This is a genomic window from Bradyrhizobium sp. CCGUVB14, from assembly GCF_024199935.1.
In the GTDB taxonomy this organism is placed as follows: Bacteria; Pseudomonadota; Alphaproteobacteria; order Rhizobiales; family Xanthobacteraceae; genus Bradyrhizobium.
In genome coordinates, this window is record NZ_JANADS010000001.1 from 5160181 (window position 1) to 5608623 (window position 448443).

Consider the following 448443-nt stretch of genomic DNA (forward strand, 5'->3'; position numbering starts at 1 on the left):
CGGCAACTGCTCTCTACGGGATATTTCCATCACTGTAAAACTTCCAGGCTACCACCCGTTCGCCCAGATTAGCTGCTCAAGTGACAGTGAAGCCCTCGCATCAGAAGTCCGAGTTACTGCGTTGCCGACCAACGGCACCTCGCCAGAGTTCGCGGCGACACTACCGTTCTTCAATCCAAACGAGCGGTTCAGCTTTAAGATACTTTACGATGGCCCTTCATCCGTTTGTGAGATCTCTTGCCGATTGCCCGATACCGCAGTCAGCGTACTCACTGTATCGGACCTTATTCGTCTAAATTCGAGAAGAGATCGTTGGAAAACGCTGACATCGATGCTGCTTGCAGCTGCACTCGCATGCGGAGGAGCGCTTCTCGGTGCGCACTCTTACGACGTCGTGAAGAAGCGCGGGGCCGACCTGTCGGCACCTGCACAGTGATTTGTCTCCGTCGGAATTCAAGCGCTACGAAGACAAATTGCGGCGACAGTGCGCTCAAATCATCGGCAGCCACGGACTTCAGCGTCGCTTGGCTACGCTCGACCCTTGGCTGGTTGTGGACGCGCGAGTTATTAGAAGCAAAGTTCTTTTTGTGGGGCTGAGGAAGGGGAAGGGATGACAAAAGCAGAAGCATGGGGCCTGTTGCTGCAGGCATTGACATATTTGGGCGGAGGCGCGGTGCTTACCATTGCTCTTGCCGGCTTCTTTTCAAAGTTCATGGCCGATCGATCGATCGAGAGTCATAAAGCGGCATTGGGACAGGAGACCGAGCGTCTTAAGGGCGAACTTGCGAAAGAGACGGAGACGCACAAGCTGGCTCTAAAGAAGAGGGAGATGCTCTATCAAAAAGAGTTGGAAGCTGCGTCGGCTTTCATAGCATTACATCGCTTCATTGAGCCAAAATACGCATATCCCGACATGGACTGGGATGATGCAATGGATAACGTCGTGGACGATTTTACCGACACGTCGGTTCGGTTGCGAAAATACATCTCCACCTATGGCGCGGCGCTCAGTCCGGAAAATCGAGTGCAAATTGATGCTTGCTACATGCTCGCCGAGAATCATCAATACGCCAAGCACGAGGGATCGCAACAAACAGACGATGCTAAGAAGAAGGCTGACGAATTTCTAAAGCAGCTTAAAGAGATTGAAGCGCGGTTTTTGGCGGAGATTCGAGCTTGAACAAAAGCCCGGCTGATTAATGGCTATTCTGGCGCCAAGGGCGGAGAGAGCGCCGAGGTGATTTGCTCTCTCTCGTGTAGGTAGCGCGAATTACGCTGCTTTGATTGAGTTGTCCCCGAAGAGCAGTGCACAGCAGCGACGCCGTGAACTGACTGCACTGTCGCAACAATCCAGAGCGCTAACGCCTGCTGAAAGACGTTGTATGAGCAAACAGAAACCGCGCTGCCGGGCAAGCAGCGCCGTTGGGTGTTCGCCGTGGAGAGGTCGGCTTACTTCGACATTTCGTCCTTCTTCATGCGGTCCTTTGACAGGCCCTACTTGGACATGCCGTCGTTGCTCATGGCGGTGGGGCGCGACCCGACTAGCCCGTCCGCTCATCGATGCCAAGGCTCTTCCGAATCCTCCTAAGGACTTCATCGATGTCCATTCCATCCTCAATTTGAACGTTTTCACCTTTCACTTTGATTGTGACGGTTCGGCCTCTTCTCAACTTCTCCCAATCGGATATTGATCCGAGAACATTCCGAAGAAAAACTGCGACGCCCGCCGCTGCACCTCCAGCATAGGCCAAGTATGGCCCCGCAATGTTGATGGTTTCGACGGTAACCAGGGTCGAGAGGCTGCTCATACCCCCGCGTGGGAAATCGCGTCTGGCTTCTTCGAGAGTTAGTCCTGTATTGGAAGCAGCTTTTTTTAATCCAGCCAGTATCTCGGCATCGCGCGTGGGATCGGAGCTGGGAGGCGGGCTGTCGAAAAGCACATCCGGAATGTTTTGTCGTAGCTTGTCATCATGCTGTTCAAAAGTCGCTTCTGAACGCGCGGTCAGCTCGATCGAAATCAAGTCATCCATGATTTGGCCCGCCATGCAAAAGCCCGAATGATCACGGGCCTGGTGTAGCGCCGAGAGGTGGAGGAAAGGCGCTGAATCTCGAAGCTAGCACGCCGTAGGCGGATGAGGGAGCGGCGCGAAACGCCCAGGCAGAATGTTTGTCGCTCTTCCTCTACTTCTCCTCCGCCGCGGTCGCGGTCGCCGGGCCTTCGCCCATGATCAGCCGCACAGCGTCTTCGTCCTTGGCGCCGTCCCAGTGCACCTGCTTGCCGGTGTGGGTGACGAAGCTGCCTGCGGGCATCGGCACGGTGCCGTTTTCAGGATCGAATTTCGGGCCTGAGCCGACCCACCGGGTGCCTTGCACGACCACGATGTAGCGGTCGTTCGGATGGAAGTGCGGGCGGCTGAAATGGTTGCCCTTGGTCCACTTGCTGTAGACCATGTAGAAGCCGGGCTTGTCGGGATTGCCGACCACCACGGCCGATTGCGCGCCGCGCGCGTCAACCGGGCCCCAGGGGATTCGGTCCGGCAGTTTGTATGACCGCGGCGGGATTGAGCTCTGCGGCGGAGCTGATGCTCAGCGTGCTGGCGAAAGCGAGCGGCGGCAGTAATACGGTGACAGTGCACCAAGTCGCCGGCCGGCCAACCGCGGGGGCCCAAGCTGCAGGATCAGCAGGAGGACGTTAGCGAATAGAGTAAGTGCGCTATCACCATAATCCGGCTCTCATGACAGGACGCTCCGGGAGAACAAGTGCGATGGGTTTCGCAAGTGCTCAACCCATCCTATGTGCCCATGATCTCCGTTTTGGGCGCACCGGGCCGAGCCAAAAAACCCGGCAGTGTGTATTATGGTCGACGGCAACGTGGAGGAGCAGCGGAGTATGCTATCTTTTCTTGCGTTCATCGGGACGTCGATCATCGTCATCGTCACGCCGGGGCCTGACACGGCCACGACTATTCGCAACACCCTTTTGGCGGGGCGGACTGGCGGGATTTGCACAGCGGCTGGCATCGCGGTTGGGCAGACGATCTGGGCCCTGGCGACCAGCGTCGGCCTTGCTGCTCTGTTGGTGGCCTCGGCGTCACTGTTTCTTGCGATCAAGTATTTGGGAGCCGCTTATCTCATCTATCTCGGCATCATTGCGTTGTACGAAGCCCTTTGGCCGTCGGAGCAAGGTTCTGACATCGCGGTGGAGAACCGCTCGCACGGCCGCGTAAGCCCCTGGATCGCTTTCAGACAGGGGCTCATCAGCGATCTCGGCAATCCCAAGATGGCTGTTTTCTTCACAAGCCTGCTTCCGCAGTTCGCGCCGACAGGCGGTTCGACCTTTGCGACGCTGCTCGCTCTTGGAATTGTGTTTGCAGGGATGACCTTCGTCTGGCTCGCAGTCTATGCCGCAGCAATCCACAGAGTGCGGAATGCGCTGCAACGGCCGACCGTACGTCGCCTCGTGGAGGGCGTGACGGGAGTCGTCCTGATTGCTCTGGGTTTGCGTATCGCCACCGAGCAGCGGTGAAGAGCCCTCCATCTGCCTACTTGCACTCAAAACTCTCCGCGCGCTCCGGATCGCCTTGCCCCTTGTACTGCGCGTGTTGCGGATAGGCGCAAAGCGGCCGACTGCGGCCGGGGAAGGCTGGTCCCGTCGCGACCACCGCGTCGGGCGCCTTGCCGTCTTCCACCCAGTTCACGACCGCGCTGAGGAGATCGAAACGATCGAGCGTTGCGCCGCTCGAGCAGTGACCCATGCCGGGCACCAGGAAGGCTCGGCTCGATGTCTCCCGCACCATCTCCATGCCGCCGGAGTCCGCCGCCATGCGCTCGTAGTAATTCACGGTGTCTTCAGCCGAGAACCAGGGATCGCTCACACCGTGGTAAAACAGCAGCTTGCCGCCATGGCCGAAGTAGCTCGACAGGTTGGTCCAGTAGGCGGTGTTGCCGAGGCGATCGAGCCCGCTCGCGTTGACCCGGTCTTCGAGTTGATCGACGTCGATGCTGGCCCAAACAGGCGGTCCGACCGGACTGAGCGCGCCAGATGTCAGGATGCCGGGAATGGCAACGCCTTCGGCTGCGACGCCGCTGTCCCACGGGAACGGCGGGTAGACTTGCGCGCCGCGTGAATTCTTCGGTCCGGCAAAAGCTTTCCGGAGGGCATCGACCTGCGGCGGCGCCAGGCAAGAATCTGTCTTGCCATCCGTCTTGTCGCCCGTGCAGGTGAGGACCGCGGGATCGAATTGACAGGCCTTGCGGTCGAAGATCAGGCCATCCTTGGCGCCGTCTCTGGCGTCGCAGGCCTCGAGGATCGCGTTCGTGATCAGCTTTCGCTCGCCCGCGGAAAAAGTCCTGGCGGGCTCCGGCTTGCCGGACGCATCTTTCGGCGCGACCTGGCTGAAGGCAGCGTTGGCCCAGGCGAGACCGATATTGGAGTTACCGGTGCGCATCGCAGGCGCGCCGGCGACGATGCCGTCGAAGTGTTCGGGATAGCGCGCCGATGCCAGCATGCCCTCGCGGCCCCCGGTCGAGCACCCCGTAAAATAGGAACGTTTGGCGGGCTGGCCATAGTAATGCGCGACGATCGCCTTGGCGGCAATCGTCACCTTGCCGACGGATGAATTGGCGAAGTTGAGCGCGGCTTCCTGGTCCTTCAGGAACGAGGCATCGAACACCGCGCCCTGATGACCGCTATCGGTCGAGACCACGGCAAAGCCGCGCGCCAGCGCCGGCACCTCGCCGGCCGCCTGGTAACCCAGCGGCGGCCGGATCGAGCCGTTCAAACCGCCGCCGCCCTGAAACAAGAACCGGCCGTTCCAGCGATCGGGCAGGGCGACGGCAAAGCCGATCGCGTAGGACTTGCCCTCGACGCCCACGCGCTGATCGATCACGCCATCCGCGCGGCAGTTCGGCGGCAGCGCCACCGATACGGTGGCCGGCGAGGGCGGCGACGGCTGCACGGTCCCCGGCGGCGCCTCCGGCACCATTTCGGCCTTGGTGATCAACGTCGTCGATCCCGGCATCTTCCAGCCGGTCAGGTCGGCGCATTTGAGCGTAGGTGATATGTTGGCTGAATCGTCGGCGCTTGCCGGCGAGATCGCAACGACCATGATGGCCGCGACCAGAGCCAGGCAAGCCATCGCACCATCAAGCGCCACATTGCTTTTTCGCTGCATTGTTCTTCCCTGCCGTTTTCTGATTTTTATTGCGGTGCATTGAACTTACGCCGACCGCCGGACGATGTGGTGCACCGACACTGAACTATCTTGTGTCATTCGGCAGGTGCAGTCCAGCGGCGCAGGCTTTCAACCGCGCTCGCTGTTCGCCCCTTGCGGCGGCATGAGTGAGTGCATTGTCGCCGAAACGCTTGGAGCTAAGCGCACGGTCGGCGTAATCTAGGGTCCAAGCCTGGATTGCTTCGCTTCCGCCGTCGCTCTTCGAGCTATGGGGGACAAGCCGCTCGCAATGACGTGTTGAGAGTGTGCGCCGATCTATCACCGTCATTGCCGAGGGGCCCGGCCTAAGCTGGCGCCCGCAAAGGACCGGCCTGCCTCAGATCGCCTTCGCTTTCTTCAGCGCGTCGAGATCGCGCCGCACGCCGGTCAGGCCGTCGTGGTTGTAGCGGATCAGAATCCGCTCGGCGCTGAGATACGACAGCGCCGGGTTGCGGAAGCCGTTGTTGAACTTCGCCGCATCCGCGGGGTCGAAGCCGTAGTCGGGCGCGAGCTTGGTGAGGATCGCCACTGACGCCGTCACCGCCGGGCCTGTGAAGATGTAGTCCGCATCCGACAGATTGTGGATCACGGTCTCGGCCGAGAGGTTGCCGATTTTGGCGGCGAGGAAGTCGATGTTGTCGGTGGTGCGTGCCGGCGGCAGGCGGAAATGGCCGTCAGCATCCTTCACCAGATAGCCGCGTGCGATCGGGTCGACATGGGCAATGATCGCCGCAGCGCGCAGCCAGTTCACCGCCATGTATTCCTTGCCGAGCGTCGGCGCGGTGTGGGCTGAGGCCTGGATCACGATGAACGGCGCGGGCAGGTCGCGCGCCATGGATTCAGCGACGCCGAGAATGTGATGGGCGCCGGTGCGGCTGTCGCCCTTGGCGCCATCCGCGTCGGTCTCGCCATTGCCGCCGAAGTTGAACTCGGCGAACTCGCTGCCGTCGGCATTCCACTGGAACACGATCGGCTTGGCCCAGTCGTGCAACATCGGGGCGGCGATGATGGCGTCGTTGTTCATGACGAGATCGGAGCGGTTGACCGCGTCGCGCGAACTCGGCAGCGGCGCCACCCGCGGCAGACCGTCCTCGCCGGTCAGGCCAACGGTGAGGCGATAGTTCTCGCTGAGGCTGATGGCACTCGCCAGGTTGAACGATTCATGCACCGGCAGGCCGCCGGGATAGGAGTGGTGGCCGGCGAATGCGCCGCCGGGTGCAGCTCCCCAGGCCATCGGCAGATGCGGGCAGGCGGTGCCATCGTCGCGCAGCGGCGGAAACACGCCGGTCACCGCGCCGCCCGGGAATGCCTTGCCGTTGGCCTCGTTGATCAGCCCTTGGCTGGTCAGCTCGGCGATAATCTTTTCCTTGTCGGAGGCAGTGAGGTTAGCGCGATGGGCGACACAGGTGTTCGGGTTGAACAGGGCGTCGCGGGTGGCGGCCTTCAGCTTGGCGTCGTCGATGGTGGCGATGACCTGCTCGATGCGCGCCAGAGCTGATGTCACCAGCGGCGATCGGGCGGCGAGCTCTCCTGCCGCCGCGTTGCCGGCTCCAAGCACGGTCTGGTCAACGGCCAAAGCCGGGGCGGAGGTTGCCAGCACGGCAGCGGCGACGACGGGAAGCATGAGGCGCATCAGCTGGTTCCTTCTGAAAAGACGCGCAGCGCTAGCATCGGACAATGACAGTCCGGTAACAGAAGGTGCCACCGTCGTTTCCGGAAATTGCGGTGACAGTGCGCTTGACTCCGATGGCAGCACGAGTGTGAGTTGAGCGCACAGTCACCGTAAATCTATGGATGGCAACGTCAAATAGATTCAATGCGCATACCAACGAACCTGTGGTGGGCTACGACATGTTCGGGAACAATTTGACGGCAGGGGTGGCGACCTTGATGGCAGCGAGCATGATGGCGGCAGGCTCGGTTTGTGCGGCGCCGTTGAAAACGCGCGACGTCATCGAGATATGGCCAGGCGGCGTGGGGCCGGGGTCGGAGAAGTCGCCGGCGCAGCTCACGGTCACCGAGCGCAGCAAGGTGGCCTACTGGCCCGATCGTATCGTCACCGGGATCACCAGGCCCAATCTCACCGCCTTCGTGCCTGACAAGCCCAACGGCACCGCGGTCATCGTGGCTCCCGGAGGTGCCTATTCGCGCATCGTGCTCGACAAGGAAGCCGCGGAGATGGCGCGCTGGCTCAATCCCTACGGCGTGACGGTGCTGCTGATGCAATACCGGCTGCCGGCGGAAGGCCATGTCGACGCCAAGGACGTTCCGCTGCAGGACGCGCAGCGTGCGATCCGTGTGGTGCGGCAGAATGCCGGGGAGTGGGGCCTTCAGCCCGACAGGATCGGCTTCCTCGGCGCTTCCGCAGCGGGCCACATGGCGGCAAGCCTCGGCGCCCAGTTCGCCAAGAAGGTGTACGACCCCCTGGATGCGGCCGACTCGCTGTCCGCTCGTCCGGATTTCCTGCTGCTGCTGTATCCTGTCGTGTCGATGGACGACAAGCTGACCCATCTGGAATCGCGCACCAATTTGCTGGGCAAGGATCCGTCGCCAGAGCTGATCAGGGACTATTCGGCGGATCTGCACGTCACCAAAGAGGCGCCTCCGACATTCATCGTGGTCGCGAAGGACGATCCCGTCGTGCCGCCTGAGAACAGCATGCGCTATCACGACGCGCTGCAGAAGGCGGGCGTATCCAGCGAGCTCCACACCTTCGCGGAAGGCGGCCACGGCTTCGGCATCCGCGACGCGCGCCAACTGCCGGTCTCCGACTGGCCCAATTTGGCCGCCGCCTGGATGAAGGCCAAGGGCTATATCAAGCAATAGGCTTGAAATTATCGGATGTCCTCTCCGTGTGCGTGATGAAGCACGTCGGGATCTACTTCTCCTCCGCCGCGGTCGCTGTCGCCGGGCCTTCGCCCATGATGAGCAGCACAGCGTCCTCGTCCTTGGCGCCGTCCCAATGCACCTGCTTGCCGGTATGGGTGACGAAGCTGCCTGCGGGCATCGGCACGGTGCCGTTGTCGGGGTCGAATTTCGGGCCTGAGCCGACCCACCAGGTGCCTTGCAACACCACGATGTAGCGGTCGTTCGGATGGAAGTGCGGGCGGCTGAAATGGTTGCCCTTGGTCCACTTGTTGTAGACCATGTAGAAACCGGGCTTGTCGGGATTGCCGACCACCACGGCCGATTGCGCGCCGCGCGCGTCGACCGGGCCCCAGGGGATCTGGTCCGGCAATTTGTAGGTGACCGCGGCGGGATTGAGCTCGGCGGCGGAGCCGACGCTTAGCGTGCCGGCGAAAGCGAGCGGCAGCAGCAGAAAGCGCAGGGCGCGGCTGGTTGTCATGATGACCTCCCTTTTTTCAGTGCCGGTGGCTATGGCACCCCTGGGTTGCAGGGGATGCTAGCCCGTCTCGTCGCCCCGGCAAAGCCACGGCGAGATAAGGCCACGCATGCGTGGTCTGCTGCAAGAACCGGCCGGCGAGGGGGCCGACAGTCGGCCTGATGAACCGGGATGGCGCTCAGGGCGACGAATGCCTGGAAACGAGGGCATTTCACCGTGACATGGTTCAAACGATATCTGATCAGCTTCCTGATCGCGGTGGTCTTTTTCGCCGGCTTCGATGCCTACAAGCGTCCGGGCGAGGACGCGCGTTTGGCGACGATCCTGGTCGCGTCTGCAGGCTGGCCTCTCTTCGCTGCGCTGGTCGTGGGCGGCGCCGTCGGCGACGCGGTGCACGCCATGAAGTACGGCAAGACGGGATAAGCGGCCATGCTCGACGCCTTGCTCGGCTTGATCTTCGACATCGTCCTGAGCGCGATCGGGACCGTCATCGCCAAATTGTTCGGCGTGGCTGATGCCGCCGAGTTCGCGCCTGTCATCATCGGTCTCGGCTTTATCGGCATCGCCGTCGCTGCTGCCGTGTGGGGGCATTGAAAGTGGGGACGCCGTGAAGACGATCACGCTGCTCGCGGCTCAATCAGCTCCGCTGAGCGGCGCGGCAGTCGTCGTGCTCTCGCGGCCGTCAGCTGTAAGCCTGGGACAGGACGATCCAGATCCCGTACGAGGCGCCAAGCAGGCCGAGCAGCCCGCTTACCATCACATAGAGATCGATCCCGAAGGTGCGGCGCATGATGGCCCTGTGCGCTGACCTATGGTTTGTCCACTCTCTCCTGGCGCGATGTGATCTGGCTGACATGCTCGAGCACTCCGGACTCCCCTCGTGATGCAGCCTGAGCCTAACGCAAATTACCCGTTCCGCGTGTGAAGCGCCTCACGCATGTTCGTGGCATCTGGTTGCCCCACAAGCGTGACGCCGGTTACGGAGCGGGCGCGTCGATATCGGCACTCTCCGACGAAAGGAGTGTGTCATGCGATATGCCACGATCATCTTGTTTGTTCTCGCCGGCCTTCAGGCTGCGCGCGGCGGGTATCTCAGCGCCCCGCTTTTCATTATCCTGGCCTTGGGCGGCTGCGTTGGGGCGATCATGCTGAGGAAGGCGTGATGGATTTTTACGTCACCGCCATGTTCGAGCTCGCCGTCGAGTTGTTCTTCCACTTGCGGGCCAGGCTCAGGAAAAAGCCTGCCGTGGTGGGGCGGCCGAGTGTGCCGCAGGTCACGCCGCGCTAGTTGCGCGAAAGCCGCCCATGGCATCGCCATGGACGGCTTGGCCTTGCCTTCAACGCTCATGACGATCTCCTGGTCTGGAGATAGGTCAATCCGCGCGACAGCCGAGCGTTCCTAAGCTGCGATCCGTTGCGCGACCGGGGTCGGCATCGTCAGCAGTTTCAGCACTTCGGCGTGCTCGAGATCGGGAACCGCGATGGCCGTGTGGCTGTAGGTCGCGTGCGCGCGCGATTTGGCGATTTTGTCCAGGATCTCTTTGCCCTTGATGACGTGGAGACCCATGCCGTCTCCGGACGGGAAGATCGCCAGCACCACGTCGTAGGCCCTGATAACGGTTCTGAGCGCCTCGGCCTTGTCTTCGGCGACATCGACAAAGACGCGAACATCGGCTGCGAGTTCACGCAGCTCGTCAAAATTCAGCACTGTGGGGGTACTCCAACGCAACAAGACTGATTTGGAGAGTGGCGGCGTTGGGTTACCAGAGTCTGAACAACACCCATCGAGATGAAAGTTTCACGATGAGGTGACGCCTCGTGTGGAAAACTCCGCGACGGGAACGCGGAGCCTTCTTGCGCGGCTTCAATCGCGCCAGCGCATCGGGAGCACGCCTTCATCTCGAAAACTGCCAAGGAAGCGGAAGCGATCGGCGTGCGGATTGCGGCGGGCTTCGATAGTGTTGCCGAGGATCTGCACGACATCGCCCGCGTCGTAGGCCGGCCAGGAGGACAGGCCGGGCCCGTTGGGATCGCCTGATGTCGCGAAGTTCACCCAATAGTCCATCATCGTCTCCGAGAGTGCGCGGTCGGCTTCCGCCGGCGGCGCGGTGCTGCCGATCACCCGCTGCGGCGTCAGCGTGCCGAACACGAAGGGGATTTCGGTGACGTGCGAGGCGATCGGCGTGTAGGGCGAGGCGTAGTTGAAGTGATAGCCATAGACGGGCGCGCGGGTGATTGCCCGATGTAGCCGCAGCCACTGCCAGCATTGCTCGCCGACCACCATGTCGCCCGTGAGCGCGGCGGCGGATGCTTTTGCGCGTGCGTTGGTGTCGGCAGGATAGAGTGTCAGGAAATCCGCCAGTCGGTCCGTGCCGAACATGTCTTCGGCGGCGGCACGAAAGACTTGCGCGGAATGATGGGGCAGGGATTGCGACATGAAGGGGAATTCCTCCGCGCTGTTCCAGCCGCCCAGCAAGGGGATGTGCATCTGTTCGCCGCGCAGGAAGCGTCGCGCGGGCACATCAGGCACGACGTAACGATCGATACTCGCCGAGAACGCCTGGCTGACGTGGTCGCGTTCAAAGTTCCAGGGCGCGGCTGCAATCAACTGTTCGGCCGGCATTGCGCGCAACGCCGCGATTGAGGCATCGCCTTGCCTGCGCGCGAAGGCGAGGCCGCGGGCGCGAGCCTCATTGAACGTTTGCAGCGGCCCGCGCCGGCCATCCCAGAAGGCGCCGCTCTCGCCGATGGCCTTGTGGAACAGCCCGCGTGCCAGCGGCGACGCCATCAGAATCCCGACGGCCATGGCGCCGGCGGATTCGCCGAACAGGGTGACGTTGCCGGGGTCACCGCCGAACGCGGCGATGTTGGCTTTAACCCAGCGCAATGCGGCGAGTTGATCCTGCAGGCCGTAATTGCCTGACGGCGCCTGGGTATCGAGATCGGGATGGGCGAGAAAGCCGAAGACGCCGAGGCGATAGTTGAAGCTGACGACGACGGCGCCCTTGGCCGCCAGGCGGCTTCCGTCGGTGGCGGGATTGGCCGAGGAGCCGAACTGAAAGCCACCGCCGTGGATCCACACCATCACGGGGCGCTTCTCGTCAACCTCTTGCGCGGCGGTCCAGACATTGAGGGTGAGGCAATCTTCATCGCGCGGTCCTGGGCGCGGATCATTCTCGAGCGACGAGAGCGATGCCGGGCCAAAGGCCAGCGCATCGCGCACGCCACTCCACGGCGCCGGCGGCTGCGGCGCGCGCCAGCGCAACGGCCCGACCGGAGGTGCTGCGTAGGGGATGCCTTTGAACGCGAGTACGCCTTCGGCGTCGTGTGGCTCTCCGCGCACGAGGCCCGCTTGCGTGCGAATGGTCCGGCCCGACTGGGCTGCCTTGGAGATCATCGAGCCATGCACGGTCGCAACTCCTTGATGGGGGGCGAGGCGAGATCTAGCGGCTTTCCCGATGGATGAATTTGTGTATAATTCCAATTGATCGCTAAAAATCGTCAATGATCCGACAGAAGCTCCAATACCCGCTCCAGTATCCCTGGCTCGACCTGGATGTGGACGACCGTGCCGCGCCGGTCATTGCCGTGCGCGTCGATGCCGGCGGGACCAAAGGCGAGGTGCCCGACCACAGCCATCGCAAGGGACAGCTCGTGGTGTCGCTCGGCGGCGGCGTGACCTGCCGCGTTCCGAGCGGGCTGTGGATGGTGCCGCCGCATTGCGCGGTCTGGATTCCCGGCGACATGCCGCATCTGTGGACGCCCCGCTGGATGCAAGAAGAATCTTTCGATCAGGTGTTGCGCGTAGTCGGGTGCTGACATCTGTCCGGCCTTTATTGCGACCGTCAGATGTCGCGGGCCCGTATGGGAGTTCGCGGATCAGATCCAAATCACAGCAGCGTGCTTGGAAGCACCTGGGCATGTACTGGTTTTCCTGACCCCGTCTCATCGACTGTTGCGCCGTACCTTCCGTTTGACCTTCCTACCTCCTCGACGACCTCTGGCCGGGCGGACTAAGCGATTAAGCCGCTGCGACCGGAGCTTTGTAGACCCCACCGTTGACCATCAAAGCCCAAACGGTGCGAGCCATCTTGTTGGCAAGAGCGACCGCGACAAGCATGGGCGGCTTACGAGCGAGCATGCGCTCCAGCCATGTCCCTTGCGATGCACCGCGTCGGCGAGCCAGCTTCACCACCGCACTCGCCCCGATGATGAGGAGACGCCGCAGCGTTCGCTCACCCATTTTCGATATTTGGCCGAGCTTCTGTTTTCCACCAGTGGAACGTTGCAGCGGCGTCAAACCCAACCACGCAGCGAAATCCCGGCCACGTTTGAAGTTTTCAGGCTCAGGCGCTAGCGCCATCAGAGCCGTCGCCGTGATTGGGCCGATGCCAGGAACCGTCATAAGCCGTCGAGCAACCTCCTCTTCTCGGGCTCGTCGCGCGATCTCAATATCGAGTTGCTTGATTTGCTCTTCCAGCACCCCCAGCATCTTGACCAGGATGTCGAGCGCCGGGTGCGCCGCCGTTGGCACGCCGCTCCCGGAAGCTTGCGCGTGCTCAACCAGCCCGGCGACATTGGACGCCCCCTTTGCAACGACCAGGCCGTATTCGGCGAGGTGACCTCGCAGCGCGTTTATGATCTGAGTACGTTGCCGGACCAAAAGATCACGAGCGCGAAACACGACCGCGCTCGCCTGCTGGTCCTCACTCTTCGCGGCGGCAAAGCGCATGGTGGGGCGTTGGGCTGCTTCGCAAATCGCTTCTGCATCGGCCATATCGTTTTTCTGGCGCTTAACAAAGGGCTTTACATAGGACGGTGGAATCAGACGCACTGTGTGACCTAGCTTGCCAATTTCACGAGCCCAGTAATGGGCGCTGGCGCAGGCTTCCATCGCTACCAGGCACGCAGGCTGCCGGGCAAAGAAAGCCAGCACTTTGTCACGACGCAGCTGTTTGCGGAAAACAACATCGCCGCCAGCGTCTGCGCCATGTGCCTGAAAAACATGTTTCGCCAAGTCTAGTCCAATCGTGCTAACCTCGTTCACGGACGCCTCCTCTTTTGTGACGGTTCAACACCCCTCACTTTGGCATATCGATGCCGTCGAGGGGCGTCCACCCCATCACAGCAATCGCGCGACGGCGAATGCGCGTCTGTTCTTCGTCTATATCGAGGCGGAGCTGGTCGGTCTGCCCGATCGCTGCTGCACCATTTCGATCTCGCCATTGCTGCGCGAGTTGATCGTCGCGCTGTCCGACGGCGCGCAGCATGACGAGGCGAGGCGGGAGCGCCTGATCGGCGTGCTGCTCGGCGAGTTGCCGCGCATGCCCGTGCAGCAATTGCATCTGCCGCTCTCGCGCGAGCCGCGGTTGAAACGCATCGGGACTGCCTTGGCGGACAATCCGGCGGACCGTCGCACGCTTTCGGAATGGGCCGATCATGTCGCGCTCAGCGAGAGCAGTCTTGCGCGGCTCGTCGCCAAGGAGACGGGGCTGACGTTTGGACGCTGGCGTCAGCAACTGCATCTGATCGTCGCGATCAGGGAGCTTGCTGCAGGCGCGAGCGTGCAGCAGGTCTCCGCCGATCTCGGCTATGAATCGGTCACGGCGTTCATCACGATGTTCAGGAAGGCGCTCGGCAAGCCGCCGGCCAAATATCTCAGCAGTGTGTCTTAGGAGACCTAGTCGCGCGCGAGCGAGGATGCATCCGCAGGGTTCGCGAAAAGCTTGGCGAACTCTCTAGGGATGCTGCGGAATTCGATTTGTCGTCGCCGCACGCGGGGAATGTCCCGGCCGAAACATTACGGAACTCGGTCTGAACTGCGGCTTGCGTTTTCGGCCTCAATGGGTTCTAAGCCCGGCTGCTTCGTGGCCGACAGGCATGAACAGACGCGTGGCCCGCGTGGTTTTACCGCTTCCCGGATAAAGCCACGACGCAGCTCGTGCGCACCCAATTCAGAGGAAGTCCAGACATGGCAAAGATGACCAAGACCCAATTGATCGATGCAATTGCGGAAGGCACGCAGCTTGCGAAGAACGACGTGAAGTCGGTCATCGAGTACATGGCGACCGTCGGCTACAAGGAGCTCAACGAGTCCGGTGAGTTCGTTATTCCCGGTTTCGTGAAGATGTCGGTCGTCAACAAGCCTGCGACCGAAGCCCGCATGGGCGTCAATCCCTTCACCAAGGAGCCGATGCAGTTCGCTGCGAAGCCGGCGAGCAAGTCGGTCAAGGCTTCGCCGCTGAAGGTGGCCAAGGACTCGGTCTGATCCGGCGCCAGCGCGTCGTCTGCGTGCCAGCGGGCGACGTGATGTCGACCAAAAAGGGGAAAACCCCGCCTGGGGGAAGCGGGGTTTTCTGATGGGGGGTGAAGCTTGGGGGAAGCTTCATTGATTAGACGCGCCAGCGCTGAAAAAGTTCATCGCGCAAAGACGTGATCGTGCGCGTCGATCCCTCCAACTTCCCCGCAGGTCACCACGCGATTTTCAAAAGAAAAACCCCGCGCTTGCGCACGGGGCTCTCTTGCTGACGGCGTTGGGATTTCAGCGCCTGGCCGTCAGCAGTGTGTCTAACTTAAGGTTGAAAATCCAAAAAGCAACAGCGCCGCGGTGACGGAGTATGATCGTCCATCGCGGCGCCGGCATCTGACTGGGCGCTGAAATCCCCAGCATCCATAGGTCCGTGGCGCGCCGAAAAGGTTCAACGCGACATCACAGGAAATTTCGCGCGAGGACTGGACTTTTTGTTCTCATTTTGTTCTAGTGAGTCACCTGCTTTGGAGGTGACTCATGACCGTCGAGAAACAGCGCGAAGTGATCCGGCTCTGGAACCAGCTCAGGAAGGTCGAGGGCCCGGCCGCGGAAGAACTCCGCATCCAGATCCTGGAATGTTTCTCGGAGAAGGGCAGTTCGGAGAGGGGCGAGGCGAAGCGCGCGGCCTGAGTGGTCTCGGCGTGAAGCGACGACCTGATGTGATTGTGCGCCCGATGTGAATTCGCGTCTGATCGCGCGTCCGTCGTGATGTCGAGCTCGTTTGCATACAAACGGATTGTTAAGAGTTGGCCGGCGGCGATTTCGTCGATTCCGATTCGTTCTTCGAGAACGAAATGGCGGCGAAGCCGGAACAAAGCCGGTCGACGCCTCCCATGCGCCGCGCTATCGTCCGGTGGACGGAGGGCGCATCGATGAAGAACGGGCTCTACTCCATCCACATCCACATGCTCGATGGCGTGAAGGGCCGCGACAGCGGCGTGTTGATCTTGCGCGATGGCGTGCTGCTCGGCGGCGGACCTTACTTCTGGTCGCGCGGCTCCTACACCGTCGGCAACGGTACCTGGAAGGGCGAGCTCGCCACCAACCAGCATTCGCCGTTCGCCGATCCGCTGGTGAGGCCGCTCTTCGCCGGTGCGGAGGCAACCAGCGGTTTTTCGGGAACGTTCACCGAGGAGGGGGCCGAGGTATACGGCACCGTGCTGATCGCCGGCCATCGCAGCCTCGGTTTTCGCGCTTCGCTGAAGTGGCTGGCGGAAGCGTGAGGCGCTGGGCGATCTCCTAACGAAAGCTTGCAGCGATCGCGATAACCCTATTCGGTTAGGTTAAAAGCCCAATCGCGTTGCGCTTGCCGCGCGTTGGGATAGGTGTCTGGCAACGACAACAAGAAAACCGATTTTGCCAAGAACCAATTCATGACACCGTTTTTAGAACCGTCATTTTATCAGGGCGACCGCCAGACCTATCGCCGCGTCGCTGTCGTCGGCACGCTGTTCTGTCTCGCCTTCGTGGTGATCAGCTTTTCGCTGCGGCCGCAGAACGAGGACATTCGCGTCGCGGTCAAGGCCGATCGGCTGGTGCGCACCGCGGGCCAGGCGCCGCAGGCACATTAAGCGCCGCAGGCATATTAGGCGCCGCACGCGAACTAACGCTTGCCGTTATAGACCTCACCGTCGGCGGAATCGCGCGGGCATGCGGCGCCGCGTGTCGCAAGCGCCACGAAGCCGGCATAGCCGGACAGGTTGAGCAGGACTTCGAGCCAGGCAGGCATGACGAGCCTCTTCTTCTCTTGCGGGAATACTACCTCAACGTGTGCGGGACGTCATTGTTCCCGATTGGCCCAGAGACTTGCTTCAAGGAAATCAGAGCGGCGAGGTCGGATCGAGCCGCCGCCCGAGCGCCGCAACCGATTCCGCCGAGGGCGATGCCTTGAGGAACTCGGCAATGGCGCGCGCGAGCTCGCCGTCGCTCATCGGCGTCGGCGGCGGACGCAGCGCGCCGACGCCGAAGTTGCGGACGATCTCGTCGTAATGCTGCGCGTTGGATTTGGGAACAAGCCTGCGGATGCGGGCCAGCAAAGCGGATATCGGCAATCTCTCCTCCTCGACCTCCGCCCCGCCGGCAGCGCTTGATCTCTGCTGCCATTTTTGTCGTTCGAAACGGAAAACCCCGCCAGCACCGCGGAGATGCTGACGGGGTCTTTCGTGCTGTCGCCTCAACCCGGATGGCGGAGGCTTCCGCACTTGCATGTCCAATCCGCAACTCCCGATATCGTTCCTTCGGTGGCCAACTTTTTTTCGTGGCGCGCGGTTCCACGAAGGCCGAACCATCGCGTCTGGTCCGCGTTGTCCCTGCGAGATGCGAAGGAGGAGATCATGAAGAAGACACTCGCAGTCCTTGCCACCGTCGCGGCCGTCGGCGCGACCGCGGTTGCAGCACCTGCGCAGGCGCGCGGCATCGGCCCGGGTCTGGCGTTCGGCCTGGCGGCCGGTGCGATCACCGCCGGCGCGATCGCGGCGTCCCATCCGTATGGCTACTATGGCCCGGGCTACGGCTATTATGGCGGCCCGGCCTATTATAGCCCCGGTCCGTACGGCTACTACGGCGATGGGCCGTACTATCGGCACCGCCATTATTACCGTCACTGGTAACGGCTGAGGAATCGAAAAAGCCCGGAGCGATGCTCCGGGCTTTTTTCGTGTGCGCAGGTCTCGCGCGAAATTGCGCGATATTACGGCCAGAGCGAGGGCCGTTCCACCTTGCGGGCGTTCTCGAGCGTCGAGACAAAATACTCCTCGCGCTCGCGTTTGAATTTTTCCTGGGTGGCACGGAACGCGGCGACACGAGCGGCAATTTCTTCGCGTTCGCGGATCTTGCGTTGTTCGTCTTCGGTCATGTCAAATCCCCACGACTTGAGTATGTGCATTTCTGAACTCAAGCACTGCCGCCGCAATCACATTGAGTCGCGTCAACACATGCATTGGCGCTTCTGATTGGGGCGTCAATGGGGAGGAGGCATTGCAGGATTGTGATATGCGATGGTCGGAAAAAATTGCCGCCCTATCGCTGTTCACGGCTTGCGCGGCGGTGGATAACAGCGTCAACAATCTTGTCGCTTGCAGATGTTGCAGCTAGCGCGACGGCAAATCAGGAGGCGGCGAGTGATTGCATCGGACCTTCAGAGCGGTGTCGAACGACTCGGCGACATGATCGCAAGCGCCAAGATCATCGTGCCGTTCACCGGCGCCGGCATCTCGACCGAATGCGGCATCCCCGACTTCCGGTCGCCGGGTGGAATTTGGACCCGCAACCGTCCGATCCAGTTCGATGAGTTCGTTTTGAGCCAAGAGGCGCGCGATGAATCCTGGCGGCGGCGTTTTGCGATGGAGGAGGTGTTCGCCGCGGCGAAACCCGGCCGCGGCCATCGCGCGCTCGCCTCGCTGCATCGCGCCGGCAAGATCCCCGCGGTCATCACCCAGAACATCGACAATCTGCACCAGGCCTCGGGCTTCGCCGCTGATCGCGTGATTGAACTGCACGGCAATACCACTTACGCGCGCTGCATCGGATGTGGGCAGGACTATTCGCTCGACTGGGTGAAGCGCCGCTTCGACGAGGACGGCGGCGCACCCAACTGCACCGCATGCGACGAGCCGGTGAAAACCGCAACGATCTCATTCGGTCAGGCGATGCCCGAGGATGAAATGCAGCGCGCGACCGAGTTGTCGCAGGCCTGCGATCTCTTCATCGCGATCGGTTCCTCGCTCGTGGTGTGGCCGGCGGCGGGCTTTCCGATGATGGCGAAGAACGCCGGTGCACGTTTGGTGATCATCAATCGCGAGCCGACCGAGCAGGACGACATCGCCGACCTCGTCATCCGTCACGACATCGGCGAAGCACTCGGGCCCTTTGTCGCAAATTGAGGCATCAATTTGATTCGCGGCTGTGCAAGCTGTTCATAGGTTCCGGCGAATCTCTTTTTTATCTATGCCTCGCAACCGGGAGTGTTATCTTTTGATTCGAAAGATTCGCGTCGCGTCGATTGAGAAGATTCTCTGAAGGTTCTCTAAAGACGCGTGATTCGACGCCGCCATTGAGGCGGGTTGCATGGCATGTGTGGGGTCCGGGGTTATGGGGTCGTCGGACGGATTTGAGTCCAAGAAGCTGGGAGTTCCAGCGCCGGGCGAGCACGGCGCTGGTCGCGATAGCGCGCTCAGTCCCTTCACCGGGCTAGGTGAGGGCAGCGCCAACCTCGTCGAGGTTCATGGCGTCATCAAATGGTTCGACGCCTCAAAGGGCTACGGCTTCATCGTTCCCGACAATGGATGGCCCGACGTGCTGCTGCACGTCACCGTGCTCAGGCGCGACGGCTTCCAGACCGCGTACGAGGGGGCCCGGATCGTCGTCGAGTGCATCCAGCGCGCCAAGGGCTATCAGGCCTTCCGCGTCGTCTCGATGGACGAGTCGACCGCGATCCATCCGGCGCAGATGCTACCGCCGCGCACCCACGTCACGGTGACCGCGACCAGCGGGCTCGAGCGGGCCCAGGTCAAATGGTTCAACCGGCTGCGCGGGTTCGGCTTCCTGACCTGCGGTGAGGGCACCCCCGACATCTTCGTCCACATGGAGACGCTGCGCCGCTTCGGCATGACCGAGCTGCGGCCGGGCCAGTATGTGCTGGTCCGCTTTGGGCCGGGCTCCAAGGGCATGATGGCCGCCGAGATCCATCCGGAGACCGGCTCGCCGGGGCTCCAGTCGCACTAGCGGCTTCCCGTTTTCGTATTCGTGAGCAGAAGCGCGCGGCCCCGGGGTCGCGCGCTTCTGGCTTTTGTCACGATCGCCGCGTAAGGATGTCGCAGTCCCACGCCCCAGCGCCCGTCCCGAGTGCCATCCCATGAAGCTTGATCGAACCACTGTCTGGTCCCTCGCCAGGGGCTGGCTTGCCGCCGTTCTCGTCGTTGCCGGCTTTGCCGTCGCAAGCGCGCCCGCCGGCGCCGCCAGCTTCCAGCCGCTCGAGATCGTCACCAAGAACGGCGTGCAGGTGTTCTCGGTGGAGATGGCGACCACCGACGAGGAGAAGCAGACCGGTCTGATGTACCGCAAGGAGTTGGCCGACGGCAAAGGCATGCTGTTCGACTTCAATCCCGAGCAGGAAGTCTCGATGTGGATGAAGAACACCTATGTCTCGCTCGACATGATCTTCATTCGTGCCGACGGGCGCATCCTGCGCATCGCCGAGAATACCGAGCCGCTCTCGACCAAGATCATTTCGTCGAAAGGTCCCGCCCGGGCCGTCCTCGAGGTGGTGGCGGGAACAGCGCAGAAATACGGCATCCGTCCCGGCGATCGCGTCGGCCATCCCCTGTTCGGCAGCAAATAGGTCCAATTAGTCCGGCGATGGCCGTCTTGGGGGCAGGTTGGACGCTTGGTGCGGCTGAGCGAGCTTGCTGGCATTAGTAAGCTTGCTGGCGCTTGGGGAAGCGTGTATCGACGGGGCTCGCTAGACATTCGGGGTATAGCGCAGCCTGGTAGCGCGGCAGTTTTGGGTACTGCAGGTCGTTGGTTCGAATCCAGCTGCCCCGACCAGCGATTTCAATGACTTAGACGTGACTTCCTGGCCTCTATCTTCCCAGAAAATCGAATTGGGAAGACCATGGGAAGAGCCGGACAGGGGGTGAGTCAATTTGACTCAGGTTCAGCGCGCAAAACTTCTGGTCGAATGCGATGCCGGCCGCGTCGCTGGAGACCTGTCGCGGATGCAGGCCGCGCTGCAAGGCCTTACCAATCTCTACCGAGCGATGTACGGGCATCGCCCAAGATCGATCGGCCGCCACAATGCCGAATGAAACTCCCGTCTTTTATGCCTTCGCAGTTGATCCAGCCACCGGCGCCTGGAAAATCTGGATGGGTACCGGCACCCGTGAAGCAATTGCAGCTGCGGGTTATCGCACGCCGCCGAAACCGTTTGGATACTGCTCGAAGAGCTCGCTGAAGGACGGCTGGGGATTCCGCTTTTTGCACATCCACGACGCGCAGTAGTAGATCTAGCGCGCGCATCGTACGATCAACGTCATACCCAACTCACGCTCGGCTGCATTGCTACCGCAATCGGCACGGTGCTATGCTCATCGCAGAACGGGGAGTTTCTCGATGCACAAAATCGCCGTCACCGTCTTGCTTGCCCTGATGATCGCCCCCGCGCTGGCGGAGGAGCATGTTCTAGGGCCTGGCGAAGAGCCCAAGGCGAAGACGGCGACGCAGAAGGAAGATGATGCTCGGGCTGTGCGCGCCTATCAACGCTCCCTCAACAGTGTTCCGGACCAGAAGCCGGTCGACCCGTGGGGAACTGCCCGTGGCGATGATGCGTCGAAGAAGTCGGCAGCGACGGCCAAGCCGGCTGTGAAGCAGTCGTCCAAGGCTGCCAAGAGCGGCGCCAATTAGCAAAGATGCGGGCGCTAAATCGGCATTACGTCCCGCCGCTCACCCCGAAAGGCAAAGAGCAGCACTGGGGTCGGCGCAGGCTGAAGAAAGATCATCAACCGTCTTCGTCGGCGTGAGCCGGGGGGGCGTCATTGGCCGCTGCCGGTCGCGCTTCCTGTGCAGTTCTGCGCCGGCGCTTCATTGATCGCGCTCCGCCAAGATGCTGTAGATCTCAGCCGTCGCGATCGCCTGGTGTTAGGGCGTGAGTTGCGTAGTTGATCCGGCTTAATTGCCGCGACAACTTGTCCGCGACACAACCTCCGCGTCAGCCTCACGTGCTTTACCTCTGCGCGTGCAATTGGGATGACGGGACATGTTTAGAACTCTCTGCGGTGCGGTGCTTCTCGCTCTGTCTGCGACGACGGCATCCGCGGCTGACTATGCGTCGCAAGCGCCTGCACTGGCGGCGCTCACCTTCAACTGGACCGGTTGCTATATCGGCGGTCATCTCGGCGGCGGTGCGAGCGAGGATCGCACGATCAACAGCGCCGGTGGGACGGTGGATTTCGGCGCGGGTGGTTTTGTCGGCGGCGGGCAGGCTGGCTGCGACCATCAATTCGCATCCAACTGGGTTGTCGGCGCAGAAGGCCGGGCCGCATGGTCGAGCCTGTCGAGCCAGCACGCCAGCAATGTCAGATTTCCTGCGCTTGGAAACCTCGTCGCGCCGTCGCAGTTCGGTCTCAAGAACGATTTTCTCGCCTCGATCACTGCACGGTTCGGCTACGCTTATGGCTCAGGCTGGCTGTTCTACGGGCGCGGCGGCGTCGCCTGGACTCACGAGAAGATCGATGATGCCTATGTCAGTCCGGCCACCGGTCTTGCAGTCGATCCGAGCGCGTCCGTCATGCGGACTGGCTGGACATTGGGTGCGGGCGTGGAATGGGCGTTTGCGCCGTGCTGGTCCGCCAATGTCGAATACAACTACCACGACTTCGGCACGAAGGGCCCCATCCAGCTCATGAGTCCGACCGAAGGCATCACCGTGGCCCATCTCAAGGACACGATCCATGCCGCGACCATCGGCGTGAATTATCACTACTGACGGAATGGGGAGAGGGCGGCCGCCGCGATCGCGGTGGTCTGTCCGGGCCTAGGACAGGAGCCAGTCGGCCAGGCGCCAGGCCAGCCAGCCCAGCGTGCAGATCCAGCCCACCATCACGATCCCAGCGATCCCGAGCCCGCACAACGCAAACAGCGATGCCCGGGGCTCTTCTACCTCGGGCAGTTTTTCGGTCGTATCAATCTGGCTCACAGCATCCCCTTGGCCGACGGCCTGCTGTTTATTGGTCTCCGTTTGCTCGCGAAAATTCACCAGCCGCGCTCCAACTCACACGGACGTGAGACGGGATGACTGTCCATTCATGGCGAGCGGGAGCCGACAGCGGGCTGGTCGCGAGCCATCCGGACAGGAGGGAAGCACCTGCAACTCGTGGCGCGGCGATTGGTTGCTGTCTGAGGCGCGGAGATGCAGAAGCGTCGGCGCTTTTTTCGCGCTTGGTGCGCCTGCTTCGCGCCTTCCCCGCGTTGAAGGGGAGAACAGGGCCCGCAATCGATGCTGCGCCCGCAGGTCCCTTCAGGCGAGGTCTTCATGTCGATCAGTGCAATCGCTTCTTCCGCCGCCGCAGTGACGGCAACCCCCTCGAGCGCCGCAACGTCGTCCTCGTCGTCCTCGTCGAAATCGTCAACGTCGTCCACCTCGGCAACATCATCCACGTCGTCGACGTCGTCGACGTCAGCGACTTCGTCGACCTCGTCCTCGCAATCGGCCGGCGGCAGCTCCGGATCGGGCGGCAGCGGCAGCTCGTCCAAGACGGTCGTCAGCGAGGTCTCGACCACCGCGAACGGGATGACGACGACGACGATCACTTATTCCGATGGCACGACCGAGGTGGAGACAACGCCCGCCAGCTCGCAGGCCGGCCAAGGCAACCAGCCGGGACAGACCTACAATTCGCAGGGTGCGCTGAGCTCCGGCGCCAACACCGCCGCGGCTGCGAGCAGCGGGGTGTGAGTCGCGATCGACCGCGGGCCAAAAGCACGGTCACGCGCGACGTTGAACGCTTGGCGTTCGTTGTTTGCGGCCCGCCATCTCTGCGTGATTTTTTCTGGAATCAAAACGGCTTAACCGGCGCAAAATTACCAAAGCTTCGTCGAACCTTTGGCCGTCGCCACAGACATATCAGTGTTGGGGATTTCAGCGCCCAATGCCTAAACGGACGCCGCCAAGCGATAATATTCCGCTTGCGCGGCGTTGCGCTTTTTGGGCTCAGCCCGAGGCGTACCAGCCCGCCGGAAACGGGATCAGCGGCCAGACCGGATAATTGTCGTTGGCAGCTCTCGTCGGTCTGTCGTGGGGTGGCCGGGCAACCGGTGTCGGGGGCGATGAAACCATCGCCAGAAGCAAATGCGCAAATTGCAAATTCATGATCATCGACCTGCTGTCAGTCGTTTGAAAAATTCAGTCCGAGTCTTGAAATCAACCAGATGAGCGTTTCGGAAACGGCGCACTCATTCTCAAATCGCGCATGTATCTTAGGAAAGATAGGCACCTGTTTCAACCGGCAACGCGGGCTGTCCCCGGCAAGTAAGGGTTAATCGGTTAGGTTAAGCACGGGCCGTCGTTGCGGCCGTTGTGACGACTGGTATCAAACGCGTCCCGGCACGCGACGGCGCCGCCATCAGCGGCTCACACGAGGTCACATTCGTCGCGGCGTTTCGTTTCGCACGAGTTGTCCGCCATGGCTTTCGATCTCACCTCCAAAACACCCCGCCAACGGTCGAACTGGACCGAGATCTGGCACCTCTGGACCGTGATCGTGCCACGCCGCTCGATCAACGGGCAGCTCGTCTACGGCAAGGTCTGGCGTCGTCACGACGGGCGCGACTGGATCTACAAGAAGTTCACCGAATATGATAGCGAGGCGGCTGCCTGAGCTTCCGCCGCCAAAGCTTCAACAGCCAAACCTTCAACAGCCAAGCGTCTCAGGCGGCCTTTGCGGTCGGGGTGGCCGCGGGCTTCGCCGGCGGCGGCTTCAGCGGCTTGTCCTGCCGTTTCGACCACGAGATGTAATAGGCGACCGTCGTCATGATCGCGATGCCCGCGATGGAGACGAAGAGCTGCGCGAACAGCGAACCCGAGCTCATCGACAGCTCGAAATGGCCGACGAAGGACAGGAACACGCCGACGCAGAACACGGCGAGCGATTGCTGGCCGCAGACGATCACCGGATCGAAGATCTTCCACTCCAGCCCCGGCCAGTCCTTGGGCACGAAGCGGATCACCAGGATCACGATCACGGCGAAGTGGATGAAGCGGTAGGGCGCGAGGTTGGTCTTGTCGTTCGGATTGAACGTCGAGAACAGCCATTCCGGGAACATGCCGCCGAAGGTGGGGAAGCGGCCCGCCATGGTCATGACCAGCGCAAACGCGAGATAGCCGAGACAGAGCCACAGCGTGATCGGCGAGTTGATCAGCCAGCCCGAGCGGCGCGCGCCGCCCATCGCACACCAGGCGCCGAACACGAACAGCACCTGCCAGCAATAAGGGTTGAAGTACCACTGGCCGGCCGGATAGGCGCTCAGGTTCAGGCTGAAGTGACGCGCGGTCAGCCACAAGACGATGGAGAGCACCATCGTCAGGTCGGGCTTGCGCAGCATGAACCACAGCACCGGCGGAAACAGGCCCATCAGCACGATGTAGAGCGGCAGCACGTCGAGATTGAGCGGCTTGAAGCGCAGGAACAGGCCCTGGCGCAGCGTCTCGGTGGCATTGTCGACGAGGCCGGCGACGTTGAACTCGTTGATCATCTCGGAATCGCCAAAGCGCAGCGCCAGATAGCTGATCGAGGCGATGTAGATCACGAACAGGATGATGTGGGCGACGTAGAGCTGCCAGACCCGCTTGGTGAGGCGGGTGGCGCCGACGATGAAGCCGCGCTCCAGCATCATGCGGGCATAGACGAACGAGGCCGTATAGCCGGAGATGAAGACGAACAGGTCGGCCGCGTCCGAAAAGCCGTAATTGCGCGTCGTGATCCAGTTCACGACGTTGTCAGGGATGTGGTCGAGGAAGATCGCCCAGTTGGCGATGCCGCGAAACAGGTCGAGCCTGAGGTCGCGGCCCTTCTCGGGCAGCGTGGCGTTGATGTTCAGAAAGGCCATGCGACGGGAGCTTTCGAAGGGGACGGATACGCTGATGTCGGCGCGGCAGATGTTGTCAAGGCTTGGCCGCCGGGCGGGATTCCCGGGCGGTCGGCGGGTACGCAATTGTCACAGTGCAGCATAATGACTATACCCGTCGGTGAGGGACCCGGGGGCCCGGAATCACCGATCAGTTCCCGAAAGGTGTCTCTATACTATGCCCGCGGTTTCCACCAATCGCTACCGTGACGCATTAAAATCGAACGAAAAGACGAAGAGGCCGGACCGCCAATGACCGCACGCATTTTCAAGCCCGCCAAGAACGCGATGCAATCCGGCCGGTCCAAGACCAAGGAATGGCAGCTCGATTACGAGCCGGAGCAGCCGCGCGCGGTCGAGCCGCTGATGGGTTGGACCTCGTCCGGCGACATGAAACAGCAGATCACGCTGCGCTTCCACACCAAGGACGAGGCGGTCGCCTATTGCGAGCGCAAAGGCATCGCCTACCAGGTGATCGAACCGAAGGAATCGCTGCACCGCCAGGTCGCCTACGCCGACAATTTCTCCTTCCGCCGCGGCGAGCCCTGGACGCACTGAGGGGCGGCGGCTTCGGCCGCCTCCGCGGGGAGCCCTTGGCACCCATTCCGCCGCGTGCTTCGCTGGTCCGCATGACGGGACCATGACGGGGTGGGGGATGGCGGGGCGTGACCAGCTCGACGGCGTCGATCTGAAGATCTTATCCGAGCTGCAGCAGGACGGGCGGGTTCGCAACAACGAGCTCGCGCTGCGCGTCGGCGTGTCCGCGCCGAACTGCCTGCGGCGGCTCAAATCGCTGTTCAGCCGCGGCGTGATCCGCGCGGTGCGCGCGGTCATCGACGAGCGACTACTCGGCTATGAGGTGGTGTCGTTCGTCTCGATCCAGCTCGGCAGCCAGGCCCAGCCGGTGCTGGAGGCGTTCGAGGGATCGATATCAGCGATCCCGCGCATCCAGCAGTGCTGGCGCATTTCGGGTGACACCGACTATCTCCTCAAATGCGTCGCGCCGAGCGTCGAGAGCATGCGCCAGCAGCTGCTGCATTTCGCCGCCATGCCGAACGTGAAGAACGTGCGCAGCTTTCCCGTGCTGGGCGTCGCCAAGGACGTGCCGCTGCCGGTGGAGGAGATCGCGGCTGCGGCGCCGGCAGGATAGCTGCCGCGTTTCAGCGATACCGGCCGCGAAACTCGCGCGGGCTGGCACCGGTCCAGGTGCGGAAAGCCCGCGAAAAGCTCTTTTCGTTGCGGAAGCCGGCGATCTCCGCGATCCGCTTGATCGGGGTGCGGCCGCGCATCAGCTCCTGCTTGGCGAGTTCGAGCTTTGCTTCCTCCTTGAGGTCGCGCAGCGAGGTGGCTTCTTCGCGCAGGCGACGGTGCATGGTGCGGGTGGAGAGCGCGAGCTCGCTTGCGACATCTTCCGCGCCCAGAATGCGGCCGCGCGCCTCGCGCAGCACGCGCCGGACACGCTCGACCAGGAGCCGGTCGCGGCGATAGGGCCGATAGGGCAGCACAGTCAGCCGCAACGCACCCTTGAGCATGCTGTCGAGATCGGCCGCATTGCGGGTCAGCGGCAGCGAGAGATAGTGCCTGTCGAAGACGATGCTGGCGCGGTCCGCGCCGAAGCGGATGGTCTTGCAGAAGATGGTTGGATAGACCGAGACATGGTCGGGCTCGACATAGGGGAATTCCGCCGCGCGCAGCGCGATCGTGGAATCGATCGCCCAGCAGGAGAAGCCGAGCACGTAGCGGAGCAGGGTGACGAGGCAGAACTCACGCAATGCGCCGAGCTCGTGCTGCTCGCGGATCGAGATGGTCGCCGTCTCTTCGGCGACCGAGAGCTCGAACAGCACATCCTCGGTCAGCAGGCGATGATGCCGGCACCAGCGCTTGAGCGCGACCTCGAGATTGGGCGCGGTGATCGAGGCGCGGCACAGCATGCCGTAAGTGCCGAAAGGGAGCCGGCGCGAGAACCAGCCGAGCGCCTCGTCATCGAGCTCACGCATGGCATGGCCAGCCAGCGCCTCGAACTGGGCGGCCGTCACCCGCCCATCCCCGGATTTGACGAGGTCGGGGAGAACCTGCCCCTTGCTCAACGCCTCGGCCGGGTCCCGCCCATAGCGGCCATAGGCCGCAACCACGCCGCGCACGAAGGCGGCGGGGGTCATGGCGCGGCGGGGCGTGGCGGTTGCGGCCTGAAAGGGCATGGACGATCCTTTGGAAAATCCTCGCCAAACTTGGCGGAAAATGCAACCTTTTCGACCGCCACGGCGCCCGGGCGGGGGTAGGTTCGGGGCCGATAAGAATCTTGGAGGACTCGCCTTGAACATCCCGAGCATCGACTTCGATCTGGGCGAAGACATCAGCATGCTGCGCGACACCGTGCGCGCCTTTGTGGAAGCAGAGGTGGCACCGCGCGCGGCTGAGGTCGAGAAAGCAAACCTGTTCCCGGCCGACCTCTGGAAGCGGTTTGGCGACCTCGGGCTGCTCGGCATGACCGCGCCGGAGCAATATGGCGGCTCCAACATGGGCTATCTCGCTCATGTCGTCGCCATGGAGGAGATTTCGCGCGGTTCGGCGGCCGTTGGCCTGTCCTACGGCGCGCACTCCAATCTCTGCGTCAACCAGATCCGCCGCAACGGCAATGATGCGCAGCGCGAGCGCTATCTGCCGAAACTGATCTCCGGCGAGTTCGTCGGCGCGCTCGCGATGTCCGAGCCCGGCGCCGGCTCCGACGTCGTCTCGATGAAGCTGCGCGCCGACAAGCGCGGCGACCGCTATGTGCTCAACGGCTCGAAGATGTGGATCACCAATGGCGGCGATGCCGACGTGCTGGTGGTCTACGCCAAGACCGATCCGGAGGCCGGCCCGCGCGGCATGACCGCCTTCCTGATCGAGAAAGGCTTCAAGGGTTTCACCCACGGCCAGCATCTCGACAAGCTCGGCATGCGCGGCTCCAACACCTATCCGCTGTTCTTCGACGATTGCGAGGTGCCGGCGGAGAACGTGCTGGGCAATGTGGGCGAGGGCGTCAAGGTGCTGATGTCCGGCCTCGATTACGAGCGCGCGGTGCTCTCCGGCGGCCCGCTCGGGATCATGGCGGCCTGCATGGACGCGGTGGTGCCCTACATGCACGAACGAAAGCAGTTCGGCCAGCCGATCGGCGATTTCCAGTTGATGCAGGGCAAGCTCGCCGACATGTATTCGACCTGGCAGGCGACGCGCGCTTATGTCTATGCCGTGGGCAAGGCCTGCGACCGTGCCAACCACGCGCGTACGCTGCGCAAGGACGCTGCGGCCGCGATCCTGTATTCGGCCGAGAAGGCGACGTGGATGGCGGGCGAAGCGATCCAGGCGCTCGGCGGCGTCGGCTATACGTCCGAGTTTCCGGTCGGCCGGCTCTGGCGCGACGCCAAGCTCTACGAGATTGGCGCGGGCACCTCCGAAGTGCGCCGCATGCTGATCGGCCGTGAGCTGATGGCGGAAACCAACTAAACCCTTCGTAATTACGCCACCAGAAACGCGGGACCTCATGCCGCTCCATTCCAGCATCGATCCATCCTCATCCGATTTTGCGCGCAATGCGGAGGCCATGCGCGGCCTCGTCGCGGACTTGCGCGAAAAACTCAGCCAGGTCGCCGGTGGCGGCGGCGAGGCCTCGCGCAACCGCCACACGTCGCGCGGCAAGATGCTGGCGCGCGAGCGCGTCGATCTGCTGGTCGATCCCGGGACCTCGTTCCTGGAGCTGTCGCCGCTCGCGGCCCACGGCCTCTATGGCGGCGACGTGCATTCGGCGAGCATCGTCACCGGCGTGGGGCGTATCTCGGGGCGCGAATGCGTGATCGTCGCCAACGACGCCACCATCAAGGGCGGCACCTATTATCCGATGACCGTGAAGAAGCATCTGCGCGCGCAGGACATCGCGCGGCAGAACAACCTGCCCTGCGTCTACATGGTCGATTCCGGCGGCGCCTTCCTGCCGCTGCAGGACGAGATCTTTCCGGACGAGCGCCACTTTGGCCGCATCTTCTACAACCAGGCGCAGATGTCGTCCCAGGGTATTCCGCAGATCGCGATCGTGATGGGCTCCTGCACGGCCGGCGGCGCCTATGTCCCGGCGATGTCGGACGAGAGCATCATCGTGCGCAACCAAGGCACCATCTTCCTCGGCGGCCCGCCGCTGGTGAAGGCCGCGACCGGCGAGGTCGTGAGCGCCGAGGAACTCGGCGGCGCCGACGTGCATTCGCGGCAGTCCGGCGTGACCGATCATTACGCCCAGAACGATGCACATGCGATCGGCATCGCCCGACGCATCGTCGGCACGCTGAAGCCATCCGCGCGGCCGAACCTGAACATGCATCCGCCGCGCGATCCGCTGTTCGCGGCCGAGGAGATCTACGGCGTGGTGCCCGTGGACGGCCGGAAGCCGTTCGACGTGCGCGACATCATTGCGCGCGTGGTCGACGGTTCCGAGTTCGACGAGTTCAAGAAGCTCTACGGCACCACGCTGGTGTGCGGCTTCGCCCACATCTGGGGCTATCCGGTCGGCATCATCGCCAACAACGGCATTCTCTTCAGCGAGAGCTCGCTGAAGGGTGCCCATTTCATCGAGCTGTGCTGCCAGCGCGGCATTCCCCTGGTGTTCTTGCAGAACATCACCGGCTTCATGGTCGGCAAGAAATACGAGGCCGGCGGCATCGCGCGCGACGGCGCCAAGCTCGTCACGGCGGTTGCGACCGCCTCGGTGCCGAAATTCACCGTGGTGATCGGCGGCTCCTACGGCGCCGGCAATTACGGCATGTGCGGCCGCGCCTATGCGCCGCGTTTCCTCTGGATGTGGCCGAACGCGCGCATCTCGGTGATGGGTGGCGAGCAGGCCTCGATGGTGCTGAGCCAGGTCCGCCGCGACAACATCGAGGCCAAGGGCGATAGCTGGTCGAAGCAGGAGGAAGACAAGTTCCGCGAGCCGATCCGCGCGCAATATGAGAGCCAGGGGCATCCTTATTATGCGACTGCGCGTCTGTGGGACGACGGCGTGATTGATCCAGCCGACACGCGGCTCGTGCTCGGCCTCGGCCTCTCGGCGGCGTCGAACGCGCCGATCGAACCGACGAAATTCGGCCTGTTCAGGATGTGATGCGATGGACCGCTCAAAGCTCTACCGCCGTTTTCGCACGCTCCTGATCGCCAACCGCGGCGAGATCGCCTGCCGCGTCATCCGCACCGCGCGTGCCATGGGCCTGCGCACGGTCGCGGTCTATTCCGAGGCCGACCGCGACGCGATGCATGTCGCGCTCGCTGACGAAGCCGTGCTGCTTGGTCCCTCGCGGGCCCGCGACAGCTATCTCAATGTCGAGCGGCTGATCGAGGCCGCGCGCAAGACCGGCGCCGAGGCCGTGCACCCCGGCTACGGCTTCCTGTCGGAGAATGCCGAATTTGCGCAAGCCTGCCTCGATGCAGGGCTCGTTTTCGTCGGGCCCACGGCCGAGATGATGACGGCGATGGGCTCGAAGTCCGGCTCAAAGGCGCTGATGGAGAAGGCCGGCGTGCCGCTGGTGCCCGGCTATCACGGCGACGCACAGGACGATGCGACGCTGGCGAAGGCGGCCGAGAAGGTCGGTTTCCCGATCCTGGTGAAGGCTTCGGCCGGCGGCGGCGGCCGCGGCATGCGCATCGTGCGCTCGGCGGCGGAGCTTGGACCTGCGATCGTCAGCGCCAAGCGCGAGGCCAAGGCCGCGTTCGGCGACGACCGCATGCTGATCGAGAAATATGTCGACAATCCCAGGCATATCGAGGTGCAGATCATCGGCGACAGCCACGGCAATCTGCTGTCGCTGTTCGAGCGCGAATGCACCTTGCAGCGCCGGCACCAGAAGGTGATCGAGGAAGCGCCGTCGCCGACGCTCAATCCTGCGCAGCGCGAAACGGTCTGTGCCGCCGCGCGAAAGGCCGCGGGCGCGGTGAACTACGTGGGCGCCGGGACCATCGAGTTCGTCTCCGACGGCAAGGACGTGTTCTTCATCGAGATGAACACGCGTCTCCAGGTCGAGCACCCCGTGACCGAGCTGATATCAGGGGTCGACCTCGTCGAATGGCAGCTGCGCGTCGCTTTCGGCGAGGCGCTGCCGCTGAAGCAGGACGAGATCAAGCTCAACGGCCACGCCGTCGAAGCGCGTGTTTATGCAGAGAACCCGACCAAGAACTTCATGCCGTCGGTCGGCAAGATCTCGACCTGGCGGTTGCCCGCGGAGACCGGCGGCTTGCGCATCGACGCCGGCTATCGCGAGGGCGATACGGTCTCGCCGTATTACGATGCCATGCTCGCCAAGATGATCGCGTGGGCGCCGACGCGCGATGTTGCGATCGACCGGCTCAACCGTGGTCTGGAAGAGTCGGACGTTCGCGGGATCGTCACCAACATCCCGTTCCTGTCGGCGCTGATCACGCATCCGAAGGTGCGGGCCAATGCGATCGACACCGGATTCATCGAGCGCGAGCTGGCGGCCCTGACCTCGGCTGCGCCGGCGCCCGGCGAGCTCGAGCTGTGTGCCGCAGTTGCCGCGATCGTCAATGACGAGCGGCAGGCGACGCAAGGTGAAGCTAATTCGCCTTTGAATTCTCCTTGGCAGACCTTCGGCTGGATGCCGGTCGGCCGGCGCCAGCGCAGCTTTGCCTTCCGTGTCGGCCATGGGACCGAGCAGAAGATCAGTCTGAACTACGGCAGCGGACCATCGACGCTGGTGATCGGCGAGCGCGAGCTCGCGTTCACGGTTGCGCCGAAGGATGGCGGATTCGACCTGACGCTCGACGGCGTGAAATCCTCCGTCGCAGCCGTTATCGACGGCCATGAGCTGTACCTGCGTACGCGCAACGGCCGCTTCGACCTGCATTGGGTCGACCCGTTCGGCGGCGAGAGCGAGGAGCAGACCGGCGCGGACAAGATCGCAGCCCCGTTGCCTGGCACGGTCGTCGCGGTGCTGGCCGAGGAGGGCGCGAAGCTCGAGAAGGGCGCGCCGATCCTGACACTGGAAGTCATGAAAATGGAGCAGACGCTGCGCGCGCCCTATGCCGGCGTGCTGAAGTCGATCAAGTGCAAGGTCGGCGATATCGTTCAGGAAGGCGTCGAGCTCGCCGTGGTCGAGGCCTCCGAGGAGTGACATGAGCGATCCTGTCCGCATCATCGAAATGGGGCCGCGCGACGGCCTCCAGAACGAGAAGACGCCCGTCAGTGTCGAGGCTCGCATCGCCTTCATCGAGGCGTTGGTCGCGGCCGGGCTCGATACGGTCGAGGTCGGCGCCTTCGTCTCGCCCAAGGCGATCCCGCAGATGGCGAGTTCCGACGCCGTGCTGCGCGGCGTTGCCCACGTCAAGGACGCCGAATTCCACGTGCTGGTGCCGAACGAGAAGGGCTATGACGCGGCGCGCGCCGCCGGCGCGAAGGTGGTCTCCGTGTTCGCCGCAGCCTCCGAAGGTTTTTCGCGCGCCAACATCAACTGCTCGGTTGCGGAGTCCATCGAGCGGTTCAGACCGGTGCTGGTCCGCGCCAAGGCGGACGGCATCCCGGTGCGCGGCTATATTTCCTGCGTGCTTGGCTGTCCCTTCGACGGCGAGATCAAGCCGAAGGCAGTTGCCGATCTCGCCAGCACGCTCTGGGATCTCGGCTGCTACGAGATCTCGCTCGGCGACACCATCGGCGTCGGCACGCCTGACAAGGCCAGGGAGATGCTGCGCGCGGTCGGCGCCAACATACCCGCGTCAAAACTCGCGATGCATTTCCACGACACCTACGGCCAGGCGCTCGCCAATCTCTACGCCGGCCTGGAGGAGGGGGTCCGCGTCATCGACGCGGCCGCTGGAGGGCTGGGCGGCTGTCCCTATGCGCCGGGCGCCACGGGCAATGTCGCGACCGAGGATGTCGTCTACATGCTTGAGGGCATGGGCGTGAAGACCGGGATTGATATGGAGAAGCTGCTGGCGGCGACCAACGCGATGAGCGTGGTGCTGGACAAGCCGCCGGTGAGCCGGGTGGCGACGGCGCTGAATGCGAAGAAGAAGCGGGCCAGTTCGTAGGTGCCGTAGGGTGGGCAAAGCGTAGCGTGCCCACGAAATCTATCCGATCATCGAGAGGTGGTGGGCACGGCGCTGGTGCGCCTTTGCCCACCCTACGACAGCGGTGTTTGTGTTGCTACCTGCTCCCGTCCGGCCCCATCACCAGGTCCGGCAGCCAGGTCGAGATCTCCGGCACGAGGCACAACAGCAGCACGGCGCCCATCATCAGCAGCACGAAGGGCAGCGTGCCCCAGATCACCTCGCTGAGTGAAATGTCCGGCGCGACGTTACGAATAACGAAGATGTTGAGGCCGACGGGAGGATGGATCAGCCCCATCTCCATCACGATGGTCATGACCACGCCGAACCAGATGATGTCGAAATTCGCGGCGCGCAACGGCGGCAGGATGATCGGCGCGGTCATCAGAATGATCGAGACCGGCGGCAGGAAGAAGCCGAGGACGACGACCATGACGAGGATCGCAAACAGCAGCCCCCAGCGCGGCAGATGCATCGCGACGACGGATTCGGCGACCGATTGCGAGATGTGCAGATAGCTCATCACGTAAGAATAAAGCAGCGACATGCCGATGATCATCATCAGCATGGTCGATTCTCGGATGGTCGATTTCATGATCGGGCCGAGGTCGTCCGGCCGCCACACGCCATAGATCGCCGCGATCAGGCCCAGCGCCAGAAGGCCGCCGAGGCCTGCCGTCTCCGACGGCGTGGCAAAGCCGCCGTAAAGCGCCGCCATGACGCCGGTCAGCAGCAGCACGAACGGGATCACCCGCGGCAGCACGCTGAAGCGTTCGGCGAGCGTGTATTCGTCGCGGGCGAGGATCGCAGCTTCTGGGCCGCCATTCTTGTAGGCCGCTTCGGCCGCCGCATATTCCTGACGGAAGCGGATCACGGCATAGGCGCCGAACAGCGAAACCAGCAGCAACCCGGGGCCAATGCCGGCGAGGAACAGCCGACCCAGCGATTTTTCCGCGGCGACCGCAAACAGGATCATGGTGATCGAGGGCGGCAGCAGGATGCCGAGCGTGCCGCCGGCGGCGATGATGCCGGCGGCAAAACCGCCGGAATAACCACGCTTGCGCATCTCGGGGATGCCGGCTGAGCCGATCGCAGAGCAGGTCGCTGGGCTCGAGCCCGCCATTGCCGCGAACAGCGCGCAGGCGAAGACGTTGGCAACGCCGAGGCCGCCGGGCACGCGATGCAGCCAGGCATGCAGTGCGGAATAGAGATCCTGGCCGGCGCGCGATTTGCCGATCGCCGCACCCTTCAGGATGAAAAGTGGGATCGACAGCAGCGTGATCGAGGCCATCTCCTCGTAGACATTCTGTGTCACGGTATCCAGCGACGCGGCAGGCATGTAGATGCCCATGAACACGACCGCGACCGCGCCGAGCGCGAACGCGATCGGCATGCCCGAAAACATCACGAGCAGCGTCGCGATCCCGTAAGCGATACCGATACCGAAAACGCTCATGGACGCTTGGCTCCCGCGAACGGCAGCGCCAGCTGCACGAGGATCTGAATGCACAGCAGGCTCATGCCGAGCGCCATCAGTGAATAGGGAATGGCGAGCGGCGGCGACCACATCGAGTTCGAGACCTGGCCATCGACGTAGGCCTCATGGGCCAGCGTCCACGACTTCCAGGTGAAGAAACCACAGAACAGCAGCGTGGCGACATCGACCAGCCAGAGCCTGACTCGGTTGGCCAGCGGCGACAGCAGGCCAACGAAGGCCTCGATGCCGATATGGCCGCGGTTCTGCTGCACATAGGCTGCCGTCATGAAGGTGGCGCCGACCAGCAGGAATACGGCGGCCTCGTCCTGCCAGTAGTTGGCGGCCTTGAACAGCGCGCGGCTCAGCACGCTGTAGCTCAGGATGGCGCACGCGGCGATCAGCGCGACCGCGGCGAACGCGACGATGATGCGGTTGAGGATGGCGAGGCCGCGATCGAGCGCCGCCGCAAGGCCGGTCCTTGCGGCAGCGTTCGCCGTGTCGTCACGATCCGTCAGCGGACCGTGGCTCATGCAGCGACGTCGGAGGCGAGCTTGAGCAGGTTCGCAGCGGTCGCGGTCTTGGCGCCGTAATCCTTCCACGCGGTGTCGCGGGCGATGTCGCGCCACTTGCCGACCGTCGCGGCATCGAGCGCCGAGACCTTGGCGCCGGCCTTTTCGTAGACCTTGGCGACCTCGACGTCGTCATCCTGCGCGCCCTTGCGGCCGAAGGTTTCGAGCTCTGCGCCCACAGTGACCAGAATGTCCTGCTGGTTCTTCGGCAGCTTGTCGAAGATCGCCTTCGACATCATCAGCGGCTCGAGCATGAACCAGTAGGATGCGCCCGCACCCGAGGTCAGCGACTTCGCGACCTCTTCGAGACGGAACGAGATCAGGCTGGTGGAGGAGGTGATACCGGCGTCGCAGGCGCCGGTCTGCATCGCGGCGTAGATTTCGTTCGAGGGCACCGACAGCACCGAGGCGCCGGCGGTCTGAAGCACCATGTCCATCTCGCGCGAACCGCCGCGCACCTTCATGCCCTTGGCATCCTCAGGCGCCACGATCGGCTTGGAGCGGCTGGCGACGCCGCCGGCCTGCCACACCCAGCTCAGGAGGATGATGCCCTTGTCGGCGAGGAAGTCGGTCAGCGCCTTGCCGACCGGCTCCTTCTTCCAGCGCATGCCCTGGTCGTAGGTGGTGACGAGGCCGGGCATCAGGCCGATATTTGTCTCCGGCAATTCACCGCCGGCGTAGGGCATCGGATACAGCGAGATGTCGAGCGCGCCCTTGCGCATCGCGGAGAACTGCGCGTTGGTCTTGATCAGCGAGGAGTTCGGATAGATCTCGGCCGCGATGTCGCCGTTGCTGCGCTTACTGACTTCGGCGGCGAACATGCGGCAGAGCCGGTCGCGGAAATCGCCCTTGTCGATGGTGCCACCGGGGAATTGATGCGAGATCTTCAGCGTGGTCGCGGCATGCGCGGTGCCGATGCCGAAGCGGAGAATGGCGGGTGCTGCGACAGCGGTCGCGAGCAGGTGACGACGCGTGAACATGGAGTATCCCCTTGACGGTTCTTTGAACGGCTCTTGTTTGACGTGATTTGGGCGGTCATGAGACCGGCGCGAAGGCCCATCTTAGCCGGTCTTTGCCCTGAACTTCTCTCATCTGATAGTTCGAGACCGAATGCCGCGGCAAGTGTTGGCCTTGCTGCGCTGCACACGCCGGATCCCGCTATTCCCGTTGTTGACAGACGACGTTCGCGCAGGTCGGCCGGACAATGTGAGAAAAAATCGCAACGTCGCGTAACAAGCAGGCGTGTCGAACCGTCGAGATTGTGTCGCGGCACAAGTCGCTGACGAACACCATCTCGAAGGGATTGTTTCTCATGACCATTCGCACCCGCATCGCGCTCGGCGTCTCGGCTGCCGTTCTCTCGCTGGGCCTCGCGCTGTCGCCCGCCGCTTTCGCCCAGGACAAGATGGGCAAGGACGACGGCATGATGAAAAAGGACACGATGTCCAAGAACGGCATGAAGAAGGACACCATGTCCAAGGACGACGGCATGAAGAAGGATACGATGTCGAAGGATGGGATGAAGAAAGACGACGGGATGATGAAGAAGAACTGATCTCATGCCGTCATGCCGGGCACCCTCGCGAGGCGAGCCCGGCATGCGCTGATCCAGGCTCGGTCGATGGCCTGCCATCGTGCGCACGCGTTCGCGCGGACGGAGCTGGTCGCGCCGTCAGGATTCGACCTGAAGCACATCCGCTTCAGGTCAAATCTTGTTGAGAGTTACTTCCGCTTGGCCTTACGGGCCGCGTAACGGGCGTCGCGCTTGGCCTTTTGCTCGGCTTCGAGCTCGGCCTGTCTGGCGACCGCCTCTTCGGCTTCGCGGGCGATCCGCGCCGCTTCAGCGGCGGCAGCCTCTTCCGCGACGCGCTTCTGCTCGGCCTTTTCAGCCTCGCGAGCGGCCTTCACCTCGGCGCGCTTGGCTGCGAGTGCCTCGCGCTCGGCACGCTTCGCCGCGACCGCGGGATCGTCGTGCCCCGGCTGCGACTTGAATTTGTTTAAAAGATTTTTGCGTGCGTCCTGCGCCGCCTTTTGCCGGTCTGCAAACCCGGGTTCCCTGAATCCACTCATCGACGAGCCTTGTCTTCCTCGCTTTCGATCCTACATCACTGCCTGTTGGTACGTCGGCTGGGCACAAGCAGGCACCACACGACGCAGAAGCGTGTACATCGCCGCGCGCCGTGAAGCCACCCATAATCGCAGCCGATCAGGTCAACGAAAATCGCTTACCCAGCCGATCCTTCGTAGCCCGGAAAAACTGCCGAATTGTGATGCCCTTCATAAGGGCACCCAGCGGCGGCGCCTAGCGTCCGCCCCAATACGAGACGGAGCACGGGCATGATCTATTTCCGGCTAAGCCTGAAAGCCCTTGCAGTCACGGTCGCCACAGCGGCAGTTGTGGGTGCGGTGCTGTTGCTTGCCCGCCCGCAACCCATCGAGAGCACCGTTCTGGGGGGCGCATGGGAGTGCACCCAGACCGCGTTCATCCTGACGAGCTGTGCGCCGCGCGCGCAGCAGGCCATCCCGGCGGTCGAGACCTTGCGCAAGGAGGCGCGGAGGGCAACGCGGGGCTGAGTGGCGATGCGGAGCGCAGGATGTGACGCGACGTCGCAGAGGTGATAAAGGGCCTCACCGAGCGCGATAGGTCCCCATGTCCGAGCCTGACTCCAAGCCTCACACCACCAAGAAGCCCAGTGCGCCGGCAAATCCCCAATCCGGTGACAACCGTCGTGGTGCCATCGCCGGGCTGATCATCGCCGCTGTGATCCTCGGTGTCGGGCTGTGGCTTGCCCGCGACCTCACGGCTGCCAGCAAGCTGCAGGATTGCCTGATGTCGGGGCGGAGCAATTGCAATGTGATCGAGCCGGCCCGCTAGGCCGGTCTTGCTGGACGCGTCCGGACGAAAAATTGCCGTGATCTTAAACATTTGTAACGGGACATAGCCGGCCTGTCAGGTCAGTTTGACAGGTCAGTCATGTCCGTTGGCATCACCCAGGCGCGACCCGAATCGTCTATCGCGCGTGGACAACGGCAATTGCGAAAGTTGAGGGGTAAGCACGCATGAGTGCGTCCAGCCGCATGAAGATCATCATTCCCATGGTTTCGGCCATGTCGTTGCTGGCACTGTCCGCGCAAGCGCAGGACGCCGCGCCGAGGGGCCCCGGCCAGCCGCCAGGGCAGGGCGCAGGTGGTCCACCCCCGGCCAATCAGAACATGCGCAAGGGTCCTCCGCCGCAGCAGGCCGTGCACCCCGGGCCTCAGCCGGGCGGTCAGGCCCACATGGCGCCGGCCCCAGGAGCAGGGCCAGCAGCCGCTCCCGGCCCGCATGGTCCCGGACCGCGCAATGCCGGTGGCCCGCCGCCGGGATCCGGCCGCTACATGGCACGCGGCCCCGCGCCGGCGCGTGATTGGGGCGGACATGCCTATCGCGGCAACCTTGCCTGGGACGGTGGACGTTGGCGCCACGAGGTCCACAACGGCCGCTCCGGCTGGTGGTGGGATGTCGGCGGCGTCTGGTACTATTATCCCCAGCGGATGGACGGCCCGCCCGCCTACATTTCCGAGGACTATATCGACGATGTGCCGGTGGCCTACGCGCCGCCCGGTCCGCCGGTCGCCTATGAACCGCCGCCTCCACCGCCGCCGGCAGATCCCGGCGCGAGCGCGCTCGGCGGAGCAATCGTCGGCGGCGTGCTTGGCGGCCTGATTTCCGGCAACGCCACGGGTGCGGCCGCAGGCGCCGTGATCGGCGGCGCAACCGGGGCAATCGCCGGCGCCACCGCCGCATCGCGTCCCGGCTACTATCTCGCTCAGGGCAATTGCTATTACCGCTATCCGAGCGGCCAGTATGTGCAGGCCGATCCGCGCGCCTGCTACTGAACCTCTCAAAGCGCAATCCAACACGAATGAGGCGGGCCTGGTGCCCGCCTCATTTGCGTTTGCTTCCACGGGGAGACGAGGTCTGACAACGTTGCGGGGGGCGCACAACCAAGGCGTGCGACCGCGTTGCGCTCAGGAGACCAGCCAGGTCAGGAACGCCATCGCGGCCCAGACCAGGCCGCCGATCCAGATTGTCATCACCAGGACGATGGCGGCGAGGAGGGAGAGACCGAACAGGTCGGTCTTGCGCGATGATGCGTGAGCCCGTGCTGCGGCTTCGGCCTTGTGTGTCATGAGGCGAACAGCCATCCTTCCTGTGTCGCGTTCTTGCGGCGCGTAAGGCGCTGTTTAGCGAACGCGCCGGAACTCGGCTGTGATGCACTTCACAGATCGCCGGAATGAAAGCCGGCCTCACCGGCTTGTGCGCGCGGCGCCCTGAAGCAACACACTGTTGCCGAGCGGACAAAATCCGTCGCAACCGGCTCCGAACGCGAACCCGTCGACGGGGCCGGCTGTTTGCAGAATGAGGAAAATGCGAAGACCGGCGCGATCGGGTTCGCGCTGTCTTCGCGCTTTTGACGTGACGTCGTCTGCGAGAAGCGAGCCCGCGCAGCTCCCGGTCGCAACGACAGATTCGTCGCGGTACCATCGTGCGGAAACGCGCACGCCGGTGCGACTTTCGTCCTCCGCAATCATACGGACGAAATTGCCACGCACTTGTCCATATCGGCTGGTTAAACTTGGCCGCATGTGTACCAAGTACGACCCCCAGCATGAAGCCGAGGCGGCGATGAAGCGCGCCGCGGCGTCCGAAGGGCCCGATCGGCAACGACTGATCGAACTGGCCCTGGCCTGGCATCAGCTCGCTCGCGATCGGCGCGACGACGAGCGACAAAGCTGATTTTCGTCTAACGGACAGCTGCGCCCGATTCGGGATATTGGCATTCGAGTCTTGCCGATCGAGTCTCTTGGCACAAGTCATGAGAAAGCCCCGTGCTCGGGGGGACAAGCACGGGGCCCTTCAAAGCCGACCGGGGCTGGCAGGTCGGCACCACTCTGTTTCGTCGCATCAACGTGCCGATCGCGATCTCGTTCCCGCGCAGCGGTTGCATTTTATCGAAAGAACGACCCGATTAATGCGTGTTGGTCGTGGCTTGCGAAACGTGTCGTTAAGACATGCGTCGTGCCGCATTCTGCGGTGATGATTCGCATTTTGGGAACGGAGCGGAGTCGAACCGTGAACAATCGGAGCGCTCGACCGTGCGGAGCCGAGTTCAGGCCGAAGCCGGAATCACTCCACCGCCGACGGCTCTTTCTGGTGGCCTCGACGCGTCCAGGCGTGAACTGCGGAGGCGAGCTGATGCTGGCTCATGGCGGCATCCGCAATGGACGCCTGCGCCATCTCGATCCGCTTTGCGATCGCGCCGGAGTTGACGTCCACGACTGCGTCGAGCACGAGAAACGACATCGCGACGATCGCCACAGCACAGGCAATCCCCATTCTCGTCAATTCGGCTCGCGGCATCGATCGTCCTAACCGGGCGCAGGTCGCCCGCCGCGCATAGATAGGGCGCACCTGCGCGGTTCAAAGGCCGAGGCGAGGGTGCCCACGCGTTCGTGAAAGATGACGGATGTGTAATGGCGCGTCGACGCGCGCGTTAATGATGAACGCCGGCGCGCGCCAGCAAAACTGAGGCTGGCGATCCCAGCAGGACTCGAACCTGCAACCCGCGGAGTAGAAATCCGCTACTCTATCCAGTTGAGCTATGGGACCGTCCTGGGCCACCCGGTCTAGGGGGGCTGGCTGTCATATAGCATGCCAATATGAAAAATCTGGTGTTTCGCCAAGCCTGAACCGAACCGTTTTCCTCGATGGCGCGACAAAGCGGAACGGCGGAGTGTCAGGGTGCCGGGTTGAGCGGCAGCGTACTGGACGATGGATCACATCGCCGGGGGCGCTGATGAGCTTCCGGGACACGGCTGCCGGACGACTGGTCCGATATGGCTGCGCCACAGGACGGCGTGCGCGGCGATAGCGCGATCGGTCTCCTTTGGGCGTGCCTTGCCATGGCGAATGCGACGTTTTGCACCTCTGGTTCCATCGCCATGAGTCTGTCACCTTTCCGCGCACTTCATGCGCCCGCGGCGTTCGTCCGCGATTTCCGGGAGTCCCTACATGATCGGTCTGGTTCGCGCCGTCACAATCTGCGCCGCGCTGGCGCTTGGCCTGAGCGCCGCACACGCGGCGGATAAGGCGTTTAAGCGCGACGATCTCGCTGATTCCGCCATCAAGCTGGAGGCGCAGATCAAGAGCGAGGCAGGGCCGATCGCCAAGACCGGGGCGACCTTGCGCACCGACGCGGATGCCGCCTTCAAGCGCAACGACTACCGCACCGGGCTCTCGGTCCTCGGCCAGATCGCCGCGGTCACGCCTGACGACGCCGGCAACTGGCTGCGGCTCGCAAAGGTGATCTTCCAGATCACGCCGAAGAGCTCGAGCGAGCAGACCTTCCTGCTGGAGCGCGCCTCGACCGCCGCCTACATCGCCTACCAGCGCGCCGGCAATCCGGGCGAGGAGGCCGATGCGCTCGCCGTGCTCGGCAAATCGCTGTCCGAGCGAAAGCTGTGGCGGCCGGCACTGGATGCCCTGCGGCTGTCTCTGGACATGCGCGAGGTCGCCGACGTTCGCGGGAGCTACGAGAAACTGCGCGACGAGCACGGCTTCCGGCTGCTCGACTATACCGTGGACTCGGATTCGGCGAGCCCGCGCGCCTGCTTCCAGTTCTCGGAAGAGCTGGCCAAGCGCACCGATTTCGCGCCGTTCCTGGCGCTTGCCGGCCAGGACAAGCCGGCGCTGTCGGCCGAAGGCAAGCAGCTCTGCGTCGATGGGCTCAAGCACGGCGAGCGCTACAACATCAATCTGCGCGCCGGCCTGCCGTCGACCGTGAAGGAGGGCCTGCCGAAATCGGCCGAGTTCAACATCTATGTGCGCGACCGCAAGCCGTTCGTTCGCTTCACCAGCCGCGCCTACGTGTTGCCGCGCACCGGCCAGCGCGGCATTCCCGTGGTCAGCGTCAATACGCCCGCGGTGAACGTCAACGTGTTCCGGATCGGCGATCGCAACCTGATCAACACCGTGGTCGACAGCGACTTCCAGAAGACGCTGTCGAAGTACCAGCTTGGCGATCTCGGCGACGAGCGCGGCGTAAAGGTCTGGTCCGGCGAGCTTGCGACCGCGATGACTCTGAACCAGGACGTCATCACCGCGTTTCCGGTCGACCAGGCGCTGGGTGAGCTCCAGCCCGGCGTCTATGTGATGACGGCGGCGGCGAAGGGCCCGGGCAGCGACGACGACAACCAGCTCGCCACCCAATGGTTCATCGTTTCGGATCTCGGCGTCACGGCCTATTCCGGCAATGACGGCATCCACGTGTTCGTCAATTCGCTGGCCTCGACCGACCCGGTCGGCAAAGCCGAGGTGCGACTGGTCGCGCGCAATAACGAGATTTTGGCGACGCGCAAGACCGATGAGTCCGGCCACGTGTTGTTCGAGGCGGGGCTCGCGCGCGGCGAGGGCGGCCTGTCGCCGGCGATGCTGACCGTCACCGGCGAGAAGGCCGATTACGCGTTCCTCAGCCTCAAGACCTCGGCCTTTGATCTGTCCGACCGCGGCGTCGCGGGTCGCGTGGTGCCATCGGGCGCCGACGCCTTCGTCTATGCCGAGCGCGGCGTCTACCGCTCCAGTGAGACGGTCTATCTGACTGCGCTGCTGCGCGACGGGCAGGGCAATGCCGTCAATGGCGGGCCGCTGACCCTGGTGATCGAGCGTCCCGACGGTGTCGAATACCGTCGCGCCGTGCTGGCTGACCAAGGTGCCGGCGGCCGGACGCTATCCGTGCCGCTGAACTCGGCCGTTCCGACCGGCACCTGGCGGGTCCGCGCCTTCACCGATCCGAAGGGAACTTCGGTCGGTGAGACCACCTTCATGGTCGAGGACTACGTCCCCGATCGGATCGAATTTGATTTGTCTGCCAAGGACAAGCTGATCAAAGCTAACGCTCCTGTGGAGCTCAAGGCGGACGGTCATTTCCTCTACGGCGCGCCGGCGTCGGGCCTTCAGCTCGAAGGCGACATGCTGATCGCGCCCGCGAGCGAACGCCCGGGCTTTGCCGGCTATCAGTTCGGCGTCGACGACGAGCAGACCACCTCGAACGAGCGCACGCCGCTGGAGAACCTGCCCGAGGCCGACGCCAATGGCGTGGCGACCTTCCCGGTGACGCTGGAGAAGCAGCCGGCTTCGACCCGTCCGCAGGAGGCGCAGATCTTCGTCCGCATGGTCGAGACGGGCGGGCGCGCCGTCGAACGCAAGCTGGTGCTGCCGGTCGCACCCGCGACCGCGCTGATCGGCATCAAGTCGCTGTTCGGCGACAAGAACGTCGCGGAGGGCGACAAGGCCGAGTTCGACATCGTGTTCGTTTCGCCCGAGGGCAAGACGCTTCCGCGCGACGGGCTGCGCTACGAGCTCCTGAGGATGGAGTCGCGCTACCAATGGTACCGTCAGAACAATTATTGGGAGTACGAGCCGGTCAAATCGACCTCGCGCGTGGCCGATGGTGACGTCATCATCGCCGCCGACAAGCCGTCCCGGATTTCGCTCGCGCCCCAGCCCGGCCGCTACCGGCTCGATGTGAAGTCGAACGATGCCGACGGCCCGGTCACCTCGGTGCAGTTCGACGTCGGCTGGTATTCCGACGGCAGCGCCGATACGCCGGATCTGCTGGAGACCTCGATCGACAAGCCGCAATATGCGTCCGGCGACACCATGACCGTGTCGGTCAATGTCCGTTCCGCCGGCAAGCTCACCGTCAACGTGCTCGGCGATCGCCTGCTGACGACGCAGACCATCGACGTCAAGGAAGGCACCGCGCAGGTCAAACTCCCGGTCGGCAAGGACTGGGGCACCGGCGCTTACGTGGTGGCGACGCTGCGCCGTCCGCTCGACGCGGCCGCCCAGCGCATGCCGGGCCGCGCGATCGGCCTGAAATGGTTCGGCATCGACAAGCAGAGCCGCACGCTCCAGGTCAAGCTGACGCCGCCGGCGCTGATCCGGCCGAACGCGACGCTGAAGATCCCGGTCAAGCTCGACGGCCTCAATCCCGGCGAAGACGCGAAAATCGTGATCGCTGCGGTCGATGTCGGCATCCTCAACCTGACCAACTACAAGCCGCCGGCGCCGGATGATTATTATCTCGGCCAGCGCCGCCTGAGCGCGGAGATCCGCGATCTCTATGGGCAGCTGATCGACGGCATGTCGGGCACGCGCGGCCAGATCAAGTCCGGCGGCGACGCCGGCGCAGCCGAACTGCAGGGCTCGCCGCCCGCGCAAAAGCCGCTCGCGCTCTATTCGGGTATCGTCACCGTCGGCGCCGACGGCAGCGCGGAAGTCAGCTTCGACATTCCGGAGTTCGCCGGCACCGCGCGCGTGATGGCGGTGGCGTGGACGGCTACAAAACTCGGCCGCGCCAACACCGACGTCGTGATCCGCGATCCGGTGGTGCTGACCACGACCTTGCCGCGCTTCCTGCTCAATGGCGACCACGGCACGGTCAATCTCGAGATCGACAATGTCGAGGGCCAGGCCGGCGACTACGTCATCAGCGTCAAGACGGGCGGTCCGGTGAAGATGACCGGCAATCCCGCCACCACCGTCAAGCTCGCCGCCAAGCAGCGCAATTCGTTCGCACTCGCGATCGACGCGACCGCGGCGGGACCGGCGACGCTCGACGTCGACATCAAGGGACCGAATGGCCTGACGCTGGCGCGCCACTATGCGCTCGACGTCAAGGCGGCAACCCAGGTGCTGGCACGGCGCTCGATCCGGACGCTGGCGAAGGGCGAGAGCCTGACGCTGACCTCGGACATGTTCTCCGACCTCGTGCCGGGCACCGGCAGCGTTTCGGTTTCGGCGAGCCTGTCGACGGCACTCGATGCGGCGACGATCCTCAAGGCGCTCGATCGCTATCCCTATGGCTGTTCGGAGCAGATCACGAGCCGTGCCATGCCGCTGCTCTACGTCAACGATCTCGCGGCCGGCGCGCATCTGGCCATGGACACCGAGGTCGACCAGCGCATCCGCGACGCCATCGAGCGGTTATTGGCCCGTCAGGGATCCAATGGCTCGTTCGGCCTGTGGTCAGCCGGAGGTGACGACGCGTGGCTCGATGCGTACGTGACGGACTTCCTCACCCGCGCCCGCGAAAAGGGCTTTGTGGTGCCGGACGTGCTGTTCAAGAACGCGCTGGATCGTATCCGCAACTCCGTCGTCAACGGCAATGAGCCGGAGAAGGATGGCGGCCGCGATCTCGCCTACGGCCTCTATGTGCTGGCCCGCAACGGCGCTGCTCCCATCGGCGATCTCCGTTATCTCGCCGACACCAAGCTGAACAACCTCGCAACCCCGATTGCGAAGTCTCAGCTCGCGGCAGCGCTGGCGCTGGTCGGCGATCGCAACCGCGCGGAGCGGGTCTATGGCGCAGCCCTCGACAGCCTTGCGCCAAAGCCGGTGCTGGAATTCGGCCGCACCGATTACGGCTCGCAGCTGCGCGATGCTGCGGCTCTCGTCTCGCTCGCGAGCGAAGGCAACGCGCCCAAGGCGACGCTGACGCAGGCGGTCGCACGGGTCGAGACCGCACGCGGGCTCACGCCCTACACCTCGACGCAGGAGAATGCGTGGCTGGTGCTGGCGGCCCGCGCCTTGGCCAAGGAGAACCTCGCGCTCGAGGTCGACGGCCAGAGCGTCAAGACCGCGCTCTACCGCAGCTACAAGGCGGATACGCTGACCGGCAAGCCGCTGAAGATCACCAACACCGGTGATGCGCCCGTGCAGGCGGTGATCTCGGTGTCGGGCTCGCCGGTCACGCCGGAGCCGGCCGCGTCGAACGGCTTCAAGATCGAGCGCAACTACTTCACGCTCGACGGCAAGCCCGCCGATATCAGCAAGGTCAAGCAGAACGATCGCTTCGCCGTGGTGTTGAAGATTACGGAAGCGAAGCCCGAGTACGGTCACATCATGGTGTCGGACTATCTGCCGGCAGGCCTGGAGATCGACAATCCAAAACTGGTGTCGTCGGGTGACAGCGGCACGCTGGACTGGATCGAGGACGGCCAGGAGCCGGAGGATACCGAGTTCCGCGATGACCGCTTCACGGCGGCCGTGGATCGCGCCTCGGACTCCAAGGCGGTCTTCACCGTCGCCTACGTCGTGCGCGTCGTTTCGCCCGGCAAATACGTGCTGCCGCAGGCCTATGTCGAGGATATGTACAATCCCTCGCGCTATGGCCGCACGGGTACCGGCACCGTCGAGGTGCGGGCGGCGAAGTGAGGCGTGAGATGAGCGAGGCGCTGAGCAAGAACGTGGATGGCCGGGACAAGCCCGGCCATGACGGCGTGCGGGGCAGGGGACATCGTGTCCTCTCTATCGCCGCGCTCGCGTTCATCCTCGCCATCATCGGCTTCGTCGGCTGGGTCTATTCCCTCGGTCCTCTCCCGTTCGACGAAGCGCGCCGTGTCTCCACCACCGTCGTCGACCGCAACGGCAAACTGCTGCGCGCCTATGCCATGGCCGACGGGCGATGGCGGCTGCCGGTCGATGCCAAAGCCAATGTCGATCCGACCTATCTGAAGCTGCTGTTCGCCTATGAGGACCAGCGGTTCTACAGCCATGACGGGATCGATCCGCTGGCGCTGGGCCGCGCCGCGCTGCAGCTCTCGACGCGCGGGCACATCGTGTCCGGCGGCTCGACCATCTCGATGCAGCTGGCGCGGCTGATGGAGCCAAGGCGGCAGCGTTCGCTCTACGCCAAACTGCACCAGATCGTGCGCGCGATCGAACTGGAGCGGACACTGAGCAAGGACGAGATCCTCAACCTCTATCTCGCGCTGGCGCCCTATGGCGGCAATCTCGAGGGCATTCGCGCTGCGTCCATTGCCTATCTCGGCAAGGAGCCGAAGCGGCTGTCGCTGGCGGAAGCAGCGCTGCTGGTCGCGCTGCCCCAATCGCCGGAGACGCGGCGGCTCGACCGCTATCCCGAAGCGGCGCGCATCGCCCGCGATCGCGTGCTCGACCGCATGGTCGAGGAGCATGTGGTCAGTGTGGACGATGCAAAGCAGGCCAAGTCCGTGCCGGTGCCGAAGCTGCGCAAGCCAATGCCGATCCTGGCGCCGCATGCCTCCGACAGCGCGCTCGCAACGGTCAAGGACGCGCCGGTCATCAAGCTGACGCTGGATTCCAATCTCCAGAGGGTGCTGGAGCCCTTGGCGCGCGATCGTGCCATTGCGCTGGGACCGAACATCTCGGTCGGCATCATCGTGGTCGACAATGAGAGCGGCGACGTGCTCGCGCGCGTCGGCTCGGCCGATTATTTCGATGAGAGCCGGGCAGGGCAGGTCGACATGACCCGCGCCATTCGCTCACCTGGCTCGACGCTGAAACCGTTCATCTATGGGCTCGCCTTCGAGGACGGTTTTGTTCACCCCGACAGTCTGATCGACGACCGCCCGGTCCGCTTCGGCTCCTACGCACCGGAAAATTTCGACATGACGTTCCAGGGCACGGTGCCGGTGAAGAAGGCGCTGCAGCTGTCGCTGAACGTGCCGGCGATCGTGCTGCTGGACCGCGTCGGCTCGAGCCGACTGGCCTCGCGGCTGCGCCAGGCCGGCGGCAATCTCGTGCTGCCCAAGGACGAGGCACCGGGGCTCGCCATGGGGCTCGGTGGCGTCGGCGTGACGCTGCAGGATCTTGTCCAGCTCTATGCGGGCTTCGCCCGGCTCGGCACCACCTGGCCGTTGCGCGAGGTCATGACGGCCGCGGATGACCGCGAGCCGCTGCGGCTGCTGGACCCCGTCGCGGCCTGGCAGGTCGGCAACGTGCTCCTGGGAACCCCACCGCCGGAGAACGCCGCCCACAACCGTATCGCCTTCAAGACCGGAACCTCCTACGGCTATCGCGACGCCTGGTCGGTCGGGTTCGACGGCCGCATGACCATCGGCGTCTGGGTGGGCCGGCCCGATGGCGCCCCGGTTCCCGGTCTGATTGGTCGCATCGCGGCGGCACCCATCCTGTTCGACGCCTTCGCCCGGACCGGCAAGACGCTGACCCCGCTGCCCAAGCCGCCCAAGGGAACCCTGGTCGCCAGCAACGCGAAGTTGCCGTTGCCACTGAAGCGGTTCCGCCCCGTCGGGGAACTCGTGCGGTCCGGGGGCGAGCAGGCGCTCCATATCCAGTTCCCGCTCAATGGCTCCCGGATCGACGTGGATCGCTCGGCCGGAGCCGAGGCTGCCGCCATGCCCGTGAAGGTCGCCGGCGGGGTATTGCCGATGACTGTCATGGTCAACGGTACGGCGCTCGGCGAGATCGACGGGCGCCGCCAGCGCCTGATTGATCCACCCGGCCCGGGCTTTGCACGGCTGACCGTGATCGACGCCACTGGCGCCGCGGACACAGTTGTCATTCGAATTCAATGACCTTGCCTTAAGCGGTTGTGGCGATGGCGGTTTCAGCGTAAGCGGAACCAATGGCCGAGACCTATCCCACGCCCCGTTTTGGAGCGCCCCGAGAGCCGAAAACGCCCGTAAATCCGGGCAGCCGGCTCGTGCTGATGCTCGACTTTGTCACCGCCAGCCACGCCCGCGCTGTGGCCTTCCTCGCGGTGTGCGCGCTGCTGCTGTTCCTGCCCGGCTTCTTCACCATTCCGCCGGTCGATCGCGACGAGGCACGCTTTGCCCAGGCCACCAAGCAGATGGTCGAGAGCGGCGACTATGTCGACATCCGCTTCCAGGAGGACGTGCGCTACAAGAAACCCGTCGGCATCTACTGGTTGCAATCCGCCGCTGTCGAAGTCGCCACCGCGTTGAAGCTGCCGAAGGCCGAACTCCGGATCTGGGTCTATCGGCTGCCGTCGCTGCTGGGGGCGATCGGCGCCGTGCTGATGACCTATTGGGCGGCGCTTGGCTTCGTCACGCGGCGCGCCGCGGTCCTTGCCGGCCTTCTGGTGTGCTCCTCCGTGCTGCTCGGCGTCGAGGCGCGGCTCGCCAAGACCGACGCGATGCTGCTGTTCTGCGTAGTTGCCGCAATGGGCGCGATGTCGCGCGCCTATCTGTCCTGGCAGCGCGCCGAGGACGAAACCCATCCGCCCTGGAGCTGGCCCGCGATCTTCTGGACCGCGCTGGCCGTGGGTATCCTGATCAAGGGGCCGCTGATCCTGATGTTCGCGGGCCTGACGATCATCGCGCTCGCGATCCAGGACCGCGATTCCTCCTGGCTGTGGAAGCTGCGCCCGGTCTGGGGCCTGATGTGGATGCTGGTGCTGGTGCTGCCCTGGTTCGTCGCGATCTTCTGGCGCGCCGGCGATGCCTTCTTCGCCGATTCCGTCGGTGGCGACATGCTGAGCAAGATCGGCGCGCAGGAATCCCATGGCGCGCCGCCCGGACTGTACCTGGCGCTGTTCTGGATCACCTTCTGGCCGGGCGCGCCGCTGGCGGCGATGGCGGCGCCTGCGGTGTGGCGGGCGCGGCGCGAGCCCGGCGCGCAGTTCCTGCTGGCCTGGCTGATCCCGTCCTGGATCGTGTTCGAGGCGGTGCTGACCAAGTTGCCGCATTACGTGCTGCCGCTCTATCCCGCGATTGCGATCCTGACCGTCGGTGCGCTGGAGCGGAATGTGCTGGCGCGCTCCTGGCTGGCGCGCGGCTCGGCCTGGTGGTTCGCGATCCCCGCGGGCGGCTCGATCATCGCGGTGGTCGGTGCTGTCATGCTGACGCGACAGCCGGCCTTCGTGGCCTGGCCGTTCATCGCGGCCTCGCTGATCTTCGGCCTGTTCGCCTGGTGGCTCTACGACAACAACCGTGCCGAACGCTCGGTGCTCAACGCGCTGGTCGCGGCACTGATGCTGGCGGTCGTGGTCTACGGCATCGTGCTGCCGTCGCTCACGCCGCTGTTTCCGAGCATCGAGGTCGCGCGGGCGCTGCGCAACGTCACCTGCGTCGGGCCGAAGGCGGCGTCGGCCGGCTATCACGAGCCCAGCCTCGTATTCCTGACGGGCACCCAGACGCTGCTGACCGACGGATCGGGAGCCGCCGATTTCCTCAGGCAGGGAAGCTGCCGGTTTGCATTGATCGAGCAGAAGTCAGAGCGCAGCTTCGTGCAACGCGCCGAGGCGATCGGGCTGCGCTACAAGGTCGGTACGCGCATCGACGGCTATAATTTCTCGCAGGGACGCGCGATCTCGATCTCGATCTTCCGCTCCGAGGGCACCGAATAAGATGCCTGTAACGACCACCGTCGCGCCGCGCGCAAGCTACCCTGTGCAGCTGTTCGGGGTGGCGGGACACGCGCTGGCGCAGCTCGTGCGCACGCCGTCGCATTCGCGCCGCGCCGCGGCTGCACGAAAACTGGCGCGGCATTCGCTGTGGCTCAGTGCGGCGGGGGCCGCCTTGATCGTCGTGCTGATGGTCGCGTTCGATCGGACCGAGATCCAGCTGATGCCGGCGCGCGGTACGCCGGCGCTCTGGCCGATCCGCATCCTCACCGATTTCGGCAAGGACGAGAATGTGCTCTCCGTGCTGGGGGTCGTGCTCATCGTATTGGCGCTCGTTGCCGCCGCGATGCACGGCACACGCCGCGCGCTGCTGCTCGGATTCGGCACCCGGCTGCAATATCTGTTTCTGTCCGTTGCCCTGTCGACGTTCGTCACCGATGGCCTGAAATATCTCATTGGCCGCGGCCGTCCGTTCGTCGGCGGCAAGGCCGATCCGTTCAACTTCATCCCGCTCGAGGGGACGGGGGCCTATGCCAGCCTGCCGTCGGGGCATGCGGCGACGGCGTTCGCACTGGCCTTTGCGGTTTCGGCACTCTGGCCGCGCCTGCGCGTGTTCATGTTCACTTACGCAATCGTGATCATACTGACGCGCTTGGTTCTGCTGGCGCATCACCCGAGTGACGTCACGGCCGGTGCGCTGGTCGGCATGGTCAGCGCCATGGCCGTCCGCTACTGGTTTGCGGCGCGCCGGCTCGCTTTTGCCATCCGCGCCGACGGCACCATCGTGCCGCTTCCGGGACCGCTTCCCAGGCGCCTCAAAAGGGTTGCCCGCGGGGCATCTGCCCCATAAAAGCGGCTGCTTGCCGGGGCTGCCGGTTCCCCAGGTCGCAGGCCAATTCCAACCACGAGCTTCGATTTGTCGTCGTCCCAGCCTTCGGTTTCCATCGTCGTCCCCGTGCGCAACGAAGTCGACAACATTGTGCCCCTGATCGAGGAGATCACAGCCGCGCTCGATGGCCGCTGGGCCTATGAGATCATCTATGTCAACGACGGCTCGACCGATGCGACCGGCGAGCGGCTCGCGTCGATCATGGCGCAGCGGGACAATCTGCGGCAGTTGCGTCATGCCAGGTCGGGCGGCCAGTCGGCGGCGGTGCGCAGCGGCGTGCGCGCGGCCCGTGGCGCGATCGTGGCGACGCTCGATGGCGATGGCCAGAACAATCCCGCCTTCCTGCCGGACCTGATCGCGGCGGTCGAGAGGAGCGCGAATGTCGGGCTTGCCGCGGGACAACGCGTTGGCCGCAAGGACACCGGTTTCAAGAAATTCCAATCGCGCGTAGCAAACGGCATCCGCAATAGCATCCTGAAGGACGGCACGCGCGACACCGGTTGCGGGTTGAAGGCATTCCGGCGCGACGTCTTCCTGACCATGCCCTATTTCGACGGGCTGCATCGTTTCCTCCCGGCATTGGTTCGCCGTGAAGGTTTTGACATCGCCTATGTCGACGTGATCGACCGGCCGCGCCATTCAGGCGTGTCCAATTACGGCTTCTTCGACCGGCTGTGGATCGGGATCATGGATCTCGCCGGCGTGTGGTGGCTGATCCGCCGCAAGAAGCCGACGCCAGAGGTGACTGAGGTGAACGCATGATCATCCAATACGGCCAGGCGCTGAGCAACTATCTCTACGACGTCTTCGTCGCCAAGTTCGATTTCTGGCTGGCCTTCGGCCTGGTCGCGCAATTGTTCTTCACCGCCCGCTTCCTGGTGCAATGGATCGCGAGCGAGCGCGCCGGCAACAGCGTGGTGCCGATGGCGTTCTGGTTCTGCTCGATGGGCGGCGGGTTGATGACGCTGGTGTACGGCGTCGTGAAGCGCGAGCCCGTCATCATCCTCGGGCAGGCGCTGGCGACGATCATCTACATCCGCAACATCATGCTGATCATCAAGAACCGCGGCCGCACGTCGAAGACGCTGGAGCGCTGATCCAGGAAACCGTCGAGAATGACCTGAAACGGACGTTGCAGCCCCAATCCGGGGCGCCTCCTGCGGTACGCGCAGCGGCTTCCAGGATCGTGTCTATTCGACGAACTCCAGCAAGGTATTCAGCGCTAGCCGCGCCGGCACGACCAGCCGGCCCGGGTTTCGAACGAACTCGATGTTCTCAGTTTGCAGGGCCTGCGCTACCTTGGCCAGCGATACCGTGCGGAAGGTGAGCCCCGCCATATAGGTGCCGCGTCCTTCTCCATCCGGCGCCGACGGACCAAACTGATCCTTCAGCACTGCCTCGGTGATGATCTCGATGTGCGCGCTGCCCGCCACCACGTTCTTACCCCCCTTCCATGTCGCGCACCGCCTCTCGTCCAAACATATCTGCATAGAGCTTTGCGCCGGCCGACGGATCAGGATCGACGATCAGCGCGCGGATGATCGCGACGACGCCATTGGCGTGATGGCGCCATTCGTCGCGCCAAAGCAGGTTGCGCGTGAAGTGATGAATGTAAAACACGCGGCCATAAGGCACCGCGCCCGCCTTCATGCGCACCGCTCGGAAGCGAGCTTCGCGCGCCGCGCCGTCAACATTCACCGGACGTGTGAATTCGAGTGGTGGCTCGACCGGCACGCCCACCTTGGAAAGTGTGTCGTAGGTGATTGTGGAATCTTCGGAACCGAAGGCGAGTCCATTGAGTCCGACGGGGTAGTTGAGGAGGTCCCGGCGAATGGTCGCGCCTTTGGGTATGCCGATTAGTTCCAGAAAGTCAGAGCCGAACATTGCTAGGTGGTTCATCGAGCCCAAAGAATGGTATCCACGGTCGGTGAGAGTGAAGCCGAGCCGTCGATAGATGTCTGCAGCGTGGTCCAGGTCGTCGCGCGCGTTGATGACCACGTGATCGAGCGTCGCCACTGGTAATGCCATATTGTGCACTCCCATCAATGTCGATCGGGGCTGGCACCACAGACTGAATTGATCGATCAATAACCGGGCAAGGCCTTAGTGGGTACAGGGACTACCGAACGTCGTAGCCTCGCACCCGCGGCAAACGGATTTGGATAGACGTTCCGCGAGTCACAGAGCTGACAACCGTTTGGCCCCCATGGCTGCGTGGCCGCCGCGCCGCACAGCGGCAGCGCCATGCGTGCCGCAACAGCTGGCGGAACTGCCTGTTGACCGCCTTCGCAATAGTACGCAACCGAAGTCTTGCTCACTGACAGCGTAAGCAACAATGCAACGAGGAGAGCTCTCATGTTTGCCTCCCAGCTGGATGGCCTTGGCAAGTAAACGCTAGCTGAGATTAGCTGGAGCGAACAGGTCTTTCGGCCGGTTGTCAATTTGCGCTAGCCGACGCCAGGTTAGATTGATTGCTGCGAGGTATCTTGTTGGCCCATTGCGACATTTGCTGCTGTCGCACAAAGGCCGTCGGTATCGGAGCACAGCAGGCGTCGCTGACGATTTATGAGTACATGTGCTAGCGTGGCAAGGCCGACGCCGCGCCTGAGGCGGGCAGGGCGGCTGTCTCCGCCTCGGTCCGGCGATAGGGCTGGCCCGCGGCATCCAGCACGGGATAGGCGACCGAGCAGATATGCGAATGGATGCGGCGCAGATCGCGCAGCACGTCCAGGTGCAGCGACGTGGTCTCGATGGTCTCGGGACGGCCCTCGCGCAGGCGATCGAGATGGCGCTCCACGGCCGCGAGCTCGGTGTTCTTCAGCGCGGTCTTTTCCACCAACAGCTTGCGGGCCTCATTCGCGTCGCCCGACATGAACACGCCGAAGGCGATCCGCAGCGAATCCATCGTACGCTTGTGGAACGCGGCGAGTTCCTCGGCGCCTTCAGCCGAGAACTGGAAGCGCCGCTTGATCTTCTTGGTGGCGAGCTCGCTCAAATTCTTGTCGATGATGTCGCCGATATGCTCGAGGTTGATGGCGAAGGAGATGATCTCCATCGCACGCCGGCCTTCGCTCTCATCGAGGCTGCCGCGGGTCAGCTTGGTGACGTAGAGCTTGATGGCCTCGTCGAGACTGTCGACGACATTGTCGGTCTTCGAGACCTGGTCGACCAGCGAGCGGTCGCCGGTCATCATCGCGGCCATGACCTTGCGCAGCATGGTTTCGACCAGATCGCCCATGCGCAACGTCTCGCGGGCGGCGTCCGCAAGCGCGAGCGAGGGGCTCTCGAGTGCGGTCTCGTCGAGATAGCGCGGCCGCGCGGGATCGGTTTCCTGCACGCGATCCGGCAGGAGCCGGGTCAGCAGGCGCGACATTGGGTCGAGCAGGCCGATGAAGATGACGGCCGTGCCGACGTTGAAGGCGATGTGGAACGCCGCGATCATCTTGGCGAGATCGGGCTGCCAGGCATGCATGTGACCCGCGATCGTGCCCAGGAACGGCAGCACCAGCGCAATGCCGATGACGCGGTTGACGAGATTGCCGACCGGCAGGCGATAGCTCGCGGGATCGTCGCGCCTTGCGCCTTCGAACACGGGGTTGACGGCGCTGCCGAGATTGGCCCCGAGCACCAGCGCCAGCGCCGCATCGGGCGTGATGAATTGCGAGTAGGCCAGCGACATGATCAGCAGCACGCTGGCGACGCTCGAATGCACGGCCCAGGTCAGAAGCCCGGCGACGATGATGCACAGAACGGGGTCGCCTGTGATCGCCGACATCACGACGCGCACACCGGGTGCGTTCTCCGCCGGCGCCAGCGTGTCGAGCAGGATGTGCAGCGACAGCAACATCAATCCGAGGCCGATTGCGATACGGCCGATGTCCTTGATCCGCGAGCGCGGGCCGGAGCGGAAGGCGACGAGGCCGAGCACGAACAGCACGGGCGCGACCGCTGCAATGTTGAACGACAATGCCTGCACGATCAGCGTCGTGCCGACATTGGCCCCCAGCATGATGGCGAGCGCGGCGACGAGGCTGAGCAGGCCCTCCGCGGCAAAGGAGCTGGTGAGGAGCGCGGTCGCCGTGCTGCTCTGAAGCAGTGCGGTGAGTCCCAGCCCGGCTGCAAACGCACTGAAGCGACTGCCGAGCGCCTTGCCGAGCAGGCGTCGCAGATCGGGGCCAAAGGCGCGCAAGATGCCGCTCTGGACCATGTGCAGGCCCCACAGCAGCAACGCCACGCCGCCCATCAGATCGAGCAGAACCAACGTTCCCATGCTCCGTGTCCGGATGAGAGTCGAAGGGATCAGGCTAGCGCCAAACGCCAGCGGATCAAACCCATTGTTGGCGCGTCGGCGTTAACGCCTGCGGTCCTTGCTCGTTCCCGCCGCGGCGCGCTCTGGCGCGTCCGCAGGCGAGATGCCTCGTGAGCAGGCTCACATTGCCGCTTTGAGGGCAGCGAAGCCGCGATCGAGATCGGCCTTGAGATCGTCGGTGCTCTCCAGCCCGATATGCAGGCGCAGCGTCGGGCCACCGGGCGCCCATTTCGTCGCCGTACGATAGTCGTTGCAGTCGAAGGGAATCGCGAGGCTTTCGAAGCCGCCCCAGGAAAAGCCCATGCCGAACAGTTTGAGCGTGTTGAGCATGGTGTCGACGGCCGTCTGCGGCGCCGGCTTCAGCACGATGCTGAACAGGCCTGAGGCGCCGGTGAAGTCGCGCTTCCAGATGGCATGGCCCGGGTCGGTCTCGAGCCCCGGATGCAGGACGCGAGCGACCTCAGGGCGGCCAGCGAGCCAGCGCGCCATGTCGAGGCCCGAGCGATGATGCTGCGCGAGCCGCACCGACAGCGTGCGCAGGCCGCGCAGCGCCAGGAAGACGTCGTCGGGACCGGCGCAGACGCCGAGCAGGCGGATGCCTTCGGTAATCTGCGGCCAGGTCCTGGCGTTGGCCGAGATCGTGCCGAACATGATGTCGGAATGGCCGCCGATGTATTTGGTGGCGGCCTGCATGCTGATGTCGACGCCCTGCTCGAGCGACCGGTGATAGAGCGGCGTGGCCCAGGTGTTGTCGTCGATGACGAGCGCATCGCGCGCATGGGCGACGTGGGCGATGGCGCGGATATCCGGCATCTCGAACGATTGCGAGCCGGGCGCCTCGACCAGCACAGCGCGGGTGTTGGGCTTGAACAGCTTCTCGATGCCGGCGCCGATCAGCGAATCGAAATAGGTGGTCTCGATGCCGAGGCGGGCCAGCATCCCGTTGCAGAAATTGCGCGTGGGACGATAGACATTGTCGCAGACCAGGATGTGGTCGCCGGTCTTCAAGACCGCGAGCAGGGTGGTCGAGATCGCCGACAGCCCTGACGGGACGATGCCGACGCCGGCGCATTGCGGCCCCTCCAGCGCCATCAGCGTGTCCTGGAACGCCCGGGTGGTCGGGCTGCCGTGCCGGCCATAAGTAAACTCGCCGCGATGGGCGTGCAGGTCCTCGGCGGTCGGATAGAGCACGGTCGAGCCGTGGAACACAGGTGGATTGACGAACCCCTTCTGCGCCTTGGTGTCGCGGCCGGAGGTGACCAGCCGGGTTTCGGCGTGCTGCTGTGCGGGGTGCGAGGAATCCATGCGACTGCTTTCAAAAAAGCGTTTCCGCCGGCGCGGATCGCGCGGTCGGGGCGGCCTGGAGGCCGCTGACGTTAATAACAGAACACAGAAGAGTCCCGTCAACCCCTTGACCCGGCTCGCCAGTCGTTCTGTGATGCGCAGGTGCTATTCAGTCGCCGCATGTTGAGGGGCCTGCCGCGACCTTCGATCCATCGTCTGACCGGACCTTGCGCCACAGCCACAACGGCGGGCGCCCGCGGCGAGGATTTAAGGTATGGCCTCCCAGCATCGGCGAGTGTTCGGCAAGGTATTCCAGCATGACTCTTGCAAGGCTGCCCTTTGTGCAGGGAAAGTCTTGGCAGAGACACCGTTCCTGACGTTGAGATGACTTTGAAAGGCTTGAAGCCCATGAAACGCGTAACCCTGGCTCTCTCTCTTGCTCTCGCCGCCGGCCTCTCTGCCCAGGCCGCCGACGCGCAAACGCTCAAGACCGTCAAGGATCGGGGCACACTGTCCTGCGGCGTCAGCCAGGGCCTGCCCGGCTTCTCCTCGCCCGACGACAAGGGCAACTGGACCGGCCTCGACGTCGATGTCTGCCGCGCCATTGCGGCTGCGATCTTCAACGATCCGACTAAAGTCAAATACGTGCCGACCTCGGCCAAGGACCGCTTTACCGCGCTGCAGTCCGGCGAGATCGACGTGCTCTCGCGCAACACCACCTGGACCATCTCGCGCGACACCTCGCTCGGCGCCAACTTCACCGGCGTGACCTATTATGACGGGCAGGGCTTCATGGTGAAGAAGTCGCTCAAGGTGAATTCCGCACTGGAACTGAACAGTGCCTCGGTCTGCGTGCAGACCGGCACCACCACCGAGCAGAACCTCGCCGACTACTTCAAGGCCAACAACATGAAGTACGAGGTGATCGCGTTCGGCACCAACGACGAGACCGTCAAGGCCTACGAGGCCGGCCGCTGCGACGTCTTCACCACCGACCAGTCGGGCCTCTACGCCAACCGTCTGAAGCTCGCCAATCCCAACGACCATATGGTTCTGCCGGAGATCATCTCGAAGGAGCCGCTCGGACCGATGGTGCGCCATGGCGATGACCAGTGGTTCGACATCGTGAAATGGACGCTGTTCGCCATGATCACCGCCGAAGAGCTCGGCGTGACCTCGAAGAACGTCGACGAGAAAGCCAAGATGGAGAATCCGGAGCTGAAGCGCGTGCTCGGCACCGACGGCAATTTCGGCGAACAGCTCGGCCTGACCAAGGACTGGGTGATCCGCATCGTCAAGGCCGTCGGCAATTACGGCGAAGTGTTCGATCGCAACGTCGGCGCCGGCTCGCCGCTCGCCATCAACCGCGGTCTCAACAATCTCTGGAACAAGGGTGGTCTTCAGTACGCGCCGCCGATCCGCTGATTCCGCCCGATCGGTCGGCACACGGCAATGAGCACCGAGGCTCGTAAACCGCCGCTCCAGATCGCCCTGAAGATCAGGCGCCTTCTGGGTGGCAAGGCAGGCTGGAACGGCGTCGCCGTCCAGTTTGCCTTCGCGGCAGTGCTGGGCTGGATCGCCTACGAGATCATCTCGAACGCGCGCACCAACGTCGAGAACCAGCACATTGCCACCGGCTTCGGTTTCCTTTCGAACAACGCCGGCTTCGACGTCAACCAGACCCTGATCTCCTATACCGGCTCCGACACGTTCCTGCGGGTGTTCGTGGTCGGCCTATTAAACACGTTCGTCGTCTCTGTGGTCGGCATCGTGTTCTCCACGGTGATCGGCTTCATCGTGGCGCTGTGCCGGCTGTCGCCGAACTGGCTGGTGTCGCGCGTCGGCGAGATCTATGTCGAGATCATCCGCAACCTGCCGCTGCTGTTCCAGATCCTGTTCTGGTACCTGGCGGTGTTGGCGGCGCTGCCCAATCCGCGACAGAGCATCTCGTTTCTCGGCATCGCCTTCATCAGCAATCGCGGTCTCGTCATTCCGCAGCCGATCGGCCAGGCCGGTCTGGAGCCGTTCCTGGCGGCGCTGGCCTTGGGCATCTTGGCGGCGCTGGCCTTGCGCGTCCACGCGCGACGAGCGCTGTTCCAGCGCGGGCAGATGATCCGCATCTGGCCTTACGCGCTGGGCCTCGTCATTGGGCTGCCGCTTGTGACGATGCTGGTGTTCGGTCTGCCGTTTACGGTCGAGCTGCCGCAACTCAAGGGATTCAATTTCGCCGGCGGCGCGCGCATCATCCCGGAATTCGTAGCGCTGACTCTGGCGCTGTCGACTTACACTGCGGCTTTTATCGCCGAGATCGTGCGCGCCGGTATCCTGTCCGTCCACGCCGGCCAGATGGAGGCGGGGGCCTCGCTCGGCCTCAGCCGTGGCACCACACTGCGGCTGATCGTGGTGCCACAGGCGATGCGCGTGATCGTGCCGCCGCTGACCAACCAGTACCTCAACCTCACCAAGAATTCCTCGCTGGCGGTCGCGATCGGCTATCCGGATCTCTTCTCGGTGTGGGCCGGCACGTCGCTCAGCCAGACCGGCCAAGCGATCGAGATCATCACCACGACGATGGGCGTCTACCTCCTGATCTCGCTCGTCACCAGCGCCGTCATGAGCGTCTACAGTTGGCGCCTGAGCCGGAGTCTCGGCGCATGACCGATATCACCGCGTCATCCTTCGTCCGCGATGACCTGGTCGCCGAGCGGCCCGCGCCGGTGAAGACCACCGGTTTTGTCGGCCTGCTGCGCACCCGCCTGTTCAATTCGCCGACCAACATTCTCCTGACGATCCTGGGCGCGCTGCTGCTCTGGTTCACCATCATTCCATCCGTCAGGTTCCTGATCGTCGATGCGGTCTGGAGCGGCCAGGATCGGACGGCTTGCCTCGCTGAGAACGCCGGATTCGCCGTCGGCGCCTGCTGGCCCTACATCCAGGCCAAGCTGCCGCAGCTGATCTACGGCTTCTATCCCGAGGCCGAGCGCTGGCGGGTCAATCTCGCGCTGATCCTGGCGGCCGCGCTGCTGCTGCCGCTGCTGATCCCGCGCCTGCCGGCCAAAGGCCTCAACGCCAGCCTGTTCTTCTTCGCCTTTCCGGTCGTCGCGTTCTTCCTGTTGCATGGCGGCGGCATCAGCGGCTTCGGCCTGAGCTGGACTGCCGGCCTGCTGGAACTGTTCGACGACAGCATCGTCAGCGCCGGGCAGGTGCTGCTCAGCCTGAGCAAGACATCGGCGATCGCGCCGCTGCTGTGGGTTGTCGGCAATCTCATCGTGCTGGTTGGCACCGCGATTCATTGGCTGATCTTCCCGTTGACCTGGCTGCGCGACCAGATCCAGGCGTCAGGGCAGTCGGTCTGGCTCGATTTTGCCATCACGACGGCGTTCGTCTCGTTGATCGCCTTTGTCCTCAGTGGCGGCATGCGCACGGGATGGCGCGCGCTCGCCTCGAGCATCGCCACCTTCGTCGCCATCGCAATCGTTATCAAGCTGATGGGGCTCGACCGCGGCGGTCTGCCGATCGTCGCGACCAATCTCTGGGGCGGCCTCCTGGTGACGCTGGTGGTCTCCGTGACCGGCATCGTCACCTCGCTGCCGATCGGCATCGCGCTGGCCCTCGGTCGGCGCGCCTCCATCCCGCTGATCCGGATCTTCTCGATCGCGTTCATCGAGTTCTGGCGTGGCGTGCCACTGGTCACGGTGCTGTTCTTCGCCACCTACATGCTGCCGCTGTTCCTGCCGGGCAATTTCACCGTCGACGGCCTGGTGCGCGCGCTGATCGGCATCGCGCTGTTCACGGGCGCCTACCAGGCCGAGAACGTCCGCGGCGGCCTTGCTGCGATCCCGCGCGGGCAGGGGGAGGCAGCGGCGGCGCTCGGGCTGTCCTGGTGGAAGACCACGTCGCTGATCGTGCTGCCGCAGGCGCTGCGGCACGTCATCCCGAACCTCGTCAACAGCTTCATCTCGCTGTTCAAGGATACCTCGCTGGTGTCGATCGTCGCGCTGTTCGATCTGCTGGGTTCGCTGCGTGCCTCGTTCGCCGACCCCAAGTGGTCGACGCCCTCGACCTTGTTCACCGGCTTTGCCTTCGCCGGGATCATCTACTTCATCTTCTGCTTTGGAATGTCCCGCTACTCGCTCTTCGTCGAGCGCCGCCTCAACGCCCACCGCCGCAACTGATCGAGCTCACCATGACCGCAGATCCCATCGTCAACATTTCCGGCCTCAACAAATGGTACGGCGAATTTCACGTGCTGCGCGACATCGACCTCGAGGTCAACAAGGGCGAGCGCATCGTGATCTGCGGCCCCTCGGGGTCCGGCAAATCGACACTGATCCGCTGCATCAATGCGCTCGAGGAATTCCAGGAGGGCGAGATCGTCGTCGACGGCATCGAACTCGGGCCGAACCTCAAGCATGTCGATGCGGTGCGCCGCGAAGTCGGCATGGTGTTCCAGAGCTTCAATCTGTTCCCGCACCTCACCGTGCTGGACAATTGCACGCTGGCGCCGATCTGGGTGCGCAACATCCCCAAGAAGGACGCCGAGGAGACCGCGATGAAATTCCTGGAGCGGGTCAAGATCCCGCACCAGGCCAACAAGTTTCCGGGGCAGATGTCCGGCGGGCAGCAGCAGCGCGTCGCGATCGCGCGCGCGCTCACCATGAACCCGAAGGTGATGCTGTTCGACGAGCCGACCTCGGCGCTCGACCCCGAGATGGTCAAGGAGGTCCTCGACACCATGGTCGACCTGGCCGATGAGGGCATGACCATGCTGGTCGTCACCCACGAGATGGGCTTTGCCAAGGAGGTAGCCAACCGCGTGGTGTTTATGGATGCCGGCCAGATCATCGAGGCCAACACGCCGAACGAATTCTTCGCCACGCCCCAGCACGCGCGGACGAAGCTTTTCCTGAGCCAGATCCTGCGCTGATCTCGTAGGATGGGCAAAGGCGCCCTTGCGCCATGCCCACCCTCCGTCCTCAACCTTGGCAAACCTGGGCTCGACCTCGTCGGAGCTTCGTAATCTCTCCTCAACCATAACCACGGTTGCGCGTCCGCCGCTTCACGCGTCCGAAAGTTCTTTCTGCACCTATGGCCTGAAAACGGAGGCGCTCGTGCTGGACCTCGTATTCGGCCTCAATACCCGCCTGGGGCGTTTGCAGTTCTTCCTCGCCACGCTCGTGCTCGCGGTGGTGATGACTGCGATCTGCTTCGTGGTCGCGATGTCGGTGCTGCGCAACGTCAATTCGGCCAACATCCGCCCCGATGATCTCCTAAAGAACGGGGGAATCATCGCAGCGATGGCGTTCTTCGCAATTGCGACGATCGAACTGTACTCGATGCGCTTCCGCGACATCGGCTGGGACCCGGCCTGCGTCGTCCCGGCCTGGATCGCGTTGATGATCGTCGACTACGTCGTTGCGATGAAGTTTCCGGCCTATGCGCTTGGCCAGGAGCACACCGGCACGGTCGTCGGCAGCATTGCCAATCTCGTGCTGACGCTGGCGCTGTTGTTCTGGCCGGGCCGCGAGCGCTACACCTAGCGCCAGTGGCCGCGACCATCGCGATCTAGACGAACGGCAGCTTGATGTTGCTGCGCTTCTCCAGCCATTCCGGCACCGGCAGGTTCTTGGCCCGCATAAAGTCGGCGTTGAACAGCTTCGACTGATAGCGGCTGCCGGAATCGCAGAGAATGGTGACGATGGTTTTGCCGGGCCCAAGCTGCTTGGCGAGCCGCATTGCGCCGACGATGTTGATGCCGGTGGACCCGCCGAGGCAAAGGCCTTCGTGCTGCAGCAGCTCGTAGATCACCGTGACGGCTTCCGCATCGGGAATGAGATAGGCGTCATCGACCTTGGCGCTCTCGACGATCGCGGTTTTCCGACCGAGCCCGATGCCTTCCGTGATGGAGTCGCCGGGCGTTGCCTTGGCTTCGCCGGTCCTGAAGTATTCAAACATGCCGGCGCCGTGCGGGTCGGCGCAGGCGATCCGGATATCCTTGTTCTTCTCTTTCAGAAAACGGCTGGTGCCGGCAAGCGTGCCGCCGCTGCCGACCGAGCAGACGAAGCCGTCGATCTTGCCGCCGGTCTGCTGCCAGATCTCGGGACCGGTCGAGTCGTAATGCGCCTTGGCGTTGTCGAGGTTGTTCCACTGGTCGGCGAACAGCACGCCGTTCGGCTCGGTCTTGCGCAGCTCGTCGGCAAGACGGCGGCCGACATGCTGGTAGTTGTTCGGATTGGAGTAGGGCAGAGCCGGCGATTCCAGAAGCTCGGCGCCGCACAGCTTCAGAAAATCCTTCTTCTCCTGGCTCTGCGTCTCCGGGATCACGATCAGCGTGCGATAGCCGCGCGCGCTCGCCACCACCGCAAGACCGATGCCGGTGTTGCCGGCGGTCGCTTCCACCACGAGACCGCCCGGCTTCAGCTCGCCGCGCTTCTCGGCTTCCTGGATCATCCATTTGCCGGCGCGGTCCTTGACCGACTGGCCGGGATTCATGAACTCGGCCTTGCCGAGAATGGTGCAGCCGGTCAGTTCGGACGCGCGCTTGAGCTTGATGAGCGGGGTGTTGCCGATGGCGTCGACAACGTCGTTTTTGATGGTCATGTCAGGCAATTACCGGCTGGATGCGAGAAGTCACCAGACCCTAAAGTAGGGTCGCCGGGCTTACAAGCGACCCCTTGCAAGGCGGGGGCGCAAACTCTTATTGCTGCTTTGCGAAGATGACCTGCCGGACGTCGATATTGCCTGACAGGAATCCGGCCTCGCAATAGGCGAGATAGTACTCCCACAGCCGCCGGAACCGGTCGTCGAAGCCCAGCGGGACCAAGCCCGGCCAAGCCGCGCGAAAGTTATTTCGCCAGGTGGCAAGCGTCTTGGCATAATCTTGCCCGAAGATGCGCTCGCCGATGACGGGGACGTTGAACCGGTCCCCGAGCGACTTCAGTACCGCAGGCGAGGGCAGCATGCCGCCGGGAAACACGTAGCGCTGGATGAAGTCGACCTCGCGCCGGTAGCCCTGGAAAAGCTTGTCCTGGATCGTGATGGCCTGGATGCCGGCCAGCCCGCCCGGCAGCAGCCGGTCGCGCAGCTGGGCGAAATAGCGTGGCCAGAACTGCTCGCCGACCGCCTCGATCATCTCAATCGACGCGATCCGATCGTAGCGATCCCGCTCGTCGCGATAATCCTGCAGCCGGATCTCGACCTTCTCCGCGAGGCCCGCTTCGTGGATGCGCTTGCGCGCGAAATCGCGCTGCTCGGTCGAGATCGTGAGGCCGACAACGCGCGCGCCAAACGTCTTGGCGGCGAACTCGGCGAAGCCGCCCCAGCCGCAGCCGATCTCGAGCAGCTTCTGGCCGGGCTTCAGGTCGAGCGCTTCGGCGAGGCGGCGATATTTGTTGGTCTGCGCGGCCGTGAGGTCCGTGGTGGTCTCGTCGTATAGGGCCGAGGAATAGGTCATGCTCGGATCGAGCCAGGCCGAGTAGAACGCATTGCCGATGTCGTAATGGGCGTGGATGTTGCGCCTCGCCTGGCGGCGGGTGTTGCGGTTGAACCAGTGCTGCACCATCTGGACGAACCGCATCAGCGGCTTGTCACGCAGCATCGCCTGGATCAGATCGTGGTTGACGCAGAACAGGTAGAGAAACTGTGTCAGGTCCGGCGTATCCCAATCGCCGGCCAGATAGGCTTCCGCGATGCCGATATCGCCGCCATTGATCAGCCGCGCCGCGACGCTGTAATTGTGGAGGCGCATCGCAGCCTTCGGGCCCGGCTCGTTTCCGCCCAACCTGATCAGGCGCCCGTCGGGCAGCGTGACGTCGAGCGTACCGCGCCGCAGTCGCGCCCCGAAGGCGAGCGCAAGGCGGACGATGCGCGGCAGGTCGGCAAACACTGTTTCGACGTCGTCGGGCGTCACCGAGATGGCATTCGACATCGGAAAATCCATCAACTGAACGGATACTGTCCGACCGCGAGCCGAGCGCGCCTATCCCGCTTCTATCGCTGGACCCGTGCGCGCCCCGCAACCGGTCAGCTATCAGCAATATAGGGATGCACTTTGTCGTGCGCCAAGGTGGTTTCGCCGTTACGCTGCTCTGCGGCATTCGGCCGTGGCACCAGCCGGACACCCTTCAGCCAAAGCCGTAGCGCCTCCCAATGGATCGCCGCCATCACCTTGAGGCTGACGAGCGGCAACGCAACGAACGACCGCAGCAGGGCAGCGGAAGTCAGGGCGCGGCGGCGGCCGCTGAAGGTCGCCGCGAGCAGCGGGCCGTCGCGGTCGGTCTCCAGAATGCGCAGCCTGACCGTGTCAGACGGTGGTAACACGCGAAAACGGTAGCGCATTGCCATCGGCATGAAGGGTGAGACGTAGAACAGTTTGTCCTGCTGCTGCCGCAGGCCCGCATCGGTCCATTCACCCGGCTGCACCGGCAGGATGTATGGATGAATCTCACCAAAAGTGTTGCGCACCTCGTAGATCATCAGCGCCAGTTGGCCATCTGCGCGATAGCAGAAGTAGACCGAGAGCGGGCTGAAGCCGTAGCCGAGCAGGCGGGGATAACAGAGCAGCTCGACCCGGCCGCCACCGAGATCGATGCCGTGTGCGGCAGCGCGGCCCTCCGCATAGGCGCGCAGCGAGGAGCCGTCGCGCGGGCCGTGGTCTTTCTCGTGAAAACTGTAGAGCGCAGCGCGGTTGATGCCGAACAGCGCCGTCTGCCGGTCGGCCTCGCCAAGCCGGTCGAGATCGATCAGCAGGCTCATGACGCGGTAGCTGAAGCGATGGCCCGTCGGCTTCAGCCGCGCATGCATGACGTCGCCGAAATAGAGCGAAGCGGCGTCGGTCGCGGGAAGGGCTCTCGTCTCCATCGCGCTACTCCGCGGCCTCCGCGAGCTCGACTGGTGCCGCGCGCCATGGCGCAGTCGCCCCGAGCGCCTCGGCGACGCCAAGGCCCGAGCGCAGGCCATCCTCGTGAAAGCCATAGCCGGTCCAGGCGCCGCAGAACCAGGTGTGCTGCGTCCCCTGGATTTCGCCAAGCCGCTTCTGCGCGGCGAAGGCCGCCGCATTGTACTGCGGATGCTCGCAGAGGTAATGGCCGAAGGTGAGCTCGGGCGCAGGCTTGAACGGCGGGTTGAGGCTGACGAACAGCGGCATGTCGGGATCGATGCCCTGGAGGTTGTTCATCCAGTAGGTCACCGCGACGTCGTTCGTCGCATCTCCCTCGCGCTGCCAGCGCAGGAAATTCCACGACGCCCAGGCATGCCGGCGCTTCGGCATGAGCCTGACGTCACGATGGAGATAGACCCTGTTCGGGGAATAGCGGATGGCACCGAGGATGTCCCGCTCGCGCGGGTCTGCGTCGGACAGCATCGCGAGCGCCTGGTCGCTGTGGGTGGCGATCACCACGTGATCGAATGTCTCGCACCCACCATGGCTGTCATGGACGACGACGCCATGAGGGCTTCGCTCGACCGACGTGACCGCGCAGCCGAGCCGGACGCGATCCTTGAACCCGGCTTGCAGCCGCTCGACATAGCGCCGGCTGCCGCCCTTGACCGTACGCCAGACCGGGCGGTCGTAGTGCAGCAGGCGATGATTGTCGAAAAAGGTGACAAAGTTCTCGGCCGGAAAGTCGAGCATCTCGTTCGCAGGCGCCGACCAGATCGCGGCGCCCATCGGCGCGAGATAGTCGGTCAGCAGCCGTTTGGAGAAACGCCGTTGCTGGAAGTAGTCGCCGAGTGTCAGCCCGCTCAGGCGGCCGTTGCGCAAATCGTCGACACTTTGCCGACCGAATGTCGGGATCTCCGTGAGCATCCGCAGGTAGGACGGAGAGAGCAGGTTGCCAGCCTGCGCAAACAGGCCTGCCGCCGTCTCCCGCCAGTCATTGCCGCCGCCGCGCCATTCGAACCGGCCGCGATCGGCTGAGACGGCAAAGCTCATGCAGCTCGCCACCGTCTCGACGCCGAGATGGGCGAACATTGCGGTCAGGTCGGGATAGTTGAGCTCGTTGTAGACGATGAAGCCGATATCGACCGCGACCGGCGTGCCCTTGTAGTCGATGGTGACGGTGTGGCTGTGGCCGCCGGGGCGCAGCTCGCGGTCATAGACCGTCACCGGATAGCGCTGCGAAAGCGTCCAGGCCGCCGCGTTGCCGGCGATGCCCGTTCCGATGACCGCGATGCGCATGTGTGAAAGTGTCCCTGCCTCGTGTGAAGCAAGCTACGGTGCGTTGCGGTGCAGGTTTCAGTGGAGCAAAGGCGGCGTTCGCTGGTCTCGCGGCCAGTGTGGCCGCAATATCACATGAAATCTTGGTAAGCTTGAACGCGCTTCGGAGTGGCACGGCAAATCAAAAAGTCCCTGCGAGACAGTAGCTTTTTGTATTTTCGTTGTCTCGAACCGGCTGTGATCGGGCGTGCTTTTCGCAGGTGCGGGACTGTCCCGCAGTTCCGCACCCGGCTAGGATGAAATTCAGGTTCCGCAGAAAGCATCACGCTGTGATCGAGCTACAGAAAGGCCTCCAGCCGCCCGCCCGCGAATCGGCTAATCCGGCCGCGCGGTGGCGGCGTGATCTGCCTGGCAGGGGGTGGATGTGACACAGCGGGTTCCGGCCGTCGCGAAGCGGCAATTCCTCGGGTCTGCGTCGCGAACGCTGCGTGCGGTCGCCGTGGTGTGCCTGGCTTCGAGCTCGGGCGCCTGCGTCCTGACCCAGGACCTTCCCGATCCCGCGCTCGATGTCCCCACGCAGTACAAATACGCCGGGAAGGCGGATGCGCCGCCGACGCTGGATTGGTGGCGCGGCTTTCGCTCGACCGAACTGACGCAACTGATGGAGGAAGCGCAGACCGTCAACCTTGACATCGCAGCCGCGGTCTCGCGGATCGTGGAGGCCGATGCCCAGGCGCGCCAGGCGGGCGCGGCACTGCTGCCCAGCCTGTCGGGAAGCGGTTCGGAGACGTATTCGCGCACGTCCGGCTCAAGCGCGTCGGGCCTGACCAATGGCGGCCGTGAAGTCGTCAACTATTCCGCGTCGCTGAGTGCCAGCTATCAGCTCGATTTCTGGGGCCAGAACCGCGACGCCTTGCAGACGGCGGAGGAGACCGCCAATGCCAGCCGGTTCGACCGCGACACGGTCGCGCTGACGACGCTCGCAGCCGTCGCCAATGCCTATTTCCAGGTACTGTCCTCGCAGGACCGCCTGCGCACCGCCCAGCGCAACATCGCCAGCGCCCAGCGCATCCTCGACGCCATCCGGGAGCGCCGCAAGGCCGGCACCGGCACCGATCTCGACGTCGCCCAGCAGGAGAGCGTGCTGGCCAACCAGAAGGCGCTGGTGCCACCGCTGCGCCAGACCCTCGACCAGAACACCAATGCGCTGGCGGTGCTGGTGTCGCGTCCGCCGGAGAGCGTGCGCCTCGCGGGAGGCTCGCTGGACCGGATCGCGATCCCGCGGGTCACGCCCGGCCTGCCGTCCGAGCTCCTGACCCAGCGGCCGGACATCCGCCGGCAGGAGGCGCAGCTCGCCTCGGCCACCGCCAATATCGGCAATGCGCGTGCGCAGTTCTTCCCGACCATCCAGCTCACCGGCAATGGCGGCTATCAGAGCTCGGCGCTGGTCTCGCTGTTCCAGCCGCACGCGGCGTTCTTCCAGCTGGTCGGCAGCGCGACCCAGCCGATCTTCGACGGCGGCAAGATCCTCGGCAATTTCGAGTACGCGAAGGCGCGGCAGGAGGAGCTGCTGCAGACTTACCGCAAGACCATCGTCCAGGCCTTCACCGACGTCGACAATGCGCTGTTCTCGATCAAGCAGACCACGATCAAGCTGCAATTGCAGCGCGATGTCGTCAACGCCTCGCGGCGCGCCTTCGACCTCGCGGAGCAGCAGCTGCGCGCCGGCACGGCCGATATCGTCACCGTGCTCAACACCCAACTGACGCTGTTCCAGGCCGAAGACACCCTGGCGCAGGCGCAGCTCGCACGCCTTCTTGCCATTGTCAGCCTGTATCAGGCGCTTGGCGGCGGCTGGGAGCCGCGAATGGAGAAACCGGTCAATGCTCTTTAAGCCGGAAACGAAGGACAACGCGAAACAGGGGACGGCGAAAAAGTCGCGCGGCCGCGGCTTCGTCATGACCCTGATCACGCTCGCGATCCTCGGCGGCCTCGGCTATCTCGGCTGGACCGTGATGCAGCAGAAGCCGCAACAGGCGGCCGGCGGTCGAGGCCAGCAGCGGCCCGATCTGCCGGTGCCGGTGCTGGCGGCGACACCCAAGGTCCAGGACGTGCCGGTCTATCTCGACGGGGTCGGCGCGATCCGCGCGCTCAACACCGTCACCGTTCGCTCGCAGGTCGACGGCAAGCTGATCGCCGTGAAGTTCACCGAGGGCCAGGACGTCAAGAAGGGTGACGTGCTCGGCGAGATCGACCCGGCGCTCTACCAGGCGACCTATGACCAGGCCGTCGCCAAGAAGGCGCAGGACGAAGCCCAGCTCGCCAACCAGCGCATCGACCTGACGCGCTACGAGCAGCTCGCGGCCTCCAATGCCGGCTCGAAGCAGCAGGCCGACACCCAGCGCGCCGCGGTCGCCCAGACCGAGGCGCTGGTCAAGGCCGACCAGGCCGCGATCGACAACGCGGCGGCGACGCTGAGCTACACCAAGATCGTGGCGCCGCTGTCGGGTCGGGCCGGCCTGCGCCAGGTCGACCAGGGCAACATCATCCACGCCGCGGACACCACCGGCCTCGTCGTCATCACGCAATTGCAGCCGATCGCGGTGTGGTTCAGCCTGCCGCAGCAGCAGATCATGCGCGTCAATGCAGCCGCAGCGAAGGGCTCGCTTGAGGTGGACGTGTTCGGCAATGACGGCGTCACCGTGATCGACACCGGCAAGCTCACCGGCATCGACAACCAGGTCGACCAGACCACCGGCACGCTCAAGCTCAAGGCGGAATTCCCCAACGCCAATTACCAGCTCTGGCCCGGCCAGTTCGTCAATGTCCGCCTCAAGGTCGAGACATTGTCGCAGGCGCTGGTGGTGCCGACATCGGCGGTGCAGCGCGGACCGATCGGCACGTTCAGCTATGTCATCGGCGAGGGCGACATCGTCTCGGCCAAGCCGGTGACGGTGACGCAGCAGAATGAGCATGACGCGGTCATTGCGAGCGGCCTTTCGCCGAACGACCGGGTCGTGACCACGGGCTTTGCCAATCTGTCCGACGGCTCCAAGGTGATCGTCGGCCGCGATGAGCAGACGCCCTCGGCCGATCTCGCCCCGCGCAAGCGCACGCGCGCGCCTCAGGGAGACGGGAAGGGCGGTCAGGCCAAGGACGGGCAGAAGGACGGATCGGGCAAGGACGGCGAATTCCGCGCCAAGCGGAAAAGTAGCGAAGGCGACCAGAAGGGGCAGACCGGACCGGCACCGGGGCCAGGAGCAGGTCCGAGTGCAAGTCCAAGTGCAAGTCCGAGTCCGAGTGCATCGGGGGCTGGAGCAAAGCAGCCATGACCCGGACAAAGTCGGACTGACGACGAGGCGCATCTCATGGGTGTCTCAGAACCCTTCATCCGCCGGCCGATCGCAACCTCGTTGCTCGGTATTGCGCTGCTGATTGGCGGCGCGCTCGGCTATTTCGCGCTGCCGGTCTCCGCGTTGCCGCAGGTCGATTTCCCGACCGTGCAGGTGTCGACGCAGCTGCCGGGCGCGAGTCCCGACGTGATCGCTTCGCTGATCACAGCGCCGCTGGAGCGGCAGCTCGGGCAGATCCCGTCGCTGACGGCGATGAATTCGACGAGTTCGTTCGGCGTCAGCCAGATCTCGCTGCAGTTCGATCTCAACCGCGACATCGACGGCGCGACGCAGGACGTGCAGGCCGCGATCAACGCGGCCGCGGGCGTCTTGCCCAAGACGCTGCCTTACCCGCCGACCTACGCCAAGGTGAACCCGGCGGATGCGCCTGTCATGACGCTGGCGCTGCGCTCGGACACGATCTCGCTGCGCGCGATGAGCGATATCGCCGACACGCTGCTGGCGCAGCGGCTGAGCCAGATTTCCGGCGTGGGTCGTGTTTCCGTGCTCGGCGGGCTGAAGCCGGCCGTGCGCATCCAGGCGGATCTGGCGCGGCTGGCTGCCTACGGCATCGCCATGGAGGATCTGCGCAACGCGATCGCCAACGCCAACGTCTCCGGGCCGAAGGGCTCCCTCGACGGCGCCCAGCAATCCTACATCATCGCGGCCAACGACCAGATCGCCGCCGCCGACGCCTACAGGCCGATCATCATCGCCTATCGCAACGGCTCGCCGGTCACGATCGGCGACGTTGCGCAGATCGTCGACGGGCTCGAGAACGACCGCACCGGCGGCTGGTACCAGGGCACGCCGGCCGTCATCATCGACATCCAGCGCCAGCCCGGCGCCAATGTCATCGACGTCGTCAGCCAGATCCGCGCCGAGATCCCGAAGGTCCAGCGCGCCATACCGGCCGGCGTGCACCTGACCATCGTCTCCGACCGCACCGTCACCATTCGCGCCTCCGTCCACGACGTGCAGTTCACGCTGATCCTCAGCGTGGTGCTGGTGACGCTGGTGGTGCTGTTGTTCCTGCGCTCGCTGCGCGCCACGCTGATCGCCGGCGTGGCGCTGCCGCTGTCGCTGATCACGAGCTTCGGCATCATGTATTTTGCCGGCTTCAGCCTCGACAATCTGTCGCTGATGGCGCTCACGATCGGCACCGGCTTCGTGGTCGACGACGCCATCGTCATGATCGAGAACATCGTGCGCCATATGGAAAATGGCGACAGCGCGATGACCGCCTCGCTCAAGGGCGCGAGCGAGATCGGCTTCACCGTGATCTCGCTGACGGTGTCGCTGATCGCGGTGTTCATCCCGCTGCTGTTCATGTCGGGCCTGGTCGGCCGCATGTTCCGCGAATTCGCGCTGACCTTGACGATCGCGGTCGTGACCTCGGCGGTGGTGTCGCTGACGCTGACGCCGATGATGTGCTCGCGCCTGCTCAAGCACGCCCATGAGGAGCTGGCGGTGCCGGGGCTGGCTGCCATCAGTCGCTTCATCGACCGCACCGTCGACTTCTACCACCGCACGCTGCTCGTGGTGTTGCGGCACCAGCGCACCACGCTGGTCGTGACCTTTGCCACGCTGGTCGCAACGCTGGTGCTCTATGTCGTCGCGCCGAAGGGCTTTTTGCCGCTCCAGGACACCGCCTCGATCACGGCTGTGACGGAGGCGGGGCCCGATGTCTCGTTTGGGGAGATGCAGAAGCGGCAGGCCGAGATCGCCGACGCCATCAAGGCCGACCCCGACGTGACCGGCGTGGTCTCGGTGATCGGCGCGGGCTCGGTCAACCCGACCACCAATGTCGGCCGCCTGGTCATGAGCCTGACGCCGCGCGGCGAGCGTCGTGACGATGTCAGCGTCGTCATTGCCCGGCTGAAGGAGAAGGTCGCCGGCATCCCCGGCATGACCGTCTACTTCCAGCCTGTGCAGGACGTGCAGATCTCGACCCAGTCGAGCCGGTCGCAATACCAGTACACGCTGACCGGTACCGATGCGACGCTGGTGTCGGAATGGGCGAAGAAGCTCGTCGACGAGATGCGGCACGATCCCCTGTTCCGTGACGTCTCCTCGGAGGCCCAGGAAGGCGGCCTGCGCGCGCAGCTCGACGTCGATCGCACCCGCGCCGGGCAGCTCGGCGTCAGCCTGCAGGCCATCACCGACACGCTCAACGATGCCTTTGCGCAGCGGCAGATATCGACCATCTACGGCCAGGCAAACCAGTACCGCGTGGTGCTGGAAGCGCTGCCGATGTACCAGCGCGATCCTTCGATCCTGTCGAAGCTCTATTTGCCGGGCGGGGCCAGCAGCTCGGTGGTCGGCGCGCCCAACGCGCAGGTCCCACTCGACGCGGTGGCGACGCTGAAGCGTACCACGGCGCCGCTGGCAATCTCGCACCAGGCGCAATTCCCGGCGATCTCGCTCTCCTTCAACCTCGCGCCGGGCGCCGCGCTCGGCGATGCCGTCGAGGCGGTGAAGGCGATCGAGACCCGGATCGAGATGCCCAACAGCATCGTCGGCGTCTATGCCGGCGACGCCGCCGAATTCGCCAAGGCGCTCGCCGGCCAGCCCTGGCTGCTGCTCGCTGCCGTGATCACGATCTATATCGTGCTCGGCGTGCTCTACGAGAGCTACATCCACCCGATCACGATTCTCTCGACGCTGCCCTCGGCCGGCGTCGGCGCCATCCTGGCGCTGATCCTGTGCGGGCAGGATCTCTCGGTCATCGGCCTGATCGGCATCATCCTGCTGATGGGCATCGTCAAGAAGAACGCGATCATGATGATCGACTTCGCGCTGGAGGCCGAGCGCGGGCAGGGCATGCCGGCGCATGAGGCGATCGTGCAGGCGTGTCTGTTGCGCTTCCGCCCGATCATGATGACGACGCTGGCCGCGCTGTTCGGCGCGCTGCCGCTGGCGATCGAGAGCGGCACCGGTGCAGAGCTGCGCTTCCCGCTCGGCATCTCCATCATCGGCGGCCTGCTGCTGAGCCAGCTGCTGACGCTCTACACCACGCCGGTCATCTATCTCGCGCTCGACCGCATCAACCGCCGCCTCGAACAGGCGCTGCCGCCACCGGAGCCCGACGCGCCGCCGACGGCGGGCGCGACCGAGGGGATGCAGTGATGGCATCGATCTCGGAGCCATTCATCCGCCGCCCCGTCGCGACCACGCTGCTGTCGATCGGGCTGTTTCTGCTGGGGGGCGTCGCCTACGAGTTCCTGCCGGTTGCTTCGGTCCCGAATGTCGACTTCCCCGCCATCTTCGTCTCGGCGAGCCGTCCCGGTGCCGACCCTTCCGTGATGGCCGCGACTGTGGCTGCGCCGCTAGAACGGCGGCTCGGCGAAATCGCAGGCATCAACCAGATCACGTCGACGAGCTCTCTCGGCACGGCCAACATCCAGCTCCAGTTCGATATCGGCCGCAACATCGACAAGGCGGCGCGTGACGTGCAGGCCGCCATCAACGCCGCGCTGGTCGACCTTCCCAGCGACCTGCCGGCGCTGCCGCGCTTCCGCAAGGCGAATACGGCAGGCGCGCCGGTCTTCGTGCTGGCGCTGACCTCCAAGACGCTGTCCGCCAGCGCCATCTACGACGTCGCCGATACCGTACTGGCGCAGCGCATCTCGCAGGTGCCGGGCGTGGGCGATGTGACCGTGTCGGGCGCGGACCAGCCGGCGGTGCGGATCCAGCTCAACCCGGTGGCGCTGTCGAATGCGGGGATCGCGACCGACGACGTCCGGACCGCCATCATCAACGCCAACCCGCTCGGTCCGGTCGGCATCTTCAACGGCGAGCGCCAGAGCGAGACGCTGTCGCTGAACAGGCAGATGCGCACGGCCAAGGAATTCCGCGACATCGTCATCAAGAGCTCGAACGGCAATTTCGTCCGGCTCTCCGACGTCGCCGACATCGAGGACAGCGTCCGCAACGCGCGCTCGATCGCCTGGTTCAACAAGCAGCCGGCGGTGCTGATCCAGATCACCAAGCAGGGCGACGCCAACGTCATCGACACCGTCGACCGGGTGAAGGCGCTGGTCCCCGAGTTGAAGCAATGGATCCCGGCCGGCGTCGACGTGTCCACGCTGGTCGACCGCACCACCACGATCCGCGCCAGCGTGATGGACATGCAGTGGACGCTGCTCGCGACCGCGGTCCTGGTGATGGTCGTCGTGTTCGTGTTCCTCCGCCGGGTGACGCCGACGGTCGCGGCCGGCATTTCGGTGCCGCTGGCGCTGGCCGGTACCTGTGCCGGGATGTGGGTCGCGGGCTTCTCGATCGACAATCTGTCGCTGATGGCGCTCGCGATCTCGGTCGGTTTCGTGGTCGACGACGCCATCGTCATGATCGAGAACATGTTCCGCAATCTCGAGCACGGCATGCGGCCGATGCAGGCGGCGCTGGAGGGTGCCAAGCAGATCGGCTTCACGGTCGTTTCGATCAGCCTGTCGCTGATCGCGGCGTTCACGCCGCTGATCTTCATGGACGGCATCGTCGGCCGCCTCCTGCGCGAATTTTCGCTGACGCTGACCTTTGCGATCGTGGTCTCGACCCTGGTGTCGCTGACTGTCACGCCGATGATCTGCGCCCATTACATCCGGCAGACGACGTCGGGTTCCGCCACGCTGTTCGACCGCCTGATCGAAGGCTCGCTGTCGCGCATCGTCTCGTTCTACGCCCGCACCCTGCGCGCCGTGCTGGAGTTTCCGTTGCTGACGCTGCTGGTGTTCTTCGCCACCATCGGCTTGACGGTGATGCTCTACATCAAGGTGCCCAAGGGCTATTTCCCGACGGACGATTCCGGCTTCGTCATCGGCGCGACGCGCGCCTCGGCCGACATCTCGTTCCAGTCGATGCTGACCCTGCAGCAGCGCCTCGCCGACATCGTGATGCAGGATCCGGCGGTGGCCGGCATCGGCTCGACCGTCGGCAGCGGAGGCGGGGGCCCGGGGGCTGCGACCTCGAACCGCGGCACCATGTTCATCAGCCTGAAGCCACCGGAGGAGCGCGACCACGTCTCGACGCAGGTGGTGATCGACCGGCTGCGGAAAGCACTGTTTCCTGTGCCCGGCATCCGCCTCTTCATGTTCGCCGCGCAGGACGTCCGCGCCGGCGGCCGGCAGAGCGATTCCGACTATCAGTACACGCTCGCCTCGACGGATCTCGATCTGCTGCAGAAATGGGCGCCGATCGTGGCCAAGCGCATGGAGACGGTCGAGGGCATCACCGACATTTCCAGCGACCGCGATCCCGGCGGACTTCAGCTGACACTGAACATCGACCGCCAGAAGGCGGCCGCGCTCGGCGTCAAGGTCCAGGACATCGACAACGCCCTGAACAACGCGTTCTCGCAGCGCCAGATCGCGATCATCTACACCCAGCGCAACCAGTACATGACCGTGCTGGAGATCGACCCGAAATTCCAGGTCGATCCGTCCAATCTCGAGCGCATCTATGTCGCCGGCGCCAATGACGTGCAGGTGCCGCTGTCCGCCGTGGTGCACGCGACGCGCGGGCTGGCTGCGCTTGCGGTCTATCATTCGCAATCGGTGCCTTCGACGACGGTGTCATTCAATCTGCTGCCCGACGTGCCGCTTCAAGCCGCGACGCAAAACATCCAGCGCGCGGTCGACGAGTTGCACATGCCTGAGGGCATCCGCGGCAGCTTTGACGGCAATGCCGGCGATTTCGCCAAGACCAGTGGCCGGCAACCACCGCTGATCCTCGGCGCGCTGGTGGCAATGTATATCGTGCTCGGCGTGCTCTATGAGAGCTTGGCCCATCCACTCACGATCATCTCGACGCTGCCCTCGGCCGGCCTCGGCGCGCTGCTCGCGCTGCAGATCACAAACACGCCGCTGACGGTGATCGCCTTCGTCGGCATCATCCTGTTGATCGGCATCGTCAAGAAGAACGGCATCATGATGGTCGACTTCGCGCTCGATGCCGAACGCCAGCGTGGCCTGTCGTCAGCCGAAGCGATCTTCGAGGCCTGCCAGGCACGCTTCCGCCCGATCCTGATGACGACCATGGCGGCGCTGTTCGCCGGCATTCCGCTGGTCGTCGCGACCGGGCCGGGCACGGAGCTGCGCCGCCCGCTCGGCATCACCATCATCGGCGGACTGTTCGTCTCGCAGATCCTGACGCTCTACACCACGCCCGTGATTTACCTCCTGATCGACCGTCTGCGCCGGCGGTCCGAGCCGCAACCGCTCGCGGCGCCGGCGGAATAGGTTGTTGCAGCGCGGCTTCGAGCGTATAGCGGCGGCATGTCGAACCCAGCTGAAACCACGGCCGCAGCGCCGGAGCCGATTCCCGAATGCCCGCACTGCCAGAAGCCGATGCCGCTCTGCATCTGCGACAGTGTCACGCCGATCGAGAATGGCCTCGAGCTCCTGATCCTCCAGCATCCGCAGGAGCAGGACAGGGCGCTTGGCACGGCGCGGCTGCTGGCCCGGCATTTTGCCGATGCGACGGTCCGCGTCGGCCTGTCCTGGCCGAGCCTGTCCAAGGCGCTCGGGCACCCCATTGAAAACGCCTCGCACTGGGCCGTGCTCTATCTCGGCTCGGCCCGCGCAGCCGACCTCGACGTGGCGAGCGAGATCGTCGCGCTCAACCGCAAGGGCGAGGTCGCGGACAACCAGCGCGCCATTCTCGGCAAGCTCGAAGGCGTGGTGCTGCTCGACGGCACCTGGAGCCAGGCCAAGGCGCTGTGGTGGCGCAATCCCTGGATGCTGAAATGCCAGCGCGTGATCCTCAACCCGGCGCACCCGTCGCGCTACGGGCGGTTGCGCAAGGAGCCGCGCAAGGACGGACTGTCGACCATCGAGGCAGCCGCAACGCTGCTGGCGGGCCTCGAGCGGCGTCCCGACATCGCCGAGACGCTGAACGCCAGTTTTGAACGGCTGTTGACGCGCTACCGCGAAGTTCAGGCCGAGATGCCGGAACTGGCGCCAAAGCCGGCGCCAAAAGGCCGGCGACGCGATTTCCGGCGCGGCAAACGGTCCTGATGTGAGCCGATCTCGTCCGTACGGTTGATTGCCCTGTCAGGAGCGGGCAGATACAGACCGTCCGAGCCGGAGCAGAAGGGGCAGCCGAATTCAGAGCGCAGCGAAGGAGATCCTGGCCCAGGCAGCGCAGTTCGATCGCTGGGGCACGCTCGCCCTGATGGACATTTCGCTGCGCTACCGGCGTACCGTGATCGGGCCGCTCTGGATCACGCTGACGCTTGCAGCGACGATCGTCAGTGTCGGCACGGTCTACGCCGCGCTGTTCAAGCAGGATATCACCGCCTTCCTGCCGTCCTTCGCGGTTGGCCTGATCGTCTGGACGCTGATCGCCACGACGCTGCAGGAAGGTTCCAACATCTTCGTGGCCTCCGGCCATCTGATCAAGGCGGTGCCGGCACCGCTGATCGTGCACGTGCTGCAGATGATCGCGCGCAACGTGCTGATCTTCGCCCATCATCTCCTCATCGTCGTCCTGCTCTACGTCGTGATGCCCTGGCCGCTGCACGCGAGCATGCTGCTCGTCGTGCCGGGCTTTGCGATCCTGCTCATCGTGCTGCTCGGCGGCTCGGTCGCGCTTGGCATGCTCTGCGCGCGCTTTCGCGACATCGGATCCGCGATCGTGAGCGGCCTGCAATTCATCTTCTTCCTCACGCCCGTGATCTGGACCGAGGACAGCGTGCGCGGCACCGCGTTCCATTGGCTGACGCGAGTCAATCCGTTCGCGACGCTGCTCGATCTCGTGCGCAGGCCGCTGTTGTCGCAGCCGATGGATGCGGAGCAATGGCTGCTCGGCCTGGCTTACGCAATCGCCGTCGCCGCCGTCGGGCTGGGGTGCTACGCAAAATTCCGCCACCGCGTGGCATATTGGCTGTGAGGGGCGGGATGAGCACCACGGCCCATATCGTGCTGCGCAACGTCTCGGTCACGTTTCCGGTGCTGTCGTTCCGCGACCGTTCGCTGCGCAGCCGCTTCGTTCGCGCCGTGACCTTGCGCCGCGAGGCGGCCCGTCCGCACATCGTCACTGCGCTGGATGGCATCGACCTCGACATCCGTGCCGGGGACCGCGTCGCAATCGTCGGCGCCAACGGCGCCGGCAAGACCACGCTGCTGCGGGTCCTTGCCGGCATCTACCATCCGACCTCAGGCAGCATCGACGTGCTCGGCCGCTGCCTATCGCTGTTCGACCTGTCGGCCGGCTTCGACGAAGAGGCGACCGGCTACGAGAACATCATGCGCCGCGGCCTGGTGATCGGTGCCCGGCGGACCGAGATCGATGCGCGGCGCGCGGAGATCGCTGAATTCACCGAGCTCGGCGACCGGCTCGACCTGCCGCTGCGGACCTATTCCAGCGGCATGATGCTGCGCCTGATTTTTGCGGTCGCCACCGCCGTCGAGGGCGAGATCGTGCTGCTCGACGAATGGATCGGCGTCGGCGACCAGCAATTCCGGAAAAAGGCGCGGCAGCGCCTCGACGAGATCGTGGCCCGCGCCGGCATCCTGGTGCTGGCCTCGCACGACGTCGACCTGATCAAGAGCACCTGCAATCGCGCGATCCTGCTGGAGGAGGGGCGGATCACCGCGGCGGGCACGACTGAGGAGATTCTTGCCAGATACCTCGGGGCCGCCAAGGTGTAACTGGCCGGTCGGGGTTGCCTAAGCCGTTGATCCCCTATATTGCTCCGCCCTTACGGGGCCACGTGGCGGAGTGGTTACGCAACGGTCTGCAAAACCGTGTACACCAGTTCAATTCTGGTCGTGGCCTCCATCACAAGCTTCTGATATTTCAGCGCAAATTGTGGTTTGTCCGAGTTCCGCCGATCGTGCGGGCGGAGCCGGCCGAGCCATGCCCACCGGGTTTGCCCGGGGCTTGCTGGAAACCCTCGATTCAGGCCGGATGGCACAACCTTCGCATCTGCGAAGGGATGCAGTCCCGACAATCGAGCGCTGGAGAGCACGTGGGCGAGATCGTCCGATTTATCCCGAAATCCGAGTTGGAGCGGGCTCGCCTCATTGCCGAGGCGCGCGCGATCTATGACAGCATCTTCCCGCCGGCTGAACCCGACCGGGCGCAGCGGGACGACGAGGATGGCGTCAAGAATTGATCGCAGCAGGCCCCGAGGCCCGCAATCAGGTCGGGCCGGAAGGTCTTAGCAGGCGGCGTACCAGCCGTCCGGAAAGGGCACGAGGGGCCAGGCACCCTCATTGTCATTCGCGGCCTTGGGCGTCGCGAAAAAGCTCCACGAGCGGGGCACGAATTCCTCCTCCGGCGCGGGCGCGAAATCTTCATTGATCATGGCGTCGCGGACGGCTTCCAGCATCAAGTTGAATTCGGCTTCGCTCATCACACCCTCCGGAACGCGGATGGCGCACTGTCGCAAAGCCGGTTTGTTTCCCGATTGACCCGATCGTTCGCATTTTAACGATCGGCCGATCGAGATCCGTTTGGTTAGCGATTCCTGAAAAATCCCCAGAGATCCCCGGATGGAACTTTAGGCGTCTCCAGGCAGCGGCCAGTGTGAAAGAGATCACATCCGGCGCGATTTATTCCTCCTACCCATACCCCCACGCCGGCCAACGCAGGCCGGGCGAGCAGGGCAGACAGGAGACTGGTCATGAAGGCGAGGTTCTTACGGTTTGCGGGTGTGACCAGCCGGGCGCGTCGCGCCTCGACGGTCGGGCTGTTCCTGACGCTGTTCGCCACCGCCGCGAGTGCGCAGCAGGGCACGCCGGAGCAGCGCCGGGCCTGCACCCCCGACGTCTACCGGCTCTGCGCCGGTGAAATCCCGAACGTCCGCGCCATCACGGCCTGCCTGCGCCGTAACCGCTCAAGCTTGAGCGAGGCTTGCCGCACCGTGTTCGACCAGGCAGGTGGCTGACGGACCCCTGTGGATTTGTGCGCAGCAAGTACTTTGCGCGGTCAGCGCAAATCCGTCAGGCCCGGCCTGTTGATATGCTGCGGAGAAGCTGTTGAACGGCGGATATCCGGCGCAATTCCGAAAGGTCGTCGAATCATATCTGTCAGATTTATGAAGCAGTTTTGTCTGGCAGCAAAATCATCTGATTTGTCGGAGCCTCGTGGCCCGCACGACTGCATCTCGTTTCGGCAGGCCGATCTAGCGCTTGCCGAACCATTCCTCATAGATCCTCTGGTACCTGTCGCTCTCGCGTAGCCCCAACAGGGCTTCGTTGACCTGCTTGCGCAACGGGCTGCCTGTCGGAAAGACGATGCCGTAATCTTCCTTGTGGAACACCTCGCCGACGGTCCGCGCCGATCCCCGGCCATCGTGGGTCGTGTAGTAGAGCAGCGCGGGTGAATCGAACACGACCGCGTCGATCTCGTGGTTCAACAGGGCATTGTAGAGGTCGTCGACTTTCTCAAACTCGACCATCTGAGCCTTGACCTCGTTCAGATAGGCGGTCGCGGTGCTTCCTCGCGTCGTGCCGACGGTCTTGCCGACGAGATCCTGCGGGCCGTTAATCGGTCCCTTGATCTGTTGCACGGTCAGTGAAGCCGTCAGCTGCGCCGTGTAGAAGGCAACGAACACGACGCCCGTGAACATCCACAGCACGGCGACGATCCGCGCCATCCAGTGCCGTGGCATTTGATCCGCCTGGGTGGCCAGCGTGCCTGCCGCCCAGAACATCGCATGGAAGATTCCCGGGAAATAGTTCTTGGTTGGAATGATCCCGCTGTGATGCGTGCGCTCGACCAGGAACATCAGGTGCGCCGGCACGAGGATCAGGAGAAGCGCGATGCCGAGCCAGACCAGCAGGGTGCGCGAGAAGAACAGTTGCGCCAGCTCGCGCAGCGGATTGGCCTCGACATTGACGGCCGTGCCGCGAACGAGAATTTGCAGGCCCGAGTTCATGATCGGCTGAGAGAAATCGAATCTGTCTTCCCGCTCCGACGTGATCGAGATGGCTGCGATGGCGAGATCGGCCTGTCCATGTCCCACGGCGTCGAGCAATTCGCGCACATCGGGCAACACGACGTATTCGGTCTCGCGGTTCAGTTGTTTGCCAATGCTGTTCCAGAGCTCGATACTGAAGCCGGTCAGCGTGCCGTTCTTCTCGACGACCATGGGCGGCACGATGCGGGTTGCCACCCGGAGCTTGGCGCTCTCGGCCTGAGCCGCCGACCAGGTCATGCAGACGAGCAGGGCCAATACCAGCCCGCGCACGACATTGGCTACAACCGACCAGGGCAGCCGATCGCTTCGAGCGCGAGAACTGGTCGCCGGTTGCGGACGAGGCATCGATGGGTTTCCCGGTCTCGAACCGCGCTGTCGGCGGACGCTTGAGGACAGTCCCGTTCCGGATTGATGGCCCAGTCCCGTACAAAACACCATCCCTCGTGTTGGCCGTCGGGCAAAGCACACCGCGCCCCCGTCAATCCACGCCCGGCAACATATTCGCCTTTACGGAAATTCTGATTTGACGCATTCCTCCTCCACCTCACCCCCGGTCAGAGAGGGCGTGACGGTTGGGAGACGGTCGCGCCCACACCGCATCCTGTTCCGGGTCCGCACGGACTTTCCGTAAAATTGCAACCCGCGCGTGCAAGAAGTCTTGATCCGCGGTGATTTAGAGGTGATGGCGCGTCTTGAACGCAGCCCCGGGCGACAGCGACTAACCCTCCGAGTGCATCAGGATCAGTGGAACGTGATTGAGCTTCCCCCTTGTAAAGCACCAAAATGGTGCTTTAGTGCTTTCCATGAGCCCGTCGCCCCGACATGCGCCATCGGCGCTGCGTTACAGGCTAGCCCCTGACCCGGCCGCCAAGGCCGCGATGGAGGCGACGTTTGGGGCTTATGACCGCATGATGGAGATCCTCGACGAGGTCGCGCGGACCCATAATGTGGGCTCCAACGTCGTGCTGCTGCATGCCCATGCCTATGAGCCGATCCGCAAGGAGACCTCGCTGCCGTCGCGGCTGGTGACGCTGGGCCTGCGCGACCGCGCCGACTATCGCGCGGCACAAGGCCGCCGCCTGCCGCTCGACGACAAGCTCGCCAAGATCAAAGGCCCGGCCACGATTTCGATATCGACCGTACAGGGACGCTTCAGCGTGCCCTTCGACTACGCCGGCTACGCGGAGGGTTGGGGCCAGAGCGTGCCCGCGCACCTGATCCGCACCGACGACGGTTTCGAGGTTCACTACGGCGTCACGCCGAACAGTCTGCCAGAGGAGGAGAACGCTATGGATACCATCGCTGCCGCTCCCGAAAATTTCCTGTCCCGGGTCGGACGTCTGATCGCCGGCATCGCCTATGACGCGATCGAGCAGGCGGAAGGCAACAACAAGCTGAAAGTGGTCGGCCAGGCCATCCGCGAGATCGAGCGTGCCGAAAGCGAGGCGCGCGATGCGCTCGCGGCCGCGCGCGCCGAGGAATATCGCCTCAATGCGCGCCGCACCGAGATCGAACGCGAGATGACCGATCTCGCCGCCAAGATCGAGGGTGCGATCGCAGATGGCCGCGACGATCTTGCCCGCGCCGGCATCGCGCGGCAGATGGACCTGGAAGCGCAATTCGAGGTGCTCTCGCGCGCCATCGACGAGAACAACGAGAAGATCGAGCAATGCGTGACGTCGCTGCGTGCGGTGCTCTCGGCGCTCCAGGATGCCGAGCAGCGGCGCGTCGATTTGGAGAAGAGCGAGGCGGTGGCCAGCCACCAGGCCTCGACCTCGCCCCGCAAACGTGGCGGCACGTCCGCGGCGGGCAAGGCGCTGCGCGCGGGCAGGGCAGTGGCCCGCGTCACCGGCGTGCCGCCGGGCATTCCTTATTCCAGCGACATCGACGAGCTCAGCGCGTTGCATCGCAACAAGGAGATTGCGGCGAGGCTCGCGCGGTTGAAGTCGCGCTCCTGAGGTTCGTGTCATGAGCGCATTGCTCGAACACGTCATGTCGCCCGAGGTCAGGCCGTTCGCGATCGCCGCGGCCATGATCCTCATCGTCGGCACGCTCGAAGTGGTCACGATGCTGGTTGGAGCCTCGCTCAGCGAGATGCTCGGCACCAGCGTCGATTTCAGCCATCCCAGCGACAACGGCGTGATCAACGCCATCTCCTGGATCAATGTCGGCGGCGTGCCGCTGCTGATCTTCCTGCTGCTGGCGCTCGGCGCCTTCTCCATCACCGGCTTCCTGATCCAGGATGTCGCGCGGATGGTGGCCGGTCCCTTGCCGGCCTCGATCGCTTCACTCGCGGCGGTCGTCGTCTCGGTCCCGCTGGTGCGGGGGGCGAGCCGCGGCATCGCCCGGATCATTCCCAAGGACGAGAGCTATGTCGTCGGCCTCGGCGATCTCGTCGGCCGCGTCGGTGAGGTCGTGGTTGGTCCCCTCGACCAGGGACCGCCCGGCCGCGTCAGCGTCGCCGACGTGCACGGCAACAGGCATTTTGTACTGGCGGTCGCCGCACCCGACTCGGCGCCATTGCCGCAGGGGACCCTCGTCCTCCTGGTTGATCGCGTCGACACCCGTTTCGTCGCGGTGAAGGCCGACGATGAACTCAAACCGACCAAACCCACTCTAAGCCAGCAAGTCCATTAGCGGAGAAAGTCATGTTCGACATCGCAGTCCCGGCCATGATCGGCGTCGCGCTGATCGTTGTCCTCGGGATCATCTTCACCATCCTCTATAAACGCGCCACGCGCGACGAGGCGTTCGTGCGCACCGGCCTCGGCGGCAAGAAGGTCGTGCTCGACGGCGGCGCCATGATCCTGCCGATCTTTCACTCCTATGGCAGCATCAACCTGAAGACGCTGCGGCTGACCGTCGAGCGCAAGGAGCGGGAATCGCTCATCACCAAGGACCGTTTGCGCGTCGACATCGTCGCTGAGTTCTACGTCCGCGTCCGGCCCGACGAGGAGAGCATCGCGCTGGCGAGCCAGACGCTGGGGGCGCTGACCAACGATGCCGAAGCGCTGCGCAACCAGGTCGAGGCCAAATTCGTCGACGGCCTGCGCTCGGTCGCCGCGACCATGACCATTCTGGAGCTCCAGGAAAAGCGTTCGGACTTCGTCAAGCACGTACAATCGACCGTGGAGTCCGACGTCAAGTCGAACGGCCTCGAACTGGAGTCGGTGTCCCTGACCAAGCTGGACCAGACCGACGTCAAGTTCTTCAACCCGGAAAACTTCTTCGACGCCGAAGGTTTGACCCAACTGAAGACCATTACCGAAACCCGACGGCGCGACCGTAACGCCATCGTGCGCGACAACGAGGTGGCGATCGCCCAGAAAGACCTCGAGGCACGGCAGCAGACCCTGACCATCGAGCGGACCAAGAAGGAGGCCGAGCTGTCGCAGGAGCGCGACATCGCCAACAAGACCGCGAGCACCCGCGCAGAAGTCGCGACCGCCACGCAGACCGCACGCCTGACCGAGGAGAATGCCCGCATCGACACCGATCGGGCCGTCGCGGAAAAGGAGGCGGGAGCCAAGCAGGTCAAGGAAACCGCGGTCATCGAGTCGGACCTCGCCATCAACAAGCGCAAGACCGACGCCCAGCGCGAGATCCAGATCGCCACCCAGGAGAACGAGATCCAGATCGCGTCCAAGAGCAAGCAGACCTCGGAGGCCGTGGCCGAAGCCAAGACTGCGGAAGCGCTGGCCGTCTCCGCGGAGGAAAAGGTCGTTACCGCACGCGCGGTCGAGGTCGCCGATCGCGCCCGCCTGACCCAGGTGCTCGCCGCGCGCACGGAAGCCGAGCGCAAATCGACCGAGCTGATCGTCGCCGCCGAAGCCGAGAAGAAGGCATCGCTCGACCGCGCCGAGGCCGTCAAGACGCTGGCCACGGCCGAAGCCGAGTCCAACAAGATCAAGGCGGTCGGCGTCCGCAATATCGGTGAGGCCGAGGCTGCCGTCATCACCATGAAGAACGAGGCGCAGAACAAGCTCGGCGCCAACGTCATCGATTTCGAGATCGCCAAGAAGCGGATCGAGACGATGCCGTCGGCGCTGGCCGAGATGGTCAGACCGATCGCCAACCTCAAGGACGTCCGCATCCTGCACACCGGCGGCGCTTTTGGCGGCAATGGTAATGGCGCTGCGGGCGGCGGCGTCGGCTTCGGTGAGGGGCTCGCCGGCGAGCTTCTCAAGGTTCACGCGCTGCGTCCGATGATCGACGAGATCCTGCGCCAGAGCGGTTTTGCACCGGGCGATGATCCGGTGAAGGCGCTGGTCGGCGCCGTGACCGGCAAGGCCAATGGTGCTGCGGTCGCGCCTGCGACCGTGTCCGTGCCGGAGAAAGCAAACACCGCCGATCTATGAATGCCGGTTCATTGCTGCTGAGAATTCGAATCGATAAGAACTGGCTCGTTGCGCGTCTCGCGTCGTGCAACGAGCCGGAGCGTGGATTGAGGGCGTATCGAACCTCTCGATCTCGCTCCGGACGAACCCTCCCAGGCAACGCCATCGGTTGCCGCGGCGCCTGCGCCGATCGACGTCAGGCGCTGGAGCCTGTTTCGATCCGGAGAATTTCACATGAAGTTTTTTCTGTCTGGACTGGTCGCGATCGGACTTGCGATCGTAACTACTCCGTCGTCGTTCGCCGCCGACGCTCGCAACGTCACCGTCGTCAACGAGACCGGCTATGCCATCAAATTCCTCGGCTTCAACGCGCCGGACGATGGCTTGGACGAATGGGACAACGAGCTGGACAAGGTTTTGCAGAACCAGGCCTCGACCTATGTCGAGTTCGAGGAGGACGATGAGGGCTGCGTTTGGAACATCCGCGTCGACTGGCAGAACTATGACGAGTCGGTGCTCTGGAAGAACGTCAACCTCTGCAAGATGACCGCGCTTCGGCTGCGCTACGACCCTGGCACCAAGACCACGTCCTTCATCGCCGAGTAATATCGGCCCGGATGGCCCGAGGAGGGGCCGGAGAGGCCCTTCCTCGATGCTTTGCGAGGGATGGCGAATTCGTCCTTTGCAAGCGCAAGCGGCTTTGTTATACGCAGCCGCGCGCGAACGACTGGTTCGCCTTTTCCTCGGTAGCTCAGCGGTAGAGCATCCGACTGTTAATCGGATGGTCGCTGGTTCGAATCCAGCCCGGGGAGCCAAATTCCGCTTCATTTTCAATTGCTTGCCGACGCTCGCTGATGCGACGCACGATGCTGCTCGCTCAATTTCTTAGTGGCGTTCCGTCCGGGCCCCGCAGAATCGCGATCAAGTGGATGTGTATGGCGGCGGCACCGCAGCCACGCCGACGGCGCCAAATCGACTTAATTCAAATCGAGCGTGATCGGGCCGGACTCTTACGGAGCTGATTCCCATGCCCGACATCCAGATCGACCGCGCCCGCCTGGCCCCCTCGATTCTGCCGGCCGACATTCCCGAATTGAGCGACGATGAGTGCCTGGCCTGTCTCGCCCGTGCGGTCGAGACCCCCGATTCGGCGCGGCTGGACGAAGTCGCGGCCCTGATCGGCCGACTCGCCGTGGCGATCGAATAGGGCATCTCGCCTCCGATACCTGCGTTGCATCGCCGTTGCTTCACCGGCCAACGGACGTGTTGCGTTTTCGCGGAGCCTGCTCCAAATATGCCGCCAACTTTCGTCCGCGGCATCGTCCGCCTTGCAGGGTCCGCAAATGTCCGGTTTCTCGACCGCGCGCCAAAAAATGGTCGATGGCCAGGTGCGCACCAATGACGTCACCGATCGCCGCATTCTCGACGCCATGCTCACGGTTCCCCGCGAGGCCTTCGTGCCGGCGAGCCGGCAGGCGCTGGCCTATCTCGACCTCGATCTCGATGTGAGCGAGGGCGGCGCCAAGCGCTTCCTGATCAAGCCGCAGCTGATCGGCAAGCTGCTCCAGGCGGCCGAGATCGGCGAAGGCGACAACGTGCTGGTCGTTGGCTGCGCCACCGGCTACCTCGCCGCGCTTGCCGCGAAGCTTGCGCACCAGGTCACGGCCACGGAGAGCGATTCGGCTTTGGCCGCGAAGGCCAAGGACGCTTTCGCCGCAATCGGGCTCAGCAATGTCACCTGCAAGGCCGCCGCCAGCGCCGAGGGCGACCCGGCTACCGCACCCTATGACGTGATCATCCTCAACGGCGCGACCGAAGTGACGCCGGACGGGCTGTTCGGCCAGCTCCGGGAAGGGGGGCGCCTGGTGGGCGTCTCGGCCGAATCCCGGCCGTCGCGGGCCATGATCGTGACCCGTACCCACGGCGAATTCGGCCATCGGCCGCTGTTCGACGCCGCCGCCCCGGTGCTTCCGGGCCTGGAACGGGCCGCCGCCTTCGTCTTCTGACCGCCGAAACCCCGTTAAAATCCCGTTCTGAATCAGAAGTGTGGCCGGGATGCTGCACGTGAAGAGTTTCCGCTGAGAACTCCCCTCAGGTAGTTCCGTTGCGCGCGGCCGCGTCCTATGTTGCTACGGGGCAACGACTCCACTTGGATACGGTAACCAGGCTCGCGGGCACGAGCCTGACGTGAGAATGAACGGATTTTCAAGGATGCATGGGGTGAAGTTCTTCACCGGAGCAGCGGTTTCGGTTCTCCTGGCGGCGATTGCCGGGCCGGCGCCTGCATTGGCGGATACGATCGAGGCCGCGCTGGTTCGCGCCTATCAGAACAATCCGCAGCTCAACGCACAGCGCGCCCAGGTGCGCTCAACCGACGAGAACGTGCCGCAGGCGCTGTCGGGCTATCGCCCCAAGGTCAATGTGACTCTCGGCACCGGGTATCAGTATCAGGATATCCAGGCGGTACAGAAGGGTCTGTCGATCCATAACCCCGACCCACTTCAGTCCAACAGCGCCGCCCTGACCGTCAACCAGACGCTCTATAACGGCAATCAGACCGCCAACAAGACGCGCGCTGCGGAAAGCCAGGTGTCAGGCGCGCGCGAAGCGTTGCGCGTGCTAGAGCAGACGGTCCTGCTGCAGGCTGCCACGAGCTACATGGACTACCTGCGGGACGCGGCCACCCTCGAAGTCCAGCGCAGCAACGTGCGCGTGCTCGAACAGACCCTCAAGCAAACGCGCGACCGCTTCAATGTCGGCGAGGTCACGCGCACGGACGTGGCGCAATCCGAGGCCCAGCTGGCTGCCGGCAAGACCCAAGCGCTCACTGCCGAATCGAATCTGACGACGACGCGCGCGAACTTCCGCCGGATCATCGGCAACGAGCCGACGAATCTTGCCCCCGGCTCGCCGGTCGATCGTTTCCTGCCCGGGACGATCGCCACCGCCGTCAGCCTGAGCCTGGTGGAAAACCCCAGCGTTACGGCCGCGATGTACGGCATCGACGTCAACTTTCTTCAGGTCAAGATCAGTGAAGGCGCGCTGCTGCCGACAGTCACGGTTCAGGCTGGTGTCAGTACGGGCTATCAGCAGACCCTGCAGGTTTTCCGAACGAATACGGCGTCCGCTATCGCGACGGCTTCCATCCCGATCTTTCAAGGCGGCGCAGAATACTCGCTGATCCGCCAATCGAAAGAGAACCTGGCGCAGCAGCGCCTGAACCTCGAAACGACGCGCGACCAGACCCGCGCCAACGTCGTGCAGGCCTGGGGCCAGCTCGAAGCCGGCAAGGCGCAGGTGCAATCGGCGCAGGCTCAGGTCACGGCGTCCGAGATTGCGCTGAACGGCGTGCGCGAAGAGGCCAAGGCCGGTCAGCGCACCACGCTCGACGTCCTCAACGCCCAGCAGGCTTTGGTGAACGCGCGCGTCGCGCTCGTCACCGCGCAGCACGACCGCGTGGTCGCGTCCTACTCCGTGCTCAGCGCGGTCGGCCGCCTTGCACCGCAGGTGCTTGGCCTCAGCACCACCGTCTACGATCCGAGCGTGCATTACCAGCAAGTCCGCGACAGCTGGGTCGGCGTGCGCACGCCTGACGGACGCTAAGTCCCGTAGTCCTCCGGTCGGCCTCGCAAACAGACGAGTCCGACCGGTGCTTTGCTTGCAATCATCAAAAGCCCTGACATAGCCTTGCCAAGAAGCTGCGGGTCGATTCGTCCCGCATCCAATGTTGCATGCGTAATGCTTGAGTGACGGGGCAGGGGCGCGCCGCCTCACGTTGAGCCGTGATCTGGGGACAAGTCTGGCTGTCGCGACGAAAATGTCGGGGCACACATCCGGAACCGGCCAATCCTGTCGTGCTTGGTGTAAAACAACGCATGCGAGGGCGTTGATGATGTGGAGTCGGAGATGACGCAGCCTGCAAAGGTCACAGAACCCTCCATGGAGGAGATTCTGGCCTCGATCCGGCGCATCATTGCCGACGATGAGGCGAAGCCGCCGCCAGCAGAGGCTGCCAAGCCCGCGCCGGCGCCCGCCGCTCCCGCACCGAAGCCGCAGGCGATGGCCGACATTCCGCCGTCCAAGGTCGCGCCTGCAAAACCGGCTGCCGAGAAGCCCGTACCACCTCCGGCTGCGAAGCCTGCTCCGGCGCCGCCACCGCCTCCCGCGCCCGCAGCGGATGCTGGCCCCAATAGCCAGGACGACATCGACGCGCTGCTGGCAGGGCTCGATACGGCCACGGCTGCGCCCGAGATTCGTGCTCCGGAACCTGAACCCGAGCCCGAACCCGACGTGCTCGAATTGACCGACGAGATGGCGATGGATCCGGAGCCGACACCGGCGCCGCCGCCGCCGAACTTCCGCAGGGTCGAGCCGCGCGACGATCTCGAATTCGCCGAAGCGCCGCCGCCTCGTTCGACACCCGCGCCGTCCTATGCGCCGGTGGATTTCGACGCGCCGCCGCTGCCGCCGCAGCAGCCGATTCTCGCCCAGTCGACCGTCTCGGCAGTCGAATCCGCTTTCAACTCACTGGCCCACACGGTGCTCAGCAGCAATGCGCGGACGCTGGAGGATCTGGTCAAGGAGATGCTGCGGCCGATGCTGAAATCCTGGCTCGACGACAACCTGCCGGGCCTTGTCGAACGCATCGTGAAGGCCGAAATCGAGCGGGTCTCCCGCGGCGGCCGTTAAACGGGGGCCGCCCGGCCCCGATAAAGCCCTGCTCCTGCGTCATAGTCGACCTGCCGGTCGGGCCGGAAAGCCCTTTTGCCGCTGAGCTTTCCGTTGACTTGAACCCCGCCCACGGCTTTCTAGCGCCCCATGATCGAGAAAAACTACCAGCCCGCCGATATCGAAGCCCGCATGTCCGTCGTGTGGGAGGACAGCCTCGCGTTCAAGGCCGGTCGTCCCGACCGCCGCGACGCCGTGCCCTTTACCATCGTGATCCCGCCGCCGAACGTGACGGGCTCGCTGCACATGGGCCACGCCCTCAACAACACGCTCCAGGACATCCTGTGCCGCTTTGAGCGCATGCGGGGTCGCGACGTGCTGTGGCAGCCCGGGACCGACCATGCCGGTATCGCCACCCAGATGGTGGTCGAGCGGCAACTGATGGAGCGCCAGCAGCCCGGCCGACGCGAGATGGGCCGCGAGAAGTTTCTCGAGCGGGTCTGGCAGTGGAAGGCCGAGAGCGGCGACACCATCATCAACCAGCTCAAGCGCCTCGGTGCGTCCTGCGACTGGTCGCGCGAGCGCTTCACCATGGACGAGGGCCTGTCCAAGGCCGTCATCAAGGTGTTCGTCGAGTTGCACCGCGACGGCCTGATCTACAAGGACAAGCGGCTGGTGAACTGGGACACCAAGCTCTTGACCGCGATCTCCGATCTCGAAGTGCAGCAGACCGAGGTGAAGGGCCACCTCTGGTATCTGCGCTATCCGATCGAAGGCAAGACGTTCAATCCCGAGGATCCCACGACCTTCATCGTGGTCGCAACGACGCGGCCCGAGACCATGCTCGGCGATACCGGCGTCGCCGTGCATCCGGAGGATGAGCGCTACCAGAAGCTGGTCGGCAAGAACGTCGTCCTGCCGCTGGTCGGCCGCAAGATCAAGATCGTCGCCGACGACTATTCCGATCCGGAAAAGGGCTCGGGCGCGGTGAAGGTGACGCCGGCGCACGACTTCAACGATTTCGAGGTCGGCAATCGCCACGGCCTGCGCCGCATCAGCGTGCTCGACAAGGAAGGCTGCCTCGATCTCGTCGACAACGAGGACTATCTGAAGGGCCTGCCGGAAGGCGCCTCGCAGTTCGCCGAGGAGTTCAACAAGGTCGACCGCTTTGCTGCGCGCAAGCGCATCGTCGAGCGGCTGGAGAGCTTCGGCTTCGTCGAGCGCATCGAGCCGCACACCCACATGGTGCCGCATGGCGACCGCTCCAACAGCGTGATCGAACCGTACCTGACCGATCAGTGGTACGTCGACGCCAAGACGCTCGCGAAGCCCGCGATCGCGGCGGTGCGTTCGGGCGAGACCTCGTTCGTCCCGAAGAACTGGGAAAAGACCTATTTCGAGTGGATGGAGAACATCCAGCCCTGGTGCATCTCGCGCCAGCTCTGGTGGGGCCATCAGATCCCGGCCTGGTACGGTCCCGACGGCAAGGTGTTCGTCGCCGAGACCGAGGAGGAGGCGATCAGCCACGCGCTTGGCTATTATGTCGAGCAGGAAGTCATCACGGCCGAGCAGGGCCGCGAGATGGCGCTCGACCGCAACAAGCGTGAAGGCTTCATCACCCGGGACGAGGACGTGCTCGACACCTGGTTCTCCTCGGCGCTGTGGCCGTTCTCGACGCTCGGCTGGCCCGAAGACGCGCCCGAGGTGAAGCGCTACTATCCGACCAACGCGCTGGTGACCGGCTTCGACATCATCTTCTTCTGGGTTGCCCGGATGATGATGATGGGCCTGCACTTCATGAAGGAGGTGCCGTTCTCGACCATCTACATCCACGCGCTCGTCCGTGACGAGAAGGGCGCCAAGATGTCGAAGTCGAAGGGCAACGTCATCGATCCGCTCAACCTGATCGACGAATACGGCGCGGACGCGCTGCGCTTCACGCTGGCTGCGATGGCGGCACAGGGCCGCGACATCAAGCTCGCCACCAGCCGCGTCGAGGGCTATCGCAATTTCGCAACCAAGCTCTGGAACGCGTCCCGCTTCGCCGAGATGAACCATTGCGCCGTGCCCGAAGGTTTCGAGCCGGCGAAGGCCAAGGAGACGCTGAACCGCTGGATCGCGCATGAGAGCGCGCACACCACGCGCGAGGTGACCGAGGCGATCGAAGCCTATCGCTTCAACGATGCCGCCGGCGCGATCTACCGCTTCGTCTGGAATGTCTATTGTGACTGGTATGTCGAGCTCGCCAAGCCCGTGCTGCTCGGGCCGGACAGCCCTGCCAAGGACGAAACCCGGGCCATGGTCGCCTGGGCGCGCGACGAGATCCTCAAGCTGTTGCATCCCTTCATGCCCTTCATCACCGAAGAGCTGTGGGAGGTGACGGCCAAGCGCGACGGCCTGCTCGCGCTGGCGCCATGGCCGCTGAAGCCGTCCGGTCCGACGCCGGAGCAGCTTGCGATGCTCGCGGCTGCGGCCGGACCGACCGATCCGCTGATCTCGCCTGCCTTTGTCATGCCGATCTTCGACCATGCCGACTTCAGCGATCCCAAGGCGGAAGCCGAGATCGGCTGGGTGATCGACCTCATCACGCAGATCCGCTCGGTGCGTGCCGAGATGAACATTGCGCCAGCGACCTTGACGGCGCTTGTGCTCGCCGGCGCCTCGGCCGAGACCAGGGAGCGTGCGCCGCGCTGGACCGACGTCATCAAGCGCATGGCGCGGCTGTCGGACATCTCCTTCGCCGATCGAGCCCCTGACGGTGCCGTGCAGCTCCTAGTGCGTGGCGAGGTGGCAGCGCTGCCGTTGAAGGGCGTGGTCGATTTCGCCGCCGAGCGCACGCGTCTCGACAAGGAGATCGCGAAGGCCGACGCCGACATCAAGCGCGCCGAGTCGAAGCTGGCGAATGAGAAATTCGTCGCCAACGCGGCCGAAGAGGTCGTCGAGGAGGAGCGCGAAAAGCGCGAGGCGGCGCTGGCCCGCAAGGCCAAGCTGCTCGAGGCGCTGGAGCGGCTGAAGCAGGCGTCCTAAACCGATTTCGGGAACGGCTTGCTGAGGAATTTCGAGCCCTTGACGCCATAGCGCCAGGGCAGCTCGACGGCCTTGGTGATGCCGATCCGGATGCCGGTTGCGACCGCGACATCCTCTGTCCGCGCATGCAGCGCGATCGGCGGACGGTCCAGCGGCAGGGTGTTGTGCGCGATGGTGATCCCGAGCGCCTCGGTCAGCTTACCCGGGCCCGAGCACAGCGCGTGCACATCGACCGCGTGGCGGCGGCGGCGCATTGCGGCGAGGCCATGCGTCGGCTCCAGCGCACGGATCAGCACGGCGGCGGCCGAGCCTTCCTCCTCGCAGACGAAGTTGACGCACCAATGGATGCCGTAGGAGCGGTAGACATAGGCAAAGCCGGGCGGGCCGAACATGATCTGGTTCCGAGGCGTCGGGCCGTTGTAGGAGTGCGCCGCAGGCTCGGTATGATGATAGGCCTCGACCTCGACGATGATCCCGCCGACGCCGTCGACCAGCATGGTGGCCCCGATCAGATCGGGGGCGACCTCACGGACGCTGCGCGCGAAAAAGGCACGCTTCAGCGCCTTGCCAAGCCGCGGTGTGGAAGTCTTCGAGGTTGGAGCCATTCGAGGTGAGAATCGCCTGAGAACAGAGCAGGATATTGCCCATATCTGCCATGTTCCCTGAAGCGGCGCGAGCCGGGTTGCGGCAGGCAACCAGACCGACTAGGTAGGACCTGAACAGACCGGACAGATCATGGTCGTTATTGTCGATACCATCACGAACCCGTTGCGCCCGCGCCACCCCGAAAAGGTGAACCGCCCCGATTCCGCTTCGCCGCCGAAGCCGGACTGGATTCGCGTGCGTGCCCCCAATACCCGCGGCTATGCCGACACCCGCAACATCGTGCGCGCCAACGGCCTGCACACGGTATGCGAGGAGGCGGGCTGCCCGAATATCGGCGAGTGCTGGGACAAGAAGCACGCGACCTTCATGATCATGGGGGACACCTGCACCCGGGCCTGCGCCTTCTGCAACGTCAAGACCGGCTTGCCCAACGCGCTCGATGCGGCTGAGCCGCAGAACGTCGCCGAGGCCGTCGCCAAGCTGGGCCTCGCCCACGTCGTCATCACCTCGGTCGACCGCGACGATCTCGCCGACGGCGGCGCCGAGCATTTTGCCCAGACGATCCGCGCGATCCGCGTGGCCTGTCCCTCGACCACGATCGAGATCCTGACGCCGGACTTCCTGCGCAAGGAAGGCGCGCTGGAGGTCGTCGTGGCCGCGCGGCCCGACGTCTTCAACCACAATCTCGAGACCGTGCCGTCGCGGTACCTGACGGTGCGACCGGGCGCGCGCTACTTCCACTCGATCCGGTTGTTGCAGCGGGTCAAGGAGCTCGATCCCACCATCTTCACCAAGTCCGGCATCATGGTCGGCCTCGGCGAGGAGCGCCACGAGGTGCAGCAGGTGATGGACGATCTGCGCTCGGCCGACGTCGACTTCCTGACCATCGGGCAATATCTCCAGCCGACCCGCAAGCATCATGCCGTGATGCGCTACGTGCCGCCGGACGAGTTCTCGTCCTACGAGAAAGTTGCCTACACCAAGGGCTTCCTGATGGTGTCGGCGAGCCCGCTCACCCGTTCGTCGCATCATGCCGGTGAGGACTTTGCGAGACTGAAAGCCGCGCGGGCAGCTCACGCCCGCTGAACCGCTATGCCAAAATTTTCGAGCAAGCGCCGTGTCAATCACAGCGCGCCCAAGATGTTTGATCTGGTCGCCGACGTCGAGCGCTACCCGGAATTCGTGCCGCTGTGCAGCGCGTTGAAGATCCGTCAGCGCATGGCAAAACCCGACGGCACCGAAGTGCTCGTCGCCGACATGACGGTGTCGTTCAAGCTGGTCAAGGAATCCTTCACGAGCCGCGTGACGCTCGATCGCGCCAATCTGAAAATCCTGGTCGAATATCTGCAAGGTCCGTTCAGCAATCTCGAAAACCGCTGGACGTTCGAGCCCAAAGGCGACGATGTCTGCGACGTCGGCTTCTTCCTCGCCTATGAATTCAAGAGCCGCATGCTGGCGATGCTGATGGGCTCGATGTTCGATGCCGCGTTTGCGCGCTTCTCCACCGCGTTCGAAAAGCGGGCCGATGCGGTCTACGGCCGGCCGAAGCTGGCGTCGTCCTGATCAATCCACCGCCTTCACCACATCCGGCGGCTGCGAGGCGTAATACGCCGCGGCCGCTTCGATCTCCTGCGGCGTCATCGCGCGGGCGATGTTGCGCATCTGCTGGCTGATGTCGTTACGACGCTCGCCTGAGGCAAACGCCTGGAGCTGCGCTTTCAAATAGGCCTCGGATTGTCCCTCCAGCCAGGGGCTGCCGGTCTTGTTGTCGAGGCTGCCATGGCAGGCGCCGCAGGGCGCGATGCCCCGCAGCGGTGCGCCGTAGATGACGATGTTGGGCTTGGGCAATTGCGGCGTCGGGTGATAGGCCGGAAGCCGCGGCAGATAGGCGTAATAGTTTGAAAGGTCGGCGATTTCATCGTCCGTCAGATTAACGGCGAAGGGTGACATCACGGCATTGCTGCGCGCGCCGGCGCGGAAATCGTGCAGCTCCTTGTAGATCACGGCGGCATATTGGCCGGCGAGGTTCGGCGAATCCGCGCGGCTGATGCCGGTCGGGCCGTGACAGATCGCGCAACGCTGCGCCAGCGTGGCGCCGCGGCCGATCGCCTCCTGGCTGGGGCGTGACAGCGTGTGCGAGGTCAGCACGACTTCCGACAGGCGTTTTGCCTGCTCCGGGGCCGTGACGCTCGCCGCGCGCTGTGGCACCCCGGCGGCACTGCAGATCGCGTCCCAGACGTTTGCAAACTCAACCCAGGGCTGGGCGAGGGGCAGCACGATGAAGCCCGCGATCGCGGTCACGATCAGGATCGCGACGGTGATGCCGACGCCCCGCGTGAAATGAGGATTGTTGAAGGTGAAGAGATCGCGGGTGCTCATCACTGCGCTCCCACATAGACGGCCGGCACAGAGGTGCCCGCCGTGGTCGCGAGGTTGAGGATCGGATAGCCGTAATTGGTGATGGTGAGCGCGATCATCAGCGCCACCCACAGCGCGTGCGTGTTGAGAGCGACCGGCACGGTCGTCGGTTGGTGCACCGCGACCGCAAAGCGATAGGCGCCCGCGTCAGCCTGCGGGGCACGCATGCCGCGGGCGAGGATCACGATGAACATGATGCCGGAGGTCAGGAGGATGAAGCCGCCGATCGCCGAGAAGGTCACCGAGAGCGCTTGCGGCGCGATGGCAGGATCGCCGAAGTCGAAATAGGCCATGCGGCGCGGCATGCCGAGAATGCCGACCCAGTGCCACGGGAAGGTCGTGACGATCATGCCGACGAACCAAAGCCAGAGCTGGGTGCGGATCAGGCGGAGGTCGATCAGCTCGCGGCCGGTCAGATGCGGCCACAGATCATAGGCGATCGCAAAATACATGATCACGATGGCGCCGCCGAAGATCAGGTGGAAATGGCCGGTGATCCACTGCGTGTTGTGGATCGATGCATCGAGCTGATAGCTCATGTTGATGAGCCCGCCGGCGCCGCCGAAGCCGAGCATGACGAACGAGAACGCCAGCGCCAGCATCATCGGATTGTCCCAGGGCAGGGCCCTGATCCAGCCGAACATGCCGCGGCCGCCGCGCAAGCGTGCTGCGATCTCGACCGAGGCGCAGATCGTGAACACGGTCAGCAGCGTGGGCAGCGCCACCAGCGCCGTGAAGGCCGAATGGATGAACTTGAAGCCGGCGCCGACCTGCGGATCGGCGAAGGTATGGTGTATGCCGATCGGCATCGCCACCACCAGGAACAGGATGAATGCGATCCGCGCCATGGTGTCGGAATAGACCCGGCCCCCGATCGCGCGCGGCACGATGGTGTAATAGGCGATGTAGGTCGGCATCAGCCAGAAATAGACGATGGCGTGCAGCGTCCAGGAGAAGAAGATACGGGCGAGGCCGGCATCGATCGTGTTCTTCAGCCCCGCCGCGACGGGGATGATCTGGAGCAGCAATTCAAGCGCGGCGCCGACGGCGGTCCAGGCCCACAGATATGAGCCCGCGACGTTCGCATACATCGCGAGCGGTACCGTCGCCCCGGGATGGGCCTTGCGCCAGACGCGCAGGTTGATCGACATCAGTGCGACCCAGATCCATGAGCCGACGACGACCAGCACGACGCCGAGATAGTAGAAGAGATTGCCGATCAGCGGCGGATAAAACGTGTAGAGCACGGAGGCGCGCCCCAACGCGATCGGGATCACCGCCATCACGCTGCCGAGGACGATCAGCCAGAAACCGGCCCAGGCCCAGCGCACGCCGACCAGCCGCTGCTCCAGCGCGGACTCGCTGATGGCATAGCCAAAGCCCATCGCGACCAGGGTCGGGAACACATAGCCCATCACCGTGCCATGCGCGGTCAGCGAGCGGTAATAGAGCTCGGGGTTGGAGAGCCAGGTGCCGATCGGGCTGCGGATGAACATCTGCCAGGCGCCGAGCGTCAGCGCCACGCCGAACACGGCGAAAGCAAACCAGAAATGGGCGAGAATGAGCTTCCTATTGACCAACACAGCTCAGCCTCCCGCCGGCCTTCGCGCGGGTTGCGAAGTCGGTCTTGTCGATCACCTTGACCTTGCCCCACATGCCCTCATGGCCGAAGGAGCAGAACTCCTGGCAGGGCATCAGATAGTCGCCGGTCCTCGTAAAGCGCATCAGCTGCTCGGAGACGTAGCCCGGCACCAGCATGGTGTTGACGTTGGTGCCCTGGATCAGGATGCCGTGCACGACGTCGGCGCTGGTGGCGCGCAGCGTGATCGGCGTATCCACGGGCACCACGATGCAGGCCGGCGTGAAGGAATATTGCTGGCCGATCGCGCGCACGGTGACATTGCCGTTGGTCTCCAGCACACTGCCGAGATTGCTCTCGACGAACTCGCCGGACAGATGAATCCGCGACGGATCGGTGGTCTCGACGCGCGGCTGCGGCATCGTCGCCTGATGGATGCCGGCGAACGCCGCCAGCAGCGCCATGCCCACGATGATGATCACGGCAATGGCGGCCCAGCGCCGCTCGACGCGGGCCGCGACCTCGACGCTGCGATGCGTGTCCTCCGCGCTCATTGCAGCGGTCCCCGCGGCAGGAAGACGAACAGGTAAAAGGCAAGCCACATCGCGACCACGCAGGCCGTGGCGATACCGGCCAGCACGATTGCGCCTGACGGGCCTTGCGCGACCACTTCCTCGACGGCCTGGTCGGCGGCGGCTGGGCTGGTCGGCGGATCGGAGTTGAACATGACGCCTCTCAGTTCAGCGGTGCGGAGCGCAGCTCGTTGGCCTCGCGCGCCGAGACCGGCGTGCCGCGATTGCCCCAGGCGGTGCGGATGTAGGAGACGACGGCGGCGACCTCGTTGTCGGAGAGGAGGCCCGCGAAGGGCGGCATGCCGTAGGGCATCGGATTGCCCTTGGTGCCCGGCGGATAGCCGCCATTGAGCACCATGCGGATCGGATTGACCGCCGACTGCATCTCGATCGACTGGTTGTTGGCAAGCGGCGGCCAGTGCGGCGGCTTGCCTTCGCCCTGCGCGCCGTGACAGCTCGCGCAGTTCTTGTCGTACACGGTCTTGCCGAGGCTGATCAGCAGGCTGCTCTCGGTATTCGGCAAGGCCGTGCTTGTCGGCGGCGGCGACGAGCCTTCCGCGATGCCCTTAAGATACACCGCCATCGCCTTGGTGTCGGCGTCGTTGAGGTATTGCAGGCTGTTGTGCACGACCTCGGCCATCGGGCCGTAGACCACGCCGCGCGCGGAGACGCCGGTCTGGAGCAGATCGGTGATGTCCTTGATGCTCCAGTCGCCGAGGCCGGCCTCGCGGTTCGAGGTGAGCGAGGGCGCGTACCAGTTCTGCATCGGGATCAGGCCGCCCTTGAAGGCGTCCGACTGCGAGGTGCCGCCCAGCGCGTTGATCGGCGAATGGCACATGCCGCAATGGCCGAGGCCTTCGACCAGATAGGCACCGCGATTCCATTCGGCCGATTTGGTCGGATCGGGCTTGAACTCGCCTTCGCTGAAGAACAGCGTGCGCCATCCCAAGATGAGCTGGCGGTTGTCATAGGGGAAGCGCAGCTCGTGCGGCTTGTTCTTCTGGTTCACCGGCGCAATCGAGCGCAGATAGGCGAAGATCGCGTCGCTGTCGGCGCGTGTCACCTTTGTGTAGGAGGCGAACGGCATCGCCGGATAGATCAGCCCGCCATCCGGGAAGCGGCCGCTGTGCATGGTCCGATAAAAATCGTCCGCACTCCATTTGCCGATCCCGGCCTCCGGGTCCGGCGTGATGTTGGAGGTGTAGATCGTGCCGAACGGGGTCGGCATGGCGCGACCGCCGGCGAACAGGCGGCCTTCGGGGGCGGTGTGGCAGGCGGTGCAATCACCGGCGCGCGCGAGATATTCGCCGCGCGCGATGATGTCGCTTGTTTTATCCTGGGCCGGCGCCGGCGTGGTGAACGCGGCGAGAGCGAGGATTGCGATCGACAGTTTCGAGCCCATCATCCGCCTCGTCAGTTGGGCTGGCTGCCGCAGCCGAACGGCAACGCGTAGGTGCCTTTCGCAACGGGTGCAGGATTTGCGGGGGCAGGGCGCGTCGCAAGCCAGGCCGCGACCGCGGTAACGTCGGCCTCGGTCAGATGGCCGGCAACGAGCTGCATGCAGTCGGGCGATTTCGCCGTGCGGGTGCCGTAGCGCCATGCGCCGAGCTGGGCGCTGACATAGGCGGCGCGCAAGCCGAGCAGGCCGGGGATGCCGGGCTGCATGCCCGTGAGTCCCGGCCCGTGGCAGCTCACGCACGCCGGTATGTTACGACCGGCATCGCCGCTGGTCGCGAGCAATTCGCCCTGCGCGAGGACTTCCTTGCTGACCTCGCTCGGCACCGGCTGCGGCAGTGGCGGGTGCTCGCCGGCAAAATACTCCGCCATCGCCTCCAGATAGGGATCGGGCAGAAACTCCAGCAGATAGTTCATCGGCGGGTATTTGCGCCGGCCACTGCGGAAGGCGAGGAGCTGGTTGTAGAGATAGCCGGCCGGCTTGCCGCCAAGTCGCGGGAAATAGACGTCGCTGGTGCCTTCGCCCTTGTTGCCATGACAGGGCGTGCAGGCCTCCACCCGCGCCGCCATGGTATCAGGAGGCTGGTTGGCCGTTTGCGCGGCCGCACCATCAAAGACGGCCAAAGTGAAAAGTGCAGCGGCCAGAGCCGCGTCGCGAGCGAACACGGTGTCGCCCTCCAGTGTGCTGGACCGGTTGATTCCGGATCGCAACGTAGAGCGGCATTATTGCGCCAATATTTTTCAACGCAAGATCACTTAGGGACGACGACGTTTGGTCGCGCCGCTGCATCGCACATGATGATCGATTTGGACAAATTTGCGTGCAATTTGAAAAGCAAACATGATGCTGCAGCCTCGCAGCCGCTCGTGCCCGAGCTTAGCCTCGTTGTGTCACCCTCTTTGTCAGAGGGCGCAGGGAAGACCGGGTGCGGTCGTGCGCGCGACGCTCTCGCTCACGATTATCCGCCCTGCGATGCCCTTCGCGCCGATGCGACCTGCGTCCACCACGGCTCACCCCAAATTCGTGACGATCGCGGTCCGCCCCTCTGACCGGGATGAGGTGGCGGACGCCTACTGCAAATCGGAAATTCGGTAAGGCGGAATCTTTTCGCGTGCGCGGATTGACCCGTTTGTGGGGTGTTTTGCCGACGGGCAACGCGAGGGCTGTGAAGTGCCCGCTAGCTGGCACCCAACCGTCGATTCACGCCTCGATGAGGATCGGTGACAAGTGCAGTTTGTGCCAAAATGCAGAGGAGTGACGGAACACCCCTTGTCGTGGATGGCACATCAGGACGGGCTGCATTTCGCGAGGGGGACAATTAGACTCCGAGTCGGGCGCAGGGCTTGTGTAGCGGAACCAGGAGACATGGCGCGCTGGAAGCAGTCGTGGAGCGACGACGACCTCAATCGACTCAGGAAGCTTGCAGGGACCAAGCCAATCACGATGATCGCGAAGGAGCTCGGCCGGACCACCGGAACTGTGCTCGCGAAGGCGATCGAGCAGAAGCTTCCCGTCATCCATCGGATCGCGCGAACCTCGCAAGGATCGGACCTGACCTAGACGCGGAAGTCCTGCCGATCGATTCCCGGGATTCAGAGGCAAAGATGCGCAGGGGCGCACCAGCTGCAGGAGTAATCCGACCAGATCCTGCAGGAGCTGCGCGATGACCCGCGCGTCAGCGAGCAATTGACCGTGAGTGCAAAGGTGAAGCCGTCGGATGCCGATGCGGTCAAGCAACGCGTGCTCGACCACGCGAGCGCTTTGCTTGCGGCTGCGTAGGGCGCGTCACCCCCGCGGCGACCGCGGCGTCCTGCGCTTCACGACGTGCCGGCGCGGTGAGCGGGTCACGCGCGGACGAAGTCTCGTCGCGGCGGTGGCGCGGCGGGGCTTGGCAGCGGTTTGCGGGCCGCGGGCGAGCTCCATCAGCATGCGCAGCGCCTCGACCACCGAGCGCTGGCGCACGGCGGTGCGACCGATCGCGCCAAAGCGCTGCTCGCGATGGATGATGCGGCCGTCGCGCGCGGCGGCGGCAAAATGGACGAGGCCGACCGGCTTGCCTGGGGTGGCGCCGCCGGGGCCCGCAATGCCGGTGATGGCAACCGCAAGATCGACGCCGGCACGCTCCAGCGCGCCGACTGCCATCGCAGTTGCGGTCTCCTTGCTGACGGCGCCGAAATTGGTGAGCGTGCCGGCCTCGACGCCGAGCATCGCGCGCTTGGCGTCGTTGGAATAGGTGACGAAGCCGCGGTCGATGACGTCAGAGGAGCCGGGGATGTCGGTCAGCGCGCCGGCAACGAGGCCGCCGGTACAGGACTCGGCGGTCGCGATGGTCAGCTTGCGCATCCGGCAGAGGTCGAGCAGCGAGCGGGAGAGGGCGCGTGCGTCGCTGCCGGCCATGACCTAGACGCTCCAAGTCTTTTCGTTAAATGGCAGGCGGATGGTGGCGCTCGCGGTGGCCGCGATGCCTTCCTCGCGGCCGGTGAAGCCGAGCCGCTCGCTGGTCGTCGCCTTCACCGCGACGCGGGAGACATCGACGCCGGAGATCTCGGCGATGCGCGCGCGCATGACGTCACGCAACGGGCCGATCTTCGGCCGCTCGCAGATCATGGTGACCTCAAGATTGGCGATGCGGCCGCCGCGCGCCGTGACGCGCTCGATGGCGTATTTCAAGAACTGGTCGGAGGAGGCGCCCTTCCACTTCGCATCGCTCGGCGGGAAGTGCGAGCCGATGTCGCCGTCGGCGAGCGCACCGAGGATCGCGTCGACCAGCGCATGCAGGCCGACGTCACCGTCGGAATGGGCCAGGAAGCCCTTCGTGTGCGGCACGCGCACGCCGCAGAGCATGAGGTGGTCGCCTTCGCCGAAGGCATGCACGTCATAGCCCGTGCCGGTCCTGATGTCGCCGAGCAGGCTGGCCAGGCGCGCTTCCTCGCGCACGAAATCTTCGGGAGTGGTGAGCTTCATATTGGCAACATCGCCTTCAAAGGTCGCAACCGTCAATCCCGCCCATTCGGCGATCGCGGCATCATCGGTGAAATCGCTTCGTCCGTCCTTTGCCGCGCGACGATGCGCTTCGAGGATGACATCGAAACGAAAGGATTGCGGCGTCTGCGCGATTCGCAACGAAGCCCGATCGGGCGTGTCCGCGACATTGCCGTCCGCGCTCGTGACCTTGATCGTGTCGGTGACGGGGACGACGGGGATCGCCGCACCCGTGCGGCTTGCCGCCTCGATCGCCCGCGAGATCACGCCGGCCGAGACGAAGGGGCGCGCGGCGTCGTGAATCAGGACGATGTCGGGCTTGTGCTTTGCCAGCGCTTCGAGGCCGGCGAGCACCGAGGCCTGGCGCGTCGCGCCGCCATTGGTGGGTGCCTCGTGCTTCAGACCTGCGACCGCTGCCGTGAACATGGCGCTGTCATCCGGGTTCACCACCGGCTGCACGGCGAATACGTCAGCGTGGGTGCTGAAGGCTTCCATGGCGCGGTAGATCACAGGCACGCCGCCGATCTCACGATATTGCTTCGGCCCGCCGGCGCCTGCGCGCAGGCCACGACCGGCCGCGACAAGAACAACTGCAGTGCGCTGTGATTTCGCCATAGGACTCAAATATTCAGCTGTTAGGGGATGCGTCGGGCGTGGGGTGATTGCCGGCATGCCTCTAGCACGGCAGGCCCGCAAAAAAAGGGGGTTTCCCCGGATTGTGGGATTCAGCATTTTGCTGCACTGCACTTGAAAGATTTGCAGAACTGTCTAAACTGTAGGCATGACGCTTGACTGCACAAGAATTGTGCGCAAGATAGGCCATGGCAGGCGCGATGAGGCCCTGTCCACTCAACGAGACCCCTGTGACCGGCTCGGCAAGATCAGGCTCTAAGCCGTTGAAAATAGGCGATATTGAAATCGCCACCCCGGTCTTCCTGGCACCGATGTCGGGAGTGACGGACTCACCCGTCCGGCGGTTGGCCGCTGAGCTTGGGGCGGGTCTGGTCGTCTCCGAAATGACCGCCAGCGATGAGCTCGCCAATGGGCACCGGATGTCGCGGTTGCGCTGCGAAGCAACCGGGGTCGGGCCGCATGTGGTCCAGCTCGCCGGTTGCGAGGCGCATTGGATGGCGGAGGGCGCCCGGATCGCCGAAGCCGAGGGCGCCGACATCATCGATATCAACATGGGCTGCCCGGCCCGCCACGTCACCGGCGGCCAGTCCGGCTCGGCCCTGATGCGCGATCTCGATCACGCCGTCAGCCTGATCGAGGCGACGATATCAGCCGTGAAAGTCCCCGTGACGCTGAAGATGCGGCTCGGCTGGGACGACCGCACCCGCAACGCGCCGGAGCTCGCCCGTCGCGCGGAGGCTGCCGGCATCAAGCTCGTCACCGTGCATGGCCGCACGCGCTGCCAGTTCTACAAGGGCGAGGCCGATTGGGATGCGATCCGCGCGGTGCGCGAGGCCATCTCCATTCCGCTCGTCGTCAACGGCGACATCACCACTTACGAGAAGGCGCTCGCGGCGCTTCAGGCCTCCGGCGCCGATGCCGTGATGATCGGCCGCGGCGCGCAGGGCCAGCCCTGGCTGCCCGGCGAGATCGGCCGGCGCCTGAACGGCGGGTCAGCTGAAGCGACGCCGTCGCTCGCAACGCAGCTGCATTATGTCCGCACGCTCTATGAGGGCGTCTGCGCGCTCTATGGCCTGCGTGTTGGCCTCAAGCATGCGCGCAAGCATCTCGGCTGGGCGCTCGACGTCGCGGCAGACGCGAGCGGCGCGCCGATCGAGACGCTGAAGGCCTGGCGCCAGAAGATCCTCACATCCGAAGATCCGGGCCTCGTCCACCAGTCGCTGCAGGATGCCTTCGACGATTTCGCATGGAGCGCCGCTGCATGAGCTCAGCCGCTGACTATCGCCGGCCGCTTCCGTCCGAGAGCGACGCGATCCTGGACGCCTTGCCCAATCCCGTGCTGATGATCGGGCCGGACGGCAAGATCGTCGCCGCCAATATCGCGACCGAAGCCTTTTTCGATATCTCGACGCAGTTCCTGAAGCGGCAGGCTCTGAAAGAGCTGGTGCCGTTCGGCAGCCCCTTGCTCGCGCTGATCGATCAGGTGCGCTCGTCGAATTCGCCGGTCAACGAATACAAGGTCGATCTCGGCACGCCGCGCATGGGCGGCGACCGCCAGGTCGATCTGCATGTCGCGCCGCTGACCGAGCGGCCCGGCCACATCGTGGTGATGCTCCAGGAGCGCTCTATCGCCGACAAGATGGACCGGCAGCTCACGCATCGCAGCGCCGCCCGTTCAGTGATCGCGCTGGCCGCGATGCTGGCGCACGAGATCAAAAATCCGCTCTCCGGCATCCGCGGCGCGGCGCAATTGCTGGAGCAGCAGGCGTCCTCCGAAGACCGCATGCTGACGCGCCTGATCTGCGACGAGGCCGACCGCATCGTGACGCTGGTCGACCGCATGGAGGTGTTCGGCGACGAGCGGCCGGTGGTGCGCGGTCCCGTCAACATCCATTCGGTGCTCGACCACGTGAAGCGGCTGGCGCAGTCGGGCTTTGCCCGCAACATCCGCTTCATCGAGGACTACGATCCCTCGCTGCCGCCCGTGCTTGCGAACCAGGACCAGCTGATCCAGGTGTTCCTCAATCTGGTGAAGAATGCCGCCGAAGCGCTGATCGACGTCCCCGACGCCGAGATCCAGCTCACCACCGCGTTCCGCCCCGGCGTGCGCCTGTCAGTCCCCGGTCAAAAATCCCGGGTATCCCTGCCGCTGGAATTCTGCGTGAGGGACAATGGACCAGGCGTGCCGGACGACCTTCTGCCCAATCTGTTCGACCCCTTCGTGACCACCAAGCAGACCGGCTCTGGCCTCGGTCTCGCGCTGGTCGCGAAGATCGTGGGCGATCACGGGGGCATCATCGAATGCGAGTCTCAGCCGCGCAAGACCACCTTCCGCGTGCTGATGCCGATGTATTCCACATCGGTCAAACACGCTGATCACAGCAGTCGCGACGGCTCTGCCGGGAAGTCGTCGTCTGCATCACAGGGGGCAAAATGAGGATTAACGATGCCCGCAGGTAGCATTCTCGTAGCTGATGACGACACCGCCATCCGCACGGTTCTCAACCAGGCACTTTCCCGGGCCGGGTATGAAGTCAGGCTGACCGGCAATGCCGCGACGCTGTGGCGCTGGGTCAGCCAGGGGGAGGGCGATCTCGTCATCACCGACGTGGTGATGCCGGACGAAAACGCCTTCGACCTGTTGCCGCGGATCAAGAAGATGCGGCCGAATTTGCCGGTCATCGTCATGAGCGCGCAAAACACCTTCATGACGGCGATCCGCGCCTCCGAGCGCGGCGCCTATGAGTATCTGCCGAAGCCCTTCGACCTGAAGGAGCTGATCGCCATCGTCGGCCGCGCACTCGCCGAGCCCAAGGAGCGGGTCGCGACGCCGGACGAGGACGCCGAGATGGAGGCGATCCCGCTGGTCGGCCGTTCGCCGGCGATGCAGGAAATCTACCGCGTGCTCGCGCGGCTGATGCAGACCGACCTCACCGTCATGATCACGGGCGAGTCCGGCACCGGCAAGGAGTTGGTGGCGCGCGCGCTGCACGATTACGGCAAGCGCCGCAACGGCCCGTTCGTCGCGGTCAACATGGCGGCGATCCCGCGCGACCTGATTGAATCCGAGCTGTTCGGCCATGAGCGCGGCGCCTTCACCGGCGCCAACACGCGTGCATCAGGCCGGTTCGAGCAGGCCGAGGGCGGCACGCTGTTCCTCGACGAAATCGGCGACATGCCGATGGAGGCGCAGACCCGCCTGCTGCGCGTGCTGCAGCAGGGCGAATACACCACGGTCGGCGGCCGCACGCCGATCAAGACCGACGTGCGCATCGTCGCGGCCTCCAACAAGGATCTGCGCGTGCTGATCCAGCAGGGGCTGTTCCGCGAGGATCTGTTCTTCCGCCTCAACGTCGTGCCGCTGCGCCTGCCGCCACTGCGCGAGCGCATCGAGGATCTGCCGGATCTCGTGCGTCACTTCTTCTCGCTCGCCGAGAAGGACGGATTGCCGCCAAAGAAGCTCGACGCGCTGGCGCTGGAGCGGATGAAGCAGCACCGCTGGCCCGGCAACGTACGCGAGCTCGAGAACCTCGCCCGGCGCCTTGCCGCGCTCTATCCGCAGGACGTGATCACCGGCTCCGTCATCGACGGCGAGCTGGCGCCGCCCACGGTCAGCCCGGGTGCGGCGGTCCAGCAGGGCGTCGACAATCTCGGTGGCGCGGTGGAGGCCTATCTGTCGTCGCACTTCCAGGGCTTCCCGAACGGCGTGCCGCCGCCGGGCCTCTATCACCGCATTCTCAAGGAGATCGAGGTGCCGCTGCTGACGGCCGCGCTTGCCGCCACCCGCGGCAATCAGATCCGGGCCGCCGACCTGCTCGGTCTGAACCGCAACACGCTGCGGAAGAAGATCCGGGATCTCGATATCCAGGTGTATCGGAGCGGGGGTTAGTCCTCGCGACCAACGCTCAACGCATTCGCGCGGAGTGGCTCAGCTCCCCCTACCAAAGGTGAGCTGAGCCTGTCCGGATCGCGCTGGCCTGTGTGGCTGACGCGGTGAGCAGAAGTCCGAATCGGGCCGAAATGTTCCGCTGGAACGTTTGAATTTGTCGTTCGGCCGCAGGGCGCGGCGTCGCACCTATCGGATCAGGCGCGCGACGACCGGCTGCATGTTGGCCATCTCCGCCGTCTGGTCCTGCCTGCTGGGGCCATTGACCAGCAGGTCCGACGCCACGATCAGCAGCAGCACGGCCGACACCATTATCGCGAGAAATATCCTGTCCATGCCGGGTCAAGCCGGAACGGCCCGATTCTGTTCCGGGGGAATTGACCAGCATCCGCCTGTGGATGCGCCCGTCCGCCGCGGGTGAGACGCCGCGGAATTGTCGCAATTCGGCAACTATTACGGGTTTAGAGCAATTTCAACGGCTTACCAGAGGCCGGTTTTACCAGTTTCGCTGTCCGTTCCCAAGATTTACCGAGCCGCCCTCCACAACTGTTCTCCGTTTGCCTACTTCACGCGCTTGATCTTGGCACGGCGCTCGGCAATCCGTTCGTCAGCGTACCGGATGCGCTCTCTGCCGCGACCTTCGAGATAGGTCTCCAGCTTCGCCGTCGCGGTCTCACTGAGCTGCACCTTGCTGGCCTGCTTCACGTAGAACATCGCCATCTTCGGGCTCTTATGGCCGAGCACGGCCATGATCTCGGACACGGAGCAACCGGCCAGCGCCAGCTCCATGCCAGCGTTCTTGCGCAGGCCGTGCATTGAGTAGTCCGGTAACTTGAGCTTCTTCTGTACGAGGTGGCGAATCGCTGTCCCGAGCGTCCCCGCGTGCTTGTAGGGGCGCTTCCAGCAATTGGTGAAGATGTAGACCGGATCATGCCGGGGCATCGTGTCGAGCATCTGCTTGAAGGGGGCGGGGCAGGTAAGCCAGATGCGTTCGCCGGTCTTCTGTTGGACGACATTGATGCGCTTGCCGTCATAGTCGTCCCACTGCATGTCGACGAGATCACTGCCGCGCTGACCGGTATAGCGGAGCCCGCTGATGATCTCGACGAGATGGCGCTTGGCCTTGGCGATGGCCGCGTCATAGACGTTCTCGGGCCATGCCAAGATACCGACGCCGTCGTGCTCATAGTGATGGATCGCGCCAAGCGTCGGACACAGCTTGTCACCCGGCTTGAACTCGGCGAAGCGCTTGGCGAAGCGCCAGAGATTGGTGATCAGGCTGCGCTGCTGGTCTGCGGCGGCGCCGCCATGTTGGTCGGCAATCTCGCTGGTGTAGATATCGACGCTGCGCTGGTTGAAGTCATGCAGCATGCCGGTGCCCAGCTTCTTCTTCATCACATCCAGGGCGAAGCCGTAGTTGTATTGCGTCCCGGATGAGAGCTTGAGCAGGCCGAACTCGGACGTCTTGTATTTATCGATGAACCAGCCGACCGAGCCGGGCCGGAACACGACCTTGGCGTCGATCGTGTAGTCGCGCGGGTTCTTCCAGCGGCCGAGCTGATCCTTGGAGCGCGGCGCAGGGCGCGGCTGTTTCGCAGCTCGCAGGAGCGGGTCATAAGCGTCGGCGAACTCTTGCGACGCTTCGTCATCCGGCAAGCGCGTCAGCTTGCCGGTGCGAGGCATGCGGAAGTAGACATAGACCGTGCCGTTCGCCTGCGGCTGGCGGTACAGATACTGCCGCTTCCCGTCCTTAGCCTTCTTCGCCATCGGTGATCCCCAGTAGTTCGTCGATCGTGTTGCGCGGCTTGATCGGCTGGCCGCCGCGTTTCAGTTCCTCAAACGCATCGTCAAGGTCTTGCCGATCCCAGATCGTCATGCCCTTGACCTTCGTCGGCGCCGGCATCGCGCGCTCCTCGACGAGCCGCAGGAAGCTGCTCCGCCCCATGCCGACGTACAGCGCGGCCTGTTCGAGCCGCATCCCGCGCGGCGGATAGGAAGTCTCGATTTTCTTGGTGCCCATGCTCCTGATGGGGTCTAGCAGCGCGGCTTGGCCGCAGGATTGGTGACGTCATGGTTCGGCCTTCGGCTTGATGCCAAGGCGCTGCAAAGTCAGTTCAACGGCCTGCGTCGCGGCGCTAGTGGCGATGCCTTCCAGCCTCGTGGTGGGTTGATCGGGCGACTGGAGCCGGTGAACCATTTCGGCATTGAGGGAGCGCCCGTTTCGGCGCGCTTCGGCCCCCAGCTTGCGATGCAAGCCCTTAGGGATGCGGAGGTTGACCTGCACAACGTCTCCGGCTTTTTCGGTCACCAGCGCCTCCAGACTCCATTCAGTACCATATTGGTACCATTGGTTTGACTGGTACCAAAATGATTTTTGGAGTTATCGACCGGGAACCGCACCCTTTGCATCGTTTCTCGCGGACTCGCAACTTCGCAGATGATATCTTGAGTGTGTCGTTCACACCTTGAGGGAAAGGGTTTCGTCATGACTACCGACGCCCGCGTTTGCGTCCAGACGCGCTTCGACGATCAGATGATTGCGCAGATTGAGCGATATCGGCGAAGTCTGCCGCGCATCCCGCCGATGACGGCGGCGATCCGCGCTCTGGTATCGGAGGGCTTGAAAGCCATCGAGAACGAGGCTGGAAAATGACGACAAAGCCCCCGGCGCTTCCATCGCCGAGGGCTCCGGTCGAAGATAATCGCAGCAGGAATAGTGATCATCTAATTGATCGGCGTGCCTCGACGCAAGTCAGCATTCCAACCGAAATTGCCCACATCGGCGCGATCTGGCGTTCGCCGCGCGACAAGAGCACCTGCATCCAGGGCGCGCTCAAGACCTACAATTCGAATCCCTATTTCGACTTGCGCCTGTTCGAGCTGGATCATGCCGGCCGGATGCGGCCGACCTCGAAAGGCATCACGGTCTCGCCGCAGCGGCTGATGCAGCTCGCCAAGCTCGTCGGCGATGCGGCGCGGACAGCCGCGCGGCTCGGACTGATCCCGGGGTCGTCGGCATGAGCACCAGGTCAATCAGCGCAACGGACGCAACGGGACAGCGTCGATGGGTTGAGGCATTTGCAAAGGTGGCGTTGCCAGAGAAGTACCCCGCGCGCGCCATTGCGCTGGCAATGGTACTGATCGAGCTGCACTTCAATCGGAAGACAGGTCTGTGCAATCCCGGGTACCCGCTACTCGCTGCCGAGCTGGGCTGTACTGAGCGCACCGTGATGCGCGCCGTCAACGATTTGGAGACGGCTGGATGGATCAAATGTCGTGCTCCCGGTCAGCACGAGAATGTCGAGTTCACCTTTACGATCCCAGCGCAGTCAGAGGTGACAACTGCTGTCACCTCTGACCGGGCTCCAGAGGTGACACAAAACGGCACCAGAGGTGACAACTGTTGTCCTCCCTTTAATGATGAACACTTGAACACTGGGAATCGACGTCCCCAATTCCATCCGAGGCCGGGGTTGCACATGCTCTCTCAAAACGAGGCGAGGAGCCGGGCGGCAAATGAGCTGAGGCGGAAATGGCAGCGTCCATCCGAGAGCCTCACTGCGGCAAGCAGCTAGCTCGGTGCAGCGGCGTGATGGTAGCCCGGCGCCTCAAGGCGTCCGGGCGGACGTCACGAGACGTGTGTCATTGGCGCGCTTCATGTGCGCGCACATCAAGCTTGCCATCGTCAACGTCATGGCAACTGACTGACAGGCGCCAACGAACAAGATGATAGCCGCAAATGTAAAGGGCGCGGCCTTGAGCCGCGTGGTAATTTCCTCGGCGCGAAGCAACGTGAGGAACAATGATGGCCGATGATCAGCGCACAGCGAAACTCAAGCAGCGCATCAAAGCGCTGGAGCTGGAAATCGAGGAAGCGAAGCAGGTCTATGATGAGCTAGAATGCGAATACGGCGAACTTCTCGACCGACACAAGCGACTTGCCGCAGTCTGCAATGTCGGCTTCGGCTATCTGCTCAGCGGCGATGTCACGCTAACCCAAGGAACCATGGATGGCGACGGACAAGGAACGCATTGCAGAGCTTGAGAAGCGGCTCGCCGACGTCGAGCGCACGCTTGGCGAGGGCAACACTCTACCGAAGGGTATGTACGACACGTCGTTTATCCAGGCCCTCTGCAATGGGCACCTCAATGATGTCGGTGTCGAACGCTCGGTCTTGCTGTCGCTTGAGCCGGGGCGAAGCATCGAGATCAGGCGATACAAACAGCCGGCGCAGGAACAATGCCCGCACTGAAAAACACCAAGCATGAATTCTTCTGCCATCAGATCATCGAGGCAGCGAGATTTGGCCGGACGCAGGGCCAGGCTTACAGCCGCGCTGGCTTCAAGGCGGACGGTGCCGCTGCCGAGGCCAATGCCTCGCGCCTGCTAAGAAACGCTAATATCCAGGCCCGGCTCGCCGAGCTTGGCGCGCCAGCAGCGCGCCGAGTGCGCGCCACGGTGGACACGCTCGCCGATCAGCTCGACGAGGTCTTTGCCGGCGCCTCCGGAGACCGGCAATGGGGCGCGGCCGGTTCGGCTGCCGCGCTCAAGGCAAAGCTTCTCGGTCTCATGAGAGACCGGCTTGAGGTCGGCACGCCTGGTTCCTTCGATGACTGTAAGACGCCCGGCGAAGTCGTGGATCGCATCATCGAGGACGCAGGCAGCGCGCAAGCTGCGCTAGCTCAGCTCGACGACATGCGCGTTCTGATCGAAGCGCGCGCGGCTGGAGCCGCGCTCGACGTGACGTCACTGGTGGAATGGCCATCGATGCCGGAGCGTCGGCGAGGCTTGGACTGATCTCTGTGTAACACCCTCAAATATGGCTTGACCTGTAACACGTAACACGTCAACGTTCGTCGGCATGTTGCAAAATCGGGGTCAGCGCCATGAAGACGGCCGTCGCGTACATCCGGGTCAGCACTCAGAGGCAGGGCAAGTCAGGCCTCGGCTTGGAAGCGCAACAAAGCGCGCTTGCCAGGTTTGGCGAGGCCGAGGGCTATCAATTCACTGCCACCTATCAGGAAGTCGAGACCGCCAAGGGTGACGACGCCTTGGAGCGACGCCCGCAGCTCGCTGCCGCGATCAAGGCCGCGCGCAAGTTGAAGGCGCCGGTTGTCGTCGCCAAGCTGTGTCGTCTTAGCCGTGATGTCCACTTCGTCAGCGGCCTGATGGCTCACAAGGTACCGTTTATCGTCACAGAGCTGGGCGCCGATGCTGATCCCTTCATGCTGCACATCTACGCCGCCCTCGCGGAGAAAGAGCGCAGGCTGATCTCCCAGCGGACGCGAGACGCATTGGCAGAGGCGAAGAAGAACGGCGCCAAGTTGGGCGGCACGAGAGCCCAGAGCATTGCTAACCGCGATGAGGCCATTCAACGCGCGGAGACGCTCGCCCCGATCCTCAAGGAGCTGGAGGGCGAGTCCGCTCGCGCAATCGCGCGCGCGCTCAATGAGCGCAAGATCAGCACGCCGAGGGGCAAGCCCTGGTCAGCGGTGACCGTGCTGCGGGTGCTGGCGCGGCTGAAATAACCGCTCTCCGCCCAAAAGGGGGCGACCCCACTGGCCCACCTTCCACCGACCATCCTCTGTTTAAATTCAACCCCGCACCTCGACGCCTTCGCGCTATTTTTTGCTAGAATTTTTCGGGCAACCTCGCCGGATCGCACCTTGAGGCGACCGCGCAAACTGACAGTGGAATGACAGCGATGAATGCACATGAGGAGAGTATGGCGGTCGCGGCGAAGCCATGGCCGTGAGCCTTTTAGATTCGGCGGCGTTGCAGGCCGTGTTTATGCTCGTTCCGCCAGAGCATCACGAAAGAATGCTTTCCGCTTAAATGCATTTGCTGACGACGCTCTAAATCGCACCGGCCCAGCCAAAGGGGACGCGCACGATGAGCCCAATACTCTGATGCGCGAGACGGCCCGGTTTCTGGCGATGCAGCAACTGGATGCAATAGCAGCGAGGTTCAAGGGTCCGCCGACAGGAAGCTGACGACCCGCCAGATCGCGCTGGATGCCCTTGTCGTCGATTACGCTCAGACGCGCAGCTGATGGGCATAGAGATACATCTGGAAAATGTACTCGCGTGTGTTGGGACCGTGCGGCGGTGTGTTGACGAAGCTTGGCAAATCACATCCCATAGTTGAATTACGGGCGATTAACTCAACTGATTGGGGTGCGGATTGTGCTCATACGAAAACTGTCCATTGAGAACGTCCGGAGCTTCCTTGACCGCCGAGAGATCAACTTCGACGGCAACATTTCGATTTTGATTGGTCCGAATGGAGGAGGAAAGACTAACCTACTCGATACGTTGGTCGGCATGCTTCGGCGGCATGTTTTCAACGCACCATACTATGCACCTGCTGGTACCATCGAAGAACCAGATCGCTGGGAGATCCGATACAACGATAACCTAAACCAACTGAATTTCGAGAAACATAGCTTAGCGCGAGACAGGAGCCAGACGGTTGAGATTGTGCTGGAGGTTAGCGCGCAAGATATCGACAATATGCGAGCTATTCAGCACGACGCGGCGAGCATCCGTGCTGGCGTGAGGGGAAAATTCTATCCCGATCCTTGGGATGGCGTCACGAATTGGGACCTCTCCAAGATCAGGGTCGGCCAGCTTGTCACTGTTGTGTGGCAAAACGGATCAGTGCAGCCACTGGCTGGCAAAGCGGAGCAAGACTTCGTTGCTTATCTGCATGTCTTTGAAGGAGACAATACGTTAAGAGCCCAGGTGGGTAAGGCGTCACTGCAACTCCCGATGATCTATCTGCCAGTTAATAGAGCAGCGAGTGGCTTCGCCTCGTCCGTTGGCCTTTCCGGTTACAATGATTACGACCAGAAGCGCCAGGCCGATGCGACGACTTCCCGTAGCGGAGTCAACATTGTGACGCTCGCCGTTAGCAGGATGGCTCAGCGATTCCGTCTCATGCAGGAAGACTCAAATGTTGATGCTGTCACAAGATTTCGGCAAGACGAGAATCTCAAAGAACTCTCATCGGAGCTGACTGCTCTCGGCTACACTTGGGACCTCATTACGACCAACCCGCTCAACAACACATATGACGTGCGCCTGACCAAACAGGGCTCGTCCTTCCTCGTAAGTGAGGCCTCGTCGGGGGAACGCGAGCTCTTAACTTACCTGTTCGCGATCTTTGCCCTGAACGTTCGGAACGCCTTAATTATCGTTGATGAACCTGAGCTCCACCTTCATCCGAGGTGGCAAACAGCCCTATTTGCCCTTTTCGAGAAACTGTCAAAGTCCACCGGAAATCAATTCGTCCTAGCGACGCATTCGCCAACGTTCATATCTCCGGCATCGATTCAGTACGTTTCAAGGGTATATAGCGAGAACCAGCGCAGCAGCATTGTCCGTTTAAGCGCCGCAGGTCTTCCGAACGCCAAGCACCTGTTCAACATTGTAAACAGCGAAAATAACGAGCGCGTGTTCTTCACCGATACTGTGGTTCTGGTCGAGGGTCTTCACGACAGGATTGTGTTCGAGCGTGTGCTCGATATCGTGGCGAAGAAGCACAAATTGAACGCCCCCTCGGTAGAAGTCGTGGCCATCGGCGGCAAAGGTCTGTTCGCGGCTTACCAACAACTCCTGGATACTTGTAAGGTCGACTGGTTTGCCGTCGCCGACCGCGACTACGTTGAGCAAATCGGAGATGGCGACGTAAAAGCGCTCTTCGCGATCGACGCGGGAGAGATTAAGGGAGACGTTATCGACAACGTGAAGAGCCTCGATGGCGCCGCATTGGTTGAGCGCATCGATACGGCGATGAGTTCTGGGAACTGGGCCGATGCCAAGGATGTCTGGGCCTATATCAAATCTCGTCGCATCCGGTTAAAGGACACGCTGGATGAAGAACAACAGAGTGTCCTCGCCGCGTTCATCGAACAAAAAAGGACTGATGGTATCTACCTGTTGCCTCGCGGCGACCTAGAGGCCTATCTGCCGGCTGGCTATCGGGCGAAGGACACTCAAAAATTGATTGAGTTGGTATCATCCGACGATTTTTGGGACCGTCTCGGGCCTGATATCTGCGCCGAACTCGAAAGCATGGCCATGGATTTTCTGGGCCTCACAAGGAATAAGTCTGCTATCACCTTGCCCTCCTAGTCCGCCCTAGAACCAGCGGCCGGGCCGCAGCCCGCCGCCTAGCTCACATTGCGGGGGTCCGGAGAACTCGCGGTAATCTCGTCGAGGCACTCCTCCAGTTCGCCTGTCACATCGCCAGAGTTAGAGGCCACCATACAGCGCTGGCACAGATGGCCGCTCTGCCGCCTCCGTAGGCCCGGGAAAGGGCGAGACAACCGTAGACATGGATTAGCGTGCCGAACGGCCGAAACGCGTTGATTACGAGAGCTGCGGCGGCCACCGCGGCTCTTCGGGCTCATCAGATTTTGGCTTGCGTTTCACGAGACGACGCACGCCGAGCACAATTCCAGTGATGCCAAAGATGATGACGACTGGAATCACTAGAATCATCAGCAACGCAAGAGCCTTGTCGAGCATATCGCGTCCGACGCCGAACAATGCGTAGCCGACGCCGAGGACAAGCGCGGCGATCCCGACCAAGAGGATCGGACCAAAGGGATTGGTTTGCTGAGGCGGGCGGTTCACGGCGGGAGGGTAGCACGCCCGGATCAAAAGGGGCCTCAGGTATCTTTGTTGTCGCCCTCAGATCACCCCCGATCCGAGAGGCAGTGGCGCGGCAGAGTGCGTTGCGGCCGGCTCACATCGATCTAGCCTTTTGGGCGCACGAGTCGTTCGTGCTCTGACGGAGAAAGACCATGTCACCAAGCAAGTATGAAGTTACCAAAGCCAACATCGAGAAGCGCTGCGATGCCGCCCGCAAGGCCGGCGATATCGCCGAGCTGCAACGGTGTGCGGCCGACCTGACTGCGTTGAACCACGCCTACTACGGCAGACCAGAGAAGTCTTGAGACCGACTTAATCACGCCGGTCCGCGTAATTGCGCGGGTCGGTCTGGAGCTGGAGCTGGAGCAGCGCGCGGTTCGGCGCATTGAAGTCACGCGCCGGGCTTCCGCTGGAGGGAGCGGATTACGCTGCATGGGTCGAAACCAATGGCGGCGGCCACATCGAGGTATTCTAACACGTCCAGCCGGCGGTCTCCCCCCTCGTATTTCGCGACATAGGAGGGCGGCTTACCAAGCCGCTCCGCGACCACAGTTTGCGTCAGCCCAGCCGCCGTGCGTCGCGCTTTGAGCAGCTCGCGAAGGCGTTTGTGACGCTCTGTATGAATGGTTTTGGACAACTCGGGCAGGCCCGTGCGAGATTCGGGCTTGCCATAAGAGTTGAGCCAATGGATTCTCCCAAAATAGGAGAATTAGCCATGGCGCTTTCCGGCAGGCTGGACGAAATCAGAGAGCGGTTAGTAGACCGCCAGCGCGAGTTGGCCGAATTAGAAGCTGAGGCAGGCATAGCCGATGCAGCAGAAAAGCTACGTAGTGAGCCGGAATCGTATGAACGGATTTACGAAATCTCCCATGAGGAGAATATCAATCACAACCTGCGTAAGCTCTACTTTTCGGTGCGCGACGTTGGGCTTCGTCGGGACCTAATCAGAGCAGATCAGGAAGCGGCAGATACCCTTCGCCAGTTTTGGCAGCAACATTTGGATGACGCAGCTGATCGCCAGAAGGCTGCGCAGTCAGCCAATGAATTCTGGTGGGTTTGGGCCAGCATATGCGGCGCAATCCTAATCGGGTTGGGATTCCATTTTTTTGGATTGGCTGGAGCCCTCGCCGGGTTGCTCGCAGGCTATCTATCGTCTCGACAAATGGAGCAAAGCGCGCTGAGAGCACGACAGAGTGCAATTGCGGACGCCGACAGTCGGTTTCGATACGCGGCGGAAACCTGGAAAGAAGCGAGAAACGAGAAACGGAAGTTTTCGGAGCGAGAAGCAAAGACGGGCGAGCCTGATTTAGGTGGCCGGCTCCCTCCTCGGCGCGGTTTCTAACTGGCCACAAAGCGGCTGGTCCCGGCCGTCCAAAGGGGGGCACCTTGGCCACCGACGGGCACGGGCCTCTCTGCGGCTTCTCTGGGGATTCCGTCAGTTCGTGTATGGCGGCGAAGCAGCATGCGGGCATGATGTGACGGAAACAAGCGCAGGAGACTTTCCGGATGAGGGCCGTAAAGAAGAGACCGTTGAAGCAACAGCAGGTCCACACCGTCAGCGACTGGTTTTTGAACGACAAGCCGGCCGGTAGGTATGACCACGCGATCGACGAAATTCGCAAGCAGCGAGATCGTGGCGCCGCGATCATTGCGACGTCCATTCTAGAGGAGCATCTGTTGGACGCCATCCAGGCTCGACTCAATCGCCACGACGCGACAGAGAAGAAAGTCTTCAACGGCTACGGCCCGCTAGCCACTTTCTCAGCCCGGATCGATTTGGGTCTTCTTCTTGGACTGTACCCTGAGGAGGGCCACACAAAACTCCATCTGATCCGGCGCATCAGAAACAACTTCGCGCACAGCATGCACCCAATTTCGTTCAAGTCGCAAAGGGGCGACTGCAACAAGCTCCGTAAGGCGCGCGGCTCATATCGCGAGATGAACAAGTGGGTCGATGCGACGCTCAACAAGGTCCAAGCCATCCCAATCCGACTCGGCATGTACCGGAGCAGCACAAATCCCAGAACCCAATTCATTCGAGCCATTCAGGAAATGTGTTTTCATCTGACGGTGCAAACGCTCGTCGGGAACAGTTGGCGTGATTGGACCAAGGAGAACAATTGCTCTGCTCAGCCAGCGACCAAATCCGCAGATTGAACTGGACTTGGGGCGCCGAGCGTCACGCTCATACGCCCGTCTCGCCGTTGATCACGCCGATCCGTGTCTGCAATGGATCGGTCTGGAGCTAGAGCAGCGCTTGGTTCAACGCGTTCATATCGGCGAAGAGCGCGACATCGGCTTGCAACAGAGCGGTCATCGGTCGCTGCTCGCCATTGGGGCCGTTTGTGACCCAAAGCAAACTAAGGAGCGATCTGGACCGTCCTACTCTAGCGCGAGTGCTGGTATAAGGGAGGATTGATAGCGACCCTGAGCCGACCTGCTGAGGCGACAGTTCGCGGAGGGCAATTGTAATGTCCTACCATCCCGACCCACGAGCCAAAGAGCCCACCCAAGCCGTACAATACCTCCGAATGTCGTCGGAAAATCAGCGTTACTCGACCGAAAATCAAGAGAATGCGATTGCCGAGTACGCACAGCAGCACGGGTACAAAATAGTTGCCTCCTACATTGACGCGGGGAAGAGCGGGCTGTCCTTGAAAGGAAGGGATGCCCTCAGGGAACTCCTCAGCGACGCTCTAAGCTCAAAAAGAGTGTTCGACACCATCCTTGTTCTTGACGTGAGTAGATGGGGACGCTTTCAAAACCCTGATCAGGCTGCGCACTATGAATTTTTGTGCCGCCAAGCAGGGGTCAGAGTGGTCTACTGCGCAGAGCCTTTCGGCGATGATGTCGCCCCTGTAACGACCATCGTGAAGCATCTAAAGCGCGTGATGGCCGGCGAATATAGCCGTGAACTCTCAGGCAAATTGGCGCGCGCAAAGCGCCAGCAAGCTGCGTTGGGTTTTCGCCAGGGCGCTCGCGTGCTCTACGGCTTTCGACGGGTGCTCGTCGATGCGGGACGCAATCCCAAGCAGATACTGAAAGACGGGGAACGAAAGGCCTTGAGTAACGATAAGATCATTGTCGTTCCTGGCCCGCCTGAAGAACTGGAAGTAATAAGGCGCATTTTCCGAATGTATGTACAGAAAGATTTAACAATCGCGGGGATCGCACGAGTTCTTGCTGGCGAAGGTATAAGAGGACTCGCGAATAACCTTCTCACGCCGGCAATTGTTCGCAGAATCCTTTCGAGCGAGCTGTGCATCGGTCGAATGACGTACAATCGGACGGTTCATAGGCTGCAGACCCCGGTAATAAATAATCCCGAAAATGCATGGACCCGGTTTGCTGCTTTTGAACCTATCGTTCCACTTGCTTTGTACAACGGTGCACAGGAGCGCCTAGCGCAGAAGAGATTTTGGGACAGGGAAGCAATCAAGGCCGCCTTGCAGAAGCTGCTGGCCCGAGAAGGGTATCTGAAGCAAAAGCTAATCGAGAATGCCAAAGACACCCCATCGGCGGACACAGTAGCCGCTCACTTCGGTTCGCTCTATGCCGCATACGAAGCGGTCGGATATTTTCCACCCCCCGTATCTCCATTTGGCAATAATGGAAGGCATTGGAGTAAGAAGGAAATATTGACAGGATTGAAAAAGCTGCACGCTGCCCGGGGGTACATCACGAACAGGCTGATTAACAGATGCGACTGCCTTCCATCGAACAACTTCATACGGCGACACTTCGGTTCTTTAGCCAACGCACTCCAGGAAGCTGGGCTGCCGGTCGTCCCTCACAGCGAAGTGCAAAAGCGGAGCTGGGAGCGGCGGAAGAAGGCTGGTTGTGATGAATACTACCACGGCGTTCGCTGGACCGATGCGCGTCTTCTCCGTACTCTACGCCAACTAGAGAGGCAATTTGGGTATACATCGGCTAACCTGATTGACCGGAACGGAAGCACACCGAAAAGTGGATACTATGCCAAACGCTTCGGTTCGCTTGCGAAGGCGAGGAAATTAGCGAAGCTCCCAAGCCGCAGCCACTCAGAACTCACGCTGGCGGGCTGCAAGCGAAGGAAAGAAGGCAGTCTTATCAGGCGACAGTGGCAGGACTCCAAGCGGACATCTGTCCTACGCTATCGATCCGAAGATGTACTCCGAGGCTTGAGAGCACTAGCGCGACGAGCGGGAAAGATAACAATCGCCCTCATCGATGATGACCCCAATCTGCCCGCAGCGACGACGGTGATCCATCATTTCGGCTCGATTTCGCGCGCGTACCGTTTGGCCGGACTGGTTCGGCTAGATGGCTGGCCAATGCGACATGGCTTGCCAGGAGCCTAATAAGTTAGGGTCGGCTAATGGCCCAGAGCGCCCGTATTGGCAGGTCGCCTTCGCGTCCGCTCCTCGGCAGCAAGCAGACCTAGGCTAAGTCCGAGCACATGGCCGGGCGCACGGCGAGGGCGGATGGGCCGCGACGCAGGCGAAGCGGCTGCTTGGCCGGCTTCTCTGCGGATACCGTCAGCTCCTGTAGACTGCCACTTTGCGGCTGAATTGATCAGCCATCCAACTCGCTATCGTCGCGGCGGCGCGCGGATGATCATATAGAGAGTGAGAAAGGGTCGAGTCCTTCCTGAGGCTGAGCGTTATGATTGCAGCCTGATCAGAATCTGGAACTGAATCGAAGAAAGCATCACAGCTCATCGAGCCTACGGCGAGTTCTCTGCCGAATACCGTTCGCGTCAGCGGAACCAGAAAAATTGCGACCACGGGCACAACAAACATGGCTGCGTATAAGATCATCGCCGCGACGGGGCCAAACAGCAATAGGGAGCCAGCTACAACAAAACTTATGGGAGCACTGACCATAACCGGCAAGAAAAGTACCCAGTACCATTTGTCCGATTTCGGGATGAATGCTGCGCCCCATACCTTTACGACAGAACCATAAATGACGCGCAAAAGCCTATTGGCTAACGCGCCCGCTGCAAGACTGAGCGCCGCCTCGTCGTCGATTCCTCTCAAAATTAGAAGACGATCTTTCAGCGATCTTGCATCGGACACGGTCGCTTCGCACAATAGGCGCGACCTCAATTGCCACGCCGTGGGGGTCCTCGTTTTAGGAAGCGGGTTGATCAAAAGTTTAAAAAGCAGATCTCCGCCGCGCCACCCAAGTATGAAGCAGACGAGGCAAATTCCAGCCACTACGAACCGCCCCCCATGGAACGTCACACCCAAAAACCCGCCGCCGAACATACAGAACGCGACGCTGACGAGCGTTAAGATCATCCGCGCGCCGGCGAACCGCCGCTCCGACTCGAAAAGACGGAGAAACGGTGTTGCGAGCGTACAAACGTACATATTCGCGGTATGCGGAAGACCGGAGGTCGCTTGCAGCACCACATTTCCACCGTGGCTGTGCCCAATAATGAGAATTGGTTCTCCCGGTGCTGTCGTTTCTAGTTCGGCTTTCAGTTCGCCCGCAGCTTGGGCTCGACGGAAGATCGAGTTGCTTCCGCACCACGCAAACGACCTGACGCTGACCGCCACATCTGGGATGCACTCCTCAAATTCTCCCAATAGTTGGTCGACAAACTGTGAATCAGGGCGGCACCAGGATGCGGTAGGTGTCTTATAAAAGACGCCGCGACCCCATGTCCCGTGGACGAGCACGACTGATAAATGTGTTCTAGGTTGCGGCGGTGAAGGTTGCATGCTCCATCTCCAAGGAAAACACTAGGATGCCGTCGCATCCTAACATAGCAAGGACAACGCGCATCAGCTTCTGATAGGCCGAGGTCGAAGGGCCTTTTGAGCCCGCCTTGGCCGCGCGCCCCTGTGACGATCGGGTCGCTGTCACTCATCCGCCAATCCCGGTTTGCATCGAGATTCCGGGGGCCATCGTGGAGCGCTTCACGCTCGGCGCAGAAGGCGCGCCGGTGCCGGTCACCGAGGGGGCAACCCGACCCGTGGCGCTGGTGCAGCGTCATGCGGGCATCGTGCAGGCGCGGCGCTATTCCTTCGCCTTGTCCTGATCGCCCGTCTGACATCTGCCAAGCGAGGAAAGCCATTCCCCAGGCCAAGTCCATGGGGGCCTTCGGTTCCGGCGCTTGCCGCTCAGGGGCAGCCCGCTTCGCGGACATTCATAAGCGCGCGCACAACGGGATAGACTTGGTCTCGCAGCGTCTGGATTGCCGTGATCGTTCGATCGACGGGCGGCAAGACAATCGGAGCTGTGTTTTTCTGGAATCGTCGCTGGTTATCACGGCTGCCATCGCAGAGATCGACAATGATCTCGCGTGCTGCTTCATCAAAGCTCAGTCCTGCTTGAGCTGCGGCGTTGAGGAGAGGCGCGAGATGGTGCTTGTTCCAACCCGGACAACTTGTGATTCCCTTGGCTAATAGAAAGCTTTTCATGAAAAGCTCCGCAGATTGTGCGAAGCAAAAGAACATTGGCAGCGGAGCCCGGGTGCCTTTGAGCGGCTGTGGAGACGGCAACCCGGTCCAAACCCTCATGACGATGCCGGTTGGAGCGGCAGGCGGGGCTTCATACAGAGCGAGCGCCGCTTCGAGATATTCTTCGGCCAGCGAATAGAAATTGGCGGGGACCGTCATCGCGCGCGCGGTTGCCGAGTATCCGGGCTTGATGTCGATAGGGCGTGACATCCTATGTTACTCGCCAATCGATGTTTGCCTTCTCGCATGCCTCCCGGATGTATGGGAGCGCTTCCAGAATGTCTTTTCGCGGCGCCCAGTGGTCCCGACCGAACGAGTCAGTGAATCCAATCCGCTGGTAGTCGCCCTTGGCCAGCCTTTCGTGGGCAGGGACAAGATACGCGCTGAAGGATTCACCAACAGCCAACTTGACGGGAAAGCCAGCGCCAAGCCGGCCGAGCGTCAAGTCCATGTGAGTGGGGTAGTCCCATAGCGTTGAGAGTAGCAAGTAGCGCGTGGTTTGGCCGAAATAACCAATGAAGTTTCCCAACGCCTTGTCCAAGATGACTTCACCCGGTCCCATGTTGGTGGCGCCTAATCGCAATACCTCAGGGACGTCGTCCGAGTTCTCGCTGATGAATTGAACCATCTTGAACGAAACACGGACCCCCGGCTTCGGATAGATGAACTTCGACCAGACGTTCCAGACGAAGCTGGCGGCCGAGACGACCAGCGAGAAGAGACTGATCACCAGAGCCCAGTCAGCGGTCTTCATTTGGATGGCGTCCTTCTCGTCGCGGCGCGTTGCTCAACTATTAGAGCAGGCGGCAGGTGCCTTCCTTGGCGCCCACCACCAGCTCGACTTGTTGCTTGAAGAGCTTCTCGATGTCCGAATCCCGGTCAATTCCCACTGCTTCGAGTATTCCCATCCCGCCCAGCATATTCGTTGTCACAGTAACGAAGAGACCTTTGCTGGCTATTTCAAGTTGGAACGTGAGTCGTTGAGCCATGCCCATTCTCGCTTGCCCCTCTGCTTGCGCTGGGGTGACGTCAAATCTGATCCCGTAGGGAATGTCGTTGAAGACGATCGAGATGCCGAGCGCGTTGCCATAGATGTCCGCATTTCTGCGCAACGCCTCTTTAGCGGCAGTTCGCTCAGCGGGGTCAACCTGCGGAGGCAGCGGGCAGAGATAGAGAACCTTGCCCCATTTCGAAAGCGGCGCCCCCGGCAAGTCAAGCGGAGGCATGTCTGACGGCTCCGTAAGCAGCGGCGGCTCTGAGAAGGTTATAGGCCAGCGGAAAGCGACGTTGCGGTAGTTCTTGTGGAAGTCCAGCCATATCGGCTTCCACGACAGCCCGACAAATAGCGTGATCAGAACGACGGCAGCCGCGCTTCGCCATAGAGGGCGGGCGCCGTGTCTCCACGCGGCGTAGGCGATCAGCAGCGACGCCGCCAGGACCAGCAGACCACGACCGACCCAACCCGGGTCGAACGCCGTTCCGCCGAGACCGAGAACGCAGCCAACAACGCCGATCAGGGCGTCGTGCGATAGGCTACTGGCTTTCTTCTTGACCGCCATTATTCCCCTCCGGCCGAATTCTGCGGACTACGGAACCCGGTTTCAACTAGGGGGAGATGGAATCCAGTTGAGAACCCTAAAGGGCGAGACGGCCCCCGCGCTCGGTCATCTTGTGTTGCGGTATCCCATTCCCGCAGCGGACGGCTTGCCTAGATCGAAGTCCGGCCGGACGTCAGGGCAGCGCCTGCCGCAGGCAGTGCAGATCAAGCGCGGCTCGACATCGGACAGCCGGACCTCATCAGGCCAGCGATCCGCGCTCAAGGCGATGTGGTGCCCGCAGCAGCAATAGATCAGGACACCCCGGATGCTCATCTCGCGCATCTCGCCGAAGGTGATCTTCACCGGGCGGCCATCGGGAAGGGTAGAGGTGACGCGTCTGATCGGGCGAGGCATCCCGCCAAGAATGCCGGGGTTGGCTCCGCGTCAAATTGTCGATTCAAGGTGGGTCGGAACGGCGCCGCGCTACTGCCGGTCGTGGGTGTGGAGAATGAACAATGTCTCGCGGGCGGCGGCTTTCCAGCCCGCGTCGGTGTAGCGCAAAGCTCCGGTAAGGGTCACCTAGCACAAGTTGTGCCAAGCTTTTGTGTCAATTAACGGGATGCCAACGAGAACCGGCCCGTCGCCATACGCGCGTTAGACGACAGGCCGTTCCGGGTGGATGGCGCGAACTCGGGGGGCTAGGTGTCGCGCCACAGACCGATTTGCCAACCTCTCCGATAGAGAGTCGTTCCTAGGGGTTGCTGCCAACTGAGGCGGGCGCACTGGGAAATTTACGGGTGTCAGTTCCTCGTCGGCGCGGTGACGGTGATTATGATATTCCTGTCCGCATCGAGCACTGTCACAGCACAACCCGTCTCTGCGGCGATCTTTTCCGCAAGCTGGATCGCAGTTTCGTCGCTCGCTAGATCAAGCGAGACCAGCGAATACTCCTTCTGAGGGACAGCCGGAATCATCTTGGCGGTTGAAGCCCAGGGGACCTCGCCCAATCGTCCAGGTGGTTCGCCACGTCGGCCTGTCGCGCCTTCTTGATCAGTGCGTCGCGCTCGGGACCAGGGGGGAGCTTCGCGGCCTCGTCTTGGACCTGCTTAGACCAAGCTGCGAGACGATCTTGAAGCGTAAGCTGTTGTTTGAAACGTCGCCGTTTAAACATGGCGCGCTCCTTTCCCTGAGAGGAAGGCGGGAGCGCTATCGGCGTTCTCATCACAGATAAAAGCCACGGTCCGTTCTGTGATGAATGATAACTAGCAGGCGGGGGGGGGGGCGTTTCCTCCACAAACGTTAACTTTGGAGATCGGAACACCGAAAATTCAACTTGGGATTATTTTGGTCAGATACGGACAATACCCGGAACCCTTCTCGCTAGGTGTCCTTCGCATTACGAAATCGGCCAAAGGGGCGCTTTCCGGTGGATGCGCCCAGCTTGCCGAGTCCGGTCTCCCGCGCGTCAATCCGGCTATTCACCCATGCCTCGATCTCGGCCGTTACCCACGCCACGGACCAAGAGGTGAGGGGGACGCGCTTGGGGAACTTGCCGTCAGCTTCGAGCCGATCAATCTGGCGACGGCTGAGGGAAACGCCGTATTCTCGTAGCTCACGGAATCTTATGAGCTTGGGCATTGGGCCTCTGGCAAAACTTTCGTCATCGAATCCCAGACTCGCTGCTTTGGTAAATCGTGGCCAAAAGAAGAAGTTGAAATTGGTAAGTCGCTGAGATCACGTGGCTATTTGACACTGTAGTGTCTCGGCAACAATGTGGTACGAATACATCAGTAGCCGCTCGTAGCGGACCCGTTTTCAGCACCCCATTGCCGGAATGACCAGCGCAGATACCTCGGCCGCATCCTTTGACACGGCCCCAGCGGAAGAGCCCCGGCGTTGGTCGGTGCGACGCTGGCTGGTCCCGTTTGCGGTGGCGCTGGCGCTGTTGTCGGGCCTCCTGACCTTCCTCGTCCTGACCGGCCTCACCAGGATCGATCCGACGCCGGAGGTGGTCCGGTCGTTCTACCTGATCAATGCGGGCACGATCCTGCTGCTGGTCGGCATCATCGTGCGCGAGCTTTGGCAGCTGATCCTGGCGCGGCGGCGGGGCCGGGCGGCGGCGCGCCTGCATGTCCAGATCGTCAGCCTGTTCTCGATCGTCGCGGTCCTGCCGGCGGTGCTCGTTTCCGTCGTCGCCAACGTCACCCTCGAACGCGGCCTCGACCGGCTGTTCTCGGGGCCGACCAAGGAAGTCATCCAGAACTCGCTGGATATCGCGCGGGCCTATATGCAGGACCATGCGCAATTGATCCGCGGCGACATTCTCGGCATGGCCAATGACATCGCCCATGCAAGGCCGCTGTACGACCAGGATCGGCGGTCGTTCCGCGAGCTGCTGACCGCCAGCGCCGGCTCCCGCAACCTGCCGGGCGCGATGATCATCGACAAGAACACCAATATCCTGGAGTCCGCCGACACCGGCATGCGGCTGGCCTATTCGCCGCCGGCGCCGGACTTCCTCAGCAACGTCAACGAGAATGAGCCCGAGATCGCGGTGCTGCCGGATGCGAGCTATGTCGCCGCGGTGATCCGCCTGCGCGCCTTCAGCGACACGTTCCTGTACGTCGCCCGCCCGCTCGATCCGAAGGTCGTCAGTCAGCTCAAGCAGACCGAGATCAGCGTCGCCGAATACGCCCAGATCGAGTCGCGCCGGCTCGGCATCCAGGTGGCGTTCGCGCTGATGTTCGCGGTGATCGCGCTGACCATTCTGATGGCCTCGGTGCTGATCGGCCTCAACTTCGCCAACTCGCTGGTGGCGCCGATCCGGCGGCTGATGAACGCGGCCCACACGGTTTCGACCGGCGATCTCCATGTGAAGGTGCCCGTGCATCAATCGGAGGGCGATCTCGCCCAGCTCGGCGAGACCTTCAACAAGATGACGCAGGAACTGCGCAGCCAGCGCGACGAGCTCGTCAATGCCAGCGACCTCATCGACAGCCGCCGCCGCTTCATCGAAGCCGTGCTGTCCTCGGCGAGTGCCGGCATCATCGGCGTGGACACCTCGGGCAGCGTCGGCATTCTCAACCGCTCCGCCGAGAAGTTGATCGGTCATTCCGAGGCCGAAACACTCGGCCATCCGCTCTCCGACGTGCTGCCCGAGCTCGACGAGATGATGAAGACGTCGCGGGAAGGGACCCAGCGCCTGGTGCAGGGCCAGATCACCATCACGCGCGACGGCACCGAGCGAAACCTTTCGGTGCGCGTCAGCGCCGAGAAGAACCAGCCGCACGACAGCTACATCATCACGCTCGACGACATCACCGAGCTGGTCTCGGCGCAGCGCACCTCGGCCTGGGGCGATGTCGCGCGCCGCATCGCCCACGAGATCAAGAACCCGCTGACGCCGATCCAGCTCTCCGCCGAGCGCATCCGCCGCAAGTTCGGCAAGGACATCACCGAAGCCAAGGACAAGCAGATCTTCGACCAGTGCACCGACACTATCGTGCGCCAGGTCGACGACATCCGCCGCATGGTCGACGAGTTCTCGCGCTTTGCGCGGATGCCGAAGCCCGTGATGGAAGGTGAGGACGTCGCCGACACCGTGCGGCAGGCGGTCTTCCTGATGAAGGTCGCCCATCCCGAGCTCGATATCGAGGCCGAGTTCAAGGACGATCCGCTGCGCGCCCAGTTCGACCGCCGGCTGATCTCGCAGGCGGTCACCAACATCGTCAAGAACGCGACCGAGGCGATCGAGCAGGTCCCGCCGGAGGAGCTCGGCAAGGACGGCGGCAAGGGCCGCATCGACGTCGTGGTGTCGCGCGAGGGCGAGGACGTGCTGATCGACGTGATCGACAACGGCATCGGCCTGCCCAAGGTCGCGCGCTCGCGGTTGCTCGAGCCCTATGTGACGACGCGCGCCAAGGGCACCGGCCTTGGCCTTGCCATCGTCGGCCGCGTGCTGGAAGACCATGGCGGCCGCATTGAGCTGAAGGACGCCTCCGACTTCCGCGAAGGCCAGCGCGGTGCCTGGATGCGGATGCGCTTTGCGATCTCCGGCGAAGCCAAGAAGGCCGAGGGAGCCGTGCAGGCGCCGGCCGTCAAAGAACCGGCGAAGGACCCGGCCGAGGCGACGGCAAAGGCCGGAGCCACGGCGGACATTAAGGAAACGGCTGCGGATTCCGTCGCGGCGCAGGAAACAAAAGAGCCGGCGGCCGAAACCAAAGGGCCGGCTGAAAAGACCAATGATTCACCGAAAATCGAAGCCTCAACAGGCAGCTGACAAGACAGGCGCGACCCATGGCAAGTGAAATTCTGATTGTCGATGATGAGGCCGATATTCGGGATCTCGTTGCGGGCATCCTCGAGGACGAGGGATTCGTCACCCGCACCGCGCGCGACAGCGACTCGGCTTTGGCCGAAATCGCCAATCGCCGGCCGCACCTCGTATTCCTCGACATCTGGCTGCAGGGCTCCAAGCTCGACGGCCTGCAGTTGCTGGAGCAGGTCAAGAAGGACAATGCCGATCTGCCGGTCGTGATGATCTCCGGCCACGGCAACATCGAGACTGCGGTCGCCGCGATCAAGCGCGGCGCCTATGATTTCATCGAGAAGCCGTTCAAGGCCGATCGCCTGATCCTGGTCGCCAACCGTGCGCTGGAAAACTCGCGGCTCAAGCGCGAGGTCAAGGAGCTGAAGCAGCTCGCACCGAGCGCCAGCCAGCTCGTCGGCCGCTCGCCCAGCATGAACCAGCTGCGCCAGACCATCGAGCGCGCCGCGAAGGCCAACAGCCGCATCCTGATCGTCGGCCCCGCCGGCGCCGGCAAGGAGCTGACCGCGCGCACGCTGCATACGGCCTCGGGCCGCGCCGATGGCCCCTTCGTCGTCATCAACGCCGCCGCGATCACGCCCGAGCGCATGGAGCACGAGCTGTTCGGCGTCGAGCAGTCCAACGGCGAGCAGCCGCGCAAGCCGGGCGCGCTCGAAGAGGCCCATGGCGGCACGCTGTTCATCGACGAGATTGCGGACATGCCGCGCGAGACCCAGAACAAGATCTTGCGCGTGCTGGTCGAGCAGTCGTTCCAGCGCGTGGGCGGCACCGCCAAGGTGCAGGTCGACGTCCGCATCATCTCCTCGACCGCGCGCAATCTCGAAGAGGAGATCGCCGCCGGCCATTTCCGCGAGGACCTCTATCATCGGCTCTCGGTGGTGCCGATCCGCGTGCCCGCGCTCTCTGAGCGGCGCGAGGACATTCCGGAGCTGATCGACTATTTCATGGAGCAGATCTCGGCCGGCAGCGGCCTGCCCAAACGGCAGATCGGGCAGGATGCGATGGCGGTGCTGCAATCGCATGTCTGGCCGGGCAATGTGCGCCAGCTCCGCAACAATGTTGAAAGAGTCATGATTCTGGCCGCTGGCGGACCGGAGGTGATCATCACCGCCGATATGCTCCCGCAGGACGTTGGCTCGATGGTGCCCGCGATGCCGACCAGCAACAACGGCGAGCACATCATGGGCCTGCCGCTCCGCGAGGCCCGCGAAGTGTTCGAGCGCGACTATTTGATTGCCCAGATCAGTCGTTTTTCAGGAAATATTTCTCGTACGGCCGAGTTTGTTGGCATGGAACGTTCGGCGTTGCACCGGAAGTTGAAAGCGCTCGGCGTCGGCTGACGCCGGACGCCCCGGGGATAAGCGAGAAAAATCATCTATTTCCGTAGTTTTTCGGAGAAAATGGACGGGCCCTGCCGCGTCAAGCGGCTTGCCTAATAAGCCGACCTGTCCTCTAATCAAGGGGCTGTTCCTCCGAGGGGGATCTCATGAGGAACGGCGACCGGAAGAAGGCCCAATTTTGAAAACAGGGTCGCAACCGGCGCAATAAAAAGAAACTCAAAGCGAGAAAAAAACAATGGCGGCAGACCGCGCACAAAACCTGCAGGACACCTTCCTCAATCACGTTCGCAAAACCAAAACGCCACTGACGATCTTTCTGGTCAACGGAGTGAAGCTCCAGGGCATCGTGACCTGGTTCGACAATTTCTGTTTGCTGCTTCGGCGCGATGGTCATTCGCAGCTCGTCTACAAGCATGCGATCTCGACCATCATGCCGGGCGCTCCGATCCAGCTGTTCGAAGGCGGCGAGGATCAGCCGGCTTGAGAGTGCTCTGATTGGAACCCCGGAATTTCGACGGGGATGCCGATCGTCCGCGGTCGGCAGGGGCTAAGCAGACGGGGCGGGTGCTTGTCATCGGCCCCTATTTGCGGGTGCGCGCAGGCGGTGCCGACGCGCAATTGGAGAGTCATATCCAGCGCAATGCCGAGGCCCGGCTCGACGAAGCCGCCGGCCTCGCGCGCGCCATCGATCTCGTCATTGCGGATGCGATCATCGCGCCGATCAGCCAGATCCGGCCCGCGACCTATATCGGCAAGGGCAAGGTCGAGGAGATCGCAGCGCTGGCCAAGAGCCTCGAGGCCGAGCTCGTGGTGATGGATTGCGCGCTCGCGCCGATCCAGCAGCGCAATCTCGAGAAGGAGCTGCATGCCAAGGTGCTCGACCGCACCGGGCTCATTCTCGAAATCTTCGGCCGCCGCGCCAAGACCAAGGAAGGCTCGCTTCAGGTCGAACTCGCCCATCTCAACTACCAGCGCTCGCGCCTGGTGCGCTCCTGGACCCATCTCGAACGCCAGCGCGGCGGTTTCGGCTTCATGGGCGGTCCGGGCGAGACGCAGATCGAGGCCGACCGCCGCCTGATCCAGGAACGCATCTCCAAACTCGAGGGCGAGCTGAAGAAGGTGCAGGCGACGCGGCGGCTGCATCGCGCCGGCCGCCAGCGCGTGCCGTATCGCGTGGTTGCGCTGGTCGGCTACACCAATGCCGGCAAATCGACGCTGTTCAACCGCCTGACCCGCGCCGACGTGCAGGCCGCCGACATGCTGTTCGCAACGCTCGATCCCACCTTGCGCGCGCTGACGCTGCCGCATGGCGGCAAGGCGATGCTGTCGGACACCGTTGGCTTCATCTCCAATCTGCCGACGCAGCTCGTCGCCGCCTTCCGCGCCACGCTCGAGGAGGTGCTGGAGGCCGACGTCATCCTGCACGTGCGCGACATCTCGCACGAGGATGCCGAGGCGCAGCAGAGCGACGTCGACGCGGTACTGCGGCAGCTCGGTATCAATCCCGATGATTCCGGCCGCATCATCGAGGTCTGGAACAAGTTCGACCGTTACGACTCCGAACAGCGCGAAGAGCTTTTGAACATCGCTGCACGCCGGCCGGAAGACCATCCGGCGATGCTGGTCTCGGCCGTGTCAGGCGAGGGGATCGACGCACTTCTTGCGGCGATCGAAGAACGCCTCGCCGCCAAGCGCACCACGCTCGATCTCTCCATCGACGCGGCCGACGGCGCCGGCATCTCCTGGCTGCACCGCAATTCCGAGGTGCTGGCCAAGGAGCTGCACGACGGTCGCTTCGACATGACCGTACGGGTGGACGAGACCAAGCGGGATATCGTGGTGAACAGGTTCGATGCCGTGCCGCGTCTGTCGGCCCCGTAGTCGTCCTGGCGAAGTATGAAGCAAGTTATCTGGACAGATCGAGGCGCATGAACTGGTTGTGCGGGCTCGCCTGATAGTCGGCGAAGGGCTCGCAGGATACGAAGCCGGCGCTGCGGTACAGCGCGACGGCAGGTTCGTGTAGCGGCGCAGTGCCAGTCTCGAGGCTAAGGCGCGCATATCCGCGCTTGCGTCCTTCGGCAACGATGTGGTTCAGGATGGCGCGGCCAACTCCGGTCCCGCGCGCGGCAGGCGCAGCGCGCATCGACTTCACCTCTGCATGCGTGTCATCGAGCTGCTTCAGTGCACCGAACCCAGCCAGCACATCGCCTTGCCAAACGGTCCAGAACGTAACGGTCGGGGCCGACAGACCGCTCGCGTCCAGCGCCTGCGCATGTTCGCCCATGACGCTGCGCAGCTCTTCCAGATGATGTGCCAGCAAATCGGCGACATGTGCCGCCTTCGGATCGTCTTGCCTGATGTCCACAATGCCCTCGAACTCGGGACGACTAGTCCTCGTCCTCGACCCATAAACAACCGCTGCTGGACTCTCCGACGACCAGAATGCCTTTGTCAAACGTGGAGTTCGTTGCGGGATTCCATTGGTGCACGCCGGCTCGGCAGTTCGAAAAGAAGCAAAGCCTCTGGCCGTCGAAGAGCTGAATAAACTGTTGCCAGAAAGCCGCCGCGCGGGCAGGGCTCATGATCTCTGTGTCGTAGGCGAGGTCGCGATTCAAGATGCCGACTGCAATCGAGGCTGCTTCGGACTCCTCGATCGGAATGTAGACTTCGGCCTCGTCCGAGAGATCAAAGGCTCGCGCGACATCCTCGAGCATGACGGTGCCCCGAAGCATCCCGCATCGCGTGCGGCCAACCCGGCGCGCGGCTCGAATTTGACCGCATATCGCGGGCTCTGCGTCAGCCACCAGCTCTGTCCATCAGAACGGAATCGTCAGGCCCGGAGTTTTCGCTTGCGCCTTGGTATAGGCGACGCCGTGGATCTTGACCCCATTCGCGTCCAGCAACGAAATGATGCCACCCTGGTTCGACAATTGCATCGGCGCCTGCACGACGACGGCCAGCGTGCCCCCGGCCGCGATTGTCCCTGACAGGACCATCTTGTTCTTCTGCTTGTCGGCCAGCATCCAGCCGGTGAGATCGATGTCGCGATCGGCCGTATTGAGCAGCGTGACGACCTCCCGCTCGGGCGTCTTCACGGCGTTGACGAGCGCCGCGATGATGCGCACGAGACCATCCGGCAGTTGCCCGGTCGGAGGTGTCGTCGGATCTGGCGGCGGTGTCGGCGTGCCTCCACCGAGATCGATTGGATCACCGGTCTTGTCGTCGGTGTGCCAGGCCTGCGTCTGGAATTTGAGGAAGACCGCGGTCCAAAGCCTTTGATTGGGGAATTCGAACACGAGCCCGCCGTCCTGCCACGGGCCGTTGTCGCCCGAGAAGCTTCCGATCGGGTTTCCCTGGTTCATATGGATGTCGTGAATGCCGCGGCCCGGGCGGAAGCCGAAATAATTGTCCGCCTTCGTCTCCGGCCCCCATATGTCGCCGAATGCGTACATTATCGCGCTCTCGTCCGAGAGTGCGCGCTGGACGAACTGGTTGAGCTTCTCGTTGAGGTCGTTATCCGGTCCAGGCGCAGACAGCGGCAGCGGAGTCATCTCCTGCGGCTGCATCAGATTGCCGCGAATGAAGTCGAGCGCGACGCCGCCCGGTTTCGGCGGCTGCGCATGCAGGCCTTGCGGCAGCGCCGCGAGTTGATCGGTGATCGGATGGACAAAGGGCGATCGCACCAGGAATTCGACTTCGCTTCCGTCGGCTGACTGAACATTGACGGCGATGCGGAAGTCCGCGTTGTCGGCCACGATATGGATCTGGTAGTGCGGCGACTGGCCGGTGCCGAAACGCATCGCGATCGGGCGTCCCTTGAGGACCGAATAGCTCTTCAGTGGCATCGCACTCACCTGCCATGGGTTACGGCTGCGCTGGCTTCGCCGTTCAACTCTAGACTGTCGGTCGTGACGATTTGATGGCTTGAAAGGTAGGTGATCCACCAAGCCCCGAGCCGGACTTCAAGGTCTGGCTGGGCGGCTCCGCTGCATTCAGGAAAGGGGACTGACCTATGTCTGAATCAAATCGCGTCAACTGAGTGGAGCCGCATGCGAGGAATGCCGCAAGGCTAGCGGCGGGCCTCCTTGTATCCCTCCGATGCCGCTTCACCCTTTGCTGCGTTCCACAGCGCGTCCATCTCCGCCAGCGAGGCCTGCTGCAGGGTGCGGCCCTGCGCCTCCAGCGCGCGTTCGATATAGGCAAAGCGCTTTTCGAATTTTGCGTTGGTTGCACGTAGCGCGGCTTCCGGATCGGCGTCGACATGGCGAGCGAGGTTGACGAGGGCGAACATGAGGTCGCCGGTTTCTTCCGCGATCTCCTGCTTGTCATTGCGATCGAGCGCGGCTTCGATCTCGTCCGCTTCCTCGCGGATCTTTTGCAGCACGGCGCGCGGATCGTTCCAGTCGAAGCCGACGGTGGAGGCCTTGCGCTGCAGCTCCATGGCGCGGGTCAGCGCGGGCTGGCCGGCCTTGACGCCCGACAGCAGAGATTTGTGCGGCGGCGTCGCCTCCGGCGGCCGGCGCGCGGCGCGCTCGGCTTTCTCCTCGGCCTTGATGCGGTCCCAGACTTCCTTGACGTGGGAGGAGGCGAGATTGCCATCCTTGTCGGCGAAGACGTGGGGATGGCGCCGGATCATCTTGCGGGTGATGGCTTCGACGACATCGCCGAACGCAAACGCGTTCTGCTCCGAGGCCATCTGGGCATGGAACACCACCTGCAAGAGCAGATCGCCGAGCTCCTCCCTGAGGTCGTCGAGATCGTTGCGATCGATGGCGTCGACCACTTCATGGGCCTCTTCGATCGTATAGGGTGCGATGGTCGCAAAGTTCTGCTCGAGGTCCCAGGGGCAGCCGGTCACCGGCGTGCGCAGCGCGGCCATGATCTCGATCAGGCGGGAAATGTCGCGGGAAGGGGTCATTGCGGGGCAGTCTCCTGGGTCCCATGCCTTATGCCAAAAGCGGGCCGCCGTTCCCAGCGGCGGCAAGCGGAACAGGCCGATTTCCACCGATTGGCTGCTGCGCTTCACAGTGCTAAAGCCCGGGCCATGAGCGACGCATTTTCATCACAAACCGCGCTGGTGCTGTTTTCCGGCGGCCAGGATTCCACCACCTGCCTTGCCTGGGCGCTCAGCCGCTTCGCACGCGTGGAAACGCTGGGGTTCGACTACGGGCAACGCCACGCCGTCGAGCTCGATTGCCGCGACCGGCTGTTCGACGGCATCAAGGGCTTGCGTGCCGATTGGGCCGCCAAGCTCGGCGAGAGCCATACGCTGTCGATCCCGACGCTGGCCGCCGTGTCCGAGACGGCGCTGACGCGCGATGTCGCGATCGCGATGGGCGCCGACGGCCTGCCCAACACCTTCGTGCCCGGTCGCAATCTGGTGTTTTTGACGTTCGCCGCAGCGCTGGCGTATCGCCGGGGCATCACCCACATCGTCGGCGGCATGTGCGAGACCGACTATTCCGGCTATCCCGATTGCCGCGACGACACCATCCGCGCGATGCAGGCCGCGCTCTCGCTCGGCATGGCCCGCAAGTTCGAGCTGCATACGCCGCTGATGTGGATCGACAAGGCGGCGACGTGGAAGCTGGCGCATGACCTCGGCGGCGCGGGGCTCGTCGATCTCATCCGCGAGCAGTCGCACACCTGCTATCTCGGCGAACGCGGCGCGCAGCACGATTGGGGCTATGGCTGCGGCGAGTGCCCGGCGTGCAGCCTGCGGGCGAAGGGGTGGCGGGAGTTTGTGGCCGGACGCAAATAGCGCTCGGGTCTCCCCTGTCGCCATCACCTCCGCAGTCATCGCCCGCGAAGGCGGGCGATCCAGTATTCCAGAGACAGTGCGAGGTACGGAGAAGCCGCGGCGTACTGGATTCCCCGCTTTCGCGGGGAATGACAGTGGAGGGTTTGGCGCGAGCGCGCCAAACAAACTACCCAAAATCTTCCGGCCTTAACTCAATCGGCTTGCCGTGCGGCGTCCGATCGGCCGCGTGGTCCCACGCATCGCGATAGCGATGCAACGTGTCCATCGATGCCACGCCCTTGCGTGCGACGAGCCCCTCCAGCGTGGCGAGCCAGTGCAGATAATAGGTCTCGCCCGTATCGGGATCTCCGGCGGCCTGCGCGCGCTTGATCTCATCGGCCAAGGCTGCGGCCCATTCCGGCCAGGTGAAGACGCCGCGGTCGTGCAGCGTCAGCGCCATGGCGAAGGCGTGTGCTTCCCAGGGCGCGCGGAACACCGGGCCGTCGTCATCGCGCGGAATGCTTGGAATGGCTGCCGTCGCAGCGGCAGCGGCCTTGCTGCTCATTACGCCGGATCCAGATAAGGCTCGAACGCGTCGATCGAGACTTTCAGCGTCGGATCACCATCCGCGCCCCAGAGGTCGCGGCCTTCGAATACGACGGTGTAGAGCCATTGCGGATTCTCACCGAGCTCCATCGCCGCGGAATCCGGAAACACGTGGCAGCCATGGTTCAGCTCGACCACGCCGACATGGCCGCGCACGTAGCGCGGCAGCCGCGTGTGCGTGGTCGGGTGGATGTTCTTCGCACGGACGCGATCGCCGATGTTCAATTTGGCGGCCGCGGGGGCAGGGCGGGCGAACTTGCCGCGCACCATGATGCGCTCGACATTGGCGAGGTCGAACTTGCCGTGCTTGAGCGCCTTGCCCGGCTGCATCGCATGACCGGCGGCGACCTCTTCGCGCGTGAGGTAGCCCTTCTCGATCAGCATCTCCTCGAGCCCGAGGAACCACTTCTTGTAGTAGGAGCTCGAGAGGTAGACATGCGGCGGCAGCGTCTCGCGATAGAAGCGCGAGGTGTCGATGTTGAAGGCGCCGGCCGCGCCCATCGCGCGCACCATCGCCAGCACGCGGGACTCCCACTCCTCGTGGAAGACAGGCTCGTTCGGCTCAGGCTCGACCTTGCCGAACCCGTCCATGCCGCCCATGTCGTGGACGCCGTTCACGACGGCGCTCCGGGCGTCTTGGGAAAGCCCGTACCGATCATGGAGTCGCGGGTGACGAGGTCGGCGAGCTGCTCCTCGCTCCAGCCCTCGGTGCCTGCGGGCCGCATCGGTAGCACCAGGAAGCGCGTCTCGGCGGTCGAATCCCACACGCGCACCTCGATGTCCTTCGGCAGTGTCACGTCGAAATCGGCGAGCACGCCGCGCGGGTCTTTCACCGCGCGCGAGCGATAGGGCGAGGCCTTGTACCAGACCGGCGGCAGCCCGAGCATTTCCCAGGGGTAGCAGGAGCACAACGTGCACACGACCATGTTGTGTCGCTGCGGCGTGTTCTCGACCACGACGAGATGGTCCCCGACGCGGCTGACATGGCCGAGCGTGCCAATCGCCTTGCTGCCATCCTCCAGCAGGGCCTTCTTGAATGCCGGATCGGTCCAGGCCTTGGCGACGACGCGCGCGCCGTTATGCGGGCCGATCTTGGTCTCATAGGCCTGGATGATGGCATCGAGCGCGGCCGGCTCGACGTAACCCTTTTCGGTCAGAATCGTCTCGAGTGCGCGCACGCGCAGCTCGGTCTCCGACAATTCCGAGTGGTCGTGATCGTGGTGATGATGGTGGTCGTGATCGTGGCTCATGGCGCGAAAGATTAAGCGCATGGTCCTTGCCTGTCGAGCCTTCGTTGAAGCGCGGTCGGTCCCATATTCGTGACGTCGTTTGTGGGCTAACATCATCGAAAATCAGCTTCGGAGGCGCCCCATGAAAGACTTCGTCAAGATCGAGAGGGGCCTCGGCCCCGATGGGCGGATCGCGGTGGTGCGGTTCGACCGTCATGACGGCATCAATGCGCTGTCGCCGGAGGCGCTGCGCCAGCTCACCGCAGCGGCGCGCTCCTTCGAGGATGACGCGGCGACGTCCGTCGTGGTGCTGACCGGCAATTCGGGCGCGTTCAGCGCCGGCTTCGATTTGAAGGACGCCGAAGGGCGCTCGCGCAAGGAGATGGATCTCGGCGCGCTGAGACGGCATCTCAAGCTCGGACCGCGCCTGACGCACGCATGGCAGGAGATGGAGCAGATCACGATCGCGGCGATCGAAGGCTTTTGCGTCGGCGGCGGCGTGGCGCTTGCGGTCGCACTCGACTTCCGCGTGATGGGCGGCGATGCGCATCTGCGCGTGCCCGAGATCGGGCTCGGCATGAACATGAGCTGGCAGAGTATCCCGCGCATGTTGCATCTGATCGGACCGGCCCGCACCAAGCAGGCGGTGATCCTCGCCGGCGAGCGCATCTCCGCTGACGAGGCCTATCAATGGGGCCTGGTCGAGCAGGTCGTCGATCCCGGCCATGCCTTTGATGCCGCCATGGAGCTGGCGCGCAAGGTGGCCGCGCAGCCGCCGCTGTCGGTCGCGATGACCAAGCTGACCGTCAACCGGCTCGCGCACGCGCTGGACGATCTCGCCAGCCACATGGATATCGACCAGTTCGCGCTGGCGAGCCTCAGCGAGGACCACAAGGAGGGCGTCGAGGCGTTCCTGACGCGGCGCAAGCCTAAGTTTAAGGGAAGGTAGCCAACGCTTTCTTTACCGCTTTGCACAGGAGGGATGCGCCGCAAACTCATTCTCAATGCTGCCTGCGCTATCCACCCCGCATGTTCCGCCCGGAGGTGGGCGTTCGTGGTTAAGGAATTGCAGACATGCTCGCCGCCGATCCGCAAATCGCGCCTGGTTTGGTTCTCGCCAGCGGCATTGTGATCGCGCTGCTGATTGCGCTGGTCGCCGGCATCTGGCTGCGCTCCCGCCGGCTGCTCGGCAAGCTCATCGCGCTCGAAGCCGAACGCGCCGATCACGCCAGACAACTCCAGGACACCAACGCCCGGCTGACCTCATCGCTCAAGGCGGCCGAGATCCGTACCAAGGAAATCGCGCTGCTGACCGAGCTCTCCGGCCTGCTGCAGTCCTGCCAGAAGCCGGAGGAGGTTTTTGCCGCGGTCGAAACCTATGCCGGCTTCCTGTTTCCGGAGGAGGCGGGCGCGCTGTACCTGATGAACGACGCCCGTGACGGCGTCACACGCGGGCCGCGCTGGGGCGAGGTGGCCGCGACATCGCAGGCGTTTGCGCTGGAAGATTGCTGGGCACTGCGCCGCGGCACCAAATTCCCGGTCTCCGAGGCGAGCCAAGGGCTCGTCTGCGGCCATGCCTGCTGCGAGGCTCGCGCCGGCATCTATGTCTGCGAGCCGCTCGTCGCGCAGAACACGCTGCTCGGCGTGCTCTATCGTGAAGCCGGCAATGCTTGCTTTGCCGACGGCACCGACCAGCTTGCGACGATGCTTGCCGAGCAGATTTCGCTGGCGCTCGCCAACCTCCAGCTGCGCGAGCAGTTGCGCAGCCAGGCTATCCGCGACCAGCTCACCGGCCTCTACAACCGCCGCTTCCTCGAGGACGCGCTCGCGCGCGAATCCGGCCGGGCGATGCGCACCGGCGAGACGATGGCGCTCTTGATCATCGACGTCGACCATTTCAAGAAGATCAACGACACCTTCGGCCACGAATCCGGCGACGCGGTGCTGCGCGAGCTCGGCGCGGTGCTCGAGAAGACCATCCGCAAGACCGACATCGTCGGCCGCTTCGGCGGCGAGGAATTCCTGGTGCTGATGCCGGGCGCCGATATCGACGCGGCCATGTCACGCGCCAATGCCGTGCTCGATGCGGTCCGCGCGATGCATGTCGACATCCCCAACGGCGCGCCATTGCGCAACATCACGGCGTCGATCGGCCTTGCCGTGACGCCGCTGCATGTGCCGAAGGGCGACATGCTGGTGGCAGCAGCCGACACGGCGCTGTACCAGGCCAAGGGGCAGGGCCGTAACCGGGTCGTCGAGTCCGATCGCCGCTCCCTGATGGTGCCGCTCGCCAAGACGGGGACAGACGGCTAGCCGGCTTCGCGCAGGCATTGAATCGCCCGCCGATCTGTGCCGTAACAGGCTTTGGCGGCAGCGGCTCGGTCAACGATCCCGCGCGCGCCGCGGGAGGGACCGGGAATGCATCGCTGGAAGCTGATTGCGCCGCTGGTGGTATGGCTCGCGATCTATCTGTGGCCGGTTCCGGCGGGCCTCAACGTCAATCAGTGGCACTATTTTGCCGTGTTCGCGGCCGTCATCACCGGGCTGATCCTGGAATCGATGCCGGTCGGCGCGGTCGGCCTGATCGGGCTGACGGTCGCAGGCGTCGGCGGCTATGTCGATCCCGATCCCGGCAAATCGCTGCGCTGGATGCTGGCAGGATTCGCCGAGAGCACGGTGTGGCTGATCGTCGGCGCCTTCGTGTTCTCGATCGGCTATCGCAAGAGCCAGCTCGGCCGGCGCATCGCACTGGTGCTGGTGCGGCGCCTGGGACGCAACACGCTCGGTCTCGGCTACGCGGTCGCGATGTCCGACTTCCTGCTTGCCCCCGCGACGCCGTCCAACACCGCGCGCAGCGGCGGCATCGTCTATCCCATCATCAGCAACATCCCGCGCATCTACGGCTCCGAGCCGGGGCCGACCGCCGGCAAGATCGGCACCTACGTGATGTGGACCGCGTTCGCGGCGACCGCGATCACCAGCTCGCTGTTCTTCACCGCACTGGCGCCGAACGCGGCGGCGCTCGCCATCGCCAAGAAGACGGTCGGTGTCGACGTGAGCTGGGGCCAGTGGTTCATCGGCTTCGCGCCGCTCGGCATTCTCCTGATGATCCTCGTGCCGCTGCTCAGCTACGCGATCTGCCGGCCGGAGGTGAAGCACAGCCCCGAGATCTCCGATTGGGCCGCGAACGAGCTCGCGGAGATGGGCCCGATGTCGCGCAACGAGTGGATCATGCTGGCGCTGATCATCCTCGCGATGTTCCTGTGGATCGCGGGCTCGAGCCCGGACATCCATGTGCCCGTGCTCGGCTCGAACTTCGTCAATGCCACGACCGTCGTGTTCATTGTGATCTCGCTGATGCTGGTGACCGGTGTGATCGAGTTCGCCGACATCGTCAGCGAGAAGAGCGCCTGGGAGGTGTTCTTCTATTTCACCTCGCTGCTCACGCTGGCCTCGGGTCTCAACGAGATCGGCTTCATCAAATGGTTTGCGAACGAATTCGCCAAACCGCTCGCAGGCCTCACGCCGTCGACCGCGATGATCCTGCTGGTCGCGCTGTTCTTCTGGATCCACTACTTCTTCTCGAGCATCACCTCGCATGCCGCCGCCGTGCTGCCTGTCGTGCTTGCGGTCGGTTCCGGTATCGCCGATCTGCCGGTGACGACGCTGGCGATGCTCTGCATGTACTCGCTCGGCCTGATGGGCGTGATCTCGCCTTACGCCACGGGGCCGGCGCCGATGTATTACGGCAGCGGCTATATCGGGAAGGGGCAGTTCTGGGGCTTTGGCCTGATCTTCGGGGTGCTCTATTTCGCCGGGCTGCTGCTGATCGTGCTGCCCTGGCTGCAAATGGTCCGGTGAGCCCGGCCGCAGGCTGATACCCCCGGCAGACGAATTTTCTTCTCAGCCGGGGGATTGGGAAAACTTCGCCCAATCGCCAGCAAATATCTGAAATTGCAAGAAAGACTGGAAAAGGCGATGGTGTGCTGCAGTGCAGCGTCGCCGTTCGGCACCTGTCACTGTTCCACCCTCCGTCGCTTGGATGGCGACCTGGTTCTCGTGCGCCTCTCGGGCGGGCGAGCTAAATATCGTGCATGAAAGTCGCTTCCATGAATGCGCACCCATCGCTGGTGATCGGAGAGCCGGTCGAGATCAAGGACAACGCGGCTGAACCGGAGGCCATGGTCCGTTTCGCCGACATCTCGAAGACCTATCCGGCCTATCGCGGCAAGCCCGGGGTCAATGCGCTGGAAGGCATCGACTTCGCGATCGCGCGTGGTTCCATCACCGGCGTGATCGGCCGCTCCGGCGCCGGCAAGTCGAGCCTGGTTCGGCTGATCAACGGGCTGGAGAAACCGACCACGGGCCGCGTCGTCGTCGATGGCAAGGACATCTCGGTGCTCACCGGGCGGGACTTGCGGCTCGCGCAGCGCTCGATCGGCATGATCTTCCAGCACTTCAATCTGCTGTCGTCGCGCACCGCGGCCGACAACATCGCGCTCCCGCTGGAGATCGCCGGCTGGTCCAAGGCCGACATCAAGGCCCGCGTGGCCGAGCTGCTCGACCTCGTCGGGATCGCCGACAAGCACGACCGTTACCCCTCGGAACTCTCCGGTGGTCAGAAGCAGCGCGTCGGCATTGCCCGCGCGCTGGCGACACGGCCGAGCGTGCTGCTGTCGGACGAGGCGACCTCCGCGCTCGATCCGCAGACCACGCGCGCGATCCTCGATCTGCTTGCGAACATCAACCGCGAGCTCGGCGTGACCATCGTGCTGATCACCCATGAAATGTCCGTCGTGCGCCAGCTCGCCAAGGAAGTCGTCGTGCTCGATGCCGGCCACGTCGTCGAGAGCGGCCATGTCGCGGATATCTTCACCCATCCCAAACATCCGATCACCCAGTCCTTCCTGGCCGAGGTGACCGGCGACAGCCTGCCGGTCTCTCTGGCCAGCCGGATCGTGCAGGAACCGGGCAGCCACGCCGTGATCCGCGTCCAGGTGCGCGGGGCAGGGGCGGGAGACACGCTGATCGCGCGGCTTGCCCGCGAGCTCGGCCTCGACGTCTCGCTGCTCTCGGCGCGCATCGACGAGATCGGCGGCCAGCATGTGGGATCGCTGGTGCTCGGCATTCCCGGCGGAGACAGCGCTGCCGCGCGCACGCTGGCCTGGCTGTCGCAATATCAATTCTCGGCGGAGCGTCTCGGCTATGTCGCCTGAACTCATCAACCTGATTATCCAGGCCACGGGCGAGAGCCTGTACATGGTCGGCATTGCGGCGCTGCTCGGCACCGCCTTCGGCCTGCCGCTCGGCGTCTTCCTTGCGACCAGCCGGAAGGGCGAGCTGTTCGCGGCTCCCGCCGTCAATCGCGTGCTCGGCATCGTCGTCAATGCGACCCGCTCGACGCCCTTCATCATCCTGGTCGTTGCCATCATCCCGTTTACGCGGCTGATTGCCGGCACCTCGATCGGGTCGACCGCGGCGATCGTGCCGCTGACCATCGCTTCGGCGCCGTTCATCGCGCGCCTCGTCGAGGCCGCGATCCGCGAGGTCGATGGCGGCCTGATCGAGACCGCGTCGTCGTTCGGGGCCTCGCCGATCCAGATCGTGTTCAAGGTCTTGATCCCCGAGGCGCTGCCCGGCCTGCTGCTGGCGCTGACGCTCGCGGTGGTCAGCCTGCTCGGCTACTCCGCCATGGTCGGCGCTGTCGGCGGCGGCGGGCTCGGCGATCTCGGCATCCGCTACGGCTATCAGCGCTTCATGCCGGAGATGATGCTGGCCGTCGTGGTCGTGCTGATCGCGCTGGTGCAGCTGGTCCAGAGCGCGGGCGATTATCTGGCGCGCCGGGTCAACCGCCGGCTACGGCATCGCTGATCCAAACTTTTTCGAAACTGGAGACACCAATGCGTTTTCTCGCAACCCTTGCGGCTGCAGCCTTGCTTGCGACCACGGCCCACGCCGAAACCATTCGCGTCGGCGTGACCGCCGGTCCCCACGCCGAGATCATGGACGTCGTGAAGAGGGTCGGCGCCGAGCGCGGCCTCGACATCAAGGTGGTCGAGTTCACCGACTATGTGATCCCGAACCAGGCGCTGGCACTGAAGGACCTCGAGGCCAACTCGTTCCAGCACGAGCCTTACCTGAAGAACCAGATTTCGAAGACCGGCTGGAAGATCGTCAAGGTCGCGACCACGATCGGCTCGCCGCAGGGCGTCTACTCGCAAAAATACAAGAAGCTCGCTGAGCTGCCCGAAGGCGCCCGCGTCGCCATCGCCAACGATCCCTCCAATGGCGCCCGCGGCCTGATGATCCTGGCGCTGCATGGCCTGATCAAGCTGAAGAACCCGAACGACGTCAGCTCCACGATTGCGGATATCACCGACAACCCGAAGAAGCTCCGCTTCGTCGAGCTCGATGCCGCCCAGCTTCCGCGCGCGCTCCAGGACGTCGATCTGGTCTCGATCAACAACAATTACGCCGTGCAGGCCGGCCTCAATCCGTCAAAGGATGCGGTTGCGCAGGAGAATCCGGACGGTCCCTGGGTCAACATCCTCGCCGTCCGCGAAGAAGACAAGGACAAGCCCTGGGTGAAGCAGCTGATCGAGGCCTATCACTCCGATCAGGTGAAGGCGTTCCTGGAGACGCGCTTCAAGGGCACGTACCTTCCGACCTGGTAAGCTCGCGCAGGCGCGTCAGGCCGCGAGCCTGGCGCGCCGCAGCGTCTCCGAGGGCAGCTCTGCGAAGTGGCGCTTGTAGTCGAGCGAGAACTGGCTGAAGTGCCAGAAGCCGTGCTGCACGGCGACGTCGTAGATTGACGCGTCAGTACCCCGCTTGAGGTCGCGCCGCACGCGGTTCAGCCGCATCGCCCGCCAATAGTGCATCGGGCTGGTGCCCACCACCTCCTGGAAGCAATAGCCGAGCTTGCGCGGGCTGGCGCCGACCGCCTTGCAGACCTCCAGCAGCGACAGCGCGCGCTCACCGCTGCCATGCATCAGCTCGCGGGCACGATCCACGGTCCGCTTCCGTGCCGCCGAACTGCGGCCGGGATCGCTCGGGCGTGCCGTCGGCAGCATGTCCATGATCTCGACGAGGAGGGCGTCTTCCAGCGCCTGCCGGGCGGCCGGATCGTCCAGGCGCTCGGGCGCGATCGTAATGGTCTCCTGGATGGCGGCGAGATGGGCGCGCAGCCGCGCGACGGGAGCTTCGGCCGTCTCGATCACCCGCAGCTGGTGCCAGACGGCGCGCGGCAACTCGATATCGAGCCGGGCTGCGAGCTCCGCGATCAGCACCGTGCTGGCGACGACGCCGCGCAGCTCGAAGGCCCTCGGCGTGCACATGTCGATCTCGGCATCGATGCTGGCGAGCACGCGGGCGCCTCTCGCGCTGGTTCCGTTACAGCTGAGTTCGCCATCGCCGTCCCAGGGCAGGCCGATGCCAAAACTGTCGGCACCTAACTGGCCGTATTGGCGCACTTGCTGGCTGGTGATCTCGCGGAACACTTCAAGCCGGGGCAGGGTCAGTTGCGTAAAGCTGCCCCGGAACGCCCCGGCGCTGATCTGGTCGTAGCTCAGCCTCCAGCGGCCGAGCTTGGCGCAATGCTCGTCGACATCCGTGCTATCAGCCTGAAGCAGGCTGGCAGTCGAGTCCTGAATCGGAAGAGTTGCGCTTAAGGCCATGACCGGACGTCAGAATTTGTCAGCCGAAAACCAGCAAGAACCGCGCCAAGACTGGCACGCCCTGCGTCCGAGTCCAGCAAAATATTGCGGGATTTCGATAACGCCCCGCGCGGCCTTCCGTGCAGTCTTCCTCCCCAGCCGTTCCCGGCACCGGGGTTGGGATCGCGCCTTGCGGAGGGATCGAGATGCGACCGACCGAGATCATGCGCGGCAGCCCGCCCGCACCGGAGGCCCAGGTGACCCGCGCCAACTGGCGCAGTTTTCCAGCCATCCGCTGGGGCTTCACGCACGTTCGCGAAGTGCTGCCGACCGCCGACATCCGTCGCTCCGCGCATCCGACGCCAATTCCCAGCGCGCCACGCGAGTTGGCAAAGCTCGGCTTCACCGCGCCCGACGGCAAGGCGACCACGATCGAGGCGACGCTGCGCGAGACCCAGTCCGACACGCTGCTCGTGATGCATCGAGGCACGTTGATCCACGAATGGTATGGCGACGGCATGGGCGTGACCACGCCGCACCTGATCTGCTCGATCAGCAAGGCGATCGCCGGGACGCTCGGCGGCGTGCTGGCGGCGCGCGGCCTGGTCGATCCGGAGGCGAGGGTGGTGCGCTACGTGCCGGAGCTCGAGACCTCGGTTTACGGCACCTGCACCGTGCGCAACCTGCTGGACATGGCCGTCGCGATCCAATTCGAGGAAGACTACGAGGACCCCGCCGGCGACGTCGCGCGCTACCGCTTCTCATCGGGCTGGGATGTGCCACCGCCGGGTATCGAGCCCGGCCATCAGCGCGCCTATCTCGCGACACTCCGCGGCACCGGCAAGCCGCACGGCAAGGTGTTCCACTACGTCTCGACCAACACCGAAGTGCTCGGCTGGGTCTATGAGCGTGCCTGCGGCATGCCCTATCCACGCATTCTGTCCGAATATCTCTGGCAGCCCCTGGGCGCCGAGGAGGACGGCTCGCTCACGCTCGACAGCCACGGCATGGGCCGCATCGCCGGCGGAATCTCCGTCACCGCGCGCGACCTGCTGCGCTTTGGCGAGATGATGCGCAATCGCGGCGTCGTCGAGGGGCGGCAGGTCGTGCCGGGCTGGTGGGTCGACGATATCCGCGAGAATGGCGATCCCAAGGCCTGGGCTGACGGCGACCTCGCGGAATTCTTCCCGGGCGCGCGCTACCGCAGCAAATGGTTCACGATCGACCCGGCGCGCAACGCGCTCACCGCGATCGGCATCCACGGCCAGCACCTCTATGTCGATCTCGAAACGGACACCGTCATCGTCAAGCTCGCGACGCAGCCCAAGGCGATGGACGTCCCGATCGACCAACGCTGGTTCGCGGCCTACCGCGCCATCACCACACATCTCGCTCCGCGCTGATCTCTGGACATCACCATGCTCGATACAGTCAAAGCCAAATCGCAGGCGCAGACCGCGGCGCCGCATCCGCTCGATCCGCTGACCGCCGAGGAGATCATCGCCGCCTGCACGCTTGTGCGTTCGGCATCAGCCTCGCCCGAGAATTGTCGCTTCCCGACGGTGCGGCTGGAAGAGCCGACCAAGCAGGAGCTGGCTGCGGGTGGCGTGCCGCGTCGTGCGTTCGCGCTGACACTCGATATCGCGACGGGAGAGGCGATCGAGCACATCGTCGATCTGACTCGCAACGAGATCGTCGCCCGAAAAGTCATTCCGAACCGGGAGGCGCCCTATGGGCAGCCGTCGGTGATGCTGGAGGAAATCATCAAGTGCGAGGCCATGGTCAAGGCCGATCCCGGCTGGCGAAATGCGATGTACCGGCGCGGCCTCACCGACAAGGACATCGAGCTGGTCCAGGTCGATCCGTTCTCCTCGGGCTTCTTCGATTTTGAGTATGAGCGCGGCGCGCGCATCGTCCGCGCTGTCAGCTTCTTTCGCGAGCATCTCCAGGACAACGGCTATGCTCATCCGATCGAGGGCGTGGTCGCGGTCGTCGACCTCATCAGCGGCAAAGTGCTCGACCTCACCGACGGGGACCCGATCGTGCCGATCCCGCGCAAGAAGCGGAATTACGGCGCGCATGAAGTCACCAATACGCGAACCGACATCAAGCCGCTGCATATCGAGCAGCCCGAGGGCGCGAGCTTTGAGGTCGATGGCTGGAAGGTCGACTGGCAGAAATGGAGTTTTCGCGTCGGCTTCACGCCGCGCGAAGGGCTGGTGCTGCATCAGCTCGCCTACCAGGACGGCGCGCGCAAGCGGTCGCTGATCCATCGCGCCAGCGTCACCGAGATGGTGGTGCCTTACGCCGATCCCAGCGCGAACCATTTCTGGAAGTCGGCGTTCGATGCCGGCGAATACGGCCTCGGCATGCTTGCGAACGCGCTCGAGCTCGGCTGCGACTGCCTCGGCAACATCCATTATTTCGACGTGCCGGCCGCCGACAACAATGGAAAACCCTTCGTCATGCAAAACGCTATCTGCATGCATGAAGAAGACTACGGAATTGCCTGGAAGCACTACGAATTCCGCAACGGCCTGTTCGAGGTGCGGCGCTCGCGGCGGCTCGTCATCTCGTTCTTCGCCACCGTCGGCAACTACGACTACGGCTTCTACTGGTATCTCTACCAGGACGGCACGATCCAGTTAGAGACAAAACTCACCGGCATCATCCAGACCGCCGCCGTGCCGTCTGGCGAAAAGTACAAATGGGGCGGGATGGTCGACGACAATCTCGGCGGCCCGACGCACCAGCACTTCTTCAACGTGCGCATGCACATGGATCTCGACGGCGGCGGCAACACCGTCAGCGAGCACGAGTTCGTGCCGCGGCCCTGGGGGGCGGACAACCCGCACGGCAATGCGTTCGACGCCACCACGCGCGTGCTGTCACGCGAGCGCGATGCCGCCGCCATTGCCAATGGCGAGACCGGTCGGTTCTGGAAGATCAGCAATCCCAACGAGACCAATTCGGTCGGCAACGCGCCGGCCTATAAGCTCGTGGTCAATCCAAGCCCTCTGATGCTGGCCCAGGAGGGCAGCTACGTCCGCAGGCGCGGCGGTTTTGCGACCAAGCACGTTTGGGTCACGGCCTTCGACAAGGACGAGAAATACGCCAGCGGCGATTATCCCAACAACCATGCCGGCGGCGATGGGTTGCCGCGCTATGCCGCTCAGAACCGCAACATCGAGAATACCGATATCGTGCTGTGGCACTCCTTCGGCCACACTCACATCTGCAAGCCCGAGGATTTTCCGATCATGCCGGTCGAATATGCCGGCTTCATCTTGAAGCCGACCGGCTTCTTCGCGGCCAACGCGGCCGGCGACATCCCGCCGGACCGCAACAGCCGCAGCGTGCTTGCGGGTGAGCAGAAGGACGCCGGCAGCGGGTCGTGCTGCCACAAGGGCTAGGTCTGCAGACCGCGCGGTAGGGGCTTGCTCAGGCATTGGCGGGAGCGCAACATCCACGACGGTCGTGGAGGCGCCCGATGAGCGATTTCGAATTGCCTGTGACCCGCTACGCGCTAAGCGGGGAGCTCAACATCGCATATCAAACAATCGGTGAGGGACCGATCGATCTCATCATCGTCCCCGGCATGGTGTCCCATGTCGAGTTCATGCATGAAGGCCCGGGATACACGACCTCGTTGCGGCGCCTGGCTCATTTCGCCCGGGTCGTCACCTTTGACAAGCGAGGCCAGGGCCTCTCCGACAGAATGCCGGATGCTCCCTCGCTTGAACAGCGCATGGACGACGTTCGAGCCATCATGGATGAAATCGGTTCGCCCCGCGCGGCCCTGATGGGTATCTCCGAAGGTTCGGCAATGAGCATCTTGTTTGCCGCGACATACCCCGATCGCGTCTCTCATCTCATTCTGTACGCCGGCTTTGCGAGCTCACCGGCCCAAAAGGTCGCGAACTACGCAGCGCTCGTGTCCGAACGTGCAAAGGCGTGGGGAACGGGGGGATTGATCAATCTTATCAATCCGAGTGAGGCTCATAACCCTGAGGCGGTCAAACATTTCGCCAAGTTTGAAAGGCTGTCTGCCAGCCCAGGGGCGTTCAAGTCCTTTTCCTTGCTGAACGCCGCTATCGACGTCGAGTCCATATTGTCGGCGGTGCGAGTGTCAACATTGATCCTTCACCGCGAGACGGACGCTCTCATTCCGGTGCAAGCCGGACGAAATCTCGCAAGGAAGATTCCCGACGCCAAATATATCGAGTACCCGGATGGTGATCACATACTGGGCTCCGGTGACGCCGACACCCTGTTAGGAGACGTCGAAGAGTTCATCACGGGCAGCCGCGAAAGCTCATCGCGCGACAGGGAGCGGGTTTTGGCGACCGTGCTTTTCACCGATATCGTCGATTCCACGCGCAACGCTGCCAATATGGGAGACCTGAAATGGCGACAGGTTCTGGACCGGCATGATCAGTTGGCAAAGGACGTCATCCAGCAGCATCGCGGCACGTTCATAAAAAGCACAGGTGACGGCATCCTGGCGACATTCGACGGTCCCGGTCGCGCGGTTCGTTGCGCGCTGGCTTTCAGTCATTCCTCGAAGCAACTGGGTCTGGCGGTGCGAGCGGGTCTTCACACAGGTGAGATTGAGATCAGGGGCGGCGACATCGGCGGGATTGCCGTGCACGCGGCAGCGCGCGTCATGGGGCATTCGAACGCTGACGAGGTTCTGGTCTCAAGGGTCGTAACTGATCTGGTTGCTGGCGCAGGTTTAAGCTTCGCCTCGCGTGGTTCGCACGAATTCAAGGGCCTTCCGGGCCGATGGGATATTTTCGCCGCCAGCCTGTAACGGTGATTGCCAGAGCCCTTCGCACGCCCGGGAGAGCCAGCCGAAAAACAGACGTTCGCGGAAACCGCTAGTTCGCCGGCGGATAGTAGAGAAATTCGATCATCAGGCAGCCATCGCGGGTGAAGAACGGTCCATGCTCGACATGGGCCGGCCTCACAGCATAGGTGCCGGCCTCCAGGACTCGTGTTTCCCGTGACGCGGTGCCGATCGACAGCGTACCCGAAACCAGAAAGACCTCCTCGCACCAATCGTGCGAGACTGGCTGGCCCACAGAGGCACCGGCGACCCAGCGCGACAAGCGGGTCACCGCACCCGTCCGTGCCGCGTGATCGAAGCGACCGGACAGGATCTTCTCCTCGACCCCGACATAGCCGGGCACCGAGCGCCATCCCTCATTGGCCAGCGCGTTGAAAAACTCCCGGTGGTCCTTCATGAACCGACCGAAACCCGGCTCCGCCATACGATCATCTCCCGCGTCGACACTGACGCGGGTGCGAGCTTACAGCAGGCAAAAGGCGTTTCCCACGTGGACCGGCAGAGCAGGGCTGTCCCGCAGGGGCAGTGCGCTCACTCCGCCATCAGTTCGACGTCGCTGGATGCCGGGCCGGCCACGAGACTGTCGAGATCGACCAGCAACAAATCGGCCATGTGGGTGAGCTGGTGGAGCGGGATGCTGATCTCGCCATTCTCGGCCCGCGAGACGAACTCGGGCGAGACGCCGACCAGGTTGGCGATCTGGGCCTCGGTATAGCCTCGCGCCTCGCGCGCGCCTTTGACCTGCGCGCCAATATGGCGCCGGTGCAGGGCCTGCTCTTCCTCGGTCATCATGAGTGCCTGCTCGTCCGCGCTCGCGACGCCATCGACGAAGGCGACGCCGATCAGCCGCCGCTTCTGCCAGGCGACGCGGCAGGTTTTTCGCAAGCCGTCGGCAAAGACCAGCGTGGCTTCTTTCGGAAACGACAGCGACCAGTCGAGCTTCAGCCGCGCGCCGGTGCCTGATACGTCCGCGATGGTGCAGGGGATGCTCACCGTGCCCCTGGCGCCATCGAATTCGATGATCCCGGTCCTGGCCGTGGATTGCCTGGTCGCAGCGCGCAATTCGCTCATGGACGTCGCCCCCGGGATGTCCAGCACCTGCTGAAAATCTGCAGCCGATTTTACCTCCCGGGTTCCCTGCGCTCAATCGAACCCGCAAGCCATGGTGAAGGATTGGTTCTCGACCGGGCAGGACACCGCGACGGGATGAACCTTCCGGCCCGGCGACGCCACCAAGACTGGAGATCGCCCTTAGCCTTCCGGACATCGCAATGAGATCGCTCGCCTTGCTCTGCCTGCTCGCCTTCGCCACATCAGCACACGCGGCGTCTCCCGAGCAGCACTATCTCGATCTGCGCGACCGCTACATCGCCAAATTCTCCAAGGCCAAGGAGAGCGACGAGACCTTCAAGCAGCACGACGCGGCGCTCAACGAGCTGACCGGAGTGCTGCGCGGCCTGGTTGGTCCCGTCACGATCAAGGGGCTGCCGGCCGAGGGCAAGTCGAACGTCGACACGCTGTTCAGGGAAGACATCGGCTTCGGCCATCTCGACGGGCTCGGCTTCGCCACCGAAGGCGACAAGCAGCAGGCCGTGGTGACCACGACCGCGCTGCTCAAGCACTGGCTGCACGAGCACGGCAAGGACGGCATGCCGCAGGAGATCGATGCGGCGTTCAGGTCGGACCGCTTCTACTACCAGGCGATCCAGGACGCCGCCTTCGCCAAATACGCGGAGCTGCCGATCACCAAACCCGCATCCGCAGGCGCTGCGGTCGCCGTCCTCGGCGTCCGTGGCAATGGCGATTTGAAAGGGCCGCCGCACGAGATCGACGTGGTCGCGATCCAGGGCGAGAAGGTCTTCTTCCTGGCCGCAACTGACGCCGTGAAGACGGCCGAGATCCCGGCTTGCGAGAAGGTCTGGAAGCAGATGATGGCCAAAAAGGTCCCGCAGGATTCCATGGCCAAGGAAGATCAGGCGATGGACGCCTACACAAAGTGCTTCGCCAAGGAGGCACCGAGCCAGAGCTGGTTTGCGGCGGTCGTGAAGAAGGCGCAGAGCCAGTTGGAGCTGTTGCCGCTACGCTAGCCGAAACGGTGTTCCGGCAGACCCTGCGCAACGCCGTGGATGGCGAGAAGATGACCGGCCTGAGGCTCGACACTGAGCTGCTGCTGATCCAGGAATTTCCGGGCCGTGGTCACGTACAGCGTTTTGAGGTCGCTGCCGCCAAAACACAGGCATGTCGGATTGGTCACAGGCAGCGGGATGACGGTGTCGATCGTTCCGTCCGGCCGATAGCGCACCACCCGGCCGCCCGAGAAGAACGCCGTCCATAGCCCGCCGGTCACATCAACGCAGGCGCCGTCAGGTCGCTCCTGCGAGGCGCTGTAATCGGCAAACAGGCGCCTGTTTCGGATCACGCCGTCGTCGAGATCGAAGTCGAACGCAAAGGTGCGATACCGCCGCGTGTCCGTGAAATAGAGCGTGCGATGGTCGGGCGAGAACGCAATCCCGTTGGTGACGATGACGTCGTCGAAGATGCGTGCGACCTGGCCGTCACCAGTCACGCGATAGAGCGCGCCGTTCGGGCGATGCAGCTGGTTGTCCATGGTGCCGATCCACAGGCGGCCACGGGCGTCGACGCGGCCGTCGTTGAGACGGTTGTCGAGGCCGCGTTCGACCTCGATCACGGTCTGGCGGTGGTGGAGGGCCAAATCCCGCGCGAGCAGATGCGCACCGTCCACCGTCAGGGCCTGGCTGCCGAGGAATCGGCATGCGTAGGAGGTGACATGATGCGCGCCCGTCGCCGGGTCGAAGGATTGATGCAGCCTGCCGTCGATGTCGATCCACCACAGCTTGCGGGAGCGGTCGCACCACAAGGGCGTCTCGCCCAGAATATCCGCGCTGGCGACGGCGGTCTCGACCTTGTGCGGGGAGATCGAATTCGCGCTCATGCCGGGATCCGGTTCCAGCCGCGCGAACCGTCGCCAAAGGCCTGATAGCCATCCGGGGTCACGGCGATGGTATCCTCAAGCTTGATGAAGCCCCGTCGGGGGTGGGGCAGCGTGGTTTCGATCGAGATGACCATGCCGGCTTCCAGTGGCGCGTTGGCGTCATCGGCGGGATAGGGAATGGGGCCGTTCGCTGTCAGGCGTGGCGCTTCGTGGCTAACGATGCCCATGCCGTGGGCGACGAAATGCATCTGCTTGCCGTGAGGCGATCGCGCCAGCGCTTCCGTGGCGGCGGCGTAGATCCCGCAGCCGTCAAGACCCGCGCGGATCGGCGCGCGGGCTGCCTGCTGGATCAAATCGATCTCGTCGAGCAGATCGACCAGCTCGCCGTCCGGCGTCCCGTGCACGGCCATCCGGCAGAGATCGCCGATATAGCCTTTGTAGTTTCCGCCTGAATCCAGCGAGACGATATCGCCGGGCGCAAGGCGCTGCTCGGACGGCGCCCGGTTGAGGCTCGTGCCCATCGTCACCAGCGCATATTCGAAGACCATGTCGCGCGACAGCTCCGCGCGGCGCAGATGATCGATGATCTCGCGCTTGCTCTGGCCGGCGCGGGTACGGCTCGCCGCGTCCATCATCGACGCGACCACGCGCTCGGACGCCTCGCGGAGGATCTCCAGCTCGGCCGCGGTCTTGATCGAGCGCAGTTTCTCCAGCGGCCGCATCGCCTCGACAAGCGGGCAATCGGGAAGCTCCCGGCGCAGCACGTCCGCGGCATCGGCCGGCAGGAATGACAGCTCCGCGCCGACGCGAAGCGTGGGCGTCGCGATGGCCTTGATATGCCCAAGCGCGAGCGTCATCGCCTCGACCGAGGTCGACGACCCGAACACAACCGGCGGCATCCAATAACCGGCGCTGGTTCTGTTGTGGATGCTGTCCCGCTCGTTGCGGTTGGCGATGTAAGCCGACTTGTCCAGGTCGCCCTTCACGTAGACGAAGACGGGCAGATACCGGCTGATGCCGATCGCTTCCATGTAGTTGAACTGGAAATGATAGTACCCGCCGAGAAGGTACTGGATGTTGTGCTTCGACGTCACGATCAGGACGTCGATGCCGGCATCGTCGAGCAGGCCGTCGAGCCTGGCCGTGGAGAATGGAATATTGGCGTGCATCGATCGTTCTTCTGCGTCGACGATTTGATCTTGCGGGCAGGCGAGGGCGGTCAGGAATCCTTCCAGGACGACAGGGCATGCGCGACGCAGCCATTGATGTGCTCGCTAAGCACAGTTCTCGCGCTCTTGATGTCGCGCTTCAGCGCGCATTCCAGCAGCGCCTTGTGCTGGTTGATCGTCTCGGTGCCGCGATAGCGCAGCGCGTAGCGGAAGTATTTGTCGAATACGATCGCGTGCGTGTGCATCAGCTCGCGCGAGCCGCAGCTCGAAATCAGCGCCTGGTGGAATTCGCCGTCGTAGCGCTTGCGCAGCTCGGGATCGTCGCCCTCCTTGAGGACGGTGCGCTCGGTCGCGGCCAGCTTGTGATGCGCCGACACCACGCGTCCCTCCCACTCGACATCACCGGCCCGAAACGACTCGGCCATCGCGTGATGCTCCAGCAGGATGCGCAGATCGGCGAGCTCGCGCAGGTTCTGGATCGAGATCGGCGCCACCTCGAAGCCGCGCTGGCCTTCGGCCACCACGAAACCCTCCGACGTCAGGCGATTGAGGATCTCACGCAGCGTCGAGATGCTGACGCCGTAGTCTTCCTTCATGGCATCGAGCTTGAGACGTCCGGACGGCGTCAGCACCCCGAAAATGATGTCGGAGCGGATGCGCTGATAGCCGCTGTCGCCCGCCGACAAAGGCCGTTCCTCGAGTGCCGTCATGCCTTCTGATCCCGCTTGTCCGGACCGCCCGCTGCGCAAGAGCAGGCGAACCATCAATGTTGCCAGCACTATAGCAGATCGTCGATACCTGACGTCTACAATAATCTCATATGAAACGGATAATGTCGTTTGACTTGGAAATATATGTATGATGTGTAAATAACCTGAGGGTACGAGAAAATGAGCGCTTAAGCCGCCGTTCGTGCCCCGTGGGACCAAGGAGGTAACGATGAGCTTGTGGGTACGGGCGCTGTCTGCGACGGCGATCTGCGTGGCGCTGACGGTCGGCGCATCCGCCGCCGATGACATTCAGGAGCGGACGATCAGGTGGGGGCACCTGAACAACACCGATCACCCCGTCAGCTTTGGCGTGCAGAAATTCGCCGAGATCCTGCTGGCGAAGAGCGGAGGCAAGATGAAGGTCCGCGAGTTCGCAGCCTCACAGCTCGGCAACGAATTGCAGCAGCAATCCGCGCTACGCGGCGGCACCCAGGAAATGCTGTCGGCCTCCACGACCTCACTCGCAACCGTCATTCCGGAGTTCGGCCTCGTCGATTTCCCGTTCCTGTTCAACACGACCGAGCAGGCCGATGCGCTCGCGACCGGCAAATTCGGCACGGCGATGCTCGATACCTTGCCGTCGAAGGGCCTGATCGGTCTCGGCTATTGGGGCCTCGGCTTCCGCAACGTCACCAACAGCACACGGCCCATCACCAAGCTCGAGGATTTCAGCGGCCTCAAGCTGCGCGTGATCCCGAACCCGGTCTATCTCGAGACCTTCGGCGCCTTCAAAGCCAATCCGGTCCCGATGGCCTTCGGCGAGCTGTATTCGGCGCTGGAGACCCGCACCGTCGACGGCGAGGAGAATCCCTACACGGTCATCCTCTCCAACAAATTCTACGAAGTGCAGAAATACGTCTCCGCCACCAACCACACCTTCACGCTCAACATCATCCTGGTGAGCAAGGCGTTCTGGGACAAGCTGTCGCCGACCGAGCAGCGCCTGATGCGCGAAGCCTATGAGGAGAGCCGCGGCTACCAGAAGGAGCAGACGCGCGCGCAGACCGAAAAGGCGCTGGCGGAATTGCAGGCCAAGGGCATGCAGTACAACGCGATCGCGCCCGAGGAGACCGAGCGCATGCGCAAGACGTCGCAGCCGGTCGCGGATAAGATCTCCGCCAGCTTTCGTCCCGAGACGGTGAAGCTCTTCAACGACGAAGTCGAGCGCATCCGCAAGGACGTGAAGTAGTCCACCTCTTCGTTAACGCAGGCGGCCGAGCCGGCCCATGGCCGTCTCACGCTCCTCCTTTGCCCGGACGTCACGCATGGCGCGCGCTCTCGATCTCTATTGCAGCTTCCTAAAGGCCGTCATTGCCGCGTGTCTCGCGGTCATGGTGGTCCTGGTCTTCGGCAACGTGGTGCTGCGTTACGGCTTCAACTCCGGCATCACGATCTCCGAGGAGCTGTCGCGCTGGCTGCTGGTCTGGCTGACCTTCCTCGGGGCCATCGTCGCGATGCGCGAGCACGCCCATCTCGGCGTCGACACCCTGATCCGGAAGCTGCCGGCCTCCGGCAAGCGCATCTGCTTCGTGCTCAATTACTGCCTGATGTTGTTTGCCGACTGGCTTCTGCTGTCCGGCAGCTGGCGGCAGACCATCATCAACCTCGACGATCGTGCACCGGCGACCGGTCTTTCGATGGGCATCTTCTACGCGGTCGGCGTGATCTTCGGCGCATCGACCGCCGTGATCCTTCTCTACGATTTGTACCGCGTGATCAGCGGGCAGGCGAGCGAGGAGGACATGGTGGCCGTCCGGGAATCGGAGGAGCAGTGACATGACGATCGCCGTCTTCACCTTCTCTCTGCTCGGCGCCATGGCGCTGGGCATGCCGATCGCCTTCGCGCTCCTCATCTGCGGCGTCGCGCTGATGAGCACGATCGACATGTTCGACTCCCAGATCGTGGCGCAGAACGTCATCAACGGCGCCGACAGCTTTCCGCTGATGGCGATTCCCTTCTTCATGCTCGCAGGCGAGATCATGAACAAGGGCGGATTGGCCAAGCGCATCGTCAATGTCGCCCTCGTTGCGGTCGGGCATTTCCGCGGCGGGCTTGGTTACGTCACGATCATGGCGGCCTGTATCCTGTCGTCGCTGTCGGGGTCGGCGGCCGCCGACGCCGCCGCGCTCGCGGCGCTGCTGGTGCCGATGATGGTGGCGGCCGGGCACAAGAAGACTTACGCGGCAGGCCTCGTCGCCGCCGGCGGCGTCATCGGCCCGGTCATCCCGCCCAGCATCGGCTTCGTGATCTTCGGCGTCGCCGCCAACGTCTCGATCTCCAAGCTTTTTCTGGCCGGCATCGTGCCGGGACTGCTGCTCGGATTGGGCCTCTGCGCCGCCTGGTACTGGGTCGTGCGCAAGGAAAACCTGACGCCGCCGCCGCGGGCCTCGCTGCGCGAGATCCTGCACGCCGTCATCGACGGTTTCTGGGCGTTGATGCTGCCCGGGATCATCATCGTGGGCCTGCGCTTCGGCATCTTCACCCCGACCGAGGCCGGCGTCGTCGTCGCCGTCTATTCGCTGTTCGTCGCGACCTGCATCTATCGCGAGCTGAAATGGTCCGAGGTCTACGCAGTGATGGTGTCCTCCGCCGTGACGACGAGCGTCGTCATGTTCCTCGTCGCCGCCGCGCTGGTGTCGTCCTGGCTGATCACGGTGTCCGAGATCTCCGCCCAGGTGGTCGATCTCTTAAAACCCTTCATGGGCAACAACACCATCCTGATGCTCGCGATCATGGTCGTGGTGGTGATCGTGGGCACGGCGCTCGACATGACGCCGACCATCCTGATCCTGACGCCGATCCTGATGCCGATCATCAAGGCGGCCCATATCGACCCGGTTTATTTCGGCGTGCTCTTCATCATCAACAATTCCATCGGCCTGATCACGCCACCGGTCGGAATCGTGCTCAACGTCGTCTGCGGCGTCTCCAGGATCAGCATGGAGGACATCATCAAGGGCGTCTGGCCCTTCATGATCGCGCAACTGATCGTCCTGTTCGCGATGGTATTGTTCCCGGGACTGGTCACGATCCCGGCAAGATGGTTCGGCGGCTAGTCGCATCGGGTACAATGGAACGGAGCAGGGCAATGGCCGCGAACATCATGATCCTCAACGGGCCCAATCTCAATTTCCTCGGCATCAGGGAGCCGCATATCTACGGCCGGACGACGCTGCAGGAGATCGAGGCGAGTTGCCGGGCGCTGGCCGACCAGCTCGGCGTCTCGATCGCGTTCCATCAGTCCAACATGGAGGGCGAGCTCGTCAGCCTGATCCAGTCCGCGCATGGCAACGCGGATGCGATCATCATCAACCCGGCCGGCTATTCCTTCACCTCGATCGCCCTGATCGATGCGCTCAAGATTTTTGAAGGCGTGAAGATCGAGCTGCATATCTCCAACATCCACGCGCGCGACGAGCTGCACCGCCACTCGATCACGTCGGGTGCCTGCACGGCCGTGATCTGCGGCCTGGGTCCCTACGGCTATCTCGCCGCGATTCTGGCGGCCGTCCAAAAGCTCGGACAATTGCCTGCAACGATCCCGCCGGCCCTTCATGGGCTAGCGGTCGCGGGTCGGGCATAGCCTCAGGAGAGCGGGATGCGCGGATCGGGATTTCTCGCCATCTGGAGCGATGTCGCAGCGCAGGACCTGACCGATTACCGGCACTGGCTGACGCGCGAGCACACCGCGGAGCGCGTGACCACGAAAGGGTTCCTCGCATCGCGCGTGTTCTGCACCACGCGGGACGATATCAATCGCTTCTTCATCCTGTACGAGCTGGAAACGCCCGAGGTCCTCGACGGCGAAGCCTATCTGGCACGCCTCAACGCGCCGACGCCGTGGTCACAGCGCATCATGCCAAGGCTTGGCAATTTCATGCGGGGCGGCGGCGCCATGCTGGTGCGGGCAGGGCGGGGCGAGGGGGCCACAATTCTGGCGCTCCGGATCGAGAAGCTGCCTGGTAACCCCATGACATTGGCCGAGGCGCTGGTTGCGTGCGACGGGGTCGCCGCCGTGCAGATCGGAGCAACCGACGAGGCGCGGACATCGGTGCCGACGACGGAGAAGGGCATGCGCAAGGAGGAGGGCTTCTTCTCGGGCCTTCTGTTGATCGAGGCGCTCGATGGAGCCTCGCTGCAGGCCGCCTTGCAGCAGGCGCGCACGATTGCGCCTGACATTCTTGGGCGAGCGAGCGAGCCGGAAGTCTATCAAACCATGTTTACGCTCGACGCCCGCATCGCGGATTTCGGCTGATGGCAAGTTTCTCGCTCGCCGCCCTGACCGTGCTCGAGCTTGCGCCGCCCGAGATGATCGCGCTGGCGGCGCGCTGCGGCTACGAGAAAGTCGGGCTCAGGCTGCTGCCGGCGACGCCGGGCGGAACAGCCTACCGCCTGATGGACGATGCACCGCTCTTGCGGGAGACGCTGGCGCGATTGCAGGCGACGGGCGTGAGCGTTGCCGATCTCGAGGTCGTCGCGTTCAGGCCGGAAACCGATGTCGCGTCCTTCACGCCCTTCTTCGAAACGGGCGCGCGTCTCGGCGCGCGGCACATCCTCGTGGCCGCCTATGATCCGGATCTGACGCGGTTTTCGGACCGCTACCATCGGTTTTGCGAGGCGGCTGCCGCGTATGGACTGACGTCCGACCTGGAATTCATGCCCTGGACCAGCGTTCCGGACCTCAAGACCGCGATGCGGATCGTCGCCGACGTCGACCATCCCTCTGCCGGCATTCTGGTCGATGCCCTGCATTTCGACCGATCGCAGAGCTCGCTTGCCGATCTCCGCACCGTCCCGGCGCATCGGCTGCACTATTGGCAGCTCTGCGACGGTCCGACTGAGCGTCCGACGACGACGGAGCAGCTCATCCATGCCGCGCGCGAGGAGCGGATGTTTCCGGGCGAGGGCGGCATCGACCTTGTTGAACTGACGCGGGCGATGCCGGACGACCTCACCATCAGCATCGAGGTTCCGACCGTCCAGTTGGCGAAGACCGTCGATGCCGAAACCCGGGCGCGCCGGGCACTCGCGGCGGGCAAGGCCGTGGTCGAGAGGGCGCGCGCGAAGTCCTGAGGGAAGGGTGCTCCGGATGCCGCAAGGCGATCGCTCCTTTGACGTGGAGACCGATCTGCTGGTCGTCGGCGCCGGTGCGGCCGGCATGACCGCCGCGTTGGTCGGTGCCCTCGAGGGACTCGATGTCATCCTTTGCGAAAAGTCGGACATGGTGGGCGGCACGACCGCAACCTCCGCCGGGACCGTCTGGATTCCGGGCAACCGGCAGGGACAGCGCGCGGGCACGCCTGATACGGTCGAGGCCGCGCGCACCTATCTCGCCGCGATGCTCGACGCGCACGCGACGGACGAACGCCTGGACATGTTCCTGAAGGCAGGCCCGATCGTGCTCGATTATCTCGAGCAGAAGACGAGCGTGCAATTCGCGGCGCCGCCGGTCCATCCCGACTACAAGAACCTACCGGGCGCCGCGATCGGTGGGCGTGCCCTTGGGGCACTTCCGTTCGACGGCCGCCGGCTAGGCCGAGACTTTGCCCGGGTCAGGCCGCCGCGCCGGGAGTTCATGGTTCTCGGCGGCATGATGGTCGGAAAGGCGGACATTCCGCCCTTGCTGGCGCCCTTCCGTAACTGGGCAAACGTCAAGCACGTCGCCAGCCTCCTTACGCGCCATGCCCTGGATCGGCTGAGCTACAAGCGCGGGACGCGCCTGATCATGGGCAATGCGCTCGTCGCGAGACTGTTCGACAGTGTCCGTCGCACCGGCGTCGACTTGCGATTTGGGACAGCACTTCGCGAGATCATCCGTGAAGGCGACGACATCGCCGGTGCCGTGCTGTCGTCTCCAAGCGGAGAGGTGGCCATACGCGCCCGCAAGGGCGTGGTGCTGGCGACAGGCGGCATCGGCTGGAGCCGTGAGCTTCGGGAGCGCCTGTTTCCGGAGGCGGCGCGGCGCTTTTCCCTTGTGCCCTCATCCAACACCGGAGACGGCCTTTTGGCGGCCGAGCGTGCCAATGCCGTGATCGAACGCGACCTCGAAAGCCCGGCCTTGTGGATGCCGAGCTCGGTGATGGCGCAGGCCGACGGTCATGTCTCGGTCTTCCCGCACATCATGCTCGATCGGGCCAAGCCGGGACTGCTGGCCGTGAACAAATCGGGGCGCCGCTTCGTGAATGAAGCGGATTCCTACCACGACTTCGTCGCCGCGATGCTGCGCTCGAACGCGTCGGCAGAGTCAACGACACCTGCTTTCCTGATCTGCGACCGTGCCTTCATCAGGGATTTTGGCCTCGGGTTGGTTCACCCCGGGACCAGGAATTTGAGCGGCTTCCTGGGGGCCGGATATCTGATGGAAGGCGACACCGTCGCGGCCCTGGCCCGCAAGATCGGCGTGGACCCCGACCGGCTCGCGCAGACAGTCGAGCGGTACAACGGCTTTGCAGAAACCGGGATCGACGAAGACTTCGGCCGGGGCGCCAGCGAACTGAATCGGTTCAATGGCGATCCCAAGGGCAAGCCGACCCCATGCCTGCGACGGATCGGGCCAGGGCCATATTATGCGGTGGCCGTCTGGCCGTCGGACCTCGCCAGCAGCGCCGGCTTGCGCACGGATTCACGAGGCCGGGTTTTGTCTCGCGACGGCGAGAGCTTATCCGGGCTCTACGCGGTCGGCACCGATGCATCCTCGATCTTTCGCGGAACGTACCCCGGACCTGGCACGATGATCGGCCCAGCGATCGTATTCGGCTGGTGCGCCGCGATGGATGCTGCGGGAACGTTGCGCAGATTTATCGATCCGCCACCGCGCTAAAGCACGTCGTTGCGGTCTCTCGGACATGCCGTTTTGTTCTCAAATCATTCCGATACGGCATTAGTGCTCGGGCCTGCACTCGTCCAATGTAGTCCGCAAATCGACAAGAGAGCCATCGGCCACGACCGATGGCCGCGCGGAGGAAACCATGAAGCTCAGCAGGATGCTTTCCGTAGTGGCTGTGGCGGGACTGACCGTTTCGCCCGCCATGGCGCAGACACCCGATGCCGCCATCGCCGTGGAGGGCGGGCAAATCCGCGGTGTCGCATCCGATGTCGCCGGAGTTTCCATCTACAAAGCGGTGCCGTTCGCAGCACCTCCGGTGGGCGGCAACCGCTGGAAGTCACCTCAGCCCGTGGTGCCCTGGTCGGGCGTCAAGGACAGCGGCGCGTGGCCAAACCGGTGCACCCAACTCGCCAGCGCCAATCCGCCGGGCACGTTCTACTTCAATGAATATTATTGGGACCCGGCGAAGGATCCCAAAGACAGCGAAGACTGCCTCTATCTGAACATCTGGGTGCCGGCAAAACCTGCCGGCGCGGCGCTTCCGGTGATGGTGTACTACCACGGCGGCGGCAACCGCCACGGCAACAATTCCGAGGTCGAGTTCAACGCGGCCAAGCTCGCCGCCAAGGGTATCATCGTCGTCTCGGCCGCCTATCGCCTGAACATCATGGGCTTCCTCGCTTTGCCCGGAATGAAGGAGGAGGGCGCCGGAAACTTTGCGATCCTCGACGCCGTGGAGGCGCTGAAATGGGTGCACAAGAACATCGGCGCGTTCGGCGGTGACCCCGGCAAGGTGACCATTGCCGGGCAATCGGCGGGATCGCGCAATGTCAGAAGCGTCATGTCCACGCCGCTCTCCAAGGGCCTGTTCCAGCGCGCGATCATGCACTCGAGCCCCACCGTGATGGCGCAGCCGGGAAAGCCGAACTACGTCACGCTTGCGGACAAGACGACCGCGGCCGGACCGGTCTTCGAGAAGCTCTTTCCCGGCAAGAGCCTCGACGATCTCAGGAAGCTGCCGGCCGAAGAGTTCTACAAGGATCCGGCCAGGATCGACGCCATGTATGGCGCAACCAGCAACATGTACGCGGTCATCGACGGTCACGTCCTGACCACGGACTCGGTCGACCTGACGAAGGAGGGCGCCCTCAACGGCGTTGATGTCATCGTCGGCACGGTCGCCGACGAGCGGACCGCGCTCGACGGTGCGCCGGACAAGGTCATGGAGATTGCGGCCTTCCATGCCTACTGGAAAAAGCTGCTGGGCGAACAGCTGTACGCCAAATATGCGTTCGAGAAGCTGTACCCGGCGTCCACCGAACGCGACGCCTACCGCCAGCACCTCAAGGCCCAGGCCGACCTGCTGCTCGAGCAAAACCGGATCGCGGGCTCGCTTCTCACGGCCCGAAACCCGTCCAGCAAGGTCTACGTCTTCTACTTCAACCACCCGACGCCCGGACGCGATCGCGAATATTACGGCGCGTGGCATTCGTCCGACCTCTGGTACACCTTCAACTCGCTTCGCAACGAGCCCGGCCAACGCCCGTGGGCGCCCTATGATTTCGAGCTGGCCGAGCAGGCCTCCTCGATGTGGGCCAATTTCGTCAAGACGGGCGATCCCAACGGAGAGGGCTTGCCGGCCTGGCCCAAGGCCAGCCGTTCCAACAACGGCACCTACATGTCATTCAACGAGACATCGACCGGCGCGACCAACGCCTCGCCGTATACAGGCACGACCGCCGAACGCCGCAACGCGCTGTTCCACGATTATCAGATGACGTTCTACGGCGTCAGCGAGTGACCCGCCCCTTACGCCGGGGACTCCGTTGCTCGAGAGGCGGCCGCTCGTTCCTGAGGTCCTCGGTCGCGCGCCTGAGGATGTCGTGGAGCCAGTCGTGCGACGGCTCGCCCGCGATGCGTTCGTGCCACAACAGCCGGACCTCGACCGGGGTCGTGGCGTAGGGCAGCTCGTACGTTGTGATGGCATGCGCGCGCGCGAACGCCCGCGCCAATGGCCGCGGAACGATGGCCGCCAATTCCGAGTCCGCGAGCAAAGCGGGCAGGGCCAGGAAATGCGGCAGCGAAACTGCTATTCGCGGTGGCCGATCGCTTTCGGACAATGCCCGTTCGAGCGCCGCGCGGTCGTACATTTCCGATCGCCTGGCGAGGCCGCGCTCGGAGATGAAGCCTCCGATCGCTCCTTCCTGCTCGCCGCCGAAGGAGACAACGACGAGCGGCATGCGCGCCAGAGCCGCATTGTCGATCCGGCCGAGCTTGCGCTTTCCGCCCACGATCAGCACGTCGTCATATTCGAACAACAGCGACGTCCGGAATCGGCTCGGCGGATCCGAGAAGACGCCGATCGCAACGTCGATGCGGCCAAGGTCGATCTGCTCGGCGAGGTCGATCCGCGTCACCGGCTTGATCATCAGGTCGACCGCCGGCGCCTCGTGCCTGAGTATCTTCAGGAGCGGTGAGGCCAGCACCATCGTGGTGAAGTCGTTGGCGGCCAGGGTGAACTGCCTGGTGGAGGCGGACGGAACGAAGCTCGGCAGTTCGACCGCCACCTCGAGCGATCGCAGGGCCTCGCGAACCTGCGGCGCCATCGTCAATGCGCGCGCGGTCGGCTGCATGCCGGTCGCGGTGCGCACGAACAGATCGTCTTCCAGCATCTCGCGGAGCCGGGCGAGCGAATGGCTCACGGCGGATTGACTGAGAGCCACCCGCTGACTCGCCCGCAGCACGCTGCGCTCCTCCATGACGGCATCGAAGACCTTGAGCAGGTTCAGGTCCAGGGTCTTGAAGGAAACAGCCACGAGCAGCACACCATCGCAGGCGGATCGCGCGCCCGTTGCGTACCTGCGATCTTGTCCAGTTAAGGCCAGACGGCCAGCCGACGCAACCGAGCAGGGCGCCGGGACCGCGACGCCGGGCCGCGCGTGGCGCCAAACTGAAGGTGGTTCAGGATCACTCTGCAAGAGTTTCACTTCCGCAATTGCGCGATCCCGTCATGATCCCGGCGCCGGATTTGGAGGAGACGGGCCATGACATCCTGCGGGATATCGATCGGAGTTGTCGGAGTAGCACTGGCGCTGTTGACGGCGCCGGCCATTGCGCAGGACGGTCCGGTGAAGCTCGGCGTCCTGACCGACATGTCCTCGCTCTACGCCGACAATGGCGGTCAGGGCTCGGTGGTTGCGGCGCAGATGGCCGTCGACGATTTCAACGGTCAGGTGCTCGGGCGCCCCATCCAGATCGTCGCGGGAGATCACCAGAACAAGGCCGATGTGGGAGCGACCATCGCCCGGCGCTGGCTCGAGAATGAGAATGTCGAGGTCATTCTCGATGTGCCGAACTCTGCCGTCGCACTGGCCGTGCAGGGCATCACGCGCGACAAGAAGAAGCTGTTCCTCGCCACCGGCGCCGCCACGTCCCGCCTCACCGGCGACGAATGCTCGCCGACCGGGATCCACTGGACCTACGACACCTACGCGCTGTCGCAGGGAACGACGAAGGCGATGTCGCGTCTCGGCGCAAACGAAGCCGACAGCCGCAAGGTCATCGACGCCATGGGCGGCAAGGTGGCTGGAGCAGCCAAACATCCGATCAACACGCCCGACTTCTCATCCTTCCTGCTGCAGGCGCAGTCCTCGAAGGCGGACGTGATCGCGCTCGCCGATTCCGGCGGCGACTTCATCAACGCCGTCAAGCAGGCCGGTGAATTCGGCATCACGGAGCGGCAGAAGCTTGTCGGGTTGCTCGTCTTCATCGCCGACATTCACAGTCTCGGACTCCAGAGCGCCCAGGGCCTGATGCTGAGCTCGGCGTTCTACTGGGACCTCAACGACGACACGCGCGCGTGGTCCAGGCGTTTCATCGCGAAGACCCAGAAGGTCCCGACCATGATCCATGCCGGCACGTATGGCGCGGTCATGCACTACCTGAAAGCCGTCCAGGCGGCGGGCACGCTGGATGGGCCAACCGTCGCCGCCACGATGCGCGCAATGCCCGTGAACGATTTCATGACCCGCAACGGCCGGATCCGCGACGACGGCCGGCTGGTTCGCGACATGTATCTGTTTCGCGTCAAGGCGCCCGCGCAATCGAGATACAAGTTCGACTATTACGAGCTGCTGGCGACAATCCCGGGAGACGAAGCTTTCCGGCCGATGGAGCAGGGCGGATGTCCATTCCCCAAGAAGTCATGATCGGCCAAGGCGTCGTCGGCAAAGGCTTGGCGGCCCAGAGCCGCATCGACGAGATCATCGCAAGCCGTTTTGCATGCCGCGACTTCTCGGGCGCGCCGGTCGGGCGAGGGATCATCGAAGAGATTCTGCGCGTGGCGCGGTTCGCGCCGAGCGGCGCCAACATCCAGCCCTGGCGCGTCTACGTCCTGGCGGGCGACGCCAAGGAGCGGGTGTCGGCGGCGCTCCACGAAGCCCACGAAACCGCTCGCGACGCGCACGTGTCGGAATACCGCTACTATGCCAGCGACCTGCCCGAACCCTACCTGCAGCGACGGCAGGAGTTCGGCCGATTGTTCTACGGCTCGCTCGGCATCGCCCAAACCGATGCCGAGGCCAGAAGCGCGCAGACGGCCAAGAATTACGCGTTCTTCGGCGCGCCCGTCGGACTGATCGTCACAATCGACCGGCGCCTGCAGGTCGGGAGCTGGCTCGACCTCGGCATGTTCGTCCAGAACGTGCTGTTGGCGGCGGCAGGCCACGGGCTGCAGTCCTGTCCGCAGGAGACGTTCTCGAAATATCACCGGATCCTGCGCCCGCTGCTGCAGATCCCGGCGGAGCAAATGGTGGTGTGCGGCATCTCGATCGGCCGTGCCAGGGACGGGTCGCGGGGCAGGCTGATGCCGCGCGCGGACATCGCCGACTTCGCCGCGTTCGCGGGGTTCGAAGACCAGTGTGCAACCGAAACAGAAAGGACACGGCCATGGGAAGCCGAGAGGACCTGATTCAGAGCAGCATTCCGTTCCTGCGCGAGGTCAAGGACATGACGCCCGGCGCGCAGATGGAGCGGTGGCTCAACGAGAGATATGGCGAGGACAGCCAGCTCTACCAGGACCTGGCCCGCCTGATAAAGCGCGGCGTCGAGGAAGGCTGGGCAGCCAACCAGGAGGTCGATGGTCCGAACTACCGGCGCAGCCGCATCCTGGAGCCCACGCCCGACACGTTCCAGTTCAGCATCACGGCCGTCTACATGAACAGCGCCGATCCACGCCGCTTCAAGGACGAGGACGACCATGACCATGACGTGCTGCGTGGGCAGTATCACGGCCATCCGTATGGGGAGCTGAACCTGGTCGTGCCCCTGGACAAGGGCGCCGAGCTGAAGGGACTGCAGGGCTGGCAGGGGCCCGGCTGGACGGCGCCCGATCCCGGCAGCCGGCACTATCCCGAGGTCCGCGGCGGCGCCGTCATCGCGCTGTTCTATCTGCCCGCCGGACGCATCTCCTACGACTTCGCCGCACCGTCCTGATCACCCGCCGGACGATCCCGGATGACGCCGTTCGCCGGCGCCATCGGTTTCGAAGCAACCCCATCAAAGTAAGGACAGGCCCGCGCGGCGACGATGCGTCGCGCTGGCCACGGCCTGCGAGGCAGGCTGTGGTCGAAGAGGAGGCGTTTCGGCGACGCGACGCCGGATCGCACCCGATCCGGGACAGCCATATCCGTAATTCGCATAAGGTATATTATGGAATATATTTATATCCAATTGGATCAGTTATTTAGACGAAGTTCCTGACACCACGCCTTCGCTGCAGCCGATTTTCGAGCCGACCCATCGGTCGTCGCCGCAGCTCCTGACGGCTACTGTGCATGGGGTTGTTTTCGCCTTTTCGAATCCGACCCATCTGCCGAAAGCCGATATTGCCGCGACCTTGTCCGGCTGCAATAAGCGAGCTTCGCGAGATCGCAGATGACTGCTGACCAGACGTCCGTATAGGTTTGCATCTCACAACAAGAACAAACTTCCGAGGAAGCAGACCCATGGTCTTTTCGACGCGTTTTTCCCGCCGCACGCTTCTCAAGGCCTCCGCCGCGACCGCCGTCTTTGGCGGCGTCAGCTCGCCCTATGTGGCCCGTGCCCAGGCCGCCGAGTTTTCCTACAAGTTCGCTAATCTGACTGAGTCACAAAACCGCAGGCTTTGGCCGGCCAGAATCAGCGATGGTTGAGGCATCGACCATCAACCGACGAGGCCGACATGAACGGGCGTGGCACCAAGACCAGCGAAATGCGATTTGCGGCGTATTTGGAAGGGCTTGCCAGCGTCATCGGTCATGCGGATCGGAAGGCGCCACTGCGCGACTATTGCGTCGGTCTGATGGCCTGTGGCGGTCGCAAGAGCGTGGAGCCGATGGCGGCGGTGACGGCCCCGGAACGGACGGCCGCCCAGCATCAATCGCTGCTGCATTTCGTCGGCAGCGGCGCCTGGTCGGATGAGAAGGTGCTGGGCAAGGTACGCGAGATGGTCCTGCCGGCGATTGAACGCCAGGGCCCGATCGAAGCTTGGATCATCGATGACACCGGATTTCCCAAGCAGGGGCGACACTCGGTTGGAGTTGCACGGCAATATTGCGGGCAGCTCGGCAAGCAGGATAATTGCCAGGTGGCGGTGTCACTGTCGATTGCCAACCACCACGCCAGCCTGCCTGTCGCCTATCGCCTTTATCTTCCGAAGGAATGGACTGAGGATTGCGATCGGCGGCGCAAGGTGGGCATTCCTGCCGAAGTCGGCTTCCGGACCAAGCCTGAGATCGCGCTGGAGCAGTTGCGGTGGGCCTGTGCGAGCGAACTTCCGCGCGGTGTCGTGCTGATGGACGCGGGCTATGGCAACAACAGCGATCTGCGCACGGAGATCACGGCGCTGGGATTGACCTATGTGGCGGGTCTTCTGTCGAGCACAACGGTATGGGCGCCCGGCACCGGTCCCTTGCCGCCGAAGCCATGGTCGGGCCGCGGTCGTCCCCCGAAACTGATGCGCCGCAACCGTCAGCATCAACCGGCCGCCGTCAAGGCGCTCGCGATCGGCCTGCCGGCCAAAGCTTGGCGCACCATCACATGGCGGCAAGGAACGAACGAAAAGCTGAGCTCGCGCTTTGCCCGCGTCCGGGTCCGTGCCGCGCACCGTGATTATTGCCAAACCACCCAGCGGTTGGAGGAATGGTTGCTGATCGAATGGCCGAAAGGCGAGGACCAGCCTACCAAATACTGGCTCTCGACATTGCCGGAGGATGTGGCATTCCGGACTCTCGTAGAGACGGCTAAATTGCGCTGGCGCATCGAACGCGACTATCAGGATCTCAAGCAGGAAGTCGGGCTTGGCCACTTCGAGGGACGCGGCTGGCGCGGCTTTCATCATCACGCAACGATGTGCATTGCAGCCTTCGGATTCCTGATCTCCGAGCGGGAGACGATTCCCCCCTCAGGCGCTCGGTGCGCCCGGCCGATCCCGCTCGCTCGCGTTCCCGCAGATTACAGACCCCGCGGATCTGCCACTGCGAACCCAACGCCACATTCCAGATTCGATCACGACGATGCGACGGCGGCTCGAACAAGGGCTGGTCCGAACGTTGTTGAGATGTCCTTGTTGTGCGATCAAGTTCGCCCACTCCACCGACCACCGTTTGTGACGCAGTAGGACTAACAACCTGCCTGAGTCGCATCCGTTCGTGGCGCGCGCCCGTGAGATGGCGGCGGCCATCAAGACCGAGACCAACGGCCGGTTCGACCTCCAGGTCTTTCCGAACAGCCAGCTCGGCTCCGACACCGACATGCTGAGCCAGGTGCGCTCCGGCGGCGTCGAGTTCTTCACGCTGTCGGGCCTGATCCTGGCGACCCTGGTGCCGGCGGCCTCGATCAACGGCATCGGCTTTGCGTTCCCGGATTACCCCACGGTCTGGAAGGCCATGGACGGCGATCTCGGCGCCTATGTCCGCGGCGAGATCAACAAGGCCGGGCTCGAGGTCATGGACAAGATCTGGGACAACGGCTTCCGCCAGACCACGTCCTCGACCAAGCCGATCAACGGCCCGGACGATTTCAAGGGCTTCAAGATCCGCGTGCCGGTGTCGCCGCTGTGGACCTCGATGTTCAAGGCGTTCGACGCCTCGCCCGCCTCGATCAATTTCGCCGAAGTCTATTCGGCCCTGCAGACCAAGATCGTCGAAGGCCAGGAGAACCCGCTGGCCCTGATCTCGACGGCGAAGCTCTACGAGGTCCAGAAATACTGCTCGCTGACCAACCACATGTGGGACGGCTTCTGGTTCCTGATGAACCGCCGCGCCTGGGCGGCGCTCCCGGACGACATCAAGACCATCGTCGCCAAGAACGTCAATGCGGCCGCCGTCAAGGAGCGCGAGGACACCGAGAAGCTCAATATCAGCGTCAGGCAGGAGTTGGCGGGCAAGGGCCTCACGTTCAACCAGCCCGAGGTCGGGCCGTTCCGTGACAAGCTGCGCGCCGCCGGCTTCTACGCCGAGTGGAAGGGCAAGTACGGCGACAAGGCCTGGGATCTGCTCGAAAAGTCCGTCGGCAAGCTGTCGTAACGTACCAAGCAATAGGGGCCTCGCCATGGCTCATGTCGACATGACGCCAGCCGTGGCCGGCGAGGTGGCAACACCCCCTCGCCGCCGGCCTGTGCTCGGCGCGATCGAGCATGCATTGAAATGGCTGGTCGAGATCCCGGCGGCGATCCTTGTCGTCGCCGAGGTCGTGATCCTGTTCGCCGGCGTGGTCTCGCGCTACGTGCTGCATGCGCCGCTGGTGTGGTCCGACGAGCTGGCCTCGATGCTGTTCCTGTGGCTGGCGATGCTGGGCTCCGCGGTCGCATTCCGCCGCAGCGAGCACATGCGGATGACGGCGCTGGTCGCGAGCGCCGGCCCCAGGCTCTGGGCTTATCTCGACGTGGTCGCGACCTGCGCGGCGCTGGCATTTCTGCTGCTGATCGTGCACCCGGCCTATGAGTACGCCTACGAAGAGAGTTTCATCACCACGCCGGCGCTGCAGATCTCAAATACCTGGCGCGCTGCGGCGCTGCCGGTCGGCATCTGCCTGATGGTGCTGTTCGCGCTGCTGCGGCTGCTCCGCGTCGGCGACATCAGGACGCTGCTGGCGGCCGCCGCCACGGTCGTCGTGCTCTGCGCCGCGTTCTGGTACGCGCAGCCGCTGCTCAAGCCGCTCGGCAATCTCAATCTCATCATCTTCTTCGTCGGAGTGGTCGGCTTCTGCGTGTTCGCGGGCGTGCCGATCGCGTTTGCTTTCGGGCTGGCGATCTTCGGCTATCTGGCGCTGACCACGCGGACGCCGCTGATGGTGCTGGTCGGACGGATGGACGAGGGCATGAGCCACCTCATCCTGCTCTCGGTGCCGCTGTTCGTGTTCCTGGGGCTCCTGATCGAGATGACCGGCATGGCGCGGGCCATGGTGGCGTTTCTGGCGAGCCTGCTCGGCCATGTCCGCGGCGGCCTGCATTACGTGCTGGTCGGCGCGATGTACCTGGTCTCAGGCATTTCGGGCGCCAAGGCGGCTGATATGGCGGCCGTTGCGCCCGTGCTGTTTCCGGAAATGAAGCAGCGCGGCGCCAAGCCGGGCGATCTCGTCGCCCTGCTCGCGGCAACCGGCGCCCAGACCGAAACCATTCCGCCGAGCCTGGTGCTGATCACCATCGGCTCGGTCACGGGCGTATCGATCTCCGCGCTGTTCACCGGCGGCCTGCTGCCGGGCGTCGTGCTGGCACTGACGCTGTCAGGCCTGGTGTGGTGGCGCTACCGCGGCGAAGATCTGAGCCACGTCACCCGCGCTACATCGGGCGAGATTGCGCGCGCGTTCGTGGTGTCCATCCCTGCCCTGGCCCTGCCCTTTGTCATCCGCTACGCCGTGGTCGAAGGCATCGCGACCGCCACCGAAGTCTCGACCATCGGCATCGTCTACGCGCTGGTGATTGGGCTCCTGATCTATCGGCAATTCGACTGGCGGCGGCTGTTGCCGATGCTGATCGAGACCGCGTGCCTGTCCGGCGCCATCCTGCTGATCATTGGGACTGCGACCGGCATGGCCTGGGGCCTGACCCAGTCCGGCTTCTCGCGCGCGCTGGCGGCGTCCATGACCGGCCTGCCCGGCGGCTCCGCCACCTTCATCGCCGTCTCGATCCTGGCCTTCGTGATCCTCGGCAGCGTGCTGGAAGGCATCCCGGCCATCGTGCTGTTCGGACCGCTGATGTTTCCGATCGCCCGGCTCGTCGGCGTGCACGAGGTCCACTACGCCATGATCATCATCCTGGCGATGGGCATCGGGCTATTCGCCCCGCCGTTCGGCGTCGGCTATTATGCCGCCTGCGCCATCGGACGGGTCGATCCGGCCGAAGGCATCAGACCGATCTGGGGCTATCTGCTGGCGCTGCTGGTGGGATTGATCATCGTCGCGGTCTTCCCCTGGATCTCGATCGGATTCCTGTAAACCGCGCGGCGTCATGGAGGGTGTCGATGAGCGATCAGCAGAACCAGTACAATATCGGCCTCGACAAGACCCCCGCCAACTACGTGCCGCTGTCGCCGCTGAGCTTCCTCGCGCGTAGCGCCGCGGTGTATCCGGATCACGTCAGCACGGTCTATGAGGGCCGCAGCTTCACCTGGGCTCAGACGCATGAGCGCTGCAAGCGCTTTGCATCCTGGCTCGCCGGCAAGGGCATCGGCGTCGGCGACACCGTCGCGGCAATGCTGCCGAACATTCCGGCGATGAACGAGGCGCACTTCGCGGTGCCCATGACGGGCGCCGTGCTCAATGCGCTCAACATCCGCCTCGATGCGCCCTCGATCGCGTTCCAGCTCGATCATGGCGGCGCCAAGATCATCCTTGTCGACCCCGAGTTTTCCGGCGTGATCACCGATGCGTTGGCGCAAATGAGCGGGCCAAAGCCGTTCGTAATCGACGTCGATGATGCCTCGTTTAAGGGCGGCAAGCGCATCGGCGAGTTCGAATATGAAGCCGCCGTCGCGCAAGGCGATCCGAATTTTGCGGCGATCCTGCCAAAGGACGAGTGGGATGCGATCGCGCTGAGCTACACCTCTGGCACCACGGGCAATCCCAAAGGCGTCGTCACCCATCATCGCGGCGCCTATCTGAATGCCGTCAGCAACATCCTTGCCGGCAATCTCGGTCAGCATCCGGTCTATCTCTGGACGCTGCCGATGTTCCACTGCAACGGCTGGTGCTTTCCCTGGACCTTGGCGGCGGCCGCCGGCATCAATGTCTGCCTCCGCAAGGTCGAGCCGACCAGGATCTTCGAGCTGATCAAGCAGCACGGTGTCACCCACATGTGCGGCGCGCCGATCGTCTACAACACGCTGATCAATGCTCCCGATGCACCGAAGGACGGCACGGCCCGCCGCGTCATCGGCCTGATCGCCGGCGCTGCGCCGCCGGTCGCCGTTCTCGAAGGCGCCGAAAGCATAGGCATCAAGCTCACGCACGTCTATGGCCTGACCGAGGTCTACGGCCCCGCCTCCGTCTGCGCCGAGCAGCCCGGCTGGGACGAGCTTCCCGCTCCCGAACGCGCGAAAATGAAACGCCGGCAGGGCGTGCCCTACCCGCTCGAGGAAGGCGTTACGGTCATCAATCCGCAGACCATGCAGGAGGTGCCGCGCGATGGAGAAACCATCGGCGAGGTCATGTTCCGCGGCAACATCGTGATGAAGGGCTACCTCAAGAACGAGAAGGCGACGAAGGAAGCCTTCGAGGGCGGCTGGTTTCACACCGGCGATCTCGGCGTGCTCGACGAGCACGGCTACGTCACCATCAAGGATCGCTCCAAGGACATCATCATCTCCGGCGGAGAGAACATTTCGTCCGTGGAGGTCGAGGACATCCTCTACAAGCACCCGGCCGTGCTGTTCGCCGCCGTGGTCGCGAAGCCCGATCCGAAATGGGGCGAGGTGCCCTGCGCCTTCGTCGAGCTCAAGGACGGAGCGAGCGCGAGCGAGGCCGAGATCATCGCCTTCTGCCGCACGCATATGAGCGGCTTCAAGACCCCGAAGGCGGTCGTGTTCGGGCCGATCCCGAAGACGTCGACGGGCAAGATCCAGAAATTCCTGCTGCGCAACGAGGTCGGCTCGGCCAAGGCGATTACGGCCTGATTGATCTGCGACGACCGGGTCGCATTCCCGTGAAACCCCGGACATAACGGGAAAAGATTTGAAAAAGGTGGCGCCGCCCTTACGGTTCCATCGCACCGGGTTCGTCGATTCCTGAACGATGCGCCGCGCGGTTGGCGACCGGTACGGTTGGGGCGGTTGATGCGATTTGTCTCGCGCGAGGGCGCATTTTTGCGTCTCGCGCCGCTATTGATGATCGGACTGCTACCGGGTGGCGCGAACGCGCAAGCCCCGGCGAAGCTGCCTGCCAGCGCGTCTCCGCCGGCCCAGAGCGCCATTCCTTCGGCTCCGTCGCAAACAACGCAGACGAGTGTGACGGCCGCTAGTCCGGCGCCATCGTCGCAGCCGTTGACGGCAACAACCTTGAGTACCGCGCTCGCCAGTCCGGCTTCTGTTGCTTCGGCCGCGTCCAGCAACAGCGTGACGGCCAGCAGTGGCACGAGCTCGCCTGCTCCTGCCAGCAATACCGTGACCAGTCAGCCGAGCGTCGCAACTGTTGCCGGCGCGCCGACCGCTGCGGCGAACGTTGGCGCCGCCGCTGCGTTGTCGCCCTCGAGCCCTGCGGTGCTGTCGCAGGCCGAAACCGCACAGGCCACGTTCCTTGCGATGACGCAGTTCACGCAGACTCTGCTCGACCCCGCGATCGACGGCCGCGGAGCCGGTGCGGGGCCCGTCGATCAGGCGCTTGAGGCCTATGCGGCGGCACCGTCTGAGTCTGATCGAACGCGCGGCGGTGTCGGGCGCGATGTCTATGCGGCCTTTTACGGTAAGCTGCCCTTCCCCGGCTCGTCTTACGCGCCGCATTGGAACGTCTGGACCTCGGGGTTGGGCTCGCAGGTCTCGAGCAGCAACGCTACGTCTGGCTCCAGCTCATCGAGCCGCATCTTTGCAACTGTGGTCGGCGCCGATTACTCGCTCTCGCAGCAAACGCAGCTGGGCTTCGCAATGGCTGGCGGCGGCACCAATTTCACCGGCAGTGCTGGAAGCGGCCGCTCCGACCTGTTCCAGGCCGGCGCGTTCGTCCGCCACACGGTCGGGCGGGCCTATGTCGCCACGGCCCTCGCCTATGGCTGGCAGGCGATGACCAGCGATCACCCGGGCATCGATCAGCTCAACGCTGCGTTCAATGCCGATGCCTATTCCAGCCGCATTGAGAGCGGCTATCGCTTCGCCACGCCAGGGCCCGGCGTGACCGCCTATGCCGCCGGGCAGTTCATGACCTTCAACCTACCAGCCTATGTTGCGAACGCCGTTGCGACGGCTTTCGGCAGTGATCGCATCAACGATAGAAGGAGCGAACTGGGCTTGCGTACCAGTACATCCTTCGCGCTTGACGATGGCATCGCGAATGTTCGGGCGCGAGTGGCCTGGGCGCATGATTTCACTGCTGCCGGTACTCTGCCCGCTGCTTTCCAGGCGCTGCCGGGGCTCGGTTACGTCGCAAGCGGCGCGGCGCTGGCACCGAATTCGACGCTCGCGGGCGGCACCATCGAAGTGAAATGGCTGAACGGCTGGGCCGCGGCCGCAACCCTCGACGGCGAACTCTCAAGCCAAGTGAGGTCGTACACCGGCAAGGCCATCATGCGCTATGCTTGGTGAGGCCGCAGCGGGTACTTGGCCCCAAGCCGGCATCACGGCGACCATTGCCAGTCTGACATGCCCGTAGAAGCGCGGAGTTGCGTTTGCGGCGATCGGAATTCGCCCTGAAATGAATCGCGCATGTTTGACGACATCGAGACACGACAGGAAAAGATTGGAAAACGTTAGAGCATTTACGTTTCCTTCCCGTCGGATTCGCTGATTCCACCTGATTCGCCGTGCAGGCTGCGCGGCTGGCGACCGGCGCGGTTGGGGCGCTTCATGCGGTTGCTGTCGTGAGCACAGACGTGCGTGCGCGTCTGGCGCTGCTGCTATTGACGGCTGGATTGTTTCTGCCGCGCGCGGCGGACGCGCAAGCCATGCGTGAGTACGGCGGCTTCGCCGTTTCCGAGAATTTTGGTATGCCCAGTCCGAATGCACCCGGCAGCTTCGGCAATTTTGGTGGTGGCAACAATTTTGCTGGCACGGGCGGCGCGATGTTCGGCGCCCCACCGCCGATGTCTGGCTTTGGCGGCGCGCCGTACGGCAGTGGCAATAACGGCGCCTCGGGGATGCAGCCGAACTACGGCTGGAACGGAGAGCCACCAGGGCTCGCCGGCGCAGGCCGATTCGGCATGCGGCAGGCGTTTGGCGGCGGCTCCGCTGCTTCGTCACAGACCGATGCGGCGCAAGCCACGTTCCTGGCGATGACGCAATTCACGCAGACCCTTCTTGATCCAGCCATCGACGGACGCGGCATCGGGCGGCCCGAGTTCGACTCGGAGCTCTCTGCCTACGCCGATCTCGGCAATGACCGCACGCACGGCGGCATCGGGCGCGATGCGTATGAGGCGATCTACGGCAAGCCGTCACTTGCGGCTCCGCACTGGAGCATCTGGGCCGCAGGCTTCGGCGGATCGCAGACCGCAACCGATGGCAACGGCTCGTCGGCCCGCAGCTTCGCCACCGCCGTGGGCGCGGATTATTCGCTCTCACCACAGACGCGGATGGGCTTTGCGCTTGCCGGCGGCGGCACCGGCTTTGCCAATAATTTCTCAAGCGGCCGCTCTGACCTGTTCCAGGCCGGCACTTTCATCAGGCACTCCATCGGCGCGGCCTATGTCGCGACCGCGCTGGCCTATGGCTGGCAGGCCATCACCAGTGATCATCAGGTCACGCCGGCCGGCAGCGACCAGCTCTCCCCGGCCGTCAACGCCAACGCCTATTCGGGCCGCATCGAGAGCGGCTACCGGATTGCGATGCCATGGTTCGGCATCACGCCTTACGCAGCCGGCCAGGTCACCATGTTCCGCCTCGCTGCCAGCGCCGGTCAGCTGGCTGACGCTGCCGATCCGTCCAGGGCGCCCTCCAGCAACAGCAACAGCTTTACCGACAGCCGCAGCGAGCTCGGCCTGCGCACGAGCACCTCGTTTGTGCTCGCTGGCAGCCTCTTCGATCTGCGAGGACGTCTGGCCTGGGCGCATGATTTCAGCGCAACGCAGTCTTTGCCAGCGGTGTTTCAGGCGTTCTCCGGCCAGGGGGCCGGCCAAGGCTTCGTGATCGGAACCACGGCGCTTGCACCTAACTCGGCACTGACTGGCGTAGCCCTCGAGCTGCGCGGCTTGAACGGCTGGTCGGCGAGCGCGAACTTCGACAGCGAGCTGTCGAGCCTGGTGCGCGCCTATACCGGCAAGGCCGTAGTCCGCTACACTTGGTAAGGCTAGTTCGTCTCCAGCCGCAGTCCGTCATAGGCCGGCACCACGCCGGAAGGCAGCTTCTGCCGGATCACCTCGTAATCAACGTCGGCCGTCATGTTGGTGATGACGGCACGCTTCGGCTTGAAGCGCTCGATCCAGGACAGCGCGTCGTCGATGCTGAAATGGCTGACATGCGGGGTGTAGCGCAGGCCGTCGACGATCCAGAGATCGAGGTTTTCCAAGGCCCCCCAACTCTCGCGCGGGATGTCGTTGAGATCGGGCGTGTAGGCCGCGTTGCCGATTCGATAGCCCAGCGCCGGAATGTTGCCGTGCTGGACCAGGAAGGCGGTCATGGTCACGTCCCCGCCCTTGCCGCCGATAATCTGGCTCCCGCCCGCCTCGATCGAATGCCGGTTGAGGATCGGCGGATAGTCGCTGCCCTCCGGCGAGATGAAGCAGTAGGAGAACCGCGCCATGATGTCCTTGGCGGTCGACTGATTGAAATAGACCGGAATGCGCTTGCGCATGTGGATCACGACCGAGCGCAGATCGTCCATGCCGTGGGTCTGGTCGGCATGTTCATGCGTCAGGAACACTGCGTCGATATGATCGACATCGGTCGAGATCAACTGCTCGCGCAGGTCCGGCGAGGTGTCGATCACGATGCGCGTGGTGCCGTGGTGTGATGTCTGCTCGACCAGCAGCGAGCAACGGCGGCGGCGGTTCTTGGGATTCTTGGGGTCGCAAGCGCCCCAGCCGAGGGCCGGACGCGGCACGCCGGCGGAGGAGCCGCAGCCCAGGATCGTCAGCGTCAGCGTCATGCGATTCAGAACCTCAAGCTTTCACCTTGGAGAACAGGCGGAAGAAGTTTTCGCTGGTCTGGTGTGAAATCTCTTCGAGCGACACGCCGCGCGTCTCGGCCAGTACCTTGGCGACCTCGACCACATAGGCAGGCTCGTTGCGCTTGCCCCGGAACTTGCCCGGCGCAAGGTAGGGCGAGTCTGTTTCAACCAGAATACGGTCGGACGGCAGTTCGGCCGCAAGCGCACGCAAGGCATCCGACTTCTTGAAGGTCAGGATGCCCGTAAAGCCGATATAGAGGCCGAGCGACACCGCCTTCAGCGCCAGCTCGCGCCCGCCGGTATAACAATGCAGCACCGCGCGAAACGACCCCTTCGCCGCCTCCTCTTCCAGGATGCGGGCGCAATCCTCGTCGGCTTCGCGGGTGTGGATCACCAGCGGCAGGCCGGTGACGCGGGCCGCGGCGATGTGGGCACGAAAACCCCTCGCCTGTGCCTCCGGCGAGCCGTCGTCGTAGAAATAGTCGAGCCCGGCTTCGCCGAGTGCGACGACCTTGGGATGCTGCGTCAGCGCGATCAGCTCGTCCGGCGAAATGCCGTCCTCCTCGTCCGCATTGTGCGGATGGGTACCGACTGAGCAATAGACGTCGTCGTAGCGCCCGGTGATAGCGAGAAGCTGATCGAGCTTTCGCACCCGCGTCGAGATCGTGACCATGCGGCCGATCCCGGCCGCGCGGGCACGAGACACGATCCCGTCGAGATCCTCCGCAAAGTCCGGAAAATCCAGATGGCAGTGACTGTCGACCAGCATCGTGCGAACGCCTCAGGCCGCCGGCTCGATGTAGCGCGGGAACGCCGGCGTCGGCGCCGGCAGTATCGAGCCGGGCGCGATCCGCTTGGCACCGCCAAGCATCGCAAAGTCGCGCTCGCCTGCGGGAATGCCAAGGCTGTCGAGCAGCAAGCTCGATGCGGTCGGCATCGCCGGCTGGGCCAGGATCGCGATCTGGCGCACGACTTCGGCGGTGACATACAGCACCGTCTTCTGCCGCGCCGGGTCGGTCTTGGCCAGCGCCCACGGCGCCTCGCCCGCAAAATAGCGGTTGGCTTCCGCGACCACCGCCCACACGGCGTTGAGCCATTGATGGATCTGCTGCGTCGACATCGCTTCGCGGCCGGCCGCGATCATGCCGTCGGCCATCGCCAGGATCGCCTTGTCGTTGTCGCTGAACTCGCCGGGCTCGGGCAGCACGCCACCGAGCTGTTTGGCGATCATCGACAGCGAGCGCTGCGCGAGATTGCCGAGATCGTTGGCGAGATCGGCATTGATGCGCGCGACGATGGCTTCATGGTTGTAGTTGCCATCCTGGCCGAACGGCACCTCGCGCAGGAAGAAATAGCGCATCTGGTCGACGCCATACTGGTCGGCGAGGTTGAAGGGATCGACGACGTTGCCGACCGACTTCGACATCTTCTCGCCCCTGTTGAACAGGAAGCCGTGAGCATAGACCCGCTTCTGCACGGGAATGCCGGCCGACATCAGGAATGCGGGCCAGTACACGGCGTGGAAGCGGATGATGTCCTTGCCGATGATGTGCACGTCGGCCGGCCAGTAGCGCCAGTTCTGGTCGCTCTCGTCGGGGAAGCCGACGCCGGTGATGTAGTTGGTCAGCGCATCGACCCAGACATACATCACGTGCTCTTCGTCGCCGGGCACCTTGACGCCCCAGTCGAACGTGGTGCGCGAGATCGAAAGATCGCGCAGGCCACCCTTGACGAAGCTCACCACCTCGTTCTTGCGGGAGTCCGGTCCGATGAAATCAGGGCGATCCGTGTAGAGCTTGAGCAGCTTGTCCTGATAGGCCGAGAGGCGGAAGAAATAGCTCTTCTCCTCGACCCATTCGACCGGCGTGCCCTGCGGTCCCAGCCGCACGCCGTCGTCGTTCAGGCGCGTCTCGTCCTCGGCGTAGTAGGCCTCGTCGCGCACGGAGTACCAGCCGGAATAGGTATCGGCATAGATGTCGCCGTTCGCCTCCATGCGACGCCAGATCTCCTGGGTCGAGCGATGGTGCTGCTCTTCGGTGGTACGGATGAAACGGTCGAACGACACGTTGAGCCGCTCGTCCATCTCCTTGAAGCGGGCGGCGTTGCGGGTCGCGAGCGCGGCGGGCGTCAGGCCCTCGTTCTGTGCGGTCTGGACCATCTTCAGACCGTGCTCGTCGGTGCCGGTCAGGAAGAACACGTCCTTGCCGTCGAGCCGCGCAAAGCGCGCCAGCACGTCGGTGGCGATCGCCTCATAGGCGTGACCGATATGCGGAACGCCGTTGGGATAGGCGATGGCGGTGGTGATGTAGAAAACGTTGTCGCGCGCGGGCGCCGCTACGGGCGCGGCCGCCTTCGGCGCAGCCACCGGCTTCGGCGCAGGCGGCGCCTTCGGTTTCGACACTTTGGGCTTCACAGTCTTTGGCGGTGTGGCGACAGGCGCCGGCGCGGCGACCGGAGCGAACATCACGGCGGGCGCGCTCGCCCTCGCCTTCTTGGCCACCTTCTTCGCCGGAGCCTTGGCGTGCTTCTTGGCAGCCTTCTTTGTCACGGCTTTCTTGGCGACGACCTGCTTCTTCGAAGCCTTCTTGCCGACCTTCTTTGCCGTCTTCGTCGCGCCCTTCTTCACGCCCTTCTTGGCGGCCGCCTTCTTGGTCTTCTTGACCTTCTTGGCAGCTTTGCGCGCGAGCGCCTTCACAGCCTTCTTCGCGGCCTTCTTGGAAGCCTTCTTCTTGCTGCTCTTGCCCTTGGCGGTTTTCTTAGCTCGTGTTGCCACGACGAATTCCTTTACCGGCTTCTCGAAATTTGGAAACGAATTTGGGTTCGGTTATTGTTCTGAGCATGGTCTTCTCGGAAAACCTGCACACTTTTCCGGATCATGCTCTAGCGCGTTGCGTCCGCCAGCCAGCCGAACACCGAGAAAACCAAGGGCTTTCGCTCCAGATTATAGGTTTCGGTGTCGCGCGCGGCGCGGACGATCTTTTCCCATACCTCAGCTAGGCGCGCAAGGCGCGGCAGGTTCTGGTTGGCATTGGCCTCGTCGGAATGGAGGCGTTCCGCGATCCAGCGATCGATGCCGTCGATGAAGGCCGCAAGCGCGACGCGGTCGCTGGTGCCAAGGGATTCGCCGAGCGTATGCAATTCGCGCGGATCCACTTGCGGCAGACGTGAAAGCAGCGCCGCCGTGCGCTGCTGGAGCTTCAGCGCATCACCGCCGAGCAGGGTCAGTGCCCGTGCGACGCTGCCTTCGGAGGCCTCCGCGGCCTCGCGCAAAGCCAGATCGGTCGGAGCGAGATCGGCGGCCGTGGCGGCTGCGCGAATGACCTCGTCGGTCGTCAGCGACCGCAAACGCAGCTTGCGGCAACGCGACTGAATCGTGGCGAGCACGCGCGCGGGCGCGTGGCTGACAAGCAGGAACAGCGATCGCTGCGGCGGTTCCTCGAGGATTTTCAGCAGCGCGTTCGCCGCGTTGGGATTGAGCTCGTCGACCGTATCGACGATGCAGACGCGCCAGCCTTCTGCCGCCGCCGTCGAGCCGAAGAACGAGATCGTCTCACGTGTCTCGTCCACGGTAATGACAGTGCGCATCACGCCGCGGTCGTTCGCGGTCCGCTCCAGTGTCAGCAAGCCGCCATGCGAGCTTGCCGCCACCTGCCGCGCCACGGTGTCATCTGCATCGATCGCGAGGTCCTCGGCGCTCTGCGCGGCAGGCGACAGCGGCTGGCCGTGGGCGAGCACGAAGCGCGCCATGCGATAGGCCAGCGTTGCCTTGCCGATTCCTTGCGGTCCGCCGATCAACCAGGCATGCGGGATCCGCCCGCTGCGGTAGGCGGTCAGCAGCGCGATCTCGGCCTCGCGATGGCCGAACAGAAGGCTTGTCTCGCGCGGATGCGGAATGGCGGATTCACGCTCGACCTGACGCGGGCTCATACTGAGACCACCGATGCAGGCGTCGGCAGGAGACGGTCGCGTAGCGCGGTCCAGACCCGTCCGGCTACCGTGTCAGGATCGGAATTGGCGTCGATCAGCACGCAGCGCGCAGGCTCGTCCGCGGCGATCTTGCGATAGGCCTCGCGCAAACCCTGGTGGAAGGTGAGCTTCTCGCCCTCGAACCTGTCGGGCGCGCCGCTGCCGCGCCGCGCCGCTGCGCGTGCCAAACCAATCTCGACCGGCAAGTCGAGGATGATGGTGAGGTCCGGCTTGAGATCGCCAATCGTGACCCGCTGCATGGCATTGATCAACCCGGCGGGCACGCTGCCGAGGCTGCCCTGATAGGCCCGCGTCGAGTCGGCGAAGCGGTCGCAGAGGACCCAAACGCCCTGCTTGAGCGCGGGCTCGATCACGGTACGGACATGGTCGTCGCGAGCGGCCGCGAATAGCAGCGTCTCGGCTTCGGGGCCAAGCAGCTTGCCCATGCCTGACAGCACCAGATGGCGCATGATCTCGGCACCCGGCGAGCCACCAGGCTCCCGCGTGACGATGGTGCGGAGCCTCGCCGCACCGAGGCGGTCGGCGAGCTTCTTGATCTGGGTCGACTTGCCGGTCCCCTCGCCGCCCTCAAAGGTGATGAAGCGTCCGCGTCCGGACGGACGCTGTCCCGTGCTCTCACTCATGATCAGAGCTTCTCGGCGCCCGCGCGGAACATGCCGATCACGAGCTCGCTGGCACCATCGATCGCGCGCCGCATGGTCGAGCCGGTACCGATCGCCTCGGCCGCATAGACCGGCGTCTCCACCGCGATATTGCCGCTGCGCCAGACCTTGACCACGCCAACCTGCTGGCCGGCCTGGACCGGCGCGCGCACCGGGCCGTTATAGACCACGCGCGCGATCAGCTTGTCGCCGCCGCTCTTGTGCACCATCACCTTCACCGGCTCTTTCGCGACCAGCTTCACCGAGCGGCTCTCGCCACCGAACACCTTGGCGTAGCCGACCTGCTGGTCGGCCGCGATCAGCGTGCGGGTCTCGAAATTACGAAAGCCCCATTCCAGCATCTTCTTGGCTTCGGTGGCGCGATCTTCGATGTCCTCAAGCCCGTTGACGACGACGATCAGTCGCGTGCCGTTCTGCACGGCCGAGCCGACCATGCCGTAGCCGCCTTCCTTGGTGTAGCCGGTCTTCAGGCCGTCGGCGCCCTCCATCGAATTGAGCAGCGGATTGCGGTTGGGTTGGCGGATCTTGTTCCAGGTGAACTCCTTCTCGCCGAACAGTTTGTAGAACTCGGGGAAGTCCAGAATGATGTGCCGGGCGAGCATGCCGAGCTCGCGCACCGTCATCTTGTTGCCTGGGTCGGGCAAACCGTTGGAGTTGGCGAAGGTCGATTTTGTCATGCCGAGCTCACGGGCGCGCTTGGTCATGAAATCGGAGGCGAAAATCCGCTCGTTGCCCGCGATGCCTTCGGCGAGCGCGATGCAGGCGTCGTTGCCGCTCTGGATGATCGCGCCATGCAGGAGGTCGTCGACCGAGACCTTGCTGTTGATGGCCGCGAACATGGTCGAGCCGCCGGAGGGCGCGCCGCCCCTGCGCCAGGCGTTCTCGCTGATCCGGTATTCGTCGGTCAGCTTGACGTCGCCCTTCTTGATCGCGTTGAAGACGACTTCCGCGGTCACGAGCTTCATCATGCTGGAGGGCGCGCGGAGCTCGTCGGCGTTCTTCTCGAACAGCACGCTGCCGCTGGAAGCCTCGATCAGGATCGCGGTGGGGGCATCGCCATCGAAGCCGGTATCTTCAGTCTTCTTGGCGCCCTGGACGCTCTGGTTGGCGGCGTAGATCACGCCGCCCCAGCTGAGGCTCACCGCAATAGTCGCCGCGACCAGCCCGCGCGCCAGTGCTCCGGCCGTGAATCCGGTATGACGGAGCGAGATGAGACGAAATGCCATGGCGAAGCCCTGAGAGCGGCGTTCTAACAGCTGGAACCGGTGCGAACAACACGAGGATCGGCGCGTGCCCCGAGATTGCACGATTCTCGTCGCATCCCTATCGTGGCACCTGATATTTCCTGACCAAACCCCTGAAACAAGGCGGAAAAGCGATGTCCACCACCCGGGTGATCAAGGCCAATGGGATCGACCTCTTCATCCGTGAGGCCGGCCAGGGGCCGCTGGTCGTGCTGTGCCATGGCTGGCCGGAATTATCCTATTCCTGGCGACACCAGATCCCGGCGCTCGCCGATGCCGGCTTCCACGTCGTGGCCCCCGACATGCGTGGTTACGGCGAGAGCGCGGCGCCGCCTGACGCGACCGCCTATTCGATCTTCGAACTCGTCGGCGATGTGGTCGGCCTGGTCCAGGCGCTTGGTGCCACCAAGGCGATGGTGGTCGGCCATGACTGGGGCGCGCCGGTCGCCTGGCACTCGGCTCTGTTTCGTCCGGATATCTTCACGGCCGTCGCAGGCCTGAGCGTGCCACCGCCGTTCCGCGGACGCGGCAAGCCGCTGGAGCTCTTGCGTCAGGGCGGCATCACCAATTTCTATTGGCAATACTTCCAGGCGCCTGGTGTCGCGGAGGCCGAGTTCGAGCATGACGTCGCCCGCACCATGCGCATCGTGCTCGGCGGCCGCGGGCTTGCCGATCCGAACGCCGCGATGTTCGTGCAGGAGGGCGAGGGCTTTCTCGGTCGTGCCAGCACCGAGGAGCCACTGCCGGCGTGGCTGAGCGAGGACGATCTCGCCCAGTTCACGGAGAGCTTCCGCAAGTCGGGATTCCGCGGCGGGCTGAACTGGTATCGCAATCTCGACCGCAATTGGGAGCTGACCGCGCCATGGCAGAACGCACAGATCCACCAGCCCTCCCTCTTCATCGCCGGCGCGCAGGACGCCGTGATCACCGGCCTGATCGGCGCCAAGCGCGTCAACGAGCTGGAGCGCGTGCTGCCCAATCTCACGCGAAAGCTGATCATCGACGGTGCCGGCCACTGGGTGCAGCAGGAGCGGCCGGACGACGTCAACGCCGCGCTGATCAGATTCCTGCGTGAGGCGACTTCGCGCTAATGCGCGGCCGTCAGTAAAGGCCGCGGCCGGTCAGGATGCTGCGGGCTTCGGATGCCCCGTCATCGGCGGCGGCCGGACCGCTCCCCGCGGCATAGCGGCCGTCCTCGTCATAGGACACCTGGCGCGCATTCTGGAGCGCCCGGCCCCGGCTGCGGCTCGAGGCCGACATTTCCGAAGTCGCGTTGATCGAGGCGACGTCAGTCGAGGTGTTGCCGAGGCTATAGGGCCGCCCCTCCGGCATCGGGACATCGCCACGGATGGCGCCGCGGCTCGACGTCAGCTCCGGAACGAACGGCCGGGCCGAGGCGACCCGGACCATCGAGGGCGACGGCGCCGGAACGCCGGTGCGCAAGGTCGCCATCAGCTGGCGGTCGTCGGAGCCTTCGAGCGGCGCCCGGCCGACATATTCGACGCGAACCCTGGCGACGCCATTACCTTTGAATTCAAGCAGTTCGGCAGCCTTGTTCGAAACGTCGATGAGGCGGTTGCCGTGATAGGGCCCGCGGTCATTGACGCGGACGATCAGCGACTTGCCGTTCGAGAGATTGGTCACCCGCGCATAGGACGGCATCGGCAGGGTCGGATGCGCCGCCGTCAGCGAGCCCATGTCGAACACTTCGCCATTGGCGGTCTGGCGGCCATGGAAATCGTCGCCGTACCAGGACGCCATGCCCTCGGCGCGGTAGTTGACGTCCTCCTCCGGCACGTAGGTCCGGCCCGCGACCACATAGGGTTTGCCGACGCGATAGGTGCCGCCGCCCTTGGGGACCGGATCGCCCCAGGCCACGACTCGCGGGCTCGAGGACACGCCGTATTTGGGATCGACCCGGCTGGCGAACTTGTTGGACGAGGCGCAATTGGCGAGCGCTAGGCAGCTGGCGACCACCGCAACACTGCGCGCGGCCCGCACCACCGAATCTGACCGTCGGATCCCCATTCGCCCCAAATACCATTTCGCCGGAGGCGGACCCAACCCGCTTGCCTGCGGGGGCGCCTTCCGGACCCTAAGCTCCGAGGCGGCCCACCACCGTCTCAGAGACGGTAACGATAACGCAACCCGAACACGGCGGAAATGGGGAGCCCACAGCGTTCGCGTCGGGATGGTAAACAGGACGTTCGGCATTCTCCGTTGATCTACGGTGCACGCGGCCCTCGGCGCCACCTCTGATGTGCCACTCCTGCACAAGCTGTTGCGCCAAAAGCTCACTCCACCCCCATTGTCGCCGGCTTCACCGGAATTCTTTTGACTGTGCAAGGCCGCCCGCGTTTTCTCGGCTGCAGGGGCGGGATTGGAATTTAACGATGATCGAGACGGTTTCGGCACTGATGGGTCTGGTAAGCGCAGGTATCTTCCTGGCCCATGCGTTTGAAGGCTACCGCACGAGGGCCTGACGGCACTCGCGCGGTCGACATTGCATCACTTCTTCACAGCGGCTCGTTCGGACAATTTTAATCAATCCGATTGAGCATCGAGGATGAGAGCAGCAGGTGTCCCATGCGCAAACATGACCTCGTATCCGATGGCTTTCTGGCATTGACCGCAGGCGGTCTGGTCCTGCTCTGCTCGAGCCTCGTCGCCCTGGCCTTCGGCTAATCCTCAACCAGCGTTTTCGAATTTTCCGACCGCTGCACCATTGCGACGCAGCATGCGTATTGATCCGGGATTGCGACGCTCCCGTTTAGTTGATTGAATTTTCGCGTCGGCGCCTCGACTCATTTTCACGAGGCCATCACCAATGAGGGTGACGCACATGCTAGCCGAGAAATTCTTCCTGGTCCTGGAATCGCTGATCCGCGGCGGCCGGACCTATCCCGACGGAAGCCCCCGGGTCATCAGCACCTCCCCGCACGTCCCGGTGAAGCTGCCGAGCCAGAACTAGCTCACGCCCGCAACCGTCAGCGCAAGCCCAGCGGCGATCTGCGATAGAGGCCGCCGCGCGCTTCGGTCAGACAGACAAAGCTGCCGTCGAACCCCTGGCCATAGAGCTTCTGGCCCTTGCGGTAGTAGACGCCCTTCCTGAAATCCAGCCACACCACCTTGTCGTCGGGGCAATGGCGCTGGGCCTGATCCTCGTAGCGAAATGGCGTCAGCGGTGTCGCCGATACCGGGGCCGCGCCGGCGTCCAGCATCAGTGCGGCCGCGATCAATATCTTCCCGAGCGCCCAGCCAAAGCTGCGAGACATCTGCCAGCCTCCCGATCCAGACCGCATGATAGCACGGCCGCGTCTTCCGCCGGCCATCTGGGCGGGTTACAGGTGAGCGAGACAATCTCGATGCGTGGATGCGACCTGCATGTCAACTGAACCAGACACCACGACCCGGCCCCGCCCGCCCTCGCCGCGGCTCGGCCTGTTGCCGATGATCATCTTCGGTTCGCGCTGGCTGCAGCTGCCGCTCTATCTCGGGCTGATCGTCGCGCAATGCGTCTATATCGTGCTGTTCCTGAAGGAGCTCTGGCACCTCTCCTCGCATGCGTTCGAGCTCACCGAGCAGGAGATCGTGATGAGCGTGCTGGCGCTGATCGACGTCGTGATGATCTCCAACCTGCTGGTGATGATCATCGTCGGCGGCTACGAGACCTTCGTGTCGCGGCTCGACCTGCAGGGCCATCCCGACGAGCCGGAATGGCTCGGCCACGTCAACGCCAGCGTGCTCAAGATCAAGCTGGCGATGGCGATCATCGGCATCTCCTCGATCGCGCTGCTGCGCACCTTCATCGAGGCCGGCAATCTCGGCTCCAACCGCGCCAGTCTCACCGAGAACGGTGTGATGTGGCAGGTCCTGATCCACATCACCTTCGTGGTCTCGGCGATCGGCATCGCCTTCGTCGACAGGTTCAGCAACACGGCCGCGCGCAAGGACGCCGAGTGAATTGACTATCCGCCAGCCTGGCGCGATGCGGCCTCGAGCTGCGCCAAGGCCTGGTGCAGGCATTCCTGGCACTTCTGCGCGACCTGCTCCCGCGAAATCCCCTTTGGCGCGAGATCGTTCGACACCTTGCGCAGGGTCTCGTTGATGGTCTGGTTGCCCAGATTGTCCGTGACCAGCGCCGTCGCGTAAGCGGCTGCGGCATCGCCGCTGAGCCCGAGCTGGCCCGCGGCCCAGAGCCCGAGCAGCTTGTTGGACCGGGCCGCGGCCTTGAACATGAGCTCCTCGTCGTGGGCGAATTTCGCCTCGAAGCCCTGCTCGCGCTTGTCGAACGTGGTCATGGTCAGCTCCATTGCGTTGCGCTGATGGGATCTGGACTGGGAGCGGATGTCTCCGTCGTTCTCGTCAATTGAGGATGATTTGAATCATCCGACCGAAGGCGCACGCCGTCAAGCCACTGGTCGGCCCAGGCGCAAGCGGCCGCGCGCCCCCGGGTCCTGAACCGGAGGCGCACGGCGAACAGATTTGTGAGATGCCTGACCGATGCGGCCTTGCTTGCCGTCAGGCCTTGTCAGGCCTTGTCGTTAGGCCTTGGCGGCGGCCGCCTCACGAGCCAGCCGCTCGGCTTTCAGCCGTTCGCGATTCTCATAGAATGCCTTCTGCGCGGCCTCATGATCGCGCATGGCCTTCTCCGCTTCGACGCGGCGCGCCGCATCGCGCGCCTGGCGCTGTTCGGGGGTCAAGGGTTTGCGTCGGAAGGAAAGATCTTCTGTCATGGCGAGGTAACGCGGCGGTGAGGAAAAGGTTCCGCGAGAGGTTCCCGTCCCATCAGGCGCCCCCGGCACAGACCTCTGCCAAAAATATCGAAAACAACCCCATGCACAGTAGCCCGCGCATCGCGAATCGACGATGTCCGCGCCCACCTTGCGCATCCCCGCAAAAGCCGTTTGACGCGTCGGGCAAAACAGTGAGATAATACTATTATTCCGAAATCGAATCGCGGACCCCAGCCCGCTTGCGCGATTCGAAATGAGCAGCGACAGCGCGTGTGATCTGACGTACCAGCCGCCCGGGTGAGCTATGGCCTCCACAGCAACCAAGACGCAGACTGCCATTGGCTTCGGCTCGCTCAAAGCTCTCTCGTCGAGGGCGTCATATCTGGAGAACCGAGATGCGCACCACAGTCCTGGCCCTGTTGATCCTTCTGGGATCCCTTCCTGCTGCGCACGCAGAGCGTGATTATCCCTGGTGTGTCGTTGGCGACGATCTCGGCTGGCCCGGCGAGTGCATGTACGAGACCCGGGAGCAATGCATGGCTTCAGCATCCGGACGGTGGGACACGACTTGCGACATCAATCCGCGCGTGAGGTTCAAGCAGCAGGCCCAGCCCGGGACAAAGAAGTTGCAGGAGCGGCGCTGATCGTCGCGACTGCTCCGGCGCTCACTCTCGCCGACGGCGTCAACGCGCCGAGCCTGGCCGCCGACGTAAACTCGCGGAAGACCCGACGGCCGCGCGCGTACCGGCCCTCGGATACTCGTTTTTCCCGACACTTCGTCTGCTGCGTCCCCGGCCGTCGAGCGGGATCACGACGTGGCAAAAGCCAGCTCGTGGCTGCGAGAGATAGGGACGAGCTCAGCACATCAGGATTTCGAGCAAGCGAGAAGCTGCCTATCGTTGTCTCAGCCGCGCCCTGATAGACGCAGCTGCTCCAATCCCTCCTCGATCACGCGAAGGTCCTCGAGTATGGACTCGCGAGACTTCGCCGCGTTGATGCTGGATGTCGTCTGGAGCGGTTCGAGCAACTGGCGCCGAAGCTCTCGCATATTCTCGAGAGCTTGCCGGTTATTCGAGCGCACGTAAGCAGAAACGATCATTTTTAGACTTGCGGCCAACGGGTAGCTCCAAATCAAAATTCTAAAATGAGTTGTATCCTAATCCGTCCGAGGCACCCCTAAAGGTCCGGAATTCTCATGGAATTCAATGAGCAATTGGGCTCAAGGTTCCCTTGGGCCGGGCCGCGGGGATGTATGCGGCTTGCGCTTGGGGTCGAGGGCCCGCCCGATAGCCAGCCAAAGGGCGGAGCTCTCCCTCATGACCTCCCACAAAGGTTAAGCAATTCAGAGATTCTCTCGCGGCCCGGCGGAATTAATTTGAAGATTGCCTAATTTTCCCGGTAGAATTTTTGGTACCGGGGCTGGCAGCATATTTCACTTGAATCTTTTCACCCGGCATTTTTGAGACGGCATGGGCCGCAGCGGATCATCGCTGCGGCCTTCGTCTTGAGCCCCCGAGGATAACGGCTCGGTGAACGAAGCCATTTATCGCTCCCTCGAAGCAGCCTGGAAACAATCAGGGCTCAGCCTGTCCGCATTAGAACGAGGGGAATTCAGATGATTGCTCTCAAAGTTATTGCTCTGGCGCTTGGGCTCGGGATTGCTTTGTCGATCTATTCGGGTGACCTCGGCTCGGATGTCGTTCTCGCCATCGTCGCTTGCCTCTCGTAGGGAGCGCGAACCGGTCGCGAACGAACCCGGGATCGTCCGAACTGTCGATGCTGGTCCTTTCGTAGGGGGTATGGAGCCGCCTCGTTGCCGCCGGTGCGGCAATGTTCCCGGTCGGCTCGGCGTCGATCGACCAGCGTCGGATCGGCAACAGGCGGCCTCCGATAAAGGTCACACATGCTGTCCCTGTCAGGTGCGCTGCCAGCGAATCTGCAACAGTTCTCCCGGTTCCCCAAGTGAAACCAACGATTTACGTTGCGTCGAAAGCACGGGCGATTAGCATAGCGGATGCCGGGGCTGGCATTTCAATTCCGAACAATCATTGCAACCGGCAGGGGGGCCGCCATTGCGCGGCCCCCTTCTTTTGGGCCTCCGCAGGCCCAGTCCCGCCTGCCCGGGACTTATCCGGACCTGGGCCTTTTGCTTGACCTCGCCCAGCCGTACCCGCAGCTTCAGCCCTTCGGACCGAACAGACCGCCGGCGGCCTTCATCGCCGACTCGCCCATGGTCCGGGTCTGCTCGGTGAGCGCGCGCATCTGGTCCTGGAAGAAGTCGGCCTGGAGCTTAAGCGCGTCCGGCACATCCTTGGCATGGATCAGCTTGTCGCCGAGATCGAAGGTCGCGTTGACGTTGCGTTGCATGACGCTGCAAAACTCCTTCGCCTGGCTCGCAATCGGCAGTGGTGAAGAGCTCAGGGCTTTCTCCAGCAGCTCGAAATAATTCGAGTTGGCCTTGCGCACGCGATCGAGTGCGTCGGTCATTGTCGCACGCACGCCTTCAACGGATACGTTGATCTCAGCCATGACGTCTCTCCTTTCAGGAGTTCGTGGTTACGCGGCAAGTCTTCCGAACCAGGCGCCGAAGGTCTGATCGATGATACGGTCGAACAGCGCCTGGATATCCGTCCAGGCCTTCACGGAAGCGTGCAACGGCGTTCGGCGCCGTAGCAAGCATCGACATCTCACCCGCGAACGGCACGAAGCCTTGACGCAGATCAAAGCTGCGAGGCCGCTCGCGCCCACCATCAATCCGGTCACCTGCGCCCGCCGACCGGAGTTCCGACCATGAAGGCCGTGTCCGTCGAAGAAGCCGTCGCGATGATCCCGGCCGGCGCGAGCGTCATGGTCGGCGGCTTCATGGGCGTCGGCACGCCGGAGCGGCTGCTCAACGAGCTCGTGCGGCAGAACAAGACCGGCTTGTCGCTGATCTGCAATGACGCCGCCACGCCGGGCAAGGGCGTCGGCAAGCTCTTTGATGCCGGGCAGGTCTCGAAGCTGACGGCCACCCATATCGGGCTCAATCCAAAGGCGCAGCAGCAGATGCTGGCAAACCAGATCGCCGTGGATCTGGTGCCGCAAGGCACCTTCGTCGAGCGCATCCGGGCCGGCGGCTGCGGCCTCGGCGGCGTCCTCACGCCGACCGGCGTCGGTACGCTCGTTGCGGAAGGCAAGCGCCAGATCGAGGTCGACGGCAAGCCGTTCCTGCTGGAGACCGCCATCCGCGCCCAGTACGCGCTGATCCACGCCTTCCTCGCCGACTATCTCGGCAACCTCACCTACGTGCTGACGGCGCGCAATTTCAATCCGATCATGGCGATGGCGGCAGACACCGTCATCGTCACCGCGGAGCACATCGTCCCGGTCGGCGTGATCGCGCCTGATCACGTCGTCACGCCGGCGCCGCTCGTCGACTACCTCATTACGAACGGGTGAGATCATGGATCCGCAGATCATCATCGCCCGTCGCGTCGCCCAGGAGCTGAAGAGCGGCAATCTCGTCAATCTCGGCATCGGCATTCCGACCCTTGTCGCCAACTACGTCGCGGCCGATCTCAAGGTGTTCTTCCAGTCGGAGAACGGCCTGATCGGCACCGGCCCCATCCCGGAGCATGGCATGGCCCACCCCCTGCTCACCGACGCCGGCGGCCGTCCGATCAGCGCACTGCCGGGTGCGGCGACCTTCGACAGCGCGATGTCGTTCGGGCTGATCCGCGGCGGTCATGTCGACGTCACCGTACTAGGCGGTCTCCAGGTCGATGCACACGGCCTGCTCGCCAACTGGATGATCCCCGGCAAGATGGTCCCGGGCATGGGCGGCGCGATGGACCTCGTCAGCGGCGCCAAGCGCGTCATCATCGCCATGCAGCACGCCGCCAAGGGCAAATCGAAAATCGTCGCCAAATGCACCCTGCCCCTGACCTCTGCGCGACCGGTGAGCCTGGTCGTCACCGACATGGCCGTGATCGGCTTCCCCGACGGAAAGGCGACGCTGCTGGAGACCGCCCCCGGTGTCAGCGTCGGCGAGGTCATGGCGGTCACGGAGGCCGAGCTCGCCGTCCCCGACAACGTCGCCGAAATGAAGCTCTGATCAGGGGACCGTCATGCGGATATTCAGCGACCTCAACGAGATCAAATCCGCGGTCGGTACGGAGATCCCCGACGGCTTGCACGTGAACGACCATCTCGTGATCGAGATCGAAGACGGCAAGAAGCCCGCCTGCGTCGCCGAGTCGATCGCCCTGCACTGTCGTTGACGGACGCGACGCTCAATCGATGATGTGATATCCGCCGTCGATATAGAGCACGCTGCCGGTAATCAGCTTGGCGCCATCGAGCGCCAGGAACGCGGTCGCGTTGCCGACATCGTCGATGCTGACGAGGCTGCGCGCCGGCGCCTTCGATTGCGCCTTGTCCATGAGCTCGTCGAACTCCGGAATGCCTGACGCCGCACGCGTCGCCAACGGCCCAGGCGAAATCGCGTGCACGCGGATTCCCTTCGGTCCAAGCTCGGCGGCGGCATAGCGGACGGCCGCCTCGAGCGCCGCCTTTGCGACGCCCATGATGTTGTAATTGTCCACCACCATCTGGCTGCCGTAATAGGTCATGGTGAACATCGTGCCGCCGTTCTTCATCAAGGGCTCGGCCAGATGAGCCATCCGCAGGAAGGACCAGCACGACACGTCCATGGTCTTGAGGAAACCGTCGCGGCCGACGTCCACGACACGGCCGTGCAGCGCCTCCTTGGGCGAGAATGCGATCGAGTGCAGCAGGAAATCGAGCTGCCCCCATTCCCTCGCGATGCGCTCGAAGACCGCCTCGGTCTGGCCTTCGGCCATCACGTCCAGCGGCATGAAGATCGGCGCCTCCAGCGCCTGCGCCAGCGGCTCGACGTGCTTCCTGGCGCGGTCGTTCAGATAGGTCACGGCGAGATCGGCACCGAGCGCGCGAAATGCGCGCGCGCAGCCCCAGGCAATCGACTGGTCGTTGGCGATGCCGACAACCAGGCCCTTCTTGCCCTTGAGGGCCACCTTGCTGTCCGGGAATGCCGGGATCATGACACCCTCTCAGGTCGTGTGTTGTGGGATTGACCGTTCATCAGCATCGCCAATGTGTGCTGCGCGATCATCAATTCCTCGTCGGTCGGAACGACATAGACGGGGATCAGGCTGTTGGCCCGCGAGATCCGCCGGGAATGGCGGGCGTTCTCGCCCGCATCGAGCGCCACACCGAGCCATCCGAGCTGTTCCGCGATGCGTGCGCGGATCGATGCGGAATTTTCGCCAATCCCGGCGGTGAAGACGAAGGCGTCGAGCCCCTGCAGGGCCGCCGCCAGCATGCCGGCGTTGAGGCCGATCCGATAGACGAAATAGTCGATCGCCAGCCTCGCCTGCGGATTTGCGCTGGCTTCCAGTTCCCGCATGTCGTTGCTGACGCCGGACAGGCCTTTCAGGCCGCATTCGCGATAGAGAAAGTCCTGGGCCTGCGCGGGCGTCATGCCCTTCTCGGACATCAGATAGAGCACCACGCCCGGATCGATTTGTCCGGGACGCGTGCCCATCGGCAGGCCGTCGAGCGCGGTAAAGCCCATCGTGCTCTCGATGCTGCGCCCATCCTTGATCGCGCACATCGAGGCGCCGCTGCCGAGATGGGCAACGATCACGCGTCGCCTGGCGATGTCGGGCGCGATGCTCGGCAGGGTCCGTGCGATGTATTCGTACGACAGCCCGTGAAAACCGTAGCGCCGCACCCCCTCGGCATGAAGCTGATGCGGGATGGCATAGTGATCGGCGACCACACCATGCGTGCGGTGAAAAGCGGTATCGAAGCATGCCACCTGCGGCAGCGCGGGGAAGTTCGCCAGCAGCGAGCGGATCGGCGCGAGATTGTGCGGCTGATGCAGTGGCGCCAGCGTCGCGAAACGTTCGAGGCGAGACACGACGCCGTGGTCGATCAGGACCGGCCGCGAAAAGTCCGGGCCACCATGGACGACACGATGGCCGACCGCGATCGGCGTGACATGGAGCTCGTCCCGCAGCCAGTTGCCGGCGACGGCCATTGCGGTCGGGACATCAGGTACAGCCTCGATGGGATAGGCGCGATCGGCCAGCGGATCACCGCTCGCGCCGCTGGCCCGCAGGCGCGGCCGGCTGCCGATGCCGTCCATCTGTCCCTTGATCTGGCGGCGAAGCGCACCGTCGCCTTCGACCGAATAGACCTGGAACTTGACACTGGAAGAGCCGGCATTGACGACCAGGATCGTATCCATGGCGGTCACGCCGCGACTGTCGGCGCCTTCCGGCGCCGGGCGTGAGCGTAGAGCGCGGCGACCGCGCATGAGGCCATCCGCGCCCGCGGCGAATCCGCCCGCGAGGTCAGGACGACGGGGACCCTGGCGCCGAGCACGATGCCCGCGCCGTCGGCCTTGGCAAAATAGGCGAGGTTCTTGGCCAGCATGTTGCCGGACTCGAGATCCGGAACCATCAGGATCTGTGCGCGCCCGGCGACCTCGGATGTGATGCCCTTGATCCGCGCAGCTTCGGGATCAATGGCGTTGTCGAAGGCCAGCGGGCCATCAAGCACGCCGCCGGTGATCTGGCCGCGGTCGGCCATCTTGCAGAGAGCGGCTGCTTCGATGGTGGAGGGAATCTTCGAGGTGACCGTTTCGACCGCCGACAGGATCGCCACCCGCGGCAATTTGCCGAAGCCAGCCTGGTTATAGAGATCGATCGCGTTCTGGATGATGTCGCGCTTGGCGTCGAGATCGGGAAAGATGTTGATCGCGGCATCCGTCACGAAGATGGTCTCGGCATAGGCCGGCACGTCCATCACGAAGACATGGCTGATGCGGCGGTCGGTGCGCAGGCCTCCGGTCTTGGCCGTGACGGCGCGCATCAGTTCGTCGGTGTGGAGGCTGCCCTTCATCAACAGCTCACCCCTGGCGGAATGAATCAGCTCGACGCCCTTGGCGGCAGCGTCGTCGCTATGCGCGGCATCGACGATCTCGAATCCGGACACGTCCAGATCGAATTTCGCCGCGGTGTCCCTGATCCTCTTTGCGGGGCCGACCAGGATCGGCCGGATGATGCCCGCGCTCGCGCTGTCGACGGCCCCGCGCAGCGAGGTCTCGTCGCAGGGGTGGACGACGACGGTCGGCGTGGGTGGCGCGGCCCGGGCCGCGGCGATCAGGCGGTCATATTTGCTGCCGGACTGGGTTTGCGTCGCATCGGCTGACATCCTGTCACTCCCGCTTGCGCCAATGCGCGCTATGACGCTTTTGCTTTGGGGTCGAAAGGGGCGACGTTCGACGTCCACTCTCCTTCCCCGTCCAGTCCGAACAGCCCGGCGACCCGCCGCAGACGGTTCGCACGCTCGCCGCTGATGTCCTCGCTCGCCGACAGCACCTCGCGCATCGCAGCGAAAGCCGCGCGCTTCTGATTGAGATCGTTCGGCAGCATATTGGGAATAGCGCCAAGCGCCGCGTCCCGGTCCAGCAGCAGCATGAAGAATTGCTCGCGCACCAGCGTCTTGAACGCCTGCAGCGTCATCCGATCGCCGGGATGATCGCGCCGGATCTGGCGCAGCGCCTCGATGCTCCGCTCGTCCACCATGCCGCGTGCCGAACCGACATAGAGCAATGCGCGGATGGCCGCCTCGCGAAGGCCGCCCTCTCCCATCCGGGACTTCAGCTCGGCGATCCGCTTGTCGAGCATGGCGCGGTGCTCGGCCGACATCTCGCGGAGGCGCGACGGTACGGAATTCGGATCCACGCCGACCGCGGCCTGCAGCGCCGGCGAACCGTAGACGTTGAGGAAGATCGTCTCGCTCAGCGCTTCCTGCGCATCACGCCAGCTATCCAGCGCATGGACGATCTGCTTCGAGAACTGCTCCTGGAATGCCAGGAACGGATTGTCCTTCGAGACCGGCCTGCGATTGTCCTCGACGCGATCAGCCGCCGACTTGATGGCGGCCATCCAGGGGTTCTTGGTGCTGAAGGCTTCGTATTGCATCCGGAGCGGATGCATGTTGCGCGCCCAGTCCGCCACCTGGGGCGTGACCATCTTCTTGAGCCATGGCTGCACGAACTTTTGATAGGCCGCGAGATTGAGCTCCGAGACGCGCTTCGCCGCCGCGAACCGCCGCTCGTCTTCGGGCGAATTTACTCCCATCGCGCGAATATCATCCAGCGTCCGCGCCTCGCAACGCATCACCCACTGCCCGGCAGCCAGATCGGCATTGCGGGTGTCGGAGCCCCTCGCCTGGAATGTGGCTTCGTACAGCCCGGGCGGCAGCACGTCGATCAGGTCGATATTGCTGGAAAACTCCGCATGCTCCTTCTTCGCGACGCCCCCGGAGACGAAGATGCCGAGATGGCCGATGCTCTCGTGAACGGTGTAGACGATAGTCTGGCCATAGGCCCTGATCTCGTCGACATCGGCGTAACAATCGAGGATCCAGTCCAGCGCCTGCTGCGGCGGGGTGACGTTGTCACCCCTGGAGCAGAACACCACGATCGGCGAGCGGATGTTGCGCAGGTCGACTTTCTGACCGTCGGACATCTCGATCCGGCCGGCGGCGAGATTGTTGCCGATGAACAGTTCGTCGACGATGAACTGGATTTCTTCGGCATTGAGATTGACGTGTCCGCCCCACCAGCGCTCGAAATCGAGATAGCGCTCGGCCTCGGTGTCGACCTTGGAATAGACGTTGTACTGCTTGGTCCAGAGCGTGTTCGACGGATTCTGGTTCTCGAAGTTCTGCACCAGCCAGGCGCCGTCGAACTTGCCGGCGCCGAGATCGCTCGTCATCGCCGTGAGCCAGCTGCCGCCCAGCAGTCCGCCGGAATAGCGCATCGGATTTTTGCCGTGCACGCCGGCCCAATAGGCAAGCGGTGCGCCGGCGATGATCAAAGGCCCGAACAGTTCCGGCCGCAGCGACGCCAGGATCATGACGGCCCATCCGGCCTGGCAGTTGCCGATCACGCACGGCTTGCCGTCGGCGTCGGGATGGCGGCTGATGACCGTCTCGATGAATTTCGCCTCCGCGCGCGCGATGCGCTCGATGGTCTGGCCCGGTACCGGCTCGGGCAGGAACCCGATGAAATAGCAGGGATGACCAGCCTTCATCGCGACGCCGATCTCGCTGTCCGCCTTGAAGCCGCCGATGCCCGGACCATGACCGGCCCGCGGGTCGACCACGACAAACGGCCGTCGGTTCATGTCGATCTCGACATCCTTCGGCGGAATGATGCGCACCAGCGCGTAGTTGACCGGCTCCTCCAGCGAGCGGCCATCCGTGATCAATTCTGCAGCATATTGCAGCACATGCGGTGCAGTCTGCGCGACGTGCTCGCGATACTGGTCGCCGCGCTGGCGCATGATGTCGAGAAACAGGACGCTGCGTTGTCCCGCATCGACCATGTATTCAACGGCCGAGGCGACCAACCCCGACATCGGACCATCAGGCAGCTTTGGGATTTCCGTCGCCATGTTCGACCTCGTCGTCACGCGAGGTCATTCAAGAGGGCCGGCTGTTGCCGTCGTTGATATAGGTCAACGGTCGGCGACGGCGTGCGCGTCAATCGAGATCAATATCGCCCGATTCCTCGACCGCGCAAGAGAGCGACAAGAGAGCGACGCGAGAGCCAAATGTCCGATGCCGCAAATTTCATCCGTCGCGAGACGCTGCGCGACGGACGATTGATCGAAATCAGGGCACTTCGCCCCGACGACGAGCTCGACATGCTCGCTGCGCTCGAAGAAACCAGCGCACAATCGCTCCAGCGCCGCTTCTTTGTGACGAAACGCCATTTTTCCGAACGGGAGCGCGCTTTCTTCATGGAACCCGACTTCAGGAGCCATGTGGCACTCGTCGCGTGCACGGACGACGCGGGCCGCAGCACGATCATCGGCGGTGGCCGCTATGTCATGTCCGGGCCTGGACGGGCCGAGACGGCTTTCGTCGTGATCGATGCCTGGCAAGGGTGCGGTATTGGCGGGCTGCTGACGGGCCACCTGATCGCTATCGCCCGCGAGGCTGGATTGACGGAGTTGACCGCGGAGGTGCTGTCAGACAACGCGGCGATGCTCCGCGTCTTCAAAAAATTTGGATTCACGCCAGCAACGACCTGCGAGCCCGGCGTCATTCACATGACATTGAAGCTGACCTAGCATGTCGGCGAGAAACGAGCTGGTGGCCGACTGGGTGTCCTGTGATTCATTCGCTGGTGGCTGGAACCAGGACGCTACCGATCCAGTTGTGAGGTGTTGTCTTATTGTTGCGTAGTCCAACCATGTCGTCGTTATCCAACCATCAGTCTTGGACACTTTCACAGGCTTCCAAGACGGTCTTGGTCTTGCTCGCGATCTATTTCCCGGTCGCGGTATATCTGCACTACAGCTACGTCCCGAAACCCGACCCGCCGAAGGCCGCGACGCTGGCCGGCCCGTTCCGCAAGCTCGATAACAAAGCTTATCAAGCCCTGATCCCGGGGCTCGACGGGCTCGCCGATTTTGATAGCGCACCGACCCGGTCGACAGTCACCGTATTCGAGAACGGAAGGCAGCTCGGTCCGGCGCATAGTCTCAAGACAATCGCCGACGGCAGCTATTCGCATCGGCGCGGCAGCGGCATCATCTTCTCGGCCAGCGACAACAGCGACCCCAACACCAACGGGCGAACCTATTCGCTGACATGGCAATGAGCGCTCATCGCGGTTGTCTGGCAGAGCCGCGGCGGTCGCGGCGCCGATGTTCGGCCTGCCTTTAGAAAGGGAAAGGCCGCAGAGTGGTTCCAGCCCCTCCTGCGGCCATCCCGGGCAACTCGAAATTGCTTAGTACTCAAATCTCGCCGGTGTTCTCACAGTAGAACACCCCGTTCCGAAAATGGATTCCGTAAAACTACCGGAGTCCGCCATTCCCAGGATTGCACCTCAAGCGCGAACATGGCACGGCTCGTTTGCCAGCCCCCAAGCTCCCGGCAGCCGATCCAATTGCGGATTTGAGCGCCGGGAGTGCCAGCGCTCCCCGATCCATCGCCGCGAGACAACGAGGCCCACGAGGTCGCCAAGGAGTATGCGGACGATCAGCGGGCCGTGGGCGGACTCCTGAGCTTTGACGTGTCAGCACGAAAGGCAGTGGCCTCCAACGCAGCATCGATTGTCGTGAAGCTCGTTCGAGGAAGCGGTGCCGCCTTGGGCGCGAACAATTTCGACGCTCTTGTGATTAACCACAAACGACTAGCACAGCTGGCGCATTCGTAGAGTTTCAGCTCGAAGCCTTCAGCCACCGGAAAAAGTGCCTTGAGCACCCTGGGTTGGCAGCAAACTATGCATCCAGCTTCGCCGTGCACGCTAGTCCCCATAGAAGCAATTCCGGCTTCAACGAAGAGACCTGAGTCGAGAATGCGAGACAATGGCGCGGTGTAGAGTATTGCGATGCGTGCTCAAACGGCCACATTGATGTTTGCCGATTTCCGATAATCGCGACGCCAGCTTCACACAAGCTAGCCCGTCGTTACCGGTTGAACGTTATCGAATAATGGAATCTGCGGTTGCTTGCCGATTCCGCTCAAAGGCGTACGCTTCAACTGATTTGCAAACACGGAGGCACCGCATGACTGCAGTCCTCGTTTTCAAAGTCGCTATCGTTGGATTGAGTGTTTTTTCGACGGCTCTTGTTTATTCGCTTATTCAAAGCTTTTGAAAAAGACCGCCTCAGTGGGCGGCCCATCTCAATTCATCGTTCGACCGAACGCTAACCGTTGAGCCGCTCCGAGGCAGTCTTGTCGCGGACCGAAATCCTAACGCCAAGCGTCCCACGCGCGATCGCTGTTCACGTCGCGAGTGAGCGTGCGAAGCGTCGACTAGGTCGGCTTCACTGTCCTAACCTGACGTCACGTGTGTCATTACGCGACATAAAACGTTGGCACGATCTGTGCTGACTATCCCGGACCGGGTTTTTGCAAACCCACCCGGGGCTGGAAAGTCGCCGCCCGCGATCATTTAAGCGGGCGGCGTTTTTATTCGCGGAAACAAAAGGCCCCAGCCCGGGGCTGGCCGGCTGAGGCCTTTGCGAGCACACGGCGATACGCCGCGCGTCTCATTGCACCACCACTGTCTCAAATCAAAGTGTCCCAATTCGGATTTGCGGGTGTCCGAATTCGGACGGTACCGGAGAGGCCGACGCCAGGGTAACGACCAATCGCCAAAGCCTCTCAGTCCCGCCCGGCAGCTTGAGCTCCTTACCTGTAGACTCGGCGTTCCGGCATTTCGAGTGACAGGAAGGAAGTCGACATGGCGGGCGCGACGCCCCCACTTCTTCGCAGTTGCAAAAACAACAAATTCGCCTGTGGCATAGTTCACAACCACGACGTACGGCTCTGCCTAGACTTGGCCCCATGTGGAGCCTCGTCATACGAGCCCTGATCGTTGTTGCCGTCGCGCTAGTCGCGGTGACTGCCATGTACGACGGACCGTTCAAACCGCTAGCGACCGTGGCGATGCCTGCGGTGAATGTTCCCTGACAGCAGCACTAGACACAACGCTACCGTACACGTGAATCGTGGGGGATTTCATATCTCTCAAGGCGCTCAACGCCTGCCTGTCGCTGATGTTCTCCGAGCCACAGCACTAGAAACACATAAGCGCAGACTGCAGCCGCAAGGCCAAAATAGAGCCTTCGCATGTCGCACTAAATGCGGCAGCTAGCCTGCAGTTCCTGCCATGCAGCCGAACCAGCTTCCGTCCATAGCGTTACCCGCAATGGACTCAGATATGATCCAACAACACCTTGCCCAAGCCGAAGGGCACGTCGCCAAAGGCAGGCAGATTGTTGCGCGCCAAGAGAGACTAGTAGCGGACCTACATATGCATGGTCACGACACCACCGATGCCTGCAAAGTGCTCGACACTCTGGCAGATGCGCTGACCATCCACGAAGCTGACGTCCAGCGCCTTCGCGATGAACTGAAGGCTGCCAGCCGGCCGTTGGCGTCCCTTACCTCGCGCTAGCCTGAATCGACGCGTGCTGCTCTGGCGAACTTATGTGCTGTGTGACCACAATTGCGGTCGCGCCTGCCAGAAGAACGCAGGCGTAAAATACGACAATGCCGCGCGCCCAATGCTTCCGAGTGACCGTGTCTTCAGACGTACCGTTCGCAGGCTCTGCCAAGAACTGGCTCGCGACATGAGCGCAATCCTGCTGGAAGTCATCCATGGGACCAGCCTCCTAGTGGAAACTGCACAACACGATCTGCTCAGGATGCTTCCGCGTAACTTCGTGAGGGGTGGAAAATGGTTTCGTTGCCTTCGCAACAGATCGCCACCAGCGCGTTATCTGGCAGGGAAACTTACCCCAAACACCAGCCAGGCCTTCAAACGCACAGGCGCTCCATCCAGTTGATATCGGGCCGCCGCCATCCCATGCGTTGTTTTAGCTCCGGCCAGTACCTTCAACCCGTTACAGCCTACCCCTTTTTTGCCGTGGCCTTTCCGGCCGTTTGAGATCAGGTTCCAGTTCTGAACGGAACTCTAGTCAAGCGCGTTCTCATGGCTCAGTCTCCATCCATCGTGCCGCTGAGTGCGGGCAACCGCGATGTCTATATTGTGCTTGAGGACTTCGGCGGCCGTTTGGGACGGGCCTGGTCTGAAACGGCAGAAGAGGACAGCAATCGTGCGACTTTGCTGCGGCACCTGATCGAAGGCCATTACATTCGTCCAGCTCGCATCGTCGCCTTTAACACGACGGAGGGATGGTCGCGCGATGTGACCGCGGAAATCGCGGATGAGCTGCGCCGTCGCTTTGTTGAATTCGAGGAGGTGTCGCCCTCCATGCTGGAATTCCTTGAGAGAGCGGCGAAGCACTGAGCGAACTGCCCGCTTCTCCACATCCCGCGCCGTGCGCCGCTCCCGAACGATATCGACGCCGGGGGTGCTGCGATCGCCCTTCACCTTTAGCCGCGCAGCGTCCCGAACCAATCCGAGCATCCTTGAGCGAGACATCCTTGAACGAGTCGAGGCCGTGCCAGCGCTCCTTGCCGTCTTTCCAGTAGCGATACGCCCAGCTCCTTGACGTCGGACCGGTGACGATCAGATAAAGGCCGCCACCGTCGGCATACTTCCCGGGCTTGGTCTCCCGCTCGACGTCGAGCGCCTTCAATCTTCCGGACATGCGTTCCCCTCCGTAAAACCATCCTCCGAACCCACGGTCAAAATCTGCGGTCACAGCTCGAATTGAGGCGAACACTTGCGAACGTGCAAGTATAGCGTCTTCGAGCAGACCTTTGATTTTGCTGTGAATTCCGAATAGGTGCGAATAGTGGAAAACAATATACTGGCGGAAGGGGTGGGATTCGAACCCACGGTACCCTTGCGGGCACGCCGGTTTTCAAGACCGGTGCCTTAAACCACTCGGCCACCCTTCCAAGCCTTGAAATTGTTTAGCTTTTCGCCACTTCGCAGAGACCATTTCGAGGACTCTGCTACCGCTTTGCTACCCAACGTCGTCGGTTCGCTTCTTTATGGCGGCTCGCATGGCGTCGTCAACCGCTGCGACCGCTTCGCCCTGCATGTTCGGCATCAGATGGCTGTAAATGTCCATCGTGATCGCGATTGAGGAATGGCCTGGCCGTTCCTGCACGATCCAGGAAGCGCGACCAACAGCGGCTCATGACGCCCCCTTCGACTGATGCGATGACAATAAGGCCCGCCGGCTGCCGCTGGCGGGCCTTCAGCACGTGTGCCGTTCAGGCAGCGCTAGAACTGACTTGAAGACAAAATCGGTCCGGATATGCCGCTGTTGTTTCGGTTGTTGCCATAGCTGATCACGTTTCCGGAGACGTTTTTGATACCGGTGGTGTTGTTGAAAAGGTCATTATTCGACAGCCGCGTCGTACCACCTTGATTCAAAATACCTGTTACGTTGTTTGAGATCGCATTGTTGGTTGCAGCAATGTTGGCACCTTCGTTGTCAATCCCGGCGGTGGTATTGCCGGACAGCTCGCTATTGGCGATGGTGGCATTGATGCTCGCGCCGAGGGAAATTCCGAACCCGTTGTTGAATGACCTGAAGTTGTTGATCTGCAATTTCAGGGCGCCACCTGTTGCGGCTCCCAATCCGGCCCCGGCAACGTTCCGTGCGACGGAATCGACGATCGTGAGGGTCCCGGCAGTCGGACGAACATCCGCAATCGCCTGCTGCGAGAAGTTCGACATCGTCACGTTTTCGATTGAAACGGAGTTCGCGGCGAGAATATTGATCGCCCTGAGTCCGAGAGTTGTCCCCGCACCGTCGATGCTGAGGTTGCGCAAGACGACATTGCTCCCGGGAGAGTTGACGTTGATGCCGTTGGTCCCCGAGGCAAGGATGGAACCAAATGTTCCACCGCAGTCGATTGTGATGCTTTTGAGAATTGTTACCGTTCCAAATCCGCCCGCATCGACGCAATCGATTTCGCCGCCATCTGCCGTCTGGGCAATCGCCCCGGCAAAGGTCTTGCAAGGTGCGGCGCGGCTGCACGCATTTACGTCGTCGCCCACACCTGACACCCAGGTTCGCGTCGCCTGAGCCTGGGCAGGGACTGACGAGACTGACAGACAGGTAAGACCAACAAATAAGGCCCATCCAATTATTCGGCGCATGGCTTTCTCCAAAAATCCAAGGATAAGCCAGCCATTCGTCGTCTGCCTCAACCACACGGTTGAGATCGATCGCCTCAGCCACGTTTCTTGCAAGACGGCTGCCGCCGCCTGCCCCGCCTTTCCGCCGGAACGGGATCTGTCAGGCGCCCGTCAGTTTGGTGCTTTAGCCTCGGTCGGGACTGGCGATGCCACCCAGGGCGTCGCCGGTCGCGAGGCCCGGTTGGATTCGCCTCCATTTCCGGGCCTCGTTTGGCTTCGCCGGCAAAACAAAACGCGGCGCCCTTTTGGGGCACCGCGTGAAATCTTGTTTGTTGCGATGATGGTTGTTGTTGCGTCGGCTCAGTAGCCGCAATTGCCGCAAGCAGGCTGCACCGGTGCGTAATAGGAATAGCCCGGCGACACCATCTCGACGCGCTGGCGCGTGGCGTATTGCGGCGGGATGCGCTCGTACTGGACGCTCGGCGGCGCCACCATCACGGTCTGCGGAACCATCACGGTGCGATACTGCGCCGGCGTGCGATGCGCGACGGTCGAACCGGGCGACACCATCACGGTTTCGTCGACCGTGCGGTATTGCGGCGCGACGTATTGCTGCTGATAGCAGGTCGTGCACGGCTGCGGCGGCGCGTAGCAATTGTAGCAGCCGGCGGAGGCCGCGGTCGTCATGGCAAGTGCAGCGACGGCCGTGGAGAAAACGACAGCAAGAGTACGAGACATTAGGTTGGTGCCCCAGTTGCCCAAAATGGATTTGCGAAGGTCGATCGCAGTATACGCCGCAAAATCCTGAGCTGCCGAAGTTCGTTGAGGCATCCTTAATGCGAACGGCCGGTTTTCACCGGCCGTTCAGAACTTGTTGACCATGCACGACCGCAACGTTTGCGATCGCGTCTACGCTGGGTGTGCTTACTTCGTGCGACGCTTGACTTCGCGCACCGCGCCGCGCGCAGCGCTGGTGGTGAGCGCAGCGTAGGCCTGCAGCGCGGTCGAGACGTTGCGCTTGCGCGCGGCGGGCTGCCAGGCGGCGTCGCCCTTGGCCTCCTCCGCGGCACGGCGATTGGAAAGCTCCTCGTCGGAGATTTCGAGGTTGATGCTGCGGTTCGGAATGTCGATCGCGATGCGATCGCCGGTGCGCACCAGACCGATGTTGCCGCCTTCGGCCGCCTCCGGCGAGAGATGGCCGATCGACAGACCGGACGAACCACCGGAGAAGCGTCCGTCGGTGACGAGCGCGCAAGCCTTTCCGAGGCCCATCGATTTCAGATAGCTCGTCGGATACAGCATTTCCTGCATGCCGGGACCGCCGCGCGGGCCTTCATAGATGATGACCACGATCTCGCCGGCCACGACCTTGCCGCCCAGAATGCCTTCGACGGCCGCGTCCTGGCTTTCGAACACGCGCGCGGGGCCGGAGAATTTCAGGATCGAGGAATCGACGCCCGCGGTCTTCACGATGCAGCCGTCCTGCGCGAGATTGCCGTAGAGCACGGCCAAGCCGCCGTCCTTGCTGAAGGCATTCTCGAGATTGCGCACCACACCCTTCTCGCGATCGGCATCGAGCTCGTCGTAGCGGCGCTCCTGGCTGAAGGCGACTTGTGTGGGGATGCCGCCGGGCGAGGCGCGATAGAAGGTTCTGATAGCCTCGCTCTTGGAGCGCTTGATGTCCCAACGCTCCAGCGCCTCGTTCATCGTCGGCGCGTGAACGGTCGAGACCGACGTGTCGATCAGGCCGGCGCGGTCGAGCTCGCCCAGAATGCCCATGATGCCGCCGGCACGATGCACGTCCTCGACGTGCACGTCGGCGACCGACGGGGCGACCTTGCAGAGCACGGGCACGCGGCGCGACAGCCGGTCGATGTCCTGCATGGTGAACTTCACCTCGCCTTCGTGGGCGGCGGCCAGCAGATGCAGCACGGTGTTGGTCGAGCCACCCATCGCGATGTCGAGCGTCATCGCGTTCTCGAACGCCTTGAAGTTCGCAACGTTGCGCGGGAGCACGGAGGCGTCGTCCTGCTCGTAATAACGACGAACGAGATCGACGATGGTGTGGCCGGCCTCGACGAACAGGCGCTTGCGGTCGGCGTGGGTGGCGACCACCGTGCCGTTGCCGGGCAGCGCGAGACCCAGCGCCTCGGTCAGGCAGTTCATGGAGTTGGCGGTGAACATCCCCGAGCAGGAGCCGCAGGTCGGGCACGCCGAGCGCTCGATCACCTTGACGTCCTCGTCGCTGACCTTGGAATCAGCGGCAGCGACCATGGCATCGATGAGGTCGACGGCCTTGGTCTTGCCCTGCAGCTTGACCTTGCCGGCTTCCATCGGGCCGCCCGAGACGAACACGGCGGGGATGTTGAGCCGCAGCGCGGCCATCAGCATGCCGGGCGTGATCTTGTCGCAGTTGGAGATGCAGACGAGGCCGTCGGCGCAGTGCGCGTTGGCCATGTACTCGACGCTGTCGGCGATCAGCTCGCGCGACGGCAGGCTGTAGAGCATGCCGTCATGGCCCATGGCGATGCCGTCGTCGACCGCGATGGTGTTGAATTCCTTGGCGACGCCGCCGGCCTGCTCGATCTCGCGGGCGACGAGCTGGCCGAGGTCCTTGAGGTGGACGTGGCCGGGCACGAACTGGGTGAAGGAGTTGACCACCGCAATGATCGGCTTGCCGAAATCGCCGTCCTTCATGCCCGTCGCGCGCCAGAGGCCGCGGGCGCCCGCCATGTTACGGCCGTGGGTGGTGGTGCGGGAGCGATAGGCTGGCATGGCGGTTTCCGTCCTCGGGTTTGACCGGCCGGGCGGGAAAATATGGAGCCGCCTCAGGCCTTTCCGGCCGGATAGCGCACGGGGTGGGCCGGCGCAACGGGAACTTGCCCCGAAAGGGCCCAGATCGGCTCGGTGCAGGCCTCCCCTGCTCCCGGCGCGGCCATTTTCGTAGCCTGGATGGAGCGCAGGGCTACGGGCCCTACTGCAGCGTCGGATCCAACCGATCGCGCAGCCAGTCGCCGATCACGGACACCGCCAGCGTGGTCACCACGATGGTGGTCGCCGGCGCCAGCATGATCCAGGGTGCCCGGGTCAAATATTCGCGGCCATAGCCGACCATGTTGCCGAGGCTGGTCATCGGCGGCTGCACGCCGAGGCCGAGGAAGGACAGGCCTGATTCCATCAGGATCACTTCGGGGAAGACCAGCGTGGTCGAGACGATCAGGGTCGAGGCGATGTTGGGCAGGATATGCCGCAGGTAGATCCGCGTCGGCGTCGCCCCTAGCTGCCGGACCGCGGCCGCGTAGCCCTGCGCATTGGCGGAGATGGCGAGGCCGCGGGCGATGCGGGCGTAGCGCTCCCAGCCGAACAGGCCCATCAGGCCGATCAGCAGCGGCAGCGAATTGCCGAAGAAGGCGAGCACGGCGAGCGCCATGATCAGGAACGGCATGCTGGCCTGGAAATCGGTCAGCATCAGCACGAGCTGCTCGATGCTCCCGCGGAAATGCGCGGCCAGAAAGCCGAGCGTGGTCCCGACCACGGCCGAGATCGCGGTCGCGCCGAAGGCGATCAGCAGCGAGATCCGGATCGAGACGAGAAGGCGCGACAGCACGTCGCGGCCGAGCTCGTCGGTCCCGAGCCAGTGCGCGACATTGCCGGGCGCCGAGAGGCGGTTGCGTAGATCGAATTGGGTGTAACCATAGGGCGCGATCTTCTCGGCCAACGCGGCGATCACCAGCATGGCGACGATCCAGCCGACCGCTAGCGCGACCGAGACCGGGATCGCCGGCAGGCCGATGCGGCGGCGGACGTTGGATTCCAGTTTTAACGCGTTTTCTTTACGCGAACCGGAATCCACTTCGCTTGAAAACGCTTTGCTGTCCTTCAGCGTCGCGTCGCTCATGCGTGGGCCCCTTTCGCACGCAGACGCGGATCGAGGAAGCCGTAGAGGAAATCGACGATCAGGTTCGACGTGACCATGGTCAGCGCCACCAGCAGCAGGATGCATTGCACGACGGCGAGGTCGCGGTTGGCGACGGCGACGACGAGGAGGCGCCCTACTCCCGGCCACGAGAACACGCTTTCGACCACGACCGCGCCCGCGATCAGCGAGCCCACCATGAAGCCCAAAATGGTCACGGTCGGGATCGCCGCGTTCGGCAGCGCATGCGACGTCACCACCTTGCGCCACGGCACGCCCTTCGCAGACGCCGTGCGGATATAGGGCTGGCCCAGCACCTCGAGCATGGCGCTGCGGGTGAAGCGCGCCAGCACGGCGGCGCCGCCGAGGCTGAGTGTCGCGATCGGCAGGATGGCGTGGCGCCAGCTGTCCTGCCCGCCCGACGGAAGCCAGCCGAGCTGCACGGCAAAGACCAGCACCAGCAGCAGCGCGAGCACGAAACTCGGCACGGTGAAGCCGGCGACCGCCGTCATCATCACAGCGCGGTCGATTGCCGAACCGCGATGCAGCGCGGCGTAGATGCCGGCGGGAATGCCGAGTGCAACCTTGAAGACAAAGGCCGGCAGCGTCAGCGCCAGCGTCGCCGGGATGCGCTCCAGCACGAGCTGGATCGCGGGCCGCCCGTCACGCATGGAACGGCCGAGCTCGCCCTTGGCAATCGCGCCGAAGTAATCGAGATACTGAAACCAGATGGGATCATCGAGGCCCCACGCCTTGCGGAAGGCCGCGAGGACTTCCGGCGGCGCTTCCGGTCCCAGGATCATCAGCGCGGGATCGCCGGATAGCCGCAGCACCACGAAGGCGAAGGTGACGACGAGCACGATCGTGAGCGCCGCACGACCGATCCGAATGGCGAAATAGCGCCCCATCATGCCGCGTCCCGCGTCTCGGCCTGTGGCCCGGTGACGAGATGGCAGGCCACCTGGCGGTCGCCGCCGACCGCCGAAAGCGCCGGCACCTCACTCGCGCAACGCGCCATGGCGCGCGGGCAGCGCGGATGGAACGCGCAGCCGTTCGGACGAGCGGTCGGGTTCGGCGGATCGCCCGCCAGCACGATGCGGCCCGCGCTGCGGCGGCCGGGTGCGGGCGAAGCCGAGACCAGCGCCTGCGTATACGGGTGCTCGGGGCGAGCGAAGAGATCGTCGGCGCTGCCGATCTCGACGATGCGGCCGAGATACATCACGGCGACGGTGTTGCTGATCTGGCGGACGACCCGCAGATCGTGGCTGATGAACAGCATTGTCAGCCCAAGCCGCACCTGGAGATCGGCGAGCAAATTCACCACTTGCGCCTGGATCGAGACGTCGAGCGCGCTGACCGGCTCGTCGCAGACGAGGAAATCGGGTTTTGTCGCCAGCGCCCGCGCCAGCACGATGCGCTGGCGCTGGCCGCCGGAGAGCGCGCCCGGATAGCGCGCGCCATGCGCGGGCGTCAGCTCGACGGCGCGCAGCAATTCGCGGACGCGGTCCTCGCGCTCGGAGGCCGTGCCGAGGCCATGAATGTCGAGGGGCTCGCGGATCTGGGTCGCCACCGGCAAACGCCGGTCCAGCGCGCCGAGCGGGTCCTGGAAGATCATCTGCACGCGGGCGCGCTGTGCACGCCACGCCGGCATCCCCGGCGCGGCCATCGCCTTGCCGCCGAACCGCACCTCGCCGCGATCGGGCTGCTCCAGGCCGAGCACGATGCGCCCCGTCGTGGATTTGCCCGAGCCGGACTCGCCGACGAGACCGAGCGTTTCGCCCTTGGGAATGCTGAGCGACACACCATCGACGGCGTGCACGGCCGTAGCCCGGCCGAACATCCCGGAGCGCATCGCATAGCTGCGCGAGATCGAGGACACCTCGACGAGCGGCGCGCTCATTCGGCGGCGATCCCGAGCAGCGCGCGGCGCGAGGCTTCGGCGCGGATGCAGGCGACCGCGCGATCGTTTGCGATGGGCGCGAGGGTTGGGGCCGCAAGCGCGCAGGGCTCGGCTGCCAGTGCACAGCGTGGCGCGAAGGCGCATCCATCAGGCATGTGCGCGGGATCGGGTACGGTGCCGGGAATGGCGGTGAGACGCCGGCGCGGCCCATCGAGCGGCGGCAGCGCGCCGATCAGTCCCTGCGCATAGGGGTGCACGGGATCGGCAAAGAGCTGGTTGCTAGGTGCCTGCTCGACGATGCGGCCGGCATACATCACCGCGACGCGGTCGCAATTCTCCGCGACGACGCCGAGGTCGTGGCTGATCAGGACCATGGCCATGCTCATCTCGCGGCGGATCGTGGAGAGCAGCTCCAGGATCTGCGCCTGGATGGTCGCATCCAGCGCCGTGGTCGGCTCGTCCGCGATCAGCAGATCGGGATTTCCGGCCAGCGCCATCGCGATCATGATGCGCTGGACCTGCCCGCCGGAGAATTCATGCGGATAGGCGGACAGCCGCCGGCCTGCGTCGGGAATGCCAACGAGATTGAGCAGCCGCAGTGCCTCGGCCTTCACGGCCTCGCCCGAGAGATCGCGATGCAAGGCCAGCGCCTCGCAGAGCTGCCTGCGGATGGTCAGCACCGGGTTGAGCGCGCTCGCCGGATCCTGGAAGATCATGGCGACACGCCCGCCCCGCACCTGGTCGAGCTCCGACGACGGCGCACCGAGGATCTCGCGTCCATCGAGACGGACAGAGCCGGAGACTTTTGCGTGCCGCGGCAACAAGCCGAGAGCAGCGAGCCAGGTTACGGACTTGCCGGAGCCGGACTCGCCGACGAGGCCCAGGGCCTCGCCCTTTTGCAAGGTCAGATCGACGCCGCGCAGGACCGGCACGCCGTTGAAGGCAACGCTGAGCCCCTGGATGCTGACGAGCGGCGCCACGGCCTCAAGCCTCGAAATTGCCGGCGCGGAAATCCATCGCGAAAGCGGGCGAGGCCTTCCACTTGATCGACTTCGGCTTGGCCGTGAAGGTCGCGTTCTGGTGCAGCACTGTGTAGGCGGGGTCCTCGCGCTCGGCGATCTCCAGCATGCGGTGGAACGCTTTCTTGCGCGCGGCGCGGTCGGTCGAAGTCTCCAGGAACTCCGAGAGCTTGTTCAGCTCCGCGTTGGTCCATTCGCCGATCTGCTGCTGCTGGCCGTTCGGACCGTGCTGGGCAACGATCGACGACACCGGATCGTTGAAGGCCGCCGAGTTCGACCAGTCGCGCACGGCGCGGGTCGGCGCGCGTTCCATGATCTGCGACCAGTTCTCCTTGGTCTCGATCTGGACGTTGAGGCCGACCGACTTCCACATCTCGACCAGCACCTGCGCGGTCGCGACCTGGTTGGTGTAGTAGTTGTTGAGCAGGCGATAGGGAATCGGATCGCCCTTGTAATTGGCCTGCTTCAACAGATCCTGCGCGAGCTTCGGATCGTAAGCCGGCACGCTCCAGTCGGCGTTGAACATGTCGCCATAGAATTCCCACTGCAGGCCCTTCGGCACGCGGGTGCGGCCGGCCCACAGGCTGTCGACGATGGCCTGACGATCGATCGCGTGGGTGAAGGCGCGGCGCACCAGCGGATTGGCAAGCACGGCGTGGTTCTTGTCGAACACGGTCAGGCGATGATTGAGGATGGTGCCGCCCTGCACTTCGAACGCGGCATTCTTCTCGATCCCGGCGATCTGGTCCGGCGGGATGTCGCAGGCGAACTGGTACTCGCCGGACAACAGTCCATTGATGCGGCTCGCGACCTCAGGCACTTCCAGGAAGCGGATGCGCTTGAGCGGCGGACGGCCGCCCCAATATTCGTCGTGCGCTTCCAGCGTCAGCGAGACGTCGGGCTTGAGCTCGACGACCTTGTAGGGGCCGGTGGTGATCGGCTTGCGCGCCCAGTCGAGATAGCTTGCGGATTCATCCCAGGCGCGACGGTTGGCGATGTCGGAGCCGTAGCGCGACAGGCGGCCTTCGATGGTGACGTCGGGCGTCGCGTTGTAGAAGCGCACCGTGTACTTGTCGACGGCATCGACGCGGACGAGGTCCGGCCAGATGCGGCGCGCAACCGCGGGCACGTCCGGCGGCAGCTCCTTGCCGGGCTTTGGCATCGGGATTTTTTCGAAAGCCTGGATGGTGGAGCGGCTCTTGGCTTCGGTCTCACCGAACATGCGCTCGCGGCTGAAGGTGAAGACGACGTCTTCGGCGGTCAGCTCGTCGCCATTGTGGAATTTCACGCCCTGGCGCAGCTTCACCTCGACGGTCTGATCGTCGATGCGGCGCCATTCGGTGGCGAGCCCCGGCACGGCCTCGAGATTGCCGCGGAAATTCTTCGAGATGAGGCCTTCCCAGATCGAGGAGAAGAACACGCGCTCGCCGACATTGGACTGCTCGCGCAGCACGTCGAGCACGTTCGCATTCGTCACCTTCTGCACGGCGATCGTCACCGACGGACGATTGTCACCCTGCCCGATCGCAAAGCGCGGCAGCAGCAGCGTGCCGGCGGCAGCGCCACCGGATTTCAGGATGGTACGACGGGTAAGCTTGCTCATGACGATGACCCCTGCCCTCTGCGATCTGGTTATTCGGCGAGACCGAGCGCGGTGAGATGCGCGGCGCCCTTGCGGACGTCGTCGTGGTTGCGCAGCTCGAGGATCAGCCGCGGATTGGATGTCAGCCGGCCCAGCGCGCGGAACAATGCGACCCAGGGGATGTTGCCTTCGCCCGGCGCCCAATGCCGGTCGGCAAAGCCGTCGGTGTCCTGCAGGTGCACATGCGTCAACATGTCACCGGCGGTTTCGACGTAATAATCGACCGGCGGCGCGCCGGTCGAGATGTGGGCGTAGTTGGCGTGGCCGGTGTCGAGAGAGACGCGCACCTTGCTGCTTTCGAGCGCCTTGGCGAGACGCACGCGGTCGCGCGGGTCCTTGTCCTCGATGTTCTCGATGACGATCTCGCAGCCGATGGTCTCGGCGCGGGCGATCACCTCGGCGAGCGTCGCCTTGACGCGCTCGACGATGTTGGCGCGGCTGTCCGGATAGAGATCGAGATTGTTGTGGTCCCAGGTCGTGAACGGCGAATGCATCACCATCTGCGTCGCGCCGAGGAATTCAGCGGCATCAAGGCCCTGCAGCAGCCGCCTGGTCACAGCCTGGCGGATCAGGGGATCGTGGCTGTCGATCTTGAAGCCCCAGAACGGGCCGTGGATGCCGAGGCGGCCGGTATGGCCTGAGAGCATCTGCTTGATCTCGGCGGCGGCGCTGCGCCAGTCGCCATCGAGCAGATCGGCGCGGAAGAAGTCCTGAATTTCGAGATCGCGTTGTCGCTCCAGAAGCCAGTCGCGGTGAGCGGGGATCGATTTGATGGATAGTGCGGCGCCCAACACCGGCTTCGACATGGCTTGCTCCCTTGGCCGTCAGCGATGACGGGGAGCAGCGCTAGACCAGTTCAATGACAGGCCGGTGAAATGCGGATTCGGGAGATGTGGACATCGCGTCGCGCGCTTGCATCGATTTCGGGGAGCACCGAGCGCACCGCGTGCAGGCGCATGCATGCGCGCGCGAAATCAAGCGCGATTAAGTCCGTAGTGATCCGGAATGGTATCCTATGCCGATCTCACGTACATCGCGGACATCGATCGGCGGCCTTCACGGGGCATCACCCTCTGATCGCGCACCACGGGGTTGGGGGACCACTTGGGGCGGGGGCATCAAAGGCTGGGGCAAGGTTACGAGGTCCGGACTCCTAGGCACTCCGGACCTCGTGCTTTCTGAGGTTGAACGTGATTTCGCGCCGCCGGCTTGATCAGCCGTGCGGCGCGAAGTCGTTCTGGATTGCCCTCTTCGCTTACTTCGGCACGTTCCGCTCGAGATCCTCGAGCCAGGCCGCCGCACTCGAATCCGACGGCGCACGCCAGTCGCCGCGCGGCGACAGCGATCCGCCGGCCGAGACCTTGGGCCCGTTCGGCATCGCCGAGCGCTTGAACTGGCTGAAGGCGAAGAAGCGACGCAGGAACACTTCAAGCCAGCGCCGAATTTCCGCAAGATCATAGGCGCGGCGCTTGTCGGCCGGGAATGCCGGCGGCCACTCGCCCCCGGCGACGTCCTTCCAGGCCTGGAACGCCATGAAGGCGATCTTCGACGGCCGCAGGCCGAAGCGCAGCGTGTAGAACAGGTTGAAATCCTGCAGCTCGTAGGGTCCGACGGAGGCTTCCGTGCTCTGCGGCTTCTCGCCTGGCTTGACCGGAACCAGCTCCGGCGAGATTTCGGCCGACAGGATCGAGGCGAGCGTCCCGTTCACATCGCCGCTGAACTGCTTTGAGGCGATCACCCAGCGGATCAGATGCTGGATCAGGGTCTTCGGCACACCGGCGTTGACGTTGTAGTGCGCCATCTGGTCGCCGACACCGTAGGTGCACCAGCCCAGCGCGAGCTCCGAGAGATCGCCGGTGCCGATGACGATGCCGCCATGATGGTTGGCGAGCCGGAACAGATAGTCGGTGCGCAGACCCGCCTGCACATTCTCGAAGGTGACGTCATAGACCTTCTCGCCCTTGCCGAAGGGATGGCCGATGTCCTTGAGCATCTGCGTGGCGGTGGTGCGGATGTCGAGTTCCTGCCAATTGGTCTGCAACGCCTTCATCAGCGCCAGCGCATTGGTCTTGCTCTCGCTGCCGGTGGCAAAGCCCGGCATGGTATAGGCAAGGATGTTCTCACGCGGCAGGCCGAGCAGGTCGACGGCCTTGGCGGCGACGATCAGCGCATGGGTGGAATCGAGACCGCCTGATACGCCGATCACGACGCGCTTGGTGCCGGTCGCGCGCATGCGCTGCACGAGGCCGGCGACCTGGATGTTGTAGGCCTCGTAGCAATCCTGTTCGAGCAGGCTTTCATCGCTCGGCACGAACGGGAATCGTTCGACCTTGCGCAGGAAGCCGATGTCGGCGGCCGGCGGGGTCACGGCGAAGCTGATTGTGCGATAGAAGCCCTCGCGCTGCCGGCGGTTGTCGTCGAACGTGCCCATCAGGGCGCGCTCCTGCCGGAGCAGGTCGAGGTCGACGTCGGCGAGCGTGATCTGGCCCTCCTGCCGGAACCGTTCGCCCTCCGCCAGCAGCACGCCGTTCTCATAGATCGAGGTCTGGCCGTCCCAGGCGAGATCGGTGGTGGATTCCCCTGCCCCCGCGGCCGAATAGACATAGGCCGCAAGGCAGCGGGCCGAGGTCGATTGGCACAGCAGCGCGCGCGAGCGCGCCCGGCCGATCGTGATCGGACTGCCCGACAGATTGATCAGCACGCTCGCGCCGGCCAGCGCCAGTTCGGAGGCCGGCGTCACCGGGATCCACATGTCCTCGCAGATCTCGACGCCGATGGTCAGGCCCGGGACGTCCTCGGCCGCAAACAGCAGATCGGTCCCGAATGGCGCATGGAGCTTGCCGATGGCGATCGCCTCGCCGGCGATGCCGGCGCCAGAGGCGAAATGGCGTCCCTCGTAGAATTCGCGATAGGTCGGCAGATAGCTCTTGGGCACGACGCCCAAGACATTCCCACGGTGAACGACGACGGCGCAATTGTAGATGCGATGGCCAAACCGTAACGGCGCGCCGACGATCAGCACGGTCATCAGCGCCGTGGAGGCCTCAACAATGGTGGCAAGCCCGCGCTCGACCGCATCGAGCAGCGGATCCTGCTTGACGAGATCTTCGATCGCATAGCCGGACAGGCAGAGCTCGGGAAACACGGCCACCGCGACCGACTGCGCATCGCAGGTTTTCGCCGTCGCGATGACCGCCTTCGCATTGGCCGCGGGATCGGCCACATGGGAGGTGGTGACGCAGGCTGCAACACGCGCAAACCCGTGGGCGTAGATCGAGTGGAAGCTCATCGAGCACAGCACCTTTAAATCTCGTCGGACCGGCCTCGCCGGCTCTGCACTCTATTTAGCCCATCGACCGGGCCCCGTGCAGGCCATCCGCCATCATGCATAACGGAATTGCAGCTGCGCCGGCCTTGGCTTGCGGGCCTTTGCTTGCAGGCCTTTGCTTGCAGGCTTGGCTTCAGGTGCCGTCAGGCGCTGCGCGCAAGCACGCCGGAGAGGTCGTTGCGCAGCCATTCCGCGATCCGGGGCCAGGCATGGGCGTGGGTCCGCGCGCCCATGAACAGGCCGAGATGGTTGCTCGGTTCGGAGGCCGCGGCAACGAAAGCCGGCGGCGTGCCGACGAGGCTGGCGGTCGCGAGCGCCTGTGTGGCCGGCACGACATCGTCGTCGAGCCCGGCCAGCAGGAAGACCGGAGACTTGACGTTCTTCAGATCGATGGCGCGACCGAAGGCCGTGAAATTTCCGCTGGCGATGCGGTTCTCTCGAAAGATCCAGTTGACGACCTGGAGATAGTAGGTGCCCGGCAGGTTGAGCGTCTCGGTGTTCCAGCGGTCGAAGCGCGCGAGCAGGGCCGCGCCCTCCTCGTCCGAGAGGTCTTTCTGCAACGCCGCCGCGATGTCGTCACGGTCAGGCGCCTTCGACCAGACCCGCAGCATCTCCTCGCCGCTGACATTGCCACCGCCACGTGCGACGATCTGGTCGTAGACGATCTCGGGCGCGTTGCGGGCGAGCTGCGACAGCCTGGACTCGACCGAGAGGTCGACCGGCGCACCTGCCAGCACCAGCCGCCGCACCTTGGCCGGAAACCGCGCCGCATAGAGCAGCGACAGCCAGCCACCCTGGCACAGGCCGACCAGATCGACCGGCGAGCCGATCTCGTCGACGGCGACGTTGAGATCGCCGAGATAATTGTCGATCGAGAGATAGCGCATGTCAGGCGTGGCCGAGCGCCAGTCGGTGAGATAGATCCGATCGATGCCGCCTTGCTGCAACGACTGCACCACGCTGTGGCCGGGCGCAAAATCGGCAATCAGGGCACGGTGCAGCGCATAAGGCGCGCAGACCAAGGCCGGCTGACCGGATCGCGTGCGCGAACAATCGCGCAGCCGCATGGTGGCGAGCTCCAGCGCTGCAGTGCCGGGCGTGGTCCAGGGGAGTTCGCCCTCGCCGTGCTCCGCCGGGCCGCGCTCCAGCCACCAGAAGCAGGCGTCCATGGCGAGCCGTGCCGCCGCGAACGGCCACAACACGGGGTCATCGGGGCCGCGCCCAGCGTCGCCGGGCTGTGGACCACTCGTCCTCGCCACCATCACCGCATGATCCTCACAAAAACGCCTCCAGGCTGACGACGGAGATGCCGCGCTCCCTGAAGCTGTGATGGGTCGCGGCCACCGACCCGTCGAGGTCGATGCCGCGGCAGGCGTCCTCAATCACGACAACCTCGAAGCCCGCCTTGCGCGCATCCTCCGCGGAAAAGCGGACGCAGAAATCGAGCGCCAGGCCGGCGACGAAAACCGTCTTCAACTCGCGCTCGCGCAGATAGCCGAGCAGTCCGGTCGGCGTCTTGTGGTCGTTCTCGAACAGCGCCGAATAGGAATCGATCCCGCGGCGGAAGCCCTTGCGCACCACAAGGTTCGCGCGGGTGACCTCGAGCTCCCGGTGGAATTCGGCGCCGGCGGTGCCCTGGACGCAATGCGTCGGCCAGAGCACCTGGGTGCCGTAGTCGAGCTCGATGGTCTGGAACGGCTGCTTGCCCGCATGGTTCGGCGCGAAGGAGACGTGGTCGCCCGGATGCCAGTCCTGCGTCAGCACCACATTGGCGAATTTTTGGGCGATCCGGTTGATGGCCGGGACGACCTTCTCGCCCCCGGGAACGGCGAGCGCCCCGCCCGTGCAGAAATCGTTCTGCACATCGATCACCAGCAGCGCGTCGCGGTCGGTTATCTTCATCGCAGGCCCCATGTCGTCCGTCCGGCGCAATCGGCGCCAGCCGTCATCAATGTCGATCTTCCCGCGCGGCTTCGCAACCTCCGACACGCGCAACGATGTCGCGCAAACGGCCGGCTGATCCCCGCGCCGGTCCCCACCTGGATGCAACGCTTTGGCCTCGTCCGTGTTGACTAGCTGTACCCGAGGGCGGAATCTCTGATATCCGCGGCGTGCGGATCGCGGCGAAGGCGTGGAGGAAAAGGGTTCCCGAAGCCTGCAAGGCTACGGGAGCCGGATGGTCATGAGTATCGGCAGGACAGGCAACATTCTTCTCGCCGATATCGGCGGTACCAACGCGCGGTTCGCGCTGAGCAACGGCGAGCAGATCGGCACGATCGACTATGTGAAGGTCGCGGACCATCCGACGGTCCGCGAAGCGATCACCGACGTGCTGCGGCGGGCCGATAGCGAGAAGCCGGTCAGAGCCGTGCTCGCCGTCGCCGGTCCCGTCACCAACAACCGCTGCGTCATGACCAACAGCCCCTGGGTGATCGACGGCAACGAGCTCCAGCCGGCGCTCGGCTTCGAGAGCGTCCACGTGCTCAACGACTTCGAGGTGGTGGCATGGTCCCTGCCCGCCTTGCAGCCGGCCGACCTGATTCCGCTCGGCGGCCAGGACGGCATGTCCGGGGAGCCGCTTCTGGTGGTCGGACCCGGGACCGGTTTTGGCGTCTCCTGCCTGGTCGAGCGCCACGGCTCCCGGCTGGCTGTGGTCACTGAGGCCGGTCACGCGACGCTACCTGCCGAGAACGAGCGCGAGGAACGCGTGATCGCCGCCATGCGCCGGCGCTTCGGCCACGTCTCCATCGAGCGTGGCGCCCTCTCCGGCTCCGGGCTCCAATCCCTCTATGAGGCGATGGCCGAGGTCGATGAAGCCCAGGTGCCGCAACGCGATGCGGCCGGTATCACCAGGGCGGCGCTGGACGGGACCTGCGAGCTCAGCCGCGCGACGCTGGACATGTTTTGCGCCATCCTCGGCTCGGTGGCCGGCAACCTCGCGGTAACCTTCGGCGCCAGAGGCGGCGTCTACATTGCCGGCGGAATCGTGCCGCGCTTTCCGGACTTCCTTTCGGCTTCAGCGTTCCGCGCGCGTTTCGAAGCCAAGGGGCGCTTCCAGGACTATTTGCGTAACATCCCGACCCGCCTCGTCATGAAGCCCGATGCAAGCTTCGTCGGCCTGAAGACGTTCGCCGACCACAATCTGGATTGAAACGCACCCGTTCGCGCATCTTCCGTTAAGCAATTCACAGCTGATTGCATCGTACGTGCGGTTCCACGTAGGATCGTGCTTGCCCCCTTGTTTCCGATGGGAAACAATTCGCGCCTGTGTGTGGCGTAGGTACGGGGGCGTGACATGCGTAAGCAGGATGTGGGCTTCGACTATCACCGTTATCACCGGCTGCTGACCGAGGCGGACGATGACGATAAGCGCATGGCGCTGATCGAGCTGTTGATCGAGGAGAAGGCCCGGGACCGGTTGGCGGCCCAGCGCGCCTCGGACCGCGCCGCGATGACGGCCCACACGATCGCCACGGTGCTGAGGGCCGGCCGCAACTAGCGCTTGCATGATCGGCTGCCACGCAGCGACGAGTCTGCGATCAATTGCGATTCGATTAAGGATCTCTGGCAATCCTGTATCAAACTTTGTGCGCTACGGTTCCCCCACCTGATGCAATTCAGGATCAAACAGGGGGAATGAACATGAGCATGATTTCGCTCGCCGAAATGCCGGCTGCCGTCCAGACCCGGTCGATCGACTATTCTTTTAAAGCCATTATCATCTTCTGCGGCCTCGGACTTCTCGCCTCGTTCAGCCTGATGGCGAACGGCGTGGACCTCAGCGCCGGCCTGATGTGAGACACTGACGGACCTTCCGTCGCCAAATGGCCGCCCCTTTCGGGCGGCCACTTTCGTTTGACGACGTCTCGATCGATGACAATGTCAGCGTGCCGCCCTGGATCAGTGCCTGAGATCAGCGCCTTGGATCAGTGCGAAGCCTTGGATCAGTGCGAAGCCTTGGCCGGCGCATCCGGAAACAGCGAGTCGATCATGATCTTGAGCTGCTCCATCGCAATCGGCTTGCGCAGGATCGGCCGGCGCCGGAGCAAGGACGGCAGCAATTCAGGCCCATAGCCCGTCGCGAACAGGAACGGCTTGCCGCGGCGCTCGATCAAATCGGCGACGGGATCGACGTAGACGCCCATCAGGTTGATATCGAGGATCGCGAAGTCGTACTGCGCCGTCATCGCAAAGGCGCTCGCATCGCGCACGTTGTCCGCTTCCGCAACGACATGGTGGCCAAGCTCCTCCACCATGTCGGCGATCATCATCCGGATCAACGCCTCGTCTTCAACCAGGAAAACGGAGAGTCCGTCCGCCATATCAACCCCGCAGCCAATCAAGCGGAGTTAAGCATACCCGATTTGCAAGAAAGATTCACGAATTCGTGGCCTCCAAATTCCACGAATACATGCAATCCGATTCAAGCTCGATCAATCCAGGCCGCGCTCGTGGCTGAGGCGAACCATCTCCTGGATGAACACCTCCTTCTGCTTGTCATCGAGGCTTGAGAACAACGGCTCGGCGGCATCGGCGACATTGCGCTGGTCGGCAGCGCGGTCGATCAGGAATTGCGACTCGTTGCGCATTTGCTCGATGATGTCGTCCGGCGGATCGCGCTTGGCCCGCGCGATGCGCAGGTTCAGCCGTTCCGCACCATTGTGCCCGAGATAGTGCATTGCGCTGGAGAAGCCGAACCAGTGCTTCTCCTGATCCGGCGTGAGGTTCAGCTCGGTCTTGATACGCTCGATATAGGAATCGCTGTTGGCGACGATCTGGTCGGCGGTCAGCTGCGGCGTGCCGGGCTGGGTCAGGACGGTGACGTCCTTGTTGTCCTTATTGTCATTCTCCTTGGTGTCCGAGGGCGCGTTCTTGGCTTCCTTGGTCGCCTTGGCACCCTTGCCGCCTTTGGCGGTCTTGGCGTCCTTGTCCTTGGCGCCGCCGGGCTGCTTGGAGTCCTTGGCGGCATCCTTGGATGCGTCCTTGTTTGCGTCCTTGTTCGCGTCCTTGGCAGCCGGCGCCTGGCCACTGTTGTTGTTGACGCCGAGCACGCCGGTGAAGACGCCGACCACGCCGCCGATGGCGCCGCCGAGAACGCCACCGACCGGACCTGCCGCCTTGTTACCGGCCGCGGCCCCGTCCTGAACGCCCTTGACCAAACCTTGTGCATTCGCAACCGCGGCCGCGCCGATCAGCACAGTCAGCACGGAGCCGAGCGCGAGCCAATGCCGCAGGCCAAGCCGCACAGGCGGCGCCGGGGGGATGATTTGGGTCTTCATGTCGATCTGCTTGCCTTCCAGGAAACGGCAGGCCTCCTGCCGGTTGCAACTCTACCGTTTTCGCGACGCCGAGGTCTAGGCGCGGACCATCGCTGTCCCCGTTTGAAGGCCCTGTGGCGCGAAGCGGTGATGCAGGCTCATTCGGAACTGCGGCGTAATTGCGCACGGGATCGTCTCGAGCCGTCGCACGCGGAAGTGTGCGTCGCAATAAGAGCAGACGCAGCTCATCGCCGACAGACGCGACGGGCATTCCGTACGCAACGTTAGTTCTAGAGCGCGAGGCTTCCGGGTTTCTCGACAGACGCAATCAATCATGATGTGATGGCGCTACCAATCTGGCCGCGTTTCCGGCGCGATTGACCGCCCGGAAACGACGGCGCGAACAAGAAACGCCAACCAACAAACGCAAAACAAACTCGGGAAATTCAGAGGAAATGACAGAACGATAAAACACACCAAGGCGAGGAAACGAGATGTCACGCAATAGACTGACGCGACGTCAATTTGTAGCAGCCACTGCAATGTCCTCCGCGGCGCTCATCGCAGCGCCCTACGTCCGAGGCGCTTACGCCGCCGGCAAGCTCTCGATCGGCCTGTGGGACCACTGGGTACCCGGCGCCAACGCTGCCTCCACCGACTTGATCAACGAATGGGCGGCGAAGGAGAAGGTCGAGGTTTCAATCGACTACATCACCAGCCAAGGCAACAAGCTGCTTTTGACGATGGCCGCCGAGGCGCAGGCCAAGTCCGGGCACGATATCCTGTCGTCTCAAATCGGCTGGCAGCCGCACGCCTATGACGACTTGCTTGAACCGGTCAACGACGTCATGGAGCCGATCGTCAAGCAGAACGGCGAGGTGAACGGCACGGTCAAGTATCTCGGCCAGGCCGGCGGCAAATGGCTCGCTGTGCCGGCGACCGCTGGCAGTCAGATCAAGGGCCCCTGCTCGCGTATCGACCTGATGAAGAAATACGCCGGCATCGACGTCCAGGAAATGTATCCGGCCGGTTCACCGCCCAAGGCCGACAACTGGACGATGGAGACGTTCCTCAAGGCGGCCGAAGCCTGCCAGAAGGGCGGCTTCGCCTTCGGCATCGGCCTTGGCACGACCCCGGACAACATCGACACCGCGGGTGCGATCTTCCAGTCGTTCGGTGCCGAGCTCGTCAACGCCAAGGGCGACATCACCGTCAAGACCGACCAGGTCCGGCAAGCGCTGGAATTCTACAAGAAGCTGATCGCGGTGTTGCCGCCGGACGCCCCCTCCTGGGACGACGCCTCGAACAACAAATGGCTGATTGCCGGCAAAGGCGCGCTGATCATGAACCCGCCGAGCGCGTGGGCGGTCGCCAAGCGCGACGCGCCACAGGTCGCGGAGCAATGCTGGACGCACGGCTTCCCGGCCGGACCGAAGGGGCGTTTTGCACCTTTCCAGCCGTTCTTCTGGAGCATCTGGAAATTCTCCAAGAACAAGGACGCGGCCAAGAGCCTGCTGAGCCACCTGTCCCAGCCGTCGTCGATCGAAAAGTTCGTTCAGGTGAGCGGCGGCTACGATCTGCCGGCATACGCAAGCATGACGACGCTGAAGACTTGGGCCGAGGAAGGGCCGCCGAAGGGCACGCTCTATCACTATCCGAACCCCTACAATCATCAGATATTGTCGATTGCGGCCGCGCCGGCGCCACCAAAGATCGCGGAGCAGATCTATAATCAGGCGACGCTGACCAAGTTGGCGCTTCGCTATGCCAAAGGCGAGAAGATGGAAGACGCGCTCGCCTGGGCCGAGGGCGAGTGCGAGGGCTTCATGCGGAGCTGAGCCGGGTGTGTGCCGCGGTGGTTCACGCCTTCGGGCGTGAGCCGCCGAGGCCGCCTCGCGAAACCCGCCCGTCGATGCCGCTCGCCGCGCTGGCCTTCGGCGCCCTACGTCTTACGAAGAGGCTCGTGTCATGGCCGATGTCGTCGTTCAGCAAGGTCGTCTCGCCCGCGCTGCGAGCCCGCGCAAGGGGGCCAGTCTCCGCAATGTGCTCGGGCGCAAATCGACCGTGGCATTCCTGCTGACGCTGCCGCTGATCCTGCTGATCCTGCTGCTCGTGCTCTACCCCGCATTCTACTCGGTTTACCTGGCGACGCTGAACAAGGCGATGACGAAGTTCGTCGGCTTCGGCAACTTCACCTTCCTGTTCAAGCGCGAAACGTTCTGGATGGTGGTCAAGCAGTCCTGCATCTTCGCGGTCACCGCGGTGATCTTCAAGGCGCTGATCGGCTTCATCGTCGCGCATTTCGTCCACAACATCCCGGGCAAGAAGCAACGCAAATGGCGCGGCATGCTGCTGGTGCCCTGGGTGATCCCGCCGGCGATGAGCACGCTGGCCTGGCTCTGGCTGTTCGATCCCTCCTACAGCGCCTTCAACTACACCCTCTCCTTCTTCGGCGTCGGCCCGATCCCCTGGCTCGGTGACACCTTCTGGGCGCGCTTCTCCGTCATCCTCGTCAACGTCTGGTACGGCGCGCCGTTCTTCCTGATCATGTACCTCGCGGCGCTGAAATCGGTCCCCGATCAGCTCTACGAGGCGGCGTCGATCGACGGCGCCAATTGGTGGCAGAAGATCTGGCACATCACATTGCCGATGATGCGCAACATCATCGCCATCACCACACTGTTCTCGCTGATCGTGACCTTCGCCAATTTCGACATCGTGCGCATCCTGACCGCGGGCGGCCCGCTGGATACGACCCATTTGTTCGCCACCTGGGCGTTCCAGGTCGGTATCCAATCGACCGACATTCCGCTCGGCGCCTGCGTCTCGCTGTTCATGGTGCCGATCCTCGCGATCGCGGCGGTCTTCATCCTGCGCGACGTCAACAAACGCGGAAACGAAGCCTGATGAGCACACTCACGATCGACAAGGCCGGACCGTCCCGCAAGCTCAAATACGGCAGCATGAGCCGGGACCGGGCCTGGGCACTGCGCTGGTCTTATTTCTTCCTCGTGCTGTTTGCGATCTTCTTCCTGACGCCGCCGATCTACATGCTGATCACCTCGCTCAAGAGCAGCGCGGAGATCTCGGCGGCGACCAATCCGTGGTGGGTGTTTCATCCGACCCTGTCGAACTATGTCGAGCTGCTGACCTCGAACCAGTTCCTGCGCTTCTTCTGGAATTCAGCGATCATCTCGATCGTGGTCGTGATTGTGACGATGCTGATCAGCATCCCCGCCGCGTTCGCGCTGGCGCGGATGAAGTTCTGGGGCTCGGCGACGCTCGCGACCGGCGTCTTCCTCACCTATCTCATTCCCGACAGCCTGCTGTTCATTCCGCTGTTCAAGATGCTCACCGTGATCCAGGACTTCACCGGCATCACGCTGCTGAACCGCTGGTATGTGCTGATATTCGTCTATCCGACCCTGACGGTGCCGTTCTGCACATGGATCATGATCGGCTATTTTGCCTCGATCCCGAAGGAGCTCGACGAGGCCGCGATCATCGATGGTGCCTCGTGGCTGCAGACCTTGCTGCGGATCTTCATTCCGGTGGCGCTGCCCGGGCTGATCGCCGCGACGATCTTCGCTTTCACCGTGTCCTGGGCCCAGTTCCTCTATCCCCTGGTGTTCACCACGTCCGTGGACCAGCTCGTGCTGCCGGTCGGCATCACCACGACGCTGATCAAGGGCGACGTCTTCAACTGGGGTCAGATCATGACCGGTGCGCTGCTCGGCGCAGCACCACCGCTGATCATCTACGCCTTCCTGATGGACTACTACATTGCCGGCCTGACCGCCGGCGCGACAAAGGGTTGATGTCGAAAGGTTGAGGTTTCATGGCTGACGTTGCATTGCGGAAGGTGGTCAAACGCTACGACGATGTCGAAGCAGTGCGCGGCATCGACCTCGATATCGCCGACCATGAGTTCATCGTCCTCGTCGGGCCGTCCGGCTGCGGCAAGTCGACCACGCTGCGCATGATCGCGGGGCTCGAGGACATCAGCGACGGCGACATCATGATCGGAGGCGACGTCGTCAACGACGTGCCGCCGAAGGACCGCGACATCGCCATGGTGTTCCAGAACTACGCGCTCTACCCGCACATGACGGTCGCGGAAAACATGTCGTTCGGACTGCGGCTGAAGCACTACCCCAAGGCCGAGATCAAGGCGCGGGTGACGGAGGCCGCACGCCTGCTGGACATCACCGATCTGATCGATCGCAAGCCGAAGCAGCTCTCCGGCGGCCAGCGCCAGCGCGTCGCCATGGGGCGCGCCATCGTACGTAATCCAAAGGTCTTCCTGTTCGACGAGCCGCTGTCCAATCTCGACGCCAAGCTGCGGGTGCAGATGCGGATCGAGATCAAGAAGGTGCACCAGAAGGTGCGCACCACCACCGTCTACGTCACCCACGACCAGGTCGAGGCGATGACGCTGGCCGACCGCGTGGTGGTGATGAACAAGGGGCGCATCGAGCAGATCGGCACGCCGAACGAGCTCTACCACAAGCCGGCGACACGCTTCGTCGCGGGCTTCATCGGCTCGCCCGCAATGAATTTCATCCCGTGCCGGCTGGAGGATGCCGGCGGCACGCTGCAGCTCCGCCTGACCGACCGTGTCGCCTTTGCGCTGCCGCCGGCCCGCGCCGCGCGCTACAACGCGCTGCCGCGCACCGACAGGCTGCTGCTCGGCATCCGTCCTGAACACCTCACGGAATCGAACGCGCATCTGGAGCCCGGCGTCGAGACGTTCGACACCGTGCTCGACGTCACCGAGCCGATGGGGATGGAGACCCTGGTTTATTTCGGGCTCGACGGCACGCCGGTCTGCGGCCGTGTCAATCCCAATGCCGGCGCCAAGGACGGGGCTCCCATGCGTTTGGCGATGGACCTCAACAACATGCACCTGCTAAACGAGGAGACCGGGGTCGTGCTGTGACGCCGGCCAAGAAACGCAAGCAGGCGGGGAGCGATGGCGACCAACAAGAAGAAGATTTTCGTTACACAAACTTTGTCGCAGGGGGCACGAGCCCTCCTCACCCAGCGGGACGATATCGAGCTCGTCGAGTTTCCAAACCTGATCTCCGCGAAGGACTTTGAAGCTCTGCTGAAGAGCCATGCGCCGGTTCACGGCGTGGCGCTCGGTGCCACCGCCTTCGGCGAGACCGAGCTCGAGGCATCCAAGGACATGAAGGTGGTGACCCGCATCGGCGTCGGCTACGACGCCGTCGACGTGCCCGCCCTCTCCCGCCGCAAGGTGCCGTTGATGGTCGCGGGCAGCGCCAACTCGCCCTCGGTCGCCGAGCAGGCCCTGTTCATGATGCTGACGCTGGCAAAACGCGCGAATGAAATGCACGCCTGCGTCAAGGATGGCCAGTGGGCCAACCGGCTCGGCATGCTGCCGTTCGACCTCTACGGCAAGACCGTGCTGATCATCGGCTTCGGCCGCATCGGCACCCGCACCGCCAAGCGCTGCCAGGCGATGGAAATGAAAGTGCAGGTCTACGACCCCTATAAGCCCGCCGCCGACATCAAGGCCGCCGGCTGCGAACCGGTCTCTGACCTCGACGCGGCGCTGCCCAACGCCGAATTCGTCACCATCCACTGCCCGAAGACGCCGGAGACGGTCGGTCTGTTCGATGCGGCGCGGATCGGCCGGATGAAGCCAAGATCCTATCTCATCAACACCGCGCGCGGCGGCATCGTGAAGGAGGCCGCGCTGTACGACGCGCTGACTTCGGGAAAGCTCGCCGGCGCCGGCATCGACGTGTTCGAAGTCGAACCGCCGCCGGTCAGCAATGCGCTGTTCGCGCTGCCCAACGTGATCATGGCGCCGCACGTGGCCGGCGTGACCGTCGAGGCCGTGAGCCGCATGAGCGAGCAGACCGCGCGCAACATCCTGAGTGTGCTGGACGGCGATCCGATCCGGCAGAACATCATCAATCAGGACGTGCTGGGCTGAGGCAAATCCGAAGGCGGACGACTAAAGCGCGATGAACTATCATCGCGCTTTAGGTTGTTGTTTGAGCATGATCTTTTCGGAAAACCGCTACACACTTTTCCGGATCATGCTTCGTCCGCCCGCCTTCGGATGGCCAGAATGCGTCCCATTTTGGTGCAGATCGGGCCCCAACTCAGCCTTAATCAAGCCCGCGTAATGTATCCGGCCGCGGCGGCAGTGGGACAGACTTGCCGGCCGCGTCGAGCTGGAGGATGGACCCTTGTCAGAGATCGACCCGACCGACCAAGCGCTGGCGACCATCGCCAGCATTTTTGAGCACCCCGAGCCCGTTCTCGTCGTCCGCGACACTGAGACGGAAACGGAGGCTGCCGACGATGACTATGCGGTCGCAGACGAGCATCACATCTCCGACGAGCAGCTTGTCTCCGAGGAGGAGCATCCGGTGGTCGAGGAGCAGCCGCTGGTACCCGACCACACCGATGCCGATGGCTACAGCAAGGTCGGGCCCGGGCCGATGGTCGCGATCCGCCTGAAATGGACCGTCCATCGCGGCGACGACGACCAGTACTACGTGCACGAGACCATCGGCGAGCAGTCCGCCCCCGTGGTCAGCGGCCCCATGACCAGCGAGGCCGCCGTGCATTTCGTCGACGAACACGAGAGCGAGGCGCATCGGCGCTTCGAGCTGCTGCGCAGCGAGATCGCCGGCCGCAGCTCGCTCGCCGACTACGAGCGCAAGGGCGAAGCCTAAAGCGATTTGCAAGTCGGATGGCTCTACACCTCTCCCCGGCGGGGAGAGGTGCACATCGAGCCCGCTGCCTACTTCCGTCCCAAAAAGTCCTTCTTCACGAGTTCGACGCCCGCGTGCCGCAACAGGTCGTACGCGGTCGTGACGTGAAAGAAGAATTGCGGGACGCTGTTGGTGAGCAGCAGCGTCCGCCCGGTGAAGGGCAGCTCGGTCCCGTTCTTCAGCCTGAAGAACACCTTCAGCTCCGCAGCCGCATCGATCTCGGCACGCGGCAGACTTTGAATGAATTCGATTGAGGTGGCGATCCGCGCCTGCAGCCCGGCCATGTCGTGCTCCAGCGGCGGCAGCGCAACCGGTTCGCACTGCGCCAGCAAGGCCGGCGCGATGGTGGCATGGCGGCAGGCCTCACCGATCTGCTGCGCCAGATCGTACATGTTCGGCGCCATGCGCATGCCGAGCAGGACCGCCGGATTGAACTTGCGGGTCTCGGCATAGGCAACGCCCTTGTCGAGCAGCACCGACAGGTTGCGCAGGTAAGGCACGAACAGGCCGACCGAGGCCTCGTACATCGAGATCGTCACTTCAAGATTCCCTTCAATTTCCGTCTCGCCAGAAACTGGCATCTGGTCTAAATCCACGTTCAAGAGCTGCACAATGACAGCTTGGGCTTGGGTGGAAAAGACTTGGGTGGAAAAGAGATGACCGTTCGAATAACCGTCCGAATCCTGGCGGCTTTGGCCGCGATGTTGCTGGCAAGCCTCTCGGCGCAGGCGCAGCAGCCGGCGCCTTCGCGCCTCGACGAGATCATCAAGCGCGGCACGTTGCGCGTCGGCATGACCGGCGACTACAAGCCTTTCACCTATCTGGACAAGGCCACGCAGCAATTCAGCGGATTTGACGTCGACATGGCGGAGGCGCTGGGCAAGGCGCTCGGCGTCAAGGTCGAGTACGTCGCCACCGCCTGGCCCAAGCTGATGAAGGATTTCGAGGCCGACCAGTTCGACATCGCGATGGGCGGTGTCTCGGTCACGCTCGACCGCCAGAAAAAGGGCTACTTCACGATGCCGATCATGCGCGAGGGCAAGACGCCGATCGCGCGCTGCGCCGACGTCGGCAAGTATCAGAGCATCGCCGATATCGACAAGAAGGGCACCCGCGTCATCGTCAATCCCGGCGGGACCAACGAGCGTTTCGCGCGCGCCAACGTCAAGGACGCCGACATCACCGTCTTCCCCGACAATACCGCGATCTTCGACGAGATCGCCAAGGGCAACGCCGACCTGATGATGACGGACGCCTCCGAGACCCGCTATCAGCAGAAGCAGCATTCCGGCGTGCTCTGCGCCGTGCATCCCGAAAAGCCGTTCGACTTTTCGGAGAAGGCCTACTGGCTCCAGCGCGACATGGCGTTGAAGGCCTTCGTCGACCAGTGGCTTCACATCTCCATGGAGGATGGCAGCTACAAGAAGATCTACGCCGCCTGGTTCGATTAGAGTTCGTTTTCCAGCGAAGTGGGTACCGGTTCGCGCAAAGAAAACGCGTCAAAACTAAAATCTAAAGTCCCGTTCCGGACGGGACTTTAACCCGCGGCCTCCTGTCGCTGGCCCCTCGCCAAACTTTGGACCGGCTCCAGGGCTATTGAACCCGGAACCGCTGGAGGACGACTCATACCGTGACAGTGATCTAGATCACTTTCCGCGATCGAACCGGGGCGTAAGCGTCGGTGCGGGGACCACCAGTTCGGGAGATGGAAATGAGGAAATTGTTGGCCACGGCCGCATTCCTTTTGCTGGCGAGCACCGCTGCGCAGGCGCAGTACACCTTCGAATATGGCGGACGCACCATCCGCATCGATCCGGATCGCGGCACGGTGCAGATTCCCGGCGTCTACGACAACACCGGCCAGGGCAAGGCCAAGAAGGCCAAGAAGAACGACACCAAGCCGGACCAGCAGGCCCCGCAGCAGGCCAAGGTCGATCCGCAAACGCCGGCCGCTCCCCCGCCGGCGCCAGCTCCTGCTCCTGTCGCTGCGCCCCCGGCGGCCGAACAGGCTCCTGCCCAGACGCCGGCGCCTGCCGCAGCAGCGCCCACCGCCCCGCCAGCTTCTCCGGCCACCACCGCCAACAACGCTCCGGCTGAAGATGCGATGGTGCCGCCGCCTCAACCGGCTCCGAGCGCCGCCCCGACGGTGGCCGCGGTACCGCCGGCACCTCCGCCGCCCGCACCGCCTCCGCCGCCGGCTCCCGCCGTCGCAGCCGCGCCTCCGGCGCCGCCCGCGCCAGCTGCCCCGGCTCCGGCGCCGGCGCCTGCCCCCGCGCCCGTTCAGTCCGCCGCCGTCGCACCGCCAGTTCCGGCGGCAGCGCCCGCGCGCGATCTCAATTCACCACTCGGCGTCTGGCTCACCGAGGAGAAGGAAGGCAAGGTCCGCATCGAGCAGTGCGGCAATAACCTCTGCGGCTATTCGGTCGACAGCAAATCGAACCAGAACGGCGAACAGGTCCTGATCAACATGAAGCCCGGCAAGGACCAGAAATGGTCCGGCCGCATCCTCGATCCCAACACCGGCTCGACCTACGACTCGACGATCTCGCTGAAGGCGGGCGACCGCCTGCGCGTGCAAGGCTGCGCCTTCGGCGGCATGTTCTGCGGCGGCCAGACCTGGACGCGCGTGAACTAGATCCGCACCCCCATTTTCTTCGAGAGACAAGGGGCCCGTGATCCGGGCCCTTTGCTTTTGCCAGCAATGTCGTTGCGATGTGCGTCACCTCACAGAGAACCTTGCGCGCGTGACAGCCCTCACATCGCCGGTTCCGCGCCCGTGACACGATCCCCGCATGGTCAACCCCAAGGGGCGCGTCATGAACGGATTTCGCAAAGGACTCTTCGCCACCATTATCGCCATCGCCTTTCCGCTCACGCAAGCGGATGCCGCGGGCTCGACTTTCGACGGCACATGGAACGTCCGCATCTCGTCATCGAGCGAGACCTGCGGCAATGGCGCGACTGTCGCGATCGGCATCAGCAACGGTCAGATCGCCTCGAGCAGCGCTGCGGTGACAGCGTCGGGCCGCGTCGCGGATGCCGGCGCCATCAACGTCAGCCTGAGCACGGGCATCAAGCACGCCGTCGGCTACGGCCGGCTCAGCGGCACCTCAGGCTCCGGCACCTGGCGCGGCGCCCTGTGCTCGGGCACGTGGACGGCGGAGCGGATGTAGGTCCACGCCGAGGATGGGTGACGCATCGCCCGAGGGCGACGCGTCTTGTCGGAAAATGGCGCTAGCCGAGCGGCGCGCCGTATTCGGCGTCCGTCACCGGCTCGAGCCAGGTCGAGAAAACGCCGTCGAGCGCTTCCTGCATGGCGATGTGGCACATGCTGTTGCCCGGCGAGGCGCCGTGCCAGTGCACTTCATTCGGCGGGATCCAGACGGTATCGCCGGGACGGATTTCCTTGACCGCGCCGCCCTTGGTCTGGACGCGGCCGACGCCCGAAATCACGTAGAGCGTCTGTCCAAGCGGATGATGGTGCCAGTTGGTGCGGGCGCCCGGCTCGAACGAGACGCGCGAGACGTTCAGCCGCGCCGGTGCCGGCGCCATGTTGATGGGGTCCTGCAGCACGGTGCCGGTAAAGTTTTCCTTGGGCGCGCGGCGGGTCGGCCGCGTGCCTGCGAGCGTGATGTCCATGGGATACCTCGTTTCCTGTTACTTCTTGCTGGCGGCGTAGCGCGCCTTGGTCTCGGCGTTCATCGGATAGAGGCCCGGCAGCACCGCGCCATTGTTCACCTCGTTGACGATCCAGGCTTCCATGCGCTCCTGCTCGACGCCCTCATTGAGGACGTGCTCGAGCATCGCCTGCGGGATCAGCACGCAGCCGTCCTGGTCGGCGACCACGATGTCGTTCGGGAACACGGCAACACCGCCGCAACCAATCGGCTCGCCCCAGCCGACGAAGGTCAGGCCCGCGACAGACGGCGGCGCGGCATAACCGTCGCACCACACTGGAAGGTTGGTACCGAGCACACCCTCGACGTCACGCACCACGCCGTCGGTGACGAGCGCGGTGACGCCGCGCTTCATCATGCGGGCGCAGAGGATGTCACCGAAGATGCCGGCGTCGGTGATGCCCATGGCATCGACCACCGCGATGCAGCCTTCCGGCATCGCCTCGATCGCGGTGCGGGTCGAGATCGGCGACGACCAGGATTCCGGCGTCGCCAGATCCTCGCGCGCCGGCACAAAGCGCAGCGTGAAGGCAGGGCCCACCAGGCGCGGCAGGCCCGGGCGCAGCGGGCGCGCGCCGCGCATCCACACGTTACGCAGGCCCTTCTTCAGCAGGACCGTGGTGATGGTGGCAGTGGTGATGCCGGCGAGGGTCTTGCGGGCTTCAGGGGACAGCGACATGGAAACAGACGAGCTCCGGATGGGCGGGAAAGAACGCGCGCATCTTGCGAGCCGGACGCTTGCCGTCAAGGCCCAAAGCTCTGACGAGAACGCGGCCCAGCCGGGCTGTTATGCGACGCGATAACAAGGCTTTATCGCCACCCCTTGCATTAATTTATTGGACTTGCGGGCGCATTTACGCGAAGCAAGGTGATGCGGAACTCAAGGCCGAGCCCGCGCTTTTCCAAAGGCCCGATTTCGACATCTCATGGCCGCGACGCTCCCCCCGCCCCGCCTTTTGCCCAGTGGCGACAGCGCCGTCACGGTCGAGTTCAGCCGCACCATCGACGACGCCGCCAATGAGCGCGTGCTGGCGCTCGACAAGGCCCTTGCAGCCGCGCCCATCGAGGGCATCTCCGAGACGATCCCGACCTACCGCTCGCTGCTGGTGCATTACGATCCCGGCAGGATCGGCTTTGACGCGCTCGGCGAAAAGCTGCTCGCGATCGCCAGCCAGCCGCTGCCGCCCACGACGAAAGCGCGGCGCTGGCGCATTCCCGTCGCCTATGGCGGCGAGCACGGCATCGACCTCGAGGACGTCGCGAAAGCGCTGAACACCACGCCCGACGATATCGTGGCCCGCCACGCCGGCGGCGATTATCGCGTCGCCATGATCGGCTTCACGCCGGGCTGGTCCTATCTCAGCGGCCTCGACAAATCCCTGCACATGTCGCGACGGCAGAGCCCGCGGCTGTTCACGCCAGCCGGCACGATCTCGATCGGCGGCATCCAGGCGGGGATCCAGTGCCTGGCCGCGCCAAGCGGCTGGCATCTGCTTGGCCGCACGCCTGTTAGAACCTATCAGCTCCACCGGAATCCGACCTTCCTCACCGAACCCGGTGATCGCGTGACGTTTTTCGCGATCGACCACAAGACGTTCGAGGAGCAGGACCGCGCTGCGGAGGCCGGCGAGATCATTGCGGAGCGGGTGGACGCATGAGCAGGCTCGTCGTCGCCAGCATCGGTCCCGCGAGCTCCGTCCAGGACGGCGGGCGCCACGGCGCGCAGCGCTATGGCCTCACGGTCAGCGGCGCGATGGACCGGCTGGCGCTGGCCGCGGCGAATACGCTGGTCGGCAACGAGCCGTTCGCAGCCGCAGTCGAGATCGGCCCATTCGGTGCCACGTTCACGGCCAAGGACGGCGCCGTGCGCGTCGCCATCGCGGGCGCGCCGCGCAACGCCGATGTTGCCGGGAAACCCGTCGCGATGGACACATCCGTCACGCTGAAAGACGGCGAGACGCTAACGCTGGGCTTCGCCCGCGGGGGCGCATTCACGTATCTGGCGATCGAAGGCGCCATCACAGGCGAGCTGGTGTTCGGCAGCCTCGCGGTGAATGCCCGCGCCGGTCTCGGCAGCCCCTACCCGCGCCCGCTCCAGGCCGGAGACGAGTTCGCGGTCGATGCCGCGAGCGGTGCACCCGAACTGCGGATCGAATTGCCGAAGGCGGTGAGCGGCCCGATCCGCGTCGTGCTGGGGCCGCAGGATGACGAGTTCGACGACGCCAACAAGGCGCTGTTCCTCGACAGCGAGTGGAAGATCTCGGCGACCTCCGACCGCATGGGCTACCGGCTCGAGGGCCCCGCGATCAAGCATCTGCACGGCCACAACATCGTCTCCGACGGCACCGTCAACGGCAGCATCCAGGTGCCCGGCAATGGTTCGCCGATCGCGCTGATGATGGATCGCGGCACCTCCGGCGGCTATCCCAAGATCGCAACCGTGATCACGGCCGATGTCGGCCGTCTGGCCCAGACCTCGGCCGGCACGGCGTTCCGCTTCAAGGCCGTCACAATGGCCGAGGCGCAAGACGAGGCGCGCAGATTTCAACAGCTGATCCGCACCCTGCCCGATCGCCTGCGTTCGTCCGACACGGTCGAGCTCAACATCGAGGCGCTGAGCGATGCCAACGTCGCGGGCTATGCGGTGAGCGCGGTGGATGCCGGAACCTGGCAGGTGACGGCCGAGCCGTAAACGACAAGACCAAAGGCGGAGAGCAGCCATGAAGACGATCGATCTCAATTGCGACCTCGGCGAAGGTTTTGGCGCGTGGGAGATGGGCAACGACGCCGCCATGATCGACCTCGCAAGCTCGGTCAATGTCGCCTGCGGCTTCCATGCCGGCGACCCCGACATCATGCGGCGGACGGTGGAGCTGGCGAAAGCGCGCGGCGTCTCGGTCGGCGCGCACCCTGGATATCGCGACCTGCACGGCTTTGGCCGGCACCCGATCGCGGGCCTGAAATCATCCGAGATCGAGAACCTCGTCGCCTACCAGATCGGCGCGCTGCAGGCGATCGCCACCGCGGCCGGCCACAAGGTGACGCATGTGAAGGCGCATGGCGCGCTCTCCAATGTCGCCTGCGAGGACGACATGACGGCGAAGGCGATCGCCGCCGGCATCAGGGCAGTCGACCCCAGCCTGATCTTCGTCGTGCTCGCCAACTCGAAACTGGTGAAGGCCGGCGAGGACGCGAACCTGCCGATGGTGCACGAGGTGTTCGCCGATCGCGCCTATGAGGACGACGGCAATTTGGTCTCGCGCAAGAAGCCCGGCGCGGTGCTGCACGATGCCAAAGCCATTGCCGATCGCGTGGTGCGCATGGTGCAGGATGGCGCGGTGGTGTCGGTCACAGGCAAGGTCATCAAGATGCGCACGGACACCGTGTGCATCCACGGCGACACGCATGGCGCCGTCGAGATCGCACGCACCTTGCGTCAGGCGTTGAAGGATGCGGGCATCGAGGTCGCGCCGTTCAAGCGCCGGGCGTGAGGCACATTACGAGAGCTGTCAATCTCGCTAGAACGGGTGCACCGAGAGCGTGCCGAACACGATCGCGGCAATGACCGCGAAGGCGCTATAGAGCCCGATGTGATGAGCGTTCGCCGCGGTCCGACGCGAGAGCGAGCGCGCGTAGAAGTGCAGTCTGGCTTCCGCCGATAGTTCGCGCATGGTCGATCTCCAACGCCCCATTTGCGGGATTATGAGGGATCGACCGGGGTGGCGGGCAAGACGGCCACGGAAATAGCGATGAGCCTTCTCTGAAGATGGCCCATCCCAGGTGCAAATTCTCTTCCGGCCCGGGTTCCGAGAATCTTATTCGTTAAGATCCAAGCCAGATGGAACCCGCTGGATGACACCTAGATGACAGCGCACCTTCCCGTCCAACGTGAATCGCGAAAACAACCCCATGCACAGTAGAACGCGGTCGCCGGCGCCCTGCGCGGCGCCGGCGATTCAGGACACTCCCACCGAGGCTTAGTACACGTCAGCCTGGAAGCGGCCCTTCTTCTTGAGGTCGGCGACGAAGCTGACGGCCTCGTCGGTCGAGCGCGCGCCGAACTGGGCGACGATGTCAACCAGCGCACGCTCGACGTCCTTGGCCATGCGCTTGGCATCGCCGCAGATGTAGAGATGGGCGCCCTCGGCGAGCCACGTCCAGACTTCGCGGCCGAGCTCGCGCATACGGTCCTGCACGTAAAACTTCTTCTCGCCGTCACGCGACCAGGCGAGCGACAGGCGCGTCAGAAGGCCCGAGGTCTTCATCGCGTTGAGCTCGTCGCGGTAGAAGAAATCGCAATCGCTGCGCTGATGGCCGAAGAACAACCAGTTCTTGCCCTGCGCGCCGGTCGCCTTGCGATCGAGCAGGAAAGCGCGGAACGGCGCAATGCCGGTGCCGGGGCCGATCATGATGACCGGAATCTTCGGATCCTCCGGCAGACCGAAACCGTGCGCCTTCTGCACATAGACCTTGAGCTTGTCGCCCTCGTTGATGCGCTCGCCGAGGAAGGTCGAGGCGACCCCGAGGCGCTTGCGCTTGCCGATGACGTAGCGCACGGAATCGACCGTCAGCGACAGCTTTCCAGGCGTCGCATTGTGCGACGAGGAGATCGAGTAGAGCCGCGGCTGCAGCGGCTCCAGCGCTTCGACGAAGGCTTCCGGATGGGGCCGCGTGCCCGAAAACTTCTGCAGCGCCGCCATCACGTCGAGCGTCGCCGCATCGCCATCGGGATCCTCGCCCTGCGCCAGCGCCCGCGCCTTCTCGCGCTGCGCACCGCCGGTGATGAAGGAGAGCAGCTCGAACAGCTTATCGGGCGCAGGTGAAAGAGAAACGTCCTCGACCAGCGCTTCGCGCAGCGTCTTGTTGTTGACCTTGGTGGTGTGGGACGCCCCGAGCAGCGCGATGATCTGATCAACGAGGCCGAGATCGTTGCGCGCGAACACGCCGAAGGAGTCGCCGACGACGTAATCGAGCTTGCTCTCGGAGAGATCGAACTCGACGTGATACGTCTCCTTCTCGGAAGCTCCCTTGTTGAGCAGGCGCCGCGACAGGAAGGTGGCGTCGGCTGGATTTTCGCGGGCGCGGCCGAGCTCGGCCTTCACCTCGGGCGCAGCCGGTGCACTGGTGGTCGCAGCCGCCCCCGTCGCAGGCTTCGCGGCCGGCGCCTTGTCGACCTCCTCGAAGAGCTGCTTGAGCATCCGCGCCGTCTCCTTGCCGCCGGGGGCACAGAGGTTGAGGCGCGCTTCGCTCTTGTTGGCGATCGAGTCCGAATAGTCGGCGCAATTGTAGCCGCACTGACCGCAATCCTGCTGCGCCATCGCCGCCATCATACGGCGGCGGAGCGGACGTCCCTCCGCAAGCTTCATGCGGTCGGCGATCGCCATCCCGGGATCGTGCCAGGGAGCCTCACCGTCATCGCCGTCGCCCTGCGGCGCCAGCATGACCCCGCTCTCAATCGGCGACAGAGCCGTCGAGCCGTCGAGGCCGAGCATGCCGACGAGAAATCCGTTCAGCCACAGCCGCTGGCCCTCGCTGAACGGCGCATTGGCCGGAATGATCTCGATCTTGGGAGGCACGGACATCTGGGTCATGCTGCTACTTCCGCTTCGGCGAGTTTGCGCAGGGCTTCACCGTCATGGCGACGGGAGAAGGTCAGGAACGTCTCTTCGGGCGAGGCGCGATTGGCGAGATAGGCCTTCAAAAGCCCCTCGACGATCTTCGGCGTATCCTCGGCCTTCAGGTTTTGAAACACCTCCTGCCCGATATCGGCATCAGGACCGAAGCCGCCGCCGGTGAAGAGGTGATAGCCCTCGACCTGGTCATCCTCCGTCGCACCCGGCACCTTGGCCGCGATCAGGCCGATGTCGGAGATGTAGTGCTGCGCGCAGGAGTGATGGCAGCCGGTCAGATGGATGTTGAGCGGCGTGTCGAGATTGATGCGCTCGTCGCACCAGTCGCCGATCGCGGCGGCATGGCGCTTGGTGTCGGAGGCCGCGAACTTGCAGCCGGCATTGCCGGTGCAGGCGATCAGGCCGGCACGAACGTTCGAGACCTGCGTGGCGAGGCCAAGCTTCTCGACCGCGGCGGTGACGAGCGCGACGCTCTCATCGCGCACGCCGGAGATCAGCAGGTTCTGCCAGACCGTCAGGCGGATATCGCCGTCACCGAGATCCTGCGAAATCTTCGCCAGCCCGCGCATCTGCTCGCACGTGAGCTTGCCGACCGGCAGCGCCACGCCAACCCAATTGAGCCCGGCCTGCTTCTGCTTGTGCACGCCGATATGGGCCATGCGGTCGGACAATGGACGCGGCAGAAGCGCCTCGGCCGGCACGCGTGCGAACGGCTTCTTCAGCCGCTCCTCGACCAGCTTGAGGAAGCCGTCGTGCCCCATGATGTCCAGCACGTATTTCAGCCGTGCCTTGTTGCGGTTGGTGCGGTCGCCATGCTCGATGAAGACGCGCACGATGGCATCGGCCACAGCGGTCGCGTCTTCCGGGCGAACGACGATGCCGGAATATTTCGCGAAGTCCTTGTGGCCGGTGATGCCGCCGAGGCCGAGCTTGAACCAGACACCGGGCTCGACGCCGTGGCCCTCCTTCACCTCGACCGCGGTAAAGGCGATGTCGTTGGTCTCCTCCAGCGCGGCGATCTTGCCGGCGCCGTCGAAGGCAACGTTGAACTTGCGCGGCAGGCCGAACAGCGAGCGGTCGTTGAGGATGTGGTAGTGCCATTCGCGCGCATAGGGACGCGTATCCAGCAGTTCCTGCGGATCGATGCCGGCCGTCGGCGTGCCCGTGACGTTGCGGATGTTGTCGGCGCCGGCGCCGCGCGAGCACAGGCCGATATCCTGCACGCCCTCGATCAGCGCAACCGCGTTCTTCGGTTCGATCTCGCGGATCTGGAAGTTGGCGCGGGTGGTGACGTGGGTGTAGCCGCCGCCGCAGCTTTCGGCGATGTCGGCGAGGCCCGACATCTGCCAGTGCTTCAGGATGCCGTTGGGAATGCGCAAGCGGGCCATGTAGGAGGTCTGCGCCGGTGCGACCCAGAAGATGCCGTAATAGCGCCAGCGGAAATTGTCAGCCGGCGTCGGGTTGGCGTTGTTGCGCGCCTGGTCCTTCAACCGATCATACGCATCGAACGGATGCATCTCGCGCTTGAACTTCTCCTGGTCGGCGAGCTTCTTGCCCGCGGCCGTGAGCTTGTCCTGCGCCTTGATCCCTGCTGCGTCCGGCCCCGTCGGCTCAGACGGAGCGTTGGCCGCAGGCGCGCCGCCGGCTGCGAAGGCGCGCCCGACACGTCCGACCTGCATGCCGGACATGAAGCCTTCGAGATAGCGCTTCTGCTCGTCGGAGAAATCGGCCGTGGGTGCTGTATCGAGTTTCATGGGCTGAATGGACCTACTCTGCTGCCTGGACCGCGACCTGCGCGACATCGGCCGTGGGCTTGGCGGGCTTGTACGTCGCGTAGAGCGCAAGGCCGGTGAAGACGAAGCCGCCGACGAGATTGCCAAGCGTCACCGGGATCTGATTCCACAGCCACCAGTCGCTGAGCGAGACCTTGGCGCCGAGCAGCATGCCGGTCGGGATGACGAACATGTTGACGACGGCGTGCTCGAAGCCGAGCGCGAAGAACAGGAAGATCGGCAGCCAGGTCGCCGCGATCTTGCCGACCGTCGAGGTCGAGGTCATCGCCATGACGACGCCGAGGCAGACCAGCCAGTTGCAAAGGATCGCCTTGACGAAGACCGAGACCATGCCGGCGGTGCCGATTGCGGCATTGCCGATGGTCTTTGCTTCGGCCACTGCAACGATGCGGGCGGCGACGCCGGCGACCTCGACCTTGCCCATGTTGGTGAGCGCGATCGCGATCAGCGCGCCGAAGGCAAGGCTGCCGAGCAGATTGGCGACGAACACCCAGGACCAGTTGGCGATCACCGCATTCCAGCTCGCCTTGCCTTCGAGGCGGGCCAGCGGAACGATGGCGAAGCTGCCGGTGACGAGTTCGAGGCCGAGCAGCACGATCATCACGAGGCTGACCGGGAAGATCAGCGCGCCGACAAGGGGCTGGCCGGTGGTGAGAGCGCCGCTGAAGGCGAGCGTGGTGGCGGCGCCGAGCAGCGCGCCGGAGATCGCGCCGCGGATCATGATGTCGCGCGGGGCGAGCGCCAGCTTCTTCAGGCTGGCATCGACCATCGAGGCCACAACGTCAGAGGGTTTCGCGTAATCCATATCGAAGCTCCAGCTTGCCGCGCGCAGGCGGCGTCAACGGGTTGAACGGACGTTGATCGCTGGGAGCCGGTTGGAGGCGCATCAGCGCCCAGCCGGAACCCGGAGCGATCCGATCAGCTTCGTTGCTGCGGAAATCCACCATGGACCTGGAACCGCCGGCGCCCACGCCGGGCGGCTCAAGACCTCCTATTCAAGACGTGTGCCAACGCAGCATGAACTGCAAAGACACGTAAAATCAGTGATTTAGGATTGTGTGCAGTGCATGAAGTGGATCGCAATTCATGCTGCTTCGGGCAGCAATGGCCCAAAGAATAAGCTTCGAATCAGAATGATTACTTTTTAGGCAGAGACTAAAGCGCCCGCCGTCCGACCTCGAAAGAGGCGAGATAGCCACCCACGTCGGTGGGGTCGAAGGCCGGTCCGGCGAAGGCACCGAACGGCGTGCTGGCCTGACCATCCCCGGCCCGCCCAAGGGCGGCGTCATAGAGGTCCGGCCGGAACACGGCCATCGCCGTCCTGAGCGCTTCGGGGCTCAGCGCCGTCTGTCCCCACCGGACCATTTGCGCGTAAAGCCAGGCGGCCTGGACCGGATCCGGGCGCCCTGCCCCTTCGCGTCCCACCAAAAGATAGCGGCCGCTCTCGCGCACCGCGCCCTCGGGCGCGATCTTCAGGCGCCCGGTGAGCGAGCGCTGGATCACTTCGGCGTCGACACCAATCCGCTCGGGCTGCGCGAGGAGTTGTGCTGCCTCAGCCAGATTTGCCGGCTGCTCGATGAACGCGGCCGCCTTCACCGCGGCGCGAACCAGCGATGCAACCACGTCCGGATGCTTGTCGGCCCAGACCTGGCGCACCGCCAGCACCTTCTCTGCAGCCCGCTCCAGAATATCGGAGACGAAATGCAGGATGTGGCCGATGCCGAGATCGACCGCGACCGAATTCCAGGGCGCGCCGACGCAGAAGGCGTCGACATGGCCGTTGGCGAGGCTGTCGACCATATAGGGCGGCGGCAGCACCACCAGGCGCACGTCCTCGTCGGGATCGACGCCGGCCGCCGCCATCCAGAACCTCAATTGATAATTGTGGGTCGAGAACGGAAAGGTCATGCCGAAGGTCAGCGGATCGGCACCCGCCCTGCGCCGCTTGGCCACCACCTTCGCCAGCGCCTTTGCGGTCGCGAGCGGATCGAAGCGGTCGCCGTCGATCTCCTCCATCAGCGCGGCGTGGAGCGCGGGCGACACCGTAATCGCATTGCCGTTGATGCCGAGATTGAAGGGCGCGGCGATCGGCACCTTGACGTGACCGAGCCCGAGCGACGACGCGATCGCCACGGGGGCGAGCAGATGCGCGGCGTCGAACAGGCCGATGTTCAGCTTGTCGCGCACGTTGGACCAGGACACCTCGCGCACCAGCTCGACCTCGAGCCCTTCGGCCGCGGTGAAGCCCTTGTCGACGGCGACGATCAGGGCGGCGGCATCGACCAGCGGGATGAACCCGATGCGGAGGGGTGCGGTCATTTCAGCATCTCCGACGCGGTGATGATCGATTGCGCGATCTCGCCGATTTTCTTCTTCTCGCGCATCGCGGTGGAGCGCAGCAGCACATAGGCCTCGTCCTCGGTGAGGCCCTTGACCTTCATCAGGATGCCCTTGGCCTTCTCGATGATCTTGCGGTCCTCGAGCTGCGACTTGGTCCGCTCCAGCTCCTCCTGGAGCTTGGCGAAAGCGTTGAAGCGCGACACGCAGAGGTCGAGGATCGGCTTGATGCGCTCCTTCTTCAACCCGTCGACGATGTAGGCGGATACCCCTGCCTCCACGGAGGCCTGGATCGAGGATGAATCGCTCTGGTCGACGAACATCGCGATCGGCCGCCGCACGGCGCGGCTGACCTGGAACATCGCCTCCAGCACGTCGCGGCTGGGGTTTTCGAGATCGATCAGGATGATGTCGGGGTCCACCGCATAAATACGGGCGAGCAGGCTCTGCATCTCGCGGATGTGGACGATCTGCGTGAATCCGGCCTCCCGCAGCCCCTCTTCGAGGATCGCGGCCCGGATCGGGCTCTCGTCGACAATCACGATTTTAGGCGACTGTTCGGCGCTCATAGCTCACTCGCAACCCGGCGATTCATCCATAGCATGCCGGACGCCCATGCAAAGGGTTGTAATTATGAGCAATTGGGACTAGCTCAAGCCCGTCAATCAGGCAGATTTGGATATGGATCAGACGGCTGCGCCCAAGGTCAGCTTCGTGTCACTCGGGTGTCCCAAGGCATTGGTGGATTCCGAGCGCATCATCACGCGCCTGCGCGCCGAGGGCTATGAGCTCGCCCGCAAGCATGATGGTGCCGACATCGTCATCGTCAACACCTGCGGCTTCCTCGACAGCGCCAAGCAGGAATCGCTCTCGGCGATCGGCGAGGCCATGGCCGAGAACGGCAAGGTGATCGTCACGGGCTGCATGGGCGCCGAGCCCGAGCAGATCGAGGAGGCCTATCCCGGCGTGCTCTCGATCACCGGTCCGCAGCAATATGAGAGCGTGCTCGACGCCGTGCACCGCGCGCTGCCGCCGGCGCACAATCCGCATCTCGATCTGGTGCCGCCGCAGGGCATCAAGCTGACGCCGCGCCACTACGCCTATCTGAAGATTTCCGAGGGCTGCAACAACCGCTGCACCTTCTGCATCATCCCGAAGCTGCGCGGCGATCTCGTCTCGCGTCCGGCCAATGACGTGCTGCGCGAGGCCGAGCGTCTCGTCGGCGCCGGCGTGAAAGAGCTGCTGGTGATCTCGCAGGACACCTCGGCCTATGGCGTCGATCTCAAATATGCCGAGAGCCCGTGGAAGGATCGCCAGGTCCGCGCCAAATTCCTCGACCTCGCCCGCGAGCTCGGCGAACTCGGCGCCTGGGTTCGCCTCCAATACGTCTACCCCTACCCGCATGTCGACGAGGTCATCGCGCTGATGAACGAGGGCAAGGTGCTGCCCTATCTCGACATTCCGTTCCAGCATGCGAGCCCCGACGTGCTGAAGGCGATGAAGCGCCCGGCAGCCCAGGACAAGACGCTGGCGCGCATCAAGCGCTGGCGCGAGGAATGCCCCGATCTCGCGCTACGCTCGACCTTCATCGTCGGCTTCCCCGGCGAGACCGATGCCGACTTCGCCTATCTGCTCGACTGGCTCGATGAAGCCGAGATCGATCGCCTCGGCTGCTTCAAATACGAGCCGGTTGCGGGCGCGACGTCGAACGCGATCGCAAATCCCGTGCCGGAGGAGATCAAGCAGGAGCGCTACAACGCGCTGATGGCGCGTCAGCAGAAGATCTCGGCGCGCAGGCTGAAGCGCAAAGTCGGCACACGCCAGCAGATCATCATCGACGAGGTCGGCCCGACGGTGGCCAAGGGCCGCTCCAAGGCCGATGCACCGGAGATCGACGGCGCGGTGTATCTGTCGAGCCGCCGCCCGTTGCGCGTCGGCGAGATCGTCACTGCGAAAATCGAGCGCGCGGATCAGTACGATCTGCACGGTAGCGTCGCGGGGTTCTGAGGTTACTGCGTCATTGCGAGCGTAGCGAAGCAATCCAGAATCCGTCCGCGGAGACAGTCTGGATTGCTTCGCTACGCTCGCAATGACAATGTGGATGCAGTTAAGCCAGCCATTTCGGCACCCAGCGCTCCGGACGCGGGGCACGGGTGAGATCGGCCTGAGCCTCGGACAGTTTCGCCGGCTCGCCATCGATCATCGGGCGCCCATCGTATTCGAAATTGGGCATGACGCGGCCGTCGGCATAGAGGCCGAATTTCATCGCATACCAGAGCCCGAGCTCAGGCTGGGCGCGACGCATCTCCTCGCGCAGGTCGCGCAGCAGGGATTCGATTGAGGCGGCCTCCTCGAACGGCTGCGGTCCGCGCGACAGGACGCGCGCCTCGTATTGCTTGCCGACGATCGCGACCTCGAAATGGGTCTTGTCCCAGGCGTTCTTGCCCTTGGGCAGATGTGCGGCGAGCCGCCAGCCGAGCTCGGCCATCAGGCGGTGATTGGCCCAGTATTCTTCGCGGTCGCGGCTCCACTTCTCGACGAAGCCGCGGAAGTCGGGCAGCTCCGAGGTGACGTCCTCGCACGGCACCGGCTCGCCAGGCGGACGCCGGGCGAGCCATTGCGCGAGCTCGACGGTCTGCGGCTCGACTTCGTCATGCGGCCGCAGGTCGTGCCAAGCCTTGTCGAATTGCTGCGAGGTCAGTTTCGTCAGCAACGCATCGAGGGACGGTGCGAGCAACTCGTAATCGCCCTCCGAGCCCAGCCCTACGATCGGGGGATCGTCGCGGTCGAGACCGGCGCCGTACCAGCCACCGACGGCCGAGCCGTCAGGCAGGCGCATGAACAGCGCGAAGCGGTCGCGCAAGGGGCTGCCGTCGAAGATCGGGGCCTGATCGGAGAACTGGCCTTGCAGGGAGAAGCAGCCGACGCTGCCCCAGGCGCGCCCGTTCAGCCAGCCGGCAAAATCCAGCAGCAAAGGCGGCGCCTCGATGCCCGGCGGAAAGGCGCCGCGAATGCTGTCGAGGTCGATCGGATAAGGCGTGTCGGACAAGGCTGAAAACTATCTGGTTGGTCCCGTACCCGTTGGTCTGTCCCGATTTGCGTCAGGTTCGAACCAATTCGCGTTCCGAGATCACAAACGCGCTAGAGGCTTGTTGGTTTCTGCGCGGCAAAAATGAAACACAATCACAAGATCTGGACCTGCCTGTGCACGATCGCCGCAGCATTGACTTTGCTCACGTTCCCGGCGGCGGCGCAATCCCTCTCGGCTTCACAGGCGCGCCAATGGTGCTTCGCCAAGGACGACAAGGTCAGCGACGACCAGCGCATGGACGGATGCACCGTCGTGCTGAAGTCCAACCCGTCGAATGCGGCCGCGCTTGCCAATCGCGGCGAAACCTATCGGCGCAAGGGTGATTCGGAGCGCGCCGTCGCCGATCTCAACCGCGCCCTCGATCTCGATCCGAACGACGTCCTCGCCTGGTACAATCGCGGCATCGCCTATGACGATCTGGGCGACCGCGATCACGCCATCGCCAATTACACGCGCGCGATCCAGCTCGAGCCCGACGATGCGCGCTACTACAACAACCGCGGAAACTCTCGCATCGCCAAGAACGACTACGAGCGCGCAATGGCGGACTACGACCGGGCCATCAAGCTCAACCCGAAATTTGCGCTGGCCTATTTCAATCGCGGCAGCACCTTGCGCGAACACCACGAGGCCGAACGCGCGCTCGCCGATCTCGACATGTCGATCAAGCTCGACCCCAATTACGGCCCGGCTTACGGCAATCGCGCGCGCATCTTCCGCGACAAGGGCGACCGCCCGCGCGCGCTGGCCGATTTCGGCAAGTCGATCGCACTCAATCCGAACAACGACCGCGACGCCTATGCGCGCGCCGACATGTATTTCGACGACCACGACTATGCGCGGGCGCTGGAGGACTATGATCGCTCGATCAAGGCCAATCCAGGATATTCCGGTGTGTTCAACGCACGCTGCATGACGCACGCGATCCTCGGGCAGTTGCAGGAGGCGCTCGCCGATTGCGATCAAGCGCTCAAGATGCGCCCGAACGATCCCTACACGCTGGACAGCCGCGCCCTCACCTTCCTCAAGCTCGGCAATCTCGACGCGGCGATCGCCGATTACGACGCGGTGCTGAGTGCGAAGCCGGGGCTCGACAGCTCGCTCTATGGCCGCGGGCTGGCGAAGCGCAAAAAGGGGGATGCCGACGGCGCAGCCCGCGACATCGCGGCGGCGAAGGCGATCAATGCCGGCATCGCCGATACGTTCGCACCCTACGGCGTTCAGTAGGTCGAGCTTGACAAGCCCTGCCGTTCGGCTGTACGGACCCGCCCCATGATCAATTCCCGGACCCATCTGCGCCAAGCCATGCGTCGTCGCTCCCGCGACGATGATGGGTTGCGCCATGTCCGACGACGCCGCTGAACCAGTAAATTCAGCACAGTTTTCGAGAAGGCCGCACCCGCAAAGTGCGGCCTTCTTGTTTTTCGCGTCCCTTTTTCACCCGCCCCCCAAAAGATCTTGGCTATCTCCAGAGGAGTTCGACATGACCACCGCCACCCATCCGTATGACGCGCTGATGGACATCACCGCACGGCCCAAGGCCGTGTTCGTCCGTGGCGCCGGCTCATACCTCTGGGACGACAGCCGCAAGCGCTACCTCGATTTCGTGCAGGGCTGGGCCGTGAACTGCCTCGGCCACTCTCCGCCGGCGGTTGCGGATGCGCTGGCGTCGCAGGCCAAGCGCTTGCTCACGCCGAGCCCGGCCTTCTACAACGAGCCGAGCCTCAAGCTGGCGCAGGCGCTGGTCGAGAACAGTGCGTTCGACCAGGTGTTCTTCGCCAATTCGGGTGCAGAGGCCAATGAGGGCGCGATCAAGCTCGCGCGAAAATATGGCAGCCTGCACAAGAGCGGCGCGTTCGAGATCATCACGTTCGAGGGCAGCTTCCACGGGAGAACGCTGGCGACGATGTCGGCCTCGGGCAAGAAAGCGTTCGAGCCGCTGTTCGAGCCGAAGGTCGCCGGCTTCAAGAAGGCAAAACTCAACGACATTGCCTCGGTCGAGAAGCTGATCGGCAGCAACACCGTTGCGGTGATGCTCGAGCCGATCCAGGGCGAATCCGGTGTGTGGCCGGCGACCGATGCGTTCCTGCGGGAGCTGCGTGCACTCACGGAGGCGCACGGGCTGCTGCTGATTTTCGACGAGATCCAGACCGGCATGGGCCGGACCGGAAAGCTCTTCCACTATGAGCACACCGGCATCGCGCCCGATATCATGACGCTCGGCAAGGGCATCGGCGGCGGCGTGCCGCTCGCAGCGCTGCTTGCGACCGAACGCGCCTCCTGCTTCGAGCACGGCGACCAGGGCGGCACGTTCAACGGCAATCCGGTGATGTGCGCGGCCGGCCTTGCGGTCCTCGACGAAGTCAGCAAGCCGGCGTTCCTGAAGCAGGTGGGCGAAACCGGCCTGCTGCTCGAAAGCGAGCTGCAAAAAGTCTCGGCCCGGCATGGCCTCGGCGGCGTGCGGGGACGCGGGCTGCTGCTCGCGCTCGACCTCAAGCTGCCGATCGCGCCCGGCATCGTCGCGCAGGCGTTCGAAGCCGGCGTGCTCCTCAACGCCCCGCAGCTCGACGCGCTGCGCTTCATGCCGGCGCTCAACGTCGCGAAGGCCGAGATCGCCGAGATGATCGATTGCCTCGATGGGATCTTGACGAAGGCCGGCGCGGCGAGATGCGTGGCGTAAGTGAAGGTGCCGTAGGGTGGGCAAAGCGAAGCGTGCCCACGTTTTCTCTATTGTGAAGAGATCGTGGGCACGGCGCTGCGCGCCTTTGCCCACCCTACGAGATCTCGACCGTGACGGCGAGTTACGGCTTCAAAATCGACGCCCCGGTCGTCTTGCGGCTCTCGAGATCGATGTGCGCCTTCGCCGCATCCTTCAGCGCATAGGCGTGATTGATCGGCACGTGAAGCTTGCCGTTGATGACGGCGGAAAATAGCGTGTCGGCGCCTTCCAGCAATTCCTTGCGCGTGCCGATGTAGTCGTTGAGCTTCGGCCGGGTGGCAAACAGCGAGCCGTGATTGTTCAGCTCGGCGATCGAGAACGGCGGCACGGGACCTGAGGCATTGCCGAACGAAACGAACATGCCGCGCGGCTTCAGGCACGACAGCGAGCCGGGGAAGGTCGCTTTGCCGACGCCGTCATAGACGACGTCGCAGCCCTCGTTGCGGCTGATCTGTTTGACGCGCGCGACGAAGTCCTCCTCGTTGTAGAGGACGACGTGGTCGCAGCCATTGGCCTCGGCAAGTTCGGCCTTCTCGCGCGACCCGACGGTGCCGATGACATGGGCCCCCAGCGCCCTCGCCCATTGGCAGGCCAAGAGACCGATCCCGCCGGCAGCGGCATGGATCAGCACGCGATGATGCGGTTCGACCTTGAAGGTCTTGTGCAGGAGATACCAGACGGTCAGCCCCTTGAGCATCAGCACGGCGCCCTGCTCGTGGGTGATGTGGTCGGGCAGCTTGACCAGCTTCTCCCAGGAGATGTTGCGCTCGCTCGTATACGCGCCGAGGTTGTGGTAATAGGCGACGCGGTCGCCGGGATGGAAATTCGTCACGCCGGGCCCGACGGCCAGGACCTCGCCCGAAGCCTCGTTGCCGGCAATGAAGGGCAGCCCCGGCGCCTTGTAGAGGCCGGTGCGGTAATAGACGTCGATGAAGTTCAGCCCGACCGCATGCTGGCGGATGCGCACCTCGCCGGGTCCCGGCGCCGGAACGTCGACGCTCTCATAGACCAGTGCTTCGGGGCCTCCGACCTTGTGCACACGGACGGCTTTGGTCATCACCTGACCTCCTCTTCTCCAAGGCCAGCGAAAGACATAGCGCCTGCCTTGTCAACTCGACCCAAATTGGAGCGGCTAGACGGACGGCTTGCTGGCCCTCCTGCGGTTACGCTTCGCCAGCACATTGAAGAACTCGACCGCCGCCGAGAACGCAATTGCGAAATAGATGTAGCCGCGCGGAATGTGGAATTTGAATCCATCCGCAACCAGTGCGACCCCGATCAGCACCAGGAACGCCAGCGCCAGCATTTTCGTGGTCGGATGCTCCGCGACGAATCGCGCCACCGGTCCCGACGAAATGTACATGACCAGGCACGCGATCACGACGGCGGCGATCATGATCTCGAGATCCTGCGCCATGCCGATCGCGGTGATGATCGAGTCCAGCGAGAACACGATGTCGATGACGATGATCTGGACGATCACCCAGAAGAAGGCGCTGCCGCCGGATTGCTTCTTCCCCTCGCCGTCATCGGCCTCGACCTCGGCGTGGATCTCGTGCGTCGCCTTCGCGATCAGGAACAGGCCGCCGCCGATCAGGATCAGGTCGCGCCAGGAGAAGTCATAGCCGGAAAACGACAACACCGGCGCGGTCAGGCCGATCAGCCAGACCAGCACGCTGAGCAAAATGATGCGGAACACCAGCGCCAGCGCCAGCCCGATCTGGCGGGCGCGATGGGCCTGCGGCTCGGGGATTCGCGAGACGATCACCGACAGGAAGATGACGTTGTCGATGCCGAGCACGATCTCGAGCGAGGTCAAGGTCAGCAGCGCGGCCCAGGCCTCCGGGCTGGTCAGCAGATGCATCATGCGAAGGACCTTGCGAGGCGGATCAGCGCATCGCTGAACGCGATCCAGAGCGCGATCGCGCAGAGCGCAACCGTCACGCCGGTGCCGACGCGAAAATCCATCTCCAGCGCGTAGAGCCCGAGCAGCGACCAGACCGCAATCAGCGACATCGTCAGCCAGCGCAGCCGCACCACACGAACCGGATGCAGGACGTGGAACGGCACGAAAGTCAGCACCACCAGCGCCGCGACCAGCAGCGTCGACGACAGCGGCGGCCAGTGCAGCAGGAACAGATAGAACGCCGCCGCATTCCACAGCGCCGGAAAGCCGCGGAAATGATTGTCATCGGCCTTCATGCGCAGATCGGCGAAGTATAATGCGCTGGTGACGATGATGGCGATGCCGAGCAAGGGCGCCGCCACCGGCAGCAACAGGCCGCTCGCCACGATCGCATAGGCCGGCACGAAGACGTAGGTGACGAAGTCGACCACGAGGTCGAGCACGTCGCCTGACCAGTTCGGCTGCACGTTCTTGACGTCGAGCCGGCGCGCGATCGGCCCGTCGATCGCGTCGATGATCAGGGCGACGCCGAGCCAGCCGAACATCGCCGCCCAGTGCTCGCGCACCGCCTCCAGCATCGCCAATAGCGCGATCGCCGCGCCGAAGGCGGTGAAGATGTGCACCGAAAAAGCCGCGGCCCGGATCGCGGGCGTCGGCTTGAGGGAATCCTCTTGGCTGTCGATCTGAGTTTCCATGGCTTCTGCTACCAGAACGGGACCGATTTGCACATCCGCCGTCGCGGCATTGGGTCGCGCAATTCGTCATAAAAGCAGGCAAAATAGGTGGGCTTGAATTTGTCGTGGGGCGTGTCAAATGTCGTTCCATGACAGACGCATCCACACTCTTTGACGCGGCCATTATCGGCGGCGGACCGGCCGGCCTTGCGGCAGGAATTGCTCTGGCGCAGGCCGGTGCGCGGACCGCGCTGGTGGCGCGGCGCCTGCCCTATGCCGACAACCGCACCACCGCGCTGCTGGGTGCCTCCGTCGACCTCCTGGAAAGCCTCGACGTCTGGTCCCGTTGCAAAGACAAGGCGGCCGGCCTCGAGGTCATGCGCCTCGTCGACGACACCGGGCGGCTGTTCCGCAGCCCCGAGGTCCGGTTCTCCTGTCATGAGATCGCGCTCGAGGCGTTCGGCTACAACATCGACAACCGCTCGCTGATGCTGACGCTGGAGGCGCGCGCGGCCGAGTTGCCCAGCCTCGTCCGTTTCGACGACGAGGCAGAGAACGTCGTCATCGAAGCCGATGACGTCGCAATCCGCACGGCGTCCGGACAATTCCTGTCCGCGCGGCTCGTGGTCGGCGCCGACGGCCGGCACTCGCTGTGCCGGGAGGCCGCCGGGATTGCGGTGACGCGGCGCGACCTGACGCAGACGGCGCTGACCTTCAACGTCAGCCATGCCCGGCCGCATCGCAACGTCTCGACCGAGTTCCACACCCCGCACGGCCCCTGCGTGTTCGTGCCCCTGCCCGGCAACCGCTCCAGCATCGTCTGGGTCTCGGCGCCTGCGGAGGCCGAACGGCTTCGCTCCCTGAGCGACGAAGAGCTCTCCGCGGCGATCGAGAAACAGTCGCATTCCATCCTCGGCCGGATGACGGTCGAGCCCGGCCGCAACCTGTTCCCGCTGGCGATCGAACGACCAAACGCCTTCGCGCGCGACCGCATCGCGCTGGTCGGCGAAGCCGCCCATGTGGTTCCCCCGATCGGTGCTCAAGGCCTCAATCTCGGACTGCGGGATGCTGCCGACATTGCGAGGCTCGCCGGCGACGCCATCGCCGCCGGCCAGGATCCTGGCGCAGCCGACGTGCTCAAGCGCTACGACCGGGCGCGGCGTCCGGACATTCTGAGCCGGACCTTTGCGATCGACATCGCCAATCGCTCGCTGCTCAACGATTTCCTGCCACTCCAGCCGGTCCGCGCTGTCGGCATGCACTTGCTCGGCGCCATCGGCCCGCTCCGGCGCTTTGCCATGCGCGAAGGGCTGACACCGACCTGGCGGAAGTAGCGTTCACGGAAACACCAGCCGGCCGGTCTGCAGCAACCACATCACGGTGGTCAGCGTGACCACGGATGCGAACGTCCCGAGCAGCACGGCGACCGAGGCGGACTCGATCCAGGCATCGTTCTGGCGGGCAATCACGAACACATTCAGCGCCGGCGGCAGCGAGGCCATCAGGATCGCAGTCGCGGCCCAGGGCTGTGCGAACGGACCGAACGCCAGCATCAGGCCAAACGCTGCAAGCGGATGGATCAGCAGCTTGACGGCGATGACGCCCGGCACTTCCCAGGGCACGCGGTCGAACGGCCGCAGCGCCACCGTCACGCCGAGCACAAACAACGCAGTCGGCGCAGCGGCGTTCTGGAGGAAGATGATGGTGCGATCGAGCGCCACCGGCAGCTCGATATGGAGTGCGGCGACGGCTGCACCAAAGCAGGCCGACATGATCAACGGGTTGAGCACGATCTGTTTCAGCACGACACCGAAGGCATGCACGATCGAGGGATGATCGCGGTCCGACAGCTCGATCAGCAGCGGCACGATCGTGAACAGGAAGATGCTGTCGCAGCAGAAGATCAGCGCAGTCGGCGCCGACGCCTTCGGCCCGAGCACGGCCAGCGCCAATCCCGGCCCCATGTAGCCGATATTGCCGTAGCCGCCGGAGAGGCCCGCCAGTGTCGCCTCACGCAGTGTCAGGCCGCCAAGCACCTTGCCGACGACCAGCGCCAGCGTGAACGCGGTAACCGTCGACAGCGTGGTCGCAACCAGGAACGGCGGATTGTTCAATTCGGAAAACGGCGTCTTCGACATGATCGCGAACAGCAGCGCCGGCAGCGACACGTAGAGCAGGAAGAAGTTCATCCAGGCGAGGCCCGATTCCGGCAGCGACTTGGCCTTGCCGCAGGCGAAACCGACGAAGATCAAGCCGAAATAAGGTAGCGCCAGATTGAGGATATCGACCATTGATGAAGTGACTTCTGAAGACCTGGGGGTTATCTCCCCCGCAACCGCGGGCTAATTCCAGATCAGGGCACTAGCATCGGCCACAATCCTGGTCTATCGACGGGGAATGATTAAAGCGCGGACCGCCAAATTCCAGATCGGACAGGTCGTTCGCCACCGGATCTTCTCGTTCCGGGGGGTGATTTTCGACATCGATCCGGAGTTCAACAACACCGAGGAGTGGTGGCTGTCGATCCCTGAGGAGGTGCGGCCTCACAAGGATCAGCCGTTCTATCATTTGCTCGCGGAGAACGCGGAGTCCGAGTACGTGGCCTACGTGTCCGAGCAGAACCTCCTGCCCGACGAATCCGGCGAACCGATCCGACATTCCCAGGTCGCCGAGATCTTCATCAAGAACAAGGATGGCGGCTACCGCCCGCGCAATCCTTCACTGAACTGAATGTCTCCGCCGACAAGCGGCCAGCAAAAAAGGCGCTCGAACCGAGCGCCTTTTTCATGTCCGGGATTTGGTCCCGATTACTTCTGACCCGCCGGAGCTGCACTGGGTGCACCAGGCGCGCCGCCGTTCTGCTCGAGCTTCTTGCGCTGCTCGTCAGCCTTCTTCTGAAGCTCTTCCTGGAGCTTCTTCTGGGTTTCCTCGAACACCTTCGGATCGGTCGGCGGACCGTCATAGGCCTTCTGGAATTCGCCGGTGAGCGGCAGCGGCAGGGTCAGCGGCGCACCGTTGGCGTTGATCGCCTGCACCACGAGGTTCTGGCCCTTCTTCATGTTGGCGAGAAGCTCGGGCGTCGCCTCGTAGTCCGACATACAGCCGTTCTGGAAGCAGATCACATACGGGCTCTGCAGCGGCGGATTGTTGTCGACGATGACGCGGGTGCCGTGCACGAGCTGCATGCCGAGCGGCAGCGTCACGCGCAGGATCTTCTTGGGCTCGCCTTCCGGCTCGATGATCACGGCCGCGATGACAGGCTGGCCCGATTCGATGCGGCCGTCCTTGCCGGTGAAGCAGACCTGCTTGGCGTTGGCGTCCTGGCCCTTCAGGCAGAACTTGGTCCAGGGGGCGTAGATCAGCTGGATCTGCTGATCCGCGGGCTGAGCGCCCTGCGCCGCCGGAGCGCCCTGCTGGGCCGGGGCCTGCTGGGCCTGCGGAGCCGGCGCGGGAGCCGCAGCTGGCGCCTTGGGGGCAGCCTTGGGAGCGGCTTTCGGGGTTGCCTTCGGCGCCGCGGGCGCACCTGGGGCCGGCGCGGGGGTCTGCGCCTCGGCAGCAAACGGGACGACCAACGCCGTCGCCGTCAACAGGGCGAGAACTCGCCCGCGCGGCCGGACGGACGCGGCCAAATAACGGAAATTCATTGCAGAAAACCCTTTCTGAACGGGAAGTGCCCGAACCGCTCCGAAACGCCGAACCAAGCCGCCTTGGGCGCGGCTCTCTCCCCGTCAATTGAGGCAGATAAGTGACGGGCTCGGCGCTCGTGCGCGATTGCGTGCCTTCTTAACGCGGTCGACGGAAAGATCAATGCCGACAAGCGTCTTTGCCCACTTCCGGGCAGGCGCTCAGTGAAATCCCTGTGATAGGATTCAGCTCCTGACGGCCCTCGAATCAACGTGTCCGAATGTTCATGTTCCAGCGCCTGCTCGAGGGCCCCAGCGTCCGATTCTGCAGCATCGCTTTGGCCCTCGCCATCGGGCTGTCGGCCTTCGGCGGCGCGCGAGCCGAGGAGGCCCATGCGATCGCCATGCACGGCAAGCCGGCGTTGCCGGCCGATTTCACCCACATGCCCTATGCCAACCCCGATGCCACCAAGGGCGGCCGGCTGACCTGGGGCATCCTCGGCACCTTCGACAGCCTCAACCCCTTCATCGTGAAGGGACTGGCCGTGCAGCCGATCCGCGCCTACGTGGTCGAAAGCCTGCTCTCGCGCGGTCAGGACGAGCCGTTCACGCTCTATGGCCTGCTCGCCAAGACCGTCGAGACCGATGACGAGCGCAGCTACGTCACGTTCCGCATCGATCCCCGCGCGCGCTTCTCTGACGGCAGGCAGGTCACTGCCGAGGATGTGCTGTTCTCCTGGCAGTTGCTGCGCGACCACGGCCGTCCCAACCTCCGGCAATATTACGCCAAGGTCGCCAAGGCCGAGGCGCCCGATCCCCTCACCGTCCGCTTCGACCTCGCCGGCGCCAACGACCGCGAGCTGCCGCTGATCCTCGGCCTGATGCCGATCCTGCCGAAGCACGCCGTCGATGTCGCGACCTTCGAGGAGACGACGCTGACCGGGCCGATTGCCTCGGGCCCGTATCGCGTCACGGCGGTCAAGCCCGGTGCCAGCGTGACGCTCTCGCGCAATCCCGATTATTGGGGCCGCGATCTCCCGATCAATCGCGGGCTGTTCAATTTCGACGAGATCCGGCTCGACTATTTTCGCGAAGCCAACGGCCAGTTCGAAGCCTTCAAGCGCGGCCTCTATGATTTCCGCGTCGAGCACGAGCCGTTGCGCTGGCACGACGGCTACGATTTTCCGGCCGCCAGGAACGGCGACGTGATCCGCGACACCATCAAACCCGGCGTGCCGCAGCCGTCCGAATTCCTGGTGTTCAACACCCGCCGTCCGATCTTCGCCGACATCCGCGTGCGCCAGGCGCTGACGCTGCTGTTCGATTTCGAGCTGGTCAATCGCAACTATTTCTTCTCGCTGTATTCGCGGGTCGCCGGCTATTTCGCGGGATCCGACCTCTCGGCCTATGGCCGCCCTGCGGATGCACGCGAACGCGAATTGCTGAAGCCGTTTGCCGCGCAGATCCCGCCGGACATCATGGACGGCAGCTACCGCCTTCCCGTCACCGACGGCTCGGGGCGCGACCGGACGACGCTGCGCGCTGCGCTCAAACTCCTGTCCGACGCCGGTTACGATCTCGACGGCACCGTGCTGCGCAACCGCGCGACCAAGGCCCCCTTCACCTTCGAGATGCTGGTGACGACCCGCGACCAGGAGCGCATCGCGCTCGCCTTCCAGCGCGACCTCAAGCGCGCCGGCATCGTGCCGAGCGTGCGTTCGGTCGATCCCGTGCAGTTCGACCAGCGCCGGCTGGCCTATGAGTTCGACATGATCCAGAACCGCTGGGACCAGTCGCTGTCGCCAGGCAACGAGCAGTATTTCTATTGGGGCAGTGCTGCCGCCGACAATCCGGGCACCCGCAACTACATGGGTGCCAGGGATCCCGCCATCGACGCGATGATCAAAGCCCTTTTGGAGGCCCGTGATCATACGGCTTTTGTCGCGGCGGTCCGGGCACTCGACCGCGCCTTGATCGCGGGCTTCTACACAATCCCCCTGTTTAACGTATCCGAACAATGGATCGCGCGCTGGAATCGGATAGAACGACCATCGACCACGGCGTTGTCCGGCTATCTGCCGGAGACCTGGTGGTCGAAGGGTGAGCCTCAAGCCAGTCCAGCGAAGTGACGCCGTGAACCAGCCAGCCGTATCGCCGACGCTCGACACGCTGTTCCAGCGGACGCTGATGCGACAGCCGCACGCGCCCGCCCTGCTCGATCCGCTCAACAAATCCCGCATCACCGGGCACCAGCCGCGGCGGCTGACCTATGCCGAAGCCGACACGGCCATCGAGGCGCTGTCGGCGCATTTCGTCGAATCGGGCCTGCCGGCCAATTCGGTGATCGCCATCCAGTTGCCTTCCACGGTCGAGTTCGTGCTGACGGTGCTCGCCGCCCATCGCGCCGGCCTCGTGGTCGCCGTGCTGCCGCTGCTGTGGCGGCAGGCAGAGCTGGCGGCCGCGCTCAACCGCACCGCGGCGCGCGCCATCGTCACCATGAGCAAGGTCGACGGCGTCAGCTATTCCGACCTTGCGATGCATGCGGCCGCCGAAGCCTTCTCGATCCGCCACGTCTTCGGCTTCGGCGCCGATCTGCCCGAAGGCATGGCCTCGCTCGACGAGGTGCTCACACGCCCGCCCGGCACCACGCGCGCGGTGATCCAGGACGGCCGCAAGGCGGCGATGATCTCCTTCGACGTCACGGCCGAAGGCTTCCGCCCGGTGCCGCGGCCGCATTTCAGCCTGATCGCGGGCGGGCTTGCAATGTCGCTGGAAGCCGACATCCAGCAGGGCGCGACCGTAATGTCGGCGTTCACGCCGATGTCATTCGCGGGCCTCGCCTCCTCGCTCGCGGTGTGGCTGCTCTGCGGCGGCACGCTGGCGCTGCATCATCCGTTCGAGAGCGAGGTGCTGGAGCAGCAGATCAACGAACACGCATGCGACGTGCTGATCGCGCCGGCCCAGCTCGCGCTGCGGCTTGGCGATTCCAATCTCGCGGCGCGGATGCCGACCTTGCGCAATGTCATCGGACTCTGGCGCGCGCCGGAGCAGGTGGCCGCAAGCGAAGCCTGGATCGCGCCGCATGCGCCGCTCACGGACGTCTATCTGTTCGGCGAGGCCGGGCTGTTCGGCGCCCGGCGTGGCGAGGACGGGGTGCCTGTTACGGTGATGCCGGGGCCGCATGGCGCCCCGCGCGAGCAGTCCGGCTCCTCGATCGCGGGCGATATCCTGCTGACCCCGAAGGGCACGCTCGGCCTGCGCGGCCCGATGGTGCCGATCGCGGCCTACGCTCCGCCGCAGCCGGTCGGCGAGACCCTGACGGCGCAGCCGCCTCGCGACTACGTCGACACCGGCTATGCCGCGCGGATCGACCGCGCCAGTGGCGCGATCTGCATCACCGCGCCGCCCTCCGGCATCATGGCGGTCGGCGGCTATCGCTTCCTCTCCAACGACCTCCAGGAATGGGCACGCCGGCTCGGCCAGGGCGCGTTGCTGACGGCCCTGCCCGACCGCCTCTCGGGCCATCGGCTGGCCGGCCGGGCCCAGGACAATACCCGCGCCCGCGAGGCGCTGAGCGAACTCGGCCTTAACCCCCTGATGGTCGAGGCTTTTCGCGACCGCTCCGGGCCGGTTTGAGCACAGTTTTGGCTGGAACATTGACGCTGCATTAAGGCCGCCGGACTAGATTGCGCTGCATCGATTGCGTGATCAGAGTATCCCATGTCCCAGGCGGGCCCGATCCTGTTTGTGTCCAATGCCGAGCGCCCCGCCTTCATCGCGGCGCTGGACGAGGCCCGTCTGTTTCCCATCGTCGACAGCGACTGGGCGAGCGCGGCGCGCGCCGTCAGCGAGGTTCAGCCGGCCGCAGTCCTCGCCGCCATGTCAGCCGGCCACGAGCCCCATATCGCGCTCCTCGCCAAGAAGATCGCTGACCAGCCGCTTTATCTTCCATTGGTCGCGCTGGATGCGCAGACCCCGCTGCCCCACAACGCCTTGCCCTTCGCCACCCGCGGCAATGCTGCCGAACGCCTGATCGCGCGCCTGCGCGCCGCGATCCGCGTCCGCACGCTGCACGCCACCGTGCTGCGCCGGCTGCCGGAGGCGAAGGTCGCCGTGCCGGAGGCCGATCCGATGCGCGATGCCATCGTGCTGCTGATCGGCCGCGGTGCCGCCTACCCGGCGCTCTCCGTCGCACTCGGCGAGCGCACCGGCGTGGTCGGCGCGCTCTCGATCGAGGCCGCAGCAAAACATCTCAACACCCGCGACATCGACGGCGTCGTGCTCTCCGACGGTTTCACCCCGCGCGTCACCGATGCCTTCCTCACGGTGCTTGCGGAGGACACGCGCTTCCGCAACCTGCCGGTGGTCGTCACCGCGCATCAGCTCACCCAGAGCTACGACCTGCCCAATCTCGAGTTGATCGCGGGCGAACCTGCGAAGGTCGCGGCCAATGCGCTGCCACTGATCCGCCAGCACGCGATGGAAGCGCAACTGAGCCGCACGTTGCGCTCGATCGACGCCGGCGGCTGGCTCGACCCGCGCAGCGGCCTGTTGACGGTCGAAGCCTTCGCGCGCGATTTTGCCAAGGCGGTCGAGCAGACGCTTGCCCGCGGCGGCGGCCTGTCGGTGGCGCGTTTCGCCTTCGATCCCGGCAATCCCCGCGCGCAGCTCGATGCCGCACGCATCCTCAGCCGCCTGATGCGGCAGATGGATTTTGGCGCCGCGCAGAAGGACGGCTCGGTGATCGTGGTGTTCGCCGAGACCGACTTCCGCACCGCGCACATGATCGCCCGACGACTGTCGGCGGTGATGAAGCACACGTCCAACGGCAAGCACGAGATGCGCAGTGATCCCGTCGTCAGCGTGGATTCGCTGTCGCCGTCGGATACGGCAAGGTCGCTGCTGGGGCGGCTATCGGCGGACGCGTCAAGGGCGGCGTCGTAGGTAGGCCAGCGCAGACGCAAGACACGACGCGGCCGCATGTCATGTCGACGCGGCCGCATGTCATGTCGACGCAACCCTCATGATATCCAGCGTTCCGCGAAAAATCATGTCGACTGCCACGTACAGAATCACGGCCAGGCCGACGTAGGCAATCCATCGTTGATCGTGCAGCAGGCGCGCTATGAAAGAAGCGGCCACGCCCATCATCGCAATGGAAAGCCCCAAGCCGAAAATCATGACCACTGGATGCTCGCGTGCCGCCCCTGCGACAGCCAGGACATTATCGAGCGACATGGAAACGTCGGCCACGATAATCTGCCAACTCGCTTGGACAAGTGTTTTACGGGGCTTGTTTCCTGCGCTTGCTCCCGCCTCCCTCGCACCTGCGGGCCCTGTCGAGGAGGCACGCAACTCCCGCCACATTTTCCAACACACCCACAACAACAGGATTCCGCCGGCGAGCAGGAGGCCGACGATCTGGAGGATTTGCGTGGCTAACACGGCGAACAGTATTCGCAGAACCGTCGCGACGACGATGCCGATCAAGATCGCCTTGGCCCGTTGCGTCTGAGGAAGTCCGGCGGCGGCAAGACCGATGACGATGGCGTTATCGCCAGCGAGCACGAGGTCGATCAGAACGACCTGCAAAAGAACGTTCAGGACATCTGTGATGGGAAATTCAATCACGGGTCAGCGGCTCGAAAAAAAGCGCTACTTGATCCGGTTCGCTGAAAATCGCCGCGGCGCAACCCATCATGGTGAATGCACCGGCAATATCCCACAGCGTTACATTTTCCAGCGTTACAGTTTCCGAATCCGTTCGGGCTAAAAGAGCGGCGATCATTGCGCCTGAGAAAAGCAGAATGCTGAGCGCAGGCAGGACGAGTTCGGACTCCAGCAAGTGGATCATCGATAATGCGGGAGCCGCGATCAGCAGGCTCAATAGCGCGAGCATACCGAAGGAATCCCGCCAGGGAGCATTCCTGTTTGTCCAGCTTGCATGAGGAGCAATCATTTTGTCCTCTTGCAGAGGGGCGTCCCGGATGGCCAGTTTGCCGACGCCTCTCTCGATCAATGTTTTGTCGGGCGCCTACTTTCCACCAGCGAAATAACGCCAGCAGCCACCACGGCAATCACGACGACGGTGGCAAGCGCCTCGACCGTGACCAGGGTCTCGTACCATTTATTCCAAAGCTCGAGCATGCACTGGCCCCTATCGAGAGCCCACCCGCGATCGATCAAATCCACTCTCTCAAGGACGTGCCTTTGCCACCAAAAACGCAATGCTACCTATCGACGCGCGGGTTTTGACCGCGCGTCAACATGGCTATGCACCGCAATCGAATTAAGCCGCCTTCTTGCTCCGCGCGACTGTCCGCCGACGCATCAAGGGCGGCCTCGTAGCGACGACCTGGACCCCGTAGGGTGGGCAAAGCGGCTTGTCCGCCGTAGCTCGGAGGGCGAAGGCGGAAGCGTGCCCACCAGACCTATCGTCGCGGAAAAATCGTGGGCACGGCGCAAGAGCGCCTTTGCCCACCCTACGGCACCTCGCCTACGCCGCCTTCTTTTTCTGCGCGAGCTGCGCCAGCTGCCGCATGATCTCCGTGGTGCCGGCGAGACGTTCTTCCGGCGTCTCCCAATCCTGCAGGAACACCACCTTCATGTCGGGCCGGACCTTGGCGGCCTGACCATAGCTGCGGATGAACGACACCAGGCGGTCGGGATAGGCGAAGGAATTGTCGCGGAAGGTGATGACGGCGCCCTTCGGGCCGGCATCGATCTTGCCGACATTGGCCTGGCGGCAGAACGCCTTGATGGCGGCAACCTTGAACAGGTAGCGCACCTCGTCCGGCAGCACGCCGAAGCGGTCGCGCATCTCGGCGCCAAAGTTGTCGATCTCCTCCTCGCTGTCGAGATCGGCGAGGCGCCGGTAGAGCGACAGCCGCACCGAGAGATCGCCGACATAATCCTCCGGAATGAGCACGGGCATGCCGATGGTGATGGTCGGCGACCAGCGGTCGGCGGCGGGCTCGGAAACGCCGGCCTTGAGGTTGACGATCGCCTCCTCCAGCATCGACTGGTAGAGTTCGAAGCCGACTTCCTTGATGTGGCCTGACTGCTCCTCGCCGAGCAGATTGCCGGCACCTCTGATATCGAGGTCGTGCGAGGCGAGCTGGAAGCCGGCGCCCAGCGTCTCCAGCGATTGCAGCACAGTGAGCCGGCGTTCGGCCTGGGCCGTGATCTTCTGCTGCGACGGCAGCGTGAACAGCGCATAGGCCCGCAGCTTGGAGCGGCCGACGCGGCCGCGGAGCTGATAGAGCTGGGCGAGGCCGAACATGTCGGCGCGGTGCACGATCAGCGTGTTGGCGTTGGGAATGTCGAGACCGGATTCGACGATCGTGGTCGACAGCAGGATGTCGAACTTGCCGTCGTAGAACGCGGTCATGATGTCCTCGATCACGGCAGGCGGCATCTGGCCGTGCGCGACCGCGACCTTCATCTCCGGCACGTTCTTGTCGAGGAAGTCCTTGACCTCGGCGAGGTCGTCGATGCGCGGCACCACGTAGAACGCCTGGCCGCCGCGATAGCGCTCACGCAGCAGCGCCTCGCGGATCATCAGCGGATCGTGCGGGGCAACGAAAGTGCGCACCGCGAGACGGTCGACCGGGGGCGAGGCAATGATCGAGAGCTCGCGGACACCGGTCAGCGCCAGTTGCAGCGTGCGCGGGATCGGCGTCGCCGACAGCGTCAGCACGTGCACCTCGGAACGCAGTGCCTTCAGCCTTTCCTTGTGGGTGACGCCGAAGTGCTGCTCCTCGTCGACGATGACGAGGCCGAGATCGCGGAACTTGATCGCCTTGCCGAGCAGCGCGTGGGTGCCGACGACGATATCGACCGAACCGTCGGCAATGCCCTTCTTGACCAGGTTCAGCTCCTTGGTCGCGACCAGGCGCGAGGCCTGCGCCACGTTCACCGGAAAGCCCTTGAAGCGCTCGGTGAAGGTCTTGGCGTGCTGGCGCGCGAGCAGCGTGGTCGGCACCACGACCGCGACCTGCTTGCCTTCGAGCGCAACGGCAAAGGCCGCACGCAGCGCCACCTCGGTCTTGCCGAAGCCGACGTCGCCGCAGATCAGACGATCCATGGGACGGCCGAGCTCGAGGTCCTTGAGGGTGGATTCGATGGCTCCTAACTGGTCCTCGGTCTCGTCATACGGGAAGCGCGCGCAGAACTCGTCATAGACGCCCTGCTGCACCGGCATCTTGGGTGCCTCATGCAAATGGCGCGCGGCGGCGATCTTGATCAGCTCGCCCGCGATCTCGCGGATGCGGTTCTTGAGCTTGGCCTTGCGGGTCTGCCAGCCGGAGCCGCCGAGACGATCGAGCTCGACCGTGGTCTGGTCGGAGCCGTAGCGCGACAGCAGCTCGATGTTCTCGACCGGCAGGAACAGCTTTGTCTCGGCGGCATAGTGCAGCTCGAGACAGTCATGCGGCGCGCCGGCGACGTCCAGCGTCTGCAGGCCGATGAAGCGGCCGATACCGTGATCGACGTGGACGACGATGTCGCCCGCGGTGAGGCTCGTCACCTCCGAGATGAAATTGTCGAGCTTGCGGCTGGCCTTGCGCGGCCGCACCAGGCGGTCGCCCAGAATGTCCTGCTCGCTGATGACCGCGATCTCGTCGGTCTCGAAGCCGCTCTCCAGGCCGAGGACCGCGAGCATGGTCTCGTTGCGCGGGGTCGCCTGCACCGTCCGCCAGGCGTTGACGCTGGTGGTGTGGGTCAGCTTGTGATCGCGCAGCATCGAGGTCATGCGATCGCGCGAGCCTTCGCTCCAGAGTGCGATCACGACTTTCTTGCGGTTCGCCTGCAGGCCCATGACATGGGCGACGACGGACTCGAATACGTTGACCGTGCTGTCGTTGCGCTCGGGCGCAAAATCGCGGCCCTTGCGGGCGCCGGCATCGACGACGCTGGTGCCGTCGGTCGGCACGGAGAACGCCGTCAGCCGCGCCAGCGGGATGTCGCCGATCCGCTTGCCCCACTCGCTCTCGGTCAGATAGAGCCGGTCAGGCGGCAGCGGCTTGTAGATGGCGCCGCCGGCGGGGTGCTCCATCGCATCGCGGCGCGCCTCGTAATAGTCCTGGATCTGCTTGAAGCGCTCGCGGACGGCGTCCTCGGCCTGCGGCTCGATCGCGACGGCGGCGCCTTGCAGATAGTCGAACAGCGTGTCCATCCGGTCTTGGAACAGCGGCAGCCAGTGCTCCATGCCGGGATGGCGGCGGCCTTCGCTGACCGCCTCGTACAGCGCATCGTCGCGCTCGGGTGCGCCGAACTCGGCGACATAGCCCATGCGGAAGCGGCGGATGGTATCGGTGACGAGCTGGAATTCCGAGATCGGCACCAGGTCGAGCGCGCGCATGTCGAGCAGCGTGCGCTGGGTCTCGGCGTCGAAGGTGCGGATCGATTCCAGGCTGTCGCCGAAGAAGTCAAAGCGCACCGGCTGCTCGAGGCCGGCCGGAAACAGGTCGAGGATGCCGCCGCGCACGGCGTATTCGCCGGGCTCGCGCACGGTCGAGGAACGATTGTAGCCGTTATGCTCGAGCCAGGCGACGATGGTGTCCATCGGCACGACATTGCCCGGCGCAACCGACAGCGCCTGCGCCGCGACCAGCTCGCGCGCGGGCACGCGCTGCACCACCGCGTTCACCGTTGTCAGCACGATCAGCGGCTTGTCGCTGCCGGTGAGCGGGGCCAGCCGCGCCAGCGTCGTCAGGCGTTGCGCCAGAACGCCGCCGTGCGGCGAGACGCGGTCATAGGGCTGGCAATCCCAGGCCGGGAAGGTCAGCACCGGCAGATCGGGCGCGAAGAATTGCAGCGCGCGTTCGAGCTGCTGCATGCGGGCACCGTCGCGGCAGACCACGGCAAGGCTGACAGGCGGTTTCTTCGGCCGCGCCGCCAGCGCGCGCGCAAGATCGGAGACGACGAGGCCCTCGGCGCCTTCGGCGACATTGGCAAGCGTCACCGCGCGGCCGGGCGTCAGCAGCTCGGCCGGAGATTTCATTCCCGGTTTCATACGTCGCGGTCCGCGATCGGATAGGCCTTGATCCGGGCATACAGGGCGCCGGTGACATCAGCTGGCAGCACCTTGTCACCGGTGATGGCGGCATAGAGGTCGGGATCGTTGACCTCGAGCAAGGTCTCCAGCTCGGTCAGCTCGGCGTCGGAGAGATTGGCGATCTCGGCGTCCGCGAAGCGGCCGAGGATCAGGTCCATCTCGCGCGTGCCGCGGTGCCAGCAGCGGAACAGCAACCGCTTGCGGCGGTCGTCCAGCCCGTTGCTCGATCGTGTCGTTCCCGTCATGTCTCAAATCCAGTCAAACGCCGAAAGCCCGGACGTGCCGGGCCGGGGTGATATAGCCACTCGGACCTGCCGTGTCAGCCCTCGATTTGGCATGGCCGCACCGGCGCACAGGGCCGCGAAAAAAGACGTGGATGCCCGGCATAAAGCCGGGCATGACGGGCCGAAACGATCCTAGATTCGCGTCCATGCGCCCCAGCCTGCTCAATCCGCTGTTTGCTCCCGTGACCACGCTTCCCGGCGTCGGTCCGAAGCAGGACAAGCTGCTGCAATATCTGCTCAGCCGCAACGAGACGCCGCGGCTGGTCGATCTGCTGCTGCATCTGCCGAGCCAGGTCATCGACCGCCGGGCGCGGCCGAAAATCCGCGACGCTGGTGTGGGAACCATGGTGACGCTGGAGGTCACCGTCGACCGTCACCGCCCGCCCCCGCCGCGCAACTCCCGCGCGCCGTATCTGGTCTATGCCAGCGACGACACCGGCGACGTCGTGCTGACCTTCTTCCGCGCCAAGCCCGGCTATGTCGAAAAGCTGCTGCCGATGGGCGAGAAGCGCTTCGTCTCCGGCACGCTGCAGATGTATGACGGCATCCCGCAGATCGTGCATCCCGACCGCGTGCTCGACGAGGAGGCGATCTCAAAGCTCTCGGGCATCGACCCGGTCTATCCGCTCACCGAGGGCCTCGCGCTCGGCTCGCTCCGCCGCGCGATCGCGCAGGCGCTGCAGAAGCTGCCGGCCCTGCCCGAATGGATCAGCCCGGAGGTGCTGCGCCGCTGCCATTTCCCGCCGATCGCGGAAGCGCTCAATCGCGTGCACCAGCCGGTCGAACTGACGGACATTCTGCCGGACCAGCCGTTCTGGTCCCGCCTCGCCTTTGACGAACTGCTTGCCGGCCAGCTCGCGCTCGCCCTGATCCGCGCCCAATTGCGCCGCCCGGCCGGCGTGCGCAACGCCGGCGACGGCCACCTGCGCCACAGGATCATCGACGCCCTCCCCTATGCCTTGACGTCCTCTCAGCGTGACGCGGCCGCGGCGATCGCGAGCGATCTGCAACAGCCCGTGCGCATGCTGCGCCTGCTCCAGGGCGACGTCGGCTCCGGCAAGACCGTGGTCGCACTGCTCGCTGCCGCCGCTGTCGCCGAGGTCGGCAAGCAGGCCGCGCTGATGGCGCCGACCGAAATCCTGGCGCGTCAGCACATCAAGACCATCGCGCCGCTGGCCGAGCGCGCCGGCATGCGGGTCGCGATCCTCACCGGCCGCGAGAAGGGCAAGGAGCGGCGCGAGATCATCGCGCAACTCGCCGAGGGCGAGATCGATCTGCTCGTCGGCACCCATGCGCTGATCCAGGACGACGTGATCTTCCACGATCTGGCGCTGGCCATCGTCGACGAGCAGCATCGTTTTGGCGTTCGCGAGCGCCTGGCGCTGACCTCGAAGGGCGAAGCCGTCGACGTTCTGGTGCTGAGCGCCACGCCGATCCCGCGCACGCTGGTGCTGACCTATTTCGGCGATATGGACATCAGCGAGTTGCGCGAAAAGCCCGCCGGCCGCCAGCCGATCGACACCCGCGCCGTCGCCATGAGCAGGCTCAGTGAGGTCATGGACGGCGTCGGCCGTGCGCTCGAATCCGGCAAGCTGGTGTACTGGATCTGCCCGCTGGTCGAGGAGTCCGAGGCCGAGGGTACCGAGCATCTCACCAACGCGACCAAGCGTTTCGAGAGCCTAGAGAAGCGCTTTGGCGATCGCGTCGGCCTCGTCCATGGCCAGATGAAGGGCACCGAGAAGGACCGCGTGATGGGCCAGTTCGCGGCCCACGAGATCGGACTTCTGGTCGCGACCACCGTGGTCGAGGTCGGTGTCGACGTGCCGGCCGCCACCATCATGGTGATCGAGAATGCCGAGCGCTTCGGCCTCGCCCAGCTGCACCAGCTGCGCGGCCGCATCGGGCGCGGCTCGGAGGCTTCGACCTGCATTCTGCTCTACAGCGAGCCGCTCGGCGAAATGTCGAAAGCGCGGCTCAAAGTGATCCGCGAGACCACCGACGGGTTTCGTATCGCCGAAGAGGATCTCAAATTGCGCGGCGAAGGCGATGTGCTCGGCGTCCGCCAGAGCGGCCTGCCCGGCTACCGCATCGCGCGCTCGGAGGTCCACGGCCAGCTCATCACGCAAGCCCGCGACGAAGCGCTGCGCATCATGAAGGACGATCCGAAGCTGAAGGGCGAGCGCGGCGAGGCGCTGCGCTGCCTGCTGTATCTCTACGAGCGCGACGAGGCGATCCCGCTGATCGGGGCGGGTTAGTTCGCCGGTTTTTGCCGCCCAACCTCATAAGCCGCGACATGCGCCCGGGCGAGATCGAGCACGGGTGTTTCGATGTCCAGCGCCCGGGCCCGATTGGCCATGTCGCCGAGGATATGCTCCGCCTCGGTGGTCGAACCGCGCTCGATATCCCGCAGCATCGACGCCTTCAGCGGCGAGTTCGCTGTGGTGAACAGCTTTCGGTCGAATTCGATGAACGGCGCGCGCGGCTCGAAGCCAGAGGCGGTCGCGACAGCGCAATGCTCCGCAAAAAGCCGGAAGATCGCCCGCTCACCATTCGGCACGGTCAGGATGTCACCGATGCTGGCGCGCATCAGGCAGGTGATCCCGGCGAGCGTGCTCAGCTGGACGAACTTCTCCCACATGTCCTGCATGATCACATCGCTGGCGCGCACGTCGATGCCGGGGACCCGCAGCAGGTTTTCCAGCGCGAGCACACGCTCACTCAACGAACCCTTCACCTCGCCGAAGACGATGGTCTGGTTGGCCATGAACTGAACGACGCGACCATCCGCATCGAGCCCGGCGCTGACATTTGCGAGCCCGCCGAGGACGTGCTCGGCGCCGAACCGCGCGGTCAGGGCGTCGATGTGCTTCAACCCGTTGAGGATCGGCAAAATCATCGTGTTCGCGCCAACGGCCGGGGCAAACTGGCTCATGGCGTCGTCGAGCGAATAGGCCTTCACGCCAACGAGCACGACGTCGAAGGGATCGTTGAGCTCGTTCGCCAGCAGGATCTTCGGCTGCACGGCGAAGTCGCCGTGCGGGCTTTTGACCCTCAATCCGTCGCGACGCAACTGCTCAGCCCGCGCGGACCGCACCAGAAAAGTCACGTCGGCGCCCGCTCGGACCAGGCTCGCTCCGTAGTAACCTCCGAGCGCTCCCGCGCCGATCACCAGCACTCTCATTCCAACTCCCGTGTCATGTCAGCGATCGTCAGCCGTCGCCACATTGCATGAGCAGGCAGACTGATCGCGAATGCCTGATCATCAGGCCTTTTTCTGCGCAATGCTTGCGGCAAACGCCTTCAACAGCGACGCATCGACCGCCTCACCCTTCGCGTCCCCGGCCAGATGCTCGAACCATTTGGCAAAGCCCTGGTAGATCTGGCTTGCCGGATGATCCGGCCCGAGGAAGCCGGAAATCTCCTGCATCTCCGCGACCCAGCGATAGGCCTTCGGGATCATGTCGGGCAGCGCGACCTCGAGCCGCGCCAGGATCGCGGGCTGGCTGAGGGCGAGCTCGTCGCGCAGCGCATCCGCAGCACCGGCTTTCGTGGCCGCGACCACCATGGCGGAGCCGATGCCGGCGAGACCCTTGACGATACCGGCATAGGACATCTTGAGCGCGGAGGCCGCACCCACCGGACCTTCGACGGTGCGGACATCGAGCCCGAAATCTCTGAGCACGGCGACGTCTCTGGCGTGCTCGCCGGACAGATAGAAGGCCGGGCTCTTGCCGCCCGGCTGCGGCGGGAAGCCGATGATGCCGCCGTCGACGAAGGGCGCCTGCGCCGAGCCGATGATCTCCTCGATCCGCTTCACCGTGTCGACATTGACGGCGTTGCAGTCGACCACGACCGGCTTCTTTGCCCGTTTCACGATCAGCGCGGCCAGCCGCTCGGCCAGCGCCACCGCCTCGCCGGGCGGCACGATCGAGAGGATGATATCAGAGTCCGCGATCGCATCGTCCTCGGCGCCGACCATGCCCGCATCCGCCGCCCGTTTCAGCGTCGCCTCGCTTCGCCCCTTCAAGGATGTCAGCACGCGCGCGCCATTCTCGCTCAGGCGTCGCGCCACCGCGCTGCCCATGGCACCGGGCGCGAGGATCGCAATGGTTTTCGACATCGGGGGCACTCCAGTTCGAATTCCGAGCGTTGTCGCTCAACTCGACCGGAACATTAGCAGAGGATGCGAACGCCCGCGTGATCCACGGCCATCCCGCCGCGGAATGGCCCTACTCCGCCTTCGCAGGCTCGGGCCGGAGCGTGGAGGCGTTGGCAATGCGCGCGGCATTGGCCATACCGGCGAGCGCGGCTGCCTTCTTCGGATCCGGCGCTGCGCCCGGCTGCACCACGCCGGCCGACATGATCAGCGTCGCGGCATCCTCGGCGCTGAGGTCGACCTCGATGATCTTGCTCCTGGGCACATAAAAGAAGAAGCCGGTGGTCGGGTTCGGCGAGCATGGCAGAAACACCGAGACATGTTCTTCCTGCCCCGGCAGGCTGCGCGCGATGTCCTCACTCGGCGATTGCGAGATCAGCACGATCGACCACATGCCGGGCGATGGAAACTCGACGAGACCGACCTTGCGGAAGCTCGAGCCCTTGCCCGAGAACAGCGTCTCGAACACCTGCTTGAGACCGCGATAGATCGCACGCACCGCCGGAATCCGGCCGAGGAACGTCTCGCCGACGTCGACCAGGGTGCGGCCGATCAGGTTGGCCGCGAGAAATCCGACCAGCGTCAGCGTGAAGAATGCGACAATCAGTCCCCAGCCGGGGACGCCGTAAGGCAGATAAGTTTCCGGCCGATAGGCCAGCGGCACGAAAGGCCGCACCACGCCGTCGACCCAGGTGACGAACCACCAGACCAGGTACAGTGTAATCGCAATCGGACCGGTGACGATCAGCCCGGTCAGGAAATAATTGCGAAACCGGCCCATCAGGCCGGTATGCGGTTCCGGGGCGGGGTCAAGAGGCGCAGGCGCGTCGTCGCGGGTGGTCATTCGGGTTCCAGGTCGGTCGCTTGGTTCAAGCTAGGGGCTTCTAGCAGGTTTTGGAAGAGCGCGGCCTGGTCCCTGCTGCCTATTCCACCGTCACGGATTTCGCGAGATTGCGCGGCTGGTCGACGTCGGTGCCCATGACCACCGCCGTATGATAGGCGAGCAATTGCACGGGAACGGCATAGACCATTGGCGAGAAGGCCGCGGCCATGTCGGGCATGACGATGGTCACGAGCGACTCCACCGTCGCCTCCGCCGCGCCTTTGGCGTCGGTCATCAGGATGATGTTGCCGCCGCGGGCGGCGACCTCCTGCATGTTGGAGACGGTCTTCTCGAACACGCGGTCGTAGGGCGCGATCACGACGACCGGCATGGTCTCATCGATCAGCGCGATCGGGCCGTGCTTGAGCTCGCCGGCGGCATAGCCCTCGGCGTGGATGTAGGAGATTTCCTTCAGCTTCAGCGCGCCTTCGAGGGCGAGCGGGAAGCTGGTGCCGCGGCCGAGATAGAGCACGTCGCGGGATTTGGCGATCCTATGGGCGAGCTTCTCGATCTGGAGCTCGGTCGTGAGCGCATCCGACATCAGGCGCGGGATCTCGACCAGGCCGTGCACGAGCTTGGTCTCGTCCTCGGCGGACAATTCGCCGCGGGCCTTGCCGGCCGCGATCGCCAGGTTGGCCAGCACCATGAGCTGGCAGGTGAAGGCCTTGGTCGAGGCGACACCGATCTCGGGGCCGGCCAGCGTCTGCAGCACGGTCTCGCTTTCGCGCGCGATGGTCGAGGTCGGAACGTTGACGACGGCAATGGTGTGCGCGCCCTCGGCCTTGGCATAGCGCAGCGCCGCCAGGGTGTCGGCGGTCTCGCCGGATTGCGAGATGAAGATGGCGAGATCGCCCTTGCGCAACGGCGCTTCGCGGTAGCGGAATTCGGATGCGACATCGACCTCGACCGGCAGGCGTGCAAAACGCTCGAACCAGTATTTTGCGACGATGCCGGCGTAGCTTGCGGTGCCGCAGGCCGTGATGTTGATGCGCTGGATGTCCTTGAAGTCGAACGGCAGCTTGACCGGCAGCGAGACGCGCTCGGTCGCCATGTCGACATAGCGCGCCAGCGTGTGGCCGACCACTTCCGGCTGCTCGTGGATCTCCTTCGCCATGAAATGGCGGTAGTTCGCCTTGTCGACCAGCGAGGTCGAGGCGGCATGCTTGATCCTGTCGCGCTCGACGGCGTGACCGTCCTTGTCGAAAACCGTCGCGCTCTTGCGGGTCAGGACCACCCAGTCGCCGTCTTCGAGATAGCTGATCGTGTCGGTGAACGGGCCGAGCGCAATCGCGTCCGAGCCGAGATACATCTCGCCGTCGCCATAGCCGATCGCCAGCGGCGGACCGTTGCGGGCGCCGATCATGAGGTCATCATCGCCGGCAAAGATGAAGCCGAGCGCGAAGGCACCGCGCAACCGCGCCAGCGTCAGCTTGACCGCTTCCACCGGCTTGTTGCCGCGCGACAAGAGATCGTCGACGAGGTGCAGCACGATCTCGGTGTCGGTCTCGGTGTGGAACACCGTGCCCTTCTTCTCGAGCTCCTCGCGCAGCTCGCGGAAATTCTCGATGATGCCGTTATGGACGACGGCGACGCGTTCGGTCGCGTGCGGATGAGCGTTGTTGACGGTCGGCTTGCCGTGCGTGGCCCAGCGGGTGTGACCGATTCCGGTCGTCCCCTTCAAAGGCTCGGCTTCCAGCCGCCTCTCCAGATTCTTCAGCTTGCCCTCGGCGCGCCGGCGCTCGAGATGCTTGCCTTCGAGCGTGGCGACGCCCGCGGAGTCATAGCCGCGATATTCAAGACGTTTGAGCGAATCCACCAGTTGCTCTGCAACCGGCTCGCGCCCGAGAATGCCGACAATCCCGCACATGCGGATCAATATCCCCCAAATCGTCGAAAAATCGCCTAAACGACGCGCTCGGTTTTTAGCGAAGTTCCTAAGGAACCAGATACTCAATAATTATGACGGATTGCGACAGCAGCCGGCGACGTCAAGCTTCGCCCATGTCGATGTGGCCGGCTTTAACCGCGCGGATTAACTTGTTGTCAACAAGTTTGGCCAACGATTCTCGCTCGGGAGATCAAGGCCATGAAAGCCACGTCCGACCGCAAAGGTCTGCCAACGACGTATCTGCTCGCCAGTGAGAGCACCGGTACTCGCCTCGCGCATTGGCCGCCGCCTCAGCGCGCCATGGAGCGCGGCAAGGAAAGCAAGCCCGTCCTCATGACGCAGGCCAAAGGCGAACCGGCAAAGCGCGCCAGGCCGCGCGGCTGGCGCTTGTCGCGCGCGATGTTCTCGGAAGTCGCCGACGACGACTAAGGGCGCGCCTCACCACCCCAGCACCAGGGCAAAGACGAGGCAAACGACGAACGCCCAGAACGTCAGGCCGGTGACCAGCGACGCGATCTCGGTTGGGTCGGGGTCGCCGACCTGTTCCAGCACCCATCGTCCCGGCGGCATGACGACGTGCTTGACGAGGAATTCGAACACATCCAGGTCGTTCATGAGCGCGCAGCCCTAACGACACAGAAAAGCGCCTGGGATCCGGCCGCTCATTTCTCCGGCTTCTTTTCCAACTTTTTGCCGCTGGTCTTCATCTCGCGGTAGCGCGCAGCACCACCCTCGCGAATGGTCTGCGGGCTGCGCTCCAGCGCCATGGCGTCGTCCGGCACGTCGCGCGTGATCACCGAGCCCGAGCCGATATAGGCGCCGTTGCCGATCTTCACCGGCGCGACCAGCGAGGAGTTGGTGCCGACGAAGGCGCCCTGCCCGATCACCGTCTTGTGCTTCTTGAAGCCGTCGTAGTTGCAAGTGATGGTGCCGGCGCCGATGTTGGAATTGGCGCCGATGGTGGCGTCGCCGATGTAGGAGAGATGGTTGACCTTGACGCCGGCCTCCAGCGTCGCGGCCTTGGTCTCCACGAAATTGCCGATCCGCGCGCCATCGCCGAGCGTGGTGCCGGGACGCAAGCGCGCATAGGGTCCGATCGAAACCTTCTTGCCGAGCGTGGTCTCGACGATATGCGAGAAGGAATGGATCACGGTGCCGTCGGCGATCGAGACACCCGGTCCGATCACCACGAACGGCTCGATGGTGACGTCCTTGCCGAACACGGTGTCGGCGGCGAGATACACGGTTTCGGGGGCGATCAGCGTGACGCCGGCCTCCATCGCGGCCTTGCGCAGCCGCGCCTGCATCACGCTTTCCGCTTCCGCAAGCTGGGCCTTGGTGTTGATGCCGCGCACCTCGTCCTCGCTGGTTTCGATCACGACGGACTCCCATCCATTGCTGCGGGCGACGCCGACCGCATCGGTCAGGTAATACTCTGCCTTGGAATTCGCATTGCCTATCTTGTCCAGGATCGCGAGCGCGCGGCGGCCGTCGATCGCCATCACGCCGGCATTGCACAGATCGATCTTGCGCTCGTCCGCGCTGGCGTCGGCGTGCTCGCGGATCGCGACCAGACGGTCGCCCTCGACGATGAACCTGCCATAGCCGGTCGGATCCGCCGCGCGAAAACCGAGCGCGGCAATCGCAGCACCTTTCGCCAGCGGCGCGCGGAGCCGTGCAAAGGTTTCGGCCGAGATCAGCGGCGTATCCCCGAAGGCGATCAGCACGTCGTCGACGCCTCGCGCAATCGCCTCCCGCGCCGCCAGCACGGCATGCGCCGTGCCGAGCCGCTCGGCCTGCACGAAGATGAGCGCATCGGAGCGGATCCGCTTCGCCTCGTCCGCGACCGCCTGGTGATCAGGGCCGATCACGACCGCAAGCGCAGTGCCGGTTCCGCGCGGTGCGGCACCGAGCACATGGGCAAGCAGCGTCTGGGAAGCGACGGGATTCAGCACTTTCGGCAGGCTGGATCGCATTCGCGTGCCTTCGCCGGCGGCGAGCACGATCGTGAGGCTTGAGCGGGCGGTCATCGCAATCCTGTCAAATATGGCCGAATCGATCATCACATCGATGGGCGACACGTCAATGTCGTCCGAGCTTGTTGCCTTGCTACCCCCGCAAACGCCCGGAATTCAAGTGCGCGTGGGTTTTCCTGTTAATGTTCCCTGATTGATTCGGGGAAGCCAGGCAGGGCTGGGCACTAAACGTTCATGGCAAAGGATTCCGACCCACTGGCGGATGCCTTCGGCGACAAGGAGACCGGCGGGCTGTTCTCCGGACTCTTGGCAGAAGAAAGCACATTCGATCGCCGGATGATGTGGCGGCTGGGCTCGTGGGGAGTCGCGGCCGTCGGTGCCGTTGTGGTGGCCGTGCTGGCCAACCAGGCCCAGCTCGGCTGGCGGCGCGACCAGGTCGCCTCCGCCGATCTCGCCCGCCAGTCCGACCGTCTGCAGGTTCTGACCAAGGAAAGCCAGCTCGAGGCGCGTCGCCTCGCCTCCGCCATCGAGACGCTGAACACCGATCGCGACCGGCTCTATTCGCGCGTCACGGTGCTCGAGCAGGGACTTGATTCCGTCACCGGCGCCATCGCCAAGCAGAGCGCGACATCGCCGCAAGCGCCCGCGTCGAAGCCGCAGGACACGCCCGTCACCACTGCGCAGCCCCCGGCTCCGGATGTCGCGCCGGTCGCGTCGACCGCGGCCTCGCTGGTCGACAAGCCGCGCGCGGGGGCCGGCAAGGAGCCCAAGGAAGCGTCGAAGGAAGCGTCGAAGGACAGCTTGAAAGACGCGGCCAAGGATCAACCGGGCCCGCCGCCACAGACTGCCTCTGCCGCATCACTCGTTCCGCTGACGACGTCGGCGGTGCCGATCCTGCCGTTGGTGCCATCGAAGTCGATCATGGCGCCGCCTGATCCGGCGGCTTCGAAACTGATTCAGCCTCAACCAGACGCCTCGGAGCAGAAACCCGAGGCGGCGCCCGCTCCGACCGAAATCGCCGCGGCGCCAGCCAAGCCCCCCGAGGCAACCGAAGCCGAGTCTCCCGCAATCGCAGTCCAGCAGACGCGCTTTGCCATCGATCTCGGCGGTGCGAACTCGGTCGACGGCCTGCGCGCGCTCTGGCGCAGCCTGAGCAAGTCCCATCCGGAGGTCGCCGCGCTGCGGCCGATCATCATGATCAAGGAAGGCAATAACGGCCTCGGCATGCAGCTCCGTCTGGGGGCCGGCCCCCTGATCAATGCTGCCGCCGCCGCAAAGCTTTGCGCAGGCCTTGCCGAGAACGACCGCCACTGCGAGACGACCGTGTTCGACGGCCAGCGCCTGTCGATGCGCGGCGGCGCGGACAAGGGACAGGATAAGGGGCAGGACAAGGGTTCAGACAAGAACCAGGACAAGAGTTCGGAGAAGAGCCAGGAAAAGGGTCAGGACGCGGTACCGCAAGCTGAAACCGCGCCCGCGCCCGCGCCCGCCGCCAAGCCGGACAAGCGTCGCCGCAGCTACTCCTCCAAGCGCTCGTCAAGGCGCGAGGAGCCGGCGCCGCCGCCTGCACCCGCGCCGCAGCCGGCCGCTCAGGCCAAGCCGGAGACGGCATCGGCGAGTTCGACGATATCGTCGTTTTTCAGACGTTGAGGGGATCAGGGCTTCCGATTGAAACGCCGGAGCATCTCGCCTGAGACAGCGCCGCCTAGAGAGCGGCCATCAACTGGCTGATCTTGATTGCCCCGCAAATGATCATACCCCAAAGCGCAAAATTGACCTGCAACGCTTCAACCATTGCCAACCTCGCTCGCATCCCCGCAGTCGCGTTCTTGAACGACGTGATCTGCTTCTGATTAGACCTGCGATCACGCCTACGCTTCAAGTCGAATGTTAGGCGACGTTGAAATTCCCGCAAATCCGTATGGCTACGGTTCTAATGCGTTCGGGATGCCGCAAATCCATGCAGCGGCCCCTCCGCGAGGCCCCCGGTGCAAAAATCCCCCCGCCCCTGTTGCTCCCTCCCGCCATCCCGACCATATTGCCGGCATGACAAAGAAGCCGTTTCGCCTCACGCCCTACCAGGTGCAGTTTCTCATCGTCGTCGGTTTCGTCACCGTCGGCTGGGCGCTCTATGTGCGCTATCTCGCGGTCGAGTTCTCGCAGGTGGCGCTCGCATGCGATGCCGGCCTGCAGACCATGATCTGCAAGGCGCGCTCTGTGTCGACGTCGCTGTTCAAGAATTCGGTGTTCGGCATCGTCGCGCTGGTGATCGCGACGCTGAACCTGATGCGGCCGTCGATCGTGCTGCTCACGCTCGGCGTGGTCGCAGCCGGCCTCGGCATCGTGCTCTACAACATCGTGCTGTCGGGCCTGGCGATCGGCCTGCTCATCCTTGGCTTTGCTCGGCCCGCGCCCGCCACAGCGTGAGCGCGAACAAGAGATAGATGGCGCAGGTCCACATCGCCTGCCAATTATCGCGGCCTTCGTTCAGGATCACGTAGACCGCCGACAGCGCCAGCAGCCCTGCGAACACCGCTTCCGCGATCGGTCGCACGCCGATCTGCGGGCGGTTCAGCATCAACAGCGCGAACGGCACCACCGCCATCGTCAGCGAGGCATAGGGGAAGTCGCGATAGCGCGGGTCGAACACGAAGCCGAGCGCGGTCTCGGCCGCGATCACCGCCGTCACCGCCAGGGTCAGGCCCAGCACGGCCGAGAGCTTTGACCACTTCCGCCCTTCGCGCGGACCGAGCAGGTCGAGGAAGCTCGGCAAATTGCGGCCGATAACAAGCGCCTGCGCGCAGAAGATCGGCGACAGGATGCCGGCGAGCAGCAGCATGCCCCATTGCAGCCAGCCGCCCCAGCCGTAGCTCTCGTAGTACATCTTGTCGACGGCGATCCCGAGCAGGATGCCCGCCGACGTCGCGGAGATGCCGACGCCGAGCCAGGCCGAGAAGCGCGGCGTCCAGGGCCGGCGGCGCAGCGTGATGCCGGCCACCGCGAACACCAGCACGCTGAGGACCATGCCGGCGCCCATGTACCATTTCCAGAACGGGAAATTGCTGATCGGCTCACCCGGCGGATATTTCAGCTGGCGCCGGACGGAGTCGATCAGGCCCCAATAGCCGCCGACGGTGCCCTCGAGCCGCCGCTTCCACGGCTGGTCATAGGCCTCGATCAGGTTGACGCGAAACTTCAGCGCCTTCGCGAGCCCGAGGATTTCCGAGACCACGCGGGCCTGATTGGTGCGCGACGGCAGCGCGCCCTCGCGCATGCGGCCTTCGCTCGGCCAGCCGGTCTCGCCGATCAGGATTTCCTTGTCGGGGAACGCCACCGCCATGCGCTCGCGGATCGCCTCGACGTGGCTCGCGGCGAACTTCGCCTTCACCGGCATATCCTCCCAATAAGGCAGGATGTGAATCGTGACGAAGTCGACGGCGTCATAGACCTCGCGGTTCTTCAGCCAATATTCCCAGACGTCGGCATAGGTCACGGGCACGGTGACCTGCGCCTTCACCGAACGGATGATTGCGGTGAGGTCCGACGTCGTCATCTCTCCGCGCAGCAACACCTCGTTGCCGACGACGAGCGCGGAGATGGTGTCGGGAAATTCCTTGGTGAGGCGAACGGCGGTCGCAACTTGCGCGAAATTCTTGGCGCGGTTGCTGCCGAGCCAGATGCCCTGGATCACCTTCAGCCCGCCGATCCTGGCCGCGACCGAAGGCACCTGGTCGAGCCCGTTCTCGATCGAGTAGGTGCGGACGCAGTCGGTGATCTCTTTGAGCTGGCGCAGATCCTGCTCGAGCTGATCGGCCTCGATGTGGGTCCATTCGTTCAGCGGCGTCTGGTCGCCCCGGAACGGGGCGTAGGAGACGCATTGAACCTTGTCGTTGGGATCGATGGGCGCGCGCGCGAGCGTGATCGGCGTGGCAAGCCACCACCACACGGCAGCAATCGCACCCAGGGAGACGAGCAGGAGCGCCAGTGGCGTACGAAGTGAAATCGGTTCCGTCCTCCGCGAGGGTCCGTCGATTACCTGCTCGCACGCCATCTGCCAAGGGGGTGAGGCAGGTCGGCTGCGCACTCTCCCCGGGGAATTGGGCTGCGGCCGTTCGACCGGGCCCTAGGATCGTGACTTTGCTGGACAAAATTCCAATTACAGGTCATTGGATTTTGCGGGACTTTTCCGCCGCATTGGAGACCCATTTGGACGCCATCACGTCGGCGTCCGCGAGGTCCTCCCGCGCGGGCGGACGGCTGAGATATTGGGGAATTCATGCGGCGACGGGTGTTCGAGTTACGAAATGCGGTCCTGCGGCAGTTCGCCGCCACTTTGGCCGTCTCTTCCCTTGTCCTCCTGGCCAACATCGGCGGCGTTTCCGCCCAGAGCGGCTCGCCCGCGCCTGACCAGGGCAAGGCTGCCGCCCAGCCCGCCGACGCCGCCAAGGATGCCACCGCCCAGAACCAGCGCCGCACCGACGAATTCGCCGAAGCCGCCCAGGCCATCAACGGCCCGGCCGGCAACCCCGAATGCGTCTGGCTCGGCCGGCGCGTGGTGCGGCTGATGTGGCGGGATGACCTCGATACCGCGTTCCGCCATCTCGACCTCTATGACCGCTTCGGCTGCCCCGGCGGCCACATCCAGGCGGCGTTCCGCTGCCTGACCCGCTTCGGCGCCCAGATCGATCCCAAGATCGCCGAGACCCTGGACAGCCGGGTGCACGCGTGCTGGATCAATCCGGCCTCCCAGCCGCAGCAGGCGGCCGCCGCGGCCTCGCAGCCTCCGGCGCCGACGGCCGGTAGTGCGCAGCCGCCCCAGCCGGCCGCGAGCCCCGCGCCTGCGGCAAGCCCGTCACCCGCTCCCCAGAAATAGCCGCGATCGTTTCAGCCGCCGTTCAGGAACGATCGGCGATAGCAACTGACGGCACTGCCGCGCGTTAACCCGACCAAACAAGGCCATGCCCTGATAAGGACATGAGGCCATGACAGTTGAGAAACCGCGCGGCAGAGGTATGCTCCATTTGCCGCGGACTTGGTCGGATCTCGGGGTCGGATCCGCTGCCCTGCCCCCTCAGCCCCTTTTGGTTTAGCCGCGATGCGCGTTGTCGCCGCCGTTCTGTTGCTCGTGTCCATGCTCCACGCCGGCCTCTGGGGAGTCCTGCGCGACAAGGAACCTGCGCCGGACTTCAAGGGCCTGTTGCCGAGCCTCTCCTACACCCCGTTCGAACCGGGGCATGTCGTCGACAACAATGTCGATCCCGACAAGATTCGCGCCGACATGAAGAAGCTCTCCACCATGACGCGTGCCATCCGCTCCTACTCTGCGACGGAAGGCAACGAGCTGGTGCCGCCAATCGCCGCCGAATTCGGCCTCAAGGTCACCGTCGGCGCCTGGATCGGCAAGGACCCGGATCGCAACGAGCGCGAGATCAAGGCCGCGATCGAGCTCGCCCGCAAGAACAGCAACGTCAACGGCGTCGTCGTCGGCAACGAGGTGATCTACCGCGGTGAGCAGAAGGTCGAAGACCTCATCGAGATGATCAAGAAGGTGAAGAGCGCGGTCCGCGTGCCCGTCACCACCGGCGAGATCTGGAACATCTGGCGCGACAACCCCGACCTGGCCTCCAACGTCGACTTCATCGCTGCGCACGTACTGCCCTATTGGGAGAATTTCCACTCGGACGAGGCGGTCGACCAGGCCGTCGACCGATACAACCTGCTGCGCAACCTGTTTCCCGGCAAGCGCATCGTGATCGCCGAGTTCGGCTGGCCGAGCGCGGGCTATAATCTGCGCAAGGCCGATCCGGGTCCGTTCCAGCAAGCGCTGACCCTGCGCAACTTCGTCAGCCGTGCCGAAGCCATGGGCATGGAATACAACATCGTCGAAGCGATCGATCAGCCCTGGAAGTTTTTTGAAGGCGGCGTCGGTCCTTACTGGGGCATCCTCAACGCCAGCCGCGAGCCGAAATTCGCCTGGACCGGTCCGGTCGAGAATCCCGACTATTGGAAACTGATGACGATCGCGCTGCTGGTCGGCATCCTGTTGTCGCTGCCGATCCTGCGGCTGGAGCAACCGACCGCCAAGCAGGCGTTCTTGCTGTCAGCCACCGCCAACGGCGTCGGCGCCTGGGCTGCGATCGTATTCGCGTTCTGGAACGGGCACTATTTCGTCTTCGGCTCGGCCTTCGCGCTGACGCTCGGCATGATCCTGCTCGTGCCGCTGGTGCTGATCGCGATGGCCCGCGTCGACGAGATCGCGGCCGTCGCCTTCGGCCGGCCGCCGCAGCGGCTGCTTGCCAAGGGCAAGCCGATCGAGAACGTGCCCGAGAATTACTACCCGAAGGTCTCGATCCATATCCCCGCGTATTTCGAGCCGGTCGACATGCTCAAGCAGACGCTCGATGCGCTGTCGCGGCTCGACTATCCGAACTACGAATGCGTGGTCATCATCAACAACACGCCCGACCCCGCATTCTGGCAGCCGATCCAGGACCACTGCCGTGCGCTCGGCGAACGCTTCAAGTTCATCAATGCCGAGAAGGTGCAGGGCTTCAAGGCCGGCGCGCTGCGCATCGCCATGGACCGCACCGCCGTCGATGCCGAGATCATCGGCATTCTCGATGCCGACTATGTCGTCGAGCCCGACTGGCTGAAGGACCTCGTACCGGCGTTCGCCGACCCGCGCGTCGGCCTGGTGCAGGCGCCGCAGGAGCACCGCGACGGCGACCTGTCGATCATGCACTACATCATGAACGGCGAATATGCCGGCTTCTTCGACATCGGCATGGTCCAGCGCAACGAGCTCAACGCCGTCATCGTGCACGGCACGATGTGCCTGATCCGCCGTGCCGCGATGGACATGGCGGGCGGCTGGTCATCCGACACGATCTGCGAGGACTCGGACCTCGGGCTCGCGATCCAGGAGCTCGGCTGGACCACCCACTACACCCGCTACCGCTACGGCCAGGGCCTGCTGCCCGATACCTACGAGGCCTTCAAGAAGCAGCGTCACCGCTGGGCCTATGGCGGCCTCCAGATCGTGAAGAAGCACTGGCGGCACTTCCTGCCCGGACGGAGCCGGCTGACGCCCGACCAGAAGCGCGAATATAGTCTCGGCTGGCTGAACTGGCTCGGGGCCGAAAGCCTTGGCGTGGTCGTGGCGCTGCTCAACCTCATCTGGGTGCCGATCGTGGCGTTTGCCGACATCGCCATCCCGGACAAGATTCTGACGCTGCCGATCATCGGCGCCTTCGTCGTCTCGCTCGCGCACTTCCTGTCGATGTACCGGCTGCGCGTCGCGATCAAACCCGGCCAGATGCTGGGTGCCATGATCGCGGCCATGAGCGTGCAATGGACGGTGTCGCGGGCGGTCGCGCAAGGACTGATCACCGAGCACATCGCATTCGCGCGCACCTCGAAGGGCGGCCTGTCCAGGATGTCGATCGAGTTCCAGGCGTTCTGGGAAGCCGTGATCGGCGCCCTGCTCCTGATCGGCTCCGGCGTGCTGATCGCCTCCAACAGTTTCAGGCAGATCACCGAGATCTACATCTTCGCGGGCGTGCTGGTGCTGCAAAGCCTGCCGTTCCTCGCCGCGGTCGCGATTGCGATCCTCGAGCTCAGCCGCATCAACTCGTTCCAGTTCTGGCGCGACAGCGCGATCCGCACCGCCGAGCTGATCGGCTTGCGCCCCGTCGCGCTGCCGACACCCGCCGGCCCCGCACAGCCGGTGCCGAGCGAGGTGCGGCGGGAGGCAAACTGATCCGGGGCCGATTTGGGCGCCCGGACCCCGTGATCAGAAGTCACGAGGTCTTTGGGCGTGGATGACGGCCCGCCAATCGGGTTCAAAACCCCGGCCTAAGCGACGGAATCGGCGAGCAAATCCTCGCTACTGCCGCGTGTTTCGGCAGCCACCCCTGCTATTGACCTCCGCGTCCCATCCCCCTACACAGCGCGGGCCGAAAGCATGATCCGGAAACCGCCGGTTCTCCCCGCAGCGCTTCAGTCAAACGCGGGCATGACATGCTTTTCCAAATGTCCGACGACGATGGCGATCAATCGAAAAGCCATCCGGCGGCCATGGGAGCGCGTAGCTCAGCCGGTAGAGCACGTGACTTTTAATCACGGGGTCCTGGGTTCGAGCCCCAGCGCGCTCACCAACAACTCCCCGAGTCATCATCTTCGGTAACAGTCGCAGGCGGGAGCGGTCCCGAACGGACTGTCACCGCAACGCGAAGGCGGGGACGGACGAAGACCCGTTGGCGTGAGCCGTTAGGCCAACTCGCGCGAACAAGGGCCCAAGCAAGTTACTCGACGCGCGCTCAGCTCTCCGGCGGAGCAACCGTAGCCGGCGCAGCAACCGTCGCGGGCGCGCTCAGCGGCGCTCCTCCCAGCGAAACGGGTCCTACGGATTTCGGCTGCCGAGCCATCCGCTTGCGCATCATGAGCCGATCGTGCGCGCGCAGCTTTGGAATGGAGGAGGTTACTTCCGACATCATCGTACTTTGCAGCGTGTCGATCTTCGCGATCAGCGTCGAAAGCTGCGGCGATATCTTCTTCACGTCGACCCGTTCGTCCGTGATGCTCTGTCGGAGAGACAGAAGGGTCGTTGAATCCTGCTGCTGCAGAGCTGCATTTTGCTGCAATGAGGAATTGATCTCCAGCAGCGCGGCGGCCTGCTGCTGCTGGGCCGACTGGATATCCTTCAAGGCAGCGACAATCGGATCCGGCTTTGGCGCGGACTCTTCCAGACGAGGGAGCAGCGCAGCCAGGCTGGTGAGGTTCGGCGACGGAAGATCGAATGGCAACGTATAGATGGCCGCCGCGCCATTGATGGCCAGGGCACATACCGCCAATGCCAGCACCGATTTCCGGCTGGACTGCTTGACCACCGCGAGCGCTTCCGGGGCTTCAGGTTCGGGGCGGACCTCGGATGCGGCGACTGCAAGTGCTGCAGCATCGAGATGTTCGACAAAGCCCGGCGTTTCGGATGTCGTGGTCATGTGCATTGACCTCATGAGCAAGCAAAAGGAGGCCGTCGCCGGAACGTCCTCGCGACGCCTCCCTTACGCAGCACTCACAACAACTGACTTAAATTGTGGGCTTTTCAGATTAATTCCACGTTAGCGACGTGGCCGCGCGGCATGCCCCGCCACCCCGGCCGATTACGGGGCGATGCGAACGGAAGAGCGGCGGCAGAGCACTGTGAACCCCGCGCGTCACTTCAGCGCGATCACAATCGTGCTCAGATTGGCCGCCAGTTCCAGTCCGGCCTTCGGACCCTGAAGCACGATCGTGACGCCCTTCTCGTTGCGGAGGTGAACGCCGTTGACGCCGCCGACCAGCGCAAAGCCGCCGCCGACGGAGCTATAGGTGCCGGCGAAGTCGCCGACCTCGCGGATATCCGAGGCCCAGCCGTCAAGACGGCCGATGGTGGCACCGGCGGTGATGCCGAAGCTCAGGCCGCTGACCCTGAACGGATAGGTCTTGCCGCGATAGACCAGCGTTCCGCTGCCGACGCCGCCGCCGACGAGAAGGCCGGCCTTGACGATCTTGACCCGGACCTGACCGCCCGCCTGCGCGAAAGATGGTGTCGCAGGTAGCGCGAGCCCCAGCGCCAGCAGGAGCATCGCAATCAGGCGGAACGCGCCGATGCGCCGTTCAGGGTTTTGCGGCATCGATTTTCTTCCAGGTCTCATCGGGGTCGAACAGCATGGTGCGTTCGGCGATGGTCTCGGTGCGCTTGCCGAGATCCTTCTGGTAGACGGTGCCTGCGTGATTGACGAGGAAAGTCATCACGCCGGAATTGCCGTATTCGGCAGGCCAGGCGATCAGGCCGAAGCCTCCGATCATCTTGCCCTTGACGACGTAGTTGAGCGGGCCGCCCGGCGCATCGCGGCCCTGCCCCTTGAGGATGTGAAAGTAGTAGCCGTGATAGGGCACGGGACCGACATCGCCTGCCCTGTAGCCCTCCTTCGAGGCCTCGGCCGCCAACGCGCCGAGCGGGCTCGGATCGCTGTCATCGCGCCAGAACAGGCCGTCCTTCTTGCCGGGTGACGAGACGATGCGCTGGGCATAGACACCGGCGCCCTCGCCGCGGTCCTTGTCGGCATATTCGTTCTGGGCATCGACATAGGCCAGCACGGTCTGGATCGCGTCGAGCTCGTTGCGGCCGATGCGGCGACGAAGCACCTCGATCCGTCCCTCGTCGGTGTCGAACGCCCAGCCGGTCTTGGTGTTCACGAGCGGGATCGGGAACGGGAAATCATCCGGTCCCAGCATCAGGGTCGCGGTCTTGTTGCCCTCCGCCTTGATGCCGTGCTTGGCGTCGTACATCGACGAGAAGCGCGCGCGGATGTCGTTGTCGGCGACCTCGTCGCCGGAGGCGACAATGTCCTCGGCGGCCCTGCCGAGCACCTTCAGGATGTCTTTCGGGCCACTCTTGACCGCGGCGGCAAGCGCGGCGGCTGCGTCCTCCGGCGACTTGTAGGATTCCTGCGCGAGGGCCGGCGAGCCGAACAATGCAAGCGCCACCATGCCGGGCAGGATCGCACGGCGGAACGATTTCAGGCCGATCATGGCATCACCTCCGCCGGGATCTTCGCGCCGCCGGCAACCCAGTCGCGGTAGGTGCGGAATGTCAGCCCGAGCTTTTCGTAATAGACGCGCAGATATCCGTCTCTGCCGCGGGTCACCGCGTCGGGCACCACCTGCTCGACCTCCTGCGCCATCACGCCGACATAGGCCTTGTCGTTGCCGATGTAGCTAAAGCGATAGTAGCCGAGGCCATTGGAGAGATGCCCGAGCAGGACGATGTCGTGCTTCAGAGCGATATCGGAGCGCCGACCACCGCCGCCGCCACGACCTCCGCCACCGCCGAAGCCGCCACCACCGCCACGCATCGCCATGCCGCCGCCACCGCCACGGCCGGCCATGCTCGGCCCGCCGCCGCCGCGCGGCATGCTTGCCATGCTGGCACGTCCGCGCGCGGATGCTGCGGCCGCCGACCGGCCGGAGGAGACGTTCATGGCGCCGCCGCGATTGCCACCGCCGCGATTGGCGCTCGCTGCCTTATTGCCGCCGCCACGGTTCGCTGCCTTGGCGCGATCGCCGCCGCCCTTACCGGCGTTCTTCGCCCGGTCGCCGCCGCCTTTGGCACGATCGCCCGCTCCGGCGCGGTCGCCGCCTCCGGGCCGATCGCCGCGATTGCCGGCACGGTCACCCGCGCGATCCCCGGCCCGATCTCCGGCACGGTCACCCGGACCACCGCGATCACCCGCGCGGTCGCCTGCCCGGTCACGCGCTCCCTGGTCGGGCCGCAGCACCTGGTTGCCGTCACGGCCTCGGAAGTCCATCCGGTCGGACGCGCCGGCCCTGACGTTGGTGTTGCCGAAGCGCTGCTGAACGTTGGTGTTGCTGTAGCGCACGCCGCCGCGATGCGCCGGATTGTGCTGCCAGCCGCCACTGATGTTGGTGGTGCGGTGATTGACGTAGACGTTGCGGTTGCCCCAGTTGCAGCCGCCGCCCCAGTAGTTGCCCCAGCGTCCGATCGCCCAGGCTGTGCCGAAGGCGAGGCCGGCGGCGATCACCCCGGCGCCGATATAGGACGGGTAGCCCCAATAATACGGCGGATATTCCGCATAGGGCCAGGTGCCGTAGACCGTCGCCGGATCATAATACGGCACGTACATTTCGTCGGGGTTGGCCTGCTGGATCACGATCGCCTGCTTGCCCTCCTGGGTCTGGACGCTGACCTTCTGCTGCTTGGTGGTAACGAGCTTCTTGTTGTCATAGGCCTTGTTGCGCAGACGCTGGATCGCATCCATCACGTCGGGCTGCTGAGCGAGAAAGGCATCGCCGAGCTTCTGGGTCCAGTCGAGCTTGTCGCTCATCATGGTCAGGACATCGGCGGTACTGGCCAATGCCTTGACGCTGTCATCCCAGGTCTGCTTGTCGACCTCGGTCTTCAGTGCATCGCCCTTCAGGCTCTTGCGCTCCTTCAGAAAGCGGTCGGCCTGCACCACTTCGAGCGGATAGGTCGAGGCGGCAAGCACGTTGGCGAGAAGCTCATCGGGATAGAGCGCAATCGGCGCGACGAGGGCTTCGAGCTGCTCCGGCTTCAGGAGCTCCGCAGCCGGCGGCGGTGGGCTCGCGGGCTGCGCCTGCGTGCTCGGGGCGGCCGGCGTCGCCGGCGTGGTGGCCTGAGCCATTGCAGCGGCGGGCACCGCCGCCACCAGCGCAAGCGCCATCAGGATCTTGCCGCAGCGAAACATCGGAAACCTCCACAAAACTTTCCGTCCGCGACCATCGGGCCGGGGCAGAGGCGTTCGTTGATCGAGATCAACGAAACTGCGCCGCCTGGCTGTTGCAACGCAAAGCGCTCACGCGATCAGTTCGGCCTCCATCAGAAGCCGGCCGGGCACCGGTCGTTATCGGACGATCGGCAGCCTGACCGTGAACAGCGCACCGCCCGCCGGCAGAGTCTCTGCGGCCATCGTGCCGTGATGGGCCTCGACGATCGTCTTGGCGATCGCAAGCCCCATCCCCATGCCCTCCGGTTTGGTCGTGAAAAACGGATTGAAGACGTTTGTGAGATCGCCGGTTGCGATGCCGGGGCCGGTATCGGCGATCCTGATCTCGGCCTGGTTGCCCGCCCGGGCCGTCGACACGTTCACCTCGCGCTTCTTCATGTCCGCATCGGAGATCGCATCCATCGCGTTGATGATGAGGTTGAGGATGACCTGCTGGACCTGGACGGGATCGCCCTTGATCGGCAGAGCGGTGGCGGCAGGCACATAGCTCAGCGCAATGCGGCGTCCATCGGCAACTGCCGCGGCCAGCCCGATCGCCTCCCACACCGTGTCGTTGAGCTCGAGAGTCCTGATCTCGAACGGCGTCTTCCTCAACACGCTGCGCAGGCGGCGGATCACCTCGCTCGCGCGCTGGTCGTCGCGCCTGATGTCGGCGAGAATGTGCCTGATCTCGTCGATATCGGGCGAGGCTCCCTTGAGCATGAGCTCCGCGGTCTCGGCATTTGTCAGGATCGAGCCGAGCGGCTGGTTCAGTTCGTGGGCAATGGACGTCGTCAGCTCGCCGACGGCCGAATACCGGTTGGCATGCGCGAGCTCGGCCAGCCGCTGACGAGACTCGACCTCGGCGAGCTGGCGGCGGCGACGCTCATGCAGCAATCCGCTGATCAGGCCCGCCTGCACCACGATGATGGCGGCGATGAGCAGCATCTGCCAGCGATAGCTCTCCCACATGGTCGGCTCGCGAAACAGAATCTCGCTCCCGGCAGGCAGACTGCTTTCGCTGATGCCCCAGCGCTGCAGCTCGCGCCAGTCGTATTTCGGCGCGGCAAACCCGATCGGCTCGTATTTGATGCTGGACGGCTTCTCGCCTTTGAGGATGCGGATGGCGGCATCGACAGTCTTCCGGGTCGTCTCCGCCGTCGAATGCATGGGGCCGCCGACAGTACTGCCGCCAAAGAACGGCTCCTGATACGAAAAGATGGGTGCATTCGCGACCGCATGCAGGCTGCGCAGCGCGATGTCGCCTTCATGGACGATTCCGGCGGCATCAACCGACATCAGACCCCAAAACAGCACTGTATGCGGCGGAAGATTCGCCGCCTGTTTCAGGATCTCCTCGAACGACAGGTCCGAAAACCAGACGAGCTCGAGCCGGCCATCCAAGGGCTTCAGCTCCCGCTTCACCTCGTCCATCCAGAATTGCTCGAGCGGCGATGCGCCGACGACGACAGCGACTGTTTTGGTCGCCGGCAAAACCTGAAGGATGTTGTTGAATGCGGCCAGGAAATCATTGCGGACCGACACCACCACGTCGTTGTCGGTGAGGTCCGAGCGATTGACGAGCCGTTGCTCGACCACGGTCAGCACCATCGGCGTGTCGGGGAAGAGTTTGGCCCGGTATCTCTGTACGAACCGCGCCGCCGGCGCGCCGATGCTCAGCACGATGTCGGGGAATGCGCCTTGATACAGCGAACTGAGATATTCGACAAAGGGAGCCTCCGGACCCGGATTGTTGAAGCGCGCTGAGAGCAGCGTGTGCTCCTGGACGTCGAGCGGCCACGGCGACTGCCGCTCAAGCTCGGCCTTGATGCTGCGGGCATACTCGCTCCACGGCCGAAACTCGCGGCCGAAGGAATGCAGGATCAGGACGCGCTTGAGCTCCCCGCCCAGCTTCCGTTCCACGGCATTGGCCCGCCCCGCCAACGTGCACACCGCAACGAACAGGCCAAGGCACAACAGCGCGGCCATCGCCGACCGCGACCTGAGCGTGTCAGTCGACATCCGCCTGTTCATGCTCCAATCCCGCGGCTTCCGACGGCCGCTTTCGGGACATTCTAGCGGGAATGGCAAGGCGCGGACAGCCCTTGGACCTGCCGCTAAGTCGCCGGGCAACGATGATAGCGGATCTCCATGTCCTCCATGCCCGGGAAGAGGCGGATCACGCTGTCGGCATCCAGCGCCTTCAGGCTGAACTGAACGTTGGACAGCATCATGTCGGTCGCACACGCCGCGATCAGATTGACATCCGGCCCGTTGTCCTTCCGCGCCTTGATCCGGCAGCGCGCGAACTTGCCGATGATCTGGTCGCCTTCGACGATGAAACCACCGCCGTAGACGTCCGACATGTCGGTGAAGCCTATCTGGGCGCCCTTGCGCACGAAGACTTTCGCGCAATTGTCGGCATCGCTCGCCCAGGCGCCCTTGAGATCGACTGCGTTAGCCTTGCTCCCGGTGACGAGCAGCGAGGCGAACAGCAATCCGCCCAATCCAAACAATTTAATCGAATTCATTTTTGATTCCCTCGCGTGCTCAGTGCCTCAGTGCCCGCTCATCACCAGCGTCTTGATCGGCATCAGCAAGGCCTGGATGCGCAGTAGCAGCGCATGGACGAGGCCGACGCCATCCACCACGTGGAGCGCGATCGCCCGGCCGGTGCTGGTGTGCTCCGCCGAAATCTCCTCGTGATTGCTGGTATAGGCGTTGACGATACAGCTGCTGCCGGGCGTGACGCCGTCGAGCCCGTTCTTGTACAGCGGTTCGAGGAACACCAGGATCGTGCCGGGCTTGACCGCGTTCTGGGCTTCGATCAGCTGCTGGCCGCCCTGAAACTGTCCGGCCGCGATGTAGTCCTGCACGCTGGTGATGACCATGGGAATGATAACCCACGGCTTGGAGATGCAGGCCGCTTCCGCCACCATGCCTTCCTTCAACACACCTGCCTCGATCTGGCCGAAGCCGGCCTGAAGCGTACCCTTGCCCGAGCCATCAGGGATGAGAATGCCGGCTGGTCGCATGATCTGCGCCACGAGGTCGCCGGGGCGAAGGAAGAATTGCTCGACGCGACCGTCGACGCCAGCCCGAATAGTGGTTTTGTCGAGATCGACCTGGGCTTGATCGAGCGCGGCCTGTGAACTCGCCTTCTGCGCCGGAAGCGACGTAGAGACTTGCAGGCTCGCGGCCTGTTTGGAGGCCGTCGCAGCATCGACGCCCGATTGACGCTGATCGACCAGTACCTGGAGCTTGTCGATGTCACGCTGTGCAACGATGCCGGGATTACGGCGCTGAAGCTCGCTCTTGACGTCGAGTTCATCCTTGGCCTGCTGATAATTCGCCTTCGCTTCGCCGATCTGCGCCTCAGCCTTGACGACATCGGCCTGCGCCGTCTGCATCGCGGCGTCGACTTCGTCAACTTTTCGCTTGGCGGTCTCCAGAGCAGCCCGCTGCTTGGAGGCGTCCAGGGTGAACAGCACGTCGCCCTTCTTCACCGCCTGGCTGAAGCTGACTTTCACCTCCTCAACGCGCCCCGATCCTTCCGGCAGAATCGGTACGGTGCGGTAGTACAGCGTCGCCGAATCCGTCGCGGGATGGAAATAGAAGATCATGGTGATGAGCGAGATCGTCAGCATCAGGCAACCGGTGATGCCCCAGCGCAGCTCGTACCAGACCGAGAAGAAGGTGATCTCCTTGCCAAAGCGCTTGCCCTGCACATAGCGACGGTAGAGATAATCCGGCACGATCGTAAGGAGCGAGCAGAACATCAGCTCAAACATGGCTGTGCTCCTTCTTGGCGATATCCGACGCGCCCGCGGCGGCCGCAGCGGGACCGGCCTCTATCGGCACATCGTCCTGCCCCGGTGTCGCGTCGGCGATCTTCTCGACGGAGTCAGCGATGCTGCGCAGCGGCGTTCCGAAGTCCGGTATATCAATCAACGCAAGCAACAGGCCCGCGATCCAGAAGATGTGCATGTGCGTGAACAGCGAGATCAGCCCAAGCACCGCGACGAACTCGAACTGCAGCTTCTGCGACTTGTGCGCCATTCGCTCGGGGAGGCTGTGCAGCCGCCAGTACAGTGTGCCGACCCAGAGCACAGTGCCGATCAGGAAAATCCCCATCACGACCATCAATGTGTCGGTGCCGCTTCCGGGCGCCAGATAGAATGGCAGATGGTGCGGTGCCAACGGATTTAGCTGCTCGTTCAAAGGTCTCTCCCGGCTCAACGTGCTCTTGCGGCACTGTGTTGGGGCAGCTTCCCAATTTGCTTGATTTGAATCAAGGGAATGCCCCTCACCGGACATAGCGTTTTGTGAACGCGTTTGAATAATCACAGGGAGCCGCTGCCATGCCCGGCCTCGACGATCTCATTCCCAACGCCACCCAGATCCGGAAGGAAGCCGCGCTCAAGGAGGCGGAGAAGGCCGACGAATATGTCCGTCTCGCCACGGCTGCCGAGGCCGAGAAGCGCGCGCTGATCGAGCGCCTGAGCAAGCCCTCCGGCAAGAGCGAAGAGGAGAAGATCAAGCTCGCCGCCACCATCATCCAGCGCGCCGTGCGCAACGGCCTGACCGAGGTGCTGGTCTACCGCTTCCCGAACTCGCTCTGCACCGACAAGGGGCGCGCCATCAACCAGATGGAAAAGGGTTGGGAAAAGACGCTCACCGGGATCCCCAAGGAGATCTTCCAGCTCTGGACCGACTACCTCCAGCCGCGCGGTTATCGCATCGCCTACCAGATCATCGACTTCCCTGGCGGCATGCCCGGCGATATCGGCGTGACCATTTCGTGGGACGAGTAACGCGTGCAATAGCGAAAGGACAGGCATGGCCAAGGACGAGCCCGCGGAGAAAATGAAGCGCAAGGCCTACGAGAAGGAGCTCGAAAAGCTCCAGGTCGAGCTGTGCCATCTCCAGGAGTGGGTCAAGGCCCAGAAATTGAAGGTGATCATCATCTTCGAGGGCCGTGACGCCGCCGGCAAGGGCGGGACCATCAAGGCATTGACGGAGAAGGTGAGCCCGCGGGTATTCCGGGTCTGCGCCCTGCCTGCACCGTCCGACCGGCAAAAGTCCCAGCTGTTTCTGCAACGCTATATCGAGCAATTTCCGGCCGGGGGCGAAATCGTGATCTTCGACCGCAGCTGGTACAACCGCGCCGGCGTGGAATATGTCATGGGCTTCTGCTCGCCGGCCGAACACAAGCGCTTCCTGGAATTGTGTCCGCTGGTCGAGAAATTCGCCGTGGACGCCGGCATCATCCTGATCAAGCTGTGGCTCGAGGTCGGGATGGAGGAACAGGAGCTTCGCTTCAAGGCACGGATCGAGGATCCGCTGCGGCAGTGGAAGCTGAGCCCGATGGATACCGAATCGTTCGGCCGCTGGTACGATTACTCCCGTGCGCGCGACATGATGTTCGAGGCGACCGACACCAAGCATGCGCCGTGGCGGCTGATCCGCTCCGACGACAAGCGGCGCGCCCGGCTCAACGTCATCTCGCATATCCTGCAAAGGATCCCGTACAAGAAGATCAAGCGCGAGAAGGTCACGCTGCCGCCACGCTCCCACAAGGGGCGCTACAATGACCAGGCCAGCCTGCGCGGACTGAAATTCGTTGAGGAACGATACTGAAAAGCGGAACGGGCCGGGGGTAACCCAGCCCGTTCACCCTCGCCGATGTCCTTCGCCTATTTCAGCTTGATCGTGACGCCGCCCACCGCGGCCGACACTTCCGCGCCGACCTTCGGCCCACTGAGCTGAAGGATCACGCCGTTGCCGTTCTGCAACTGCACGGCGCCCGCACCGGCGGCAACAGCGCCACCCGCCCCGCCTGCCGCGTAGGAGCCTTCGATCGACTGCGGCCCTTTGAGATTGAGCGCGCGGCCGACGAACTTGGTGGTCGAAGCGCCGATCGTGAATCCGACGCTCATGCCGGAGACGGTGAAGGGGTATTTCTTGCCCCTATAGACCAGCACGCCCTCGCCACCTCCGACGCCGACGATGAAACCGCCCTTGGTGAAGACGACGGCGACCTGCCCGGTATCGGCACGCGACGGCGCGCTGAAGGCCGTGACAGCGGTTAAGGCAAGAGCAGCACCAACAACAAACCCTTTCATGACTTTCGTTCCCCATTTGAGATTGACGTCCAACCAGTCCGGACCAGTACGCCGGCCCTATCGCGTCGCCTTGGCATTCCCGCTTCCCTTGGCGGCCTCGTAGGCGTCCCGATAACCGCGTGCGATCGCCCGAACGCCTCGCCCGATGTCGTCGTAGACGTCGTCCGGAAGATTGGCCAATGACACACGCAAGGACCATTCGGGCGCATCGAAACCGCCGCCGTTCAGCAGGACGATGCCGTGGGCCTCAGCCAGGCGGAATGCGAGATCGAGCGGATGGATATTCTTCTTCAGATAGTCGACAGCTTCGTTCCCGATGTTCTTTCTCGCCCAGAACTCGAAATCGATCAGTCCGTAATAGGCGTCGTAGTTCGGATTGGGCGTCATCTTCTCGGCAAGCCCGAGCCCGTCGAGCAGCGCCCACAGCCGCTTGTTGACGATTTCCATGCAGGCGGCCTGATAGGCCTTCTTCGTATCCAGCATCTCCGACAGCGAGAACAGGCTCATCATCACCTGCTGCGGCAGTGACAGGCCGGCCGTGTGATTGAGCGCGACATCGCGACTGTCGGCAACGATCCGGTCGATGATCTTCAGCTTGCGCGGCTCCAGCGTCAGCGGTCCGTAGCGCTTGTCGAGGGCCTTGACCGCGGCCTCGGGCAGCTTCGCGATCATCTTGTCGAAGATGTTGTCTTCGTGAATGGCGATGGCGCCGAGCCGCCACCCCGTGCAGCCGAAATATTTGGAATAGGAATATACGCCGATGGTGTTGTGCGGCAGCTCGCCCAGCAGCGAGCGAAAACCATGGACGAAGGTGCCGTAAACGTCGTCAGTCAACAGCATGAGATCGGGCCGCTTGGTCTTGACCAGCTTGCTCAGCTTGCCGATCGTTTCCGGGCTCACCCCCATTCCGCTGGGATTGGCGGGGTTGACGATGAAGAATGCCTTGATCTTCGGATCTTCCAGCTTCTTGATCTCGTCGTCGGTGAACTGGAATTTATTCTCCTGCGGCGCCTTGATCTGGACGACCTTGAGGTCGTAGTCCTCCAGATGCGTCATCTCGATGTAGGGCGTGAAGATCGGCGTTCCCAGCGCGATGGTATCGCCGGGGAGCAACAGGCGGTTGGCCTTCAGCGACTTGAAGAGATAGCACATCGCAGCCGTGCCGCCCTCGACCGCATAAATGTCGAACTTGCCCGATGGCCGCGGCTCGCCGCAGACGGCCCACATCAGATATTCGTGCACGATCTTCTCGTTGTGCACCAGCATGCGGTCCGGCACCGGATAATTGTCGCCGATGATGGAATCGACGAGCTCGTGGATGAAGGCGTCCGGCTCGAAGCCGAATTTCTTGACCGCAAAAGGCAGCATCTCCGAGAGGAAGCTTGCGCCCGGCATGTCCGAATGCTTGGCGAGCCAGGCCTCGTAGCGTGCGGCAATGCCCTTGGCCTGGGGCATGCCCCCGATCCCGGACGGGTGCTCCATAACCCGCTTGCTTTCGGTGATCGCGAACTGCCCGAGCAGGAAGAAGCCTTCGCGCGGCGTGGTGGCCACCCAGTTCGGGTTACCGCGGCCGGCGTTCAGGAATGCGGATTGCGTCCGCTTCGACGTCGCCTTGGCGAGATTGATCAGCTCGTCCTTGATCTCGAACGGGCTCAGTGCCTCGAATTTCTTCAGCGTCAAGATATCGGCCATATGACACTCCCGAACGATGCGATCTGTTGGGACGAGGTGGAGCAGGCTTCCCTGCCTGCGTCATCGCGCTCAGGATGATGGGCAGCCAGCGGCTTCCCTTGATCTAGCTCAAGGGTCTTGCAACCCGCCGCTGTCCCGCAACGCAGCGCGATGTGTGTTGTCGATCCTGCACGCTGCAAGGCTCGGCCGTTGACATAAATCAACATGTCCGGCGTGGGCCATCGCCTCATATCGCTCGATACGGCTTCAGATCTCGTTCTCGAGATCTTCGCATCCGATGTGGCGCGGAGCGAGCTGGGCGCGTGCCGATGCACGAAGGGGTGACATCATGATCGACTGGTTCTTTCAGACGCTCAAGAGCTATCCGGAAATCGCGATCTTCCTGTCCTTGGCCCTGGGCTATTATTTCGGCTCCTTCACCTACAAGGGACTCGGGCTCGGAGCCGTCACCGCGACGTTGATCGCCGCTGTGATCATCGGCCAAATCGGCATTACGGTGACAGGTCCGCTCAAGCCGTTCTTCTTCCTGATGTTCCTGTTTGCCATCGGCTACGGGGTCGGTCCGCAATTCGTGCGCGGCATTGCGCAGGACGGTGTCCCACAGGCGATCTTCGCGGCCGTCGTGTGCGTGTTCTGCCTGATCTCGGCGTATGTTGGAGCAAAACTTGCCGGCTATGATGTCGGTTCAGCCGCCGGACTTTATGCCGGCTCGCAGACGATCTCGGCATCGATGGGCCTTGCAACCGATGCCATCAACCGACTTGGCCTGTCGCCGGAGGACACCAAGAAGATCCTCGATGGCATGCCCGTCGCCTACGCCGTCACCTACATCTTCGGCACCGTCGGATCCGCCATCGTTCTTGCGCTGTTGGGCCCCGCCCTGCTCGGCATCGACCTCGAAGCGGCGTGCAAGAAATATGAAGAAGAGCACGGCGGCAAGAAGCAGCTGGGCGGTCCCGGCACCGCGTGGCATCAGTTCGATGTCCGCGCATTCCGCGTTCGCGAGCGCGGCCCGGTGGTCGGAAAAACGGTGCGGGAAGCCGAGGCGCTGCTGCCCGACCATCGTGTGTTCATCCTGCGGCTGAGACAGGACGGCAAGATCATAGACGCCACCGCGGATGCCGTGATCCACGCAAACGATGTCGTCGCCGTGGCCGGCCGGCGCGATGTGCTCGTGCAGTTGATCGGCGAGCAGGCCGAGGAAGTCGATGATCGGGACCTCCTCTCGATGCCGATCGAGGGCGTCGATGTCTACGTGACCAGCAAGGACGTCGACGGCAAGACCCTGGAGCAACTGGCGCAGATCCCGGCATCGCGCGGCGTGTTCCTGCGCAAGATCACCAGAGGCGCCATCGCGGTCGATATCCCGATCCTCCCCAACACCAAGATCAATCGCGGCGACATCGTCACCATCGTCGGGCGCACGCCTGACGTCGCGGCCGCGACAAAGATGCTCGGCCGGCCGGACAAGGCGACCGACGTCGCCGACGTGGCCTTCATCGGCGCCGCCATCGCCATCGGCGCGCTGATCGGCGCCATCGTCTACAAGATCGGCAGCGTGCCGCTCACGTTATCAACCTCCGGCGGCGCACTGATCTCGGGTCTGTTCTTCGGCTGGCTGCGCTCGGTGCATCCCACCTTCGGGCGGATTCCCTCACCGACCGTCTGGTTCATGAACTCGGTCGGTCTCAATGTCTTCATTGCGATCGTCGGTATCTCGTCGGGACCAGGATTCGTGGCTGGCCTCAAGGCGCAAGGCATCGGCCTGTTCCTCTGGGGGGTCGCTGTGACGACCGTGCCGCTGATCCTCGCCATGTATGTCGGCAAATACGTATTCCGCTTCCATGACGCCATCGTGCTTGGATGCTGCTCGGGCGCTCGCACCACCACGGCCTCGCTCGGCATGATCAACGATCGCGCACGCAGCCAAATTCCCGGTCTCGGCTACACCGTCACCTACGCGGTCGGAAACACGCTGCTGACGATCTGGGGCATGGTTCTCGTCATGCTGATGACATAGAGATCGGATGGCCCAAAGATGCTGACCGAGATGCTGACTTGGCTGGAGCAGTTTCTCGTCCGCTATCCCGAGCTTGCGCTGTTCCTGGTGATCGCCGCGGGCTACTGGATCGGAAGCTTCAAGATCGGTGCCTTCAGTCTCGGCCCGGTCACAGGCTCGTTGTTCGCCGGCCTCGTGGTCGGCGACTTCGCGCATGTACCCGTCTCCGGCATGACCAAATCCTTCCTGTTCCTGCTGTTCCTGTTCGGGATCGGCTATTCCGTCGGTCCGCAATTCGTTCAGGCCATGAAGCGCGACGGATTGAAGCCGATGCTGCTTGCCGTCGTCGTGGGCCTCACCGGCCTTGCGGCCGCCATCGTCGTGGGAAAGACGCTCGGTCTCGATCCCGGCCTCGCGGCCGGGCTGATGTCGGGAGCCCTGACGCAAAGCGCGGCGATGGGAACGGCGACCGACGCGATCAACGGCCTCGCTGCACCCGAGACGCAGCGTGCGCTCTATGTCTCGCACATCGCGGTCGCAGACGCCGTCTGCTACATCTTCGGCTATGCGGGCGTGATCCTGTTTATCACGGTGGTCGCGCCTGCCCTCCTCAAGATCGACCTGCGCGACGAGGCACTCAAGCTCGAGCAGTCGCTGGGCATGAGCCGGAGCAAGCCGGGCCTGGCGTCGGCATGGCGGAAATTCGAGCTGCGTGCCTATCGGCTCGACGCGGACTCTCCGCTGATCGGATTGACGGTCGCCGCCGCCGAAGCACGCCTGCCGGAGCACCGCCTGTTCATTCACCGGATCCGGCACGGGGAACGCATATCCCAGGCGGAACCGGGCACGATTCTCGCCCCTGGCGATGTGATCGCGATCTCGGCGCCGCGCCATATCATCGTCGAGCTGATCGGCTCCCGCGCCGAGGAGGTCGAGGACAGGGATCTGCTCGACATTCCCCTGATCTCCGCGGACGTCTTCCTGATCAATGCCAAGCTCGCCGGCATGAACCTGCAGGAGGCCTCGCAGCAGGACTGGACACGCGGACTTTATTTGCGCTCGTTACGCCGCGGCGGCCAGGAGTTGCCGATCGCGCCTGGTGTGGTCCTGCAGCGCGGCGATCTGCTGCGGATCGTCGGTCCCGAACCGGTCATAGAGAACGCGGCGAAGAACATCGGCGTCATCGTCGAGCCCAGCACCAGCATCGATTTCGTGGTGCTTGGGCTCGCCATATTCTTCGGCGGCGTCGTCGGCGTGCTCGTGAGCTTTCCTGTCGGCAGCATCAAGATCGCACTGAGCACCAGCGTCGGCACGCTGCTCGCCGGGCTCCTGGTCGGCTACCTCCGCACGCTCAACCCGCGGTTCGGCCGAATTCCGGACGGCGCCATCAGCCTGATGACGTCACTCGGGCTTGCCGCGTTTGTTGGTCTCACCGGAATCCACGCCGGGCCCATCTTTCTCTCCTCCTTGCGCGAGTCCGGCATCGGCCTGCTGCTCGGCGGCATGGTCGTGACGCTGCTGCCGCAGATCGTCGGATTCTGCTTCGGTCACTTCGTCCTGCGCATGAACCCGATCCTTCTGCTCGGCGGATTGACCGGCTCGCAGACGGTGACGGCCGCCATGGCCGCCCTCCAGGAGCGATCGGGAAGCCCGGTGCCCGTGCTCGGATATACGCCGGCCTATCCCGTCGCGAACATTTTGCTGACGACCTGGGGCTCGGTGATGGTCGCCGTGTTCGCGCCCTGAAGGGGGCCGCGTGCTATGACGCGGCTTTGAGCTTCGGTTGCGCGCCCGGCTTCGGCCGGCCGATCTTGCCCAGCGCTTCCGTGCGCACGAGCTTCAGGCCCTCCTTGGCGTCGTAGCCATGGATCTCCTTCACATCGAGCTTGCGCATGAAGTCGATGGTCTCCTGGGTGATGACCTGACCCGGCACCATGATCGGGAAGCCCGGCGGGTACGGGATCACGAAATTGGCCGAGACGAGCTCGGGCCCGGCCTTCAGGCGCCGATCGATCTCGGGATCGTTGAGGCGGATATGCTCGCAGCCGGCGACGTCATAGGCGGCATAGAAGCCGCTGCGAATGTCGCCTTCGTTGGTCTTGGTGCCGGCATCGCCGCGGAAGCTCGGGTGGAAGTGCGAGAAATTCGGGAGATCAGGTACGTCCTTCATCAAGCTCTTGACCCGCGCCTCGAAAGTCTGGCGCGCATTGGCGCCGCCTTGTGCGAGCCCACGGTCCACCTCGCCCGCGATCTCGGCGAGGACGCGCACGAGATGCGCGACATCGCTGCGGGTGTTGTTGATGTTGGACTGAACCAGCACAGAGTTGCGCGAGGTCTTGTTGACCTGGATGTTGTACTCGCTGGCCAGAATGCCCTTGAACTGGGTACCGTCGAAACCCGCCGTGCCGCACACCAGCGTCATGCGGGTCGGGTCGAGACAGAACTCGTCCTCGTCCAGGCTTTTGAGCGTGTTGGCCCAATTCACGCCGGCCGCGAGATAGTCCGTAAACCCGCTCTGGCGGTATTGCGCCGGCACCATGGCGTCGGCGCCGAGAACGTGGAAGTATTTTGAGATCAGCGGATTGTTGTTGACCGCGTTGCGAATGGCGAACGCGATCTCCATGGCGTTGGCGACGAGGCCATAGCCCTCCAGCTCCATCTGGCGCCGCGAGATATCGAGGCTGGCAATGAGCTGCTGGTTCGGACTGGTGGAGGCGTGCGTGAACACGGCTTCCTTGAACTGCTGCTCGACCGTGTGGAATTCGACGTCCTTGACCGACAGCATCGAGCCCTGCCGGATCGCCGACATCGACTTGTGGGTCGAGTTGGTCTGGTAGACGCGGAGACGAATCTGGCGCGGATCGGGAATGAGGCGCGTCTTGAGCAGCACCTCGTCCGTCGGATTCTTGCCGAGCTCGGCCTGCTGCTTCTCATAGGCGGCGACCGATTTCGGGTCGCGCATCCACGCCTCGATCTCGTTGGCGGCGCCGAGGCCGGTGCGGCGACGCAGGAACGGCGAGAAGCGCGCGAAGCCGAACCAGGCTTCATCCCACAGGAAGATCAAGTCCGGCTTGATGGCGAGGCATTCCTCCATCACCCGGCGAGTGTTGTAGATGTGGCCGTCGAAGGTGCAGTTGGTGAGGTCGAGCAGCTTGACGCGGTCGAGCCGTCCGTCGGCCTTGGCGTTGAGCAGCGCCTGCTTGATGGTCTTCAGTGGCACCGCGCCGTACATCGAATATTCCGTCATCGGGAAGGCTTCGACATAGAGCGGCTGCGCGCCGGCCAGCACCATTCCATAATGATGCGACTTGTGGCAGTTGCGATCGACGATCGCGATATCGCCCGGCGCCAGCAGCGCCTGCACCGCCATCTTGTTCGACGTCGAGGTACCGTTGGTGACGAAGAAGACGCGGTCGGCGCCGAGCGCCCTCGCCGCCTTCTCCTGTGCCTTCTTGATGTTGCCGGTCGGCTCCAGCATGCTGTCGAGGCCGCCGGTGGTGGCGCTGCTCTCGGCCAGGAACAGGTTCGGGCCGTAGAACTCGCCCATGTCGCGGATCCAGTCGGATTTGAAGATCGACTTGCCGCGGGCAATCGGCAACGCATGGAACGTGCCTATGGGGCGCTGCGCGTATTTCTTGAGGTTGTCGAAGAACGGCGTGTCGTAGCGATCCTGGATGCCTTCGAGGATCGAAAGATGCAGCTCCAGTAACTCTTCCACCGAATAGAAGATGCGGCGAACGACGTTGGCCTCGGGATTACCGGCCATTTCCTCGACGTCACGATTCGAGATCATGTAGAGATCAAGCTCGGGCCTGACCCGCTTGATGATCTGGGCCAGCCGCAGCGCGGATGCATCGGACTCGTCCTTGAGGCCGGCCGCGGCCGTCATCGAGCGGAGGACCGGCGCATCGTGGCGCGAGCGCAGGCCAAAGCCCTCGTTGATGACGACGGCCCCGAGGTTTGCATTGAGCATGGTCGCGCAAAAGGCGTCTTCCAGATTGCCGACGATGACCGGCTCGTAGATGAAGGCGTCCTCCGGACGGCGCAGCTTGCGCCATTCGGACGCCAGCGCCGGCCACTGGCCGGGTGACACGCCGGTGACGATCAGTGTTTCGAAATAGGGCCGGCGCGCCTTATGCGCACCGAAAGTGGGCGACACCAGTTCGGGCGCATCGCCATTGCCATCGTCCTTTGCATTCCAGTCGCCGGCATGCTGGCGGAATGATCGCGTCGCCAAAGCCTGGGTGATCCGGGTCGCAAGCGACAGCGACGCGGCCGCATCGCCGACCGCGGCTGCTTCGCGCAGGGAAGCCATCAATTGCAGGCCGGGATAGCCGTGGAATTCTTCTGTCACCGACAGGCTGGCCAGCGCCGCGTCATAGGCCGTTCGATCGCCGCCGCGCGCCCAAACTTTTGCGGCCTCGACCAGATCACGCCAATCGTCGGCGCGCGCTCCGGGCCCGGAAAAGAACTGGTCGATGCGCTTCTGCGCGATCTTCGTATCCTTGGCCATGCGTCTCTCCCGATCTTTTTGGGGAAGGTGATGCGGGATCGTGCTTTCGGCGCCGGTCGCTCCATTTGATCCAAGTCAACGGTCGCGCGCATTCCGGGGACGCGAAGCGCCGCAGTTCGCGTCGCAGCGCGCCGCGTCAGGCGGTCCGCTGAGCCGGATCGCCCTTGGCGTCGCCGAGAACGCTGTCGAGCGAGCGCAGCCATTGCCCGCTGTCGGTCTTTTCCCCGAGCCCCTCGGCGCGCAGGAGGTCCCGCAGTTGTGCGTGCGCGCCGACGATGCAGAGGGTCACCCGGCGTGACGCGAGCTCGTCATGGAGATCATGCAGCATCCGTGCGCCGGCCAGATCGATATAGGGCGACGCCGAGAGGTCGCAGGCGACCAGATGGATGCCCGGCGAACTCCTGAGCGTGCTCAGGACCGTGTCGAAAATCGTCTCGGCATTGATGTAGAGCAGCGAGGCCTCGGGCCGGAATGCGATGATTCCGACCAGCGGCTCGACATCTGCGTGCCGCGCGCTGTCCGAATAACGGCCGGTGCCGGGCAAGCGGCCGAGGAACGCCACGTTCGGCCGCGACGCCCGCGCCAGCAGCAGGAATATCGACGCGATCGACGCCAGCAGGACACCCTGGAGGATACCAAGCAGCAGTACCGAGATCAGGGCAATCGACGCTGCCAGGAAATCGATCCGGCTGACCTGCCACATCCGTATCAGCGCGCGCATATCGACCAGCTTGTAGACGGCGGCAAAGACGATGGCGGCGAGCACCGCCTTGGGCAGATTGGTGAGCAATCCCGTGAAGAACAGCAGACACAGCCCGAGCGTCACGGAGCAGATGAGCAGAGCCAGAGGTGTTCGCGCACCGGCGCTGTCGTTGACTGCCGATTGCGACAAACCGCCCGCGACGGGATAGCCGTGGCCGAAGGCGGCCGCGAGGTTCGCCGCACCCAGTCCCAAAAATTCCTGTCGGACGTCGAGGGGATAGCCATGCTTGGCGGCAAAGCTCCGGGCCGCCGAGACGCCCTCGATGTAAGCCAGCAGCACGCAGCCGGCAGCGAGCGGGAAGAGATCGTCGAACTCCAACAGTCCGAAGGTCGGCATCCCCAGCGACGGCAGCCCTTCCGGTATCTTCCCGGTAACGGGCACACCAAGGCCCGGAAAGCCGAACACGGTTGCCACCACAATCGCCAACGCCACGACGGTGATGCCGACCGGTTTGCCCGGTAGCAGTCGTTCGCCGAGCAACAGCAACAACAGCGCGACCGCGCCGATCCCCAGCACGAGCGGATCAAGATGGCCGAGCTGCCCGACCAGCTTGAACGCGCGGTCGAAGAAATTGTGGCCGCCGCCGGCGACGCCGAACAGGCTCGGCAGCTGGCTCATGATGATGGTGAGCCCGGCGCCGGCCTTGAAGCCGACCAAAATGCTGTCGCTGACCAGGCGGACGAGCACGCTGAGCTTGAACAGCCAGGCGATGAAGCACAGCACCGCGACAGCGAACGCCGCAAGACTCGCGATCTGCGCATACTTCACGGCATCGCCGCCGGCGAGCGCGCCGACGGTTGCCGCAATCATCAGAGAGATCGCCGACGTCGGGCCGATCGCCAGCTGCCGCGACGCCCCGAGCAAGGCATAGCCAATGCCGCCAAGCATGTAACCGTAGACGCCGATCTGCGGCTGCAGGCCGGCGAGTGCCGCGTAGGCCAGCGAGACTGGAATGGCGTAGGCGGCGAGCGTGACGCCCGCGACGGCGTCGAAAGGAAGCCATTCGCGTCGATAGGCGGCGAGCCAGCCGAACGGCGGAAAGAAGCGTGTCCAACCTGGATCAGAAGGCTCGGCCATCCCCCTCCTCCCGACGAGAGACCTCGCAATGCGGCAACGATCAACAGCGCCGTGACGACAATGCCAGCTATCGCAGGTTCTTCATCCATTCATAGGCGTCGTCGGGTCGACGTCGAAGCTTGATCTGGATCAAGCAATCTCTCCCCGTCGACAATCAAATCGCGCCAGCGCGCCCGAGGAAACCGCGACCATGCTTGAATTCCTCCGCCGTTTGGTGACGGCCCTCATCGTCCTCTTCATTGTTCCCGTCCCCGCGCGCGCCGAGGACGACGTCCGCATCCAGGAGGAGATCTGGGCCCTTCCGCTGCCGCTGCCGATGTTCGCTTATCTGGTCCGCCCGGTCGGCGACGGCCCATTCCCACTGGTGATCATGAACCACGGCGTTTCGCTGAACCCGACCGACCGCAGTTTCTTTCCACTGGTCGAATTCCGCGACGCCGCGAAATGGTTCGCGAAACGCGGCTATCTGGTGGTGGCTCCGGTCGGAAGCGGCTATGGCGCCGCCGCGATCGATATCCCCGAACGGGCGATCTACGGCCCGTTCTTCTCCAAGATCGGTAAATGCATCAATCCCAACTTCCACGATGCCGGGCTCGCTATCGCGCAAGTCGATCTCTGGATTATCGACTACATGGCCGCCGAAAAGCGCATCATTCCGAAGGATGTGATCGTGGTCGGCCAATCCGCCGGGGGCTGGGCGGCGATCGCTCTGTCGAGCGTGAACCCGCCGTCGGTGAAGGCGATCATCGTCTTTGCCGGCGGCCGCGGCGGTCGCGTCGACGGCAAACCCAACAACAATTGTGCACCCGACAAGCTGGTCGATGCGACGGCGGATTTCGGCAAAACCTCGCGCGTGCCGATGCTGTGGATCTACATCGAGAACGACACGTTCTTCGGTCCCGATCTGTCGAAGCGCATGCGTGCCGCCTTCACGGCCGCCGGCGGCAAGGCCGAGTACCATTTGATGCCGCCATTCGGCAACGAGGGTCACTTCTTCATCGGCTCACCGGACGCGATCCCGCTCTGGTCGCCCCTCGTGAGCAAATTCCTCGATACACAAAAATAGATCCCAGTTCCCGGAGACGCGATCATGTTTAGCGCCCGTGACTATCTCACAGCCCTTGCCGCCGCCATCGCCGCAACCACTGCATTGCCAGGTCTCGCCGCACAGGCAGATAAGCCTGCCGAAGTCGCAACACGCGGTCAGCGCGAGGCCAAGGACATCACCTATGGCGACTGGCAGAAGCTGTGCTTCAAGGCGGGTGGCGCGCCGATGCTGTGCCGGACGTCGATCACGGGTAAATTCCCAACTGGTCAGATAGCGGTACGCATCGACCTGATTGAGCGCGACGGCACCCCGACGGCACGACTTCAGCTCTTCGTACCCGTTGGCGTGTATCTGCAGCAACCGGCCAAGCTGACCGTCGACCAGGGCACTCCGGTCCGTGTGCCATATACCTGGTGCCTGACCAATGCCTGCATCGCGGCCGACGTCGCGCAAACCGGGATGATCGAGCAGATGGAGGCCGGAAAGACGCTGACCCTCGAGACCGTCGACTCCAATCTGCTGGCGTTGACGACTTCGATACCGCTGGTCCAGTTCGCATCGGCTCACAAGGGCGCACCGGCCAAGACGCTGGAGCAATATGTCGACGAATAAGCCGCCCAAGCGCCCCTAAGCGGCGGCCGATGCCCGCGTCACCGACTCGATCAGGGACTGCGCGGAAAACGGCTTCGCGAGGTAGGCGACACAGCCGGACGCAATCGCGGCGGTCCGATTTGCCGCGCTGTCGGTTCCGGTGATGTAGATGACCGGCACCTCAACGCCCGTCTCCGCCAGCTTCCGGCGCAGATCGATGCCGGACACACCGTCGAGATTGATGTCAAGAACGATGCAGATCGCCTCGTCGAAATGGCCGTGATCGCGCAGCGCGTTCGCGGACTCGAACAGCGTCGCGGCGAAGCCGTGCTCACGCAGCAATCTGGACAGGCTGGTGCGGATGGATGGATCGTCATCGACGATGAAGACGGACTGGCGCATCGACACGGCATCCACCTCTCGCGCAGCATCAACGGTGACAACGTTGCGCAGCTTCAATCGCGCACCGGGCGCGGCTGCACATCCATCACGTATGCATGGCAACATCTCGCTGCCGGCTTTCATATTGTCCCTTTGGGAAGTCACATCGCGGGAACTACGCGGCGACAGAAAATCAGCTAATCGCGGTTCGCATCGAGCATTCCAAGGCGCTCAGCGACCGAAACGAGCTCGGCAAGTGAATGGACCTGCATCTTCTCCATCACCTGGTGCCGGTGCGCCTTCACCGTGCGCTCCGTCGTTCCAAGCTCATGCGCGACCTGCTTGTTGATCCTGCCGCGCACGATCAGATCGAACACCTGCCGCTCGCGCTGGGTCAGCGTTGCAAGGTGTGCGCGCAGCGTATCGAGCTTGCCGCGCTGCGTACGAGCGGCATCCTGCCGCGTCAGGGCACGCTCGATCGCGTCGAGCAATTGCTCTGACGACACCGGCTTGGTCAGGAAATCCTCCGCGCCGGCCTTGATCGCTCGCACTGTGGTCGGCGTGTCGGCGTGCCCGGTCAGGAAGATGATCGGCAACGTCGAGCCCTGCGCGATCAGGCGGCCCTGCAGATCGGGCCCGCTCAGCCCGGGGATCCGTACGTCGAGAAGGATGCATCCCGGCTGCGCATCATCGAGTTCGGCGTCGAGCAAATCCTCAGCGGTTGCGTAGGTCGCAACATCGTAGCCCGCGAGTTTCAGCCGGCGTTCGATCGCCGTCCGGAATGAAGCGTCGTCATCGACCACATGAACCAGAGCGGGCACCCTCACCTCTCGCCAGAGCCACCAAGACTGGACGAAGTCCGCTACGTTCTCGGCATCTTGTCAAACGGTTTGACAATCGTCGCACGTGTTTCGAAACGGGATACATTCCAGGCCGCGGATAATGCTTTCTCAATCTGCGCAACGAACGCCCGCCGGTGTCCGTTGGTACCATGCACCTTAGGACAATGGTTTGAAATGCGTCCTTGGTCGTAAATCAACTTCGGCGGGAGTGGGATAGCGCGGCACATTCCCCGCAAAGTACGCAATGAGTTCAGTCTGACAGACCAATTCGGCGATGAGCTGAGGAGTTGGCCATGTTCGTTCGTATCACGACTGATTCCGCCCCGCGTCCCAATTCTCTCCGTGATCTCGGAATGACCAGCGCTTCAAACTCGCTCGTCAATTTAAGCGAATTTTCCTACAAGAAAGGCAGCGAAATCTACGGCGAGAAAGAGCCCGCCGATTATGTCTATCAGGTCAAGTCTGGTGCAGTGCGAAGCTACAAGCTGCTGTCGGATGGCCGCAGGCAGATCGGCGCCTTTCATCTCGCCGGCGACGTCTTCGGCCTGGAGAACGGTGGAGAGCACCGCTTCACGGCAGAGGCGATCGTCGATACCCATGTGCGCCTCGTCAAGCGGCAAAGCCTCGAGATCGTGGCCGAGAGCGACGCCATGGTGGCGAAGAACCTGCTGAGCATGACCACGAACAATCTCCAGCACGCCGAAGACCACATGCTGCTGCTCGGCCGCAAGACCTCGCTGGAACGGGTCGCGGCCTTCCTGCTCGAGATGGACAAAAGGTTGACGGCGGCCGGCGTGATGGCGCTGCCGATGTCCCGGCGCGATATCGCCGACTATCTTGGCCTGACGCTGGAGACCGTCTCCCGCGCCCTGTCGCGGCTGCATGAACTCGGCATTCTCGGCTTCATCGGCAATACCCAGCGCCAGATCGTGCTGCTAGACCGGGAACAGCTCGCAAGCCTCGACTTGCAGCCCTGATCCAGCCGAAAACGACTGACTGGACGGTGCGCGACGCACCGTCCAGGACCGATCGTGCGACCTCCGACACCCCGGTGACGCCAGGGTGGCACAAACTGCACATCACGCCGGCTCCCCTCAATGCTAGCCTCGATCCATGTCGAAGGAGATCGTATTTCGGATCGCCATCGTCGTCCTTGGCGCGTTGCCGGTGGCGTTCACGGCGCTTGTCCTTTTCATGGGATGAGGTCGTCTCGGGTAAGTCCGACATGGTCGAGCGTCTTGCGCAATACCTCGAACAGGATTGCGGCTGACCAGCCGAACAGCAGCACGCCGTTCATGGCGGTCAGCGGACCGAGCAACCTCCACGCCTGCACCGGCGTGATATCGCCATAGCCGAGCGTCGTGTAGTTGACGAAGGCGAAATAGAGCAGATCGCTATCGGGCGAGGCCGCGGCCTCGACGATGTCGTATGTCCAGGCCCATACTAGCACTTCCACCGTGTGCGCGAGATTCAGCACCGCCGCGGTCGCAATCATCACGCCCATCAGAAGCAATCTCGGTCGCTCGGTTCTTCGAAGCCCGGCGCTGCGCGCAATAGCCACGGCAACGACGGTGACCAGCGCGTGAATACCGATATTGATCGCGCTCACCAGCGCGCCGACTGCCAGCTGCAATATCATGAGAACCGATCTGAGGATGGCCTTTGGCTGGAACGTTTGCTTTCGGTCACGAAGGTTCGAAATTTGACGTGCGATGCCTCCGCGCCAATCCAGGTCAATGGTGCTGCAAGGTCGCGTCGGTCGCGACATCGCGCACCTCGTTGACCTCCGCCGGCGCGACGCGCTCGATGCGGATCCAGGCGGCCGCGAGCTCCCAGGCGACAGCAAGAATGATCGGCCCGATGAAGAGGCCGATGATGCCATGCGCGAGCGTTCCGCCGATCACCCCGATCAGGATCACGAGCGTCGGCGTGGTCAACCCGCGTCCCATCACCAGCGGTTTCAAGATGTTGTCGAGAACGCCGACGATGACGAAGAATATCGTCAGCGGCAGTGCCATCATCACGTCCTTGTCCATCCATATCCAGATCACGACGGGAATGAGCACGATGGCCGGGCCGATCTGCACGATCGACAGCAGGAGAACGACCACGGCCAGCAGACCCGCGCTCGGAATGCCGGCGAGCTTGAAACCGATGCCGGCGAACAGCGCCTGAATGATCGCAACCCCGATCACGCCCTGCGACACAGCGCGGATGGTCGCCCCGGAAAGCTCCAGAAAATGCTCGCTCTGTTCCGGCACGATGCGGAACAGGAAACCGCGGATCGCGCCGGCGAGTTGCGGACCGTACGGAAACAGGATTCCGGCGACCAGCACCGACAGCAGGAACTGGAGCGTGCCGATGCCGGCGCTGCCGGCGAAAGACAGCATGATCCCGGCGAGCGGCTTCAGATATGGCGTCACCTCGCGCAGCACCGCGCGGACATTGGTGTAGGCCAGATTCCAGAGATCGTAGAGCTGCGGTCCGATCAATGGCCAGCTCTTGATCTGCTCTGGAGCGGCCTTCAGCGCGAGATCGCCGGCGCTGATCTGGCTCGCGATATCCCTGATCCCCTCGACGGCGCTCAAGCCCAGCCACGCCGCCGGGCCGATGACAATTCCGAGCATCACCAAGGTGAGAATGGCTGCCGCGATCCGTGGGCTGCCGCCGAGCAGTTTCTCAAGCCAGCCGAAGACCGGATAGAACGCCACCGCCAGCACTGCGCTCCAGGTCAGGATCGGCACGAACGGCTTGATGATCAGGAACGTCCAGATGATCAGCAGCCCCAGCAACGCAAGCCGGATCACGAGCTGGACCACGGCGTCGGCGGGCAGAAACTGGCGAAGTGTCTTCACGGCTCAATACCTGTGTCTCGCGGAACGGCACACTCTCGTCGAGCGTAGCGGCGCCGAGCAAGCGGCAGGCTTGATCCAAATCAAATGGTCGATCGGAGGCACGACGGGACGGGATTCTGCCCCCAGTTCCATGCGTCCCGTCGAAAAAAGCCAGAAGACAACCGGCTGGAAAGGTGTAGGATTCGACCAAACGGGAGGAGCGGCATGTTTGAAATCACCGGTTTCGACACGGCAGGCGTCGTCAACCTGAAGCGGGAGTCTCTCGCCGCCGCCCTCAAGAAGGCCAGGGAGCTGATCCAGGACGGCTGCCGCGACGTTCAGATCGTCGATCCCCATGGCCGGGTTTACACCTCGTTTGAGGAGCAGGCAGCCTAACCGCACCTTCGGCATCGTAACCGAAAATGAGACCTCCGCGCCCGGGAGCGCGGGGCTCTTTTGGCGTCTGTCTCGTGCAGTCCGCAACTCGCACGAGCCACGTCGTTGCCAATCAACTCATTTGGGCGCACCTTTCAGCGAGGCGCGCAGACGCCGCACAGGGAGAGACCCATGAAGGAGTCGGGCCTGGATGGTCGCCATCGGGACAAGGATGGCGCGATCAGCAAAAAACACGGCAACACGCTGGTCGGCACATTGCGCAAGATCTACGGCAAGGGTTTTGCGGCCGGCTATCCGGACGCGACCCAGCTCAGTGAGGTCTTGCACCAGTTGAACGAGACGTCGCTGAGCCAGCTGCGGCGCGACCACGACACCGGCCATTTGGGGCACAAGATCGACCACGTCCCCAAGTGACGGACCTCACGCGAAGACATTGATGTCGTCAGGCCTGACAGCCGGCCCTCCGGCGGCCTGGGTCGGTCGGGGCTGGCTGTTGCCCCATCACACTTCCCGCATCGCACTTGCCGTTTGAGCCTTCCGAAACCAAGCGCTAGGATGAGCGCTTTTACGGAGACTCATTTGAACCAGTTTATTGTTGTCGCAGCCGTCGCGCTGCTTGTCACGGTGCCTGCCCGATCCCAAGGCCTGGTCGATCCCAGCAAGGTTGCACCCGAATACCGCGAAGCGGCCGAAAAGCGCCGCGCCGAGCAGATCCGTCAGCGCGAATGCGCCCTGAAGGCGGATCTGGAGAAAGTGCTGCCGCGCGATCGGACCGATTATCTCAATCACTGCCTGGACGCGATCGCCGCGAAGCAATAGCGGTTGCGCCGCAAGACGCGCGTGAAAGTCGCAACCGGCTTTCAGGCTTTCTTCAGATATTCGGCTCACCGTGGCTGCCGATTTCCATAGTCATTGTTGTCGGCACATGAGTTTCGTCCAGGTCCAGTGCACGCGCTGCAAGACGATGTTTCGCGATCGCGCGGGACGGTTGCAGGACGGCTATTCCAGGCAATGTCCCGGTTGCGAGGTTGTGTTGTTCTTCGCCGAGGACTCGCAACATCCCTTCATCAAGCGCGCCATGCGAAACGCGAGGAAGGCCCGCAAGGAACAGCACGAGGTCGAAGCAGCCAGGCGCTCTATCCCGCCGGAACCGCGTGCGGCTCCTCGATCGCGGTCGTCGTCCGCCGGACGCGCGCGGGTGCAGGAACGATCCGAATAGGACCCGGCAGGCCTTTTACGTCGCCTCGATCCAGATCCCGGCGTCGGAATGCGCGCGGATGTGATCGACCAGAAAGTCCGAAAACACCCTGATCTTCGCCGGCAGCCGGACGCGGTTCTGATAGGCCACGTTCATCGTCAGCAGCGGCAATTCCCAATCCGTCAACACGGGCACGAGCTTGCCGGCTGCGATGTCGCTCTGCACGATGTAGAGCGGCTGGATCAGGATACCGAGCCCCGCGCGCGCGGCGCCGCAGATGATCTGGCCGTCATTGCTGTCGAGCGTCGGCGCGATCCGAACGGTCTGCGTCGTGCTGCCCCGGCTCAACCGCAGCGAATAGGGATCGTTGGCGAGGTTGTAGACCAGCATGTCATGCCGCGCGAGATCGGCGGGATGCTCTGGCGTGCCGTGCGCCGCGAGATAGGACGGTGCAGCCGCCAGCACGCGGCGCATCTGCCCGATGCGGCGGATGATGATGTTGGAATCCGGCTCTTGCTCCCGCGTGCGGATGGCGACGTCGATGCCGGCCTCGATGAAGTCAGGATAGCGGTTGGCGGCGATGATCTGCACATCGAGCTTCGGGTAGAGCTTGCGAAACGCCGGCAGCATCGGCGCCATGTAGATCATCGCAAAGGACAGCGAGCTCGTGACGCGCAGCATGCCCTTGGGCGAGAGCGCGCGATCGCTGACGGCATCCTCGGCCTCCGCGAGTTCGTTCAGCAGCGTGCTGCAACGCTGCAGCAGCTCCTGTCCGGCTTCGGTCAGCCATTGACGGCGCGTGTTGCGCTCGATCAGCCGGACCGCGAGCCGCTCCTCCAGTGCGCTGAGGTGCCGGCTCGCAGCCGCGTTCGACATCCGCAAGGTGTCGGCGGCCTTGGAGAGGCTGCCGAGCTCAGCCGTCCTGGAAAACACCTCGAGTTGGAGGAGCCGGTCCATTCTTCCTCATAGTGGAAAAGAGACTTACGATTTTTGGCCTTTATTTCCGATTTCTGCAAGGCAAAATGGAGCCAACAAGCAAGATCGCAGGTGAGGAAATTTGGGAAATGTCGGGTCCGATCAAGCACATCGTGATGTGGCGGCTGCGCGGGGAGACCGAGGCTGAGCGTTTGGCCGCTCGAGCCAAGGTCAAAACCCTGTTCGAGGGCCTCAAGGGCCGGATCGACGGCCTCACCCACATCGAAGTTGGCGCTGATATCAGCGATGTCGATTACGCCTGCGACGTTGTCCTCGTCTCCGAGTTTACCGACAGCAGCGCCTTAAAGGCCTACGCCACCCATCCGGAACATCTGCGGGTGCGGGAGGAGCTCGGCGACTTGCGGATCGGACGCTTCCAGGTCGATTATCCCGTCAAAGAGACCGGCGCATGATCGGTTCGTTCACCTTTGAAAATCTGCCCTGCCGCGTCGTGTTCGGCAGCGGAACTCTTGCCTCGGCCAAGGCCGAGATCGAGCGCTTGGGCGGCCGCCGCGCGCTGGTGCTGACGACGCCGCAGCAGGAAGCGCAAGGCAAAACGCTCGGTGCCGCCTTGGGCCCGCTCTATGCCGGCATCTTTGCCGGCGCCACCATGCACACGCCCGTTGAGGTGACCGAGCGCGCGATTGCAGCGATGGAAGCCTGCGACGCCGATTGCGTGGTCGCGCTCGGCGGCGGCTCGACGACCGGTCTTGGCAAAGCGCTCGCGTTGCGCACCGGCGTCAACCAGCTCTGTATTCCCACCACCTATGCCGGCTCGGAGATGACCCCGATCCTCGGCCAGACCGAGAACGGACTGAAGACCACGGTGCGCGACACCGCCGTGCTGCCGGAGACCGTGATCTACGATGTCGACCTGACGATGACGCTGCCGGTCGGCCTCACGGCCACCTCCGGCATCAATGCCATCGCGCATGCGGTGGAGGCGCTCTACGCGCGCGACACCAATCCCGTGACCTCGCTGATGGCCGAGGAAGGAATCCGTGCATTGGCGCGGGCGCTGCCCGCGATTGCGGCCAAGCCTGATGATCGCGCGGCGCGTAGCGATGCGCTCTACGGTGCATGGCTGTGCGGCGTGTGTCTCGGCACCGTCGGCATGGCGTTGCATCACAAGCTCTGCCACACGCTCGGCGGTACGTTTGACCTGCCGCATGCCGAGACGCACACGATCGTGCTGCCGCACGCGCTGGCCTACAACGCGCCCGCGGTGCCTGACGCGATGGCGCGGATCGCGCGTGCAATCGGTGCGGCAGATGCGGCCCAGGGTCTCTACGATCTCGCCAGGCGACTGGGAGCCAAGGTCGCGCTACGCGACATCGGCATGCCCGAAAGCGGCATCGACAAGGCGGCCGATCTCGCCGTCACCAATGCCTACTGGAATCCGCGCCCGCTCGAGCGCAACGCCATCCGCGACCTGATCGCGCGCGCCTGGGCCGGCGATCCGCCCGTCGCAACCGAAGCGGCGGCGTGACCGACATGCGGCGCACCCTCATCCAGTCAGCAACGATCATCAGCATGGACGCTTCGATCGGCGATCTCCGTGTCGGCGACGTGCTGGTCGAGAATGGGCGGATCGCCGAGGTGCGTCCCGGCATTGACGCCACCGATGCCGAGATCATCGACGGTCGCGGCCGCATCGTCATCCCCGGGCTAATCAACGCGCATATGCACACCTGGCAGACGGCGCTGCGCGGGTATGCCGCGAACTGGACGCTGCTCGAATATTTCCGCCGCATGCATGCCGGGCTCGCGACCCTGTTCGCCCCCGACGACATCTACATCGCCACCCTCGTCGGCGCGCTGAACCAGATCAATTGCGGCGCCACCACGCTGGTCGATTGGTGCCACAACAACCCGACGCCGGCTCATACCGACGCCGCCGTGCGCGGCCTGCTCGAAAGCGGCATCCGAGCTGCCTTCTTCCACGGCTCGCCGAAGCCTGAGCCCAAACCGGGCGAGCCGCATTTCTCGGAGGTGCCGCATCCGCGCCGCGAGGTCGAGCGGCTGCTGGCGGGTCCCCTCGCCGACCGCAATGGCCTGGTCACGCTCGGACTTGCCATTCTCGGTCCGCACTATTCGACGCTCGACGTGTCCTTGCACGATTTCCGGCTGGCGCGGGAACTCGGCCTGATCGCCTCGATGCATCAGGGCGGCGGTCCCGCGAAGACGCAAGGTGGCTGGGAGAAGCTGATCGAGGCCGGGCTCGTTGGGCCCCATGTCAACATCGTCCATGGCAACGATCTACCCGACGACCTCCTGCAAAAGTTGATCGATCTCGGCGTCAGCTTCTCGGTGACGCCCGAAAACGAGATGATCCAGGGCCACGGCTTTCCCATCACCGGACGGCTGCTCAAACGCGGCGTCCGGCCCACCATCGGCATCGACCTGGAATCCGTGCTGGCCGGAGACCTCTTTTCTGCCGCCCGCGTCGCCCTGTCGATGCAGCGCGCGCTCGACAATTCCGAGATGCGCAAGAGCGAAGGCACGATTCCGGCGACGACCACGATTCCCGCGCGCGAGGCGCTGGCCTGGATCACCACCGAAGGCGCACGCATGCTCGGCCGCGAGAGCCAGATCGGGTCGCTGACGCCGGGCAAACTCGCCGATCTCGTGGTCATCAACGCCGACGATCTCAACCTCTTTCCGGTCCATGATCCCATCGCCACCGTCGTGATGCAGACCAGCCTCGCCAACATCGAATCGGTGATGATCGGGGGCGTCTGGAAGAAGCGGAATGGAAAACTGCTGGCCGACGGGCTCGACCGGAAGAAAGAGCTGCTCGCACGATCCGGCCAGCGGCTGGTGAAAGACATCGAACGACAAGGGCACGCCGCAACATAGCGGCCAACGGACAACAACAATGACTGAAACAAGCAAACAGGTCGCCTTCATCGGCATTGGCAAGATGGGCCTGCCGATGTCGCTTCTCGTCGCCAAGGCCGGCTACGCCGTCACCGCCTTCGACCAGAGCACCGCGCGTCTCGACGAGGCACGCGAGCACGGGATTGCCGTGGCTGGCTCGCCCGCAGACGCCGTTAACGGCCGCCCATTGGTCGTCACCTCGCTCCCCGATGACGCCGTACTTCGCGCGGTGATGCTCGGCCCGACCGGGCTGATCGGCGCGATGGCGCCGAAGGCGGTGCTGATCGAGACCAGCACGGTCAGCGCCGAAGCCTCCGCCGAAGTCGATGCCGCCGCGCAGGCGCGTGGCGTCGCCTATCTGCGGGCGCCGGTCTCCGGCAACGCCAGCATCGTCCACACCGGCGCACTGAGCTGCTTTGTGTCTGGTCCAAAGGACGCCTTCGAGAGTGCAAAACCGCTGTTTGCGAGTTTTACCCGCGCGCAGACCTATCTCGGGCCGAGCGAGGAAGCGCGCTACGCAAAGCTCGCGGTCAATCTCATGATCGCGGTCTCGGCCGCGATGATGGCCGAGAGCCTGGCTCTGGCGCGCAAGGGCGGCATCGGCTGGCAGGACATTTTGAAGGTGCTGGACGAGAGCGCGGTCGCCTCCCCGATGGTGAAGTACAAGACCGCGCCGCTGCGAAAGCGCGACTTCGTCTCGAGCTTCTCCTGCAAGCAGATGGCCAAGGACCTCGACCTCATTCTCGGCGCCGGCCATGCCGTCGGCGTGCCGCTGCAGCTCGCAGCCCAGGTACGCGAGACCTACGGCTCGCTGGTCGCGCAAGGCGACGGCGAGACCGATTTCATCGCGACCGTGAAGCATCTCGAACGGCTGTCGGGCCTTGATGAGCCCAAACTCTGATTAGCGGAGGCAGATTTGCGTAATTTCAGCGAGACCAACATCACCGACGCCGTGCTCGAGCGCATCGCAGGCGCAACCGATCCCCGCATCAAGCAGGTCAGCGAAGCCCTGGTGCGTCATCTCCACGCGTTCGTGCGCGAGATCCGCCCGACCCAGAAGGAGTGGGAATACGGCATCGACTTCCTGACCCGCACCGGACACATGTGCGACGACAAGCGACAGGAGTTCATCCTGCTGTCGGATACGCTCGGCGTCTCCATGCTGGTCGACGCGATCAACCACCCGGTGCCGGAAGGCGCGACCGAGACCACCGTGCTCGGTCCATTCTTCGTCCAGGCCGCGCCGGAGAAGCAGAATGGCGACGATATTTCTGGGACCATGGAAGGCGATCCCATGATCGTCACGGGCTCGGTCTCGACCGTCGACGGAAGGCCGCTCGCAGGCGCCGTGGTCGACGTCTGGCATTCCGACAATGACGGCTATTACGACGTGCAGCAGCTCGACGAGATCGGCGATCTCACGATGCGCGCCCGCTTCCACACCGACGCCAATGGCCGCTTCCATTTCTGGTCGATCAAGCCCGCGGCCTATCCGATCCCGCATGACGGCCCGGTCGGCGAGATGCTGGAGGCGCAGGGTCGCCATCCCTGGCGCCCGGCGCATGTGCACTTCATGATCTCGGCGCCGGGCTTCGAGCAGCTCGTGACGCATGTGTTCGTCGCCGGCGACAAATATCTCGACTCCGACGTGGTGTTCGGCGTCAAGGACAGCCTGATCCACGATTTCGTGCATTGCCCGGCCGGCCGTGCGCCGGATGGTCGCATGGTGGACAGCGCCTACTTCCATCTCAACTATGATTTCGGCCTGAAGCAGGCTGCAAGCAACGCGCAAGCGGCGTAAGCCGAACGTCGAATCGACGGACTGACAACAGTCCGCGACAAGGACCGACGACAGGGAGAAACGATGGGACCGCGGGTCAACAGTGCCGCTTTGGCTGCACGCCTCACGGGCGTGATCGGTCCGCGTGCGACCATCGCGCGCGGCGTGCTCGACCAGCATGGCCAGAGCGAGTCCTATTATCGCGCCCTGCCCCCGGACATCGTCGTCTATCCCGAGACGACCGCTGAGGTCGCCGAGATCGTCAAGCTCTGCGCCGGCGCTAATATGCCGATCGTGCCGTTCGGCGCCGGCACTTCGCTCGAGGGCAATGCGTCGGCGGTCGCTGGCGGCGTCTGCATCGACTTCGCACGCATGAACAGGGTGCTTGACGTCCACGACAGCGACATGAATGTCGTGGTCCAGCCCGGCATCACCCGCAAGCAGCTCAATGCGGAGCTGCGCGGCACCGGATTGTTTTTCCCGATCGATCCCGGCGCGGATGCCTCGATCGGCGGCATGACCTCCACGCGCGCCTCCGGCACCATGGCGGTGCGCTATGGCACCATGAAGGACAATGTCATGGCGCTGGAGGTGGTGCTGGCCGACGGTCGCGTGATCCGCACCTCCCGCCGCGCCCGCAAATCCGCGGCCGGCTACGATCTGACCCGGCTGTTCGTCGGCGCCGAAGGCACGCTCGGCGTGATCACCGAGATCACCCTGAAACTGCATCCGCTGCCGCAGGCGATCTCAGCGGCGGTGTGCAGCTTCGACACCCTGCACAACGCCGTCGATACCGCGATCGGCATCATCCAGGCTGCCATTCCGGTCGCCCGCGTCGAGCTGCTCGACGACGTCATGATGCGCGGGATCAACGCCTACGCCAAGCTCGGCTATCGCGAGGCACCGACCCTGTTCTTCGAATTCCACGGCTCGGAGACCGCCGTTGCCGAGCAGGCCGAGCTGGCTCAGGCCATCGCCGCCGAGCACGGCGGCCGCGGTTTCGAATGGGCCAAGGCGCCGGAGGACCGCAGCCGGCTCTGGCACGCCCGCGACAACACGCTCTATGCAGGCCTGGGCCTGCGACCAGGCGCGCGCGCCGTCATCACCGATGTCTGCGTGCCGATCTCGCGGCTGGCGGAATGCCTGACCGAGACGCGCCGCGATGCCGACGAGCACGGCTTCACCGCGCCCATCGTCGGCCATGTCGGCGACGGCAATTTCCACATGCTGATCCTGGTCGATCCCGCAAAGCCGGAGGAGATCGACGGCGCCAAGGCCCTGCAGGCCCGCATGGTCGGCCGCGCCATCGCGATGGACGGCACCTGCACCGGCGAACATGGCATCGGGCTCGGCAAGATCGACTATCTCACCGACGAGCTCGGCGACGCCGTCGACGTGATGCGGTCGATCAAGACCGCGCTCGATCCGGACGGATTGATGAACCCCGGCAAGATCTTTGCGGGAGCGCGGCCATGAACACCCACGTGAGCGCCCCTGTCGAGACCGCAGCAACACCGCTGCTCGAGCTGCGCGGCATCAGCAAGGAATTCCCCGGCGTCAAGGCGCTGGACGACGTGTCCTTTGCGCTCTACGCGAGCGAAGTCCACATGCTGCTCGGCGAGAACGGCGCCGGCAAGTCCAGCCTGATGAAGGTGCTGTGCGGCGCGTACCAGGCCGACGCCGGGGAATTCTTCTACAAGGGCGAGAAGGTCACGATTGCATCCACCGCCGACGCGCAAAAACTCGGCATTGCCGTGATCTTCCAGGAATTCTCGCTCGTCCCCTATCTCGACATCGCCCAGAACATCTTCCTCGGCCGCGAGCCGAAGGGGCGCATCCCCGGCACCATCGACCGGCGCAAGATCCTGGCCGATGCCAAGCGCCTGCTCGACTCAATCGGCTTCGACATCGATCCCTCCATCACCGTGAACACGCTCGGCGTCGCCCAGCAGCAGATGGTCGAGATCGCCAAAGCCATCAGCCAGAACGCGCGCATCCTGGTGATGGATGAACCGACCGCCGCGCTGTCCGACCGCGAGACCGAGCTGCTGTTCGCGCTGATCGCGCGGCTGAAGGCCGACGGCGTCTCCATCGTCTACATCTCGCACCGCATGGCCGAGGTGTTTTCGCTCGGCGACCGCATCACAGTGTTGCGCGACGGCCGCCGCATCGACGGCGTCAAGCCGGCCGACGTCACGCCCGACCAGCTCGTTCGCATGATGGTCGGCCGCACCGTCGACATGACCTATCCGCGCAATTTTGCCGACAAGCCCGGCGAGGTCCTGCTTGCGGTCAAGGGGCTGACCGCACCGAGCGGCATCTCCGACATCAACATCGAGGTCCGCCGCGGCGAGATCGTCGGCCTCTGCGGCCTGGTTGGATCCGGCCGCACAGAGGTGGCGCGCGCGATCTTCGGCGCCGATCCGGTCGCCTCGGGCGAGATCGTGTTCGACGGCAAGGCGATCTCCGGCGAGCCCGACATTGCCGCCCGCCGCGGCATCGCGCTGATCCCGGAAAGCCGCAAGAGCGAAGGGCTCGCGCTGTTGCGTTCGGTCGGCGACAATCTCGTGGTCTCGGCGCTGCGAAAACTGTTCCCAAGCGGGCTGTTCGATCCGCGCAGCGGCCAGCGCACCGCCGATGGCCTGATCCGTCAGCTCCGCATCGCCACCCCGAGCGCGCGCCAGACCGTTGGTCTGCTGTCCGGCGGCAATCAGCAGAAGGTCGTGATCGGCAAGTGGCTGGCGGCCGGCGCAAAGCTCTTCATCTTCGACGAGCCGACCCGCGGCATCGACGTCGGCGCAAAGTCCGAGATCTTCGCGCTCATCGACCGGCTGGTCGCCGAGGGCGCGGCGGCGCTGATGATCTCGTCCGAGCAGGTCGAGATCTGCCATGTCTGCGACCGCGCCTATGTGATGCGCGAGGGCCGCGTCGCCGGACATCTGGCGCGCAACGAGCTGACCGAGGAGAACATCGTGCGATTGGGGATGCACCATGCGTGAGGCCGCCGTCGTTTCCCAACCCAATCCGCTGCAGCGCATTCCCGGCGTCGCCATTGTGCTGGGCGCACTCATTGTCTTGTTTGGTGCCATCGCACCCGGGTTCCTCACCCCCGCCAATCTCTCGAACGTGCTGGTGCAGTCGACCATCCTGACCATGCTGGCGCTGCCGATGACGCTGATCATCATGACCGAGGGGCTGGACCTCTCGATGGGTGCTGTGCTGACGCTGACCTCGCTCTGCGTCGCCATCGTCTCGCTCGCGACCAAGTCGATGCTGCTCGGCCTGGGCGCCGGCGTGCTGGTCGGCGCGGCCTTCGGCACCGTCAACGGCTGGCTGGTCGCGATCCTGGGCATCCCGCCCTTCGTGGCGACGCTCGGCACGCTGGGCATGGTGCAGGGCCTGTCGCTGATCGTCTCCGACGGCCAGAGCGTGGTCGGCATCCCCCACAGCGTCCGCGACATCTATTCGGCGACGCTGCTCGGCATTCCCGTGCCGATCGTGATCGCGCTCGTGACCTACGCCGCCTTCCACGGCCTGCTCTATCACACCCGCTTCGGCAGCTACGTGTTCGCGCTTGGCGGCAATCGCGAGGCGCTCCGCTACGCCGGCCTTTCACCCAACAAGCTCCTGATCGCGGTCTACGCGATCGGCGGCACCATGGCCGGCATCGCCGGCCTCTTGATGACCGCCCGCATGAATTCGGGCCATCCGACCGCGGGCCTCGGGCTCGAATTCGATGCGATCGCAGCCGTCGCGGTCGGCGGCACCTCGTTCGAGCGCGGCAACGGCTGGCTGCTCGGCACGCTCCTCGGCGTCATCGCCGTCGGCGTGCTGCGCAACGGGCTGAATTTGATCTCGCTGCCGTCCTCGGTGCAGGTCGCAAGCGTCGGCGTCCTCGTCATCGTCGCGCTGTTCCTCGATGGCCTGCGGAGCCGCACATGACCGACATCACCAAGGAAGCGCTGTCGCCGCCGCGTTCCTTCCTGTCCCAGGACGCGATCCAGCTGTTCTACCGGCTGCTCGCCGTGCTGCTGATCTGTGCCGTGCTGGCGGTGCTGAACGACTCCTTCCTCAGCCTCGGCAACATCCTCAACGTCCTGCGCCAGGCGAGCCTTACCTTCTTCATCGCCTCGGGCCTGACGCTGGTGGTGCTCACCGCCGGCCTCGATCTCTCGGTCGGCGCCAATGTCGCGCTGTCCGCCTGCGTCGCCGGGACCGTGATCCACACCACGGGATCGCCGGTGCTGGGCATCCTGACGGGTCTTGCCTGCGGCGGCATCGTTGGCCTCCTCAACGGCATCATGGTGACGGCGCTGCGCATCCCCTCCTTCATCGCCACCTACGGCATGCTCTGGGTTCTGAACGGGCTCACCTACTGGTACATGGCGGGCGAGACGCTGCACGGCTTCCCGGCAGGCTTCCGCCAGATCGGCAGCGGCTATCTGTTCGGGCTGCCGATCCCGGTCTATCTGCTGCTGGTGTTCCTCGGCATCGGAACGCTGTTTGCCCAGCGCACGATCTGGGGCCAGGAGATCTATGCGATCGGCGCCAATCCGGTCGCCGCCCGCCTCTCCGGCATTCCCGTCACCCGCCGCCTACTGCTGGTCTACGCCGTCTCCGGCACCATGGCGGGGCTTGCCTCGATCATCTTCCTGTCCCGGCTCAATTCCGCCGAGGCCGACATCGGCGAAAGCCTGACACTGCCGGCGATCGCGGCCGTGCTGATCGGCGGCACCTCGCTGTTCGGCGGTGTCGGCACCGTGTTCGGCACCTTCATCGGCGCGCTGATCCTGACGCTGGTACTGAACGGCATGAACCTGCTCTCGGTCAGCGCCAATTGGCAGCCGCTCGTCACCGGCATCATCGTCATTCTCGCGGTCTGGCTCGACATGAAGACCCGCCGCCGCACGCAATGAATTCTCAAGCAATCCAACAAACCAAAATGGGGATGGAGACGACATGAAACAGAGACTGGGCTATCTCGCACTGCCATTGGTGATGGCGGCCGCGTTCACGACGCAGGCGCGCGCCGATGGCGAGACCATTGCCGTGTTCACCAAGAACCAGACCAACCCGTTCTTCCAGACGGTGCGGGTCGGCGCCGACAACATGGCGAAGACCCTGAACGCCAAGACGCTCCAGTACATTCCGACCAAGCCGGACTCGATCCCAGAGCAGCTCAGCCAGATCGAGGACGTCGTGGTGAAGAAGCCGAGCGCGATCGTGTTCACACCGGTCGACTACAAGGCGATGGTGCCTGGTGTCGAGAAGATCAACGACGCCAAGATTCCCGTCGTCAACATCACCGACCGCTCCGCCGGCGGCAAGTTCCTCTCCTTCGTCGGCGCCGACGACTACAGCCTCGGCCTCGAGACCGCGCGCTTCCTGCTCAAGACGCTCGGCGGCAAGGGCAACATCGTGATCATCGAGGGCGTCAAGGGCTCGCTCACCAACGTCGATCGCGTCCGCGGATTCAACGATGCGCTGAAGGAGAACCCGGGCGCCAAGCTCTTGGCCTCGCAGCCCGGTAACTATCAGCGGCTCCAGGCGCTCCAGGTCATGGAGAACCTGATGCAGTCGAACGCGCAGATCGATGGCGTGCTCGCCGCCAACGACGCCATGGCGGTCGGGGCGATCGAGGCGCTCGACGGCGCCAACCGCAAGGCCCAGGTGATCGGCATCAACGGCACCAAAGAGGCGATCGACGCCATCAAGTCCGGCAAGCTGCTCGCGAGCGGAGACTACAACGGCTTTTACCAGGGCTGTCTCGGCACCATGATGGCGATCCGCTCATTGCGCAATGAACCCGTGATCTCAGAGATCGTGCTGAAGCCGACGGTCATCACCAAGGACAATTACCAGCCGTTCGACCAGCCGCTCGAGCAGCGCACCTGCCCGACCTTCGAGGAAGCCGGCAAGCTCGGCGCGAAGTAAGCCTCTTCACGACAAGCACGGATGGCCGCCAGCGCGGCCGTCCCAACAACCGAAGCAAGACACGGAGACACCATGCTGTTTGCCATCCATGCCATCGACCGCACCGGTGCACTGCCGACGCGGCTGGCCAATTACGATGCCCACAAGACGTTCCTGAGCGACACCTCGCGCTTCGGCGTCAAGATCGTGATGTCGGGACCGCTGGTCGCCGACGACGGCGCCACGATGATCGGCAGTCTGTTCCTGATCGAGGCTTCCAGCCGCGCCGAGGCCGAGGCCTTCAATCGCGCCGATCCGTTCGCGGCGGCCGGCATCTGGGAGAAGGTCACGATCACGGGCTTCCTGCGGCGGCAGGGCTGAGTAGGCCCCCGACGCGAAAAACCCCAGTGCGCGGAGACACTGGGGTGTTTCGAGGAAAATGGATTGGTAAGGCAATGACGTCCTTATAGCAGCCCTCTCCGCAGCCGCCTGTGAACTGGTTCACACTTGCCGCGCGGAATGATCGGGCGATTTGTCACACCCTGGCGGCTAGCTCCGCCGCGGCTTCCTCGGAAACAGGCGATCGCGGATGTAGCGCGAGGTCGCGGTCAGGCGGATCCCGCGCGGCTTCTGCCAGGCGGCGCGGTCGAGCTCCTTCTTGTCGCCGATCGCAAGCCGGCCCTTGGCGCTCTTGGCGATGAAGATCGCGTCGCTCATCTTGCGGCCCGAGCGCTTGTTCTTGGCCGTTACTTCCTTCCAGAGGCTGATCCGGCCGAGCTTCAGCTTGGGCAATTCCTCCTTGATCTCGCGGCGCAGGCAGTCCTTGTCGGACTCGCGCGCACGCTTGCGGCCACCGGGGAACATCCAGAGGCCGTCCGACCGTCGCCTGACCAACAGAACCTTGCCGCGCCTGGCGGCAACCAGCTTGGAAGACTTCGCCATTACAACTGTCGCAAACTGAAAACAGAATCGCGCCATCGTAACTTGTCTATTTCATTAGACAAGTTCGCCGACCGCCCCGGATACCGTCGGCTCCCATCGTTGTCCACACGCAAGCGAGGCGCGGCAAGTCCGGGCCCTCCCGGGGCTGCCGGCCAGCTAACGGACCTCGTCGGCCGGCGCGATCGCGTTCGGTTTCGCAGCCGCGGTCCGGTCCTCGGTCCGGATCCACGCCGCCGCCATTTCCCATGCCACCGACAGGATGATCGGCCCGATGAACAGGCCGACGATGCCGTGGGCGAGCGTGCCGCCGATCACGCCGACGAAGATCACGATGGTCGGCGTGTTGAGACCGCGTCCCATCACGAGCGGCTTCAGCATGGTGTCGAGGAAGCCGACCAGGACGAAGAACACGGTGAACACCAGCGCCGTGGTGACGTCCTTGGCGGTCCAGATCCAGATGATCACCGGCAGCAGCACGAGGAAGGCGCCGATCTGCACGATCGATAGCAGCAGCACGATGAAGGCAAGCAGGCCGGCGCTCGGCACGGCGGCGAGCTTGAAGCCGATGCCGGCAAGCAATGCCTGCACGATGGCGACGCCGATCACGCCTTGCGCCACCGCGCGGATGGTGGCGCCGCCCAGCTCGAGAAAATGCTCGCCCTGCTCCGGCACGATGCGCGACAGGAAACCGCGTCCGGCCGCAACCAATCGCGGCCCGTGCGGAAACAGGAAGCCGGCGACGAACACCGAGACCAGGAACTGCAGCGTGCCGAGGCTGGCATCGCCTGCGAGCGACAGCAGCGGTCCCGCCAGCGGCTGCAGATAAGGCGCGACCTCGCGCAGCACGGCGCGGATGTTGTTATAGGCCTGGTCCCACAGCTCGAACAGCGTCGGGCCGATCACCGGCCACGACTTGATCGATTCCGGCGCCGCCTGAAGCGCGAGGTCGCCGGTACCGAGCTGGTGCGCCAGCTCCCTGCCCCCGTCCACGGCACTCACGCCGAGCCATGTGGCCGGGCCGAGCACGATGCCGAGCGTGATCAGGGTGAGGATCGCAGCCGCGGTCCTGGGCCGGCCCCCGAGGACCTTGGCGACCCAGCTGAAGGCCGGATAGAACGCCACCGCGAGCACGCCGCTCCAGGCCAGGATCGGCACGAACGGCCGGATGATGTAGAGCGTCCACAGGATCAGCAGCGCGAGCAGGCCGAGGCGGATCACGAGCTGGATGACGTCCTCGCCCGTCAGGAGCTGACGCAGACTTTTCACAGGCACGGCTTTCCTTGCGGCATCAACGCGGGTTCCGGCACTTGCGCGGGCTAGGGTTATTGCCAGCCAAGAGCCGGGCGTCAAGACGACCGGCCGCGCGCCCGGCCCGTCGGGGACGGGCCGGGTCGTGCGTCAAGATGAAACCACTGTGACGAAGCCGCCCGGACCTGCGCCCTTAGAAGTGATAGTTGACGCCCACCGTGCCGGTCTGGATGTTCAGCTTCACGTTGGCGGGCGAGGCCACCAGATTGCCCGTCGTCACCGGTTGCTCGGTGATGGAGCCGAAGCCGAGATAGTTGTACTCGGCCCGCACCGACCAGTTCGGCATGAACATCCATTCGACGCCCCCCCCGGCGAGCCAGCCGGTCCGGTTGAAGCTACCGTTGGCCGAGCCGGCGAGCGCGCCGGCCAGGCCATTGTTGGCGCTGTATTTGTCGCGGGTGAAAGCCGCGCCGCCCTTGGCGTAGAGCAGGACGCGGTCGAAGGCGACGCCGAAGCGGCCGGCAACCGTGGCGATATAGTCGTTTTTCAGCGACAGGTTGAAGCCGGCGCCGCCGCCGAAGGGACCGCCGGCATTGAGCGTGACGCTGGACCAGGCGCCGGTGCCCTCGAGACCAACCACGAAATTGCTGATCTGGTAATTGCCGCCGATCTGGCCGCCGACCACGCCACCACTGGCCGTCACAGAGCTCCAGGTCGCCGTCGGATCGGTCGGATCAATACCGGTCCACTTGCTCCAGGCGCCACCGCCGTGGGCGCCGATATAGAACCCGGTCCAGGTGAAGATCGGAGCCGGCGCGATCGGCGCCTTGACTGGCGCCGGCTCGATGATGTCAGCCGCAAAGACGGGCGTTGCCAGCGACAACAACGCAACCGTCAAAATAAGTTTCTTGCCCACGATCTCACCCCCAATGATTTTTGCCCTGCCCAACCAGGGCGATGGGATGAAATCTAGCTGTCCGATCAAGGAGGCGCTTGGACCGACCGGCGGCGCGATTTGGACTGACGGGCGCTGCAATTGTCGGGAAAATTCAGCAATATCCGCGACCGGCGCCCGGTTTGGCTAACGACGATTAACCGGATTTCAGCCGCCCGGTTTACGCCGATGCAAAGGCCCGCCCCTACGCTTTGCGACGAGGTCCCAAAAACAATTGCGGTGCAATGGCCAACAGCATCTGGACGATCGAAGAATTCACCTGCCCCGGTTGCAGCATGAACTACACTGCGACGAGGGAAGAGCACGCCGAGCCGCATTCGGGCCACTTCAAGTGCAGCATCTGTAGCGGCGTGGTGCACACCTGGTCGGGCAAGCATCATTTCTTCGGCTGGTCGGCCGTGAAGACCAAGCCGCCCGTATTCGGCCGCCGCTGGGCCGGCGTCGGGTGGTAGCATAGCAGGTCACGAACCCGGTCCCTCCGTCGTCGGGTTTCGTGACCCGCACGCCATTCGCTTAGCGACGTACGCCGACGCGATTGACGCCGCCATTCAGATTGGTCCCGCTCACGGTGCCGGCCCGAACCGCAGCTCGCGCGACTGGACGCGGCCGCAGCACCACGCCGGCGCGTGCGACACACGACGGGGGATAATCGACGTACTGGCAATAGACGACGGCATTTGCGGGCGTTGCCGTGAGAGTGACACCGGCAAATCCAAAGAGAATACCAGCCGCAGTCGCTGCAACTGATAGTGACTTCATCGAGAGACGTTCGCTCCGGCGCATCGTGTTCCTCCCTCATTGCACGCGTGACATGGTGATGGGTGCCGCCTCAGCGCGGCCGAACGCAATTTGAGCGCCGGAGGACCGGCGGCGTTGACCTGGATCAACGGTGGCCGCGAGGTCGGAGCGGGCTCACAGCCTCCTGACGCATGACGCGAGATCGCGGCCGTCATGCCTGCCATTCGGCGGGATGCGCGGCTTTTGCTGGAGCGCGACACCGGTTAAGTTCGCCCTTCCCCGCAATTGAAGCCGATGCCAATGACCGCCCCTTTCGTCCCGCAGATCGCCCTCTATCGCAACTGGCTCGCCGCGCAGCGTGGCCGCACCTTCGCGAATTACGAGGAGATGCGGCAATGGTCGGTGCGCGACTTCGACGGATTCTGGCGCAGCATCTGGGATTATTACGATCTGCAATCGCCGACGCCGTTTGCAGCCGTCATCACCGAGCGCAAGATGCCGGGCGCGGTCTGGTTTCCCGGCGCACAGGTGAACTATGCGCGACAAGTGTTCCGGCATGTTGACGCGGCGCAAGCCGCGGGCCTGCCCGCGATCGTCAGCGGCGGCGAGGACGGCAAGCTTCACGAGACCAGCTGGCCGGAGCTCAAGCGCAAGGCGGCCGCGCTCGCCCTGCATCTGAAGGACAAGGGGATCAAGCCCGGCGACCGCGTCGCGGCCTATCTGCCCAACATCGCCGAGACCATTATCGCGTTTCTCGCCAGCGCCAGCATCGGCGCGGTCTGGAGCGTCTGCGCGCCCGACATGGCCGCGCCCGCCGTGATCGACCGCTTCAAGCAGATCGAGCCAAAGGTGCTGATCGCCTGCGATGCCGTCACCTATGCCGGGCGCAGGCATGACCGCAAGGACGTCGTCGCCGAGTTGCGGCGATCGCTGCCGAGCGTCGCGCATGTCATCCTGCACAGCGACGCCACAGCGCCCGCCGCACCGGACGCCTTGCTCTCCGATATCACCGCACGGACGGGCGCCGCGATCGAGGCGTTCGAGCCGATGTGGCTGCCGTTCGATCATCCGCTCTGGATCGTCTACTCCAGCGGCACCACCGGCCTGCCCAAGCCGATCGTGCACGGCCATGGCGGCATCGTGATCGTAGTGCTGGCTCTGCTCGGGTTGCACAACGACATCGGCTGCTCCTATCACCCGAACTCCTTTGGCGAGCGCTATCACTGGTATTCTTCGACCGGCTGGATCATGTGGAATTCGCAGGTCGGCGGCCTCTTGAGCGGCACGACCTGCTGCATCTTCGACGGCAGCCCCGGCGGCACCAAGGACAAGCCGGACTGGACCACGTCGTGGCGCTTCGTGGCGCAATCGAAAGCGACCTTCTTCGGCGCCGGCGCGGCGTTCTTTGCCAATTGCGCCAAGGCGGAGATCGATCTGGCAACGGCCGGAGATCTTTCGCCCCTGCGCTGCCTCGGCTCGACAGGCTCACCACTCAGCGCCGATACGCAAGCCTGGTTCAACGAGCGCTTCGCGGCGCTGTCGAGAAAGAACGGCAGCAAGGCGCAGGCCGATATCTGGTGGGCGAACATCTCCGGCGGTACCGACTTTGCCGGCGCCTTCATCGGGGGCAATCGCGAACTGCCGCAGACACCGGGCGCGATGCAGTGCCGCCTGCTGGGAGCCGCCGTCGAAGCCTTCAGCGAACAGGGCCGCGCCGTGATCGACGAGGTCGGCGAACTCGTCTGTACCGAGCCGATGCCGTCGATGCCGCTCTACTTCTGGAACGACAAGGGCAACGCACGCTATCTCGCGAGCTATTTCGAGACCTATCCGGACAATTTCGACGGCAGCGGCCGCGGGCCGGTGTGGCGCCACGGCGACTGGCTCAAGGTGAATCCGGACGGCTCATGCGTGATCTATGGCCGCAGCGATGCCACCATCAACCGGCACGGCCTGCGCATGGGCACGAGCGAGCTCTATTCCGCGATCGAGGCGCTGCCGGAGGTGCTCGATAGCCTCGTTGTCGATCTCGAATATCTCGGCCGCGACAGCTACATGCCGCTGTTTGTGGTGCTGCGCGACGGCGTGGCCTTCGACGGCGCGATGCAGGCGAAGATCAACAAGGCGATCGAGGCCGGCCTGTCGCGCCGCTTCCTGCCGAACGAAATCTTTGCGGTCGCCGAGATCCCGCGCACGTTGTCGGGCAAGAAGCAGGAGTTGCCGATCAAGAAGCTGCTGCTGGGCCAGCCCGTGGAGAAGGTCATCAACAAGGAGGCGATGGCCAACCCCGCCTGCCTCGACTGGTATCTCGCCTTCGCGCGCGACTATCTGGCGCGAACTGCGGCGTAAGGCGCAGCCGCCGCCGAATTGGAGGGATCCGGGACGCGGCAGATCGGCCCAATTGCACCTTCGGCGTTTGCACTCCGTTCACCGATCACCGCTAGACGGGTCAGTATCCCCTCCAACGAACAGCAGCCATGGCCGACCTCAACGCCGTCCTCTCCAGGCTCAACGACCGCCTGCTCCGCCTCGAAGGGGAGCTGTTCGTGCTGCGCTCGCTGGCGCGGGCGACGCTGACGGCGGGCGACGATCACGCGGCGCGGATGCGCAAGCTGGTCGAGGCCGCCAAGGTCGCGCTCGATGACGAGGCGAAGCGCGAACTCGACAAGCCGACGCGCAAATATGTCGATGCGGCAACGGCGCTGGTGGAGGAATTGCTGGTGGAGCCAACCCCGGCGCGGCCGCTGTTCACCGTGATCGATGGCGGCCGGCGCGACTGAGCATTGTTAGCGGAACCGCGTCGCACCAAGCTCCGGCGCAGCCGCCGCGAGCCTCGCCAGTCCAGCCTCGATGATCGCGATTTCCTCGTCGATCTTCCCGATCGGCAGGCTGAAATCGTACTTGCCTGACCTGCTCTTGAGATCGACCGCCAGCCGCTGCCTGTGCATCATCAGTTCGTCGAGGCCACGGCGGTTCTTCAGCCGCACATAGGCGTCCACGATCTGCTCGATTGCGTTTGGCATGATATCGGCCCCGGCAAAAATGCCCGCGCGGCGCACCCACGCCGGCGGGACATTTTTGGTGTCGCGGTACGCAATACAAATCCGCGACGGATTCGTCGATACGACAGGCAGGTTGAGAACGCGTTACCGTTTGATGATTTCGTGATGGCAGCAATGAAAAAGCCGCTGGCGGTTACGCCAGCGGCCACAGCCGGGTTCGAAAACGGATCCGGAATGAAATTTGGCCAGCCCCGGTTAGCGCATGTTCTAACGGCACGCGGCGGATTCGTTCTGCTAGAAACCAAACACAGGAACCGGCTCAATGATCATTTGCCGCCGACCGTGGCCGTGCGGCAACGCCTAGTCCGTGACGCAGAAATATCTGCGCGGTGATTTGCGATAGGCGCTGTAGCGGTAATACGGCCGGTAGGCATAGCCGCGATACAGTGCCGGAGGCTCCTCGCCGTAATAGGCGCCGTGGTAGAAATTGTAGATCGTGCCTTCGGCGCAGCGATAGGCATCCCAGGTCGGGCCGATGAAGGGCGCCACCCCGTTCTCGGGCGGAACTACCGGGTAAGGTCCGCCGGCGCGGGCCGGACCGGCCGCAATCAGGACGGCGAGTAGGACAAACCACGCGCACCGCATGTGCTCGCTCCGGGCTGGCCGCAATACGCTCATGGAAGCACCTGAGCGGGCGACTGCGCAATCGCGGAATTCACCGCCCCCTGCGCGCTCTGCGCATTGTTGATAACCGGCGCAAACGCCGCGCAGGTGGTGACAGGACGGCCGGACGTGTTATCGGGGGATGACGCATCTGCGAGACGGATCAGACACCCATGCGCATTACCCTCGTCGGCTCCCGCCATTTCGGCGTGACCACCCTGAACATGCTTCGCGAGCACGGCGTTGGGGTCGTGCGGGTGGTGGTGGCCGATGCGGATGACCGCCTCGCCGCGACCGCCAAGGCCGCCGGCATCGACGTGGTGGTGCAGGCCAATCCCAAGCTGGTGGTGGCCTCCGAGATCGCCCCCGACACCGATCTGATCATCACCGCCCACAGCCACGCCCGGATCGGCAAGGACGCGCTGGCGGCCAGCAAGTTCGGCGGGATCGGCTATCACCCCTCGCTGCTGCCGCGTCATCGCGGCAAGGCGGCGGTGGAATGGACCATCAAGGAAGGCGATCCGATTGCCGGCGGCACGATCTATCACCTCGCCGACCGTATGGACGCAGGCGCCATCGCCGCCCAGGACTGGTGCTTCGTCAAGAAGGGCGAGACCGCGCGCGAACTCTGGGAGCGTGCGCTGGCCCCGCTCGGCCTCAAGCTGCTGGCCGACGTGATCGATTACGCCAAGGTTCACAAGGCCTTGCCGTCGAAAGCTCAGGACGAACAATTCGCGACATCGGCACCGAGTCTTTCGTGAGTCGCTCCTCGCGTTAACGATTAACGTGAAGGCGCCTTGATTCTGCTTCGAAAATTGGAGCCAGAAACGCAAATAAACCATTGTTTCCACAGGAACAATTTTCGGCTTTGCATCGCACCAAATTTCCGTCACATTTCGCCCGAATAAGCGTCAGCATATCAGACAAATTCGAGGACGGAATTCATGCGTTTTGGTCGCATCGCGGCGTTCTGTGCCGCTTCAGTCATTACCGCCACTCTCGCCGCCCCGGCGGTCGCCCAGACCCCGTTTGATGGCAATTGGCAGGTCACCATCGTGACCAAGACCGGTTCCTGCGAGCCGACCGCAAGCTCCATGCTGACGGTTGCCGACGGCAAGATCACCGCGCCCGGCGCTAACGTTTCCGGCACCATCGGCAGTGGGGGACTTGTGAAAGTTTCGATCAATGGTGCATATGCCAACGGTCAACTCAGCGGCAACGCCGGATCGGGGAAGTGGAATGGAGCATCTGCAGGCATACCGTGCAGCGGGCGATGGGAAGCATCGCGCCAATAAGCTATTCGGGACTAACCTCCTAAACCGGCGGCTGCTCATGGCGGCCGCCGTTTTGTTTGTGACAGCTGTTGCCAGCTCGGAGAGCAAGGCTCAGGCCGGCCCGTTCGCGCAGTTGGCGGGAAGCTGGAGCGGTGCCGGTACCGTCACCCTGGACGACGGCTCGACCGAGCGGATCCGCTGCCGCGCCAGATACGCCCCGGTCGGCCCGACGATGGAGATGTCGCTGACCTGCGCCAGCGATGCCTACAAGTTCAACCTCGGCGCCAACGTGAAGGCCGAGGGCGGCGCCGTCGTCGGCAACTGGAGTGAGACCAGCCGCAACATCAGCGGCTCGATCGAGGGCAAGGGTGCCGGCGGAAACTACGAGCTGGTCGCCTCGACCGCCGGCTTCAATGCCAACATCTCGCTGCGCACGTCCGGGAACAAGCAGAACGTCAGGATGCGCGCGGACAGCCAGTTCCGCGGCGCCGAGATTTCGCTCTCGAAATAAGATCGAGCGGTGACACGACAATCGATCCGGTGCCCGGCGCCGGATCGATTTTTTTATGCGCCCGGCACGAACGCCGTCACCTCGATCTCGACCTTGGCGCGATCGTCGACGAGGCCACCGATATAGAGCAGCGTCGAGGGTGGGAAATTGCGCCCGAGCGTCTCCTTACAGGCCGCACCGATGCCGGCGCCTGCGGCCTCATATTCGCTGCGGCTGGTCAAATACCAGGTCAGGCGGACAATGTGCTCGGGGCCGGCGCCGGCCTCCGCGAGAAGCTTGATGATCCGCTTCAGCGCGGTCGCGACCTGGGCGGCCATGTCAGGCTCGTAGTTGCCGGCCTCGTCGCCGCCGGTCTGCCCGGCCAGCACGACCCATTGGCCGGGCCCCTCCGCCACCACGCCATGTGAGAAGCCGCGCGGTTTCTTCCATTCGGCCGGCTGCAGGATGCGCATGAGCGGAGATCTCCCGATTTTCTTGTTGCTCTGAGCTTGGCTTAGCACGTCGCCGTGCATCGCTGCACCGGCAGATTTGGCCGTTGCAAACTGCGGTGATGTCGCCGATACCGGCCCTCCCCCCAGGATCAATCTCCTGTCCCCACACCGATGACCACAACACCGTCAAAAACGATGGCCGCACTGTGGATGGCCGGCTGGCTCTCCCTGATGCTGGTCATGGCGGTGGCCGGTCGCGAAACCACGCGTGACTTGAACGTCTTCCAGATCATGGAGGTGCGGTCACTGATCGGATTCACGCTACTCCTGCCGATCATCTACCGGACCGGCGGCTTCAAGGCCGTCGCGACCAAACGCCTGGCGCAGCACCTCGCCCGCAACGGCATGCATTATTTTGCGCAGCTCGGCTGGTTCTACGCGCTGATGCTGATCGGGATCGGCCAGGTTGTCGCGATCGAATTCACGATGCCGATCTGGACCGCGCTGCTCGCTGCAACATTCCTGGCCGAGCGCATGACCGTCTGGAAGATCGCGGCCGTCGCGCTCGGCGTCGTCGGCGTCGTCATGATCGTGCGACCGGCCACCGGCGAGATCAATCCGGGCCAGTTGATCGCCCTCGGCGCCGCGATCGGGTTCAGCATCTCCATGATCCTGGCGAAATCGCTGACCCGGACCGAGAGCGCCTTGTCGATCCTGTTCTGGATGATCATCGTGCAGATGGTCGTGGGCTTCGTGCCGACGCTCTACGTCTGGACCTGGCCGTCGGCCACACTGTGGGGCTGGCTGTTCGTCATCGGGGTCTGCGGCACTTTCTCGCACTACTGTCTCGCCAGCGCGCTGCGCTACGCGGACGCCACCATCGTGGTTCCCATGGACTTCCTGAGGGTCCCCCTCACCGCGACCGCTGGCTGGCTGCTCTATTCAGAGCGGCTCGACGCCTGGACCGTGCTGGGCGCGGCCCTGATCCTGTTCGGCAACCTCCTGAATCTAAAGCCGGCTGCACCGGTTCCTGCCCGCGCACAGTGAACCGGCCCACGGCCTGAGGCGACTAATCCAAGTGGTCGAGCGTGATTTGGATCACGTTGGAGGGGCACACTTCCATCGTACACACTCGGTCACAGGGCAACGGGTTGGGTGAGTTGGGCGAACCGTCGTTTTGCTAGCGCGAGGCCGGGCGCTTTCGTGTAGGTTCGACGCCAATTTGTTGCTGCCTGTCATTCGATTCTGTTGGGGATTTCAGATGCGCACTCTCACCATCATCGTTTCGCTGATGTGCATGGCGCTGTCGGTCAGCGCCGCCAGGGCCGACCGCCGCGTCGCCTTCGTCGTCGGCAACGGCGCCTACAAGAACGTCGCACAATTGCCGAACCCGCCGATCGACGCCAAGGCGATGGCGGCGACGTTGCGGAATGTCGGTTTCGAGGTGATCGAAGGATCCAACCTCTCCCGTGACCAGATGACGGAGAAGCTGCTCGACTTCGGCCGCAAGGCACAGGGCTCCGATGTCGCGGTGTTCTACTACGCCGGTCACGGCATCGCCGTCGGCGGCAGCAACTACCTTCTGCCCGTCGATGCCGACATCAAGTCGGAGATGGACGTCAAGTTGGGGGCCGCCATCAACATCGACCTGACGCTCGACCAGACCATGGGCGACGCCAAGGTCAAGCTGGTCTTCCTCGACGCCTGTCGCGACAATCCCTTCGCCGCCAAGATCAAGTCCAACTCGGCGACCCGCAGCGTCAACGTGCAAAGCGGCCTTGCCGAGATGAAGTCGGGCGAAGGCACCTTGATCGCGTTCGCGACCGGCCCGGGCCAGACTGCGCTCGACGGCCAGGAGGGCAACAACAGCCCGTTCACCCGCGCGCTGATCGACAACATCACCAAGCCCGGCGTCGAGATCCAGCAGGCGATGACCTCGGTGCGTGCCCAGGTCAATGAAGAGACCCACAAGGGCCAGCTGCCCTGGGGCCACACCAATTTGATCGGCGCCGTCTATCTCAACCCGGCGCAGCAGACCCAGCAGGTCGCCAACGCGGCTCCGACCGCCTCGAGCAGCATACCGGCGGCCACGGCCAGCAGCAGCTCCGACGGTGTCGAGCTCGAATACTGGCGCTCGGTGAAGGAAACCAACAAGCCGGAAGAGCTCAACGCCTACCTCTCGGCCTATCCGAACGGCCAGTTCAAGGCGCTGGCTCTGGCGCGGCTTGCCGCGATCCAGAACGGTCCGTCGACCACGACCCGCAACCTCAATGCCGGTGTCGATCCCGCAACCTTCACCGAAGACGCCAGCCAGCTCACCGAGGACCAGATCGGCCTCGACAAGGGTCAGCGCCGCGACGTGCAGCGCCGCCTCAACGGGCTCGGCTTCGACACCAAGGTGACCGGTGCGTTCACCGACGAGACCCGCACGGTGCTCAAGCGCTGGCAGGCCGCCCGCGGCTATCCGTCGACGGGCTTCCTCAACAAGCTGCAGCACAAGGCCCTGCTCTCCGAGATCGTCGCCTCGACGCCGACCGCGAGCGATGACAGCGCGAAGCCGGCCCGACGTGCCCCCTCCCAGGCCCAGAGCGCCCCCGCGCCCCGCCACAGCGGTGGCGGAGGCGGCGACGCCGGCGCGGCCTTCGTGGGCGGCGTGGTCGGCGGCATGATGGGCGGCATGTTCCGCCGCTGAGGCGACACCGAATCGCGAACAAAAAGCCCGGCCCACCGCCGGGCTTTTTTGTTGCTTTTATTGCTCATAGTCTTGCTAGTAGTCTTGGGTAAACCACGGCACCAGCGTCCGGATGCGCGGCATCGCCTGCGTCGTAATGCTCGTGCGCGCCATCTCTGCGATGCGCGGCGCCAGTGACGAGAGATCTCCGCGGCGCGTCACCAGAAGCAGCTCACGAAAAAATCCGGGACCCGGCAGAGGGAGAGCGCTGACTTGACCAGCGTGAGCGAGCCCCTGCAACAGACACAGCGGCGTGGTGATCGCCACGCCCATCCCGGTGGCCACCATGGCGACCAGGCTGTCCGACGTGTCAAACTCGAAGGCCCGCGGCGGACGAATACCCAAACGGCTCAGATGGCGCTCGACCTGAGCGCCTGCCCAGGAGCGTTCGCTGTACCGGACCAGGCGATGCCGGGTCAGGATCTCCCGCAAATCAAGATCGGCAAATTCGGCTTCCGATCCGCGCGGCACCACGAGCAGATTTGGCTCGCGATAGAATGGGAAGCGCTCGATATCATACAGGTCATCCATCGCATCGCATGTGATCGCCGCGTCGATCGTTCGGTGGACCAGCGCCTCGGCATGCGCGTGAGCAAGGCCCGACCAAACGGACAGACTCAGTGCGACCTCGCCCGTCATGAGCTCCTTGACGAGGTGTGCGCCGACCGTGGCTGCATAGGAGTCGATGACGCCGAGCCTCAGATCGACACGTTCAGGCAGTTTCGCTGCGTCCCGGAGTGCACGGACCAAGTCGTCAAAGTCACGATTCAGATCGCGAACACGGCCAGCAAGGATGCGGCCCGCCCGCGTCAGTGTCAGCGGCCTCCGGCTGCGGTTGAAGAACGCGACGCCGATCGAGGCCTCGGCCCGCCGCACTGCCTGAGAGACCGCTGATTGCGTCATCCCGAACTGACGGGACGCCTGAAGCATGCTGCCGGACTCCGCGACGGCAGCAACAATCTGCAAGCTTCGCAAGTCTGGAATGGGTGGCGTCATATCCATAGCTTAAGCAGAAGTCATATTAACATGCAAATTGACTTCATTACATGAATTATCCTTGTAGGAGAGCCGCCTTCGAAAGCAGAGTTCGGATCGTCCTAACAATTAAGCAGTCCCCGATCGATGAACGAGAAAGCGGATATTCTGGTGATCGGCCTCGGTGCCATGGGCAGCGCGGCGCTCTATCAACTGGCCAAGCGAGGGGTAAAGGCGATCGGTCTCGATCGCTTCGCCCCTCCCCACACGATGGGATCCAGCCACGGCGAAACCCGCATCACCCGGCAGGCGGTCGGCGAAGGCCGCGATTACGTGCCCCTGGTGCTCGATACCCACCGGATCTGGCGTGAGCTCGAAGCCGAGACGTCCACCGAGCTTTTGAACCCGTGCGGCCTCATCGTCATGGCGCCCGGTGTCGGCGAGACGTCGCACCACGGCAAACCCGATTTCGTCGCACGCTCGATCGCAGCCGCGCGGGACTTCGGCATCGCGCATGAGGTGATCGACGGGCGCGAAGTGGCGCATCGCTTCCCGCAATTCCTGAACCTCGAGGGCAACGAGAAGGCCTATTACGAGCCCGGCGGGGGCTACGTTTTTCCGGAGCGCTGCATCAAGGCGCAGCTGACGCGCGCGGAGCAGCTCGGCGCCACGATACGCAACGGGGTCGAAGTTCTCTCAATCGCGCAGAAGGGCTCCATTGTTCAGGTGGAAACGTCCTCCGGCACATTCGAGGCGGCCCAGGTCGTGGTGTCCGCCGGCGCCTGGAACGCTCACCTGCTCGGCGCGCCGTTTGACCGCGTGCTCTCGGTGAAACGGCAGGTGCTGCATTGGTACGAGCTCGACGACACCAACGCATATCGCGCCAACGCCCCTGTGTTCATCTGGATGCATGGCGCGACCGACGTCGATTACCTCTACGGCTTTCCGCCGATGCTCGGCGATCGTCGACTCAAGGTCGCGACCGAGCAATACGAGACCAGCACGACGGCCGACACGATGGACCGCACCGTCGATCCCAGGGAGTCGGCAGAGATGTACCGGAAGCATGTCGAGGGCCGGCTCGCGGGCGCCACGCCACGTGTTGCGCAGGCCGCCGCCTGTCTCTACACGGTGACGCCCGATCGGGGCTTCATCATCGACCGGCATCCCGACCAGAACAGGGTCTTCGTCGTCTCCGCGTGCTCGGGCCACGGCTTCAAGCACTCGGCTGGAATCGGCAACGTCGCAGCCGCGATGGTGACCGACGGTCGAAGCGCGATCGACCTTACCCCATTCTCTATATCCCGATTTTCGTGAGGTTTGGCACGAGCCTTGTCTCTCGAAGAGCTACGTGCAACGCGCGTCGTGATTTCAATCCTGGAGGCGTCATACGATGAGAAATGTTGTCCTTTCCATGATGGCAGGTGCCGCGGCGCTGCTGATGCTCGGCGGTGCTCAAGCAGCAGATGGTGTCGATGCCATCAAGCAGCGCGGCACGTTGAATGTCGGCGTGAAGGCTGACTACAAGCCGTTCGGATACCGCGATCCCGCAGGGAATGTCGTCGGCATCGAGCCGGATCTTGCCGCCGACATTGCCAAGCGCCTCGGCGTCAAGCTCGAGCTCGTTCCGGTCGCAGCCTCGAACAGGATCGAGTTTCTTCAGCAGGGAAAGATCGATCTGCTGATTGCGACCATGTCCGACAGGCCGGAACGCCGCCGCGTCGTTCAAGCCATCGAGCCGCTGTATTACTCGGACTACGTGAATATCCTTCTCAACAAGAAGGCCGGCATCAAGGACTGGGCCGACCTCAAGGGGAAACCCGTCTGTGCGACGTCGGGCGCCTGGTACAACAAGGATATCGCCAAATCCTACGGCCCCGAAATCGTTGCGTTCGACGGTTCGGAGAAGCCCCTGTTCGCCATGAAGCAGGGCAACTGCATCGGCTATGTCTACGATCAGACCTTCCTGCAAGGCAAACTGCTCGAGGACGAGTGGAAGACGGACTACGACCTCCCGCTCAAGGGCGTTCTGCCATCGCCATGGATGATCGCCGTCGCGCTCGACAACGCCAGTCTTCAGAAGATGCTCGAAGACACGACAAAGGACTGGATGAAGACCGGCTTCATCGTGGCGGCAGAAAAGAAGTGGGGCATTACGCCGACCGAGTATTCGCTCTCCATGCACGAGCAGTTCAAGGACAAATAGACCGGTGAAGCGCAGCGCCGGAATCGTCTGGCGCTCTGCTCCACGTCGAGCCCATGCACTGATACGAGGCATCGCCTCAACAGCTCGGTGTCGCGCAACATGCAAGCAATCGGCAACTGGTTTCAGCACCTCTATGAGACAACGGGGCTGAATTTCTCAGTCTTCTACGACGCCTACGATTGGGACCGCTATTTCGCCGGGCTCAAGATGACGCTGCTTCTCAGCGTCACGACCATCCTTCTGAGCCTCATCATCGGTGGTCTCGGCGCCTTGGCGCAGGGCAGTCCGTCCAGATTGGTGCGGCTGGGCGTCAATGCTTTCGTCGTGGTGTTCCGCAACACGCCGCCGCTGGTCCAGATTTTCTTCTTCTATTTCGGCCTCGGCACCATGCTTCCGGCCGTCGAAACGGCGGGCATGCGCGTCCCGCTGCTGAGCAACGTCCAGTGGGCGATCATTTCGCTGTCGCTGTTTGCGGCCGCCTTCAATATCGAAATCTTTCGTTCCGGTATTGAGGCCGTGCCGCGGACGACATTGGAAGCCGCGGAGGCGCTCGGTTACACGCGCTTCAAGGCCTACATTCACATCGTCCTTCCGCTGGCCGTTCGCGTCTGCCTCCCCGCGCTGAACAACAACCTCGTCAATTTGCTCAAGACGACCACGCTGGCCTACGCGATCGCGGTTCCCGAAACGCTGTACGCGGTCAAGCAGATCTGGTCGGAATCGCAGAACGTCTTCGAGATGATGGTCGTCCTGCTAGCGACCTACGGCATTCTTGTCGGCATTCTCGTCTGGTTGATGCATCGCTGGGAGCGGGCGATGCGCATTCCCGGATATGCACGATGACGAGCGACGAGCCCGGGCACCGGCTTGCTGTCCTTCTGCCGTATCGCCTCACGCCGACGCGATTTTCGTTTCGGATCACCCCGCTGTCGGCAGCGATCCTCTGTTTCTGCGCCATCATGGCCGCATCCACCGCGTGGGCGCAGAGCGGACCGACCATGCTGTCGCCGCTCCAGGTCATCCTGAAATGGTCCCCCCTGCTCTTGCGGGGATTTGCGTTCAACATCCTGATCTCGCTGCTGGCCATGTTGCTGGGGACCATCGCCGGGCTCGGCCTGGGTCTGGGCCTGTTGTCGGAGTTCCGCCCCATCGCCGCCGTGAGCTGGCTCCTCACCCAGTTCTTCCGCAACGCGCCCTGGCTGGTGCTGCTATTCTTCGTGATGTTTCTGGTGCCGTTCCAGGTCACCCTGTTCAAGACGACCATCCCCTTGCCGGACTGGATCAAGGCGACGGTCGGCTTCGCCCTGCCCGTCATGGCGAATGTCGCCGAGGTCGTGCGCGGCGCCGTCCGCTCCATTCCGTCCACGCAATGGGAGGCCGCGGAATCGCTTTCGTTCACACGGCGGCAGACGATGTGGCTGATCATGCTGCCGCAATGCATCAAGCGAATGCTACCGCCCTGGATGAATGTCTATGCGCTCGTCGCGATGTCGACGGTCCTCGCATCGATCGTGGGTGTCTCGGAGATGCTGACGCTGACGGCGCAGGTGCACGCTGCCGAGGGCGGCAGGCCGGAACTGTTCGCGCCGCTCTACGGTTTCGCGCTGCTGTGCTTCTTTCTCTATTGTTATCCGATCAACCTCTGGACGGCTCGTCTCGAGCGTCGGTTCCGCGTGCGCTGAGGAGAAGAGCATGGCCACGAGCTGGACTCCGGATCAGCCCATCGTTCAATGCGTTGACGTCAGAAAATCATTCGGCGCGCTCGAGGTCCTGAAGGGCATCAGCCTCTCGGTCAAAAAGGGCGAGGTGATCTGCATCATCGGGCCTTCGGGATCGGGCAAGTCCACGCTGATCCGCTGTATCAATGCGCTTCAGCCGATCACCTCGGGCAGCATTCAAATCGAAGGCATCGAGGTCACTGATCCCCGGCTCGACAAGCTGGCGCTTCGCCGCAAGGTCGGGATGGTCTTTCAGCAGTATAATCTCTTCCCGCACAAGACGGCGCTTCAGAACGTGATGATGGCGCCGATCCATGTTCTCCGCCAGAAGCGCGACGAGGTCGAAGCGCGCGCCCGGGCGCTGCTCGCCAAGGTGCGGCTCGCAGGCAAGGAGGACAGCTATCCCGGTGAACTCTCAGGTGGTCAGCAGCAGCGCGTGGCGATTGCCCGCTCACTGGCGATGCGGCCGGACATCATGCTGTTCGACGAAGTGACTGCCGCGCTCGACCCGGAAACGGTCAAGGAGGTTCTGGTCACCATCCGGGAACTGGCCGAGGACGGGATGACCTGCATCCTCGTCACCCACGAAATGAACTTCGCGCGCGAAGTCGCCGACCACGTCTACTTCACCGACCGCGGCGTGATCGTCGAGCACGGGCCGCCGGACATCTTGTTCACGGCGGCCAAGGATGAGCGCACGCAGCGCTTCCTGTCGCAGGTGCTCTGATTTCGCCGCCGGCCACCGTCAGCGGCCGGGTGCCTACTTCCCGGCGGCCTTGCGGAGCGCTTCGTTGATGCGGTCCTGCCAGCCGGGACCGCCCTCCTGGAAGAACTCCAGCACGTCCTGGTCGATCCGCAGCGTGACCTGCTCCTTGATTCCCGGCGTCACGTTCACCTTCGGCGGCGCCGCGGCGACCTTGGCCGTCACCTTCTTGAACGCCGCCTCGGCCTCCGACCGCGCATCGCCCAACGTGCGCGGCCGTCTCGGTTGATCCGCCATCTCTCAGATTCCTTCAAACAAAGCCGTCGAAAGATACCGCTCCGAGAAGGACGGCACTATAGCCAGGATGGTTTTTCCCGCAGCTTCTGGCCGCTTGCCGATCTGGAGCGCAGCCGCAATCGCGGCACCGGACGAGATGCCGCCCGGGATCCCCTCATGCCGCGCCAACGCCCGCGAGGTCTCGATCGCGGCGGTCGAGTTGATTTTCACGATTTCGTCGATGACGGAGCGGTCGAGAATATCAGGCACGAAGCCCGCGCCGATACCCTGGATCTTGTGCGGCGTGTGCTGGCCGCCCGACAGCACCGGGCTCTCCTCGGGCTCGACTGCGACCACGCGCAAGGACGGCTTGCGCGGCTTCAGGACCTGACCGACACCTGTGATGGTGCCGCCGGTACCGACGCCGGCGACGAAGAAGTCGATATTGCCGGCGGTGTCGTTCCAGATCTCCTCCGCCGTGGTGCGACGGTGCACCTCGGGATTGGCGAGGTTCTTGAACTGCTGCGGCATCACCGAGTTCGGCGTCGTCTTCAGAAGTTCTTCGGCCGCCGCGATCGCGCCCTTCATGCCTTGCGCGGCCGGCGTCAGCACCAGCTCGGCACCAAGGAAGGCCAGCATCTTGCGCCGCTCGATCGACATGGACTCCGGCATCACCAGCTTCAACCTGTAGCCGCGCGAGGCGGCGACGAAGGCGAGCGCGATACCGGTATTGCCGGAGGTCGGCTCGATCAGCACCGTGTCGGGCTTGATGATGCCGGCCCTTTCCATGGCGATGATCATGGCCGCGCCGATGCGGTCCTTCACACTCGCCGCCGGATTGAAATATTCGAGCTTGGCCAGAATGGTCGCATTGACGCCGTGCATGCCCGGCAGCCGGCGCAGACGCACGATCGGCGTATCGCCAAAAGCCTCGACGATCGAGTCATAGATCCGGCCGCGGCCGGGTTGGTGTCCCGTCTTGGACGATGCGTCCATGATCAACTCCCTGTTACGACGATTCGTGGCGTTTCCCGTGCGTCTGGATCGCATGATCGTCAACGTCCGTGCAATCACAATAGCAACCCGCGCGACCGACTTCCATCGGCGGGCCAGATTTCACATTCGCACGGATACTCAATCGGTTGCAGACATTTTCAGGTGTCACTCAAGGACCTCGGAGGCAGTATGCGCGCCGTGTGCTGACCACTCCCGCTTCGAGACAATTGCAATGAATGCCCGCCTTGAAATGACTGCATCCTGGATGCGCCCGCTGGCGATCGCTTTTGCTATCGCCGCCGCCATCGCCCTCCCTGCCCGTGCAGCCGAGCTTGTGCAACCGAGGCAGCTCGTCGTCGATGCGAGTCTGCCCGAGGCGCAGCGCGAAGCGCAAATCCTCGCAGCCCGGCGCTATGACTCGTTCTGGAATACCGGCGAAGAGCAATTCGCGACCGACGCGCTCGCGCCCGATTTCATGGACCGCACCTTGCCGCCCGGACGGGCCCAGGGGGTTGCAGGTCCCCTTGCCGCTTCGAAGTTCGTCCGCACAGCCATTCCCGATCTCACCTGCGAGATCGAGCAGATGATCGTGGCCGGAGATCGCGTGGTCACTCATTTGCACTTCCGCGGGCACTTCACGGGGCGCTTTAGGGAAGCCCAGGGCAAGGGCGAAGCGATCGACTTCATCGCGACCGACATCTACCGCATCGCCAACGGGCGTATCGCGGAGAACTGGCATCTCGAAGACAATCTCACCTTGCTGCAGCAGCTCGGCCTCGTTGCGAAATGAATATCTGAGGAGCGTCGCATGTGGAAAACCCTGGCAGTTGCCCTGCCCCTGGCCGTCGTCGCATACGCAGGCGGCGCCAGGTTCGGCGGCCAACCCGCGCATATGGCATCGCAAATGATGATGTCCGAGCTGTGCGGCGACGAAGCGCCATTCATGGCTGAAAATCAGGCCGCGATGCATCGGATGATGAGCGACATGGATATTGCTCCATCCGGCGATGTCGATCGGGATTTCTCAGCCATGATGATCCCGCACCATCGCGGTGCGATTGCGATGGCGCAGACCGAATTGCGCTATGGCCGGAACGAATCCCTGCGGCGCCTCGCCCAGGAAATCATTGTCGATCAGCAGCAAGAGATCGCCGTCATGCGCCTGGCGCTTGATCAGCCGTCGCCGTCATCAACGACCACCGTGGCCCTGGCGCCCAAATAAGAGGGAGACCATGTCATGAAGCGAAATCTCGCGCTCGCAACGTCGCTTTGCATGTTGAATCTCTCTGCGACGCCGGGCTGGAGCGGACAGGCGCCGGGGTCCTCCGCCGCGGCCGACATTCCGGTCAGCCATCATGACCGGGTCTATGCGGCCGAGCAATTCTCCAACACCATCTCGGTGACCGATCCCGCCGACAACAAGCTGCTCGGCGTCATCCGGCTGGGCGCGCCGTCGCCGCAAAACTTCAGTCCGCTCTACCGGGGACAGCTGCTCGTGCATGGCATGGGATTTTCACCCGACCATCGCACGCTGGCGGTGGTCTCGATCGGCTCCAACTCGGTCACGTTCATCGACACTGCGACCAACATGGTCAAGCACACGACCTATGTCGGCCGCTCTCCGCATGAAGCCTTCTTCACGCCCGACGGCAAGGAAGTCTGGGTGACCGTGCGTGGCGAGAACTACGTGGCCGTGCTCGATCCCGTCAGCTTTGAAGAGAAGACGCGGATCGTGGTGGCGAATGGACCGGGGATGCAGATCTTCTCGCCCGACGGCAAATACGGCTATGTCTGCTCGTCGTTCAATCCGGAGATCGCCGTCATCTCCGTTGCCGATCATGCCATCGTCGGCAAGGTCGCGCAGGCGAGCCCGTTCTGTCCCGATCTCGCAGCAACGCCTGATGGAGCACAAGTCTGGTTCACGCTGAAGGACACCGGCAAGGCGCAAGTCTTCGACGCCCGGCCTCCTTTCAACCTGCTCAAGACGCTGGACACCGGCCCAATCACCAACCACGTCAACATCGTCCGTAACGCGAATGGGCAGTTCGCCTACATCACCGTTGGCGGCCTGAACGAGATCCAGGTCTACCGCACCGACGACTTCACCAAGGTCGCAACCATTCCGGTCGGCAAGCTGCCTCACGGCATCTGGCCATCGGGTGATGGTTCGCGGGTCTATGTCGGATTGGAGAATGACGACCAGCTCACCGCGATCGACACGCTCTCGAACAGCGTCATTGCCAATATCCCGATCGGCCAGGCGCCCCAGGCTGTCGCCTACGTGCCCGATGCCGTGCCGACAGCGCGCGAGTCTGGCAACGGTGCCATGAGCGTCATGGACGACGCCGCCAGTCCCGAAGCCACCAATCTGCAGCAGCTCGGCATTGCCGGACAAGTTGCGCATTTCGCCATGACCGCGGTCGGTCAAGCCTCGGAGCATCCGAAGGCGCTGACCAGTGTCAGCCTGTTTGACCAGGGCCTGTCCCAGGTGTTGCAGGCGGCAGCGACGGGTCTCGAACCGAAGCACGCCTATGTGCTGGCACTCGCCACGCATCCCGACGGCAGCGGCAAGCTCGAACCTCTGGCAGGCTTCATGACCAACCCGGCCGGATCGGCCATCGTGAACGCACTGGGTCCGATCCGTCAGATTGTGCAGAGCGACACTCAAGACGCGCGTCGCTATCTTGTGATCGCACCGGGCTCCATGACCGAATTTGGAAAACCGGTGCAGATCCAGGCGCCCTGAGCTGCCTCACACGACATCTCGTCAACAGATTGTCATCTAACCTATCGCAATGCACACGGTTGTTTGCATTGCGATAGAGGCGAAGCCACAGCAGAGAAGGTGTCGAAGCAGAAGCAATTACGAAAAATCAACGCATTCGTGTTGCGACCTCGTCAACTGATTCTGCTTATGTTAGACTTAGGTCTCAAAGCAGGGGTTAAGCAGGGAGGTCACCACGATGTCAGCAATCGCTGAAGTGTTGTCGACCGTCGCGCCGAGGCGTGATCCGCGTTGTAGCGAGTTGCCAACCTGTCCCGTGTGTGCCGACTCCATGGTCGCCGCCGAAGCGTCCGCCTACGTCTCAGACCACATGATCAGCTATCTCTGGACCTGCGACACTTGCGGCTACGGCTTCGTCACCAAGCATGCCGTCAAACAGCGGCTGGTGTGCAACTAGCCCAATCGCTCTAGCGCGGGGCGATGTCGCCCCTCGCCCAGTCCTCGCGCGTACGCTGATAGAACTCACCGAACGTTCCGTGTGCGATCGCGTCCCTGATGCCCTGCATCAGGAACTGGTAGTAAGCGATATTGATTTCAGACAGCAGCATCGCCCCCAGCGTCTCGCCAGCCTTGACGAGATGATGCAGGTAAGCGCGCGCGTAGTTGCGCGCCGATGGCCATGAGCTCTCCTCATCAAGCGGGCGCGGATCGTCGGCGTGACGCGCGTTGCGCAGATTGACCTGGCCGAAACGCGTGAAGGCGACGCCGTGGCGGCCATTTCGCGTCGGCATCACGCAATCGAACATGTCGACGCCGCGCTTCACCGCTTCGAGAATGTCGTCGGGCGTGCCGACGCCCATCAGATAACGCGGTCGGTCGGTCGGCAGTGCCGGCGCGGTCTCGTCGATCATGGCCAGCATCACCGCCTGCGGCTCGCCGACGGCAAGGCCGCCGATCGCATAGCCGTGGAAGCCGATCTCGACGAGACCTTGCGCGCTGGCATGGCGCAGCTGAGGAATGTCGCCGCCCTGCACGATGCCGAACAGCATGTAGCCGTCGGGCGCACTCTCGAAAGCCCGCTTGCTTCGCTCGGCCCAGCGCAGCGACAGACGCATCGCGCGGTCGATGTCGTCGCGCTCCGCCGGCAGCCGCACGCATTCGTCCATCTGCATCGCGATGTCGGAGCCGAGCAGACGCTGCACCTCGATCGAGCGCTCCGGCGACAGCTCGATCTTGGCGCCGTCGATATGCGAGCGGAACGTGACGGCGTGCTCGCTGATCTTGCGCAGATCCGACAGCGACATCACCTGGAAGCCGCCGGAATCCGTCAGCATCGGCCCGTTCCAGCCGGTAAATCTCTGCAGGCCACCAAGGCCGTTGATGCGCTCCGCGCCGGGACGCAACATCAGATGATAGGTGTTGCCGAGCACGATATCGGCGCCTGCATCGCGCACCTCGCGCCAATGCATGCCCTTCATGGCACCGGCCGTGCCGACCGGCATGAAGGCCGGGGTCCGCACCACGCCATGGGGCGTGGTCAGGCGGCCGGTGCGCGCCGAGCCATCGGTGGCAAGCAATTCGAAATGATTGGGTAGAGGACTCATGGCGCCGCTTATTGCGTGTCGGGCCTGGCCAATCAACCCGCCCGGACCGCGATGCCCCAGACTGGGACACTGCTGACGCGGACGTGATGCCGGTCACGCTTGATAAATAAAACGATACAGTATAGTTTAATAGCGGGGGCTGGACGAGACGCCGCGGCAAATTGCCGGCGGCCGTAGATGCGTGATCGTCAGCCACCGACCGATGCCCCTCCCCAATTGCTCGACCGACACGTCCAGCCTCCCCGATGGCTGGACAATGCGAACCGGCGCCCGCCTGTTCATGTCGCTGGCCCTGATGTGCAGCCTGGCGCTCACCGCCTGCACCTCGCTCCCCCGCACGCCCTATACGGCGGCCGAGGCGAGCGCCTCGCGCGTGCTCGATATCGACGGCCTGCGGCGCTACGCCGACGAGCCCATCACGAAGTTCAGCTTCGAGCAGGACAAGGCGGCCGGGAGCAGAACCTATCTGGCGCTCTCCGGCGGCGGCGCCGATGGCGCCTACGGCGTCGGCGTGCTGAACGGCTGGACCGCGGCGCGTAACCGCCCGACCTTCACTGTTGTCTCGGGCGTGAGCACCGGCGGCCTGATCGCGCCCTTTGCCTTCCTCGGATCGCAATATGACGACACGCTTCGGGAGCTCTACACCAGCGGCATCGCCGAGAGCCTGCTGAACGATCCCAGCATCATGCGCGTGCTGTTCGGCTCCGGCCTGTTCGGCAATACGCGGCTGCGCGAGCTGGTCGCGCGCTATGTCGGGCCGGAGATCATGGCACAGGTCGCCCGCGAGAACGCCAAGGGTCGACGGCTGCTGGTGGTCACCACCGATCTCGACACCCAGCGCACCGCGATCTGGGACATGGGCAAGATCGCCGCGGTCGGCACGCCCGAGGCGCTGAAACTGTTTCGCGACGTGATGGCGGCCTCGGCCAGCATTCCGCTGGTGTTTCCGCCGATCCTGATCGAGGCCGAAGGCCAGGGCCGCAAGTTTCAGGAGATGCATGTCGATGGCGGCGTAACGGCGCCCGTGCTGACCTTGCCGGAGGCCCTGCTGTTCCAGGGGCGCCTGCCGGGCAACGCGAAGATGGACATCTACATCCTCGTCAACAAGAAGATCGAACGCAATTTCGAGCTCGTCGCCAACAGCACGATCGATGTCGCCTCACGCAGCCTGTCCTCGATCACGCAATCGCAGACGCGCTCGATCATTTTCTCGACCTATGATTTCGCCCAGCGTAACCACCTTGGCTTCCATCTCTCTTACATCGAGCGCGATTATCCGGCGCCGCCGTCCGAAGGCTTCGACACCGGCTATATGCGGGCGCTCTACCAATACGGATACGAGAAAGCGGCCGGTGGCCAGGCCTGGACCTCGCGGATGCCGTGACGTCCGCCTCGTGGAACGGGGCTCGTGGCGAGGCCGTTGACGACACGGCCAATTCGGCCGGATTCGACGCCCCGGTTGCTGCGCGTTATAGAGCAATGACCATCGGCACGATCGCGCAGGAATCATTGGGCATGGGATTGGCTGCGACCAGGACAAGAACGGCTGCACCACGCCGCGAGGCCTCGAAATCGCGTGGCGGCCGGCCGACCAAGAGTGCAGCGATCGAGCGCGACCAGCGGCTGATCGAGGTTGCCACCCGCCTGTTCCTCGATCGCGGTTTCGATGCGACCTCGCTCGATGCGGTGGCGGAAGCAGCCCGCGTCAGCAAGCCCACCGTCTATTCCCGCTACGGCGACAAGCGCGGCCTGTTCGCCGCCGTGCTGAGGCGCGAGATCGCGCGCTGGCTTGCGCCGCTGTCGGCCGCCGCCGAGACGCAACTCGGCAACTCCTCCGACATCTCGGTCGAACAGCGGCTGATCGAGATCGGGCGCGAAATGCTCAATTTCACCTGCGGACCCGATGCCGTCGCCTTCAGCCGCATGATGACTTCGCAGGCCATCAATTTTCCCGACATCGCCAAGCTCGGCAAGGAAGAAGGCTGGCTGAAGGCCGTCGCCACCACCGCGCGCTTCTTCGACCATCTGGTGACGCAAGGCGCGCTCGATGTCGACGACACCACGATCGCGGCTGAAGTGTTCCTCGACGTCGTCGTCGGCCACACCCACCGCATGGCGACGTTCGGCACGCCGATGGAACTCAAGGCGGCCGAGAAGCGGATGCGCGCGGCGATCAAGCTATTCCTGGCCGGCGCGATCGGTCCCGCAGACCGCATCCAGGGCGCCCCAAAAGCCGCCCAACGGCGTCGTCCCTCCCGCTGACATTTCCGTGAGACCGGCGATTTGTCCCCTGCGGACGAGGGCCTGTTCGTTGACCAAAATAAAACGATACGGTATGGTTTTGTTTATAGAGCGGTACGGGCCCCTTTTTTCACCAGCCCCAAAAGAGGACCGAACCGCTTGGATCGCCGCGACGGGTACAGCCCGTTGCGGCAATCAGCGGCCGGCCATTGCCCGTGGTCGGCCGCGACTTCTTTACGATTATCCGGCACACTTGCTGGTTCAAGGCTTGCCGGCCGAGGGTTCGACCATGAGCACGACAGGACGACGGGTGTACGGTTTGCTGGCGATTGCCCTGACGGGGCTGCTCGTCGCAGCGCCGGCCCGCGCGATCGTCTCGGCGGGCTCGACACCCACCGCCCTCCACGACGAGACAGATGGGGACGCCGCAGCGGACCGCCAGGCCGTGAGCCGCGAGATCGAACGTTTCCGCAGCTCGTCGATCTCGATCAGCCAGGCCATGGCGATTGCGGAAGCCCGACATGCCGGCGCCACGACCGCGGACATCAGCTTCGACGGCGGCTCGGGCGTACCGGTGTACCGGGTCAAGACCCTGCACAACGACCGGATCTGGCGGCACACCATCAATGCCGCGACCGGCGAGCTCATGGGCGGCGAAGCCGCCCTGCCCCTGACCGAGCTGGACCACGACGATCGCAGCAATCTCGCAGCGCTCGGCATCATCAAGCATCGCCTGGCCGATGCGGTCCGCGTCGCCGAGCAGGCAGCGTCCGGCAAGGCCATCAGCGGCGGGCTGGTACGCGAACGCGGCCGGCTCAATTTCGCGATCGTCGTCATCAGCGGCGACGACCTCAAGGAGGTCATCCTCGAGCCACCGGGCGCCCGGGGCAAATAGCGCAGGCCACAATCCCGCCCGAAAGCCATTGACGGACGCAAGACTCTCCCGCATAAGTCGCCGCCATGTTCACGACCACCAAACGCACGACCAAAACCACCACGGCCTTCGGGGCCCGGGGAGGCGTGCGCGCATAGTCGTCGACTAAAACGCATCAGCTCTACCGAAGCCCCGCCCAAGATGGTCCGGGGCTTTTTTGTTGTCTAAATCTCAGCTCAATCGAAATGGAATGGAGGACACTGTGAGTAACGATCCCGTCGTCGCGATTGTCGGCGTCACCGGTGCGGTGGGCGCCGAATTCATCGCCACCATGGACAAGCGTGGTTTTCGCGTCGGCAAGCTCAAGGCGCTCGCCAGCGCCCGCTCCGCCGGCAAGACGGTATCGTTCCGCGGCCAGAACGTCGTCATCGAGGAGCTGACCGAGCGCGCCTTCGAGGGCGTCGACATCGCGCTGTTCTCCGCAGGCAGCGGCATCTCGAAGAAGTTCGCGCCGATCGCGGTCAAGGCCGGCGCCGTCGTCGTCGACAACTCCTCCGCCTTCCGGATGGACCCGAACGTGCCGCTGGTGATCCCCGAGGTGAACGGCAACCGCATCCGCGACCACAAGGGCATCATTGCCAACCCGAACTGCGCCGCGATCACGGCACTTGTGCCGCTCTGGCCGATCCACCAGAAGAACCGCATCAAGCGCGTGATCATCTCGACTTACCAGGCCGCAAGCGGCGCCGGTGCGGCTGCGATGGACGAGCTCGTCGAATCCACGCGCGCCAATCTCAACGGGCAGGTCTATACGCCCAAGGTGATGCCGCATCCCTACGCCTTCAACCTCTTCAACCACAACACGGCGATCGACCCCGAGACCGGCTACAACGACGAAGAGACCAAGGTCATCAAGGAAACCCGCAAGATCTTCGAGGACGAGAAGATCGCCATCGGCGTCACCTGCGTCCGCGTGCCGGTGCTGCGCGCCCATTGCGAGGCCATCACGTTCGAATGCGAGAAGCCGATCACCGAAGACCAGGTCCGCGCCATCATGGCGCAAGCGCCCGGCGTGAAGGTCGTCGACGATCGCGTGAAGAACTACTTCCCGATGCCGATCGACGCTTCGGGCCAGGACGACGTCCTGGTCGGCCGCATCCGCAAGGACCTCAGCGATTCCTCCGGGCATTCGATCTCGATGTTCGTGGCGGCCGATCAGCTGCTCAAGGGCGCAGCGCTCAACGCAGTGCAGATCGCGGAGCTGTTGCCGCAGCGGGTGGTGGCGTAACAGGTACCGGCAGGAACAGGTCTCGTAGGGTGGGCAAAGGCGCGCAAGCGCCGTGCCCACCCTTCTTCTCCGCATTCAAGAAAGACGTGGGCACGCTTCGCTTTGCCCACCCTACGGCACTGCGCGAAACAACAAACACGCATCCCCATACGAATAGAACCGATATCCGCTCGCAATGGCATGCGCGTAGGCCTGCTGCATCGTCTCCAGGCCAGCAAAGGCCGACACCAGCATGAACAGCGTCGACTTCGGCAGATGGAAATTCGTCATCAGGACATCAACGGCGCGGAAGCGATAGCCGGGCGTGATGAAGATCGAGGTCTCGGCCGTGAACGGCTGGATGGTGCCGTCTTCACTCGCTGCGCTTTCGAGCAGCCGCAGTGACGTCGTGCCGACGGCGACGACGCGTCCGCCGTTTTGTCGTGCGGCGTTGAGCCGCTGCGCGGTCTCGGCCGAGATCGTGCCCCACTCGGCGTGCATCTTGTGGCCGTCGGTGTCGTCGACCTTGACCGGCAGGAAGGTCCCTGCCCCAACATGCAGCGTGATGCGGTTGATGCCGACGCCACGCGCGCCGAGCGCCTGCTCCAGCGCCGCCGTGAAATGCAGGCCCGCGGTGGGCGCGGCGACCGCGCCTTCATTGGCCGCGAACATGGTCTGGTAGTCGGCGAGATCCTGATCGTCGGGCGTACGTTTAGAAGCGATGTAGGGCGGCAGCGGCGGGCTGCCGAGATCGGCGATGGCCTGGTCGAGCGCCGGGCCGTGGAACGAGAATGACAGCGTCACCTCGCCTTCCGCCCCCTTGGCCTCGACCTCGGCATCGAGATGGCCGAGCAGGCAGACCTTGCCTTCATTGCCGAAGCGGATGCGATCGCCGGCGACCAGCTTCTTCGCGGGCTTCACCAGTGCCTGCCAGCGCGAACCGTCGAGGCGCTTGATCAGCGTCGCCTCGATCTTCGGCTCGGTTTCGCGACCAATGCGGCGCCCCCTGAGTTGCGCCGAAATCACCTTGGTGTCGTTGACGACGAGCTGGTCGCCCGGCTTCAGCCATTGCGGCAGATCGGCGATGGTCTGGTCGCGCAGCGCACCGTTCTCGACCACCAGCATCCTGGCGGAGTGACGCGGGCTCGCCGGGCGCAACGCGATGCGCTCGGGCGGCAGTTCGAAATCGAAGAGGTCGGTGCGCATTCGTGGCTTACCACCAGGAGCGCGCGAATGCGCGCTCCTGGATGAGCAGCTTACTCCTTGTCGGCGGCCATCCGCGCCTTGACGATCTTGTCCGGGTTCTGCACCGGCTCGCCGCGCTTGATCTTGTCGACGTTTTCCATGCCCTCGGTGACCTTGCCCCACACCGTGTACTGGTTGTCGAGGAAGCGGGCGTCGTCGAAGCAGATGAAGAACTGGCTGTCGCCGGAATCGGGGCTCGCGGCGCGCGCCATCGATGTGGTGCCGCGCACATGCGGCTCCTTGTTGAACTCGGCCTTCAGCTTCTTGCCGGAGCCGCCGGTGCCGGTGCCGTGCGGGCAACCGGTCTGCGCCATGAAGCCGTCGATCACGCGATGGAACACGATGCCGTCGTAGAAGCCTTCGCGGACCAGCTCCTTGATGCGCGCGACATGGCCGGGCGCGAGGTCGGGCCGCATCTCGATGGTGACGGGGCCCTGCGTGGTCTCGAGGATCAATGTGTTTTCGGTGGCGCTCATGCTCGTCTCTCTTGCGTTAGGGGTGGAGTCTTGTCAGGTGACGTTCTGCGGTTACGGAACTGGATCGCGAATGGACGTCCCGCGGCGGCGCCGGCCATTGCATCGGTAAATGGCATCGGCGTGCAGCGCTGCAACGCCTCCATCACCGCGATCCGGTATTGCAGCCGGTCACTGTCGGAGGCCTCCGCGGATTCATAGGTAATCCTCGGATGGCCCAGAATGTTTCCGGCCCGGTTAAAGCTCACGACGACGGTGATGTCGATAGGGCGAGCCTTGGCCGGCGGCGGCGGCTTCCAGCAGCTCCGCAAGTGCTGGAAGAGGTCCTGGATGGTGTTGACCGGCGCGTCCTCTGCGGCCGCGCCGGTGATGCCGAACAGCAGCACGGCTGCAGCGAACAGGAGCCTGTCGCCGCGGCGCGCCATAAGCCCTCCTACTTGATGTCGGAGGCGACCTGCACCTTCACCATCTTGTCGGGATCGGTGACGGTGCCGCCGGGCGAGCCGGCCGGTGCCTTCTTCAGCTTGTCGACCACGTCCATGCCCTGCACGACCTCGCCGACCACAGTGTACTGGCCATCGAGACTGCCGCCGTCGGCGAACATGATGAAGAACTGCGAGTTGGCGGTATCGACGCTGTCGCCGCGCCGGGCCATGCCGACGATGCCGCGGGCGAAGTGAACCTTGGAGAATTCCTGCTTCAGGTTCGGATATTTGGAGCCGCCGGTGCCGTTGCCGTTCTGGCCGTCGCCGGTCTGGGCCATGAAGCCGTCCATCACGCGGTGGAACGGAACGTTGTTGTAAAAGCCCTCGCGCGCGAGCTGCTTGAGGCGCTCGGCGTGCTGCGGCGCAAGGTCGGTCCGAAGCTTGATGACGATGCGGCCCTTGGTGGTATCGATGACGAGCGCATTGGCCTTGTCGAGATTGGCCGGCAGTTGCTGCGCCGTCGCCGGGACTGCGCCAATCAGCGCGACGAACATCGTGGCAAGAATTGCGAGACGACGGATCATGGAAACTCCGGATCAGGTAAGATGAAAAAGCGCGCCGTTATGCGGCGAATTTTGCCTTGAGCTGGGATGCAACGAGCGGCGGGACGAAGGTCGAGACGTCTCCGCCCATGGCGGCGATCTGGCGCACCAATGTGCCGGTAATCGGGCGGACCAAAGGGGACGCCGGCAGGAAGACGGTTTGCACGTCGGGCGCCATGGCGCCGTTCATGCCGGCGAGCTGCATCTCGTAGTCGAGGTCGGTGCCGTCACGCAGGCCCCGAATCATGATGGTCGCACCGAATTTGCGCGCCGCGGTGACTGCGAGATCGTCATAGGTCACGGCCTCGAGCGTACAGCCAGCCTGGGCCGCTACCGGCCCGCAGACGTCGTGGAGCATCTTGAGCCGCTCCTCGGTCGAGAACAGCGGCTTCTTGCCGGGATGGACCCCGATCGCGACCACCAGCCGGTCGCACAGCGGGACACTGTTCCGGACCACGTCCAGATGGCCGTTGGTGATGGGGTCGAAGGAACCCGGATAGAAGGCGATGCGCGGCATGGCCACGTCCTACCGCGCCCGGCCCGGCCCGGCAAGCCGGACAGGTTCCTTGCCCGTTTCCTGACGGTTTCCTGCCGATTTTTCCGCCAATCCCCGTCGGAAGGCGCCGGTTTGTTTCGTCCTCGGGGTGTCCACGAAACAAAACCATGCACCAACGAAACCATTTCCGGCGTCGGTGAAGACGTCCGGAAACTGGTCATGGTTACTAATCCAGCCAACGAATGACGGGCCGCAAACAAGGCGCAGCGGCCGCATCACAGGGGACCGTCGATGATCAAGGCTCTTTCAGCGATCGCTATTGCTGCGTGTGTTGCTACCGCCCTCACCCTCCTGCCCGGTTTTGCTCCCACCGTTGAAGCGAGCGTCCCGCAGCCGTTGGCCAAGGCCGACCGGCTCGACATCAAGACCATCGGCAGGGAGTGCTCGGAGCGCGCCTGGCCGAATTTCGAGGCGTCCTGCCTGCGCCGCGCCGGCACCAAGGCTGACGTTCGTGTCGCTCGCCTGGTGACGGCAGACCGGACCCCGTAGGCTGTCTGTCAGCTCGGCGTCATAAACCTCGCGATAAAGACCATGGATATTTGCGGCGTCTCGTCGCAGACTATGTGACGCTCGCGCCCCTCGGAATGGCCCGACGGGCGCGGTCCCATTGAGGGGTCGCATTTGTCCAGTACGCCCGCAGTCGCTTCCGGCCATCATCCCGACCCTCTGCCGCTTGCCATGACCATGGGCGCCCTCGGGGTGGTCTATGGCGATATCGGCACCAGCCCCCTCTACGCCCTGAAGGAAGCCGCCAAGGCGGCCGCGCATGGCGGCACAGTGACCCCCGAGGCTGTCCTGGGCGTTGCCTCGCTGATCCTGTGGGCGCTGCTGCTGATCATCTCGCTGAAATATGCGCTGCTGATCCTGCGCGCGGACAACCGCGGCGAAGGCGGCATCGTCGCGTTGCTGGCGCTGCTGCATGCTCGTCACGCCCAGCCAGGCACCTGGCGCGCCCATCTCCTGGTGGTCGGCCTGATCGGCGCTGCGTTGCTCTATGGCGACGGCGCGATCACGCCGGCGATCTCGGTGCTCTCGGCCATCGAAGGCCTCAAGGTCGACGCCCCCTCGCTCGCGCCGGCGGTGGTGCCGATCACCATCGTCATCCTGGTCGGCCTGTTCATGATGCAAAAGCAGGGCACCGGCTTCATCGGCCGCATCTTCGGACCGGTGATGCTGGCCTGGTTCTTCGTGCTCGCCGCGCTCGGCATCCACGGCATCGTCAAGGCGCCGGGAGTGCTGGCGGCACTGAGCCCGCTCTACGCCTTCGAGTTCCTGATCCACCAGGATTTCCACGTCTCCTTCGCGATCCTCGGTGCCGCTTTCCTCGCCGTGACCGGCGGTGAGGCGATGTATGCCGACATGGGGCACTTCGGGCGCCTGCCGATCCGGCTTGCGTGGTTCGCGATCTGCCTGCCGGCGCTCGTGCTGAATTATTTCGGCCAGGCCGCGCTCCTGATCACCGATCCCGGCATGATCGAGAATCCGTTCTTCCAGCTCTGCCCGGACTTCCTGCATTACGGGCTGGTCGCGTTCTCGGCCGTTGCGACCGTGATCGCCTCGCAGGCGATCATCTCCGGCGTGTTCTCGCTGACCCAGCAGTCGATCCAGCTCGGCTTCCTGCCGCGCATGCAGATCCGCCACACCACCAGCGATGCGATCGGCCAGATCTACGTGCCGCTGGTGAACTGGCTGCTCGCCGCCGCAACGCTCGGCGCGGTGGTCAGCTTCGGCACGTCGGACGCGCTGGCCGGCGCCTACGGTATCGCGGTCTCGCTGCTGATGGCGATCACCACCCTGCTCGCTGCCCTGGTTGCGATCCAGTGGGGCTATTCGCCGTTGCTCGTCGTGGCCGTGAACGGCTTCTTCTTCGTGATCGATGTGATCTTCTTCTCGGCCAATTCGATCAAGCTGTTCGAGGGCGGCTGGTTTCCGCTGCTGCTCGCCGCCTTCGTCGCCTTCCTGATGCTGACCTGGCGCAGTGGCGTGAAGCTGGTCGAAGCGGCGCGCGGAAAACTGCGCCAGCCCGAGGAAGACCTGATCGAGACCGCGGTCAACAAGTGCAGCGCACGTCTCCCCGGCACCGCCGTGTTCCTGGCATCGGCGGCGAAAGGCGTGCCGCTGGCGCTGACGCAGTTCGTCAAGCACAACCACGTGCTGCATGAGCGCATCATCCTCGTCACCGTGCTGATCGAAGAGGTGCCGCACGTCCCCGACGAAGCGCGCGCCGAGGTGATCGAGATCATCGCCGGCATCACCCGCGTCGTGCTGCATTACGGCTTCATGCAGAACCCGACGATCTATGAGGGCCTGACGCTCGCCTGCCGCCAGGGCAAGCTGCCCGGCATCGACCTTTCCGACATCACCTATTATGTCGGCCGCGAGACCATCATTCCGAGCGAGGACATTCCGGGCATGTGGGTCTGGCGCGAAGGCCTGTTCGCCTTCCTCCAGCGCAACGCCGAGCGCTCAGCGGCGTTCTTCGGCGTGCCGACCAAGCAGGTCGTGGAGTTCGGCACGGAGCTGGAGATTTAGCGAAGCTCGTAGCCCGGATCGCTCCATCCGGGCCACGGAGCCGCGCATTACTCTCCGTTCGGCTCCCCGTTCGCCCCGTTGCCGTTCTCGGCCTCTTCCGTGATGTGCTCGACCGAAACGACGTGCTCGTCCTCGGCGGTGTCGAACACGATCACGCCTTGCGTCGATCGGCCGGCGACGCGGATGCCTTCGACCGGACAGCGGATCAGCTGGCCCTTGTCGGTCACCAGCATGATCTGGTCGGCGTCTTCCACCGGGAACGAGGCCACCAGGTTGCCGTTGCGGTTGTTGACGCTCATGGCGACGATGCCTTTGCCGCCGCGGCCCGTGGTCCGGTATTCGTAGGACGAGGTCCGCTTGCCGTAGCCGTTGATGGAGACGGTCAGCACGACCTGCTCGGCCGCCGACATCTCGGCATAGCGCTCCTGCGCCAGCTGGAAGCTGCCCGACGTCTCCTCCGCCTCGGCATCCGCGGGGGCTTCCTCGCTTGCGGCCTCGCCGGCGACCGCGCGGCGCATCTTCAAATAGGCCGAGCGCTCGTCGGAGGTGGTCTCGACATGGCGCAGGATCGCCAGCGAGATCACCTTGTCGCCCTCGCCAAGCGCGATGCCGCGCACGCCCATCGAGGTGCGCCCGGTGAACACGCGCACGTCGGGGACCGGGAAGCGGATGCACTGGCCGCCGGCGCCGGTCAGCAGCACGTCGTCACGCTCGGTGCAGATCTGCACGTCGACGATTGCTTCGCCCTCATCGAGCTTCATGGCGATGATGCCGGAGCGGCGGACGTCGACGAAGTCGGACAGCTTGTTGCGCCGGACGTTGCCGCCTGTCGTGGCGAACATCACGTCGAGCTGGCCCCAGGTCGATTCATCCTCGGGCAGCGGCATGATGGTGGTGATGCGCTCGCCCTGCTCCAGCGGCAGGATGTTGATCATCGCCTTGCCGCGCGCGTTCGGCGCCGCCATCGGCAGCCGCCAGACCTTTTCCTTGTAGACCTGGCCGCGGGACGAGAAGAACAGCACCGGAGTATGCGTCGATGCGACAAAGAGCCGGCTGACGAAATCCTCGTCGCGGGTCTGCATGCCGGAGCGGCCTTTGCCGCCGCGGCGCTGGGCGCGATAGGCCGACAGCGGCACGCGCTTGACGTAGCCGGCATGCGAGACGGTAACGACCATGTCCTCGCGCTGGATCAGGTCCTCGTCCTCGACCTCGCCTTCCTGCTCCATGATCACGGTCTTGCGCGGCGTGGCGAACTCGGCCTTCACCTCGGCGAGCTCGGTCTTGATGATGGTCAGCACGCGCTCGCGCGAGCGCAGAATGTCGAGATAATCGGCGATCTCGCCGGCAAGCTTGTCGAGCTCATCGCGGATTTCGTCACGGCCGAGTGCGGTAAGCCGTTGAAGCCGCAGGTCCAGAATGGCCCTCGCCTGTTCCATCGACAGCCGGATCGTCCCATCCTCGCTGATGCGGTGGCGGGGATCGTCGATCAGCGTCAGCATGTCCTCGACATCGCGGGCCGGCCAGTCGCGCGACATCAGGGTGTCGCGCGCGGTGGTCGGGTCGGGTGACGTGCGGATGACACGGATCATCTCGTCGATATTGGCGACTGCGATGGCGAGACCGACCAGGATGTGCGCGCGATCGCGCGCCTTGGCGAGCAGGTACTTGGTGCGGCGAGTGACGACCCGCTCGCGGAAGTCGACGAAGATGGCCAGCAGGTCCTTCAGATGCATGATCCGCGGACGGCCGCTGTCGAGCGCCACCATGTTGACGCCGAAGCTCGTCTGCAGCGGCGTGAATCTGTACAGCTGGTTCAGCACCACATCCGGCACGGCGTCGCGCTTCAATTCGATGACGACGCGGTAGCCATCGCGGTCGGATTCATCGCGCAGGTCGCCGATGCCTTCGATCTTCTTTTCCTTGACCAGCTCGGCGATGCGCTCGACCATCGTCGCCTTGTTGACCTGGTAGGGAATCTCCGTGACGATGAGCGCCTCTCGCTCCTTGCGGATGGTCTCGATGGCGACCTTGCCACGCATGACGATCGAGCCGCGGCCAAGGTGGTAGGCCGAGCGGATGCCCTGCCGTCCGAGGATGACGCCGCCGGTCGGGAAATCCGGTCCCGGCACGATGTTGATGAGCTCGTCGATGGTCAGCGCGGGGTTGTCGATCAGCGCGACGCAGGCGTCGATGACCTCGCCAAGATTATGCGGCGGGATGTTGGTCGCCATGCCGACCGCGATGCCGCCGGCGCCGTTAACGAGCAGGTTCGGGAACTTGGCCGGAAGGACCGACGGCTCGGTCTCGTTGTTGTCGTAGTTCGGCTGGAAGTCGACGGTGTCCTTGTCGATGTCGGCCAGCAGGGCCAGCGCCGCCTTCGTCAGCCGCGCTTCGGTGTAACGATAGGCGGCCGGGGGATCGCCATCGACCGAGCCGAAATTGCCCTGACCGTCGATCAGCGGCACGCGCATCGAGAAGTCCTGCGCCATGCGGACCATGGCGTCGTAAATCGACTGGTCGCCGTGCGGGTGATACTTACCGATGACGTCACCGACCACGCGGGCGGACTTGACGTACTTCTTGTCCGGCGTGTGCCCCTGCTCGTTCATCGAGTACAGGATGCGGCGATGCACCGGCTTCAGACCGTCGCGGGCATCTGGCAACGCACGCGCCACGATCACGCTCATGGCGTAGTCGAGATAGGACTTCTTCATCTCCTCGAAGATGGAGACGGGGCGAATATCCGAGGGTTGCGCCGGCTGGTCGCCGGGCTTGTTGTCGTCGTCAGCCAAGGGGGAATCCGGTGAAATTTTATCTGGGAATCATATAGCGCATCGACGCCCTGATAACCACCCTTGGGGGCTTCCGGGAAGCGCTTTTTCCGACTGTTTTTCCAGAGACTTACGCCACTCCTGCCACCGTCTCGGGCGGGGTCCGAAGGAGCGCCCTGGAACCGTCCCTTACGCCCCGAAAAACACGCTGTGCATGATGCGTCCGGGCAGCAGTGTGAACAGGCCCGCCACCACCAGCGCGCCGGTAAAAAGGAAGATCATGGTCCACCGATGTGCGGCGACGCGATGCGTGTGGGCCCGCCATACCGCGAGCGGCAGCATCACCAGCGTGAAGATCGACAGCAGATGGATCGGGCTGAACGGCCCGACCAGGCGGATCTGGTGGATCCAGAACGACGAGACGGCCACCACGGCCATCAGTGCCACCCAGATCCAGCCGATCGTCCGGTGCGGCAGCGTGCCCTTGGGCGCGGCAAACTGCACGAGGCCGAGCACGAAGGCCGCCATCGCCGCGAAGGCGTGCAGCGGGATCGCAGGTGCAGCGTCAAGCAGCGGCGTGAAGCTCATGTGGCCCTCTGGTCGGAACCGACCATGTGAATAGGATTAACATAAAGTTAATACCATTCACATCGCGACCCGTCAAAGGCTTGAGGCAGCACATGAGACCAGCCCGGAAAAGCCGAGCCTGGCCCGTCGATTGGCAGGAAATCCTACCGCCTCACACGAGCCGGCTACCGCGTTGGAAGAGAAGCGCCCTCTCGGCGAACGCCACCGTGGCGACGTGGAAGATTCCGTCGACCACCAAAAGCTGTGTATCTAGCCCTGACTATTTCGGAGCGGTCAAAGTGACCAACGTCCTCTTCGTCTGCAGCGCCAATCGCCTCCGCAGTCCGACGGCCGAGCAGGTGTTTTCGACCTGGCCGGGGATCGAGACCGACTCGGCCGGCATCTCGAACGACGCAGACGTGCTGTTGTCGACCGAACAGGTCGAATGGGCCGACATCATCTTCGTGATGGAGAAGGCCCATCGGACCAAGCTGAACCGGAAATTCCGCGCCAGCCTGAATGGCAAGCGCGTCATTTGCCTCGACATTCCGGACGACTACGAGTTCATGGATCCCGTCTTGGTCGGGATGCTCGAAAACCGGGCCGGTCGTTTTCTGTCCCGGCCCGCGCCAACTCGCTCCACCCGCGTCAAAGGCTAAGCCTCAGAACGGGATATCGTCGTCCATGTCGTTGTTGCGGCCACCGCCGCCGGCCGCAACCGGGCGGCGCGGTGCGCTGCTGACCGGACCGGACGAGCCGAAATCGCCGCCCGGCTCGTCGCCGAAGCTGCCGCCTCCGCCGCCACCGCCGCGGCCGTCGAGCATCGTCAGGGTCGAGTTGAAGCCCTGGAGCACGACTTCGGTGGAGTACTTCTCAGCGCCCTGCTGATCGGTCCATTTGCGGGTCTGCAGTGCGCCCTCGATGTAAACCTTGGCGCCCTTCTTCAAATATTGCTCGGCGACCTTGCAGAGCCCTTCATTGAAGATCACGACGCGATGCCACTCGGTCTTTTCCTTGCGCTCGCCGCTGTTCTTGTCGCGCCAGGTCTCGGAGGTGGCGATGCTCAGATTCGCGATCGGCCGCCCGTCCTGGGTGCGGCGGATCTCCGGATCCTTGCCAAGATTTCCAACCAGAATGACCTTGTTGACGCTTCCCGCCATCGCCGCTCTCCACTCCAAATGCCAATGAATTTCGAAAAGGCGCGCCCGCGCTGCCGCCTGTTGGGCCGACCCTATACGCTTACGAGCACTGATCGGCCCGCCACGCCCTCGGTTATCCCCATATATAGCATCGGCGGAATATTTGTTCCAGATTTGTTCCTGCCAAAACTGGCGCCGATTTTGTGCACAACGCGTTCCTGAGGCCGCTATTCACTGTGCGATGAATTGGAACTTTCCCGAGTTCCGTAAAACGCCAAAAACTTCTTAACATTCATCAACTTGCGCGGTCTTCGATTGGCCGGCAAGTGTTGCATTCCGGAGACGGACTCCACCTCGAGATGCGCGTAAGGTTGCCTCGAAATTGTTCATTTGGGCGTCGCGCCTGACTGACCGCTCCGGGGACCTTTGGAGCGGTCGACATTGGGGAGACTGTAATGAAGAAAATTCTGTTTGGAGCAATCGGTATCGTTGCGTTGGGCTTGTCGGCTCCCGCAAGCGCAGCGGATATGGCGGCACGCCCCTACACCAAGGCGCCAATTGTGGCACCTGCTCCCATCTACACCTGGACTGGCTTCTATCTCGGTGTTCAGGGCGGCGGTGGCTGGGGCCGAAGCAACGAAACGTATTTCCTTGCCCCCAATACGCCCGCCTTCGTCGGATCGCAGAACTACGACACCAGCGGCGGCTTCGTCGGCGGCGTCGCCGGCTACAATTGGCAGATGGGCGCCTTCGTCATTGGTCTCGAGGGCGATTATCACTGGGCCGACATCAGCGGTCGGTCGTCGGTGATCAATGTTGGTCCGCCGAACCTCGGCGACAGCTACGCCACCAAGCTGCGCGGCTTCGGAGACATCAAGGGCCGCGTTGGTTACGCCTGGGGACCGGCGCTCTGGTTCGTGAGCGGCGGTGCGGCCGTCGGCGATATTCAGCACCGCTATGACGCAGCCCTCAACGGCGGCGCGGCCAACACTTTCGTCCAGAACGACTGGCGCTGGGGTTGGACCCTCGGTACCGGCGTGGAGTACATGTTCGCTCCGAACTGGTCGGCAAAGGTTGAGTACAACTACATCGACCTCGGCAAGAGCACGATCCAGTACTCGCCCGTGGTGGCGAATCGCTCGGAGTGGAACGACACGATTCACACCATCAAGGCCGGCGTGAACTACCACTTCAATTGGGGTACGCCCGTCGTCGCGAAGTACTGATCCATCTGAAACCATTCAGGAATCAAAGGCCGGCCTTGTGCCGGCCTTTTTGTTTTTGTTCCCGATGGGAACTATAGGTCAGCGACTGTTACATTTTTTATCTGTTGTGGCATTTGAGAGACACAACTTGCGGCTTCAGTGGTGTAAGCCGACGTCAGTTGGACCACAGCGTCCGATACTGCTTCCGACGCACGGAAGTCCAAAACAGAAACTGGGACTGGGATTTGTTGAATATGAAGAAGATCTTGTTGGCTTCGGCCGCTCTGCTCGCCCTCACTGGCGCCGCTTCGGCTGCCGACCTGGCGGCTCGCCCCTACACCAAGGCTCCTGTGGCCGTGGCTTCGGTCTACAATTGGACCGGCTTCTATCTCGGTATCGTCGGCGGCGGCGCTTGGGAAGATTCGGGCAGCCCGCGGATGCAGGGTGGCTTCGTCGGCGGCACCGCCGGCTACAACTGGCAGACCGGCAACGTTGTGTTCGGTGTCGAGGCTGACGGCGCCTGGGCCGATGTCAGCGCTTCGGCGACCGGCGCGACCGTCGTCCCCGGCTTCGGCGTCGTGACCGCGACCGCCAGCTCCAAGACCGACGCGATGGGCACCGTGCGCGGCCGTATCGGCTACGCCATCAACAACGTCCTGGTCTACGGCACCGGCGGCTACGCCTGGATCGACAACAAGATCACCCTCTCCGCGCTCGGCGTGTCCGCGTCGGACAGCAAGTTCCACTCCGGCTGGACCGTCGGCGCGGGCGTCGAGGCGTTCTTCGCTCCGCAGTGGTCGGTCAAGGGCGAGTACCTCTATCGCAGCCTCGGCGGCGAGACCTACTTCACCGGCGCTCTGCCCACCGGCACGCTCAACTTCCACACCGTGCAGGTCGGCGTGAACTATCATTTCAACGGCCCGATCGTCGCCAAGTACTGAGTTCAGTACCGGGCTTCGGCTCTTACGCCATCAGGTTACGAAAGGCCGGCCTTGTGCCGGCCTTTTTGTTTTCGCCGCCCGGTGCGACGAACCGTCATCTCGATGGACGCGCTTTCCCGCATGTTGTGGCTTATCGGGCACACAACCTGTAGATTAATTGCGCTAGACATAGGCGAACGGACCTTCGAGTCCGATGCCCTTCCGCTACACGGGACGGCCAAGCAGAAACTGGGGATTAGGTTGAAATGAAGAATATTTTGTTCGCTTCCGTCAGCTTGCTCGCAGTGAGCGCAGTCGCCCCCGCGATGGCCGCAGATCTCGCCGCACGCCCCTACACCAAGGCCCCGGTGGCCGTGGCTTCGGTCTACAACTGGAACGGCTTCTACATCGGCGGCAACGCCGGCGGCGGCTCGAGCCACAATTGCTGGGATACGACCAGTGTCGCTGGCGTCGCCGTCCCCACGACGAGCGAGGGTTGCCATAATGCGACCGGCGCCCTCGTCGGCGGCCAGATTGGTTATCGCTGGCAGGCCACCAACTGGGTGTTCGGCCTCGAAGCGCAGGGCGATTGGGCTGATCTGAAGGGTTCGAACACGAGCTCGCCGGCCGCCTTCTTCCCGCTGGTGAACAATACCAAGATCGACGCCCTCGGCCTCTTCACCGGCCAGGTGGGTTATGCCTGGAACAACGTGCTCTGGTACGTGAAGGGCGGCGCGGCCGTCACCCACAACAAGTTCAGCGGCACTCTGGCTGGTGTCACGTTCGGCTCCGCGACCGACACGCGTTGGGGCGGCGCCGTTGGCACCGGCATCGAGTTCGGCTTCGCGCCGAACTGGTCCGTCGGCGTCGAATATAACCACCTGTTCATGGGCAAGCACACCGACAGCTTCACCGCGTTCGGCCTGCCCTTCCGCGCTGACAGCATCAAGCAGGACGTGGATATGGCCACGGTTCGCGTGAACTACACCTTCGGTGGCCCGGTGGTCGCCAGGTATTGATCTAACGTTTTGAGCTTCGGCTCTGACGTCATCACGTTACGAAAGGCCGGCCTTGTGCCGGCCTTTTTGTTTTCGCGCCCCGATGCGCCGAACCGTCAAGGAATCGTAAGGCGCGCGCATGGCGCTCGCGAATTGGTTCGGCGAGTTGGGGACGCGACATGAAGACTTGGGCAGTGGCTGCGATCAGCCTGTTCGCATGCGGTGCGCTTGCACCGGCCGTTGCTGCGGATCTCCCGCTCTATCCCAAAGCGCCGGTGGCGCCCGTACCCGCTCTCGAATGGACCGGCGTCTATGGCGGCATCAATGGCGGCGGCGGCCTCGGCCATGCCTGCTGGAGCGTTGTTGCCGTCAGCGGCGTTGCGATCAATCCGGCCGTCGGCGAAGGCTGCCACAATGCCAGCGGCGGCACGGTCGGTGCCCAGCTCGGCTATCGCTGGCAGAAGGCGCACTGGGTTCTCGGCGTGGAAGGCCAAGGCAACTGGGCCGACTTCAAGGGCAGCAATGTCAGCCTGGTGCTGGCGCCGCTGAACAACCGCACCAGGATCGACAGCTTTGGTCTGTTCACCGGCCAGCTCGGCTACACCGTGAACAGCGTGCTGTTCTACGGCAAGGCGGGTGCAGCGGTCGCTCACGACAAATACGACGAGTTCGTTCCGGGCGTCGGCGTCGTGTCCAACACGCTCAGCCAGACCCGCTGGGGCTACAGTGCAGGCTTCGGCGTGGAATATGCCTTTGCGGAAAACTGGTCGGTCGGCGGCGAGTACGACCATCTGTTCCTCGGCCATCACGGCGGCGATCTCGGCGGCGCTGCGCTCGTTCCGCCCGGTCGCACCGAGCGGATCGGCCAGGACATCGACATCGGGCTGATCCGCGTCAACTATCGCTGGGGCGGCCCGGTCGTCGCCAAATACTGAGCGAGATACGCCTCGAAAAAGGACTTCCTCCAAGGACCTGGTCGTGTGCGGATTGCCCCAAATCCGCATCCAAGCGCGAACGAAGGGCCGGCCTTGCGCTGGCCCTTCGCTTGTTCCGGACGGCGCGCTACTGCCAAGTCACTGCCAAGTCTCGCCAGAGCGCCAACAATCCGTTGACGATTCGCAAGTCCCTCTGGAAATCCGTCTCCGTTCTTCCTACGTTCGCTGACAACCCCATCGGCGCCGATCCCGGTTCCGGGCGAAGCGCGCCTTTTATGTCGGCGCGATCGCGCACCTTTGGGATTCCTTGAGGGCAACTCGGATGGATGAAGTGATCAAGGCGAAGCGCCAACAGCAGAACGCGGGCTCGAGCCTGCGCGCAATTACGATCCGTGGCGCGCGCGAGCACAACCTCAAGAACATCGACGTCGAGATTCCCCGCGACAAGCTGGTGGTATTCACCGGCCTCTCAGGCTCCGGCAAATCCTCGCTCGCCTTCGACACGATCTACGCGGAAGGCCAGCGCCGCTATGTCGAGTCGCTCTCGGCCTATGCCCGCCAGTTCCTCGAGATGATGCAGAAGCCTGACGTCGACCAGATCGACGGCCTGTCTCCGGCAATCTCGATCGAGCAGAAGACGACGTCGAAGAACCCGCGCTCGACCGTCGGCACGGTGACCGAGATCTACGACTACATGCGCCTGCTCTGGGCGCGCGTCGGCGTGCCCTATTCACCGGCCACGGGCCTGCCGATCGAGAGCCAGACCGTGTCGCAGATGGTCGACCGCGTGCTGACGCTGCCGGAAGGCACCCGCCTTTACCTGCTCGCCCCCGTCGTGCGCGGCCGCAAGGGCGAGTACCGCAAGGAACTCGCCGAATGGCTCAAGAAGGGCTTTCAGCGCGTCAAGATCGACGGCACCTTCTACGAGCTTGCGGAGGCGCCGACGCTCGACAAGAAATTCCCGCATGACATCGACGTCGTCGTCGACCGCATCGTGGTGCGCGCCGACATCGGCCAGCGCCTCGCCGAAAGTTTTGAGACCGCGCTGAAGCTCGCCGAGGGCCTCGCGGTGATCGAGTATGCCGATGCGCCGGCCGCTGCTGCGCCTGCGGAAGAGAAAAAGAAGACCGCGAAGATCCACGACAAGAGCGGGCCCGAGCGCATCCTGTTCTCGGAAAAATTCGCCTGCCCGGTCTCCGGCTTCACCATTCCCGAGATCGAGCCGCGCCTGTTCTCGTTCAACAACCCCTATGGCGCCTGCCCGGCCTGCGGCGGCCTCGGCGTCGAGCAGCATGTCGACGAGGACCTCGTCATCCCCGACAAGGAGCTCGCGATCGGCAAGGGCGCGATCGCGCCCTGGGCCAAATCGTCGTCGCCCTATTACACCCAGACGCTGACCGCGCTCGGCAAGCACTACAAGTTCACGCTGACCACCAAGTGGAAGGATCTGCCGAAGAAGACGCAGAACGCGATCCTGCATGGCTCCGGCGAGGACGAGATCAAGTTCTCTTACGAGGACGGGGTGCGCTCCTACGACACCAAGAAGCCGTTCGAAGGCGTCATCACCAACATCAACCGCCGCTATCGCGAGACCGAGAGCGAGTGGGCCCGCGAAGAGCTGGCAAAGTATTTCCACGACGTGCCCTGCGGCGCCTGCAACGGCTTCCGGCTCAAGCCCGAGGCGCTCTGCGTCAAGATCGGGGCAAAGCATATCGGCGAGATCTCGGAGCTGTCGGTCAAGAATGCCGGCGCCTGGTTCGAGACCGTGCCGGAGGCGCTGAACGCGCAGCAGAACGAGATTGCGGGGCGCATCCTCAAGGAGATCCGCGAACGCCTCACCTTCCTGCTCGACGTCGGCCTCAACTACCTCACCCTCTCCCGCTCGTCCGGCACGCTGTCCGGCGGCGAGAGCCAGCGCATCCGCCTGGCCTCGCAGATCGGCTCGGGCCTGACCGGCGTGCTCTACGTGCTGGACGAGCCCTCGATCGGCCTGCACCAGCGCGACAACGCACGCCTGCTCGACACGCTGAAGCGACTGCGCGACCTCGGCAACACCGTGATCGTGGTCGAGCATGACGAGGACGCCATTCTGCTCGCCGACCACGTGCTCGATATCGGTCCGGGCGCCGGCATGCATGGCGGCAACATCATCGCCGAAGGCACGCCCGCCGAGATCATGCGCAACCCGAAATCGCTCACCGGCAAATATCTCACCGGCGAGCTCGAGGTCGAGGTGCCGGAGCGGCGTCCGCCGAACCATCGCCGCACCATCAAGGTGGTGAATGCGCGCGGCAATAACCTCAAGAACGTCACGGCGGAAATTCCGCTCGGCCTGTTCACCGCCGTCACCGGCGTGTCCGGCGGCGGCAAGTCGACGCTGCTGATCGACACGCTCTACAAGTCGATCGCGCGCAAGCTGAATGGCGCCAGCGAAGGCGCCGCCCCGCATGACCGCATCGAGGGCCTGGAGCATATCGACAAGATCATCGACATCGACCAGTCGCCGATCGGCCGGACCCCGCGCTCGAACCCGGCGACCTATACCGGCGCCTTCACGCCGATCCGCGAATGGTTTGCCGGTCTGCCCGAAGCGAAAGCGCGCGGCTACGAGCCCGGCCGCTTCTCCTTCAACGTCAAGGGCGGCCGTTGCGAAGCCTGCCAGGGCGACGGCGTCATCAAGATCGAGATGCACTTCCTGCCCGACGTCTACGTCACATGCGACGTCTGCAAGGGCAAGCGCTACAACCGCGAGACGCTGGAAGTCCTGTTCAAGGGCAAGTCTATCGCCGACGTGCTCGACATGACCGTCGAGGAAGCCGCCGAGTTCTTCAAGGCGGTGCCGCGCGTGCGTGAGACCTTCCAGACCCTGCACCGCGTCGGCCTCGACTACATCCATGTCGGCCAGCAGGCGACGACGCTGTCGGGCGGCGAAGCCCAGCGCGTCAAACTCGCCAAGGAGCTGTCGAAGCGCGCCACCGGCCGCACGCTCTACATCCTGGACGAGCCGACCACCGGCCTGCACTTCCACGACGTCAAGAAGCTGCTGGAAGTGCTGCACGAGCTGGTCGCGCAGGGCAACACGGTCGTCGTCATCGAGCACAATCTCGAAGTCATCAAGACCGCAGACTGGGTCATCGACCTCGGCCCCGAAGGCGGCGACGGCGGCGGCGAGATCGTCGCCTGGGGCCCGCCGGAGGACATCGTGAAGGCAGCGCGGAGCTACACCGGAAAGTTTTTGGAGCCAGTGCTGAAGAAGGCGCGGAAGCCGAAGCGAAGGAGCACGAGCGAGGCGGCGGAGTGACGACGCGATGCCGTACGGTTTTGAATTTGGAGATGATGTCGCATCTCCCGACGCTGCCGTACGCGCCAACGTCCCTGGGAAGATCGCGCACAAGACGGCGCTTCTAGCCACGATCGCGACGCAGCTCAGATTTCCGGACTATTTTGGAGGAAATTGGGATGCGCTCGAGGAATGCATCTGCGATCTATCCTGGTTGCCAACTGGCCGGGTACTCGTGAAACACGACGACCTGCCGCTCGTTGACGATGTACGGAACGCAATCGTCTACGTTGCCATACTGAACAGCGCCACCCGCAAGATGTCGAGGTCGGAGCAACATCCGCTTTCGATCGTTTTCCCAGCCCAATACCGTGACCAGGTCTTGTGGCTACTTCGATCCAGCAAAAGCTCGTAGGATCAGAACGTGCAGGCGGTTTGGCGTTGATCCCGGAGGAAAACCGACATGTCCGCTGGACTTGTGCAAACCTACCGCGCCTTCGCTCACAACAATGCCTGGGCGAACCATCGCCTTCTCACCGCCTGCGCCGGTCTCAGCCAGGCCGAGTTCGAAGCCGGGCGAACCGGCTTCTTCCCGAGCGTTCAACGCACGCTGAACCACATCTATGTCATCGATCTCTTCTACATCGATGCACTGGAGGGCGGCTGGCTCGGACCACGTGCCTGGGAAAACGAGGTGCCGTATCCCTCGCTTTCCGAGCTGAAACCCGCCCAAGCCGCCATGGACAAGCGCCTGCTCGCCATTTGCGATGTGCTGACGCCCGAGCTTCTCGACGGCACGGTCCGGATCAACCGCGACACCAGCGTCCAGACCGAGCGTCGCGACCGGTTGCTGATGCATCTATTTCAGCACCAGATGCATCACCGCGGACAGGCGCACGCCATGCTGTCCGAAACGGGCGTTGCGCCGCCCCAGCTCGATGAGTTCTTCGCAGAGGGAGAAGCGCCGCTTCGAGCTACCGAGTTCGCCGAGCTTGGTTGGACCGAGGTGACCGTTTGGAAATCCTAAGGTGGACTGGGTCTCCTCTTCCCATGCCCGTTACCTCATTCGGTGGTGGTCGATGCCAAGAATTCCGGCGGAACGGTATCGGTCAGCCACACCCCATTGTCAGCGCGATAGAACTTGAGCCCACGCGCATGCATGGCAGCCGCATCGATCTTGAAGATGTGAGGCCTTCCGTGGCGCTGCCCAACACGCAGGGCTGTCGATTCATCCACGGAAAGGTGTACCTGCTGGCGGGACTGGGGCTTCAGGCCCTCCGACAGAATCGACTCCAGAAACCGCACTGCTGTCCCGTGATAGAGCGTCGCAGGCGGTTCTTGCGCGGCCAGGCCAAGTTCAACCGAGAAGGAATGCCCTTGTGCGGCGCGAATGCGTTCAGCGTCGGGTGACAGTGAGAAACGCTTCTTGTCGCTCTCCGCGACGACACGCAACAGATCGTCGCGGCCAAACTTCGTGCCGGCGGCGCTTGCTTTGGCGATCAGATCATCGATTCCGGCCCAACCTTGCGAATCGAGCACGAGCCCGATCGCGTCCGGCTGGTGGCGCAGGACGAGGCTCAGAAACTTGCTGAGCTGGGTGTCGTTGATCGGCATGGCTTCCCTTCCAATCCCGCACCTCTACACTTAAGCGTTCGACAATGCCAGCTGAGGTGATCTGGAGGGACCGATGCCCAGCCGAACCTATACGCTCTTCCGCAAAGCCATCCTCGCCGAGCAACAGGTGACATGCGTCTACGAGGGCCGCCACCGCGAGCTTTGCCCGCATATCATCGGCACCAACAAGAGCGGCGAGGAAGCCGTGCTGGCCTGGCAGTTTGCCGGCGAAAGCAGCGGGCCACTACCGCAATGGCGATGTCTGAAGCTGGCCAACGTGAGCGCTGCGCAGGCCCGCAATGGCCGCTGGCACGAGGGTGGCTCTCACCGAACCACTCAGACCTGCGTCAGCAACATCGATCTTGATATCAATGTTCACGTCCGCAAGTTGCGGTGACAATTGCCGTCTATGATCGCCGGGTTGATTTCAATACGCTCATGCCGCATGGCTATACTCGAATTCTGCCGAACAATTGCACGCCACACTGCTTGTCAGCGAACTGCCCCTCCTTCATGCCCTATTCCCTCGCCATCTTCGACCTCGACGGCACGCTCGTCGACAGCTTCCCCTGGTTCCTGCGCACCATCAACGACGTTGCCGATCGCTTCGGCTTTCGCCGCGTTCGGGATGAGGATGTCGAGGGGCTACGGCATGCCTCGACACGGGAGATTCTCTCCCGGCTCGAAGTGCCCTTGTGGAAGCTGCCGGCGATCGCGCGCCATGCGCGGCGGCTGAAGGGCGAAGCGGCGGCGGAGATTTCGCTGTTTGCGGGCGCCGAGGCGATGCTGCGGACACTCTCCGGGAACGGCATACAGCTCGCGCTGGTGACGTCGGACAGCGAGGTCAATGCGAAGGCCAAGCTCGGCGACGTCGCCTCCCTTTTCTCGCATTTCGACTGCGCGGCTTCGGTGTTCGGCAAACCGGCCAAATTCCGCCGGGTGATGCGGCGCGCCGCCGTGGAGCCGACCAAAGTCATCTCGATCGGCGATGAGGTCCGCGACATCGATGCGGCGCGCGCGGTGGGCATCGCCTGCGGCGCGGTCAGCTGGGGTTACGCAGCGCCTGCAGCATTGCAGGCGCTTGCGCCGGACTACATGTTCGCGCAGATGGATGAGATCGCGGATGCGGTCGGCCGGACGCCGGCAAAAATCTGAAGCGCAAGAGCCCGCGCTGGGGAGACGGTAATGACACTCACGTACGCAGCCCGCCTCAAGCTCCTCACTTCGCCGGCCGGCCGGTTGCGTGTCGTGCTCGACACCGACACTTACAACGAGATCGACGACCAGTTCGCGCTGGTGCAAATGCTGCTGTCGCCGGAGCGGTTTGACGTCGAGGCGATCTACGCCGCGCCGTTCTTCAATGCGCGTGCGGACAGTCCCGGCCACGGCATGGAGCTGAGCTATCAGGAAATCCTGCGCCTGCTGGAGCGCCTGAACGTTGCGCCGGATGGCTTGGTGCATCGCGGCGTCATCGACTATGTCGGCCCCGGCAAGATGGCCCGGCCAGCCCCGCCGTAGACGACCTCGTCGCCCGGGCCCGTGCAGGCTCGCCGGACAACCCGCTCTACGTCATCGCCATCGGCGCCATCAGCAACGTCGCCTCGGCGCTGCTCAAGGCGCCCGATATCATCGACCGCATCGTGGTGGTGTGGCTCGGCGGCCATGCGCTGGATTGGCCTGACACCATCGAGTTCAACCTCAAGCAGGACGTCGGCGGCGCGCAGGTGCTGCTCGACAGCGGCGTCCCGCTTGTGCTGGTGCCGTGCAGGGGCGTTACCTCGCGCCTTCATTCGACGGTGCCGGAGATCGAGCGCTACGTCGAGCCGCATGGCAGCATCGGCGCGTTCCTCGCTCAGAGGTTCAAGGAATATTCCGAGGATCACATGGGCTGGGCCAAGGAGATCTGGGACATGGCGCCGGTCGGCTGGCTGCTCAATCCATTGTGGGCGCCGAGCGTGATCATCCCTGCCCCGGTTCTCACCGATCAGATGACCTGGAGCGTCGACCGACGGCGGCACCCGATCCGCTACGTGACCTATGTGGATCGCAATCCGATCCTGAAGGATTTTTTCGTGAAGCTGCGCGATTTTGCGGCATCGAAGGTGCCGTAGGGTGAGCAAGGCGCAGCGTGCCCACCGATAGTCTCGTGGGCACGGCGCGTTGCGCCATTGCCCACCCTACGGCAGCGTGCGTTAATCCGCCCTACTCCGTCTTCCGCAAGAACGCCCCGAATGCGCGCGGGCCGTCGCCGGTCTTGACCTCGCCGATCACCTTCATCTCGGCCGCATCGATGATGTCGAGCGTGTTGCTCTCCCAGCAGGCGACGATGATGCGCTTGCCGTCGGCGGTCGCGTTGATGCCCTCGGGATAGTCGCCGACATTGATGCGCTTGACCGGCTTCAGGGTCGCGACATCGAACACGCTCACCGTGCCGCCATACTGGTCGGTGACGAAGCCGCGCCCCTGCGTCAGCGCCACCGCATAGGGCCGCATCCCGACCGGCACGCGGCCGATCTCGGTGCCGCCTGCGATATCGATCACCGAGACGTCGTTGGAGCCGACATTGGCGGTGTAGGCGCGCTTGCCCTCGGCGTCGATGGTGACACCGAACGGACGGGTGCCGACCTTGACGACCGCCTTGCGCTCGCGCGTCGCGGTGTCCACCACCGAAACGCTGTCGTCATCGCGGTCCGCCGAGAGCAGCAGCTTGCCGTCCGGCGTCACCGCGAGCCCCGACGGCGAGGCGCCGACCGCGACGCTGGCGGTCACGCTGCGCGACGCCGCATCGATCACCCGCACCGCAGCCGCATACCAGTCGGCGACATAGACCGTCTTGCCGTCGGGCGAGACGGCAATGCCGAGCGGCCCGCCGCCGACCTCGATACGGCCGGCGACCTGCCGCGTTGCGGCGTCCACCACCGTCACCGCCTTGGCGTCCGGGCTCGTGACATAGGCAAAGCGGCCGTCCGCGGTGACGGCCACGCCGGCCGGCTTGCCGCCGATCGGGATGGTCGCAACGCTACGCGCCGTCGCGAGGTCCACGACCATCAGATCGTCGCTGAGCTGATTGGTGACGAACGCCTCTTCGGCAGAGGCGCCGCTGACGCTAGCTAGACCGGCGGCGAGCGCCGCCAGGACCAGGGCCCGCACGGTCAGCTTCCGCTCTCGATCTTCTTCTTCAGCGCTTCGAGGCCGGTCTGATAAAGCCCCTTCACCGCCTTGACCGCGGCTTCGTCGCTCAGCTCCGGCGGCGGATCGTTGTTGGGAAAGCCGCGGTAGAACGCACCGGCCCATTCCAGCGTCGTGCCCTTGCCGTCGGTGCTGGGCGTCACCGTGAGCGTCGAGGAATAATTGGTGACCGGCAGCACCTTCACGTCGACTTTGGTGATCCGATAGGAATAGGTCATCGCGGCGGCGTCGAACTTGTAGAGCTCCTCGTCGACGGTGGCACCTCCCGTCAGGGTCAGCCGCCGCGTCGCTTCAATGTCGTTGCCCTTCTCGCCCTCGGTCTTGGTCACAGGCGGAAGCCAGCTCATGTCCTGGAAATTGCCGATCACCGCCCAGACCTTGGCCGGCGGCGCGTTGATTTCGATGGATTCCCGCACCTTCTGCCGGGTCGGTCCATGAGCCCAAGCTGTAGTCAGAGCCATTCCGGCCACCGCAAGCACCGCCACCCCGGCGATCGCCCTACCGATCGTCATCCTCATCTCGTTTCCTCGTCCTTTGACCATGCGCGACTTGAGGCGCGCTGACGCCATGGTAACGCATTTTCGGGCCGTGGGGAGACCGCTTCGTGGCATCGGCATGGCGACCGCAACGCTCGCGCCCCACAAGCCCTTGCGTCGCCCGGCGGGCAAAACACGCCAGACGATGGTCAATGCTTCCACGGCAAAACAATTCGCTTTACTCGAATTCGGAAATACATCATATTCCGACCATCCCAACCCAGCCGAGGGGCGCTATCGCGATCGTCACGACACGCGGGATGGGACGTGGTGGACGTGGGTCACATCGGCGCGAAGGGTTTTGCAGGGCGGGCAACCGTGAGCGAGACCGTCGCGCGCACGACCGGTGTGATCGGCGTACGGCAAAATCGTGTGGTCCTGGCGCCCGGAGCCTGTGCGCCAAGTCTTGTGGTGATGCGTATCGCCCAACCGGGTCTGCGTGTCAGCCATCTGCAAGGCGACGGGGGCAATAGTGCATCGCTCCCCGGGGAGATCACGACATAAGCCGTCAAACCACTGCGCAGGGAAGGCCGGATGTTTGGCTTCACCTGTATGCCGCTGTGCAGCCTCTTGTAGCGCAACCTTCGCACAGTGGACCGCGGGTGCCAGCCGGCACCCGGTCTTCCCTGCGCCCTCGGCACTTTTGAGGGCGGTGACGACCGCAAAGCTCGGGCACGGCGCGCCGCGAGGATGAGAGTCTGTGTCCGCAATCCCAAGATGTTGATTAAAACACGAAGCTTGCGGGTGGCTTGCCAAACAGGTCCGCGCGATGCGGCACTTGGGCGCAAGCGACACCTAAAGTTGTTACCCAGAATCGCAGCAATAAATTGTAACAATGTTTCTGTCTGCTGGCATGAGGCCAGTCCCTGCCTTGCGACCCGGCAATGATTGACGGACGTCCAGGACCCTCCGACAAGCCCCGCCGGGCCGTCAGGAATTCCCCATGGTGTCCACCTATTTTGGCTATAGCTACGTCACGCGCAATCTCGCACAGACCCTGACGCGGGTGGCGCAGCAATCGGACGTGTCGCGCGAAGCTGCCTATTACAAAGCCAACATCGGCAAGGTGCACTCCGTTGACGACCTGATGAACGACTACCGCCTGTATCACTACGTCACGAAAGCCTACGGCCTGGAAGACATGGCCTACGCCAAGGCCTTCATGAAGAAGGTACTGCAGAGCGATCTTTCGGACGCCAAAAGCTTTGCCAACACGCTGATCGACAAGCGCTACCGGGAATTTGCCGCCGCATTTTCGTTCGGTGGCGGTGAAACGAAGGTTGCGCAGTCGGACAACCAGACCGACGACATGATCGGGCTGTACACGGCAGCCATGAAGAGCAACGTCGATGCTGTTGCCGCCGACACGAAATACTACAACGCCACAATCGGCAGCGTGACCAGTGCCGACCAGCTTCTCAACGACGATCGTCTTCGCAACTATGTCGCCTCGGCATTCGGGATCGACCAGAGCAAGTGGCCGCGTGACACCATCAAGCAGGTCCTGACCAGCGATCCGTCCGATCCGAACAGCTACGTCAACACCACCTTCGCTTCCCAGCTAGGTGGCCTGAACGCCCAGCTGGCCCAGGCCAAATCGGATGCAACCGACGCCAGCTCGAAGATCGCCGACTACACCGCGCAACTGTCGCAGCCCGGCGCCGACGTTGCCCAGTTGAATGTGCAGATACTGGTCGAAAAATATCACCTGCAGTCGGCCGCAAGCACCATCTCCAGCACCAACGATGCCATTGCGGCGACCGGCAACTTCATGGATCTGGCCGGAGCGTTCGAGTTTTCGGCCGACGGTTCGCTTCCAACGGGGACCCCGGCGCAGACCGCCGCAAACATCGCCAGCACGACCAAGAGTTTTGACGACAGCAAGTCGGCCGTCTATGCGGCAGCAAGCCCGTTGCAGGAAGCTCTGGTCATCGCACAATTCAGAAAATTCATCCCCAATGTGACTTCGCTCCAGACGCTCGTGTCCACACCAGGTGCCTACAATTTCGCGCTGGCAGCCGTAGGCCTCGATCCCACAAAGGTCTCACAGTCCACAGTGAAGGCTGTTCTCGAAAGCGACCTCAACGACCCCAAGAGCTACGTCTATACGCTCAAGGACAATCGATACGTCAAGCTCGCGCGCGCGTTCAACTTTGACGCCAAGGGCAATCTGACGACACCCCTGACCGCCCAGGGTTCGGCCGAAGTCCTCGATATCGCCAAGGACTACGTCATTGAAAAATTGAAGAATGCAAGCAAGCAGGACCAGGCCAAAGTCAAGGCTCAAGCCCAGAAAGACGCGACGGACTATCAACAGTCGATAGGCGACATCGACAGCGTTTCCGATCTCCTCGCGAACAAAAAGATGGTCAACTTCATTCTTGTCGCCAAGGGTCTCGACCCCGCGAAAGTGAGCACCGCCTATCTCAAGAAGATCTTCGCCTCCGATCTGAACGATCCCAAGAGCTTCGCGAACACGGAGAGCGACCCACGCTTTGCCGAGATCGCGGCGTCGTTCAATTTCGACAGCAAGGGCAATGTCGCGCGCCTGCCAATGGTGGGCCCGCAAAAGCGCGATCAATTCCTGGCAACGCAGAAGAACTATCTCGAGCAAAGCCTGGAACAGCAGCAGGGCGATACGAATCCCGGCGTGCGTCTTGCGCTGTACTTTCAGCGAAAGGCGGGGGAAATCACCTCCGCATACGACATCCTGGCCGACAAAGCTCTCTCGGAGGTGTTTCGAACCACCTTCGATTTACCTGATCAGATGGCGTCGATGCAGATCGATCAGCAGGCCAAGATCGTGGAGAAATACCTCAATCTCAAAGATCTCGGAGATCCCACGAAGGTTGCAAAGCTGTTGAGCCGTTTCTCGGCCATGTATGACGCGAAGAACGCCAGCCAGACCTACTCGCCCGTGCTCGACCTCTTCCAGGGATCGAGCTCGGGGACATCAGGCTTCAGTGAATCGACATATCTGGCCATGGCGAAAATGCGCGCCAGCCCGTGGTGATCACTCTCTGTCATTGCGAGCGAAGCGAAGCAATCCAGACTATTGCCGCGGAAAGATTCTGGATTGCTTCGCTGCGCTCGCAATGACGACGGAGAGAGCAAGCGTCAATCACGGTCCACTACGCATGCTCGCGCTACTCCAGCGCCTCCAGCACCAGCTCCATCGTCATCAGCACCGGATTGTCGCCGCGGACCAGGCGGCCCTCGGCGATGCCACCGGTGTAGTCGATGAGGGCGACGTCGAGCGCAGCCTCCAGCGCGCCGGATGTATCAGGTGCGATCGTCCCAGCAGTGATCGCCAGCTCCGTGGCGAACGGCTCGATCACGCCGCCATGGGTAAAGCGCGCGCCGATGGTCGAGCCGACGCCGCCGTGGATTTTTGCGCGCGCAATGCCGTGCGCCCTGCAGAAAGCTTCGAGGCAGCCGGCAAAATCCTGGTTGGGCCGCAGTCGCAGCGCGAAAGCGCGGCTCGTCGTGCGCGCACCGGTGCGCGCGGCGGCGACCGGCCCGAACAGCTTGAAATTGGTCTCTAGGTCGGGCTCCGCCGTGAACATCGCACCATCAATGCCGAAAGCCTGGACCTCGAAGGGTTCAGAAACAACGGTCTCGTCCGGCAGCATGTGGCCGCCGCTCGCCTTGCCGTCCGCCTCGGTCCACAGCCCGTGGCAATGATAGAACGGCGCGCCGTCGCGCATGCCCAGCGTCATGCTGCCGAGCCTGGTGCGCGTCACCCCCGCCGGCCGATAGGTATCGCTGTAGAAGGCCGCATTCTCGCCTGTCTTGGACAGCGCCGGCATCACGTAACCAAACGGCCCGAGCGCGCCGTGGCCGAAATTCAGCACACCGCTGGTAAAGCCTTCCGCCGCAAAACCGCGGCGCGCGGCTTCCAGCAGCGGCAGGCCTGCATCAACCGTGAACGAAAAGGCGCGCCCCCTCGCCTCCACCCATTGGATACGCTCAGTGACGGGCGCGCCCGGCTGCTTGATACTCCGCATCACGTCAACTCAGCCCGCCTTGGTCTTGTCGAGATCGAGCAGCCCGCGCGCCTCGAGCTCGTCGCGCACCATGCGTTTCGGCACCTTGCCATAGCCGGATTTCGGCAGCGCCTCCCAGAAGAAGAACCGCTTCGGCATCTTGTAGCGCGGCACCTTCGGCAGCAGGAACGCCGCCATCTCGGCTTCGCTCACAGGCTTCGTCCCCTCGCGCGCGACGCAGACGGCGACGCCGACCTCGCCCCAGGTCGCATCGGGCACGCCGAGCACGGCGACCTCGCCGACCGCCGGATGCGTCAGGATCTTTTCCTCGATTTCACGCGGATAGATGTTGGAGCCGCCGGAAATGTACATGTCGGAGGCGCGGCCGGTGATGTAGACGAACCCCTCCTCGTCCATGTGGCCGAGATCGCCGGTGCGAAACCAGCCGTTGCGGAACGCCTTCGCGTTGGCCTCGGGGTTATCGTAGTAGCCGGCGAGCACCGCAGGCCCGATCACGCAGATCTCGCCGCTCTGGTTCGCCTTGAGCTCGCGGCCCTCGTCGTCCTGGATCGAGACCTGCATGCCGGTCCGCTCGAAGCCGCAGGTGCCGATCTTCGCATGCGGGCCGTCCTCGGGATCGTGCAGCGCCGCCGGCAGCACGGTGATGTTGCCGGTGACCTCGCCGAGGCCAAAATACTGCACGATGACCTTGCCGAGCTTGTTCAGCGCGGCCTTCTGATCCTCGCGATACATCGGCGCGCCGGCATAGATCACGTGACGCAGCGAGGAATGATCGTATTTGTCGGCGGCGGGGTGCTCGACCATCATCTTCAAGATCGTCGGCACCGTGAAGAGATTGCCGACCCGGTGCGTCGCGATCAGGCGGAACGCCTCATCGATGTCGAATTTCTCGGTCGGCAACAGCACGGTGCAGACGCCGCGCGCGGTCTGCACCAGCTGATGCACGCCGGCGCCATGCGACAGAGGCGCCACCACCAGCGACGCATCCGCTTCCGTAACGCCGGGGGTGAGATCGGCGAGATGATTGGTGACGACAAAGCCCATCTGGCCGTGGGTCAGTACCGCGGCCTTGGAGCGGCCGGTGGTGCCGGAGGTGAAGAAGAACCAGCAGGGATCATCATGCTCGACCGCGACGTTGTCGACCATTTGGCCTGCCTGCGAAGCGATGGCGTCGGCCACCGAGCGTTCGGCGAACGAAGCCTTGCCGTCGATGCTCCAGGTGAACTCCAGCGCACCACCGGTCACGGCCGCCGCGTGCTCGGGAAAATCGACGTGGCACAGAAATGCCTTCGCACCGGAGGCCTGTGCAAGATAAGCCACCTCATCCGGCATCAGGCGGAAATTGGTGGGCACCCAGACTGCGCCGAGCCGGAACGCGGCGAACATCGAGAAGAACATCTCGTCGCCATTCTTGGAATGAACGAGAATGCGGTCGCCCTTGGCAATGCCGCGCGCAGCGAGCGCCGCGGCCAGTGCGGAGACCTGCGCATCGATCTCGCGCCAGGTCCAGGATTTGTCACCCCAGACGAAGCCGGGGCGTGATCCATGCCGCCGCGCATTCTGGGTCAGCATATGGGCGAGATTCATGACGCGGCGGGACATGCGGAGCGGCTGCATCGGGCTTCCTCTTCGACGGCAGACGGCACGCAAGCCGCCCGCTCATTGGAGCCCATTTATCGTCATCGAGAGCGGCGTAGCAAGACCGCCGGCCGGGCACCAGCCCTACGGTTTCCTGAACTCGAACGGCGTCGCCGTAATCGCCTTTTCCTTGACACAGGCCTGCACACCGAAGCCGCCGCAATAGCTGCCGTGCAGGTCGAAGCGGATGACGCGCCCCGCACCTCGCTTCATCGCGGGAGCCACGATGCTGTAGCTGCGGACGTAGCCGTCGAACACGGCGCGCACGCTGCCGTCCGGCCGCGTCACCAGGATGTCCAGCACGCAACCGCCGGTTCCGCAATAGGTGCTCTCGCGCTCGCCACACTTGGTGTCGCGGAAATCGACGATGTAATCGTCGCGGCCGTCGCCGGTCAGGTCGACCTGACGCACCGTGTCCGGCGCGAAGGTTACCGCGCCGCCGCCCTGGCTGTCACATTCCTCATTGGCGTAACGCAGCGCTTTCTGCACGGCAGGCGGATAGTCGGCAGGATTGAACGGCTTTGCCTCATCGGCGCGTGCGGCGGCCGTGAGCATCGTGAGCAGAACGATCAGATATCGCATGCGCGTTGGTCGCGGGCGCAGCCGCAATCGTTCAGGGAATTTTAAACATGATCGGCGCAACCTGCATCAGTCCTTGCGTACAGAGTGCCCCATCATGGTCAAAGCGCCCGCCTTCCTGCTGCTGTCGTTGGCGCTCGCCGGATGCGCGGTGGCCCCGCAAGCCCATCTCGCCTCCGATCCAGCCTTCAAGCCCGCGCGCTATGCCTGGGATGGCGCTGGCGCAGATCCGAACCAGCCGCGTACCACCGCCCAGCCATCGCGGGCAACACGCACGGCCGCCGCATCCGAGCGTGCCGGGGCGCAAGCCGGGCTCCAGCCCTATTCGAAGGAGTGGTGGCAGGCTCAGGACGGCATCGAGGCCGAGCAGGACGCCAAGGTCAATCGCTCGCTCGTCATCTGCCAGGGCTGCCTCCCCGCCAGGCCTCAGCCGGAAGATTCGCGCCTCGCCAAGGCGGCGGATTGAACCGAACCGCGCGTCCTTCGGTCTACTGAGATACCGCGCTGACTGGGCCATTCCGGCCTATGGTCGCGTGCCGTTTATCTCAGGGACAATCCATGTTCACCCGTCGCAGCCTTATCGCCGCCTCCCTCTTCGCCGCCGCCACGCCAGCCTTCGCTCAGGCGCCCGCCGCCAGCGATCCCGCCTCCATCCTGACTGCGATCTACACCCGCGCAGCCAAGGGCAAGGGCGATGGGGGCGCCGCCTTCGTCACCGAGAACAAGGCCGCGAAAGCAAAATATCTCTCCAAGGCCCTGGTCGCCTTATGGGCCAAGGCGGATGCGCATACGCCGAAGGGCGACGTCGGGCCGATCGATTTCGATCCCGTCACCAATTCGCAGGAACCTGACGTAAAATCGTTCAAGGTTGACGCGGAGAAGACGGAGGCCGACAAGGCGACGCTCGCGGTGACCATCACCGGCCACCGCAACGACCGCAAACCCGCCGACCAGATCGTGCGTTACGATTTCGTGCGCGAGGCCAACAGCTGGAAGATCGACGACATCAAGGGCTCCTCCGACGGCGAGGCCTGGTCGATCCGCAACATGCTGACGGACGCGCTGAAGAGCTGACTGGAGACATCATGAGCGACGTGATCAACAACAAGGCCCATCACCGTTACGAGCTCGAGGTGGAGGGCCACCTCGCGACCGAGCATTACAAGCTCGACGGCAATGTCATTACCTTCGAGCACACCGACGTGCCGAAAGAGCTCGGTGGCAAGGGCGTCGGCTCAAAGCTGGTGCAAGGCGCGCTCGACCAGGTCCGCGCGGCCGGCTTGAAGCTGGTCCCGGAATGCCCGTTCGTGAAGGCGTGGATCGAGAAGCATCCGGAGTATGCGGATCTGGTGAAGAGATAACCAGGCTCAGGCCCGCCGACCGCGCAGCGGGCCTGCCGAAATCCAAGACCTACTGCCCGTGCTTGAGCATATCCTGGTCACTCAGATCCCAGTCCTGCCACAGCTGGAGCACGCCGAGGATCACCGCCACCGCGCCGAGACTCGTATGGTAGATCCGGAGAAAACCTTCGCCGGAATAGCCAAGCATCAAGGGCGAGACGATGAGCCACAGCCCGACCAGGATCGTCGCGACCTCCTGCCAGCGCCGCAACGCGACATATTCGAGCTGACTGAGGCCAAATATGACGAGGCCGATCGTGACCGTGTGCAGGACCATCATCTCGTTTCCAATGATTCCTGCGCGATCCTGGACGGGAAACCACGGCGACGCGACAACCAGCGCGCCGAGCAGCATCCCACACCAGTCTTCCCATGTTCGATGAGTATTCAAAAAACCAAAGTCCGACATCGTAACCTCCTACAAAAGAGGCATACGTCGGCGGCTGGCGATCATGACACTCCGAATGTCTAGCAACCCTGCCGGCCGCATTCGGGCGTATGTCCTGTAACAAGACGTGGGGAACCGGCGCACAATTGCAAGACGGACCAACGTTTTGATCGGTGAGACAATCGAACGCCCGCTTACAACGCACCAAGCTTCTGCAGTGCATCATGCGCCGTCTGCAGGCCCGGCTTCAGCTCCATCGCCTTGCGGAAATCGGCAATCGCGCCCTGCTTGTCGCCGAGCCGCATCCTGGCCTGGCCGCGATTATTCCAGGAGAACACGTCGGCAGGATCGTATTGCAGGGCCTTGTCATAATCGGCGAGGCCGCCCTTGTTGTCGCCTTGGTAGAGCCTGATCATGCCGCGATTGCGCCAGCCACGGGCATCCGTCGGCGCGACGCGGATCGCCTCGCCACAATCGGCGGCGGCGCGGTCAAGCTGCTCGCTGTCGCGATAGACGTTGCCGCGGTCGATATAGGCGAGCAGATCGGGCGCGAGCTTGATCCGCGTGGTGTAGTCGGCGAGCGCGTGGGCCAGGTCGTGCCTGCGGGCATAGACGTAGCCGCGATTGGCATAGGCCATGGCGTAGTTGGGGTCGCGCTTGATCGCGGCGTCGAAATCGGCAATGGCGCCGTCGAGATCACCCTTGTTGAAACGGGACTCGCCGCGATTGCTGTAGGCCATCGCCAGCGATGGATCGAGCGTGATCGCCTGGTCGTAATCGGCAATGGCGCGATCATAATCGCGTTTGAAGCCGTAGACGCGGCCCCGATTGTTGAAGGCGCAGGCGTAGGCCGGATCGAGCTTGACCGCCTCGTCGAGGTCGGACAGTGCGGCATCGAGCTCGCGCCTCTCGGTCAAGCCATGCCCGCGATTGCAGTAGGCGCCGGCGAGCCTCCGGCCAGTCTCGCTCCTGGTATCGATCACGGCCGAACAGGCCTTCACCCGCTCATCCGGGGTGCTGGTCAGCCCGACACAGGCCTCCCAGGCCGGACCGCCCTCGGCTGCCTGGACCGGCGCCGTCGAGACAAGTACGGCGAGCAAGGCCATGAGAGCGAGCGGGACACGCATTTTGCAGATATCTCCCCTGCAGCGACCTCGCTTGGTCGCGCCTTGGCAAGGCTGGGTTCAGGCGCCTAGATCAGGGCATGAGCATCGCTTCGGAAGGATCAGGCATGGCGGCATCGGTACGCGACAACAAGGACAGGAGCCGCTTCGAGCTCGATGTCGGCAGCGAGTTGGCCTTCGCCAATTACCGGCTGACACCGTCGGCAGTCATCATCACCCACACCGAGACGCCGCATGCGCTGCGCGGCCGCGGCATTGCGTCCGAGCTGATCAAGGGCGCGCTCGACCTGATCCGCCACGACGGCAGGAAGGTCATCGCGGGCTGCGGTTTCGTCGTCGACTATCTCGACAAGCATCCGGAGGATGCGGATCTCGTAGCTTGAACGCAAAAGGGCCCGCGAGATCGCGGGCCCTTTTTTGGTTGCTTGGCGTCGACCGATGCGCCTCGGTCAGTGTTTGATTTCGGGCGGCAGCTTGCCGCCATTGGCAGCGAGCTTGGACATCACCTGCTTGTGCAGCCAGACGTTCATGCTGGCGGAGTCGTTCATGTCGCCGGTATAGCCGAGCTCCTTGGCGAGATCCTTACGTGCGGCAAGGCTCGAATCGATGTCGAGCGCCTTCATCAGGTCGACGATCGAAGTCCGCCATTCCAGTTTCTCTTTCTGGGCAGCCACCAGCTTGTCGACGATGGCAGCAACGTCCACAGTCGCTGCGGGCGCGGCGGAGGGTGCAGCGCCCGGCGCGGCCGAAGGCGCCGACGCGGTCCCTGCCGGCGCGCTGCCCGCGGGTGCGCCGCCGGCGGGCGCAGCGGAAGCCGGATGGCTGCCGAAAATTGCGCCCATGATTTTCCCGAAAATGCTCATGTCTGCTCCCCGAAAAGGATCCCGTTGGAAGGCCCTGAGTGGGCACTTATAGACGAAGTTACGTCGTTGCGCCCGCGAAGTTCCGCGAACCACAAACAGCATGAGCTTATCTGCGGCGAAATGACGACCGGATGACGTCATCGCGGTTGCACTGCGGCAACGAATCTCACCCAAGCGTGAGGGACAGGACTCGGAAATGGGCGTACGCTTCCCGTTCAGCTCGCGATGCCATCCGGAATTCGCGTCTGGTTGGACTCGCAAAACTCAGAAAGCGGCCGCTTGCGCCGTTGTCGGCGCCGAATTCGGCTGCGCGGCAAGGGAGCAAGTCGACCATGGCCACACTCTACCAGGGCAATGTCCCCACGATGGGCCAGACCGCAGAGGCGGCTGGACCGGTGATCCGAACCATCCAACTTTCCGACTTGCACGACGCGCTCAAGCGCGGCTGGGAAGATTTCAAGGCGGTTCCGAGCCACGCCATCATCCTCTGCGTGATCTATCCGGTGCTCGGGCTCGTGATCGCGCGCGTCGCGATGGGCTATTCCGTGATCCCGCTGCTGTTTCCGCTGGCCGCAGGCTTCGCCCTGATCGGCCCGTTCGCAGCACTCGGCCTCTATGAGCTCTCGAGCCGTCGCGAGCGATATGAAGAGGCCAGCGCCTGGGATGCCATGGACGTGCTGCGCTCGCCCTCCTTCGGCGCCATGCTCGGCCTCGGCACACTGCTGCTCGCGCTGTTCGTGACCTGGGTCGCGACTGCGCAGGCGATCTATGTTGCTGCATTCGGCTATGAAGGCGTCAGCGGAATCTCGGATTTCGTGACGCGCGTGCTGACGACATCTCAGGGCTGGTGGCTGATCGTGATCGGCTGCGGCACGGGCTTCCTGTTTGCGCTCGCGGCGCTCTGCATCAGCGCCGTCTCATTCCCCCTGATGCTCGATCGCCATGCCGGCGCGCTGGAGGCGATGGTCACCTCGCTCCGCGTCGTCGCCAAGAACCCGGTGCCGATGGCGGCCTGGGGCCTGATCGTGGCGGTGCTGCTGGCGCTCGGAACGATCCCCGCGTTTCTCGGACTCGCCGTCGTCATCCCCCTGCTCGGCCACGCGACCTGGCATCTCTACCGCAAGGTCATCGTCTCCGAGCCCGGTGCACGGCCGGTGCCGCCTCCGCCGCAGCGTCCGCGCAAGCCGGCGGCAGACTTCCCCGCCAACCTCTTCCCCTGGCGGAATAGGGAATAGGGCCAGAGCCTGACGATCTTGTTACAACCGATCCCGCCCCGGAGGCCCCAGGCGGGGTCGGTTGATGTCATACGCCTTGCTTTGGCCGCTGTTACAACCGAGATTGCCGCCGCCGGTCATGTCACTTCACGGAATCAATTTACTCGAATGACCCTGACGATTTCTCGTCTCGCTCTCGCAGCCCTCGCCCTCTCCGCGTCAATCCTGTCAGCCGAACCCGCGCTCTCCGCGGTCGCCTGCGGTTCGGGCAATTTCGACGCCTGGCTCGCCGACTTCAAAACCGAGGCCGTGGCCAAGGGCATCTCGCAACAGGCGGTGGCCGCCGGGCTTGCCGGCGTCACGCTCGACCAGAGCGTGCTCAACCGCGACAAATCGCAAAAGGTCTTCACCCAGACTTTCGAGGAGTTTTCCGGTCGCATGGTGCCGCCGCGGATGACGCGCGGCTCCAACATGATGAAGCAGTACGGCTCGGTGCTGTCGCGCATCGAGCAGACCTATGGCGTGCCAGGCGAGGTGCTGGTTGCGATCTGGGGTCTCGAGACCGATTTCGGCGTCAACACCGGCAAGTTCGCGACGATCCGCTCGCTGGCGACGCTGGCCTATGATTGCCGACGCGCCGAGCAGTTTCGCGGCGAGTTGATGGATGCCCTGCGTATCGTCCAGCGCGGCGATCTTGCACCCGCCGACATGAAGGGCGCCTGGGCCGGCGAGCTCGGCCAGACCCAGTTCATGCCGTCGTCCTGGATGAAATATGCCGTCGATTTCGACGGCAACGGCAAGCGCGACCTGCTGCACAACGCACCCGACGTGCTGGCCTCCACGGCGAACTATCTTGCGGGCTATGGCTGGCAGAAGGGCAAGGACTGGCAGCCGGGCAGCCCGAACTTCGCGGTCCTCCAGCAGTGGAACAAGAGCGAGGTCTATTCGAGGACGGTGGCCTACTTTGCCACCCAGCTCGCCCACGCGCCATAAGGCACACCGCTCGGGTACAAAAACGCGTAGGGCCGATCGCCTCGCGACCGGCCCTCTCTTGGGTGTGCGTTTACCTACCCGTTTACTTGCCCATGGTGGCTTGCATCGCCTTGTTCAGGTGCGCACCGCACACACCCATTTTGCCATTGAGCAGCGCGTCCTGCGCAGCCGTGATCTCCTTCTCGGCGACGAACTTGCTGTCGCCGTCGGGCATGCCCTCGATCGCTGTCTCCGTCTTCTCCAGGTTGGCTCCGCTGCAGCCACCCATGCTGTGCTTGGCAGCCTGGGCCGGCGCGACGGCGAATGCGACGGCGGCAATTGCGATAACCCCGAGTAACTTCGTCATGATGTTACTTTCCTTCTCTTGCTCTTGGGACAGACCCAGCGACATTGCCGGAATCTGCAACATGACTTTGCTGCCGACGCGGCAACTTGCCGCAATAAATTCCCCGCGAGAATTGCGTGATGTTGCGCGCCGCGCAGAGCCGCATGCGAAATTTCTGATTTTCATTACAACTTTGTAATCCGGGTCTGCACGCACGACGTGTGTGCACTGCATCAACGAGGGAAGGGCTCCCGCCTCCACCCGATCCGCAAGGCCAATCTCCCGCAGAATCCCGTCCCGCTGAACTCCCCAGAAGCGTCGCGGCGGCCCTCCAGATCAACAGTGCCTTCAAAGTTATAGTGAACATATATTCATTACTATAAATCGTCGATTCATGCGATTCGCGCATGAGAGACTTGGGCTTAGAAGCTGGCACATCGCCTTGCAGGTCACGGAAACGCAACTTATTTCCAGGAGCATCGGAACCGCATGGTTTGCTATAAACCCGTGATTTCACGGTATTTTATTGCACCGTGCCGCTCCTTTCGCCTAGCAGTTGGGCGGGCGTGCCGACAGGTTAATCGTCCCTTACCCTAGCCATGCGCCGTCCGCTTAGCTGCATCGCAACATCGGAACTTTCGCACTGCACTACTCTCACCTATATTCATTTCAACGATGACGCCCAGGCAAGGGCTGAATCGAACTACAGGAGACTACCAATGCTGCTCTCGCTCATCCGCATGATCCAGGCTTTCCGGGATTATCAGCGCAACGTTGCCGAGCTGTCCCAGCTCAGCGATCGCGAACTGGCCGACATCGGCCTCGATCGCTCGGACATCCCGCGCGTTGCCGCCGGCCAGTATCAGGGCTGATATCGTTCAGCCCTTCACCGGACGAACCGATAACGCCCGCCTCGTGCGGGCGCTGTCGTTTTCAGCGGCAGAAAACTCGATCTCTGCGATTCCACTGGCCGCCGAAAAGCGCTACCTGTCCGCCCCATGACAGGACCCCAATCCAATATCGTGCACGTGATCGGCGCTGGCCTTGCCGGTTCCGAAGCCGCCTGGCAGGTGGCGAAATCAGGCGTGCCCGTGGTGCTGCACGAGATGCGGCCCGACCGCATGACCGAGGCGCACCGCACCGACGGGCTCGCTGAGCTCGTCTGCTCCAACTCATTCCGCTCGGACGACGCCGCCAACAACGCGGTCGGCCTTCTCCATGCGGAGATGCGCCGGCTCGACTCGCTGATCATGCGCGCGGCCGACGCCAACCAGGTGCCCGCCGGCGGCGCGCTCGCCGTCGACCGCGACGGCTTCTCGGCGGCCGTCACCAAGGCGCTGAACGACCATCCCCTGATCGAGATCGCCCGCGGCGAGATCAAAGGCCTGCCGCCGGCCGACTGGAGCAACGTCATCGTTGCCACCGGCCCCCTCACCTCCGCGCCGCTGGCCGATGCAATCCGCGCGCTGACCGACGAGAACGCGCTCGCCTTTTTCGATGCGATTGCGCCGATCGTGCATCGCGAATCCATCGACATGTCGGTGGCCTGGTTCCAGTCGCGCTACGACAAGGTCGGCCCCGGCGGCAACGGGGCCGATTACATCAACTGCCCCATGAACAAGGAGCAGTATGACGGCTTCGTCGCCGCGCTGATCGCAGGCGAGAAGACCGAGTTCAAGGAATGGGAGACCAACACGCCCTATTTCGACGGCTGCCTGCCGATCGAGGTGATGGCGGAACGCGGCCCCGAGACCTTACGCCACGGCCCGATGAAGCCGGTCGGCCTCACCAATCCGCACGATCCCACCACCAAGTCCTACGCCATCGTGCAGCTGCGCCAGGACAACAAGCTCGGCACGCTCTACAACATCGTCGGTTTCCAGACGAAGCTGAAATACGGCGAGCAGCAGCGCATTTTCCGCACCATTCCGGGGCTGGAGAAAGCCGAATTCGCACGTCTCGGCGGCCTGCATCGCAACACCTTCCTCAACTCGCCAAAGCTGCTCGACAGCCAGTTGCGCCTGCGCGCGCAGCCGCGGCTGCGTTTTGCCGGCCAGATGACGGGCTGTGAGGGTTATGTGGAGTCTGCCAGCGTTGGCCTGATCGCCGGCCTCTACGCGGCAGCCGACGCGCGCGGCGAGACACTGGCGAGCCCGCCGGGCACGACGGCGCTCGGATCCCTGCTCGGCCATATCACCGGCGGCCACATCGAGACCATCGAGCCGGGCACACGCTCGTTCCAGCCGATGAACATCAATTTCGGTCTGTTTCCACCGCTCGCAACCGCGCCGACGAAGAAACCCGACGGCACGCGCCTTCGTGGCAACGAGAAGACGGTGGCCAAGAAGCAGGCAATGAGCGCATTGGCGCTCGCCGATCTCGATCGCTGGATCGCCGATCATTTGCGCATTGCCGCAGCCGCGTGAGTTTTCGATGAGTCTCCCGAAAGACGACGCCGCGGTGCTCTCGGCGCGCTGGACCGAGGGCGTGCTGCTCAAACGTGACGTGTTCTCGACCGTCGAGCGCGGCCGTTTTCGCGGCGACAGCGGCGAGGTCGATGCCGTGCTGCGCCGCCTCGACGAGGTGCCGTGGTGGTCGTTCCTGCTCGCTCGCCATCTGTTTGCGCGCGAGAAGCACGCACTCGCCCTGGCAAAGGGCCTCAATGTCGGCCCTGAATTGCTCTGGGCCGGCCGTCGCGCGCTTGTGCGCGGCTTCGTCGACGGCGTCGCGCTGCATCTGGCAAAACCCCATGGCGACCTCGCCTATTTCCGTTCAGCCAAGGCGGCGCTGCGGAGGCTGCGCCGCGCCGGCATCTGCCACAACGATCTCGCCAAGGAGCAGAACTGGCTGGTCGGCCGCGATGGGCGCGCCTATGTCACCGACTTCCAGCTCGCAGCCTGCTTCAACCGGCGCGGCCGGCTCTACCGCATCCTCGCCTACGAAGACCTCCGGCATCTGCTCAAGCACAAGCGCTCCTACGCGCCCGAGGCGCTGACGCCGCGCGAGCGAAAGATCCTGGCCAAGAAATCCTTCGCCGCGAGCCTGTGGCTTGCCACCGGAAAGAAGGTCTATCGCGCCATCACCCGCGGCCTGTTCAACTTCACCGACCGCGAGGGCGGCGGCCGCCGTCTCGTCAACGACGCGCCGGTGCTGGCCGCGTTGATCCGGCAAAACCCCGCCGTGCGCGATACCGCCATCGTCGCCTTCGCCGACCGCCGCTCGGGCGTCGGGCTCTATGCCTTCGTGGAAGCTGATCAGACCGCGCTCGAAGGCGAGCTCCGCAACGAGCTCACGGCTGCCAAGGGTCCGAAGCCGCCGGAACACATCCAGGTCGTGCACGCGTTGCCGCGCGACACCACCGGCAAGCCGCGCACCGAGATCCTGCAACTGGTTGCCATGAACCAGCTCGACCTGATCGAGCCGATGATGAAGAACGACCAGGACCGCGCCTTCCTCAAGGACATCCTGGAGCAGCGCAAGAACCTGCGCGATCGCTTCAACTTCGAGGCGGACCTGCCCACCAGTTAGATGACGGGATGGGCGGCGCCTTGAAGCGTCCACAATGCCGGTGGAGAAGCCGGGGATTGCACTGACTCGGGGAACGATGACGAGCTGGGGGACCATAAGGTGCCGCGCGGCCCTGCTGATCGCAGGGCTCGTGCTGCTGGCAACCACGCCTGGCATGGCCGCAGAGTCCCCTGCTGAACAGATCTCCGGCTTTCGGGCGAAGCATGGTGAGGGCCGCGTCGTACGCGACACAACCCTCGACCGCATTGCCATGGACCAGGCCCGTGCGATGGCGGCGAAGGATGATCTCAGCCACGACGCCCTCGGCCCGTTCAACAGGCGCGTCGCGCCATCCGGCGCAGGCCGCGCCGCCGAGAACATCGCCTACGGCTACGACAACTTTGAGAAGACGCTGGGACAGTGGATCGACTCGTCCGGTCACCGCAAGAATCTGCTGTTGCACAACGCCTCCCGCGTTGGGATCGCCAGCGCCAAGAACGCCAGCGGCAAGCGCACCTATTGGGCGATGGTGATCGCCGGCGATTACGAGCCCAAGCCGGGCAAGGGCAACGGTAAGGGCAAGAAGGACAGCGAGCCGCTGGTGGCCGTGAAACGCGAGGTCACGCCCGCCAGCAAGCCCAAAGCCAGCAACTGCCACGTCAAGCTGCTCGGCCTCTGCATCTGAGGCGAGACCGTTTCAGCCCGACGCAGCAACGGGCACGGCCCTACCGCGTCGGTTCCGCCAAATCCCTGGCTTTCAGGTCGCGCGGCAGCACGGTCAGCAACAGCACGGCACACAGCACACACAGTCCGCCGATGACGTAGAGCGCGGGCGTCGTGCTGCCGGTCATATCCTTGACCGAGCCGACCATGACCGGGCTGACGATACCGCCGACCTGCCCGAGCGTGTTGATGAGTGCGATCCCGCTCGCCGCGCCCGCGCCGGTAAGGATTTTTGGTGGCAGGGTCCAGAATGTCGGAATGGCCGCGACCACGCCAGCGCCGAGGATCGCAAGCGCGCCAACCAGCGTGACGACGTTCCGATCGAAGGCGCCGGACGCGAAGAAGCCCACCCCCGCAGCCAGAACCAGGCCGGCGACGAATTTTGGGCGCTCGCCTGAGGCATCCGACAGGCGCCCGACGACGATCATGCAGATGGCCCCGCAGATATAGGGCACGGCGGTCAGGAAGCCGATCGCGGCCGCGCTGCCGCCACCAGCTGCCTTGATCAGGTCGGGCGCCCAGAAATTGAGGCCGTAGGATGCGATCTGGATCAGGAAGTAGATGAACCCGAGCAGCAGCACGCCGGGCATGAGCAGCGATCGCCACGCCGAATGCTCGCCGATCTCGCTCTTCTGACGGTCGAGTTGGACCGAGATCAGGCGGCGCTCGTCGTCGCTCAGCCACTCGGCCTGTTCGATGCCGTCGTCCAAACGCAGCAGCACGACGAAGCCAAGCGCGACGCACGGAATGCCGCCGGCCAGGAACAGCCATTGCCAGCCGGCAAGGCCATGCAGCCCGTTCAGGTAATTGAGGATGAGGCCGGAGATCGGCGCGCCGATGATCCCCGAGAATGCGGTGGCGAGAAAGAACACGGACGTCATGCGACCGCGGTGTGATTTTGGAAACCAGAGCGTCAGGTAGTAGAGAATGCCCGGAGCAAATCCCGCCTCCATGGCGCCGATCACGAAGCGCAGCGCATAAAACTGCCATTCACTGTGGACGAAGACCATGGCGGCCGTCGCCAGCCCCCAGGAAATCATGATGCGGGCAATCCAGCGCCGCGCGCCGAAGCGATAGAGCAGCATGTTGCTCGGCACTTCCAGCAGGACATAGCCGACGACGAACAGGCTGGCGCCGAAACCATAAGCCGTGTTGCTCAGGCCAAGATCGGCTTGCAGGGCGGCCTTGGCGAAGCTGATGTTGACGCGGTCGAAGAACGCGAAGAAGTAGCAGATGATGATCAGCGGCATCAGCCGCAATGCGATCTTCTTGATGACTTGCTGTTCAGTAATTCCCGTATCGAGGTCGGCGGTGGCCGCCGTAGCGATTGTCATGGTTTCCTCCAGTATGTTTTTGAAATTTTGAGTGCGATCGCTCAGCCGGAGTGTCGCAAACGTTCGGGTATGGGATGCAGGTCGAGGGGACGGCCGGCCTTTGCGACCTGCCCCGGCACCTCATGTCCCACCAGCCCGGGCAATCCGAACGAGAGATCGATGAGGCGCTGCAGGTCGAGACCGGTCCGCAAGCCGATCTCGTGGCAGAGGTTGACGAGGTCTTCGGTACAGACATTGCCGGTAGCGCCCGGCGCAAACGGACATCCGCCGAGGCCGCCCAGCGCGGCGTCAAAGCGGCGCGCGCCGGTGTCATAGGCCGCGAGGACATTGACCAATCCGAGACCGCGCGTGTTGTGGAAGTGAAGCGTCAGCTTGCCCGCAGGGACCAGCAGCAAGACCTCGGCCACCAGCTGCGAGACCTGGTTGGGATTGGCCATGCCCGTGGTGTCGGCGAGCGTGATGCCGTCGACGTCGAGATCCAGATAGCGTTTGACGATATCGAGCACCCGTTCGAAGGGCTGCGCTCCTTCGAACGGACAGCCGAACGCCGTCGCAACGGTGGCATTGATCAGGGCGCCGCCCGCATGAGCCGGTTTCACGATCTCGGCAAGCGAGGCCAGCGACTGCCCGGTGGTCATGTTCATGTTGGCGCGATTGTGCGTCTCGCTCGCCGACATCACAAAATTGAGCTCGTCGGCACGCGCCGCCAGCGCCAGTTCGGCGCCCTTCCGGTTCGGGATCAACGCCGTGTAGATCGTGCCGGGATGCCGTTCGATTCCGGCAAACACCTCCGCAGCATCGCGCAGCGACGGGACGGCCGCGGGCGAAACGAACGAGGAAACTTCAATGCGGCTGAATCCGATTGCAGAGAGCGAACTGATCAGCCGGATCTTTTCGCTGGTCTCGACCCATTTCGCTTCGATCTGCAGGCCGTCGCGCGGGGCGACTTCCTGGATCATGATATCCGCAGGCGTCACCGTCATTGCACCGCTCCGCTGCGGCGCAGCTGGGCGATATCGCCTGCCTGCAAGCCAAGCCTAGCGAGCACCTCGTCGGTGTGCTGCCCCAGCGTCGGCCCCGGCCATTTCACCGCACCGGGTGTCTCGGAGAGCTTCGGCGAAATGCCCGGCATCTTCACGGTCACGTCGCCCGGCAGTTCGGTCGGCAGGATCATCTCTCGGGCGACGTAGTGGGGATCGTCGACGATGTCGGCGACCGAATAGATCCGGCCCGCAGGAACATCGGCCGCATCGAGGCGCGCGAGGATCTCGTCCATCGTCTTCGTCGAGGTCCAGGCAGCGATGGCCGAATCGAGCAAGGCGTTGCTGCGAACCCGGCCGTCGTTGCTGGCAAGATCGGGATCGTCGGCCAGGTCCGGTCGGCCGACCACCTGCATCAGGCGCTTGAAGATCGCATCGCTATTGCCAGCGATGACGACGTGACGCCCGTCGGAGCTTGGATATGTATTGGAGGGACTGATACCCGGCAGAGCGCCGCCGGTACGGGTCCTGACATGCCCCATGAGGTCGTACTCCGGGACCAGGCTCTCCATCAGATTGAACACGCTTTCATAGAGCGAGACGTCGACGACCTGTCCGCGTCCCTGCCCCGTCTTGACACGCAGCAGCGACATCAGCGCGCCGATCACGCCGTGGAGCGAGGCAAGACTGTCGCCGATGCTGATGCCGACCCGCGCCGGCGGGCTATCCGGATCGCCCGTGGTGAAGCGCAAGCCCCCCATGGCTTCGCCGATCGCACCGAAGCCGGACCGGTCGCGATAAGGGCCGGTTTGTCCGTAGCCGGAGATGCGCACGAGCGTCAGGTCCGGGTTGAGCTTCGACAGCACATCCCAGCCGAGGCCGAGCTTCTCGAGGCTGCCCGGCTTGAAATTCTCGATCACGACGTCGGCTTGCGCAGCCAGACGCAGCGCAACGTCGCGCCCCTCAGGCGACTTCAAATCGATCGCGATCGACTTCTTGTTGCGCGATTGCAGATACCACCAGAGCGATGTGCCCTGATGCAACTTGCGCCAAGAGCGCAGGGGATCGCCGCTGCCGGGCTGCTCGATCTTGATGACTTCGGCGCCGAACTCGGCGAACAGCCGCGCGGCAAACGGCGCAGCGATCAATGTTCCGAGCTCGACGACTCGTATTCCGGATAATGGTCCGTCCACGTCTGGCGCTCCTCGATCTTCTTTGATCGTGGTGTCGCCGAGTACGAGGTCCTAAGTCCAATATCCTTTGATGAACACGCGTTCGCGGATGACGAACGACATGAAGGGCCGCAATCAGTGAGGTTTGGTTCCAGGCAATCGCAGATGATCGAGCATCAGCTGGCTCGTCGCCGACAATCCTGCGGGATCCCTTGCCACCAGCACGAGTTCTCGATCGGCCCAGTCGTCACTCAGCTCGACCGCCGCCAGGTTCATGCCGTGACTGAGCACCTCGAACGCACGATCAGGAATGAGGCCGATGCCCATACCGGCCTGTACCATCCGGCACACCGCATCGAAACCGGGCACGTGAACCCGCAACCGGATCGACTTGCCGATCTGCTGCGCCGTGTATTGCGAGCGGAGATAGATCGAACTCGTCGCAAACAGGCCGACATGGTCGTAGTCGAGCGTGTCGGCAAACGAAACGTCTTTTGCCGATGCAAGCGGATGATCCGTGCGCACCACGATGACGAGGCGGTCGCGCCGATAGGAGAACCGCTCCAGCCCGCGCGTCGAAACGTCCGCCGAGCAGATGCCGATTTCGGCCACGCCCTCCTCGACACCGCGAACGACATCGGCGCTGGGACGTTCCTGCAGATCGAGCCGCACCAGCTCGTGCGAGCGAAAGAATCCGGGCAGATCGTCGGGGAGGAACTCGACGATTGACGACAGATTGGCCAGCATTCGCACATGACCGCGCACGCCTCGCGCGTGCTCGGCCATATCGACCGCGATCTTCTCGACATTGAGCAAGGTCACGCGCGCATGATGCAGCAGAGAATCGCCGGCGGGTGTCAGCGCCATGCCGGTCGGATGCCGCTCGAACAAGGCGACCTCTAGTACCTCCTCGAGATCATGCATACGCTTGCTGACCGCGGACGGCGCGATCGCCTCGCGCTGCGAGGCGCGCGTCAAATTGCCCTCTTCGCAGATGGCAATGAACAGCCGCAGCGTCGTGAGGTCGATCCGCCGGGTGATGTCGATCTTGGGCGCTCCGCTCGCCGAGCGCGACGATTGCGTTTTCTCTTGCATGATTGGTTTTCCGATCCGGGAGGATATAGCGTTCGCAGTCGCCGGATTTCTCAAATTCCTGTCCGAAAGTCGGCCGGATTGGAATGGGATACCAAGACGAGGCGACAATTCGCGATTTTGTTCCAGGCGGTACACGAGCTTGCTCGTACCCGCCATCGCGCCTAATTCATAGGCCGGGATGGCAGAGGTGGAGACAAGCACGTGATCGACATCGACCGAATACGAGCCGACACACCGGCAGCCTCCCGGCTCGCCTATCTCCATAACGCGGGCGCAGCGCTGATGCCGGCGCCGGTTGTTGCGGCGATGAAGCAACACATCGATCTCGAAAGCGAGATCGGAGGCTACGCGGCCGCCGACCGCGAGGCGCGCCGGCTCGATTCAGTCTACGGCTCGATCGCGCGACTGCTGAATGCCGCGCCGGACGAGATCGCCCTCGTGGAGAACGCGACGGTCGCCTGGCAGATGGCGTTCTACGCGCTTCCGTTTGGCAAGGGCGACCGCATCTTGACCGCAGAGGCCGAATACGCCGCCAACTATGTCGCATTCCTGCAGGTCGCCAGGCGCACGGGCGCGGTCATCGACGTGGTGCCGAGCGATGCCAGCGGCGAGCTCGACATCGAGGCGCTCGAACGCATGATCGACGACCGCGTGAAGTTGATCGCCATTACCTGGGTTCCGACCAATGGCGGGCTGGTCAATCCCGCAGCCGCCGTCGGGAAGATCGCGCGAGCGCACGGCATCCCCTATCTGCTCGACGCCTGCCAGGCGGTCGGGCAGATGGAGGTCGACGTCGAGGCCATCGGCTGCGACATGCTGTCCGCAACCGGGCGCAAATTCCTTCGCGGTCCGCGTGGCACCGGCTTTCTCTACGTCCGCCGCGCGCTATTGCAGCACCTCGAGCCGCCGATGATCGACCACTTTGCGGCGCCATGGATCTCGCGGGACCGTTATCAGCTCCGCGACGATGCCCGCCGGTTCGAGACCTGGGAGAACAATTACGCGGCAAGGCTTGGCCTCGGCGCGGCCGTCGACTACGCTCTCGCGATCGGCCTCGGCCGGATCGAGCAGCGCTGCCGCTGGCTTGCGGGCCGTCTGCGTAGCGGTCTCGCGTCCGTGCGCGGCGTCACGCTTCGCGACCTCGGACGCAGCCCCAGCGCCATCGTCAGCTTCACGATGGAGGGGCGTGAGGCGGATGCAATCGTCCGCAGCGCCGCCGCGGCCGGCATCACGATCGGCGCCTCGGAACCGTCGAGCACCCGCATCGATGCCGAAGTCCGCGCGCTGCCGGTGGTCGTGCGGGCGTCCCCGCATTACTACAACACGGAAGCCGAGATCGATCGGTTGATCGCCCACCTCGCGGGCCTGGCGCCGCGATAGCGGCGCTCAGGTGCAGCGCGCGCTCAGCCCGGATGCGCCGAGCTTGGCCATGACCTCGTCGAGATGCGCGCTGTCGCGGGTCTCGATGACGAGTTGCAGCAGCGTCGCCTTGGCCGGAAGGTCGGAGAAGGTCCGCTGGTGCGAGACCTCGATGATGTTGGCGCCGGCTTCCGCCAGCAGTGCGGCGACCGCCGCCAACTGGCCTGGCCTGTCGGGAATATCGAGCGAGAGCTGGGTCAGCCGTCCCTCGCGCGCGAGTTCGCGCGTCAGCACCGAGGCGATCAGCCTGGTGTCGATGTTGCCGCCGCTCAGGACCAGACCAACCTTCTCGCCGGCAAAACGCGTCGGATCGGACATGATCGCCGCAAGGCCCGCGGCGCCGGCGCCCTCGACGACCGTCTTCTCGATCGAAATCAGGGTTGCGACCGCCCGCTCGAGCTCGGCTTCGTTGACGAGCGCGATGTCGTCGACCAGGGCGCGGACGATTTCAGTGGTGATCTTGCCCGGCGATTTGACTGCGATGCCTTCGGCGAGCGTATCGCCCCGCGCCGGCAGATTGCCGCCATGGACGGCATTGTACATCGAGGGATAGAGCCAGGCCTCGACACCCAGGATCCGCAGCGACGGCTTGATCGATTTCGCCGCAATGGCGATGCCGCTGATCAGGCCACCGCCGCCGATCGGGACGACCAATGTGTCGAGCTCCGGCACCGCCTTGAGCATCTCAAGCCCCACCGTGCCCTGCCCCGCAATGACCAGGGGGTCGTCGTAGGGGTGGACGAAGATCATGCCGCGGGCCTCGCCGTGGCTGCGTGCGAACGTAGCCGCCTCCTCCAGCGTCGCGCCGGTGACGACCACCTCGGCACCATGATGCCTCGTATTTTCGACCTTCACCATCGGCGTGCCCACCGGCATCACGATCGTGGCGGGAATGCCGAGCCGCTTGGCATGATAGGCCACGCCCTGCGCGTGGTTGCCCGCCGACATGGCGACGACGCCGCGCGCACGCTCCTCCGGCGTCAGCGCCGTGAGCCGGTTCAGCGCCCCACGCTCCTTGAACGATGAGGTGAACTGGAGGTTCTCGAATTTGAGCCAGAGGTCGCAGCCGCAGATGTTGCTGAGCGTCCGGCTGTAGCTGCAGGGGGTCTCGACGACGGCGCCGCGGATCGTCTCGGCAGCAGCTTGAATGTCACGAGCTGCGACCGGAAGGCCGCTCAGATCGGGGATTGCGGTTTGGGACAATTCAGCCATGGGACAGCATAGAGCATTCGGCCGCCTCGGGCGATAAGCCAACCGCTATTTGGTAAATTCCCGGGATCGTGAAGCCCGCCACAGCGTCCAAAGCGTGCGCAACCGCGACACCGGCTGCGGCGCGAAGGGATTGCGCCCCGGCCGCACCAGGCGATCGAGATCAGCCCGCGCCTGGCCTAGCGGCAGGAACGCTGCCCGCGCCGATGGCGCCACCTGCGCCAGCAGCGATGAAGCCGTCGCCAGATGCCGGCGGGCTTCGCCGATGAGCTGGTCCAGCACGGCATTCAGATGCGGCGTCTGTTTGCCGGCGAACACATCCTCGATGGCACAGCCATGGCCGGTCAGGAATTGCTGCGGCAGGAACAATTGTCGATGGGCCGAGTCCCGCGGCAGGTTCGCGATCACATGCACGATGCCCTGCGCCAGCCCGGCATGCCGCGCGAGGTGCTCGCTCACATCCGAAGCTTCGCCCATGATCCGCGCCGCGAGCGCGAACAAGGCCGAAGAGGTCGCCGCCAGATAGCCTTCCAGCGCCGTCATGGTCGGCATCGGATCGTTGTAGAGATCGAATTGGTGCTCGTCGACGAGCAGCGACAACGGCTCGACCGGCAGGTCAAAGTCCCGGATCGCACGCAGCAGCTCGGCCGCCACCGGATTGCCCTCGGCGCTGCCGTGAACGAGGCCCGAGAACAGATCGGTCCACCATTGAAAGCGGATTTCGCCGGGCAAGGGCTGGCTCACCTGGTCGCGGACCCGAACGATCTCGACATTGAAGGCGTAGAGCGCCAGCAGCGCCCGACGTTCGGCGGCTGGCGCGAAGAGGGTCGCCGCATAGCGCGGAAAGTCATGGCTGCGCACGAGGTCGGCGCAGAACGTCACGGTGTCGGGCGGCGTCGCAGCGCTGCTCATGGCACGGCAATCAGCGCAGCCGCAACGCGGCGCCGTTCGCCGATCATGATGTTGTAGGTGCGCACGGCGGGGCCGGTCTGCATGGTGTCCAGCACCACCCTCACCGCCTTCAGCGCCTGGCGCAGCTCCGGCGGCGGCAGCCAGACGCCGGTTCCGGTCCCGACCAGAAGCGTGTCGATGCTGTTGGCGGCCGTGAACACCCGATCCAGCGAATAGCGGTCGATCTTGGTGGGATCGGTCACGTCCCAGGCCCAGATCGCGTCAGGCAGGCACAGCAGCGAGCCCCGGTGCGACATGCCGGCAAAGGCGAAACCGCCCTTGCCATAGGCCTCGATCGGCGCCGAGCGCGGGAAATGGGGAGCGTTGGGATCGCCGGCCATGAGCTTCGTCCGAATGAGCCTATTGCCCTCGCAAACTCATGCGAGGGCATGCGGTTCGGATCATGCCTTGTTTTTCTTCGCCGGCGGAGCCTCTTCCTTCGCATCTTCACGATGCTCGCCGACGCCGAGATAGATCAGGATCGGCGCTGCGATGAAGATCGAGGTGTAGGTGCCGACCAGCACCACGCCGAACATCATGACGGCCGTGAAGCTGTGGATGGCATGACCGCCGAACAGCAGCAGCGCCAGCAGCGCCAGCGTCACCGTGAAGTGGGTGATGATCGAGCGCGACAGCGTCGAGTTGATGGATTCGTTGAGGAGCTGCGGCATCGGCATCTTCTTGTAGCGCCGCAGCATTTCACGGATGCGGTCATAGATGACGACGGTGTCGTTGAGCGAATAGCCGAGAATCGTCAGAAGCGCCGCGATGCTGGTCAGGTCGAAATCGACCTGGCTGATCGACATGAAGCCGATGGTCAGCACGATGTCGTGCACGTTGGCGATCATGGCACCGAGCGCGAACTGCCATTCGAACCGGAACCAGAGATAGACGAGGATCGAGACGATCGCGAGCATCAGGCCGATCATGCCGAACGCCAGCAGCTCGCCGGAGACGCGTGGCCCGACAACTTCGACGCGGCGATATTCGACGGTATCGCCGAGCGCGCCACGGACCTTCTGCACGGCCTCCTGCTGGGCGGCATCGCCGCCCGGCTGCTCCGCGACGCGGATCAGGACGTTCTCGGGACCGCCAAACTGCTGCAACTGGACTTCGCCGAGACGCAGGGCATCCAGCGTCGTGCGCATCGCCGCGATGTCGGCGGTACCCGACTTCGCCTTGACCTCCAGCAGCGTGCCGCCGCGGAAATCGATGCCGAAATTCAGGCCATGGGTGAAGAACAACGTGATAGCGAGAATCGACAACGCGGCCGAGATCGGGAAGCTGATGCGGCGGAAGCGTGTGAAATCGAAATGCGTATCGTCGGGGACGATGCGCAGCGACGGCAGCCAGCCGAACACCGAGACCACGGTGAGGACGGCGATCAGGATGCCGAGCCCGATGAGAACGTAGTGAGTCACGATCAGGCTCCTAGATCGGCACGTTCTGCGGCCGCTTCCACCGCACCCACCAGGCCACGATCAGCCGGGTCAGCGTGAAGGCGGTGAACACCGTGGTGATGATGCCGATGCCGAGCGTCACGGCGAAGCCGCGCACCGGGCCGGTGCCGATGTAGAACAGCACCGCAGCGGCGATGAAGGTGGTGATGTTGGAATCGAGGATGGTCGCAAGCGCCCGCTTGAAGCCGGCGTCGATCGCCGAAATCGCGTTGCGGCCGCCGCGCAGCTCTTCGCGGATGCGCTCGTAGATCAGCACGTTGCTATCGACCGCGATGCCGACGGTGAGCACGATGCCGGCGATGCCGGGCAGCGTCAGCGTGGCGTTGAGCAGCGACAACAGGCCGAAGATCATCGCGACATTGACGGCCACCGCGATGTTGGCGAACACGCCGAACAGCCGGTAGGTCAACAGCATGAACACGATGACCATGATCGAGCCGACATAGGCCGCAAGCTCGCCCTTCTCGATCGAATCCTGGCCGAGGCCAGGACCGACGGTGCGCTCCTCGACCACCGTGAGCGGTGCCGGCAGCGCGCCGGCACGCATCAGGATCGCAAGATCGTTGGCGGACTGGACCGTGAAGTTGCCCGAAATCTGCCCCTGTCCGCCCGTGATGGGCTCGCGGATGACCGGTGCCGAGATCACCTCGTTGTCGAGCACGATCGCGAACGGCAGCCCTACGTTCTCCTGCGTGGCCTGCGCGAATTTGCGGGCCCCGGTGGAGTTGAAGCGGAACGAGACGATCGGCTCGTTGGTGCGCTGGTCAAATCCGGGCTGGGCATCGGTGAGCTCGGCGCCAGAGACCAGCACCTGCTTCTTGACGACGTACGGCACCTTCGGCGAGCTCTGGCTCATCAGGAGCTCGGAGTCCGGCGGCACGCCACCGCGCTGCGCCTGATCCGCCGGCACCGAGGTGTCGACCATGCGGAATTCCATCTTCGCGGTCTTGCCGAGCAGCTCTTTCAGATGCGTCGGATCCTGAAGACCCGGGACCTGAACCAGGATGCGGTCGGTGCCCTGACGCTGGATCACCGGCTCGACGGTGCCGAGCTCGTTGACGCGGCGTTCGACGATCTGGATCGACTGCTCGATGGTCTTGCGCATGCGCTCGACCATGGCAGGCTGCGACAGTGCCAAGCGGATCAAGCCGCCGCCGGCATCAGAGATGTCGAGATCACGCTGGGCGCTCGACCCGAGCAGACCGCCGATCGGCTGTGAGAGCTCACGCAGCTTGGTCAGCGCAGCCTGGAGGTCGGTATCCTTGACCCGCACCTCGACGGCGTCGCCGCGGGTCACGAGGCCGGTATAGCCGATCTTGGCCTCGCGCAGCGAGCGGCGGACGTCGTCGCGCACCTGATCGAGCTTTTCCTTCTTGACGTAGTTGGCATCGACCTCGAGCAGCAGATAGGAGCCGCCCTGAAGGTCGAGGCCGAGCACCAGCCGGCGCTGTGCCCAGGCGGGCCACGTCTTGACCTGCGCCTCGGGGAAGAAGTTCGGGACCGCGCAGAGGCACACGATCAGCGCCGTCAGGATGATCCCGAGCGCCCTCCACCGCGTGAAATACAACATCGACTGGACCTGTCAGATCAGGAGATTTGAGAGACTCGCAGGAAAGCGTTCACTTCGCCGCGGCGTCGTCCTTGGCGCTTTCCTTCGCGCTGTCCTTGGCCGGCTCGCCCTTGGCGCGCACGCCCGAGATCATCGACCGCATCTGGCGCACGCGCACGCCGTCGGAAATCTCGAACTCGATCTGGTCGTCATCGACCACCTTTGTGACCTTGCCGACCAGGCCGCCCGAGGTCACGACGGTGTCGCCGCGGCGAATGTTCTTCACGAGTTCGGCGTGGTCCTTCACCTTCTTCTGCTGCGGACGCAGAATCAGGAAGTACATGATCACGAAGATCAGGGCGAACGGCAGCAGCGACATCAACATGCTGTTGGTGTCACCGGCGCCCGCAGCCTGGGCATACGCAGGGGTAATGAACATTCGGACGATCCTCGTGGAAACGGGGGAAAACCGGTCAGGCCCTCAAGGGCGACCGGTTCGGTCAAATTCGCGCGGACTATAGCGGCCATTGCCCCAATTGCAACGCTGCCAGACCGTCGATTTGGCCACCTTGCGGCGCGCCGTCAGGCCCGATAAGGCTGCATTCTCAGGAACTTCGGACATGCCCAAAAAACCAAGCAAAAGCCCGGCCGGCAAAGGCCCCCGTACCCCTGCCACGAAGCCCGCCCAGGTCGCGGCAAAACGCCCCAAGGCGGTCTCAAAGGCGGTTTCCAAGGCTACCCAGGACCTTTCCCAGGAGCGCATCGTCCTCGCGCTGGAGACCATCGCAGCGCACCTCGCCGCCCAGGGCAAGCCGGCCGTCGAGCGCGAATCGTTCGAGCGGGCGGACGCCTATGTCTGGCACCCCGACGGCCGCCTTGCTGCGGTGCCGCGGGTCAGCCGCGTCGAGCTGTTCCTGCTCAAGGGCGTCGACCGGATGCGCGACATTCTGATGGAGAACACCGAGCGGTTCGCCAACGGACTGCCGGCCAACAACGCCCTGCTCTGGGGCGCGCGCGGCATGGGCAAGTCGTCGCTGGTGAAGGCGGCCCACGCCAGCATCAACGCCGACCGCAAGCCCGCCGACAAGCTCAAGCTGATCGAGATCCACCGCGAGGACATCGAAACGCTGCCGATGCTCATGGAGAAGCTCCGCGACGCCAGCTTCCACTTCATCGTGTTCATCGACGACCTCTCCTTCGACGGCAATGACGCGTCGTACAAGTCGCTCAAGGCCGTGCTCGAAGGCGGCATCGAGGGCCGGCCCGAGAACGTCATCCTCTACGCCACCTCCAACCGCCGCCATCTGCTCGCGCGCGACATGATCGAGAACGAACGCTCGACCGCGATCAATCCCGGCGAAGCCGTCGAAGAGAAAGTCTCGCTGTCGGATCGCTTCGGCCTGTGGCTCGGCTTCCACCGCTGCAGCCAGGACGAATACCTCGCCATGGTGCGCGGCTATTGCAGCCATTTCGGCATCAAGGTCGACGATGAAGCGCTGGAGCGCGAGGCACTGGAATGGTCGACGACGCGCGGCTCGCGCTCGGGCCGCGTCGCCTGGCAGTTCGTGCAGGAGCTGGCGGGACGGCTCGGCGTGAAGCTGACGGCAAAGTAGTCGAGGCTGCCGCCGCGCTTCTCGCGACTGGAAAAGAAATCGCCCGCACAAGGCGGGCGACAACTGCGTTCTTGCGGCGAGAGCGAGAGCCTGACGTCAGCGCTCACGCGCCGTTCAGGAATTGAAGCGGGTCAACCGGGCTAGATCCCTTACGGATCTCGAAGTGGAGCTGCGGCGACGCCACCTCCCCGGATTGACCCGACTTGGCAATGACCTGACCGCGCTTGATAGGATCGCCGCGCTTCACCAACAGCTCACTCGCATGGGCATATGCGGTGACGTAGCCGTTGGAGTGCCGAACCAGGACCAGATTGCCGTAACCCTTCAGCTCGTTGCCCGAATAGGCAACGACGCCGTCTTCAGCCGCCTTGACCGGCGTCCCCTCGGGCACCGCGACGTTGATGCCGTCGTTGGACTTGCCGTTGGTCTTGGCGCCGTAGCTCGTGATCACCTTGCCGCGCACCGGCCAGCGGAAGGTCGGCAGCGAGCTGGTGGTCTCGGCAGCTTTCGCCGGCGCCGTCTCGGCGGGCTTCTCTTCGATATTGGTGTTGGCCTGGGCCAGGCGCGCGCTCTGCGCGGGCTGAGCAACGGCGGCCATCTTGGTGGCGGCAACCGGAGCTGCCGCGACCGGCTGCAGTGCAGCCGCCACGGGGGCCGCCGCGACAGGAGCCGGAGCAAGCGGAGCCGCAACCGCCGCCGTCTTGGCGCCCGGCACGGTCAGCTTGGTGCCGAGCTTGAGCTTGGCCGAGGGCTCGAGACCATTGGCACGCGCGAGCTCGGCCGCGGAGATATGGTTCTTGCGCGCGATGCTGGCGAGCGTGTCACCATGATTGACGAAGTGGAGGCTCGGCGGTGCAGCGACGGCAGCAACCGGCTTCGGCGCCATCGCGGGAGCCGCAGCGACCGGAGCCATCACCGGCGCGGGCGCCGCAGCCGTTGCACCGGGATGCGGGATGACCAGTTGCTGGCCGGGCGAGAGCGCGCGCGGACCCTTGTAGCCGTTGGCGGCCATGATCGCCTGCGGGCTCACATGGTAGCGCTTGGCGAGCACGTCGAGCGTATCGCTGGTGCCGACGATGATCTTGGTCCCGCCGGCCGGCTGGGCGGCAGCGACCGAGCGCGGCGGCACGGTGCCGGTCGCCTCAAGACGCGGCTGAGCCGGCGGCGGCGTGTAGGAGCCGAGGCCACGACCGCCTCCGGAGACGCCCCCACCCGCTGCAACCGGGTAGGATTGTGGCGCGGCAACCGCCGGCGGTGGCAAGGCCTGGGACTGATAATAGCCGGGCTGGGTCTGCGGCCGCGCATATTGCGGCAGCTCACGCTGCGGCGGCGGGGCCTGCTGGACCGAACCGGTCGAGTCCGAGAAGGGGTTGGAGAAGTTCGCCTGGGACAGTCGCGACTGTGTGTCGGCACTGCACCCCGCGAAGCTCAAGGAAATCAGCGCCAGGACCGCGACCTGCGGTACGCGGCGCGAGTAAAGCAACTCGGCGACAACAGACATGGTTACTCACTCGTACGCAACAGAACTGGTCTTTTAAGTAAACACGCGTCGAGTAAATAACGGCTTAACCCTCCCAATAAGACCTTGGCAGCGCAGCTGATCCGGAGTTCTACAGCTCCCGCGCCACTCCCGGCAGCGCCGGCACGAAACGAACCTCGACGAGTTCCCTGCGTTCGATCCCGGCTTCGGTCCGGCGCAGGCGGGTCAGCGTCTGCACGCCCTGATGCGGGCCGACCGGCGCGATCAGGATGCCACCGACCTCGAGCCGCTCGACCAGATTCTCCGGAATCTGCTCCACCGCGGCCGTGACGATGATCCGGTCGAACGGGCCGATGTTCGGCGGCAGATTGAGGCCGTCGCCGAGCATCACCTCGACGTTGTGACAGTTGAGCTTCTCGAGCCTGGCGCGCGCCGCGTCCGCGAGCTTGCGGTAGCGCTCGACCGTCAGCACCTCGCGCGTCAGCCGCGACAGCACAGCAGCCTGATAGCCGGAGCCAGCTCCGATCTCGAGCACGCGGTGGCTCTTCTGGAGCTGAAGCTGCTCGGTCATATAGGCGACGACGAAGGGCTGGCTGATGGTCTGCCCGCAGGCGATCGGCAGCGCGCTGTCACGATAGGCAGCGTCGCGATCGGCGGCCTCGACGAACAGATCGCGCGGCACCTCTTCCATGGTCCGCAACACGATCTGATCGCTGATGCCGCGACGCCTCAGCGTGAGCTGAAACATCATCTTTTCCGGCGGGGGCTGATTGGAGGTCATCGCTGCTTATATCGTCTCGTCGGAGGGCCGGATCGTCGCACGCGTCGCTCGGGCCCGGGCGAGAATCCTGTTCCTGCTCTGGAACCTATGATAGCCTTTTGCTGCGGTATTTGACCATAAATTGGCTTGCAGCGGGCGCACCGCAAACGCCGTTTTCGGGCGTCAGCTGGCCGAAACGCGCATTGCGTCGATTCATGTTATCTGCGAACGTTTTCCAGAGATGGGCAAGGACTCAACGACAATGACCGCGACCGGGCTTTCGGGCCGCTCTGTATTCCTCGTCGAAGACGAGGTCATGATCAGAATGATGGTCGCGGATATGCTGGAGGAGCTCGGTTACAAGGTCGCGGCCGAAGCGGGCGACATCAACGAGGCCCTGCGGCTGGCCCAGGCCACCGAGTTCGACATCGCCATCCTCGACGTCAACGTCAACGGCAAGGTGATTTCGCCGGTTGCCGATCTGATCCGGGAAAAGGGCTGCCCGTTCATCTTTGCCACCGGCTATGGCTCGTCGGGCCTACCCGAGCAATACCGCGACCGGCCGGCGCTTCAGAAGCCGTTTCAGCTCGACGCGCTCGGCAAGACCATCGAAGCCGCGCTTCGAACCGGCTAGCCGCTGTTTCCAGATCGTCGTTACCTTAACGTCGCGCTCAGCTCTTCGGAAAACGCTTCATTGGTGCGGTCGAGCCGCAGCGGCGTGACCGAGACGTAGCGCTCGCGCAGCGCCGCGAGATCAGTGCCTTCGGCCGGCGTGTCCATCATCGCCGCGCGTTCGAAGCCGATCCAGAAATAGGGATTGTTGCGACCATCCCTGCGTTCGTCGATCCTGAGGAAGCCGAGATTGCGCTTGCCCTGCCGCGTGACGCGAATGCCGCGCACCTCTTCCGGCGTACAGGACGGGAAGTTGACGTTGATGACGGTGTCCTTCGGGATGCCGGCCTTGATCACCTTGCGCAGGATATCGGGACCGAATTTGCGCGCGGTATCCCACGGCGGCCGTTCGCGCGTCTCAACACTGAATTCCTGCGAGAGCGCGAATGACGGAATCCCCAAGATGGTGCCTTCGAGCGCGCCGGCGATGGTGCCGGAATAGACCACATCCTCGGCAACGTTGCGGCCCTTGTTGACGCCGGAGAGCACGACATCCGGCAGCTTGGCGCCAAGGATATGGCGCGCGCCCATGATGACGCAGTCGGTCGGCGTGCCGCGCACTGCGAAGTGCCGAGGCCCGACTTCGCGCAGGCGCAATGGATCGTTCAGCGACAGCGAATGCGAAACGCCGGACTGATCAAGCTCGGGCGCCACCACCCAGACGTCGTCGGACAGCGCGCGTGCGATCTCCTCCACGACCTTGAGGCCGGGAGCGTGGATGCCGTCGTCATTGGTGCAGAGAATGCGCATGCCGGTGGTCGATTCCTGAACTGGGGTCAGGCCGTCTTATCCGGCTATGGCGGATCAGGCAAACCGGCTAGAGGCGGGAATTCGACTGATGCAATGCAGATCTCTTCTGTGATCTAGCTCATTGCGGCGCCGCAACACCGCATCCTAGTTTTACCGCGCATTTTCAGGCGACCGGGCACAGAATGACCCGCTTTGCAGCCGCTATCCTCCTCGGTTTCGGCCTCTGCGTGACAGGCGCCGGATGGGCCCAGGATTCGGGACCTGCGGACCGCTGCTTTCCCTGGCAGGAGCTCCGCAACGGCGTCTGCGCCGCCAAGTCGGCTCCCGTTGCGCCCGCGCCAGCTCCTGCAGCGCCGGAGCCGAGCCCACCTCCTGCCCCGGCCGAGACCAATGCGACGACCTCGCCGCTCGCCTGCCCACCCAACTCCCATGTCGAGGGCGGCGCCTGCATCACCGACATCGCACCACCCTCCGTCCCACCGCGTGCGCTGATCACCATCACTTGCGTCGGCGGCACCGCGAGCGATGGGCGATGCACCTGCCCGGCCGGATTCGAGTTGATGGCGGCGGGGCCAGATCCGGGCGGCACCTGCGTGCGAGCCAATGCGGACAATTGCCTTGGTGGTCAGATGACGGTCGCCGGCGCTTGCCTGTGCAACGGCCAGGTCACGATGTCCGGACAGGTCTATGATCTCGAATTCCTACGCGGCAAATGCGTACCAAAACGCTGCCCGCGCGATGGCCCTTGCGTCACCGCTGCGGTGAAGCCGGATGCGGATACCTCATCAAGATTGTCGTCGGACGAACGGCCGAGCGAGTGCGGCCACGGCAAGGTCGCAACGCGCCACGGCTGTGCGCCGGCACGGCGCCGCTCACGCGCGACGGACACAAGCAGCTACTTCCGGATCACCCCGGCCTATCCAGGCCCGATGCATTATTGACGGCGGACGCGCCATTGCGGCAGGAAGCGCGCAAGCTTGCCCTCCGCGCGCAGCTGCATCGCCGGCTCGGCGGGGCTGACGGCATGTGTTTCAATCACCCCGAGCGTCTTCAGCTGCGCAACCAACGGGGCTGACGCGGGCGTCTCTGCAAAGCGCTCACGCGCGACCGTCACCGCCTTGTCAAAATCCTCGACGTTGACGCCCGGCTTGGCGCGCCGGCTTTGCACATACGCGTCGTCCCAGAGCCGCGCGATGCCGATGTCGAGCACGCCACGCAAGCGCTGGTCGACGGCCTGGATGCCGGCACCTGTCACCGCCCATTGTCGGCCGACCCAGAAGATGTCGCGGTGCAAGGCCATGGACGATCGGTTCGCGTTGACGGATGGCCAGCAGGATAACCGGCCGCCCGATCTTCGCAACCAAACGTTTCTGCGTTTCAGACGGGCAACGCTTTTTCTTGACGCGAACCGGTTCCCGCTTCGCTCGAAACGCTTCGTTATTCGCGCGCGACCACCTTCAACCCGCCCATATAGGGCTGAAGTACGCTGGGGACAGCAATCGAGCCGTCCTCCTGCTGATAGGTCTCCATGACCGCGATCAGCGCGCGGCCGACCGCCGTGCCGGAACCGTTCAGCGTGTGCACGAAGCGCGGCTTGCCGTCGGGCCCGCGCGAGCGCGCATCCATGCGGCGCGCCTGGAAATCGCCGCAGACCGAGCAGCTGGAGATCTCGCGGAACATGCCGCCCTCGCCCTGCCCCGGCATCCACACTTCGATGTCGTAGGTTTTCTGCGACGAGAAACCCATATCCCCTGCGCAGAGCGTCATCACCCGATAATGCAGGTCGAGCTTTTGCAGCACCTGCTCGGCGCAGGACAGCATCCGTTCCAGCTCGTCCTTGCTGGTCTCGGGCGTCGTGATCGAGACCAGTTCGACCTTGGTGAACTGGTGCTGGCGGATCATGCCGCGCGTGTCGCGCCCCGCAGCGCCCGCCTCGGCGCGGAAGCACGGCGTCAGCGCGGTGAGCCGCATCGGCAGTTGCTTCTCGTCGAGAATGGATTCGCGCGCGAGGTTGGTGAGCGAGACTTCCGCCGTCGGGATCAGGCCGAGGCGCTCGGTCTTCAGCCGCTCATGATCGGGCGACGCGAGCAGCTCGCCCTTGATCGCCCAGAACTGATCGTCCTCGAACTTCGGCAACTGCCCGGTGCCGAACATCACCTCGTTGCGCACCAGCAGCGGCGGGTTGATCTCGGTGTAGCCGTGCTCATTCGTGTGCAGGTCCAGCATGAACTGCCCGATCGCGCGTTCGAGGCGCGCCAGCCCCTTCTTCAGCACGACGAAGCGTGCGCCGGAGAGTTTTGCCGCCGCCTCGAAATCCATGTAGCCGAGCGCGGTGCCAAGATCATCGTGCAGCTTCGGCGCAAAGCCGTAGTTGCGCCTAGCGCCGAAGACGTGGTGCTGGACGTTGCCGTGCTCATCGACGCCATCGGGCACTTCATCGAACGGAATGTTCGGGATCGCGGACAGCTCCTTGATCAGCTCATCGTCGGCCGCCTTCGCGGCGGCCTCGAGCTCGGGCATTGTGGTCTTGAGCTCGGCGACTTCAGCCATCAGCTTGGCCGCACGCGCCTCGTCCTTGGCCTTCTTGGCGTCGCCGATTTCCTTCGACGCAGCATTCCGTCGCGCCTGCGCCTGCTCGGAAGCCAGGATCGACGCCCGCCGACGCTCATCGATCGCGAGCAGCGACGCCGACAGCGGCTTCAGGCCCCGCCGGGCGAGGCCGGCGTCGAAGGCTTGCGGATTGTCGCGGATCGATTTGATGTCGTGCATGGCGGCGGTCCTGAGGCTTGTTGCAAACTTTCAACGCCAACGTTGTAAGTCAGCAATGACTGGCATCCCCTAGCACAGCTGTCGTCACCCGCGAAGGCGGGTGACCCAGTATTCCAGAGACGGGAGCGATTCTCCGAGAGGCCGCGGCGTACTGGATTCCCCGCCTTCGCGGGGAATGACACCGGTGGGCGAGGCGCCCTACTCCGCCGGATTGGCCGGCGTCGACACGTCCGTGCCGGTAGTCGTCTTCGAGGCAGCTGCCTTCTTCTCCACCATCGAGACTGCGATGATCGAGCCCTCGTACAGCGCAAGCAGCGGAATCGCGAGCGAACACTGGCTGAGGATATCCGGCGGCGTCAGGACTGCCGCGATGATGAAGGCCAGAACGATGAAATAGCGGCGCTTCTCGCGCAGCATCTTGGACGTGATGATGCCGACCCGCCCGAGCAGCGTCAGGATCACCGGAAGCTGGAAGGCGATGCCGAAGGCGAAGATCAGCGACATCATCAGCGAGAGATATTCGCCGACCTTGGGCAGGAGCTGGATCTGCGCGGTCTCATCGCCGCCCATCTGCTGCATGCCGAGCGAGAAGCGGACCAGCATCGGCAGCACGACGAAATAAACCAGCGCCGCGCCGAGCACGAAGAAGAACGGCGTCGCGACCAGATACGGCAGGAAGGCCTGCTTCTCGTGCTTGTAGAGGCCGGGCGCGACGAACTTGTAGATTTGGGTCGCGACGATCGGGAACGAGATGAAGCCGGCGCCGAACAGCGCAAGCTTGAGCTGGGTGATGAAATATTCCAGCAGCGCCGTATAGATGAACTTCGAGTTCTCGGCGCCCGCGACCCACACGAACGGCCAGACCAGCACGTTGTAGATCTGCTTTGCGAAGAAGAAGCAGAAGATGAAGGCCACGCCGAAGCCAAGCAGCGCCTTGATCAGCCGCGACCGCAGCTCGATCAAATGGTCCATCAGCGGGGCTTTGCTGGCCTCGATATCGGCGTCGCTCATGACGCTTTGGCGTCCTTGATCGCTTCGGATGGCGCCGTGTCTTGCGTAACAGTGTCCTGTGCGACCGGCGCCTGCTCGACCTCACTTGTGATGGCGAGCGGCTCATTCACGGCCGAATGCGCTTCCGCTTCCACGAAGGTCTCCGGTGTCGGGGCTTCCGGCGTGGTCGGACTTGCCGGCGGTTCGACAGCAGTTGTCGTGGGCGTCTCAGCCGGCTTGTCGAGCGCATCGACGCGAAGCGCGTCGCTGACGTCCTTCTGCAGCGAGGTCATCAGACCGCCGCCGGTGAAGCCGGAGGCGGCTTCCTTGACCTCGTCAAAGCTCTTCTTGAGGTCGGCCATCTCGGCCTCGCGCATCGCTTCCTGGAACTGGCCCTGGAATTCGGCGGCCATCTTGCGGGCCTTGCCCATCCATTGGCCGACCATGCGCAGCACGCCCGGCAGCTCTTTCGGGCCAATGGCGACCAGGGCCACGACCCCGATCAGAACCAGCTCACTCCAGCCGATGTCGAACATGACGTCTTCCGTTCACGCGAAGCCACGATCGGCCCAATCCCTCACGCGCAGGATCGGGTCCGCTTCCCGCGTCTCGCGTGCTCCTGGCTCAGACGGCCTTGCTGCCGACGTCGGATCGCGCCGCGGTCGGCGCGGCATTGTGCTCGATGGACTTCGAGGGCTCCTGCTTCTCGGCGGGCTTGTCGTCGTCCTGCATGCCCTTCTTGAAGGCTTTGATGCCCTGCGCCACGTCGCCCATCAGATCCGAAATCTTGCCGCGGCCAAACAGCAGCAGGACCACTGCGATCACCAAGATCCAGTGCCAAATGCTAAGTGAACCCATCCTGCAACCCTCCAAACGCGCATGGCCGGGACCCGGCCGATCTTGACCGGAACGTAGGCTTCGCAGGCCTCAAAAACAAGGACCAAGGCAGCGCCAATTCGCTGTTGGCGCTACGTAATCTTGCTAGTGTTAACTGGTCGCAGGGGGCCCGTAAAAAGGGCGGAGGATCACTCCTCGCTCCCGCCCTCGCCGCCCTCATTGCCGCCTTCCGGCGGCGTCTCGGGCTCGATCGCCGGCGCCAGCGCCAGATCGAGGTCCTCGCCCGGTTCCAGGGGATCCTCGTCCTCACGCAGCGCCGGGTCATCCGAGGGCGTCGGTACGCTGAAGCCGGTCGGCAGGCGCGAATCCAGCAGGCCGGTGCCCTTCAGTTCCTCCAGGCCCGGCAGGTCGCCAAGCTGTTCCAGGGTGAACTGCGACAGGAAGTCCTCAGTGGTTCCGAAGGTCAGCGGGCGGCCGGGCGTCTTGCGACGACCGCGCGGCTTGATCCAGCCCGTCTCCAGCAGCACGTCGAGCGTGCCCTTGGAGGTGACGACACCGCGGATCTCTTCGATCTCGGCGCGCGTCACCGGCTGGTGATAGGCGATGATCGCCAGAACCTCGATCGCCGCGCGCGACAGGCGGCGGGTCTCGGTGCTCTCGCGCGTCATCAGCCAGGACAGATCACCGGCGGTGCGGAACGTCCATTTGTTGGCGACCCGCACGAGGTTCACGCCACGCAAGGCGTAGTCGGCCTGGAGCTGCTCAAGCGCGGCCTTGACGTCGACGCCCTCGGGCATGCGCTTGGCCAGCGTCGCCGTATCCAGTGGTTCATTCGAAGCAAACAGCAGCGCTTCCAGCAGCCGCAATTCTTCGGGACGTGCCTGGGACTCGTTCTCCATCGGCTCGGCCTCTTCTACCCGCACTTCAGCCAGGCTTGCCATGGCAGCTTCTCCTTCTTGCACTTAACCGACCGGCGCATCGGGCGCAGGAGCTGCGTCCACGACCGGCTTCGGGCGCCCCTTCCGGAAATAGATGGGCGCAAACGCCTCTTTCTGGTTCAGCTCGAGCTGACCTTCGCGCACGAGCTCAAGCGCAGCGGCGAAGCTCGAGGCGAACACCGTCGCACGCTGCGTCGGATCGGCGACGTGACGGACCAGGAAATCGTCGAGCACGCCCCAATCGTCCTGTTCGGTGATGCTGCCGACCAGCCGCTCCAGCGTGGCGCGCGCCTCGGCGAGCGACCACACCGTACGCTTGGCCAGATGCACGCTCGCCAGCACGCGCGACTGGCGCTGGGAGGCATAGGCCGTGAGCAGGTCGTACAGCGTCGCGGTATATTTCGGATGCCTGATCTCGGCGATCTGCTCGGGCTCACCGCGCGGGAAAATGTCGCGCAGCAATTGCTGCCGGTTCATCAGCCGGTTGGCGGCTTCGCGAATGGCTTCCAGGCGGCGCAGACGGTTGGCGAGCGCAGTCGCCATTTCCTCGGCGCTCGGACCTTCCGCACTCGGCGGCTCCGGCAGCAGCAGGCGCGATTTCAGGAAGGCAAGCCAGGCGGCCATCACGAGATAGTCGGCGGCAAGCTCGAGCCGGATCTTTCGCGCAGCTTCGATGAAGTGGAGGTACTGGTCGGCCAGCGCCAGGATCGAGATCTTGGCGAGATCGACCTTCTGGTTTCGCGCCAGCGCGAGCAATAGGTCGAGCGGACCTTCATAGCCCTCGACGTCGACGACCAGCGCCGGTTCATCCTCGGCCAGCTCTGCGGGCCGCCCGGTTTCAAACGATAGGATTTCTGCGGTCATGCGGATGCCGTGGTTGCGGTCAATGCGTCCAGTTCCGCATTGTCATTGCTGTAAAGCGCCGTGTCGCAGCCGGCTGCGAAGATGGCGCGAATTCGCCCGGCGATGCCTCCGGACAGCGCGTTCATCGGCACGTCATCACTCATTAACAAACCCTGGAACCCGACTGCGCTGCGAATCACCTGAGCAATCATTGTCGCAGAAGTCGTCATTGGATGGGCGGGCTCGGCAGCGCCATCCACGGGAATGCTGAGGTCGCCGCGATTGGCCGCGGTTACCCCAATAGCGATCGATTCTCTAAGCGGCACCGGGACTTGCGTGCCAATTCCGACGCGGCGACTGAAGGGAATGAAGTCCCATGGGCATTCAGCACGGCTAAACGCCCGCCTGGCAGCGGTCAGTTCCGTTCCGGATACGCCGGTATTGAAGGCCCGCGTGCTCATAGGGGCCGATTAACCTTGCCCCGGGAGGGGGTCAAGGAAACGGCCGCTAATTCCTCTGGACGAAGCAGGACGGCAGACCAGCCGACTTCAGATTGTTGCAGGCCTGCACCGCCTCGTCGGCCGAGCCATATGGTCCGGCGAAGGCGCGGTAGACGATCCCCTTGCCCTTATCGGTCAGGTCGACGCGCTTGATGACCGGCGAGCGGCCGCCGAGCACACTGCCATATTTGCTCTGCAGCACCCGGTAGGACGCGGCGGCACTATCCTCGCTCTGCTGCGAGGACACTTGCACGACGAAGCCACCGCCGCCGCCGGGCGCGGGCGCGATTTGGGTCGGAGTGTTCGCAGCCATCCGCTGCGCCTGCTCCGCGGGCCCAGCCTGCGGCGCCAGCGAGAGCGGCTGGTTGACGCTGGCATTGGCCGAGGTCGGCGGCGTACGCGGTGCGGCCGGTGCAGCCGGTGCAGCGACCGGCTTCGGCGGCGCGACCGGCTTGGCCGCCGAGGCTGCGGCGGTCTGCGGCACGGCGCTGTCGGTCTGATCACCCTTCACAGCCACGGTCTTGATCGAGCGCGGCGCACTGTTCGGCATCGTCCCGTTGCTCGGGACCGGACCGGCATTCTGTGGCGGAATGTTGGACGGCGACACGCTCGCAACCGGCGGCGGGTTCGCATTCGGATTCAGCGGCGGAAACACCACGCGGGGACCTGCCGCCTTGGCATTGACATCGACGGGCGCCTCCTCGCGCGGCACGATCTTCTCGCTGCCGTCGCCGCTCACCATGCGGTCCGGCACCTTGGCCGAGGAGTCCGACGGCGCCGGCACGATCTTGGTCGGCGTGTTGTCGGCCTTGATGATCGGCGGCTCGCCGCTGCGGGGCGAGCCGATATAGGTCTTGTAGGCGAAGGCCGCACCAGTTCCGACCACAGCCAACGCGAGGATCGCGGCAACCGTCATCATGCCGCCGCGCGATTTCCTGGGCTCGTCGAGATCGGCCTCGGGATAGTCGCTCTGGAACGCGTAAGGGTCGTCCGGATAGGCCGGCTCACGCTGAAAATCCTGCTCGCCCGACTCGAGCCGCCCGTAGAGCGCATCATCGTAGCGCGCCGGATCGGGCTGCTCGTACGCTTGCTCCTGGGCCTGCTCCTGATGGTAGGCTTGCTGTTGGTAAGCCTGATCCTGGTAGGCGCGATCCTGATAGGCCTGCGGCTGATGAAACTCAGGCTCCGGCGCAGCCGGCTGGGCTGAATAGCGATGCAGGGGATGAACGGGATTCACGGCGACGGGATAGTCGGGCTCGAGCGCCGGCTGCGGTTGCACGTTGGCGCGCCGCATCCATGACGGCGGCCCCGGCTGCGGCGCGGCCGACTGCTCGGCGGCATAGTCGTGCTGATAGCCGTCCTGCGAATAATCGTCGTCCTGATAAGTTTGCGCAGGCGCTGGCGCTGCTGCCGGCGGCGCACCTGGACGACCCTGCGCTGCGAACGGATCGGTCTGTCCAATCAGGCGGGCGAGTTCGGCCAAGGGATCGGTCTCCGCTCTCCCATGCTGATCGCCACCGCGACCAAAGTCGTCGGAAGGAAACGGTCGGTGCTGATATCGTTCGGCCATCGTGATGATGCGTCCCTTCGGGAAAGCCGCGCGCCCCTCGACCAAGGCGCGGCTTTCGACCCACAAGGCTTTCAACCAAGTCTAAGCGATCCGGCTTCTGCCGGTACCCCCAAATATTCCCCTTAAGTAGTTCGCCCCAAACTACCGCATCTCGTCCGGAGCATGGACGCCGAGGATGGCGAGGCCCGATGCCAGGACAGAGACGACGCCCTGGACCATGGCCAGTCGCGCCTTTGTTAGAACTGCATCATTATTGATAATGAAGCGTAAATAGGGCAAATCGCGCCCCCTCGTCCAAAGTGCGTGAAATTCGCTCGCTAAGTCATAGAGATAAAAGGCAATACGGTGCGGCTCGTGGGCCGCGGCAGCGGCTTCCAGCATGCGAGGATAAATTGCAAGGCGCTTGAGAAGGTCGAGTTCGACAGGGTCAGACAGCCGCTCCACCGCCGACTCACCGAGCCAGGTGATCCGCTTGTCGGCATCCTCGGGGAGTTCCGGGAACACCTCCGCCCGCGCGTTGCGGAAGATCGAATGACCGCGGGCGTGGCCGTACTGGACGTAGAACACGGGATTGTCCCGCGACTGTTCCATGACCTTGGCAAGGTCGAAGTCGAGCACCGCGTCGTTCTTGCGGTAGAGCATCATGAAGCGAACGGCATCCTGGCCGACTTCATCCACCACCTCACGCAAGGTGACGAAGTCCCCGCTCCGCTTGGACATTTTCACCGGTTCGCCGTTGCGCAGCAACTTCACGAGCTGGACGATCTTGACGTCGAGCTCCCCCTTGCCGGAGGTCGTCGCCTTCACTGCGGCCTGCATACGCTTGATGTAGCCGCCGTGATCGGCGCCCCAGACGTCGATCATCTCCGCAAAACCACGGTCGAACTTGTTCTTGTGGTAGGCGATGTCGGAGGCGAAGTAGGTATAGGAATTGTCCGACTTGATCAGCGGACGATCGACGTCGTCGCCGTAGGCGGTCGCCTTGAACAGCAACTGCTCGCGGTCTTCCCAGTCCTCGACCGGCGCGCCCTTCGGCGGCGGCAGGCGGCCTTCATAGATGTCGCCCTTGGCCTGCAGGAACGAGATGGTCTCTGCAACCTTGTTGTTGCCGCTCTCGATCAGCGAGCGCTCCGAGAAAAACACGTCGTGGCGGATGTTGAGCGCGGCGAGATCGTCCTTGATCTCGTCCATCATCATCGCGATCGCCTTGGCCCGCACCGTCGGCAGCCATTGCGCCTCGCTCATCGCGAGCAGCTTGTCGCCATGCTCCTTCGCCAGCGCTGCGCCGACCGGCTTCAGATAGTCGCCCGGATAGAGCCCTTCCGGAATCGCACCGATATCCTCGCCGAGCGCCTCGCGATACCGCAGGAACGCAGAGCGCGCGAGCACATCGACCTGGGCGCCGGCGTCGTTGATGTAATATTCGCGGGTGACGTCGTGGCCGCCGAACTGAAGCAGGCTCGCCAGCGCGTCGCCGAACACGGCGCCGCGACAGTGGCCGACATGCATCGGTCCGGTCGGATTGGCCGAGACGTATTCGACATTGACCTTGGAGCCGCCGCGGACGCGGCCGTAATCGGCCCCCTCGCGCAGTACCGTCCGCAGCGCCTCGGCCCAGGCGGTCGGGTTCAGGGTCAGGTTGATGAAACCGGGACCGGCGACGTCGACCTTGGCAATCAGTGCGTCGGCGCGAAGCCGCTCGGCGATCTGCTCGGCGAGGTCCCGGGGCTTTGCCTTTGCCTCTTTCGCAAGCACCATGGCGGCGTTGGTCGCCATGTCGCCATGGGTCGCATCGCGCGGCGGCTCGACCACCACGCGCGAGAAATCGATGCCCTCGGGCCAGTTGGCTTCCGCCGCGAGCGCGCGGCAGGCGGCGTGCACGCGTGCGAGCACGTCGGCGAACAGATGCGGTGCTGAGGATGTGTCGGGCATGGGCGCCGCCTAACGCAAATCCGGGGTCGAGTCAAAGAGCCGCTGGTGCTCGGTCAGGGCGAAACGGTCGGTCATTCCGGCAATGAAATTGCCGATCCGGCGGGCCCGGTCGCCCTCGTCGTCCGCCTCTGCTCCGACCAGCCATTCCGGCGGGAGGTCGGCTGGTGATGTCAGGTACTTTGCGAACAAGTCGAACAGGATCTGTTCCGCCTCCGCCATCACCCGCACCACCCGCTTGTGGCGGTACATGTGCCCGAAGAGGAAGCGCTTGATGGCAGCCTCCTCTGCGGCAACCTCCGCCGGGAAAGCGACCAGCGCCCGGCTCTGCTGGCGCACGTCCTGGGCCGACTGCGGCCGGACGGCGGCGATGTTCTTCTGCGCCTCTGCGAACACCGCGCCGATCAGGTGCGAGATCAGCTCGCGCACCAGCTCGGCCCCACGCCTGACGTCTTCGAGATCGGGATAATGCGCCGAGGTCTCGGCGATGATCTCGGCCGTGAGCGGCATCACCTTGAGATCGTCGAGGTGGAACAGACCCGCGCGCAGGCCGTCGTCGATGTCGTGGGCGTCGTAGGCGATGTCGTCGGCGATCGCCGCGACCTGGGCCTCCAGCGAGGCGAAGCTCCACAATTCGAGGTCGTAGCTCTTGATGTAGTCGGCGATTCCGACGGGAATGCCATGCTCGCGATAGCGCCCGACCGGCGCACCGCTGCGGTCGGTCAGCGGGCCGTTGTGCTTGACGATGCCTTCGAGCGACTCCCAGGTCAGGTTCAGCCCGTCGAACTCGGGATAGCGGTGCTCCAGCGAGCCGACGACGCGAAGCGCCTGGGCGTTATGGTCGAAGCCGCCGAAATCCTTCAGGCAAGCATCCAGCGCCCGTTCGCCGGCATGGCCGAACGGCGGATGACCGAGATCATGGGCGAGCGCCAGGGTTTCCGTGAGGTCCTCGTCGAGCCCAAGCTGGCGGGCCAGCGCGCGGGCGATCTGCGCGACCTCCAGCGAATGGGTCAGCCGGGTGCGGTAATGGTCGCCCTCGTGGAACACGAACACCTGGGTCTTGTACTTCAGGCGGCGGAACGCGGTGGAATGGATCACCCGGTCGCAATCCCGCCGGAACGGGCTGCGGGTCCGGCTCGGAGGCTCGGCGACCAGCCGGCCACGGCTGCGCTCGGGGTCGCAGGCATAGGGCGCGCGGGGGGCAGCCATTCCGACGGACACGACGAATTTAGTCCCTATCCATTTGATTCTGCGTATCCTTGCACTTAACTATGCCGGACGCGGGATACCAAATGAATTGGCTATGACGCGGGCCTATCGGAGACGAACTATGACCACCCCTGTGACCATCAGTGACCGCGCCGCCCGCCGGATCGGGGAGATCCTCAAGTGCGAAGGCACAGGCGCGATGCTGCGCATCTCGGTCGAGGGCGGCGGCTGCTCCGGCTTCCAGTACAAGTTCGACATCGACCGCGACCGCACCGACGACGATCTCGTGATCGAGCAGGAGAACGCGGTGGTGCTGGTCGATTCCGCCTCCCAGCCGTTCCTGGCGGGCTCGCAGGTGGATTTCGTCGACGATCTGATCGGCGCCTCGTTCCGCGTCAACAATCCCAATGCGACGGCGTCCTGCGGCTGCGGCACCAGCTTCTCGATCTAGCCGAACTCAAAATCCGTAAACAACCCCATGCACCGTAGCCGGCCGGTCGGCACGGTGAATTTCGTATTTTACGAAAACAATTTGACCCGTCGGGCAAAACAGGGGTAATAGGTGATCATCGCGAGATCCCAGGGTCGGGGAGCTCGACCTGACACACAGACGCGGCGGGCTCGATACGGCCCAACGCCGAAGCGGCCCCCGCTGCAGTCCAATCCTTAGAGAAAGCTGGAATCTCGTCAGCAGCGCCATCTCGGAGGCGCGGCGGGCAGAACGGCCTCAAATGAGTTGATGGTGCGACTGCTGTCGGCCCGATTGGCGGGATCGACCATGAACCCGTTGTCTGCCCAACACGACCAAATGCACATGCGGCGGGAAGCGCCGCTATCGACCGTGCTTTCGACAGACCCATGCCCGCGGAAGAATGCCGATGATCTTGCGGCGCGTAAGTGAGCACGTCGCGACGTGCCGATTGAGCCGCAGGGATGTTATCGCAGCCATGGCCGCAATGGTGACAACCGGCTTGCCGGCGCAAGCGCATGGCGCAGGAGACTCGGGCATGTATTTCGTTCCGGGCGGCCGGATCGGTTTTCAGCGTCCGGCAACTATCACCCCCCAGACAAACAGTTGGCATCTCCTGTCGCCAGACCACACGCTCCAGGTGGAAGTCAGGGAAGCCCTGCGAATCGACGCGGATTGGGACGATCGGATGTTGGCACCGGCCCGTCATGCTCTCATTGCATCGGGCTTTCTTTCGCCGGGCATAGAGCATCGGCATTTCCGCGACCAGCGGTTCGATGAACATGACGCCGACTATGCTGCGAACACTCATGTGTTTCGAGACGACCACTGGATCGGGCAGATCAGGATTTCGACGAGCACGCTTGGTTCACAGTTCTTGTCGATCCCCGGCGGACAGATCGCGCGCTGGCGGGATGTGACTGATGCACTGATTGCGTCACTCGCGGTACGTCCCTCCCCATCGGCGTCGGAGGCGCTGGCGGAGTTGCGGGTGTATTTGACCCTCGACGATCTCAATCCCCGCCTGGTCGGCAATCAACTCATCCTGAGCATCGTGCCACCGGCGACGCCGCTGGAAGCGTCAGGGGTCAATGGCTCCTACATCTTGCTGTCCCAACTCTCGCTGTTACCCCTCGGCAGTCCTGAGAAACTCGAGCAGACGACGAATGCGGCCTTCGCCCTTTATCAAGGAACCCCTGGCAGCCGGGTCATTGCTGGTTCGGACTGCCGTGGAGTCGTTCTGCGCGAGAACCGACGGGCCGACGGTGACGAGGTGACCTTCTCGACCAAAGTCATGGCTTTTGGACGGACGCGACAACTCGAGATCTCGTCGCATTATAGCTTGGGCGATCGCGACCGAATCCTGCAAGCCCTTGAACGAGTCGTCCTCTCGCTCTCACTTCCCGACGGCTGATGAACCGAAATCATAGCGCCACAGCGAAACAAGTGGCCATCTTCATCGGCGGTGGCGCTCCACTTAGATCAAGGTCTCGCTAGAGACACCCGGACATGTCGGTGAATACGGAGATGATCCATGAAACTCGCGCGTGATGGCATCCAGCTTTCCTTCGACATCGCCGGGGCGGGACCGCTGCAATTTCTTTTCGTCCATGGCCTCGGCGGCGATCGCACGCATTTTGCGCCGCAGATGGCGTATTTCGGCCGTCAAGGTCGGGCGTTGAATGCCGAGTTGCGGGGGCATGGTGAAAGCGACAAGCCGCAACAGGTGTATTCGATCGAGGGCTTCGCCGATGATCTCGTCTGGCTTTGCAACCAACAGCAGATCGCAAAGCCGGTCATCGTGGGTCAGAGCATGGGTGGCAACATGGCGCTCGAAATCGCCGCCCGCTATCCGGATTTTCCTGCGGGCCTGGTGCTGCTCGATTCAGGGGTGTTCTTCCCTGCCTCAGCAGGCACGGTGTTCACCGGCTATTTGGAAGGCCTGAGCGGGCCGAACTTTACGGACGAGGCGCGGAAAATCGTGGCGGACTCCTGTCTGCCGACGGACGCCTGCCGCGCCCATGTTGAACAGACCTTCCTGGCGACGCCACAGCACGTGCTGGTATCCACGTTTGAAAGTCTGTTCCCCTGGGATGAGCATCGGGCGCGCGAGTGCGCCCAGGCGTGCCGGGTCCCGGTGCTCTACATCGAAGCGGCCCATCGGCTTGCGGATCTGGATCGTTTTGCGGCGCTGTGCCCGCAATTGATCACCGCGAAGGCCGTAGGCTCCGGGCATTTCCTGTCGCTGGAAGTGCCGGAGCAGATCAACCCGATGATCGACCGGTTTATCTCGCTCTACGTGCGAGGACCCGAGTAAGCTTCAAATTGCGCAGGTGCATTCAACAATGCCGATCTTCGCCTGCCGTGGCCGCACCAATAGCGGCTGAAGGCGGTCGCCGGGCGAGTCTATGGAAACTGTAACGGCGCCGCTTGGACTGCAGTTCAATCCCCCGCAAGCTTCTGTCCGACCGCGTAAAGCCTGCAATCTTCGCCGTGCGAATTGATCTTGCATCTCATCACAGCAGGCTCGCGCGCCTCGACGGCTGTGCGACCAAATCCAGTCCCGCAGTGGCCGCCCGTGCTCACCGCGAAGGCCTTGACGTCATCGGGATTGGCGAGGTAGGCCGCGAACGATTCCTGGCAAGCGGCGACAGCCCCCGGCGGGATCGGCAGCTCTGCAAACAACGGCGCCGCTATGACAGTCCTGGTTGGAAGACCCAACTTTTCAAGAAAAGGGTCAACGGATGGAAACCAGGTGTCTGCCGGCGCGAGCATGACGGTATTGTGGCCGTTCGATCCGAACGGAGGCAGCACATGCAACTGCGCAGGCGCACCGTCAGCGCTGTAGGCCGCGAACATGCGCCGTGCCAAGTCTGGACCGTAGAATTGATCGTTCTCGGCATAAAGCCAAAGCATGGGGATACGGGCCGTGTGCCCCAATGCGGCGACTGTATCGACCAGATGATCAGGCGAGCAAGGTTGGTTGGGTGCGGAGAAGCTATTTCGACCGCCGTCAAAATTCACGGCGCCAACGACCCCCGGTATGTTCTGTGCGGCGACGCCCATCACCGTGAGCCCCCCAACGGAATGACCGAGCAAGACAACATGCTCAGCGTCGACCCAGGGCTCATTGCGCAGTGAAGCGACCGCCGCAATGATATCGTCGCTAGCAGCGCGCACGGCCGGAAGATAGTCGCAGGTCTGCCGCGCAGACTCGGAGAACCCGCCCCCAGATCGGCCATAGCCACGACGCATGATCGAGACCACTGCATATCCTCGCTGCGCGAAGGCGACGGCTGCCTTGCTGTAGTCCACCGGAGAGCGGTTGAGGATTTCAGTGAAGAATTCCTCGCCGAAGCCGTGAGGCATTCCGTGCGTGATCACGACGAGAGGAAATTTGCCGGGGCGATCAGGACGAATGACGAAGCTTTCCAGCGACACCTTGTTGCCGGAGATCACCACGGGCAACATCATGTGCGCGCTCATCAACGGCCCGTCGCCGGCGCGGGCGGAGGCCGTGAACAAGATGAGAAGCAGGGCAAGGAGGCGCATGGGTTCAAGGTAACACGGTGCCTTCGAATTGCCTGCGTCCGGCCAACCAGTCCGAAACGCATCTTCATGCACGCGGTTAACGCCTACGCCCCCGTCATCTGCCTTTCCTCGTCGGTCCACTCCACCTCATCAGGCATGAGCTCCGGCTGAAGCGGCGCGTCGTCCGTCATGACGTGGCCGTCCAGCGCGCGCAGAAGTGCCGCGGCCAGCGCGGGCTTCCGTAGCGGCTTCGCCAAAAAGTCCGACATGCCGGCCTCGCGGCAGATCTTGACGTCTTCGGGGAATGCGTTGGCCGTCAGTGCGATGATCGGCAGCGCCCCGAAGCGCCCGCCTTCCGCGCGGATCGCACGGGTCGCAGCAAGGCCATCCATCTCGGGCATGCGGACGTCCATCAGCACGATGTCGTAATCGCCTTCGGAGACGGCCGCGACAGCCTCGACGCCGTCGGCAACGACCCGGAGCTCGACCTCGAAGGCACCGAGCATCTTGCTCACGACCATGCGGTTGACGGCATCATCCTCGGCGACCAGCACCCTCAGCGGCCGGTCGAGGCTCGCAATGCGAGCCGCCAGATCGTCGGCTTCATCGCGGCCCGCGTCCTGACTGGAGGTCTGCGCCTGGCTCCACGGGAGCACCAGCGTGAAGCAGAAGGTCGAGCCCTCGCCCGGCGTCGAGGTGACGCCAATGGTGCCGCCCATCTGCTCGATGATGCGCCGGGAGATCGCGAGACCGAGGCCGGTGCCGCCGAAGCGGCGGCTGATCGAGGCATCGGCCTGGGCGAAGTCCGAGAACAGCTGCCCGAGCTTCTCGGGCGCAATGCCGATGCCGCTGTCGGTGACGGTCCATTCGACGGTCGCGAGCAGATCGCGGCGCGCCTGGCAGATGGCCTTGATCGTCACCTCGCCATGGTCGGTGAACTTCACCGCGTTGGAGGCGAGATTGAGCAACACCTGGCGGATGCGCGCGACGTCGCCGCGCAGTGTCGGCGGCAGGTTCGGATCCAGCTCGACCTTGACCGCAAGCCCCTTGCACTTGGCGCTCGCGCGCACCACGGTCGCGACCGTCTCGACCAGCGTCTGCGGCGCGAAGTCGATGGCCTCGAACGCGAAGCGCCCCGCTTCGAGCTTGGACAGATCGAGGATGTCGTTGAGGATGCGCTGGAGGTTGTCACCGGACTCGTGGATCGTCGTGACGGCCTCGCGCTGCTCCGGATCGAGTTTTGTTTCGAGCAGCATGCTGGCAAGTCCGAGCACGCCGTTCATGGGCGTGCGGATCTCGTGGCTCATCACGGCCAGGAAATCGGACTTGGCCCGGCTCTCGGCCTCGGCCTTTTCGGCGCGCCAGCGCTCGGTAACGTCGCGGCCGAAGCCGCGATAGCCCAAAAATTGCCCGTCGCGGTCATAGGACGGTTTCGCCGTCAGCGACCACAGCCGCGCCTCGCCGCCCGCAACCACCTTCAAATTCATCTCGTGCAGCGGCTCGGCGTGCTCCATCAGTCCGACGACGTTGTAGGCCGCCGCCTTGTCCTCGGGGCAGAGCATGTCGAGCACATCGGCGAACAGCGATCCCTTCAGCAGCGGAAGCGGCAATTGCGCGACGTCGGCGAAGCGTTGCGGCACGTCGGTGAGGTGTCCTCCCGCATCGGTCTGCCACAGCCAGTCGCTGGCGTTCTCCTGAAAATCCTTCAGCAGCAGCGAGATGATCTCGGTCTGGCGTTCGAGCTCGAGCTGGGCCTTGAGATTGCCGAGGAACAGATTGCCCTGCGAGACGATGTTGCGCGCCATGAAGAACGCGAACAGCAGCAGGAATACCGCAGTCAGGGCATACGGACCCGCACCGCACATCAGCATCGCGCCGGCGCAGGCGATCGTCATCGTCGCGAGATAGACGAGGCCCGCACGCGGGAAGGTCGAGAGCGTGAAGGCACCGCCGGACATCATGCCGACCATCAGGCAGGCCAGGATGAGCTGGCTGGTCGGCCCAACCCGGCTAAACAGAGCGAGCGGCAGCGTGCCCCAGATCGCCGCGAGGAAAAACGCTTGCCGCAGCATCTGCCGCGTCGCGCGTCGTGACGCTTCCTGCGGCGGATTCTGCTGCGCGCGCCACCACGCACGAACGGCGAGCGAGGCGGTGACGGCAAGGGTCATGCCCCAGATCGCGAGGAAGTCGTTCCAGCCCCTGCCCCAGAACAGGATCAGCACGATGGCGACGTTGAGCATGGTGACGGACATCGTCATCGGGACGGCTCGCGTCACTGCATCGATCTGCTTGGCGCGGATGCGACGCAGCTCGCGCTCGCTGAGACCCGCGGTGAGGCCGTCCTCGATCTCGAAGCCGCCGAGCCAATACAGGAACGCACCGATCAGGCCGTCTCGCGGCTCGCCTGGCTTCATGGATTTATCCGGCCATCCCATTTGAAAAACCTTTTCCGCATCAATGGCCCAGTGCCGGCTTAAGCCCGGTTAATTTTGTGGGAGATTTTGCGGCATCCTTGACGGGAAGGTTTGCATTTTGTTCTAACCATGGCCCCTGCCCGGAGCCCTCACCCATGCCCATCAGAGTAGCCACCTGGAACGTGAATTCGGTCCGGCAGCGGATCGATCTGCTGCTGACGTGGCTCAGGGAATGCCAGCCGGACATCGTCTGCCTGCAGGAGATCAAATGCGTCGATGACGCCTTCCCGCGGCTGGAGATCGAGGCGCTCGGCTACAACGTGGTGACCCACGGACAGAAGACGTTCAACGGCGTCGCGTTGCTCTCCAAGCTCAAATTCGACGAGACCAAGTCAGGGCTCGCCGGCGACGACGAGGACAGCCACGCCCGTTTCCTCGAGGGCGTGGTGACGCTCAAGCGCGGGGTGCTGCGCATCGCCTGCCTCTATCTGCCCAATGGCAATCCGGTCGGGACCGAGAAATATCCCTACAAGCTCAAATGGATGTCGCGGCTTCTTGAGTATTCGAAGGAGCGCCTTAAGACCGAGGAGCCGCTGATCCTCGCAGGCGACTTCAACGTCATTCCGCATGCCCGCGACGTCCACAATCCCGCCGCCTGGGCGGAGGACGCCCTGTTCAAGCCGGAGACGCGGGAGAGCTTCCAGTCCCTGCTCGGCCTCGGCCTGACCGACGCCCTGCGCGCCGTCACCGACGAGCCCGGGCTCTACACCTTCTGGGATTACCAGGCCGGGGCCTGGCAGAAGAACCAGGGCCTGCGCATCGACCATCTGCTGCTGTCGCCCCAGGCCAGCGACAAGCTCGCCAATGTCGGCATCGACAGCTATGTGCGGGCCTGGGAGAAGCCGTCGGACCACGTGCCGGTGTGGGCGGATCTGGATCTGGAGGCGGCGTAAGTCTTACGCCGCAACTGCCGTAGGGTGGGCAAAGCGAAGCGTGCCCACCACATGTTTCGATCATGAAGAGATCGTGGGCACGGCGCTTTGCGCCTTTGCCCACCCTACGGCAGCTCTGCTGCCGAACTACTCGCGGCGGCCCTGCACCCACTGCTCCAGCATCTGCAGGCACATGGCGCGGTCGTCGTCCGACGCCTTGGCGAAGGCGCGGTTGTAGTTTTCCTTGATCCAGGTCTCGTCGGTGCCGGCGCTGTCACGCGCGAGCGTCAGCCACATCAGGCCGCGCGCGGCCTGCCGCGGCAGGCGGTCGCCGTTGAACAGCATCTGTCCGAGCAGCGCCTGGGCCTCATGCTGGCCCTTCTGGGCGGCGAGGCCGAGCCAGCGCGCGCCGTAGCGGAAATCTTCGCGCGAAGCGTCCGGCGTCTTCAGATACAGCCGGGCGAGGTCGTACTGGGCGTCCGCATTGCCGAAATAGGAGGCGGCATAGGAAAACATCTCCCGTGCACGATCCGGGTCGGCCTTGATCTTCGAATTCGGGATGCCGCTCAGATAATAGCGGCCGAGCGCGACGAAGGCGTTGGCCACGACCTGCGCCTGCGGCGCCGACGGGCTGTCCTCGGCATGCGCGTTCGCGATCTTGGTGAAATAGTCGAAGGCGCGCACATCGTCCTGGGCGACGCCGTCGCCATTGGCGTACATGCGGCCGAGCTTCCACTGCGCGATCGGGTGACCGCCCTCGGCGGCATATTGCAGGGCGCTGAGCGAAGTTTCCTGGGGCGCGACCGGCGGCGCCGACTTGCGCACCGTTCCCGCAGCACCGGGCAAGGTGGTCACGACCGGGATGGTCGCATCCTTCTGGTTGACCGGCGCGCCGTCGAAAGCGAGCGCCGGCGCGGCCAGCGCGGTAGCCCCCAACACAAACGCAACAATGGTACGCCTAGATGTCCGCATAGCACTGCTTCTCGTGCGCGCCGCCCGGATGGGTCACTGCCCCCCCGACCGCTGGTCCAACCTGTTGGGCATATTTCCAGAGCGCGCCCGTCGTGTGGTTAGTCGCGCGAGCGCTCCATTTGGTTTTGCGCTGGGCGAGCTCGGCGTCGCTCAATTTTACGTTAAGAGTCCCGTTGTCGGCGTCGATCTCGATGATGTCGCCGTCCTCGAGCAGCCCGATCGGGCCGCCGACCGCAGCCTCAGGCCCGACATGGCCGATGCAGAAGCCGCGGGTGGCGCCGGAGAAGCGGCCGTCGGTGATGAGTGCGATCTTACCGCCCATGCCCTGGCCGGTCAGCGCCGCGGTGGTCTGGAGCATCTCCCGCATGCCGGGGCCGCCCTTGGGGCCCTCGTAGCGGATCACGATGACTTCGCCTTCCTTGTAGGTGCGCTTCTGGACCGCCTCGAAAGCATCCTCCTCGCGGTCGAAGCACCTGGCCGGACCGGTAAACTTGAGGTTGGACATTCCCGCGACTTTCACGATCGCACCTTCTGGCGCCAAATTGCCCTTCAGACCGACCACACCGCCTGTAACGGTGATGGGCTTGTCTGCCGGGTGCACCACGTCCTGGTGCGGATTCCACTTCACGCTTTTGAGGTTTTCGGCGATCGTTCGACCGGTGACCGTAATGCAGTCGCCGTGGAGAAATCCGTTGTCGAGCAGCGTCTTCATCAGAAGCGGTATGCCACCTACTTCAAACATGTCTTTGGCGACATAACGGCCACCCGGCTTCAAATCCGCGACATATGGTGTCTTTTTGAAGATTTCGGCGACGTCGGATAAGTCAAACTTAATGCCGCACTCATGCGCGATCGCCGGCAAGTGCAGTGCAGCATTGGTCGAACCGCCGGACGCAGCAACCACGGCCGCCGCATTCTCCAGCGCCTTGCGGGTGACGATGTCGCGCGGCCGGATATTCTGGGCGATCAGGTCCATGACCTTCTCGCCCGCAGTCATGCAGAAGGCATCGCGGATTTCATACGGTGCCGGAGCGCCGGCCGAGTAAGGCAGCGCGAGCCCAATGGCTTCCGAGACGGTCGCCATGGTGTTGGCCGTGAACTGGGCGCCGCAAGCGCCGGCCGAGGGGCACGCCACGCGCTCGATTTCGTCGAGATCCTCGTCCGACATGGCGCCGACCGAGTGCTTGCCGACGGCCTCGAACATGTCCTGCACGGTGACCTGTTGCCCGCGGAAATTGCCGGGCAGGATCGAGCCGCCGTAGATGAAGATCGAGGGCACGTTGAGGCGGACCATCGCCATCATCATGCCGGGCAGCGACTTGTCGCAGCCGGCAAGGCCGACCAGCGCGTCGTAGGCGTGACCGCGCACGGTCAGCTCGACGGAATCGGCGATGCATTCGCGCGACGGCAGCGAGGAACGCATGCCGTCATGGCCCATGGCGATGCCGTCGGTGACGGTGATGGTGCAGAATTCGCGGGGGGTGCCGCCGGCGGATGCGACGCCCTTCTTCACCGCCTGCGCCTGGCGCATCAGGGCGATGTTGCAGGGCGCGGCCTCGTTCCAGCACGAGGCGACGCCGACGAAGGGCTGGTGGATCTGATCGGTGGTCAGGCCCATGGCGTAGAAGTAGGACCGGTGGGGCGCACGCGCAGGGCCTTCCGTCACGTGACGGCTCGGCAGCCTCTGCTTGATGTTGGTCTTGGCGTCCATTGCGACCAGTTTCCTTGGCTAACCCTTGTCAGACCCGGAACATCAAACCCAAGATTTGAATCGACCTTGGGATTTCCCGCCGCCTGCAAGGGACCAGCCCAGCCCCTGAAACATTAGAGCGATTGTATTCATGTTCGGGTGTGGCCAAAAAGCGGCGCTGATGCGAACGACCGGTGATGAGGGTTAAATCCACCGTGAGTGTTGCGTTGACAGCACAATCGTTACCGGGAAGACACGGATTGGCCTACCGTGATACCCCCACGAAGATGACAATCCACAACCTTTGATTTCATGATTCGCAGAGCGCGACCGGTTTTGCGGTGACGACGCCGAGCTGCGACTGAGTCGCCCTCGCGGCGCAAGCAGCATTATGATTTTCAGAAACCGCAATCGCGATATTGCTTGCTCGCCAGCCGGAAATGCGAGCCGACCTCGACGAAATCGACATCGATGCATTGGTGTCCGTGGCGCACTTCGGTGAGGCCCTCGCAGCGGAGATATTCGATGTTGATGCGCCAGCGCTTCTCGGCCGGAGAATAGGTCGCGAAATCGTGCTGGGCGCTCGCCGGTCCCTTGCACATGCTGGCGATGTAGTGGCGGATTTCAGGAGGCAGGATGCCGATATGCTCCGGATTCCAGGGATCATCCTTGGACGGGGAGCTTCCCCTTGAGTCAGCCGGCAGGGCCGTCGTGAGCAGAAGCGAAACTCCGAGAACGAGTGCACGCATCAGCATGTTGGCCTCCTCCCGCGCGTGGTGGCCGCAGCCATACTAGTCCATTTCGAGCCGCGAACGGCGGACAAGTTGAGCCGCGGACCCATCTCCCCTTACCGGCAGCACCGATTGCGCTGCAGCGTAAGCACATTGACTCAGATAGGGTACCCCCCTATCTTATTGGGATGTCGCACACGATCAAGCACAAGTCGAAGCTCATCGGCCGGGTCCGGCGCATCAAGGGCCAGCTCGAGGCCGTCGAGCGCGCGCTGGAGTCGGAGATCGGCTGTGCCGACGTGCTGATGCTGGTGGCGTCGGTGAAGGGCGCGATCAGCGGTCTCACCACCGAGCTGCTGGAAGACCACATCCGCCACCATGTCGTGGATCCCGCGCATGAGAAGGATCCGGAGAAGGCCAAGGGCGCCGCCGACCTCATCGACGTCGTCCGAACCTATTTGAAGTGAATGCTATGACCGACCTGTCTCACCTGCTCCAGCAGAGCAGCGCGCACGCATGGCTGTTCGTGCCCAGCGCCATCCTGCTGGGGGCGCTGCATGGTCTCGAGCCCGGCCATTCCAAGACCATGATGGCTGCGTTCATCATCGCCGTGAGGGGCACCGTGCTCCAGGCCGTGCTGCTCGGCCTGTCGGCGACCATCTCCCATACCGCGATCGTCTGGGCGATCGCGCTCGCGGGGCTGTATTTCGGCCAGGAATTGTCGGGCGAACGCAGCGAGGCCTGGCTGCAAATGGCCTCCGCCATCATCATCATCGGCATTGCCGGCTGGATGGTCTGGCGCACCTGGCGGGAGCAGAACCACGCGCATGCGCACGACCATCATCATCACGACGAGGCGCAATCGATTTCCCTCGCCGGGTCGTCGCTCTCGCTGGACGTGTTCGAAGACGGCGTGCCGCCTCGCTGGCGGATCCGGAGCGAGAGCGGTGCGCTTCCCACGTCCGGCGACATCGCGGTGACCACTATCCGCGAGGACGGCTCAGAGCAGACCTTCACGTTTGCCGCCCGGGACGGATACCTCGAAAGCGTCGAGGAGATTCCCGAGCCGCATGCGTTCAAGGCGCGCGTCGCCTTGGCCGGCGAGTCCACCGAGCTCCTGTTCAGGGAGCACGATCACGACCACATGGATCTCGGCGACGAGGACGACGCGCACGCGCGCGCCCACGCCGCTGATATCCGCAAGCGCTTTGCCGGGCGCAGCGTGACGACGGCGCAGATCGTGCTGTTCGGCCTCACCGGCGGACTGATCCCCTGCCCCGCCGCGATCACGGTGCTGCTGCTCTGCATCCAGCTCAAGCAGTTCAGCCTCGGCTTTGTCCTGGTGCTGTCCTTCGGCATCGGGCTCGCGATCACGATGGTGTCGGCAGGCGTTCTCGCCGCGCTCAGCCTGCGGCATGTCGAACGACACTGGGGCGGCTTCAGCCGCTACGCCCACCGCGCGCCCTACGTCTCGGCGGCCTTGATCGTCTTCGTCGGCCTCTACACCGGCTGGACGGGCTTGCACGAACTGATGTTGTGACCATCGGCGAAATCAGCCTTTCGCGCTCGCCGTCTTGTCGAGCGCGGACCGCAGCCCCTTGGCGAGCTTGATCGCGTCATCATTGGCCCAGAAGTGCATGAAGAACAGCCGCGGCTGTTCATCCAGCATGTGGCTGTGCAATGCCGTCACCTCGATGCCGTTCGCGAGCAGCGCTGCGACCACCGGGTTCACCTCGTCACCCGATAGGACGAAGTCGCCGGTGATGGCAGCCTTGCCTCCGCCAGTTGGCTGGAAGTTGATGCCGCTCGCAACGCCCATCGCCCCGACGGGCGTGAGCGGCATGCTCTCCTGTGTGATCGGATCGCGACGCTTGACGGCGAATTGGTAGACGCCGCCATTGACCTGTCCCTTCGTGCCGATGATCTGGTCGAGCGCAGCGGTGTCGAGTTCGACGGCGGGCGGCGGGCTCGACGGTGCGGTAACGGTCAGGGGTGTCTTGCTTTCGGCGAGAGCGTCGTGGATCGCCGACGCCAGCTTGACCGGGTCGCCATGTCCCGCAACATGCATGTAGAACGTCGCCGGGCTCGCGCGCAGCAGATGGTTGTGCACGGCGGTGATCTCGAGACCGCTGGCGATCATCTTCGCCATTACGGGCGTGATCTCGGTCTCGAGCAGCACAAGGTCGCCCATGACCATGGCGCCGCCGTGGGCTGGCTTGAACGCCACCCAGCCGCCAAGCGCCAGCGCCGGCTTGATCGCGACCCCGTCCAGGGTCACGGCGAGATCGCTGCGCGGAAACCCGTATCGATGGACATCATCCGCGACCGCAGCCTTGCGGCCGAGGGTTTGGTCGATCGCTTGCCAATTGACCTCTTCGGCCTGGGCCGCCGAGACGAATGGCGCGGCAAGCGACACTGGTCCCATAACGGCGGCCAGCAAGAGAACGGCGTGACGGAGTTTTGGGAGTCGCATGGTCCTTCTCCTGGTGTCCCTGCCCCAGGGTCGAAGCCTTCCGACAGGCATCCAAATCACGCGCGTTGCCGCGCGCGAGCCGAATGAGCCAATCTGTCGAATGAAGACGGTGTGTGAAATGGACATGCTGCGCCCTTGGTGATCAGGACGCGATGCTTTGGCATGTCGCCTCGCGGGGAGACCGCATATCCCCGACGCCTCGACTAGAAGCCCGAGAGACCAGGCTGTCAACGCGGACGATCCGCGAGGTCTCGAAAAGTTTTCGTCGGTCCAATGGAACCAATTGTCGTGTGCCCTGCGCTCGCGCGATCTGCGGAAGCCGCATCGTCGCATCTTGCGGCTTCCGCACGATCCCGCATAGAATGCCGCGGTGGGGACAAGGCAGACTCCCCGTGAGACTTCGGTCCAAGTCTGCGCAGCACGCAATTCGTGGAGCTTGCGCATGGACACAACATCCCCTCACCGATATTCCATAGCTATTCTTTCACGAGGCGACGTAGGCGCGCGCCTCGACACAACGGCACATAACAGTCGTTTCGTCCGCGTCTTCGAAGCCCTCGCCGCCGCCGGCATCGCGGCACACCCGGCCATCTACGACGAAAGCTTCAGTGATGCGGTACGCGATCAGCTGCTTGCGGTCGACGGCGTGCTGGTCTGGGTCGATCCGATCCACCAGGGAAAGACGCGCGCGGAGCTGGACGCCTTGCTGCGCGACGTCGCAGCGCGCGGCCCGTGGGTCAGCGCGCATCCAGACGTCATCCTGAAGATGGGCGTCAAGGAGGTGCTCTACCGGACGCGCAATCTCGGTTGGGGCGCCGACACCCATCGCTACGACAGCGCGGCCGCCTTCGCAGCGGAATTTCCACCACGGCTGAGGGCCGACGGCCCGCGCGTGCTCAAGCAGAATCGCGGCAACGGCGGCCAGGGCGTGTGGAAGGTCGAGGCGCTACCAAACGCGACCCCGGCGGTTCGCGTGCTCCATGCGCTGCGCGGCAGCCATCCGGAGGACATGCCGCTCGATGCCTTCATCGCGCGATGCGAACCCTATTTCGGCTGGGGCGGCTGCATCATCGATCAGCCGTTTCAACCGCGCCTGCCCGACGGAATGATCCGCTGCTACATGAGCGGCGCCAGGGTCGCAGGCTTCGGCCATCAACTGATCAAGGCCTTGATCCCTCCACCACCGCAAGGACCGGATGCACCTGAGGCACAACCGGGGCCGCGCATCATGCACGGACCCGACGCACCATCATTCCAGGCGCTGCGGCGGCGGATGGAGGACGAATGGACGCCGCAGATGATGAAGCTGCTGGCCATCGACGAAGCATCGCTGCCGGTGATCTGGGACGCCGACTTCCTCTTCGGGCCACGCGACGCGGAAGGCGCCGACAGCTATGTTCTCTGCGAGATCAATGCGAGCTCGTGCTTCGCGATCCCCGATGAGGCGCCGGCGGCGATCGCACGGACGGTTCGCGAGCGATTGGTGGGCGCCGGGCGATAATTGCTCCGAAGCAAGCCGATCGCTTTCAAATGCAATTCACTTGGCCGGGCTGCAAGATCACGCAGTCCGGCGCGGTGCTGCCGCAGCATGTCGCTTCGCAGCCGCTGACCAGCGCGGCCATCGTCGCTTCCAGCGCGCGCAGCTCGGCGATCTCTGTGCGGATCGCACGGAGGTGCTCCTCCGCAAACGACTTGGTGTCGCTGCAGGGCAAGCGCCGCTGCACCGACGCGAGAATGTCGCGGATATCGTCGAGCGAGAAGTCGAGATCGCGGCAATGCCTGATCAGGCTGAGCGCCTTGACGTCTTCGCTCCCGTAGATGCGCTGGCCGCCCCGACGCGCGGGCGGCGTCAGCAGGCCGATGCTCTCGTAATAGCGGATGGTGGGGACGGAGACGCCGGCTGCTTTGGCGAGGACGCCAATTCTCATGGAAGCTCTCACATTTCGCTTGAACCTCAAGTGGCTTGAGGGCGTAGCGATCGAGTCCGCGACGCACAAGCATAAGGAGAATCACATGAGCGTTATTGGACCGTCCTGCAGCCTCCCCACCGAGACATCGCCGGGATGCGGCTGTGTGGCGAAGACAGCGCCGGGTGGCGGCAAGGCCGCAGGCACGGCGGTCGCAACGGCTGTCGTCGCAGCCGCGTGCACGGCATGCTGTGTGCTGCCCTTCACATTGCCCGCCGTCGTACTTGCAAGCGCGGGAAGCCTGATCGCCGCGCTCGACCATGCGCACGGGCTGATGACGAAGCTGTCGATCGCCGTCGTGCTCTGCGCCTGGGGCTGGATCGTGTGGCGATCACGAACCACCGGCTTGAAAACTCGCTTCGCAGTGCTGGCCACGATGTGCGCAGCCACCGTGCTGACCGCGACGGCCGCGCTGTGGCCGGTGATGGAGCCTGTCGTGTTCCATGCGCTCGGGGTCGCCAAGAAGCCGAAGCCGCCGGCGAGCTGATGGACGGTCTCACCATCTTCGGACTGCTCTCGGTCAGCGCCATGCTGCTGTTCTACGCGCTCGAGCCGCGCGGGCCGCACTATGTGCTGGCCTTCTCGGCGGCGTGCGCACTCAGCGCGGCTTACGGCTTTCTCCAGGGCGCCTGGCCGTTCGGCTTTGTCGAGACGGTCTGGACGGCGGTCGCGTTGCGGCGATGGCGCAAGCGTCAGACGCGCTGATCGAAACGCGCGAACACCGCGCTCGTCAGACCGCCGAGCAACGTCCAGAACACCAGGCTCGTCACCGTCACCGCGGTGACGAACTGATGCGTCAACGACGACGGCACGTTGGTCTCGATATTGGCGAGCTCCGGCGCGCCGATCAGGTGCGGCAGGGTCAGCAGGATCACGCCGGCGATCGCAGCCGGCACCGAGCGGCGGAAGACGATCATGGCGAGCCCGCCGGCCGTCGCGAGCACGGCGGCCAGCCACCAGATCTGGCGCGACAGCAGCGGTGCGGCGGGCACGCCCGGCAGCTCCGGCGGCAGGCCGAGGCCGGGCGCAAGCGTAAAGACGGCAAAGCCCGCCAGCCCCCAGAGCAGGCCTTCATGCCAGGAGACGCTCACGCCGGTCGCGCCACTGCGCACGGCGAAAAAGCCGGCCAGCAGCAGCGCGAAGCCGATCGCGGTCAGGATGTTGGCGGCGGCGGTATAGGCGTTGCGCTCAAAACCGTCGCGCGGCTCCCAGGCGCCGGCGCCATGGTCGTGGCCGCCAGCGGCATGATCATGGTCGGCGGCGCCATGGTCATGGTCGCCGTGATCGGGGGCGGCGTGGTCATGCCCGGCTGCCGCCGGCTGCGCCGTGGCCGGAGCGTCGTGCTGGTGCGTCTCCGCCGCCTTCTCGAAGACTTCCGCCTTCAGGATCAGGGGGACGGTGCCGAACTGCTGGACGACAGTGACGATGAGACCGACGATGAAACCTGAAATGACCGACGCGAAGACGATCGCGCGAAACGTGCTCATGCCACCCCGGTTAGTGGCAGGGGAACGCGTTCGAGTGACGCACGTCGTGGGCCGCGTTATGGACGACGTCGATGTGGGAGAAGCCGACCATGCCGACGACGAAGACGCCGAGCACCATGGCCATCACGGCCTGCGACAGCCGTCCCACCTGCCCGGCGGCGACCGGAAGCGCGGTCTGGGCGTTGGCGAGCTGGGCGGTCGTGAGCTGAGACGGGCTCATGGTCTATTCTCCATTGGCGATTTGCGGCTCTTCTAGCAGCTTCCGGGCGACGTCGCGACTGGTAAGATGCAGGCTTGTCCCAGGCAAAATGCCCTTGCGGGCGATCTTGGCGGAGGCTGCGGCCCGGAAGGCGGCCTCGGAGCGCCGGAAATAGCCGAGGCAGGCCTCGGGGGTCGGCTCGGTGCCCAGCAAGGTCCGGAAAGCGCCCCGGTGCACGGCGCAGATCGCGCCGTGGCCGGTGACGGGAAACACCAGCGAGGCGATGTCGTCGCGCCAATGGACCTCGTTGTTCAAGCTGTCGCGCGCCCCGTGAGCACCATCGGTCATCTCCCGGCGGCGACCCTACCACAGCAGTCGACGAATTCGGCCAGCTCGCAATCAGGCCGGCTCCCGTTCCGCGCGCGTCCTGATCATGGCGCGCTCGCCGGCATCGACGAGCTGGCCGATGCCGGTGCGGCCGGTCAGCGCACAGCGGATGATGTTTTCGGCGACCGACCTGCGGAAGCCGTGGTTCTCGCCATCGGGGCGATGGCGGCAGACCCGCTCCAGCGCCAGCTTCATGTTGATCCGTGTGCGGGTGTCGAAATGCTCGCTGATCATGCGCCCAGCCTCAATACGTTGTTACCCCGCCACTGAACGCCCGGGAATCGGCAGGGTTCCAAACACGCAACCAAGGTGGCGGCTCAAGTCCGCCCGCGCGGGCGCTGGGCCTGCACCCACGCCGCCGTCACCTCATGCGGGGGAACGTCGACGCGTTTGATCGGCAACAGCTGCCCGGACGCCGAGACGATCGCGGTCTCCTCGCGGCGGCAGCGCGGGCAGACGAAGCGGACCTCGTGCGGTTGCGCCGACCAGCTCGCACGTTTGACATTGGCCGCCATCGGCCAGGCCTCGCATTGCGAGCACGACACCAGAAACCGGCCAGGATCGAGCATACCCATTCCATAGGACTCCGTTCCTGCCCGCTCCTTCCAATGATTATCGGGGGTCAATCGTTCCGGTGGCGGAGCACCGTCAGCGGTTTGGCTCTAGCGGTTCCCCGATCGCGGCCACATCCGCGCCAGCGTTCCATCGCGCATCACCAGCGCATGCCAGAAGGTCGCCGCGATGTGCAGGGCCACGACGGCATAGACGGCATAGGCCAGCGTGTCGTGCGCGACCTCGCCGGCGTGGGCGATCTGCGGGCTGTCGGCCACCAGACGCGGCCAGCTGAACGTCCAGAAGTATTTCAGCGAATAGCCGCCCGCCGAGGAGAACGCGTAGCCGGTCAGCGGCATCGCGAACAGGATGAGGTAGAGCGCGACATGATTGATCCGCGCGGCGAACCGCACCAGCGCACCGAATGACGACGGCTCGGGCGGCACCCTGGTCGCCGCGCGCACCATCAGCCGCAGCACCGACAGGAACAGCAGCGTCATGCCGAGCGATTTGTGCACCTCCAGAAGCTCACGGCGCGGCGAGGTGCCCGGCGGCTGGAGCCCGCAATAGAACCCGATCAGCATGGCGATGATGAAGAGCACCGCTGTTGCCCAGTGAATCCGGCGCAGCAGCGGCGCATAGGCCGTCGTCTCGTGAGAGGGCATCAGGCTTCGTCGGCAATCCCGTTGCGCAACAGGCCGACCTTGTCGATCTCGACCTCGACGACATCGCCCGCCTTCATCCAGAGCGGCGGGGTGCGCCTGGAACCGACGCCGCCCGGCGTGCCGGTGGCGATGACGTCGCCGGGCTCGAGCCGGGTGAACTGCGAGCAATAGTCGATCTGACGCGGGATATCGAAGATCATCTGGTCGATCGTGGTGTCCTGCACCACCTCGCCGTTGAGCCGGGTCTGCAAGCGCAGCGGGCCGACATCGCCGACCTCGTCGGGCGTGACCAGATAAGGGCCGAAGCCGCCGGTCGCGGGAAAATTCTTGCCCGGCGTGAACTGATGGGTGTGGCGCTGATAGTCGCGGACGCTGCCCTCGTTGTAGCAGGCATAGCCGGCGATATGCCCCCAGGCTTCGCTGCGGGAAATGTAGCGGCCGGGCTTGCCGATCACGACGGCGAGCTCGCCCTCGAAATCGAGATGGGTCGAAACCTTCGGGCGGATGATGTCGGCGAGATGACCGGTCTGACTGTTGGCGAAGCGGCCGAACACGGTGGGGTTCTCGACCTCCGTGCGGCCGGTCTCCTTGCGATGGTTCTCGTAGTTCAGCCCGATGCAGAGGATCTTGTCCGGGTTCGGGATCACCGGCAGGAATGTGATCTTCGACAGCGGATGGCGCTTGGCGCCGGCGGCGGATTTCGCGGCCTCAGCCAGCGCGCCGGCTGCGATCGCCGATTTCAGGTCGGGGTAGCGACCCCTGAGAACAGCGCCGAGATCGGCCACGCTGTCGCCCTCCACCAGGCCCCATGAGGCGGCGTTGTCGATGGTAAAGCTTGCGAATTTCATGTGGTGTCCTTGGCGTTTGGGCCGATCAGATCGACGTGGCAGGAAGGATGGTAGCTGAAGATGACCGCGAGGAGGTCTTCGCAAAACGCGCGATGGTCCGCTCAGGGAAGATGAGTGCGAATGCGGCAACCGCGCCGACGATGAGGATGCCGGCGGTGAACGTCATGGCATGCGCATAGCCGAGCGCGCTGTTGCTGCCCGCCTCGCCGACGATCCACCCCGTGAGCGCATTCGAGAACAGCGCGGACGCCGCATTGCCCGAATAGATCACGACGATCAACCGGCCGCGCTGGGCCGCGGGCGCCACGGCGCCAAGCGCCACCGGACCGAAGATCGTGGTCAGGCTGGGCGCCGCGAAGGCGATCGCCACGCAGACGAGCTGCAGCGCGCCCGACGTCACGATACTGAGCAGCAGCGCCGAGCCCGCGACGAGCAGTGCCAATCCCGAGGCATTGCCGAGGCAGGCACGCAGGCTCCAGCCCCGGCGCTGAAGGGCTTGCGTAATCCAGGAGCCGCTGAGCAACAGCGGCGACTGGAAGATGTAGATGGCCGAAATGATCCAGCCGACATCGGTCGGCTTGTAGCCGAGCCCGAGCTGGAGAAATGGCGGCAGCCAGGTCGCGGAGATGCCGACGATCCAGTACGACATGGTCGACATGATGATGACGCCGATCACCGTCGGATCACACCACAGGAGTCGCGCCGGCACGTTTGGCGCAGCTGCCGGCGCGTCCTGGCCGGCGGCGGTCGCGGCGTAAGGTCCTTCCGCGCCGATGATGCTCCAGGCAACCATCCAGACGATGCCGAGCAGGCCGCAGACCAGAAAGCCGGTGCGCCAGCCGTAATTGATGATCACATAAGTCAACAATGGACCGCCGGCCAGAAGTCCGACGCTGATGCCCTGGAGCACCACCGCACTCGGGACGCTGCGCTTGTCGGCCGGAAACCAGTTGTAGCAGGCATGCAATGCCGTCGGCAGGCCCGGCCCCTCGCCCGCGCCGAGAAGAATGCGGCACACGACCAGCACCATGACGGAGCTCGAGAAGAACACCGGAAGCTGCGTCGCCGACCAGATGGCGGCGAGCAGCATCAAGATCCACTTTGCCGGGAAACGGCCGACGACGAACAGTCCGACCGCCATGCCCGAGAGCGAGAACAGCAGAAAGAAGCTGCTGCCAATCAGGCCGAACTCCTTCGGGCTGAGCGACAGCTCCTTCATCATCGGCACCGCCGAGAGACCGAACACAAGCTTGTCGAAGAAATTGATCGTCTGGAACAGAAACAGCATGATGAGGACGGCGTAGGCGCGCGCAGGCACCGCAGGTCCCGTCGTCAGGCTCGACGATGATGGCATGATTTCCCCCTGTTGAATTTTGTCTTTGTCTTGTTCATTGCAGCCGCGCCCTCAGACCGGACAACATCGCCGCGAGCGCGGCTTCGTCGGCCGCAACGCCGTAGACGTAATGATCGGGGCGCACGATCGCGGCCGCGCAGGCATGCCGTGCGAACCAGCTCGCCACCACGCCGCTCTCCTCCCGCAGCACGTCCGGGCCGGCATCGTGATCCGCCTCAGCGATGCCGATCACGCGCAAGCCTGTTTCCGCCGCGCGGGTCGCGATCGCAGGCGAATGCGCCAACGCGCTATCGCCCCTGAGCACGAGCCGCCATCCGGCACCGCAGGCAGCGTCGAGCAATTGCCGGCCGCTCGCGGTCAGCACCCACGGCTGCGGAAACAGCGTCCCGTTGGCAGCATGCGGCAGCTCGGCGCGCAGGCCACAGCTGAGCGGCGGCACGATCTCCTGACGGGTGATGGTCCGCGGCGCACCTCCGCCTTCAGCGAGGATGCGGGCATCGCGTGCCGCGGCTGCGTCCGGATCGCGCTCGCAGATGACATGACCGATCGCCTTGATGCGCGTCGTCAGCTCGCGGACATGCGCACTGCGTTCCTCCTGGTAGGTGTCGAGCAGCGCCGCGCCGGACTCTCCGCGCAAGACGCGCGCGAGCTTCCAGGCCAGATTGGCGACGTCGCGAATGCCCTGGCACATGCCCTGGCCGATGAAGGGCGGCTGCTGGTGGGCGGCATCTCCGGCGAGGAAGACGCGCTCTTCGCGCCATTTGCTGGCGACGAGGGCATGAAAGCGATAGCTCGCCGCCCGCCACAGCGTTGCATCGTCGGGCGTCAGCCAGCGCGCAAGGAGCCGCCAGACCTGCTCGGGCTGCTCCATCGCGCGCGGATCCTCGCCCGGCAGCAGCATGATCTCGAAACGCCGATGCGAGCCAGGTCCGACGATGTAGGTGGTCGGCCGTGCCGGATCGCAGAACTGAGCCGCCGTGCGCGGCAGTTTTGCAAGACCCGCCGCGTTGACGTTGAGGTCGATCACGAGCCAAGGCTCATCGAACACCAGATCGTCGAAGCCGATCCCGAACCGCCGGCGGACCGTGCTCGATGCGCCGTCGCAGGCAATCACGTAGTCTGCCGTGACGTTCCGAGCGCCCTGGTCGCCGCGGAGCTCGAGCGTCACGCCGTTCGGCGCCTGTTCGAGCCGGCGGAGCTCGGTGCCGAGTTCGACGACCACCGACGGAAGCGAGCGCGCATGCGCGCGCAGGATTTCCTCGACCGGCGGCTGGGTGAACACCATGGTCGGCGTATAGCCAAGCGGATAAGGCTCGCTGACCATGTCGATGCGGCGGATCAGCTGGCCGCGCGCGCCGAAATGTTCGGAGGCCGGAAACGGCGCAATGTACGGACCCAGCTGCCCGACAATTCCGAGATTGTCGAACAGCCGCAGGATCTCGTGATCGATCGCGATGGCGCGCGGCTTGTCGTGGACGGCGCGGTCCCGGTCCACGGCCAGCGTGCGGATCCCTTGCGCACCCAGCAGGCTGGCGGCGACGGCGCCTGACGGACCGAAGCCCACGACAGCGACCTCAAACTCGTTCGCGTGGTTCGAACCGGATACCAAGCTCTGCACATCCCGTGTGAGTGTTGATCAGGTGCCGCGCTCAAGGCGCGGCGTAGCGAACCGACAATTGCGCCGCCTTGACGTGCTCGGCCTTCGGCGGAGCGATGCCCCATTGATCGGTGCGGCCGGGCGGCCAGACCCAATGATCGGGGCCCCGCACGACGTAGCTGTCGTCGACCTGGAGCACCTCGGCGGTGTATTCGATCACGGTCCCGACCGGATCGATGAAATAGGAAAACACGTTGTCACCGGGCCCGTGGCGACCGACGCCCCAGGCAATCGGAAAGCCGGCATCGATCATCCGCCCCGAGCCGCGCATCACCGCCTCCAGGCTCGGCATCAGGAAGGCAACGTGGTTGAGTCCGTTGACCCCTGCCGCGGCGATCACGACGGCATGGTGATCGCTGTTGCAGCGGACGAACGCCATCGCCTTCGAACGGTCCGTCAGCCGAAATCCGAGCGCGCGCTCGTAGAAGGCAGCGGAGCGATCGACATCGGTGCTGTTGAGATTGACGTGGGCGAGCCGCTCCGGCCGGTCGCCTTGCTGCGGCCCCGGCGCGTGACCGATATCGCCGTGAACGAAACGAAGGATGCCACCTTCCGGTGCGCGAATGGTCATCGCCACGCCGCCATCGGGCGCAGCGTTGGGCGCCGGCCCGGAAAGCAGCCGGGCGCCTTCGGCAACCGTTCTGTCGGCAATGGACGCAAGATCGTCGGGGCTTGCGACGCGAAAGGTCACCGCGCCGAGTTCAGGCTGCTCGCTTTGGTAGAGCGCAACGACGTGGTGATCGCGGCCGGTTGCGCGCAGATAGACGATGCCGTCCACGCGCGCGACGAGCGCAAGGCCCCAGACGTCGCAATAGAATTTTACGGAGCGGTCGAGGTCCGGCGTGCCGAGCTCGACGCTGCGCAGCACTGTCACCGGAAACCGGGCCATGAACGCACTCCTTCGTCAGGCCACTGTCCGGGCTGACCGGGTGTGGCTTTCTTGATCGCGGCCGCACCTTCACGACCGTCCCGCTCCTTTTATTACACAAAATCGATATCGCAACATAAATTTATACATTTTATGGAATCGTGATCGGATGTATATGATGATGGACCGCGAGCTGAGCGAACAACGGAGACTTGAGCGGTGGAATTGACTGCAACGGCCTCCCTGTCCGCTCCATCGACGCAAGCGAGCCATGTCTACGACCGGCTGCGCGAGGACTTGTTGTCCGGACGCCTTGCGCCGTCGCGCAAGCTGCAAATGCGATTTCTGATGGAGACCTATCAGACCGGCCAAACGCCGCTGCGCGAGGCGCTCAACCGGCTGACCGCCGACGGACTGGTCGAGGTCCGCGAGCAGCGCGGCTTCTACGTCAAGGACGTCAGCCGCGCCGAGCTTGCCGAGCTGACCAAGACGCGCTGCTGGGTCGAGGCTCTTGCGCTGCGTGAATCGATGGCGGCGTCCACGCCCCAGTGGGAGGAGCAACTGGTGCTGGCGCAGCATCGGCTGAGCCGCGTGCCGCGATCGCTGAGCGCCACGGAGTTCGAGGACAATTCCGAATGGGAGCGGCTGCACCGCATCTACCATCGGACCCTGATCGGTCAGTGTGGCTCGCAATCCCTCATCGCGTTCTGCGGTCAGCTTGCCGACCAGCTTTACCGTTACCGGCGACTGTCGATCAGCAAGGCCTTTCCCTCCCGCCATGTCGGTGACGAGCATGCGGCAATCGTGGATGCGGTGCTGAGCGGCGATTCCGATCTGGCGGTGACGCTGTTGACGGCTCACTATCGGCGAACCGCCGACGTCATCCTCCAGGACGAGGCTATTTTCCCGGAATTGCGGCGCGAAGCCGCCCGCGGCTGACGGAGGCCGCGGCTTCGGGCCTTGCCTTCAGTGCGCGCCCTTGAGCGTGCAGGAGGTGGTGCAGGTGACGGTATTGCCGTGGTCGCACGCCTTGCAGGCGGCAACGCACTGGTTCATGTCGCGGGGATTGTAGGAGCTGTAATTCCGCAGCGCGCAGACCGGGGTCGAGCCCGTGACGTCCTGTTCCGGGTTGCAGGCTGCCGTCAGAAGCGCAAACAAGATGACCGCAAACAGACGCATGGGACGTCACCATCGGACGAGCTACGTACGCGGGTAACGTTGCATGGCAACCTTGCCCCAAGCATTCCCATCTGCATTCCCATCGCCAGGCAACGCAACGCGTCGTTCCCCGGTTCCCATCGAGGATGCGTCTCAATTGTTAAGAACGGCTTGCGATCGCGCACGATCCTGCCAACGCAGAGATACCGCGTCGTGCCTCTTTGCGATTGGAACCGTTAGACCAATTCAAGCGGCAGCCTTGGTCGCGATCACATGGCGCATGTCCACCGCGAGCTGACGGTACTGCTCCCCGAGCTTCAGGTAGAACTCGCGCTTGTTGCTGTCGGTGGCGAGCTTGGCAATCAGCTCGCATTCGGCGGTGAGAGTTTCAAACCGCTCCAGCCTGTCCTCAAGTTCTGTCATTGGCGTATCCCCATTAAACGCCTCAAGGACAGCTAACCTAAGCCCGGGCATTACGTCACGGCGAACATCGTTATAGAGTAGAACGAATTATTCGCGGACGGCCGGCTATTTGCTTTCCATTCGCCAGGCGCCGTCCCAATCGGCGGCTGGCGGGTTCGCCTCGAACTGCGCAATGCGGGCCAGCATGGTGCGCGACGGGCCATCACCAGGGGCATGCTCCAGCGCCGCGTTGAACGCGACGCGTGCGTCCTCGAAGCGGCACGCGCGATAGGCGGCAAGGCCTTCGGCATAGTGCGCGCGCAAGCTTTCCTGCGGCTCGGCCAGCCCACCCGGCCGTCCCATCACCTCGAACACCGGTTGCGGCACGCTCTGCCCGACCACCGCGAGACAATCGATCTCGCGCAATTCGAGCCGCGCTCCGATCACCTCGGCGGTCGCCTGCGAGATCAGGATGCGGGTACCGTAGACCTTGTTGACGGCCTCGAGGCGCGAGGCGAGGTTCACCGCGTCGCCCATCACGGTAAAGCTCATCATCAGCTCGGAGCCGATGCTGCCGGTCAGGACCTCGCCGGTGGCAATGCCAATGCGCAGATCGCACGGCACCGGCATGGCGCGGATGCCGAGCAGATCCGGCAATTGCTTCTGCAGCGCGGGCACCTGGTCGGCCATGTCGATGGCGGACAGGCCCGCGAGCAGCGCCTGCTCGTCTTCCTCGACAAAGGGCGGGCCCCAATAGGACATGATGGCGTCGCCGATATATTTGTCGATCACGCCGCGGTTGTTCCGGATCGGCGCGGACATCACCGTGAAATAGTGGTTCATCACCTTGACGAGGCCGCGCGGGGTCATGCCCTCGCTCATCGAGGTGAAGCCGCTCATGTCGGAGAACATGATGGTCATCACCCGGCGCTGGCCGTCGATGGCGATCTCCGGCCGCTCGATCAGGCCCTGCACCACCTTCGGATCGATGTAGCGGCCGAAGGTTTCGCGGATGCGCTCGTTGTTGCGCAACTGCTCGATCATGCGGTTGAAGGCGGCCGCGAGCTCGCCGATCTCATCCTGGGTCGAGACGGTGATGTTCTTGTCGAAGCGCCCTGCCTCGACCTCGCGGGCTCCGGCCAGCAGCAACCGCACCGGACGGGTGATGCCGCTGGAGACCAGCAGCGCGAAGGCAAATCCGACCACCGCCGCGAGGATGGTGACGATGCCGGAGATGATAATCGCCTTCCGCTGGTGGCCGACCACGGTCGACGTCGAGGCATAGACCTGCTTGAGCATGTCGGCACGAATGCCGTCGATCCTCTGGTTGAACTGGTCGCGCAGCGCGTCGAGTTGCTCCAGCGTGCCGCGCGCCTCCGGCATCTGCTTGGCATCGATCTGCTTGAGCAGTTTTGCGTGCGCCTCGCTCATGCCATGGCGCAGCTCTGAGACGGCGGTCTCGATACGGGTGTCGATCCGCGCCAGTGCGGCATTGTCCGAGGGCGTCCTGGTATCGTCGATGATTGCGTTGATGAGCTTGCGCGCGGCCGAGGTCTCCTCCTCGATCCTGCGGTCGGCTTCCTCGAACTCTTTCAGCCGAGCAGCGTACGCCTCCTCATCCGGAGCTTCCTGCATCTTCATCATGACCATCCGCCGCAGCGCCACCGACCGCTCCAGCGAGCGGATGTTGGCCCGCGCGAGATCGCCATAGGCCGGGATGTAGCGATTGGTCAGCTCGTCCAGGAGAACGCCGACCTGGCTCGACATCACCATCGACAGGATCGAGGTGATCAGCATCAGGACGATCAATCCGAGGGCGATGCCGACGATCTTGCGCCGGATCGACTGGTTGAAGAGCGGCATGAGGTGCGGGCAAAGGCTGAGATGAAGGATCTGTGGAACTCAATACACCGGATTTCGGCCCGGGAACACGCGCAATCGGGCCATTCGCGGCGCCAAGAGCCGCCAGCGACCGTCGCGCGAGGCCCATTCGTTAACAAAGGTTAAAAAGGCCCTGCTCTATCCCCCGTCGCAGAGGTTCCCGCGCTCCATCCGTATTTTGCCGCATTGTTGCGACAGCGTGAGGAATACGAAACGATGCTGAGTCATCGTTTGGGGGTCGTCTTTGATTCTCGAGCCGCATGTCGTCGCGGACTTTGGTTTGTACTGGTTTCGCAGGGGGACCACGCAATGAACCAGTGCCTACGCTCGCTCGCGTGTGTCGTTGCCGTGGCCGCCTTCGCCCTCCTTCCCACCGAGCTGACGGCAAAGAGCAGTCATAAATCATCCGCGTCGAAGAAGACGCATGAGGCCAAATCCGGCGGCAAGCCGCGGCATGCAGCAAGCGGCAAACACGGCAAACACGCCGAGGCCAAGCGCAGATCGAAGAAGCAGGACGACGAGCCCGCGGACAAGCCCGCGCCGCCTGCGCTGACCGGCGACCTCGCCGCGCTGAAAGACGCCTTCGACCTCGCGCGCAAGGGCAAGACCGATGATGCGAGCGCGGCCCGCGACCGCATTGCCGATCCCGCCGGGCAAAAGCTCGCCGACTGGTTCATGCTGCGCCATTCCGAGAGCACGGCACCTTTCAAGCGCTACGCGGCCTTCCTCGCCGCCAATCCGGATTGGCCGAGCGCGGCACTGCTGCGCCGGCGCGCCGAGGCGCGGCTGTGGCAGGAGAAGAGCGACGCGGCGACCGTGCACGCCTTCACGATGGACCGGCCGACCAGCGCCAAGGGCAACTTCGCGCTGGCGCGCGTGCTGCTCACCGAGGGCGACAGCGACCGGGCAACGCGTCTGGTGCGCGAGGCCTGGCGCTCGGAGGAGCTGTCCGAACGTAGCGAGGAGGATTCCTACACAGCGTTCCGCGATCTTCTCACCGCTGAGGATCATCGCGCCCGCATGGACAAGCGGCTCGGCGCAAAGGACTACGCCGGCGCAAGGCGCGCGGCCAAGCGGCTCGGCGAAGACTCGCTCGCGATCGTCAAGGCCTGTGCCGCGGTTAACGGCAAGGAGAACAAGGCCAAGGACTATCTCGACGACGTGTCGGCGGATGCCCGTCGCGATCTCGGCTATGTCCTTTGCCGTGCACAGTGGCATATCCAGAAGGACCGCATCGACGATGCGGCCGAATTGATCCTCGCTGCGGCACCCGACACCATGGCGGCGCAGGATACCGATGCCTGGTGGCGCGAGCGCCGCCTGCTGGCGCGAAAACTGCTCGACCAGGGCAAATTCAAGACGGCGTATGACGTGGTGCGCGCGGCCGTGGTGCCCGCGATGGAGGTCTATCGCGTCGACTATCACTTCATGTGCGGCTGGATTGCGCTGCGCTATCTCGACGATCCCAAGACCGCGATGATGCACTTTGCGGCCATCGACGAGGGCTCGCCCAATCCGCTCGCGCTATCGCGCGCTCATTACTGGCGCGGGCGCGCAGCCGAGGCCATGGGTGCCACAGCCGACGCGCGCATGAGCTACACGGCCGCCGCGCGCTATCCGACCGCCTATTACGGCCAGCTTGCCCGCACGCGACTTGGCCTCGAGGGGCTAGAGCTGCGAGCCCCCTCACCCGTGCTGGCCTCCGCCGACACGCCGGCCGCGGACGAGCGCGTGCGCGCCGCCGACATGCTGTACGGCGTCGGCGAGCGCGACACGGTCTATTACTACGCCGAGGATTTCGCCAAGGAAGTTACCGACGTCCCGGCGCTCGAAGCGCTCGGGGAACTCGCCGGCCGACGCAACGACGCGCGCGTCATGCTTGAGGTCGGCAAGTCGGCGCTGGCGCGCGGGCTCGCGCTCGACCACTACGCCTTCCCGACCATCGGCATTCCCGAACACAAGCAGGTCGCGCCCGCGATCGAGACCAGCGTGATCTATTCGGTCGCCCGCACCGAGAGCTCGTTCAACCAGCGCGACAAGTCGGCCGCCAATGCGGTCGGCTTGATGCAGGTCACGCCGGAAGCCGGTCGCGACACGGCAAAGCGCTTCGGCCTGACCTATGACTGGGACAGAATGGTCTCCGATCCCGTCTACAACACGCAGATGGGCGCAGCCGAGCTCAGCGCACTGCTGTCGGAATATCGCGGCAATCAGATCATGACCTTCGCCGGCTACAATGCCGGCCGCGGCCGGGTGCGCGAATGGGTGCAGGCGCACGGCGACCCCAGAGACCCCAAGATCGATCCGGTCGACTGGGTCGAACGCATCCCGCTATCGGAGACGCGCAATTACGTCCAGCGCGTGATGGAGAACGTCCTGGTGTACCGCGCCCGCTTCGAGCCCAGCGGCATGCTGGCCGGCAAGGATGTCCAGCGTGTCACGGCACAAGACGTGAATGCGGCTCCGACGGCATCGGCCGCAGCCCCCGCGCCCTAGGCCCGCACCGCCGGGGCTGGAACGCGGCGCAAGGGCTGGACGGGTGACTGCGGCCGACGGTTCTGCGCAGCCGGCATCGTGGGGTTAGCCGTCACCTCCTTCCATGGTCAGAAGGTCGTGCGCGCGCAGATAGACCTCAGTCAGCGAGCGCGAGAGCGCGCTCATCTGCATCATCAAGCTCCAGGCCGAAATGGCCGTGAGCACCGATATCGCCTCGAGCGAACCGCGGTAGGGAGCGAATATCCCCATGGTTGCCTGCTGCCGGTAGCAGTCATAGTCGCAATAGCGCGCCTGCATCGACGCATGCCGGAGATAACTCGCGCCCAGCGGCCGGGCGCAGGCGCTACAAGCGGCGCCCGGGCGAGGTGTTTCCTGGTTGACGAGCATGAATCTCAAAATCGTGTCCTCTGTTGCCGCCTCGGCCGGTTCTCAAGACGCCGCTCGCGCACGCTCCCCGAACGGCACCAAGGCTTCGTGATGAAGCGCGTAGCATTCGTGGTCGCAGTAGGGCAGCAGCGTTCGCACGTCGCGCAAATAGCTGCCGCTGATCTCCTCGCAACACCACAGACAGAACGTCTTGCGGAATGGGGTCCTGCCGTTCACCAATACGAACCTCACGCGGCACCTCCCAGCGCGAAGCAATAGACCGTATCGACCAGGGAAGCGGATGGCGGCGGCGCGCAAAGATGGTTGCGGCCGTCGGGATTGTCCCTGTTTCGCTCGACTTTCTGGGCCGGGACCAGGATGTATTTCCCGTCCTCCCGGCGCCGCGCATAAATCTTGCCGTCGACGTAGCGGATCTCGGTCGGGTAGCAATCCGCGCTGTTGCAGCAGCTCATCACCGGATTGTCCGGCATGTGCCAGCTCGAATAGAACTTCTCGTGGACCAGTTCGTCTTGAGGCGGATGGTGGCGATGTGCGGCGTCCTGTCCAGCCTCCTCGGCCTTCACGCCCGTGATCAGGGGAAGCGGCAGCGCGACCGCGAGGAGGAGCTTGCCGACACCGTTCAACACGCAGCCTCCTCGTTTAAAAGTTTCCCTGTGAAGCGGTCTTTGCGGCCCGTTCTCACGCCGTCTGAAATCGGAAGAGCCAACGCCGGTCTTGCTCACGGCGCTCCCTGAAATGGTCGAGACATTTCCTCGAGCAGAGCGGCGTTCGCCAGGAATAGTATCGGATCAGGCCAAACTTCCCTGCACAGACGGCACATCCCTGTGCGTCAGGACGGCGCTCGGAGTATTCGGACCTATCGCACATCATCCTCTCCTCTTGGCCTCTCGTGGGTCCTCGTGCACTGAGGCACGGTCACCACGGTCGTCACGGAAAATGCGGCTTCTCAATCGCGACCTGCCAATTCATCCGGCAGGTCAGAGTGGCGGAGGCAGAGCTCGGCTCTTTGGGTGCAACACACCGAGCATCCCGGCAATTTGTGCTCCGCAATCGACTCCTCTCGATTGGACTTACCCTAGGCCGCGTGCATCGGATCGCTCAATTGTACGGAGGTAAATGCACGCTAGAACTAGGGATGCGCGAGCTATACGTAGGTTTGTCCCGTAGTTTTCCGGACCCACGCAACGAGACGGCGCAAGGTGCGCGAGCTGCACGGCCGCCGCGAGTTTTGTGCAAGGTCCGACTTTGGCCGGAGGGAATTGCCCCTGTTGTAGCAAAGTGCTCTACTCGCATTGCCTACAGCGCGCCGGGACGGCTGCGATGATGTCTGGCCAGATCGCAAAACTTGGGAATTCGGCCGCACAATTCCTGCTCGGCGGCCTCGCGGCGCTTCGATCATTCGGCAGCGGCGAAAAGGCCAAGGCCGCGCGCGGAGAAGACTCCCGGCAAGACACCGATCTGCGCGACGCCATGAAGCAATGGCGCGAGGTGTTCGAGCACAATCCGGTCATGTACTTCATGGTCGACCCGACCGGAACGGTCCTCAACGTGAACACGTTTGGCGCCGCACAACTTGGCTACACGACGGCCGAACTGATCGGCCAATCCGTGCTGAACGTCTTCTTCGAGGAAGACCACGACACCGTCCGCCACTGCGTCGCCCTGTGCCTGGAGACAGTGGACCAGCCGCACACCTGGGAGATTCGCAAGATCCGGAAGGATGGCTCGGTCCTCTGGGTCCGTGAAAACGCGAAGGCCATGTTGCGCGGCGACGGCAGGCCCATCGTGCTGGTCGCCTGCGAGAACATCACCCAACGCAAGGAGGCCGAGGATGCGCTGCGGCGAAGCGAGGCCTATCTCGCCCATGCGCAGGAACTGAGCCACACCGGCAGTTTCGGCCTCAGCCTCGTGACGGGCGAGGCCGTCTGGTCAAGGGAGACCTTTCGCATCTTCCAATGTGACCCGGCGACGAAGCCGACCCTTAACTTCGTCTTTCAGCGCATCCATCCGGACGATCGCGACAGGGTCAGACGGACCCTTGATCGGGCTTCCCTCGAAGCGGAGAATCTCGACCACGAATATCGCCTGCTGATGCCGGATGGATCGGTCAAATATCTCCATTCCGTGGCGCGCGCGGTGCGACACCCATCCGGGCGCATCGAATTTGTCGGGGCCATCACCGATGTCACGATTGCAAAGGAGGCGGAACAGAGGCTGCGTCGCAGCGAGGCCTATTTGGCCGAAGCCCAGCGCCTCAGCCATACGAGCAGCTGGTCGTGGGACGTGCGCCGTCAGGAGTTCGCCTACAGATCGGCCGAGCTTTACCGCCTGTTCGGATTTGAACCGGACCAGATCGACCTCCCGGCACGGGATTTCCAGCAGCGCATCCTGCCTGAAGACTTTCGGCGGATCGCCGAGGTGGAACGTCAGGCCGTCCGGCAGCGAGAGCCCTTCCAGATCGACTTTCGGATTGCGCGTCCGGACGGCTCGATCAGATGCGTCCACTCGGAGGGCCATCCCGTCATCGGCAGCGACGGCGAGGTGACGGAAATCATCGGCACGCATGTCGACGTCACCGAGCAGGTCGCCGCCAAGGAGGCCCTGCAAAGGGCATTCGACGAGCTAAAGACATCCGAGCAGCGATTCCGCGACTATGCCGAAACCGCGTCGGACTGGTTCTGGGAGACCGGGCCGGATCACCGTA

Annotated in this window: 449 protein-coding genes, 6 tRNA genes and 7 pseudogenes (2 of these 462 cut by a window edge); 243 read left to right on the plus strand and 219 right to left on the minus strand. The window is 64.0% G+C overall.

The window, feature by feature from the left end; all coding sequences use genetic code 11:
• Positions 1-436, plus strand: partial view of a hypothetical protein gene (locus tag NLM32_RS23895; RefSeq protein WP_254131319.1) — the 3' portion only. Its footprint begins 158 nt before the window's first position; the window shows 436 of its 594 coding nt (coding positions 159-594); its start codon lies off the left edge, out of view; it ends in the stop codon at positions 434-436.
• 174 nt (positions 437-610) lie between these two features.
• A complete protein-coding gene (locus NLM32_RS23900; RefSeq protein WP_254131320.1) occupies positions 611-1180 on the plus strand; it encodes a hypothetical protein in 570 nt (189 codons plus the stop codon).
• A gap of 361 nt (positions 1181-1541) precedes the next feature.
• Here the strand turns inward: NLM32_RS23900 and NLM32_RS23905 are convergent, their stop codons facing one another.
• Positions 1542-2030, minus strand: a complete 489-nt coding sequence (locus NLM32_RS23905) for a hypothetical protein (protein WP_254131321.1) — start codon at positions 2028-2030, stop codon at positions 1542-1544.
• A 151-nt stretch (positions 2031-2181) separates the two neighbouring features.
• Positions 2182-2487 (minus strand): cupin domain-containing protein, encoded by a 306-nt coding sequence (locus tag NLM32_RS23910; RefSeq protein ID WP_254131322.1) that lies wholly within the window; start codon positions 2485-2487, stop codon positions 2182-2184.
• Between the two features lie 370 nt (positions 2488-2857).
• Here NLM32_RS23910 and NLM32_RS23915 point away from each other — a divergent pair, with 370 nt between their 5' ends.
• Positions 2858-3526 carry a LysE family translocator gene (locus NLM32_RS23915; protein WP_254131323.1) on the plus strand — a complete coding sequence of 223 codons (669 nt, stop codon included), beginning with the start codon at positions 2858-2860 and terminating at the stop codon, positions 3524-3526.
• Positions 3527-3542: 16 nt separating this feature from the next.
• On the opposite strand, the gene NLM32_RS46375 is transcribed toward NLM32_RS23915, so the two are convergent.
• The 3 genes and pseudogenes from NLM32_RS46375 to NLM32_RS23925 all read right to left on the minus strand — a co-directional run bounded on the left by NLM32_RS46375 (position 3543) and on the right by NLM32_RS23925 (position 6846).
• The gene (locus NLM32_RS46375) at positions 3543-4061 is read right to left on the minus strand and encodes a tannase/feruloyl esterase family alpha/beta hydrolase (RefSeq protein WP_375143649.1); all 519 of its coding nucleotides are present in this window, start codon (positions 4059-4061) and stop codon (positions 3543-3545) included.
• Positions 4062-4079: 18 nt separating this feature from the next.
• A pseudogene (locus tag NLM32_RS23920) lies at positions 4080-5174 on the minus strand (tannase/feruloyl esterase family alpha/beta hydrolase); the annotation flags it as partial.
• A gap of 376 nt (positions 5175-5550) precedes the next feature.
• Positions 5551-6846 carry a hypothetical protein gene (locus NLM32_RS23925; protein WP_254131325.1) on the minus strand — a complete coding sequence of 432 codons (1296 nt, stop codon included), beginning with the start codon at positions 6844-6846 and terminating at the stop codon, positions 5551-5553.
• A gap of 257 nt (positions 6847-7103) precedes the next feature.
• Here NLM32_RS23925 and NLM32_RS23930 point away from each other — a divergent pair, with 257 nt between their 5' ends.
• Complete coding sequence (locus tag NLM32_RS23930; RefSeq protein WP_254131326.1) at positions 7104-8039, plus strand: alpha/beta hydrolase; 936 nt, start codon at positions 7104-7106, stop codon at positions 8037-8039.
• A 52-nt stretch (positions 8040-8091) separates the two neighbouring features.
• On the opposite strand, the gene NLM32_RS23935 is transcribed toward NLM32_RS23930, so the two are convergent.
• Positions 8092-8559, minus strand: a complete 468-nt coding sequence (locus NLM32_RS23935) for a cupin domain-containing protein (RefSeq protein WP_254131327.1) — start codon at positions 8557-8559, stop codon at positions 8092-8094.
• A 213-nt stretch (positions 8560-8772) separates the two neighbouring features.
• Between NLM32_RS23935 and NLM32_RS23940 the strand changes: the two genes are divergently transcribed.
• The 5 genes from NLM32_RS23940 (at position 8773) to NLM32_RS45895 (ending at position 9844) form a co-directional block, all read left to right on the plus strand.
• On the plus strand, positions 8773-8979 hold the full coding sequence (locus NLM32_RS23940) for a hypothetical protein (RefSeq protein WP_254131328.1): 207 nt from the start codon (positions 8773-8775) through the stop codon (positions 8977-8979).
• Between the two features lie 6 nt (positions 8980-8985).
• The gene (locus NLM32_RS23945; protein ID WP_254131329.1) at positions 8986-9150 is read left to right on the plus strand and encodes a hypothetical protein; all 165 of its coding nucleotides are present in this window, start codon (positions 8986-8988) and stop codon (positions 9148-9150) included.
• A gap of 13 nt (positions 9151-9163) precedes the next feature.
• Positions 9164-9364 (plus strand): hypothetical protein, encoded by a 201-nt coding sequence (locus tag NLM32_RS23950; RefSeq protein WP_254131330.1) that lies wholly within the window; start codon positions 9164-9166, stop codon positions 9362-9364.
• A gap of 220 nt (positions 9365-9584) precedes the next feature.
• Positions 9585-9719: a hypothetical protein gene (locus NLM32_RS45890; RefSeq protein ID WP_256561560.1), complete on the plus strand. Its 135-nt coding sequence runs from the start codon at positions 9585-9587 to the stop codon at positions 9717-9719.
• Positions 9719-9844, plus strand: coding sequence for a hypothetical protein (locus tag NLM32_RS45895; protein WP_256568290.1), 126 nt, complete (start codon positions 9719-9721; stop codon positions 9842-9844). Before NLM32_RS45890 ends, NLM32_RS45895 begins: the two co-directional genes overlap by 1 nt.
• 111 nt (positions 9845-9955) lie before the next feature.
• On the opposite strand, the gene NLM32_RS23955 is transcribed toward NLM32_RS45895, so the two are convergent.
• Positions 9956-10264 carry a hypothetical protein gene (locus NLM32_RS23955; RefSeq protein WP_254131331.1) on the minus strand — a complete coding sequence of 103 codons (309 nt, stop codon included), beginning with the start codon at positions 10262-10264 and terminating at the stop codon, positions 9956-9958.
• A 156-nt stretch (positions 10265-10420) separates the two neighbouring features.
• Positions 10421-11965: a carboxylesterase/lipase family protein gene (locus NLM32_RS23960; protein WP_254131332.1), complete on the minus strand. Its 1545-nt coding sequence runs from the start codon at positions 11963-11965 to the stop codon at positions 10421-10423.
• Positions 11966-12060: 95 nt separating this feature from the next.
• Here NLM32_RS23960 and NLM32_RS23965 point away from each other — a divergent pair.
• Positions 12061-12309 (plus strand): annotated as a pseudogene (locus tag NLM32_RS23965) (AraC family transcriptional regulator); the annotation flags it as partial.
• Positions 12310-12577: 268 nt separating this feature from the next.
• Here NLM32_RS23965 and NLM32_RS23970 read toward each other — a convergent pair.
• Complete coding sequence (locus NLM32_RS23970) at positions 12578-13603, minus strand: IS110 family transposase (protein ID WP_254128873.1); 1026 nt, start codon at positions 13601-13603, stop codon at positions 12578-12580.
• Between the two features lie 16 nt (positions 13604-13619).
• On the opposite strand from NLM32_RS23970, the gene NLM32_RS23975 reads away from it, so the two are divergent.
• The 5 genes from NLM32_RS23975 (at position 13620) to NLM32_RS23995 (ending at position 16437) form a co-directional block, all read left to right on the plus strand.
• Positions 13620-14231, plus strand: a complete 612-nt coding sequence (locus tag NLM32_RS23975) for a helix-turn-helix transcriptional regulator (protein WP_375143569.1) — start codon at positions 13620-13622, stop codon at positions 14229-14231.
• A gap of 296 nt (positions 14232-14527) precedes the next feature.
• Entirely contained in the window at positions 14528-14824 is a 297-nt protein-coding gene (locus NLM32_RS23980; protein ID WP_027531020.1) for an HU family DNA-binding protein, read from the plus strand.
• A 519-nt stretch (positions 14825-15343) separates the two neighbouring features.
• Positions 15344-15496 (plus strand): hypothetical protein, encoded by a 153-nt coding sequence (locus tag NLM32_RS23985; protein WP_254131333.1) that lies wholly within the window; start codon positions 15344-15346, stop codon positions 15494-15496.
• Positions 15497-15738: 242 nt separating this feature from the next.
• Entirely contained in the window at positions 15739-16089 is a 351-nt protein-coding gene (locus NLM32_RS23990) for a GrlR family regulatory protein (RefSeq protein WP_254131334.1), read from the plus strand.
• 150 nt (positions 16090-16239) lie between these two features.
• On the plus strand, positions 16240-16437 hold the full coding sequence (locus tag NLM32_RS23995) for a hypothetical protein (protein ID WP_254131335.1): 198 nt from the start codon (positions 16240-16242) through the stop codon (positions 16435-16437).
• Between the two features lie 32 nt (positions 16438-16469).
• Here NLM32_RS23995 and NLM32_RS45900 read toward each other — a convergent pair whose 3' ends face one another.
• Positions 16470-16595 (minus strand): hypothetical protein, encoded by a 126-nt coding sequence (locus NLM32_RS45900; protein WP_256568291.1) that lies wholly within the window; start codon positions 16593-16595, stop codon positions 16470-16472.
• A 91-nt stretch (positions 16596-16686) separates the two neighbouring features.
• A complete protein-coding gene (locus tag NLM32_RS24000; protein WP_254131336.1) occupies positions 16687-16917 on the minus strand; it encodes a hypothetical protein in 231 nt (76 codons plus the stop codon).
• A 282-nt stretch (positions 16918-17199) separates the two neighbouring features.
• On the opposite strand from NLM32_RS24000, the gene NLM32_RS24005 reads away from it, so the two are divergent.
• On the plus strand, positions 17200-17475 hold the full coding sequence (locus NLM32_RS24005; protein ID WP_254131337.1) for a hypothetical protein: 276 nt from the start codon (positions 17200-17202) through the stop codon (positions 17473-17475).
• A gap of 80 nt (positions 17476-17555) precedes the next feature.
• Here NLM32_RS24005 and NLM32_RS24010 read toward each other — a convergent pair whose 3' ends face one another.
• Positions 17556-17720, minus strand: a complete 165-nt coding sequence (locus NLM32_RS24010) for a hypothetical protein (protein WP_164933808.1) — start codon at positions 17718-17720, stop codon at positions 17556-17558.
• Positions 17721-17985: 265 nt separating this feature from the next.
• Between NLM32_RS24010 and NLM32_RS24015 the strand changes: the two genes are divergently transcribed.
• The 8 genes from NLM32_RS24015 to NLM32_RS24050 all read left to right on the plus strand — a co-directional run bounded on the left by NLM32_RS24015 (position 17986) and on the right by NLM32_RS24050 (position 22346).
• Positions 17986-18747, plus strand: coding sequence for an NAD-dependent protein deacetylase (locus tag NLM32_RS24015; protein WP_254131338.1), 762 nt, complete (start codon positions 17986-17988; stop codon positions 18745-18747).
• 208 nt (positions 18748-18955) lie between these two features.
• A complete protein-coding gene (locus tag NLM32_RS24020; protein WP_254131339.1) occupies positions 18956-19588 on the plus strand; it encodes a cold-shock protein in 633 nt (210 codons plus the stop codon).
• 130 nt (positions 19589-19718) lie between these two features.
• A complete protein-coding gene (locus NLM32_RS24025) occupies positions 19719-20204 on the plus strand; it encodes a DUF192 domain-containing protein (protein ID WP_254131340.1) in 486 nt (161 codons plus the stop codon).
• A gap of 129 nt (positions 20205-20333) precedes the next feature.
• Positions 20334-20410: transfer RNA gene (locus NLM32_RS24030), tRNA-Pro, on the plus strand.
• Between the two features lie 98 nt (positions 20411-20508).
• Positions 20509-20670 carry a hypothetical protein gene (locus NLM32_RS24035; protein WP_254131341.1) on the plus strand — a complete coding sequence of 54 codons (162 nt, stop codon included), beginning with the start codon at positions 20509-20511 and terminating at the stop codon, positions 20668-20670.
• Positions 20660-20863, plus strand: a complete 204-nt coding sequence (locus tag NLM32_RS24040) for a hypothetical protein (RefSeq protein WP_254131342.1) — start codon at positions 20660-20662, stop codon at positions 20861-20863. The genes NLM32_RS24035 and NLM32_RS24040 overlap by 11 nt, the downstream gene beginning before the upstream one ends.
• Before the next feature lie 111 nt (positions 20864-20974).
• Positions 20975-21265 (plus strand): hypothetical protein, encoded by a 291-nt coding sequence (locus NLM32_RS24045; protein WP_254131343.1) that lies wholly within the window; start codon positions 20975-20977, stop codon positions 21263-21265.
• Between the two features lie 352 nt (positions 21266-21617).
• Positions 21618-22346: an outer membrane protein gene (locus NLM32_RS24050; RefSeq protein WP_254131344.1), complete on the plus strand. Its 729-nt coding sequence runs from the start codon at positions 21618-21620 to the stop codon at positions 22344-22346.
• A gap of 48 nt (positions 22347-22394) precedes the next feature.
• On the opposite strand, the gene NLM32_RS24055 is transcribed toward NLM32_RS24050, so the two are convergent.
• Both NLM32_RS24055 and NLM32_RS24060 read right to left on the minus strand, forming a co-directional pair.
• A complete protein-coding gene (locus NLM32_RS24055; RefSeq protein ID WP_254131345.1) occupies positions 22395-22616 on the minus strand; it encodes an RNA-binding protein in 222 nt (73 codons plus the stop codon).
• Positions 22617-22663: 47 nt separating this feature from the next.
• On the minus strand, positions 22664-23170 hold the full coding sequence (locus tag NLM32_RS24060; protein WP_254131346.1) for a hypothetical protein: 507 nt from the start codon (positions 23168-23170) through the stop codon (positions 22664-22666).
• On the opposite strand from NLM32_RS24060, the gene NLM32_RS24065 reads away from it, so the two are divergent.
• Together NLM32_RS24065 and NLM32_RS24070 are read left to right on the plus strand one after the other, a co-directional pair.
• A complete protein-coding gene (locus NLM32_RS24065; protein WP_254131347.1) occupies positions 23151-23315 on the plus strand; it encodes a hypothetical protein in 165 nt (54 codons plus the stop codon). The two genes, NLM32_RS24060 and NLM32_RS24065, sit on opposite strands and share 20 nt — an antisense overlap.
• Positions 23316-24042: 727 nt before the next feature.
• Complete coding sequence (locus tag NLM32_RS24070; RefSeq protein WP_254131348.1) at positions 24043-24237, plus strand: hypothetical protein; 195 nt, start codon at positions 24043-24045, stop codon at positions 24235-24237.
• A gap of 49 nt (positions 24238-24286) precedes the next feature.
• Here the strand turns inward: NLM32_RS24070 and NLM32_RS24075 are convergent, their stop codons facing one another.
• Positions 24287-25465 carry an OpgC domain-containing protein gene (locus tag NLM32_RS24075; RefSeq protein ID WP_254131349.1) on the minus strand — a complete coding sequence of 393 codons (1179 nt, stop codon included), beginning with the start codon at positions 25463-25465 and terminating at the stop codon, positions 24287-24289.
• Between the two features lie 270 nt (positions 25466-25735).
• Between NLM32_RS24075 and NLM32_RS24080 the strand changes: the two genes are divergently transcribed.
• Positions 25736-26041 (plus strand): ETC complex I subunit, encoded by a 306-nt coding sequence (locus NLM32_RS24080; RefSeq protein ID WP_057754809.1) that lies wholly within the window; start codon positions 25736-25738, stop codon positions 26039-26041.
• Positions 26042-26138: 97 nt separating this feature from the next.
• On the plus strand, positions 26139-26633 hold the full coding sequence (locus NLM32_RS24085) for an Lrp/AsnC family transcriptional regulator (protein ID WP_254131350.1): 495 nt from the start codon (positions 26139-26141) through the stop codon (positions 26631-26633).
• A 10-nt stretch (positions 26634-26643) separates the two neighbouring features.
• Here the strand turns inward: NLM32_RS24085 and NLM32_RS24090 are convergent, their stop codons facing one another.
• Positions 26644-27681 (minus strand): AraC family transcriptional regulator, encoded by a 1038-nt coding sequence (locus tag NLM32_RS24090; RefSeq protein ID WP_254131351.1) that lies wholly within the window; start codon positions 27679-27681, stop codon positions 26644-26646.
• A gap of 115 nt (positions 27682-27796) precedes the next feature.
• Between NLM32_RS24090 and NLM32_RS24095 the strand changes: the two genes are divergently transcribed.
• From NLM32_RS24095 to NLM32_RS24110, 4 genes are read left to right on the plus strand one after another with little or no spacing between them, the layout of a single operon-like run.
• On the plus strand, positions 27797-28969 hold the full coding sequence (locus NLM32_RS24095; protein ID WP_254131352.1) for an isovaleryl-CoA dehydrogenase: 1173 nt from the start codon (positions 27797-27799) through the stop codon (positions 28967-28969).
• 37 nt (positions 28970-29006) lie between these two features.
• Entirely contained in the window at positions 29007-30611 is a 1605-nt protein-coding gene (locus tag NLM32_RS24100; protein WP_254131353.1) for a carboxyl transferase domain-containing protein, read from the plus strand.
• A gap of 4 nt (positions 30612-30615) precedes the next feature.
• On the plus strand, positions 30616-32631 hold the full coding sequence (locus NLM32_RS24105) for an acetyl/propionyl/methylcrotonyl-CoA carboxylase subunit alpha (RefSeq protein ID WP_254131354.1): 2016 nt from the start codon (positions 30616-30618) through the stop codon (positions 32629-32631).
• Between the two features lies 1 nt (position 32632).
• The gene (locus tag NLM32_RS24110; protein ID WP_254131355.1) at positions 32633-33544 is read left to right on the plus strand and encodes a hydroxymethylglutaryl-CoA lyase; all 912 of its coding nucleotides are present in this window, start codon (positions 32633-32635) and stop codon (positions 33542-33544) included.
• 115 nt (positions 33545-33659) lie between these two features.
• Here NLM32_RS24110 and NLM32_RS24115 read toward each other — a convergent pair whose 3' ends face one another.
• The 3 genes from NLM32_RS24115 to dctP are packed head-to-tail and all read right to left on the minus strand — an operon-like array spanning position 33660 to position 36588.
• Positions 33660-35018 (minus strand): TRAP transporter large permease, encoded by a 1359-nt coding sequence (locus tag NLM32_RS24115; protein ID WP_254131356.1) that lies wholly within the window; start codon positions 35016-35018, stop codon positions 33660-33662.
• Positions 35015-35569: a TRAP transporter small permease gene (locus NLM32_RS24120; RefSeq protein ID WP_254131357.1), complete on the minus strand. Its 555-nt coding sequence runs from the start codon at positions 35567-35569 to the stop codon at positions 35015-35017. Before NLM32_RS24120 ends, NLM32_RS24115 begins: the two co-directional genes overlap by 4 nt.
• Positions 35566-36588 (minus strand): TRAP transporter substrate-binding protein DctP, encoded by a 1023-nt coding sequence (gene dctP / locus NLM32_RS24125; RefSeq protein WP_254131358.1) that lies wholly within the window; start codon positions 36586-36588, stop codon positions 35566-35568. The genes NLM32_RS24120 and dctP overlap by 4 nt, the downstream gene beginning before the upstream one ends.
• Positions 36589-36920: 332 nt before the next feature.
• Between dctP and NLM32_RS24130 the strand changes: the two genes are divergently transcribed.
• Entirely contained in the window at positions 36921-37163 is a 243-nt protein-coding gene (locus tag NLM32_RS24130) for a pentapeptide MXKDX repeat protein (RefSeq protein ID WP_254131359.1), read from the plus strand.
• Between the two features lie 167 nt (positions 37164-37330).
• Here the strand turns inward: NLM32_RS24130 and NLM32_RS24135 are convergent, their stop codons facing one another.
• Positions 37331-37678 (minus strand): DUF6481 family protein, encoded by a 348-nt coding sequence (locus NLM32_RS24135; RefSeq protein WP_254131360.1) that lies wholly within the window; start codon positions 37676-37678, stop codon positions 37331-37333.
• 267 nt (positions 37679-37945) lie between these two features.
• Here NLM32_RS24135 and NLM32_RS24140 point away from each other — a divergent pair, with 267 nt between their 5' ends.
• The 3 genes from NLM32_RS24140 to NLM32_RS24150 all read left to right on the plus strand — a co-directional run bounded on the left by NLM32_RS24140 (position 37946) and on the right by NLM32_RS24150 (position 39487).
• Complete coding sequence (locus NLM32_RS24140; RefSeq protein WP_254131361.1) at positions 37946-38182, plus strand: hypothetical protein; 237 nt, start codon at positions 37946-37948, stop codon at positions 38180-38182.
• 76 nt (positions 38183-38258) lie between these two features.
• Positions 38259-38483: a hypothetical protein gene (locus NLM32_RS24145; RefSeq protein WP_254131362.1), complete on the plus strand. Its 225-nt coding sequence runs from the start codon at positions 38259-38261 to the stop codon at positions 38481-38483.
• A 185-nt stretch (positions 38484-38668) separates the two neighbouring features.
• Complete coding sequence (locus tag NLM32_RS24150) at positions 38669-39487, plus strand: hypothetical protein (protein ID WP_254131363.1); 819 nt, start codon at positions 38669-38671, stop codon at positions 39485-39487.
• Between the two features lie 132 nt (positions 39488-39619).
• Here the strand turns inward: NLM32_RS24150 and NLM32_RS24155 are convergent, their stop codons facing one another.
• From NLM32_RS24155 to NLM32_RS24165, 3 genes are all read right to left on the minus strand, one after another.
• The gene (locus tag NLM32_RS24155) at positions 39620-39796 is read right to left on the minus strand and encodes a hypothetical protein (RefSeq protein ID WP_254131364.1); all 177 of its coding nucleotides are present in this window, start codon (positions 39794-39796) and stop codon (positions 39620-39622) included.
• 982 nt (positions 39797-40778) lie between these two features.
• Positions 40779-41012, minus strand: coding sequence for a hypothetical protein (locus tag NLM32_RS24160; protein WP_254131365.1), 234 nt, complete (start codon positions 41010-41012; stop codon positions 40779-40781).
• 172 nt (positions 41013-41184) lie between these two features.
• A tRNA-Arg gene (locus NLM32_RS24165) sits at positions 41185-41261 on the minus strand.
• A gap of 402 nt (positions 41262-41663) precedes the next feature.
• Here NLM32_RS24165 and NLM32_RS24170 point away from each other — a divergent pair.
• The 6 genes from NLM32_RS24170 (at position 41664) to NLM32_RS24195 (ending at position 52785) form a co-directional block, all read left to right on the plus strand.
• Positions 41664-46868, plus strand: a complete 5205-nt coding sequence (locus tag NLM32_RS24170; RefSeq protein WP_254131366.1) for an alpha-2-macroglobulin — start codon at positions 41664-41666, stop codon at positions 46866-46868.
• Positions 46869-46876: 8 nt separating this feature from the next.
• Positions 46877-49009: a penicillin-binding protein 1C gene (gene pbpC / locus NLM32_RS24175; RefSeq protein WP_254131367.1), complete on the plus strand. Its 2133-nt coding sequence runs from the start codon at positions 46877-46879 to the stop codon at positions 49007-49009.
• A 50-nt stretch (positions 49010-49059) separates the two neighbouring features.
• Positions 49060-50802: a glycosyltransferase family 39 protein gene (locus NLM32_RS24180; protein ID WP_254131368.1), complete on the plus strand. Its 1743-nt coding sequence runs from the start codon at positions 49060-49062 to the stop codon at positions 50800-50802.
• 1 nt (position 50803) lies between these two features.
• On the plus strand, positions 50804-51649 hold the full coding sequence (locus tag NLM32_RS24185) for a phosphatase PAP2 family protein (RefSeq protein WP_254131369.1): 846 nt from the start codon (positions 50804-50806) through the stop codon (positions 51647-51649).
• Positions 51650-51715: 66 nt separating this feature from the next.
• Complete coding sequence (locus NLM32_RS24190) at positions 51716-52450, plus strand: glycosyltransferase family 2 protein (RefSeq protein WP_254131370.1); 735 nt, start codon at positions 51716-51718, stop codon at positions 52448-52450.
• Positions 52447-52785: a lipid-A-disaccharide synthase N-terminal domain-containing protein gene (locus NLM32_RS24195; protein ID WP_254131371.1), complete on the plus strand. Its 339-nt coding sequence runs from the start codon at positions 52447-52449 to the stop codon at positions 52783-52785. Before NLM32_RS24190 ends, NLM32_RS24195 begins: the two co-directional genes overlap by 4 nt.
• Before the next feature lie 93 nt (positions 52786-52878).
• On the opposite strand, the gene NLM32_RS24200 is transcribed toward NLM32_RS24195, so the two are convergent.
• The 4 genes from NLM32_RS24200 to metC all read right to left on the minus strand — a co-directional run bounded on the left by NLM32_RS24200 (position 52879) and on the right by metC (position 57302).
• A complete protein-coding gene (locus NLM32_RS24200; RefSeq protein WP_254131372.1) occupies positions 52879-53124 on the minus strand; it encodes a hypothetical protein in 246 nt (81 codons plus the stop codon).
• 4 nt (positions 53125-53128) lie between these two features.
• A complete protein-coding gene (locus tag NLM32_RS24205) occupies positions 53129-53716 on the minus strand; it encodes a VOC family protein (RefSeq protein WP_254131373.1) in 588 nt (195 codons plus the stop codon).
• 550 nt (positions 53717-54266) lie between these two features.
• Positions 54267-55958 (minus strand): Na/Pi cotransporter family protein, encoded by a 1692-nt coding sequence (locus NLM32_RS24210; protein WP_254131374.1) that lies wholly within the window; start codon positions 55956-55958, stop codon positions 54267-54269.
• Between the two features lie 159 nt (positions 55959-56117).
• Complete coding sequence (metC, locus tag NLM32_RS24215) at positions 56118-57302, minus strand: cystathionine beta-lyase (protein WP_254131375.1); 1185 nt, start codon at positions 57300-57302, stop codon at positions 56118-56120.
• 387 nt (positions 57303-57689) lie between these two features.
• On the opposite strand from metC, the gene NLM32_RS24220 reads away from it, so the two are divergent.
• The 5 genes from NLM32_RS24220 to NLM32_RS24240 all read left to right on the plus strand — a co-directional run bounded on the left by NLM32_RS24220 (position 57690) and on the right by NLM32_RS24240 (position 62821).
• Entirely contained in the window at positions 57690-58706 is a 1017-nt protein-coding gene (locus NLM32_RS24220; RefSeq protein ID WP_254131376.1) for an amino acid ABC transporter substrate-binding protein, read from the plus strand.
• A 27-nt stretch (positions 58707-58733) separates the two neighbouring features.
• Complete coding sequence (locus NLM32_RS24225; RefSeq protein ID WP_254131377.1) at positions 58734-59939, plus strand: amino acid ABC transporter permease; 1206 nt, start codon at positions 58734-58736, stop codon at positions 59937-59939.
• Positions 59936-61456 (plus strand): amino acid ABC transporter permease, encoded by a 1521-nt coding sequence (locus NLM32_RS24230; protein WP_254131378.1) that lies wholly within the window; start codon positions 59936-59938, stop codon positions 61454-61456. Before NLM32_RS24225 ends, NLM32_RS24230 begins: the two co-directional genes overlap by 4 nt.
• Positions 61457-61467: 11 nt before the next feature.
• Positions 61468-62208 carry an amino acid ABC transporter ATP-binding protein gene (locus NLM32_RS24235; protein WP_254131379.1) on the plus strand — a complete coding sequence of 247 codons (741 nt, stop codon included), beginning with the start codon at positions 61468-61470 and terminating at the stop codon, positions 62206-62208.
• A 184-nt stretch (positions 62209-62392) separates the two neighbouring features.
• On the plus strand, positions 62393-62821 hold the full coding sequence (locus NLM32_RS24240; RefSeq protein ID WP_254131380.1) for a DUF805 domain-containing protein: 429 nt from the start codon (positions 62393-62395) through the stop codon (positions 62819-62821).
• 25 nt (positions 62822-62846) lie between these two features.
• Here NLM32_RS24240 and NLM32_RS24245 read toward each other — a convergent pair whose 3' ends face one another.
• The 4 genes from NLM32_RS24245 to NLM32_RS24260 form a co-directional block, all read right to left on the minus strand.
• On the minus strand, positions 62847-63881 hold the full coding sequence (locus NLM32_RS24245) for a cysteine synthase A (protein ID WP_254131381.1): 1035 nt from the start codon (positions 63879-63881) through the stop codon (positions 62847-62849).
• 97 nt (positions 63882-63978) lie between these two features.
• Positions 63979-65208: a cyclopropane-fatty-acyl-phospholipid synthase family protein gene (locus NLM32_RS24250; protein ID WP_254131382.1), complete on the minus strand. Its 1230-nt coding sequence runs from the start codon at positions 65206-65208 to the stop codon at positions 63979-63981.
• A 95-nt stretch (positions 65209-65303) separates the two neighbouring features.
• Positions 65304-66140: a DUF1365 domain-containing protein gene (locus NLM32_RS24255; RefSeq protein ID WP_254131383.1), complete on the minus strand. Its 837-nt coding sequence runs from the start codon at positions 66138-66140 to the stop codon at positions 65304-65306.
• Between the two features lie 4 nt (positions 66141-66144).
• The gene (locus tag NLM32_RS24260) at positions 66145-67458 is read right to left on the minus strand and encodes an NAD(P)/FAD-dependent oxidoreductase (RefSeq protein WP_254131384.1); all 1314 of its coding nucleotides are present in this window, start codon (positions 67456-67458) and stop codon (positions 66145-66147) included.
• 397 nt (positions 67459-67855) lie between these two features.
• Here NLM32_RS24260 and NLM32_RS24265 point away from each other — a divergent pair, with 397 nt between their 5' ends.
• From NLM32_RS24265 to NLM32_RS24305, 9 genes are all read left to right on the plus strand, one after another.
• Positions 67856-69331, plus strand: a complete 1476-nt coding sequence (locus NLM32_RS24265) for an efflux transporter outer membrane subunit (RefSeq protein WP_254131385.1) — start codon at positions 67856-67858, stop codon at positions 69329-69331.
• Entirely contained in the window at positions 69321-70769 is a 1449-nt protein-coding gene (locus tag NLM32_RS24270) for an efflux RND transporter periplasmic adaptor subunit (RefSeq protein WP_254131386.1), read from the plus strand. Before NLM32_RS24265 ends, NLM32_RS24270 begins: the two co-directional genes overlap by 11 nt.
• Positions 70770-70805: 36 nt before the next feature.
• Positions 70806-73958, plus strand: coding sequence for an efflux RND transporter permease subunit (locus tag NLM32_RS24275; protein ID WP_254131387.1), 3153 nt, complete (start codon positions 70806-70808; stop codon positions 73956-73958).
• A complete protein-coding gene (locus NLM32_RS24280) occupies positions 73958-77065 on the plus strand; it encodes an efflux RND transporter permease subunit (protein ID WP_254131388.1) in 3108 nt (1035 codons plus the stop codon). Before NLM32_RS24275 ends, NLM32_RS24280 begins: the two co-directional genes overlap by 1 nt.
• Positions 77066-77101: 36 nt before the next feature.
• Positions 77102-77842 carry a tRNA-uridine aminocarboxypropyltransferase gene (locus NLM32_RS24285; protein ID WP_254131389.1) on the plus strand — a complete coding sequence of 247 codons (741 nt, stop codon included), beginning with the start codon at positions 77102-77104 and terminating at the stop codon, positions 77840-77842.
• Positions 77843-77999: 157 nt separating this feature from the next.
• Positions 78000-78716: an ABC transporter permease gene (locus NLM32_RS24290; protein WP_254131390.1), complete on the plus strand. Its 717-nt coding sequence runs from the start codon at positions 78000-78002 to the stop codon at positions 78714-78716.
• A gap of 8 nt (positions 78717-78724) precedes the next feature.
• Positions 78725-79477 (plus strand): ABC transporter ATP-binding protein, encoded by a 753-nt coding sequence (locus tag NLM32_RS24295; protein ID WP_254131391.1) that lies wholly within the window; start codon positions 78725-78727, stop codon positions 79475-79477.
• Between the two features lie 56 nt (positions 79478-79533).
• Positions 79534-79607: transfer RNA gene (locus NLM32_RS24300), tRNA-Cys, on the plus strand.
• A 190-nt stretch (positions 79608-79797) separates the two neighbouring features.
• Positions 79798-79944, plus strand: coding sequence for a hypothetical protein (locus NLM32_RS24305; protein ID WP_254131392.1), 147 nt, complete (start codon positions 79798-79800; stop codon positions 79942-79944).
• A gap of 45 nt (positions 79945-79989) precedes the next feature.
• On the opposite strand, the gene NLM32_RS24310 is transcribed toward NLM32_RS24305, so the two are convergent.
• Positions 79990-80184, minus strand: coding sequence for a hypothetical protein (locus NLM32_RS24310; protein ID WP_254131393.1), 195 nt, complete (start codon positions 80182-80184; stop codon positions 79990-79992).
• Positions 80185-80454: 270 nt separating this feature from the next.
• Here NLM32_RS24310 and NLM32_RS24315 point away from each other — a divergent pair, with 270 nt between their 5' ends.
• Positions 80455-80718, plus strand: coding sequence for a hypothetical protein (locus NLM32_RS24315; RefSeq protein WP_254131394.1), 264 nt, complete (start codon positions 80455-80457; stop codon positions 80716-80718).
• A 237-nt stretch (positions 80719-80955) separates the two neighbouring features.
• On the opposite strand, the gene NLM32_RS24320 is transcribed toward NLM32_RS24315, so the two are convergent.
• Positions 80956-82098, minus strand: coding sequence for a transporter substrate-binding domain-containing protein (locus NLM32_RS24320; protein ID WP_254131395.1), 1143 nt, complete (start codon positions 82096-82098; stop codon positions 80956-80958).
• 449 nt (positions 82099-82547) lie between these two features.
• Between NLM32_RS24320 and NLM32_RS24325 the strand changes: the two genes are divergently transcribed.
• The 10 genes from NLM32_RS24325 (at position 82548) to NLM32_RS24370 (ending at position 93785) form a co-directional block, all read left to right on the plus strand.
• Positions 82548-83711, plus strand: coding sequence for a PspA/IM30 family protein (locus NLM32_RS24325; RefSeq protein WP_254131396.1), 1164 nt, complete (start codon positions 82548-82550; stop codon positions 83709-83711).
• 10 nt (positions 83712-83721) lie between these two features.
• Positions 83722-84390, plus strand: a complete 669-nt coding sequence (locus NLM32_RS24330) for an OB-fold-containig protein (protein ID WP_254131397.1) — start codon at positions 83722-83724, stop codon at positions 84388-84390.
• An 11-nt stretch (positions 84391-84401) separates the two neighbouring features.
• On the plus strand, positions 84402-86111 hold the full coding sequence (locus tag NLM32_RS24335; RefSeq protein ID WP_254131398.1) for a flotillin family protein: 1710 nt from the start codon (positions 84402-84404) through the stop codon (positions 86109-86111).
• 213 nt (positions 86112-86324) lie between these two features.
• Complete coding sequence (locus tag NLM32_RS24340) at positions 86325-86696, plus strand: hypothetical protein (protein WP_254131399.1); 372 nt, start codon at positions 86325-86327, stop codon at positions 86694-86696.
• A gap of 134 nt (positions 86697-86830) precedes the next feature.
• Positions 86831-86905 (plus strand) — tRNA-Asn (locus NLM32_RS24345).
• 212 nt (positions 86906-87117) lie between these two features.
• A complete protein-coding gene (locus tag NLM32_RS24350) occupies positions 87118-87297 on the plus strand; it encodes a hypothetical protein (RefSeq protein ID WP_254131400.1) in 180 nt (59 codons plus the stop codon).
• Between the two features lie 136 nt (positions 87298-87433).
• Positions 87434-88096: a protein-L-isoaspartate O-methyltransferase gene (locus NLM32_RS24355; protein WP_254131401.1), complete on the plus strand. Its 663-nt coding sequence runs from the start codon at positions 87434-87436 to the stop codon at positions 88094-88096.
• A 205-nt stretch (positions 88097-88301) separates the two neighbouring features.
• The gene (locus tag NLM32_RS24360; RefSeq protein WP_254135405.1) at positions 88302-89693 is read left to right on the plus strand and encodes a TolC family outer membrane protein; all 1392 of its coding nucleotides are present in this window, start codon (positions 88302-88304) and stop codon (positions 89691-89693) included.
• Between the two features lie 303 nt (positions 89694-89996).
• Entirely contained in the window at positions 89997-90779 is a 783-nt protein-coding gene (locus NLM32_RS24365; RefSeq protein ID WP_254131402.1) for a PopZ family protein, read from the plus strand.
• A 129-nt stretch (positions 90780-90908) separates the two neighbouring features.
• Positions 90909-93785 (plus strand): valine--tRNA ligase, encoded by a 2877-nt coding sequence (locus tag NLM32_RS24370; protein ID WP_254131403.1) that lies wholly within the window; start codon positions 90909-90911, stop codon positions 93783-93785.
• On the opposite strand, the gene NLM32_RS24375 is transcribed toward NLM32_RS24370, so the two are convergent.
• Positions 93782-94390 (minus strand): DNA-3-methyladenine glycosylase, encoded by a 609-nt coding sequence (locus NLM32_RS24375; RefSeq protein WP_254131404.1) that lies wholly within the window; start codon positions 94388-94390, stop codon positions 93782-93784. The genes NLM32_RS24370 and NLM32_RS24375 overlap by 4 nt on opposite strands.
• Positions 94391-94520: 130 nt before the next feature.
• On the opposite strand from NLM32_RS24375, the gene lipA reads away from it, so the two are divergent.
• A complete protein-coding gene (gene lipA / locus NLM32_RS24380; RefSeq protein WP_254131405.1) occupies positions 94521-95477 on the plus strand; it encodes a lipoyl synthase in 957 nt (318 codons plus the stop codon).
• 6 nt (positions 95478-95483) lie between these two features.
• On the plus strand, positions 95484-95954 hold the full coding sequence (locus NLM32_RS24385) for a type II toxin-antitoxin system RatA family toxin (RefSeq protein ID WP_254131406.1): 471 nt from the start codon (positions 95484-95486) through the stop codon (positions 95952-95954).
• Here the strand turns inward: NLM32_RS24385 and NLM32_RS24390 are convergent, their stop codons facing one another.
• From NLM32_RS24390 to NLM32_RS24415, 6 genes are read right to left on the minus strand one after another with little or no spacing between them, the layout of a single operon-like run.
• Complete coding sequence (locus tag NLM32_RS24390; RefSeq protein WP_254131407.1) at positions 95955-96770, minus strand: cytochrome c; 816 nt, start codon at positions 96768-96770, stop codon at positions 95955-95957.
• Positions 96770-98392, minus strand: a complete 1623-nt coding sequence (locus tag NLM32_RS24395; RefSeq protein ID WP_254131408.1) for a b(o/a)3-type cytochrome-c oxidase subunit 1 — start codon at positions 98390-98392, stop codon at positions 96770-96772. Before NLM32_RS24395 ends, NLM32_RS24390 begins: the two co-directional genes overlap by 1 nt.
• Complete coding sequence (locus NLM32_RS24400) at positions 98379-98942, minus strand: cytochrome C oxidase subunit II (protein WP_254131409.1); 564 nt, start codon at positions 98940-98942, stop codon at positions 98379-98381. The genes NLM32_RS24395 and NLM32_RS24400 overlap by 14 nt, the downstream gene beginning before the upstream one ends.
• Positions 98939-99115 carry a hypothetical protein gene (locus NLM32_RS24405; RefSeq protein WP_188103317.1) on the minus strand — a complete coding sequence of 59 codons (177 nt, stop codon included), beginning with the start codon at positions 99113-99115 and terminating at the stop codon, positions 98939-98941. The genes NLM32_RS24400 and NLM32_RS24405 overlap by 4 nt, the downstream gene beginning before the upstream one ends.
• A gap of 8 nt (positions 99116-99123) precedes the next feature.
• On the minus strand, positions 99124-100362 hold the full coding sequence (locus NLM32_RS24410; protein ID WP_254135406.1) for a cytochrome c: 1239 nt from the start codon (positions 100360-100362) through the stop codon (positions 99124-99126).
• An 11-nt stretch (positions 100363-100373) separates the two neighbouring features.
• The gene (locus NLM32_RS24415) at positions 100374-101081 is read right to left on the minus strand and encodes a c-type cytochrome (protein WP_254131410.1); all 708 of its coding nucleotides are present in this window, start codon (positions 101079-101081) and stop codon (positions 100374-100376) included.
• Between the two features lie 700 nt (positions 101082-101781).
• Between NLM32_RS24415 and NLM32_RS24420 the strand changes: the two genes are divergently transcribed.
• Positions 101782-101976: a hypothetical protein gene (locus NLM32_RS24420; RefSeq protein ID WP_254131411.1), complete on the plus strand. Its 195-nt coding sequence runs from the start codon at positions 101782-101784 to the stop codon at positions 101974-101976.
• Between the two features lie 225 nt (positions 101977-102201).
• On the opposite strand, the gene NLM32_RS24425 is transcribed toward NLM32_RS24420, so the two are convergent.
• Together NLM32_RS24425 and NLM32_RS24430 are read right to left on the minus strand one after the other, a co-directional pair.
• Entirely contained in the window at positions 102202-102813 is a 612-nt protein-coding gene (locus NLM32_RS24425; RefSeq protein WP_254131412.1) for a CinA family protein, read from the minus strand.
• A 3-nt stretch (positions 102814-102816) separates the two neighbouring features.
• Entirely contained in the window at positions 102817-104013 is a 1197-nt protein-coding gene (locus tag NLM32_RS24430) for a bifunctional 2-C-methyl-D-erythritol 4-phosphate cytidylyltransferase/2-C-methyl-D-erythritol 2,4-cyclodiphosphate synthase (RefSeq protein ID WP_254131413.1), read from the minus strand.
• A 281-nt stretch (positions 104014-104294) separates the two neighbouring features.
• On the opposite strand from NLM32_RS24430, the gene dusB reads away from it, so the two are divergent.
• From dusB to ntrC, 3 genes are read left to right on the plus strand one after another with little or no spacing between them, the layout of a single operon-like run.
• A complete protein-coding gene (gene dusB / locus NLM32_RS24435) occupies positions 104295-105296 on the plus strand; it encodes a tRNA dihydrouridine synthase DusB (RefSeq protein WP_254131414.1) in 1002 nt (333 codons plus the stop codon).
• A complete protein-coding gene (locus tag NLM32_RS24440) occupies positions 105293-106468 on the plus strand; it encodes a nitrogen regulation protein NR(II) (RefSeq protein WP_254131415.1) in 1176 nt (391 codons plus the stop codon). Before dusB ends, NLM32_RS24440 begins: the two co-directional genes overlap by 4 nt.
• A gap of 9 nt (positions 106469-106477) precedes the next feature.
• A complete protein-coding gene (ntrC, locus tag NLM32_RS24445; protein ID WP_254131416.1) occupies positions 106478-107920 on the plus strand; it encodes a nitrogen regulation protein NR(I) in 1443 nt (480 codons plus the stop codon).
• Between the two features lie 186 nt (positions 107921-108106).
• Here ntrC and NLM32_RS24450 read toward each other — a convergent pair whose 3' ends face one another.
• The 4 genes from NLM32_RS24450 to NLM32_RS24465 form a co-directional block, all read right to left on the minus strand.
• On the minus strand, positions 108107-108253 hold the full coding sequence (locus NLM32_RS24450; protein ID WP_254131417.1) for a hypothetical protein: 147 nt from the start codon (positions 108251-108253) through the stop codon (positions 108107-108109).
• Positions 108254-108478: 225 nt separating this feature from the next.
• Positions 108479-109684, minus strand: coding sequence for a tyrosine-type recombinase/integrase (locus tag NLM32_RS24455; protein WP_254131418.1), 1206 nt, complete (start codon positions 109682-109684; stop codon positions 108479-108481).
• A complete protein-coding gene (locus NLM32_RS24460; protein WP_254131419.1) occupies positions 109668-109937 on the minus strand; it encodes an AlpA family transcriptional regulator in 270 nt (89 codons plus the stop codon). The genes NLM32_RS24455 and NLM32_RS24460 overlap by 17 nt, the downstream gene beginning before the upstream one ends.
• 48 nt (positions 109938-109985) lie before the next feature.
• Positions 109986-110225 carry an Arc family DNA-binding protein gene (locus NLM32_RS24465; protein WP_254131420.1) on the minus strand — a complete coding sequence of 80 codons (240 nt, stop codon included), beginning with the start codon at positions 110223-110225 and terminating at the stop codon, positions 109986-109988.
• A gap of 177 nt (positions 110226-110402) precedes the next feature.
• Here NLM32_RS24465 and NLM32_RS24470 point away from each other — a divergent pair, with 177 nt between their 5' ends.
• The 8 genes from NLM32_RS24470 to NLM32_RS24500 all read left to right on the plus strand — a co-directional run bounded on the left by NLM32_RS24470 (position 110403) and on the right by NLM32_RS24500 (position 116053).
• Positions 110403-110570, plus strand: coding sequence for a hypothetical protein (locus tag NLM32_RS24470; RefSeq protein ID WP_254131421.1), 168 nt, complete (start codon positions 110403-110405; stop codon positions 110568-110570).
• On the plus strand, positions 110567-110938 hold the full coding sequence (locus NLM32_RS24475) for a PC4/YdbC family ssDNA-binding protein (RefSeq protein WP_254131422.1): 372 nt from the start codon (positions 110567-110569) through the stop codon (positions 110936-110938). Before NLM32_RS24470 ends, NLM32_RS24475 begins: the two co-directional genes overlap by 4 nt.
• The gene (locus tag NLM32_RS46380; RefSeq protein ID WP_375143570.1) at positions 110935-111492 is read left to right on the plus strand and encodes a helix-turn-helix domain-containing protein; all 558 of its coding nucleotides are present in this window, start codon (positions 110935-110937) and stop codon (positions 111490-111492) included. Before NLM32_RS24475 ends, NLM32_RS46380 begins: the two co-directional genes overlap by 4 nt.
• A gap of 227 nt (positions 111493-111719) precedes the next feature.
• On the plus strand, positions 111720-111962 hold the full coding sequence (locus tag NLM32_RS24480) for a hypothetical protein (protein WP_254131423.1): 243 nt from the start codon (positions 111720-111722) through the stop codon (positions 111960-111962).
• Positions 111928-112170, plus strand: a complete 243-nt coding sequence (locus NLM32_RS24485) for a hypothetical protein (protein ID WP_254131424.1) — start codon at positions 111928-111930, stop codon at positions 112168-112170. Before NLM32_RS24480 ends, NLM32_RS24485 begins: the two co-directional genes overlap by 35 nt.
• Positions 112158-112715, plus strand: a complete 558-nt coding sequence (locus NLM32_RS24490) for a terminase small subunit (protein ID WP_254131425.1) — start codon at positions 112158-112160, stop codon at positions 112713-112715. The genes NLM32_RS24485 and NLM32_RS24490 overlap by 13 nt, the downstream gene beginning before the upstream one ends.
• Before the next feature lie 89 nt (positions 112716-112804).
• Complete coding sequence (locus tag NLM32_RS24495; protein WP_254131426.1) at positions 112805-113446, plus strand: recombinase family protein; 642 nt, start codon at positions 112805-112807, stop codon at positions 113444-113446.
• A gap of 657 nt (positions 113447-114103) precedes the next feature.
• Positions 114104-116053: an AAA family ATPase gene (locus tag NLM32_RS24500; RefSeq protein ID WP_254131427.1), complete on the plus strand. Its 1950-nt coding sequence runs from the start codon at positions 114104-114106 to the stop codon at positions 116051-116053.
• A 237-nt stretch (positions 116054-116290) separates the two neighbouring features.
• Here the strand turns inward: NLM32_RS24500 and NLM32_RS24505 are convergent, their stop codons facing one another.
• On the minus strand, positions 116291-116557 hold the full coding sequence (locus NLM32_RS24505) for a hypothetical protein (protein WP_254131428.1): 267 nt from the start codon (positions 116555-116557) through the stop codon (positions 116291-116293).
• Between the two features lie 170 nt (positions 116558-116727).
• Here NLM32_RS24505 and NLM32_RS24510 point away from each other — a divergent pair, with 170 nt between their 5' ends.
• A complete protein-coding gene (locus NLM32_RS24510) occupies positions 116728-116880 on the plus strand; it encodes a hypothetical protein (protein ID WP_254131429.1) in 153 nt (50 codons plus the stop codon).
• A gap of 86 nt (positions 116881-116966) precedes the next feature.
• Here the strand turns inward: NLM32_RS24510 and NLM32_RS24515 are convergent, their stop codons facing one another.
• The gene (locus tag NLM32_RS24515; protein WP_254131430.1) at positions 116967-117212 is read right to left on the minus strand and encodes a helix-turn-helix domain-containing protein; all 246 of its coding nucleotides are present in this window, start codon (positions 117210-117212) and stop codon (positions 116967-116969) included.
• 48 nt (positions 117213-117260) lie between these two features.
• Here NLM32_RS24515 and NLM32_RS24520 point away from each other — a divergent pair, with 48 nt between their 5' ends.
• From NLM32_RS24520 to NLM32_RS24530, 3 genes are all read left to right on the plus strand, one after another.
• Entirely contained in the window at positions 117261-117917 is a 657-nt protein-coding gene (locus tag NLM32_RS24520) for a hypothetical protein (protein ID WP_254131431.1), read from the plus strand.
• 188 nt (positions 117918-118105) lie between these two features.
• On the plus strand, positions 118106-118732 hold the full coding sequence (locus NLM32_RS24525; protein WP_254131432.1) for a hypothetical protein: 627 nt from the start codon (positions 118106-118108) through the stop codon (positions 118730-118732).
• Positions 118733-119046: 314 nt separating this feature from the next.
• Positions 119047-120915, plus strand: a complete 1869-nt coding sequence (locus NLM32_RS24530; RefSeq protein WP_254131433.1) for a recombinase family protein — start codon at positions 119047-119049, stop codon at positions 120913-120915.
• A gap of 177 nt (positions 120916-121092) precedes the next feature.
• Here the strand turns inward: NLM32_RS24530 and NLM32_RS24535 are convergent, their stop codons facing one another.
• Positions 121093-122286 (minus strand): alpha/beta fold hydrolase, encoded by a 1194-nt coding sequence (locus NLM32_RS24535; protein ID WP_375143571.1) that lies wholly within the window; start codon positions 122284-122286, stop codon positions 121093-121095.
• Between the two features lie 107 nt (positions 122287-122393).
• Here NLM32_RS24535 and NLM32_RS24540 point away from each other — a divergent pair, with 107 nt between their 5' ends.
• Positions 122394-122606: a hypothetical protein gene (locus tag NLM32_RS24540; RefSeq protein WP_254131435.1), complete on the plus strand. Its 213-nt coding sequence runs from the start codon at positions 122394-122396 to the stop codon at positions 122604-122606.
• An 82-nt stretch (positions 122607-122688) separates the two neighbouring features.
• Here the strand turns inward: NLM32_RS24540 and NLM32_RS24545 are convergent, their stop codons facing one another.
• The 5 genes from NLM32_RS24545 to NLM32_RS24570 form a co-directional block, all read right to left on the minus strand.
• Positions 122689-123237 (minus strand): HEPN domain-containing protein, encoded by a 549-nt coding sequence (locus tag NLM32_RS24545; protein ID WP_254131436.1) that lies wholly within the window; start codon positions 123235-123237, stop codon positions 122689-122691.
• 1 nt (position 123238) lies between these two features.
• A complete protein-coding gene (locus NLM32_RS24550; RefSeq protein WP_254131437.1) occupies positions 123239-123781 on the minus strand; it encodes a hypothetical protein in 543 nt (180 codons plus the stop codon).
• A gap of 40 nt (positions 123782-123821) precedes the next feature.
• On the minus strand, positions 123822-124586 hold the full coding sequence (locus NLM32_RS24555; RefSeq protein WP_254131438.1) for a hypothetical protein: 765 nt from the start codon (positions 124584-124586) through the stop codon (positions 123822-123824).
• Positions 124587-124691: 105 nt separating this feature from the next.
• Entirely contained in the window at positions 124692-124928 is a 237-nt protein-coding gene (locus tag NLM32_RS24560) for a hypothetical protein (protein ID WP_375143572.1), read from the minus strand.
• A 1017-nt stretch (positions 124929-125945) separates the two neighbouring features.
• A complete protein-coding gene (locus NLM32_RS24570) occupies positions 125946-126203 on the minus strand; it encodes an AlpA family transcriptional regulator (RefSeq protein ID WP_254131441.1) in 258 nt (85 codons plus the stop codon).
• A gap of 196 nt (positions 126204-126399) precedes the next feature.
• On the opposite strand from NLM32_RS24570, the gene NLM32_RS24575 reads away from it, so the two are divergent.
• The 4 genes from NLM32_RS24575 to hflX all read left to right on the plus strand — a co-directional run bounded on the left by NLM32_RS24575 (position 126400) and on the right by hflX (position 132113).
• The gene (locus NLM32_RS24575) at positions 126400-128844 is read left to right on the plus strand and encodes an ATP-binding protein (protein ID WP_254131442.1); all 2445 of its coding nucleotides are present in this window, start codon (positions 126400-126402) and stop codon (positions 128842-128844) included.
• A gap of 17 nt (positions 128845-128861) precedes the next feature.
• Positions 128862-130232 (plus strand): sigma-54 dependent transcriptional regulator, encoded by a 1371-nt coding sequence (locus tag NLM32_RS24580; protein ID WP_194475938.1) that lies wholly within the window; start codon positions 128862-128864, stop codon positions 130230-130232.
• Between the two features lie 235 nt (positions 130233-130467).
• Positions 130468-130716 carry an RNA chaperone Hfq gene (gene hfq / locus NLM32_RS24585; protein ID WP_007591126.1) on the plus strand — a complete coding sequence of 83 codons (249 nt, stop codon included), beginning with the start codon at positions 130468-130470 and terminating at the stop codon, positions 130714-130716.
• Positions 130717-130727: 11 nt separating this feature from the next.
• The gene (hflX, locus tag NLM32_RS24590) at positions 130728-132113 is read left to right on the plus strand and encodes a GTPase HflX (protein WP_254131443.1); all 1386 of its coding nucleotides are present in this window, start codon (positions 130728-130730) and stop codon (positions 132111-132113) included.
• A gap of 25 nt (positions 132114-132138) precedes the next feature.
• Here the strand turns inward: hflX and NLM32_RS24595 are convergent, their stop codons facing one another.
• The 4 genes from NLM32_RS24595 to mazG form a co-directional block, all read right to left on the minus strand.
• Positions 132139-132597, minus strand: a complete 459-nt coding sequence (locus NLM32_RS24595; protein WP_254131444.1) for a GNAT family N-acetyltransferase — start codon at positions 132595-132597, stop codon at positions 132139-132141.
• Positions 132598-132619: 22 nt separating this feature from the next.
• Positions 132620-132946 carry a hypothetical protein gene (locus NLM32_RS24600; RefSeq protein WP_254131445.1) on the minus strand — a complete coding sequence of 109 codons (327 nt, stop codon included), beginning with the start codon at positions 132944-132946 and terminating at the stop codon, positions 132620-132622.
• 102 nt (positions 132947-133048) lie between these two features.
• Positions 133049-134077, minus strand: a complete 1029-nt coding sequence (locus NLM32_RS24605; RefSeq protein WP_254131446.1) for a DUF2278 family protein — start codon at positions 134075-134077, stop codon at positions 133049-133051.
• 224 nt (positions 134078-134301) lie between these two features.
• A complete protein-coding gene (gene mazG, locus NLM32_RS24610; protein WP_254131447.1) occupies positions 134302-135150 on the minus strand; it encodes a nucleoside triphosphate pyrophosphohydrolase in 849 nt (282 codons plus the stop codon).
• A 126-nt stretch (positions 135151-135276) separates the two neighbouring features.
• On the opposite strand from mazG, the gene queC reads away from it, so the two are divergent.
• Positions 135277-135993 (plus strand): 7-cyano-7-deazaguanine synthase QueC, encoded by a 717-nt coding sequence (gene queC / locus NLM32_RS24615; protein WP_254131448.1) that lies wholly within the window; start codon positions 135277-135279, stop codon positions 135991-135993.
• A 166-nt stretch (positions 135994-136159) separates the two neighbouring features.
• On the opposite strand, the gene NLM32_RS24620 is transcribed toward queC, so the two are convergent.
• Genes NLM32_RS24620 through nthA form a run of 3 tightly spaced genes read right to left on the minus strand, consistent with a single transcriptional unit; the run spans position 136160 to position 137828 of the window.
• Positions 136160-136537: a nitrile hydratase accessory protein gene (locus NLM32_RS24620; RefSeq protein ID WP_254131449.1), complete on the minus strand. Its 378-nt coding sequence runs from the start codon at positions 136535-136537 to the stop codon at positions 136160-136162.
• The gene (gene nthB / locus NLM32_RS24625; RefSeq protein ID WP_254131450.1) at positions 136537-137196 is read right to left on the minus strand and encodes a nitrile hydratase subunit beta; all 660 of its coding nucleotides are present in this window, start codon (positions 137194-137196) and stop codon (positions 136537-136539) included. The genes NLM32_RS24620 and nthB overlap by 1 nt, the downstream gene beginning before the upstream one ends.
• Entirely contained in the window at positions 137193-137828 is a 636-nt protein-coding gene (gene nthA / locus NLM32_RS24630) for a nitrile hydratase subunit alpha (RefSeq protein WP_254135407.1), read from the minus strand. Before nthA ends, nthB begins: the two co-directional genes overlap by 4 nt.
• A gap of 121 nt (positions 137829-137949) precedes the next feature.
• On the opposite strand from nthA, the gene NLM32_RS24635 reads away from it, so the two are divergent.
• From NLM32_RS24635 to NLM32_RS24660, 6 genes are all read left to right on the plus strand, one after another.
• The gene (locus tag NLM32_RS24635) at positions 137950-138756 is read left to right on the plus strand and encodes an enoyl-CoA hydratase/isomerase family protein (protein WP_254131451.1); all 807 of its coding nucleotides are present in this window, start codon (positions 137950-137952) and stop codon (positions 138754-138756) included.
• A gap of 125 nt (positions 138757-138881) precedes the next feature.
• Complete coding sequence (locus tag NLM32_RS24640; protein ID WP_254131452.1) at positions 138882-140120, plus strand: sensor domain-containing diguanylate cyclase; 1239 nt, start codon at positions 138882-138884, stop codon at positions 140118-140120.
• Between the two features lie 105 nt (positions 140121-140225).
• Positions 140226-141668 (plus strand): DASS family sodium-coupled anion symporter, encoded by a 1443-nt coding sequence (locus NLM32_RS24645; protein WP_254131453.1) that lies wholly within the window; start codon positions 140226-140228, stop codon positions 141666-141668.
• A gap of 233 nt (positions 141669-141901) precedes the next feature.
• Complete coding sequence (locus NLM32_RS24650) at positions 141902-143023, plus strand: methionine ABC transporter ATP-binding protein (protein WP_254131454.1); 1122 nt, start codon at positions 141902-141904, stop codon at positions 143021-143023.
• Entirely contained in the window at positions 143013-143678 is a 666-nt protein-coding gene (locus NLM32_RS24655; protein ID WP_148752239.1) for a methionine ABC transporter permease, read from the plus strand. Before NLM32_RS24650 ends, NLM32_RS24655 begins: the two co-directional genes overlap by 11 nt.
• A gap of 29 nt (positions 143679-143707) precedes the next feature.
• On the plus strand, positions 143708-144481 hold the full coding sequence (locus tag NLM32_RS24660) for a MetQ/NlpA family ABC transporter substrate-binding protein (RefSeq protein ID WP_254131455.1): 774 nt from the start codon (positions 143708-143710) through the stop codon (positions 144479-144481).
• Positions 144482-144496: 15 nt separating this feature from the next.
• On the opposite strand, the gene NLM32_RS24665 is transcribed toward NLM32_RS24660, so the two are convergent.
• Positions 144497-145480 (minus strand): helix-turn-helix domain-containing protein, encoded by a 984-nt coding sequence (locus NLM32_RS24665; RefSeq protein WP_254131456.1) that lies wholly within the window; start codon positions 145478-145480, stop codon positions 144497-144499.
• A gap of 185 nt (positions 145481-145665) precedes the next feature.
• On the opposite strand from NLM32_RS24665, the gene NLM32_RS24670 reads away from it, so the two are divergent.
• From NLM32_RS24670 to NLM32_RS24680, 3 genes are all read left to right on the plus strand, one after another.
• Positions 145666-146862 carry a serine hydrolase gene (locus NLM32_RS24670; RefSeq protein WP_254131457.1) on the plus strand — a complete coding sequence of 399 codons (1197 nt, stop codon included), beginning with the start codon at positions 145666-145668 and terminating at the stop codon, positions 146860-146862.
• 15 nt (positions 146863-146877) lie between these two features.
• Positions 146878-148872 carry a primary-amine oxidase gene (locus NLM32_RS24675; protein WP_254131458.1) on the plus strand — a complete coding sequence of 665 codons (1995 nt, stop codon included), beginning with the start codon at positions 146878-146880 and terminating at the stop codon, positions 148870-148872.
• 77 nt (positions 148873-148949) lie between these two features.
• On the plus strand, positions 148950-150272 hold the full coding sequence (locus NLM32_RS24680) for an adenylate/guanylate cyclase domain-containing protein (RefSeq protein WP_254131459.1): 1323 nt from the start codon (positions 148950-148952) through the stop codon (positions 150270-150272).
• Positions 150273-150339: 67 nt separating this feature from the next.
• On the opposite strand, the gene NLM32_RS24685 is transcribed toward NLM32_RS24680, so the two are convergent.
• Complete coding sequence (locus NLM32_RS24685) at positions 150340-150732, minus strand: cupin domain-containing protein (RefSeq protein WP_254131460.1); 393 nt, start codon at positions 150730-150732, stop codon at positions 150340-150342.
• A 107-nt stretch (positions 150733-150839) separates the two neighbouring features.
• Complete coding sequence (locus tag NLM32_RS24690; protein ID WP_254131461.1) at positions 150840-151379, minus strand: helix-turn-helix domain-containing protein; 540 nt, start codon at positions 151377-151379, stop codon at positions 150840-150842.
• A 200-nt stretch (positions 151380-151579) separates the two neighbouring features.
• Here NLM32_RS24690 and NLM32_RS24695 point away from each other — a divergent pair, with 200 nt between their 5' ends.
• Positions 151580-152395, plus strand: a complete 816-nt coding sequence (locus NLM32_RS24695) for a hypothetical protein (RefSeq protein ID WP_254131462.1) — start codon at positions 151580-151582, stop codon at positions 152393-152395.
• Here NLM32_RS24695 and NLM32_RS24700 read toward each other — a convergent pair.
• The 3 genes from NLM32_RS24700 to NLM32_RS24710 are packed head-to-tail and all read right to left on the minus strand — an operon-like array spanning position 152392 to position 155140.
• Positions 152392-153261: an SMP-30/gluconolactonase/LRE family protein gene (locus tag NLM32_RS24700; protein ID WP_254131463.1), complete on the minus strand. Its 870-nt coding sequence runs from the start codon at positions 153259-153261 to the stop codon at positions 152392-152394. The genes NLM32_RS24695 and NLM32_RS24700 overlap by 4 nt on opposite strands.
• Positions 153258-154430, minus strand: coding sequence for a Xaa-Pro peptidase family protein (locus NLM32_RS24705; protein WP_254131464.1), 1173 nt, complete (start codon positions 154428-154430; stop codon positions 153258-153260). Before NLM32_RS24705 ends, NLM32_RS24700 begins: the two co-directional genes overlap by 4 nt.
• Before the next feature lie 50 nt (positions 154431-154480).
• The gene (locus NLM32_RS24710) at positions 154481-155140 is read right to left on the minus strand and encodes a GntR family transcriptional regulator (protein ID WP_254131465.1); all 660 of its coding nucleotides are present in this window, start codon (positions 155138-155140) and stop codon (positions 154481-154483) included.
• Positions 155141-155369: 229 nt separating this feature from the next.
• Here NLM32_RS24710 and NLM32_RS24715 point away from each other — a divergent pair, with 229 nt between their 5' ends.
• The 8 genes from NLM32_RS24715 to NLM32_RS24750 all read left to right on the plus strand — a co-directional run bounded on the left by NLM32_RS24715 (position 155370) and on the right by NLM32_RS24750 (position 163828).
• Positions 155370-156389, plus strand: coding sequence for a TRAP transporter substrate-binding protein (locus NLM32_RS24715; protein WP_254131466.1), 1020 nt, complete (start codon positions 155370-155372; stop codon positions 156387-156389).
• A gap of 76 nt (positions 156390-156465) precedes the next feature.
• On the plus strand, positions 156466-156975 hold the full coding sequence (locus tag NLM32_RS24720; protein ID WP_254131467.1) for a TRAP transporter small permease: 510 nt from the start codon (positions 156466-156468) through the stop codon (positions 156973-156975).
• Between the two features lies 1 nt (position 156976).
• A complete protein-coding gene (locus NLM32_RS24725) occupies positions 156977-158257 on the plus strand; it encodes a TRAP transporter large permease (RefSeq protein WP_254131468.1) in 1281 nt (426 codons plus the stop codon).
• Between the two features lie 32 nt (positions 158258-158289).
• A complete protein-coding gene (locus tag NLM32_RS24730) occupies positions 158290-158784 on the plus strand; it encodes a type II 3-dehydroquinate dehydratase (protein WP_254131469.1) in 495 nt (164 codons plus the stop codon).
• 15 nt (positions 158785-158799) lie between these two features.
• Complete coding sequence (locus NLM32_RS24735) at positions 158800-159456, plus strand: hypothetical protein (protein ID WP_254131470.1); 657 nt, start codon at positions 158800-158802, stop codon at positions 159454-159456.
• Positions 159456-160274: a sugar phosphate isomerase/epimerase gene (locus tag NLM32_RS24740; protein WP_254131471.1), complete on the plus strand. Its 819-nt coding sequence runs from the start codon at positions 159456-159458 to the stop codon at positions 160272-160274. The genes NLM32_RS24735 and NLM32_RS24740 overlap by 1 nt, the downstream gene beginning before the upstream one ends.
• 16 nt (positions 160275-160290) lie before the next feature.
• Positions 160291-162021 carry an FAD-dependent oxidoreductase gene (locus NLM32_RS24745; protein ID WP_254131472.1) on the plus strand — a complete coding sequence of 577 codons (1731 nt, stop codon included), beginning with the start codon at positions 160291-160293 and terminating at the stop codon, positions 162019-162021.
• A 148-nt stretch (positions 162022-162169) separates the two neighbouring features.
• Positions 162170-163828 carry a carboxylesterase/lipase family protein gene (locus NLM32_RS24750; protein ID WP_254131473.1) on the plus strand — a complete coding sequence of 553 codons (1659 nt, stop codon included), beginning with the start codon at positions 162170-162172 and terminating at the stop codon, positions 163826-163828.
• Here NLM32_RS24750 and NLM32_RS24755 read toward each other — a convergent pair.
• Positions 163818-164843 (minus strand): LysR family transcriptional regulator, encoded by a 1026-nt coding sequence (locus NLM32_RS24755; protein WP_254131474.1) that lies wholly within the window; start codon positions 164841-164843, stop codon positions 163818-163820. The two genes, NLM32_RS24750 and NLM32_RS24755, sit on opposite strands and share 11 nt — an antisense overlap.
• A 228-nt stretch (positions 164844-165071) precedes the next feature.
• On the opposite strand from NLM32_RS24755, the gene NLM32_RS24760 reads away from it, so the two are divergent.
• From NLM32_RS24760 to NLM32_RS24805, 10 genes and pseudogenes are all read left to right on the plus strand, one after another.
• Positions 165072-166235: an ABC transporter substrate-binding protein gene (locus NLM32_RS24760; protein ID WP_254131475.1), complete on the plus strand. Its 1164-nt coding sequence runs from the start codon at positions 165072-165074 to the stop codon at positions 166233-166235.
• Positions 166211-166996 (plus strand): nitroreductase, encoded by a 786-nt coding sequence (locus NLM32_RS24765; RefSeq protein ID WP_254131476.1) that lies wholly within the window; start codon positions 166211-166213, stop codon positions 166994-166996. Before NLM32_RS24760 ends, NLM32_RS24765 begins: the two co-directional genes overlap by 25 nt.
• Positions 166975-167520, plus strand: a complete 546-nt coding sequence (locus NLM32_RS24770; protein WP_254131477.1) for a DUF4863 family protein — start codon at positions 166975-166977, stop codon at positions 167518-167520. The genes NLM32_RS24765 and NLM32_RS24770 overlap by 22 nt, the downstream gene beginning before the upstream one ends.
• A 512-nt stretch (positions 167521-168032) precedes the next feature.
• A pseudogene (locus tag NLM32_RS24775) lies at positions 168033-168164 on the plus strand (twin-arginine translocation signal domain-containing protein); the annotation flags it as partial.
• Between the two features lie 83 nt (positions 168165-168247).
• Positions 168248-169684: an IS701 family transposase gene (locus NLM32_RS24780; protein ID WP_254128466.1), complete on the plus strand. Its 1437-nt coding sequence runs from the start codon at positions 168248-168250 to the stop codon at positions 169682-169684.
• Between the two features lie 4 nt (positions 169685-169688).
• Positions 169689-170591: pseudogene (locus tag NLM32_RS24785) on the plus strand (TRAP transporter substrate-binding protein); the annotation flags it as partial.
• A 25-nt stretch (positions 170592-170616) separates the two neighbouring features.
• A complete protein-coding gene (locus NLM32_RS24790; protein WP_254131478.1) occupies positions 170617-172500 on the plus strand; it encodes a TRAP transporter large permease subunit in 1884 nt (627 codons plus the stop codon).
• Positions 172501-172526: 26 nt separating this feature from the next.
• Entirely contained in the window at positions 172527-174176 is a 1650-nt protein-coding gene (locus NLM32_RS24795) for an acyl-CoA synthetase (protein WP_254131479.1), read from the plus strand.
• Between the two features lie 486 nt (positions 174177-174662).
• Complete coding sequence (locus tag NLM32_RS24800; protein WP_254131480.1) at positions 174663-175793, plus strand: autotransporter outer membrane beta-barrel domain-containing protein; 1131 nt, start codon at positions 174663-174665, stop codon at positions 175791-175793.
• Between the two features lie 287 nt (positions 175794-176080).
• A complete protein-coding gene (locus tag NLM32_RS24805; RefSeq protein WP_254131481.1) occupies positions 176081-177490 on the plus strand; it encodes an autotransporter outer membrane beta-barrel domain-containing protein in 1410 nt (469 codons plus the stop codon).
• A gap of 2 nt (positions 177491-177492) precedes the next feature.
• On the opposite strand, the gene NLM32_RS24810 is transcribed toward NLM32_RS24805, so the two are convergent.
• The 6 genes from NLM32_RS24810 to NLM32_RS24835 all read right to left on the minus strand — a co-directional run bounded on the left by NLM32_RS24810 (position 177493) and on the right by NLM32_RS24835 (position 184186).
• Positions 177493-178290, minus strand: a complete 798-nt coding sequence (locus NLM32_RS24810) for an MBL fold metallo-hydrolase (protein WP_254131482.1) — start codon at positions 178288-178290, stop codon at positions 177493-177495.
• Positions 178291-178303: 13 nt separating this feature from the next.
• On the minus strand, positions 178304-179080 hold the full coding sequence (locus tag NLM32_RS24815) for a TatD family hydrolase (RefSeq protein WP_254131483.1): 777 nt from the start codon (positions 179078-179080) through the stop codon (positions 178304-178306).
• Between the two features lie 12 nt (positions 179081-179092).
• Complete coding sequence (gene metG / locus NLM32_RS24820) at positions 179093-181084, minus strand: methionine--tRNA ligase (RefSeq protein ID WP_254131484.1); 1992 nt, start codon at positions 181082-181084, stop codon at positions 179093-179095.
• A gap of 107 nt (positions 181085-181191) precedes the next feature.
• Positions 181192-182238 (minus strand): DNA polymerase III subunit delta', encoded by a 1047-nt coding sequence (locus NLM32_RS24825; protein ID WP_254131485.1) that lies wholly within the window; start codon positions 182236-182238, stop codon positions 181192-181194.
• Positions 182235-182921, minus strand: a complete 687-nt coding sequence (tmk, locus tag NLM32_RS24830; protein WP_254131486.1) for a dTMP kinase — start codon at positions 182919-182921, stop codon at positions 182235-182237. The genes NLM32_RS24825 and tmk overlap by 4 nt, the downstream gene beginning before the upstream one ends.
• 2 nt (positions 182922-182923) lie before the next feature.
• Positions 182924-184186, minus strand: a complete 1263-nt coding sequence (locus tag NLM32_RS24835) for a D-alanyl-D-alanine carboxypeptidase family protein (RefSeq protein ID WP_254131487.1) — start codon at positions 184184-184186, stop codon at positions 182924-182926.
• A gap of 152 nt (positions 184187-184338) precedes the next feature.
• On the opposite strand from NLM32_RS24835, the gene NLM32_RS24840 reads away from it, so the two are divergent.
• Positions 184339-185295: an alpha/beta fold hydrolase gene (locus NLM32_RS24840; RefSeq protein ID WP_254131488.1), complete on the plus strand. Its 957-nt coding sequence runs from the start codon at positions 184339-184341 to the stop codon at positions 185293-185295.
• 10 nt (positions 185296-185305) lie between these two features.
• Here the strand turns inward: NLM32_RS24840 and NLM32_RS24845 are convergent, their stop codons facing one another.
• A complete protein-coding gene (locus NLM32_RS24845) occupies positions 185306-186232 on the minus strand; it encodes a septal ring lytic transglycosylase RlpA family protein (protein WP_254131489.1) in 927 nt (308 codons plus the stop codon).
• Positions 186233-187046: 814 nt separating this feature from the next.
• Between NLM32_RS24845 and NLM32_RS45905 the strand changes: the two genes are divergently transcribed.
• Entirely contained in the window at positions 187047-187175 is a 129-nt protein-coding gene (locus NLM32_RS45905; protein ID WP_256561590.1) for a hypothetical protein, read from the plus strand.
• Positions 187176-187191: 16 nt separating this feature from the next.
• Here the strand turns inward: NLM32_RS45905 and NLM32_RS24850 are convergent, their stop codons facing one another.
• A complete protein-coding gene (locus tag NLM32_RS24850; RefSeq protein WP_254131490.1) occupies positions 187192-187479 on the minus strand; it encodes a hypothetical protein in 288 nt (95 codons plus the stop codon).
• A 109-nt stretch (positions 187480-187588) separates the two neighbouring features.
• Here NLM32_RS24850 and NLM32_RS24855 point away from each other — a divergent pair, with 109 nt between their 5' ends.
• On the plus strand, positions 187589-188167 hold the full coding sequence (locus NLM32_RS24855; RefSeq protein ID WP_254131491.1) for a TIGR00645 family protein: 579 nt from the start codon (positions 187589-187591) through the stop codon (positions 188165-188167).
• Between the two features lie 5 nt (positions 188168-188172).
• On the opposite strand, the gene NLM32_RS24860 is transcribed toward NLM32_RS24855, so the two are convergent.
• Positions 188173-188505, minus strand: coding sequence for a DUF1476 domain-containing protein (locus tag NLM32_RS24860; protein ID WP_254131492.1), 333 nt, complete (start codon positions 188503-188505; stop codon positions 188173-188175).
• Between the two features lie 243 nt (positions 188506-188748).
• Complete coding sequence (locus NLM32_RS24865) at positions 188749-188940, minus strand: hypothetical protein (protein ID WP_254135408.1); 192 nt, start codon at positions 188938-188940, stop codon at positions 188749-188751.
• A gap of 395 nt (positions 188941-189335) precedes the next feature.
• On the opposite strand from NLM32_RS24865, the gene NLM32_RS24870 reads away from it, so the two are divergent.
• Complete coding sequence (locus tag NLM32_RS24870) at positions 189336-189584, plus strand: DUF3551 domain-containing protein (RefSeq protein ID WP_254131493.1); 249 nt, start codon at positions 189336-189338, stop codon at positions 189582-189584.
• Positions 189585-191118: 1534 nt separating this feature from the next.
• Here NLM32_RS24870 and NLM32_RS24875 read toward each other — a convergent pair.
• Complete coding sequence (locus NLM32_RS24875) at positions 191119-191469, minus strand: phasin (RefSeq protein WP_254131494.1); 351 nt, start codon at positions 191467-191469, stop codon at positions 191119-191121.
• Between the two features lie 261 nt (positions 191470-191730).
• On the opposite strand from NLM32_RS24875, the gene NLM32_RS24880 reads away from it, so the two are divergent.
• From NLM32_RS24880 to NLM32_RS24890, 3 genes are read left to right on the plus strand one after another with little or no spacing between them, the layout of a single operon-like run.
• Positions 191731-192378: a CoA transferase subunit A gene (locus NLM32_RS24880; protein ID WP_254131495.1), complete on the plus strand. Its 648-nt coding sequence runs from the start codon at positions 191731-191733 to the stop codon at positions 192376-192378.
• Positions 192379-192382: 4 nt separating this feature from the next.
• Positions 192383-193033, plus strand: a complete 651-nt coding sequence (locus NLM32_RS24885; protein ID WP_254131496.1) for a 3-oxoacid CoA-transferase subunit B — start codon at positions 192383-192385, stop codon at positions 193031-193033.
• A gap of 13 nt (positions 193034-193046) precedes the next feature.
• Entirely contained in the window at positions 193047-193199 is a 153-nt protein-coding gene (locus tag NLM32_RS24890) for a hypothetical protein (protein WP_254131497.1), read from the plus strand.
• A 12-nt stretch (positions 193200-193211) separates the two neighbouring features.
• On the opposite strand, the gene fabI is transcribed toward NLM32_RS24890, so the two are convergent.
• Genes fabI through NLM32_RS24910 form a run of 4 tightly spaced genes read right to left on the minus strand, consistent with a single transcriptional unit; the run spans position 193212 to position 198431 of the window.
• Positions 193212-194000 carry an enoyl-ACP reductase FabI gene (fabI, locus tag NLM32_RS24895; protein ID WP_254131498.1) on the minus strand — a complete coding sequence of 263 codons (789 nt, stop codon included), beginning with the start codon at positions 193998-194000 and terminating at the stop codon, positions 193212-193214.
• Positions 193997-195211, minus strand: a complete 1215-nt coding sequence (locus NLM32_RS24900; protein ID WP_254135409.1) for an acetate/propionate family kinase — start codon at positions 195209-195211, stop codon at positions 193997-193999. Before NLM32_RS24900 ends, fabI begins: the two co-directional genes overlap by 4 nt.
• A gap of 5 nt (positions 195212-195216) precedes the next feature.
• On the minus strand, positions 195217-196179 hold the full coding sequence (locus NLM32_RS24905; protein ID WP_254131499.1) for a phosphate acetyltransferase: 963 nt from the start codon (positions 196177-196179) through the stop codon (positions 195217-195219).
• A 29-nt stretch (positions 196180-196208) separates the two neighbouring features.
• Entirely contained in the window at positions 196209-198431 is a 2223-nt protein-coding gene (locus NLM32_RS24910; protein ID WP_254131500.1) for a DUF3141 domain-containing protein, read from the minus strand.
• Between the two features lie 159 nt (positions 198432-198590).
• On the opposite strand from NLM32_RS24910, the gene NLM32_RS24915 reads away from it, so the two are divergent.
• The 4 genes from NLM32_RS24915 (at position 198591) to NLM32_RS24930 (ending at position 202807) form a co-directional block, all read left to right on the plus strand.
• Positions 198591-199112: a GNAT family N-acetyltransferase gene (locus tag NLM32_RS24915; RefSeq protein ID WP_254131501.1), complete on the plus strand. Its 522-nt coding sequence runs from the start codon at positions 198591-198593 to the stop codon at positions 199110-199112.
• 185 nt (positions 199113-199297) lie between these two features.
• Complete coding sequence (locus NLM32_RS24920; protein WP_254131502.1) at positions 199298-199645, plus strand: hypothetical protein; 348 nt, start codon at positions 199298-199300, stop codon at positions 199643-199645.
• 2070 nt (positions 199646-201715) lie between these two features.
• The gene (locus NLM32_RS24925; RefSeq protein WP_254131503.1) at positions 201716-201952 is read left to right on the plus strand and encodes a hypothetical protein; all 237 of its coding nucleotides are present in this window, start codon (positions 201716-201718) and stop codon (positions 201950-201952) included.
• Between the two features lie 537 nt (positions 201953-202489).
• Positions 202490-202807, plus strand: a complete 318-nt coding sequence (locus NLM32_RS24930; protein ID WP_254131504.1) for a hypothetical protein — start codon at positions 202490-202492, stop codon at positions 202805-202807.
• Between the two features lie 169 nt (positions 202808-202976).
• Here the strand turns inward: NLM32_RS24930 and NLM32_RS46385 are convergent.
• The 14 genes and pseudogenes from NLM32_RS46385 to pncA all read right to left on the minus strand — a co-directional run.
• Positions 202977-203111, minus strand: a pseudogene (locus NLM32_RS46385) (integrase arm-type DNA-binding domain-containing protein); the annotation flags it as partial.
• Positions 203112-203274: 163 nt separating this feature from the next.
• A tRNA-Ser gene (locus NLM32_RS24935) sits at positions 203275-203364 on the minus strand.
• Positions 203365-203695: 331 nt separating this feature from the next.
• Positions 203696-204478, minus strand: coding sequence for a hypothetical protein (locus NLM32_RS24940; RefSeq protein ID WP_254131505.1), 783 nt, complete (start codon positions 204476-204478; stop codon positions 203696-203698).
• Positions 204479-204919: 441 nt separating this feature from the next.
• Positions 204920-205246 (minus strand): hypothetical protein, encoded by a 327-nt coding sequence (locus NLM32_RS24945; RefSeq protein WP_254135410.1) that lies wholly within the window; start codon positions 205244-205246, stop codon positions 204920-204922.
• A gap of 237 nt (positions 205247-205483) precedes the next feature.
• Positions 205484-207334, minus strand: coding sequence for a dihydroxy-acid dehydratase (gene ilvD / locus NLM32_RS24950; RefSeq protein WP_254131506.1), 1851 nt, complete (start codon positions 207332-207334; stop codon positions 205484-205486).
• Positions 207335-207533: 199 nt separating this feature from the next.
• Entirely contained in the window at positions 207534-208457 is a 924-nt protein-coding gene (locus NLM32_RS24955) for an ABC transporter permease (protein ID WP_375143573.1), read from the minus strand.
• Positions 208454-209383 (minus strand): ABC transporter permease, encoded by a 930-nt coding sequence (locus NLM32_RS24960; protein ID WP_254135412.1) that lies wholly within the window; start codon positions 209381-209383, stop codon positions 208454-208456. The genes NLM32_RS24955 and NLM32_RS24960 overlap by 4 nt, the downstream gene beginning before the upstream one ends.
• On the minus strand, positions 209383-210375 hold the full coding sequence (locus NLM32_RS24965; RefSeq protein WP_254131507.1) for an ABC transporter ATP-binding protein: 993 nt from the start codon (positions 210373-210375) through the stop codon (positions 209383-209385). The genes NLM32_RS24960 and NLM32_RS24965 overlap by 1 nt, the downstream gene beginning before the upstream one ends.
• Positions 210372-211355 carry an ABC transporter ATP-binding protein gene (locus NLM32_RS24970; protein WP_254131508.1) on the minus strand — a complete coding sequence of 328 codons (984 nt, stop codon included), beginning with the start codon at positions 211353-211355 and terminating at the stop codon, positions 210372-210374. The genes NLM32_RS24965 and NLM32_RS24970 overlap by 4 nt, the downstream gene beginning before the upstream one ends.
• Positions 211356-211359: 4 nt before the next feature.
• Positions 211360-212997 carry an ABC transporter substrate-binding protein gene (locus tag NLM32_RS24975; protein WP_254131509.1) on the minus strand — a complete coding sequence of 546 codons (1638 nt, stop codon included), beginning with the start codon at positions 212995-212997 and terminating at the stop codon, positions 211360-211362.
• Positions 212998-213026: 29 nt separating this feature from the next.
• Positions 213027-213842, minus strand: coding sequence for a sugar phosphate isomerase/epimerase (locus tag NLM32_RS24980; protein ID WP_254131510.1), 816 nt, complete (start codon positions 213840-213842; stop codon positions 213027-213029).
• Between the two features lie 449 nt (positions 213843-214291).
• Positions 214292-216325, minus strand: a complete 2034-nt coding sequence (locus tag NLM32_RS24985; RefSeq protein ID WP_254131511.1) for an NAD(+) synthase — start codon at positions 216323-216325, stop codon at positions 214292-214294.
• Between the two features lie 182 nt (positions 216326-216507).
• The gene (locus tag NLM32_RS24990) at positions 216508-217626 is read right to left on the minus strand and encodes an alpha/beta fold hydrolase (RefSeq protein ID WP_254131512.1); all 1119 of its coding nucleotides are present in this window, start codon (positions 217624-217626) and stop codon (positions 216508-216510) included.
• A 13-nt stretch (positions 217627-217639) separates the two neighbouring features.
• On the minus strand, positions 217640-218278 hold the full coding sequence (gene pncA, locus NLM32_RS24995) for a bifunctional nicotinamidase/pyrazinamidase (RefSeq protein WP_254135413.1): 639 nt from the start codon (positions 218276-218278) through the stop codon (positions 217640-217642).
• Between the two features lie 268 nt (positions 218279-218546).
• Between pncA and glk the strand changes: the two genes are divergently transcribed.
• The 3 genes from glk (at position 218547) to NLM32_RS25010 (ending at position 220162) form a co-directional block, all read left to right on the plus strand.
• Positions 218547-219515, plus strand: a complete 969-nt coding sequence (gene glk, locus NLM32_RS25000; protein WP_254131513.1) for a glucokinase — start codon at positions 218547-218549, stop codon at positions 219513-219515.
• A 144-nt stretch (positions 219516-219659) separates the two neighbouring features.
• Positions 219660-219863, plus strand: a complete 204-nt coding sequence (locus tag NLM32_RS25005; protein ID WP_128966278.1) for a hypothetical protein — start codon at positions 219660-219662, stop codon at positions 219861-219863.
• A gap of 143 nt (positions 219864-220006) precedes the next feature.
• Positions 220007-220162: a hypothetical protein gene (locus NLM32_RS25010; RefSeq protein WP_254131514.1), complete on the plus strand. Its 156-nt coding sequence runs from the start codon at positions 220007-220009 to the stop codon at positions 220160-220162.
• A 146-nt stretch (positions 220163-220308) separates the two neighbouring features.
• Here NLM32_RS25010 and NLM32_RS25015 read toward each other — a convergent pair whose 3' ends face one another.
• A complete protein-coding gene (locus NLM32_RS25015; protein ID WP_254131515.1) occupies positions 220309-220686 on the minus strand; it encodes a response regulator in 378 nt (125 codons plus the stop codon).
• Between the two features lie 111 nt (positions 220687-220797).
• Positions 220798-221631 (minus strand): Spy/CpxP family protein refolding chaperone, encoded by an 834-nt coding sequence (locus NLM32_RS25020; RefSeq protein ID WP_254135414.1) that lies wholly within the window; start codon positions 221629-221631, stop codon positions 220798-220800.
• A 485-nt stretch (positions 221632-222116) separates the two neighbouring features.
• On the opposite strand from NLM32_RS25020, the gene NLM32_RS25025 reads away from it, so the two are divergent.
• The 6 genes from NLM32_RS25025 to NLM32_RS25050 all read left to right on the plus strand — a co-directional run bounded on the left by NLM32_RS25025 (position 222117) and on the right by NLM32_RS25050 (position 228335).
• Positions 222117-223460: an ABC transporter substrate-binding protein gene (locus NLM32_RS25025; protein ID WP_254131516.1), complete on the plus strand. Its 1344-nt coding sequence runs from the start codon at positions 222117-222119 to the stop codon at positions 223458-223460.
• A 130-nt stretch (positions 223461-223590) separates the two neighbouring features.
• The gene (locus tag NLM32_RS25030) at positions 223591-224529 is read left to right on the plus strand and encodes a carbohydrate ABC transporter permease (RefSeq protein ID WP_254131517.1); all 939 of its coding nucleotides are present in this window, start codon (positions 223591-223593) and stop codon (positions 224527-224529) included.
• Positions 224529-225440: a carbohydrate ABC transporter permease gene (locus NLM32_RS25035; protein ID WP_254131518.1), complete on the plus strand. Its 912-nt coding sequence runs from the start codon at positions 224529-224531 to the stop codon at positions 225438-225440. The genes NLM32_RS25030 and NLM32_RS25035 overlap by 1 nt, the downstream gene beginning before the upstream one ends.
• Before the next feature lie 20 nt (positions 225441-225460).
• The gene (locus tag NLM32_RS25040) at positions 225461-226561 is read left to right on the plus strand and encodes an ABC transporter ATP-binding protein (RefSeq protein WP_254131519.1); all 1101 of its coding nucleotides are present in this window, start codon (positions 225461-225463) and stop codon (positions 226559-226561) included.
• Between the two features lie 33 nt (positions 226562-226594).
• Complete coding sequence (locus NLM32_RS25045) at positions 226595-227584, plus strand: hydroxyacid dehydrogenase (protein ID WP_254131520.1); 990 nt, start codon at positions 226595-226597, stop codon at positions 227582-227584.
• A gap of 259 nt (positions 227585-227843) precedes the next feature.
• Positions 227844-228335 carry a hypothetical protein gene (locus NLM32_RS25050; protein ID WP_254131521.1) on the plus strand — a complete coding sequence of 164 codons (492 nt, stop codon included), beginning with the start codon at positions 227844-227846 and terminating at the stop codon, positions 228333-228335.
• Between the two features lie 68 nt (positions 228336-228403).
• On the opposite strand, the gene NLM32_RS25055 is transcribed toward NLM32_RS25050, so the two are convergent.
• Complete coding sequence (locus NLM32_RS25055; protein WP_254135415.1) at positions 228404-228901, minus strand: DUF1993 family protein; 498 nt, start codon at positions 228899-228901, stop codon at positions 228404-228406.
• 129 nt (positions 228902-229030) lie between these two features.
• Between NLM32_RS25055 and NLM32_RS25060 the strand changes: the two genes are divergently transcribed.
• The 3 genes from NLM32_RS25060 (at position 229031) to NLM32_RS25070 (ending at position 231547) form a co-directional block, all read left to right on the plus strand.
• Complete coding sequence (locus NLM32_RS25060; protein WP_254131522.1) at positions 229031-229825, plus strand: transporter substrate-binding domain-containing protein; 795 nt, start codon at positions 229031-229033, stop codon at positions 229823-229825.
• Between the two features lie 260 nt (positions 229826-230085).
• The gene (locus NLM32_RS25065; protein ID WP_254131523.1) at positions 230086-231009 is read left to right on the plus strand and encodes a DUF2147 domain-containing protein; all 924 of its coding nucleotides are present in this window, start codon (positions 230086-230088) and stop codon (positions 231007-231009) included.
• A gap of 181 nt (positions 231010-231190) precedes the next feature.
• The gene (locus tag NLM32_RS25070) at positions 231191-231547 is read left to right on the plus strand and encodes a hypothetical protein (protein WP_254131524.1); all 357 of its coding nucleotides are present in this window, start codon (positions 231191-231193) and stop codon (positions 231545-231547) included.
• 61 nt (positions 231548-231608) lie between these two features.
• On the opposite strand, the gene NLM32_RS25075 is transcribed toward NLM32_RS25070, so the two are convergent.
• Entirely contained in the window at positions 231609-232013 is a 405-nt protein-coding gene (locus tag NLM32_RS25075; RefSeq protein WP_254131525.1) for a cupin domain-containing protein, read from the minus strand.
• Between the two features lie 18 nt (positions 232014-232031).
• Positions 232032-232730, minus strand: coding sequence for a ribonuclease activity regulator RraA (locus NLM32_RS25080; RefSeq protein WP_027536148.1), 699 nt, complete (start codon positions 232728-232730; stop codon positions 232032-232034).
• Positions 232731-232977: 247 nt separating this feature from the next.
• Between NLM32_RS25080 and pxpB the strand changes: the two genes are divergently transcribed.
• The 3 genes from pxpB to NLM32_RS25095 are packed head-to-tail and all read left to right on the plus strand — an operon-like array spanning position 232978 to position 235542.
• Complete coding sequence (gene pxpB / locus NLM32_RS25085) at positions 232978-233709, plus strand: 5-oxoprolinase subunit PxpB (RefSeq protein WP_254131526.1); 732 nt, start codon at positions 232978-232980, stop codon at positions 233707-233709.
• A complete protein-coding gene (locus NLM32_RS25090) occupies positions 233706-234743 on the plus strand; it encodes a biotin-dependent carboxyltransferase family protein (protein ID WP_254131527.1) in 1038 nt (345 codons plus the stop codon). Before pxpB ends, NLM32_RS25090 begins: the two co-directional genes overlap by 4 nt.
• Before the next feature lie 28 nt (positions 234744-234771).
• Positions 234772-235542: a LamB/YcsF family protein gene (locus NLM32_RS25095; RefSeq protein WP_254131528.1), complete on the plus strand. Its 771-nt coding sequence runs from the start codon at positions 234772-234774 to the stop codon at positions 235540-235542.
• A 27-nt stretch (positions 235543-235569) separates the two neighbouring features.
• Here the strand turns inward: NLM32_RS25095 and NLM32_RS25100 are convergent, their stop codons facing one another.
• The 6 genes from NLM32_RS25100 to NLM32_RS25125 form a co-directional block, all read right to left on the minus strand.
• Positions 235570-235722, minus strand: a complete 153-nt coding sequence (locus tag NLM32_RS25100) for a hypothetical protein (protein ID WP_187434626.1) — start codon at positions 235720-235722, stop codon at positions 235570-235572.
• Between the two features lie 306 nt (positions 235723-236028).
• Complete coding sequence (locus NLM32_RS25105) at positions 236029-237642, minus strand: sulfite reductase subunit alpha (RefSeq protein ID WP_254131529.1); 1614 nt, start codon at positions 237640-237642, stop codon at positions 236029-236031.
• Positions 237639-239435: a NirA family protein gene (locus NLM32_RS25110; protein WP_254131530.1), complete on the minus strand. Its 1797-nt coding sequence runs from the start codon at positions 239433-239435 to the stop codon at positions 237639-237641. The genes NLM32_RS25105 and NLM32_RS25110 overlap by 4 nt, the downstream gene beginning before the upstream one ends.
• 13 nt (positions 239436-239448) lie before the next feature.
• Complete coding sequence (locus tag NLM32_RS25115; protein WP_254131531.1) at positions 239449-240279, minus strand: formate/nitrite transporter family protein; 831 nt, start codon at positions 240277-240279, stop codon at positions 239449-239451.
• 350 nt (positions 240280-240629) lie between these two features.
• A complete protein-coding gene (locus NLM32_RS25120) occupies positions 240630-241793 on the minus strand; it encodes a CmpA/NrtA family ABC transporter substrate-binding protein (RefSeq protein WP_254131532.1) in 1164 nt (387 codons plus the stop codon).
• A complete protein-coding gene (locus NLM32_RS25125) occupies positions 241790-242380 on the minus strand; it encodes an ANTAR domain-containing response regulator (protein ID WP_148772657.1) in 591 nt (196 codons plus the stop codon). The genes NLM32_RS25120 and NLM32_RS25125 overlap by 4 nt, the downstream gene beginning before the upstream one ends.
• Before the next feature lie 112 nt (positions 242381-242492).
• Here NLM32_RS25125 and rimO point away from each other — a divergent pair, with 112 nt between their 5' ends.
• Positions 242493-243818: a 30S ribosomal protein S12 methylthiotransferase RimO gene (gene rimO, locus NLM32_RS25130; RefSeq protein WP_254131533.1), complete on the plus strand. Its 1326-nt coding sequence runs from the start codon at positions 242493-242495 to the stop codon at positions 243816-243818.
• Between the two features lie 100 nt (positions 243819-243918).
• On the opposite strand, the gene NLM32_RS25135 is transcribed toward rimO, so the two are convergent.
• On the minus strand, positions 243919-244860 hold the full coding sequence (locus tag NLM32_RS25135; RefSeq protein WP_254131534.1) for a hypothetical protein: 942 nt from the start codon (positions 244858-244860) through the stop codon (positions 243919-243921).
• 123 nt (positions 244861-244983) lie between these two features.
• Between NLM32_RS25135 and NLM32_RS25140 the strand changes: the two genes are divergently transcribed.
• Positions 244984-246129 carry a tetratricopeptide repeat protein gene (locus tag NLM32_RS25140; protein WP_254131535.1) on the plus strand — a complete coding sequence of 382 codons (1146 nt, stop codon included), beginning with the start codon at positions 244984-244986 and terminating at the stop codon, positions 246127-246129.
• Positions 246130-246385: 256 nt separating this feature from the next.
• Positions 246386-247582: an acetylornithine transaminase gene (locus NLM32_RS25145; RefSeq protein WP_254131536.1), complete on the plus strand. Its 1197-nt coding sequence runs from the start codon at positions 246386-246388 to the stop codon at positions 247580-247582.
• A 121-nt stretch (positions 247583-247703) separates the two neighbouring features.
• On the opposite strand, the gene NLM32_RS25150 is transcribed toward NLM32_RS25145, so the two are convergent.
• The 3 genes from NLM32_RS25150 to pcsA form a co-directional block, all read right to left on the minus strand.
• On the minus strand, positions 247704-248678 hold the full coding sequence (locus tag NLM32_RS25150) for a quinone oxidoreductase (RefSeq protein WP_254131537.1): 975 nt from the start codon (positions 248676-248678) through the stop codon (positions 247704-247706).
• 75 nt (positions 248679-248753) lie between these two features.
• Entirely contained in the window at positions 248754-249488 is a 735-nt protein-coding gene (locus NLM32_RS25155) for a TerC family protein (protein ID WP_254131538.1), read from the minus strand.
• Positions 249485-250222, minus strand: a complete 738-nt coding sequence (pcsA, locus tag NLM32_RS25160) for a phosphatidylcholine synthase (RefSeq protein WP_254131539.1) — start codon at positions 250220-250222, stop codon at positions 249485-249487. The genes NLM32_RS25155 and pcsA overlap by 4 nt, the downstream gene beginning before the upstream one ends.
• Positions 250223-250350: 128 nt before the next feature.
• On the opposite strand from pcsA, the gene NLM32_RS25165 reads away from it, so the two are divergent.
• A complete protein-coding gene (locus tag NLM32_RS25165; RefSeq protein WP_254131540.1) occupies positions 250351-251535 on the plus strand; it encodes a UbiH/UbiF family hydroxylase in 1185 nt (394 codons plus the stop codon).
• A gap of 3 nt (positions 251536-251538) precedes the next feature.
• Here the strand turns inward: NLM32_RS25165 and NLM32_RS25170 are convergent, their stop codons facing one another.
• On the minus strand, positions 251539-252492 hold the full coding sequence (locus tag NLM32_RS25170) for an AEC family transporter (RefSeq protein ID WP_254131541.1): 954 nt from the start codon (positions 252490-252492) through the stop codon (positions 251539-251541).
• 106 nt (positions 252493-252598) lie between these two features.
• Between NLM32_RS25170 and hspQ the strand changes: the two genes are divergently transcribed.
• A complete protein-coding gene (gene hspQ / locus NLM32_RS25175; protein ID WP_018317973.1) occupies positions 252599-252931 on the plus strand; it encodes a heat shock protein HspQ in 333 nt (110 codons plus the stop codon).
• Between the two features lie 77 nt (positions 252932-253008).
• Here hspQ and NLM32_RS25180 read toward each other — a convergent pair whose 3' ends face one another.
• On the minus strand, positions 253009-253845 hold the full coding sequence (locus NLM32_RS25180) for an invasion associated locus B family protein (RefSeq protein ID WP_254131542.1): 837 nt from the start codon (positions 253843-253845) through the stop codon (positions 253009-253011).
• Positions 253846-254105: 260 nt separating this feature from the next.
• Between NLM32_RS25180 and NLM32_RS25185 the strand changes: the two genes are divergently transcribed.
• The 3 genes from NLM32_RS25185 (at position 254106) to NLM32_RS25195 (ending at position 258768) form a co-directional block, all read left to right on the plus strand.
• Entirely contained in the window at positions 254106-255953 is a 1848-nt protein-coding gene (locus tag NLM32_RS25185) for an extracellular solute-binding protein (RefSeq protein ID WP_254131543.1), read from the plus strand.
• 4 nt (positions 255954-255957) lie between these two features.
• Positions 255958-257460, plus strand: a complete 1503-nt coding sequence (locus NLM32_RS25190; protein ID WP_254131544.1) for a class I adenylate-forming enzyme family protein — start codon at positions 255958-255960, stop codon at positions 257458-257460.
• An 84-nt stretch (positions 257461-257544) separates the two neighbouring features.
• Positions 257545-258768, plus strand: a complete 1224-nt coding sequence (locus NLM32_RS25195; RefSeq protein ID WP_254131545.1) for a GGDEF domain-containing protein — start codon at positions 257545-257547, stop codon at positions 258766-258768.
• A 60-nt stretch (positions 258769-258828) separates the two neighbouring features.
• Here the strand turns inward: NLM32_RS25195 and NLM32_RS25200 are convergent, their stop codons facing one another.
• From NLM32_RS25200 to NLM32_RS25215, 5 genes are all read right to left on the minus strand, one after another.
• Positions 258829-259455: a TerC family protein gene (locus NLM32_RS25200; RefSeq protein ID WP_254131546.1), complete on the minus strand. Its 627-nt coding sequence runs from the start codon at positions 259453-259455 to the stop codon at positions 258829-258831.
• The gene (locus tag NLM32_RS25205) at positions 259448-259783 is read right to left on the minus strand and encodes a hypothetical protein (protein ID WP_254131547.1); all 336 of its coding nucleotides are present in this window, start codon (positions 259781-259783) and stop codon (positions 259448-259450) included. Before NLM32_RS25205 ends, NLM32_RS25200 begins: the two co-directional genes overlap by 8 nt.
• A 56-nt stretch (positions 259784-259839) precedes the next feature.
• A complete protein-coding gene (locus NLM32_RS45910) occupies positions 259840-259971 on the minus strand; it encodes a hypothetical protein (protein WP_256568296.1) in 132 nt (43 codons plus the stop codon).
• 349 nt (positions 259972-260320) lie between these two features.
• Positions 260321-263839 carry a transcription-repair coupling factor gene (gene mfd, locus NLM32_RS25210; RefSeq protein ID WP_254131548.1) on the minus strand — a complete coding sequence of 1173 codons (3519 nt, stop codon included), beginning with the start codon at positions 263837-263839 and terminating at the stop codon, positions 260321-260323.
• Positions 263836-264126: a succinate dehydrogenase assembly factor 2 gene (locus NLM32_RS25215; RefSeq protein ID WP_254131549.1), complete on the minus strand. Its 291-nt coding sequence runs from the start codon at positions 264124-264126 to the stop codon at positions 263836-263838. Before NLM32_RS25215 ends, mfd begins: the two co-directional genes overlap by 4 nt.
• A gap of 185 nt (positions 264127-264311) precedes the next feature.
• Here NLM32_RS25215 and recG point away from each other — a divergent pair, with 185 nt between their 5' ends.
• On the plus strand, positions 264312-266420 hold the full coding sequence (gene recG, locus NLM32_RS25220; RefSeq protein ID WP_254131550.1) for an ATP-dependent DNA helicase RecG: 2109 nt from the start codon (positions 264312-264314) through the stop codon (positions 266418-266420).
• Here recG and panE read toward each other — a convergent pair.
• The 4 genes from panE to glmS all read right to left on the minus strand — a co-directional run bounded on the left by panE (position 266417) and on the right by glmS (position 271071).
• Positions 266417-267346 (minus strand): 2-dehydropantoate 2-reductase, encoded by a 930-nt coding sequence (panE, locus tag NLM32_RS25225; protein WP_254131551.1) that lies wholly within the window; start codon positions 267344-267346, stop codon positions 266417-266419. The genes recG and panE overlap by 4 nt on opposite strands.
• Positions 267347-267427: 81 nt before the next feature.
• On the minus strand, positions 267428-268285 hold the full coding sequence (locus NLM32_RS25230; RefSeq protein WP_254131552.1) for an NAD(P)-dependent oxidoreductase: 858 nt from the start codon (positions 268283-268285) through the stop codon (positions 267428-267430).
• A gap of 109 nt (positions 268286-268394) precedes the next feature.
• Positions 268395-269165, minus strand: a complete 771-nt coding sequence (locus NLM32_RS25235) for a DUF502 domain-containing protein (protein WP_254131553.1) — start codon at positions 269163-269165, stop codon at positions 268395-268397.
• 79 nt (positions 269166-269244) lie between these two features.
• On the minus strand, positions 269245-271071 hold the full coding sequence (gene glmS / locus NLM32_RS25240) for a glutamine--fructose-6-phosphate transaminase (isomerizing) (protein ID WP_254131554.1): 1827 nt from the start codon (positions 271069-271071) through the stop codon (positions 269245-269247).
• 219 nt (positions 271072-271290) lie between these two features.
• Here glmS and NLM32_RS25245 point away from each other — a divergent pair, with 219 nt between their 5' ends.
• Complete coding sequence (locus NLM32_RS25245; protein ID WP_254131555.1) at positions 271291-271521, plus strand: hypothetical protein; 231 nt, start codon at positions 271291-271293, stop codon at positions 271519-271521.
• Between the two features lie 9 nt (positions 271522-271530).
• Here the strand turns inward: NLM32_RS25245 and NLM32_RS25250 are convergent, their stop codons facing one another.
• A complete protein-coding gene (locus NLM32_RS25250) occupies positions 271531-271707 on the minus strand; it encodes a hypothetical protein (RefSeq protein WP_254131556.1) in 177 nt (58 codons plus the stop codon).
• A 47-nt stretch (positions 271708-271754) separates the two neighbouring features.
• Positions 271755-273122 carry a bifunctional UDP-N-acetylglucosamine diphosphorylase/glucosamine-1-phosphate N-acetyltransferase GlmU gene (glmU, locus tag NLM32_RS25255; RefSeq protein WP_254131557.1) on the minus strand — a complete coding sequence of 456 codons (1368 nt, stop codon included), beginning with the start codon at positions 273120-273122 and terminating at the stop codon, positions 271755-271757.
• A 180-nt stretch (positions 273123-273302) separates the two neighbouring features.
• Here glmU and NLM32_RS25260 point away from each other — a divergent pair, with 180 nt between their 5' ends.
• Complete coding sequence (locus tag NLM32_RS25260) at positions 273303-274718, plus strand: hypothetical protein (RefSeq protein WP_254131558.1); 1416 nt, start codon at positions 273303-273305, stop codon at positions 274716-274718.
• 396 nt (positions 274719-275114) lie between these two features.
• Positions 275115-275495: a hypothetical protein gene (locus NLM32_RS25265; RefSeq protein WP_254131559.1), complete on the plus strand. Its 381-nt coding sequence runs from the start codon at positions 275115-275117 to the stop codon at positions 275493-275495.
• Here the strand turns inward: NLM32_RS25265 and NLM32_RS25270 are convergent.
• Entirely contained in the window at positions 275455-277119 is a 1665-nt protein-coding gene (locus NLM32_RS25270) for a beta-(1-6) glucans synthase (protein ID WP_254135416.1), read from the minus strand. The genes NLM32_RS25265 and NLM32_RS25270 overlap by 41 nt on opposite strands.
• A gap of 225 nt (positions 277120-277344) precedes the next feature.
• Between NLM32_RS25270 and NLM32_RS25275 the strand changes: the two genes are divergently transcribed.
• The 3 genes from NLM32_RS25275 (at position 277345) to NLM32_RS25285 (ending at position 281224) form a co-directional block, all read left to right on the plus strand.
• The gene (locus NLM32_RS25275; protein WP_254131560.1) at positions 277345-277941 is read left to right on the plus strand and encodes a beta-1-3, beta-1-6-glucan biosynthesis protein; all 597 of its coding nucleotides are present in this window, start codon (positions 277345-277347) and stop codon (positions 277939-277941) included.
• 222 nt (positions 277942-278163) lie between these two features.
• Complete coding sequence (locus tag NLM32_RS25280) at positions 278164-280827, plus strand: glycosyltransferase (protein WP_254131561.1); 2664 nt, start codon at positions 278164-278166, stop codon at positions 280825-280827.
• A gap of 321 nt (positions 280828-281148) precedes the next feature.
• Positions 281149-281224 (plus strand) — tRNA-Lys (locus NLM32_RS25285).
• A gap of 162 nt (positions 281225-281386) precedes the next feature.
• Here NLM32_RS25285 and NLM32_RS25290 read toward each other — a convergent pair.
• The 8 genes from NLM32_RS25290 to NLM32_RS25325 all read right to left on the minus strand — a co-directional run bounded on the left by NLM32_RS25290 (position 281387) and on the right by NLM32_RS25325 (position 289576).
• Positions 281387-282073 (minus strand): hypothetical protein, encoded by a 687-nt coding sequence (locus NLM32_RS25290; RefSeq protein ID WP_254131562.1) that lies wholly within the window; start codon positions 282071-282073, stop codon positions 281387-281389.
• 210 nt (positions 282074-282283) lie between these two features.
• The gene (locus NLM32_RS25295) at positions 282284-282742 is read right to left on the minus strand and encodes a hypothetical protein (RefSeq protein ID WP_254131563.1); all 459 of its coding nucleotides are present in this window, start codon (positions 282740-282742) and stop codon (positions 282284-282286) included.
• On the minus strand, positions 282726-283643 hold the full coding sequence (locus NLM32_RS25300; RefSeq protein WP_254131564.1) for a DUF2950 domain-containing protein: 918 nt from the start codon (positions 283641-283643) through the stop codon (positions 282726-282728). The genes NLM32_RS25295 and NLM32_RS25300 overlap by 17 nt, the downstream gene beginning before the upstream one ends.
• Positions 283640-285337: a DUF3300 domain-containing protein gene (locus tag NLM32_RS25305; protein ID WP_254131565.1), complete on the minus strand. Its 1698-nt coding sequence runs from the start codon at positions 285335-285337 to the stop codon at positions 283640-283642. The genes NLM32_RS25300 and NLM32_RS25305 overlap by 4 nt, the downstream gene beginning before the upstream one ends.
• A gap of 156 nt (positions 285338-285493) precedes the next feature.
• Positions 285494-287389, minus strand: a complete 1896-nt coding sequence (locus NLM32_RS25310) for a sensor histidine kinase (protein ID WP_254131566.1) — start codon at positions 287387-287389, stop codon at positions 285494-285496.
• A gap of 83 nt (positions 287390-287472) precedes the next feature.
• Complete coding sequence (locus NLM32_RS25315) at positions 287473-287886, minus strand: hypothetical protein (RefSeq protein WP_254131567.1); 414 nt, start codon at positions 287884-287886, stop codon at positions 287473-287475.
• Between the two features lie 27 nt (positions 287887-287913).
• On the minus strand, positions 287914-289146 hold the full coding sequence (locus tag NLM32_RS25320; protein WP_254131568.1) for an HlyD family secretion protein: 1233 nt from the start codon (positions 289144-289146) through the stop codon (positions 287914-287916).
• Positions 289139-289576, minus strand: coding sequence for a hypothetical protein (locus NLM32_RS25325; RefSeq protein ID WP_254131569.1), 438 nt, complete (start codon positions 289574-289576; stop codon positions 289139-289141). The genes NLM32_RS25320 and NLM32_RS25325 overlap by 8 nt, the downstream gene beginning before the upstream one ends.
• Before the next feature lie 140 nt (positions 289577-289716).
• Between NLM32_RS25325 and NLM32_RS25330 the strand changes: the two genes are divergently transcribed.
• Both NLM32_RS25330 and ppk2 read left to right on the plus strand, forming a co-directional pair.
• Positions 289717-290169, plus strand: coding sequence for a hypothetical protein (locus NLM32_RS25330; RefSeq protein WP_254131570.1), 453 nt, complete (start codon positions 289717-289719; stop codon positions 290167-290169).
• Between the two features lie 25 nt (positions 290170-290194).
• Entirely contained in the window at positions 290195-290995 is an 801-nt protein-coding gene (gene ppk2 / locus NLM32_RS25335; protein ID WP_254131571.1) for a polyphosphate kinase 2, read from the plus strand.
• Between the two features lie 56 nt (positions 290996-291051).
• Here ppk2 and NLM32_RS25340 read toward each other — a convergent pair whose 3' ends face one another.
• Positions 291052-291480, minus strand: a complete 429-nt coding sequence (locus tag NLM32_RS25340) for a hypothetical protein (protein ID WP_254131572.1) — start codon at positions 291478-291480, stop codon at positions 291052-291054.
• Positions 291481-291537: 57 nt separating this feature from the next.
• The gene (gene aspD, locus NLM32_RS25345; protein WP_254131573.1) at positions 291538-293172 is read right to left on the minus strand and encodes an aspartate 4-decarboxylase; all 1635 of its coding nucleotides are present in this window, start codon (positions 293170-293172) and stop codon (positions 291538-291540) included.
• A 328-nt stretch (positions 293173-293500) separates the two neighbouring features.
• Between aspD and aspT (NLM32_RS25350) the strand changes: the two genes are divergently transcribed.
• Entirely contained in the window at positions 293501-295192 is a 1692-nt protein-coding gene (gene aspT, locus NLM32_RS25350) for an aspartate-alanine antiporter (protein ID WP_254131574.1), read from the plus strand.
• Between the two features lie 18 nt (positions 295193-295210).
• The gene (gene aspT, locus NLM32_RS25355; RefSeq protein WP_254131575.1) at positions 295211-296917 is read left to right on the plus strand and encodes an aspartate-alanine antiporter; all 1707 of its coding nucleotides are present in this window, start codon (positions 295211-295213) and stop codon (positions 296915-296917) included.
• A gap of 13 nt (positions 296918-296930) precedes the next feature.
• Here aspT (NLM32_RS25355) and NLM32_RS25360 read toward each other — a convergent pair whose 3' ends face one another.
• Together NLM32_RS25360 and NLM32_RS25365 are read right to left on the minus strand one after the other, a co-directional pair.
• Positions 296931-299684, minus strand: coding sequence for a decarboxylase (locus tag NLM32_RS25360; protein ID WP_254131576.1), 2754 nt, complete (start codon positions 299682-299684; stop codon positions 296931-296933).
• Between the two features lie 136 nt (positions 299685-299820).
• Complete coding sequence (locus tag NLM32_RS25365) at positions 299821-301524, minus strand: SulP family inorganic anion transporter (protein WP_254131577.1); 1704 nt, start codon at positions 301522-301524, stop codon at positions 299821-299823.
• A gap of 190 nt (positions 301525-301714) precedes the next feature.
• Between NLM32_RS25365 and NLM32_RS25370 the strand changes: the two genes are divergently transcribed.
• Together NLM32_RS25370 and NLM32_RS25375 are read left to right on the plus strand one after the other, a co-directional pair.
• On the plus strand, positions 301715-302590 hold the full coding sequence (locus NLM32_RS25370) for a dienelactone hydrolase family protein (protein ID WP_254131578.1): 876 nt from the start codon (positions 301715-301717) through the stop codon (positions 302588-302590).
• Between the two features lie 24 nt (positions 302591-302614).
• The gene (locus tag NLM32_RS25375; protein ID WP_254131579.1) at positions 302615-303184 is read left to right on the plus strand and encodes an invasion associated locus B family protein; all 570 of its coding nucleotides are present in this window, start codon (positions 302615-302617) and stop codon (positions 303182-303184) included.
• A gap of 15 nt (positions 303185-303199) precedes the next feature.
• On the opposite strand, the gene NLM32_RS25380 is transcribed toward NLM32_RS25375, so the two are convergent.
• Together NLM32_RS25380 and NLM32_RS25385 are read right to left on the minus strand one after the other, a co-directional pair.
• The gene (locus tag NLM32_RS25380) at positions 303200-303622 is read right to left on the minus strand and encodes a response regulator (protein ID WP_309143699.1); all 423 of its coding nucleotides are present in this window, start codon (positions 303620-303622) and stop codon (positions 303200-303202) included.
• Positions 303623-303741: 119 nt separating this feature from the next.
• Positions 303742-304365 (minus strand): response regulator transcription factor, encoded by a 624-nt coding sequence (locus tag NLM32_RS25385; protein WP_254131580.1) that lies wholly within the window; start codon positions 304363-304365, stop codon positions 303742-303744.
• Positions 304366-304679: 314 nt separating this feature from the next.
• On the opposite strand from NLM32_RS25385, the gene NLM32_RS25390 reads away from it, so the two are divergent.
• Positions 304680-305363, plus strand: coding sequence for a helix-turn-helix domain-containing protein (locus tag NLM32_RS25390; protein ID WP_254131581.1), 684 nt, complete (start codon positions 304680-304682; stop codon positions 305361-305363).
• Positions 305364-305578: 215 nt separating this feature from the next.
• On the opposite strand, the gene NLM32_RS25395 is transcribed toward NLM32_RS25390, so the two are convergent.
• Together NLM32_RS25395 and NLM32_RS25400 are read right to left on the minus strand one after the other, a co-directional pair.
• Entirely contained in the window at positions 305579-306154 is a 576-nt protein-coding gene (locus tag NLM32_RS25395) for a potassium channel family protein (protein ID WP_309144860.1), read from the minus strand.
• Positions 306120-307241: an AI-2E family transporter gene (locus NLM32_RS25400; protein ID WP_254131582.1), complete on the minus strand. Its 1122-nt coding sequence runs from the start codon at positions 307239-307241 to the stop codon at positions 306120-306122. Before NLM32_RS25400 ends, NLM32_RS25395 begins: the two co-directional genes overlap by 35 nt.
• 204 nt (positions 307242-307445) lie before the next feature.
• On the opposite strand from NLM32_RS25400, the gene NLM32_RS25405 reads away from it, so the two are divergent.
• From NLM32_RS25405 to NLM32_RS25415, 3 genes are all read left to right on the plus strand, one after another.
• Entirely contained in the window at positions 307446-307616 is a 171-nt protein-coding gene (locus NLM32_RS25405; protein ID WP_254131583.1) for a hypothetical protein, read from the plus strand.
• Positions 307617-307787: 171 nt separating this feature from the next.
• On the plus strand, positions 307788-308030 hold the full coding sequence (locus NLM32_RS25410; protein WP_254131584.1) for a hypothetical protein: 243 nt from the start codon (positions 307788-307790) through the stop codon (positions 308028-308030).
• Positions 308031-308195: 165 nt separating this feature from the next.
• Positions 308196-308435, plus strand: coding sequence for a hypothetical protein (locus NLM32_RS25415; protein ID WP_254131585.1), 240 nt, complete (start codon positions 308196-308198; stop codon positions 308433-308435).
• A 415-nt stretch (positions 308436-308850) separates the two neighbouring features.
• On the opposite strand, the gene NLM32_RS25420 is transcribed toward NLM32_RS25415, so the two are convergent.
• Positions 308851-309771, minus strand: a complete 921-nt coding sequence (locus NLM32_RS25420) for a LysR family transcriptional regulator (RefSeq protein ID WP_254131586.1) — start codon at positions 309769-309771, stop codon at positions 308851-308853.
• Positions 309772-309878: 107 nt separating this feature from the next.
• Here NLM32_RS25420 and NLM32_RS25425 point away from each other — a divergent pair, with 107 nt between their 5' ends.
• From NLM32_RS25425 to NLM32_RS25475, 11 genes are all read left to right on the plus strand, one after another.
• Positions 309879-310202 (plus strand): Dabb family protein, encoded by a 324-nt coding sequence (locus NLM32_RS25425; protein ID WP_254131587.1) that lies wholly within the window; start codon positions 309879-309881, stop codon positions 310200-310202.
• Entirely contained in the window at positions 310199-311278 is a 1080-nt protein-coding gene (locus tag NLM32_RS25430; RefSeq protein WP_254131588.1) for a maleylacetate reductase, read from the plus strand. The genes NLM32_RS25425 and NLM32_RS25430 overlap by 4 nt, the downstream gene beginning before the upstream one ends.
• Positions 311279-311283: 5 nt before the next feature.
• On the plus strand, positions 311284-312648 hold the full coding sequence (locus NLM32_RS25435; RefSeq protein WP_254131589.1) for an amidohydrolase family protein: 1365 nt from the start codon (positions 311284-311286) through the stop codon (positions 312646-312648).
• 19 nt (positions 312649-312667) lie between these two features.
• The gene (locus tag NLM32_RS25440; protein WP_254131590.1) at positions 312668-313570 is read left to right on the plus strand and encodes an NAD(P)-dependent oxidoreductase; all 903 of its coding nucleotides are present in this window, start codon (positions 312668-312670) and stop codon (positions 313568-313570) included.
• A gap of 15 nt (positions 313571-313585) precedes the next feature.
• Positions 313586-314470 (plus strand): intradiol ring-cleavage dioxygenase, encoded by an 885-nt coding sequence (locus NLM32_RS25445; RefSeq protein ID WP_254131591.1) that lies wholly within the window; start codon positions 313586-313588, stop codon positions 314468-314470.
• A gap of 63 nt (positions 314471-314533) precedes the next feature.
• Entirely contained in the window at positions 314534-315925 is a 1392-nt protein-coding gene (locus tag NLM32_RS25450) for an FAD-linked oxidase C-terminal domain-containing protein (protein WP_254131592.1), read from the plus strand.
• A complete protein-coding gene (locus tag NLM32_RS25455) occupies positions 315922-317448 on the plus strand; it encodes a sugar ABC transporter ATP-binding protein (protein WP_254131593.1) in 1527 nt (508 codons plus the stop codon). The genes NLM32_RS25450 and NLM32_RS25455 overlap by 4 nt, the downstream gene beginning before the upstream one ends.
• Positions 317441-318391, plus strand: a complete 951-nt coding sequence (locus NLM32_RS25460) for an ABC transporter permease (protein WP_254131594.1) — start codon at positions 317441-317443, stop codon at positions 318389-318391. Before NLM32_RS25455 ends, NLM32_RS25460 begins: the two co-directional genes overlap by 8 nt.
• Positions 318388-319365 carry an ABC transporter permease gene (locus NLM32_RS25465; protein ID WP_254131595.1) on the plus strand — a complete coding sequence of 326 codons (978 nt, stop codon included), beginning with the start codon at positions 318388-318390 and terminating at the stop codon, positions 319363-319365. Before NLM32_RS25460 ends, NLM32_RS25465 begins: the two co-directional genes overlap by 4 nt.
• A 43-nt stretch (positions 319366-319408) precedes the next feature.
• Positions 319409-320383 carry a sugar ABC transporter substrate-binding protein gene (locus NLM32_RS25470; protein ID WP_254131596.1) on the plus strand — a complete coding sequence of 325 codons (975 nt, stop codon included), beginning with the start codon at positions 319409-319411 and terminating at the stop codon, positions 320381-320383.
• A 72-nt stretch (positions 320384-320455) separates the two neighbouring features.
• Positions 320456-320743 carry a YciI family protein gene (locus NLM32_RS25475; protein ID WP_254131597.1) on the plus strand — a complete coding sequence of 96 codons (288 nt, stop codon included), beginning with the start codon at positions 320456-320458 and terminating at the stop codon, positions 320741-320743.
• Positions 320744-320911: 168 nt separating this feature from the next.
• On the opposite strand, the gene NLM32_RS25480 is transcribed toward NLM32_RS25475, so the two are convergent.
• The 3 genes from NLM32_RS25480 to NLM32_RS25490 all read right to left on the minus strand — a co-directional run bounded on the left by NLM32_RS25480 (position 320912) and on the right by NLM32_RS25490 (position 323468).
• On the minus strand, positions 320912-321304 hold the full coding sequence (locus tag NLM32_RS25480; RefSeq protein WP_254131598.1) for an NUDIX hydrolase: 393 nt from the start codon (positions 321302-321304) through the stop codon (positions 320912-320914).
• A gap of 156 nt (positions 321305-321460) precedes the next feature.
• The gene (locus tag NLM32_RS25485; protein ID WP_254131599.1) at positions 321461-322576 is read right to left on the minus strand and encodes an AI-2E family transporter; all 1116 of its coding nucleotides are present in this window, start codon (positions 322574-322576) and stop codon (positions 321461-321463) included.
• Positions 322577-322745: 169 nt separating this feature from the next.
• On the minus strand, positions 322746-323468 hold the full coding sequence (locus tag NLM32_RS25490; protein WP_254131600.1) for an outer membrane protein: 723 nt from the start codon (positions 323466-323468) through the stop codon (positions 322746-322748).
• 263 nt (positions 323469-323731) lie between these two features.
• On the opposite strand from NLM32_RS25490, the gene NLM32_RS25495 reads away from it, so the two are divergent.
• Positions 323732-323959, plus strand: coding sequence for a hypothetical protein (locus NLM32_RS25495; RefSeq protein ID WP_254131601.1), 228 nt, complete (start codon positions 323732-323734; stop codon positions 323957-323959).
• Positions 323960-324020: 61 nt separating this feature from the next.
• On the opposite strand, the gene NLM32_RS25500 is transcribed toward NLM32_RS25495, so the two are convergent.
• Positions 324021-324290, minus strand: coding sequence for a hypothetical protein (locus tag NLM32_RS25500; protein WP_254131602.1), 270 nt, complete (start codon positions 324288-324290; stop codon positions 324021-324023).
• A gap of 255 nt (positions 324291-324545) precedes the next feature.
• On the opposite strand from NLM32_RS25500, the gene NLM32_RS25505 reads away from it, so the two are divergent.
• Together NLM32_RS25505 and NLM32_RS25510 are read left to right on the plus strand one after the other, a co-directional pair.
• The gene (locus NLM32_RS25505; RefSeq protein ID WP_254131603.1) at positions 324546-326594 is read left to right on the plus strand and encodes an acetoacetate--CoA ligase; all 2049 of its coding nucleotides are present in this window, start codon (positions 324546-324548) and stop codon (positions 326592-326594) included.
• A gap of 128 nt (positions 326595-326722) precedes the next feature.
• Positions 326723-327025: a hypothetical protein gene (locus NLM32_RS25510; protein ID WP_200493911.1), complete on the plus strand. Its 303-nt coding sequence runs from the start codon at positions 326723-326725 to the stop codon at positions 327023-327025.
• A 6-nt stretch (positions 327026-327031) separates the two neighbouring features.
• On the opposite strand, the gene NLM32_RS25515 is transcribed toward NLM32_RS25510, so the two are convergent.
• Together NLM32_RS25515 and NLM32_RS25520 are read right to left on the minus strand one after the other, a co-directional pair.
• Positions 327032-327268, minus strand: coding sequence for a hypothetical protein (locus tag NLM32_RS25515; protein ID WP_254131604.1), 237 nt, complete (start codon positions 327266-327268; stop codon positions 327032-327034).
• Positions 327269-327607: 339 nt separating this feature from the next.
• Positions 327608-327892, minus strand: a complete 285-nt coding sequence (locus NLM32_RS25520; protein ID WP_254131605.1) for a hypothetical protein — start codon at positions 327890-327892, stop codon at positions 327608-327610.
• Between the two features lie 191 nt (positions 327893-328083).
• Between NLM32_RS25520 and NLM32_RS25525 the strand changes: the two genes are divergently transcribed.
• The 3 genes from NLM32_RS25525 to NLM32_RS25535 all read left to right on the plus strand — a co-directional run bounded on the left by NLM32_RS25525 (position 328084) and on the right by NLM32_RS25535 (position 329695).
• Entirely contained in the window at positions 328084-328671 is a 588-nt protein-coding gene (locus tag NLM32_RS25525) for a formyltransferase family protein (protein ID WP_254131606.1), read from the plus strand.
• Between the two features lie 183 nt (positions 328672-328854).
• The gene (locus NLM32_RS25530) at positions 328855-329205 is read left to right on the plus strand and encodes a hypothetical protein (RefSeq protein ID WP_254131607.1); all 351 of its coding nucleotides are present in this window, start codon (positions 328855-328857) and stop codon (positions 329203-329205) included.
• Positions 329150-329695: a hypothetical protein gene (locus NLM32_RS25535; RefSeq protein ID WP_254131608.1), complete on the plus strand. Its 546-nt coding sequence runs from the start codon at positions 329150-329152 to the stop codon at positions 329693-329695. The genes NLM32_RS25530 and NLM32_RS25535 overlap by 56 nt, the downstream gene beginning before the upstream one ends.
• 53 nt (positions 329696-329748) lie before the next feature.
• On the opposite strand, the gene NLM32_RS25540 is transcribed toward NLM32_RS25535, so the two are convergent.
• Positions 329749-330147 carry a RidA family protein gene (locus NLM32_RS25540; protein ID WP_254131609.1) on the minus strand — a complete coding sequence of 133 codons (399 nt, stop codon included), beginning with the start codon at positions 330145-330147 and terminating at the stop codon, positions 329749-329751.
• A 150-nt stretch (positions 330148-330297) separates the two neighbouring features.
• Between NLM32_RS25540 and NLM32_RS25545 the strand changes: the two genes are divergently transcribed.
• On the plus strand, positions 330298-331173 hold the full coding sequence (locus NLM32_RS25545) for a DMT family transporter (RefSeq protein WP_254131610.1): 876 nt from the start codon (positions 330298-330300) through the stop codon (positions 331171-331173).
• A gap of 214 nt (positions 331174-331387) precedes the next feature.
• Positions 331388-332818 carry a caspase family protein gene (locus NLM32_RS25550; RefSeq protein ID WP_254131611.1) on the plus strand — a complete coding sequence of 477 codons (1431 nt, stop codon included), beginning with the start codon at positions 331388-331390 and terminating at the stop codon, positions 332816-332818.
• Between the two features lie 75 nt (positions 332819-332893).
• On the opposite strand, the gene NLM32_RS25555 is transcribed toward NLM32_RS25550, so the two are convergent.
• Positions 332894-333859, minus strand: coding sequence for a LysR family transcriptional regulator (locus NLM32_RS25555; RefSeq protein ID WP_309143700.1), 966 nt, complete (start codon positions 333857-333859; stop codon positions 332894-332896).
• A gap of 120 nt (positions 333860-333979) precedes the next feature.
• On the opposite strand from NLM32_RS25555, the gene solA reads away from it, so the two are divergent.
• The 5 genes from solA to NLM32_RS25580 all read left to right on the plus strand — a co-directional run bounded on the left by solA (position 333980) and on the right by NLM32_RS25580 (position 338483).
• A complete protein-coding gene (gene solA / locus NLM32_RS25560) occupies positions 333980-335149 on the plus strand; it encodes an N-methyl-L-tryptophan oxidase (protein ID WP_254131613.1) in 1170 nt (389 codons plus the stop codon).
• A gap of 76 nt (positions 335150-335225) precedes the next feature.
• Positions 335226-336038 (plus strand): transporter substrate-binding domain-containing protein, encoded by an 813-nt coding sequence (locus NLM32_RS25565; RefSeq protein ID WP_254131614.1) that lies wholly within the window; start codon positions 335226-335228, stop codon positions 336036-336038.
• 99 nt (positions 336039-336137) lie between these two features.
• Complete coding sequence (locus NLM32_RS25570) at positions 336138-336881, plus strand: amino acid ABC transporter permease (protein WP_254131615.1); 744 nt, start codon at positions 336138-336140, stop codon at positions 336879-336881.
• A complete protein-coding gene (locus tag NLM32_RS25575) occupies positions 336878-337720 on the plus strand; it encodes an amino acid ABC transporter permease (RefSeq protein ID WP_254131616.1) in 843 nt (280 codons plus the stop codon). The genes NLM32_RS25570 and NLM32_RS25575 overlap by 4 nt, the downstream gene beginning before the upstream one ends.
• Positions 337721-337730: 10 nt before the next feature.
• A complete protein-coding gene (locus NLM32_RS25580) occupies positions 337731-338483 on the plus strand; it encodes an amino acid ABC transporter ATP-binding protein (protein ID WP_254131617.1) in 753 nt (250 codons plus the stop codon).
• Positions 338484-338516: 33 nt separating this feature from the next.
• Here the strand turns inward: NLM32_RS25580 and NLM32_RS25585 are convergent, their stop codons facing one another.
• Both NLM32_RS25585 and cysK read right to left on the minus strand, forming a co-directional pair.
• Positions 338517-338756, minus strand: a complete 240-nt coding sequence (locus NLM32_RS25585; RefSeq protein WP_254131618.1) for a BrnA antitoxin family protein — start codon at positions 338754-338756, stop codon at positions 338517-338519.
• A 3-nt stretch (positions 338757-338759) separates the two neighbouring features.
• Positions 338760-339731 carry a cysteine synthase A gene (gene cysK, locus NLM32_RS25590; RefSeq protein ID WP_254131619.1) on the minus strand — a complete coding sequence of 324 codons (972 nt, stop codon included), beginning with the start codon at positions 339729-339731 and terminating at the stop codon, positions 338760-338762.
• On the opposite strand from cysK, the gene NLM32_RS25595 reads away from it, so the two are divergent.
• The 4 genes from NLM32_RS25595 to NLM32_RS25610 all read left to right on the plus strand — a co-directional run bounded on the left by NLM32_RS25595 (position 339730) and on the right by NLM32_RS25610 (position 342913).
• A complete protein-coding gene (locus tag NLM32_RS25595) occupies positions 339730-340521 on the plus strand; it encodes an ester cyclase (protein WP_254131620.1) in 792 nt (263 codons plus the stop codon). The two genes, cysK and NLM32_RS25595, sit on opposite strands and share 2 nt — an antisense overlap.
• 18 nt (positions 340522-340539) lie before the next feature.
• The gene (locus NLM32_RS25600; protein WP_254131621.1) at positions 340540-340953 is read left to right on the plus strand and encodes a DUF305 domain-containing protein; all 414 of its coding nucleotides are present in this window, start codon (positions 340540-340542) and stop codon (positions 340951-340953) included.
• A gap of 15 nt (positions 340954-340968) precedes the next feature.
• Positions 340969-342477: a YncE family protein gene (locus NLM32_RS25605; protein ID WP_254131622.1), complete on the plus strand. Its 1509-nt coding sequence runs from the start codon at positions 340969-340971 to the stop codon at positions 342475-342477.
• Between the two features lie 217 nt (positions 342478-342694).
• Entirely contained in the window at positions 342695-342913 is a 219-nt protein-coding gene (locus NLM32_RS25610) for a hypothetical protein (RefSeq protein ID WP_254131623.1), read from the plus strand.
• Between the two features lie 10 nt (positions 342914-342923).
• On the opposite strand, the gene tgt is transcribed toward NLM32_RS25610, so the two are convergent.
• Positions 342924-344060 carry a tRNA guanosine(34) transglycosylase Tgt gene (tgt, locus tag NLM32_RS25615; RefSeq protein WP_254131624.1) on the minus strand — a complete coding sequence of 379 codons (1137 nt, stop codon included), beginning with the start codon at positions 344058-344060 and terminating at the stop codon, positions 342924-342926.
• Between the two features lie 256 nt (positions 344061-344316).
• Here tgt and NLM32_RS25620 point away from each other — a divergent pair, with 256 nt between their 5' ends.
• From NLM32_RS25620 to NLM32_RS25635, 4 genes are all read left to right on the plus strand, one after another.
• Positions 344317-345444: a patatin-like phospholipase family protein gene (locus NLM32_RS25620; RefSeq protein ID WP_254131625.1), complete on the plus strand. Its 1128-nt coding sequence runs from the start codon at positions 344317-344319 to the stop codon at positions 345442-345444.
• A 131-nt stretch (positions 345445-345575) separates the two neighbouring features.
• The gene (locus NLM32_RS25625) at positions 345576-346322 is read left to right on the plus strand and encodes a TetR/AcrR family transcriptional regulator (RefSeq protein WP_254135419.1); all 747 of its coding nucleotides are present in this window, start codon (positions 345576-345578) and stop codon (positions 346320-346322) included.
• Between the two features lie 268 nt (positions 346323-346590).
• Positions 346591-347196, plus strand: coding sequence for a PepSY domain-containing protein (locus tag NLM32_RS25630; protein ID WP_254131626.1), 606 nt, complete (start codon positions 346591-346593; stop codon positions 347194-347196).
• 229 nt (positions 347197-347425) lie between these two features.
• Positions 347426-348463, plus strand: a complete 1038-nt coding sequence (locus tag NLM32_RS25635) for an aspartate-semialdehyde dehydrogenase (RefSeq protein WP_254131627.1) — start codon at positions 347426-347428, stop codon at positions 348461-348463.
• A 111-nt stretch (positions 348464-348574) separates the two neighbouring features.
• On the opposite strand, the gene queA is transcribed toward NLM32_RS25635, so the two are convergent.
• The 5 genes from queA to coaD are packed head-to-tail and all read right to left on the minus strand — an operon-like array spanning position 348575 to position 351704.
• Complete coding sequence (gene queA / locus NLM32_RS25640; protein WP_254131628.1) at positions 348575-349648, minus strand: tRNA preQ1(34) S-adenosylmethionine ribosyltransferase-isomerase QueA; 1074 nt, start codon at positions 349646-349648, stop codon at positions 348575-348577.
• 50 nt (positions 349649-349698) lie between these two features.
• Entirely contained in the window at positions 349699-350163 is a 465-nt protein-coding gene (locus NLM32_RS25645; protein WP_254131629.1) for a peptidylprolyl isomerase, read from the minus strand.
• Positions 350160-350585, minus strand: coding sequence for a hypothetical protein (locus NLM32_RS25650; RefSeq protein WP_254131630.1), 426 nt, complete (start codon positions 350583-350585; stop codon positions 350160-350162). Before NLM32_RS25650 ends, NLM32_RS25645 begins: the two co-directional genes overlap by 4 nt.
• A gap of 8 nt (positions 350586-350593) precedes the next feature.
• On the minus strand, positions 350594-351169 hold the full coding sequence (locus NLM32_RS25655) for a peptidylprolyl isomerase (RefSeq protein WP_254131631.1): 576 nt from the start codon (positions 351167-351169) through the stop codon (positions 350594-350596).
• A 37-nt stretch (positions 351170-351206) separates the two neighbouring features.
• The gene (gene coaD / locus NLM32_RS25660; RefSeq protein WP_254131632.1) at positions 351207-351704 is read right to left on the minus strand and encodes a pantetheine-phosphate adenylyltransferase; all 498 of its coding nucleotides are present in this window, start codon (positions 351702-351704) and stop codon (positions 351207-351209) included.
• A gap of 270 nt (positions 351705-351974) precedes the next feature.
• Here coaD and NLM32_RS25665 point away from each other — a divergent pair, with 270 nt between their 5' ends.
• Positions 351975-352232: a hypothetical protein gene (locus tag NLM32_RS25665; protein ID WP_254131633.1), complete on the plus strand. Its 258-nt coding sequence runs from the start codon at positions 351975-351977 to the stop codon at positions 352230-352232.
• A gap of 189 nt (positions 352233-352421) precedes the next feature.
• Positions 352422-354275 carry a potassium transporter Kup gene (locus NLM32_RS25670; protein ID WP_254135420.1) on the plus strand — a complete coding sequence of 618 codons (1854 nt, stop codon included), beginning with the start codon at positions 352422-352424 and terminating at the stop codon, positions 354273-354275.
• A 47-nt stretch (positions 354276-354322) separates the two neighbouring features.
• Here NLM32_RS25670 and gyrA read toward each other — a convergent pair whose 3' ends face one another.
• Together gyrA and NLM32_RS25680 are read right to left on the minus strand one after the other, a co-directional pair.
• The gene (gene gyrA / locus NLM32_RS25675) at positions 354323-357067 is read right to left on the minus strand and encodes a DNA gyrase subunit A (protein WP_254131634.1); all 2745 of its coding nucleotides are present in this window, start codon (positions 357065-357067) and stop codon (positions 354323-354325) included.
• A 168-nt stretch (positions 357068-357235) separates the two neighbouring features.
• A complete protein-coding gene (locus NLM32_RS25680) occupies positions 357236-357634 on the minus strand; it encodes a DUF2306 domain-containing protein (protein WP_254131635.1) in 399 nt (132 codons plus the stop codon).
• 278 nt (positions 357635-357912) lie between these two features.
• Here NLM32_RS25680 and NLM32_RS25685 point away from each other — a divergent pair, with 278 nt between their 5' ends.
• Positions 357913-358272 carry a low molecular weight protein tyrosine phosphatase family protein gene (locus NLM32_RS25685; protein ID WP_254131636.1) on the plus strand — a complete coding sequence of 120 codons (360 nt, stop codon included), beginning with the start codon at positions 357913-357915 and terminating at the stop codon, positions 358270-358272.
• Positions 358273-358275: 3 nt separating this feature from the next.
• Here the strand turns inward: NLM32_RS25685 and NLM32_RS25690 are convergent, their stop codons facing one another.
• Positions 358276-358773: a single-stranded DNA-binding protein gene (locus tag NLM32_RS25690; protein WP_063683369.1), complete on the minus strand. Its 498-nt coding sequence runs from the start codon at positions 358771-358773 to the stop codon at positions 358276-358278.
• Between the two features lie 434 nt (positions 358774-359207).
• Between NLM32_RS25690 and NLM32_RS25695 the strand changes: the two genes are divergently transcribed.
• The 7 genes from NLM32_RS25695 to NLM32_RS25725 all read left to right on the plus strand — a co-directional run bounded on the left by NLM32_RS25695 (position 359208) and on the right by NLM32_RS25725 (position 367117).
• A complete protein-coding gene (locus tag NLM32_RS25695; RefSeq protein WP_254131637.1) occupies positions 359208-359978 on the plus strand; it encodes an outer membrane protein in 771 nt (256 codons plus the stop codon).
• Positions 359979-360211: 233 nt separating this feature from the next.
• Positions 360212-360898 carry an outer membrane protein gene (locus tag NLM32_RS25700; protein ID WP_254131638.1) on the plus strand — a complete coding sequence of 229 codons (687 nt, stop codon included), beginning with the start codon at positions 360212-360214 and terminating at the stop codon, positions 360896-360898.
• 245 nt (positions 360899-361143) lie between these two features.
• The gene (locus tag NLM32_RS25705) at positions 361144-361896 is read left to right on the plus strand and encodes an outer membrane protein (protein WP_254131639.1); all 753 of its coding nucleotides are present in this window, start codon (positions 361144-361146) and stop codon (positions 361894-361896) included.
• 158 nt (positions 361897-362054) lie between these two features.
• Positions 362055-362810 carry an outer membrane protein gene (locus tag NLM32_RS25710; protein ID WP_254131640.1) on the plus strand — a complete coding sequence of 252 codons (756 nt, stop codon included), beginning with the start codon at positions 362055-362057 and terminating at the stop codon, positions 362808-362810.
• Between the two features lie 322 nt (positions 362811-363132).
• Positions 363133-366111, plus strand: a complete 2979-nt coding sequence (gene uvrA / locus NLM32_RS25715) for an excinuclease ABC subunit UvrA (protein ID WP_254131641.1) — start codon at positions 363133-363135, stop codon at positions 366109-366111.
• 7 nt (positions 366112-366118) lie between these two features.
• Positions 366119-366505: a barstar family protein gene (locus NLM32_RS25720; protein ID WP_254131642.1), complete on the plus strand. Its 387-nt coding sequence runs from the start codon at positions 366119-366121 to the stop codon at positions 366503-366505.
• Between the two features lie 48 nt (positions 366506-366553).
• Positions 366554-367117, plus strand: coding sequence for a DinB family protein (locus NLM32_RS25725; protein WP_254131643.1), 564 nt, complete (start codon positions 366554-366556; stop codon positions 367115-367117).
• Between the two features lie 35 nt (positions 367118-367152).
• Here NLM32_RS25725 and NLM32_RS25730 read toward each other — a convergent pair whose 3' ends face one another.
• Entirely contained in the window at positions 367153-367704 is a 552-nt protein-coding gene (locus NLM32_RS25730; RefSeq protein ID WP_254131644.1) for an RNA 2'-phosphotransferase, read from the minus strand.
• 73 nt (positions 367705-367777) lie between these two features.
• Between NLM32_RS25730 and NLM32_RS25735 the strand changes: the two genes are divergently transcribed.
• The 4 genes and pseudogenes from NLM32_RS25735 to NLM32_RS25750 all read left to right on the plus strand — a co-directional run.
• Entirely contained in the window at positions 367778-368101 is a 324-nt protein-coding gene (locus NLM32_RS25735) for a hypothetical protein (RefSeq protein WP_254131645.1), read from the plus strand.
• A 116-nt stretch (positions 368102-368217) separates the two neighbouring features.
• Positions 368218-368859 carry an HAD-IA family hydrolase gene (locus NLM32_RS25740; protein ID WP_254131646.1) on the plus strand — a complete coding sequence of 214 codons (642 nt, stop codon included), beginning with the start codon at positions 368218-368220 and terminating at the stop codon, positions 368857-368859.
• 30 nt (positions 368860-368889) lie between these two features.
• Positions 368890-369222, plus strand: a complete 333-nt coding sequence (locus NLM32_RS25745; RefSeq protein ID WP_254131647.1) for a hypothetical protein — start codon at positions 368890-368892, stop codon at positions 369220-369222.
• Between the two features lie 32 nt (positions 369223-369254).
• A pseudogene (locus tag NLM32_RS25750) lies at positions 369255-369815 on the plus strand (nucleoside hydrolase); the annotation flags it as partial.
• Between the two features lie 91 nt (positions 369816-369906).
• Here the strand turns inward: NLM32_RS25750 and NLM32_RS25755 are convergent.
• Positions 369907-370854 carry a cytochrome D1 domain-containing protein gene (locus NLM32_RS25755; protein WP_254131648.1) on the minus strand — a complete coding sequence of 316 codons (948 nt, stop codon included), beginning with the start codon at positions 370852-370854 and terminating at the stop codon, positions 369907-369909.
• A gap of 2 nt (positions 370855-370856) precedes the next feature.
• The gene (locus NLM32_RS25760; protein ID WP_254131649.1) at positions 370857-371411 is read right to left on the minus strand and encodes an SRPBCC family protein; all 555 of its coding nucleotides are present in this window, start codon (positions 371409-371411) and stop codon (positions 370857-370859) included.
• A gap of 961 nt (positions 371412-372372) precedes the next feature.
• Between NLM32_RS25760 and NLM32_RS25765 the strand changes: the two genes are divergently transcribed.
• Positions 372373-374442, plus strand: coding sequence for a DUF1217 domain-containing protein (locus tag NLM32_RS25765; protein ID WP_254131650.1), 2070 nt, complete (start codon positions 372373-372375; stop codon positions 374440-374442).
• Between the two features lie 133 nt (positions 374443-374575).
• Here the strand turns inward: NLM32_RS25765 and NLM32_RS25770 are convergent, their stop codons facing one another.
• The 3 genes from NLM32_RS25770 to NLM32_RS25780 all read right to left on the minus strand — a co-directional run bounded on the left by NLM32_RS25770 (position 374576) and on the right by NLM32_RS25780 (position 377656).
• Positions 374576-375436: a PCC domain-containing protein gene (locus NLM32_RS25770; protein ID WP_254131651.1), complete on the minus strand. Its 861-nt coding sequence runs from the start codon at positions 375434-375436 to the stop codon at positions 374576-374578.
• Positions 375437-375445: 9 nt separating this feature from the next.
• Entirely contained in the window at positions 375446-377053 is a 1608-nt protein-coding gene (locus NLM32_RS25775; RefSeq protein WP_254131652.1) for an acyl-CoA synthetase, read from the minus strand.
• A 105-nt stretch (positions 377054-377158) separates the two neighbouring features.
• Positions 377159-377656, minus strand: a complete 498-nt coding sequence (locus NLM32_RS25780) for a hypothetical protein (RefSeq protein WP_254131653.1) — start codon at positions 377654-377656, stop codon at positions 377159-377161.
• A gap of 94 nt (positions 377657-377750) precedes the next feature.
• On the opposite strand from NLM32_RS25780, the gene NLM32_RS25785 reads away from it, so the two are divergent.
• The 3 genes from NLM32_RS25785 (at position 377751) to NLM32_RS25795 (ending at position 379014) form a co-directional block, all read left to right on the plus strand.
• Positions 377751-378119, plus strand: coding sequence for a hypothetical protein (locus tag NLM32_RS25785; protein WP_254131654.1), 369 nt, complete (start codon positions 377751-377753; stop codon positions 378117-378119).
• 92 nt (positions 378120-378211) lie between these two features.
• Positions 378212-378727: a DUF3828 domain-containing protein gene (locus tag NLM32_RS25790; RefSeq protein WP_254131655.1), complete on the plus strand. Its 516-nt coding sequence runs from the start codon at positions 378212-378214 to the stop codon at positions 378725-378727.
• A gap of 11 nt (positions 378728-378738) precedes the next feature.
• Positions 378739-379014, plus strand: a complete 276-nt coding sequence (locus tag NLM32_RS25795) for a GNAT family N-acetyltransferase (protein WP_254131656.1) — start codon at positions 378739-378741, stop codon at positions 379012-379014.
• A gap of 49 nt (positions 379015-379063) precedes the next feature.
• Here NLM32_RS25795 and NLM32_RS25800 read toward each other — a convergent pair whose 3' ends face one another.
• On the minus strand, positions 379064-379462 hold the full coding sequence (locus NLM32_RS25800; RefSeq protein ID WP_254131657.1) for an SPW repeat protein: 399 nt from the start codon (positions 379460-379462) through the stop codon (positions 379064-379066).
• A 173-nt stretch (positions 379463-379635) separates the two neighbouring features.
• Positions 379636-380568, minus strand: coding sequence for a tetratricopeptide repeat protein (locus NLM32_RS25805; protein WP_254131658.1), 933 nt, complete (start codon positions 380566-380568; stop codon positions 379636-379638).
• Between the two features lie 104 nt (positions 380569-380672).
• Here NLM32_RS25805 and NLM32_RS25810 point away from each other — a divergent pair, with 104 nt between their 5' ends.
• Positions 380673-380948 (plus strand): GNAT family N-acetyltransferase, encoded by a 276-nt coding sequence (locus NLM32_RS25810; protein WP_254135421.1) that lies wholly within the window; start codon positions 380673-380675, stop codon positions 380946-380948.
• A gap of 66 nt (positions 380949-381014) precedes the next feature.
• Here the strand turns inward: NLM32_RS25810 and NLM32_RS25815 are convergent, their stop codons facing one another.
• Complete coding sequence (locus NLM32_RS25815; protein ID WP_254135422.1) at positions 381015-381428, minus strand: DUF3597 domain-containing protein; 414 nt, start codon at positions 381426-381428, stop codon at positions 381015-381017.
• A gap of 332 nt (positions 381429-381760) precedes the next feature.
• Between NLM32_RS25815 and NLM32_RS25820 the strand changes: the two genes are divergently transcribed.
• Both NLM32_RS25820 and NLM32_RS25825 read left to right on the plus strand, forming a co-directional pair.
• The gene (locus NLM32_RS25820) at positions 381761-382663 is read left to right on the plus strand and encodes a DUF2189 domain-containing protein (protein ID WP_254131659.1); all 903 of its coding nucleotides are present in this window, start codon (positions 381761-381763) and stop codon (positions 382661-382663) included.
• A gap of 147 nt (positions 382664-382810) precedes the next feature.
• Entirely contained in the window at positions 382811-383635 is an 825-nt protein-coding gene (locus tag NLM32_RS25825; protein WP_254131660.1) for a lytic murein transglycosylase, read from the plus strand.
• An 82-nt stretch (positions 383636-383717) separates the two neighbouring features.
• On the opposite strand, the gene NLM32_RS25830 is transcribed toward NLM32_RS25825, so the two are convergent.
• Positions 383718-384044, minus strand: coding sequence for a hypothetical protein (locus tag NLM32_RS25830; protein ID WP_254131661.1), 327 nt, complete (start codon positions 384042-384044; stop codon positions 383718-383720).
• 635 nt (positions 384045-384679) lie between these two features.
• On the opposite strand from NLM32_RS25830, the gene NLM32_RS25835 reads away from it, so the two are divergent.
• From NLM32_RS25835 to NLM32_RS25850, 4 genes are all read left to right on the plus strand, one after another.
• Positions 384680-384832 (plus strand): DUF1127 domain-containing protein, encoded by a 153-nt coding sequence (locus tag NLM32_RS25835; RefSeq protein WP_007590701.1) that lies wholly within the window; start codon positions 384680-384682, stop codon positions 384830-384832.
• 126 nt (positions 384833-384958) lie between these two features.
• Positions 384959-386386: a methylenetetrahydrofolate--tRNA-(uracil(54)-C(5))-methyltransferase (FADH(2)-oxidizing) TrmFO gene (trmFO, locus tag NLM32_RS25840; protein WP_254131662.1), complete on the plus strand. Its 1428-nt coding sequence runs from the start codon at positions 384959-384961 to the stop codon at positions 386384-386386.
• 7 nt (positions 386387-386393) lie between these two features.
• A complete protein-coding gene (locus tag NLM32_RS25845; protein WP_254131663.1) occupies positions 386394-387488 on the plus strand; it encodes a serine/threonine protein kinase in 1095 nt (364 codons plus the stop codon).
• 76 nt (positions 387489-387564) lie between these two features.
• Positions 387565-388152 (plus strand): CAP domain-containing protein, encoded by a 588-nt coding sequence (locus NLM32_RS25850; protein WP_254135423.1) that lies wholly within the window; start codon positions 387565-387567, stop codon positions 388150-388152.
• Between the two features lie 40 nt (positions 388153-388192).
• On the opposite strand, the gene NLM32_RS25855 is transcribed toward NLM32_RS25850, so the two are convergent.
• The 4 genes from NLM32_RS25855 to NLM32_RS25870 form a co-directional block, all read right to left on the minus strand.
• Positions 388193-389524 (minus strand): MFS transporter, encoded by a 1332-nt coding sequence (locus NLM32_RS25855; RefSeq protein WP_254131664.1) that lies wholly within the window; start codon positions 389522-389524, stop codon positions 388193-388195.
• Between the two features lie 41 nt (positions 389525-389565).
• A complete protein-coding gene (locus NLM32_RS25860) occupies positions 389566-390507 on the minus strand; it encodes a hydroxymethylglutaryl-CoA lyase (protein ID WP_254131665.1) in 942 nt (313 codons plus the stop codon).
• Positions 390504-391697 (minus strand): CaiB/BaiF CoA-transferase family protein, encoded by a 1194-nt coding sequence (locus tag NLM32_RS25865; RefSeq protein WP_254131666.1) that lies wholly within the window; start codon positions 391695-391697, stop codon positions 390504-390506. The genes NLM32_RS25860 and NLM32_RS25865 overlap by 4 nt, the downstream gene beginning before the upstream one ends.
• Before the next feature lie 114 nt (positions 391698-391811).
• The gene (locus tag NLM32_RS25870; RefSeq protein ID WP_254131667.1) at positions 391812-392771 is read right to left on the minus strand and encodes a LysR family transcriptional regulator; all 960 of its coding nucleotides are present in this window, start codon (positions 392769-392771) and stop codon (positions 391812-391814) included.
• 201 nt (positions 392772-392972) lie between these two features.
• On the opposite strand from NLM32_RS25870, the gene NLM32_RS25875 reads away from it, so the two are divergent.
• Complete coding sequence (locus tag NLM32_RS25875) at positions 392973-394151, plus strand: aminotransferase class V-fold PLP-dependent enzyme (protein WP_254131668.1); 1179 nt, start codon at positions 392973-392975, stop codon at positions 394149-394151.
• A gap of 6 nt (positions 394152-394157) precedes the next feature.
• Here NLM32_RS25875 and NLM32_RS25880 read toward each other — a convergent pair whose 3' ends face one another.
• The 6 genes from NLM32_RS25880 to yajC are packed head-to-tail and all read right to left on the minus strand — an operon-like array spanning position 394158 to position 399798.
• A complete protein-coding gene (locus NLM32_RS25880; protein ID WP_254131669.1) occupies positions 394158-395402 on the minus strand; it encodes a threonine ammonia-lyase in 1245 nt (414 codons plus the stop codon).
• A 45-nt stretch (positions 395403-395447) separates the two neighbouring features.
• Positions 395448-396311, minus strand: coding sequence for a phytoene/squalene synthase family protein (locus tag NLM32_RS25885; RefSeq protein ID WP_254131670.1), 864 nt, complete (start codon positions 396309-396311; stop codon positions 395448-395450).
• Positions 396308-396691 carry an Mth938-like domain-containing protein gene (locus NLM32_RS25890; RefSeq protein WP_091885494.1) on the minus strand — a complete coding sequence of 128 codons (384 nt, stop codon included), beginning with the start codon at positions 396689-396691 and terminating at the stop codon, positions 396308-396310. Before NLM32_RS25890 ends, NLM32_RS25885 begins: the two co-directional genes overlap by 4 nt.
• A 60-nt stretch (positions 396692-396751) precedes the next feature.
• Positions 396752-397771, minus strand: a complete 1020-nt coding sequence (gene secF / locus NLM32_RS25895) for a protein translocase subunit SecF (protein ID WP_254131671.1) — start codon at positions 397769-397771, stop codon at positions 396752-396754.
• A gap of 10 nt (positions 397772-397781) precedes the next feature.
• Positions 397782-399380, minus strand: coding sequence for a protein translocase subunit SecD (secD, locus tag NLM32_RS25900; protein ID WP_254131672.1), 1599 nt, complete (start codon positions 399378-399380; stop codon positions 397782-397784).
• A gap of 49 nt (positions 399381-399429) precedes the next feature.
• Positions 399430-399798, minus strand: a complete 369-nt coding sequence (yajC, locus tag NLM32_RS25905; protein ID WP_148753779.1) for a preprotein translocase subunit YajC — start codon at positions 399796-399798, stop codon at positions 399430-399432.
• Between the two features lie 181 nt (positions 399799-399979).
• Between yajC and NLM32_RS25910 the strand changes: the two genes are divergently transcribed.
• Complete coding sequence (locus NLM32_RS25910; RefSeq protein ID WP_254131673.1) at positions 399980-400972, plus strand: ATP-binding protein; 993 nt, start codon at positions 399980-399982, stop codon at positions 400970-400972.
• Positions 400973-401075: 103 nt separating this feature from the next.
• On the opposite strand, the gene NLM32_RS25915 is transcribed toward NLM32_RS25910, so the two are convergent.
• The gene (locus tag NLM32_RS25915) at positions 401076-402473 is read right to left on the minus strand and encodes a LysM peptidoglycan-binding domain-containing M23 family metallopeptidase (RefSeq protein ID WP_254131674.1); all 1398 of its coding nucleotides are present in this window, start codon (positions 402471-402473) and stop codon (positions 401076-401078) included.
• 109 nt (positions 402474-402582) lie between these two features.
• Positions 402583-403233 carry a protein-L-isoaspartate(D-aspartate) O-methyltransferase gene (locus NLM32_RS25920; protein ID WP_254131675.1) on the minus strand — a complete coding sequence of 217 codons (651 nt, stop codon included), beginning with the start codon at positions 403231-403233 and terminating at the stop codon, positions 402583-402585.
• 241 nt (positions 403234-403474) lie between these two features.
• On the opposite strand from NLM32_RS25920, the gene NLM32_RS25925 reads away from it, so the two are divergent.
• Entirely contained in the window at positions 403475-403846 is a 372-nt protein-coding gene (locus tag NLM32_RS25925; RefSeq protein ID WP_254131676.1) for a response regulator, read from the plus strand.
• 20 nt (positions 403847-403866) lie between these two features.
• Here the strand turns inward: NLM32_RS25925 and surE are convergent, their stop codons facing one another.
• Positions 403867-404634, minus strand: coding sequence for a 5'/3'-nucleotidase SurE (gene surE / locus NLM32_RS25930; protein ID WP_254131677.1), 768 nt, complete (start codon positions 404632-404634; stop codon positions 403867-403869).
• Positions 404635-404816: 182 nt separating this feature from the next.
• Between surE and NLM32_RS25935 the strand changes: the two genes are divergently transcribed.
• Positions 404817-405575, plus strand: a complete 759-nt coding sequence (locus NLM32_RS25935) for a hypothetical protein (protein WP_254131678.1) — start codon at positions 404817-404819, stop codon at positions 405573-405575.
• Here NLM32_RS25935 and NLM32_RS25940 read toward each other — a convergent pair.
• From NLM32_RS25940 to NLM32_RS25990, 11 genes and pseudogenes are all read right to left on the minus strand, one after another.
• Positions 405569-405934, minus strand: a complete 366-nt coding sequence (locus tag NLM32_RS25940; RefSeq protein WP_254131679.1) for a hypothetical protein — start codon at positions 405932-405934, stop codon at positions 405569-405571. The two genes, NLM32_RS25935 and NLM32_RS25940, sit on opposite strands and share 7 nt — an antisense overlap.
• Before the next feature lie 137 nt (positions 405935-406071).
• Entirely contained in the window at positions 406072-407403 is a 1332-nt protein-coding gene (gene serS / locus NLM32_RS25945; protein WP_254131680.1) for a serine--tRNA ligase, read from the minus strand.
• A 198-nt stretch (positions 407404-407601) separates the two neighbouring features.
• Positions 407602-408414: a twin-arginine translocase subunit TatC gene (gene tatC, locus NLM32_RS25950; RefSeq protein ID WP_254131681.1), complete on the minus strand. Its 813-nt coding sequence runs from the start codon at positions 408412-408414 to the stop codon at positions 407602-407604.
• Positions 408411-408929 (minus strand): Sec-independent protein translocase protein TatB, encoded by a 519-nt coding sequence (gene tatB, locus NLM32_RS25955; RefSeq protein WP_254131682.1) that lies wholly within the window; start codon positions 408927-408929, stop codon positions 408411-408413. The genes tatC and tatB overlap by 4 nt, the downstream gene beginning before the upstream one ends.
• A gap of 88 nt (positions 408930-409017) precedes the next feature.
• Positions 409018-409251 (minus strand): twin-arginine translocase TatA/TatE family subunit, encoded by a 234-nt coding sequence (locus tag NLM32_RS25960; RefSeq protein ID WP_027529733.1) that lies wholly within the window; start codon positions 409249-409251, stop codon positions 409018-409020.
• 167 nt (positions 409252-409418) lie between these two features.
• On the minus strand, positions 409419-410171 hold the full coding sequence (gene scpB, locus NLM32_RS25965; RefSeq protein WP_254131683.1) for an SMC-Scp complex subunit ScpB: 753 nt from the start codon (positions 410169-410171) through the stop codon (positions 409419-409421).
• Between the two features lie 21 nt (positions 410172-410192).
• A complete protein-coding gene (locus NLM32_RS25970) occupies positions 410193-411032 on the minus strand; it encodes a ScpA family protein (protein WP_254131684.1) in 840 nt (279 codons plus the stop codon).
• Positions 411033-411040: 8 nt separating this feature from the next.
• Positions 411041-411271 (minus strand): annotated as a pseudogene (locus NLM32_RS25975) (glycoside hydrolase family 3 N-terminal domain-containing protein); the annotation flags it as partial.
• Between the two features lie 247 nt (positions 411272-411518).
• Positions 411519-413081 carry an SPOR domain-containing protein gene (locus NLM32_RS25980; RefSeq protein WP_254135424.1) on the minus strand — a complete coding sequence of 521 codons (1563 nt, stop codon included), beginning with the start codon at positions 413079-413081 and terminating at the stop codon, positions 411519-411521.
• A gap of 141 nt (positions 413082-413222) precedes the next feature.
• Complete coding sequence (argS, locus tag NLM32_RS25985; RefSeq protein WP_254131685.1) at positions 413223-415013, minus strand: arginine--tRNA ligase; 1791 nt, start codon at positions 415011-415013, stop codon at positions 413223-413225.
• A gap of 9 nt (positions 415014-415022) precedes the next feature.
• Positions 415023-416231, minus strand: a complete 1209-nt coding sequence (locus NLM32_RS25990; protein ID WP_254131686.1) for a deoxyguanosinetriphosphate triphosphohydrolase — start codon at positions 416229-416231, stop codon at positions 415023-415025.
• Between the two features lie 109 nt (positions 416232-416340).
• On the opposite strand from NLM32_RS25990, the gene erpA reads away from it, so the two are divergent.
• The 3 genes from erpA to NLM32_RS26005 all read left to right on the plus strand — a co-directional run bounded on the left by erpA (position 416341) and on the right by NLM32_RS26005 (position 419005).
• Positions 416341-416670: an iron-sulfur cluster insertion protein ErpA gene (gene erpA, locus NLM32_RS25995; protein ID WP_254131687.1), complete on the plus strand. Its 330-nt coding sequence runs from the start codon at positions 416341-416343 to the stop codon at positions 416668-416670.
• Between the two features lie 556 nt (positions 416671-417226).
• Positions 417227-418102: a hypothetical protein gene (locus NLM32_RS26000; protein WP_254131688.1), complete on the plus strand. Its 876-nt coding sequence runs from the start codon at positions 417227-417229 to the stop codon at positions 418100-418102.
• Positions 418103-418222: 120 nt separating this feature from the next.
• Positions 418223-419005 carry an alpha/beta fold hydrolase gene (locus NLM32_RS26005; protein WP_254131689.1) on the plus strand — a complete coding sequence of 261 codons (783 nt, stop codon included), beginning with the start codon at positions 418223-418225 and terminating at the stop codon, positions 419003-419005.
• Between the two features lie 125 nt (positions 419006-419130).
• Here NLM32_RS26005 and NLM32_RS26010 read toward each other — a convergent pair whose 3' ends face one another.
• The gene (locus NLM32_RS26010) at positions 419131-420240 is read right to left on the minus strand and encodes a dienelactone hydrolase family protein (protein ID WP_254131690.1); all 1110 of its coding nucleotides are present in this window, start codon (positions 420238-420240) and stop codon (positions 419131-419133) included.
• Between the two features lie 83 nt (positions 420241-420323).
• The gene (locus NLM32_RS26015; RefSeq protein WP_254131691.1) at positions 420324-422654 is read right to left on the minus strand and encodes an ATP-binding protein; all 2331 of its coding nucleotides are present in this window, start codon (positions 422652-422654) and stop codon (positions 420324-420326) included.
• 134 nt (positions 422655-422788) lie between these two features.
• On the opposite strand from NLM32_RS26015, the gene xth reads away from it, so the two are divergent.
• Positions 422789-423586 carry an exodeoxyribonuclease III gene (xth, locus tag NLM32_RS26020; RefSeq protein ID WP_254131692.1) on the plus strand — a complete coding sequence of 266 codons (798 nt, stop codon included), beginning with the start codon at positions 422789-422791 and terminating at the stop codon, positions 423584-423586.
• 126 nt (positions 423587-423712) lie between these two features.
• Here xth and NLM32_RS26025 read toward each other — a convergent pair whose 3' ends face one another.
• The 3 genes from NLM32_RS26025 to NLM32_RS26035 form a co-directional block, all read right to left on the minus strand.
• Complete coding sequence (locus NLM32_RS26025) at positions 423713-424537, minus strand: tetratricopeptide repeat protein (protein WP_254131693.1); 825 nt, start codon at positions 424535-424537, stop codon at positions 423713-423715.
• Positions 424524-426248: a dihydroxy-acid dehydratase gene (gene ilvD / locus NLM32_RS26030; protein ID WP_254131694.1), complete on the minus strand. Its 1725-nt coding sequence runs from the start codon at positions 426246-426248 to the stop codon at positions 424524-424526. Before ilvD (NLM32_RS26030) ends, NLM32_RS26025 begins: the two co-directional genes overlap by 14 nt.
• A 377-nt stretch (positions 426249-426625) precedes the next feature.
• Positions 426626-426982, minus strand: coding sequence for a hypothetical protein (locus NLM32_RS26035; protein WP_254131695.1), 357 nt, complete (start codon positions 426980-426982; stop codon positions 426626-426628).
• 164 nt (positions 426983-427146) lie between these two features.
• Here NLM32_RS26035 and NLM32_RS26040 point away from each other — a divergent pair, with 164 nt between their 5' ends.
• Together NLM32_RS26040 and NLM32_RS26045 are read left to right on the plus strand one after the other, a co-directional pair.
• Positions 427147-427425 carry a metal/formaldehyde-sensitive transcriptional repressor gene (locus NLM32_RS26040; RefSeq protein ID WP_063706516.1) on the plus strand — a complete coding sequence of 93 codons (279 nt, stop codon included), beginning with the start codon at positions 427147-427149 and terminating at the stop codon, positions 427423-427425.
• Positions 427426-427430: 5 nt separating this feature from the next.
• A complete protein-coding gene (locus NLM32_RS26045; protein ID WP_254131696.1) occupies positions 427431-428498 on the plus strand; it encodes a nickel/cobalt efflux transporter in 1068 nt (355 codons plus the stop codon).
• Between the two features lie 12 nt (positions 428499-428510).
• Here the strand turns inward: NLM32_RS26045 and NLM32_RS26050 are convergent, their stop codons facing one another.
• Positions 428511-429383, minus strand: a complete 873-nt coding sequence (locus NLM32_RS26050) for a DUF1259 domain-containing protein (RefSeq protein ID WP_254135425.1) — start codon at positions 429381-429383, stop codon at positions 428511-428513.
• A 490-nt stretch (positions 429384-429873) separates the two neighbouring features.
• Between NLM32_RS26050 and NLM32_RS26055 the strand changes: the two genes are divergently transcribed.
• Positions 429874-430932 (plus strand): Cj0069 family protein, encoded by a 1059-nt coding sequence (locus NLM32_RS26055; protein ID WP_254131697.1) that lies wholly within the window; start codon positions 429874-429876, stop codon positions 430930-430932.
• A gap of 25 nt (positions 430933-430957) precedes the next feature.
• Here NLM32_RS26055 and NLM32_RS26060 read toward each other — a convergent pair whose 3' ends face one another.
• Complete coding sequence (locus NLM32_RS26060) at positions 430958-431359, minus strand: MerR family transcriptional regulator (RefSeq protein WP_254131698.1); 402 nt, start codon at positions 431357-431359, stop codon at positions 430958-430960.
• Between the two features lie 85 nt (positions 431360-431444).
• Between NLM32_RS26060 and NLM32_RS26065 the strand changes: the two genes are divergently transcribed.
• Positions 431445-431885, plus strand: coding sequence for a hypothetical protein (locus NLM32_RS26065; protein WP_254131699.1), 441 nt, complete (start codon positions 431445-431447; stop codon positions 431883-431885).
• Complete coding sequence (locus NLM32_RS26070; RefSeq protein WP_254131700.1) at positions 431885-432103, plus strand: hypothetical protein; 219 nt, start codon at positions 431885-431887, stop codon at positions 432101-432103. Before NLM32_RS26065 ends, NLM32_RS26070 begins: the two co-directional genes overlap by 1 nt.
• On the opposite strand, the gene NLM32_RS26075 is transcribed toward NLM32_RS26070, so the two are convergent.
• The 10 genes from NLM32_RS26075 to NLM32_RS26120 all read right to left on the minus strand — a co-directional run bounded on the left by NLM32_RS26075 (position 432091) and on the right by NLM32_RS26120 (position 439436).
• Positions 432091-432885: a CbtA family protein gene (locus NLM32_RS26075; RefSeq protein WP_254131701.1), complete on the minus strand. Its 795-nt coding sequence runs from the start codon at positions 432883-432885 to the stop codon at positions 432091-432093. The genes NLM32_RS26070 and NLM32_RS26075 overlap by 13 nt on opposite strands.
• Before the next feature lie 10 nt (positions 432886-432895).
• Positions 432896-433105 carry a CbtB-domain containing protein gene (locus NLM32_RS26080; protein WP_254131702.1) on the minus strand — a complete coding sequence of 70 codons (210 nt, stop codon included), beginning with the start codon at positions 433103-433105 and terminating at the stop codon, positions 432896-432898.
• 3 nt (positions 433106-433108) lie between these two features.
• Complete coding sequence (locus tag NLM32_RS26085) at positions 433109-433432, minus strand: hypothetical protein (protein WP_254131703.1); 324 nt, start codon at positions 433430-433432, stop codon at positions 433109-433111.
• Positions 433433-433483: 51 nt separating this feature from the next.
• Positions 433484-433705 (minus strand): hypothetical protein, encoded by a 222-nt coding sequence (locus NLM32_RS26090; protein ID WP_254131704.1) that lies wholly within the window; start codon positions 433703-433705, stop codon positions 433484-433486.
• An 83-nt stretch (positions 433706-433788) separates the two neighbouring features.
• On the minus strand, positions 433789-434046 hold the full coding sequence (locus NLM32_RS26095) for a hypothetical protein (RefSeq protein ID WP_254131705.1): 258 nt from the start codon (positions 434044-434046) through the stop codon (positions 433789-433791).
• A gap of 87 nt (positions 434047-434133) precedes the next feature.
• Entirely contained in the window at positions 434134-434688 is a 555-nt protein-coding gene (locus tag NLM32_RS26100) for a cytochrome b (RefSeq protein WP_254131706.1), read from the minus strand.
• Positions 434688-435536: a fumarylacetoacetate hydrolase family protein gene (locus NLM32_RS26105; protein ID WP_254131707.1), complete on the minus strand. Its 849-nt coding sequence runs from the start codon at positions 435534-435536 to the stop codon at positions 434688-434690. The genes NLM32_RS26100 and NLM32_RS26105 overlap by 1 nt, the downstream gene beginning before the upstream one ends.
• Before the next feature lie 25 nt (positions 435537-435561).
• Positions 435562-436890 (minus strand): MFS transporter, encoded by a 1329-nt coding sequence (locus NLM32_RS26110; RefSeq protein ID WP_254131708.1) that lies wholly within the window; start codon positions 436888-436890, stop codon positions 435562-435564.
• A 34-nt stretch (positions 436891-436924) separates the two neighbouring features.
• Entirely contained in the window at positions 436925-438499 is a 1575-nt protein-coding gene (locus tag NLM32_RS26115) for a bifunctional 3-(3-hydroxy-phenyl)propionate/3-hydroxycinnamic acid hydroxylase (RefSeq protein WP_254131709.1), read from the minus strand.
• Between the two features lie 40 nt (positions 438500-438539).
• Entirely contained in the window at positions 438540-439436 is an 897-nt protein-coding gene (locus NLM32_RS26120) for a VOC family protein (RefSeq protein ID WP_254131710.1), read from the minus strand.
• 198 nt (positions 439437-439634) lie between these two features.
• Here NLM32_RS26120 and NLM32_RS26125 point away from each other — a divergent pair, with 198 nt between their 5' ends.
• On the plus strand, positions 439635-440354 hold the full coding sequence (locus NLM32_RS26125; RefSeq protein ID WP_254131711.1) for a GntR family transcriptional regulator: 720 nt from the start codon (positions 439635-439637) through the stop codon (positions 440352-440354).
• A 27-nt stretch (positions 440355-440381) separates the two neighbouring features.
• Here NLM32_RS26125 and NLM32_RS26130 read toward each other — a convergent pair whose 3' ends face one another.
• From NLM32_RS26130 to NLM32_RS26140, 3 genes are all read right to left on the minus strand, one after another.
• Positions 440382-440594 (minus strand): hypothetical protein, encoded by a 213-nt coding sequence (locus NLM32_RS26130; protein ID WP_254131712.1) that lies wholly within the window; start codon positions 440592-440594, stop codon positions 440382-440384.
• A 225-nt stretch (positions 440595-440819) separates the two neighbouring features.
• A complete protein-coding gene (locus NLM32_RS26135) occupies positions 440820-440996 on the minus strand; it encodes a hypothetical protein (protein ID WP_254131713.1) in 177 nt (58 codons plus the stop codon).
• Positions 440997-441101: 105 nt separating this feature from the next.
• Positions 441102-442838: an adenylate/guanylate cyclase domain-containing protein gene (locus NLM32_RS26140; protein WP_254131714.1), complete on the minus strand. Its 1737-nt coding sequence runs from the start codon at positions 442836-442838 to the stop codon at positions 441102-441104.
• Between the two features lie 327 nt (positions 442839-443165).
• On the opposite strand from NLM32_RS26140, the gene NLM32_RS26145 reads away from it, so the two are divergent.
• Positions 443166-445352: a lytic transglycosylase domain-containing protein gene (locus NLM32_RS26145; RefSeq protein WP_254131715.1), complete on the plus strand. Its 2187-nt coding sequence runs from the start codon at positions 443166-443168 to the stop codon at positions 445350-445352.
• Between the two features lie 84 nt (positions 445353-445436).
• Here the strand turns inward: NLM32_RS26145 and NLM32_RS26150 are convergent, their stop codons facing one another.
• The 3 genes from NLM32_RS26150 to NLM32_RS26160 are packed head-to-tail and all read right to left on the minus strand — an operon-like array spanning position 445437 to position 446365.
• Positions 445437-445739, minus strand: a complete 303-nt coding sequence (locus NLM32_RS26150; protein WP_254131716.1) for a hypothetical protein — start codon at positions 445737-445739, stop codon at positions 445437-445439.
• Between the two features lie 42 nt (positions 445740-445781).
• Positions 445782-445970 carry a hypothetical protein gene (locus tag NLM32_RS26155; protein WP_254131717.1) on the minus strand — a complete coding sequence of 63 codons (189 nt, stop codon included), beginning with the start codon at positions 445968-445970 and terminating at the stop codon, positions 445782-445784.
• Positions 445967-446365 carry a hypothetical protein gene (locus NLM32_RS26160; protein ID WP_254131718.1) on the minus strand — a complete coding sequence of 133 codons (399 nt, stop codon included), beginning with the start codon at positions 446363-446365 and terminating at the stop codon, positions 445967-445969. Before NLM32_RS26160 ends, NLM32_RS26155 begins: the two co-directional genes overlap by 4 nt.
• Positions 446366-447059: 694 nt before the next feature.
• Here NLM32_RS26160 and NLM32_RS26165 point away from each other — a divergent pair.
• On the plus strand, positions 447060-448443 hold the 5' portion of the coding sequence (locus NLM32_RS26165; RefSeq protein WP_254131719.1) for a PAS domain S-box protein. The gene runs 1049 nt beyond the window's last position; 1384 of the gene's 2433 nt are visible here — the first part of the coding sequence; it begins with the start codon at positions 447060-447062; the stop codon falls past the right edge of the window.

Excerpts from the sequence above, each read along its gene's own strand:
- NLM32_RS25260 (WP_254131558.1), top strand. The coding sequence starts at position 273,303 with ATGGCAAAGGATTCCGACCCACTGGCGGATGCCTTCGGCGACAAGGAG.
- ilvD (WP_254131506.1), bottom strand. The coding sequence starts at position 207,334 with ATGCCAGCCTATCGCTCCCGCACCACCACCCACGGCCGTAACATGGCG.
- tatB (WP_254131682.1), bottom strand. The coding sequence starts at position 408,929 with ATGTTCGACATCGGCTGGAGTGAGCTGGTTCTGATCGGGGTCGTGGCC.
- NLM32_RS25520 (WP_254131605.1), bottom strand. The coding sequence starts at position 327,892 with ATGCGGTGCGCGTGGTTTGTCCTACTCGCCGTCCTGATTGCGGCCGGT.
- NLM32_RS24720 (WP_254131467.1), top strand. The coding sequence starts at position 156,466 with ATGGCGCGCGCTCTCGATCTCTATTGCAGCTTCCTAAAGGCCGTCATT.
- yajC (WP_148753779.1), bottom strand. The coding sequence starts at position 399,798 with ATGTTCATTACCCCTGCGTATGCCCAGGCTGCGGGCGCCGGTGACACC.
- NLM32_RS24235 (WP_254131379.1), top strand. The coding sequence starts at position 61,468 with ATGACCGCAGATCCCATCGTCAACATTTCCGGCCTCAACAAATGGTAC.
- NLM32_RS24320 (WP_254131395.1), bottom strand. The coding sequence starts at position 82,098 with ATGCCTCGTCCGCAACCGGCGACCAGTTCTCGCGCTCGAAGCGATCGG.
- aspD (WP_254131573.1), bottom strand. The coding sequence starts at position 293,172 with ATGGCCGATATCTTGACGCTGAAGAAATTCGAGGCACTGAGCCCGTTC.
- NLM32_RS25145 (WP_254131536.1), top strand. The coding sequence starts at position 246,386 with ATGACCACCGCCACCCATCCGTATGACGCGCTGATGGACATCACCGCA.
- NLM32_RS24275 (WP_254131387.1), top strand. The coding sequence starts at position 70,806 with ATGGGTGTCTCAGAACCCTTCATCCGCCGGCCGATCGCAACCTCGTTG.
- NLM32_RS25270 (WP_254135416.1), bottom strand. The coding sequence starts at position 277,119 with ATGGCGTGCGAGCAGGTAATCGACGGACCCTCGCGGAGGACGGAACCG.
- NLM32_RS25665 (WP_254131633.1), top strand. The coding sequence starts at position 351,975 with ATGATCAAGGCTCTTTCAGCGATCGCTATTGCTGCGTGTGTTGCTACC.
- NLM32_RS25235 (WP_254131553.1), bottom strand. The coding sequence starts at position 269,165 with ATGACCACCCGCGACGACGCGCCTGCGCCTCTTGACCCCGCCCCGGAA.
- NLM32_RS26100 (WP_254131706.1), bottom strand. The coding sequence starts at position 434,688 with ATGCCCTCTCACGAGACGACGGCCTATGCGCCGCTGCTGCGCCGGATT.
- NLM32_RS25550 (WP_254131611.1), top strand. The coding sequence starts at position 331,388 with ATGCGCACTCTCACCATCATCGTTTCGCTGATGTGCATGGCGCTGTCG.
- aspT (WP_254131574.1), top strand. The coding sequence starts at position 293,501 with ATGATCGACTGGTTCTTTCAGACGCTCAAGAGCTATCCGGAAATCGCG.
- glmS (WP_254131554.1), bottom strand. The coding sequence starts at position 271,071 with ATGTGCGGGATTGTCGGCATTCTCGGGCGCGAGCCGGTTGCAGAGCAA.
- NLM32_RS24875 (WP_254131494.1), bottom strand. The coding sequence starts at position 191,469 with ATGGCTGAGATCAACGTATCCGTTGAAGGCGTGCGTGCGACAATGACC.
- NLM32_RS24900 (WP_254135409.1), bottom strand. The coding sequence starts at position 195,211 with ATGGATACGATCCTGGTCGTCAATGCCGGCTCTTCCAGTGTCAAGTTC.
- NLM32_RS25570 (WP_254131615.1), top strand. The coding sequence starts at position 336,138 with ATGCAAGCAATCGGCAACTGGTTTCAGCACCTCTATGAGACAACGGGG.
- NLM32_RS23900 (WP_254131320.1), top strand. The coding sequence starts at position 611 with ATGACAAAAGCAGAAGCATGGGGCCTGTTGCTGCAGGCATTGACATAT.
- fabI (WP_254131498.1), bottom strand. The coding sequence starts at position 194,000 with ATGATCCCGGCATTCCCGGACAGCAAGGTGGCCCTCAAGGGCAAGAAG.
- NLM32_RS25600 (WP_254131621.1), top strand. The coding sequence starts at position 340,540 with ATGTGGAAAACCCTGGCAGTTGCCCTGCCCCTGGCCGTCGTCGCATAC.
- NLM32_RS25730 (WP_254131644.1), bottom strand. The coding sequence starts at position 367,704 with ATGCCGATCAACGACACCCAGCTCAGCAAGTTTCTGAGCCTCGTCCTG.
- NLM32_RS24780 (WP_254128466.1), top strand. The coding sequence starts at position 168,248 with ATGAACGGGCGTGGCACCAAGACCAGCGAAATGCGATTTGCGGCGTAT.
- NLM32_RS24020 (WP_254131339.1), top strand. The coding sequence starts at position 18,956 with ATGGGGTCGTCGGACGGATTTGAGTCCAAGAAGCTGGGAGTTCCAGCG.
- NLM32_RS25450 (WP_254131592.1), top strand. The coding sequence starts at position 314,534 with ATGGGACCGCGGGTCAACAGTGCCGCTTTGGCTGCACGCCTCACGGGC.
- NLM32_RS24350 (WP_254131400.1), top strand. The coding sequence starts at position 87,118 with ATGCCCGACATCCAGATCGACCGCGCCCGCCTGGCCCCCTCGATTCTG.
- NLM32_RS24295 (WP_254131391.1), top strand. The coding sequence starts at position 78,725 with ATGAGCACCACGGCCCATATCGTGCTGCGCAACGTCTCGGTCACGTTT.
- NLM32_RS24545 (WP_254131436.1), bottom strand. The coding sequence starts at position 123,237 with ATGTCACGCCCTATCGACATCAAGCCCGGATACTCGGCAACCGCGCGC.
- NLM32_RS26040 (WP_063706516.1), top strand. The coding sequence starts at position 427,147 with ATGTCGCACACGATCAAGCACAAGTCGAAGCTCATCGGCCGGGTCCGG.
- NLM32_RS24880 (WP_254131495.1), top strand. The coding sequence starts at position 191,731 with ATGAAGGCCGTGTCCGTCGAAGAAGCCGTCGCGATGATCCCGGCCGGC.
- NLM32_RS26135 (WP_254131713.1), bottom strand. The coding sequence starts at position 440,996 with ATGACAGAACTTGAGGACAGGCTGGAGCGGTTTGAAACTCTCACCGCC.
- NLM32_RS26010 (WP_254131690.1), bottom strand. The coding sequence starts at position 420,240 with ATGCGCCTCCTTGCCCTGCTTCTCATCTTGTTCACGGCCTCCGCCCGC.
- NLM32_RS25785 (WP_254131654.1), top strand. The coding sequence starts at position 377,751 with ATGGTCAAAGCGCCCGCCTTCCTGCTGCTGTCGTTGGCGCTCGCCGGA.
- surE (WP_254131677.1), bottom strand. The coding sequence starts at position 404,634 with ATGCGCATTCTCTGCACCAATGACGACGGCATCCACGCTCCCGGCCTC.
- NLM32_RS24650 (WP_254131454.1), top strand. The coding sequence starts at position 141,902 with ATGAAAGTCGCTTCCATGAATGCGCACCCATCGCTGGTGATCGGAGAG.
- NLM32_RS24870 (WP_254131493.1), top strand. The coding sequence starts at position 189,336 with ATGCGCACCACAGTCCTGGCCCTGTTGATCCTTCTGGGATCCCTTCCT.
- NLM32_RS24635 (WP_254131451.1), top strand. The coding sequence starts at position 137,950 with ATGAAAGACTTCGTCAAGATCGAGAGGGGCCTCGGCCCCGATGGGCGG.
- glk (WP_254131513.1), top strand. The coding sequence starts at position 218,547 with ATGAGTATCGGCAGGACAGGCAACATTCTTCTCGCCGATATCGGCGGT.
- NLM32_RS25015 (WP_254131515.1), bottom strand. The coding sequence starts at position 220,686 with ATGGCGGACGGACTCTCCGTTTTCCTGGTTGAAGACGAGGCGTTGATC.
- NLM32_RS25535 (WP_254131608.1), top strand. The coding sequence starts at position 329,150 with ATGGAGCATCTGCAGGCATACCGTGCAGCGGGCGATGGGAAGCATCGC.
- NLM32_RS24440 (WP_254131415.1), top strand. The coding sequence starts at position 105,293 with ATGAGCTCAGCCGCTGACTATCGCCGGCCGCTTCCGTCCGAGAGCGAC.
- NLM32_RS24555 (WP_254131438.1), bottom strand. The coding sequence starts at position 124,586 with ATGGCGGTCAAGAAGAAAGCCAGTAGCCTATCGCACGACGCCCTGATC.
- queC (WP_254131448.1), top strand. The coding sequence starts at position 135,277 with ATGAGCGACGCATTTTCATCACAAACCGCGCTGGTGCTGTTTTCCGGC.
- NLM32_RS23925 (WP_254131325.1), bottom strand. The coding sequence starts at position 6,846 with ATGCGCCTCATGCTTCCCGTCGTCGCCGCTGCCGTGCTGGCAACCTCC.
- trmFO (WP_254131662.1), top strand. The coding sequence starts at position 384,959 with ATGACAGGACCCCAATCCAATATCGTGCACGTGATCGGCGCTGGCCTT.
- queA (WP_254131628.1), bottom strand. The coding sequence starts at position 349,648 with ATGCGCACCGACCTCTTCGATTTCGAACTGCCGCCCGAGCGCATCGCG.
- NLM32_RS24330 (WP_254131397.1), top strand. The coding sequence starts at position 83,722 with ATGAGCGCATTGCTCGAACACGTCATGTCGCCCGAGGTCAGGCCGTTC.
- NLM32_RS24145 (WP_254131362.1), top strand. The coding sequence starts at position 38,259 with ATGTCCGAGCCTGACTCCAAGCCTCACACCACCAAGAAGCCCAGTGCG.
- NLM32_RS24180 (WP_254131368.1), top strand. The coding sequence starts at position 49,060 with ATGGCCGAGACCTATCCCACGCCCCGTTTTGGAGCGCCCCGAGAGCCG.
- NLM32_RS24400 (WP_254131409.1), bottom strand. The coding sequence starts at position 98,942 with ATGAGCGCGGAGGACACGCATCGCAGCGTCGAGGTCGCGGCCCGCGTC.
- NLM32_RS25705 (WP_254131639.1), top strand. The coding sequence starts at position 361,144 with ATGAAGAATATTTTGTTCGCTTCCGTCAGCTTGCTCGCAGTGAGCGCA.
- NLM32_RS26005 (WP_254131689.1), top strand. The coding sequence starts at position 418,223 with ATGAAACTCGCGCGTGATGGCATCCAGCTTTCCTTCGACATCGCCGGG.
- recG (WP_254131550.1), top strand. The coding sequence starts at position 264,312 with ATGCGCCCCAGCCTGCTCAATCCGCTGTTTGCTCCCGTGACCACGCTT.
- NLM32_RS25360 (WP_254131576.1), bottom strand. The coding sequence starts at position 299,684 with ATGGCCAAGGATACGAAGATCGCGCAGAAGCGCATCGACCAGTTCTTT.
- NLM32_RS24750 (WP_254131473.1), top strand. The coding sequence starts at position 162,170 with ATGAAGCTCAGCAGGATGCTTTCCGTAGTGGCTGTGGCGGGACTGACC.
- NLM32_RS24855 (WP_254131491.1), top strand. The coding sequence starts at position 187,589 with ATGTCAACTGAACCAGACACCACGACCCGGCCCCGCCCGCCCTCGCCG.
- NLM32_RS26025 (WP_254131693.1), bottom strand. The coding sequence starts at position 424,537 with ATGCGGACATCTAGGCGTACCATTGTTGCGTTTGTGTTGGGGGCTACC.
- NLM32_RS23980 (WP_027531020.1), top strand. The coding sequence starts at position 14,528 with ATGGCAAAGATGACCAAGACCCAATTGATCGATGCAATTGCGGAAGGC.
- NLM32_RS24690 (WP_254131461.1), bottom strand. The coding sequence starts at position 151,379 with ATGAGCGAATTGCGCGCTGCGACCAGGCAATCCACGGCCAGGACCGGG.
- NLM32_RS26110 (WP_254131708.1), bottom strand. The coding sequence starts at position 436,890 with ATGCCATCATCGTCGAGCCTGACGACGGGACCTGCGGTGCCTGCGCGC.
- ntrC (WP_254131416.1), top strand. The coding sequence starts at position 106,478 with ATGCCCGCAGGTAGCATTCTCGTAGCTGATGACGACACCGCCATCCGC.
- NLM32_RS24255 (WP_254131383.1), bottom strand. The coding sequence starts at position 66,140 with ATGGAGACGAGAGCCCTTCCCGCGACCGACGCCGCTTCGCTCTATTTC.
- dctP (WP_254131358.1), bottom strand. The coding sequence starts at position 36,588 with ATGTTCACGCGTCGTCACCTGCTCGCGACCGCTGTCGCAGCACCCGCC.
- NLM32_RS24965 (WP_254131507.1), bottom strand. The coding sequence starts at position 210,375 with ATGAGCGCGCCGCTCGTCGAGGTGTCCTCGATCTCGCGCAGCTATGCG.
- NLM32_RS25515 (WP_254131604.1), bottom strand. The coding sequence starts at position 327,268 with ATGCCAAACGCAATCGAGCAGATCGTGGACGCCTATGTGCGGCTGAAG.
- NLM32_RS24195 (WP_254131371.1), top strand. The coding sequence starts at position 52,447 with ATGATCATCCAATACGGCCAGGCGCTGAGCAACTATCTCTACGACGTC.
- NLM32_RS25680 (WP_254131635.1), bottom strand. The coding sequence starts at position 357,634 with ATGAGCTTCACGCCGCTGCTTGACGCTGCACCTGCGATCCCGCTGCAC.
- NLM32_RS24430 (WP_254131413.1), bottom strand. The coding sequence starts at position 104,013 with ATGGCGAAATCACAGCGCACTGCAGTTGTTCTTGTCGCGGCCGGTCGT.
- NLM32_RS24600 (WP_254131445.1), bottom strand. The coding sequence starts at position 132,946 with ATGCTCGAGGATGTCGCGCGAGCCTTTGATCTCTCGGACGAGGCCGAA.
- tgt (WP_254131624.1), bottom strand. The coding sequence starts at position 344,060 with ATGAGTCCTCTACCCAATCATTTCGAATTGCTTGCCACCGATGGCTCG.
- pcsA (WP_254131539.1), bottom strand. The coding sequence starts at position 250,222 with ATGGAAACTCAGATCGACAGCCAAGAGGATTCCCTCAAGCCGACGCCC.
- NLM32_RS25770 (WP_254131651.1), bottom strand. The coding sequence starts at position 375,436 with ATGCGGAGTATCAAGCAGCCGGGCGCGCCCGTCACTGAGCGTATCCAA.
- NLM32_RS24885 (WP_254131496.1), top strand. The coding sequence starts at position 192,383 with ATGGATCCGCAGATCATCATCGCCCGTCGCGTCGCCCAGGAGCTGAAG.
- NLM32_RS24335 (WP_254131398.1), top strand. The coding sequence starts at position 84,402 with ATGTTCGACATCGCAGTCCCGGCCATGATCGGCGTCGCGCTGATCGTT.
- pncA (WP_254135413.1), bottom strand. The coding sequence starts at position 218,278 with ATGGGGCCTGCGATGAAGATAACCGACCGCGACGCGCTGCTGGTGATC.
- NLM32_RS26000 (WP_254131688.1), top strand. The coding sequence starts at position 417,227 with ATGTATTTCGTTCCGGGCGGCCGGATCGGTTTTCAGCGTCCGGCAACT.
- NLM32_RS24040 (WP_254131342.1), top strand. The coding sequence starts at position 20,660 with ATGCCGAATGAAACTCCCGTCTTTTATGCCTTCGCAGTTGATCCAGCC.
- NLM32_RS24865 (WP_254135408.1), bottom strand. The coding sequence starts at position 188,940 with ATGACAGAAGATCTTTCCTTCCGACGCAAACCCTTGACCCCCGAACAG.
- NLM32_RS24695 (WP_254131462.1), top strand. The coding sequence starts at position 151,580 with ATGAGATCGCTCGCCTTGCTCTGCCTGCTCGCCTTCGCCACATCAGCA.
- NLM32_RS25305 (WP_254131565.1), bottom strand. The coding sequence starts at position 285,337 with ATGTTTCGCTGCGGCAAGATCCTGATGGCGCTTGCGCTGGTGGCGGCG.
- NLM32_RS25860 (WP_254131665.1), bottom strand. The coding sequence starts at position 390,507 with ATGACGGTGACGCCTGCGGATATCATGATCCAGGAAGTCGCCCCGCGC.
- NLM32_RS25125 (WP_148772657.1), bottom strand. The coding sequence starts at position 242,380 with ATGAGCGCCGAACAGTCGCCTAAAATCGTGATTGTCGACGAGAGCCCG.
- NLM32_RS24355 (WP_254131401.1), top strand. The coding sequence starts at position 87,434 with ATGTCCGGTTTCTCGACCGCGCGCCAAAAAATGGTCGATGGCCAGGTG.
- NLM32_RS25800 (WP_254131657.1), bottom strand. The coding sequence starts at position 379,462 with ATGTCGGACTTTGGTTTTTTGAATACTCATCGAACATGGGAAGACTGG.
- NLM32_RS25195 (WP_254131545.1), top strand. The coding sequence starts at position 257,545 with ATGTCCCAGGCGGGCCCGATCCTGTTTGTGTCCAATGCCGAGCGCCCC.
- NLM32_RS26070 (WP_254131700.1), top strand. The coding sequence starts at position 431,885 with ATGGACGGTCTCACCATCTTCGGACTGCTCTCGGTCAGCGCCATGCTG.
- NLM32_RS23995 (WP_254131335.1), top strand. The coding sequence starts at position 16,240 with ATGACACCGTTTTTAGAACCGTCATTTTATCAGGGCGACCGCCAGACC.
- NLM32_RS24205 (WP_254131373.1), bottom strand. The coding sequence starts at position 53,716 with ATGGCATTACCAGTGGCGACGCTCGATCACGTGGTCATCAACGCGCGC.
- NLM32_RS24915 (WP_254131501.1), top strand. The coding sequence starts at position 198,591 with ATGTCCGATGCCGCAAATTTCATCCGTCGCGAGACGCTGCGCGACGGA.
- pbpC (WP_254131367.1), top strand. The coding sequence starts at position 46,877 with ATGAGCGAGGCGCTGAGCAAGAACGTGGATGGCCGGGACAAGCCCGGC.
- NLM32_RS45905 (WP_256561590.1), top strand. The coding sequence starts at position 187,047 with ATGCTAGCCGAGAAATTCTTCCTGGTCCTGGAATCGCTGATCCGCGGC.
- NLM32_RS24510 (WP_254131429.1), top strand. The coding sequence starts at position 116,728 with ATGTCACCAAGCAAGTATGAAGTTACCAAAGCCAACATCGAGAAGCGC.
- NLM32_RS24105 (WP_254131354.1), top strand. The coding sequence starts at position 30,616 with ATGGACCGCTCAAAGCTCTACCGCCGTTTTCGCACGCTCCTGATCGCC.
- NLM32_RS24480 (WP_254131423.1), top strand. The coding sequence starts at position 111,720 with ATGATGGCCGATGATCAGCGCACAGCGAAACTCAAGCAGCGCATCAAA.
- NLM32_RS24815 (WP_254131483.1), bottom strand. The coding sequence starts at position 179,080 with ATGCTGGTCGACAGTCACTGCCATCTGGATTTTCCGGACTTTGCGGAG.
- NLM32_RS24910 (WP_254131500.1), bottom strand. The coding sequence starts at position 198,431 with ATGGCGACGGAAATCCCAAAGCTGCCTGATGGTCCGATGTCGGGGTTG.
- NLM32_RS25470 (WP_254131596.1), top strand. The coding sequence starts at position 319,409 with ATGAAACAGAGACTGGGCTATCTCGCACTGCCATTGGTGATGGCGGCC.
- lipA (WP_254131405.1), top strand. The coding sequence starts at position 94,521 with ATGGTCGTTATTGTCGATACCATCACGAACCCGTTGCGCCCGCGCCAC.
- NLM32_RS25475 (WP_254131597.1), top strand. The coding sequence starts at position 320,456 with ATGCTGTTTGCCATCCATGCCATCGACCGCACCGGTGCACTGCCGACG.
- NLM32_RS24890 (WP_254131497.1), top strand. The coding sequence starts at position 193,047 with ATGCGGATATTCAGCGACCTCAACGAGATCAAATCCGCGGTCGGTACG.
- NLM32_RS24310 (WP_254131393.1), bottom strand. The coding sequence starts at position 80,184 with ATGAGCGAAGCCGAATTCAACTTGATGCTGGAAGCCGTCCGCGACGCC.
- NLM32_RS24945 (WP_254135410.1), bottom strand. The coding sequence starts at position 205,246 with ATGACGACCGCGGCCTCCGCCGGCTGCTACAATTGCTACGCGCCGCCG.
- NLM32_RS24230 (WP_254131378.1), top strand. The coding sequence starts at position 59,936 with ATGACCGATATCACCGCGTCATCCTTCGTCCGCGATGACCTGGTCGCC.
- NLM32_RS24285 (WP_254131389.1), top strand. The coding sequence starts at position 77,102 with ATGTCGAACCCAGCTGAAACCACGGCCGCAGCGCCGGAGCCGATTCCC.
- NLM32_RS25760 (WP_254131649.1), bottom strand. The coding sequence starts at position 371,411 with ATGAGGATGACGATCGGTAGGGCGATCGCCGGGGTGGCGGTGCTTGCG.
- NLM32_RS25710 (WP_254131640.1), top strand. The coding sequence starts at position 362,055 with ATGAAGACTTGGGCAGTGGCTGCGATCAGCCTGTTCGCATGCGGTGCG.
- NLM32_RS24700 (WP_254131463.1), bottom strand. The coding sequence starts at position 153,261 with ATGAGCGCGAATTCGATCTCCCCGCACAAGGTCGAGACCGCCGTCGCC.
- NLM32_RS24250 (WP_254131382.1), bottom strand. The coding sequence starts at position 65,208 with ATGTCGAATGCCATCTCGGTGACGCCCGACGACGTCGAAACAGTGTTT.
- NLM32_RS25765 (WP_254131650.1), top strand. The coding sequence starts at position 372,373 with ATGGTGTCCACCTATTTTGGCTATAGCTACGTCACGCGCAATCTCGCA.
- NLM32_RS25100 (WP_187434626.1), bottom strand. The coding sequence starts at position 235,722 with ATGCGCGAACTATCGGCGGAAGCCAGACTGCACTTCTACGCGCGCTCG.
- NLM32_RS25310 (WP_254131566.1), bottom strand. The coding sequence starts at position 287,389 with ATGAACAGGCGGATGTCGACTGACACGCTCAGGTCGCGGTCGGCGATG.
- NLM32_RS25075 (WP_254131525.1), bottom strand. The coding sequence starts at position 232,013 with ATGGACATCACGCTCGCAGGCACGCGGCCGACCCGCCGCGCGCCCAAG.
- NLM32_RS25855 (WP_254131664.1), bottom strand. The coding sequence starts at position 389,524 with ATGACAATCGCTACGGCGGCCACCGCCGACCTCGATACGGGAATTACT.
- NLM32_RS25290 (WP_254131562.1), bottom strand. The coding sequence starts at position 282,073 with ATGCACATGACCACGACATCCGAAACGCCGGGCTTTGTCGAACATCTC.
- NLM32_RS25055 (WP_254135415.1), bottom strand. The coding sequence starts at position 228,901 with ATGTACGAGGCCTCGGTCGGCCTGTTCGTGCCTTACCTGCGCAACCTG.
- NLM32_RS24280 (WP_254131388.1), top strand. The coding sequence starts at position 73,958 with ATGGCATCGATCTCGGAGCCATTCATCCGCCGCCCCGTCGCGACCACG.
- NLM32_RS26090 (WP_254131704.1), bottom strand. The coding sequence starts at position 433,705 with ATGATCAGCGAGCATTTCGACACCCGCACACGGATCAACATGAAGCTG.
- NLM32_RS25180 (WP_254131542.1), bottom strand. The coding sequence starts at position 253,845 with ATGAATTTCCGTTATTTGGCCGCGTCCGTCCGGCCGCGCGGGCGAGTT.
- NLM32_RS25105 (WP_254131529.1), bottom strand. The coding sequence starts at position 237,642 with ATGACCCAGATGTCCGTGCCTCCCAAGATCGAGATCATTCCGGCCAAT.
- NLM32_RS25070 (WP_254131524.1), top strand. The coding sequence starts at position 231,191 with ATGAACGGATTTCGCAAAGGACTCTTCGCCACCATTATCGCCATCGCC.
- coaD (WP_254131632.1), bottom strand. The coding sequence starts at position 351,704 with ATGCCGCGCATCGCCTTCTATCCGGGTTCCTTCGACCCCATCACCAAC.
- NLM32_RS24680 (WP_254131459.1), top strand. The coding sequence starts at position 148,950 with ATGAGCGATTTCGAATTGCCTGTGACCCGCTACGCGCTAAGCGGGGAG.
- NLM32_RS25690 (WP_063683369.1), bottom strand. The coding sequence starts at position 358,773 with ATGGCGGGAAGCGTCAACAAGGTCATTCTGGTTGGAAATCTTGGCAAG.
- NLM32_RS24425 (WP_254131412.1), bottom strand. The coding sequence starts at position 102,813 with ATGGCCGGCAGCGACGCACGCGCCCTCTCCCGCTCGCTGCTCGACCTC.
- NLM32_RS25205 (WP_254131547.1), bottom strand. The coding sequence starts at position 259,783 with ATGATTGCTCCTCATGCAAGCTGGACAAACAGGAATGCTCCCTGGCGG.
- NLM32_RS26015 (WP_254131691.1), bottom strand. The coding sequence starts at position 422,654 with ATGGGATGGCCGGATAAATCCATGAAGCCAGGCGAGCCGCGAGACGGC.
- NLM32_RS24860 (WP_254131492.1), bottom strand. The coding sequence starts at position 188,505 with ATGACCACGTTCGACAAGCGCGAGCAGGGCTTCGAGGCGAAATTCGCC.
- NLM32_RS25740 (WP_254131646.1), top strand. The coding sequence starts at position 368,218 with ATGCCCTATTCCCTCGCCATCTTCGACCTCGACGGCACGCTCGTCGAC.
- NLM32_RS24955 (WP_375143573.1), bottom strand. The coding sequence starts at position 208,457 with ATGAGCGACGCGACGCTGAAGGACAGCAAAGCGTTTTCAAGCGAAGTG.
- NLM32_RS25890 (WP_091885494.1), bottom strand. The coding sequence starts at position 396,691 with ATGGCCGGCGATCCCAACGCTCCCCATTTCCCGCGCTCGGCGCCGATC.
- NLM32_RS24550 (WP_254131437.1), bottom strand. The coding sequence starts at position 123,781 with ATGAAGACCGCTGACTGGGCTCTGGTGATCAGTCTCTTCTCGCTGGTC.
- NLM32_RS25850 (WP_254135423.1), top strand. The coding sequence starts at position 387,565 with ATGACGAGCTGGGGGACCATAAGGTGCCGCGCGGCCCTGCTGATCGCA.
- NLM32_RS24745 (WP_254131472.1), top strand. The coding sequence starts at position 160,291 with ATGCCGCAAGGCGATCGCTCCTTTGACGTGGAGACCGATCTGCTGGTC.
- NLM32_RS24975 (WP_254131509.1), bottom strand. The coding sequence starts at position 212,997 with ATGAGCAAGCTTACCCGTCGTACCATCCTGAAATCCGGTGGCGCTGCC.
- NLM32_RS25090 (WP_254131527.1), top strand. The coding sequence starts at position 233,706 with ATGAGCAGGCTCGTCGTCGCCAGCATCGGTCCCGCGAGCTCCGTCCAG.
- NLM32_RS25030 (WP_254131517.1), top strand. The coding sequence starts at position 223,591 with ATGGCCGATGTCGTCGTTCAGCAAGGTCGTCTCGCCCGCGCTGCGAGC.
- NLM32_RS25670 (WP_254135420.1), top strand. The coding sequence starts at position 352,422 with ATGACCATGGGCGCCCTCGGGGTGGTCTATGGCGATATCGGCACCAGC.
- NLM32_RS26140 (WP_254131714.1), bottom strand. The coding sequence starts at position 442,838 with ATGCCGCTCTTCAACCAGTCGATCCGGCGCAAGATCGTCGGCATCGCC.
- NLM32_RS24825 (WP_254131485.1), bottom strand. The coding sequence starts at position 182,238 with ATGAGCCCGCGTCAGGTCGAGCGTGAATCCGCCATTCCGCATCCGCGC.
- NLM32_RS25790 (WP_254131655.1), top strand. The coding sequence starts at position 378,212 with ATGTTCACCCGTCGCAGCCTTATCGCCGCCTCCCTCTTCGCCGCCGCC.
- NLM32_RS25580 (WP_254131617.1), top strand. The coding sequence starts at position 337,731 with ATGGCCACGAGCTGGACTCCGGATCAGCCCATCGTTCAATGCGTTGAC.
- NLM32_RS25970 (WP_254131684.1), bottom strand. The coding sequence starts at position 411,032 with ATGACCGCAGAAATCCTATCGTTTGAAACCGGGCGGCCCGCAGAGCTG.
- NLM32_RS24385 (WP_254131406.1), top strand. The coding sequence starts at position 95,484 with ATGCCAAAATTTTCGAGCAAGCGCCGTGTCAATCACAGCGCGCCCAAG.
- NLM32_RS26065 (WP_254131699.1), top strand. The coding sequence starts at position 431,445 with ATGAGCGTTATTGGACCGTCCTGCAGCCTCCCCACCGAGACATCGCCG.
- rimO (WP_254131533.1), top strand. The coding sequence starts at position 242,493 with ATGGATCAGACGGCTGCGCCCAAGGTCAGCTTCGTGTCACTCGGGTGT.
- pxpB (WP_254131526.1), top strand. The coding sequence starts at position 232,978 with ATGGCCGCGACGCTCCCCCCGCCCCGCCTTTTGCCCAGTGGCGACAGC.
- NLM32_RS25845 (WP_254131663.1), top strand. The coding sequence starts at position 386,394 with ATGAGTCTCCCGAAAGACGACGCCGCGGTGCTCTCGGCGCGCTGGACC.
- NLM32_RS26085 (WP_254131703.1), bottom strand. The coding sequence starts at position 433,432 with ATGACCGATGGTGCTCACGGGGCGCGCGACAGCTTGAACAACGAGGTC.
- NLM32_RS25080 (WP_027536148.1), bottom strand. The coding sequence starts at position 232,730 with ATGTCGCTGTCCCCTGAAGCCCGCAAGACCCTCGCCGGCATCACCACT.
- NLM32_RS25960 (WP_027529733.1), bottom strand. The coding sequence starts at position 409,251 with ATGGGTTCACTTAGCATTTGGCACTGGATCTTGGTGATCGCAGTGGTC.
- NLM32_RS25870 (WP_254131667.1), bottom strand. The coding sequence starts at position 392,771 with ATGCAAGAGAAAACGCAATCGTCGCGCTCGGCGAGCGGAGCGCCCAAG.
- NLM32_RS24375 (WP_254131404.1), bottom strand. The coding sequence starts at position 94,390 with ATGGCTCCAACCTCGAAGACTTCCACACCGCGGCTTGGCAAGGCGCTG.
- NLM32_RS24760 (WP_254131475.1), top strand. The coding sequence starts at position 165,072 with ATGACATCCTGCGGGATATCGATCGGAGTTGTCGGAGTAGCACTGGCG.
- NLM32_RS25110 (WP_254131530.1), bottom strand. The coding sequence starts at position 239,435 with ATGAAACTCGATACAGCACCCACGGCCGATTTCTCCGACGAGCAGAAG.
- NLM32_RS26055 (WP_254131697.1), top strand. The coding sequence starts at position 429,874 with ATGGACACAACATCCCCTCACCGATATTCCATAGCTATTCTTTCACGA.
- NLM32_RS24150 (WP_254131363.1), top strand. The coding sequence starts at position 38,669 with ATGAGTGCGTCCAGCCGCATGAAGATCATCATTCCCATGGTTTCGGCC.
- NLM32_RS26075 (WP_254131701.1), bottom strand. The coding sequence starts at position 432,885 with ATGAGCACGTTTCGCGCGATCGTCTTCGCGTCGGTCATTTCAGGTTTC.
- NLM32_RS26150 (WP_254131716.1), bottom strand. The coding sequence starts at position 445,739 with ATGCTCGTCAACCAGGAAACACCTCGCCCGGGCGCCGCTTGTAGCGCC.
- NLM32_RS24110 (WP_254131355.1), top strand. The coding sequence starts at position 32,633 with ATGAGCGATCCTGTCCGCATCATCGAAATGGGGCCGCGCGACGGCCTC.
- NLM32_RS25645 (WP_254131629.1), bottom strand. The coding sequence starts at position 350,163 with ATGAGCGCCACCGAAAACACATTGATCCTCGAGACCACGCAGGGCCCC.
- NLM32_RS24360 (WP_254135405.1), top strand. The coding sequence starts at position 88,302 with ATGCATGGGGTGAAGTTCTTCACCGGAGCAGCGGTTTCGGTTCTCCTG.
- NLM32_RS45890 (WP_256561560.1), top strand. The coding sequence starts at position 9,585 with ATGCGATATGCCACGATCATCTTGTTTGTTCTCGCCGGCCTTCAGGCT.
- NLM32_RS25720 (WP_254131642.1), top strand. The coding sequence starts at position 366,119 with ATGCCGTACGGTTTTGAATTTGGAGATGATGTCGCATCTCCCGACGCT.
- NLM32_RS25040 (WP_254131519.1), top strand. The coding sequence starts at position 225,461 with ATGGCTGACGTTGCATTGCGGAAGGTGGTCAAACGCTACGACGATGTC.
- NLM32_RS24130 (WP_254131359.1), top strand. The coding sequence starts at position 36,921 with ATGACCATTCGCACCCGCATCGCGCTCGGCGTCTCGGCTGCCGTTCTC.
- ppk2 (WP_254131571.1), top strand. The coding sequence starts at position 290,195 with ATGGCCAAGGACGAGCCCGCGGAGAAAATGAAGCGCAAGGCCTACGAG.
- NLM32_RS24270 (WP_254131386.1), top strand. The coding sequence starts at position 69,321 with ATGCTCTTTAAGCCGGAAACGAAGGACAACGCGAAACAGGGGACGGCG.
- NLM32_RS25650 (WP_254131630.1), bottom strand. The coding sequence starts at position 350,585 with ATGGCGCGCCGCGGCGACAGGCTCCTGTTCGCTGCAGCCGTGCTGCTG.
- NLM32_RS24570 (WP_254131441.1), bottom strand. The coding sequence starts at position 126,203 with ATGCCCAAGCTCATAAGATTCCGTGAGCTACGAGAATACGGCGTTTCC.
- NLM32_RS25395 (WP_309144860.1), bottom strand. The coding sequence starts at position 306,154 with ATGTCGCGACCGACGCGACCTTGCAGCACCATTGACCTGGATTGGCGC.
- NLM32_RS25555 (WP_309143700.1), bottom strand. The coding sequence starts at position 333,859 with ATGGATATGACGCCACCCATTCCAGACTTGCGAAGCTTGCAGATTGTT.
- NLM32_RS25440 (WP_254131590.1), top strand. The coding sequence starts at position 312,668 with ATGACTGAAACAAGCAAACAGGTCGCCTTCATCGGCATTGGCAAGATG.
- NLM32_RS24835 (WP_254131487.1), bottom strand. The coding sequence starts at position 184,186 with ATGGCATTTCGTCTCATCTCGCTCCGTCATACCGGATTCACGGCCGGA.
- NLM32_RS26120 (WP_254131710.1), bottom strand. The coding sequence starts at position 439,436 with ATGGCCCGGTTTCCGGTGACAGTGCTGCGCAGCGTCGAGCTCGGCACG.
- NLM32_RS25630 (WP_254131626.1), top strand. The coding sequence starts at position 346,591 with ATGAGCACGACAGGACGACGGGTGTACGGTTTGCTGGCGATTGCCCTG.
- NLM32_RS24530 (WP_254131433.1), top strand. The coding sequence starts at position 119,047 with ATGTCCTACCATCCCGACCCACGAGCCAAAGAGCCCACCCAAGCCGTA.
- NLM32_RS25510 (WP_200493911.1), top strand. The coding sequence starts at position 326,723 with ATGGCCGACCTCAACGCCGTCCTCTCCAGGCTCAACGACCGCCTGCTC.
- NLM32_RS24210 (WP_254131374.1), bottom strand. The coding sequence starts at position 55,958 with ATGGGAACGTTGGTTCTGCTCGATCTGATGGGCGGCGTGGCGTTGCTG.
- NLM32_RS26095 (WP_254131705.1), bottom strand. The coding sequence starts at position 434,046 with ATGGGTATGCTCGATCCTGGCCGGTTTCTGGTGTCGTGCTCGCAATGC.
- NLM32_RS24170 (WP_254131366.1), top strand. The coding sequence starts at position 41,664 with ATGATCGGTCTGGTTCGCGCCGTCACAATCTGCGCCGCGCTGGCGCTT.
- NLM32_RS25280 (WP_254131561.1), top strand. The coding sequence starts at position 278,164 with ATGCGCGTTGTCGCCGCCGTTCTGTTGCTCGTGTCCATGCTCCACGCC.
- NLM32_RS25215 (WP_254131549.1), bottom strand. The coding sequence starts at position 264,126 with ATGACGGGAACGACACGATCGAGCAACGGGCTGGACGACCGCCGCAAG.
- NLM32_RS25545 (WP_254131610.1), top strand. The coding sequence starts at position 330,298 with ATGACCACAACACCGTCAAAAACGATGGCCGCACTGTGGATGGCCGGC.
- NLM32_RS25810 (WP_254135421.1), top strand. The coding sequence starts at position 380,673 with ATGGCGGCATCGGTACGCGACAACAAGGACAGGAGCCGCTTCGAGCTC.
- NLM32_RS24655 (WP_148752239.1), top strand. The coding sequence starts at position 143,013 with ATGTCGCCTGAACTCATCAACCTGATTATCCAGGCCACGGGCGAGAGC.
- NLM32_RS24605 (WP_254131446.1), bottom strand. The coding sequence starts at position 134,077 with ATGCCACTGAAGAGCTATTCGGTCCTCAAGGGACGCCCGATCGCGATG.
- NLM32_RS25830 (WP_254131661.1), bottom strand. The coding sequence starts at position 384,044 with ATGTTGCAGATTCCGGCAATGTCGCTGGGTCTGTCCCAAGAGCAAGAG.
- scpB (WP_254131683.1), bottom strand. The coding sequence starts at position 410,171 with ATGGCAAGCCTGGCTGAAGTGCGGGTAGAAGAGGCCGAGCCGATGGAG.
- NLM32_RS23935 (WP_254131327.1), bottom strand. The coding sequence starts at position 8,559 with ATGACAACCAGCCGCGCCCTGCGCTTTCTGCTGCTGCCGCTCGCTTTC.
- NLM32_RS25610 (WP_254131623.1), top strand. The coding sequence starts at position 342,695 with ATGTCAGCAATCGCTGAAGTGTTGTCGACCGTCGCGCCGAGGCGTGAT.
- NLM32_RS45910 (WP_256568296.1), bottom strand. The coding sequence starts at position 259,971 with ATGCTCGAGCTTTGGAATAAATGGTACGAGACCCTGGTCACGGTCGAG.
- NLM32_RS24725 (WP_254131468.1), top strand. The coding sequence starts at position 156,977 with ATGACGATCGCCGTCTTCACCTTCTCTCTGCTCGGCGCCATGGCGCTG.
- NLM32_RS25820 (WP_254131659.1), top strand. The coding sequence starts at position 381,761 with ATGGCCACACTCTACCAGGGCAATGTCCCCACGATGGGCCAGACCGCA.
- NLM32_RS26105 (WP_254131707.1), bottom strand. The coding sequence starts at position 435,536 with ATGAAATTCGCAAGCTTTACCATCGACAACGCCGCCTCATGGGGCCTG.
- NLM32_RS25155 (WP_254131538.1), bottom strand. The coding sequence starts at position 249,488 with ATGATGCATCTGCTGACCAGCCCGGAGGCCTGGGCCGCGCTGCTGACC.
- NLM32_RS24730 (WP_254131469.1), top strand. The coding sequence starts at position 158,290 with ATGGCCGCGAACATCATGATCCTCAACGGGCCCAATCTCAATTTCCTC.
- NLM32_RS26035 (WP_254131695.1), bottom strand. The coding sequence starts at position 426,982 with ATGCTGATGCGTGCACTCGTTCTCGGAGTTTCGCTTCTGCTCACGACG.
- NLM32_RS25095 (WP_254131528.1), top strand. The coding sequence starts at position 234,772 with ATGAAGACGATCGATCTCAATTGCGACCTCGGCGAAGGTTTTGGCGCG.
- NLM32_RS24045 (WP_254131343.1), top strand. The coding sequence starts at position 20,975 with ATGCACAAAATCGCCGTCACCGTCTTGCTTGCCCTGATGATCGCCCCC.
- NLM32_RS24025 (WP_254131340.1), top strand. The coding sequence starts at position 19,719 with ATGAAGCTTGATCGAACCACTGTCTGGTCCCTCGCCAGGGGCTGGCTT.
- NLM32_RS24495 (WP_254131426.1), top strand. The coding sequence starts at position 112,805 with ATGAAGACGGCCGTCGCGTACATCCGGGTCAGCACTCAGAGGCAGGGC.
- argS (WP_254131685.1), bottom strand. The coding sequence starts at position 415,013 with ATGCCCGACACATCCTCAGCACCGCATCTGTTCGCCGACGTGCTCGCA.
- NLM32_RS24085 (WP_254131350.1), top strand. The coding sequence starts at position 26,139 with ATGGCGGGGCGTGACCAGCTCGACGGCGTCGATCTGAAGATCTTATCC.
- NLM32_RS25370 (WP_254131578.1), top strand. The coding sequence starts at position 301,715 with ATGCTTGAATTCCTCCGCCGTTTGGTGACGGCCCTCATCGTCCTCTTC.
- NLM32_RS25250 (WP_254131556.1), bottom strand. The coding sequence starts at position 271,707 with ATGAACGACCTGGATGTGTTCGAATTCCTCGTCAAGCACGTCGTCATG.
- NLM32_RS25435 (WP_254131589.1), top strand. The coding sequence starts at position 311,284 with ATGCGGCGCACCCTCATCCAGTCAGCAACGATCATCAGCATGGACGCT.
- aspT (WP_254131575.1), top strand. The coding sequence starts at position 295,211 with ATGCTGACCGAGATGCTGACTTGGCTGGAGCAGTTTCTCGTCCGCTAT.
- xth (WP_254131692.1), top strand. The coding sequence starts at position 422,789 with ATGCCCATCAGAGTAGCCACCTGGAACGTGAATTCGGTCCGGCAGCGG.
- NLM32_RS24535 (WP_375143571.1), bottom strand. The coding sequence starts at position 122,286 with ATGCAACCTTCACCGCCGCAACCTAGAACACATTTATCAGTCGTGCTC.
- NLM32_RS24645 (WP_254131453.1), top strand. The coding sequence starts at position 140,226 with ATGCATCGCTGGAAGCTGATTGCGCCGCTGGTGGTATGGCTCGCGATC.
- NLM32_RS25340 (WP_254131572.1), bottom strand. The coding sequence starts at position 291,480 with ATGAAAGGGTTTGTTGTTGGTGCTGCTCTTGCCTTAACCGCTGTCACG.
- NLM32_RS25495 (WP_254131601.1), top strand. The coding sequence starts at position 323,732 with ATGGCCAACAGCATCTGGACGATCGAAGAATTCACCTGCCCCGGTTGC.
- NLM32_RS24065 (WP_254131347.1), top strand. The coding sequence starts at position 23,151 with ATGACGACGACGACGATCACTTATTCCGATGGCACGACCGAGGTGGAG.
- NLM32_RS24410 (WP_254135406.1), bottom strand. The coding sequence starts at position 100,362 with ATGGGCTCGAAACTGTCGATCGCAATCCTCGCTCTCGCCGCGTTCACC.
- NLM32_RS25410 (WP_254131584.1), top strand. The coding sequence starts at position 307,788 with ATGAAGGAGTCGGGCCTGGATGGTCGCCATCGGGACAAGGATGGCGCG.
- NLM32_RS25375 (WP_254131579.1), top strand. The coding sequence starts at position 302,615 with ATGTTTAGCGCCCGTGACTATCTCACAGCCCTTGCCGCCGCCATCGCC.
- NLM32_RS24010 (WP_164933808.1), bottom strand. The coding sequence starts at position 17,720 with ATGACCGAAGACGAACAACGCAAGATCCGCGAACGCGAAGAAATTGCC.
- NLM32_RS25565 (WP_254131614.1), top strand. The coding sequence starts at position 335,226 with ATGAGAAATGTTGTCCTTTCCATGATGGCAGGTGCCGCGGCGCTGCTG.
- NLM32_RS23905 (WP_254131321.1), bottom strand. The coding sequence starts at position 2,030 with ATGGATGACTTGATTTCGATCGAGCTGACCGCGCGTTCAGAAGCGACT.
- NLM32_RS25005 (WP_128966278.1), top strand. The coding sequence starts at position 219,660 with ATGCGTAAGCAGGATGTGGGCTTCGACTATCACCGTTATCACCGGCTG.
- NLM32_RS24905 (WP_254131499.1), bottom strand. The coding sequence starts at position 196,179 with ATGTCAGCCGATGCGACGCAAACCCAGTCCGGCAGCAAATATGACCGC.
- NLM32_RS25735 (WP_254131645.1), top strand. The coding sequence starts at position 367,778 with ATGCCCAGCCGAACCTATACGCTCTTCCGCAAAGCCATCCTCGCCGAG.
- NLM32_RS25010 (WP_254131514.1), top strand. The coding sequence starts at position 220,007 with ATGAGCATGATTTCGCTCGCCGAAATGCCGGCTGCCGTCCAGACCCGG.
- mazG (WP_254131447.1), bottom strand. The coding sequence starts at position 135,150 with ATGACCCCTTCCCGCGACATTTCCCGCCTGATCGAGATCATGGCCGCG.
- NLM32_RS25405 (WP_254131583.1), top strand. The coding sequence starts at position 307,446 with ATGTTTGAAATCACCGGTTTCGACACGGCAGGCGTCGTCAACCTGAAG.
- NLM32_RS24790 (WP_254131478.1), top strand. The coding sequence starts at position 170,617 with ATGGCTCATGTCGACATGACGCCAGCCGTGGCCGGCGAGGTGGCAACA.
- NLM32_RS25505 (WP_254131603.1), top strand. The coding sequence starts at position 324,546 with ATGACCGCCCCTTTCGTCCCGCAGATCGCCCTCTATCGCAACTGGCTC.
- NLM32_RS25460 (WP_254131594.1), top strand. The coding sequence starts at position 317,441 with ATGCGTGAGGCCGCCGTCGTTTCCCAACCCAATCCGCTGCAGCGCATT.
- NLM32_RS25065 (WP_254131523.1), top strand. The coding sequence starts at position 230,086 with ATGAGGAAATTGTTGGCCACGGCCGCATTCCTTTTGCTGGCGAGCACC.
- glmU (WP_254131557.1), bottom strand. The coding sequence starts at position 273,122 with ATGACCGCCCGCTCAAGCCTCACGATCGTGCTCGCCGCCGGCGAAGGC.
- NLM32_RS25775 (WP_254131652.1), bottom strand. The coding sequence starts at position 377,053 with ATGCAGCCGCTCCGCATGTCCCGCCGCGTCATGAATCTCGCCCATATG.
- serS (WP_254131680.1), bottom strand. The coding sequence starts at position 407,403 with ATGCACGACATCAAATCGATCCGCGACAATCCGCAAGCCTTCGACGCC.
- NLM32_RS24160 (WP_254131365.1), bottom strand. The coding sequence starts at position 41,012 with ATGCCGCGAGCCGAATTGACGAGAATGGGGATTGCCTGTGCTGTGGCG.
- NLM32_RS24770 (WP_254131477.1), top strand. The coding sequence starts at position 166,975 with ATGGGAAGCCGAGAGGACCTGATTCAGAGCAGCATTCCGTTCCTGCGC.
- NLM32_RS25480 (WP_254131598.1), bottom strand. The coding sequence starts at position 321,304 with ATGGCGAAGTCTTCCAAGCTGGTTGCCGCCAGGCGCGGCAAGGTTCTG.
- NLM32_RS24405 (WP_188103317.1), bottom strand. The coding sequence starts at position 99,115 with ATGTTCAACTCCGATCCGCCGACCAGCCCAGCCGCCGCCGACCAGGCC.
- NLM32_RS24340 (WP_254131399.1), top strand. The coding sequence starts at position 86,325 with ATGAAGTTTTTTCTGTCTGGACTGGTCGCGATCGGACTTGCGATCGTA.
- NLM32_RS26050 (WP_254135425.1), bottom strand. The coding sequence starts at position 429,383 with ATGGGACCAGTGTCGCTTGCCGCGCCATTCGTCTCGGCGGCCCAGGCC.
- NLM32_RS24490 (WP_254131425.1), top strand. The coding sequence starts at position 112,158 with ATGCCCGCACTGAAAAACACCAAGCATGAATTCTTCTGCCATCAGATC.
- NLM32_RS24710 (WP_254131465.1), bottom strand. The coding sequence starts at position 155,140 with ATGACGGCACTCGAGGAACGGCCTTTGTCGGCGGGCGACAGCGGCTAT.
- NLM32_RS25780 (WP_254131653.1), bottom strand. The coding sequence starts at position 377,656 with ATGCGATATCTGATCGTTCTGCTCACGATGCTCACGGCCGCCGCACGC.
- NLM32_RS25140 (WP_254131535.1), top strand. The coding sequence starts at position 244,984 with ATGAAACACAATCACAAGATCTGGACCTGCCTGTGCACGATCGCCGCA.
- NLM32_RS25605 (WP_254131622.1), top strand. The coding sequence starts at position 340,969 with ATGAAGCGAAATCTCGCGCTCGCAACGTCGCTTTGCATGTTGAATCTC.
- NLM32_RS25620 (WP_254131625.1), top strand. The coding sequence starts at position 344,317 with ATGCGAACCGGCGCCCGCCTGTTCATGTCGCTGGCCCTGATGTGCAGC.
- NLM32_RS24050 (WP_254131344.1), top strand. The coding sequence starts at position 21,618 with ATGTTTAGAACTCTCTGCGGTGCGGTGCTTCTCGCTCTGTCTGCGACG.
- NLM32_RS45895 (WP_256568290.1), top strand. The coding sequence starts at position 9,719 with ATGGATTTTTACGTCACCGCCATGTTCGAGCTCGCCGTCGAGTTGTTC.
- NLM32_RS24795 (WP_254131479.1), top strand. The coding sequence starts at position 172,527 with ATGAGCGATCAGCAGAACCAGTACAATATCGGCCTCGACAAGACCCCC.
- NLM32_RS24960 (WP_254135412.1), bottom strand. The coding sequence starts at position 209,383 with ATGGGGCGCTATTTCGCCATTCGGATCGGTCGTGCGGCGCTCACGATC.
- NLM32_RS23990 (WP_254131334.1), top strand. The coding sequence starts at position 15,739 with ATGAAGAACGGGCTCTACTCCATCCACATCCACATGCTCGATGGCGTG.
- NLM32_RS25330 (WP_254131570.1), top strand. The coding sequence starts at position 289,717 with ATGCCCGGCCTCGACGATCTCATTCCCAACGCCACCCAGATCCGGAAG.
- NLM32_RS23985 (WP_254131333.1), top strand. The coding sequence starts at position 15,344 with ATGACCGTCGAGAAACAGCGCGAAGTGATCCGGCTCTGGAACCAGCTC.
- NLM32_RS24470 (WP_254131421.1), top strand. The coding sequence starts at position 110,403 with ATGACTACCGACGCCCGCGTTTGCGTCCAGACGCGCTTCGACGATCAG.
- NLM32_RS25525 (WP_254131606.1), top strand. The coding sequence starts at position 328,084 with ATGCGCATTACCCTCGTCGGCTCCCGCCATTTCGGCGTGACCACCCTG.
- NLM32_RS25575 (WP_254131616.1), top strand. The coding sequence starts at position 336,878 with ATGACGAGCGACGAGCCCGGGCACCGGCTTGCTGTCCTTCTGCCGTAT.
- hfq (WP_007591126.1), top strand. The coding sequence starts at position 130,468 with ATGGCGGCAGACCGCGCACAAAACCTGCAGGACACCTTCCTCAATCAC.
- NLM32_RS24520 (WP_254131431.1), top strand. The coding sequence starts at position 117,261 with ATGGATTCTCCCAAAATAGGAGAATTAGCCATGGCGCTTTCCGGCAGG.
- NLM32_RS25540 (WP_254131609.1), bottom strand. The coding sequence starts at position 330,147 with ATGCGCATCCTGCAGCCGGCCGAATGGAAGAAACCGCGCGGCTTCTCA.
- NLM32_RS26060 (WP_254131698.1), bottom strand. The coding sequence starts at position 431,359 with ATGAGAATTGGCGTCCTCGCCAAAGCAGCCGGCGTCTCCGTCCCCACC.
- NLM32_RS25115 (WP_254131531.1), bottom strand. The coding sequence starts at position 240,279 with ATGGATTACGCGAAACCCTCTGACGTTGTGGCCTCGATGGTCGATGCC.
- NLM32_RS24155 (WP_254131364.1), bottom strand. The coding sequence starts at position 39,796 with ATGGCTGTTCGCCTCATGACACACAAGGCCGAAGCCGCAGCACGGGCT.
- NLM32_RS24810 (WP_254131482.1), bottom strand. The coding sequence starts at position 178,290 with ATGACGCTGACGCTGACGATCCTGGGCTGCGGCTCCTCCGCCGGCGTG.
- uvrA (WP_254131641.1), top strand. The coding sequence starts at position 363,133 with ATGGATGAAGTGATCAAGGCGAAGCGCCAACAGCAGAACGCGGGCTCG.
- NLM32_RS24460 (WP_254131419.1), bottom strand. The coding sequence starts at position 109,937 with ATGGGCACCAAGAAAATCGAGACTTCCTATCCGCCGCGCGGGATGCGG.
- panE (WP_254131551.1), bottom strand. The coding sequence starts at position 267,346 with ATGAGAGTGCTGGTGATCGGCGCGGGAGCGCTCGGAGGTTACTACGGA.
- NLM32_RS25420 (WP_254131586.1), bottom strand. The coding sequence starts at position 309,771 with ATGGACCGGCTCCTCCAACTCGAGGTGTTTTCCAGGACGGCTGAGCTC.
- NLM32_RS24005 (WP_254131337.1), top strand. The coding sequence starts at position 17,200 with ATGAAGAAGACACTCGCAGTCCTTGCCACCGTCGCGGCCGTCGGCGCG.
- NLM32_RS24990 (WP_254131512.1), bottom strand. The coding sequence starts at position 217,626 with ATGGTGGCGAGGACGAGTGGTCCACAGCCCGGCGACGCTGGGCGCGGC.
- NLM32_RS24580 (WP_194475938.1), top strand. The coding sequence starts at position 128,862 with ATGGCAAGTGAAATTCTGATTGTCGATGATGAGGCCGATATTCGGGAT.
- NLM32_RS24390 (WP_254131407.1), bottom strand. The coding sequence starts at position 96,770 with ATGAGCACCCGCGATCTCTTCACCTTCAACAATCCTCATTTCACGCGG.
- NLM32_RS24705 (WP_254131464.1), bottom strand. The coding sequence starts at position 154,430 with ATGCACGCCAATATTCCATTCTCCACGGCCAGGCTCGACGGCCTGCTC.
- NLM32_RS25940 (WP_254131679.1), bottom strand. The coding sequence starts at position 405,934 with ATGGCCTTGCACCGCGACATCTTCTGGGTCGGCCGACAATGGGCGGTG.
- NLM32_RS25925 (WP_254131676.1), top strand. The coding sequence starts at position 403,475 with ATGACCGCGACCGGGCTTTCGGGCCGCTCTGTATTCCTCGTCGAAGAC.
- NLM32_RS46380 (WP_375143570.1), top strand. The coding sequence starts at position 110,935 with ATGAGCACCAGGTCAATCAGCGCAACGGACGCAACGGGACAGCGTCGA.
- NLM32_RS24715 (WP_254131466.1), top strand. The coding sequence starts at position 155,370 with ATGAGCTTGTGGGTACGGGCGCTGTCTGCGACGGCGATCTGCGTGGCG.
- NLM32_RS25915 (WP_254131674.1), bottom strand. The coding sequence starts at position 402,473 with ATGTCTGTTGTCGCCGAGTTGCTTTACTCGCGCCGCGTACCGCAGGTC.
- ilvD (WP_254131694.1), bottom strand. The coding sequence starts at position 426,248 with ATGGACGCCAAGACCAACATCAAGCAGAGGCTGCCGAGCCGTCACGTG.
- secD (WP_254131672.1), bottom strand. The coding sequence starts at position 399,380 with ATGTTGTATTTCACGCGGTGGAGGGCGCTCGGGATCATCCTGACGGCG.
- NLM32_RS25455 (WP_254131593.1), top strand. The coding sequence starts at position 315,922 with ATGAACACCCACGTGAGCGCCCCTGTCGAGACCGCAGCAACACCGCTG.
- NLM32_RS25980 (WP_254135424.1), bottom strand. The coding sequence starts at position 413,081 with ATGGCCGAACGATATCAGCACCGACCGTTTCCTTCCGACGACTTTGGT.
- NLM32_RS25805 (WP_254131658.1), bottom strand. The coding sequence starts at position 380,568 with ATGCGTGTCCCGCTCGCTCTCATGGCCTTGCTCGCCGTACTTGTCTCG.
- NLM32_RS25885 (WP_254131670.1), bottom strand. The coding sequence starts at position 396,311 with ATGAGCAGCGCTGCGACGCCGCCCGACACCGTGACGTTCTGCGCCGAC.
- NLM32_RS25530 (WP_254131607.1), top strand. The coding sequence starts at position 328,855 with ATGCGTTTTGGTCGCATCGCGGCGTTCTGTGCCGCTTCAGTCATTACC.
- NLM32_RS24315 (WP_254131394.1), top strand. The coding sequence starts at position 80,455 with ATGAAGGCGAGGTTCTTACGGTTTGCGGGTGTGACCAGCCGGGCGCGT.
- NLM32_RS26145 (WP_254131715.1), top strand. The coding sequence starts at position 443,166 with ATGAACCAGTGCCTACGCTCGCTCGCGTGTGTCGTTGCCGTGGCCGCC.
- NLM32_RS24260 (WP_254131384.1), bottom strand. The coding sequence starts at position 67,458 with ATGCGCATCGCGGTCATCGGAACGGGCATCGCCGGCAACGCGGCGGCC.
- NLM32_RS24840 (WP_254131488.1), top strand. The coding sequence starts at position 184,339 with ATGTCCACCACCCGGGTGATCAAGGCCAATGGGATCGACCTCTTCATC.
- nthA (WP_254135407.1), bottom strand. The coding sequence starts at position 137,828 with ATGAGCCACGATCACGACCACCATCATCACCACGATCACGACCACTCG.
- NLM32_RS24245 (WP_254131381.1), bottom strand. The coding sequence starts at position 63,881 with ATGACCATCAAAAACGACGTTGTCGACGCCATCGGCAACACCCCGCTC.
- NLM32_RS24740 (WP_254131471.1), top strand. The coding sequence starts at position 159,456 with ATGGCAAGTTTCTCGCTCGCCGCCCTGACCGTGCTCGAGCTTGCGCCG.
- NLM32_RS24135 (WP_254131360.1), bottom strand. The coding sequence starts at position 37,678 with ATGAGTGGATTCAGGGAACCCGGGTTTGCAGACCGGCAAAAGGCGGCG.
- NLM32_RS25635 (WP_254131627.1), top strand. The coding sequence starts at position 347,426 with ATGGAGGACACTGTGAGTAACGATCCCGTCGTCGCGATTGTCGGCGTC.
- NLM32_RS24070 (WP_254131348.1), top strand. The coding sequence starts at position 24,043 with ATGGCTTTCGATCTCACCTCCAAAACACCCCGCCAACGGTCGAACTGG.
- NLM32_RS24925 (WP_254131503.1), top strand. The coding sequence starts at position 201,716 with ATGATCCAACAACACCTTGCCCAAGCCGAAGGGCACGTCGCCAAAGGC.
- NLM32_RS25320 (WP_254131568.1), bottom strand. The coding sequence starts at position 289,146 with ATGTTTGAGCTGATGTTCTGCTCGCTCCTTACGATCGTGCCGGATTAT.
- NLM32_RS24450 (WP_254131417.1), bottom strand. The coding sequence starts at position 108,253 with ATGGACAGGATATTTCTCGCGATAATGGTGTCGGCCGTGCTGCTGCTG.
- NLM32_RS25595 (WP_254131620.1), top strand. The coding sequence starts at position 339,730 with ATGATCAACTCCCTGTTACGACGATTCGTGGCGTTTCCCGTGCGTCTG.
- NLM32_RS25295 (WP_254131563.1), bottom strand. The coding sequence starts at position 282,742 with ATGCCGCAAAACCCTGAACGGCGCATCGGCGCGTTCCGCCTGATTGCG.
- NLM32_RS25745 (WP_254131647.1), top strand. The coding sequence starts at position 368,890 with ATGACACTCACGTACGCAGCCCGCCTCAAGCTCCTCACTTCGCCGGCC.
- NLM32_RS24115 (WP_254131356.1), bottom strand. The coding sequence starts at position 35,018 with ATGAGCGTTTTCGGTATCGGTATCGCTTACGGGATCGCGACGCTGCTC.
- NLM32_RS26080 (WP_254131702.1), bottom strand. The coding sequence starts at position 433,105 with ATGAGCCCGTCTCAGCTCACGACCGCCCAGCTCGCCAACGCCCAGACC.
- NLM32_RS25430 (WP_254131588.1), top strand. The coding sequence starts at position 310,199 with ATGATCGGTTCGTTCACCTTTGAAAATCTGCCCTGCCGCGTCGTGTTC.
- NLM32_RS25585 (WP_254131618.1), bottom strand. The coding sequence starts at position 338,756 with ATGGCGGATCAACCGAGACGGCCGCGCACGTTGGGCGATGCGCGGTCG.
- NLM32_RS24735 (WP_254131470.1), top strand. The coding sequence starts at position 158,800 with ATGCGCGGATCGGGATTTCTCGCCATCTGGAGCGATGTCGCAGCGCAG.
- NLM32_RS24140 (WP_254131361.1), top strand. The coding sequence starts at position 37,946 with ATGATCTATTTCCGGCTAAGCCTGAAAGCCCTTGCAGTCACGGTCGCC.
- NLM32_RS24845 (WP_254131489.1), bottom strand. The coding sequence starts at position 186,232 with ATGGGGATCCGACGGTCAGATTCGGTGGTGCGGGCCGCGCGCAGTGTT.
- NLM32_RS23915 (WP_254131323.1), top strand. The coding sequence starts at position 2,858 with ATGGTCGACGGCAACGTGGAGGAGCAGCGGAGTATGCTATCTTTTCTT.
- NLM32_RS23945 (WP_254131329.1), top strand. The coding sequence starts at position 8,986 with ATGCTCGACGCCTTGCTCGGCTTGATCTTCGACATCGTCCTGAGCGCG.
- NLM32_RS24660 (WP_254131455.1), top strand. The coding sequence starts at position 143,708 with ATGCGTTTTCTCGCAACCCTTGCGGCTGCAGCCTTGCTTGCGACCACG.
- NLM32_RS25170 (WP_254131541.1), bottom strand. The coding sequence starts at position 252,492 with ATGGTCGATATCCTCAATCTGGCGCTACCTTATTTCGGCTTGATCTTC.
- NLM32_RS24075 (WP_254131349.1), bottom strand. The coding sequence starts at position 25,465 with ATGGCCTTTCTGAACATCAACGCCACGCTGCCCGAGAAGGGCCGCGAC.
- NLM32_RS24090 (WP_254131351.1), bottom strand. The coding sequence starts at position 27,681 with ATGCCCTTTCAGGCCGCAACCGCCACGCCCCGCCGCGCCATGACCCCC.
- NLM32_RS25425 (WP_254131587.1), top strand. The coding sequence starts at position 309,879 with ATGTCGGGTCCGATCAAGCACATCGTGATGTGGCGGCTGCGCGGGGAG.
- NLM32_RS25300 (WP_254131564.1), bottom strand. The coding sequence starts at position 283,643 with ATGATCGGCCTGAAATCGTTCCGCCGTGCGATCCTGCCCGGCATGGTG.
- NLM32_RS24120 (WP_254131357.1), bottom strand. The coding sequence starts at position 35,569 with ATGAGCCACGGTCCGCTGACGGATCGTGACGACACGGCGAACGCTGCC.
- NLM32_RS24985 (WP_254131511.1), bottom strand. The coding sequence starts at position 216,325 with ATGAGCTTCCACTCGATCTACGCCCACGGGTTTGCGCGTGTTGCAGCC.
- NLM32_RS25815 (WP_254135422.1), bottom strand. The coding sequence starts at position 381,428 with ATGAGCATTTTCGGGAAAATCATGGGCGCAATTTTCGGCAGCCATCCG.
- NLM32_RS25035 (WP_254131518.1), top strand. The coding sequence starts at position 224,529 with ATGAGCACACTCACGATCGACAAGGCCGGACCGTCCCGCAAGCTCAAA.
- NLM32_RS25725 (WP_254131643.1), top strand. The coding sequence starts at position 366,554 with ATGTCCGCTGGACTTGTGCAAACCTACCGCGCCTTCGCTCACAACAAT.
- NLM32_RS25060 (WP_254131522.1), top strand. The coding sequence starts at position 229,031 with ATGACCGTTCGAATAACCGTCCGAATCCTGGCGGCTTTGGCCGCGATG.
- tmk (WP_254131486.1), bottom strand. The coding sequence starts at position 182,921 with ATGAGTGAGAGCACGGGACAGCGTCCGTCCGGACGCGGACGCTTCATC.
- NLM32_RS24670 (WP_254131457.1), top strand. The coding sequence starts at position 145,666 with ATGCGACCGACCGAGATCATGCGCGGCAGCCCGCCCGCACCGGAGGCC.
- NLM32_RS24850 (WP_254131490.1), bottom strand. The coding sequence starts at position 187,479 with ATGTCTCGCAGCTTTGGCTGGGCGCTCGGGAAGATATTGATCGCGGCC.
- NLM32_RS25500 (WP_254131602.1), bottom strand. The coding sequence starts at position 324,290 with ATGCGCCGGAGCGAACGTCTCTCGATGAAGTCACTATCAGTTGCAGCG.
- NLM32_RS24080 (WP_057754809.1), top strand. The coding sequence starts at position 25,736 with ATGACCGCACGCATTTTCAAGCCCGCCAAGAACGCGATGCAATCCGGC.
- NLM32_RS25825 (WP_254131660.1), top strand. The coding sequence starts at position 382,811 with ATGACCCTGACGATTTCTCGTCTCGCTCTCGCAGCCCTCGCCCTCTCC.
- erpA (WP_254131687.1), top strand. The coding sequence starts at position 416,341 with ATGACCACCCCTGTGACCATCAGTGACCGCGCCGCCCGCCGGATCGGG.
- NLM32_RS24185 (WP_254131369.1), top strand. The coding sequence starts at position 50,804 with ATGCCTGTAACGACCACCGTCGCGCCGCGCGCAAGCTACCCTGTGCAG.
- cysK (WP_254131619.1), bottom strand. The coding sequence starts at position 339,731 with ATGGACGCATCGTCCAAGACGGGACACCAACCCGGCCGCGGCCGGATC.
- NLM32_RS24420 (WP_254131411.1), top strand. The coding sequence starts at position 101,782 with ATGGCGCGCTGGAAGCAGTCGTGGAGCGACGACGACCTCAATCGACTC.
- NLM32_RS24290 (WP_254131390.1), top strand. The coding sequence starts at position 78,000 with ATGGACATTTCGCTGCGCTACCGGCGTACCGTGATCGGGCCGCTCTGG.
- NLM32_RS25700 (WP_254131638.1), top strand. The coding sequence starts at position 360,212 with ATGAAGAAGATCTTGTTGGCTTCGGCCGCTCTGCTCGCCCTCACTGGC.
- NLM32_RS25655 (WP_254131631.1), bottom strand. The coding sequence starts at position 351,169 with ATGATCCGTCGTCTCGCAATTCTTGCCACGATGTTCGTCGCGCTGATT.
- NLM32_RS25935 (WP_254131678.1), top strand. The coding sequence starts at position 404,817 with ATGACCCGCTTTGCAGCCGCTATCCTCCTCGGTTTCGGCCTCTGCGTG.
- NLM32_RS25920 (WP_254131675.1), bottom strand. The coding sequence starts at position 403,233 with ATGACCTCCAATCAGCCCCCGCCGGAAAAGATGATGTTTCAGCTCACG.
- NLM32_RS25365 (WP_254131577.1), bottom strand. The coding sequence starts at position 301,524 with ATGGCCGAGCCTTCTGATCCAGGTTGGACACGCTTCTTTCCGCCGTTC.
- NLM32_RS25045 (WP_254131520.1), top strand. The coding sequence starts at position 226,595 with ATGGCGACCAACAAGAAGAAGATTTTCGTTACACAAACTTTGTCGCAG.
- NLM32_RS24365 (WP_254131402.1), top strand. The coding sequence starts at position 89,997 with ATGACGCAGCCTGCAAAGGTCACAGAACCCTCCATGGAGGAGATTCTG.
- NLM32_RS24930 (WP_254131504.1), top strand. The coding sequence starts at position 202,490 with ATGGCTCAGTCTCCATCCATCGTGCCGCTGAGTGCGGGCAACCGCGAT.
- NLM32_RS24475 (WP_254131422.1), top strand. The coding sequence starts at position 110,567 with ATGACGACAAAGCCCCCGGCGCTTCCATCGCCGAGGGCTCCGGTCGAA.
- NLM32_RS25265 (WP_254131559.1), top strand. The coding sequence starts at position 275,115 with ATGACAAAGAAGCCGTTTCGCCTCACGCCCTACCAGGTGCAGTTTCTC.
- NLM32_RS26045 (WP_254131696.1), top strand. The coding sequence starts at position 427,431 with ATGACCGACCTGTCTCACCTGCTCCAGCAGAGCAGCGCGCACGCATGG.
- NLM32_RS25695 (WP_254131637.1), top strand. The coding sequence starts at position 359,208 with ATGAAGAAAATTCTGTTTGGAGCAATCGGTATCGTTGCGTTGGGCTTG.
- NLM32_RS25185 (WP_254131543.1), top strand. The coding sequence starts at position 254,106 with ATGTTCATGTTCCAGCGCCTGCTCGAGGGCCCCAGCGTCCGATTCTGC.
- NLM32_RS24100 (WP_254131353.1), top strand. The coding sequence starts at position 29,007 with ATGCCGCTCCATTCCAGCATCGATCCATCCTCATCCGATTTTGCGCGC.
- metC (WP_254131375.1), bottom strand. The coding sequence starts at position 57,302 with ATGGATTCCTCGCACCCCGCACAGCAGCACGCCGAAACCCGGCTGGTC.
- NLM32_RS24455 (WP_254131418.1), bottom strand. The coding sequence starts at position 109,684 with ATGGCGAAGAAGGCTAAGGACGGGAAGCGGCAGTATCTGTACCGCCAG.
- NLM32_RS25795 (WP_254131656.1), top strand. The coding sequence starts at position 378,739 with ATGAGCGACGTGATCAACAACAAGGCCCATCACCGTTACGAGCTCGAG.
- NLM32_RS24980 (WP_254131510.1), bottom strand. The coding sequence starts at position 213,842 with ATGTCGAAGCCGGTGTTGGGCGCCGCACTATCCATCAAATCGATCCCC.
- NLM32_RS24665 (WP_254131456.1), bottom strand. The coding sequence starts at position 145,480 with ATGGCCTTAAGCGCAACTCTTCCGATTCAGGACTCGACTGCCAGCCTG.
- NLM32_RS24485 (WP_254131424.1), top strand. The coding sequence starts at position 111,928 with ATGGCGACGGACAAGGAACGCATTGCAGAGCTTGAGAAGCGGCTCGCC.
- NLM32_RS24640 (WP_254131452.1), top strand. The coding sequence starts at position 138,882 with ATGCTCGCCGCCGATCCGCAAATCGCGCCTGGTTTGGTTCTCGCCAGC.
- NLM32_RS26130 (WP_254131712.1), bottom strand. The coding sequence starts at position 440,594 with ATGCGTCTGTTTGCGGTCATCTTGTTTGCGCTTCTGACGGCAGCCTGC.
- NLM32_RS24575 (WP_254131442.1), top strand. The coding sequence starts at position 126,400 with ATGACCAGCGCAGATACCTCGGCCGCATCCTTTGACACGGCCCCAGCG.
- NLM32_RS24685 (WP_254131460.1), bottom strand. The coding sequence starts at position 150,732 with ATGGCGGAGCCGGGTTTCGGTCGGTTCATGAAGGACCACCGGGAGTTT.
- NLM32_RS25390 (WP_254131581.1), top strand. The coding sequence starts at position 304,680 with ATGTTCGTTCGTATCACGACTGATTCCGCCCCGCGTCCCAATTCTCTC.
- NLM32_RS24675 (WP_254131458.1), top strand. The coding sequence starts at position 146,878 with ATGCTCGATACAGTCAAAGCCAAATCGCAGGCGCAGACCGCGGCGCCG.
- NLM32_RS25120 (WP_254131532.1), bottom strand. The coding sequence starts at position 241,793 with ATGACCGCACCCCTCCGCATCGGGTTCATCCCGCTGGTCGATGCCGCC.
- NLM32_RS25625 (WP_254135419.1), top strand. The coding sequence starts at position 345,576 with ATGGGATTGGCTGCGACCAGGACAAGAACGGCTGCACCACGCCGCGAG.
- NLM32_RS25910 (WP_254131673.1), top strand. The coding sequence starts at position 399,980 with ATGCCCAAAAAACCAAGCAAAAGCCCGGCCGGCAAAGGCCCCCGTACC.
- NLM32_RS23930 (WP_254131326.1), top strand. The coding sequence starts at position 7,104 with ATGGCAGCGAGCATGATGGCGGCAGGCTCGGTTTGTGCGGCGCCGTTG.
- mfd (WP_254131548.1), bottom strand. The coding sequence starts at position 263,839 with ATGAAACCGGGAATGAAATCTCCGGCCGAGCTGCTGACGCCCGGCCGC.
- NLM32_RS25275 (WP_254131560.1), top strand. The coding sequence starts at position 277,345 with ATGCGGCGACGGGTGTTCGAGTTACGAAATGCGGTCCTGCGGCAGTTC.
- NLM32_RS24220 (WP_254131376.1), top strand. The coding sequence starts at position 57,690 with ATGAAACGCGTAACCCTGGCTCTCTCTCTTGCTCTCGCCGCCGGCCTC.
- NLM32_RS25150 (WP_254131537.1), bottom strand. The coding sequence starts at position 248,678 with ATGACCAAAGCCGTCCGTGTGCACAAGGTCGGAGGCCCCGAAGCACTG.
- NLM32_RS25315 (WP_254131567.1), bottom strand. The coding sequence starts at position 287,886 with ATGAATTCGATTAAATTGTTTGGATTGGGCGGATTGCTGTTCGCCTCG.
- tatC (WP_254131681.1), bottom strand. The coding sequence starts at position 408,414 with ATGAGCGACGCCGATATCGAGGCCAGCAAAGCCCCGCTGATGGACCAT.
- NLM32_RS24370 (WP_254131403.1), top strand. The coding sequence starts at position 90,909 with ATGATCGAGAAAAACTACCAGCCCGCCGATATCGAAGCCCGCATGTCC.
- solA (WP_254131613.1), top strand. The coding sequence starts at position 333,980 with ATGAACGAGAAAGCGGATATTCTGGTGATCGGCCTCGGTGCCATGGGC.
- NLM32_RS25230 (WP_254131552.1), bottom strand. The coding sequence starts at position 268,285 with ATGTCGAAAACCATTGCGATCCTCGCGCCCGGTGCCATGGGCAGCGCG.
- NLM32_RS24620 (WP_254131449.1), bottom strand. The coding sequence starts at position 136,537 with ATGAGCAGCAAGGCCGCTGCCGCTGCGACGGCAGCCATTCCAAGCATT.
- NLM32_RS25025 (WP_254131516.1), top strand. The coding sequence starts at position 222,117 with ATGTCACGCAATAGACTGACGCGACGTCAATTTGTAGCAGCCACTGCA.
- NLM32_RS24765 (WP_254131476.1), top strand. The coding sequence starts at position 166,211 with ATGTCCATTCCCCAAGAAGTCATGATCGGCCAAGGCGTCGTCGGCAAA.
- NLM32_RS25245 (WP_254131555.1), top strand. The coding sequence starts at position 271,291 with ATGAAAGCCACGTCCGACCGCAAAGGTCTGCCAACGACGTATCTGCTC.
- NLM32_RS24225 (WP_254131377.1), top strand. The coding sequence starts at position 58,734 with ATGAGCACCGAGGCTCGTAAACCGCCGCTCCAGATCGCCCTGAAGATC.
- NLM32_RS25165 (WP_254131540.1), top strand. The coding sequence starts at position 250,351 with ATGACAGACGCATCCACACTCTTTGACGCGGCCATTATCGGCGGCGGA.
- NLM32_RS25465 (WP_254131595.1), top strand. The coding sequence starts at position 318,388 with ATGACCGACATCACCAAGGAAGCGCTGTCGCCGCCGCGTTCCTTCCTG.
- NLM32_RS25880 (WP_254131669.1), bottom strand. The coding sequence starts at position 395,402 with ATGGCTGAATTGTCCCAAACCGCAATCCCCGATCTGAGCGGCCTTCCG.
- NLM32_RS45900 (WP_256568291.1), bottom strand. The coding sequence starts at position 16,595 with ATGCCTGCCTGGCTCGAAGTCCTGCTCAACCTGTCCGGCTATGCCGGC.
- NLM32_RS25835 (WP_007590701.1), top strand. The coding sequence starts at position 384,680 with ATGCTGCTCTCGCTCATCCGCATGATCCAGGCTTTCCGGGATTATCAG.
- hspQ (WP_018317973.1), top strand. The coding sequence starts at position 252,599 with ATGATTAAAGCGCGGACCGCCAAATTCCAGATCGGACAGGTCGTTCGC.